The sequence below is a fragment of the Streptomyces sp. NBC_01012 genome, from assembly GCF_045162755.1.
Taxonomy (GTDB): Bacteria; Actinomycetota; Actinomycetes; order Streptomycetales; family Streptomycetaceae; genus Streptomyces.
Window position 1 is genome coordinate 5,598,879 of record NZ_CP108688.1, and the last position, 458,754, is coordinate 6,057,632.

At 71.2% G+C, this 458,754-nt stretch carries 420 protein-coding genes, 2 tRNA genes, 1 other RNA gene, 2 pseudogenes and 2 riboswitches (2 of these 427 running past the window's edge); of the genes and pseudogenes, 222 read left to right on the forward strand and 203 right to left on the reverse strand.

The features are described 5' to 3' along the window. The 4 genes from OG623_RS25095 to OG623_RS25110 all read right to left on the reverse strand — a co-directional run. Nucleotides 1-930 carry the 5' portion of a histidine kinase gene (locus OG623_RS25095; RefSeq protein WP_406149424.1) on the reverse strand. The gene continues 420 nt to the left of window position 1, outside the view, so 930 of the gene's 1,350 nt are visible here — the first part of the coding sequence; it begins with the start codon at nt 928-930; its stop codon lies beyond the left edge, outside the window. A 228-nt stretch (nt 931-1,158) separates the two neighbouring features. After that, nucleotides 1,159-2,085, reverse strand: a complete 927-nt coding sequence (locus OG623_RS25100; protein WP_406149426.1) for a DUF4429 domain-containing protein — start codon at nt 2,083-2,085, stop codon at nt 1,159-1,161. Nucleotides 2,086-2,202: 117 nt separating this feature from the next. Continuing rightward, entirely contained in the window at nt 2,203-3,420 is a 1,218-nt protein-coding gene (locus OG623_RS25105) for an alpha/beta hydrolase (protein WP_406149427.1), read from the reverse strand. Between the two features lie 237 nt (nt 3,421-3,657). Further along, complete coding sequence (locus OG623_RS25110; RefSeq protein ID WP_406149429.1) at nt 3,658-4,326, reverse strand: TetR family transcriptional regulator; 669 nt, start codon at nt 4,324-4,326, stop codon at nt 3,658-3,660. A 116-nt stretch (nt 4,327-4,442) separates the two neighbouring features. Here OG623_RS25110 and OG623_RS25115 point away from each other — a divergent pair, with 116 nt between their 5' ends. Further along, on the forward strand, nt 4,443-6,053 hold the full coding sequence (locus tag OG623_RS25115; protein ID WP_406149431.1) for an MFS transporter: 1,611 nt from the start codon (nt 4,443-4,445) through the stop codon (nt 6,051-6,053). Nucleotides 6,054-6,251: 198 nt separating this feature from the next. Continuing rightward, nucleotides 6,252-6,683 (forward strand): peptidase inhibitor family I36 protein, encoded by a 432-nt coding sequence (locus tag OG623_RS25120; RefSeq protein ID WP_406149433.1) that lies wholly within the window; start codon nt 6,252-6,254, stop codon nt 6,681-6,683. 87 nt (nt 6,684-6,770) lie between these two features. On the opposite strand, the gene aceE (OG623_RS25125) is transcribed toward OG623_RS25120, so the two are convergent. Further along, nucleotides 6,771-9,512 carry a pyruvate dehydrogenase (acetyl-transferring), homodimeric type gene (aceE, locus tag OG623_RS25125; protein ID WP_406149435.1) on the reverse strand — a complete coding sequence of 914 codons (2,742 nt, stop codon included), beginning with the start codon at nt 9,510-9,512 and terminating at the stop codon, nt 6,771-6,773. Between the two features lie 492 nt (nt 9,513-10,004). Here aceE (OG623_RS25125) and OG623_RS25130 point away from each other — a divergent pair, with 492 nt between their 5' ends. The 6 genes from OG623_RS25130 to OG623_RS25155 all read left to right on the forward strand — a co-directional run bounded on the left by OG623_RS25130 (nt 10,005) and on the right by OG623_RS25155 (nt 14,681). Next, on the forward strand, nt 10,005-10,442 hold the full coding sequence (locus tag OG623_RS25130; protein ID WP_406149437.1) for a DUF3052 domain-containing protein: 438 nt from the start codon (nt 10,005-10,007) through the stop codon (nt 10,440-10,442). 165 nt (nt 10,443-10,607) lie between these two features. After that, nucleotides 10,608-11,066: a peroxiredoxin gene (locus OG623_RS25135; RefSeq protein WP_362888018.1), complete on the forward strand. Its 459-nt coding sequence runs from the start codon at nt 10,608-10,610 to the stop codon at nt 11,064-11,066. 183 nt (nt 11,067-11,249) lie between these two features. Continuing rightward, complete coding sequence (locus OG623_RS25140; protein ID WP_406149439.1) at nt 11,250-11,825, forward strand: TerD family protein; 576 nt, start codon at nt 11,250-11,252, stop codon at nt 11,823-11,825. Nucleotides 11,826-11,976: 151 nt separating this feature from the next. Beyond that, nucleotides 11,977-12,552, forward strand: a complete 576-nt coding sequence (locus OG623_RS25145) for a TerD family protein (RefSeq protein WP_406149441.1) — start codon at nt 11,977-11,979, stop codon at nt 12,550-12,552. 70 nt (nt 12,553-12,622) lie between these two features. Next, complete coding sequence (locus OG623_RS25150) at nt 12,623-13,774, forward strand: DUF475 domain-containing protein (protein ID WP_406149443.1); 1,152 nt, start codon at nt 12,623-12,625, stop codon at nt 13,772-13,774. 172 nt (nt 13,775-13,946) lie between these two features. Continuing rightward, nucleotides 13,947-14,681: a Tellurium resistance gene (locus tag OG623_RS25155; RefSeq protein ID WP_406149445.1), complete on the forward strand. Its 735-nt coding sequence runs from the start codon at nt 13,947-13,949 to the stop codon at nt 14,679-14,681. 33 nt (nt 14,682-14,714) lie between these two features. Here OG623_RS25155 and OG623_RS25160 read toward each other — a convergent pair whose 3' ends face one another. After that, a complete protein-coding gene (locus tag OG623_RS25160) occupies nt 14,715-15,632 on the reverse strand; it encodes a TerD family protein (protein WP_406149447.1) in 918 nt (305 codons plus the stop codon). A 212-nt stretch (nt 15,633-15,844) separates the two neighbouring features. Here OG623_RS25160 and OG623_RS25165 point away from each other — a divergent pair, with 212 nt between their 5' ends. The 3 genes from OG623_RS25165 (at nt 15,845) to OG623_RS25175 (ending at nt 20,519) form a co-directional block, all read left to right on the forward strand. Next, a complete protein-coding gene (locus tag OG623_RS25165; protein WP_406149449.1) occupies nt 15,845-17,005 on the forward strand; it encodes an HpcH/HpaI aldolase/citrate lyase family protein in 1,161 nt (386 codons plus the stop codon). Nucleotides 17,006-17,070: 65 nt separating this feature from the next. Further along, nucleotides 17,071-19,626 carry a phosphoribosyltransferase gene (locus tag OG623_RS25170; protein WP_406149451.1) on the forward strand — a complete coding sequence of 852 codons (2,556 nt, stop codon included), beginning with the start codon at nt 17,071-17,073 and terminating at the stop codon, nt 19,624-19,626. 83 nt (nt 19,627-19,709) lie between these two features. Continuing rightward, nucleotides 19,710-20,519 (forward strand): HAD family hydrolase, encoded by an 810-nt coding sequence (locus tag OG623_RS25175; protein WP_406151997.1) that lies wholly within the window; start codon nt 19,710-19,712, stop codon nt 20,517-20,519. Nucleotides 20,520-20,551: 32 nt separating this feature from the next. Here the strand turns inward: OG623_RS25175 and OG623_RS25180 are convergent, their stop codons facing one another. The 4 genes from OG623_RS25180 to OG623_RS25195 form a co-directional block, all read right to left on the reverse strand. After that, complete coding sequence (locus OG623_RS25180) at nt 20,552-20,770, reverse strand: zinc ribbon domain-containing protein (RefSeq protein ID WP_406149452.1); 219 nt, start codon at nt 20,768-20,770, stop codon at nt 20,552-20,554. 31 nt (nt 20,771-20,801) lie between these two features. Then, nucleotides 20,802-21,389, reverse strand: a complete 588-nt coding sequence (locus OG623_RS25185) for a DUF4383 domain-containing protein (protein ID WP_406149454.1) — start codon at nt 21,387-21,389, stop codon at nt 20,802-20,804. A gap of 236 nt (nt 21,390-21,625) precedes the next feature. Next, the gene (locus OG623_RS25190) at nt 21,626-22,993 is read right to left on the reverse strand and encodes a hypothetical protein (RefSeq protein WP_406149456.1); all 1,368 of its coding nucleotides are present in this window, start codon (nt 22,991-22,993) and stop codon (nt 21,626-21,628) included. 70 nt (nt 22,994-23,063) lie between these two features. Continuing rightward, nucleotides 23,064-23,837 carry a DUF4097 family beta strand repeat-containing protein gene (locus OG623_RS25195; RefSeq protein WP_406149458.1) on the reverse strand — a complete coding sequence of 258 codons (774 nt, stop codon included), beginning with the start codon at nt 23,835-23,837 and terminating at the stop codon, nt 23,064-23,066. Nucleotides 23,838-24,039: 202 nt separating this feature from the next. Between OG623_RS25195 and OG623_RS25200 the strand changes: the two genes are divergently transcribed. From OG623_RS25200 to OG623_RS25215, 4 genes are all read left to right on the forward strand, one after another. Next, a tRNA-Val gene (locus OG623_RS25200) sits at nt 24,040-24,111 on the forward strand. Nucleotides 24,112-24,226: 115 nt separating this feature from the next. After that, nucleotides 24,227-25,435, forward strand: coding sequence for a GNAT family N-acetyltransferase (locus OG623_RS25205; protein WP_406149459.1), 1,209 nt, complete (start codon nt 24,227-24,229; stop codon nt 25,433-25,435). Between the two features lie 132 nt (nt 25,436-25,567). Further along, a complete protein-coding gene (locus tag OG623_RS25210; RefSeq protein WP_406149461.1) occupies nt 25,568-26,686 on the forward strand; it encodes an FAD-dependent oxidoreductase in 1,119 nt (372 codons plus the stop codon). Nucleotides 26,687-26,745: 59 nt separating this feature from the next. Continuing rightward, nucleotides 26,746-27,249 carry an NUDIX hydrolase gene (locus tag OG623_RS25215; RefSeq protein WP_406149463.1) on the forward strand — a complete coding sequence of 168 codons (504 nt, stop codon included), beginning with the start codon at nt 26,746-26,748 and terminating at the stop codon, nt 27,247-27,249. Nucleotides 27,250-27,269: 20 nt separating this feature from the next. On the opposite strand, the gene OG623_RS25220 is transcribed toward OG623_RS25215, so the two are convergent. Together OG623_RS25220 and OG623_RS25225 are read right to left on the reverse strand one after the other, a co-directional pair. Beyond that, nucleotides 27,270-27,836, reverse strand: coding sequence for a hypothetical protein (locus OG623_RS25220; RefSeq protein WP_406149465.1), 567 nt, complete (start codon nt 27,834-27,836; stop codon nt 27,270-27,272). 52 nt (nt 27,837-27,888) lie between these two features. Further along, nucleotides 27,889-28,704, reverse strand: coding sequence for a MerR family transcriptional regulator (locus tag OG623_RS25225; RefSeq protein WP_406149467.1), 816 nt, complete (start codon nt 28,702-28,704; stop codon nt 27,889-27,891). Between the two features lie 74 nt (nt 28,705-28,778). On the opposite strand from OG623_RS25225, the gene OG623_RS25230 reads away from it, so the two are divergent. After that, nucleotides 28,779-29,258 (forward strand): DUF6194 family protein, encoded by a 480-nt coding sequence (locus OG623_RS25230; RefSeq protein WP_406149469.1) that lies wholly within the window; start codon nt 28,779-28,781, stop codon nt 29,256-29,258. A gap of 56 nt (nt 29,259-29,314) precedes the next feature. Here OG623_RS25230 and OG623_RS25235 read toward each other — a convergent pair whose 3' ends face one another. Continuing rightward, nucleotides 29,315-29,884, reverse strand: coding sequence for a flavoprotein (locus OG623_RS25235; protein ID WP_406149471.1), 570 nt, complete (start codon nt 29,882-29,884; stop codon nt 29,315-29,317). Between the two features lie 159 nt (nt 29,885-30,043). On the opposite strand from OG623_RS25235, the gene OG623_RS25240 reads away from it, so the two are divergent. The 6 genes from OG623_RS25240 to OG623_RS25265 all read left to right on the forward strand — a co-directional run bounded on the left by OG623_RS25240 (nt 30,044) and on the right by OG623_RS25265 (nt 34,220). Next, complete coding sequence (locus OG623_RS25240; RefSeq protein ID WP_406149473.1) at nt 30,044-31,399, forward strand: MFS transporter; 1,356 nt, start codon at nt 30,044-30,046, stop codon at nt 31,397-31,399. After that, nucleotides 31,378-31,593 (forward strand): hypothetical protein, encoded by a 216-nt coding sequence (locus OG623_RS25245; RefSeq protein ID WP_406149475.1) that lies wholly within the window; start codon nt 31,378-31,380, stop codon nt 31,591-31,593. The genes OG623_RS25240 and OG623_RS25245 overlap by 22 nt, the downstream gene beginning before the upstream one ends. Nucleotides 31,594-31,598: 5 nt before the next feature. Then, the gene (locus OG623_RS25250; protein WP_406149477.1) at nt 31,599-31,961 is read left to right on the forward strand and encodes a hypothetical protein; all 363 of its coding nucleotides are present in this window, start codon (nt 31,599-31,601) and stop codon (nt 31,959-31,961) included. A 115-nt stretch (nt 31,962-32,076) separates the two neighbouring features. Continuing rightward, nucleotides 32,077-32,544, forward strand: coding sequence for a hypothetical protein (locus OG623_RS25255; RefSeq protein ID WP_406149479.1), 468 nt, complete (start codon nt 32,077-32,079; stop codon nt 32,542-32,544). A gap of 22 nt (nt 32,545-32,566) precedes the next feature. Continuing rightward, nucleotides 32,567-33,898: a DUF1254 domain-containing protein gene (locus OG623_RS25260; protein ID WP_406149481.1), complete on the forward strand. Its 1,332-nt coding sequence runs from the start codon at nt 32,567-32,569 to the stop codon at nt 33,896-33,898. 100 nt (nt 33,899-33,998) lie between these two features. After that, nucleotides 33,999-34,220 carry a DUF2277 domain-containing protein gene (locus tag OG623_RS25265; protein WP_406149483.1) on the forward strand — a complete coding sequence of 74 codons (222 nt, stop codon included), beginning with the start codon at nt 33,999-34,001 and terminating at the stop codon, nt 34,218-34,220. Nucleotides 34,221-34,277: 57 nt separating this feature from the next. Here the strand turns inward: OG623_RS25265 and OG623_RS25270 are convergent, their stop codons facing one another. The 4 genes from OG623_RS25270 to OG623_RS25285 all read right to left on the reverse strand — a co-directional run bounded on the left by OG623_RS25270 (nt 34,278) and on the right by OG623_RS25285 (nt 38,257). Further along, nucleotides 34,278-34,952, reverse strand: a complete 675-nt coding sequence (locus tag OG623_RS25270; protein ID WP_406149485.1) for a DedA family protein — start codon at nt 34,950-34,952, stop codon at nt 34,278-34,280. 244 nt (nt 34,953-35,196) lie between these two features. Continuing rightward, complete coding sequence (locus OG623_RS25275; RefSeq protein WP_406149487.1) at nt 35,197-35,655, reverse strand: DoxX family protein; 459 nt, start codon at nt 35,653-35,655, stop codon at nt 35,197-35,199. 112 nt (nt 35,656-35,767) lie between these two features. Continuing rightward, nucleotides 35,768-37,510, reverse strand: a complete 1,743-nt coding sequence (locus tag OG623_RS25280; RefSeq protein WP_406149489.1) for an alkaline phosphatase D family protein — start codon at nt 37,508-37,510, stop codon at nt 35,768-35,770. A gap of 102 nt (nt 37,511-37,612) precedes the next feature. Continuing rightward, complete coding sequence (locus tag OG623_RS25285; protein ID WP_406149491.1) at nt 37,613-38,257, reverse strand: HNH endonuclease family protein; 645 nt, start codon at nt 38,255-38,257, stop codon at nt 37,613-37,615. Between the two features lie 228 nt (nt 38,258-38,485). Between OG623_RS25285 and OG623_RS25290 the strand changes: the two genes are divergently transcribed. Continuing rightward, nucleotides 38,486-39,220 (forward strand): ABC transporter permease, encoded by a 735-nt coding sequence (locus tag OG623_RS25290; protein WP_406149493.1) that lies wholly within the window; start codon nt 38,486-38,488, stop codon nt 39,218-39,220. 40 nt (nt 39,221-39,260) lie between these two features. Here OG623_RS25290 and OG623_RS25295 read toward each other — a convergent pair whose 3' ends face one another. After that, the gene (locus OG623_RS25295; RefSeq protein ID WP_406149495.1) at nt 39,261-39,926 is read right to left on the reverse strand and encodes an HAD-IA family hydrolase; all 666 of its coding nucleotides are present in this window, start codon (nt 39,924-39,926) and stop codon (nt 39,261-39,263) included. A gap of 240 nt (nt 39,927-40,166) precedes the next feature. Beyond that, nucleotides 40,167-41,186, reverse strand: coding sequence for a peptidoglycan-binding protein (locus OG623_RS25300; RefSeq protein WP_406149497.1), 1,020 nt, complete (start codon nt 41,184-41,186; stop codon nt 40,167-40,169). A 139-nt stretch (nt 41,187-41,325) separates the two neighbouring features. Between OG623_RS25300 and OG623_RS25305 the strand changes: the two genes are divergently transcribed. Then, complete coding sequence (locus tag OG623_RS25305) at nt 41,326-43,371, forward strand: DHA2 family efflux MFS transporter permease subunit (protein WP_406149499.1); 2,046 nt, start codon at nt 41,326-41,328, stop codon at nt 43,369-43,371. Between the two features lie 75 nt (nt 43,372-43,446). Here the strand turns inward: OG623_RS25305 and OG623_RS25310 are convergent, their stop codons facing one another. Beyond that, on the reverse strand, nt 43,447-43,923 hold the full coding sequence (locus tag OG623_RS25310; protein ID WP_406149501.1) for a GNAT family N-acetyltransferase: 477 nt from the start codon (nt 43,921-43,923) through the stop codon (nt 43,447-43,449). A 179-nt stretch (nt 43,924-44,102) separates the two neighbouring features. Here OG623_RS25310 and OG623_RS25315 point away from each other — a divergent pair, with 179 nt between their 5' ends. Then, complete coding sequence (locus OG623_RS25315) at nt 44,103-46,163, forward strand: bifunctional glycosyltransferase 87/phosphatase PAP2 family protein (RefSeq protein WP_406149503.1); 2,061 nt, start codon at nt 44,103-44,105, stop codon at nt 46,161-46,163. Between the two features lie 8 nt (nt 46,164-46,171). Here the strand turns inward: OG623_RS25315 and OG623_RS25320 are convergent, their stop codons facing one another. Genes OG623_RS25320 through OG623_RS25340 form a run of 5 tightly spaced genes read right to left on the reverse strand, consistent with a single transcriptional unit; the run spans nt 46,172 to nt 51,777 of the window. Then, entirely contained in the window at nt 46,172-46,990 is an 819-nt protein-coding gene (locus tag OG623_RS25320) for an ECF transporter S component (protein WP_406149505.1), read from the reverse strand. Beyond that, the gene (locus OG623_RS25325; protein WP_406149507.1) at nt 46,987-48,702 is read right to left on the reverse strand and encodes an ABC transporter ATP-binding protein; all 1,716 of its coding nucleotides are present in this window, start codon (nt 48,700-48,702) and stop codon (nt 46,987-46,989) included. Before OG623_RS25325 ends, OG623_RS25320 begins: the two co-directional genes overlap by 4 nt. Next, the gene (locus OG623_RS25330; protein ID WP_406149509.1) at nt 48,699-49,844 is read right to left on the reverse strand and encodes an energy-coupling factor transporter transmembrane protein EcfT; all 1,146 of its coding nucleotides are present in this window, start codon (nt 49,842-49,844) and stop codon (nt 48,699-48,701) included. The genes OG623_RS25325 and OG623_RS25330 overlap by 4 nt, the downstream gene beginning before the upstream one ends. After that, nucleotides 49,841-50,518 carry an SCO2322 family protein gene (locus tag OG623_RS25335; RefSeq protein ID WP_406149511.1) on the reverse strand — a complete coding sequence of 226 codons (678 nt, stop codon included), beginning with the start codon at nt 50,516-50,518 and terminating at the stop codon, nt 49,841-49,843. The genes OG623_RS25330 and OG623_RS25335 overlap by 4 nt, the downstream gene beginning before the upstream one ends. Then, nucleotides 50,515-51,777 carry a prenyltransferase/squalene oxidase repeat-containing protein gene (locus OG623_RS25340; RefSeq protein ID WP_406149513.1) on the reverse strand — a complete coding sequence of 421 codons (1,263 nt, stop codon included), beginning with the start codon at nt 51,775-51,777 and terminating at the stop codon, nt 50,515-50,517. The genes OG623_RS25335 and OG623_RS25340 overlap by 4 nt, the downstream gene beginning before the upstream one ends. Before the next feature lie 270 nt (nt 51,778-52,047). On the opposite strand from OG623_RS25340, the gene OG623_RS25345 reads away from it, so the two are divergent. Next, on the forward strand, nt 52,048-52,560 hold the full coding sequence (locus OG623_RS25345; protein WP_406149515.1) for a hypothetical protein: 513 nt from the start codon (nt 52,048-52,050) through the stop codon (nt 52,558-52,560). Here the strand turns inward: OG623_RS25345 and OG623_RS25350 are convergent. After that, nucleotides 52,542-53,783 (reverse strand): alpha/beta hydrolase family esterase, encoded by a 1,242-nt coding sequence (locus OG623_RS25350; RefSeq protein WP_406149517.1) that lies wholly within the window; start codon nt 53,781-53,783, stop codon nt 52,542-52,544. The two genes, OG623_RS25345 and OG623_RS25350, sit on opposite strands and share 19 nt — an antisense overlap. 273 nt (nt 53,784-54,056) lie before the next feature. On the opposite strand from OG623_RS25350, the gene OG623_RS25355 reads away from it, so the two are divergent. Together OG623_RS25355 and OG623_RS25360 are read left to right on the forward strand one after the other, a co-directional pair. Further along, nucleotides 54,057-54,845 (forward strand): 3-hydroxybutyrate dehydrogenase, encoded by a 789-nt coding sequence (locus OG623_RS25355; protein WP_406149519.1) that lies wholly within the window; start codon nt 54,057-54,059, stop codon nt 54,843-54,845. Nucleotides 54,846-54,886: 41 nt separating this feature from the next. After that, a complete protein-coding gene (locus tag OG623_RS25360) occupies nt 54,887-56,863 on the forward strand; it encodes a helix-turn-helix domain-containing protein (RefSeq protein ID WP_406149521.1) in 1,977 nt (658 codons plus the stop codon). A 21-nt stretch (nt 56,864-56,884) separates the two neighbouring features. Here OG623_RS25360 and OG623_RS25365 read toward each other — a convergent pair whose 3' ends face one another. The 7 genes from OG623_RS25365 to OG623_RS25395 form a co-directional block, all read right to left on the reverse strand. After that, complete coding sequence (locus OG623_RS25365) at nt 56,885-57,778, reverse strand: alpha/beta fold hydrolase (RefSeq protein WP_406149523.1); 894 nt, start codon at nt 57,776-57,778, stop codon at nt 56,885-56,887. Next, nucleotides 57,775-58,866: a branched-chain amino acid ABC transporter permease gene (locus OG623_RS25370; RefSeq protein WP_406149525.1), complete on the reverse strand. Its 1,092-nt coding sequence runs from the start codon at nt 58,864-58,866 to the stop codon at nt 57,775-57,777. Before OG623_RS25370 ends, OG623_RS25365 begins: the two co-directional genes overlap by 4 nt. Further along, a complete protein-coding gene (locus OG623_RS25375) occupies nt 58,863-59,750 on the reverse strand; it encodes a branched-chain amino acid ABC transporter permease (RefSeq protein ID WP_406149527.1) in 888 nt (295 codons plus the stop codon). The genes OG623_RS25370 and OG623_RS25375 overlap by 4 nt, the downstream gene beginning before the upstream one ends. Continuing rightward, nucleotides 59,750-60,493: an ABC transporter ATP-binding protein gene (locus tag OG623_RS25380; protein ID WP_406149529.1), complete on the reverse strand. Its 744-nt coding sequence runs from the start codon at nt 60,491-60,493 to the stop codon at nt 59,750-59,752. The genes OG623_RS25375 and OG623_RS25380 overlap by 1 nt, the downstream gene beginning before the upstream one ends. Then, the gene (locus OG623_RS25385; protein ID WP_406149530.1) at nt 60,490-61,281 is read right to left on the reverse strand and encodes an ABC transporter ATP-binding protein; all 792 of its coding nucleotides are present in this window, start codon (nt 61,279-61,281) and stop codon (nt 60,490-60,492) included. The genes OG623_RS25380 and OG623_RS25385 overlap by 4 nt, the downstream gene beginning before the upstream one ends. 3 nt (nt 61,282-61,284) lie before the next feature. Continuing rightward, nucleotides 61,285-62,526 carry a substrate-binding domain-containing protein gene (locus OG623_RS25390; protein ID WP_406149532.1) on the reverse strand — a complete coding sequence of 414 codons (1,242 nt, stop codon included), beginning with the start codon at nt 62,524-62,526 and terminating at the stop codon, nt 61,285-61,287. Between the two features lie 128 nt (nt 62,527-62,654). After that, entirely contained in the window at nt 62,655-63,263 is a 609-nt protein-coding gene (locus tag OG623_RS25395) for a TetR family transcriptional regulator (RefSeq protein ID WP_406149533.1), read from the reverse strand. 231 nt (nt 63,264-63,494) lie between these two features. Here OG623_RS25395 and OG623_RS25400 point away from each other — a divergent pair, with 231 nt between their 5' ends. The 3 genes from OG623_RS25400 (at nt 63,495) to OG623_RS25410 (ending at nt 66,707) form a co-directional block, all read left to right on the forward strand. Next, nucleotides 63,495-64,808, forward strand: coding sequence for a glycosyltransferase family 4 protein (locus tag OG623_RS25400; protein WP_406149535.1), 1,314 nt, complete (start codon nt 63,495-63,497; stop codon nt 64,806-64,808). Nucleotides 64,809-64,896: 88 nt separating this feature from the next. Next, complete coding sequence (locus OG623_RS25405) at nt 64,897-65,631, forward strand: class I SAM-dependent methyltransferase (RefSeq protein WP_406149537.1); 735 nt, start codon at nt 64,897-64,899, stop codon at nt 65,629-65,631. Next, nucleotides 65,628-66,707, forward strand: a complete 1,080-nt coding sequence (locus tag OG623_RS25410; protein ID WP_406149539.1) for a prenyltransferase — start codon at nt 65,628-65,630, stop codon at nt 66,705-66,707. The genes OG623_RS25405 and OG623_RS25410 overlap by 4 nt, the downstream gene beginning before the upstream one ends. 20 nt (nt 66,708-66,727) lie before the next feature. On the opposite strand, the gene OG623_RS25415 is transcribed toward OG623_RS25410, so the two are convergent. The 7 genes from OG623_RS25415 to OG623_RS25445 form a co-directional block, all read right to left on the reverse strand. Then, the gene (locus tag OG623_RS25415; RefSeq protein ID WP_099172340.1) at nt 66,728-67,021 is read right to left on the reverse strand and encodes a hypothetical protein; all 294 of its coding nucleotides are present in this window, start codon (nt 67,019-67,021) and stop codon (nt 66,728-66,730) included. Between the two features lie 130 nt (nt 67,022-67,151). After that, entirely contained in the window at nt 67,152-67,976 is an 825-nt protein-coding gene (locus OG623_RS25420) for a DUF5336 domain-containing protein (protein ID WP_406149541.1), read from the reverse strand. A 186-nt stretch (nt 67,977-68,162) separates the two neighbouring features. Further along, a complete protein-coding gene (locus tag OG623_RS25425; RefSeq protein WP_406149542.1) occupies nt 68,163-69,092 on the reverse strand; it encodes an N-acetylmuramoyl-L-alanine amidase in 930 nt (309 codons plus the stop codon). 22 nt (nt 69,093-69,114) lie between these two features. Next, complete coding sequence (locus tag OG623_RS25430; RefSeq protein WP_406149544.1) at nt 69,115-69,804, reverse strand: class I SAM-dependent methyltransferase; 690 nt, start codon at nt 69,802-69,804, stop codon at nt 69,115-69,117. Nucleotides 69,805-69,960: 156 nt separating this feature from the next. Further along, the gene (locus OG623_RS25435; RefSeq protein ID WP_406149545.1) at nt 69,961-71,268 is read right to left on the reverse strand and encodes a M20/M25/M40 family metallo-hydrolase; all 1,308 of its coding nucleotides are present in this window, start codon (nt 71,266-71,268) and stop codon (nt 69,961-69,963) included. Further along, the gene (locus OG623_RS25440) at nt 71,265-72,656 is read right to left on the reverse strand and encodes a cytosine permease (RefSeq protein ID WP_406149546.1); all 1,392 of its coding nucleotides are present in this window, start codon (nt 72,654-72,656) and stop codon (nt 71,265-71,267) included. Before OG623_RS25440 ends, OG623_RS25435 begins: the two co-directional genes overlap by 4 nt. Further along, nucleotides 72,656-73,609 (reverse strand): DUF1177 domain-containing protein, encoded by a 954-nt coding sequence (locus OG623_RS25445; protein WP_406149547.1) that lies wholly within the window; start codon nt 73,607-73,609, stop codon nt 72,656-72,658. The genes OG623_RS25440 and OG623_RS25445 overlap by 1 nt, the downstream gene beginning before the upstream one ends. A gap of 151 nt (nt 73,610-73,760) precedes the next feature. Here OG623_RS25445 and OG623_RS25450 point away from each other — a divergent pair, with 151 nt between their 5' ends. Then, nucleotides 73,761-74,588, forward strand: coding sequence for an IclR family transcriptional regulator (locus OG623_RS25450; RefSeq protein ID WP_406151999.1), 828 nt, complete (start codon nt 73,761-73,763; stop codon nt 74,586-74,588). 56 nt (nt 74,589-74,644) lie between these two features. After that, nucleotides 74,645-75,373 (forward strand): dipeptidase PepE, encoded by a 729-nt coding sequence (pepE, locus tag OG623_RS25455; RefSeq protein WP_406149548.1) that lies wholly within the window; start codon nt 74,645-74,647, stop codon nt 75,371-75,373. On the opposite strand, the gene OG623_RS25460 is transcribed toward pepE, so the two are convergent. Beyond that, a complete protein-coding gene (locus OG623_RS25460) occupies nt 75,339-76,880 on the reverse strand; it encodes an MFS transporter (RefSeq protein ID WP_406149550.1) in 1,542 nt (513 codons plus the stop codon). The genes pepE and OG623_RS25460 overlap by 35 nt on opposite strands. A 263-nt stretch (nt 76,881-77,143) precedes the next feature. Here OG623_RS25460 and OG623_RS25465 point away from each other — a divergent pair, with 263 nt between their 5' ends. Then, the gene (locus tag OG623_RS25465; RefSeq protein WP_406149552.1) at nt 77,144-78,667 is read left to right on the forward strand and encodes an MFS transporter; all 1,524 of its coding nucleotides are present in this window, start codon (nt 77,144-77,146) and stop codon (nt 78,665-78,667) included. A 75-nt stretch (nt 78,668-78,742) separates the two neighbouring features. Here OG623_RS25465 and OG623_RS25470 read toward each other — a convergent pair whose 3' ends face one another. The 5 genes from OG623_RS25470 to OG623_RS25490 all read right to left on the reverse strand — a co-directional run bounded on the left by OG623_RS25470 (nt 78,743) and on the right by OG623_RS25490 (nt 84,535). Next, on the reverse strand, nt 78,743-79,375 hold the full coding sequence (locus tag OG623_RS25470; protein ID WP_406152001.1) for a response regulator: 633 nt from the start codon (nt 79,373-79,375) through the stop codon (nt 78,743-78,745). 220 nt (nt 79,376-79,595) lie between these two features. Further along, entirely contained in the window at nt 79,596-80,822 is a 1,227-nt protein-coding gene (locus tag OG623_RS25475) for a sensor histidine kinase (protein WP_406149553.1), read from the reverse strand. A gap of 71 nt (nt 80,823-80,893) precedes the next feature. Then, nucleotides 80,894-81,616, reverse strand: coding sequence for an ABC transporter permease (locus OG623_RS25480; RefSeq protein ID WP_406149554.1), 723 nt, complete (start codon nt 81,614-81,616; stop codon nt 80,894-80,896). Next, the gene (locus tag OG623_RS25485; RefSeq protein WP_406149556.1) at nt 81,616-82,581 is read right to left on the reverse strand and encodes an ABC transporter ATP-binding protein; all 966 of its coding nucleotides are present in this window, start codon (nt 82,579-82,581) and stop codon (nt 81,616-81,618) included. Before OG623_RS25485 ends, OG623_RS25480 begins: the two co-directional genes overlap by 1 nt. 406 nt (nt 82,582-82,987) lie before the next feature. Beyond that, a complete protein-coding gene (locus tag OG623_RS25490) occupies nt 82,988-84,535 on the reverse strand; it encodes a hypothetical protein (protein ID WP_406149558.1) in 1,548 nt (515 codons plus the stop codon). Nucleotides 84,536-84,767: 232 nt separating this feature from the next. Here OG623_RS25490 and OG623_RS25495 point away from each other — a divergent pair, with 232 nt between their 5' ends. The 3 genes from OG623_RS25495 to OG623_RS25505 are packed head-to-tail and all read left to right on the forward strand — an operon-like array spanning nt 84,768 to nt 87,600. Beyond that, entirely contained in the window at nt 84,768-85,604 is an 837-nt protein-coding gene (locus tag OG623_RS25495) for a Nif3-like dinuclear metal center hexameric protein (protein ID WP_406149560.1), read from the forward strand. Continuing rightward, nucleotides 85,601-86,344, forward strand: coding sequence for a zinc ribbon domain-containing protein (locus tag OG623_RS25500; RefSeq protein ID WP_406152003.1), 744 nt, complete (start codon nt 85,601-85,603; stop codon nt 86,342-86,344). Before OG623_RS25495 ends, OG623_RS25500 begins: the two co-directional genes overlap by 4 nt. Continuing rightward, nucleotides 86,344-87,600: a bifunctional RNase H/acid phosphatase gene (locus OG623_RS25505; protein ID WP_406149561.1), complete on the forward strand. Its 1,257-nt coding sequence runs from the start codon at nt 86,344-86,346 to the stop codon at nt 87,598-87,600. Before OG623_RS25500 ends, OG623_RS25505 begins: the two co-directional genes overlap by 1 nt. A gap of 87 nt (nt 87,601-87,687) precedes the next feature. On the opposite strand, the gene OG623_RS25510 is transcribed toward OG623_RS25505, so the two are convergent. Both OG623_RS25510 and yaaA read right to left on the reverse strand, forming a co-directional pair. Next, nucleotides 87,688-88,347: a bifunctional 4-hydroxy-2-oxoglutarate aldolase/2-dehydro-3-deoxy-phosphogluconate aldolase gene (locus OG623_RS25510; protein WP_406149563.1), complete on the reverse strand. Its 660-nt coding sequence runs from the start codon at nt 88,345-88,347 to the stop codon at nt 87,688-87,690. 78 nt (nt 88,348-88,425) lie between these two features. After that, entirely contained in the window at nt 88,426-89,226 is an 801-nt protein-coding gene (gene yaaA, locus OG623_RS25515) for a peroxide stress protein YaaA (protein ID WP_406149564.1), read from the reverse strand. 156 nt (nt 89,227-89,382) lie between these two features. Here yaaA and rnpB point away from each other — a divergent pair. Beyond that, nucleotides 89,383-89,782, forward strand: an RNA gene (gene rnpB, locus OG623_RS25520) — RNase P RNA component class A. Nucleotides 89,783-89,908: 126 nt separating this feature from the next. Here the strand turns inward: rnpB and tgmC are convergent. The 5 genes and pseudogenes from tgmC to OG623_RS25545 form a co-directional block, all read right to left on the reverse strand. Then, nucleotides 89,909-91,072, reverse strand: a pseudogene (gene tgmC / locus OG623_RS25525) (ATP-grasp peptide maturase system methyltransferase). Continuing rightward, nucleotides 91,069-92,028: an ATP-grasp ribosomal peptide maturase gene (gene tgmB / locus OG623_RS25530; protein WP_406152005.1), complete on the reverse strand. Its 960-nt coding sequence runs from the start codon at nt 92,026-92,028 to the stop codon at nt 91,069-91,071. Before tgmB ends, tgmC begins: the two are co-directional and overlap by 4 nt. A gap of 5 nt (nt 92,029-92,033) precedes the next feature. Then, nucleotides 92,034-92,294, reverse strand: coding sequence for a putative ATP-grasp-modified RiPP (gene tgmA, locus OG623_RS25535; protein WP_406149566.1), 261 nt, complete (start codon nt 92,292-92,294; stop codon nt 92,034-92,036). Between the two features lie 79 nt (nt 92,295-92,373). After that, nucleotides 92,374-92,583: a hypothetical protein gene (locus OG623_RS25540; RefSeq protein WP_406149568.1), complete on the reverse strand. Its 210-nt coding sequence runs from the start codon at nt 92,581-92,583 to the stop codon at nt 92,374-92,376. Then, on the reverse strand, nt 92,580-92,747 hold the full coding sequence (locus OG623_RS25545) for a hypothetical protein (RefSeq protein ID WP_406149569.1): 168 nt from the start codon (nt 92,745-92,747) through the stop codon (nt 92,580-92,582). The genes OG623_RS25540 and OG623_RS25545 overlap by 4 nt, the downstream gene beginning before the upstream one ends. A 183-nt stretch (nt 92,748-92,930) precedes the next feature. Here OG623_RS25545 and OG623_RS25550 point away from each other — a divergent pair. The 3 genes and pseudogenes from OG623_RS25550 to OG623_RS25560 form a co-directional block, all read left to right on the forward strand. After that, nucleotides 92,931-93,098: pseudogene (locus OG623_RS25550) on the forward strand (helix-turn-helix domain-containing protein); the annotation flags it as partial. A 96-nt stretch (nt 93,099-93,194) separates the two neighbouring features. After that, on the forward strand, nt 93,195-94,181 hold the full coding sequence (locus OG623_RS25555; protein ID WP_406152006.1) for a transcriptional regulator: 987 nt from the start codon (nt 93,195-93,197) through the stop codon (nt 94,179-94,181). 16 nt (nt 94,182-94,197) lie between these two features. Then, complete coding sequence (locus OG623_RS25560; RefSeq protein ID WP_406149570.1) at nt 94,198-94,551, forward strand: hypothetical protein; 354 nt, start codon at nt 94,198-94,200, stop codon at nt 94,549-94,551. 95 nt (nt 94,552-94,646) lie between these two features. Here the strand turns inward: OG623_RS25560 and sigJ are convergent, their stop codons facing one another. Further along, nucleotides 94,647-95,555 carry an RNA polymerase sigma factor SigJ gene (gene sigJ / locus OG623_RS25565; RefSeq protein ID WP_406149571.1) on the reverse strand — a complete coding sequence of 303 codons (909 nt, stop codon included), beginning with the start codon at nt 95,553-95,555 and terminating at the stop codon, nt 94,647-94,649. Between the two features lie 97 nt (nt 95,556-95,652). Here sigJ and OG623_RS25570 point away from each other — a divergent pair, with 97 nt between their 5' ends. From OG623_RS25570 to OG623_RS25580, 3 genes are all read left to right on the forward strand, one after another. Further along, nucleotides 95,653-96,426: an SDR family oxidoreductase gene (locus OG623_RS25570; protein WP_406149572.1), complete on the forward strand. Its 774-nt coding sequence runs from the start codon at nt 95,653-95,655 to the stop codon at nt 96,424-96,426. Nucleotides 96,427-96,495: 69 nt separating this feature from the next. After that, nucleotides 96,496-97,329, forward strand: a complete 834-nt coding sequence (locus OG623_RS25575; protein WP_406149573.1) for an NAD-dependent epimerase/dehydratase family protein — start codon at nt 96,496-96,498, stop codon at nt 97,327-97,329. Further along, a complete protein-coding gene (locus OG623_RS25580) occupies nt 97,298-97,867 on the forward strand; it encodes an alcohol dehydrogenase catalytic domain-containing protein (RefSeq protein WP_406149574.1) in 570 nt (189 codons plus the stop codon). The genes OG623_RS25575 and OG623_RS25580 overlap by 32 nt, the downstream gene beginning before the upstream one ends. A 16-nt stretch (nt 97,868-97,883) precedes the next feature. On the opposite strand, the gene OG623_RS25585 is transcribed toward OG623_RS25580, so the two are convergent. Then, nucleotides 97,884-98,315 (reverse strand): hypothetical protein, encoded by a 432-nt coding sequence (locus OG623_RS25585; protein WP_406149575.1) that lies wholly within the window; start codon nt 98,313-98,315, stop codon nt 97,884-97,886. Between the two features lie 172 nt (nt 98,316-98,487). Next, nucleotides 98,488-98,931, reverse strand: coding sequence for an anthrone oxygenase family protein (locus tag OG623_RS25590; protein ID WP_406149576.1), 444 nt, complete (start codon nt 98,929-98,931; stop codon nt 98,488-98,490). An 89-nt stretch (nt 98,932-99,020) separates the two neighbouring features. Here OG623_RS25590 and OG623_RS25595 point away from each other — a divergent pair, with 89 nt between their 5' ends. Next, on the forward strand, nt 99,021-99,599 hold the full coding sequence (locus OG623_RS25595) for a TetR/AcrR family transcriptional regulator (protein WP_406149578.1): 579 nt from the start codon (nt 99,021-99,023) through the stop codon (nt 99,597-99,599). Nucleotides 99,600-99,660: 61 nt separating this feature from the next. Here the strand turns inward: OG623_RS25595 and OG623_RS25600 are convergent, their stop codons facing one another. After that, nucleotides 99,661-100,995 (reverse strand): ricin-type beta-trefoil lectin domain protein, encoded by a 1,335-nt coding sequence (locus OG623_RS25600; RefSeq protein ID WP_406149579.1) that lies wholly within the window; start codon nt 100,993-100,995, stop codon nt 99,661-99,663. A 453-nt stretch (nt 100,996-101,448) separates the two neighbouring features. Between OG623_RS25600 and OG623_RS25605 the strand changes: the two genes are divergently transcribed. Genes OG623_RS25605 through OG623_RS25625 form a run of 5 tightly spaced genes read left to right on the forward strand, consistent with a single transcriptional unit; the run spans nt 101,449 to nt 105,769 of the window. Beyond that, complete coding sequence (locus OG623_RS25605; RefSeq protein ID WP_406149580.1) at nt 101,449-103,143, forward strand: ATP-binding protein; 1,695 nt, start codon at nt 101,449-101,451, stop codon at nt 103,141-103,143. A gap of 5 nt (nt 103,144-103,148) precedes the next feature. Then, complete coding sequence (locus OG623_RS25610; protein ID WP_362896505.1) at nt 103,149-103,559, forward strand: roadblock/LC7 domain-containing protein; 411 nt, start codon at nt 103,149-103,151, stop codon at nt 103,557-103,559. Next, entirely contained in the window at nt 103,556-103,927 is a 372-nt protein-coding gene (locus OG623_RS25615) for a DUF742 domain-containing protein (RefSeq protein ID WP_406149581.1), read from the forward strand. Before OG623_RS25610 ends, OG623_RS25615 begins: the two co-directional genes overlap by 4 nt. Next, complete coding sequence (locus OG623_RS25620) at nt 103,908-104,516, forward strand: GTP-binding protein (protein ID WP_406149582.1); 609 nt, start codon at nt 103,908-103,910, stop codon at nt 104,514-104,516. The genes OG623_RS25615 and OG623_RS25620 overlap by 20 nt, the downstream gene beginning before the upstream one ends. Further along, on the forward strand, nt 104,513-105,769 hold the full coding sequence (locus OG623_RS25625; RefSeq protein WP_406149583.1) for a cytochrome P450: 1,257 nt from the start codon (nt 104,513-104,515) through the stop codon (nt 105,767-105,769). The genes OG623_RS25620 and OG623_RS25625 overlap by 4 nt, the downstream gene beginning before the upstream one ends. A 90-nt stretch (nt 105,770-105,859) precedes the next feature. Here OG623_RS25625 and OG623_RS25630 read toward each other — a convergent pair whose 3' ends face one another. Further along, nucleotides 105,860-106,891: a 7-epi-alpha-eudesmol synthase gene (locus OG623_RS25630; protein ID WP_406149585.1), complete on the reverse strand. Its 1,032-nt coding sequence runs from the start codon at nt 106,889-106,891 to the stop codon at nt 105,860-105,862. 217 nt (nt 106,892-107,108) lie between these two features. Continuing rightward, nucleotides 107,109-107,537 carry a pyridoxamine 5'-phosphate oxidase family protein gene (locus OG623_RS25635; RefSeq protein WP_406149586.1) on the reverse strand — a complete coding sequence of 143 codons (429 nt, stop codon included), beginning with the start codon at nt 107,535-107,537 and terminating at the stop codon, nt 107,109-107,111. 163 nt (nt 107,538-107,700) lie between these two features. On the opposite strand from OG623_RS25635, the gene OG623_RS25640 reads away from it, so the two are divergent. Beyond that, nucleotides 107,701-108,576, forward strand: coding sequence for a glycosyltransferase family 2 protein (locus OG623_RS25640; RefSeq protein WP_406149587.1), 876 nt, complete (start codon nt 107,701-107,703; stop codon nt 108,574-108,576). On the opposite strand, the gene OG623_RS25645 is transcribed toward OG623_RS25640, so the two are convergent. Both OG623_RS25645 and OG623_RS25650 read right to left on the reverse strand, forming a co-directional pair. Continuing rightward, nucleotides 108,569-109,198, reverse strand: a complete 630-nt coding sequence (locus tag OG623_RS25645; protein WP_406149589.1) for a GNAT family N-acetyltransferase — start codon at nt 109,196-109,198, stop codon at nt 108,569-108,571. The genes OG623_RS25640 and OG623_RS25645 overlap by 8 nt on opposite strands. Nucleotides 109,199-109,242: 44 nt before the next feature. Continuing rightward, a complete protein-coding gene (locus OG623_RS25650) occupies nt 109,243-110,709 on the reverse strand; it encodes an MFS transporter (protein ID WP_406149591.1) in 1,467 nt (488 codons plus the stop codon). 122 nt (nt 110,710-110,831) lie between these two features. On the opposite strand from OG623_RS25650, the gene OG623_RS25655 reads away from it, so the two are divergent. Beyond that, nucleotides 110,832-111,446 (forward strand): TetR/AcrR family transcriptional regulator, encoded by a 615-nt coding sequence (locus OG623_RS25655; protein WP_406149593.1) that lies wholly within the window; start codon nt 110,832-110,834, stop codon nt 111,444-111,446. A gap of 35 nt (nt 111,447-111,481) precedes the next feature. Continuing rightward, complete coding sequence (locus OG623_RS25660; protein ID WP_406149595.1) at nt 111,482-112,552, forward strand: aldo/keto reductase; 1,071 nt, start codon at nt 111,482-111,484, stop codon at nt 112,550-112,552. Between the two features lie 28 nt (nt 112,553-112,580). On the opposite strand, the gene OG623_RS25665 is transcribed toward OG623_RS25660, so the two are convergent. The 3 genes from OG623_RS25665 to OG623_RS25675 form a co-directional block, all read right to left on the reverse strand. Continuing rightward, entirely contained in the window at nt 112,581-113,435 is an 855-nt protein-coding gene (locus OG623_RS25665; protein ID WP_406149596.1) for a PhzF family phenazine biosynthesis protein, read from the reverse strand. A gap of 40 nt (nt 113,436-113,475) precedes the next feature. Continuing rightward, nucleotides 113,476-113,940, reverse strand: coding sequence for a lamin tail domain-containing protein (locus OG623_RS25670; RefSeq protein WP_406149598.1), 465 nt, complete (start codon nt 113,938-113,940; stop codon nt 113,476-113,478). A gap of 168 nt (nt 113,941-114,108) precedes the next feature. Continuing rightward, nucleotides 114,109-114,864 carry an SDR family oxidoreductase gene (locus OG623_RS25675; RefSeq protein ID WP_406149600.1) on the reverse strand — a complete coding sequence of 252 codons (756 nt, stop codon included), beginning with the start codon at nt 114,862-114,864 and terminating at the stop codon, nt 114,109-114,111. A gap of 142 nt (nt 114,865-115,006) precedes the next feature. Between OG623_RS25675 and OG623_RS25680 the strand changes: the two genes are divergently transcribed. Further along, nucleotides 115,007-116,674 carry an alkaline phosphatase D family protein gene (locus OG623_RS25680; protein ID WP_406149602.1) on the forward strand — a complete coding sequence of 556 codons (1,668 nt, stop codon included), beginning with the start codon at nt 115,007-115,009 and terminating at the stop codon, nt 116,672-116,674. On the opposite strand, the gene OG623_RS25685 is transcribed toward OG623_RS25680, so the two are convergent. Next, the gene (locus tag OG623_RS25685) at nt 116,661-117,674 is read right to left on the reverse strand and encodes a Gfo/Idh/MocA family protein (RefSeq protein WP_406149604.1); all 1,014 of its coding nucleotides are present in this window, start codon (nt 117,672-117,674) and stop codon (nt 116,661-116,663) included. The genes OG623_RS25680 and OG623_RS25685 overlap by 14 nt on opposite strands. An 85-nt stretch (nt 117,675-117,759) precedes the next feature. Between OG623_RS25685 and OG623_RS25690 the strand changes: the two genes are divergently transcribed. Continuing rightward, nucleotides 117,760-119,097: a Bcr/CflA family multidrug efflux MFS transporter gene (locus OG623_RS25690; protein ID WP_406149605.1), complete on the forward strand. Its 1,338-nt coding sequence runs from the start codon at nt 117,760-117,762 to the stop codon at nt 119,095-119,097. A gap of 36 nt (nt 119,098-119,133) precedes the next feature. On the opposite strand, the gene OG623_RS25695 is transcribed toward OG623_RS25690, so the two are convergent. After that, nucleotides 119,134-120,432: a hypothetical protein gene (locus OG623_RS25695; protein WP_406149607.1), complete on the reverse strand. Its 1,299-nt coding sequence runs from the start codon at nt 120,430-120,432 to the stop codon at nt 119,134-119,136. Between the two features lie 377 nt (nt 120,433-120,809). Here OG623_RS25695 and OG623_RS25700 point away from each other — a divergent pair, with 377 nt between their 5' ends. Continuing rightward, a complete protein-coding gene (locus OG623_RS25700; protein WP_406149609.1) occupies nt 120,810-121,790 on the forward strand; it encodes a small ribosomal subunit Rsm22 family protein in 981 nt (326 codons plus the stop codon). Here the strand turns inward: OG623_RS25700 and ddaH are convergent. After that, on the reverse strand, nt 121,787-122,647 hold the full coding sequence (ddaH, locus tag OG623_RS25705) for a dimethylargininase (protein WP_406152007.1): 861 nt from the start codon (nt 122,645-122,647) through the stop codon (nt 121,787-121,789). The two genes, OG623_RS25700 and ddaH, sit on opposite strands and share 4 nt — an antisense overlap. A 128-nt stretch (nt 122,648-122,775) precedes the next feature. On the opposite strand from ddaH, the gene OG623_RS25710 reads away from it, so the two are divergent. Both OG623_RS25710 and OG623_RS25715 read left to right on the forward strand, forming a co-directional pair. Beyond that, nucleotides 122,776-123,411: a TetR/AcrR family transcriptional regulator gene (locus tag OG623_RS25710; protein ID WP_406149610.1), complete on the forward strand. Its 636-nt coding sequence runs from the start codon at nt 122,776-122,778 to the stop codon at nt 123,409-123,411. Nucleotides 123,412-123,552: 141 nt separating this feature from the next. Continuing rightward, nucleotides 123,553-124,296, forward strand: a complete 744-nt coding sequence (locus OG623_RS25715; RefSeq protein WP_406149611.1) for a bifunctional DNA primase/polymerase — start codon at nt 123,553-123,555, stop codon at nt 124,294-124,296. 62 nt (nt 124,297-124,358) lie between these two features. Here the strand turns inward: OG623_RS25715 and OG623_RS25720 are convergent, their stop codons facing one another. Beyond that, nucleotides 124,359-124,760 carry a VOC family protein gene (locus OG623_RS25720; RefSeq protein WP_406149612.1) on the reverse strand — a complete coding sequence of 134 codons (402 nt, stop codon included), beginning with the start codon at nt 124,758-124,760 and terminating at the stop codon, nt 124,359-124,361. A 90-nt stretch (nt 124,761-124,850) separates the two neighbouring features. On the opposite strand from OG623_RS25720, the gene OG623_RS25725 reads away from it, so the two are divergent. After that, nucleotides 124,851-125,852: a helix-turn-helix transcriptional regulator gene (locus OG623_RS25725; RefSeq protein ID WP_406149614.1), complete on the forward strand. Its 1,002-nt coding sequence runs from the start codon at nt 124,851-124,853 to the stop codon at nt 125,850-125,852. A 63-nt stretch (nt 125,853-125,915) separates the two neighbouring features. On the opposite strand, the gene OG623_RS25730 is transcribed toward OG623_RS25725, so the two are convergent. The 4 genes from OG623_RS25730 to OG623_RS25745 all read right to left on the reverse strand — a co-directional run bounded on the left by OG623_RS25730 (nt 125,916) and on the right by OG623_RS25745 (nt 130,021). After that, nucleotides 125,916-126,908: a hypothetical protein gene (locus OG623_RS25730; RefSeq protein WP_406149615.1), complete on the reverse strand. Its 993-nt coding sequence runs from the start codon at nt 126,906-126,908 to the stop codon at nt 125,916-125,918. 76 nt (nt 126,909-126,984) lie between these two features. Further along, a complete protein-coding gene (locus tag OG623_RS25735) occupies nt 126,985-127,824 on the reverse strand; it encodes a heme ABC transporter ATP-binding protein (RefSeq protein ID WP_406149616.1) in 840 nt (279 codons plus the stop codon). Beyond that, nucleotides 127,821-128,957, reverse strand: coding sequence for a FecCD family ABC transporter permease (locus OG623_RS25740; RefSeq protein ID WP_406149618.1), 1,137 nt, complete (start codon nt 128,955-128,957; stop codon nt 127,821-127,823). The genes OG623_RS25735 and OG623_RS25740 overlap by 4 nt, the downstream gene beginning before the upstream one ends. Beyond that, nucleotides 128,954-130,021: a hemin ABC transporter substrate-binding protein gene (locus OG623_RS25745; protein WP_406149619.1), complete on the reverse strand. Its 1,068-nt coding sequence runs from the start codon at nt 130,019-130,021 to the stop codon at nt 128,954-128,956. Before OG623_RS25745 ends, OG623_RS25740 begins: the two co-directional genes overlap by 4 nt. 109 nt (nt 130,022-130,130) lie before the next feature. Here OG623_RS25745 and OG623_RS25750 point away from each other — a divergent pair, with 109 nt between their 5' ends. The 3 genes from OG623_RS25750 (at nt 130,131) to OG623_RS25760 (ending at nt 133,885) form a co-directional block, all read left to right on the forward strand. Further along, nucleotides 130,131-131,540 carry an HtaA domain-containing protein gene (locus tag OG623_RS25750; RefSeq protein WP_406149621.1) on the forward strand — a complete coding sequence of 470 codons (1,410 nt, stop codon included), beginning with the start codon at nt 130,131-130,133 and terminating at the stop codon, nt 131,538-131,540. Between the two features lie 41 nt (nt 131,541-131,581). After that, nucleotides 131,582-133,123, forward strand: a complete 1,542-nt coding sequence (locus OG623_RS25755) for an HtaA domain-containing protein (protein WP_406149622.1) — start codon at nt 131,582-131,584, stop codon at nt 133,121-133,123. Between the two features lie 90 nt (nt 133,124-133,213). Then, nucleotides 133,214-133,885: a PhzF family phenazine biosynthesis protein gene (locus OG623_RS25760; RefSeq protein WP_406149624.1), complete on the forward strand. Its 672-nt coding sequence runs from the start codon at nt 133,214-133,216 to the stop codon at nt 133,883-133,885. A gap of 24 nt (nt 133,886-133,909) precedes the next feature. Here the strand turns inward: OG623_RS25760 and OG623_RS25765 are convergent, their stop codons facing one another. Then, the gene (locus tag OG623_RS25765) at nt 133,910-134,575 is read right to left on the reverse strand and encodes a heme oxygenase (biliverdin-producing) (RefSeq protein WP_406149625.1); all 666 of its coding nucleotides are present in this window, start codon (nt 134,573-134,575) and stop codon (nt 133,910-133,912) included. A 164-nt stretch (nt 134,576-134,739) separates the two neighbouring features. Then, a complete protein-coding gene (gene map / locus OG623_RS25770; protein ID WP_406149626.1) occupies nt 134,740-135,597 on the reverse strand; it encodes a type I methionyl aminopeptidase in 858 nt (285 codons plus the stop codon). Between the two features lie 58 nt (nt 135,598-135,655). On the opposite strand from map, the gene OG623_RS25775 reads away from it, so the two are divergent. Further along, nucleotides 135,656-135,892, forward strand: a complete 237-nt coding sequence (locus OG623_RS25775; RefSeq protein ID WP_406149627.1) for a hypothetical protein — start codon at nt 135,656-135,658, stop codon at nt 135,890-135,892. A 9-nt stretch (nt 135,893-135,901) separates the two neighbouring features. On the opposite strand, the gene OG623_RS25780 is transcribed toward OG623_RS25775, so the two are convergent. From OG623_RS25780 to OG623_RS25795, 4 genes are all read right to left on the reverse strand, one after another. Then, nucleotides 135,902-137,257: a carotenoid oxygenase family protein gene (locus OG623_RS25780; protein WP_406149628.1), complete on the reverse strand. Its 1,356-nt coding sequence runs from the start codon at nt 137,255-137,257 to the stop codon at nt 135,902-135,904. 59 nt (nt 137,258-137,316) lie between these two features. After that, nucleotides 137,317-138,618: an MFS transporter gene (locus OG623_RS25785; protein ID WP_406149629.1), complete on the reverse strand. Its 1,302-nt coding sequence runs from the start codon at nt 138,616-138,618 to the stop codon at nt 137,317-137,319. Between the two features lie 181 nt (nt 138,619-138,799). Next, complete coding sequence (locus tag OG623_RS25790) at nt 138,800-139,363, reverse strand: TetR/AcrR family transcriptional regulator (protein ID WP_406149631.1); 564 nt, start codon at nt 139,361-139,363, stop codon at nt 138,800-138,802. Between the two features lie 50 nt (nt 139,364-139,413). Next, nucleotides 139,414-140,019, reverse strand: coding sequence for a hypothetical protein (locus tag OG623_RS25795; protein ID WP_406149632.1), 606 nt, complete (start codon nt 140,017-140,019; stop codon nt 139,414-139,416). Nucleotides 140,020-140,176: 157 nt separating this feature from the next. Between OG623_RS25795 and npdG the strand changes: the two genes are divergently transcribed. Further along, nucleotides 140,177-140,887 (forward strand): NADPH-dependent F420 reductase, encoded by a 711-nt coding sequence (npdG, locus tag OG623_RS25800; RefSeq protein ID WP_406149634.1) that lies wholly within the window; start codon nt 140,177-140,179, stop codon nt 140,885-140,887. 80 nt (nt 140,888-140,967) lie between these two features. Continuing rightward, nucleotides 140,968-141,156 carry a hypothetical protein gene (locus OG623_RS25805; protein WP_406149636.1) on the forward strand — a complete coding sequence of 63 codons (189 nt, stop codon included), beginning with the start codon at nt 140,968-140,970 and terminating at the stop codon, nt 141,154-141,156. A gap of 10 nt (nt 141,157-141,166) precedes the next feature. Here OG623_RS25805 and OG623_RS25810 read toward each other — a convergent pair whose 3' ends face one another. After that, nucleotides 141,167-141,982, reverse strand: a complete 816-nt coding sequence (locus OG623_RS25810) for a site-2 protease family protein (RefSeq protein ID WP_406149638.1) — start codon at nt 141,980-141,982, stop codon at nt 141,167-141,169. 122 nt (nt 141,983-142,104) lie between these two features. Between OG623_RS25810 and OG623_RS25815 the strand changes: the two genes are divergently transcribed. The 3 genes from OG623_RS25815 to OG623_RS25825 are packed head-to-tail and all read left to right on the forward strand — an operon-like array spanning nt 142,105 to nt 149,676. Beyond that, nucleotides 142,105-145,470, forward strand: coding sequence for an AfsR/SARP family transcriptional regulator (locus tag OG623_RS25815; RefSeq protein ID WP_406149640.1), 3,366 nt, complete (start codon nt 142,105-142,107; stop codon nt 145,468-145,470). A gap of 52 nt (nt 145,471-145,522) precedes the next feature. Next, nucleotides 145,523-147,505 carry a WD40 repeat domain-containing serine/threonine protein kinase gene (locus OG623_RS25820; protein ID WP_406149642.1) on the forward strand — a complete coding sequence of 661 codons (1,983 nt, stop codon included), beginning with the start codon at nt 145,523-145,525 and terminating at the stop codon, nt 147,503-147,505. A gap of 56 nt (nt 147,506-147,561) precedes the next feature. Next, on the forward strand, nt 147,562-149,676 hold the full coding sequence (locus OG623_RS25825; protein ID WP_406149643.1) for a WD40 repeat domain-containing serine/threonine protein kinase: 2,115 nt from the start codon (nt 147,562-147,564) through the stop codon (nt 149,674-149,676). Between the two features lie 41 nt (nt 149,677-149,717). Here the strand turns inward: OG623_RS25825 and OG623_RS25830 are convergent, their stop codons facing one another. From OG623_RS25830 to panB, 3 genes are all read right to left on the reverse strand, one after another. Beyond that, a complete protein-coding gene (locus tag OG623_RS25830) occupies nt 149,718-150,572 on the reverse strand; it encodes an ABC transporter permease (protein ID WP_406149644.1) in 855 nt (284 codons plus the stop codon). Then, the gene (locus OG623_RS25835) at nt 150,569-151,588 is read right to left on the reverse strand and encodes an ATP-binding cassette domain-containing protein (protein WP_406149645.1); all 1,020 of its coding nucleotides are present in this window, start codon (nt 151,586-151,588) and stop codon (nt 150,569-150,571) included. Before OG623_RS25835 ends, OG623_RS25830 begins: the two co-directional genes overlap by 4 nt. 122 nt (nt 151,589-151,710) lie before the next feature. Beyond that, nucleotides 151,711-152,598: a 3-methyl-2-oxobutanoate hydroxymethyltransferase gene (panB, locus tag OG623_RS25840; protein WP_406149647.1), complete on the reverse strand. Its 888-nt coding sequence runs from the start codon at nt 152,596-152,598 to the stop codon at nt 151,711-151,713. A 236-nt stretch (nt 152,599-152,834) separates the two neighbouring features. On the opposite strand from panB, the gene OG623_RS25845 reads away from it, so the two are divergent. The 5 genes from OG623_RS25845 (at nt 152,835) to OG623_RS25865 (ending at nt 159,421) form a co-directional block, all read left to right on the forward strand. Continuing rightward, the gene (locus tag OG623_RS25845) at nt 152,835-154,457 is read left to right on the forward strand and encodes an MFS transporter (RefSeq protein WP_406149649.1); all 1,623 of its coding nucleotides are present in this window, start codon (nt 152,835-152,837) and stop codon (nt 154,455-154,457) included. 113 nt (nt 154,458-154,570) lie between these two features. After that, nucleotides 154,571-155,245 (forward strand): TetR/AcrR family transcriptional regulator, encoded by a 675-nt coding sequence (locus OG623_RS25850; protein ID WP_406149650.1) that lies wholly within the window; start codon nt 154,571-154,573, stop codon nt 155,243-155,245. Between the two features lie 168 nt (nt 155,246-155,413). After that, a complete protein-coding gene (locus OG623_RS25855) occupies nt 155,414-156,433 on the forward strand; it encodes an endonuclease/exonuclease/phosphatase family protein (protein ID WP_406149651.1) in 1,020 nt (339 codons plus the stop codon). Nucleotides 156,434-156,829: 396 nt separating this feature from the next. Continuing rightward, on the forward strand, nt 156,830-158,008 hold the full coding sequence (locus OG623_RS25860) for a Cmx/CmrA family chloramphenicol efflux MFS transporter (RefSeq protein WP_406149652.1): 1,179 nt from the start codon (nt 156,830-156,832) through the stop codon (nt 158,006-158,008). 198 nt (nt 158,009-158,206) lie between these two features. Next, complete coding sequence (locus OG623_RS25865) at nt 158,207-159,421, forward strand: MFS transporter (RefSeq protein ID WP_406149654.1); 1,215 nt, start codon at nt 158,207-158,209, stop codon at nt 159,419-159,421. A gap of 111 nt (nt 159,422-159,532) precedes the next feature. Here OG623_RS25865 and OG623_RS25870 read toward each other — a convergent pair whose 3' ends face one another. Next, nucleotides 159,533-160,291, reverse strand: coding sequence for a GntR family transcriptional regulator (locus OG623_RS25870; RefSeq protein ID WP_406149656.1), 759 nt, complete (start codon nt 160,289-160,291; stop codon nt 159,533-159,535). Nucleotides 160,292-160,708: 417 nt separating this feature from the next. On the opposite strand from OG623_RS25870, the gene OG623_RS25875 reads away from it, so the two are divergent. Next, complete coding sequence (locus OG623_RS25875; protein ID WP_406149657.1) at nt 160,709-161,032, forward strand: hypothetical protein; 324 nt, start codon at nt 160,709-160,711, stop codon at nt 161,030-161,032. A 41-nt stretch (nt 161,033-161,073) separates the two neighbouring features. On the opposite strand, the gene OG623_RS25880 is transcribed toward OG623_RS25875, so the two are convergent. From OG623_RS25880 to OG623_RS25900, 5 genes are all read right to left on the reverse strand, one after another. After that, a complete protein-coding gene (locus OG623_RS25880; RefSeq protein ID WP_406149658.1) occupies nt 161,074-162,828 on the reverse strand; it encodes an NAD+ synthase in 1,755 nt (584 codons plus the stop codon). A gap of 93 nt (nt 162,829-162,921) precedes the next feature. Further along, the gene (locus tag OG623_RS25885; protein WP_406149659.1) at nt 162,922-164,508 is read right to left on the reverse strand and encodes a multicopper oxidase family protein; all 1,587 of its coding nucleotides are present in this window, start codon (nt 164,506-164,508) and stop codon (nt 162,922-162,924) included. 323 nt (nt 164,509-164,831) lie between these two features. Next, nucleotides 164,832-165,257, reverse strand: coding sequence for a CBS domain-containing protein (locus tag OG623_RS25890; protein ID WP_406149660.1), 426 nt, complete (start codon nt 165,255-165,257; stop codon nt 164,832-164,834). Nucleotides 165,258-165,380: 123 nt separating this feature from the next. Further along, nucleotides 165,381-166,097: a DUF305 domain-containing protein gene (locus OG623_RS25895; protein WP_406149661.1), complete on the reverse strand. Its 717-nt coding sequence runs from the start codon at nt 166,095-166,097 to the stop codon at nt 165,381-165,383. Next, nucleotides 166,094-166,771: a DUF3105 domain-containing protein gene (locus OG623_RS25900; protein ID WP_406149662.1), complete on the reverse strand. Its 678-nt coding sequence runs from the start codon at nt 166,769-166,771 to the stop codon at nt 166,094-166,096. Before OG623_RS25900 ends, OG623_RS25895 begins: the two co-directional genes overlap by 4 nt. A gap of 244 nt (nt 166,772-167,015) precedes the next feature. Here OG623_RS25900 and glnA (OG623_RS25905) point away from each other — a divergent pair, with 244 nt between their 5' ends. Beyond that, nucleotides 167,016-168,377 (forward strand): type I glutamate--ammonia ligase, encoded by a 1,362-nt coding sequence (glnA, locus tag OG623_RS25905; protein WP_099176388.1) that lies wholly within the window; start codon nt 167,016-167,018, stop codon nt 168,375-168,377. Nucleotides 168,378-168,452: 75 nt separating this feature from the next. Here the strand turns inward: glnA (OG623_RS25905) and OG623_RS25910 are convergent, their stop codons facing one another. The 4 genes from OG623_RS25910 to OG623_RS25925 all read right to left on the reverse strand — a co-directional run bounded on the left by OG623_RS25910 (nt 168,453) and on the right by OG623_RS25925 (nt 171,105). Further along, on the reverse strand, nt 168,453-168,983 hold the full coding sequence (locus tag OG623_RS25910) for an SRPBCC domain-containing protein (RefSeq protein WP_406149663.1): 531 nt from the start codon (nt 168,981-168,983) through the stop codon (nt 168,453-168,455). Beyond that, nucleotides 168,976-169,506, reverse strand: coding sequence for an SRPBCC domain-containing protein (locus OG623_RS25915; RefSeq protein WP_406149665.1), 531 nt, complete (start codon nt 169,504-169,506; stop codon nt 168,976-168,978). Before OG623_RS25915 ends, OG623_RS25910 begins: the two co-directional genes overlap by 8 nt. A 64-nt stretch (nt 169,507-169,570) precedes the next feature. Continuing rightward, a complete protein-coding gene (locus tag OG623_RS25920; RefSeq protein ID WP_406149666.1) occupies nt 169,571-170,113 on the reverse strand; it encodes an NADPH-dependent F420 reductase in 543 nt (180 codons plus the stop codon). 59 nt (nt 170,114-170,172) lie between these two features. Beyond that, complete coding sequence (locus tag OG623_RS25925) at nt 170,173-171,105, reverse strand: NAD-dependent epimerase/dehydratase family protein (RefSeq protein WP_406149667.1); 933 nt, start codon at nt 171,103-171,105, stop codon at nt 170,173-170,175. Between the two features lie 135 nt (nt 171,106-171,240). On the opposite strand from OG623_RS25925, the gene OG623_RS25930 reads away from it, so the two are divergent. The 3 genes from OG623_RS25930 (at nt 171,241) to OG623_RS25940 (ending at nt 174,173) form a co-directional block, all read left to right on the forward strand. Next, nucleotides 171,241-172,173 carry a LysR family transcriptional regulator gene (locus tag OG623_RS25930; RefSeq protein WP_406149669.1) on the forward strand — a complete coding sequence of 311 codons (933 nt, stop codon included), beginning with the start codon at nt 171,241-171,243 and terminating at the stop codon, nt 172,171-172,173. Nucleotides 172,174-172,296: 123 nt separating this feature from the next. Continuing rightward, on the forward strand, nt 172,297-173,091 hold the full coding sequence (locus OG623_RS25935) for a sigma-70 family RNA polymerase sigma factor (RefSeq protein WP_406149671.1): 795 nt from the start codon (nt 172,297-172,299) through the stop codon (nt 173,089-173,091). Beyond that, nucleotides 173,088-174,173 (forward strand): CU044_5270 family protein, encoded by a 1,086-nt coding sequence (locus OG623_RS25940; protein WP_406149672.1) that lies wholly within the window; start codon nt 173,088-173,090, stop codon nt 174,171-174,173. Before OG623_RS25935 ends, OG623_RS25940 begins: the two co-directional genes overlap by 4 nt. Before the next feature lie 166 nt (nt 174,174-174,339). Here OG623_RS25940 and OG623_RS25945 read toward each other — a convergent pair whose 3' ends face one another. The 3 genes from OG623_RS25945 to OG623_RS25955 form a co-directional block, all read right to left on the reverse strand. Then, nucleotides 174,340-175,068: a hypothetical protein gene (locus OG623_RS25945; RefSeq protein WP_406152008.1), complete on the reverse strand. Its 729-nt coding sequence runs from the start codon at nt 175,066-175,068 to the stop codon at nt 174,340-174,342. Nucleotides 175,069-175,226: 158 nt separating this feature from the next. Continuing rightward, the gene (locus OG623_RS25950; RefSeq protein ID WP_406149674.1) at nt 175,227-176,486 is read right to left on the reverse strand and encodes a cellulose-binding protein; all 1,260 of its coding nucleotides are present in this window, start codon (nt 176,484-176,486) and stop codon (nt 175,227-175,229) included. Between the two features lie 501 nt (nt 176,487-176,987). Beyond that, nucleotides 176,988-178,172 carry an MFS transporter gene (locus tag OG623_RS25955; RefSeq protein WP_406149676.1) on the reverse strand — a complete coding sequence of 395 codons (1,185 nt, stop codon included), beginning with the start codon at nt 178,170-178,172 and terminating at the stop codon, nt 176,988-176,990. A 54-nt stretch (nt 178,173-178,226) separates the two neighbouring features. Here OG623_RS25955 and OG623_RS25960 point away from each other — a divergent pair, with 54 nt between their 5' ends. Next, the gene (locus OG623_RS25960) at nt 178,227-179,012 is read left to right on the forward strand and encodes an AraC family transcriptional regulator (RefSeq protein WP_406149677.1); all 786 of its coding nucleotides are present in this window, start codon (nt 178,227-178,229) and stop codon (nt 179,010-179,012) included. 156 nt (nt 179,013-179,168) lie between these two features. Then, nucleotides 179,169-179,972, forward strand: coding sequence for a putative protein N(5)-glutamine methyltransferase (locus OG623_RS25965; protein ID WP_406149679.1), 804 nt, complete (start codon nt 179,169-179,171; stop codon nt 179,970-179,972). Here OG623_RS25965 and OG623_RS25970 read toward each other — a convergent pair. Further along, nucleotides 179,965-180,504: a pyridoxamine 5'-phosphate oxidase family protein gene (locus tag OG623_RS25970; protein ID WP_406149681.1), complete on the reverse strand. Its 540-nt coding sequence runs from the start codon at nt 180,502-180,504 to the stop codon at nt 179,965-179,967. The genes OG623_RS25965 and OG623_RS25970 overlap by 8 nt on opposite strands. Nucleotides 180,505-180,690: 186 nt before the next feature. On the opposite strand from OG623_RS25970, the gene OG623_RS25975 reads away from it, so the two are divergent. Then, a complete protein-coding gene (locus tag OG623_RS25975; protein ID WP_406149682.1) occupies nt 180,691-183,687 on the forward strand; it encodes a bifunctional [glutamine synthetase] adenylyltransferase/[glutamine synthetase]-adenylyl-L-tyrosine phosphorylase in 2,997 nt (998 codons plus the stop codon). Nucleotides 183,688-183,774: 87 nt separating this feature from the next. Here OG623_RS25975 and OG623_RS25980 read toward each other — a convergent pair whose 3' ends face one another. Together OG623_RS25980 and OG623_RS25985 are read right to left on the reverse strand one after the other, a co-directional pair. Further along, nucleotides 183,775-184,713 (reverse strand): phosphatase PAP2 family protein, encoded by a 939-nt coding sequence (locus tag OG623_RS25980; protein WP_406149683.1) that lies wholly within the window; start codon nt 184,711-184,713, stop codon nt 183,775-183,777. Between the two features lie 153 nt (nt 184,714-184,866). Beyond that, nucleotides 184,867-185,889 carry a LacI family DNA-binding transcriptional regulator gene (locus tag OG623_RS25985; RefSeq protein ID WP_406149684.1) on the reverse strand — a complete coding sequence of 341 codons (1,023 nt, stop codon included), beginning with the start codon at nt 185,887-185,889 and terminating at the stop codon, nt 184,867-184,869. Nucleotides 185,890-186,246: 357 nt separating this feature from the next. Between OG623_RS25985 and OG623_RS25990 the strand changes: the two genes are divergently transcribed. From OG623_RS25990 to OG623_RS26010, 5 genes are all read left to right on the forward strand, one after another. Next, nucleotides 186,247-187,521 carry an extracellular solute-binding protein gene (locus tag OG623_RS25990; RefSeq protein WP_406149686.1) on the forward strand — a complete coding sequence of 425 codons (1,275 nt, stop codon included), beginning with the start codon at nt 186,247-186,249 and terminating at the stop codon, nt 187,519-187,521. Nucleotides 187,522-187,541: 20 nt separating this feature from the next. After that, nucleotides 187,542-188,558 (forward strand): carbohydrate ABC transporter permease, encoded by a 1,017-nt coding sequence (locus OG623_RS25995; RefSeq protein ID WP_406149687.1) that lies wholly within the window; start codon nt 187,542-187,544, stop codon nt 188,556-188,558. Then, nucleotides 188,555-189,448, forward strand: a complete 894-nt coding sequence (locus OG623_RS26000) for a sugar ABC transporter permease (RefSeq protein ID WP_406149688.1) — start codon at nt 188,555-188,557, stop codon at nt 189,446-189,448. Before OG623_RS25995 ends, OG623_RS26000 begins: the two co-directional genes overlap by 4 nt. A 120-nt stretch (nt 189,449-189,568) precedes the next feature. After that, nucleotides 189,569-191,245, forward strand: coding sequence for a glycoside hydrolase family 13 protein (locus OG623_RS26005; protein ID WP_406149689.1), 1,677 nt, complete (start codon nt 189,569-189,571; stop codon nt 191,243-191,245). Next, complete coding sequence (locus OG623_RS26010) at nt 191,230-192,288, forward strand: LacI family DNA-binding transcriptional regulator (protein ID WP_406149690.1); 1,059 nt, start codon at nt 191,230-191,232, stop codon at nt 192,286-192,288. The genes OG623_RS26005 and OG623_RS26010 overlap by 16 nt, the downstream gene beginning before the upstream one ends. 86 nt (nt 192,289-192,374) lie before the next feature. On the opposite strand, the gene OG623_RS26015 is transcribed toward OG623_RS26010, so the two are convergent. Continuing rightward, nucleotides 192,375-193,253, reverse strand: coding sequence for a LysR family transcriptional regulator (locus tag OG623_RS26015; RefSeq protein WP_406149691.1), 879 nt, complete (start codon nt 193,251-193,253; stop codon nt 192,375-192,377). Between the two features lie 81 nt (nt 193,254-193,334). Between OG623_RS26015 and OG623_RS26020 the strand changes: the two genes are divergently transcribed. Then, nucleotides 193,335-194,096, forward strand: coding sequence for an SDR family oxidoreductase (locus OG623_RS26020; protein WP_406149692.1), 762 nt, complete (start codon nt 193,335-193,337; stop codon nt 194,094-194,096). A gap of 36 nt (nt 194,097-194,132) precedes the next feature. On the opposite strand, the gene OG623_RS26025 is transcribed toward OG623_RS26020, so the two are convergent. Further along, complete coding sequence (locus OG623_RS26025; RefSeq protein ID WP_406149693.1) at nt 194,133-194,264, reverse strand: hypothetical protein; 132 nt, start codon at nt 194,262-194,264, stop codon at nt 194,133-194,135. Here OG623_RS26025 and OG623_RS26030 point away from each other — a divergent pair. Then, the gene (locus tag OG623_RS26030; protein WP_406149695.1) at nt 194,263-194,811 is read left to right on the forward strand and encodes a GNAT family N-acetyltransferase; all 549 of its coding nucleotides are present in this window, start codon (nt 194,263-194,265) and stop codon (nt 194,809-194,811) included. The genes OG623_RS26025 and OG623_RS26030 overlap by 2 nt on opposite strands. Here OG623_RS26030 and OG623_RS26035 read toward each other — a convergent pair. From OG623_RS26035 to OG623_RS26045, 3 genes are all read right to left on the reverse strand, one after another. After that, nucleotides 194,732-195,163, reverse strand: a complete 432-nt coding sequence (locus OG623_RS26035; RefSeq protein WP_406149696.1) for a hypothetical protein — start codon at nt 195,161-195,163, stop codon at nt 194,732-194,734. The genes OG623_RS26030 and OG623_RS26035 overlap by 80 nt on opposite strands. Before the next feature lie 70 nt (nt 195,164-195,233). Then, a complete protein-coding gene (locus OG623_RS26040) occupies nt 195,234-195,443 on the reverse strand; it encodes a DUF397 domain-containing protein (RefSeq protein ID WP_406149697.1) in 210 nt (69 codons plus the stop codon). Further along, nucleotides 195,440-196,318, reverse strand: coding sequence for a helix-turn-helix domain-containing protein (locus OG623_RS26045; RefSeq protein ID WP_406149698.1), 879 nt, complete (start codon nt 196,316-196,318; stop codon nt 195,440-195,442). The genes OG623_RS26040 and OG623_RS26045 overlap by 4 nt, the downstream gene beginning before the upstream one ends. 164 nt (nt 196,319-196,482) lie before the next feature. Between OG623_RS26045 and OG623_RS26050 the strand changes: the two genes are divergently transcribed. The 3 genes from OG623_RS26050 (at nt 196,483) to OG623_RS26060 (ending at nt 198,298) form a co-directional block, all read left to right on the forward strand. Continuing rightward, nucleotides 196,483-196,920, forward strand: a complete 438-nt coding sequence (locus OG623_RS26050; RefSeq protein ID WP_406149699.1) for an ATP-binding protein — start codon at nt 196,483-196,485, stop codon at nt 196,918-196,920. 148 nt (nt 196,921-197,068) lie between these two features. Next, entirely contained in the window at nt 197,069-197,956 is an 888-nt protein-coding gene (locus tag OG623_RS26055; RefSeq protein WP_406149700.1) for a hypothetical protein, read from the forward strand. A gap of 75 nt (nt 197,957-198,031) precedes the next feature. Continuing rightward, nucleotides 198,032-198,298 carry a hypothetical protein gene (locus OG623_RS26060; protein WP_406149702.1) on the forward strand — a complete coding sequence of 89 codons (267 nt, stop codon included), beginning with the start codon at nt 198,032-198,034 and terminating at the stop codon, nt 198,296-198,298. A gap of 97 nt (nt 198,299-198,395) precedes the next feature. On the opposite strand, the gene OG623_RS26065 is transcribed toward OG623_RS26060, so the two are convergent. Both OG623_RS26065 and OG623_RS26070 read right to left on the reverse strand, forming a co-directional pair. Beyond that, nucleotides 198,396-198,758: a DUF1330 domain-containing protein gene (locus OG623_RS26065; RefSeq protein ID WP_406149703.1), complete on the reverse strand. Its 363-nt coding sequence runs from the start codon at nt 198,756-198,758 to the stop codon at nt 198,396-198,398. Then, nucleotides 198,755-199,105 (reverse strand): nuclear transport factor 2 family protein, encoded by a 351-nt coding sequence (locus OG623_RS26070; protein ID WP_406149705.1) that lies wholly within the window; start codon nt 199,103-199,105, stop codon nt 198,755-198,757. The genes OG623_RS26065 and OG623_RS26070 overlap by 4 nt, the downstream gene beginning before the upstream one ends. Nucleotides 199,106-199,228: 123 nt before the next feature. Between OG623_RS26070 and OG623_RS26075 the strand changes: the two genes are divergently transcribed. The 4 genes from OG623_RS26075 to OG623_RS26090 all read left to right on the forward strand — a co-directional run bounded on the left by OG623_RS26075 (nt 199,229) and on the right by OG623_RS26090 (nt 205,643). Then, nucleotides 199,229-200,008: a helix-turn-helix domain-containing protein gene (locus OG623_RS26075; protein WP_406149706.1), complete on the forward strand. Its 780-nt coding sequence runs from the start codon at nt 199,229-199,231 to the stop codon at nt 200,006-200,008. 540 nt (nt 200,009-200,548) lie between these two features. Then, entirely contained in the window at nt 200,549-202,279 is a 1,731-nt protein-coding gene (locus tag OG623_RS26080) for a carbohydrate-binding module family 20 domain-containing protein (protein ID WP_406149708.1), read from the forward strand. A gap of 100 nt (nt 202,280-202,379) precedes the next feature. Next, complete coding sequence (gene pulA, locus OG623_RS26085; RefSeq protein WP_406149709.1) at nt 202,380-205,142, forward strand: pullulanase-type alpha-1,6-glucosidase; 2,763 nt, start codon at nt 202,380-202,382, stop codon at nt 205,140-205,142. 150 nt (nt 205,143-205,292) lie between these two features. Then, on the forward strand, nt 205,293-205,643 hold the full coding sequence (locus tag OG623_RS26090; RefSeq protein ID WP_406149711.1) for a 5-carboxymethyl-2-hydroxymuconate Delta-isomerase: 351 nt from the start codon (nt 205,293-205,295) through the stop codon (nt 205,641-205,643). Here the strand turns inward: OG623_RS26090 and OG623_RS26095 are convergent. The 7 genes from OG623_RS26095 to glnII all read right to left on the reverse strand — a co-directional run bounded on the left by OG623_RS26095 (nt 205,628) and on the right by glnII (nt 213,859). Continuing rightward, on the reverse strand, nt 205,628-206,362 hold the full coding sequence (locus OG623_RS26095; protein ID WP_406149712.1) for a TetR/AcrR family transcriptional regulator: 735 nt from the start codon (nt 206,360-206,362) through the stop codon (nt 205,628-205,630). The two genes, OG623_RS26090 and OG623_RS26095, sit on opposite strands and share 16 nt — an antisense overlap. Nucleotides 206,363-206,413: 51 nt before the next feature. Further along, on the reverse strand, nt 206,414-207,679 hold the full coding sequence (locus tag OG623_RS26100; protein WP_406149714.1) for an MFS transporter: 1,266 nt from the start codon (nt 207,677-207,679) through the stop codon (nt 206,414-206,416). Nucleotides 207,680-207,788: 109 nt separating this feature from the next. Beyond that, entirely contained in the window at nt 207,789-209,714 is a 1,926-nt protein-coding gene (locus tag OG623_RS26105) for a hypothetical protein (RefSeq protein WP_406149716.1), read from the reverse strand. Nucleotides 209,715-209,817: 103 nt separating this feature from the next. Continuing rightward, complete coding sequence (locus tag OG623_RS26110) at nt 209,818-210,465, reverse strand: LuxR C-terminal-related transcriptional regulator (protein WP_406149718.1); 648 nt, start codon at nt 210,463-210,465, stop codon at nt 209,818-209,820. Further along, a complete protein-coding gene (locus OG623_RS26115; protein ID WP_406149720.1) occupies nt 210,450-211,715 on the reverse strand; it encodes a sensor histidine kinase in 1,266 nt (421 codons plus the stop codon). The genes OG623_RS26110 and OG623_RS26115 overlap by 16 nt, the downstream gene beginning before the upstream one ends. Nucleotides 211,716-211,892: 177 nt before the next feature. Further along, a complete protein-coding gene (locus OG623_RS26120; protein WP_406149721.1) occupies nt 211,893-212,522 on the reverse strand; it encodes a winged helix-turn-helix domain-containing protein in 630 nt (209 codons plus the stop codon). A gap of 302 nt (nt 212,523-212,824) precedes the next feature. After that, the gene (glnII, locus tag OG623_RS26125) at nt 212,825-213,859 is read right to left on the reverse strand and encodes a glutamine synthetase (RefSeq protein ID WP_362894602.1); all 1,035 of its coding nucleotides are present in this window, start codon (nt 213,857-213,859) and stop codon (nt 212,825-212,827) included. 247 nt (nt 213,860-214,106) lie between these two features. On the opposite strand from glnII, the gene OG623_RS26130 reads away from it, so the two are divergent. Beyond that, complete coding sequence (locus OG623_RS26130; protein WP_406149722.1) at nt 214,107-215,033, forward strand: Gfo/Idh/MocA family protein; 927 nt, start codon at nt 214,107-214,109, stop codon at nt 215,031-215,033. 10 nt (nt 215,034-215,043) lie between these two features. On the opposite strand, the gene OG623_RS26135 is transcribed toward OG623_RS26130, so the two are convergent. Then, the gene (locus tag OG623_RS26135) at nt 215,044-215,520 is read right to left on the reverse strand and encodes a MarR family winged helix-turn-helix transcriptional regulator (protein WP_406149723.1); all 477 of its coding nucleotides are present in this window, start codon (nt 215,518-215,520) and stop codon (nt 215,044-215,046) included. A 70-nt stretch (nt 215,521-215,590) separates the two neighbouring features. On the opposite strand from OG623_RS26135, the gene OG623_RS26140 reads away from it, so the two are divergent. Then, nucleotides 215,591-216,475: an alpha/beta fold hydrolase gene (locus OG623_RS26140; protein WP_406149724.1), complete on the forward strand. Its 885-nt coding sequence runs from the start codon at nt 215,591-215,593 to the stop codon at nt 216,473-216,475. Here the strand turns inward: OG623_RS26140 and OG623_RS26145 are convergent. Beyond that, nucleotides 216,453-216,812 carry an arsenate reductase family protein gene (locus OG623_RS26145; protein WP_406149725.1) on the reverse strand — a complete coding sequence of 120 codons (360 nt, stop codon included), beginning with the start codon at nt 216,810-216,812 and terminating at the stop codon, nt 216,453-216,455. The genes OG623_RS26140 and OG623_RS26145 overlap by 23 nt on opposite strands. A gap of 119 nt (nt 216,813-216,931) precedes the next feature. Between OG623_RS26145 and OG623_RS26150 the strand changes: the two genes are divergently transcribed. The 4 genes from OG623_RS26150 to OG623_RS26165 all read left to right on the forward strand — a co-directional run bounded on the left by OG623_RS26150 (nt 216,932) and on the right by OG623_RS26165 (nt 221,023). Continuing rightward, nucleotides 216,932-217,201, forward strand: a complete 270-nt coding sequence (locus OG623_RS26150; RefSeq protein WP_406149727.1) for a hypothetical protein — start codon at nt 216,932-216,934, stop codon at nt 217,199-217,201. 193 nt (nt 217,202-217,394) lie between these two features. Continuing rightward, nucleotides 217,395-218,264, forward strand: a complete 870-nt coding sequence (locus tag OG623_RS26155) for an arpA protein (protein WP_406149728.1) — start codon at nt 217,395-217,397, stop codon at nt 218,262-218,264. A gap of 60 nt (nt 218,265-218,324) precedes the next feature. Beyond that, on the forward strand, nt 218,325-219,143 hold the full coding sequence (locus OG623_RS26160; protein ID WP_406149729.1) for a class I SAM-dependent methyltransferase: 819 nt from the start codon (nt 218,325-218,327) through the stop codon (nt 219,141-219,143). Between the two features lie 68 nt (nt 219,144-219,211). Further along, the gene (locus OG623_RS26165) at nt 219,212-221,023 is read left to right on the forward strand and encodes a choline/carnitine O-acyltransferase (protein WP_406149730.1); all 1,812 of its coding nucleotides are present in this window, start codon (nt 219,212-219,214) and stop codon (nt 221,021-221,023) included. 103 nt (nt 221,024-221,126) lie between these two features. Here the strand turns inward: OG623_RS26165 and OG623_RS26170 are convergent, their stop codons facing one another. Together OG623_RS26170 and OG623_RS26175 are read right to left on the reverse strand one after the other, a co-directional pair. Beyond that, nucleotides 221,127-221,702, reverse strand: coding sequence for a TerD family protein (locus OG623_RS26170; RefSeq protein WP_406149731.1), 576 nt, complete (start codon nt 221,700-221,702; stop codon nt 221,127-221,129). 115 nt (nt 221,703-221,817) lie between these two features. Then, nucleotides 221,818-222,396 carry a TerD family protein gene (locus OG623_RS26175; protein ID WP_406149733.1) on the reverse strand — a complete coding sequence of 193 codons (579 nt, stop codon included), beginning with the start codon at nt 222,394-222,396 and terminating at the stop codon, nt 221,818-221,820. Between the two features lie 106 nt (nt 222,397-222,502). On the opposite strand from OG623_RS26175, the gene OG623_RS26180 reads away from it, so the two are divergent. Further along, the gene (locus OG623_RS26180; protein ID WP_406149735.1) at nt 222,503-222,733 is read left to right on the forward strand and encodes a hypothetical protein; all 231 of its coding nucleotides are present in this window, start codon (nt 222,503-222,505) and stop codon (nt 222,731-222,733) included. 21 nt (nt 222,734-222,754) lie between these two features. On the opposite strand, the gene tatA is transcribed toward OG623_RS26180, so the two are convergent. Continuing rightward, the gene (gene tatA / locus OG623_RS26185; protein ID WP_406149737.1) at nt 222,755-223,024 is read right to left on the reverse strand and encodes a Sec-independent protein translocase subunit TatA; all 270 of its coding nucleotides are present in this window, start codon (nt 223,022-223,024) and stop codon (nt 222,755-222,757) included. A gap of 149 nt (nt 223,025-223,173) precedes the next feature. Between tatA and OG623_RS26190 the strand changes: the two genes are divergently transcribed. Further along, the gene (locus OG623_RS26190; protein ID WP_406149739.1) at nt 223,174-224,727 is read left to right on the forward strand and encodes an LCP family protein; all 1,554 of its coding nucleotides are present in this window, start codon (nt 223,174-223,176) and stop codon (nt 224,725-224,727) included. A gap of 11 nt (nt 224,728-224,738) precedes the next feature. Here the strand turns inward: OG623_RS26190 and mgtA are convergent, their stop codons facing one another. The 3 genes from mgtA to glnA (OG623_RS26205) all read right to left on the reverse strand — a co-directional run bounded on the left by mgtA (nt 224,739) and on the right by glnA (OG623_RS26205) (nt 229,300). Further along, nucleotides 224,739-227,399: a magnesium-translocating P-type ATPase gene (gene mgtA, locus OG623_RS26195; RefSeq protein ID WP_406152010.1), complete on the reverse strand. Its 2,661-nt coding sequence runs from the start codon at nt 227,397-227,399 to the stop codon at nt 224,739-224,741. Beyond that, nucleotides 227,365-227,715 carry an ArsR/SmtB family transcription factor gene (locus OG623_RS26200; protein ID WP_406149740.1) on the reverse strand — a complete coding sequence of 117 codons (351 nt, stop codon included), beginning with the start codon at nt 227,713-227,715 and terminating at the stop codon, nt 227,365-227,367. The genes mgtA and OG623_RS26200 overlap by 35 nt, the downstream gene beginning before the upstream one ends. A 175-nt stretch (nt 227,716-227,890) precedes the next feature. Next, nucleotides 227,891-229,300, reverse strand: coding sequence for a type I glutamate--ammonia ligase (glnA, locus tag OG623_RS26205; protein ID WP_406149742.1), 1,410 nt, complete (start codon nt 229,298-229,300; stop codon nt 227,891-227,893). A 221-nt stretch (nt 229,301-229,521) separates the two neighbouring features. Between glnA (OG623_RS26205) and OG623_RS26210 the strand changes: the two genes are divergently transcribed. Then, complete coding sequence (locus tag OG623_RS26210) at nt 229,522-229,989, forward strand: RDD family protein (RefSeq protein ID WP_406149743.1); 468 nt, start codon at nt 229,522-229,524, stop codon at nt 229,987-229,989. A 94-nt stretch (nt 229,990-230,083) separates the two neighbouring features. Here the strand turns inward: OG623_RS26210 and OG623_RS26215 are convergent, their stop codons facing one another. The 4 genes from OG623_RS26215 to lipB all read right to left on the reverse strand — a co-directional run bounded on the left by OG623_RS26215 (nt 230,084) and on the right by lipB (nt 233,232). Further along, complete coding sequence (locus OG623_RS26215) at nt 230,084-230,794, reverse strand: DUF4191 domain-containing protein (protein ID WP_406149744.1); 711 nt, start codon at nt 230,792-230,794, stop codon at nt 230,084-230,086. Nucleotides 230,795-230,837: 43 nt separating this feature from the next. After that, complete coding sequence (locus OG623_RS26220; RefSeq protein WP_406149746.1) at nt 230,838-231,038, reverse strand: hypothetical protein; 201 nt, start codon at nt 231,036-231,038, stop codon at nt 230,838-230,840. 269 nt (nt 231,039-231,307) lie between these two features. After that, nucleotides 231,308-232,276 (reverse strand): lipoyl synthase, encoded by a 969-nt coding sequence (lipA, locus tag OG623_RS26225; protein ID WP_406149748.1) that lies wholly within the window; start codon nt 232,274-232,276, stop codon nt 231,308-231,310. 134 nt (nt 232,277-232,410) lie between these two features. Further along, nucleotides 232,411-233,232 carry a lipoyl(octanoyl) transferase LipB gene (gene lipB, locus OG623_RS26230; protein WP_406149749.1) on the reverse strand — a complete coding sequence of 274 codons (822 nt, stop codon included), beginning with the start codon at nt 233,230-233,232 and terminating at the stop codon, nt 232,411-232,413. Nucleotides 233,233-233,546: 314 nt separating this feature from the next. Between lipB and OG623_RS26235 the strand changes: the two genes are divergently transcribed. Next, nucleotides 233,547-235,157, forward strand: a complete 1,611-nt coding sequence (locus OG623_RS26235; protein ID WP_406149750.1) for a regulator — start codon at nt 233,547-233,549, stop codon at nt 235,155-235,157. A gap of 9 nt (nt 235,158-235,166) precedes the next feature. Here OG623_RS26235 and OG623_RS26240 read toward each other — a convergent pair whose 3' ends face one another. The 10 genes from OG623_RS26240 to OG623_RS26285 form a co-directional block, all read right to left on the reverse strand. Continuing rightward, nucleotides 235,167-236,480, reverse strand: coding sequence for an NAD(P)/FAD-dependent oxidoreductase (locus tag OG623_RS26240; RefSeq protein ID WP_406149751.1), 1,314 nt, complete (start codon nt 236,478-236,480; stop codon nt 235,167-235,169). Nucleotides 236,481-236,698: 218 nt separating this feature from the next. Then, entirely contained in the window at nt 236,699-237,598 is a 900-nt protein-coding gene (locus OG623_RS26245) for a TIGR01777 family oxidoreductase (protein WP_406149753.1), read from the reverse strand. A gap of 87 nt (nt 237,599-237,685) precedes the next feature. Further along, nucleotides 237,686-238,207 carry a DUF4240 domain-containing protein gene (locus tag OG623_RS26250; RefSeq protein ID WP_406152012.1) on the reverse strand — a complete coding sequence of 174 codons (522 nt, stop codon included), beginning with the start codon at nt 238,205-238,207 and terminating at the stop codon, nt 237,686-237,688. Between the two features lie 83 nt (nt 238,208-238,290). Continuing rightward, on the reverse strand, nt 238,291-239,259 hold the full coding sequence (locus OG623_RS26255) for a helix-turn-helix transcriptional regulator (protein ID WP_406149755.1): 969 nt from the start codon (nt 239,257-239,259) through the stop codon (nt 238,291-238,293). A gap of 73 nt (nt 239,260-239,332) precedes the next feature. Further along, a complete protein-coding gene (gene aceE, locus OG623_RS26260) occupies nt 239,333-242,002 on the reverse strand; it encodes a pyruvate dehydrogenase (acetyl-transferring), homodimeric type (protein WP_406149757.1) in 2,670 nt (889 codons plus the stop codon). 280 nt (nt 242,003-242,282) lie between these two features. Continuing rightward, entirely contained in the window at nt 242,283-242,906 is a 624-nt protein-coding gene (locus OG623_RS26265; protein ID WP_406149758.1) for a GntR family transcriptional regulator, read from the reverse strand. A gap of 172 nt (nt 242,907-243,078) precedes the next feature. After that, nucleotides 243,079-244,851, reverse strand: coding sequence for a 2-oxoglutarate dehydrogenase, E2 component, dihydrolipoamide succinyltransferase (sucB, locus tag OG623_RS26270; RefSeq protein ID WP_406149760.1), 1,773 nt, complete (start codon nt 244,849-244,851; stop codon nt 243,079-243,081). A gap of 56 nt (nt 244,852-244,907) precedes the next feature. Continuing rightward, nucleotides 244,908-246,296, reverse strand: coding sequence for a dihydrolipoyl dehydrogenase (lpdA, locus tag OG623_RS26275; RefSeq protein ID WP_406149762.1), 1,389 nt, complete (start codon nt 246,294-246,296; stop codon nt 244,908-244,910). A 337-nt stretch (nt 246,297-246,633) separates the two neighbouring features. Beyond that, nucleotides 246,634-248,193: a leucyl aminopeptidase gene (locus OG623_RS26280; RefSeq protein ID WP_406149763.1), complete on the reverse strand. Its 1,560-nt coding sequence runs from the start codon at nt 248,191-248,193 to the stop codon at nt 246,634-246,636. 191 nt (nt 248,194-248,384) lie between these two features. Next, nucleotides 248,385-249,167 (reverse strand): adenosylcobinamide-GDP ribazoletransferase, encoded by a 783-nt coding sequence (locus OG623_RS26285; protein ID WP_406149765.1) that lies wholly within the window; start codon nt 249,165-249,167, stop codon nt 248,385-248,387. A 98-nt stretch (nt 249,168-249,265) separates the two neighbouring features. Here OG623_RS26285 and OG623_RS26290 point away from each other — a divergent pair, with 98 nt between their 5' ends. Next, complete coding sequence (locus tag OG623_RS26290; protein ID WP_406149767.1) at nt 249,266-250,039, forward strand: hypothetical protein; 774 nt, start codon at nt 249,266-249,268, stop codon at nt 250,037-250,039. Between the two features lie 25 nt (nt 250,040-250,064). On the opposite strand, the gene cobT is transcribed toward OG623_RS26290, so the two are convergent. Together cobT and OG623_RS26300 are read right to left on the reverse strand one after the other, a co-directional pair. Next, entirely contained in the window at nt 250,065-251,192 is a 1,128-nt protein-coding gene (cobT, locus tag OG623_RS26295; protein WP_406149769.1) for a nicotinate-nucleotide--dimethylbenzimidazole phosphoribosyltransferase, read from the reverse strand. A gap of 114 nt (nt 251,193-251,306) precedes the next feature. After that, nucleotides 251,307-252,509, reverse strand: coding sequence for a bifunctional adenosylcobinamide kinase/adenosylcobinamide-phosphate guanylyltransferase (locus OG623_RS26300; protein WP_406149770.1), 1,203 nt, complete (start codon nt 252,507-252,509; stop codon nt 251,307-251,309). A gap of 86 nt (nt 252,510-252,595) precedes the next feature. Between OG623_RS26300 and OG623_RS26305 the strand changes: the two genes are divergently transcribed. Beyond that, the gene (locus OG623_RS26305) at nt 252,596-252,796 is read left to right on the forward strand and encodes a hypothetical protein (protein ID WP_406149771.1); all 201 of its coding nucleotides are present in this window, start codon (nt 252,596-252,598) and stop codon (nt 252,794-252,796) included. Between the two features lie 95 nt (nt 252,797-252,891). On the opposite strand, the gene OG623_RS26310 is transcribed toward OG623_RS26305, so the two are convergent. The 3 genes from OG623_RS26310 to OG623_RS26320 all read right to left on the reverse strand — a co-directional run bounded on the left by OG623_RS26310 (nt 252,892) and on the right by OG623_RS26320 (nt 255,448). After that, nucleotides 252,892-253,968: a trypsin-like peptidase domain-containing protein gene (locus OG623_RS26310; protein WP_406149772.1), complete on the reverse strand. Its 1,077-nt coding sequence runs from the start codon at nt 253,966-253,968 to the stop codon at nt 252,892-252,894. A gap of 74 nt (nt 253,969-254,042) precedes the next feature. Continuing rightward, on the reverse strand, nt 254,043-254,777 hold the full coding sequence (locus tag OG623_RS26315) for a class I SAM-dependent methyltransferase (RefSeq protein ID WP_406152014.1): 735 nt from the start codon (nt 254,775-254,777) through the stop codon (nt 254,043-254,045). Nucleotides 254,778-254,848: 71 nt separating this feature from the next. Then, nucleotides 254,849-255,448 (reverse strand): DUF3043 domain-containing protein, encoded by a 600-nt coding sequence (locus OG623_RS26320; RefSeq protein ID WP_406149774.1) that lies wholly within the window; start codon nt 255,446-255,448, stop codon nt 254,849-254,851. Nucleotides 255,449-255,744: 296 nt separating this feature from the next. Between OG623_RS26320 and OG623_RS26325 the strand changes: the two genes are divergently transcribed. From OG623_RS26325 to OG623_RS26345, 5 genes are all read left to right on the forward strand, one after another. After that, nucleotides 255,745-256,527 carry a PspA/IM30 family protein gene (locus OG623_RS26325; RefSeq protein ID WP_362886959.1) on the forward strand — a complete coding sequence of 261 codons (783 nt, stop codon included), beginning with the start codon at nt 255,745-255,747 and terminating at the stop codon, nt 256,525-256,527. A gap of 10 nt (nt 256,528-256,537) precedes the next feature. Then, entirely contained in the window at nt 256,538-256,816 is a 279-nt protein-coding gene (locus OG623_RS26330; protein WP_362886961.1) for a PspA-associated protein PspAA, read from the forward strand. A gap of 136 nt (nt 256,817-256,952) precedes the next feature. Further along, nucleotides 256,953-258,215: a sensor histidine kinase gene (locus tag OG623_RS26335; RefSeq protein WP_406149776.1), complete on the forward strand. Its 1,263-nt coding sequence runs from the start codon at nt 256,953-256,955 to the stop codon at nt 258,213-258,215. 5 nt (nt 258,216-258,220) lie between these two features. Further along, entirely contained in the window at nt 258,221-258,910 is a 690-nt protein-coding gene (locus OG623_RS26340; protein WP_406149778.1) for a response regulator, read from the forward strand. A gap of 204 nt (nt 258,911-259,114) precedes the next feature. Beyond that, the gene (locus OG623_RS26345) at nt 259,115-262,270 is read left to right on the forward strand and encodes an efflux RND transporter permease subunit (protein ID WP_406149780.1); all 3,156 of its coding nucleotides are present in this window, start codon (nt 259,115-259,117) and stop codon (nt 262,268-262,270) included. Between the two features lie 112 nt (nt 262,271-262,382). Here OG623_RS26345 and nadA read toward each other — a convergent pair whose 3' ends face one another. After that, nucleotides 262,383-263,570, reverse strand: a complete 1,188-nt coding sequence (gene nadA, locus OG623_RS26350; protein ID WP_406149782.1) for a quinolinate synthase NadA — start codon at nt 263,568-263,570, stop codon at nt 262,383-262,385. Between the two features lie 220 nt (nt 263,571-263,790). Between nadA and OG623_RS26355 the strand changes: the two genes are divergently transcribed. Then, the gene (locus OG623_RS26355) at nt 263,791-264,147 is read left to right on the forward strand and encodes an iron-sulfur cluster assembly accessory protein (RefSeq protein WP_327119342.1); all 357 of its coding nucleotides are present in this window, start codon (nt 263,791-263,793) and stop codon (nt 264,145-264,147) included. Between the two features lie 100 nt (nt 264,148-264,247). On the opposite strand, the gene OG623_RS26360 is transcribed toward OG623_RS26355, so the two are convergent. Both OG623_RS26360 and OG623_RS26365 read right to left on the reverse strand, forming a co-directional pair. After that, nucleotides 264,248-265,684, reverse strand: a complete 1,437-nt coding sequence (locus OG623_RS26360) for a hypothetical protein (RefSeq protein WP_406149784.1) — start codon at nt 265,682-265,684, stop codon at nt 264,248-264,250. Nucleotides 265,685-265,814: 130 nt separating this feature from the next. Next, a complete protein-coding gene (locus OG623_RS26365) occupies nt 265,815-266,027 on the reverse strand; it encodes a hypothetical protein (RefSeq protein WP_406149785.1) in 213 nt (70 codons plus the stop codon). A gap of 160 nt (nt 266,028-266,187) precedes the next feature. On the opposite strand from OG623_RS26365, the gene OG623_RS26370 reads away from it, so the two are divergent. Further along, the gene (locus OG623_RS26370; protein ID WP_406149786.1) at nt 266,188-267,162 is read left to right on the forward strand and encodes a carbohydrate kinase family protein; all 975 of its coding nucleotides are present in this window, start codon (nt 266,188-266,190) and stop codon (nt 267,160-267,162) included. 54 nt (nt 267,163-267,216) lie between these two features. On the opposite strand, the gene OG623_RS26375 is transcribed toward OG623_RS26370, so the two are convergent. After that, a complete protein-coding gene (locus tag OG623_RS26375) occupies nt 267,217-268,635 on the reverse strand; it encodes a cysteine desulfurase/sulfurtransferase TusA family protein (RefSeq protein WP_406149787.1) in 1,419 nt (472 codons plus the stop codon). A gap of 271 nt (nt 268,636-268,906) precedes the next feature. On the opposite strand from OG623_RS26375, the gene coxB reads away from it, so the two are divergent. The 4 genes from coxB (at nt 268,907) to OG623_RS26395 (ending at nt 273,387) form a co-directional block, all read left to right on the forward strand. Then, a complete protein-coding gene (gene coxB / locus OG623_RS26380; protein ID WP_406149789.1) occupies nt 268,907-269,875 on the forward strand; it encodes a cytochrome c oxidase subunit II in 969 nt (322 codons plus the stop codon). Continuing rightward, on the forward strand, nt 269,872-271,608 hold the full coding sequence (gene ctaD, locus OG623_RS26385; protein ID WP_406149790.1) for a cytochrome c oxidase subunit I: 1,737 nt from the start codon (nt 269,872-269,874) through the stop codon (nt 271,606-271,608). Before coxB ends, ctaD begins: the two co-directional genes overlap by 4 nt. Further along, on the forward strand, nt 271,605-272,003 hold the full coding sequence (locus OG623_RS26390) for a cytochrome c oxidase subunit 4 (protein WP_406149791.1): 399 nt from the start codon (nt 271,605-271,607) through the stop codon (nt 272,001-272,003). Before ctaD ends, OG623_RS26390 begins: the two co-directional genes overlap by 4 nt. A 124-nt stretch (nt 272,004-272,127) precedes the next feature. Continuing rightward, the gene (locus OG623_RS26395; protein ID WP_406149793.1) at nt 272,128-273,387 is read left to right on the forward strand and encodes an Ig-like domain-containing protein; all 1,260 of its coding nucleotides are present in this window, start codon (nt 272,128-272,130) and stop codon (nt 273,385-273,387) included. A gap of 61 nt (nt 273,388-273,448) precedes the next feature. Here the strand turns inward: OG623_RS26395 and OG623_RS26400 are convergent, their stop codons facing one another. Further along, nucleotides 273,449-273,850 (reverse strand): hypothetical protein, encoded by a 402-nt coding sequence (locus OG623_RS26400; protein WP_356707331.1) that lies wholly within the window; start codon nt 273,848-273,850, stop codon nt 273,449-273,451. 197 nt (nt 273,851-274,047) lie between these two features. Here OG623_RS26400 and OG623_RS26405 point away from each other — a divergent pair, with 197 nt between their 5' ends. The 6 genes from OG623_RS26405 (at nt 274,048) to OG623_RS26430 (ending at nt 281,156) form a co-directional block, all read left to right on the forward strand. After that, nucleotides 274,048-274,668, forward strand: coding sequence for a heme-copper oxidase subunit III (locus OG623_RS26405; RefSeq protein ID WP_406149794.1), 621 nt, complete (start codon nt 274,048-274,050; stop codon nt 274,666-274,668). A 55-nt stretch (nt 274,669-274,723) separates the two neighbouring features. Beyond that, a complete protein-coding gene (locus OG623_RS26410; protein WP_406149796.1) occupies nt 274,724-275,533 on the forward strand; it encodes a c-type cytochrome in 810 nt (269 codons plus the stop codon). Beyond that, nucleotides 275,530-276,582, forward strand: a complete 1,053-nt coding sequence (locus OG623_RS26415; protein WP_406149797.1) for a Rieske 2Fe-2S domain-containing protein — start codon at nt 275,530-275,532, stop codon at nt 276,580-276,582. The genes OG623_RS26410 and OG623_RS26415 overlap by 4 nt, the downstream gene beginning before the upstream one ends. Beyond that, on the forward strand, nt 276,579-278,204 hold the full coding sequence (locus OG623_RS26420; protein ID WP_406149798.1) for a cytochrome bc complex cytochrome b subunit: 1,626 nt from the start codon (nt 276,579-276,581) through the stop codon (nt 278,202-278,204). The genes OG623_RS26415 and OG623_RS26420 overlap by 4 nt, the downstream gene beginning before the upstream one ends. Before the next feature lie 130 nt (nt 278,205-278,334). Further along, nucleotides 278,335-279,399 carry an anthranilate phosphoribosyltransferase gene (trpD, locus tag OG623_RS26425; RefSeq protein WP_406149799.1) on the forward strand — a complete coding sequence of 355 codons (1,065 nt, stop codon included), beginning with the start codon at nt 278,335-278,337 and terminating at the stop codon, nt 279,397-279,399. Between the two features lie 84 nt (nt 279,400-279,483). Next, nucleotides 279,484-279,601, forward strand: a riboswitch (SAM riboswitch). A 178-nt stretch (nt 279,602-279,779) separates the two neighbouring features. Beyond that, on the forward strand, nt 279,780-281,156 hold the full coding sequence (locus tag OG623_RS26430; protein ID WP_406149800.1) for an aminotransferase class V-fold PLP-dependent enzyme: 1,377 nt from the start codon (nt 279,780-279,782) through the stop codon (nt 281,154-281,156). Nucleotides 281,157-281,240: 84 nt separating this feature from the next. Here the strand turns inward: OG623_RS26430 and OG623_RS26435 are convergent, their stop codons facing one another. Then, nucleotides 281,241-281,522 (reverse strand): Lrp/AsnC ligand binding domain-containing protein, encoded by a 282-nt coding sequence (locus OG623_RS26435; protein ID WP_362886998.1) that lies wholly within the window; start codon nt 281,520-281,522, stop codon nt 281,241-281,243. After that, a complete protein-coding gene (locus OG623_RS26440; protein WP_406149801.1) occupies nt 281,519-282,268 on the reverse strand; it encodes a rhomboid family intramembrane serine protease in 750 nt (249 codons plus the stop codon). Before OG623_RS26440 ends, OG623_RS26435 begins: the two co-directional genes overlap by 4 nt. Nucleotides 282,269-282,438: 170 nt before the next feature. On the opposite strand from OG623_RS26440, the gene OG623_RS26445 reads away from it, so the two are divergent. The 5 genes from OG623_RS26445 to OG623_RS26465 all read left to right on the forward strand — a co-directional run bounded on the left by OG623_RS26445 (nt 282,439) and on the right by OG623_RS26465 (nt 287,927). Continuing rightward, the gene (locus OG623_RS26445) at nt 282,439-282,681 is read left to right on the forward strand and encodes a hypothetical protein (protein ID WP_311312862.1); all 243 of its coding nucleotides are present in this window, start codon (nt 282,439-282,441) and stop codon (nt 282,679-282,681) included. A 37-nt stretch (nt 282,682-282,718) separates the two neighbouring features. Then, nucleotides 282,719-284,080: an NYN domain-containing protein gene (locus tag OG623_RS26450; protein ID WP_406152015.1), complete on the forward strand. Its 1,362-nt coding sequence runs from the start codon at nt 282,719-282,721 to the stop codon at nt 284,078-284,080. A gap of 293 nt (nt 284,081-284,373) precedes the next feature. Continuing rightward, nucleotides 284,374-285,399 carry an NlpC/P60 family protein gene (locus OG623_RS26455; protein WP_406149802.1) on the forward strand — a complete coding sequence of 342 codons (1,026 nt, stop codon included), beginning with the start codon at nt 284,374-284,376 and terminating at the stop codon, nt 285,397-285,399. A 238-nt stretch (nt 285,400-285,637) separates the two neighbouring features. Beyond that, nucleotides 285,638-286,654: an NlpC/P60 family protein gene (locus OG623_RS26460; protein ID WP_406149803.1), complete on the forward strand. Its 1,017-nt coding sequence runs from the start codon at nt 285,638-285,640 to the stop codon at nt 286,652-286,654. A gap of 16 nt (nt 286,655-286,670) precedes the next feature. Then, entirely contained in the window at nt 286,671-287,927 is a 1,257-nt protein-coding gene (locus tag OG623_RS26465) for a hypothetical protein (RefSeq protein WP_406149804.1), read from the forward strand. On the opposite strand, the gene OG623_RS26470 is transcribed toward OG623_RS26465, so the two are convergent. Next, a complete protein-coding gene (locus OG623_RS26470) occupies nt 287,884-289,140 on the reverse strand; it encodes a glycosyltransferase family 87 protein (RefSeq protein ID WP_406149805.1) in 1,257 nt (418 codons plus the stop codon). The genes OG623_RS26465 and OG623_RS26470 overlap by 44 nt on opposite strands. 77 nt (nt 289,141-289,217) lie before the next feature. Here OG623_RS26470 and OG623_RS26475 point away from each other — a divergent pair, with 77 nt between their 5' ends. After that, a complete protein-coding gene (locus OG623_RS26475) occupies nt 289,218-290,360 on the forward strand; it encodes a glycosyltransferase family 4 protein (RefSeq protein WP_406149806.1) in 1,143 nt (380 codons plus the stop codon). Between the two features lie 64 nt (nt 290,361-290,424). On the opposite strand, the gene OG623_RS26480 is transcribed toward OG623_RS26475, so the two are convergent. After that, nucleotides 290,425-292,221 (reverse strand): AMP-dependent synthetase/ligase, encoded by a 1,797-nt coding sequence (locus tag OG623_RS26480; protein WP_406149807.1) that lies wholly within the window; start codon nt 292,219-292,221, stop codon nt 290,425-290,427. 279 nt (nt 292,222-292,500) lie between these two features. Between OG623_RS26480 and OG623_RS26485 the strand changes: the two genes are divergently transcribed. From OG623_RS26485 to OG623_RS26510, 6 genes are all read left to right on the forward strand, one after another. Then, nucleotides 292,501-293,310 carry a metallophosphoesterase gene (locus OG623_RS26485; RefSeq protein ID WP_406149808.1) on the forward strand — a complete coding sequence of 270 codons (810 nt, stop codon included), beginning with the start codon at nt 292,501-292,503 and terminating at the stop codon, nt 293,308-293,310. Nucleotides 293,311-293,383: 73 nt separating this feature from the next. Beyond that, nucleotides 293,384-293,833 carry an SRPBCC family protein gene (locus OG623_RS26490; protein ID WP_406149810.1) on the forward strand — a complete coding sequence of 150 codons (450 nt, stop codon included), beginning with the start codon at nt 293,384-293,386 and terminating at the stop codon, nt 293,831-293,833. Nucleotides 293,834-293,837: 4 nt separating this feature from the next. Continuing rightward, a complete protein-coding gene (locus OG623_RS26495) occupies nt 293,838-295,019 on the forward strand; it encodes an ArsA family ATPase (protein WP_406149811.1) in 1,182 nt (393 codons plus the stop codon). A gap of 80 nt (nt 295,020-295,099) precedes the next feature. Beyond that, on the forward strand, nt 295,100-295,591 hold the full coding sequence (locus OG623_RS26500; protein WP_406149812.1) for a DUF5304 domain-containing protein: 492 nt from the start codon (nt 295,100-295,102) through the stop codon (nt 295,589-295,591). An 83-nt stretch (nt 295,592-295,674) separates the two neighbouring features. Further along, on the forward strand, nt 295,675-296,616 hold the full coding sequence (locus OG623_RS26505) for an ROK family glucokinase (RefSeq protein WP_406149814.1): 942 nt from the start codon (nt 295,675-295,677) through the stop codon (nt 296,614-296,616). A gap of 91 nt (nt 296,617-296,707) precedes the next feature. After that, on the forward strand, nt 296,708-297,469 hold the full coding sequence (locus tag OG623_RS26510; RefSeq protein ID WP_406149816.1) for an endonuclease/exonuclease/phosphatase family protein: 762 nt from the start codon (nt 296,708-296,710) through the stop codon (nt 297,467-297,469). Nucleotides 297,470-297,503: 34 nt separating this feature from the next. On the opposite strand, the gene OG623_RS26515 is transcribed toward OG623_RS26510, so the two are convergent. Both OG623_RS26515 and OG623_RS26520 read right to left on the reverse strand, forming a co-directional pair. After that, nucleotides 297,504-298,175, reverse strand: a complete 672-nt coding sequence (locus OG623_RS26515; RefSeq protein WP_406149817.1) for a hypothetical protein — start codon at nt 298,173-298,175, stop codon at nt 297,504-297,506. Beyond that, the gene (locus tag OG623_RS26520) at nt 298,168-298,947 is read right to left on the reverse strand and encodes an alpha/beta hydrolase (RefSeq protein ID WP_406149819.1); all 780 of its coding nucleotides are present in this window, start codon (nt 298,945-298,947) and stop codon (nt 298,168-298,170) included. The genes OG623_RS26515 and OG623_RS26520 overlap by 8 nt, the downstream gene beginning before the upstream one ends. Nucleotides 298,948-299,101: 154 nt before the next feature. On the opposite strand from OG623_RS26520, the gene OG623_RS26525 reads away from it, so the two are divergent. The 5 genes from OG623_RS26525 (at nt 299,102) to OG623_RS26545 (ending at nt 304,080) form a co-directional block, all read left to right on the forward strand. After that, nucleotides 299,102-299,839, forward strand: coding sequence for a lysophospholipid acyltransferase family protein (locus tag OG623_RS26525; RefSeq protein WP_406149821.1), 738 nt, complete (start codon nt 299,102-299,104; stop codon nt 299,837-299,839). A 66-nt stretch (nt 299,840-299,905) separates the two neighbouring features. Next, a complete protein-coding gene (gene macS / locus OG623_RS26530; RefSeq protein WP_406149822.1) occupies nt 299,906-301,123 on the forward strand; it encodes a MacS family sensor histidine kinase in 1,218 nt (405 codons plus the stop codon). Continuing rightward, nucleotides 301,120-301,839, forward strand: coding sequence for a response regulator (locus OG623_RS26535; RefSeq protein ID WP_406149823.1), 720 nt, complete (start codon nt 301,120-301,122; stop codon nt 301,837-301,839). The genes macS and OG623_RS26535 overlap by 4 nt, the downstream gene beginning before the upstream one ends. A 112-nt stretch (nt 301,840-301,951) precedes the next feature. After that, entirely contained in the window at nt 301,952-302,989 is a 1,038-nt protein-coding gene (locus OG623_RS26540; RefSeq protein ID WP_406149825.1) for a 6-phosphofructokinase, read from the forward strand. A gap of 86 nt (nt 302,990-303,075) precedes the next feature. Beyond that, the gene (locus OG623_RS26545; protein ID WP_406149826.1) at nt 303,076-304,080 is read left to right on the forward strand and encodes a 2-hydroxyacid dehydrogenase; all 1,005 of its coding nucleotides are present in this window, start codon (nt 303,076-303,078) and stop codon (nt 304,078-304,080) included. A gap of 8 nt (nt 304,081-304,088) precedes the next feature. On the opposite strand, the gene OG623_RS26550 is transcribed toward OG623_RS26545, so the two are convergent. Next, complete coding sequence (locus tag OG623_RS26550; RefSeq protein WP_406149828.1) at nt 304,089-305,996, reverse strand: anthranilate synthase family protein; 1,908 nt, start codon at nt 305,994-305,996, stop codon at nt 304,089-304,091. A gap of 97 nt (nt 305,997-306,093) precedes the next feature. Continuing rightward, a complete protein-coding gene (locus tag OG623_RS26555) occupies nt 306,094-306,150 on the reverse strand; it encodes a trp operon leader peptide (protein WP_124277238.1) in 57 nt (18 codons plus the stop codon). A 104-nt stretch (nt 306,151-306,254) separates the two neighbouring features. Between OG623_RS26555 and OG623_RS26560 the strand changes: the two genes are divergently transcribed. Together OG623_RS26560 and OG623_RS26565 are read left to right on the forward strand one after the other, a co-directional pair. Beyond that, nucleotides 306,255-307,601 carry a class II 3-deoxy-7-phosphoheptulonate synthase gene (locus tag OG623_RS26560; RefSeq protein WP_406149830.1) on the forward strand — a complete coding sequence of 449 codons (1,347 nt, stop codon included), beginning with the start codon at nt 306,255-306,257 and terminating at the stop codon, nt 307,599-307,601. A gap of 163 nt (nt 307,602-307,764) precedes the next feature. Further along, entirely contained in the window at nt 307,765-308,034 is a 270-nt protein-coding gene (locus tag OG623_RS26565) for a bacterioferritin-associated ferredoxin (RefSeq protein WP_406149832.1), read from the forward strand. Between the two features lie 3 nt (nt 308,035-308,037). On the opposite strand, the gene bfr is transcribed toward OG623_RS26565, so the two are convergent. Next, nucleotides 308,038-308,517, reverse strand: a complete 480-nt coding sequence (bfr, locus tag OG623_RS26570; RefSeq protein ID WP_362887043.1) for a bacterioferritin — start codon at nt 308,515-308,517, stop codon at nt 308,038-308,040. Between the two features lie 156 nt (nt 308,518-308,673). Here bfr and OG623_RS26575 point away from each other — a divergent pair, with 156 nt between their 5' ends. Then, nucleotides 308,674-309,306, forward strand: a complete 633-nt coding sequence (locus OG623_RS26575) for a sulfite oxidase-like oxidoreductase (RefSeq protein WP_406149834.1) — start codon at nt 308,674-308,676, stop codon at nt 309,304-309,306. An 18-nt stretch (nt 309,307-309,324) separates the two neighbouring features. On the opposite strand, the gene OG623_RS26580 is transcribed toward OG623_RS26575, so the two are convergent. The 5 genes from OG623_RS26580 to thiO all read right to left on the reverse strand — a co-directional run bounded on the left by OG623_RS26580 (nt 309,325) and on the right by thiO (nt 314,517). After that, nucleotides 309,325-310,188, reverse strand: a complete 864-nt coding sequence (locus OG623_RS26580) for a deoxyribonuclease IV (RefSeq protein ID WP_406149835.1) — start codon at nt 310,186-310,188, stop codon at nt 309,325-309,327. 22 nt (nt 310,189-310,210) lie between these two features. Continuing rightward, the gene (gene pknB / locus OG623_RS26585) at nt 310,211-312,133 is read right to left on the reverse strand and encodes a Stk1 family PASTA domain-containing Ser/Thr kinase (RefSeq protein ID WP_406149836.1); all 1,923 of its coding nucleotides are present in this window, start codon (nt 312,131-312,133) and stop codon (nt 310,211-310,213) included. Between the two features lie 127 nt (nt 312,134-312,260). Continuing rightward, on the reverse strand, nt 312,261-313,055 hold the full coding sequence (locus tag OG623_RS26590; protein ID WP_406149837.1) for a thiazole synthase: 795 nt from the start codon (nt 313,053-313,055) through the stop codon (nt 312,261-312,263). Nucleotides 313,056-313,057: 2 nt separating this feature from the next. Then, nucleotides 313,058-313,318: a sulfur carrier protein ThiS gene (gene thiS, locus OG623_RS26595; protein WP_406149838.1), complete on the reverse strand. Its 261-nt coding sequence runs from the start codon at nt 313,316-313,318 to the stop codon at nt 313,058-313,060. Then, nucleotides 313,315-314,517 (reverse strand): glycine oxidase ThiO, encoded by a 1,203-nt coding sequence (gene thiO / locus OG623_RS26600; protein ID WP_406149839.1) that lies wholly within the window; start codon nt 314,515-314,517, stop codon nt 313,315-313,317. Before thiO ends, thiS begins: the two co-directional genes overlap by 4 nt. Then, nucleotides 314,515-314,627, reverse strand: a riboswitch (TPP riboswitch). Its footprint overlaps the gene before it by 3 nt. Nucleotides 314,628-314,709: 82 nt before the next feature. Here thiO and OG623_RS26605 point away from each other — a divergent pair. The 5 genes from OG623_RS26605 (at nt 314,710) to OG623_RS26625 (ending at nt 319,252) form a co-directional block, all read left to right on the forward strand. After that, nucleotides 314,710-315,948 (forward strand): NAD(P)/FAD-dependent oxidoreductase, encoded by a 1,239-nt coding sequence (locus OG623_RS26605; protein WP_406149841.1) that lies wholly within the window; start codon nt 314,710-314,712, stop codon nt 315,946-315,948. 72 nt (nt 315,949-316,020) lie between these two features. Then, nucleotides 316,021-316,386 carry an Rv2175c family DNA-binding protein gene (locus OG623_RS26610; protein ID WP_406149842.1) on the forward strand — a complete coding sequence of 122 codons (366 nt, stop codon included), beginning with the start codon at nt 316,021-316,023 and terminating at the stop codon, nt 316,384-316,386. Between the two features lie 145 nt (nt 316,387-316,531). Next, on the forward strand, nt 316,532-317,182 hold the full coding sequence (gene thiE / locus OG623_RS26615) for a thiamine phosphate synthase (RefSeq protein ID WP_406149843.1): 651 nt from the start codon (nt 316,532-316,534) through the stop codon (nt 317,180-317,182). 106 nt (nt 317,183-317,288) lie between these two features. Further along, complete coding sequence (metF, locus tag OG623_RS26620) at nt 317,289-318,206, forward strand: methylenetetrahydrofolate reductase [NAD(P)H] (protein WP_406149844.1); 918 nt, start codon at nt 317,289-317,291, stop codon at nt 318,204-318,206. A 50-nt stretch (nt 318,207-318,256) separates the two neighbouring features. Further along, the gene (locus OG623_RS26625; RefSeq protein WP_406149846.1) at nt 318,257-319,252 is read left to right on the forward strand and encodes a hypothetical protein; all 996 of its coding nucleotides are present in this window, start codon (nt 318,257-318,259) and stop codon (nt 319,250-319,252) included. Nucleotides 319,253-319,288: 36 nt separating this feature from the next. Here the strand turns inward: OG623_RS26625 and OG623_RS26630 are convergent, their stop codons facing one another. From OG623_RS26630 to OG623_RS26650, 5 genes are all read right to left on the reverse strand, one after another. Next, complete coding sequence (locus OG623_RS26630) at nt 319,289-320,785, reverse strand: phytoene desaturase family protein (RefSeq protein WP_406149848.1); 1,497 nt, start codon at nt 320,783-320,785, stop codon at nt 319,289-319,291. A 10-nt stretch (nt 320,786-320,795) separates the two neighbouring features. Further along, nucleotides 320,796-321,386, reverse strand: a complete 591-nt coding sequence (locus OG623_RS26635; protein WP_406149849.1) for a DUF4126 domain-containing protein — start codon at nt 321,384-321,386, stop codon at nt 320,796-320,798. 375 nt (nt 321,387-321,761) lie between these two features. Further along, nucleotides 321,762-322,373 (reverse strand): TetR/AcrR family transcriptional regulator, encoded by a 612-nt coding sequence (locus tag OG623_RS26640; RefSeq protein ID WP_406149850.1) that lies wholly within the window; start codon nt 322,371-322,373, stop codon nt 321,762-321,764. A 29-nt stretch (nt 322,374-322,402) separates the two neighbouring features. Then, nucleotides 322,403-324,490, reverse strand: a complete 2,088-nt coding sequence (locus OG623_RS26645; RefSeq protein ID WP_406149851.1) for a YhgE/Pip family protein — start codon at nt 324,488-324,490, stop codon at nt 322,403-322,405. After that, entirely contained in the window at nt 324,462-325,235 is a 774-nt protein-coding gene (locus tag OG623_RS26650; protein WP_406149853.1) for an ATP-binding cassette domain-containing protein, read from the reverse strand. Before OG623_RS26650 ends, OG623_RS26645 begins: the two co-directional genes overlap by 29 nt. 167 nt (nt 325,236-325,402) lie before the next feature. On the opposite strand from OG623_RS26650, the gene OG623_RS26655 reads away from it, so the two are divergent. The 3 genes from OG623_RS26655 to OG623_RS26665 all read left to right on the forward strand — a co-directional run bounded on the left by OG623_RS26655 (nt 325,403) and on the right by OG623_RS26665 (nt 327,535). Further along, nucleotides 325,403-325,942 (forward strand): SAV_6107 family HEPN domain-containing protein, encoded by a 540-nt coding sequence (locus OG623_RS26655; RefSeq protein WP_406149855.1) that lies wholly within the window; start codon nt 325,403-325,405, stop codon nt 325,940-325,942. A 117-nt stretch (nt 325,943-326,059) separates the two neighbouring features. Beyond that, nucleotides 326,060-326,818 (forward strand): class I SAM-dependent methyltransferase, encoded by a 759-nt coding sequence (locus tag OG623_RS26660; protein ID WP_406149857.1) that lies wholly within the window; start codon nt 326,060-326,062, stop codon nt 326,816-326,818. 312 nt (nt 326,819-327,130) lie between these two features. Then, entirely contained in the window at nt 327,131-327,535 is a 405-nt protein-coding gene (locus OG623_RS26665; protein ID WP_406149858.1) for a DUF3040 domain-containing protein, read from the forward strand. Between the two features lie 144 nt (nt 327,536-327,679). Here the strand turns inward: OG623_RS26665 and OG623_RS26670 are convergent, their stop codons facing one another. From OG623_RS26670 to OG623_RS26685, 4 genes are all read right to left on the reverse strand, one after another. Continuing rightward, the gene (locus OG623_RS26670) at nt 327,680-330,100 is read right to left on the reverse strand and encodes a transglutaminaseTgpA domain-containing protein (protein ID WP_406149860.1); all 2,421 of its coding nucleotides are present in this window, start codon (nt 330,098-330,100) and stop codon (nt 327,680-327,682) included. Then, entirely contained in the window at nt 330,097-331,461 is a 1,365-nt protein-coding gene (locus OG623_RS26675; protein WP_406149861.1) for a DUF58 domain-containing protein, read from the reverse strand. Before OG623_RS26675 ends, OG623_RS26670 begins: the two co-directional genes overlap by 4 nt. Next, entirely contained in the window at nt 331,461-332,507 is a 1,047-nt protein-coding gene (locus OG623_RS26680) for an AAA family ATPase (protein WP_406149862.1), read from the reverse strand. Before OG623_RS26680 ends, OG623_RS26675 begins: the two co-directional genes overlap by 1 nt. A gap of 189 nt (nt 332,508-332,696) precedes the next feature. Next, nucleotides 332,697-333,254: a beta-class carbonic anhydrase gene (locus OG623_RS26685; RefSeq protein WP_406149863.1), complete on the reverse strand. Its 558-nt coding sequence runs from the start codon at nt 333,252-333,254 to the stop codon at nt 332,697-332,699. A gap of 408 nt (nt 333,255-333,662) precedes the next feature. Between OG623_RS26685 and rsmH the strand changes: the two genes are divergently transcribed. From rsmH to OG623_RS26765, 16 genes are all read left to right on the forward strand, one after another. Then, the gene (gene rsmH / locus OG623_RS26690) at nt 333,663-334,628 is read left to right on the forward strand and encodes a 16S rRNA (cytosine(1402)-N(4))-methyltransferase RsmH (RefSeq protein ID WP_406149864.1); all 966 of its coding nucleotides are present in this window, start codon (nt 333,663-333,665) and stop codon (nt 334,626-334,628) included. Between the two features lie 52 nt (nt 334,629-334,680). After that, nucleotides 334,681-335,241 carry a septum formation initiator family protein gene (locus tag OG623_RS26695; RefSeq protein WP_406149866.1) on the forward strand — a complete coding sequence of 187 codons (561 nt, stop codon included), beginning with the start codon at nt 334,681-334,683 and terminating at the stop codon, nt 335,239-335,241. 4 nt (nt 335,242-335,245) lie between these two features. Beyond that, nucleotides 335,246-337,237, forward strand: a complete 1,992-nt coding sequence (locus tag OG623_RS26700; protein ID WP_406149868.1) for a peptidoglycan D,D-transpeptidase FtsI family protein — start codon at nt 335,246-335,248, stop codon at nt 337,235-337,237. Between the two features lie 15 nt (nt 337,238-337,252). Beyond that, the gene (locus tag OG623_RS26705) at nt 337,253-338,983 is read left to right on the forward strand and encodes a UDP-N-acetylmuramoyl-L-alanyl-D-glutamate--2,6-diaminopimelate ligase (protein ID WP_406149869.1); all 1,731 of its coding nucleotides are present in this window, start codon (nt 337,253-337,255) and stop codon (nt 338,981-338,983) included. Between the two features lie 4 nt (nt 338,984-338,987). Further along, nucleotides 338,988-340,406 (forward strand): UDP-N-acetylmuramoyl-tripeptide--D-alanyl-D-alanine ligase, encoded by a 1,419-nt coding sequence (gene murF / locus OG623_RS26710; RefSeq protein ID WP_406149871.1) that lies wholly within the window; start codon nt 338,988-338,990, stop codon nt 340,404-340,406. Further along, nucleotides 340,403-341,473: a phospho-N-acetylmuramoyl-pentapeptide-transferase gene (mraY, locus tag OG623_RS26715; RefSeq protein WP_406149873.1), complete on the forward strand. Its 1,071-nt coding sequence runs from the start codon at nt 340,403-340,405 to the stop codon at nt 341,471-341,473. The genes murF and mraY overlap by 4 nt, the downstream gene beginning before the upstream one ends. Then, complete coding sequence (murD, locus tag OG623_RS26720) at nt 341,455-342,888, forward strand: UDP-N-acetylmuramoyl-L-alanine--D-glutamate ligase (protein ID WP_406149875.1); 1,434 nt, start codon at nt 341,455-341,457, stop codon at nt 342,886-342,888. Before mraY ends, murD begins: the two co-directional genes overlap by 19 nt. A gap of 83 nt (nt 342,889-342,971) precedes the next feature. Further along, nucleotides 342,972-344,432, forward strand: a complete 1,461-nt coding sequence (ftsW, locus tag OG623_RS26725) for a putative lipid II flippase FtsW (RefSeq protein ID WP_406149877.1) — start codon at nt 342,972-342,974, stop codon at nt 344,430-344,432. Nucleotides 344,433-344,438: 6 nt separating this feature from the next. Then, a complete protein-coding gene (murG, locus tag OG623_RS26730; protein WP_406149879.1) occupies nt 344,439-345,533 on the forward strand; it encodes an undecaprenyldiphospho-muramoylpentapeptide beta-N-acetylglucosaminyltransferase in 1,095 nt (364 codons plus the stop codon). A gap of 48 nt (nt 345,534-345,581) precedes the next feature. Further along, nucleotides 345,582-346,376: a cell division protein FtsQ/DivIB gene (locus OG623_RS26735; RefSeq protein ID WP_406149881.1), complete on the forward strand. Its 795-nt coding sequence runs from the start codon at nt 345,582-345,584 to the stop codon at nt 346,374-346,376. A 276-nt stretch (nt 346,377-346,652) separates the two neighbouring features. Beyond that, nucleotides 346,653-347,867 carry a cell division protein FtsZ gene (gene ftsZ, locus OG623_RS26740; RefSeq protein ID WP_406149883.1) on the forward strand — a complete coding sequence of 405 codons (1,215 nt, stop codon included), beginning with the start codon at nt 346,653-346,655 and terminating at the stop codon, nt 347,865-347,867. 17 nt (nt 347,868-347,884) lie between these two features. Beyond that, nucleotides 347,885-348,616: a peptidoglycan editing factor PgeF gene (gene pgeF / locus OG623_RS26745; protein ID WP_406149884.1), complete on the forward strand. Its 732-nt coding sequence runs from the start codon at nt 347,885-347,887 to the stop codon at nt 348,614-348,616. Nucleotides 348,617-348,622: 6 nt separating this feature from the next. Beyond that, nucleotides 348,623-349,342, forward strand: a complete 720-nt coding sequence (locus OG623_RS26750) for a YggS family pyridoxal phosphate-dependent enzyme (protein ID WP_406149886.1) — start codon at nt 348,623-348,625, stop codon at nt 349,340-349,342. A 127-nt stretch (nt 349,343-349,469) separates the two neighbouring features. Then, nucleotides 349,470-350,081, forward strand: coding sequence for a cell division protein SepF (locus tag OG623_RS26755; RefSeq protein WP_033303289.1), 612 nt, complete (start codon nt 349,470-349,472; stop codon nt 350,079-350,081). A 68-nt stretch (nt 350,082-350,149) separates the two neighbouring features. Further along, nucleotides 350,150-350,446, forward strand: coding sequence for a YggT family protein (locus OG623_RS26760; protein ID WP_014156754.1), 297 nt, complete (start codon nt 350,150-350,152; stop codon nt 350,444-350,446). 49 nt (nt 350,447-350,495) lie between these two features. Next, nucleotides 350,496-351,665: a DivIVA domain-containing protein gene (locus OG623_RS26765; protein WP_406149888.1), complete on the forward strand. Its 1,170-nt coding sequence runs from the start codon at nt 350,496-350,498 to the stop codon at nt 351,663-351,665. A gap of 292 nt (nt 351,666-351,957) precedes the next feature. Here the strand turns inward: OG623_RS26765 and ileS are convergent, their stop codons facing one another. Further along, entirely contained in the window at nt 351,958-355,107 is a 3,150-nt protein-coding gene (gene ileS / locus OG623_RS26770) for an isoleucine--tRNA ligase (RefSeq protein WP_406149889.1), read from the reverse strand. A gap of 564 nt (nt 355,108-355,671) precedes the next feature. Here ileS and OG623_RS26775 point away from each other — a divergent pair. The 5 genes from OG623_RS26775 (at nt 355,672) to OG623_RS26795 (ending at nt 360,318) form a co-directional block, all read left to right on the forward strand. Next, a complete protein-coding gene (locus OG623_RS26775) occupies nt 355,672-356,358 on the forward strand; it encodes a TraR/DksA family transcriptional regulator (RefSeq protein WP_406149890.1) in 687 nt (228 codons plus the stop codon). Between the two features lie 120 nt (nt 356,359-356,478). Next, entirely contained in the window at nt 356,479-357,180 is a 702-nt protein-coding gene (lspA, locus tag OG623_RS26780) for a signal peptidase II (RefSeq protein ID WP_406149891.1), read from the forward strand. Nucleotides 357,181-357,203: 23 nt separating this feature from the next. After that, complete coding sequence (locus tag OG623_RS26785; RefSeq protein WP_406149893.1) at nt 357,204-358,145, forward strand: RluA family pseudouridine synthase; 942 nt, start codon at nt 357,204-357,206, stop codon at nt 358,143-358,145. After that, complete coding sequence (locus OG623_RS26790; RefSeq protein ID WP_406149894.1) at nt 358,142-358,621, forward strand: GNAT family N-acetyltransferase; 480 nt, start codon at nt 358,142-358,144, stop codon at nt 358,619-358,621. The genes OG623_RS26785 and OG623_RS26790 overlap by 4 nt, the downstream gene beginning before the upstream one ends. 110 nt (nt 358,622-358,731) lie before the next feature. After that, a complete protein-coding gene (locus OG623_RS26795; RefSeq protein WP_406149895.1) occupies nt 358,732-360,318 on the forward strand; it encodes a Na+/H+ antiporter in 1,587 nt (528 codons plus the stop codon). A gap of 24 nt (nt 360,319-360,342) precedes the next feature. Here the strand turns inward: OG623_RS26795 and OG623_RS26800 are convergent, their stop codons facing one another. After that, complete coding sequence (locus tag OG623_RS26800; protein WP_406149897.1) at nt 360,343-361,485, reverse strand: mechanosensitive ion channel family protein; 1,143 nt, start codon at nt 361,483-361,485, stop codon at nt 360,343-360,345. 38 nt (nt 361,486-361,523) lie between these two features. Between OG623_RS26800 and OG623_RS26805 the strand changes: the two genes are divergently transcribed. Beyond that, nucleotides 361,524-362,102, forward strand: a complete 579-nt coding sequence (locus OG623_RS26805) for a dienelactone hydrolase family protein (protein ID WP_406149898.1) — start codon at nt 361,524-361,526, stop codon at nt 362,100-362,102. A 96-nt stretch (nt 362,103-362,198) separates the two neighbouring features. Here the strand turns inward: OG623_RS26805 and OG623_RS26810 are convergent, their stop codons facing one another. From OG623_RS26810 to OG623_RS26820, 3 genes are read right to left on the reverse strand one after another with little or no spacing between them, the layout of a single operon-like run. After that, nucleotides 362,199-363,014 (reverse strand): thioredoxin domain-containing protein, encoded by an 816-nt coding sequence (locus OG623_RS26810; RefSeq protein WP_406149899.1) that lies wholly within the window; start codon nt 363,012-363,014, stop codon nt 362,199-362,201. A gap of 54 nt (nt 363,015-363,068) precedes the next feature. Further along, complete coding sequence (locus OG623_RS26815) at nt 363,069-363,794, reverse strand: hypothetical protein (protein ID WP_406149900.1); 726 nt, start codon at nt 363,792-363,794, stop codon at nt 363,069-363,071. A gap of 37 nt (nt 363,795-363,831) precedes the next feature. Beyond that, complete coding sequence (locus OG623_RS26820) at nt 363,832-365,157, reverse strand: DUF2252 domain-containing protein (RefSeq protein ID WP_406149902.1); 1,326 nt, start codon at nt 365,155-365,157, stop codon at nt 363,832-363,834. A gap of 178 nt (nt 365,158-365,335) precedes the next feature. Between OG623_RS26820 and dnaE the strand changes: the two genes are divergently transcribed. Further along, the gene (gene dnaE, locus OG623_RS26825) at nt 365,336-368,881 is read left to right on the forward strand and encodes a DNA polymerase III subunit alpha (protein WP_406149904.1); all 3,546 of its coding nucleotides are present in this window, start codon (nt 365,336-365,338) and stop codon (nt 368,879-368,881) included. Between the two features lie 68 nt (nt 368,882-368,949). Here the strand turns inward: dnaE and OG623_RS26830 are convergent, their stop codons facing one another. After that, a complete protein-coding gene (locus tag OG623_RS26830; RefSeq protein WP_406149905.1) occupies nt 368,950-369,123 on the reverse strand; it encodes a hypothetical protein in 174 nt (57 codons plus the stop codon). A 264-nt stretch (nt 369,124-369,387) separates the two neighbouring features. On the opposite strand from OG623_RS26830, the gene OG623_RS26835 reads away from it, so the two are divergent. From OG623_RS26835 to OG623_RS26850, 4 genes are all read left to right on the forward strand, one after another. Next, nucleotides 369,388-370,653, forward strand: coding sequence for an NYN domain-containing protein (locus OG623_RS26835; RefSeq protein ID WP_406149906.1), 1,266 nt, complete (start codon nt 369,388-369,390; stop codon nt 370,651-370,653). Between the two features lie 118 nt (nt 370,654-370,771). After that, a complete protein-coding gene (locus OG623_RS26840) occupies nt 370,772-371,752 on the forward strand; it encodes an ABC transporter ATP-binding protein (RefSeq protein WP_406152017.1) in 981 nt (326 codons plus the stop codon). 76 nt (nt 371,753-371,828) lie between these two features. Further along, nucleotides 371,829-372,668: an ABC transporter permease gene (locus OG623_RS26845; protein ID WP_406149908.1), complete on the forward strand. Its 840-nt coding sequence runs from the start codon at nt 371,829-371,831 to the stop codon at nt 372,666-372,668. A gap of 63 nt (nt 372,669-372,731) precedes the next feature. Further along, nucleotides 372,732-373,454, forward strand: a complete 723-nt coding sequence (locus tag OG623_RS26850) for an ABC transporter permease (protein ID WP_406149910.1) — start codon at nt 372,732-372,734, stop codon at nt 373,452-373,454. Between the two features lie 364 nt (nt 373,455-373,818). Here the strand turns inward: OG623_RS26850 and ybaK are convergent, their stop codons facing one another. From ybaK to OG623_RS26870, 4 genes are all read right to left on the reverse strand, one after another. Then, nucleotides 373,819-374,325, reverse strand: a complete 507-nt coding sequence (gene ybaK / locus OG623_RS26855; protein ID WP_406149911.1) for a Cys-tRNA(Pro) deacylase — start codon at nt 374,323-374,325, stop codon at nt 373,819-373,821. Nucleotides 374,326-374,340: 15 nt separating this feature from the next. Further along, nucleotides 374,341-375,117, reverse strand: a complete 777-nt coding sequence (locus OG623_RS26860) for an LON peptidase substrate-binding domain-containing protein (RefSeq protein ID WP_406149913.1) — start codon at nt 375,115-375,117, stop codon at nt 374,341-374,343. Between the two features lie 11 nt (nt 375,118-375,128). Continuing rightward, nucleotides 375,129-376,166, reverse strand: coding sequence for a hypothetical protein (locus tag OG623_RS26865; RefSeq protein WP_406149914.1), 1,038 nt, complete (start codon nt 376,164-376,166; stop codon nt 375,129-375,131). Nucleotides 376,167-376,388: 222 nt separating this feature from the next. After that, entirely contained in the window at nt 376,389-377,990 is a 1,602-nt protein-coding gene (locus tag OG623_RS26870; protein WP_406149915.1) for an oxidoreductase, read from the reverse strand. A 160-nt stretch (nt 377,991-378,150) separates the two neighbouring features. On the opposite strand from OG623_RS26870, the gene hisD reads away from it, so the two are divergent. The 11 genes from hisD to OG623_RS26925 all read left to right on the forward strand — a co-directional run bounded on the left by hisD (nt 378,151) and on the right by OG623_RS26925 (nt 389,383). Next, the gene (gene hisD, locus OG623_RS26875) at nt 378,151-379,473 is read left to right on the forward strand and encodes a histidinol dehydrogenase (protein ID WP_406149916.1); all 1,323 of its coding nucleotides are present in this window, start codon (nt 378,151-378,153) and stop codon (nt 379,471-379,473) included. Then, on the forward strand, nt 379,470-380,588 hold the full coding sequence (locus tag OG623_RS26880) for a histidinol-phosphate transaminase (protein WP_406149917.1): 1,119 nt from the start codon (nt 379,470-379,472) through the stop codon (nt 380,586-380,588). The genes hisD and OG623_RS26880 overlap by 4 nt, the downstream gene beginning before the upstream one ends. Further along, entirely contained in the window at nt 380,585-381,178 is a 594-nt protein-coding gene (hisB, locus tag OG623_RS26885) for an imidazoleglycerol-phosphate dehydratase HisB (RefSeq protein WP_099176212.1), read from the forward strand. Before OG623_RS26880 ends, hisB begins: the two co-directional genes overlap by 4 nt. Next, on the forward strand, nt 381,175-381,342 hold the full coding sequence (locus tag OG623_RS26890) for a hypothetical protein (RefSeq protein ID WP_406149918.1): 168 nt from the start codon (nt 381,175-381,177) through the stop codon (nt 381,340-381,342). The genes hisB and OG623_RS26890 overlap by 4 nt, the downstream gene beginning before the upstream one ends. 9 nt (nt 381,343-381,351) lie before the next feature. Further along, entirely contained in the window at nt 381,352-381,993 is a 642-nt protein-coding gene (hisH, locus tag OG623_RS26895; RefSeq protein ID WP_406149919.1) for an imidazole glycerol phosphate synthase subunit HisH, read from the forward strand. Then, complete coding sequence (gene priA, locus OG623_RS26900) at nt 381,993-382,718, forward strand: bifunctional 1-(5-phosphoribosyl)-5-((5-phosphoribosylamino)methylideneamino)imidazole-4-carboxamide isomerase/phosphoribosylanthranilate isomerase PriA (protein ID WP_406149920.1); 726 nt, start codon at nt 381,993-381,995, stop codon at nt 382,716-382,718. Before hisH ends, priA begins: the two co-directional genes overlap by 1 nt. Then, on the forward strand, nt 382,715-383,113 hold the full coding sequence (locus tag OG623_RS26905) for a RidA family protein (RefSeq protein WP_406149921.1): 399 nt from the start codon (nt 382,715-382,717) through the stop codon (nt 383,111-383,113). Before priA ends, OG623_RS26905 begins: the two co-directional genes overlap by 4 nt. Next, nucleotides 383,110-383,865 carry an imidazole glycerol phosphate synthase subunit HisF gene (hisF, locus tag OG623_RS26910; protein WP_406149922.1) on the forward strand — a complete coding sequence of 252 codons (756 nt, stop codon included), beginning with the start codon at nt 383,110-383,112 and terminating at the stop codon, nt 383,863-383,865. The genes OG623_RS26905 and hisF overlap by 4 nt, the downstream gene beginning before the upstream one ends. A 252-nt stretch (nt 383,866-384,117) precedes the next feature. Continuing rightward, complete coding sequence (locus tag OG623_RS26915) at nt 384,118-386,883, forward strand: LuxR C-terminal-related transcriptional regulator (protein WP_406149923.1); 2,766 nt, start codon at nt 384,118-384,120, stop codon at nt 386,881-386,883. A 156-nt stretch (nt 386,884-387,039) separates the two neighbouring features. Further along, the gene (locus OG623_RS26920) at nt 387,040-388,389 is read left to right on the forward strand and encodes a PucR family transcriptional regulator (protein WP_406149924.1); all 1,350 of its coding nucleotides are present in this window, start codon (nt 387,040-387,042) and stop codon (nt 388,387-388,389) included. A gap of 94 nt (nt 388,390-388,483) precedes the next feature. Continuing rightward, nucleotides 388,484-389,383: an alpha/beta fold hydrolase gene (locus OG623_RS26925; protein ID WP_406149926.1), complete on the forward strand. Its 900-nt coding sequence runs from the start codon at nt 388,484-388,486 to the stop codon at nt 389,381-389,383. Nucleotides 389,384-389,420: 37 nt separating this feature from the next. Here the strand turns inward: OG623_RS26925 and OG623_RS26930 are convergent, their stop codons facing one another. Beyond that, nucleotides 389,421-390,053: a TIGR03085 family metal-binding protein gene (locus tag OG623_RS26930; protein WP_406149927.1), complete on the reverse strand. Its 633-nt coding sequence runs from the start codon at nt 390,051-390,053 to the stop codon at nt 389,421-389,423. Between the two features lie 85 nt (nt 390,054-390,138). Between OG623_RS26930 and hisI the strand changes: the two genes are divergently transcribed. The 11 genes from hisI to lgt all read left to right on the forward strand — a co-directional run bounded on the left by hisI (nt 390,139) and on the right by lgt (nt 398,986). After that, the gene (gene hisI / locus OG623_RS26935) at nt 390,139-390,519 is read left to right on the forward strand and encodes a phosphoribosyl-AMP cyclohydrolase (RefSeq protein ID WP_406149929.1); all 381 of its coding nucleotides are present in this window, start codon (nt 390,139-390,141) and stop codon (nt 390,517-390,519) included. An 11-nt stretch (nt 390,520-390,530) separates the two neighbouring features. After that, complete coding sequence (locus OG623_RS26940) at nt 390,531-392,024, forward strand: anthranilate synthase component I (RefSeq protein WP_406149931.1); 1,494 nt, start codon at nt 390,531-390,533, stop codon at nt 392,022-392,024. A 14-nt stretch (nt 392,025-392,038) separates the two neighbouring features. After that, entirely contained in the window at nt 392,039-392,698 is a 660-nt protein-coding gene (locus tag OG623_RS26945) for a TIGR02234 family membrane protein (protein WP_406149932.1), read from the forward strand. Between the two features lie 94 nt (nt 392,699-392,792). Next, nucleotides 392,793-393,044: an HGxxPAAW family protein gene (locus tag OG623_RS26950; protein ID WP_406149934.1), complete on the forward strand. Its 252-nt coding sequence runs from the start codon at nt 392,793-392,795 to the stop codon at nt 393,042-393,044. Between the two features lie 103 nt (nt 393,045-393,147). Continuing rightward, nucleotides 393,148-393,612 carry a DUF2752 domain-containing protein gene (locus OG623_RS26955; RefSeq protein WP_406149936.1) on the forward strand — a complete coding sequence of 155 codons (465 nt, stop codon included), beginning with the start codon at nt 393,148-393,150 and terminating at the stop codon, nt 393,610-393,612. A 114-nt stretch (nt 393,613-393,726) separates the two neighbouring features. After that, nucleotides 393,727-394,536 carry an indole-3-glycerol phosphate synthase TrpC gene (trpC, locus tag OG623_RS26960; RefSeq protein ID WP_406149937.1) on the forward strand — a complete coding sequence of 270 codons (810 nt, stop codon included), beginning with the start codon at nt 393,727-393,729 and terminating at the stop codon, nt 394,534-394,536. A 10-nt stretch (nt 394,537-394,546) separates the two neighbouring features. Further along, nucleotides 394,547-394,765: a tryptophan biosynthesis modulator TrpM gene (gene trpM / locus OG623_RS26965; protein ID WP_406149939.1), complete on the forward strand. Its 219-nt coding sequence runs from the start codon at nt 394,547-394,549 to the stop codon at nt 394,763-394,765. Between the two features lie 136 nt (nt 394,766-394,901). Further along, nucleotides 394,902-396,182 carry a tryptophan synthase subunit beta gene (gene trpB, locus OG623_RS26970; protein ID WP_406149940.1) on the forward strand — a complete coding sequence of 427 codons (1,281 nt, stop codon included), beginning with the start codon at nt 394,902-394,904 and terminating at the stop codon, nt 396,180-396,182. After that, nucleotides 396,179-396,991 carry a tryptophan synthase subunit alpha gene (trpA, locus tag OG623_RS26975; protein WP_406149941.1) on the forward strand — a complete coding sequence of 271 codons (813 nt, stop codon included), beginning with the start codon at nt 396,179-396,181 and terminating at the stop codon, nt 396,989-396,991. The genes trpB and trpA overlap by 4 nt, the downstream gene beginning before the upstream one ends. A 75-nt stretch (nt 396,992-397,066) precedes the next feature. Further along, nucleotides 397,067-397,870, forward strand: coding sequence for a DsbA family protein (locus OG623_RS26980; RefSeq protein WP_406149942.1), 804 nt, complete (start codon nt 397,067-397,069; stop codon nt 397,868-397,870). 105 nt (nt 397,871-397,975) lie between these two features. Then, the gene (gene lgt / locus OG623_RS26985; RefSeq protein ID WP_406149943.1) at nt 397,976-398,986 is read left to right on the forward strand and encodes a prolipoprotein diacylglyceryl transferase; all 1,011 of its coding nucleotides are present in this window, start codon (nt 397,976-397,978) and stop codon (nt 398,984-398,986) included. An 81-nt stretch (nt 398,987-399,067) separates the two neighbouring features. On the opposite strand, the gene OG623_RS26990 is transcribed toward lgt, so the two are convergent. From OG623_RS26990 to OG623_RS27015, 6 genes are read right to left on the reverse strand one after another with little or no spacing between them, the layout of a single operon-like run. Further along, the gene (locus tag OG623_RS26990; RefSeq protein ID WP_406149945.1) at nt 399,068-399,889 is read right to left on the reverse strand and encodes an HpcH/HpaI aldolase/citrate lyase family protein; all 822 of its coding nucleotides are present in this window, start codon (nt 399,887-399,889) and stop codon (nt 399,068-399,070) included. Then, complete coding sequence (locus OG623_RS26995) at nt 399,886-401,070, reverse strand: CaiB/BaiF CoA transferase family protein (RefSeq protein ID WP_406149947.1); 1,185 nt, start codon at nt 401,068-401,070, stop codon at nt 399,886-399,888. The genes OG623_RS26990 and OG623_RS26995 overlap by 4 nt, the downstream gene beginning before the upstream one ends. After that, nucleotides 401,067-402,452, reverse strand: coding sequence for an ADP-ribosylglycohydrolase family protein (locus OG623_RS27000; RefSeq protein WP_406149948.1), 1,386 nt, complete (start codon nt 402,450-402,452; stop codon nt 401,067-401,069). The genes OG623_RS26995 and OG623_RS27000 overlap by 4 nt, the downstream gene beginning before the upstream one ends. After that, nucleotides 402,449-403,645 carry an ADP-ribosylglycohydrolase family protein gene (locus OG623_RS27005; protein WP_406149950.1) on the reverse strand — a complete coding sequence of 399 codons (1,197 nt, stop codon included), beginning with the start codon at nt 403,643-403,645 and terminating at the stop codon, nt 402,449-402,451. The genes OG623_RS27000 and OG623_RS27005 overlap by 4 nt, the downstream gene beginning before the upstream one ends. Further along, complete coding sequence (locus OG623_RS27010) at nt 403,581-404,795, reverse strand: ADP-ribosylglycohydrolase family protein (RefSeq protein WP_406149951.1); 1,215 nt, start codon at nt 404,793-404,795, stop codon at nt 403,581-403,583. Before OG623_RS27010 ends, OG623_RS27005 begins: the two co-directional genes overlap by 65 nt. Next, the gene (locus OG623_RS27015; protein ID WP_406149953.1) at nt 404,792-405,913 is read right to left on the reverse strand and encodes an ADP-ribosylglycohydrolase family protein; all 1,122 of its coding nucleotides are present in this window, start codon (nt 405,911-405,913) and stop codon (nt 404,792-404,794) included. Before OG623_RS27015 ends, OG623_RS27010 begins: the two co-directional genes overlap by 4 nt. A gap of 215 nt (nt 405,914-406,128) precedes the next feature. Here OG623_RS27015 and OG623_RS27020 point away from each other — a divergent pair, with 215 nt between their 5' ends. From OG623_RS27020 to OG623_RS27030, 3 genes are all read left to right on the forward strand, one after another. Then, on the forward strand, nt 406,129-406,860 hold the full coding sequence (locus OG623_RS27020; RefSeq protein WP_406149955.1) for a VIT1/CCC1 transporter family protein: 732 nt from the start codon (nt 406,129-406,131) through the stop codon (nt 406,858-406,860). A gap of 400 nt (nt 406,861-407,260) precedes the next feature. Beyond that, complete coding sequence (gltB, locus tag OG623_RS27025; protein WP_406149957.1) at nt 407,261-411,820, forward strand: glutamate synthase large subunit; 4,560 nt, start codon at nt 407,261-407,263, stop codon at nt 411,818-411,820. Then, nucleotides 411,813-413,273: a glutamate synthase subunit beta gene (locus tag OG623_RS27030; protein ID WP_406149959.1), complete on the forward strand. Its 1,461-nt coding sequence runs from the start codon at nt 411,813-411,815 to the stop codon at nt 413,271-413,273. Before gltB ends, OG623_RS27030 begins: the two co-directional genes overlap by 8 nt. A 105-nt stretch (nt 413,274-413,378) precedes the next feature. On the opposite strand, the gene OG623_RS27035 is transcribed toward OG623_RS27030, so the two are convergent. Beyond that, nucleotides 413,379-414,617 (reverse strand): SLC13 family permease, encoded by a 1,239-nt coding sequence (locus OG623_RS27035; protein WP_406149961.1) that lies wholly within the window; start codon nt 414,615-414,617, stop codon nt 413,379-413,381. 155 nt (nt 414,618-414,772) lie between these two features. Beyond that, complete coding sequence (locus OG623_RS27040; RefSeq protein WP_406149962.1) at nt 414,773-415,687, reverse strand: rhomboid family intramembrane serine protease; 915 nt, start codon at nt 415,685-415,687, stop codon at nt 414,773-414,775. Nucleotides 415,688-415,870: 183 nt separating this feature from the next. Here OG623_RS27040 and OG623_RS27045 point away from each other — a divergent pair, with 183 nt between their 5' ends. The 3 genes from OG623_RS27045 (at nt 415,871) to OG623_RS27055 (ending at nt 418,864) form a co-directional block, all read left to right on the forward strand. Next, nucleotides 415,871-416,383: a pyridoxamine 5'-phosphate oxidase family protein gene (locus tag OG623_RS27045; protein WP_406149964.1), complete on the forward strand. Its 513-nt coding sequence runs from the start codon at nt 415,871-415,873 to the stop codon at nt 416,381-416,383. 385 nt (nt 416,384-416,768) lie between these two features. Further along, nucleotides 416,769-416,972 carry a cold-shock protein gene (locus tag OG623_RS27050; RefSeq protein ID WP_015607926.1) on the forward strand — a complete coding sequence of 68 codons (204 nt, stop codon included), beginning with the start codon at nt 416,769-416,771 and terminating at the stop codon, nt 416,970-416,972. 215 nt (nt 416,973-417,187) lie between these two features. Then, nucleotides 417,188-418,864, forward strand: a complete 1,677-nt coding sequence (locus OG623_RS27055; RefSeq protein WP_406149966.1) for a DEAD/DEAH box helicase — start codon at nt 417,188-417,190, stop codon at nt 418,862-418,864. A 126-nt stretch (nt 418,865-418,990) separates the two neighbouring features. On the opposite strand, the gene OG623_RS27060 is transcribed toward OG623_RS27055, so the two are convergent. Both OG623_RS27060 and OG623_RS27065 read right to left on the reverse strand, forming a co-directional pair. Further along, on the reverse strand, nt 418,991-420,097 hold the full coding sequence (locus OG623_RS27060; protein ID WP_406149968.1) for an ankyrin repeat domain-containing protein: 1,107 nt from the start codon (nt 420,095-420,097) through the stop codon (nt 418,991-418,993). Between the two features lie 38 nt (nt 420,098-420,135). Continuing rightward, nucleotides 420,136-421,065 carry a hypothetical protein gene (locus OG623_RS27065; RefSeq protein WP_406149970.1) on the reverse strand — a complete coding sequence of 310 codons (930 nt, stop codon included), beginning with the start codon at nt 421,063-421,065 and terminating at the stop codon, nt 420,136-420,138. 263 nt (nt 421,066-421,328) lie between these two features. Here OG623_RS27065 and OG623_RS27070 point away from each other — a divergent pair, with 263 nt between their 5' ends. The 5 genes from OG623_RS27070 to OG623_RS27090 all read left to right on the forward strand — a co-directional run bounded on the left by OG623_RS27070 (nt 421,329) and on the right by OG623_RS27090 (nt 428,403). Continuing rightward, nucleotides 421,329-422,105, forward strand: a complete 777-nt coding sequence (locus OG623_RS27070; RefSeq protein WP_406149971.1) for a S1 family peptidase — start codon at nt 421,329-421,331, stop codon at nt 422,103-422,105. Nucleotides 422,106-422,225: 120 nt separating this feature from the next. Further along, the gene (locus OG623_RS27075) at nt 422,226-422,549 is read left to right on the forward strand and encodes a chorismate mutase (RefSeq protein ID WP_406149973.1); all 324 of its coding nucleotides are present in this window, start codon (nt 422,226-422,228) and stop codon (nt 422,547-422,549) included. 184 nt (nt 422,550-422,733) lie between these two features. After that, nucleotides 422,734-425,331: an aminopeptidase N gene (gene pepN / locus OG623_RS27080; RefSeq protein ID WP_406149975.1), complete on the forward strand. Its 2,598-nt coding sequence runs from the start codon at nt 422,734-422,736 to the stop codon at nt 425,329-425,331. 202 nt (nt 425,332-425,533) lie between these two features. Then, nucleotides 425,534-426,931 carry a pyridoxal phosphate-dependent decarboxylase family protein gene (locus OG623_RS27085; RefSeq protein WP_406149977.1) on the forward strand — a complete coding sequence of 466 codons (1,398 nt, stop codon included), beginning with the start codon at nt 425,534-425,536 and terminating at the stop codon, nt 426,929-426,931. Then, nucleotides 426,928-428,403: a lysine N(6)-hydroxylase/L-ornithine N(5)-oxygenase family protein gene (locus OG623_RS27090; RefSeq protein ID WP_406149978.1), complete on the forward strand. Its 1,476-nt coding sequence runs from the start codon at nt 426,928-426,930 to the stop codon at nt 428,401-428,403. Before OG623_RS27085 ends, OG623_RS27090 begins: the two co-directional genes overlap by 4 nt. A gap of 133 nt (nt 428,404-428,536) precedes the next feature. Here the strand turns inward: OG623_RS27090 and OG623_RS27095 are convergent, their stop codons facing one another. Next, the gene (locus OG623_RS27095; protein ID WP_406149980.1) at nt 428,537-430,348 is read right to left on the reverse strand and encodes a bifunctional metallophosphatase/5'-nucleotidase; all 1,812 of its coding nucleotides are present in this window, start codon (nt 430,346-430,348) and stop codon (nt 428,537-428,539) included. A 234-nt stretch (nt 430,349-430,582) separates the two neighbouring features. Here OG623_RS27095 and pyk point away from each other — a divergent pair, with 234 nt between their 5' ends. After that, nucleotides 430,583-432,016 (forward strand): pyruvate kinase, encoded by a 1,434-nt coding sequence (gene pyk / locus OG623_RS27100; protein WP_406149982.1) that lies wholly within the window; start codon nt 430,583-430,585, stop codon nt 432,014-432,016. A 6-nt stretch (nt 432,017-432,022) separates the two neighbouring features. On the opposite strand, the gene OG623_RS27105 is transcribed toward pyk, so the two are convergent. Both OG623_RS27105 and OG623_RS27110 read right to left on the reverse strand, forming a co-directional pair. After that, entirely contained in the window at nt 432,023-432,802 is a 780-nt protein-coding gene (locus tag OG623_RS27105; protein WP_406149984.1) for a helix-turn-helix domain-containing protein, read from the reverse strand. Nucleotides 432,803-432,913: 111 nt separating this feature from the next. Beyond that, nucleotides 432,914-432,986: transfer RNA gene (locus tag OG623_RS27110), tRNA-Leu, on the reverse strand. Between the two features lie 100 nt (nt 432,987-433,086). Between OG623_RS27110 and OG623_RS27115 the strand changes: the two genes are divergently transcribed. Next, nucleotides 433,087-433,743, forward strand: a complete 657-nt coding sequence (locus OG623_RS27115) for an ANTAR domain-containing response regulator (protein WP_406149986.1) — start codon at nt 433,087-433,089, stop codon at nt 433,741-433,743. A gap of 78 nt (nt 433,744-433,821) precedes the next feature. On the opposite strand, the gene OG623_RS27120 is transcribed toward OG623_RS27115, so the two are convergent. From OG623_RS27120 to OG623_RS27150, 7 genes are all read right to left on the reverse strand, one after another. Continuing rightward, a complete protein-coding gene (locus tag OG623_RS27120) occupies nt 433,822-434,538 on the reverse strand; it encodes an ABC transporter ATP-binding protein (RefSeq protein ID WP_406149987.1) in 717 nt (238 codons plus the stop codon). Next, nucleotides 434,535-435,434, reverse strand: coding sequence for an ABC transporter ATP-binding protein (locus tag OG623_RS27125; protein ID WP_406152018.1), 900 nt, complete (start codon nt 435,432-435,434; stop codon nt 434,535-434,537). The genes OG623_RS27120 and OG623_RS27125 overlap by 4 nt, the downstream gene beginning before the upstream one ends. A 5-nt stretch (nt 435,435-435,439) precedes the next feature. Then, nucleotides 435,440-437,242: a branched-chain amino acid ABC transporter permease gene (locus OG623_RS27130; protein WP_406149988.1), complete on the reverse strand. Its 1,803-nt coding sequence runs from the start codon at nt 437,240-437,242 to the stop codon at nt 435,440-435,442. A 5-nt stretch (nt 437,243-437,247) separates the two neighbouring features. Continuing rightward, the gene (locus OG623_RS27135) at nt 437,248-438,177 is read right to left on the reverse strand and encodes a branched-chain amino acid ABC transporter permease (protein ID WP_406149990.1); all 930 of its coding nucleotides are present in this window, start codon (nt 438,175-438,177) and stop codon (nt 437,248-437,250) included. A gap of 110 nt (nt 438,178-438,287) precedes the next feature. Continuing rightward, the gene (locus OG623_RS27140; RefSeq protein ID WP_406152019.1) at nt 438,288-439,499 is read right to left on the reverse strand and encodes a branched-chain amino acid ABC transporter substrate-binding protein; all 1,212 of its coding nucleotides are present in this window, start codon (nt 439,497-439,499) and stop codon (nt 438,288-438,290) included. Between the two features lie 620 nt (nt 439,500-440,119). Further along, on the reverse strand, nt 440,120-440,590 hold the full coding sequence (locus OG623_RS27145; protein WP_406149991.1) for a PaaI family thioesterase: 471 nt from the start codon (nt 440,588-440,590) through the stop codon (nt 440,120-440,122). 72 nt (nt 440,591-440,662) lie between these two features. Then, nucleotides 440,663-442,948: an FdhF/YdeP family oxidoreductase gene (locus tag OG623_RS27150; protein WP_406149992.1), complete on the reverse strand. Its 2,286-nt coding sequence runs from the start codon at nt 442,946-442,948 to the stop codon at nt 440,663-440,665. 242 nt (nt 442,949-443,190) lie between these two features. Between OG623_RS27150 and polA the strand changes: the two genes are divergently transcribed. Then, a complete protein-coding gene (polA, locus tag OG623_RS27155; RefSeq protein WP_406149994.1) occupies nt 443,191-445,902 on the forward strand; it encodes a DNA polymerase I in 2,712 nt (903 codons plus the stop codon). Between the two features lie 11 nt (nt 445,903-445,913). Here the strand turns inward: polA and OG623_RS27160 are convergent, their stop codons facing one another. Further along, nucleotides 445,914-446,876, reverse strand: coding sequence for a DUF4184 family protein (locus OG623_RS27160; protein WP_406149996.1), 963 nt, complete (start codon nt 446,874-446,876; stop codon nt 445,914-445,916). A gap of 183 nt (nt 446,877-447,059) precedes the next feature. On the opposite strand from OG623_RS27160, the gene OG623_RS27165 reads away from it, so the two are divergent. Continuing rightward, entirely contained in the window at nt 447,060-448,742 is a 1,683-nt protein-coding gene (locus OG623_RS27165; protein WP_406149998.1) for a lytic murein transglycosylase, read from the forward strand. A 55-nt stretch (nt 448,743-448,797) separates the two neighbouring features. Here the strand turns inward: OG623_RS27165 and hrpB are convergent, their stop codons facing one another. Together hrpB and OG623_RS27175 are read right to left on the reverse strand one after the other, a co-directional pair. Further along, nucleotides 448,798-451,311 (reverse strand): ATP-dependent helicase HrpB, encoded by a 2,514-nt coding sequence (hrpB, locus tag OG623_RS27170; protein WP_406149999.1) that lies wholly within the window; start codon nt 451,309-451,311, stop codon nt 448,798-448,800. A gap of 46 nt (nt 451,312-451,357) precedes the next feature. Further along, complete coding sequence (locus OG623_RS27175) at nt 451,358-452,170, reverse strand: class I SAM-dependent methyltransferase (RefSeq protein ID WP_406150000.1); 813 nt, start codon at nt 452,168-452,170, stop codon at nt 451,358-451,360. Between the two features lie 387 nt (nt 452,171-452,557). Between OG623_RS27175 and rpsA the strand changes: the two genes are divergently transcribed. From rpsA to OG623_RS27195, 4 genes are all read left to right on the forward strand, one after another. Continuing rightward, nucleotides 452,558-454,078 (forward strand): 30S ribosomal protein S1, encoded by a 1,521-nt coding sequence (gene rpsA, locus OG623_RS27180; protein WP_362887253.1) that lies wholly within the window; start codon nt 452,558-452,560, stop codon nt 454,076-454,078. A 301-nt stretch (nt 454,079-454,379) separates the two neighbouring features. Further along, the gene (locus OG623_RS27185; RefSeq protein WP_406150002.1) at nt 454,380-455,318 is read left to right on the forward strand and encodes a PAC2 family protein; all 939 of its coding nucleotides are present in this window, start codon (nt 454,380-454,382) and stop codon (nt 455,316-455,318) included. 43 nt (nt 455,319-455,361) lie between these two features. Continuing rightward, the gene (gene coaE, locus OG623_RS27190; protein ID WP_406150003.1) at nt 455,362-455,964 is read left to right on the forward strand and encodes a dephospho-CoA kinase; all 603 of its coding nucleotides are present in this window, start codon (nt 455,362-455,364) and stop codon (nt 455,962-455,964) included. Between the two features lie 70 nt (nt 455,965-456,034). Continuing rightward, nucleotides 456,035-456,403 carry a tetratricopeptide repeat protein gene (locus OG623_RS27195; RefSeq protein WP_406150005.1) on the forward strand — a complete coding sequence of 123 codons (369 nt, stop codon included), beginning with the start codon at nt 456,035-456,037 and terminating at the stop codon, nt 456,401-456,403. Nucleotides 456,404-456,419: 16 nt separating this feature from the next. Here OG623_RS27195 and OG623_RS27200 read toward each other — a convergent pair whose 3' ends face one another. Next, nucleotides 456,420-456,689: a DUF6343 family protein gene (locus tag OG623_RS27200; RefSeq protein WP_406152020.1), complete on the reverse strand. Its 270-nt coding sequence runs from the start codon at nt 456,687-456,689 to the stop codon at nt 456,420-456,422. A gap of 120 nt (nt 456,690-456,809) precedes the next feature. Here OG623_RS27200 and OG623_RS27205 point away from each other — a divergent pair, with 120 nt between their 5' ends. After that, nucleotides 456,810-457,514 carry a class I SAM-dependent methyltransferase gene (locus OG623_RS27205; RefSeq protein WP_406150007.1) on the forward strand — a complete coding sequence of 235 codons (705 nt, stop codon included), beginning with the start codon at nt 456,810-456,812 and terminating at the stop codon, nt 457,512-457,514. A gap of 10 nt (nt 457,515-457,524) precedes the next feature. On the opposite strand, the gene OG623_RS27210 is transcribed toward OG623_RS27205, so the two are convergent. Continuing rightward, complete coding sequence (locus OG623_RS27210; RefSeq protein ID WP_406150009.1) at nt 457,525-457,887, reverse strand: hypothetical protein; 363 nt, start codon at nt 457,885-457,887, stop codon at nt 457,525-457,527. A gap of 232 nt (nt 457,888-458,119) precedes the next feature. Between OG623_RS27210 and OG623_RS27215 the strand changes: the two genes are divergently transcribed. Further along, nucleotides 458,120-458,754: the 5' portion of a slipin family protein gene (locus OG623_RS27215; protein ID WP_406150010.1), read on the forward strand. 457 nt of this gene lie beyond the right edge of the window; only the first 635 of its 1,092 coding nucleotides appear in the window; the start codon lies at nt 458,120-458,122; the stop codon falls past the right edge of the window.

A 458,754-nucleotide genomic window follows, 5' to 3' on the forward strand; every position in this document is an offset into this window, starting at 1 on the left:
CAGCTGCTGCACCCGGTCGAGGCCCGGCTGCGGGTCGAGTTCGCCCCGGCTGCCGTCACTGCGCAGCACGGCAAGCAGCCGGCGCATCTCGGCCAGCGACTCCCGGGCCGCGGCCGCGATCGAGGTGAACTCCGCCTGTGCCTCATCGGAGAGCCCCCCGACCCGGTACGGCGCGGAGTCGGCCTGCACCGTGATCACCGACATGTGGTGTGCGACCACGTCGTGGAGCTCACGGGCGATCCTGGTGCGCTCTTCGAGCAGGGTGCGCTGCGCCCGCTCGGCCTCGCTGATCGTCTCCTGCTCGACGAGCCGGCGCTGGGCTTCGCTCCGCTCCCGTACCGCCGCCCCGATCACCAGCACCAGGCCGCCCAGGATGAACAGCAGGAGGGCGCTGCCGTCGCTGCGCGAGGGCGAGACCAGATGCAGCGCGAGCCCGGCCGCGCCCGTCACCAGCCAGACACCGACGACGGTCCGCCGACTCTCCCGCAGGCCGAGGGCGAGCAGCACGAAGAGATAGCTGACCATGACCGGTGCGGTCCACGGCCAGATGGTGTTCGCCCGCCCGACCTGGCCCAGCACCACCAGCGCGCCCACGATGTCGGCGACGAGGATGATCCACCACGCTTGCAGCGGGCGGTGCGCCAGCATCAGCAGGGGGGCGGCCTGGCCCACGGCCAGGGCTCCGGCCAGCCCGCCGGGCACCCCGTAGTCGCCGGTCAGCACCTGGATCGTGACCGGGATGAAGATCGCGGCGAGCGCGAGCACGACCGCGTACGGCAGCAGCCGCAGCCAGAGCCTCGGGGACGCGGCGAACAGCGGGGTCGGCGGGTGGGACGCGTGGGACAGCCCGTGGGCGAGCTCGCGCAGGTTGCGGCGGGCGGCGCTCAGCAGACCGTCGGCGGGCGGGAGCCCGGCGGGGGATGGGGGCATGATCGGGCCAGCGTAGGCGGGGAACGGGCGAGGCGGCGTCATACCCCGGGGGTGGACCGTGGGGAGGGGGCAGGGACCGTACCGGAGGAGAGGGCCGTGCGGAGGAGGGGGCGGCACGGAGGTGGGGCGGCACGGAGGTGGGGCGGCACGGAGGTGGGTGCCGCGGTGGCCCGCACGGGTCGGCGCTCCCGGCCCGCGTGCTACAGCTCGGCGCTCCCGGCCCGCGTGCTACAGCTCGGCGAGGAGCTGTGCCTTCTTCGCGCTGTACTCGGCGTCCGTCACCAGGCCCGCCTGGTGCAGGTCCCCGAGGTGGCGTATCCGCTCCGCGATGTCCGCCGGGTCGCGCCGCGCGCCACCCACCGGGACCGGGGCGGTCGCGACCGGCACCGACTGGGTCCGGCGGACGGACTCCAGGACCGCGGCGGCGAAGGGCAGCGACTCGTGCACCGGCCCGTAACCCAGGCCGAACACGACGGAGGACGGATCCTGGTCCGGCTGGATCTGCCCCGCGGACGTCGGTCCGGCGCCGGGGACCGTTTCCGGCCGAAGGCCGTCCGTGTCGGTGTCCGCCGCCGCGCCACGGGGCAGCAGCCGGAGATACCCCTCGAAGGCCTCGGGCGAACGCCACTCGATCCCGCCCAGGTCCGCCACGGGAAACGTCTGGTCGCCTGCCTTCCACTTGGCGCTGGACGCACCCGTCCAGAACCACCGGAAGGAGACCAGGGTGCCGTCGAAACCGGCCCTGCCGTCGTACGCCTTGAAGTGCATCGGCGCCTCGGGGGCCGCCACCAGGAAGCGTTCGGCGGGCAGCGAGGCATCGGACCCGAGCAGAGTGCGCAGCTCGTCGGCGTAGTACTCGGCGAGTGTCCCGCGCTCGGGGGGCAGCACCAGACGGTAGGGGTCGAGGCTCTCCTTGAGCTGCCCGGCGGCGGCATCCAGCAGCGGATCGGCACCCGGTCTCGGTACGGCACGCAGCACCACCGTGCCCCGCTTGCCAGGGGTCAGCGTCACCGACGACAACGCCGCGTACGGAATGCGGCGTTCACGCAGACTCTGGAAGAGCCGCGGCGTGCGGATTCCCCGTTCGAAGCGGATGAGCACGGAGTCCGTGTCGAACTCCCAGGTGGCATGAATTCCAGCCAGCACATCACCCATGTGCCTCATCGTATGTGGCACAGGCCCGCACGTCCCCCTTCGGTACAGGCGGAATCACGACCAGGCTGACAGATCGTTCGCCGCTCTCCTCGCGCGTAAGACGTCTTTCTACGCGCGTCAGTTCTCCGACTCGCCGGAAAACTCCCCGTGGCCACGGCATGCACGGTCGGAACTCGCACAACTGACCGAGTCGTAGGCGCCCACGCCGATCGCGGCGAAGTTGCTGAGACTCTCCGTGCCCGGCTCGAAATAGCCGCTGTGCCCGACCGCGCCGCTCGCCGACACGATCCGTGCGCCGAAGGACGGGTCGACCGGGTCGGCGCCGTGGCCGAGCCCGCCGAGCGCCATGTTCGGCACGTCCGCGATCCAGTCGTCGCTGTCCCGCATCGCCCACACCGTGGCCCCGGTGTGCAGGGCGCCGGCGTTGTCCGCCCGCATCCCGGGACTGCCGGCGACCGCGATGTCGGACACCCTGGACGGCAGGTCCTGCGCGGCCACACCGCACAGCACGGAGCCGTAGCTGTGGCAGAACAGCGAGACGTCCGACGAGCCGGGCAGCGATTCCAGCAGCGAGTTCAGCCGGACCGCGCCCTCCGAAGCGAGACCGCCCAGCGCGGAGTCCATGCCGATCCCGACGGGCGCCGTGTAGTCGGCCCACGCGATGACCGCCGTACGCGAGCCGGGGCTCGCCGAGCGCTCGGCCCCGTACAGCGACCGCGCCATGCCGACGGGCGCCGCGTTCTTCTTGGAGCCGGTGCGCTCCAGCGTCAGCAGGTTCGTGTCGACCCCCGGCACCACGACCGAGACCCGCTCGGCCCGGTCCAGGTCGCCGAGCACCTCGGCCGCCCGGCCACGGCCCGACGGGTCGAAGGCGAGGATCTGGCGGTCACCGGCGAGCATCGAGCGGAAGCGTTCCAGTCGGAGCGTGGCCTCATGGCGCCCGCCGGGCGAGAGCCGTGGGTCCTTCGTCCGCTTTTCCTCGGCCGATTCGGCCTGCGCCAGGGCATGCCGGTTGGCCCGGTAGCGAAGGGTGACCGGTGCGCCGTCCAGATTGCCCACCACCAGTGGGTACTTGTCGGCCAGGGCGACCCGTTGGCCCGCGGTGAGCGTCGCGAAGAAGTGCGCCAGCCGGTATGCGGGGGCACTCGCGTCCGGGAGGGCGTGACCGGCTATACGGTCCTTCGCCCAGGAAGCGAGCGCGGCCTCGCGCGGCGAACTGGAGTGCTGCTGACGCACGGCGGTCCAGCCGGTGGTCGCCAGCATCACGAACACGACCGCGATGGCGAGCAGCGCGCGCCATGCGGTGAGAGTGGGGGACGAATCGAAGGAAGTCACTGCGCCCCACCCTAGGAGACGCGCACGTGACGTCGGGGGAGGGGTGACACGGATCACTCGACCACGGGGAATTGACTGCCCGTCTCTTACGCTCCGTGAGCACGGGATCCACGGTCAGGTGCGGCCGGAACCCGTCGGGCACGCGAATCCGCCTGCGATGCCGGGGCATTGTGACGTCGGCCATGTGCGGCCGATGAGGGGTGTGGCACACCTGTCGGGTTCCCGTGAACACGTGCCTCAGGCGGCGCGCCAGCTTCCGGAGAGCGCAGGTCCGAGCTGGTCCAGGTGGAGTTCGGTGAGCTCCCGGAGCGCCTCGACCCCGGGGTCGTTCCGCCGGCTCCACAGCTGTCCGGTCATCCGCATCACCCCGGAGAACGCGGCGACGGCCACCAGGGGGCGCGGATCCGCCTCCGGGTCGATCCCCTCACGCTCCGCGATCAGCAGGGCGGTCTGCCGCTCCAGGTCGATATGGCGCCGCATGTGTGCGGCGTGGAGCGCGGGGGTCGATTCGATCATCCGGTAGGCGCTCATCTGGAGTTCGGCGGTGAGGGCGTCGTCGTCGGCTTCGGTGAGGGCGGTCCAGGCCTTCAGAACGGCGCGGCGCAATGCCTCGAAAGGGGTCTCCGTGGCGGGACGTTGACGCAGCTCCGTGAGGAAGCGCGCGTCCACCTCCTCCTGGACGGCGAAGGCGACGGCCTCCTTGTTGGTGAAGTAGCGGAAGAAGGTGCGCTGGGAGACATCGACGGCGCCGACGATCTCGTCGATCGTGGTCCGCTCGTAGCCCTGGGTGGTGAAGAGCCTGAGCGCGGCGTGCAGCAGGGCCTCACGGGTGCGCCGCTTCTTGCGCTCGCGCAAGCCGTACGGAGCCTCCGGCGCGGGGACCCCGGGCGTCTGCCTGCGTGTCACGTACCGGACTCCATTTCCCTGCTTTCACCTGTTCGGAATACCTGTGAGCTACGTGACAGTTACTGGTCGGTGAATTGGTTTGTCAACTGTCAGTAGCTGCCATAACGTCCTGTCGTATGACTAGTCAGACCACCGTCGACAAGGCGCCGCGGGAGCCTGAAGACGGCCTCGCTCCCGCACCGGCGAAAGGGCTGCGGGGCCACCCGTGGCTGACGCTCTTCGCCGTGGCCATCGGCGTGATGATGGTGGCGCTCGACGGCACGATCGTCGCGATCGCCAACCCTGCCATCCAGAAGGATCTCGGCGCCTCGCTGGCCGACGTCCAGTGGATCACCAACGGCTACATGCTCGCCCTCGCGGTCTCGCTGATCACCGCGGGCAAGCTCGGTGACCGCTTCGGCCACCGCCAGACCTTCCTGATCGGCATCGCGGGATTCGCCGCCGCCTCGGCGGCCATCGGTCTCTCCAGCAGCGTCACCCTGGTCATCGTCTTCCGGGTGCTCCAGGGCATCTTCGGCGCGCTGCTGATGCCGGCCGCGCTCGGTCTGCTGCGTGCCACCTTCCCCGCCGAGAAGCTGAACATGGCGATCGGCATCTGGGGCATGGTGATCGGTGCATCGACCGCGGGCGGACCCATCGTCGGCGGCCTGCTCGTGGAGCACGTGAGCTGGCAGTCCGTCTTCTTCATCAATGTGCCCGTCGGCGTGCTCGCGCTCGTCTTCGGTCTGGTGATCCTCAAGGACCACCGCGCCGAGAACGCGCCGAGGTCCTTCGACATCGGTGGCATCGTCCTGCTGTCGCTGGCCATGTTCTGCCTGATCTGGGCCCTGATCAAGGGCTCCGAGTGGGGCTGGGGCGACACGAAGACGATCGGCTTCCTCGTCGGCGCCGTCGTGCTGTTCGCGCTGTTCGCGTTCACCCAGACGAAGGTCAGGGAGCCGCTGATCCCGCTGGCCATGTTCCGCTCCGTGCCGCTCTCGGCCGGTGTGGTGCTGATGGTTCTGATGGCGTTCGCCTTCATGGGCGGCCTGTTCTTCGTCACCTTCTATCTGCAGAACGTCCACGGCATGAGCCCGGTCGACAGCGGTCTCCACCTGCTGCCGCTGACCGGAATGATGATCGTCGGCTCGCCGCTCGCCGGCGCCGCGATCACCCGGTTCGGCCCGCGTGTGCCGCTGGTCGGCGGCATGGTCTCCGTCGCCATCGCCATGTTCGGCATGTCGCAGCTGACCATCGGCACCGGCACGCTCACCATGTCGCTCTGGTTCGCGCTGCTCGGATTCGGCCTCGCACCGGTCATGGTCGGCGCCACCGAGGTCATCGTCGGCAACGCCCCGATGGAGCTCTCCGGTGTCGCCGGCGGACTCCAGCAGTCCGCCATGCAGGTCGGCGGAAGCCTCGGGACGGCCGTCCTGGGCGCTGTCATGGCCGCCAGGGTCGACGCGAAGCTGGAGGACAACTGGGCGGCGGCGAAGCTTCCGCCCGCCGACCCGGCCCAGCTCGACCAGGCGTCGGCCGCCGTCAAGGTCGGCATGCCGCCGGTCCCGCCCGGCACGCCGCCGGAGGTCGCTGCGAAGATCACCGGCGTCGCCCATGACACGTTCGTGTCGGGTATGAGCACGGCCTTCATGGTCGCCGGCATCGTCGCGGTGATCGCCGCCCTGGTCGCCACGCTGACCAAGCGCGGCGCGAACGCCGAGGCCGGAGCGGGTGCGGGTCACATCTGATCCCTGGACGGCCGCCCCTTCAGCCAGGGGCTCCAGGCGTCAACACAGCGCATCCGACAGCCCCGCCGGACCCTTCCGGCGGGGCTGTCGCCTATCAGGGTGGTCCGCCGCCCGGCCCCTTTCCTGCCCGTACGCACGCGGGTCAGAGTGCGGACATGCGAGCCGCCCGGCTCGCTCGACCACGGGGGTTGATCCACCATGCGTACGACCGTTCTCGCCGCCACCCTGGCGGCCACCGCACTCGTCCCTGCCACGGCTCCGTCCTCCGGCGCCGCACCGGCCGCCACCCGTCACGAACCCACCGGGCTCCAGCGCACCCGCAGCGCCCCGCACGCCGCACCGGCGGGGCTCGCACCCTGCGGAGCGGGACAGCTCTGCCTCTGGGCGAAGCCCGACTTCGGCGGGGCCAGGCAGGCCCACGAGCTGTCCACCGTGGACATCGAGAGCTGCGTCCCGCTGCCGGCCGGCGGCAAGGCCCAGGCGCTCGTCAACCGCACCGGGCGTCCCGTCACCACCTACCAGTCGGCCGAGTGCGCGGAGACCGGCGAGTTCGAGACGTACCCGGGCGGCGGCACCTGGGTGCCCAGGTCGCCGTACACCGTCCGGGCCTTCAAGATCTGGGAGAACTGAGCGGCGGGCGTTCGCCTGAGGCCGGCGAACGCCGGAGGGCGGCGGAGCCCTGAGGCCCCGCCGCCCTCCTACAGCTGCTCGTGCGCCTTACGCGTCGCCGCCGGCCGGGCCGGGGCCCGCGGCGGCCACGTCCAGCAGTTCGTAGCGGTCGAGCGCCGTCTTGAGCGCCGAGCGGTCGATCTTGCCTTCCTTCGCCAGCTCGGTCAGTACCGCCAGCACGATCGACTGCGCGTCGATGTGGAAGAAACGGCGGGCCGCACCCCGGGTGTCGGCGAAGCCGAAGCCGTCCGCACCCAGCGACTGGTACGGGCCGGGCACCCAGCGCGCGATCTGGTCGGGCACGGAACGCATCCAGTCCGAGACCGCCACGAACGGGCCTTCGGAACCGGAGAGCTTCCGCGTCACGAACGGGGTGAGCTGCTCCTCCTCCGGGTGGAGGAGGTTGTGGCGCTCCACCTCCACGGCCTCGCGGCGCAGCTCGTTCCAGGAGGTCGCCGACCAGACGTCCGCCTTCACGTTCCACTCGTCGGCGAGGATCCGCTGGGCCTCGACCGCCCACGGGACCGCCACACCGGACGCCATGATCTGCGCCGGGATCTGGCCCCGCTCGCCCCTGCGGTAGCGGTGCACACCCTTGAGGATGCCCTCGACATCGACGTCCTCGGGCTCGGCGGGGTGCTGGATCGGCTCGTTGTAGACGGTGAGGTAGTAGAAGACGTCCTCGTTCTCCTCGGGGGAGCCGCCGTACATCCGGCGCAGACCGTCCTTGACGATGTGCGCGATCTCGAACCCGAACGCCGGGTCGTAGGCGACACAGGCCGGGTTCGTCGACGCGAGCAGCTGCGAGTGGCCGTCCGCGTGCTGGAGACCCTCACCGGTCAGCGTCGTACGTCCGGCGGTCGCACCCAGCACGAAGCCGCGCGCGAGCTGGTCGGCCATCTGCCAGAACTGGTCCCCGGTGCGCTGGAAACCGAACATCGAGTAGAAGACGTAGACCGGGATGAGCGGCTCGCCGTGCGTGGCGTACGCCGAACCCGCGGCGATCAGCGAGGCCGTGCAGCCAGCCTCCGAAATGCCGTCGTGCAGCATCTGGCCGGTCGGCGACTCCTTGTACGCGAGGAGGAGCTCACGGTCCACCGACTCATACTGCTGACCGAGCGGATTGTAGATCTTCGCACTCGGGAAGAACGCGTCCATGCCGAAGGTGCGGTACTCATCGGGCGCGATCAGCACGAAGCGCTTGCCGATCTCCTTGTCCCGCATGAGGTCCTTCAGGACACGGACGAACGCCATGGTCGTGGCGATCGACTGCTGACCCGAACCCTTCTTCGCGGTCGCGTACGCCTTGTCGTCGGGGAGGGCCAGCGGCTTCGCCCGCACCACCCGCGTCGGGACGTAACCGCCCAGACCCTGGCGGCGGTCGTGCATGTACTGGATCTCTTCCGAGTCGCGGCCCGGGTGGTAGTACGGCGGGTTGCCGTCCTCCAGCTGCGTGTCCGCGATCGGGATGTGGAGACGGTCACGGAAGCGCTTGAGGTCGTCGGCCGTGAGCTTCTTCATCTGGTGGGTCGCGTTGCGGCCCTCGAAGTTCGGTCCGAGCGTCCAGCCCTTGACCGTCTGCGCCAGGATCACCGTCGGCTGGCCCTTGTGCGCCTTGGCCGCCGCATACGCCGCGTAGACCTTGCGGTGGTCGTGGCCGCCGCGGCCCAGGTGCAGGATCTGGTCGTCGGACATGTCCTTGACCATGTCGCGCAGCCGCGGGTCGTCACCGAAGAAGTGCTCGCGGATGTACGCCCCGGTCTCGGTCGCGTACGTCTGGAACTGGCCGTCCGGGGTGGTGTTCAGCTTGTTGACCAGGATGCCCGTGCGGTCCTGGGCGAGCAGCGGGTCCCAGGTGCGGTCCCAGACCAGCTTGATGACATTCCAGCCGGCGCCGCGGAACTGTGACTCCAGCTCCTGGATGATCTTGCCGTTGCCGCGCACCGGGCCGTCGAGGCGCTGGAGGTTGCAGTTCACCACGAAGGTGAGGTTGTCCAGACCCTCGCGGGCGGCGATGGAGAGCTGGCCGAGCGACTCCGGCTCGTCCATCTCGCCGTCGCCGAGATAGGCCCAGACGTGTGACGCGGAGGTGTCGGCGATGCCGCGCGCCTCCATGTAGCGGTTCATCCGCGCCTGGTAGATCGCGCCGAGCGGGCCGAGGCCCATCGAGACGGTCGGGAACTCCCAGAAGTCCGGCATCGACCGCGGGTGCGGATAGCTGGACAGCGCGTGAGGCGCCTTGGACTTCTCCTGGCGGAAGCCGTCGAGCTGCGCCTCGCTCAGCCGGTCGAGAAGGAAGGCGCGGGCGTAGATACCGGGGGACGCGTGCCCCTGGAAGAAGATCTGGTCGCCGCCGCGGCCGTCGTCCTTGCCCCGGAAGAAGTGGTTGAAGCCCACGTCGTACAGCGAGGCGGACGAGGCGAAGGTGGCGATGTGACCGCCGACACCGATCCCGGGGCGCTGGGCGCGGGAGACCATCACCGCGGCGTTCCACCGGGTCGCGTTGAGGACCTTGCGCTCGATCTCCTCGTCGCCGGGGAAGAACGGCTCGTCCTTCGTGGCGATCGTGTTGACGTAGTCCGTGCTGCGCATCTCGGGCACGGCCACGCGCTTCTCCCGCGCGCGCTCGATGAGCCGGAGCATCAGATAGCGGGCCCGCTCACGCCCGCGCTCGTCGACGGCGGCGTCGAGGGAGTCGAGCCATTCCTGGGTCTCTTCAGGATCGAAGTCCGGGACCTGGCTCGGAAGGCCGCCAATGATGATCGGGTTGCGATCGGATGCGGAAGCCACGCTGTTCCTTCGCTGTTCGGTGGTGCTCTTCACTGCCTGGTATGCGGGAAACGTACCCCGGCGCGGCGGCTGTACGCCGCCTCCATCGTGTACCGCGCCTACCCAAACGTCATCTCTACCGTGGGGTAACGCAAGGTTCCAGGACGCCGTGTCCGGGCACGAGTACCGGTGGCGCGAGGGCGGTCCTGCCCAAACCGCAACCATACGCTCAACCCGGCCAAGTGTTCCCAAAGCCCGTTCGAATCCGAATGCCGGAGCGAAACGGCATAAGCTGGGGAAGGACGCCGGTTCGGTCCAAAGGGTCCGGACACCATTTCCGGGCCCGCAGGAGACATGCCGGACGTTGCGGCGACGTGGCAGGGAACGTCACCGTTTAGGCGGTCTCGGACGCCGGGTACTTGCGCGATTCGCCGAGCCCGTGTGGACTACGGCCAATGCCCCGCGCACGCGCGTGGCTGAAGCATTTTCCGAAACATGATCAGGAGGCAACCCGTGAGCGCGACCGCGGACCACGCGGAGGAACGGACCAACACGGCCGCAAGGCTTGGGTTCGAACCCGGACAGGTGGTCCAGGAGATCGGCTACGACGACGACGTCGAGCAGGAGCTCCGTGAGGGCATTGAGGCCACAATCGGCCAGGAACTCGTCGACGAGGACTACGACGACGTCGCTGACGTCGTCCTGCTCTGGTTCCGCGACGAGGACGGCGACCTTACGGACGCGCTGGTGGATGCCATTGGTCTGATCGAGGACGGCGGAGCGGTCTGGCTGCTGACGCCCAAGACAGGCCGCGACGGATACGTCGAGCCGAGCGACATCAACGAGGCTGCCCAGACAGCTGGTCTTGCCCAGACCAAGAGCATCAACGCGGGCAAGGACTGGACGGGCAGCCGTCTGGTCACCCCCAAGGGGGCCCCGGCCAAGCGCTGAGCTCTTCCATCACGACCCCGGCCCCCGACGGCATCCCGCCGCCGGGGGCCTTCGTGTGCGCGGGCGCGGGCCTGTCCGGGGCCTCCTGGCGGCCCTGCGTAGGGTGGGTGTCACCCGGACGGCCCAGGCCGGGGAAGTGTGACGTTCGTGAAGGGATGCGTGTACATGGCGATCGAGGTCGGCACGAAGGCTCCGGATTTCGAGCTCAAGGACAACCACGGACGCACCGTGAAGCTCTCTGACCTCCGTGGTGAGAAGAACGTGGTGCTGCTCTTCTACCCCTTCGCCTTCACCGGTGTCTGCACGGGAGAGCTCTGCGCGCTCCGCGACGAGCTGCCCAGGTTCGAGAACGACGACACCCAGCTGCTCGCCGTCTCCAACGACTCCATCCACACCCTGCGTGTCTTCGCCGAGCAGGAGGGCCTCGAGTACCCGCTGCTCTCGGACTTCTGGCCGCACGGCGAGACCTCGCGGGCGTACGGCGTCTTCGACGAGGACAAGGGCTGCGCGGTGCGCGGCACGTTCATCATCGACAAGGAGGGCGTGGTCCGCTGGACCGTCGTCAACGGTCTGCCGGACGCGCGCGATCTGAACGACTACATCAAGGCGCTCGACTCGATCTGATCCGGTGGGATCCGGTCGGATCCGGGGCTTGCGAACCACCGGATCCGGGGATCTCCTGGCGGCGACCGGCCAAAAGCCTGTTTTGGCCGGGAACCGGTCACTAGGATCCAAACGTTGATCCTATGCCAACGCACGACGGGGGCGCTGGTGTCTGCCGGCCCTCTCAAAACTTTTGGAGGACTCGTGGGAGTCAGCCTCAGCAAGGGCGGCAACGTCTCGCTGACCAAGGCCGCGCCGAACCTGACGGCGGTCATCGTGGGTCTGGGCTGGGATGCCCGGACGACTACCGGCGGTGACTTCGACCTCGACGCCAGCGCGCTGCTGACGAACGCCGAGGGCAAGGTCGGCAGTGACGGGAATTTCGTCTTCTTCAACAACCTCAAGAGCCCCGACGGCTCGGTCGAGCACACCGGTGACAACCTCACCGGTGAGGGCGAGGGCGACGACGAGATCATCAAGGTCAACCTGGCCGGCGTACCGGCCGACGTCGACAAGATCGTCTTCCCGGTCTCGATCTACGAGGCCGAGGGTCGCCAGCAGAGCTTCGGCCAGGTGCGCAACGCGTACATCCGCGTGGTGAACGAGGCGGACAACAGCGAGCTCGCCCGCTACGACCTGAGCGAGGACGCCTCGACCGAGACCGCCATGGTCTTCGGCGAGCTCTACCGCAACGGCGCGGAGTGGAAGTTCCGTGCCATCGGCCAGGGGTATGCCTCGGGTCTGCGCGGCATCGCGCAGGACTTCGGCGTCAACGTCTGAGCCGGTCCGGGAGATCCCCCGGACACCTTCAGCTCCACCGCGTCCGGCGTCGCACCCTGTGCGGCGCCGGACGCGCTCGGCAGGGCATCCCGCGTCCATCGGCGCCGTTGCCGGGCCGAACGACCGTCCAACGACTCGGGGAGGACACACCATGGGCGTCACGCTCGCCAAGGGAGGCAATGTCTCCCTCTCCAAGGCCGCACCCAATCTCACTCAGGTGCTGGTCGGGCTCGGCTGGGACGCACGATCCACGACCGGAGCCGACTTCGACCTCGACGCCAGCGCGCTGCTGTGCCAGTCGGGCCGGGTGCTCGGCGACGAGTGGTTCGTGTTCTACAACAACCTCACCAGCCCCGACGGCTCCGTCGAGCACACCGGTGACAACCTCACGGGCGAGGGGGAGGGCGACGACGAGTCCGTCATCGTGAACCTCACGCAGGTGCCGGCGCACTGCGACAAGATCGTTTTCCCGGTCTCGATCCATGAGGCCGACAACCGCGGTCAGACCTTCGGGCAGGTGGCCAACGCCTTCATCCGGGTGGTGAATCAGGCGGACGGCCAGGAGCTGGCGCGGTACGACCTCAGCGAGGACGCGTCCACGGAGACGGCGATGATCTTCGGTGAGCTCTACCGCTATAACGGTGAGTGGAAATTCCGTGCAGTCGGACAGGGGTACGCGTCAGGGCTCCGAGGCATCGCTCTAGACTTCGGGGTCAACGTTTCGTAAAGCCGCGCTCGGCGCGGGGGAGCCCCGTACTCAGTCGGGGGAGACCCGTACATACACGATGGGGTAGCCAGTGCTTCTGAAAACCTTCGGCTGGTCGTTCGCGGTTACCGCGGTCGGCCTGGTCGCAGCGGTGTTCTACGGGGGGTGGCAGGCATTCGGCATCGTCGCGATCCTGTCCATCCTGGAGATCTCGCTGTCCTTCGACAACGCGGTGATCAACGCCGGGATCCTGAAGAAGATGAATGCCTTCTGGCAGAAGATCTTCCTCACCGTCGGTGTGCTCATCGCGGTCTTCGGCATGCGGCTGGTGTTCCCCGTCGTGATCGTGGCCATCAGCGCCCAGCTGGGTCCGATCGAGGCCATCGACCTCTCGTTCAACGACCCTGACAGGTACAAGGAACTGGTGACGGACGCCCATCCGTCGATCGCCGCCTTCGGGGGCATGTTCCTGCTCATGATCTTCCTCGACTTCATCTTCGAGGACCGTGACATCCAGTGGCTGCGCTGGATCGAGCGTCCGCTCGCCAGGCTCGGCAAGATCGACATGCTGTCGGTCTGCGTCGCGCTGATCGTCCTGCTGATCTCGGCCATGACGTTCGCCACCCAGGCGCACCAGCACGGTGGCACGCACGCCGACAAGGCGTCGACCGTCATGCTCTCCGGAATCGCGGGTCTGATCACCTATCTCGTGGTCGGCGGTCTCTCCGGATTCTTCGAGAACAAGCTCGAAGAGGAGGAGGAGCGCGAGCACGAGGCCGAGGAAGAGGCCAGGAAGTCCGGGAAGTCGGTCTCCTCGGTGGTCCTCGCGGGCAAGGCCGCGTTCTTCATGTTCCTCTACCTCGAGGTCCTCGACGCGTCCTTCTCGTTCGACGGCGTCATCGGCGCCTTCGCCATCACCAACGAGATCGTCCTGATGGCCCTCGGCCTCGGTATCGGCGCCATGTACGTCCGTTCGCTCACGGTGTACCTGGTCCGCCAGGGCACCCTGGACGACTACGTCTACCTGGAACACGGCGCGCACTACGCGATCGGCGCCCTGTCGATCATCCTGCTCGTCACCATCCAGTTCGAGATCCACGAGCTCATCACCGGTTCCGTCGGTGTCATCCTGATCGCCTGGTCCTTCTGGTCCTCCGTGCGGCGCAACAAGGCCATGGCGGCGGCAGGCGGCGAGGGCGGCGACGGCTCCGCTTCCAAGGCGGAAGTGTCCTCCGGGGTGTGACCCGGTAGGGATTGAGGAACGCTCTCTCTGCGGGGCGGCCCACGGTGGCGGTTCTCCGGGAACACCCGGACCCGGCCCGACGGCCGCCCCGCAGCGATGTGCGGGGCCTGTGGGACGAGCGGGCCGTATGTGCGGGGGCCGGACGGTACTACCGAGACATGTGGGGGTTGGGATGGGCTTCTGGGACGGCCTTTTTCCGCGGCGGGCGGCGCAGTTCGAGTCGGGTAACTCCGCGACGAACTCGATCGTGCTCTCCAAGCGCAACGCGACGGTCTCGCTGACCAAGCAGGGCGCGCTTTCGGGCAATCTGCGCGTCAACCTTTCGTGGCGGATGCGTACTTCGGACATCGGCGGACGGCCGCAGCAGAGCGGCAGGCTGCTGCGGCCGATGAAGCTGTTCAAGCCGGACGTGGTCCAGGCGCACACCCAGGGCATGGTCAACGTCGACCTGGACCTGGGCTGCATGTACGAGCTGTCGGACGGCACGAGGGGCGTCGTGCAGCCCCTGGGCAACCTCTTGGGCGACCTGAACGCGCCGCCGTACATCAGGCTCAGCGGGGACGACCGGTTCGGGGCGCCGTCGGGCGAGACCGTCTATGTGAACCTCGACAAGCACGAGGAGTTCAGGCGGCTGCTGTTCTTCGTGTACATCTACGACCAGACCCCGGCCTTCGACCGTACGCACGCCAAGGTGACGCTCTATCCGGGCAACGGCCCGCGCATCGAGATCGACCTGGACGAGCACGCCCCGGAGGCCCGTTCCTGCGCCGTGTTCACCGTGGAGAACGTCAAGGGCGAGCTGATCGTGCGCCGCGAGGTGAAGTTCGTGTACGGCTTCCAGTCCGAGCTGGACCGAATGTACGGCTTCGGCATGCAGTGGGGGCGCGGCTACAAGACACGGGCCTGAGTGCGCACCGTGGGGGGCGAACCCGCCCCCGGCTCACGACCGGATGAACTGCGGGCCCTGCGGCGGGAGTACGAAGGCCGGGTCGGCGGCATGCGCAGCGGCCGCCGCCGGCTGCGGATAGCCGTACGCGGGCTGGGCCGGGGCGGCCTGCGGGTAGCCGTAGGCGGGCTGGGGGGACGCGGCGGGCTGCTGGGGGTAGCCGTAGGCCGGCTGGGGCGCCACCGGCGGCTGTGGGTAGCCGTACGCGGGCTGCTGGTGCTGGATCGTGGCCTGGGAGTCGGGCGAGGGCTGTTGGGCCCCGCCTGCGGCCTGCGGCGCGGCCTCCGGCGCCGGCGGGAAGGACGCGGACGGGTCGGGGACGCCGGGCGCGGCCGCCGGGCCGGACTCGGAGGCCGCCTCGGCCTCGTCCACCGAGATCCCGAAGGCGGTGGCCAGTCCGACGAGGCCCGTCGGGTAGCCCTGCCCCACCGCGCGGAACTTCCAGCCGTCACCGCGCCGGTACAGCTCACCGCAGATGACGGCGGTCTCCTCGCCGGTCTCCGCCCGCACATCGAACACCGCGAGCGGCTCGCCGTCGGCGGAAGCCGCGTCGTACAGCGATATCCGCAGATCCGTCACGTGCTCGAAGGCCGCCTCGTCGCAGGAAGCGGCGATGACCACCTGCTCGACGGAGGGGTCGAGCGAGGAGAGGTCCGCCTCGATGGTGTCCGTGAGCCCTTCGGGGGCACTGCGCTTGGGCAGCCGCCGCACGAGGCCCGAAGGGTGCCGCGGCTGGTTGTAGAAGACGAAGTCCTCGTCGGAACGCACCTGTCCGGAGGGACCGATCAGCAGCGCGGAGGCGTCCACATCAGGAACCCCGGCACCCGGGGTCCAGCGCAGCACGGCCCGCACGGCCGTGGCGTCGAGGGGGACGTTCGATCCCTTCAGCATCGCGTGCGTCATGGCGGTCATCCTGCCTGCTGGGTGGGGGTCCGGACAACGCGGGGGTACGAAACAGTAGGCCAGGAGCCGTTCGCCAGGGGCACGCAGGCGCGCCGCGCGGGGTGTGAGATACGCCGGGGACACCTTGAGTTCACCGGGACGGGGAACCGGCGACACCTGTCCGAACGTATTATTACCGGCCACATGTATGTCCGGTCCATAAGGCAGTACGGGGGAATCACATGCGTCATTTCGGGCACATCTCGCCCGCTGTCCGGGAGGCTCTGTTCTTCAGGGAGCCGCGCGAATTCGACGCGGGTTCCCCCTCCCGCATGCTGTCCGCGGCCCTGGGAGCCACGCTCTACAGCCCCGCGACCCGGCCCAGGCTGGCCGACGACGTGATCAGGCAGAGCGGGCGTGGAGTCGTCTCCATGGTGCTCTGCCTGGAGGATTCCATCGACGACGCCGAAGTGGTCGGCGCGGAGGCCAACCTGGTCCAGCAGTTCGCCGAGATCGAGGCGCGCGACGCCGATGTGCCGCTGCTCTTCATCAGGGTCCGCGAGCCTGAGCAGATTCTGGACCTCGTACGGCGGCTGGGAAGCTCCGTCCGATTGTTGTCCGGATTCGTACTTCCGAAATTCACGGAAGAGCGGGGCGAGCTCTTCATGGAGGCTCTCACCGCGGCCGAAGCGGAGAGCGGGCACCGGCTGTTCGCGATGCCGGTCCTCGAATCTCCCGAACTGCTGCACCTGGAGACCAGAGGCGAGACCCTGCGGGGGATAGCCCGCACCGTCGACAAGTACCGCGAGCGGGTCCTGGCGCTGCGGCTCGGCGTGACCGACTTCTGCTCCGCCTACGGTCTGCGCCGGGCCCCGGACATGACGGCGTACGACGTCCAGATCGTCGGCGCGGTCATCGGCGACGTCGTCAACGTGCTGGGCCGGGCGGACGGCACCGGCTTCACCATCACCGGGCCCGTATGGGAGTACTTCCGGCTTCAGGAGCGGATGTTCAAGCCCCAGCTGCGCCGCAGCCCCTTCATGGGAGAGGCCGAGGAGCTGCGCAACGCGCTCATCGAGCACGACCTCGACGGGCTGCTGCGTGAGATCGAGCTCGACCGGGCCAACGGGCTGCTCGGCAAGACCTGCATCCACCCGTCGCACGTGGCTCCCGTGCACGCGCTGTCGGTCGTCAGCCACGAGGAGTACTGCGACGCGCAGGACATCCTGCGGCCCGAGCGGGGCGGCGGCGGAGTGCTGCGCTCCGCCTACACGAACAAGATGAACGAAGTGAAGCCCCACCGCGCCTGGGCCGAGCGGACCCTGCAACGGGCCGAGGTCTTCGGCGTGGCCCGCGAGGAGGTCGGCTTCGTGGACCTGCTGGCCGCGGCCGTGGCGGCCTGAGCGTGGACACGGTGGACACGGACGGGTACGGCCGCGCGGGCGAGTGGATACGGGAAGAAGAGGCAGTGGACGAAGCGGATGGAACGGACGCAGCGGTGAGCGGCGTGGAGTGGTCGGGCAACTGGGTCGCGGAGCGGCTCGGGGTCGAGCTCGTCGGCGAAGGGGAGCTCAGGGAGCTGTTGGGCCTCGCCCTGCGCCGTAACCCGAAGCGGGCCCATCTGCTCGTCTCGAACGTCCTGGGCAAGCATGTGCCGCAGCGGCCGTCCGTCGTCCACGGTGTCGGCTTCGAACTCGGCGAGCGGGTACGCGACCTGCTCGGCGAGGCGGAGGCCGGCCGCGCCGTCGTCCTCGGATACGCGGAGACGGCGACCGGGCTCGGCCACGCCGTCGCGGACGGGCTCGGGGTGGCCCCGTACCTCCACTCGACCCGGCGCCCCGTCGCCGGTGTCGCACAGGCGGGCGGCTTCGAGGAGGCGCACTCGCACGCCACCTCCCATCTGCTGCTGCCCGAGGACCCGGACCTGCTGGACGCCACCGCGCAGGGGTCGCCGCTGGTCCTGGTCGACGACGAGTTCTCCACAGGCAACACCGTCCTCAACACCATCCGGGCCCTCCACGCCCGCTACCCCAGGGACCGGTACGTCGTCGTCGCCCTGGTGGACATGCGCTCCGAGGCCGACCGGGGGCGGCTCGCCGAGTTCGCCGACGAGATCGGCGCCCGCGTCGACCTGGTGGCACGCGCCCGTGGCACCGTGCGGCTGCCGGACGGGGTCCTGGAGAAGGGCCGCGGCCTGGTGGCCGAGCACGAGGCGGCTCACGGGGAGGACGCGGTGGGTGGGACCCCTGCGGTGGGTGGGGCTCTCGCGGTGGGCGGGACCCTCGCGGTGGATGAGCCCGCCGTGCCACGGCCCGCCCCCCTCCGCGTCGCCCTGGACTGGCCGGCCGGTGTACCCGACGGCGGACGGCACGGCTTCACGCCGGTCCACCGCGCGGCCCTCGAAGCCGCCCTCCCCGGCATGGCCGCCCGCCTCGCCGACGCCCTGGGCGACGCCCGCAGGGTGCTCGTCCTCGGCTTCGAGGAGCTGATGTACGCACCCCTGCGGCTCGGCACCGCCCTGGAGGACGCCACCACCGCCGAGGTCCGCTACTCCACCACCACCCGCTCGCCCGTGCTCGCCGTCGACGACCCGGGCTACGCGATACGCAGCCGTCTCGTCTTCCCCGCCCACGACGAACCCGCCGACGGGCCGGGCGACCGGTACGCCTACAACGTCGCGGGAGCGGGCTTCGACGCCGTCGTGGCCGTCGTCGACTCCACCGCCGACACCCCCGCCCTGCACGCCCCCGACGGACTGCTGGCCCGGCTCGCCGAGCACACCGGCCAGGTGCTGCTCGCGGTCGTCCCCTCGTACGTCCCCCCGCCGCCCCACGACTGGCAGGAAGCCGCCATGCTGCCCGAACCCCTCAGGGGACCCGCCTTCTCCTCCTACGCGGCGGACGACGTCGGCTGGCTGCTCCAGGACCTCTCGGACACGGCCCTGGAGGCCCCCACCGAGGAGCGCGAGGAGGCGATCCAGAGCGGCGGCGCCCACTACGCGGAATCGCTGCCCGTCGAATACCAGCCCAGCGCGCGGTACCAGGAGCTCTTCAAGGCCGCCCTGGACACCTCGGCATCCCGTATCGCCCGGGCCGTCGGCACCGTCACCGAAACCGTGCTCGCCGAACGCGGACCCCGGCCCGTGCTGGTCTCGCTGGCCCGCGCCGGCACCCCGGTCGGCGTCCTGATGCGCCGCTGGGCCCAGCACCGCCACGGCCTGGACCTGCCGCACTACGCCGTCTCCATCGTCAGGGGCCGCGGTATCGACGCCAACGCCCTGCGCTGGCTGGCCGCCCACCACGACCCCGCGGATGTCGTCTTCGTCGACGGCTGGACGGGGAAGGGCGCCATCACCCGCGAACTCGCGGCGGCACTGGAGGAGTTCGCGGCCGGCGATCCGGAATCCGGGCGCTTCGACCCGGAGATCGCCGTGCTGGCCGACCCGGGTGGCTGCGTACGCACGTACGGCACGCGCGAGGACTTCCTCATCCCGTCCGCCTGCCTCAACTCCACCGTGTCCGGGCTGATCTCCCGTACGGTCCTGCGCTCCGACCTGGTCGGGCCGCACGACTTCCACGGCGCGAAGTTCTACCGTGAACTCGCGGACACCGATGTCTCCGGGCTGTTCCTCGACACGGTCGCCGCCCGCTTCGACGAGGTCGCCGGAGCCGTGGACGCCGAGGCGAAGGAACTGCTCGCCGCTGACCGCGCCCCCACCTGGGAGGGCTGGGCCGCCGTCGAACGCATCAGCGAGGAGTACGGCATCCACGACGTGAACCTGGTCAAGCCCGGCGTCGGCGAGACGACCCGGGTGCTGCTGCGCCGCGTCCCCTGGAAGATCCTGGCCAAGCGGGGAGCCGGCGCCGACCTCGACCACGTACGGCTGCTGGCCGAGCAGCGTGGGGTCCCGGTCGAGGAGGTCGGGGAACTCCCGTACACCTGCGTCGGGTTGATCCACCCGAAGTACACGCGCGGCGCCACAGGCGCCGACGGCACCGCGGTGACGGAGGTGACGGCGAAGTGACCGAAAAGGTGAACGCGTCCGTGCCCGAGGACGCTTCCGCGAATGCCCCCGCGAATGCCCCGGGGAATGCCCCCGTGACACTGGTGGCCAGTGATCTCGACCGCACCCTCATCTACTCGGCGGCGTCCCTCCAGCTGACCATGCCCGACGCGCAGGCCCCGCGCCTGCTCTGCGTGGAGGTGTACGGCGGCGCGCCCCTCTGCTACATGACGGAGACGGCCGCCGCGCTGCTCGACGAACTGGCCCGCACCACGGTGTTCGTCCCGACCACCACCAGGACCCGCGAGCAGTACGGCCGCATCCACCTGCCAGGACCCGCACCCCGGTTCGCCATCTGTGCCAACGGCGGACACCTGCTGGTCGACGGCGTCTCCGACCCCGACTGGCAGGACCACGTGGCACACCGGATCGCCGGCGAGTGCGCCTCGCTCGCCGAGGTCCGCGCCCACCTCAAGGCGACGGGCGACCCCTCCTGGCTGCTCAAGGAACGCGTCGCCGAGGACCTCTTCGCCTACCTCGTCGTCGACCGCGCCGCCCTCCCCGACGGCTGGGTCAAGGAGCTGACGGCCTGGGCCGACCCGAGGGGATGGACCGTGTCGCTCCAGGGCCGGAAGATCTACGTCGTACCCAAGCCGCTCACCAAGAGCGCCGCGATGCGGGAGGTGGCCCGCCGCAGCGGCGCCACGCTGACGCTCGCCGCCGGTGACTCGCTCCTGGACGCCGATCTGCTGCTCGCCGCGGACCGGGCCTGGCGCCCAGGCCACGGTGAGCTCGCCGACTGCGGCTGGGGCGCGCCCAACACCGAGGTGCTCCGGGAGCGGGGCGGCGCCGCGGGCGAGGAGATTCTGCGCCGCTTCCTGCGCGCCGCCGACCCCGTACGCGCGGGTCGCTGAGGGAACCGGCGGGCCGGCACCCCGCCACGGGCTCAGCCGCAGCAGCCCCCACCGCAGCAGCCCCCGCCGGCCGCGGGTGCGGCGGCCGGAGCGGCGGCGGAGCCCGAGCCGCCCACGGCCACGGTGGAGAGCAGCTTCACGGTGTCCTCGTGCCCGGCGGGGCAGGAGGCGGGATCGGATGACTCGGCCATCGGGCGGCTGAGTTCGAACGTCTCGCCGCAGGGGCGGCAGCGGTACTCGTAACGAGGCATGGCCCCAGATTAGAGCCTCTCGACCAGGGACTCAGAGTCCCTCGCCCTTCGCGACACCGGGCATCGGGGTGCGTGCCCGGCGCTGCTCCCTGGCGACCTGCGCGGGGTGGCGGGCCCGCCAGTACGGGTTGTCGTGGGGCAGGGCGCCGCTGACTCTCCCGTACATGCCGAACATCATCAGCAGCAGCCCGACCACGAAGCTGAACAGCACGTTCTGCATGTGGAAGGCCAGGAAATTCGCGCCGCTGTCCAGCAGGGCCAGATTCACGAACCCGCTGAGGATGAAGGCGACCCCCAGGACCATGTTCAGGGTGGAGGCGAAGTTCCCGCCGATGAGCATGCCGACGAAGAGCAGCAGCCCGACACAGATGGACAGGACGCTCAGCGTGCCGTTGGTGTTGAGGCCCGCCACCGTGGCGCCGCCGGTGTCGAAGTAGCCGATACGGTCGATGAGCCCCAGGATGCCGAAGGCGACGAGCAGCAGGCCCATCAGGCCCGCGCCCACCCGGTAGACGCGGCTGAGGCGGTGGTCGACGGGCAGTTGTTCGTCCAGGACGGCCGTTCTGCGGTGGACGGGCCGGCTGTGACGGCGCGGGGGATGCACGATGTGTGTGGCCATGACGGCCTCCTTCGGCCTACCGGCCAGGGGCGCATCGGCGGATCGCCGGGATGCGTGAGCCGCCGCGTACCTCCAGGATCGGCCCACCGGCCGCCGGGGACAAATCAGCGCCGGGCGGCAGCACCGGGGTGTACGGGGTGCGGTCGCCGGGGTGCACCGGGCAGCGCACGCCGGGGTGCGCACGCCGGGCTGCACCGGGCAGCGCCGGGCGGCATGACGCCGCGCGCCCGGTGTGCTCAGGCGCCGCTTCCCAGGTCCTCACGGATGGCGGAGACCACCCGGGTCGCCGTCGCGCGCACCGCATCGGTCTCGGTCAGGAAGTGCCAGTAGTCGGGGTGGCGGCCTTCGAGACCGGCGATGGCCCGGTCCAGCCGACCCACGGCGTCGTCCAGCGGGCGGGCATGGCGCGGATCCGGCGTCTGCCGGCCGGCCATGGCAAGACGCTGGGCGTCCCTGAGCGCGAATCGGGTGCGCTCGATCTCCGCCTGCGGATCCTTGGCGACCGCGTCGAGCTGCTTCAGCCGGTCCCCGGCGGCGGACACCGCCTCATCGGTCGCGTTGAGCAGCGCCCTGACCGTGCTCAGGCGGGACGTCGCGTCCGCCCAGCGCTGCTCGGACCGCGCGGCGGCGGCCTCCGCGAGCTTCGTCTCGGCCTGCCGGACATTGACCGAGGCCTGCTCGGGAACCGGCTGCAGGTCCTGCCAGCAGGCGGCCGAGAAGCGCCGCCGGAGCTCGCTGAGCACCGGCTCGACCTGCCCGGCGCGGGTGGTCAGTGCCTGGGCCCTGGTGCGCAGCGACACCAGCCTGCGGTCGATCTCGGCGGCACGCTCGGGCAGCTGCTCCGCCTCCGCGCGCACCGCTTCGGAGTCCCGCAGCACCTGGTCCGCGCGCTGAAGGGTCTCCGCGACACCGTGCTGCCCCGCACCCTGGTTGAGCTTGGTCAGCTCCGGGCCGAGAGCCGCGAGCCGGGCCGCGAGCTCGTCCGCCCGCAGCCCGGACGCGCGCACGGTGTCCAGGGCGTTACTCGCGGCGAGCAGCCCCTGCCGGGCCCGCTCCACAGCGGGAGCGAGCCGCGCGAGCTGGGTCTCCGCGCTGCTGAGCAGCGTCCCGAGCCCCTGGGAGAACCGGTCGAGCTCGCCCTTGACCCGTACGAGATCGTCCTTGGCCCGGGTCAGCTGGGTCCGCGCACCCGCGGCCGCCGAGGGCTCCAGATCGTCCCGGTCGAGGTCATGGGCGTCGACCGCGGTGATGTAGTCGTGGCTGGCCGCGTCGATGCGCCGGCCCAGCTCGGCGAAGTCCTCCACGGCCTTGCGGGCGCGCGGCGAACTGTCCACGGCGGTGATCGTCTCGATCGAGATCCGCAGATCGCGCTGCGCGGTGTCCAGCTCGTAGAAGGCGTTGGCCGCCGCGTCCTTCGCCGCCTGCGCGTCAGCACGCTGACTCTCCCCACGCCCCCCGAACCAGCGGCGCGTGCCCCCGCCGGCGAAGGCGCCGGGCAGTGCGGCGGCGACGAGAGGAACCGGCAGCAGCATCAGCACCAGGACGTCCCTGACGGCGGAACCACCACTCGCTTTCGCCTGCGGCCGCGTGTGTGTCGCCGTCACATCCCTCTCCCGTGCCGATTCACCCTGCCCGGTTCATTCTCGCACCAGTTAGGACGAACGCACGGGTCGGTTAGTTCGCACTTCGGACTGTGATTTCTCCGTTGTCGCTGCGCGCCTTCACCACGTGCTTGCTGCTGTCGCTGCGGGGCACCGTGACGGACACGTCACCGTTGTCCGCGGCGGCGGACACGGCGTACGTCTCCTTCCCCGCGGGAAGGTCGATGGCGATGCGCCCGTTGTCACTGACCGTGTCCACCAGGTCGGGGATCTCGGTGAACCCGATCTTGATCGACCCGTTGTCCGAGCGGGCAGTCACGGAGGCTCCCGAGATCCGGTCGGCCTCGATCGAGCCGTTGTCCGAGCTGAGCTCCACCGGTCCGGAGATGTCGCTCACCTGGATCCCGCCGTTGTCGCCGGTGAGCTTGAGCGGGGCGCTGAACCCGGTCGCGGCGAGCTCGCCGTTGCTCCCCGTCGCGGTCAGGGCCACCCCGCGGGGCACCTTGACCACGTGGTGCCCGTCACAGTCGCTGATCATGCCCCCGCACTTCACCTCGAGCCTCAGCGTGTCCCCGTCGAGCTTCCACACGGGGTCGGGCCCACTGCCGAGCACGACCCACCCGCCGACCCGGCGGGTCACCTCGATCTCCTTCACATCGGCGGACACGAGCTCCAGGCTCGAATTGTCGGCGGCGATGGTGAGCGCCTTCCCGCTGAAGGCGAACGACTTGTGCTCGTCGGGCGCGTCCTTCATGTCCGTACTGCCACAGCCGCTGAGCGCGGCCATCAGCAGCACGGTCCCGCCGACAGCCACGAGTGCGTCGGTACGTCGTGTACGGATGGTCATGGTGTCAAGTCCCCCTGGGAGCGCAGCGCGGCCGGTGTGGCCCCACGGTATGCGCGCCCCCACTCCCCGCACGATCCGGACGGCTACCGTCTCCGGGGTGGGGCTAACCCCCGTATCGGCCCCGGATCACCACACCGGAGCCGGGCCCGGAACCGGATTGCCGCCGGGGGCTGTGGGCCATGTAACCTGTTGCCTCATCCACGGGTGCGTAGCTCAGGGGTAGAGCGCTGCTCTTACAAAGCAGATGTCGGCAGTTCGAAACTGCCCGCGCCCACCGGTCAGAACGCCCCCGCAGCGAGCCGCTGCGGGGGCGTTGACGGTGGTGGGCGACTGCACCGGTGCCGGATGCCACATGTCGTGGTGCCGGTATGTGCGAGGAGGCCGCAGCGATGGAGATTCGTTCCACGACCGATGAGGACCTTGATGTCTTCGTCGACACGGTGCATGCGGCGTTCGGGCTCTTCCCGGGGACCCCGGTCGACGGCGGCGGGCAGTGGTGGTCGGCGGTCGAGATGGACCGCTGTCTGCTCGCGCTGGCCGAGGACGGGCGGCCCGTCGGCACCGCCGCCGCGTACGCCTTCGATCTGACCCTGCCCGGTGGGGCCCTCGTCCCGGTCTCAGGGGTGAGCTCCGTCGGTGTCCTGCCCTCGCACCGGCGCCAGGGTGTGCTCAGCGCGTTGATGCGGCGTCAGCTCGACGACCTGCGGGGCCGCGGGGAGTTCCTGGCCGTGCTGCTGGCCTCCGAAGCCCCGATCTACGGGAGGTTCGGCTACGGACCGGCGACCCATACGTCTCGGCTGACAGTGCCCCGTCACAAGGCCGCCCTCGCTGTTCCCCGGGCGGGCGCGGGGGCGGACAGTGGCTCGGTCGAGGTGCTGCGGCGCGATGTGTGCGGCGAGATCCTGGAAGAGGTCTACGACCGGTATCGGCGTGCCCAGCCCGGCGCGTTGTCCCGGCCGCACCGCTGGTGGAAGCTGCGCGCGGGGCAGCCCCCGATCTCATCGGCGCCGCGCTACATCGCCGTCCATCGGGATGCCGACGGCGTACCGGACGGGTATGCGAGCTACTCGGTCGAGTCCGGCACCCTCACGGTCGACGAGACCATCACCACCGACGACGCCGTTTTCACGGCCCTGGCCAGGTTCGTACTGGGCCACGACCTGGTCTCGCAGGTCGTGTTCAAGCACGTCCCGCCCGGGCATCCGCTGCGCTGGCAGTTCGCGGACTTCCGGGCCGGCGAGGTGAGCGGCGACACCGACTGGCTCTGGGTGCGGCTGCTGGACGTCCCCGGTGCGCTGACCGCGCGCGGCTGGTCCATGGACGGCGAGCTCGTCCTCGATGTGGAGGACGCGTTCCTCGGCGAGGGCGGCCGCTACCTGCTGACCGTCCGGGACGGTGAGGCCGACTGCGTCCCGACGGACCGGGCGCCCGACCTGTCCCTCGACGTGAGCGACCTGGGCTCGGTCTACCTCGGCGGCACCGCCCCGAGCACGCTCGTGCGGGCCGGGCACATCCGGGCGCACCGTCCGGCCGCGGTCATGCTGGCCGACGCTCTCTTCCGCACCGAGCGGGCCCCTCACTGTCTGCACTGGTTCTGACCGCGACGGTGGTGCCGGTCATCTGTCGGTGCTGTCAGTGTGCTGTCAGTGCCTTGTCGGCGGGGGCTGGAACTGTTCATGGAGATCCGGCCGGGCGATCATCCGGCGGGCATGGACACACGAGGAATCACCATGACCACACATGTCACCATCATCGGCGCGGGGCTCGGGGGACTCACGCTCGCCCGCGTCCTGCATGTCAACGGGATCCCGTCCACGGTGTACGAGGCGGAGGCGTCTCCGGCGGTGCGTGCGCAGGGCGGGCTGCTCGACATCCGTGAGTACAACGGTCAGCCGGCGCTCGAGGCGGCGGGCCTGACCGAGGAGTTCCGGGGGCTCATCCTGGAGGGGCGTCAGGCGATGCGGCTCCTGGACCGGGACGGGAACGTCATGCTCGACGTGCCCGACGACGGTACGGGTGGCGAGCCCGAGGTACAGCGCGGTGAGCTGCGGCAGATGCTGCTCGACTCGCTCCCGGCCGGCACCGTCCGATGGGGGCACAAGGTCAGCGGTGTACGTGGTCTGGGCGACGGCCGTCATGAGGTCGCCTTCGCCGACGGCACCACCGCCGTCACGGACCTGCTGGTCGGCGCCGACGGTGCCTGGTCCAGAGTCCGGCCACTTCTTTCCGACGCGTCGCCCGAGTACACCGGCTTCTCGATGATCGAGACCTACCTCTTCGACAGCGACACCCGGCACCCGGCCGGCGCGAAAACCGTCGGCGGCGGATCCATGATGGTGCTCGAACCGGGCAGGGCGATCCTGGCTCACCGCGAGCGCGCAGGCGATCTCCACACCTGGGTCATCCTCCGGAGGCCCCAGGAGTGGTTCGCCGATTTCGACTTCGCCGATCCCGTCGCGGCCACCGCACGGACCGTACGGGAGTTCGACGGCTGGGCATCGGAGCTCACCGCTCTGATCACCGAAGGCGAGACGGCGCCGGTCCTGCGCAACATCTTCACCCTGCCCATCGAGCACCGGTGGGACCGGGCACCCGGAGTGACCCTGCTCGGCGACGCCGCACACCTCACGGCCCCCAACGGCGAAGGCGCCAACCTGGCCCTGTACGACGGCGCCGAACTGGGCAGGGCCATCGCCGCGCACCCCGGCGACATCGAGACCGCGCTCACCGAATACGAGCAGGCCATGTTCGTACGCAGTGCCGCGTCGAACTCCGAAGCCCCCGATCTGCACGTGATGTTGGGCGAGGGCACACCGCACACCCTGCTCAAGGCCTTCACCGAAGGCTGACGGCCTGTCGTACTGTCACTGCTGCCGGGGGGCCGGTGCCGTCACCTACGGTCTTCGGCATGACAGAAGAGGAAACGAAGGCCCCTGTGCCCCGTGTGCAGTTGGTCATCGGCATCATCCGCCGGGGCGACGAAATCCTGCTCGTGCGAGAGGGGCTCGGTGTCGACGGGGGCCTTCTGTGGTCCCTGCCCGGTGGCGGTGTCGAGGACGGTGAGCTCATGCATGAAGCCCTCCGGCGCGAGCTGCTGGAGGAGACGGGGCTGCTGGTGGGTGACCCGGTACGCACAGCGTTCCTCATGCACATCGACTCCGAGAGGCACCCTTCGGCGTTGGCCGTTGCCCTTGAGATCGGCGAGTGGGCGGGGGACGTCGCACCGCAGGACGACGACATCGAGCAGGCCGCCTTCTTCCCCCTGCCCGACGCCCTGAAGCTGCTCGGCGAGCTGGACAGCGCGATACAGCGTGAGCCCATCGTCGGGTATCTGACCGGAGCCCTTCCGCCGGGTACCACCTGGCTGTACCGCAGCCGGGGTGAGGAAGAGGCGCTCGTCGCCCGCTGGTGACGAGCGGTATGCCTGGCCCGTCAGGGGGCGTTGTACGTGACGATCGCGCGTGCCGGGGCGCGGAACCGGTCGGTGGTGAAAGAGGAGCGTTCCACCAGGATCTCGGCCGCCGAGCCGGAGTAGGTCACCAGAGGTGCCCGGGCGCCGCTACCGCACAGGCCGGCCGGAAGTTCGGTCTCGTTCTCACCGATCGCGTAGTGGCCGCCGTACGCGGCGTCGAACGGAGACGTACCATCGGGGACGAAGCCCGCGCGGTGGAGGAATTCCGGTATCCGGCTGCTCACGAAGGAGACTTCGGTGCGCCCGTTCTGCGTGTAGTAGTGGACGTCCGACGCGTCGGCGGGCAAGGACGTGCCCCCGGGGCCGAGCAGGCCGGACAGCGGTGCGTCACTGCCGTCACAGGCACGTGCGTCGCCGAAGGGGTGGAACAGCTCGTCCTGGAACAGCCAGATGAGACCTCCGGCCGGCACCGCCAGGACGAGCGCGATGATTCCCGCACGTGCGAGCAGGCTCCGTCTTCGGGAGCCGCTGCCCGGCGTGCCGTCCCCGGCTTCCGCGTCCGCTGCCATGCCCCGGGAATCACTCATGAACCGCCCCCTCGTCCGTGCATGCTCCGCATGCGAACAGGCGGAGCCTACGTCAGTGATCGGCGGGCCCCGCCAGGATCGCGGCAAGTGGGGCCGCCGCGTTCAGCAGCGCTCGGGAGCGGGTCGTGATGCTCGCGTCCCTCGCGACCAGGGCGGCTTCGACGTCTCCGTGCGCTTGACCGTGCCGCCCTTGACCGTGTCGTCCCTGCCCGCGTTGCCCTTGCCCGCGTTGCCCTTGCGCGCGTCGCAGGTCCGGCATCAGGGTCCGGAGCGCCTCGACGCCGTAACCCACGCTGCGTAGTTGGTGCACGATCCGGGCGTCCCGCGTCTGGGCCGGTGAGTAACGGCGCGCGCCCCGTGGGGCGATCCGGTCCGGTACTGCGAGCCCCTCGGTGTCCCAGTGCCGCAGGGTCGACGGGCGCACACCGAGCGCGGCGGCGAGTTCGGAGACGCTCAGCGCGTCCGAGTCGCGTACGTCTTCGATCTGTTCGGCGGAGATCGCCGCTGCGGCCTCCTTGGCGCGTTCCAGGTCCGTACGCTCCCGGTCGAGCCGTGCGTGTGCCGCGTCCAGCAGGGCCAGCGCTTCCGCGACCGGGCGCTCGTGCACGGTACGCATGATCCGCTTGGCCTCGACCGGGCCTGTGCCAGCCACGAGAGCCCGGTAGGCCAGTGCGGACCGCAGGTGCTGCTCCCCGTAGATCCGGTAGCCCGCAGCCGTGCGCGTCGCGGGCGGGAGGACACCGTCGCGTTGGAGGTTGCGGACCTGCTGGACGGAGTATCCGGCGCGCCGTGCGACATCTACCGTCCGCAGGGCAGGAGACGAGGCAGGTGACGGTGCAGGCGACATGGACGACTTGAGGGTTGTCACCTGCTGATCACCTTGCCCGCCTCCGAAATCCGGGGTGAAGTCTCCACAAGCACCTTAATGAAACGCTTGAGCACATGACCATCGACGAGATCATCGAATTCATGGAGGGCCTCGACGGTGTCCTGACCGTCAGGCCGGCACCCGGCGACGGTTCACCGGAGATCAGCTGGGGTGATGTGTTCTTCTTCCACGCTCCTGACGCCGTCGTCCCGCGGGCGACCCAGCCGTTCGCGACGATCGTGACGAAGAACTACCCGGGCGACGAGCGGTCGCGCCTGGACCGGCCGGACGCCTTTCGCGTCAACATCGCGGCGGGGAAGGAGGCGTTCGAGACCTGGACCGGTCACGCGCCGGGCGAGCCGGTTCCCGACGACGACCCCGGAGTCATCGACACCGTGTGCGCGCACCCCGTGTACGGTTCCGCCGCCTGGCTCGCCGTGGTGAACCCGGGGCCCAGGACCGAAGCGGTGGTCCGCCGGCTGCTCCTGGAGGCCCATGACCTCGCACGTACGCGGCGTGAAAGGAGCAAAAGGCGCGAAAGGCGTGAAACGTGAAAGCGTGTACGGCGTGGGGGATCGACGGGCCCGAGCGGAGCAGCTGAGCCGAGTCCTCAGCGAGGCCCTACGGCCAGGCGTTCCAGGATGGCCGCCCACGGGAGCTCCCAGGTCGCCGGGCCCTCCCGCGGTTCGTACAGGGGCCAGACGTCCGCCCCGTACACCAGCTCCACGCCCGCCCCGCGCAGTGCCTCGATGTGGCCCTCCCAGGCAGGGTGCCGTGCGTGCGCCGCGTTGATCCGGGGGAACACCACCACCGGGACGCCGACCGTGCCGAGTGCTTCGCCCACCTGCGTCAGGGCCTGGTTGTCGGCGATGCCCGTCGCCAGTTTGGCGACGTAGTTCGCGCTGGCCGGTGCGACGACGTGGCAGTCGACGACCGGGTGGGGGCGGAGCTCGGCCGGCAGGCGTGGGGTGTCGCGCACCGGGAAGCCGGTCAGCGACGCCAGCCGGTCCCACTCACCGTTCGCCCTCAGCCATCGGCCTGCGTTCGGCGTGAGGGTCACGGTCACCTGCCAGCCCCGCGCGATGGCCGGCTCGACCAGCCCCGTACGCAGTGTCTCCACCCCGTCGGTCGCCGTGCCCACGACTCCCAGTACCCCGCGTAGTTCGCTGCGTGCGCTCACTGTTCCCTCACCCCGTGTCGGTACCCCCTCCAGGTCCATCCGGCCACTCCAGGGCCGCACAACCTGAGGTTGTGGGTCGGGCCGCGTCGTTGTTGGATCCGGGGGTGTCGTTGCTGGTCCAATCCTCGCCGACAACTGCCCGTTGTGACGAGGGGTGCGATGAGAAGTACGACGAGAAGCGCGACGAAGGGTGCGGCGGAGAGCGCGGCGAAGCGTGCGACGGGTGGGCGGCAGCGGCTCGGGAGGCCTTTCGGATGGCTGTGGTCGGCGTACGCCGCGAGCACCCTGGGGACCTGGCTCGGCTTCGGTGCCCTGCCCCTGATCGCCCTCCAGGTGCTGCACGTGGGACCCGCCGCCGTCTCCGGCCTCGCCGCCGCTGGGCTCGCCGTGGGGGCGGTGCTCGCGTTGCCTCTGGGGCCCTGGGTGGAGGGGCGGCCGAAGAAGCCCGTCATGGTGGCGGCAGACCTCGTCCGCTTCGCCGCGCTGTGCAGCATCCCCGTCGCCTTCGGCCTCGGGGTGCTGACGTACTCACAGCTGCTGCTGGTCTCCGTCGTCTCCGCCGCCGCGAACATCGCCTTCACCTCGGGGAGCGGCGCCTATCTCAAGACGCTCGTACGGCCGGATCAGCTGCTCGTCGCCAACGGCCGCTTCGAGTCCACCACCTGGACCGCCACAGCGGTCGGGCCCACCCTCGGCGGGGCCGCCATCAGCCTCATCGGCCCGGTGGTGACGGTCGTCGCGAACGCCGTCGGATTCCTGCTCTCCGCCGCCGGGATCCTCGCGATCCGGCAGCGTGAACCACGCTCGGTGCCGGCGCCGGGGGAGCGGGACAGGGGCTCCCGGCTGCGCGCCGCCGATCTGTTCGACGGCTGGCGTTTCATCCTGGCCGACCCCGAGCTCCGGCCGCTGTTCCTGAACACCGTCGCGGTGAACGCCCTGATCATGGCCACGGAACCGCTGTGCGCCGTCCTCTTCCTCGGCGATCTCGGCTGGCAGGCGTGGCAGTACGGCCTGGCCTTCGGCCTGCCCTGCGTCGGCGGACTCATCGGCGCCCAGGCCGCCCCGCGGTTGGGGACCCGCTTCGGCAGGGCGCGCGTCCTGCTGTGGTCGGGCGTGCTGCGCTCGGTGTGGCTCATGGGACTGGTCCTCGTCACCCCGGGCGCCGCAGGCGTGGTGCTGGTGATCCTGGTCGAACTCGGCCTCATCGCGTGCATGGGCGTCTTCAACCCGCTCTTCGCCACCCACCGGCTCGAACACGTACCGGCCGAGCGCGTGGCGCGGGTGCTGACCGCCTGGAAGGTTTCGAGTACGGCGGCCATCGCGGTGCTCACGGCGGCCTGGGGGGCGCTGGCCGCCGTCATCGGTGCGCGCGCGGCCATCGGGGCGGCGGCCCTCCTGCTGCTGACCACGCCGTTCCTGCTGCGGCGGCGGGTCCCGGCCGCACCTGACGGCCCCGGGATGCGAGGCGACGAGGCACGGGGGACCGTGGAGGCATGTCAGGACATCCGCCCGTGATCGTGTATCCGCCCTCGCCGACCGGCGGGCGGCGGGTGACCGTGCGCGGGCAGATCGTCGGTCTCGCGCACGGACGCGGGGAGGTCGCCTCGTTCCTCCGGCAGGCCGGGCTGGCCCAGGGGGCCGAGGAGATCGACCTGAACCAGCCGGAGTTGATCGAGTGGCGGGGCGGAGACCTCGACACCTGGAGGTGAGCTCCGTGAAGCGTCGTCGTGCGGGACACCGCTGTGAGGGACACCCCCGCGAGGCCTCACTCGAACCGCCGCCCGGCTACTACGGGGCGAGCACGGGCGCCCCCGACGCCACCCAGCGGGGCCTGATCCTCGACTGGGTGGTGAGCCGGCGGGTCGCTGCCGGATGGCGGGTGGAGTCCCGGTCGGGAAGCCAGGCCGTGCTGGTGCGCGGGCAGCCGGTCAACCATGTGCTGCACGCCTTTCTGACCGTCTTCACCTGCTGCCTCTGGGGCGTCGTGTGGGGAGTCCTGGTGCTGACGAACGACGTCGAGCGGGTGGCGCTCACCGTCGACGCCCAGGGGCAGGTCGTGACCGTGGGAGGGCCCTGAGCGGGAGGTGGCGGTCACCCGGACGGGCGCTTCCGGGTCGTGTCCTGCGCTGTCCTCGCACAGGGTCGGAGCTGTCCCGAGCAGTGCGCGGCAGCTCGTCGAGTGGAGGAGTCCCATGAGCCAGTCAGCTTCCACCCCCCGCTCCTCAGGGCCTTCGGCACCGGACTCCCCACGGCCTCCCTCCGCTCCCGGCCCCGGCCCCGACAGTCCCTGGGCGTCGAGCGGAGTCATGTTCGCCGGTGTCGTGCTGCTCGTCGACGGCGTCCTCGAAGTCGTCAAGGGGATCGCGGGCATCGCGTCCGACGATGTGTACACGCGCATCAGCAACTACACGTTCAAGTTCGACATCACCGCCTGGGGCTGGATCCACCTGATCCTCGGGGTGTTCCTGGTGCTCGTCGGATGGGGCATTCTCAAGGGCGTCGCCTGGGCCTGGGGGGTGGGCCTCGGGCTGGCCGCGCTGAACCTGATCGCCAACTTCATCTGGCTGCCGTACCAGCCGGTGTGGGCGATCATCTCCATCGCGCTCGACACCTTCGTGATCTGGGCCCTGTGCGCCCACCGGGTGAAGCCGGTCATCTGACGTGAACCAGGGCCGAGGCGGCATGGAACCGGACGCGACCACGGCGCTGGCCGCCGACGCGTACGTCTACGGGTCCCCGCTCGTCCGCAGGCTTTCGGCGGTCCAGGCAGGCCTCCAGGAGGGTTACGGGGAGCTGGCGCCCGCCCCGTTCAACGACTTCGCGCACGCGGACGGGCCCGCCACGCCCCGTACGCACACCCCCTACGCCCCCGCAGACCTGGTCGACGCGCTCGCCCAGCTGGACCTCTCAGGAGGGCCGGTCAGGCTGCATGTCCCGGACATGGGCGGGGCGTACCACGTCCTCCAGTTCGTCGACGCGTGGAGCAACGTCTTCGCCTACCTCGGTGAACGGGCCGGCCCCGACCAGGGCGACTGGCTGGTCGTACCGCCCGGCTGGGCCGGCACCGTGCCGGAGGGGGCCGGGGTGATCGACGCCCCCACCTCCGTCATCTCCGTACTCGGCCGCCTCGCCTGCGACGGGCCCGACGACATGCCCCGGGTCAGGGCGCTCCAGCAGGAGCTGACCCTCACGCATCTGGGCGACCGCGCGCACCGGACCGGACTCCCCGCGACGGAGTCCGGGGTGCCGGGGGAGCTGCGGTTCTTCGAGGAGCTCCGGGTGTGGATGGCCGACTTCCCGCCGGCCGCGGCCGATCGCGCCTACCAGGACCGCTTCCAGCCCCTGGGGCTCCTGGAGGAGGGGATCTCGCCGTACGTGTCGCCCGCGCCGGGCCTCGTACGGGCGCTGAGGCGGGGGCTCGCGCTCGGCAGGCTGCGGGTGGAGGAGGCGGCCCGCCGGCCCACGGCGCTGGCGGGCTGGCAGATGACTCCGCACCTGCGCGACTACAACCTGGACCACTTCGGCGTCGGCACGCTCGGCACGCCGGAGTGGAAGCTTCCAGGACGCCAGGCGTCGTACCTGGTCAGGGCGGTGGCGGCACGGCGGGGGCGCTGGCAGCCCCATGGGTACGAGGCGGTGTACGCGCACACCTCCCGCGACTCCGGGGGCCGCCCGCTGGAGGGCGCACACCGCTACGCGCTGCGCTTCGCGCCGCCGCCCCCGGTCCGGGCGTTCTGGTCGCTGACCGCGTACGACAGCCCCGGGGGCCATCTGGTCGCGAACGCGGCGGACCGGTACACGATCGGGAGCAGGACCGCGGGGCTGGTCCACGGCGCCGACGGGTCGCTGACGCTGCACCTGTCCGCAGAACGGCCCGCGGACCCGGCCGACGCGGCGAACTGGCTGCCGGTGCCGGCCGGCCGCTTCCGGCCCGTCCTCCGGCTCCACGTGCCCGATCAGGCCGTTCTCGACGGGAACTACGTCATCCCGGCGATCGAGCGGCTGGGGACGTAGGGGGCTTCCGCTGTCGGGTGCGCCGCCGGGTCCGCTGTCGGGTGCGCCGTCCGCGGTCACGCTCAGGCGCGTTGTCAGTGGTGCGTCGCACAATGGAGACATGTGCCGCAGCATCAAGACGCTTCGTCCGCCAGCCATCCCCGAAGAGGCCACCGAGGAGGAGATGAGAGCCGCCGCCCTGCAGTACGTGCGCAAGGTGTCGGGCTTCCGTGCGCCCGCCGCGCACAACCAGGAGGTCTTCGACCGGGCCGTGGACGAGATCGCCGAGGCCACCCAGCGGCTGCTGGACGGCCTGGAGATACGGGGCGCGGCCCGGGTCTGAGCGACGGCGTGGGGGTCCGGGCGTCCGCCGGGCCCGAGCGTGCGTGCGCCAGGGGCGTCAGGTCCTGGCCGGGGTTCCGGTCGCCGGGGCCGGGGCCGGGGCCGTCTCCGAGGCGTGGCCGGGGCGGCGGACCACCAGTGCCGCGAGGGCGCCCGCCAGGAACAGGGCGAGGACCGATACGGCCGTTCCCAGCCAGCCCGCGCCCAGCCACTGGCCGCCGAAGTAGCCGAGGCCCACGCTGTAGACCGCCCAGGCCACTCCGGCCACGGCCGACCAGGGCAGGAATTCCTTCACCTTGCGGTGTGCGGCGCCCGCGCCCAGGGAGACGACGGAGCGGCCCGCGGGGGCGAACCGGGCGACGACGACCAGCGTCCCTCCGCCTCGGCTGAGTGCCACGCCGAGGCGGTCCTGCGCGGAGGTGAGGCGGCGGGACCTGGCGATGGCCCGGTCGAGGCGCTCGCCACCGCGCCAGGCGAGGCGGTAGGCCACGAGGTCGCCGAGCACCGATGCGGTGGCGGCGCAGAGGGTCAGCACCAGCAGGGAGGGCACCTGCGGGGTGGTCCCACCGGCCGCGGCGGTGACCGTGGTCGTGCTCGCGGCAGCAGCGGTGGCCGCGGTGATCACCAGTACGCCGCTGGGGAGGAGCGGGAGGAACACATCCAGAAGCACCGAGAGGGCGACCACCGCGTAGATCCATGGGCTGCCGGTCAGCGCACCCACACTCTCGAGCACTTTCTACTCCCCGTTCCCGTGTCTCCGTGTCAACGCCGCGACGTCGCAGGGGAGCGGCAGGAGCGGCAGGGTCAGCAGCTGTACAGCGTACGCCTGCCGTTCACCCGGTTCACCGGGTATTCACCGCGTGGGCGGCCGATGTCGTGCAGGTCACGTACGGCCGTCCCTGTTCGGCGCGCCCCGCGCGTGCCTCCGCCCCGGCCCCCTCGTAGGGAAGGGGACCGGGGCGGAGGGTGGTGCGAGGTCAGGCGGAGACGGCGTGCGGCTTCTCGTGCGCCGGCTCGCTCTCCTGCGCGGAGCGGCCGCGCGAGAAGAACAGCTGGTCCAGGGAGAGTGCGCCGGGACCGGTGAAGACCAGCAGCAGGAAGGTCCAGCAGAAGACCGCCGGGGCCTCACCGCCGTTCTGCAGGGGGAGCAGGGAGTCGGGCTGGTGCACCGTGAAGTACGCGTAGGCCATGGAGCCCGAGGCGATGAAGGCGGCGACACGGGTGCCGAGGCCGATCATGACCAGGATTCCGCCGACGAGCTGGATCACCGCCGCGTACCAGCCGGGCCAGGTGCCGACGGGTATGCTCCCGCCGCCCATGGAGCCGCCGAAGACTCCGAAGAGCGAGGCGGCGCCGTGGCAGGCGAAGAGGAAGCCGATGATGATGCGAAAAAGGCCGAGAGTGTAGGGCTGGGCCCGGTTCAAGCGTAGGAACATGGGGGGCGGGGCTCCTTCGGTCTGGGGACGTGAACCGATCGGGGCCCATCAGGTTAGGGTGACCTCATTATTACTTGCAAGTTCAACATTATGTCGAGTGGCTGAAAACGATTTACCCGTTCCCGGTCAGTGATCGCTCCAGAACCGTCTCGAGCTGTGCTCCAGCGGCTCGCGCTTTGGCCTGAACCAATGTCAGCTCTGCTTTCCGGCCATGCAGGGTGAGGGTCATGAGCTGATTGCCGAACCACGGTCCGCCCTCCCTGCGCCAGTCCATCGGAGGGCGACCGGTCCTCCCGTGGAGCGACAGCGCCCGCCCGAGCCACCGGCCGGCCCTGCTCCAGCCGAAACGGAATCCGGCGCGTACGTACCCGGGGATCGAGTTGTGCACGGGGGAGCAGGTCAGTTGCAGGACGCGTGCGGCGGGAGTGGCGTCGGTGGTGCAATCGGACCACTGGGGTTCGGCGACGTAGGCATGGTGCACATCGCCCGAGAGCACGCATATCGTCGCGGGAGCGCCAGGTCCGCGTCCCGCCTCCCTCAGCAGCTCGGACAGTCGACGGAAGGACTCCGGGAAAGCGGCCCAATGTTCCAGGTCAGCGGCCCGGCGGAGCTTCTCCCCGAGGCGCGCCCAGCGTGCGCCACGGTCGCCACGGCACAGCGCCGCGTTCCAGGTCTCCGCGTCATGGATGAGGGGCGGCAGCAGCCACGGCAGCGAGGTGCCGATCAGGAGATGGTCGTATGCGCCGGGGTCCGCGAGCATCTCGTCGCGCAGCCGGCGCTCCTCCTCGTCGCGGAGCATCGACCGCCGCTGTTCGTCCAGGGACCGGGCCGCCCGGGTGTCCACCATCAGCAGCCGTACTCGGCCGAAAACACGCCGGTAGCTCCAACGCGTCAGTGAAGGCTCGGCGTCCGCCGCCGCCGCGTGGGCGCGCAGGGTCTCCGTGCCGTCCGGGGCCGCGCGCACCGCGGCGTAGACCGGGTCCGCCTCCAGGGCTTCGGGGGAGAGATTGCCGAGGTGCTGATAGACCCAGTACGACATGAACCCGCTGACGATGCGCTTGTGCCACCACGGTGTGCGCCGCATGTCCTGGACCCAGGCGGCGCTGGTGTTCCAGTCGTCGATGACGTCGTGGTCGTCGAAGATCATGCAGCTGGGCACCGTGGACAGCAGCCACCGCACCTCCGGGTCGCGCCAGGACTCGTCGTAGAGGTGGGTGTACTCCTCGTAGTCCGCGACCTCCGCGCCGGGCGGCTCGCCGATGTCACGGCGGGCGGCCAGCCGCCGGCGGGTGGCCGGCGAGGTCTCGTCCGCGTACACCTGGTCGCCGAGGAGCAGGAGGACGTCAGGGCGTATCGCCTCGGGGTCGGAGGCGAGGTGAGCGGCGAGCGCGTCCAGGGCGTCGGGGCCGATGGGATCCCGCAGTCGCGAACTCCGGGAAGGGTCCGCCCCGTCCGGGTGCCGCCGGGTGTACGGGCCGTGCCCGTGCCCGGCGGCCGGCGGGGCGGCCCAGCGGCAGGATCCGAACGCGACCCGGACGGGATCCGCGTCCTCGGGCTGCGGCACCGCGGGCGTGGTGATGGTGCTCGGCGGGAAGCCGTGGTCCTCGGGCGGCCATACGCGCCGGTCGTCGAGCAGCACCTCGTAGGGCGTGGTCGAGCCGGGCGTCAGGCCCGTCACCACCACCAGGGCGTAGTGGTGGCCCTGGACCGCGAACGTGGGCGAGGTCCCGCCCGCACCGTCCGCGCAGCGGACCTCCGCCGTGCAGGGCCTGTTCGCCTCCACCCAGACCGTCGCCCGTGAGCCGGACTCCCAGTCGACGTACCTCAGCAGTGGTCCCAGGCGTAGCCCGGCCATGTGTGCCCTCCTCGCGTCGCCGTGACCAGTGGCTCCGTAGGGTACGGAACGACGGACGACGGAGGAGGGCGGGTTGGTTCCGGCCGGGGCGGGGGCGGTGGGTCAGCAGCCGTTCAGGACGGACTGCAGCGCGGTCTTCTCGGCGGAGTCGACGCTGAGGTCGTAGTAGTGCTTCACGTGCACCCAGGCGCGGGCGTACGTGCACTGGTACGCCGTGCGCGACGGGAGCCACTTCGCCGGGTCCTTGTCACCCTTGGACTGGTTGACGTTGTCGGTGACGGCGATGAGCTGAGGGCGCGTCAGGTCGTTGGCGTAGGCCTGGCGCTGGTCGTTGGTCCAGCTGCTGGCCCCCGAGCGCCAGGCCTCGGCGAGCGGGACCATGTGGTCGATGTCCAGGTCGGACGCCGCGGTCCAGGTGGCGCCGTCGTACTCCGAGTACCAGGTGCCGCTGGTCGCGGCGCAGGAGGAGTCCTGGACGACACCGGTGCCGTCGCGCTCCAGCACCACCTCGCGGGTGTTGCAGTTGCCCGACTGGGTGATCCAGTGCGGGAACTTGTCGCGGCTGTAGCCGGACGACGAGCCCTCGGCGGCGACGGTGAGCTGGCTCAGATACGTACGGGCGGTCGAGGCGGCGATCGGGGTGGGCATCGCGGCCTGGGCGGTCGGGGCCGTGAGGAGCCCGCTGGTGGCGGCGAGTGCGGCCGAGGCCGCGAGGACGGCTATGCGACGCGCGTAGATTCCGGACATTCGAACTCCCTTGATGTGGGGGATGTTGGGCGGGCGACCTGCGGAGCCAGGCCATCGTGGCGGCGCCGGGTTTCGGCGGGGTGGTCGCCAGGTAACAGAGTGACGACATGCGCACGTCACATCAAGGGGTAGGACGGTCGGTCTGACGTCCCGTCCGAAGGGTGTTCGAGGTGGAGGGCTGACGGACCGGCAGTCCTCGGTGGGTCCTGGCGCGCTTAGGGTGGCCGGGTGCTGCTTCCGGTCGGTCCCGCGCTCGGCGTTCTGCTCGCCGTGCTCCTGGTGTGCGCCGCCGCCGTCGCCGCGTGGGCCTCGCTCGGCCGGTCCCGTGAGATCGCCGTCGCCGGGCTGCGTGCGGCGGTCCAGCTGGCCGGCGTCTCGCTGCTCATCGGGTGGGTGGTGCGCTCCCTGGGACCGCTGCTCGGCTTCCTGGCGCTGATGTTCGCGGTCGCGGTGCGCACGGCGGGCCGGCGCATCACCCCCAACCGCACCTGGTGGTGGACGGCTGTGCCGATCGCGACGGGTGTGGTGCCCGTGGTCACGGTGCTGCTGCTCACCGGGCTCCTCCCGGCGCGCGGGATCGCCCTGATCCCGGTCACGGGCATCCTCATCGGGGGCGCGCTCACCGCGACCGTGCTCAGCGGGCGGCGCGCGCTGGACGAGCTGAGGACGCGGCGGGGAGAGGTGGAGGCCGGGATGGCGCTCGGTCTGCTCGACCGGGACGCCAGGCTGGAGATCGCACGCCCCGCGGCGTCGGACGCGCTGCTGCCCGGGCTCGATCAGACCAGGACCGTGGGGCTGGTCACCCTGCCCGGGGCCTTCGTGGGCATGCTGCTGGGCGGCGCCTCACCGGTGGAGGCGGGCGCCGTGCAGCTGTTCGTCCTGATCGCGCTGATGGCGGTGCAGGCCGTCGCCGTCGCGCTCGTGCTCGAACTGGTCGCGCGAGGGGTGCTGCACCGGGAGTGACCGGTGGGCGAGGCGGGGAGTGAGCGGGGCGGGGCGGGAGCTACCGGGCGGCGGCGATGTGCAGACGGACCGCGCCGTCCGCGCCCTGCTCCACCCGGAGCCGCGTCAGGTCCTCGACGTGGGCGTCGGGGGAGAGCGCCGCCGCGCGCGGGCCGACGCCCACGACACGCATACCGGCCGCACGGCCCGCCATGATGCCTGCCTCGGAGTCCTCGAACACGATGCAGTCCGCCGGTTCGAAGCCCAGCTCGGCCGCGCCCTTGAGGAAGCCCTCGGGGTCCGGCTTGCTCGCGCCGACCATCTCGGCGGTGACGCGGGTCTTGGGCATCGGCAGGGCGGCGGCCGTCATCCGTGCCTGGGCGAGCGCCTCGTCGGCCGAGGTCACGAGTGCGTGGGGGAGGCCGGCGATCGACGCCATGAAGGCGGTGGCGCCGCCGATGGGTACCACACCGTCCGTGTCGGCGGTCTCCTCGGCGAGCATGACGCGGTTCTCCGCGTAGTTCTGCTCCATGGGGCGGTCGGGCAGCAGGGCGGCCATCGTGGCGTAGCCCTGGCGGCCGTGGACCACCTTGAGCGTGGCCTCGGGGTCGAGGCCCTGGGCGGCGGCCCAGCGGCGCCAGCAGCGCTCCACCACCGCGTCGGAATTCACCAGGGTGCCGTCCATGTCCAGCAGGAGGGCGCGGGCTTCGAGGACGGTGGCCGGCATCGGCATGCTCCAGAGCGCGGGGGAACAGCTCACAGCTGTGGGTGGAGAAAGGGAGGAAACAAGTAGCCCCGCCCGCCGGTCAGGGAAAACGGGCGGAGGCTACTTTGTTCCATCACGATACAAAAAGCGGGGCGGAAACGCCAATCGCGCGCCCCGGCTCGCGCGTCCGCACGCCCATTCGCGCCTCCTCACGCCCGCTCGGCCCCGGCGCCCGCACGCCCGCCCCGGCCCCGGCTCCCCTCAGGACCGGTGTCCCCTGCCGCTGGTCCGTGCCTCCAGGGCGCGCCGGGTCTCCGGGCCGTAGACGCCCGCAGGATCACTCTGGACCGACACCCATCGCTGGTATTCGGCGACGGCCTCCTCCACCTGGTGCGAGTAGTCGCCGTCCTCGGGCCCCCGGTACACCCAGACCTCCTGAAGCCGACGCTGGAGCTCGGAGACCGCCGGGCCCCGGTCCCCGCGCCGCAGGGTGGGTCCGGTCACCGCCTCGCCGGCGGGCGGCGCCGCCGCGGTCGTGGCGGGGGTCTTCGTCGCGGACGCCGACGGTGACGGCGATGCCGACGAGGTGGCCGGACGTGACGCGGACGGGCCCGTCGACGCGGAGGCGGACGCGGAGGGCGACGCGGACGCCGACCCGGACGGCGTGGCCGAGGAGGAGGGGGAGGCGGACGAGGACGGGGACTCCGACACGGACGCGGCCGGGCCGCCGTCCGTGTCCGGCATGCTCGTCGTGGCCTCCGGCAGCGCCGCGTCCTGGCCGTCCTTGTCGTCGAACAGGCCGCCCACGAAGGCGGCGGTGCCCACCACGGCGGCCACCGCCGCGGCTACGACGATGGCGGCGAACGGCCGCCGGCGGCGTGGCTGTACGGGATCGGGGCCGTCGCCCGCGTAGGCGGCGGCGGTACGCCGGTGGGCCTCGTCGGCGGCGACGGGGCCGGACGGCCCGCCCGGCCCCGCGCCCGGCGCGTCCCCCGGCGCCCCGGACCCGCCCGCGGCGCCGTCCAGGAAGAGCGGCATCGTCGTGGCCGCCGCGGGGGCGCCGTGATCCTCGGTGTCTTCGCTGCTCAGCGTCACGTACGGCCGGATCCGCAGCGGGTCGAAGTCCTCCGCGGCCGCGATCTCCGCCGCCGTGGTCCGCTCCGCCGCCGCGCTCTGCGCCGGCCGGGCGTCCGGCTCGGGCGTACGCGCTCCGCAGGCACACCCCGCCCCGGGGTTCACGCTCCGCTCGCCGCCGCACTCCGGGCACACAGGTCCGGTCATCGTGGGTTCCCCTCCCCATTGAACTGCCTGCGATTATGCAGGCCGCCGCGCGGGGGCCCCATGGCCGTACCGCTGCTCGGCAGGCCATAACAGCACAGAACGGCCAGGATGGGGGTGAAGCGGACCCGAGGAGATGCTCATGGCCCAGCAGTTGAGCCCGCCACCCCTTGCACCCGGTGAGGGGCGGTCCCGGCGCAGTGTCCTGGTGTCCATCGGCGCACTGCTGCTCGGCATGCTGCTCGCGGCACTCGATCAGACCATCGTGTCGACCGCGCTGCCCACGATCGTCAGCGAACTGGGTGGCCTCGACCATCTGTCGTGGGTGGTGACCGCCTATCTGCTGGCGGCGACCGCGGCGACCCCGCTCTGGGGAAAGCTCGGAGACCAGTACGGGCGCAAGCGGCTCTTCCAGACGGCCATCGTCATCTTCCTCATCGGCTCCGCGCTCTGCGGCATGGCCCAGAACATGCCGCAGCTGATCGGCTTCCGCGCTCTCCAGGGGCTCGGCGGCGGCGGTCTCATGGTGCTGTCGATGGCCATCGTCGGCGACATCGTCACCCCACGCGAACGAGGCAAGTACCAGGGTCTCTTCGGTGCGGTGTTCGGCGTGACGAGTGTGCTGGGGCCACTGCTCGGTGGCTTCTTCACCGAGCACCTCAGCTGGCGCTGGGTCTTCTACATCAACCTGCCCATCGGCATCGTCGCCCTGCTCGTCATCGCCACGGTCCTGCACATCCCGGTCCGTCGCACCAAGCACACCATCGACTACCTGGGCACCTTCCTCATCGCCTCCGTCGCCACCTGTCTGATCCTCGTCGCCTCGCTCGGCGGGACCACCTGGGCCTGGGGCTCCGCGCAGATCATCGTCCTCGCGGTCCTCGCCGTGGTGCTGCTCGTCGCGTTCGTCGCCGCCGAGCGCCGGGCGGCCGAGCCCGTGCTGCCGCTGAAGCTGTTCAAGCAGCGGACCTTCAGTCTCGTCGCCGCCATCAGCTTCGTCATCGGCTTCGCGATGTTCGGAGCCATGACCTATCTGCCGACCTTCCTCCAGGTCGTGCACGGCATCACCCCGACCATGTCCGGTGTGCACATGCTGCCCATGGTCTTCGGGCTGCTCCTCACCTCGACGGGCTCCGGCCAGATCGTCAGCCGGACGGGCCGCTGGAAGGTCTTCCCGATCGCGGGCACAGCCGTCACCGTGATCGGCCTGCTGCTGCTCCACACGCTCTCCGAGTCCAGCTCCACCTGGACGATGAGCCTGTGCTTCTTCGTCTTCGGCGCCGGACTCGGCCTGGTGATGCAGGTGCTCGTGCTGATCGTGCAGAACTCCGTCGGCTACGAGGACCTCGGCGTGGCCACCTCGGGTGCGACCTTCTTCCGGTCCATCGGCGCGTCCTTCGGTGTGGCCGTGTTCGGCACCATCTTCACCAACCGGCTCACCGGCAAACTCGACGATGCGCTCAGCGGCCGTTCCCTGCCACCGGGTGTCGACTCCGGGACACTGGCCGCAGACCCCAGGGCCCTCGGGCGGCTCCCGGCGAGTCTGCGCCCCTCGGTGCTGAGCGCCTACTCGACCTCGATCACCGATGTCTTCCTCTACGCAGCCCCTGTCGTCCTCGTCGCCTTCATCCTCGCCTGGTTCCTCAAGGAGGAGCCCCTGCGCGGTTCGGTGACCGCGCCCGACACCAGCGAGACGCTGGCGTCGAACCCGGTCCAGCGCTCCTCGTACGACGAATGCGCCCGCGCGCTGTCGGTGCTCGCCACCCGTGAGGGGCGCCGGGAGATCTACGAGAAGATCACCGCGAAGGCCGGATACGACCTCCAGCCCGCAGCCAGCTGGCTGCTGTTGCGCATCAAACGGCACGGGACCGTCGAACCCGGCAGGCTGGCCGAAGTGGCACCCGTGCCGCTCAGGGTGATCACCTCGGCCGCCCGCCAGGTGGAGGGGCTCGGTTACGCCCGGCGCGAGGGGGTGCAACTGGTGCTCACCGAGCAGGGCGCGGAGGCCGTGGTCCGGCTCTCCAAGGCCCGCGAGGAGTCGCTGGCCGAGCTGCTGGGCGACTGGTGGGGCCCCGATCGGCCCACCGATCTGATCCGGCTGGTGACGGAGCTGTCGTCCGAGGTGAGCGGGTCGAGCAGCGAGCGCCCGCACATGCCCGAACCACGCCGCGACCACTCGGCGGGCTGACGGCGACCGCGCCGCGAGCCGGGCCGACGGCGACCGCGCCGCGAGCCGGGCCGACGGCGACCGTGCCCGCCCGGCTCAGAGCTCCTTGGCGAGCCAGTGCTCCGCGTACACGTCCTGGTTGAACGCCGGTATCTCCCCGTATCCGTGCTTCGCGTACAGCCCCCGCGCCTCCACCAGGTCGTCACGGGTGTCCAGCCGGATCCGCCGCACCCCGTACGCCCGCGCGGCGCGCTCGATGCCCGTGAGCAGCAGTCCGCCGCCGCCCGTCGAGCGGAACGCGGGCCGGACGAACACCCGGGTCAGCTCCGCCGTCGCGGTGTCGACCAGCCGAAGGCCCGCGCAGCTCGCCGGTCTGCCGCCGTACCTGCCCACCAGGAACTCCCCGGTCGGCGGGGCGAGCCTTTCGACGCCGTCGTCCCTGAGACCCGCGTCGATCTCCGCCGTGGTCGCCGGGCGGCCCCAGTAGCGGCTCGCCACCTCGTCGTAGTAGTCCCGGCGCAGCAGGGCCGCCTCGGGGCTGTCGTAGTGCTCGGGGGTCACGGTCCAGGTCATGGGGTCATTCTGCGGAAAGAAGTTCGGGTCCCCGGCATTCTTTTCGGCAAATCAGTGGTGACGGACAGGCTAAGAGGGGGTTGATGGTGTCTACCTCATAGGACAATGCAAGGCTTCATCCGCACATACCCGGGCTGAGGGGACAGTGCACAGAACACGAACGGGAGGGTCGGCGCAGCGTGGCAGATGTGGAGCGCAGTGTGCGGGGCGATGCGGCGGCGGAGACGAAGGACCCCAGGGCGGCGACGGCCAGGGCTGTCCTGTGGCTGCTGGTCGGGGTCCTGGCGATCCGGCAGGTGGCGGTGGTGCTGCGCAGGCCGCCCGGCGAACGCCTCATCGATCTGGAGACCTGGACCGGCGCGACCGGGGTCCTGCACATCTCGGGCTCCCTCTACGACCCGGGGCGGTTCACCGGGACGCCGTTCGCGGGTCTTGTGCTGCGGCCGCTGACGATCTCGGCCCAGCAGGCGCTCGGCGTCGTATGGACCTTCGGTTCGCTGCTGCTCGTCGTGCTGCTGGGCTTCGTCGCCGTACGGGCCCTGCCCGCACCGGTGAGCCGGCGTACGGCGTTCCTGGCGGCGCCCGTCGCGATCACCCTGCTGATGGTGTCGCTGCCGGTCCGCACCACCCTGCATCTGGGCCAGACCAGCATCCTGCCGGTCCTGCTGGTGCTCCTGGCCTGCTTCGCGGTCCGTGGTGAGCGGCTCTCCGGCGTACTGACCGGTGTCGCAGCCGCCCTCCAGCCCGCCGTCCTGCTCTTCGCCGTCCTGTTCTGGCTGACCGGCAGACGCAGGGCCGCCGTGAGCGGCGGTGCCACGTTCGTCGTCTGTACGGCGCTGGCCTGGGCGGTGATGCCGGGCGACTCCTGGGCGTACTGGGTGCACCATGTGGCCGGCGCCGGACTCGGTGCGAGCCCGGACGATCTGTCCAACCAGTCCCTGCACGGCGCGCTGCTGCGGTTCGGGCTCCAGGGCCCCCTGGAGATCGCCCTGTTCCTGGTGCTGGCCGCCGTCGTCGTCCTCGTCGGCCTGCGCCGCGCGGCACGCTACGCGCGTGACGGGCAGCTGCTCCTGGCCGTCGCCGTCACGGGCTGCGTCGCCGTCGCCGTGTCGCCCACCGCCTGGCAGCACCAGCTGCTCTGGGTGCTGCTGGCCGTCGTCGGCCGCGCCGGGACCAAGGCATCGGACCGGCTGGTCTGGCCCGCCGTCGTGGTGCTCGTGCTGACCCTGCCGGGCAAGATGCTGCTGCCGAACATCGGCGTGGTCCTGCCCGTACGGGACAACGTGCTGCTCATCGCCGCGCTCGGTGCGGCCTGCGTCGTGCCCTTCCTGTCCCGCACCTCGCCCCACTGGCAGCGGCCGATTCCCACCGACTACGCGCAGCCGGTCCCGGCGCGTCACGCGTGGGTGCCGCTGCTGCCGCTCTGGCGCCGGGTGCTCAGCCGCCCCAACCTGCTCCTCGAACTCCTGCTCATCCGGGTCGTCTACTCCGCGTACGCCAAGGTCAGGCTCGCGGCGGCGGTGGGACGTCCGACCGCCGAGGCCCACGGCCGGCAGATCCACTCCGCCGAGCAGTGGCTGCACATCGACATCGAGCACTGGGCGAACCACACCGTCGTCGCCATCCCCTGGCTGCGTGACTTCTTCGACTACTACTACTCGACGTTCCACTTCATCGTGCCGCTCACGATTCTCGGTGTGCTGTACGTGCGCCGGCCGTCGGACTACCGCTGGGCACGCAGCTCCATCGGCTTCGCCACGGTCCTGGCCCTCGTGGGCTTCTGGCTCTACCCGCTGGCGCCGCCGAGGCTGATGCCGGGGCTCGGGTTCATCGACACCGTCCACGGGGCGCAGGACCTCGACAGCCCCGACTTCGGCGCGCTGACCGCGATGACCAACCAGTACGCGGCGATGCCGTCGCTGCACTTCGGCTGGTCGCTGTGGTGCGGTGTGGTGATCCTCCTGCTCGCGCCCAAGGCCTGGATGAAGGTGCTGGGGCTGCTGCACCCGCTGTTCACGGTCTCCTGCATCGTCGCCACCGGCAATCACTGGGTGCTGGACGCGGTCGGCGGCGCGACGGTGGTGGCCATGGGCTTCGGGCTGACGTACGCCCTGGCCGGGCCGCGCAGGCTCCGGGCGCCCGGTGACGACGATCCCGCCGGGAGCACCCGGCCCGATCCGGGGGAGGAGCCGGCCGTGGCCGGGGACGCCGTACCCGAACCGGCGGTCGGCAAGACGTAGAGCGGGGTTCAGTCCGCCGGCGCCCGGAAGGCGGCCCGCGCGTCGAACGCGGCGCGGCGGGTGGCCCGGCGCAGGGCCCTCAGCAGCGTCGGGCCGATGGTCAGGGTCAGCACCAGGGTGAGGACGGCGCGGCCCAGGTCCCAGCCGAGCGAGGTGGCGGCGCAGTAGGCGAGGAAGCGGACCAGGTTCTCGTGGAGCGGTGCGCCCGCGACGAAGGAGACCCCCGAGCCGAGGCCCGGCACGATCGTCCAGCCGTACAGATTCATCACCGTGCCGTACGCGAACGCCGCCACGAAGCCGTAGCCCGCCAGCATCAGGAGCTCGCCCCGGCCGCGCAGCCGGTCGGATCCAGGCAGCAGGCCGGCCCCCATGGTGAACCAGCCCATCGACAGCATCTGGAACGGCATCCACGGCCCGACCCCGCCCGTCAGCAGCGCCGAGGCGAACATCGTGACCGAGCCGAGCACGAAGCCGAAGCCAGGACCCAGCACCCGGCCGCTCAGCACCATCAGGAAGAACATCGGCTCAAGTCCGGCCGTACCCGCGCCGAGCGGACGCAGCGCGGCGCCGACCGCCGCGAGTACACCGAGCATCGCGACGGCCTTCGCGTCCAGGCCGGAGTCCGCGATCGTCGCGAGGACCACCCCGACGAGCAGCACCAGCAGGACGGCGAACAGCCAGGGCGCGTCCTTGGCGTGGGCGAGACCGGAGTCCGTACCCGCCAGCAGCGGCCAGCCGAAGGCGACGAGGCCGACCGCGCTGACCAGGACGAGCGCGGCGACCGCGTGCGGGCCGAGCCGGACCGGGCGGCTTGACCCGGCCGTCATGCGAGCGCCTCCAGAGCCGTGCGCACCTGCGACACCGTCAGCCACTCCCGGGGCGCCAGGACCTTCGCGGTCTGCGGCGCGAAGGCGGGCGACGAGACCACGACCTGCCGGGTCGGGCCGTCGGCGACGGCCTCACCGTCGGCCAGGATCACCACCCGGTGCGCCAGCTCCGCGGCCAGCTCCACATCGTGTGTGGCCAGGACGATGGCATGACCGTCCTCGGCCAGCCGCCGCAGTACGCCGACGAGCCGTGCCTTCGCCGCGTAGTCCAGGCCGCGCGTCGGCTCGTCCAGGAGGAGCAGCGGGGGCCGGGCGGTCAGCACCAGGGCGAGCGCCAGCGCCAGCCGCTGGCCCTCCGAGAGATCACGGGGGTGGATGTCGTCCGGCACCCCGGGCAGCAGCTCGGAGACCAGCGCACGGCAGCTGCCCACGGGTGCGCCCGCGTCGGAGTCCGCCGCCTCGCACTCGGCGGCGACGGTGTCCGCGTACAGCAGGTCGCGCGGCTCCTGCGGGACGAGCCCGACCCGGCGCACCATGTCGCGCGGCGCCGTGCGGGAGGGCTCAAGACCGCCGACCGTGACGGACCCCGTGGTCGGTTCGGTCATCCCGACCAGAGTCGTCAGGAGGGTCGACTTCCCCGCGCCGTTACGGCCCATCAGCGCCACCGTCTCGCCCGGCGCGACGGACAGCGTCACCCCGCGCAGCGCCTGGACGCGCCCGTGCCGCACCCCGAGCCGCTCGACGCGGGTGACCGGGTCGTGGGCCGGGAGCTCCGCCGGGACGGCGGCCGTGCCCCGGCCGAACAGCCGGCCCAGAAGCCCCGGGCGGGCGGCGGCCGGAGCGGGGAGCGGGGCGACCTCGCCCCCCGCAGCGGCCTCGCGCGCCGGCGGGTCCACATCGGCGAGCCGCGCCCGCAGGTCCACCGCGCGGCGCCTGGCGTCACGCACCGAGAGCGGCAGCGGATCCCAGCCCATGAGCCGGCCCAGGGCCACCACGGGCGGGCGTACGGGCGAGAGCGCCATGACGTCGGCGGGCGCGCCCAGCACCGGGGCGGCGCCGGGCGCGGGCAGCAGGAGGACCTGGTCGGCGTACTGCACCACACGCTCCAGGCGGTGCTCGGCCATCAGCACCGTCGTGCCCAGGTCGTGCACCAGCCGCTGGAGGACCGCGAGCACATCCTCGGCCGCCGCCGGGTCGAGCGCGGACGTCGGCTCGTCGAGCACCAGCACCCTGGGGTGCGGGGTGAGGACCGAGCCGATCGCGACGCGCTGCCGCTGGCCGCCCGAGAGCGTGGCGATCGGCCGGTCGCGCAGCTCCGCGAGACCCAGCAGGTCGAGCGTCTCCTCGACGCGGCGCCGCATCACGTCGGGGGCGAGGCCCAGCGACTCCATGCCGTACGCCAGCTCGTCCTCGACGGTGTCCGTCACGAAGTGGGCGAGCGGATCCTGGCCCACCGTGCCGACCAGGTCGGCGAGTTCACGCGGCTTGTGGGTGCGGGTGTCACGGCCGCCGACGGTGACCCGGCCGCTCAGCTCCCCGCCGGTGAAGTGCGGCACGAGACCGGACACGGCACCCAGCAGGGTCGACTTGCCGACACCGGAAGGTCCGACGGCCAGCACCAGTTCGCCCTCGGGGATCGTGAGATCGACCCCGGACAGGGTGGGGCGCTCCGCGCCCTCGTACCGCACCGAGACATTCTCGAACCGGATCATGTGAGCTCCTTGGAGTCCGAGGGGGATGCGGGCAGCGGTGCCACCACGGCGGGCAGCAGTCCGATCAGTACCGCGGCGGCGGGCCACAGCGGCAGCACCGGGGCGGTGAGCGGGACGACCCCCGGGTGCAGGGCATCGGGGGCGACGGCGCCCGCCCCGGTCATCGCGGCCGCGACGGCGGCGCCCGAGACGGCGACGAGCCAGGCGCGTGCGCCCCAGAGGTCGGGACGGTAACGGGTACGCACCGAGCGGCGCCCGCCGAGCCTGAGCCCGGCCAGCGCCGCGAGCAGCCCGGCCAGCAGCAACGGCAGCCCGTGCGCGGCGCCCTCCGCCGCCAGCAGCCCGTACGTCCCCGCGCACACGCCCAGCAGTCCGCCGAGCGTCAGGACCCGGGTGGTACGGCGGACGGCGGGCGAGACCCGCGCGGTGCGCCCGTACCCCCGCGCGTCCATCGACGCCGCGACGGCCACCGAACGCTCCAGCGCGCCCTCGACGACCGGCAGTCCGATCTGCAGCACCGCCCTGATCCCGCCGGTCGGACGGCCGCGCAGCCTGCGGGCCGTCCGCAGCCGCGCCACATCGGCGACCATGTTCGGGGCGAACGTCATCGCCACGACGACGGCGACCCCCACCTCGTACAGGGCGCCGGGCAGCGACTTCAGCAGCCGCGCAGGACTGGCCAGCGAGTTGGCCGCGCCGACGCAGATCAGCAGGGTGGCCAGCTTCGCACCGTCGTACAGCGCGAAGACCAGCTGCTCCGCCGTGACCCGGCCGCCGATCCTGACCCCCTGCGCCCAGCCGGGCAACGGCACATCGGGCAGGGTGAACAGGGTGTGCGTACCGGGCACCGACGAGCCGAGCAGTACGGAGAACACCAGCCGTACGGCGACGACGAACAGCCCCAGCTTGATGAACGCCCCGTACGACCTGGCCCACGGTGCGTCCGTACGGCGCGCGGCCACCACATAGCCGGCCACGCCGACCAGCAGCCCGAGCAGCAGCGGGTTCGTCGTACGGGAGGCGGCGGTCGCGAGACCCAGTGCCCACAGCCACCACGCCCCGGCCGGCAGCGCGTTGGCGCGGGTCGCCCCGGGGGCCCGCAGGGCAGGGTGGAGCCGGGCCGTGCCGGTGGAGCGGGTCATCGGCGGCGGCGGGCCCGCAGCACGGCGGCGGCACCCAGGACGAGCACCGCGCCGACACCGGCGAGCACACCCGCCGACGGGCCGCCGCCGGAGCTCTCCTCGCCGGAGCCCGCGCCGGTGGCGGGAGCAGTGGCAGGGGCATCCGACTCCGCTCCGCCCGGGTCCTTGCCGACCTGCTCACCGCAGCCCGACCGCGGATAGCCCGAGATCGCGCAGAGCATCGCCGAGCTGTCGTAGCGCAGGGGCTTCGCCACCGAGGCGAGGGCCTCCGCGGTGCTCGCGTCCCGCGCGACCCGCGCACAGGCGGTACGCAGCGCGGGCGGCTTCTCGCCGTCCGGCGCGTCGGCCGCCGTCCCCGGGTCGATGACCAGCGCGACCCGCTTGAGGCCGGCCTTCGCCGGGGTGTCCGCGCAGACGGCTCCGAAGCCGGGTGCGTGGCGCGGCTGCGCGGAGTCCTGGGAGTCCGCGCTCACCGAGAAGCGGAAGCCCTGCACGGCGCCGTCGTCGGGCGTGACCGCTGAAGGCCCCTGGGTGGCGTACGTCCAGCTCTTCGCGCCGTCGCCCTCCCAGAACGACCAGTAGCGGTAGCCCGCGGCCTGCGCGCTCCCCGCGCCCAGCACGGCGAGCAGGGCGCCGACGAGCAGCACCGCCGCCGCGGCGGACGGGCGGCTCACAGCTGCTGGTTCTTCCGGCGTCCGCTGAGCAGGAAGCCGATACCGGCGCCGAAGGCGAGCCCGATGCCGATGATCCACCAGAGGCCGAGCCCCTCGTCGTCGCTGCTGGTGTCCGCGGGCGCCGAAGGCGAGGTCGCGGTCGGCGACGGCACGGCCGTGGCGGCGGGCGCCGGGCCCGTCGCGTTGAGCTGTGCGACCAGGTCGACGCCGCCGAAGTCACGGGCCTGGATGCCGGTGGCGTGGGCGGCGAGCACCAGCTGCGCGGTGGCGGCGGGGCCGCCCTCCTTCGCCCAGCCCTGGGCGTGCTTCTCCAGATACGCGACCGCTCCGGCCGCCTTGTCCTTGTGGCCGGACGCCGCCAGTGCCACGACCGCGTCCGCGGTGTTGCCGAAGTCCGGCTGCGGTTCGGAATCCTCGGCGCCCGGCATCGGAGCGGACTCCAGATACCCGGAGCCGGCGAGCGTCTTCGCCAGGTAGTAGGCGCCGTTCTGCGCGGACTGCTCGGTGGTGAGGCCGGTGCCCTTGTGGCAGACGGGTGCCTTCACCGCGTTGGAGTTCCCCGAGGCCAGGCCCTTGCCCATCGCACCGATGACGGCCGCGGCCGTGGCGTCCGCGTTGGCGGTGAGCTTGCCGTCCTTGTCGGGCTGGTAGGCGAACGCCCCGCCGTCCTCGCCCCCGCACGGCAGCGCGAAGCTCTGGAGCGCCGTGTACGGGGTCTTCCCGCCCGGCTTGGTGATGTCGGCGAGCGGCACGCCCGCCCGCGCCAGCGCTCCGGTCACCACGGCGGTGGAGTTGGCGTCGCTCGGGCTGCCCGGGTTGTAGCCCCAGCCGCCGTCGTCGTTCTGCACGGACTTCAGCCAGCTGACCCCGTTGGCCACGACCTCACCGTGCATGGCGAGCTCGACCATCGCCTGGACCGCCACGCCCGTGGCGTTGGTGTCCGCGACGGTCTTCGCGTCGCAGGGCTTGGAGGCGTCGCGGTAGGCGGCGAAGGCCCCGCTCGCGCACTGCTGGCCGACGAGCCAGTCCACCGACTGTGTGGCGGGGGTGACCAGCTCGATCTTCTGGGCGAGGAAGGACAGTGACTGACGCCACACCCCGTCGTACGTCGGGTCCTTGGTGCCGTAGAGCCCCGCGGGAAGCTTGGGTGCGGAGGACGACGGAGAGGGACTCGGCGCGGCGACCGCCACCGGGGCGGCAGCTCCACAGAGCACGGCGGCGGTGATCGCGAGCGCTGCCGCGCTGCGGCGTACGGACATGGCGGGCTGGGCCTCTCGAATGGGGTTTCCCCTGCTCGAACTGGCCGAGCGCGTAGGGCTTGGGTCGGCGCCGGATTCGCACCGGCTTCCCCCTGTACGGGCAGGAAGGCGACCCGCCCACTCTACCGGGGCGCTCCCGACCACCTCAGGGCGGACAGCCGCACCCTGCGGACGAAGGGCCTTCCCAGCACTTCAGGGCCCGTGCGAAACTCCGGCGGAGGTCCCGAGGGCGGTTGCCCCGGGGTGGGACGAGCCGGGTGGGAAGCAGAGTTGCGCATTCGAAGGACGGTGGCCGTCGCCGCCGCTGCGGCCGGATTCATGACGGTGACGGCGGGCTGCGGCCTGACGGGGGACGACGACGCGGCGGCCCCCGCCTCAGCCTCGCCCGAACCCACCCCGCCGTTCACCACGCAGGTCGTCGCCGCCGAGATAGCCGGCCTCGCCCGGGCAGGCGGGCTCCCGGCCGGCGACACCTCGGCGGCCGGGCTGCCCGACGGGTCCTGGCGGACGTGCGTCGCGCCCTGGAAGAGCGACGCACCGGACTCCGCCGGCGCCTTCGACGCGACGGTGATGCGGTTGCGGCAGCACGACTGGGAGATCATCTCCAGCCATGCCGAGCAGGACACCACGTACCGCACCCTCGCCAAGCGCGGCTGGAAGCTGTACGCCCGCTACGAGGCCGTGGAGGACTCAGGAGCGGGCCGGCCGGTGTCCCTCACCGCCGTCGAGGACGGCTGCCATCTGCCCGAGAAGGCCAAGGATGCCTACGAGGACCCCGCCTGACAGCCGGAGTCGGCGATCACGAAGTGGCCCGCGGGTGACTCCCGCAATGTGTGCGTGACGAACAGGTTGTACAGCCCCATGTCCTCGTCCGAGCCGTTCGCGTAGGCGTGGCCGCCGGAGGTGTACGCCCGGCCGGCCTCCACATGCGCGTAGTTCGTCGCGGTGAAGCACGCGGCCGGGTCGGGGTCCGGGTCCTGGCCGGGGTCCGTACCGCCCGGGGTGCCCTCGTCCAGGCCCCAGAACACGCCCGTGTGGTACGTCGAGCAGATGGTGTCGAGGAAGTACGCCGCCGTCGACCCGCACTGCCCGTCGCCCGATCCGGGGTCCACCGGCAGACCGTGGCCCATGCCGGACACCGAGAACGTCTCCACGGCGGGCTGCCCCGACGCGTCCTCGTAGACGCTCCGGGTGGTGCCGCCGGGCATGCTCTCGGTGCTCGACGGCGTCTGGCCGATGCCCCAGACATCCGTCCACTGGTCACGCAGCGCCGTGGCGTTGGCGGGGTAGACGGTGTAGTCGGCCGTGCCCTGCCAGATCGCGACCCTGGGCCAGGGGCCGGTCCAGCCCGGGTAGGAGCCGCGTACCTTGTCGCCCCACTGGGCGGGGGTGAGCGCTTGCGGACCCGTCTGGCAGGCCGAAGCGCCGAGCTGGCTGGTGGCGCACTGCGCGGGCAGCCCCGAGGCCACGGACCCGCCGGCGAAGACGTCCGGGTAGGCGGCCAGCAGGTCGGCGGTCATCCCGCCGCCCGCCGAAAGACCCGTGACGTAGACACGGTCGGCGTCGGAGCCGTACGTCTGCTTCGCGTACTCGACCATCTGCACGACGGACGCCGCCTCGCCTGCGCCGCGCGTGCTCTCGTTCGTGTCGAACCAGCCGAAGCACGAGAGCGGGTTGTTGGCTGCCGTGGTCTGCGGGAAGACGACGTCGAAGCCCCACAGATCGGCGTACTCGGCCCAGCCCGAGTGGGCGTAGTAGGCGTCGGCCGACTGGGTGCAGCCGTGCAGGGCGACCACGAGGGGCGCGCCTGGCGCGACGTCGTCCGGGGTGTAGGCGAACATCTGCAGATTGCCGGGGTTCGAGCCGAATCCGGTGACCTGCTGGAGCCCCGCGGCCGTGGACGCGGCGGGCGCGGCGGCCGCGGAGACCGGATGCGCGGCGAGCAGAGCCAGTACGGCGACGGGGGCGACGCGGCGGAGCAGGCGTCGCAGGAACGGTGGGCGCACGGTGGAGCCTCCTCGTCGGAGGGGTTGATGGGTGTGCGAACTGTGCGGAACTGCTGCCGGAACCTATGAGCCGGGGGCCCGGCCGCCCATGTGGCAGGCGGACATCCGCCGCGCACCGCTGTGTGCGGCGCTCCTCTTGCGCCGGCGTCCCGGCCCGCGGGGGTGCGCCGTGGCGGCCGGTCCGCACCACGTACGACGCCACCATGCGACAGGGCCAGGGTGTGTGCACCGGCCCCATGTGATGCGGAGGGCGACGTCCATACGGTGACGCCCATGACGCCCTCGCAGACTTCCAGGACCCCGCAGCACGACGACCCTTCCGCCCTCGCCGGACGCACCGCCCTGGTCACCGGGGCGGCGAGCGGCATCGGACGTGCGTGCGCGCAGGCGCTCGCCGCGGCCGGGGCCCATGTGCACGTCGTGGACAAGGCCGGCGACGCCGCCGAGAGCCTGGCGGAACGGATCGGCGGGACGGCCTGGGTGGCCGACCTCTCCGTGGCCGAAGCGGTGGACGGGCTGCCCGCCGACGCGGACATCGTGGTCAACAACGCGGGGCTGCAACACGTGGCTCCCGTGCACGAGTTCCCGCCGGACCGCTTCGCCCTGATCCACCGGGTCATGGTGGAAGCACCGTTCCGCATCTTGCGCCGCACACTGCCCGGCATGTACGAACGCGGCTGGGGCCGCGTGGTCAACATCTCGTCCGTGCACGGGCTGCGTGCCAGTCCCTACAAGTCGGCGTACGTCTCGGCGAAGCACGCACTGGAGGGGCTCAGCAAAGTGGTCGCACTCGAAGCGGCGCCGCACGGCGTGACGAGCAACTGCGTCAGCCCCGGTTACGTCCGCACCCCCCTGGTCGAGGGCCAGATCGCGGACCAGGCCCGCAGCCACGGCATCTCCGAACAGGAGGTGGTGGGCCGGGTGCTGCTGGAGCGCAGCGCCCTGAAGTCGCTGATCGAGCCCGCCGACGTGGCCGGCGCCGTCCTGTGGCTCTGCGGGCCCGGCACGGCACACATCACCGGCAGCTCTCTCACGATGGACGGTGGCTGGACCGCCAACTGACGCCCGACCGCCCACGGAAGCCGGAAGAACGATGGCCGCCCATGTCTGAACCTTCCCCCTCGTCCGCCCCACTCCTGGCGCGCCTCCTCGACCTGCTGGCCGACGACGCCCCCGCCGAGGACCTCGGCGCCGTCACCTCGGAGGCGAGGGCCGCCGGTGTGCCCCCGGCCGATCTGGCCGAGGTGGAGCGGGCGGCCGCGACCGCCCTGCGGATCAGGGGTGCCCTGCGCCAGCACCGGCGCAGGGAGCTCCAGCTCACCGCGCTCTTCGACACGGCGGGCGACCTCGCGGCCTCCCGGGACCTGGACGAGGTGCTGAAGGCGATCGTGCGGCGGGCCAGGATGCTGCTCGGCACCGACACCGCCTATCTCACGCTCCCCGACGAGGAGGCCGGGGACACCTACATGCGGGTCACCGACGGATCGGTGTCCGTGCTGTTCCAGCGGCTGCGGCTCGAACTCGGCGAAGGGCTCGGCGGCCTCGTGGCCCAGACCGCCAGCCCGTACGCGACCCCCGACTACCGCACCGACGAGCGCTTCCACCACACCCGCAACATCAACGCGGGTGTGCTGGACGAAGGGCTCGTCGCGATCCTCGGCGTCCCCCTGCTGCTCGGCTCCAGCCGGGGCGGCACCGGAAAGGTCATCGGGGTCCTCTTCGCGGCCGACCGAGCGGCCCGGGTCTTCAGCCCCGACGAGGTGGCCCTGCTCTGCTCGCTCGCCGCGCACGCCGCCATCGCGATCGACACCGCCAGGGCCCTGGACGACACCAGGACCGCCCTCGCGGAACTCGCCGGCGCCAACGCGGAGCTCGCCGAGGCGAACGCCGCCGTACGCGCGCACTCGGCGGCCATGGGCCGCGCCGAGGAGGCCCACGACCGGCTCACCGACCTGGTGCTGCGGGGCGGTGATGTGAAGGACGTCGCCGTGTCCGTCGCCGGGCTGCTCGGCAGCCCCCTCACCATCCACGATCCCGGCGGGCGCCCGCTGGCCGCCGTACGGCCCGACGGCACCGGATGCGCCGCCGACAGCATCGACGCCGGCTGGCTCGCCGGGACCGCGGACGAGTCCCGGCACGGGGCGCGCGCCGTGCACCGCGACGGCCGCTGGATCTGCGCCGTGCTCGCGGGCCAGGAGCTTCTCGCCAGCCTGGTGCTGCACCGGCGCGAGCGCCTCGACGACTCCGACCGGCGGCTCTTCGAGCGCGCCGCCGTCGTCACCGGGCTGCTCCTGCTGCTGCGCCGCACGGTCGCCGAGACCGAGAACCGGATACGCGGCGAGCTGATCAGCGATCTGCTCGGCGACCCGGAGCGCGATCCGGACGGTCTCGCCGAGCGTGGCCGGAGGCTGGGCATCGACCTGGACCGGCCGCATCTGGTGCTGGTCGCGGAGGCGGCGGCCAGGGAGCGGCTCGGCGGGGCAGCGATGCGGTATCTGTTCGGCGGCGGCATCCACGGGGTGAGCGCCGAACACGCGGGCACCGTCGTGCTGTTGATCGACTGCGAAGACGAGGACCCGCCCGCGGGCCCGGCCGCGCGTGCGGCGGCGACCCAGCTGGGCCACCTCGTCCAGGCGCCCGTCACCGTCGCCGGTACGGGCCCTGCGGCCGGCGCCCGCGAACTCGCCGCCGCCCACGCGGAAGCCGCCCGCTGTCTGCGCGCCATGCGGGTGCTCGGCCGCGAGGGCGAAGGGGCCGGCGTCGGAGAACTGGGCTTCCTGGGCGTGGTCCTGGGCAACGCGAAGGACGTGGACGGCTTCGTGGCCGAGGTGCTGGGCCCGCTGCTGCGCTACGACGAACGGCGCGGCACCCATCTCGTACGCACGCTACGGGCGTATTTCGGCGCGGGCGGCAGTCTGATCAGGGCCAAGGACGAGCTGCACGTCCATGTGAACACGGTGGTGCAACGCCTCGACCGGATCCAGGTGCTGCTGGGCCGCGACTGGAATGAGCCCGACCGTGCGCTGGAGCTCCAACTGGCCCTGCGACTCCACCTGTTGACGGGAGGGCGGGAGAGCTGAACCCCCGCCCGCCCGTCGGCCTCAGCTCGGCGGCGCCGCCCGCAGCAGGGCGTCGGCGACCAGGCCGGCCCCCTTCTCGCCCGTCAGCACCGTGTAGTGGTTGACGTCATCGACGCGTACCGCCGTGACCTTCGTGTCCGGCCGGCCGGCCGCCGTCAGCCGGGCCGCGTCGTACAGCCCCTGCTCCTCGTTCATCAGCCCCCGCTCGGCCCACAACAGCGTCGCGGGCCCGGGAAGCCGGCGTACGGCGGCGAGCACCTCGGCCCGGAACAGATCCACCCCGTCGGTGCGGACCGCCTCAAGCCGGCAGCCCGAGCGCAGCGCCGGCTCCTCGCCCGTCAGATCCCGCTGGATGTACGCGTCCACCTCCGGTGACCAGGCGTCGCCCGCGAACGCGGGATGCGCCTGCCAGAACGAGCGGTACGCGTCCCGGTCGGTGAAGGTCATCGAGAGCCGGTCCATGGCCGGCCCGATCACGGCCGTCATCAGCTCGTCCGCCGACAGATGCGTGGGCGCGGGGAACCCGAACCCGCCGTCGACGAGAACCAGTTCACCGAAGCGGTCCGGATGGCGTACGGCGGCGAGTGTCGCCACGAAGGCGCCCATCGAGTGACCGGCCAGGACCACCCGGTCCCGGCCGAGCGCCCCGGCGAGCGCGGCCACGTCGTCCGCGTGGGCGGTGATGCCGTACGGCCCCGGCAGCCCGGCGCTGCCGGCCCGGCCGCGCAGGTCGGGGGCGATCAGTGTGGCCCGGCCGGCGAGTGCGCCGGCCACCGCGCCCCAGGACAGCGCGTTGGCCGTGATGCCGTGCAGGGCCACGACCACCGGGGCCCCAGGGCTGTCGGCGGGCCAGCGCAGCACGGCCAGTTCGCCGCCGGTGACGGGGACGCGCAGCTCCTCGTACGAGGGGGTCATACGTTCTCCTTGCGGGGTCGGCGCAGTCGGGACGGAAGGCGGGCCAGGCCGCCGGGCAGCAGGTGTACCACGGCCACGAACAGCACCCCGAGCAGGAACAGCGGCTGGGACAGCGGGACGCGCAGCACCGCGGGCAGCCCGGCGACAGCGCCCGATCCGGCGAGGTCGCCGAGCCGGTGATCGGCCCAGGTGTAGAGGATGCCGCCGACCATCGGACCCCAGCGGGTGCCCGATCCGCCCAGCACCACCATCACCAGCAGCGACAGGGTGAAGTCCGAGGTCGTCGTCTGGGGTGTCGAGCCGCCGGTCAGCAGCAGATGGACGAGCCCGCCCGCCGCCGCCAGCGTCCCGGCCAGCACGAAGGCCGTCAGCTTGAATCCGTACGGCTTCAGGCCCAGCACCTCCACCCGGCGTTCGTTCTCCTTGATGCCCTCCCAGACCCGGCCGGTGGGGGAGCGCACCGCCCGGTGGACGACGGCGAGGGTGAGGACGAGGTAGGCGAGGGCGATCCAGTACAGATTCGCGGTGTGGTCGATGCCCACCAGCCAGGAGGGCAGCAGCTCCGCCGGGGCGGCCCGGCCCTCCTCACCGCCGGTGAGTCCGCCCGGGTTGCGGGAGACCAGGATTGAGCCGTCCTGCGCGAAGGCGAGCGTCACCATGGAGAACCCGATGCCGGTGACCCGCAGGCTCACCGAGCCGAGCACCAGTGCGAGCAGGGCGCCGGAGCACAGCCCGAGTACCGCGGCGACGGCGAACGGCAGGCCCGCCTCCAGCAGGAACATGTTCGTGGCGTAGCTGCCGGCGGCGAAGTACAGGGCGTGCCCGAAGGAGAGCAGCCCCGTGCGGCCGAGCAGCAGGTCGTACCCGGTGGCGAGGGCGCCGAACAGCAGGCAGTTCGCCAGGAGTTGGAGGCTTCCCGGGCTGCCGACCGGGCCGTCCAGCAGGCCGGGCACGGGCAGGGCGCTGTAAGGCGCGACGGCCAGGAGCACCAGGACGGCGGCGGGCCACCAGTGCAGCAGCCGGGCCCGGTGCCGCGTGGGCGCCGTGTTCACGGCGGTGGGTGCGGGTGTTGTGGTGGCGGTGCTCACGCGAGCCTCCCGGTCAGTCCGCGCGGGCGGACGAGCAGCAGCGCGGCGAGCAGGACGACGACGGCCAGGTCGCCGAGGCCCGCCGCGGTGTAGTAGTTGGCGAACTGCTGGACCAGGCCGATGACGACCGCGGCCACGGCCGCCCCGGTCACCGAGCCCATGCCGCCCGTGACCACGACGACGAACGCGAAGATCAGCAGCGAGGTGCCCTGCCTGGGGTCGACCGAGCCGAAGTACAGCCCGCCGAGCGCCCCGCCCAGCGCGGCGGCGCAGCCACCGATCGCGAAGACCAGCGTGAACGCCCTGCGGACGTCGATGCCGAGCGCCGTCACCATCGCCCGGTCCTCGACCCCGGCCCGGACGACGAGCCCGTGCCGGGTCCGCCCGAGGAACAGGCGCAGGGCGACGAGGACGACGGCCGCCGAGGCGATCAGCACCAGCCGGTCGACGGGCACCTCCGCGCCGAGCAGGCCGAAGGTGCCGGACAGGGCGTCGGGCCCGGGGAACGTCCGGGCGTCCGAGCCCCAGATACCGGACAGCAGGGCGGGCACGGCGAGACCCACACCCACCGTCGCCAGCACCTGTTCCCTGGGCCGGCTGTAGAGGGGGCGTACGACGGCCAGTTCCAGCACCACGGCGGCCAGTGTGCCCACCGCCGTGCCGAACAGGACCGCCAGCGCGAAGCCCCCGCCGCCCGGTCCCGCACCGGGCAGATTCCCGGACGCCGCCCACCAGGTGGCGTACGCGCCGATGGACAGCAGTGCCCCGTGGGCGAAGTTCAGCACATCCATCAGGCCGAATATCAGCGAGAGGCCCGAGGCGATGAGGAAGTAGAGCGCACCCAGACCGAGTCCGGTCATGGTGAGCAGCACGACGGTGGACATCAGGAATCCGCCTCCGCGGTGAGTGGGGTGAGCGGGCCCCGGCCCACGCCGAGCAGCCGCCTGGTGGCCTCCTCGTCACCGAGCAGCGCGGACGCCTCGCCCTGATGGGCCGTCCGCCCGTCGGCCAGCACCGCGCAGTGCACGGCGAGCCTGCGGACGACGGCGAGATTCTGTTCGACCAGGAGCACGGGCACCGCCTCGGCGGCGCGCTCCAGCACCCGGGCGACCTCGGTGACGACCTTGGGGGCCAGGCCCTTGGTGGGCTCGTCGGCGATGATCAGCCGGTTCCCGTTGAGCAGGGTGCGACCGATGGCCACCATCTGCTGCTGGCCGCCGGACAGTGTCCCGGCCAACTGCCGTTCCCTGCGTTTCAGTTCGGGAAAGAGTTCATGCACGAGCCCGTACGCGGGCCCGTCCGCGCCCCGGCGCTCCGCCAGCCGCAGATTCTCGGCCACGGTGAGCCCGGCGAAGATCCCCCGGTCCTCGGGGGCGTAACCGATGCCCCGGCGGACCAGGGTGTGCGTCGGCAGGCCCACGGTCTCGTCGCCGTCCAGGAGCACGCTGCCCGCGCGCGGGACGAGCCCCAGGACGCCGCGTACGGTCGTGGTCTTGCCCGCCCCGTTGCGGCCGAGCAGCGCGGTCACGCCGTGGCGCGCCACGTCCAGGTCCACGCCGTGCAGGATGTGCCGGCCGCCGATCAGGACCCGCAGGTCCCGTACGACGAGCAGTGCGGGTGCGGTCACAACCCCTCCCCGAGATAGGCGCGTTGCACGACCGGGTCGGCGGTCACCGCGCCCGGGGTGTCCAGGGCGAGCAGCCGGCCGTGGTGCATCACGGCCAGCCGGTCGGCGAGTCCCAGCAGGACGTCCATGTGGTGCTCGACCATGAGCACGGTGCGGCCCTCCTCGCGGTGCAGCGACCGGATCAGCTCGGTGAGGGCGGGGACCTCCTCGGCGCTGACCCCGGCCATCGGTTCGTCGAGCAGCATCAGCCGGGGCTCGCCCACCAGCAGCACCGCGAGCTCCAGCTTGCGTTTCTCGCCGTGGGAGAGCTCGGCCGCCGTGGCCCCGGCGCGGTGGCCGAGGCCGGTGCGCTCCAGGACGCGGCTCACCTCGGCCGCGTACGCCGAGGCGCGTCGCCAGAGCCGGTGCGAGCCGCCCTTCGCCGCCTGAGCGGCCAGCCTGATGTGCTCGGCCACGGTCATCAGCGGCCAGAGGCTCGACGTCTGGAACGTCCGCCCGATCCCACGCCGCGCACGGGTGTGCACGGGCAGTCCCGTCAGGTCGGTGCCGTCCAGCGCGAGGGTGCCCGCGGTGGCCGGGACGATCCCGCTGATCAGGTTGAACAGGGAGGTCTTTCCCGCCCCGTTGGGCCCGATGAAGGCGAGGAACTCGCCCTCCCGGACATCGAGGGTGACGTCATCGACGACGGCCGCCCCGCCGACGCGCCACCCCAGGCCGTCGAGCCGGAGCACCGGGGCGTCCGTACGCGCCCCCTCGTCCCGCGTGGTCGCGGTGCCGGGTACGGTCACGGGTCAGCCCGCCGAGGGCTTCACGGGCGGGGCCACCGCGTCCATCGGCTCGGTGCTCACCAGCTCGGGCTTCGCGGTGGCACCCGCGCCCTCGAGCCCCGCCACGAACATCGGCTGGAGCAGCGCGTGGTCATCGGCGCGGATCTGCTGCGGGCCCTTCACCCCGTCGAAGCTCCAGCCCTCCAGGGCCTTCACCATCGCGGCGGTGTCGGTGGCGCTGCCCTCCTCGACGGCCCGCACGATCATCTGCGCCGCGGTGAAGCCGTCGGGGGTGAACAGGTCGGGGGTGCCGCCCGCCTTCTCGACGCCGTCGAGCATGGCCTTCTCCACGGCGTTGCCGCCGCCCGCGCCGGGGAAGTAGTGCGCGAGGAAGGAGACCTTCGCACCGGCCGCCCCGAAGACCGGGTACGAGGCCTCCCCGGCCAGCCCGGTGACGACCTTTCCGGCGTTCAGCACGCCCTGCTGGTCCAGCGCCGTCCACAGGGCGGGGGCGGTCGCGCCGGCCCAGGCGACGAAGACCAGATCGGGCCCGCCCGCCTTGACCTGCCGGGCGAAGGGCGTCAGATCCGTGGCGCCGGGCGGGGCGAGCACGGAGCCCACCTTCGCGCCCTCGGCCCCCAGGACCGCCTTGACGGCGGTGACATTGGCCTGGCCGAAGGTGGAGTCCTGCGCGAGGACGGTGACCTTCTTGCCCTTCGGGTCCCCGAGCATGGTGCCCGCGGTGAGGATGTCCTGGTAGGTCTGCCGGCCGGACCTGAAGGTGTAGGTGTTGATCCCGGTCACCGCGTCGGTGGCGGCGGGGCCGTTGACGTACAGCACCTTGTTCTGGGCGGCCAGCGGCGCCATCTGGAGCGCGACACCGGAGTCCGTGGTGCCTGCCAGCACCTTGTAGCCCTTGCCGATCAGGCTCTTCGCGGCGGAGACCGCCTTGCCCGGGTCGCCGGCGTCGTCCTGCTCGGTGACCTCGATCCGGTGGCCGCCCGCCTTGCCCGTGCCCTTCGTCGCGTAGTCCAGCCCCGCCATGAACCCCTCGCGGTACTGCTTCCCGTATGCGGCGAGCAGCCCCGTACGGGAGTAGACGAGCCCCACCTTCACGGTCTCGTCCGCCCCTGAGCCCGCCCCGGAGCCGGAGTCACCGCCCGCCTGGCCGGCGGCGGTGCATCCCACCAGCAGCAGACAGGCGGCGCCGAGCGCGGTCACGGTCAGGGTTCTTCTGTGGACGGTGCCTACGGCTCTGCGACGCATGGTGACCGGCTCCTCGGCAGGGTTCGGGTGATGTCGGCCGAACCGTACGAACACCGTGGCGCCGTCGATATGGTGCAGGGCACCTCACCTGGGCGGGTGCCGGTGTGGGCACCGCACATGGGCAGCTCTCAGCGGGCGTCGGCCGGCCGGTCGATCAGCCCGCAGACCGTCTCGATGTCGCCCTTCACCTGGGCGATCGACTCCCGGCCCGACAGCCAGGTGATCAGCGCGGAGTGCCAGGTGTGCTCGATGACGCGGACCACGGCCAGCTGCTCCTGCGTGGGGTTCTCCACCCCCATCGCGTCCAGGACGATCGCCGTGGTCAGCCGGGACACCGCGTCCACCTCGGGGCTCACCCCCCGGTCGGCGAAGGTCAGCGCCCGCACCATGGCATCGGCCAGATGCGGATCGCGCTGGAGCGCCCTGAAGGCCAGCATCAGCGTCTCCGCGACCCGCTCGGCGGCGTCGTCGCCCGTGGCCGGCCGCTTCCTGCGGAGCACCGCGTGCAGATGCTGGAGCTGGTCCTGCATGATCGCGACCAGCAGATGGACCTTGGAGGGGAAGTAGCGGTAGAGCGTGCCCAGGGCGACCCCGGCGGCGTCCGCCACCTCACGCATCTGCACCGCCTCGAAACCGCCCCGCCCCGCGAGCTGGGCGCCGGCCTGAAGGATGCCGCGACGGCGGGCCTCCTGGCGTTCCGTCAGGAGGGGGGCCGGGGGCCTGGCTTCCGCTGTCATCTGTCCCCGTCCAAGAAGGGAGAACCGGTTCCCTGCCCGGCCGGGCGCCTGTTTTCGGGCGCGTGCGGCATGCCAGGGTGTTGCCGTGGCGCGAATCACCTGATCCGGCCGCCACGCCGACGCTACCTGCCGGTAGATTCGGTGCGGGTTGAACCGACGAGTCTGAAACTTGTTCTAGATTAGCGCGACCGGTTACGCTCCGGCGAACACGCAGTGAGAAGGGGGCCGAGTGTGACCGCTGAGGCCATAGACACGGGCCCCCTCGCGGGCGGCAGCATCTCGGGCACGGACGGTGACCGGCCCTTGCGCATCGCGCTCCTGACCTACAAGGGCAACCCCTTCTGCGGTGGCCAGGGCGTCTACGTCCGCCACCTCGGCCGGGAGCTCGCCCGGCTCGGCCACAGCGTCGAGGTGATCGGTGCCCAGCCCTACCCCGTACTCGACGAGGGTGTCCCGCTCACCGAGCTGCCGAGCCTCGACCTCTACCGCCAGCCCGACCCCTTCCGCACCCCGGGGCGCGGCGAGTACCGCGACTGGATCGATGTCGCCGAGGTCGCCACCATGTGGACGGGCGGCTTCCCCGAGCCCACCACCTTCAGCCTGCGGGCCCGTCGTCATCTCCTCGCCAGGCGCGGCGACTTCGACGTGGTGCACGACAACCAGACGCTCGGCTACGGTCTGCTCGGGGACCTCGGCGCACCGCTGGTCACCACGATCCACCACCCCATCACCGTCGACCGCAGGCTGGACCTGGAGGCCGCGGGGTCGGTGCGCCGCAGGCTCGCCGTGCGCCGCTGGTACGGCTTCACCCGCATGCAGAAGCGCGTCGCCCGCCGGCTGCCGTCCGTCCTCACCGTCTCCGGCTCCTCGCAGCAGGAGATCGTCGAGCACCTCGGGGTGCGCAGGGAGCGCATCCAGGTCGTCCACATCGGGGCCGACACCGACCTCTGGTCGCCCGACCCCTCGGTCGCCGAGATCCCCGGCCGGATCGTCACCACCTCCAGCGCCGACGTCCCGCTCAAGGGCCTCGTCCACCTGGTGGAGGCGCTCGCCAAGCTCCGCACCGAGAACCCGCGGGCGCACCTCGTGGTCGTCGGCAAGCGGGCCGAACGCGGCCCCGTCGCCCAGGCCATCGAGCGCTACGGGCTCCAGGACGCCGTGGAGTTCGTGAAGGGCATCAGCGACGCCGAGCTCGTCGACCTGGTCCGCAGCGCCCAGATCTCCTGCGTCCCCTCGCTGTACGAGGGCTTCTCGCTGCCCGCGGCCGAGGCCATGGCCACCGGGACCCCGCTGGTGGCCACCACGGGCGGTGCGATCCCCGAGGTCGCCGGGCCCGACGGGGAGACCTGCCTCGCCGTGCCGCCCGGTGACGCGGGGGCGCTGGCCGCCGCTCTCGGCCGGCTTCTCGGCGACCGCGAACTGCGCGCCAGGCTCGGCGAGGCCGGCCGTGCCCGGGTACTGGCCAACTTCACCTGGGCCAGGGCCGCTCTCGGTACCGTCGAGCTGTACCGTCAGTCGATCGCGGCCCGGGGAGCCCGCAGGTGACTGCCCCCGCGGCCCCCGCGGCTCCTGTGGCCCCCGTGGCCCCCGTGTCTCCTGGAATCCGTACCTCCGACCTCGAAGGCAGGCCCCCGTGCTGACCGTCGACTTCACCCGCTTCCCGCTCGCCGCCGGCGACCGGGTGCTCGATCTGGGCTGCGGCGCCGGCCGGCACGCCTTCGAGTGCTACCGGCGCGGCGCCCAGGTGGTGGCCCTCGACCAGAACGGCGAGGAGATCCGCGAGGTCGCGAAGTGGTTCGCCGCGATGAAGGAGGCCGGTGAGGCGCCCGCGGGCGCGACCGCCACCGCGATGGAGGGTGACGCCCTCAACCTGCCCTTCCCCGACGCCTCCTTCGACGTCGTGATCATCTCCGAGGTGATGGAGCACATCCCCGACGACAAGGGCGTGCTCGCCGAGATGGTCCGGGTGCTGAAGCCCGGCGGCCGTATCGCGATCACCGTGCCCCGCTACGGCCCCGAGAAGGTCTGCTGGACCCTCTCCGACGCGTACCACGAGGTCGAGGGCGGGCACATCCGCATCTACAAGGCCGACCAGCTGCTCGGCAGGATCCGCGAGGCCGGACTCAAGCCCTACGGCACCCACCACGCGCACGCGCTGCACAGCCCCTACTGGTGGCTGAAGTGCGCCTTCGGCGTGGACAACGAGAAGGCGCTGCCGGTGCGCGCCTATCACAAGCTGCTGGTCTGGGACATCATGAAGAAGCCGCTCGCCACCCGGGTCGCCGAGCAACTGCTCAACCCGGTCGTCGGCAAGAGCTTCGTGGCGTACGCGACCAAGCCGCACCTGCCCGAGGCAGAGGCGGCGTGAGCACGCCGGAGCAGACCGAGCATCTCGTCCTGCCGGGCGTCCTCACCGCCGAACAGGCGGCCGAGACCGTGGGGGCCCTGCTCGCCGTGCAGCGCGGGGACGGCGCGCTGCCCTGGTTCCGCGGCCACCACCTCGACCCGTGGGACCACACCGAGGCCGCGATGGCGCTGGACGCGGCCGGTGAGCACGAGGCCGCCGCCCGCGCCTACGCATGGCTGGCCCGCCATCAGAACGGGGACGGCTCCTGGTACTCCGCGTACCACGACGGCGAGGCCGCCGAGCCGACCGACCTCGGCATCGAGACCAACTTCTGCGCCTATGTGGCCGTCGGCGTCTGGCACCACTACCTCGCCACCGGTGACGACGCGTTCGTCGACCGGATGTGGCCGACGGTCTTCGCGGCGATCGAATGCGTGCTGCGGCTCCAGCAGCCCGGTGGGCAGATCGGCTGGAAGCGCGAGGCGGACGGCACCCCGGTCGCCGACGCGCTGCTGACCGGCTGTTCCTCCATCCACCAGGCGCTGCGCTGCGCACTGGCGCTGGCCGAACAGCGCGAGGAGGCCCAGCCGGACTGGGAGCTGGCGGCCGGGGCGCTCGGCCACGCGATCCGCAGCCACCCCGAGCGCTTCCTGGACAAGAGCCGCTACTCGATGGACTGGTACTACCCGGTGCTCGGCGGCGCGGTCACCGGCTCCGCGGCGAGCCGGCGGATCGAGGACGGCTGGGACAGCTTCGTGGTCCCCGGACTCGGGGTGCGCTGCGTGCTCCCCAACCCGTGGGTGACGGGCGGCGAGAGCTGCGAACTGGCCCTGGCCCTCTGGATCATGGGGGAGTCGGACCGGGCCCTGGAGATCCTTCAGTCCATCCAGCACCTGCGGGCCGATGGCGGTCTCTACTGGACGGGATACGTCTTCGAGGGCGAGCGGGCCATATGGCCCGAGGAACTCACCACCTGGACCGCCGGATCCCTGCTGCTCGCCGTGGCCGCGCTCGGCGGGCACGAGGCGACCACCGCGGTCTTCAGCGGCGAACGCCTCCCGGCCGGGCTTGAACCCGACTGCTGCCGGGCCGGCTAGGGCGTGTTTCGTCATACGCCCTAGAAGCGGCGGACCCGGCCGGCCACGGCGTGGCCGATGAACAGATAGACGACGGCGGCCAGTCCGTAGCCGGTGACGACCCGTGCCCACGCTTCGTCGAAGGTGAACAGGTCGTACGACCAGCCGGCCAGCCAGCGGGCAGAGTCCTGGACCCACTGGACCAGGTCGTTGCCCCGGTTGGCGTCGAGCAGGTACATCAGGATCCACAGAATGATGATGAACGCCATGATGTCCGCGACGACGGCTATGACCCGTGCGGCGGTACTGCTTCCTGTGCCTGTTCTGGGAGACATGCTCTCCGGGTTGCCGCTTTACCGAGGGTGAAACCCGTACGGCGACCGCCGGGACGTGGGGCCCTCGTGGGCGGCAACGACAGCGGCCCCCGCCCGGGAAGGGCGTGGGCCGCTGTCGTGTCGTGAAGGCTCAGCCGCGCTGGATGCCCGAGGTGTCCTGGAGGACGCCACGACGGCCGTCCTGCGTCTGGGCGATGAGCCCGGGACCACGCTGCTCGACCGCGAGGTACCACGTACCGGGAGCGAGCTCCGCGATCGGGGTGGGCGCACCGTCCTCGCCGAACAGCGGACGGGCCACCGGCACCGCGAACCAGAACGGCGTGAAGTCACCTGCGGGTGCCCCCCCGCCCTGCGGAGCCTGCTGCGCGGCCTGCTGCTGCCCCGGCTGACCGGGTCCCGCCTGGCCCGGGTGGGCGCCGTAGGGCTGGGGCTGGCCGGGCTGCGTGCCGTACGGCTGCTGGCCACCGGGGTAGCCGTAGCCCTGGCCGGGCTGCTGGCCGTACGCCGCCTGCACGCCCTGCGCCGGGCTCGGGGTGCCCAGCAGCGGGGCCTTGAGCGCGGGGAGCATCGGGGTGGCCACGGCGCCGCCGGCCAGCACGATGGTCGCCAGCAGCCCGAGGATCAGACCGGCGCCCGCGTCGCCCGCGTCGATGATCGTCCAGAACATGGTCCACAGCGCGTACACGGTGAACGCGGCCCCGAACTGGCCGAGTTCGAAGCCGGCCACCTTGCGGCCCGGCATCGCGCGGCTGACGATCAGCAGTGCGGCGCCGATGATGCCGGCCAGGTAGATGCTCATCAGGATGGAGAGCGAGTCCCAGGCGTTCGCACTGCCCGAACAGGGGACGTCCGAGGGGCATTCGTAGCCGGAGAGGTCGAGGAAAGAGGCGATGAACAGCACGACCGCTGCTCCGATCACCACGCCGTCGCCTCGAGTGAGGGAGCGGATATTCACGTGAAGGTCCTTAGTCGGTCGTCTCGTCGGGGCGGTCGTCGATGCCGTCCGAACGGCGGTTACGGCGCGAAGCTCGGGGGCGGCTCCCCATCGTACGGATGAATGTATCGTCTGCCCGGGCGGGTTGTGACGCTGCCCGGATCTCGGACTGGCTGTCCCCCCGATATCGCCACTGTCACCGCGGAACTACCTCGTGAGATAGCTGCTGATGCCGTCGGCGATGCCGAGGGCCGCTTTCTGCCGCCAGCCCTTGCTGGTGAGCAGAGCGGCGTCCTTCGGATCACGCATATTGCCGCATTCGATGAACACTTTGGGCACGGTCGACAGATTCAGCCCGCCGAGATCGTCACGGGTGTCGAGTCCGGTGTTGCCGCCGATGTAATTGGAAGGGGCGCTTCCGGTCGTGCGTACGAAATTACCTGCAATCCGCACTCCAAGTTCACGCGAAGGGGCAACGATCTTCGCGGTGTCCGCGCCGTCGCCGTGCACCGCTGCGGGAAGAATGACGTGGAATCCCCGGTTCCCGGTTGCGGCGCCGTCCGCGTGGACCGAGACGACCGCGTCGGCCTTCTCCTCGTTGCCGATCCGCGCGCGCTCGTCGACGCACGGGCCGAAGGGCCGGTCGCCGTCCTGGGTGAGGACGACCTTCGCCCCCTCCTTCTCCAGCAGTGTGCGCAGCCTGCGGGAGACGTCGAGGGTGAACAGGGCCTCCGCGTAACCCGCGTCGGTGGCGGTGCCGGTGGTGTCGCACTCCTTGGTGCCGGTGCCCATCTTCACCGGGGCGTTGATCTCCCGGGTGTGGTCGCGGTTGCCGGGGTTGTGGCCGGGGTCGATCACCACGGTGCGGCCCGAGAGCGGGCCCCGGGGCACGGGCTTCGTCGAACCGGACCCGGTGGAAGGACTGCTGCTCGGGGGAGCGGGGGACGAGGCGGTGGCGTCGGGCGAGGACGACGCGGACCTGGACGCGGTCTCCTGCGCGGCTCCGGGCGGGAGACCGCCGTCGCCGTCCGCGCACCCGGCGGCGGTCAGACAGACGCCGACGAGCGCCGCGGCGGTCAGCACGGGCCTGCGGCGCGGACCCGGACGCGATATGGGGGGAGTGAAGTCGTGACGCACGTCGCGATGCTATCCGTGCGCCTCAGGCCCCCGTCCCCGTTTCCGTCCCTTGCCTCCGCGCTCCCGCGCCCGTACGCCGCAGGACGCGCAGTGAGTCCGTCACCGAGACCTCGGTGAACTCCCCCGATTCCAGGGCGCGTCGGTAGACCCGGTACGGGGCCTGGCCGCCGTCGGCCGGGTCGGGGAAGACATCGTGGATGACCAGCAGACCGCCGTCGGCGATCTTCGGGGCCCAGCCCTCGTAGTCACCGTTCGCGTGCTCGTCGGTGTGCCCGCCGTCGATGAAGACCAGGCCGAGCTCCCCACCCCAGACGGCCGCGACCTGCGGGGACCGCCCCACGAGCGCCACCACGTGCTCCTCCAGGCCGGCCCGGTGCAGGGTGCGCCTGAAGGTGGGCAGCGTGTCCATCACGCCGATCTCCTGGTCCACCACCGCCGGGTCGTGGTACTCCCACCCCGGCTGCTGCTCCTCGCTGCCCCGGTGGTGGTCGACGGTGAGCGCCGTCACCCCGGCCGCGCGGGCGGCGGCGGCCAGCAGGATCGTGGACCGCCCGCAGTAGGTGCCGACCTCAAGCAGCGGAAGCCCGAGCGCGGCGGCCTCGACGGCGGCGGCGTACAGGGCGAGCCCTTCGTGGACCGGCATGAAGCCCTTGGCTGCCTCGAAGGCGGCGACGACCTTCGGCTCAGGACGGGCGGCGGACTCGGCGGCCACGGGGTTCCTCCTGGTGGGGCGGTGGTTCGGACGGCGTCCCATCGTGCCGTACGCCCCCGCGATACGGCTCGGCGGGGGCGTACGGGTGGGGTGGGCCCGGGTCGGGGCAGGCCCCTGGCGGGGCTGCGGGGCAGGGTCCGTGACGGAGGCCCTGGCTCAGCAGCTCTGCCAGAGTCGGGTCATGACCCGTACGCCGAAGCGCAGACCCTCCAGCGGGACGCGTTCGTCCACGCCGTGGAAGAGCCGGCCGTAGTCCAGGTCGTGCGGGAGCTTCAGCCCCTTGAAGCCGAAGCAGCGGATGCCCAGGTGGGTGAACGCCTTGGCGTCGGTGCCGCCCGGGTTGCAGTACGGGACGGGGTGGCCGTCCGGGTCCTCGGCGCGGACCGCGTCGCACATCGCGTCGACGAGCGGCCCGTCGAACGTCGTCTCCATCGCGATGTCGTGGTTGACCCACTCACGGCTGACCGAGGGCAGCAGCAGCCGGTCGATCGTGTCGATCAGCTCCTGCTCATGGCCCGGCAGGAAGCGGCCGTCGACCCGCGCCGTGGCCTTCCCGGGGATCACGTTGGTCTGGTAACCGGCCGCGAACATGGTGGGGTTGGCGGAGTTGCGCAGCACCACCTGCATGAAGTCGGAGACCGGACCGAGCCGGGCCAGCGTGCCCTCGATGTCGTCCTCGTCGAACTCGACGCCGTACAGCCGGGCGGCCTCTTCGAGGAGCGCGCGGACGGGCTCGATCAGCCGGATCGGGAAGGTCTCACGGCCGATGCGGGTGAGCGATTCGGCGAGGTCGGTGACCGCGTTCTCGTCGTTGGGCGATGAGCCGTGGCCGGCCCGGCCGGTGGCGGTGAGCTCCATCCAGGCCATACCGCGCTGGGCGTTCTCGATCGGGTAGAGCCGGCGGGTGTCGTCGATCGCGAAGGAGAACCCGCCGCCCTCGCCGATCGCCTCGGTGGCCCCGGCGAAGAGCTCGGGGCGGTGCTCGACCAGCCAGTGGGCGCCGAACTTCCCGCCCGCCTCCTCGTCGGCGAGGAAGGCGAGGACCAGATCGCGGGCCGGACGTGTGCCGGTCCTGGCGAAGTGCCGGGCCGTGGCCAGCATGACCGCGACGGTGTCCTTCATGTCGATCGCGCCGCGCCCCCAGAGGTAGCCGTCGCGGATCTCGCCGGAGAACGGCGGCACCTGCCACTCGGAGGCGTCGGCGGGTACGACGTCGAGGTGGCCGTGCACCAGCAGGGCGCCCCTGGACGGGTCGGTGCCCGCGATCCGCGCGATGACGTTGGCCCGGCCGGGGGCGGACTCCACCAGGACGGACTCGATGCCGGCCTCGGCGAGGCGGGCCACCACCCAGTCGGCCGCAGCGCGCTCGTCGCTGGTCGGGTTGGAGGTGTCGAAGCGGATCAGTTCGGCGCAGAGGCCGACGGCCTCCTCCTGGGCCTCTTCGGAAGCGGGGACGATGCTCATGCTGCTCCTGCCGGGGTGGTGACGTGGGCGGCGGGCGCCGCGGTGTGCGCGTCGTCGTCCAGGGTGGAGGTGCCGTACGGCCTGACCCAGCCGAGCAGGCCGAGCACGCAGTACAGGAGGAAGGCGGTGGCCAGCGAGTTGAGCGCCGGGATGCCGCCGTCGTAGAACTTGCCGACGCAGAACGCGGCGAGCCAGATGGCCAGGGACATCGGCACCCAGGTGGGCGAGGTCGCCGGCAGGGTCTGGGCCTGGCGGGTCTCGTCCAGCGGCTTGCGCATGCGCTTCACGACCCAGTACTCCGCGACGATGATCCCGCCGATCGGCGGGATCATCACGCCCAGCAGCGACAGGAAGTCGGTGAAGTGGGTCATGATGCCGACCGCGGACAGGAGCGTGCCGGCGATGCCGAGGGCGACGGTGACCACTCCGCGGTGCAGCCGCTTGCCGAAGACGACCTGGAAGAAGTTGACGACACCGAGCGAGGATCCGTACAGGTTCCAGTCGTTGATCTTGGCGGTGGACATCAGGACCACGATCACACCGAAGGCGCCCGAGGTGGAGAGCACGATGTGGGAGACCTCGCTGGACTTCACCAGATGGCCGAGGAGCACACCGGTCATGCCGACGATGTACTCGGAGAGGATCATCGACGAGGCGCTCTGCAGGAAGACGTGCGTGCCCTTCCTGTTGTAGCGGGTCATCTCGGGGGAGACGATGGCGCCCGTCATGTAGCCGCCCGCGATGGCGGTGGCGGCCACGGCCAGCGGGATCGTCTCACCGGGCGGCGGGGAGCTGATCAGGTCGCCGATCGAGTGGTCGTTCAGCGTGGTGATCACCGACCAGGCGACCATGCCGAAGAACAGCGGGGTGACGATCTTCGCGAACAGCGCCATGTAGCGGAAGCCGAAGATCACCAGGGCGGTGATGGCGATGCCCGCGACGACGCACCACATCCACGACGGGCCGCCGACGAGCGCCGAGACACTGTCGCCGAAGATCGTGTTCTGGACGCCGAACCAGCCGACCAGGCTTACCGCGATGACGAAGCTGACGAGCGCCGAACCGTTGCGTCCGAAGCCCACCCAGCGGGTCAGCATCGGTGTCGCCAGGCCCTCGCGCATCCCGGCGAGGCCGATGGCGAAGATCACGATCTCCAGGATCACCGCACCGAGCGTGAAGGCGAGGAACGCGTCCCCGAAGGTCATGCCCACACCGATGGTGGCACCGAGGGTGAACTGGGAGATCGACCCGGACTGGGCCAGCCACTGGAGCAGCATCGACCAGAAGCCGAAGCGCTTGTCGCGCGGGACCCGGGAGAGCGAGTAGTCGTCGCTGCCGATGCTCTTGGCCTCGGCGGCCACGGTGGTGGCCCGGCTGTCGGATGCCATCAGGACTCCTGAGGTGTGCGGCCGAGGGTCTGCAGGTGTGCGAGCGACCCGTAGCGGTTGACGAGGTTGTCGAACTCCACCGCGTCGTGGAAGTCCAGGTTTCCGGCACCGAAGGCCTTGGCGACCTCGACGGCGTACCGGGCGGCCGAGGCGATGTCCGTCTCGTGGCTCGCGCCCGTCTGGCAGCCCGGGACCGCGGCGGCCGATGTGACCGCGAGACCGACGACCGGGGCGGCGGTCGCGGTGGCGGGCTGGAGAATCGAATTGATGTGGTGTGCACCGTTACCGTACGGGGTGATGTCCTGGGTGGTCACCGGGTACGTGACCAACGGCTCACCGGTCACCACGGCGAGCAGCTCGCCGAGCTGCTCGGAGACGCGCAGCACCCAGCCCTCCTTGACGGTGGGCGAGAGGGCCAGACCCTTGTGGTTGATGATCCGGTTGCCCTTGGTGGTGTCGATGGAGAGCACGGCCTCCATCTCGCCGGTGACCTCGTGCCGGTTCATCGTGGCGATGTCCACCGGGGACCCCATGAACGGCACCGGGTCGTGCGGCTCGGTCGGGGCGCTCGGGCAGATGTGCGTGGCGACGATCACGTCACCGGGCAGGGTGTCGCCCCTGCGGCGCATGTCCAGCAGCTTGGCTGCGGTGGCGAGCGCCGAGGCCGCGCCGTCGGCGTCGGACACCAGTCCGGTCACCTCGGGCCGTGCGCCCACACCGCCGAGCCGGCCGACCACGCCGAGGGTACGGGCGCCGCCGCCCGACGCACGCCCCCGGGAGCCGGGGATACGGACGAGCACGAAGTCCGTGGACCCCCGGTCGCCGGTGACCGTCGTGACCTCGGCCGCCGAGCCGGCGGCCCCGGCGACGGAGTCGAGGTATCCGACGACCGTCTCGCCGCTGACCTGCGGGTCGTCCAGCAGCTCGACGATGTCCAGTACGTACTTGAGCATGGGGGGCCTTTCTCCGGAGCGGGACACCCGCCCGGCACCGCTACGAGGAAGTGCGGGGCGGGGTGCTGGAGCCACATTCGGGATCCGCTACCGTGGAACGCAATGCTTTCCCGTTATCTGCAATTCAGGTCTGAATGGTGAGATGCTGCTGATGACCGACTTCGCGCTGGACCGCCGTACCCCCGCCGGTGCGCTGCAGACCGTGGACCGGGCGCTCCTGGTGCTGCTCGCCTTCGAGCGCACGCGACCCGACTGGGGTGTCACCGAGGTCGCCGAGGAGTTCGGCTGGGACACCTCGGTCGCCCAGCGTCTGCTGGCCACCCTCGCGGGCCGGGGCTTCCTGGTGTCCGACCCGGTCACCCGCCGCTATCGCATCGGCCCCGCCGTGCTGCGGCTGGGCCGGCAGTGGGAGCGCTCCGGGTCACTGGAGCTGCTGGCCGCACCGGTCCTGGAGGAACTGCGCCGCGCCACGGGCGACACCGTGCTGTTCTGTCTGCCGGACAACTTCCACATGCGGTGCGTGGCCGCCGAGGAGGGCGAGACGGGGCCGCTGCGCTACTACCCGCTGGTCGGCGAGCTCTATCCCGCGCACGCCGGTGCGACCAGCAAGTCCTTCTACGCCCATCTGCCCGACGACCAGCGCCACCGGCTCTTCAGGGGCCGGCCCATGGCGCGGTTCACCGACCGGACCGTCACCGACCCCGACCTGCTGGAGCGGGAGTTCCTCAAGGTCCGCGCCCAGGGGTACGCCTGGACCGTCGGTGAGTACGACACCGGGATCGCGACCGTCGCCGTACCGGTGTTCCTGGGACGTGAGCCCTACGGCAGCCTCAGCCTCGGCGGGAGCGAGGACCGGTTCCGTGAAGCGCCCGATGACCGGCTCGACGCGCTGGGCCACGCCGCCCGGCTGCTGGAGCAGCGGCTCACGCACCCGCCCCAGCGCCCCAAGTCCCGGGCGGGCCGCCCCCGTACGGCCTGACCCCTGCCCCCGAGCCGCCCGGCCGGCTTTCCGCCCCTACCGCACGAGGAACCTCTGTGAATCTGCTGCTGCTCTCCAACTCCACCCAGTACGACCGCGGTTACCTGGAACACGCCCTGGACACGGTCACCGCGTTCCTCCCGGCGGGCGCCCGGCTCGCCTTCGTGCCGTATGCGCTGGCAGCCCATGACGCGTACACCGAGCGGGTCCGAGCCGCCCTTGAGCCCTCCGGGATCCGGGTGCGCGGCGTCCACGAGAACGCCGACCCGATCGCCGAACTCGCCGCCTCGGACGCCGTGTTCATCGGCGGAGGCAATTCCTTCCGGCTCCTGTCCGCCCTCCATCGCACCGGCCTGCGCGAGGCGGTGCGGGACGCCGCGCGGGACGGGCTGCCGTACATGGGCGCGAGCGCGGGCACGAACATGGCCGCACCGACCTTGCGCACCTCCAACGACATGCCCATCGTGCAGCCGCCGTCCTTCGACGCGCTGGGCCTGGTCCCCTTCCAGATCAACCCGCACTATCTGGACCCCGACCCGGCCAGCACCCACAAGGGTGAGACCCGCGAGGAGCGGCTGACCGAATTCCTGGAGGAGAACGACGTCCCCGTGCTCGGGCTGCGCGAGGGCTCCTGGCTCCGGGTCCAGGAGGGCACGGCGACGGTCCAGGGAGCCCTCCCTGCCCGGCTGTTCACCCGCGGTGCCCGGCCGCAGGAGCTCGCGGCCGGGAGCGATGTGTCCGGGCTGCTGGCTACGGAGCCGAGGTTCGACTCTCCGGCGCGCTGACCCGCGCCGCCGCCGGGGGCACGGCCTCAGCGGCGGTGAGCGCGTCGCCCGCGCTGCTGGCGAGCAGCACAGGGCGGCGCGCCCGTCGCTGTGCCGGCAGGAACGCGGCCAGCACGAGACCGACCAGCACCGCGCCCGTGGCGATCATGAAGGAGGTCCGGAAGCCCTCCATGGTCGGGACCTCCACCGACCCCATCCGCACCGAGGTGTTCGCCAGCACCATGCCGATGACCGCGCTCGACATCGAGGTGCCGATCGACCGCATCAGCGTGTTCAGGCCGTTGGCCGCACCCGTCTCCGACGCGTCGACCGCCCCGATGATCAGGGCGGGCAGCGAGGAGTACGCGAGCCCGATGCCGGCGCCGAGCACCACCGCGATGATCACGGTCTGCCAGGGGGCGCTCATCAGGCCGAGCCCCGCCCCGTAACCGACGGCGATGATCAGCATGCCGAGGATCAGGGTGGTCTTGGGGCCGCGGCGGGCGGAGAGACGCGCGTACAGCGGGGCGACGAACATCATCGTCAGGCCCAGGGGTGCCACGCAGAGCCCCGCCACCACCATGGACCGCCCCAGGCCGTAGCCCGTCGACTCGGGCAGCTGGAGCAGTTGCGGCAGGACCAAGGAGACGGCGTAGAAGGCGACCCCGACCATGATCGAGACCAGGTTGGTGAGCAGCACCTCACGGCGTGCGCTGGTCCGCAGATCGACCAGCGGCGCCGTGGAGCGCAGCTCGAACAGGCCCCACAGCACCAGGATCACCAGGGACGCGGCGATCAGACCGAGGGTCAGGGGAGAGCCCCAGCCCCAGTCGCCGCCCTTGGTCACGGGCAGCAGCAGGCAGACCAGGCCGAGGGAGAGCCCCACCGCCCCGGTGAAGTCGAAACGCCCCGGCGCGCGCAGCGCGGGCTCCGGCACGACGAGGGCGGTCAGCGACATCGCCAGCACGCCCAGCGTGGCCGAACCGAGGAACAGCGCGTGCCAGTCGGCGTGCTGGGCGACGATCGCGGCCGCGGGCAGCGCGAGTCCGCCGCCCACCCCTATGGAGGAGCTCATCAGGGCCATCGCCGAACCGAGCTTCTCGCGCGGCAGCACATCGCGCATGATGCCGATCCCGAGCGGAATGGCACCCATGGCGAAGCCCTGGAGCGCCCGGCCGACGATCATGATCACGAGGCTGTCGGTCGAGGCGCAGATCAGCGAGCCGACCACCATCACGGCGAGGCTCGCCAGCAGCATCCGCCGCTTGCCGTACAGGTCGCCGAGCCGCCCCATGATCGGGGTCGCGACGGCCCCGGCGAGCAGCGTGGCCGTCATGACCCAGGTCGCGTTCGCCGGGTCGGTGCCGAGCAGTGAGGGCAGGTCCTTGATGACGGGGACGAGCAGGGTCTGCATCACCGCCACGGTGATCCCCGCGAACGCGAGTACGGGTACGACGCCGCCGCCCTTGCGCCTCTGCGGGTCGTCGGGGAGCTCCGCGGCTCGCTGTTCGTTCGTCGTCCGTCGCATACGTGGGGCCTCCGGGCAGGGGAAAGTGGCGAAGATCGAGCGGGGTGGAGCTGAAGCATGCGGCGACGCGCCAGGGCAGCGCCGACCGCCAAGTGTGTGCATGTTGAACGCTTCCTTGTGTACGCGTTATTCCGGTGAACGCGGTGTGAAAACAGCGAAGTCGGCGCAGGTCCTACGCCGAGGGACGGAGGCCCGATGAGACCGAAGGGGGACCCGAAATCGATGTACGGGGCACAAGTGGCCTGCGAGTATGACACCCATGGATGACGTCTCCCCGCCCGCCCGCCCGGCCGCCCGCCCGGTCGAGAACCCGTACCTGGGCCGTGGTCGCGGCCGCCTGCACCGGGCAGTTCCTGGTCGTGCTCGACGTGTCCGTGGTCAATGTGGCGCTGCCGTCCATGCGCACCGATCTGGGCCTGAGCGCACCCGCACTCCAGTGGGTCGTCAACGCCTACTCCATCGCCTTCGCCGGCTTCATGCTCCTCGGCGGACGCGCCGCGGACATCTACGGCCGCAAGCGGATGTTCCTGACCGGGATCGCCCTGTTCACCGCGGCCTCCCTGGCCGGCGGCTTCGCCCAGGAGGGCTGGCAGCTCCTCGCCGCCCGCGCGGGGCAGGGACTCGGCGCCGCCGTGCTGTCCCCGGCGACCCTCACGATCCTCACCGCGGCCGTCCCCGAAGGCCCCGCACGGACCAGGGCGATCGGCACCTGGATGGCGGTCGGCGCGGGCGGCGGTGCGGCCGGCGGGCTGATCGGCGGCGTCCTCACCGACCTCCTTTCCTGGCGGTGGGTCCTGTTCATCAACGTGCCCGTCGGCGTCCTCGTCATCGCGGGCGCCGCGGTGTGGCTGGCCGAGGGCCGGGCGGGCGACCGGCGCCGCGTGGACCTGCCGGGCGCGGTGCTCGTCACCGCGGGCCTGGCGACGACGGCGTACGGCATCGTGCAGACCGAGGCCGCCGGCTGGACCGCGGCCCGCACCCTGGTGCCCCTCCTGGGCGGCCTCGCGCTGCTCGCCGTGTTCGTCCTGGTGGAGGCGAGGACGGCCGCGCCGCTGATGCCGCTGCGGGTGCTCGGGGTACGCGCCGTCTCGGCGGCGAACGTGTCGATGCTGCTGCTGGGTTCGGCGACGTTCTCCATGTGGTACTTCATGACCGTCTACGCCCAGAACGTACTGGGATACACGCCGCTGGAGGCCGGATTCGCGCTCGTACCGAGCTCCGCGGCGGTCTTCATCGGCTCGAAGGCCGCGCCCGCGCTCATGGCACGCATCGGTGCCAAGCCCCTGGCCGTGACCGGCGCCCTGGTCGCCGCCTCAGGCTTCGGCTGGCAGTCCACCATGGGTGTGCACGGCGCCTATCTCACCTCGGTCTGCCTCCCCGGCGTCCTGATGATGGCCGGGGCCGGACTGGCCTCCACCCCGCTGGCCACGCTCGCCACCTCCGGCGCGGCACCCGGCGACGCCGGACTCGCCTCCGGTCTCGTCAACACCTCCCGCACGATGGGCGGAGCGCTGGGTCTCGCCGCGCTCTCCACGATCGCCGCGGCCCGCACCGCGGGCTCCGGAGGGGCCATGGAGATCACGGCCGGATACGCCCTGGCCTTCCGCACATCGGCCGTGGTGCTGGTGGCAGGGGCGCTGATGATGCTGCTGTGGCTGCCGGACCGCCGGGAGCCGCGCACGGGCGGACCTCGGGGCCCACGGGCCTCGGGCGGGTCGGCACGGCAGGGGCAAGGGCAAGAGCAGGAGCAGGGGCAGGGGCAGGAAGCCGCGCAGGCGGAGGCCTAGGGTTGCTCCGTCCGGATCCGGCGGTTTCCGTCCGGACATGGCGGTTTCCGTCCGGACGTGGCGGGCTCGTACGGCTCAGAGCCAGCCCTGCTGCCGTGCGGCGCGCATGGCCTCCATGCGGTTGCGGGTGCCCGTCTTGCCGATGGCCGATGACAGGTAGTTGCGGACCGTGGACTCCGAGAGGCTCAGCTTCACGGCGATGTCGGAGACCGTCGCCCCGTCCACGGACGCGTTCAGGGCGTCCCGCTCCCGTGGGGTCAGCGGGCTCGGGCCCGCGCCCAGGGCGGCGGCGGCCAGCGCCGGATCGATCACGGTCTCGCCGCCCAGCACCTTGCGGATGGCCTTCGCCAGATCCCCGACCGGGCCGTCCTTCACCAGGAAGCCCGCCGCCCCGGCCTCCATGGCACGCCGCAGATACCCCGGCCTGCCGAAGGTCGTCAGGATCAGCACCCGGCAGTCGGGGACCTGCGTGGACAGCTCGGCTGCGGCGTCCAGACCGCTGCGGCCGGGCAGCTCGATGTCCAGCAGCGCCACGTCCGGACGGGAGAGGAGCGCCTCGTCCACGATCCTGTCCCCGGCCTCCACCTGGGCGACGACCTCGAAGTCCGGTTCCATCCCCAGCAGCAGGGCGAGCGCGCTGCGCATCATGCCCTGGTCCTCGGCGAGGAGGATGCGTACCGAACCCGTGGGCCGGTGGTCCTGCGGCATCTCGTTCACGGGCTCAGACTAGGGCCTTTCGTTTGGATCAGGCCGGGCTCGCGGGGTCTGGTGCCGCACCTCGCGGCGTTGTCGTCAGTTGCCAGGGCTCCGCCCTGTCGCCTTCCTCCGCCTTGCGATGCACGGCACCAGACCCCGCTCCCTGATCCGGCCTGATCCAAACGAAAGACCCTAGGCGCGGACGTGCTCGTTCCGCCCGGTGGAGCGCACGTCAGGCGCGGTCGTGCTCCCCGGTGTCGCCCTCCGCCCCCGTCGGCAGCCCCGCCGGCAGTTCCGCCGTCACGACGAAGCCGCCCTTCGCCCCGGGCCCTGACTTCAGGGAGCCGCCCGCCGCGGCCAGCCGCTCGGCCAGGCCCTTCAGCCCCGTACCCGAGGCCGGGCCCACCGGGTGCCGAGTACCGCCACCCGCGGCGCCGGCCCCGATGCCGTTGTCCTTCACGGTCAGCCGGATCCGTTCGGGTGTGGAGTCCAGCACGAACTCGCAGCGGGTCGCGCAGCTGTGGCGTACGGCGTTGGTGACGGCCTCCCGGGCGACCCAGCCCAGCAGCGCGTCGGTCTGCGGGGCAGGCGATGGCCCCGAACGGTGTACGGACGCCTCGATGCCGGCGGCGGCCAGCACCGGGCCCGCCCGGTCCAGTTCGGTGGCCAGGCTCCCCTCCCGGTAGCCCGTCACCGCCTCCCGGATCTCGGTGAGGGCCTGGCGGCCCACGGACTCGATGTCGGACACCTGCGCGATCGCCGCGTCGATGTCGTGCGGGGCGAGCCTGCGGGCCGCCTCCGACTTGACCACGACGACCGACAGGGTGTGGCCGAGCAGATCGTGCAGATCGCGCGAGAAGCGCAGCCGCTCCCGCTCGACGGCGTTGCGGGCCAGCTCCTGCCGGGTCGCGCGCAGCTCCGTCACGGTCTCGGACAGGGTGAGGATCGCGGCCGTGACACCTCCGGAGAGGAGGGTTCCGTAGCCCAGCGTCCACGGCTCCGCGACATGGTCACCGCGCCATACGGTCACCGCGCACGCGGACGCCGCCAGGACCAGCAGGCCGACGCCCAGCCGCCTGCCGCGCAGGATCGTCCCGCAGGCCAGCGCGAACAGGGGGAAGAAGAGCAGCCAGCTGCCGCCGTAGCCGATCGCGAGACCGAAGGTGATGAAGGCCATCGCGGCCAGCAGCACATAGGACGTGACGCTCTCCCGCGTCCTCCTGTCGAAGCCCCGGAACACCACCGAGACGTAGAAGGAGTTGAAGACGAACAGCCCGATGCCGCCGACCCACGGATTCGCCGTCTCGCCCTGCCAGAGGTTGGCGAACGCGCCGAGCCCCATCAGCAGCATGGGCAGCATCGTGTAGGGGCGGGGCGAACCCGGCATCCGGTTCCTCGCCCTGGCCCTCGCCTTCCTGAGCGCGGTCGCCCTCCCGGACACGGTCACCTCCTCGGACATGGTCACCTCCTCGGGCGCAGTCATTTCCTGGGGCGCAGCCACTTCCTGGGGCACGGGCGCGGTCACTCCGCTCACAAGGTCCTCGCCGACCGACGGTAGGACACGACGGCGTATCCGCCGAAGAGCAGCAGCCACGCGCCCAGCACGGTCAAGGACCCGGCCCCGGGGGCATGCCCCGAGACCGTCGCCCAGCCGAGGTCGGCGAACCCGTGCGCCGGGGTGTATGCGCCGACGGCACCCAGCCATCCGGGGAACATGTCGAGCGGGAACCACAGCCCGCCGACGACCGCGAAGCCCATCAGACAGGCCACGTTGACCACACCGGTGCCCTGCGGGGTGAGCCGGTAGCCGTTGCCGATGCCGAGCAGGGTGAACGGCAGCGCGCCGATCCACAGCAGCAGCACCAGCGCGCCCCACTGCCACACCGCCAGCCGCACCCCGTTGACGAGCGCCCCGGCGAGCAGGACGGTCAGGACGGTCGGCAGGACCGTCACCGAACCGCTGATCGCACGGCCCGCGACCGCACGGCCCGGATCCAGCGGCGTGATCCTCAACTGCCGCAGCCAGCCGAGTGACTTGTCCGACGAGATGCCCGTACCGATCGCCATGGACGAGCCGAGCGCCCCGTACGCCGCCATGCCGACCATCGACGCGGCCTTCCAGTCCCCGTAGGTGCCGCCCCCACCGAGGTTCGTGAAGAGCAGATACATCATCACCGGCATGCCCGTCCCGAAGATCAGGAACGTGGGATCACGCAGGGTGCGCCGGATTTCGAGGGCGATGTACGCGTACATCACACGGCCTCCTTCACCGAGCCGGCCGGCGCCTCAGGGGAGGCGGGCACGGGTGCGGTCAGGGAGAGGAACGCGTCCTCCAGGGTGGCCCTGCTCGCCTGGAGGCCGCGTACGGCCCCGATCCGCGCCAGCGCGACGACCGTCGCGTCCGAGTCGTCCGTACGCAGCAGCGCCCGGTCCTCGCGCACCTCGACGCCCACCACCCCGGGGAGCGACTCCAGTCCGGCGACCGGGTGGCCCGCCAGGTCGATCGAGACCAGGCCGCCGCCCGCCGACCGCTTGATCACCTCACCGCTGCCGTCCGCGACGATCCGGCCCTGGTGCAGGACGACGATCCGGTCCGCGTTCCCGTCGGCCTCCTCCAGATGGTGCGTGGAGAACAGGACGGTGGTGCCGCGCTCCGCGAAGGCCTGGATGGAGACCCAGAACGCGCGCCGCGCCTCCACGTCCAGTGCGGACGTCGGCTCGTCCAGCACGACCAGCTCCGGATCACCCGCCAGCGCGACGGCGAACCGGACACGCTGGATCTGGCCCCCGGACAGCTTGTCGACGCGCCGGTTCGCGTACTCCGACACCCCGGCGAGGGCGAGCGCCTCCGCCACGGGAAGCGGGCGCGGATACAGGGCGGCGACGAAGCGGATCAGCTCACCCACCGTCACCCGGGGAATCGGCCGCCCGTCCTGGAGCATCGCACCCGCGAGCCCGGCGCGGACCGCCCGGTCGGGGGTGCGGCCGAGGAGGCTCACCGTGCCCGAGTCGGGGTCGTCCAGGCCCAGCAGCAGGCTGATGGCCGTGGACTTCCCCGCTCCGTTGCGGCCCAGCAGGGCGACGGTCTCGCCCCGCCCGATCGTGAGGTCGATGCCGTCCACCGCCCGCACGGTGTGCCCCGCCCGCCCGAACGTCTTGACCGCCGCGGTGAACACCACCGCAGGCCCGCTTCCCCTGATCCCCGTTGTCCGTGTCATGACGATGACGCTACGGGCCCGCGCACGTCCGGGGCAGGGGCGTGCGTACGGACTACGCGATGACAAATGTCATCGGTGCGTGGGCTGTTGGGGCGGGCCGTCAGGGCGGGCCCCCGCTTCAGGCCGCCGTGCCGCCACCCCCTTCGGCAGGACGGCGGTGACGTCCGTGCGGCTGTGCGGTCACGCTCTCCGCAGATGCGCCTCCTCGGTGCTTTCCGTAGCCGCCGGCTTCGGCCCGTTCCGTGTCCGCCTCGGGCGGACGCGTCTGGGTCGTGTCGGTTCGGGCTTCAGACATGTGGGAGTTCTCCCCGTTGCAATCGCTTACGTGTGTGTCGCAGCCCGCCGCCACCCCAACGCGGTCACCGTCGGCATCCGCACGGAACGGCTGCGTAGCCCCGAAGTCAGTTTATCCAGGTGCGGTGCGCCCCGTGAGAGGCGCCTGCCCCAGGGGTACGGGCGTGCACACGCCGCGGGGCGGGGTCGCCCCGGACATGTCCGTTCCCTCCCCGGGGGCCGGGTGCGGCTCGTCCACGGGAGCTTCGACGAGGGCCACGGCGCAGGGCGCGCCCTCCTGTGAGTACGGCAGGTGCAGCACCCCTTCCCGGGTCCAGAATCCGGACCCGGCGAGCCATCCGTCGGGTGCGGCGAACTGGTGCAGCCGGCGCCCCGCCGGACGCCACAGCCCCACCCAGCTGCCGGCGGCCCCGTCGATCCGCAGAGCCACCGCGCAGCTCTCCGGCATCAGCATCTGACCCGGCTGCACGGCGAACGGTGTCAACGTCCCCTCCGACGGGCGCAGGCACTCGGGGAACCGCACCGGGAGGCAACTGCCGAGCACGCCCCAGCCGAGCCGGTCGTGGCCGGGCGCGTCCGACCTGACCAGCAGCAGACCGCTGTCGGCGTCGGCCGTCAGCAGCCGGTCGTTGCTGTCCGGGGCGATCTGCAGCAGGGGCGTCACCTCTCCGCCGCGCTCCAGATCCGCGACGACCGCCTTCACCGGGCCACCGCCCGGCATCTGCCGGTCCAGGGCGAGCATTCGGCCCTCGTGGTCCAGCCAGACACCGCCCGAACAGTGCCCGGGGACATCGGCGACCTGCTCGGGGCCGAACGCGCCGCCCGCCACCAGCCAGACGCCGGTGGAGCGTTCGCCGGGGAGCAGGGCGTAGGCGCTCACCCCGTCCGGGGACGGGGGCAGGAGAGTGAGCTCCGTACAGTCGAGGGAGCCCAGCGAGACCTCACCCGTGCCGGGTCCGGTCGGGTAGAGGAGCGAGAACGTGTGCGATCCGGCCGCCACCTCCCGCCGGATCAGGACCCGGCCGTCCGAGAGCGGCAGCACGTCGGAGCCCGCGTCCTCCGGCTGGTCGAGGGGGAGCGGGACGGCGTAGGGCTCGGGGCCGTCCAGCGTCCAGCGCTCCGGGAACCAGCCCGGCCCGGCGGTCTCCCCTGCCGTCTCCCCGTCCATCTCCCCGGCCACGGTGAGCCGCGCCGCGTAGGCGTGGCCGGCAGCGAGGGTGAGCGCGGGCGGGAGCGGAGGCGGGAGCGGGGGCACGGAGGGGACAGGCGGAATGAAGGGGAGGGGCGGTACGGATGAGGCCGCCCTTGCGGCCCTGCCCGTCCTGATCGCCCTGATCGCGCGGTCGATCCTGGCCGTGCTGTCCGCCCGGTCCGCCTCGGCCGTCCGGTCCGCCTCGGCCGCCGGGTCCGTCTCGGCCGTGCTGTCCGTACCGTCCGGCCCGCTGTGCGCCTCCGTGTCGTACGGCACCGCATCGCGCGCCGCCGCGTCATGGGCCTGGGCCCCGGTGGCGTCCGCCTCGGCGTCTTCCGGCTCATCCGTGGCGTGGGGTTCCACGGGCTCGGTCGGCTCCTCGGATCCCGTGGATCCGGGTGCGGGGCCGGCCGTCGTGGCGGCCCCCGCGACTCCGGTGGTCTTGTCCTCGATGGCACAGGCAGTCATGGTCCGGTCACCTCCGGCAACCGAAGCTAGGTTTCGCACGCCTCACCGGACAACACGAGCCCCGTCACTTCACACATAAGGGTGCCGATGTCCTGATTCGCCTGCGAAGGCCAGGGGAGTGTGCTGACGCGGTTGCGCCGCGCGTAACGATTCGTACCGGGCCGCCGGTCCCGCTCCACGGGCCACCGCGGCCAGGGGCGACGGGGTACGCCGGACAGGTAGCCTTTCCCCCGTGCCCCGTCTGTCTGAAGTCATCGCCGAGCTCGACGCCCTCTGGCCTCCCGAGCGGGCCGAAGGCTGGGACGCCGTCGGCACGGTCTGCGGTGATCCCGAAGCCGGGATCGACCGTGTCCTCTTCGCCGTCGACCCCGTCCAGCAGGTCGCCGACGAGGCCCGTGCCATCGGCGCCCAGCTGATCGTCACCCACCACCCGCTCTATCTGCGCGGTACGACGACGGTCGCGGCCTCCACCTTCAAGGGCCGGGTCGTCCACGGGCTCATCAAGCACGACATCGCCCTGCACGTCGCACACACCAACGCCGACACCGCCGACCCCGGAGTCTCCGACGCCCTCGCGGGCGCCCTCGACCTGCGGGTCACCGGCCCCCTCGTGCCGGACGCCACCGACGCGTCCGGACGCCGGGGCCTCGGCCGGATCTGCGAGCTCGACCACCCCGAGACCCTCCGGGACTTCGCGGCCCGCGCCGCCGCCCGGCTGCCCGCCACCGCGCAGGGCATCCGGCTGGCCGGCGACCCCGACGCCCTCGTCCGCCGGGTCGCGGTGAGCGGCGGCTCGGGCGACAGCCTCTTCGACGCCGTACGGGCCGCGGGTGTGGACGCGTTCCTCACCGCCGACCTGCGCCACCACCCGGCCTCCGAGGCCGTCCAGCACTCGCCGCTCGGCCTCGTCGATGCCGCACACTGGGCCACCGAGTGGCCCTGGTGCGAGCAGGCCGCAGCGCAGCTCGACGCGATTTCCGACCGCCACGGATGGGACCTGCGGGTCCATGTCTCGAAGCAGGTCACCGACCCCTGGACCACCCACCACTCTTCTGGAGCCCCCAACTGAACGCCGCGCCCGCCGACCAGATCCGACTCCTCGAAGTCCAGGCACTCGACGTACGTCTGTCGCAGCTCTCCCACAGGCGCACGTCGCTGCCCGAGCACGCCGAGCTCGACGCGCTCAGCAACGACCTCGCCCAGCTGCGCGACCTGCTCGTCGCCTCGCAGACCGAGGAGAGCGACACCACCCGCGAGCAGACCAAGGCGGAGCAGGACGTCGACCAGGTGCGCCAGCGCGCCGTACGCGACCAGCAGCGGCTCGACTCCGGCGCGGTCTCGTCGCCGAAGGACCTGGAGAACATCCAGCGCGAGATCACCTCGCTGGCCAAGCGTCAGGGTGACCTGGAGGACGTCGTCCTCGAAATCATGGAGCGCCGCGAGTCCGCCCAGGAGCGCGTCACCGAACTGACCGAGCGCGTCAGCGCGGTGCAGGCCAAGGTCGACGACGCGACCGCCCGCAGGGACGCGGCGTCCCAGGAGCTCGACGCCGAGGCCGCCACGGTGTCCAAGGACCGTGAGGTCGTCGCGGGCGCCGTCCCCGCCGACCTGCTCAAGCTGTACGACAAGCTGCGCGCCCAGCAGGGCGGCGTCGGCGCCGCACGGCTCTACCAGCGCCGCTGCGAGGGCTGCCGCCTGGAGCTGAACATCACCGAGGTCAACGACGTGAAGGCCGCGTCTCCCGACACGGTGCTGCGCTGCGAGAACTGCCACCGCATCCTCGTCCGCACCTCGGAGTCGGGTCTGTAATGCCCGCCCCCCGCCAGCTGGTCGTCGAGGCCGACGGTGGCTCCCGGGGCAATCCGGGCCCCGCGGGTTACGGCGCGGTCGTCCTCGACCCCGCCGCTGCCGTCACGCTCGCCGAGGCCGCCGAGTACATCGGTGTCGCGACGAACAACGTGGCGGAGTACCGCGGCCTGATCGCCGGTCTCAAGGCGGTCAGGGAGCTGTTCCCCGACGCGGAGGTGCGGGTCCGCGTCCGGATGGACTCCAAGCTGGTGGTCGAGCAGATGTCGGGGCGCTGGAAGGTCAAGCACCCCGACATGAAGCCGCTCGCCGCGGAGGCCGCGGGCATCCTGCCCGCCTCGTCGGTCACGTACGAGTGGATCCCGCGCGAGCAGAACAAGCACGCCGACCGGCTCGCCAACGAGGCGATGGACGCGGGCAGGCGGGGCGAGCGCTGGGACCCGTCGTCATCGACGGCCGACCTGGAGACGCCGCGGGTGCCTGCCGCTCCGGAGGGGGCCCCGGCCGGTCCGCCCGGCGACGCGGCTGCCGGCGCGGCGAAGGTCCGGGCGGCGATGGCGGCTGCCAGGCCGGCGCCCGCACAGGCGGCCGCCTCGGCTTCCCCGCAGGTGGGCTGGGGGAGTGCTCCCGATCTGGGTGAGCCCGCCACCTTCATCCTGCTGCGGCACGGCGAGACGGTCCTCACCCCGGAGAAGCGGTTCTCGGGGAGTGGCGGCAGCGACCCCGAGCTCTCGGATACCGGCCGCCACCAGGCGGCCTGCGCGGCGGAGGCGTTCGCGGCCCGGGGTACCGTCCAGGAGATCGTGAGCTCCCCGCTGCGCCGCTGCCGTGAGACGGCACAGGCCGTGGCGGCCAGGCTGGGCCTCGACGTGCGGATCGAGGAGGGCCTGCGCGAAACGGACTTCGGGCTCTGGGAGGGCCTCACCTTCGGTGAGGTGCGGGAGCGCCACGGCGCCGACCTCACCACCTGGCTGGCGTCCCCCGACGCGGCGCCCACGGGCGGCGGCGAGAGCTTCGCGGAGGTGGCGGAACGGGTGTCGGTGGCACGCGACCGGCTGATCGCGCGGTACGCGGGCCGCACCGTACTCCTGGTCACGCACGTCACGCCGATCAAGACCCTGGTCAGGCTCGCGCTCGGCGCTCCGCCCGAGTCGATGTTCCGGATGGAGCTCTCGCCCGCGTCCGTATCGACCGTGGCGTACTACGCGGACGGGAACCCGTCGCTGAGGCTCCTCAACGACACCTCGCACCTGCGGTAGACGGCAGCGGGCGAGCCCCGCGCGGCCAGGGCCCCGGAAGGCCAGAGCCCCGGGCAGCCAGGACCCCGGGCCCCGGGCGGCCAGACCTCAGACGCGGCCCAGCGCCGACGCCTCGGCGGCCAGCCGTTCCACGCGCGCCCAGTCCTTGGCCGCCACCGCGTCCCCCGGCACCATCCAACTGCCGCCCACACAGCCGACGTTGGGCAGGGCCAGATAGGACGGAGCGGAGGCGAGCGAGATGCCGCCCGTCGGGCAGAAGCGGGCCTGCGGGAGCGGGGAGGCCAGGGCCTTCAGATAGGCGGTGCCGCCCGCGGCCTCGGCCGGGAAGAACTTCATCTCGTCGACCCCGCGCTCCAGCAGCGCGACCACCTCGGACGTCGTGGAGACGCCCGGCAGGAACGGCACGCCCGACGCCTTCATCGCGTCCAGCAGGGTGTCCGTCCAGCCGGGGCTGACCAGGAAGCGCGCTCCCGCAGCGACGGTCGCGGTCACATGTGCGGGCGAGATCACCGTGCCGGCGCCCACCACCGCCTCGGGTACCTCGGCGGCCATGGCCCGGATCGCGTCGAGGGCGGCGGCCGTGCGCAGCGTGACCTCGATCGCGGGCAGCCCGCCCGCGACGAGCGCGCGCGCCAACGGCACCGCGTCGGCCGCGTCCTCCAGCACGACGACGGGGATGACGGGAGCGAGGTCCAGCACGGAAGCGGAGGCGGAAGAGGGCGCGGCGGCGGGCACGGAGGAGGTCATGGACTCATCCTGCCGGGAGCGCAGCACAATACGCAACGAGCGTTGCGCATGATGCAACACCTTCGTGCGGGGTGTGGGTCAGTGGACCTCGGTGACGACCACATCGAGCGCCCAGGGCCGCCCGGCCCGCCCCGGAGCCTGTCCCTCCACCACATGACCGAGGTCGCGCAGCACCTCCATCAGCTGCGCCGGGTCCTTCGGGTCGGCCCCGGCCAGCAGCAGGTCGCGGACCATGCGGCCCTTCGTCGCCTTGTTGAAGTGGCTGACCACGGACCTCTTCTCCACCCCGTCGACCATCCGGGACTGGAGCACCCGCACGCTCGCCGTACGCTCCGCGACCTCGCCCGACGGCTTCCACGCACCGGTGTACGCGGACGAGCGCAGATCCAGGACCAGTTGGTCCCCGGCCGCCTCCGGCATGACCGAGGCCATGGGGACGCGCCAGTACGCGCCCAGCGCGCCGAGCCCAGGCAGCTTCACGCCCATCGAGCAGCGGTACGACGGGATGCGGTCACCCACCCGCACGGCACCCCACAGCCCGGAAAAGGCCAGCAGCGACTTCGCGGCCCGCCGCTTGGCCGCCGCGTCCAGCGTGGCCAGACCGAGCGCGTCGTACAGCACACCGGTGTAGATCTCCCCGGCGGGCCGGGTCCCGGCCGTGCGCAGCTCCGCGTTCTTCGCGATCTCGCCCCGCAGCCCCTCGCTCAGGCCGAGCACCACACGAGCCTTCTCCTCGTCCGCCAGGCACAGCTCGACCAGCTCGTCGACGATCGCGGCCCGTGCCCCTGCGAGGCCGGGCAGGGACAGGGACTCCGGCTTCAGCGGTGCCCCGCGCCCCGAGGCGGCCTTACCTTCGGAGGGCGGCAACAGCACGAGCACGGGACGTCTCCTTCACACATACGCGGCACAGGCCCCCGAGTGCATGGGACCCCTGGCAAGGGTACGGGCCGGGCGACGCCCCCGGCCCGACGGTCGGCAGCCCCTGCCCTGGCGGGAGGTCCAGGGCCGCCCGGGTAACATGGTCACCACGGCAGACGAGCCGGGCGGACGGCCGCGTGAGGATCCTCGGATCCTCCCGAGGAACGTCCGGGCTCCACAGGGCAGGGTGATGGCTAACGGCCACCCGGGGTGACCCGCGGGACAGTGCCACAGAAAACAGACCGCCGGGGACCTCGGTCCTCGGTAAGGGTGAAACGGTGGTGTAAGAGACCACCAGCGCCTGAGGCGACTCAGGCGGCTAGGTAAACCCCACCCGGAGCAAGGTCAAGAGGGAGCGCCCAGGTGCTCCTGCGCGAACGTCCGAGGGCTGCCCGCCCGAGTTCGCGGGTAGACCGCACGAGACCGGCAGCAATGCCGGTCCTAGATGGATGGCCGTCTCCCCGGCCGCCGCGAGGCGACCGGGCGACAGAACCCGGCGTACAGCCCGACTCGTCTGCCCTCCAGGCTTCTGACCTGCGTATCGCAGGTCAGGGTTTTTTCTCGTGGAATCGTGGGTGTCGCCTCACCCTTGTTCGTACCGGTCCGAACCTCACCGCTACGAAGGTGGCCGGAGCGCAGTGGCTCAGGTGATCCGGTGTTCCCAGCTCAGGGAGGGGGCCTGGTCGACCCGGTACAGGTGGGACGCCTGCGTCACGCGGAGCCGTACGGAGTCGATCCCCGGTGCCCCGGCGTCCCGCCAGGCGACGAGGGAACGTTCCACGTGGTCCCACAGGGCCACCGGGCCGCCCTGGCGGACGGTCCAGTTCTCGTCGTCGACGAGGAACTCGGCGAACGACTCCCTCTCCGGATCGAACAGGTACCGTAAGGGCGACCCGTCACCGTCCGTCGCGCAGACGAACTGAGCGCCGGGCGCCGCCAACTGCGCCAGGAAGGCGGGCATCTACTCCTCCAGGACAAGAGGAGACACCTGAGCACGCCGCTCACCGTCCACGTACGCGGTCCGGGCGGAGAGATCGCCGGCCACGGGGGTCACTGCCTGGGCCCGCGCCTGCATGAAGGAGGAGCGCCCGACGATCGAGCCCTCGGCGGTGCCGTCATCGCCGACAGTCAGTTTCGCGAGGCCGGTTCCCCACGGCCACGAGCCGACCGTCCCGAGGACGACGCTTCCGGGCCTCGTCTGCCTGATCCACGCGTACGGGATGCGGCGGACCGCGCAGGTGGCGACGACCCGGTCGTACGGTGCCCGGTACGGGTGGCCCAGGAGCCCGTCGCCCGTCACTGTCCACGTCGAGAAGCCGGCGGCTTCGAGAGCGGCATCGGCGCGTGCGGCCACCTGTGCGTCGACCTCGACCGTGGTGACGTTGTCCTCGCCGAGGTAATGGCACATCAGGGCGGTGGAGTAGCCGGTGCCCGTGCCGATCTCCAGGACTCGGTGGCCCACCGCGAGGTCCAGGGTCTCGATCATGCCGACGACGGTGGCCGGGTCGGTCGAGGAGGACGTGGGCACACCCACGACGGGTTCGTCGGCCTGGTCGGCGGTGAGGTGGCCGTCGAGCTGGGTGGTGAGGGTGTCGACGCTGTACGCGATCTTCAGCCACTCGTCCGGGTCCGTGTCGGTGGCGGTGACGGGCCGCCAGGCCCGCCCCTGGTCCAGGAAGACTCCCGGGCGGAGGAACCGCTCACGGGGGACGACCTCGACGGCCGCACGCAGCCAGGGGGATTTCAGTACACCTTCGCTCATGAGCACGGTCGCCATGCGACGTCGTTCGGATGCCGGGTCGGTCATCGGCCGTCTCCTTGCACGAGTAGGTCGGCGAAGGCTGTGGACATCGGGAGGCCGGTCTCGGTCTCCAACCACCCCCACTGTCCGTTGGGATTCAGTTCCAGCCACCAGTAGTCCCCCTCGCGGTCGACCGCGAGGTCGAAGCTCCCCGATACCAGATCCAGTCGGTTCAGGTAGGCATGCAGGCCCTTGGCCAACCGGTCGGGAAGGTGCTCCACGGTGTAGGTCAGGGCGCTGTAGTCCTTGCGCCAGTCCAGGAGGTCGGAGTCGATGCGTACGGCGAATCCATGCCGACCGGCGATCAGCACGCGGACATCGGCGACCTTGTCCACACGAGCCTGGAACAAGTGTGGGGTGACCCGGACGCTTTCGTCGATCTCGGCGGCGGTGACCGGGTCCGCCCAGCCGGTCACCGGTACGCTCTCTCGCCCATAGGGGGTCCATCGCAGCGTCTTGAAGATTGCCTGCCCCTGAGAGTGGACGAACTCGCGGGCCTCGTCCGGGTCGTTGGTGACAAGGGTGGGCGGGATGGTGAAGCCGAGTTGCTGGGCGAGAACGAGCTGGGCGGGTTTGTAGTCGGCTGCGGCAATGCGCAGGGGGTGGTTGACCCAGAGCGGGCCACCCAGGGCGTAGAGGGTGCCACCGAGTCCGTAGCGGACCTGCGCCGCCGCGAATCGTGAGTCGTCAGCGGACAGGTGGGGAAACGTAGGCCATTCCGGACGGCGCCAGTACACCGATCGGACTTGAGCCACATCAGCGGTTCTCGACGGAGTGCGCACCTGTCCGACCACAGGGGCCGGGCAGGTGCCGAACCGAGCCGAGACCATGAGGTCCTCACCGATGTCGGCGGGATTGAACCGGACCACCGGTACATCGCGCCGGTTGAGTTCGGTGATCACCATGTCGGCGGTGATGTCGTCCGCCTCGGTGACCACCAGAACCGGCCTCTCCTCGGTCATGGCCATCAGTCCTGATTGCTGTCCTGGTCGTGGCCCTGGTCGTTCTTGGAGTCCGAGTTCGTCGTCGTGGAGGTCTCGGTCCCGGAGCTGGTGCCGTGCTTGCCCATTTCGACCACCTGCCCGACGCGGTCGCGGAACACCCCGAGCTGCGTCGTGGGGTCGACGGCGACCGTGGCGTGGGGTCGACGGATGACCGTCGGGTAGGGCGCGAGTCGGCTCGTACCCCACGGCCGCGTGGGGGGAGGGAGTGCGGCAGAGGTGGTCATGAGACTCCTTGGGCTGAAGGGTGTGGTGCGGAAAACCGCCTGCGCCAGAGGGCACGGACGGCGATCTGTGGGCGGCGGCTCAGGGGTGAGCGGCCTGGATGCTGTCGGCCGCGGTCGCCCACTCGACTCCGGACGCGGGTCGGACGTGCGCAATGCGGACCGTGCCGTGGCTGTGGAGCTCATGTGTGACGGCGACGAGCACGCCCTCCCCACGTGAGGCGATGCCACGGACACGGGTGTCCAGGAGCGGGTGGTGCTCGTAGCCGTCGGAAGAACCGACCGGGTTCACTCCTGTGGCTCCTGCCGGGCCTCGGCGCGGCGCATGAACCTCTCCCAACCGCCGGCCGCCCGTACCCGCAGAGCCCGGCTCGGCGCACCCGGCCAGGGCTCCGGTGGCGTGTACGTACGGCCATTGGCGGCGGGGTTCCTGCGGGGCAGTCCGGAGGCCGTCACGCGATCGCTCCTCTCTGTGGGGAGTCGCCCGGAGGGCCCTTCGCCGTCCGAGCGGTGTGTGACCAGTGAACGACGATCCGTTACCTTCTCCCAGAGCGAAGCTCGCGCAATGCCTGGGCGTTTTCCGGGCGTTGGCGCGTGGCGGGCATGAGTGCGTGAAAGGGTTCTTGTGAGGGGAGACCTATGACGTCGAGACGGAAACACTTTGCGGAACGGCGTGCGGCCCGGGGCTACTCTCAGGAGGAATTCGCAGAAGCGCTCTCGGTGGCCACGTCCACCGTGGTCCGTTGGGAAGGTGGTCGCGCTACCCCGCGCCCCCGCCAACGGCCGCATATTGCCGGACTGTTGGGAGTGACCCTCCCCGGCCTTGAAGCCCTTCTCTCCGACGGACAGCCGACCGAGACAGCCGGGCTCTCCGCTGATCCGCCCCTCCTCCATGGTGATGATATGAAGCGCCGCGAAGTCCTTGGCCTGCTCGCCGTTACGGGTGCCCTGGTCGCTCTTCCCGATTCCGGTGAGGCCGCCCGGGGGCGGGCAGCGTCGACGCTCTTGGAGACGGGGGGCGCCCTCCATCGCAGCCTCTGGCAGGTCTACGCGCTGTCGGACTCCAAGCAGGTCGTCTTCCCCGCGGTGCGCGCGCAGCTCGATGTGATGGCGAAGGGACTGGCTGAGACCCGTACCGCTGTGGATCGCTCCCGGTTGTGTCGGATGACGGCCGACCTCTACCAACTCGTGGGTGAGCTGTTCTTCGACGCCAACCGGTACACCGACGCCGCGCAGTGCTACACACTGGCCGCCAACGCGGCCCATGCCGGTGGCGACCACGACCTGTGGGCCTGTGCCATGACCCGCCACGCGTACGTCGAGCTGTACGCGCGCCGCGCGCACGCGGCCCAACCCCTGCTCGCGGCAGCTTTCCGTATCGCCCGGAGGGGCGACGACGCTCTTTCCACCCGTCACTGGGTCGCGGCCGTCCTGGCGCAGGCGCACGCGGCCGTGGGTGATCTCGACGCGTGCAACCGGGCTCTGGATGAAGCCGAGAAAGTGCAAGCCCTTGACGGTGCTCACTCCCACAACGGCGGCTGGCTCCGCTTCGACGGCTCCCGCCTGGCCGAGGAGAGAGGAGCCTGCTACCTCCAACTGGGCCGCCCTGATCTCGCTGAGGAAGCGCTCGCCGTAGCCCTTGCCCAGCCTCTGTCCCTGCGTCGCCGCGCTGCTGTTCTGAGCGACCTCGCCGTGCTGGGGGCGCACAGACGGGACATCGACCAGGTCGTGTACTACGCGGAGCAAGCACTCGGACTGGCCGACCGGTCGGATTCGGGATTCATCGGCAAGAAGCTGGACGTGCTTCGCGGGCGTCTTGCCCCGCTCATGTCCGATGACCGAGTCTCGACTCTTGATCACCGAATCGCGGCGCTTCCGCGCACCGCATGACGAGAGGGACAGGCGTATGAACGACGGCCGGATCTTCCGCGAGGCGTGGATCGAGGGTGTGAACAAGCACTATCCCGGCGAGCCGAAGCCCGGCTACGTCACGCCGTGGGACGAGACGCCGGAGTGGGAGCGCGAAGCGGCCGCCGCTGTGTGCGGGCAGGTGCGCGGCTTCATCGAGGTCAGCGGCGGACATGCGGCCCGGCTCACCCGCGAGCAGAAGGGCCGGTTCGTCGCGATCTGCTGGACCGCCCAGATGTTCCGGCACTTCGAGGACCCGAAGCCCGGATACGTCGCAGACTGGGACGACCTGCCGGCCTGGCAGCAGGAGACGGACACGGACATCTTCGAACGTATCGAGCAGACCGTCTGACCTCAGGATCGACGACGTCCCCGTCCGGGCCGCTCCGGACGGGGACGTGCTGTTGCGTAGCCATCAAAGTAGCCACGGAAGCGCCATCCCGATGGTCAGGGGGCGTTCCACAGGGTCAGCTTGTGCGGGTTCATCATCATCCGGACGTGGGTCACCAGTCCTGAGGCCTCTTCGAGCGTGACGACACCGATGATGCGGCCCTCGACCCACAGGGCGAACCCGAGCCCGTCCGGCGTCTCCTGCTCCAGGACCGTGGCCTCCGGGTTCTTCCTGAGCGCCCCGAGCAGGAACCGTGCGACCTTTTCCGCGCCGAGGACGGGGTTCCGTGCGGCTGTCACCACGCCGCCGCCGTCGGAGCGCAGCACGACCCTCGGGTCGAGGACGGCGATGAGGCCGGAGAGGTCGCCCGTCCGTGCCGCGGCGGCGAACGCCCTGACGATCTCGTCGTGTTCGGCGCGGGAAGCCCGCCGCGCCCGGCTCTGCCGCACCCGACGGCGGGCGGACGTGGCGAGCTGGCGACATGCGGCCGGAGTGCGCCCGACCACTTCGGAGATCTCGCCGAACGGCATCGCGAACACATCGTGCAGCACGAACGCGACGCGCTCGGCGGGTGTCATGGACTCGAGAACGACGAGCAGGGCTGTGCTCACGGACTCGTCGAGGGTGGCGTGTTCGAGCGGGTCGTCGGCGGTGAGCCCGCCCGCCGGGAAGGCGTACGCGGGGACCGGCTCCGGCAGCCACTGGCCGACGTAGAACTCGTGCCGTCGGCGCGCGGACGCCAGGACGCTGAGACAGACACGGCCGGCCACACGGGTCAGCCAGGCCCGCGGGACCTCGATCGCGTCACGCTCCTCCTCGCTCAGCCGGTACCAGCGGATGTACGTCTCCTGGACCGCGTCCTCCGCCTCGGCGACGGTCCCGAGCATCCGGAACGCCAGCGAGAGCAGGTGGCGTCGCTCGCCGAGCACCTCCGCGTACGGTGCGTCACGTTCGACCTGTTTCATCACGTTTCCCTTCGCCCGTCCCCACAGTCTGACGATGCGGCGGGGGGAATTGTGAGACCGAACCTCACATTCGGGTCGCCCGCGAGGTCGAGAAGGTATGAACACAGAATCTCGACCGGCGATGAAGATCGTCGTCGCGGGCGCGACCGGCACGCTGGGCAGTCATGTCGTGGACGCGGTTCGTGCCGCCGGGCACGAGCCCGTGCCGCTCAGCCGGGCCTCCGGCACCGACCTGATGACCGGCTCGGGCCTCACGGAAGCCCTGCGCGGGGCGTCGGCGGTCATCGACGCCTCGGCGACCGGCAGCACATCGACGAAGGGGTCCGTCAGCTTCTTCACCACCGTCACCCGGAATCTGCTGGCGGCGGAGCGCGAGGCGGGGGTGCCGCACCATGTGGCCATCTCGATCATCGGCGCCGCGAAGGTCGCCGCGAACTACTACGCAGGCAAGGCCGCCCAGGAGGAGATCCTGACCACGAGCTGTGGCGGTGGCTGGTCGCTCCTGCGAACGACCCAGTTCCATGAGTTCGCGAAGCAACTCGTCGGGCACGGGAAGGCCGGTCCGCTGCAGGTGGTGCCGAAGATGCGGGCGCAGCCGGTGGCAGCGGCCGAGGTCGCTGCCGAGCTCGTCGCGATCGCCGCAGGCGACCCCCGCGGCATCGAGCCCGATCTCGCCGGACCGCGGGAGGAGCGGATGTCGGACCTGGTCCGGCGCTTTCTCGCGGCGACCGGACAGCGCCGGCCGGTCGTCGAAGTGCCCCTCCCGGGCGCCTGGGGCCGCGGCATGCGGGACGGATCGCTCCTTCCGGGGCCCGGTACGCGTCTCGGCCGGCAGACCTTCGACGCGTGGCTGACCGGACAGGCCGGCTGACCTGCTCAGCGCCCCTCCACGCTGCTCGACACCCCTCGATTCAACGACTGACGGAACGAAAGAGTGACCATGCGCATCTTCCTCGCCGGCGGATCCGGCGTCATCGGAAGCCGACTCGTACCGGTACTCACGGAGGCGGGCCACGACGTCGTCGCGACGACCCGTCGAACCGAGAAACTCGACCGTCTGCGGGAGGGCGGAGCCCGGGGCGTCGTGGTCGACGTCTACGACGCCCCGCGCCTGGCGGCGGTCGTCCATGAGGCCCGGCCCGACCTCGTCCTGCACCAGCTGACAGATCTGGGTGACTTCGACACCGAGGCCAACGCGCGGCTCCGGCGCGTGGGGACGGCGAACCTCGTCGCTGCCGCGCAGGCCGCCGACGTGGGTCGCATGATGGTCCAGAGCATCGCCTGGGCGTATGTCCCCGGCGACGCCCCGGCCGTCGAGGACGACCCGGTCGAGCCGGACTCGGCCGTGGCGGCCATGGAGGGCTCGGTCCGCCGGATGCCGCACGCGACCGTCCTGCGCTACGGCATGCTCTACGGACCCGGCACCTGGTACGCGCCCGGCGAGCGGGTGGCCGGCGCGGTCGCCGCCGGTCTCGTGCCGGCCACCCCCGCGGTCACCTCGTTCGTCCACATCGACGACGTGGTCGACGCGACCGTGCGGGCGATCGACTGGCCCGACGGCACCTACAACGTCGTCGACGACGAACCGGCCCCGGCCACGGAGTGGCTGCCCGTCTACGCCGCCGGCCTCGGTGCCCCCACACCGCAGGTCACGGAGCTGCCGGAAGGAGCCACGCCGGGATACGGGGCGTCCAACGGCAGGGCCCGCGCAGCCGGCTGGGTGCCGAAGTACGCCTCCTGGCGTGAGGGATTCCCCCGCCTGCCCCGGTCATGAGGGCCGCGTACATCACGGCGTACGGCCCGCCGACGCCATCACGATCGGTGACCTGCCCGTGCCGGTGCCCGGTCCGGCCGATGTCCTCGTGCGCGTCGACGCCCTCGCCGTCAACCACGTCGACACGTTCGTACGCTCCGGCGCCTACCGCACCGAGACACCGTTCCCGTTCATCATCGGCAGGGACCTGGCGGGCACCGTCACCGCCACGGGTCCTGACGTCAGCGGGTTTCGGCCCGGCGACCGCGTCTGGTCCAACAGTCTGGGGCACGACGGCCGCCAGGGGTCCTTCGCCCAGTGGGCGTCCGTACCGGTGGAGCGCCTGTACCGGCTCCCGGACGACGGCTTCGCGATCAGCAACGCCTCGGTCCGTGACCTCGACGAGGCCGCGGCACTGATCAACCGGCTGCTGGCCGCCGGGCAGCTGCGTTCCCGCATCGGTGCGACGCTGTCGCTCGACGAGGCCGCCCGGGCCCACCAGCTCCAGGCGGCCCGGGGTGCCGACCGCCCCAAGGGCCGTATCGTCGTGCGGCCCTGAGCCGCTCGGCGGGGAGTCAGCGCCTGGTGCGGCCGGTGCCGTCCGCCGGCCGCACCGGGATGAAGAGGGCGGCGGTGATCAGCACCAGCAGGCCGAGGAGCAGGACGTTGAGGACCTTGTCGACGGTGTCGTACACGTGCAGATGTTGCAGGTGGTAGACGCAGTGGAGCACGTTGAAGACGAGCCAGGCCGTAGCGGTGAGCTGGACGATCAGCGTGTGACGTGCGTAGCGGATGGTGAGCAGGGCGAGGGCTGCCAGCGCGAGGAACATGGCGCCGTCGTCCTTGGCGAGATGCATGTTGTACGGACCGAGCTGCGGCAGCCAGCTGAATCCGAAGCCGGGGAAGTGCGCGTACCAGTGCGCGGGCGCGACATAGGCCCAGCCCCCGGTGTAGAGGCCGACGAGGGCCAGCAGGGCCAGCAGTGCGCGGCGAAGAGTGATGCTCATACCCACTACGACGGGACGGCGGGCCGAATTGTGAGGTGCCCGGCGGACTCAGACGAGGGCGGTGACCAGCAGGGCGAAGGCGCTGATGATGATCGCGACGCGGACGTAGTGGAAGCGGTCCCAGCGGTTCATCGACGGGACGGCGGGCCGAATTGTGAGGTGCCCGGCGGACTCAGACGAGGGCGGTGACCAGCAGGGCGAAGGCGCTGATGATGATCGCGACGCGGACGTAGTGGAAGCGGTCCCAGCGGTTCATCTGCTCCTTCCAGTCGGCGGGCCGCGTCTCCGGGGTCCATGTCTTGCCCCTGTTGTTGATCGGGACCAGCAGCAGGAGCGACATGATCACGCTCAGGACCAGCAGCGCGGCGCCGATGACGACCGGGCCGGTGCCGTGCTCCCGTCCGGCGACGGCCCAGATCGCGCTCAGGACGAGTGAGCCGATGTACCAGAACGGCATCACGGCGCCGAGCATCCGGCCTCCGTGGGCGCGGGCCCGTACGGCGCTCTCCTCGGGCAGTCCGTTGAATATCGGGTTCATGACGAAGGCGACGGAGAACTCCACCCCCACCATCAGCCCGACGATCACGGTGGTGAAGACCTCAAGTGCGTTGAGCATGACCCCTCCTGGGATCTAGCGCCGCTAGGTGATGAGGCCGATGCTAGACCTGCTTACGCTCGATTGTCTAGCGGTGCTAGGATCGAATCATGTCGGTACAGGAACGCAAGCAGCGCGAACGGGCGGACCGTGAGCGCCTCATCGTGACGACGGCCCGGCAGCTCGCCGAGCAGCAGGGGTGGGACGCGGTCACCACCCGCCGGCTCGCCGAGCGCATCGAGTACAGCCAGCCCGTCCTCTACAGCCACTTTCGGGGTAAGCGCGAGATCATCGGTGCCGTCGCTCTCGAAGGTGCCTCCGAGCTGGCGGTCGCGGTGCGGGCGGCGACCTCCGCCGTGGACGGCCCCCGGGCCAGGGTCACCGCCCTCGCCCATGCCTATCTCGACTTCGCCGAGCGTCACCCTGCGGTCTACGACGCCATGTTCCGGCTCGACGGTGGCCTGATGTTCGCGCGCGAGGAGACCCCGGCGCCCCTGAAGGACGCCTTCGCCGCTCTGCTGGAGAGCCTCGGCGAGGTCGCGGGGGACGGTGTCGAACCAGGCCTGTTCACCGAGGTGTTCTGGGCGGCCCTGCACGGCCTGGCCACCCTGACCCCGGCAGGACGGCTGCTGCCGGAGGACGCCGAGCGGAGGGTGGAGCTCCTGGTGGACCGGCTGGCGGTGTTCTGACACCGCTCCGTGACGGGCGGGGCGGGCACCGGGGCCCGCCTGCTGCGGCCCCACCTGTGGCTCAGCCTTCGAGCCGCCACTTCTGGTCGGGCTTTCCCGAGCATGTCCACAGCCGCAGTTCGGCCTTCTCGGCCTTGCCGTCCTCCATCGCGTCCACGCACTTGTCCGCCTGCGGGTTGACCAGGTCCCCGGCCTCGCTCAACACGAACTCCTGGGCGGGGTTGCCGCTGCACCGGGCGAGCTGGATCACGGCGCCGTCCTCCTTGGAGCCCCAGGCCACATCCATGCACAGGCCGAGCGAGCGCACCGTGCGGTCACCCTCGATGAACTCCCACTTCTGGTTGCCGTTCTCCTTGCACTTCTGGACCGTCAGGTGCGTGCCGTCCCTGGCCTTGCCGTTGACCTGACCCGTGGCCTCGACGCAGAGGTTGGCGGGCCGGCCGATGATGTGGGATCCCGGTGCCGGGGCCGCCGGCTCCTCGGACTCCGAGCCGCCACCACCGCCGTCGGCGGGCTCCTGTGTCGCGGCGCCCTCCGGCGTGGTCTCGGGATCCGGGGTCTTCGCGGGTTCCGCGGGCGGCTTCTCCTCGGCCGTGGGCGGGGCGGAGGGCTGCAGAGTGCTCACGGCCTCGTTCGCCTTCTCCGTGGCGAGGCTCTTCACGGCCGGTTTGTACGCGATCCAGAGGATGACGAAGGTGATGGCGAGGGCCATCAGCACGCCCAGCGCGGTGACGAGCCAGCCCGGCAGGAACCCGCGCTGTACATAGGTGCCGTCCACACCGACGGGCTCCGAGCCCGACCGCTGGACCGCCAGGGTGTAGGGCCGCTGCTCCTTGGACCCGAACCAGATGATCTGCCGTGGCTTCAGTGTCGCGTCGACGAACGCGGCCCGGCCCGGCTCGATCTGGATGTTGCCGGGGCGGATCTCGTACGTGATGTTGTCGCCGTTGTCGCTCCCGCTCAGCGAGGCGGTGAGCTTGGTGTTCCCGAGGTTGTCGACGGCCAGCTTGGGCTTGGCCCGGAATCGCCCCTTGACCGTCGGCGGGACCAGCTCGGCCCTGAGCTCGGTGAACGGGGTGATCGTGAGGTTGCCCTCGGGGGCCGTGGTGGCGTCAGGGTGCTCCGTCGGCGTGATCCGTACCGCGTACGGATTCGGGCCTGCCGCCGCGTCGGGTGTGCGGGGTGGTGCGAAGGTCAGCGCCACCGTCGTGGTCGTACCCGGATACAGCCGGACCGTCTGCGGCTCCACGGTCATCCAGGGTGCGATGTCACCTACGGGCTCGAAGCGGTATTCGTCGACGACGTCGGCGGTGTTCCGTATCCGCAGCTGGACGGTTGTGCTGCTACCCGGATCCACCGTGGCCGACGTGGGTTCCAAAGAAGTCCATAGGCTCACCAGCCGACGATAGAACCGTTCCTGCCGCCGCGTCAGGAGGCAGGGGGGCATACCGGCCGTCCGAAGGGGCGTCGATGACCTGCCCCTTCTTCCCCCGCCGCCTGCCCTCGTGGCCGGGATCCGAGAGATCTTCGCATCGCGGCGGAGATCCTTTCCGGCCATTCGGCGTTTTCCCGCCGGGAGTGGATCCGGCCACGCATCGGGGAGTTCGCACCTGGGAGCGATGTCTCTCCGGTGTGCCGGAATGCGCCAGCCGTCGGGTTCCGGCCACACCTTGATCGAATATCTCCGGCATGCGGAGGGGAGTTGATCACTTGTGTCCGTAACCCGATAGGCTCCCTTGCGGCGCGGCGAGTTGACTCGAACTCACTCGGCCGCCGCCGTGCCGACCCCGGGCGCGTGCGGCGTTGCGCAATCCCCCCTGTTCGAATGTGTTGCTCTCGAAGGATGCAGATGGAACTTGCCACTCCACCCCCGGCGGCACGTGCACCGGTCGCCTGGTACGGCTGGTGGCTGATGCCACTGGCCCTGGGAGCGGGAACCGTCGTCACCGCGGTGGCGGGGCCCGACCAGGTCCAGATACCCGCGACGTTCGCGGGCACCGCGGTCACCGTCGCCGGTGCGGTCTGTGTACGGCTCCTCGTGCGCACCCGGTCCCAGCTCCGCCGGGCGGACGCCGCCTTCCGGTCCGCCCAGACCGAACACTCCCAGCAGCGGTACGCCGACGTACAGGGCCGGGAGCAGAGATTCGCAGCCGAGCGCGCCGACCTGGAGGCACAGCTCGGACGGCAGGCGACCACCTTCGACGCCCGGCTCGCCGAGCAGACCCAGGCGTACGAGGCCGCCCTCGCCGACCGGGACCGCACCGCACAGGAGCGGCTCGAACTCCAGCAGGCCGCCGTCGTCAGGCTCGGCGACAGCTACCTCCCCGAAGCCGTCCAGCGGCTCCGGGAGGGCGAGGCCATCGACGACGTCCTGGCGGAGGCCCCCCGGGAGAACGACGCGAGTCCTGAGCTGCGCGCCGCACTGCGCAGGGTCCTGCGGACCGCGCTGCTGGGTGTCGAGGAGGAGCTGAACCGCTCCACATCGGCCGAACAGGCCGTGGTCGGCATCGGCAGCCGGATCCATGTGCTGACCGGCCGGCTGCGCGGCCGGCTCCACGAGATGCAGGGCGAACACGGGCGGCTGCCCGCGGTGGCCCGGGGCCTCATGGAGCTCGACCAGGAGATCGGCCCCGCCGACTGTCTCGCCGCGAGCATCGGCGTACTCGGCGGGTCGGACCGGCCCGGACGCCAGTGGCAGGAACCGCAGCGGCTGCTCAGCGTGGTCCGCGGCGGCATCGGACGCATCAAGGACTTCAACCGCATCCAGGTGCGTCACCTCCCCGAACTCGGGGTCGACGGCGGTCTGGTGGACCACCTCACCCTGATCTTCGCCCACCTCCTGGACAACGCGGCACGCTACTCGCCGCCCACCGAGCCCGTGGTCGTCTCCGGCAAGGAGGTGCCCAACGGTGTGGGCATCGAGATCCAGGACGCGGGCAAGGGCCTGAGCGACGAGCGCAAGCGCGAGGCGGAGCAGTCCATCGCGGGCACATCGAAGGGCCCCGGTCTCGGCGGCATCTCCGAGGACGCCAACCTGGGCCTGCGTGTGGTGGGTGTGCTGGCACGCCGCTACGGCATCCGGGTCACCTTCGCCGACTCGCCGTGGCTCGGCACCTCCGTGGTCGTGGTGGTTCCCCACAAGTACTTCAGCCATCTGCCCGTCCCCGCGACCGAGCCGGCCGGGCCCGCAGTGGAACAGGCCGTGCCGGCCGCGGCCGCGGCGCCCGTGGAAAGCACCCGAGCCATCGAACCCGTCGAAGCCAGCGGACCCACCGGAGCCGGCGGAGCCGCCGAGACCGAAGACACCACACCCGGTGGCCTGCCCCGGCGCAGGAGCAGGCGGGCCGGCGAGCGGACCGCGAGGCAGCCCGCCGCCGACCGGACCGCGGAGTCCGTGGCCGCCGTGCCGCCGGACGCGTCGTTCACCGGTCTCGCCGCCTTCGCCACGGCCAGCGCCCCACCGGGGACGGGTACCGCGGACGCCGCCCCCGGCGACCGCGAGACGACTGCAGGCAGGTCCAACCGCACTGAAGAGAGCGACTAGTCCAGATGACGCAACAGGGAACCGATGTGAGCTGGGCGCTCCGGGACCTCACGGAGAGCATCCGGGAGATCCGCTTCGCGCTCGTGGCCTCCAGTGACGGCAAGGCCATCACCTCCTACGGCGCCGACGACCCCGACGACGTGGACCGCTTCGCCGCCGTGGTCGCGGGGCTGCAGGCGCTCGCACAGCCGGTGGCCGAGCAATTCCCCACGTACGCGGGGCAGCTCCGCCTGGCGATGATCGAGGTCGACGGCGGCCATCTCTTCGTGGTGCGGGCCGGGGTGGAGACCTACCTCGGCGTGCTCGCCAGGGAGGGGCTCGACCAGGGCCTGCTCGGCCACCAGATGAGGGACCTGGCGCGGAGGATGGGTGAGCTCCTCGGCACCAGCCCGCGCCTGGAGGAGCACCCTGGATGAGCGGTCCCCGCCGGCCCACGGACCCACCCGGTCTCGAGCGCTACTACGTCCTCACCGGGGGGCGCAGCGGACCGGGTGGTGCGGCGTCGACCCTGGACGTGGCGACCCTCATCATCTCCCGTGCCGCAGCCGTGCCCGGCCTGCAGCACGAGCACGAGGAGATTCTGCGGCGCTGCCGCGATCCGTTGTCGGTCGCCGAACTCGGCGCCCACCTCGGACTGCCCTTCAACATACTCGCGGTGCTCCTGGCCGATCTGCTGGACGCGGGCCGCGTCGACGCCCGCGACCCCATTCCGGCCTCGGACGCCGGCCGCGGGCCCGACCTCGCGCTCCTTGAGGAGGTACTCAGTGGACTTCAAAGGCTTTGACCATCCCGACCGGCAGACCGCCGGAGGGGCCGCCCGCTCGGTGAAGGTGATGATCGCCGGCGGTTTCGGTACCGGGAAAACCACCCTGGTCCGTTCGGTCAGCGACATCAAGCCGCTCACCACCGAGGAGACGCTGACCCAGGCCAGCGTGGACGTCGACGACCTGATCGGGGTGGCGGACAAGCACGAGACCACCGTCAGCCTCGACTTCGGCAAGATCGGCATCAACGAGGAGCTGGTGCTCTACCTGTTCGGGACACCCGGGCAGGAACGCTTCTGGTTCCTGTGGAACGGTCTGTTCAAGGGTGCGCTCGGGGCGGTGGTCCTGGTGGACACCCGCCGGCTGGCGTCCAGCTTCCGGGCCATCGAGGAGATGGAGCGGCAGGACGTGCCCTTCGTCATCGCGCTGAACGTGTTCCCCGACTCCGTGGACCATCCGGTCGAGGAGATACGCGACGCCCTGGACATCCCCGAGCACACCCCGGTCGTGACCTGCGACGCCCGTGACCGTACTTCGAGCCGTGACGTGCTGATCGCGCTGATACGGCACCTCAAGGCACGCTCGGCCGTCGCTCTGGAGCCCCGATGACCGACCACCCTGCCAACGAGGCGGGCGCCGCCCGCGGCTGCCCCGTCATGCACGGCGGTGACAGCGACCTGACCCGGCTGTACGGGCCGGAGGCGGCGATCGACCCGCAGGGCATCTACGGACGGCTGCGCAAGGAACACGGGGCCGTGGCGCCGGTTCTCCTCGAGGGGGACGTACGCGCCTGGCTGGTCCTCGGCTACCGGGAGAGCCGGCGGGTGCTCGACAACCCCCTCCAGTTCAGCCGGGACTCGCGCATCTGGCGGGACTGGAAGGACGGAGGCGTCGAGGACGCGTCGCCGCTGATCCAGATGCTCGGCTGGCGGCCCGACTGCGTGTCCCAGGACGGTGAGCCGCACCGCAGGCTGCGCAGGGCCGTCACCGACAACCTGGACACCCTGGCGGGGCGCGGGATCCGGCGCCATGTCACGCACTTCGCCAACAAGCAGATCGACGCCTTCGCCGACAGGGGCAGCGCCGACCTGGTGGGTGAGTACGCCGAGTACCTGCCGATGCTGGTGCTGACGAGGATGTTCGGGCTCCCGGCGGCCGAGGGGCGCAGCCTCGCGGTCTCCTGTGCCCAGGTGCTCAAGGGCGGCGCCGACGCCCTCGAACACAACGACCGCATCATGCGGATCCTCGAGGAGCTCGCCGAGCGCAAGCGCGCCGAGCCGGGGCCCGACTTCACCACCGGGCTGCTCGCGCACGCGGCCGGACTCGACGAGAGCGAGATCGTCAGCCATCTGCGTCTGGTGCTGATCACCGCGCACACCACGACCAGCAATCTGCTGGCCCGGGTGCTTGAACTGATCCTCACCGACGTCTCCCGTCTCACGGGACTCGTCAGCGGGCAGCGGGCCGTCTCGGAGGTCGTCGAGGAGGTCATGTGGAACACCCCGCCGCTGGCGGTCCTCCCGGGGCGCTTCGCCACCGCGGACCTTGAGCTGGGCGGTACGCAGATCAAGGAGGGCGACCTGCTGGTGCTCGGGCTCGCCGCGGGCAACCTCGACCCGGACATCCGCCCGGACTCGGGTGTCTCCGTACACGGCAACCAGTCGCACCTGGCGTTCAGCGGCGGACCGCACGAATGCCCCGCCCAGGGTCTCGGCCAGGCCATCATCGAGACGGCCGTCGACACCCTGCTGCACCGGCTGGCGGGCCTGCGGCTGTCCGTACCCGCCGACGAGCTCACCGCGACCGCCTCCACCTGGGAAGCGCGTCTGGACGCCCTGCCGGTGGAGTTCACCGCCCACTAGGGGCTGTCTGACAATTCCCGTCGTCAGGGCGTGCTGCGAAAGCACCGGCGCCGCCCGGCCGGATCCCTCCGGCCGGGCGGCGGCGGTGTGTCAGACGGCGAGCAGGTCGTCCAGCGAGCCACGGCCCGCCAGTTCGGCCGTGGCGGCCGGGCCCTCCTTGGCGGCGGCGTAACGGCCCGAGGTCAGCGCCCACTCGTAGTTGCCGTTGATCCAGTGCTGGATGGCCTCCACGCCCATCCGTACCTGGTCCCGCTGCTCGGCGCCGAGGCCGAGCTCCTGGCACATCTCAGGGACGCGCGCCTCGAGTTCGAGGTACTCCTGAAGGCACACCGTCGTCATCCGGTACGCCTCCGCCGCGGCCTCATCCCAGGTGCAGCCGCGCTCCCGGTGCAGGACCGCGATGAGGTTGTGGCCGTCGCCCCGGCGCTTCTCGCGCTCGAAGGAGTGGATGTCGTTCATGAAGCCGATCGTGTCGGCGGCCAGGTCCCGCATCCTGACCATCAGCGGGTGCGCCTGCACCTGGGCCGGCACCTCGAAGCCCCGGCTGCGCTCGCCCGCGTCGATGCTGTGGTGGATGCCCACGGTGCGGCGGCGGAACTCCGCGTACTCCTGGACCCCGAGCGTTCCGGCGCGGCCGCCGGCCGCCAGGTCGACCTCCTCGGTGTGCGCCACCAGGAAGCGGCCCCACGAGGCGGCGAACCGGGTCCGCCAGGTCAGGGACATGCCATCCGAGAGATGACCCCACACCTCGGCCCAGGCCAGGGTGATCGGGCAGACCACGCGCGGAGCCGTCCCGGCCGGACGCAGGGGCGTGGCTATCAGCTCCCGTGCGACCTCCGCTATGCGGTCCGCGCGGTCGGGACTGCCGGAGTCGAACTGGTCGTCGAAGAGAAAGGCCAGCGAGAACCAGTTCATCAGGACGGTCATGTCGTCGGCCGAGGCGTGGGGGTAGGTCCGGGCCGCCGCCTGGGGCAGGTCCCAGGACTGGTACTCCTCGAACCCGGCCTGGCTGCGCACCAGGCCCATGTCCCACACCCAGCGCAGATGGCGCTCCCGTGCATGGGCGAGGTGCTCGCTGACCGGGGTCTCGAAGGGGAGGTCGAAGGTGACGTCCTGCGGCATTGGAGTCCTTTCAGGAGACGATTCACAGGCCCCCGCCCCGTGACAGGGCGATCGGAATTGACGCCCATTGACTCGAAGTGCACGTTTTGAGACTGAAATTGATGCCTCATCATGTGCGCCCTGATGCTGCCCAGACCCTAAACGATCTATGCCACAAGATCAGCTCGAAGGAGATTTTCCGGAACCGGCGCTTCCGGGGCGCCTGCGCGGGCCAGGCTCAGACCTCGCCCAGGTCGGAGCTGAGCCAGCGCCGGGGGCGCAGATGGATGACCACCTGCTCGCCGTGCTCCCTCCACGCGAAGTCGACATAGCCCGCTACCTTCTCGGCGGGAAGGTAGCGCGAGGCGAGCTCCACCAACTGCTCGCGGGTGGCGGGGAGGGTGGCGACGACGGGGCCCTCGACGGAGACGTAGCGGATGGTCGGAGTGAGCCGGTCGACCATGATGCTGAAACGGCCGGTCTCCGCGATGGCCTTCCCCTTGCGGGAGTCGCGGCCCGTCATGATCCACAGGTCGCCGCCGGGAAGGTACTGGTACCAGATCGGCACGGTGAGCGGTGCCCGCCCCTCCTCCGCCGCGTCCACGGCCAGTGCGGCGATATGCGGTTCGGCCAGGAACTGCTCACGCTCTGTACGGGTCAAAGCCATGACGGAACTCCTCAGGCGTGCGTCGGCGATGCTTCAGGCCCGCATTATGTAACGATTGCCCTGGTCGGTCGGGGTGCCACACGCCGCCCCGGGCCGTGGAGCGAACGGGCGGTGTGGCGCCGGTAGCATCTCGGCATCGCACCGACCACTGGAGTTCGCCGCCATGCCTCTGCCGCGCATCGGAGTCGTCATCGTCACGATGGGCAACCGCCCCGGGGAGCTGGACGAACTGATCGCGTCGGTGGGCAAGCAGGACGTGCCGCCCACGCGGATCGTCCTGGTCGGGAGCGCGACTCCGCTCACCGACGTCGCGCACGACGTCACCAAGATCCCCCTCGACGAGAACCCGGGCTGCCCCGGCGCGCGGAACGTCGGCCTCGCGGCCCTGCTCGACGCGGGCGATGTGGATGTGGCCGTCGAGCTCGACGACGACGGGTGCCTGGTCGCCGACGACGTGTTCCGCCGGATCCAGCGGCTGTACGCCTCCGACCCCGGCCTCGGGATCGTGTCGTTCCGCATCGCGGACGAGCAGGGGGAGACCCAGCGCCGCCATGTGCCCCGGCTGCGTGCGGGCGATCCCATGCGGCGCGGCCTGGTGACCAGCTTCCTGGGCGGCGGGCACGCCCTCTCGGTGCCGATGCTCCGACAGATCGGCACCTGGGCGGGGGAGTTCAGGTTCGGTCACGAGGAGTCGGACCTCGCCTGGCGGGCGCTCGACCACGACTGGAAGATCCTCTACGAGCCGGACCTCGTGCTGCGGCACCCGAAGACCTCCCCGGCCAGGCACGCCGTCCACTACCGCTTCACCGCCCGCAACCGGGTCTGGCTCGCCAGGCGTCGGCTGCCCCTCCCGCTCGTCCCGGTCTACCTGGGCGTCTGGATCCTGCTCACCCTGGCACGCATCCGCTCGCTCACCGGCCTGAAGGCATGGTGCGGGGGCTTCGCCGAGGGCGTGCGCACCCCGTGCGGCCCGCGCCGGCCGATGAGGTGGCGCACCGTGTGGCGCATGACCCGGCTCGGCCGGCCCCCGGTCATCTAGGGCCTGTCCGACCATTCCCGTCTGCCTCGCGACGGGAATGGTCAGACAGGCCCTGGGGTGTACCGTCGGACGGCCGGTCGCCGTTCAGCCGGGCATACATCAGCATGTCCCGGCGCCGGCCCCCGATCTCCTGCCAGCCGCGCAGCAGGCCCTCGCGCCGGTAGTCGGCACTCTCGGCGGTGCGTACGGATGCCGTGTTCCACGGCTCGACGAGGAGCTGTACCCGGGGGATGCGCAGCTCGTGCAGGGCCCAGGTGGTGACCGTACGCAGGGCCGCACCCGCGACACCCTGCCGGCGGCCCGGGACCGTCATCCAGTAGCCGAGCGTCGCCCGGCCCTGGGCCGCGTCCGCGAGCCAGAGTCCGATGGAGCCGACCGGCCGGCGGTCCCGGGTGCGCGCGATGGTGAAGGGATATCCGGAACCGTCGGCCGCCCGGTCCCACTGACGCCTGATGTAGGCCTGCGCCGCCTCGTCGGAGTAGGGCGAGGGGATCGTGGTGACCAGCGGGATGTAGTCGTCCTGTGCCGCCTCGCGGACGAGGGGCAGGTCGCTCATCTCCCAGGGGCGCAGGACGAAGTCGGCCCCGGCGGTCATGCTGGGTACGGTCAGCGGTTGTGCCATGACCGTCATCCTGCCGCGCCTCCGCCCCGTCGCCCGGCCCCGACTCACCCGTCCGACCTCCCGCCGCCGGACCGGCCGAGGAACACCCCGGCGAGCAGGGCACCCGCGAGGACGAGGGCGGAGTTGACGAGGACCGCCGCCGAGACTCCGGACAGCACGGCGCCGGGTCCGGTGTCCGTACCCGTCCGGGCGGTGACGACCGCGCTCATGACCGGGATGCCCAGGGTGATGCCGACCTGCTGCGTCATCGTGGCCAGCCCGGTGGCCGCCCCCTGCTCCGCGTCGGGAAGCCCGGAGGTCGCGGTGACCATGAAGCCCACGATCATCAGCATGTTGCCGACACCCCCGATGAAGGTCGCGACGAGCAGAAGCGTGATCCAGCCGCCCGATGTGCCGAGGGCGACGAGGGACAGGGTCGCGACGGCCTGGACACCGCCGCCCAGGACGATGGTCCTCCGGCTGCCGAACCTGCCGGCCGCCCGGCCGCCGAGCATGCCGCCGACCACCGTGCCGACCCCCAGGACCCCGAAGGCCAGGCCGGTGGCGAGCGGGGAGTAGCCGAGCACCTCCTGGAGGTAGAGCGTCAGCAGGAAGACGAGGGAGGTCTCGGTGACGAAGGCGATCAGCCCGGCGGCGTTGCCCCAGATGACGCTGCGCCGCCGCAGGATGTGCAGGGGGACCAGAGGGGCGACCGCCCGCCTCTCGACGAACCGGAACGCCGTGAGAAGTACGGCGCTCGTCAGCAGGGCCGCAAGCGTGCCGGGTGTGGTCCAGCCGGACTCGCCCGCCTGCGTCAGTCCGTGGACGAGCAGCAGCAGCCCACCGGTGACGGTCGCCGCGCCCGGCAGATCGAGCTTGGGGCGCGTGGCCGGCCGGGAGTCGGTGATCACGGACGGGGCGAGGACGACGACGAGCACGGCGACGGGGACGTTGATGAAGAAGGCCCAGCGCCAGGAGAGCAGGTCGGTCAGCAGCCCGCCGAGTATCGCCCCCGCCGTGAAACCGGCGGACATCAGGGCGCCGTTGAGGCCGAGGGCGCGCTCCCGCAGCGGGCCCTCCCTGAACGCCGTGGTGAGCAGCGCGAGTCCGGCCGGGGTGACGGCAGCGGTGGCCAGCCCCTGGAGTACGCGCGCGGTGAGCAGCACCTCGGGGGAGGTGGCGAGGCCGCCGAGAGCCGAGGAGAGGCCGAGGACGACCATGCCGCCGGTGAACAGACGCTTGCGGCCCACGAGGTCGGCGACGCGCCCGAACAGCAGCGTGAAACCGGCGGCGGCCAGGGCGAAGGAGGTGGCGATCCACTGGAGGTGGGCGAGGGAGAAGCCGAGGCCCTGGCCGACGGCGGGCAGGGCGACGTTCAGGATGGAGAAGTCCACGGCGATCATGAACTGCGCGCCGAGGAGCAGGACGAGGACGAGCTTCTGCCGACGGGTCATGCGAGGGGCGGCCGGGACCGCGCGAGGGCCGGGGGCCTCGGGAGGTGCGGTGTCGGGCGTCGTACCGGTCGTGGACATGAGGGTGCCCTTTCCTGGCGATCTGGAGACGCGGAGGCCTGAAGTGCTAACGGTTCTGCGGTTCCGTTAAGATGGGTGCACGGTAGCAGGAGATGGCTGATTAATGGAACTGGAGACCCGTTATGGATGAAGGGGATGGAGAGCCGGGCACGGTCCGGCCCGGTGGACGCACGGCACGGGTGCGGGAGTCGGTGCTGCGCGCGGCCGGTGACGCGCTGGTCGAGCACGGCTTCGACCGGCTCGACCTCGCCGATGTCGCCCGCCGCGCCGAGGTCGGCAAGACGACGGTCTACCGGCGCTGGTCCACCACGGCGGGACTGGTCGCCGACCTGCTGACGGACATGGCGGAGCAGTCCGTCCCCCGGACGGACACGGGGTCCCTGGACGAGGACCTCAGGGCCAACGCGCGGCTGGTGATGCGGACGCTGACCGACGTACGCCAGGGCCCCCTGTTCGCCGCGGTCATCGCGGCGGCCACGTGCGACGCCCGGACGGCCGAGGCCCTGCACCGTTTCTACGCGGTACGTGTCGAGGAGTGGGCCGGCTGTGTCGAGGCGGCGGTCGGACGGGGCGAACTGCCCCGCGGCACCGACGCCCGGGAGGTGATCCGGGCCGTGTCGGCGCCCCTCTACTACCGGATGCTGACCGGCGGCGATCCCCTCGACGAAGCGGTCGCCGACCGCGCGGCCGATGCGGCTGCGGTGGCGGCGAGGGCGGGCGTGTACATGGGCGGTTGACTTCTCATGCACTCCAACTCGTAGCTTCTGCGGCCATGGAGACAGAAAAGGGCACGCAGCAGAACGCGCAGGGGAAGCCGCAGGGGAAGACGCAAGGGAAGCCGCAGGGGGAGACGCAAGGGGCGCCGCAGGGGAAGACGCCGAGGCGCGGCCGTATCGAGAGCGGGGCGCTCGGGTTCGGGTGCTGGGCGATCGGCGGCGAGTGGTCGGCCCCCGACGGCAGCCCGCTCGGCTGGGGCGCGGTCGACGACGACGAGTCGGTGGCCGCGATCCACCGGGCGTTCGACCTGGGCGTGAGGTTCTTCGACACCGCGGACGTGTACGGGGCAGGGCGCAGCGAACGCGTGCTGGGCAGGGCGCTCGCGGGCCGGCGTGACGAGGTCGTCGTCGCCACCAAGTGGGGCAACCTCTTCGACGAGCGGACCCGCACCATGGATGGTGCCGACCTCTCGCCCGCGTACGTCCGTGCGGCGCTCGTCGCCTCGCTGCGCAGGCTGGGGACCGACCGGGTCGATCTCTACCAGCTGCACATCGGTGACGCACCGCTCGACACGGCGGCCGAACTGCGCGACGCCTGCGAGGAGTTCGTTGCCGAGGGGCTGATCAGGGCCTACGGATGGAGTACCGACGACCCGGAGCGGGCGGCGCTGTTCGCCGAGGGGGAGCACTGTGCGGCCGTCCAGCACGCCTGCAATGTGCTGGAGGACGCGCCCGCGATGCTGGGCCTCAGCGAGGAGAGGGGCCTGACGAGCGTCATCCGGAGCCCGCTGGCGATGGGCCTGCTCACCGGCGCCCGCGATCCGGGCCGGCGGGCGGCGGCCGGGGACATCCGGTCCACCCCGCCCGCCTGGCTCGGCTGGTTCGAGGCGGGCGGGGTGCCGGCGCGGCACTGGGCGGCGCGGGTCGACGCGGTCCGCGAGGTGCTGACCGCCGACGGCCGCACCCTCGCCCAGGGCGCGCTCGGCTGGCTGTGGGCGCGCAGCGGGCGAGCGGTGCCGATCCCCGGCTTCCGTACGGTCGCCCAGGCCGAGGAGAACGCGGCGGCCCTCACCCACGGCCCGCTGCGGCCCGAGCAGCTGGAGGAGATCGCCGCCCTGCTCGCCTGAGCCGTGAGCGCGCCGCGGGCCCCGCGGCTCAGCCGATGCGCGTCCCCGTCCCGGTCACCCTGATCCGTGCGTCACCCGGGCTCAGTTCAACGGTGAGGGTGCCGGGGCGGCCCATGTCGGCGCCCTGGTGCAGGGTGAGGACGGCGTCGTGCGGGACGAGGTCGAGCGCGCGTGCGTACGCGCCGAAGGCGGCGGCCGCCGCGCCCGTCGCCGGGTCCTCGACGACGCCGCCGACCGGGAACGGGTCGCGGACGTGGAAGACCGTGGCGGACTCCCGCCACACCAGCTGCACGGTCGTCAGGCCGGTCCGGTGCATGAGGGCTTCGAGGCGGGCGAAGTCGTACGACAGGTCCGCCAGCCGTTCCCGGGTCCCGGCGGCCAGCACCAGGTGGCGGGCGCCCGCGAAGGCGATACGGGGCGGCAGCGCCGGGTCGAGGTCGGCGGCCGGCCAGTCCAGGGCGGCCAGGGCCTCCGCCACGTCATCGGGGTCGGCGTCCGCGGTGTGCGGCTCGACGCTGGTGAGGGTGGCGCGGAGCTCGCCGCCCTCGCGGGTGACGGTCACGGGGACCGTGCCGGCGGGGGTGGAGAACACCAGGTCGCCGGGGCCGTCCCGCTCGGCGAGCGCGATGGCGGCGGCGACCGTGGCGTGGCCGCAGAAGGGGACCTCGGCCTTCGGGCTGAAGTAGCGGATGGTGTGCCCGCCGCGGCCGTCCGGGGCGGTGAGGAACGCCGACTCGCTGTAGCCCAGCTCCGCGGCGACGGCGAGCATCGCCGCGCTGTCGAGCTCCGAGGCGTCCAGGACGACTCCCGCCGGGTTGCCCCCGGCGGGATCGGCGGAGAACGCGGTGTAACGGAGGACTTCGGCCTCGGTGTGTGAGCTCATGTCGCAGCTCAACCAAGGCGTGGGTCCGGGCATTCCCGGCTCAGTGGCAGACCTTCACACCCTTGCCCTTGCCCCAGGAGCAGGAGTCCAGGAGCGCACCGCTCGGCTTGATCAGCCGGGCCTTGTCGCCGGTGTTGTTCCAGACGTAGGAGCCACGGTTCCAGTACACGTGGGCCTTGGTGTTCTTGCCCTTGCCGGTGTGGACGCGGACCGTCTTCCCGACGGCGATCGTGAAGCTGGGGAAGGTGTACGTGTACCCGGTTCTGTCCTTCAGCTTGTAGCCCTTGAGCTGGAGCTTCGACTTCCCGTTGTTGTGGATGTCCACGTACTCGGCCTTCAGGGACGCGTTCGTCCGGGTGTCCTTGCCGGGGCTGTCGTACTGGATCTTCCCGAGGTGGAGCCCGCCCTGGTGGGCGGCCGCGGAGGCCGGGGCCGTGACGAGGAGCGAGCCGGCCAGGGCGGTGGCGGCGGCGAGTGCGAGGGGCGTAACGGTGGATATGCGCATGCGATGTGTTCCTTCTGTGTTCATTCGGTGAAGGTCAGCAGCATACGGGCAGCACGCGCTTGCCCGGACCCAAAGGGGGAATCTCGCGAATTCGGTCATTCGAGGGCGAGTTCGGGCGTGTTCGCGCGAGTTCGGGCGAGTACCGGGCAGGCGTGGTGTCGAAACGGATCAGCCTCGGCCGACGTACGGCATGGCCGTCGCCAGTACCGTCGCGAACTGCACATTGGCCTCCAGCGGCAGCTCCGCCATGTGCAGGACCGTCCGGGCCGCATCGGCCGCCGCCATGACCGGCTCCACGGCCACCTCGCCGTTGGCCTGGAGGATCCCCGCGCTCATCCGCTGCGTCATGTCGGTCGCCGCGTTGCCGATGTCGATCTGCCCGCAGGCGATCCGGTACGGCCGGCCGTCCAGCGACAGCGACTTCGTCAGGCCCGTCACCGCGTGCTTCGTCGCCGTGTAGGCGATGGAGTGCGGACGCGGCGCGTGGGCGGAGACGGAGCCGTTGTTGATGATCCGCCCGCCCTGCGGATCCTGCTCCTTCATCAGGCGGTACGCCGCCTGTGCGCACAGGAACGTCCCCGTCAGATTGACGTCCACCACCGTCCGCCAGTCCTCGTACGCCACGTCCTCGACGGGCGCCGAACGCGGCCCGAACGTCCCCGCGTTGTTGAACAGCAGGTCGAGCCGGCCGAAGCGGTCCCGCACGGAGGCGAAGAGCGCGTTCACCCCGTCCGGGTCGCTCACATCGGCCGGCAGGCACACCGTGGCGCCGGGCCCCGCCGCGGCGGCGGTCTCCTCCAGGGGCTCGGGCCGCCGGCCCGCCAGGGCCACCGTCCAGCCCGCACCCGTGAGGGTGAGGGCTGTGGCCCTGCCGATCCCCGATCCCGCACCCGTGACGACAGCGATTCTCTGCTCAGCGTTCATGGCCCGGCAGCGTACGGCAGGTTTGACCGCGAACCGCACCCGGTGCTCATCGCACCGCCATAAGGATGTTGTGTACCCGCCAACGGCAGGTCGTCGCCCCGCACTCGAATGCCTCTGACAACATCCGGCAGGGGAGGGGCATATGACACCCGAACAGCTCAGCAGGACATCGGACCGGCCCGGCCATTCCGCCGAGCTGCGCAGCGCCGCGCGCCGGCTCGGCTCGGGTGTGGGCCGCCGCCGGTTCCTGACCGTCACCGGCGCCGCGGCCGCACTGGCCTTCGCCGTCAACCTGCCCGGCGCGGGCACGGCGGCCGCCGCCGAGCTCGACACCCGGAAGATCACCGAGGACCCCTTCACCCTCGGGGTGGCATCGGGGGACCCCCTGCCGACATCCGTGCTCCTGTGGACGAGGCTCGCGCCCAGCCCGTACGAGGCCGACGGCGGGCTGCCCGCCGAGCGCGTCGAAGTCCGCTGGGAGATCGCCCGCGACGAACGCTTCCGGCGCGTCGTACGGCGGGGGACGGCCACCGCCCACCCGGAGTTCGGACACAGCGTCCATGTGGAGGTCGACGGCCTCGACTCCGACCGGAGCTTCTGGTACCGCTTCCGCGCCGGCAGCTGGACCAGCCCCACGGGCCGCACCCGCACCGCACCGGCCCGGAACGCCCGCAACAGCTCCCTGACCCTGGCCGCGGTCTCCTGCCAGGCCTACCACGACGGCTACTTCACCGCGTACAAGCACCTCGCGGACGAGGACGTCGACGCGGTCTTCCACCTCGGCGACTACCTCTACGAGTACGCGGTCACCGCCACCGGCGGCGCCCGCGCCTACACCGACCTGGTGCTGCCGGACCACTTCAACCGGGAGACGCTCACGCTGGAGGACTACCGCATGCGGTACGGCCTCTACAAGTCCGACCCGGACCTGCTCGCCGCGCACGCCGCGCACCCCTTCGTCGTCACCTGGGACGACCACGAGACCGAGAACAACTACGCGGGCGACACCCCCGAGAACGACGTACCCCCGGAGGAGTTCCTGCTGCGCAGGGCCGCCGCCTATCGCGCGTACTGGGAGAACCAGCCGCTGCGCACCCCGCAGCGGCCCACCGGCCCCGACATGCGGCTCTACCGCCGTCTGCACTTCGGCCGGCTCGCCCAGTTCGACATCCTCGACACCCGCCAGTACCGCAGCGACCAGGCCTACGGCGACGGCTGGCAGGTACCGGGGCCGGAGTCCGAGGACCCGTCGCGCACCCTGACGGGCGCGGCCCAGGAGCGCTGGCTGATCGACGGCTGGAAGACCTCGGACGCCCGGTGGAACGTCGTACCGCAGCAGGTCACCTTCGCCCAGCGGCGCGATGTGCCCACCGACGCCTACAAGCTGTCCATGGACTCCTGGGACGGCTACCCCGCGTCCCGGCAGCGCGTCATGGACGGTGCCGAGGCCGCCGGGATCGAGAACCTCATGGTCCTCACCGGCGATGTGCACGTCGGCTACGGCTTCGACCTCAAGGCGGACTTCGACGACCCGGCGTCCAGGACCGTCGGCACGGAGGTCGTGGCCACCTCCATCGCCAGCGGCAAGGACGGCTCGGAGAAGCCGGCCAACTGGGACAACCTCACCCGGGCCAATCCGCACCTGAAGTTCTACAACGGCCGTCGCGGCTACGCGGTCGTCACCCTCGGTACCGACCAGGCGCGCGCCGACTTCCGCACGGTGCCGGCGGTCACCACACCCGGGGCGCCGGTCAGCACCGCCGGCTCCTTCGTGACCGAGGCCGGAAACCCGGGGCTCACCCCCGCGTAGGGCCGTCCGCCGGATAGCGGACGCCGACCCGGTCCCGTACCGCGTCGAGCGTCCGCATCACGGCGAGCGAGCCCTCCAGCGGCACCAGCGGTGACTCCTTCTCGCCGGCCAGCACCGCGCGCGTCACCTCGGCCGCCTCGTACTGCATGCCCGAAAGGCCCTGCGGTCCCGGGCCCGCGACGACCTTCTCGGGCTCCCTGCCCTGCCGGTGCAGAAGGAACCGCTCCGGGTAGAAGAAGCCCTGCGGGAAGTCGATCCGCCCCGCGGTGCCGGTGACCGAAGCGACCGTCGGCAGGGCCCCGACGATCGAGCAGCTCAGCAGCGCCGTGGCACCCGAGTCCCAGCCCAGCAGCATCCCCGTGTTGAGGTCGACGCCCTCGGGCGACAGCAGCGCGTCCGCCTGCACCCGGTCGGGCTCACCCAGCAGGAGCTGCGCGAACGACACCGGATAGACCCCCAGGTCGAGCAGCGCGCCACCGCCGAGGGCGGGATCACGCAGCCGGTGCTCGGCCCCGAAGTCGCCCGCGAAGCCGAAATCGGCCTGCACCGTGCGGATCTCGCCGATCGCGCCGTCCGCCACCAGCTCGGTCATCCGGCGGATGAGCGGATTGCAGTACGTCCACATCGCTTCCATCAGGAACAGCCCGCGCTCCCGGGCCAGATCCACCAGCTCCCGCGCCTCACGCTCGTTGAGCGTGAACGCCTTCTCGCACAGCACGTGCTTCCCGGCCTCCAGGGCGAGCCCGGCCGCCTCCCGGTGCGCCGAGTGCGGGGTGGCGACATAGACGACATCGACGGTGTCGTCCGCGAGGAGCTCCGCCCAGCTGCCGTACGCCCGCCCGATCCCGAACCGCTCGGCGAACGCCTTCGCCGACGCCTCGGTGCGGGACGCGACCGCCACGACCTCGGCGCCCGAGTCCTTCATCGCCAGCAGATCGCCCGTGAACGTCGCGGCTATGCCGCCCGTCGCCAGTACACCCCAACGCACAGTCCCGCTCATGCCCGCCCGCTCCCACGCAAAAAGGTATCGACCACTCCGACTGACCTGAGAGCATAGATGTCGATTCAACGAAGCGGAGACGAGGATGCCGGACAGCGGCATGAGCCGGGCCCAGCAAGAACACGAGCACATACCGACGAGCACCAAGGGCGACGCATCCGTCGCCCCGGCCACCACCCCCGCCGCAGTGGGTGCCCCGGCCGACACCACCACCGCACGACGGGCCGGACTTCTGGTCACCCTCGTGCTGGGCGGACTCACCGCCCTGCCACCCCTCTCGATGGACATGTACCTCCCGGCACTCCCGGAGGTCACCGACGCGCTGCACGCCCCGGCGGCGACGGTCCAACTCACCCTCACGGCCTGTCTCACCGGCATGGCGCTCGGTCAGCTCGTCGTCGGGCCGATGAGCGACCGCTGGGGCCGGCGCAGGCCCCTGCTGCTCGGCATGGTCGTCTACGTCGTCGCGACCGCGATCTGCGCCGTGGCCCCCACGGCGGAACTCCTCATCGGCTTCCGCCTCATCCAGGGGCTGGCCGGCGCGGCAGGAATCGTGATCTCCCGGGCCGTCGTGCGTGACCTCTACGACGGCGACGCGATGGCCAGGTTCTTCTCCACCCTGATGCTGATCTCGGGGGTGGCGCCCGTCATCGCGCCCGTGATCGGCGGGCAGGTGCTCCAGTTCACCGACTGGCGGGGCATCTTCGTCGTCCTCACCTTCGTCGGCCTGCTGCTCACCCTCGTCGTCTGGAAGTGGCTCCACGAGACGCTCCCGGCGGAGCACCGGCACACCGGGGGTGTCGGCGACGCGCTGCGCACCATGCGCGGGCTGCTCGCCGACCGGGTCTTCACCGGCTACATGGTCGCGGGCAGCCTCGCCTTCGCCGCGCTCTTCGCCTATGTGAGCGCGTCGCCGTTCGTCGTCCAGGAGATCTACGGGGCGTCCCCGCAGACCTTCAGCCTGCTCTTCGGGATCAACTCCATCGGGCTGATCGCCGTGGGCCAGATCAACGGCAAGGTGCTCGTCGGACGGGTCAGCCTGGACAAGGCGCTCGGCTTCGGTCTCGCCGTCATCTCCGTCGCCGCGGTCGCGCTGCTGCTGATGACCTCCGGGGTCTTCGGAGACGTCGGCCTGCTGCCGGTGGCCGCCGGACTGTTCGTGCTCATGTCCGCGATGGGCCTGGCGATGCCCAACACCAACACCCAGGCGCTGATGCGCACCAGGCACGCGGCGGGCTCCGCCTCCGCGCTGCTGGGGACCTCGCAGTTCCTCATCGGTGCCATCGCCTCACCCCTGGTCGGGATCGCCGGTGAGCACACCGCCGTGCCGATGGCCGTGGTGCAGGTGGTCTGCGCGCTGTCCGCGGCGGCGTGCTTCCTGCTGCTGTGCCGTCCCTGGCAGCACACGGCTGCCGTGCGGTAGACGGGCGGGGCGGGTGCGGGGCGGGCGCCGTCCTCCTCACCCCGTGTGGGGATAGCCCAGCAGGTGCAGGCGGTTCCTGCTGTCCGTCCAGCGGAACACACCGACGCCGGAGGTCTCCACCTCCGGCAGTCGTGTGTTCGGGGGCAGCTCCTCGACGTCCTCCGTCGCGAAGCTCATCGTGACGGGACCCGCCCCGCCGCCGTTCAGGGCCTCGTCCGCGTCACGTACGGTCGTGGCACCGTAGGCGATGCCCCCGTCCGTCACCGAGGCGAACGTCAGCAGCGGTGAGCCGCCGTCCTTCTCCAGGCAGAACCCCTTCTTCTCCTTCAGGTCGAAGGCCAGATTTCCCGCGATCAGATAGTCGCCCGAGGGAGAGACCACGGCCTGCGGATAGCGCCCCGGCTTCATGGCCGGGGTGCGGCACTCCACCGACACGACCGGCTTCCCGCTCTCCGCGTCATGGACCGTCCACAACTGGTGGGTGGCGGCCCGCTTCGACTTCTTGGCCAGCTGCCACTTCGCCAGGACGAGCCCCGGTGTGACGGAGGTCGGCACCCCGGTCGTGGCGTCCGCGCCCTTCGGCGCGGTCTTCCTGCTGAACCAGCCGCCCTCCACCCAGAATTCGCGCGCCCCGCTCAGCAGCAGCCCCTTCGACGTCTGGCCGCGCACCTCGGTGAGCCGCTTGCAGGCGGCGCACCCCTTCGGATACGTCACGGCGGACGCGGCGGCGTCCGACACCTCACCGCTGACAGGGTCCACGATCGCGCTGTTCGCCCCGCCGTCGCTGATCACGATGCCGGGGCCGGTCGCGGTGACCTCCGGTGCACCGGCCCACGGCACCTCGACGCGCCGGCGCTTCCCGTCCACCACGTCGTACACGTCGAGCGAGACGAACGTCCCCAGGGGCTCGGGCCCGATGCCGGTCTTCCCGTAGGACCAGGTCACGAAGAACTGCCGGTCGTCCTTGTCGACGGTGAGCAGCTTCGGGAAGTTCCGCGGGTCCGGGGGACGCCAGGCCTCGCCGCTCCAGGCGCTCCGCCCGGTCTCCGTGTCGAGGGTCCGCAGCCGGTAGCGGTGGTCAGGGGCCGCTTCCAGATAGGCCAGCCGGCCCGTCGTGTGGGAGACGGCGTACTCGGGTCCCGCGCCGACGACCTCCCAGCCGCGGTCCGTGGTGTACCCCGGGGGGACGTTCAGCCGGGTCGCGGGACCGGTGCTCCTGGGCACATCAGGGCCCCCGGCGACGGTCCTGCCGCCGCCGCAGGCCGAGGGGAGGAGGATCAGGGCGAGGAGGAACACCCCGCCCACCAGAGCCAGACGCACGATCCTCTGTCGCATGATCTCCCTGACGGTCAGGCCCTGAACGGTCCCCGGTGCGGGGGCGATCAGCCTAGGGTGTGTCGTCAAACTGCCGCCTGCCGCCTGCCGCGCGACGCCTGGCACGCACGCTCGCGGCGTTGCCGCAATGCCCTGGTAGCTCCGCTACAAGACCATTCCGGCGCCTTGCGATCGCACGCACCAGACGCCGCGCGGCCGCCCTTCGGGCGACGACGGCAGTTTGACGACACACCCTAGCAACGGCCTCATCGTGGCGGGCAGTTCGGAGCCCGGACTCCCGTGCCCCTGTTCCGGCACCGTTCCGTCCGCGTTCGCCCGCCGGTGCGCACCGGGCCACCGAAGGGCGCGGCCGGCCCCGCTGCGCCTACAATCCGTCGGTGAACGCCACCCTCCCCACCGCGGAAGCCCTGCGCGCGGCGCTGGCCGCCCTGCTCGACGGGCTGCCCCCGACCCAGGCCCAGCAAGCCGTCGACCGGCTGATCGCCAGCTACCGCGGGACCACCCCGACCGACGCCCCGATCCTGCGGAACCGTTCCGACGTCGCCGCCTACGCCGCGTACCGGATGCCCGCGACCTTCGAGGCCGTACGGGCCTGCCTCGCCGCCCTGCGCGAGGCCGCGCCGGACTGGACGCCCGCCACCCACACGGACATCGGGGGAGGCACGGGCGCGGCGAGCTGGGCGGTGGCCGGGGCCTGGGACGGGCCGAGGACGACGGTGCTCGACTGGTCCGAGCCGGCCCTCGCGCTCGGCCGTGAGCTGGCAGAGGTGTCCGGCAGCCCCGCACTGCGGTCCGCCACCTGGGAGCGGGCGAGGATCGGCGCGGCGCTGGAGCCCACGGACCTGGCGACCGTCAGCTACGTGCTCAAGGAGCTCACCCCGGCGGACCGGGCCGCGCTGGTCGAGGCCGTCGCCGGGGCCGCGCAGACCGTGGTGATCGTGGAGCCCGGCACCCCCGACGGCTACGACCGTGTCATCGAGGCCCGCGACCGGCTGATCGCCGCGGGGCTGAGCGTCGCGGCACCCTGCCCGCACGACGACACCTGCCCCATCGAGCGCGGCACGGACTGGTGCCACTTCTCGGCGCGGGTCAGCCGCTCGTCCCTGCACCGCCAGGTCAAGGGCGGCTCGCTCAGCCACGAGGACGAGAAGTTCAGCTACGTCGTCGCGACCCGCTTCCCCGTGGCTCCGGCACATGAACGGGTCACCCGCAGGCCGCAGATCCGCAAGGGGCAGGTGCTGCTCGAGCTCTGCACCCGGGACGAGGGCCTGCGGCGCGCCACGGTCACCAAGCGGCACGGCACGCTCTACCGTGCCGCCCGGGACGCCGCGTGGGGCGACGCCTGGCCGCCGCTCTAGGAGCGCAGCTCCTGGGTGCAGCACTTCACGCTGCCACCGCCTTTGAGCAGTTCGCCCAGATCCATCGGGACCGGCTCGAAGCCCCGGTCCCGCAGCGGGTCGAAGAGCCCCACCGCGGCCTGCGGGAGCAGCACATGGCGCCCGTCGCTGACCGCGTTGAGGCCCAGCGACTCGGCGTCCGCCTCCTCGGCCAGCAGCGCGTCGGGGAAGAGACGCGCCAGCACGGACCTGCTGCCCGGGGAGAAGGCCCCCGGGTAGTACATGATCTCGTCGGCCGCGTCGTCCAGGACGCACAGGGCGGTGTCCAGGTGGTAGTAGCGCGGGTCCACCAGATCGAGGCCGATCACCGGGCGCCCGAAGAACTCCTGGGCCTCGGCGTGGGACAGCGGACTGGACCGGAAGCCCCGCCCGGCGAGCAGATAGGAGGCGGTCACGGCGAAGTCGCCCTCGCCCTCGTTGACATGGGCCGGTTCGTGGATCTCGGTGAAACCGTCGGCCCGGAACCAGTCCCGGTGCGCCTCGGCCTCCGCGTACCGCTCCCGGTAGGCGAACAGCGCACCGAGCACCCGCCCGTCGATCACGGTGGCCCCGTTGGCGGCGAACACCATGTCGGGCAGGTCGGGGCGGGGGGTGAGGAGCTCCACCGTGTGTCCGAGGGAGCGGTAGCGGTCGCGCAGGTCCTCCCACTGGGTGGTGGCCAGGGGCAGATCGACGGGTTTCGTCGGATCCATCCATGGATTGATGGAGTACGTGACCTGGAAGTGGGACGGGGCGCACATCAGGTAGCGACGGGGGGTGGCGTCACGGGTCAATGCAGGCTCCTCGCGAACGGCGGCCGTGGCCGCGGAACGGTGGATGCGCACGGGTGTGTGCGTGCGTTCATGGTGCGCCGTGCCGGGGCACTCGCGCTGTGATCCGTTCGGGTGGTTCGTACGGGTGGTTCGTACGGGGCCGTCGGACGGCCGGGCGGTTCTACTATGGCCCGATGCCCTCCCGCAAGGCCCCCGATCCCAGCCGCCGCAGCGACCGCTCACGCCGCGCGATCTGCGACGCGGCGCTCGCGCTCGTCGGGGAGGTGGGGTATGCGAGGACGACGATCGAGGGGATCGCCGCCAGGGCCGGGGTCGGCAAGCAGACGATCTACCGCTGGTGGCCGTCGAAGGCAGCCGTGCTGATGGAGGCCTTCATCGACGAGAACGCCCGCCGTTCCGCCGAGGTGGAGGGGGTGGCGGTCGGCGAGGACGGCGCCCCGGAGATCCCCGACACCGGCGACCTGGCGGCCGACCTCAAGCTGGTCCTGCGGGCCACGGTCGACGGGCTGAACGACCCCACGGGCGCGGCCCCCACCCGGGCACTGGCCGCCGAAGGGATCATCGATCCGGCACTCGGGGCCCGTTTCGTGGAAAATCTGCTCGAACCCCAGCTCCAGTTGTATGTCACACGCCTGCGTGCCGCCCAGGAGGCGGGCGAGGTGCGCGCGGACATCGATCCACGCGTCGCGCTGGAGCTCCTGATCGCCCCGCTCACCCACCGCTGGCTGCTGAGAACGCTTCCGCTGACCCACGCGTACGCCGACGCCGTCGTCGATCTCACCCTGCGGGGGATCTTGATCCAGCCATGAGCCGCCGGCGCATTCCGTGACATTCCGTAGGTGCGTGATGACCTCTGCGCGACCGCCCGTGCACCCCGCTTCGGAAGTCTGGCCACCCGAGGAGCAGGATGGTGGGACCATGGAGGGGAAACCGCTGAGGTGAGGGGATAGATGGGCGCCGATTCCGGCCGCTATCGCGGCACAGAGAGCAGGATCTCCCAGTGGCTGCGCAGGCGGCCGAAACCACAGCCGGAAGCCGACGACGCGGCGCGGCTGGCGCTGCTCCTGGCCGTCGCCGATGCGGGAATGCCCATCTCACCCGCGGCGCACCCGTCCGGATACCGATGTTCGTGCGAGCGCGTCGGTTGTCCGACGCCCGCGCGGCACCCCGTCTCCTTCGCCTGGCAGACGCAGTCCACGACGGACAGCGCGCAGATCGAGCGCTGGGCGGCCGGCCAGCCGCTGGCCAACTTCATCACCGCGACGGGCATGATCCACGACGTACTCGACGTCCCCCTCACCGCGGGGCACGCCGCCCTGGAGCGGCTCACCGCGGCCGGCATCGACGTCGGTCCCGTGGCCCAGTCCGGCAGCGACCGGATGCTCTTCTTCACCGCCACCCGCGGCACCCCCGACGACGAGGACGAGTGGTGGCCCTGCGAGCTGGACTGCCACCCCGAGACCATGGACGAGCATCCCGGGCTCCGCTGGCACTGCCGTGGCAGCTATGTCCTCCTGCCGCCCGCACGGCTCCCCGGTGAGCTGGACGTGCACTGGATCCGGGGCCCGGAGAACCCGCTGCCCGATCCGCTGACCCTGCTGGAGACGCTCACCGACGCCTGCGCGCAGTACGCGGACACGGCCGACCCGAGCGACCTCGACCACGACGCGGTGGCCTGGCCCCTCAGCCGCTGAAGGCCGTCAGCCGCTGAAGGCCGTTCCCCGGCCGCCGGTTCCCGACGGGGCCACGGGCGTGGCTACCGACGGGCGAACTTCTCGACGGCGGCCGGTGTGACGGGCGTGAAGAAGTTGACGAGGTTGCCGTCGGGGTCGCGGAACAGCAGCGCGCGGTTGCCCCAGGGCATGGTCGTCGGCTCGTTGACGAAGTCCTCCACGAAGCCGGTCAGGTTCGTGTGCACGCCGTCCACGTCGTCGACGAGGAATTCGAGGATGACGCTGTGGTTGTCGGCCGGGCTGGCGGAGCCCGGCGCGAACAGGGGGACCGTGCGCGTACTGCCGATCGCGAGGGTGGCGGAGCCGACCCTGAGCTCGGCGAAGTCCTCGGTCGACCAGTCGGCGGACACTCCGGTGGCCCGCTCGTAGAAGTCGACGAGGCGGGCGACGTCGTCCGTGATGATGCGGACAGAGACAAAGTCCATGGTTCTCTCCTGGTCGTTCGGTGCTGACGACCACACGCTACGACCGATACCGGGCGGAACCCGCCCGGTATGTGCGGCACACTTCTCGGCATGTCCCGTCCCATTGCCCGTGTGCTCACCCTGCTGGAGCTCCTGCAGTCGGGCGGCGTCAGGACCGCGGCCGAACTCGCCGACCGCCTCGGCGTCGACGAACGCACGGTGCGGCACTACGTCGGCCACCTCGTCGACCTGGACGTACCCGTCGAGTCGGTGCGCGGCCGTTACGGCGGCTACCGGCTCATGCCCGGTTACCGGATGCCGCCGCTCATGCTGAGCGACGACGAGGCACTCGCCGTACTGCTCGGCCTGGTCGCCGGCCGCAGGGCCGGGCTCACCGGTGCCACGGGCACGGCGAGCGAGACGGCGGCGGCCAAGATCAGGCGGGTGCTCCCCGAGCGGCTGCGCCTCGGACTCGACGCCCTGCTCGGCTCCCTCGCCTTCACCGCTCCGCCCGGCGAAGCGGTCCCGCCGGAAGCGGGGGTCCTGCTGCCGGTCGCCGACGCGGTCAACCACCACCGGCCGGTCCTGATCCGCTACACGGCAGCGGACGGCCGCCGCAGCGAACGCACCCTGCACCCGCACGGACTCGTCGCGCACGCGGGCAGGTGGTACATGACGGCGGCCGACCTCACCGCCGGCCAGGACCGGATGTTCCGGCTGGACCGTGTCACCGAGGTCAGGACGCTGCCGGGCTCCTTCGAACCGCCCGAGGGACCCGACCCCGCGCAGCGCGTCCTCACCGGGCTCGCCACCGCTCCGTACCGGCACGAGGTGACCCTGCGCGTCCAGGGCACCGCCGAGCACATCCGCACCCTGCTGCCCGCCGGCATCGCGCTCGTGGAGGAGCTGCCGGCCGAGGGCGGCGCGGATCCGGAGGCCGGGCGCTGGTCCCGCGTCGAGCTGCGGGTGGAACGGCTCGACTGGCTGCCCGCCGTACTCGCCTCGCTGGACCGGCCGTTCGTCGTCGAACGCCCGGACGAACTCCGCGGGCTCGTCGAGGACTTCGCCGAACGCCTCGCGCACTGGGCCCGGCACGACCCGCACCACGCCTGACGGCCCAAGGGTGACGGGGCACGCATGACGGCCCAAGGGTGACGGCCCGCGAGCCGCCGGCCGTCAGGACCCCTGCGCCGCGACCAGCCCCGGCAGCCGGTTCAGCACGCGCACCTTGTCGTCCTCGGCCCCCTTCTCGGGTATGTGGACCAGCTGGCTGGAGACCCGCTCCTTGGTGAGGGTGCTCTTCACCTCGCCGGTCAGCAGCGCCTCCACGTCCGCGGTGACCGTCGGACGCAGTCCCTCGGCGGCCGTCTGCCGCTCGAAGTGCTTGCTGCTGAAGAAGACCAGCGCCCCGCCGTCCTCCGTCGCCAGACCCAGCGGCGCGTACGTCCCGGAATCCAGCGCCTGGTCGACGTACTGGTAGGAGTAGCCCGCCCTGCGGGTGGTCTTCCGCGCCTCCCGCCAGCCAGAGGTCATCGACCCGGGGGCGAAGACGTCGGGCGCACCGTCGGTGAGGTAGCTCGTGTACGTGGTGCTCAGTTCGGCGGGCGGGGTGGCCAGGGCCGCGTCCGTGTCCTTCGAGGGCACCGGCCGCACATAGCCGTCGGCGTCCCTGCTGAACTCGGGGATCTCGGACGGGGATGCCACCGCCAGATACGAGACCTTCCACGGTGCGTCGGGCCCGGTGCGTACGAATCCCAGCAGCCAGCGGGTGTCGTCCTTGCCTCCGTCCCGGTCGCGGTTGGAGTCGGTGTCCGCGACGAACCAGCGCGGCCAGCCCGCCTTCCTGGGAATGAGGTAGGAGGCGTCGCTCAGCTCCAGCGGCTTGTGCTGCGCGTTGCCGTCCGGGCTGATCTTGTGCCGCGCCACCAGACCGGCCTGGTTGATCGCGCCGAGCGAACCGGTCACCTGGTCCTTGTCGAGCGCCGGATCGTACGCCTTGTCCGCCTTGTTGTACGCGACGGTGAACTCCTCCAGGGCCTTCGCGGCCTCGGACCTCGTCGCCGCCGGCACGACTTCCAGTTCACCGTGCACCGTCACGCAGCCGCTCGCGGTGACGACCAGTACCGTCGTCGTCGCGAGCCCCGCCGCCAGTCGACCCAGCCTTCTCATCCGTTGTCTTCTGCGCCTTCTGATCCGTCGTCCGCACTGACCGCCTGAACCCTACCGGGCCGGCGCCGGCCACGGATCAGGAAGCCCGGTTCGGTACGACGAGCGGCACCCCGGTCCTCGGGTGCGGGAACACCTCGACCGGCTGCCGGTACACCTCGCCGAGCAGGGTGTCCGTGAACACATCGGCGGGCGGTCCGGCCACGGCGATCCGGCCGCCGTGCAGCACCACGGCCCGGTCCGCGTACGCCGCCGCGAGACCCAGGTCGTGCAGCACCACCACCACCGCGTCACCGGCCGCGGCCCGCGCACGGCAGATCCGCAGCACCAGTTCCTGATGGCGCAGGTCCAGCGCGGCCGTCGGCTCGTCCAGGAGCAGCAGTGGGGCGCGCTGCGCCAGCACCCGGGCCAGCGCGACCCGGGCGCGCTCGCCGCCGGACAGCGCGGAGAACGGGCGGGCGGCGAACTCCGTCACCTCCGTCGCGGCCATCGCGTCGGCGACCGCCGTCTCGTCGTCGTCCTCGCGGGCGGTGCCCGCCCAGGGCGCCCGTCCCATCCGTACGACGTCCTCGACAGGGAAGGGGAAGGCCAGCGCCGCGGACTGCGGCAGAACGGCGCGGCGCAGCGCCAGTTCGGGGGCCGACCATGCGTCGGCCGGCCGGCCGTCGATGCGTACCTCACCGCTGTCCACGGGCAGATCGGCGGCGAGCGCCGCAAGCAGCGTCGACTTGCCCGCCCCGTTCGGTCCGACGAGGGCCAGCACCTCGCCGGCCCGGATGGTCAGCTCCACGGAGTCCAGGACCTGCCGCCGGCCCAGCCGGACGCCTACGCCGGTCACTTCGGCGGCGGGGGAGCCGGCCGGCACCGGGGCGGGCAGCTCCCGGCCACGGGCCGAGAGAAGCGCCTTGAACGGGTTCACGCCCAACCACCTTGCCTACGACGGGTCCTGCGCAGCAGCCAGAAGAAGAACGGGCTGCCGAAGAGCGCGGTCAGCACACCGAGCGGGAGCTCGGCGGGATCGGCGACGGTGCGCGCGGCGAGATCGCCCGCCACCAGCACCAGCGCACCGCCGAGCGCACTGCCCGGCAGGAGGAAGCGGTGTCCGGGGCCGTTCGCCATCCGCAGCAGATGCGGGACGAGCAGCCCCACGAAGGAGATGATCCCGGCGACGGCGACCGCCGCCGCCGTCAGCAGCGCCACGACGAGGACGAGCACGATCCGCAGCCGCTCGACATCGACCCCCAGGTGCCGGGCGGGCCGCTCGCCGAGCGCCAGCAGATCCAGCTTCCTGGCGTAGAAGGGGGCGACGAGCAGTCCGAGTACCGCGCACGGCAGCACGGCGAGCACCTTCGGCCAGGTCGCCTGGGACAGCGAACCGAGCTGCCAGAACGTGATCTGGGTGATCTGCGCGTTGTCGGCGAAGAAGATGAACAGGCCGATCAGGGCGCCGGCGAAGGCGTTGACGGCGATACCGGTCAGGATCAGCGTCACCACCTCCGTCCGTCCTCCGGACCGCGAGAGCACGTACACCAGCAGGACCGTGGCGAGACCGGTGACGAACGCGCAGATGGTGATCGTCCAGTTGCCGAAGAAGTTCAGCCCGAGCGCGATCGAGGCGACCGCCCCGACCGCCGCACCCGAGGAGATCCCGATGACACCGGGCTCGGCCAGCGGATTGCCGAACACGCCCTGCATCAGCGCGCCCGCGCAGCCCAGCGACGACCCGACGAGCAGCGCGAGGACCACCCTGGGCAGCCGTACGTTCCACAGGACGCTCTCGCCGACCCGGTCGAGCGCCTGCCCGCCGAGACCGAGACGGTGCTGGGCGGAGGAGAGGACGTCGCCGAGCGGAATGCTGTACGCGCCGAGACCGGCGGAGAGCAGACAGCCGGCGACCAGCGCGGCGGCCAGCGACACGGTGAGGACGAACGCCTTGCCACGCCGCGCCGGGGCGGCGGCGGGCTCGGCTTCCTCGGCGGGCTCGGTGTCCTCGGCGGGCTCGGTTTCCTCGGCGGTCTTGGTGGCCGAGCCGTCGTAGGGGGTGGCCGTCACTCGCTCTTCCCGCCTTCCGGGTAGAGCTGCTCCACCAGTTCGGCCAGCACCCGGTCGGTGCGCGGCCCGTAGTTCAGCAGAACCCCGTCGTCGATCGAGACGATCCTGCGGTCCATCCCCGCCGGTGTCTCCCCGACGCCCGGGATCTTGACCAGGCCGTCGACGCCGCCCACCGAGTCCAGGCCCTTGGTCATGACGAGGATCGCGTCCGGTGCGGCCTCGGCGAGCGCCTCGCTGGTGATGGCGGTGAAGTCCTTCTTCAGCCCGGAGGCCTTGCCCGCGTCGACCGCGCCCGCCGCTTCGAGCAGCGAACTCGCGCCGGACTCCCGGCCGCCCAGCAGATAGACGGAGGCCGAGCCGCGCAGATAGAGGAAGGCGACGCGCGGCGCGTCTCCCTCGGCACGGGCGGGGATCGTCTTCTGCACGGCGGCGATACGCGACTCGGTACGCGCCTTGAGCTCGTCGCCCGCCGACTTCACGCCGAGCGCGGCGGCCACGGTGTCGATCCGGCGTCCCACATCGGCGAGTTCCTTGGCCGGCTCGACGACCACCAGGGGGATGCCCGCGTCACGGATCTGGGAGATGGCCTCGGCGGGGCCCGTCGTGGTGTCCGCGAGTACGACCGTCGGATGCAGGGACAGCACGCTCTCGGCCGAGACGTCATGAGCGCGGGTCACGACCGGGAGCTTCTTCGCCTGTTCGAAGGTGGCGGTGATGTCGCGGGCCACCACCTCGTTGCCGAAGCCGAGGGTGAAGGCGATCTCGCTGAGCGACCCGGTGAGGGGGACGATCCGGTCGGTGGAGGTGACGGTGACGTCCTTGCCGTCCGCCGAGTGCACCGTGACGGGCAGCCGCGGCTCCGGCTTCCCGGCCAGGGGCTCGACAACATCGGCCGCGGCGGAGGCCTTTGCCGCACCGGCGGGCTTCGCCGCCCCGTCTCCCGTACCGCCGCAGCCGGTGAGGACGGCGGCGAGTGCCACCACGGCGGCCAGGGTGCCGAACCGGCCCCTGGGCCGGCGCACGGATCTTCGGCCGGCCGCGTCGGAGTGATGAGGCAAACGCACGGGTGCACCGTCCTGGGCTGTTACGGGAGTGATGTGACGGAGGGGTTCCGGCACTGCTGTAGATACATTAGGTTAGCCTTACCTGACTTTCTAGCCCTGGGGGGTACCCATGCCGTCGTCGTCCCCGTCCGCCCGCGCGCTCGCCGTCGCGCTTCTCGCGGTGCTGCTCGGGGCCCTGCTCCCGGCCACCGCCGCGCAGGCGGCGAGCCGCACGGTGCAGGGCGGCCGGCTGGACTGGGGGATCAAGTCGTCCTTCCAGAGTTATGTCACCGGGCCCATCGCCCAGGGAAGTTGGAGCCTGACCGGCGGCGCGGCGACCGTCGGCGGCAGCCAGTTCCGCTTCCACTCCGCCACCGGCTCCTACGACCCGGACAGCGGCGCCTTCCAGGCCGGATTCTCCGGCGGGGTCCACTTCGTGGGTCACAAGCAGGCCGACGGCAGCAACGAACTCGACCTCACCATCAGCCGCCCCACGGTCAGGATCTCCGGAGGCAGCGGAACCCTCTACGCCGACATGGTGAGCAAGGAGCGGGGCAGCGGCAAGGTCACCACCACCGCCCAGGTGCCGCTGGCCACCCTCGGTCTCTCCGGCATCGACATGAAGGGCGGCTCCACGCCCATCGCCCTCGACAACGTCCCGGCGACGCTGACCTCGCAGGGTGCGGGCGCGTTCGCCGGCTACTACACGGCGGGGACGGCGCTCGACCCGGTCAGCCTCTCCGTCGACACGAAGGCACCGGCGGCAGCGAAGCCGTCGAAGTCACCCACGTCCTCACCGTCGCCCTCCGCGACGAAGAAGAAGGAGAGCACGGGCCGCTTCGAGGACGCGGCCGTGGACTGGGGCGTGCGCCGCACCTTCCGCGAGTACGTCACCGGCTCCATCGGCCAGGGCGGATGGACCCTCGCGGACGGCGCCCAGGACGGCGGGGCACTCTTCCGCTTCCCGAAGGGCAAGGGCACGTACGACGCCAAGAAGCAGAAGCTGAACGCCTCCTTCGCCGGCAGCGTCCACTTCACCGGAAAGGGCGGCCTCGACCTGGAACTCGCCGGGTTCGCCGTGCGGGTGGCCTCCGGCAAGGGCACGCTCCTGGCGGACGTCACCACCGACGGCGGCACCACCGACAAGGCCGTCCCGCTCGTCACCTTCGCCACCGGGGACGACCTCACCCCGAAGGACGGGCTCGCCGTCCTCACCGAGGTCCCCGCGACCCTGACCGCCGACGGCGCCAAGGCCTTCGGCTCCCTCTACAAGGCCGGCACCGCGATGGACCCGGTCTCCCTCGCCGTCGCCGTCGACGCGAAGGCGAAGCTGCCCGCGCTGCCCGACCTGGGCAGCGAGGCCGCACCGTCCACCGCGTCCGCGACGCCGTCCGCAGCGACCCCGGCCGCCCAGCCGGCCGCGGCGGACTCCTCCTCCCGTACCTCTCTCGCCGTCGGGGGCGGGGTCGTGCTGATCGCGGCCGCCGCCGGCGTGCTGTACGCGGCGCGCCGCCGCCGTACGGCACGCGACACCACCTGACATCCCTCTCATCTCACTTACATCCACCAGGAGTCACTGTCATGGCAGCCAACCGCCGCCCCATAGCCCTCGCCGCAGCAGTCGCCACAGCGGCCGCCCTCGGCGCGACCTTCGCCCTCCCCGCCCTCGCGGCAGACAACGCCGGCTCGGCCAAGGCCGCGGCGCCCGCCGCCACCATGGAGCTGACGGACGGCACGCTCGACTGGGGCTTCAAGGAGTCCTTCCGCAGATACATCGGCGGCGCCGGCACGATCACCGCCACGGACGGTGCCACCCAGGCGGACGGCAACGGGATCTTCACCTTCGGCAACGGCACGGGCACGTACGACACGACCACGCACGGCACCGACACCGATTTCGACGGCAGCGTCAACTTCAACGCCCACGGCGGGGTCCTCGACATCACCATCTCCGACGTGAAGGTCACGACGAGCGGCACTTCGGGCGCCGTCACCGTCGACCTGAAGACCCCGGAGGGCACCCAGGACGACGTCGCGCTCGCCGAGCTCGACCTGTCGGACGTCAAGCCCGGCCAGGGCGACGACGGTGCGATGGTCTTCAAGGACATCCCCTCGACGCTGACGAAGGCCGGCTCCGCCGCCTTCAACGGCATGTACACCGAGGGCGAGGTCCTGGACCCGGCCACCCTGTCGGTCAAGGCCGTCACGCCCCCCACGGAGGAGCCCACCGACGAGCCGACGCAGGAGCCGACCGGCGAGCCCACCACGGAGCCGACGGCCACGCCGACCGGCAAGCCCACCGCCTCCGCGTCCCCGAGCGCCTCCGCCTCGGCCACCACGCCGGCCGTCGAGCAGGGCGACCTCGTCGACGGCACCCTGGACTGGGGCGTCAAGGAGTCCTTCCGCTCCTACGTCACCGGCCCCATCGCGAACGGCAAGGTCGAGACGACCGGCGGCGCCACCGCGTCGGACGCGGGCTACCGCTTCCCCGACGCGACGGGCAGCTTCGACGCCGACGAGCAGTCCCTGGACGCCGAGTTCGGCGGCAAGGTCCGCTTCCTCGGTCACAAGGAGGGTGACGCCTACACGCTCGACCTCTCCCTCACCGGCCTCGAGGTCCAGGTCAAGAACGGCGCGGGCACCCTGGTCGCCGATGTCACCAGCAAGGACCGCGAGACCAAGGAGGTCACCACCTACAAGGACCTCGCCCTCGCCGACCTGAAGCTCCCCAGCGGTGAACTCGCCGCGAAGGACGGCGTGGTGACCCTCTCCGATGTGCCCGCCACCCTGACCGAGGACGGCACCAAGGCGTTCGGCGGCATGTACACCAAGGGCACCGAACTCGACGCCCTGACCGTCGCCGTCGCCCTCGACGAGGACGCCGAACTCCCGGGCGTCACCGGCGGATCCGGCACCACCGGAGGATCGGGCACCACCGGTGGCACCGGTACGACCACCGGAGGCAGCGGCTCCGTGGGCGGCGCCGGTTCCGTGGGCGGCTCGGCCTCACTCGCCTCCACCGGCTCGGACATCCCGACCGGCGCGCTCGTCGCCGCCTCCGGCGTCGTCGTCGCGGCGGGTGCCGGAGTGGTGATCGCGGCGCGCCGTCGCCGTACCGTCTGATCCCTGCCCGCACCACCAGGGCCGCACCGGCGCACCCCGTCGGTGCGGCCCTGTGGCGTCCGGGGCCCCGCGCGGTGCTTGAATGCGGGTGTGAACGACTTCGAGGTACCCGAAGGCATCGACGTACTGCGTGTGTTCTGCGGCCCGGACGGCCGCCACGGCAACGCGCTGGGCGTCGTGCGCGACGGGCGCAGGTATCCCGACAACGAGTCCCGGCAGGTGCTCGCACGGAAACTCGGCTTCAGCGAGACGGTGTTCGTGGACGACCCCGAGCGCGGCACCGTCGACATCCGCACCCCCGGGCTGCGGCTGCCGTTCGCGGGGCATCCGCTCGTCGGCGCGGCCTGGCTGCTCGACCTGGAGGTCCTGGAGCTACCCGTCGGGGATGTGACGGTCCGCCAGGACGGTGAGTTCACCTGGATCACGGCCCGCACCGAGTGGGCGCCGCCGAGGACGCTGGAGCGGTACGCCTCGGTCGCGGAGGTCGACGCGCTGACGGAGGCACCGCCCGGGGAGGGCCGGCTCTACGTCTGGGCCTGGGAGGACGAGGCCGCCGGCCGCGTACGCGCGCGGGCCTTCCCACGGCGCGACGACAGCATCGACGAGGACGAGGCGACCGGTGCGGCGGCCATGCTGCTCAGCGCCGAGCTGGGCCGGGCCCTGAACATCAGACAAGGACGCGGCTCCCAGATCCTCACCGCACCCGCGCCCGATGGCACGGTGGAGGTCGGGGGCCGCGTCCTTCTGGTGGCCGCGTCGTGATCAGGCGCCGCGGTCTCCGGGGGTTCAGGCGCTGAGCGGGAAGGCCTCGCCGAGCTCGTGGAAGACGGCGGTGTTCAGCGCGAAGGCGCGCTTGCACTCGTCGATGATCCGCTGCTTCTCCAGGTCGTCGGCGTTCACCGCGTCCAGCAGCTCCCGGTACCCCCGCTTGAAGGCGGCCGGGTTGGAGATCTGCTCGAACACGTAGAACCGCACCCCGTCACCCTTGCGCGCGAAGCCCCAGGTCTTCTCCGCCGTACCGCGGATGATCTGGCCGCCCGAGAGGTCGCCGAGGTAGCGCGTGTAGTGGTGCGCGACGTATCCGGCGGGCCACTCGCGGGCGCACTCGGCGACCCGTGCGGCGTAGGCCGCGGTGGCGGGCAGCGGTTCGAGACCCTCGCGCCACCCCTCGCCCCGCAGATGGCCGAGGTCGCGCTCCAGCTCGGCCGTGCGCATCAGCTCCGGCTGGATGAAGGGCCCGGCGACCGGGTCCTCACGCAGGGCCTGGGCGCCGTCCTCCAGCGCGCGGTAGACGAACCACAGCTGCTCGGTGTAGCGCGTGTACGCGTCCACCCCGAGCCGTCCGCCGAGCATGTCGCTCATGAAGCTGGATGACTCCGCCTCCGTGTGCTGCTCGTGCGAAGCAGTGCGGATGAGAGTCGAGAAAGGCGTGGTGGTGGCGGTCGAGTCCAAGGCGGGCCTCCGGGGACCGAGGGGACGGGAAGTCCGGACAGAAGGTTGCATACCGGCAGCAGCTGTACACGCCGCCGCGCACCGATACGCTGATCCTCCTACTTAGGCTTGCCTAAGTCAACGGGTTCCCGACCGCCTGTCGGTAAAAAGCGCGGCACCCGACCTCACGGAAGCGTCAGGATGTCCGCCCCGGTGTCCGTCACCACCAGTGTGTGCTCGAACTGCGCGGTCCGCTTCCTGTCCTTCGTCACCACGGTCCAGCCGTCGTCCCACATGTCGTAGTCGTGGGAGCCCAGGGTCAGCATCGGCTCGATGGTGAACGTCATCCCGGGCCGCATCACGGTCGTCGCCTGCGGGCTGTCGTAGTGCGGGACGATCAGGCCGGAGTGGAACGAGGAATTGATCCCGTGCCCGGTGAAGTCCCGCACCACCCCGTAGCCGAACCGCTTCGCGTACGACTCGATGACGCGCCCGATCACATTGATCTGCCGGCCGGGCCGCACCGCCTTGATGGCGCGGTTCAGCGACTCCCTGGTGCGCTCCACGAGGAGCCGCGACTCCTCGTCGACGTCGCCGCAGAGATAGGTGGCGTTGTTGTCGCCGTGCACCCCGCCGATGTACGCGGTGACGTCGAGGTTCACGATGTCGCCGTCGCGCAGCACGGTGGAGTCGGGGATGCCGTGGCAGATGACCTCGTTGAGCGAGGTGCAGAGCGACTTCGGGAAGCCCCGGTAGCCGAGGGTCGACGGGTACGCCCCGTGGTCCACCATGAACTCATGGGCGACCCGGTCGAGTGCGTCCGTGGTGACCCCCGGGGCGATGAGCTTGGCCGCCTCCTCCATCGCCTGCGCCGCGATACGGCCCGCGATCCGCATGCGCTCCACGGTGTCGGAGTCCTGGATCTCCGGCCCGGTGTACGGCGTGGGGGCGGGCTTGCCCACGTACTCGGGGCGCCGGATCCTTCCGGGAACGGAACGGACGGGAGTGATCTCCCCTGGTACGAGAAGCGACTGGCCAGACATGTCAGCGAGTCTAACCAGCGTGTCCGGGGCACCATGGCAACGAGGAAAGGATCCAGCGATGGCCCTGTTCAAGAAGCGCACGGTGGGCAAACCGGGCGAATGGTACTACTGCCTGGAACACAGATCGGTCGAGGAGGGCCCCGAGTGCCCGGCCAAGGACCGCTTCGGCCCGTACGCCACCCAGGGGGAGGCACAGCGCGCGATGGACACCGCGCGTGAGCGGAACCTCGAATGGGAGAACGACCCGAAGTGGCACGACCGCTCGGACGAGCCGACCGACGAGACGCCGGACTAGGTGTATTGATCACGGTCGTGTCCCGTCGGGGATCCATGAGCCGTGGATACCGTTCGGGACGCGGCGTGGCAGGTGGATCTCGGCGACGGATGTGAGGTCCCGTGCGTCCAGGACGAGCAGCTGGGAGGCGTCGGCCTTGAGGTCGCTCACGATGGTCAGCAGATAACCGTCGTCCTCGGCGACGGCGTCCGCGGCGGGTACGAATACGGCTTCGCCGGCGTGGCGGTGGGGTCCGGGCCGGTGTACGAGCCGCTTGCCCGCGGCTGTGTCGAGCTTGGTGATCGCGAACTCCTCCAGACCCGCTCCGGGGAACGCGACGGAGTAACTGATGGTGGAAGGCAGCCCGGTATAGGCCTCGTTGATGGTGGGGAAGTCGGTGGTCAGATCGTCCAGTCCGTCCTCGGCCGCTGTCCCGGTGACGGGGTCGAGCACCCACCGGGTGGCGGTGGCGCCGGTGACGGGGGCGAGAGGGTGGCCCGGCGCGCCGATCCACCACTTCCAGGAGGTCTCCCAGGAGGCACGGTCGTAGGCGGGGCCTTCGAGTACCACCTTGCCGTCCGGGGTGTCGTAGGCGTTGGTGACGTGGAGGACGGCCCGCGGGTCGATGGGGATCCAGGTGATGTGCGGGGGCCTGCCGGCGTCACCGAGCCGGTCCATGACGCCGATGCGGGCCGGCTGGTCGTCGTGCCAGCGGTAGGGAATGCCGGAGGTCTCGGCCATGTCGAAGACGACCGGTGCGTCGAGGAACACGGCCTTCGTCCCGGTGATCGCGAAGTCGTGCATCAGGGTGGGTGCCGCACCGGGAACGACCTGCTCGCGGATGATGTGGCCGCCCGGGGTCGCCACGTAGTAGGTGAGGTACGGCGGGAAGGGCGAGTAGCTGAAGAAGTGCAGGTCGCCGGTGAGCGGGTCTTCCTTGGGGTGCGCGGTCATCGCCGAGGTGAGCCTGCCGTGGAAGTCGTACGGGCCCACGGTGTCCAGCTCGGGCGTCACCTCCCAGGGAAGGTTGGCCTCCTGCAGGGCCAGGAGGTGGCCGCCGTGCTCGATGATGTGGGTGCCGGCGACGCTCGCCGTCAGGTCCATGGAACCGTCGTGGCGTACGAGCGGGGCACCGTCCAGGGCAGGGGTCCTGACCCAGCGGTTGCGGTACCACTCGGCGCGGCCGTCGGTGAGGCGTACGCCGTGGAGCATTCCGGAGCCCTTGAACCAGTGGCTGGGCGTGATGCCGGGCTTGGGGTTGTGGCCGTTGCGCAGATACCGGCCCGAGAGCTCAGGAGGCACGGTGCCGGTCACCTCGAGGCTGGTCGAGGTGATCTCGTCGGGAACGGGGGTGTAGTGACCGGACAGGTAGGGCTTGGCCGTCATGGTGTGAACTCCGTGCGGGTGGATTCGGGTGGGGTGGTGTTCCGTCGCGGGTGTCGCCCTCACCGCGCGCCCGGTCGGCGTGCGGGCGGGCGGGTCAGTGACAGCAGCAACGCGAAGGCCGTCAGTGCGGCCGTCGTGAGGAAGACCGCCGAGAAGTCCGGCGTTGCGGTGGCGGAGGCGGACACGCCGGCCAGGGCTGCCAGACCGAGCGCTCCGCCCATCTGGCGCGAGACGTTGACCATTCCGCTGACCAGACCGGCTTCTCCCGTCCCGGCTTCGCCGACGGCAAGCGTGGTCAGGTGGACGAAGCTCAGGCCGATGCCCGTACCGGTCAGCAGGAAGGGGCCGAGGAGTCCGACGGCCGTGACGCCCGTACTCGCCGGTGCCAGCCACAGGAGCCCCAGGGCGAGCGAGGCGAGCGCGGCGGTCAGGGCGGTGCGGACACCGACGGCCGTGGCCAGGCGGGGAGCCAGCAGGCTGCCGGCCGTGACGGCCAGCGCGATGGGCAGCTGGGCGAGACTGGTGGTCAACGGCGACATGCCCAGCACGAGTTGCTGGTACTGCGGCAGGAAGAAGAAGAGCCCGACCGTCACCGCGCCCACGAGCAGGGTCATCGCGCTCGCGACGGCCAACCGCCGGTTCCGGAACACCCGCAAGGGGATCAGAGGACGTTCGACGCGCCGCTCCGCGACGAGGAAGGCTCCGAGCGCGACGGCGCCCGTCACGAGCGCGGTCAGGGTGGCGGGGTCGCTCCAGCCCGCGTGCGCGCCGTTGGCCAGACCGTAGGCGGAGGCGGCCATGGACACGGTGACGCCGAGGGCGCCGACGGCGTCGAACGAGCCTCCCCCGGCACGGAAGGGACGTATCGAATACAGCACGAGGGCACCCACCAGCAGGCCGACCGGCACGTTGATCAGGAAGACCCAGGGCCAGCCGAGCGTCTGGCTCAGCAACCCGCCGAGGAGCACACCGGCGATGCCACCCGCGCCGGACACCCCGCCCCACAGCCCCAGAGCCCGCGAACGGTCTGCCGGGCCGGGGAACAGGAGCATGACGATCGACAGCGCCGCGGGCGCCATCACGGCTCCACCGGCCCCCTGGACCACTCGGGCTCCGATCAGCACGGCACCGCTGGGAGCCAGCGCGCACACCACGGACGCGAGGGTGAAGAGGGCCAGGCCGGCCAGGAACACGGCCCGTCGGCGCAACACGTCAGCGAGGCGGCCGCCCAGCAGCAACAGCCCGCCGAAGGCCACCAGATAGCCGTCGACCACCCAGGACATCTGGGCGTTATTGAGGCTCAGGCCGTCCTGGATCGACGGAACGGCGACATTGATGATCGAGGAGTCCAGGATCACCATGAACTGTGCCGTAGCCAGCGCGACGAGGCCGACTGCCCGTCGGTGGTGCGGGACGCCAGGGGGGCGCGGACGCTTCTCCATTTGTGTGTGTGATTGGTCAGTCACTATTGACTCCGAAGAAAGGGCCCGCGAACGGGCCTGGGGAATCGGGGTAGTGCCGGTGGTCCGCCCCGGACCGGCATCAGGGTCCGGGCGGCGTGTGCACCAGCCCCTCGGTCAGATACGAGGCCCATGGCTCGCGGGAGGACTCGATGTCGAGGGCCACCACCATGTGACACAGCTGACCGCGAGCGAAGAACGCCTGTACCTGCGGCTGTGGCGCCTTGGAACGGTCCGCCACATAGTCGGCGAGCCGCGCCTGCTCGCCACGCAGTGCCTCCCGGATGGCCGTGTCGTCGCTCGCCGCCAGTGCGTGGACCTGGAGCATGAGGAGTTTCCGGTCGGCGATCAGCGCCGCATACGCGTTCGCCATCGCGGCCAGGACCTCTTCGGGGCCGGCCGCGGGCAACTCCTCCACGCTGTCACGCAACGCCTTGAGGATCCTGGCGAAGCAGGTGTGCAGGGTCGCGGTGAAGAGATCGACCTTGGCCGGGAAGAGCCGAAAGACATAGGCGGGAGAGATCCCGGCTGCGGCGGCGACCGCGGATACCGGGGTCCCCCGGTATCCGGACCGGGCGAACACGCCCAGCCCGGCCTCCAGTACGGCGGCCCGGCGGTCCTCGGCGGTCGACAAGCTTCGTTCCATGTGTGTGATTGAACAGTCACACACATGGCGCTGTCAAGTGCCGCCGCCGCTCACCAGCGGGCCGGTGGTGGGGCCGTCAGCTGGTCGGCCAGGCGGGAGAGGCGGTCGCGGAACGTCCTGCGGCCCCGGGGGGAGGGGGCGCAGTTCTCTCCCGCCGCGGCGCTGACCAGGTGCTGGACCGTGTCCAGGTCGACCTCGTTGCCGTCGCGGACCGTGAGCGCCTCATGGGCCAGGCCCCGCACCTCCGGGTCACCGCCGCCGTCCAGCGCCAGCACCGTCGCCCCCGCGCGGCGCGCGTCGTGGACGCGCTCCAGCAGGCCGTCGGCCGGGTGTTCCGGTGCCACCACGAGCAGCGTCTCGCCGCGTCCGGCCGCCTCGATCCTGCCCAGACCGACGGCCAGGTGCACCGGGTCGTCCGGCTCCACCCGATGGCGTACGAGCGTGGGGCGCAGCTGCGGCAGACCCGACCACGTGGACTCGTCCACCAGGTGCGCGGCCAGGTGCCACGGCTCGTAGGCCTCGGTCCCCACCAGCAGCAGCCCGCCGCCGTGCGGCACGACCGACGACCGCAGGGTCCGGGCGAACTCCCGGGCCGCCGCGGGCCACTCCGTCCCGGCGAGCACCTCACGCAGCAATGCGACACGTACGGCATCCATGGCCCGCATCATGCCGCCGGGCCGTGTCCCCTGACCGGCCGATCGCGGCATTCCACCCGAACGGGGAGGCGTGGCGCCGCCACGTCCCGTTCCGCGTGACGCACATCCCAGAGCGACGCAGGTCCGGGGCTCGGAACCGCGAAGTAGGGTCGGCGCCATGACTACGAATGACACCGGAAGCGCCCCCAAGCCCCCCGCCAAGGACCCCTGGGACCTGCCCGATGTGTCAGGCCTGACCGTCGGGGTGCTCGGCGGTACCGGCCCCCAGGGCCGAGGCCTGGCCTACCGCTTCGCCCGCGCCGGACAGAAGGTGATCATCGGCTCGCGCGCCGCCGACCGCGCCGGGGCCGCCGCCGCCGAGCTGGGCCACGGTGTCGAGGGCGCCGACAACGCGGAGTGCGCGCGCCGCAGCGATGTCGTGATCGTCGCCGTGCCGTGGGACGGCCATGCCAGGACGCTGGAATCGCTGCGCGAAGAGCTCACCGGGAAGCTCGTCGTCGACTGCGTCAATCCGCTCGGCTTCGACAAGAAGGGCGCCTACGCCCTGAAGCCCGACGAGGGCAGCGCCGCCGAGCAGGCCGCCGCCCTGCTGCCCGGCTCGCGGGTCACCGCCGCCTTCCACCATCTGTCGGCCGTGCTCCTCCAGGACCAGGCGATCGAGGAGATCGACACCGATGTGCTGGTCCTGGGCGAGGCGCGCGCCGACACCGACACGGTGCAGGCGCTCGCGAGCCGTATCCCGGGGATGCGCGGAGTGTTCGCCGGCCGGCTGCGCAACGCGCACCAGGTCGAGTCGCTCGTGGCGAACCTGATCTCCGTCAACCGCCGCTACAAGGCACACGCGGGGCTGCGCACCACCGACGTGTGAGCCCCTGACAGGAGCCGAATCGGGCATGAGGGACACTGGACGGGACCGCGCACCATCCCCGGACAGGAGCACCAGCCCTCATGCCCCGCCTCGCTCTCTACGCCCTCGTCGTCTGCGTACTCGCCGTCGTCGCAGCCGTGGTCTCCTTCGTCCAGGGCAGCATCCTGCTGGGCGTCGTATGGGTCCTGCTGGCCGGCCTCTCCTCGAACATGGCGTGGTTCTACCTGCGCAAGCAGAAGGCGGACCGGGCCCAGGCCGCAGCTCACTGACGGACGTGGCTCACCGGCGAATCAGCGCGCACCCCGGGTCCTGGTCGCCGAACCACTCCTGCCAGAAGCGGTAGGTGTCCAGCCCGCAGTAGGTCTCGACCTCGCTGACCCCCAGGCCCCGCAGCAGGGCGTCCACCGCGTCGAAGAAGAGACCGTTGACCTCCGGGATCCACAGGAGCGCGAAGACCGCGATCAGCCCGAAGGGCGCGAACGGCTCCACCTGGCGCCTGACCTGGTACGAGAGCCACGGCTCGATCACGCCGTAGCCGTCGAGCCCCGGGACCGGCAGGAAGTTCAGGATCGCCGCGGTCACCTGGAGCAGCGCCAGGAACGCCAGCGCGAACCTGAAGGACACCGGGACCCCGTCCAGCGCGTCCAGCCAGAACGGCGCCGTGCAGACGACGGCGAACAGCACGTTCGTCAGGGGCCCGGCGGCCGAGATCAGGCTGTGCTTCCAACGCCCGCTGATACGGCCCCGCTCGATGTAGACCGCCCCGCCGGGCAGCCCGATGCCGCCCATGATCACGAACAGCACGGGCAGCACGATGCTCAGCAGGGCATGGGTGTACTTCAGCGGATTGAGCGTCAGATACCCCTTCGCCCCGATGGAGATGTCCCCGCTGTGCAGGGCGGTGCGCGCGTGCGCGTACTCATGGAGACAGAGCGAGACGACCCACGCCGCGGTGACGAAGAGGAAGACCGCGAAGCCGGTCCGCTCCGCGAAGCCCGTCCACACCGCCCAGCCCGAGACGGCCATGACGGCGACGATCCCGAGGAAGATGGGGCTGACCCGCCGGTCGCTGGGCCGACGGAACGCGGTGGTCATCGGTGGCACTCCTGAGGACTGGGCGGTGAGTGGAGCCCCGAGCGTACGGGTGGCACGGCGAGAACGTGTCACAGCTGGGTGGCAGTTCCCCGGGACGCCGGGCGGTCACGGACAATGGGCGCGTGCACTACGCCATCCTCGGTACGACCCGCGCCCTCCGCCCCGACGGCACGCCCGTCGCCCTCGGCGGGGCGCGGCTGCGCGCCCTGCTCACCGTGCTGGCCCTGCACCCGGGCCGCACGGTCCCGGCCGGGGTGCTCGTCGACGAGGTGTGGGACGGCGACCCGCCCGCCGACGCGGCCGGCGCCCTGCAAGCCCTCGTGGGGCGGCTCAGGCGTGCGCTGGGCCGGGACGCGGTCGAGTCGGCGGCCAACGGCTACCGGCTCGCCGCCGAGCCCGACACCGTGGACCTGCACCGCTTCGAGCGGCTCGCGGGCGAGGGCGTCACGGCACTCGAGGGAGGCGACGCGGCGAAGGCGGCGGCCGTCCTGGCCGAGGCGCTCGACCTGTGGCGCGGGCCCGCCCTCGCCGACCTGCCGGACCGCGCCGTGGCGGCGGCCCGCTGGGAGGCCAGACGGCTTGACGTCCGCAGGGCCAGGATCGAGGCCGCCCTCGCACTGGGCGAGGCCGGTACGACCCTGCCGGAGCTCACCGCGCTCTGCGCCGACCACACGCTGGACGAGCCGTTGCAGGCCCTGCGCATCAGGGCGCTGCGGGACGCCGGGCGCACCGCGCAGGCTCTCGCGGCGTACGACGAGGTGCGCACCCTGTTCGCCGACCGGCTCGGGACCGACCCGGGGCCCGTACTGCGCGCCCTGCACGAGGAGCTGTTGCACCAGGACGTGACCGCCCCGGCCCCGGCCCCCGCTCCCGCCCCGGCCCCCGCTTCCGGCCCACCGCCCGAGCGGCGGGGCAACCTGCGGGCCAGGCTCACCAGCTTCGTCGGACGTGAATCGGACATCGCGGAGCTGCGCGACGATCTGTCCCGGGCCCGGCTCGTCACCCTGCTCGGCCCCGGCGGCGCGGGCAAGACCAGGCTCTCCCAGGAGGCGGCCGAGTCCACCGACCCGGCCCGCTGGCCGGACGGCGTCTGGCTGGCCGAGCTCGCGCCCGTCGACGATCCCGAGGCGGTGCCGGAGGCCGTACTCACCGCGCTCGGCGGTCGTGAGACCGTGCTGCGCGGCGCGGGCGCCGAGGGGCTGCGGGCGGCGGAACGGGGCTCGGGCGAACCGCTCGCCCGGCTCACCGAGCACTGCTCGGGACGCCGCATGATCCTCCTCCTGGACAACTGCGAGCACCTCATCGAGGCGGCCGCCGCGCTCGCCGACCATCTGCTGGTCCGCTGCCCCGGGCTCACCGTCCTCGCGACCAGCCGTGAACCCCTGGGCGTACCGGGCGAGTTCGTCCACCCGGTCGGCCCACTGCCCGACCCGATGGCGCTGCGCCTGTTCGCCGACCGCGGGGCTGCCGCGCTGTCCGGCTTCCGGGTCGACGCGGACGAGCAGACCGCGGCGGCCACCGCCGAGATCTGCCGTCGTCTGGACGGACTGCCGCTCGCGATCGAGCTCGCCGCCGCCCGGCTGCGCATGCTCACCCCGCGTCAGATCGCCGACCGGCTCGACGACAGGTTCCGGCTGCTGAGCAGCGGCAGCCGCACCATGCTTCCGCGCCAGCAGACCCTGCGGGCGGTCGTCGACTGGTCCTGGGATCTCCTGGACGAGGACGAACGCACCGTCCTGCGACGGCTGTCGGTCTTCTCCGGCGGCTGTACGCTCGCCGCCGCCGAGGCGGTCTGCGCGGACGGGCCGGGGGCCGCGCGTGACGTGGCCGGCCTGCTGGGCTCGCTCGTCGACAAGTCTCTCGTCGTCGCCGCACCCGCCGCCGACGGCCGGATGCGCTACCGCCTCCTGGAGACCGTCGACGAGTACGCCGGCGAGCGGCTCGACGAGACGGGCGAGCGGGACGCCGCGGAACGGCGGCACCTGGTGTTCTTCCGGGAGCTGGCCCGCACCACCGACCCCGAACTCCGGGGCGCCGGACAGCGCGCCGCCCTCGATGTGATCCAGCGCGAGTACGAGAATCTGCGCACCGCGCTACGGCACGCCGTCGCCGCCCGCGACGAGCAGGAGGCGCTCTGCGTGGTGCTCTCGCTCTCCTGGTACTGGCAGATGCGTGATCTCCGCAGCGACGCCCAGCAGTGGGCCGAGGCCGCCGCCTCCCTGGGTCCCGACCCGTTCGCCGGGCCCGCCCGCCTCGCACCCTCCCTCCACGAACGCTGCATCGACGCGCCGCCGCCCATGCGGCCCGAGCTGCTCCAGGAGGCGCGGCGTGAGGTGGCGCTCATCCAGCTGGCCAGCAGGGACGAAGGGCCGGAGTCCTGGGCGACGGAGCCCGGCATCTCGCGTCTGCGTGTCATCGCCGGCACCTATCTGCCCGGCCAGCCGCAGACCTGCCGCAGCCCGGGTTCGCTCTGGTTCTTCGCCGTCCTGTTCACCGGCGCCCTGGACAACCTGCGTGAACTGCTGGACGAGAGGGTCCGCGCGTGCCGGGAGTTCGGCTTCGACTGGGAGCTGGCAGCCGCCCTCCAGGTACGTGCCAACATGCTGGCCAACCGGTCCGACTGGGCCGGTGAGGCCCATGCGGACGCCGACGAGAGCCTGGAGATCTTCCGCCGCCTCGGCGACGACTGGGGTACGGCCGAGGCCCTCTCCTCACGCGGTGAGGCCAACGAGAGGGAGGGCGCGTACACCCGTGCGGCCGAGGACTACCAGGCCGCGATCGGATACGCGGAGAAGCTCGGCGCCCGCTCCCAGGTCCTGGTGCTGCGCACCCGCTACGCCGCCGCGCTCACCGAGCTCGGCCGTGGCGCCGAGGGCGAGGCGATCTTCCGGGAGGTGCTCGTCGACGGGCGGGGCACGGGGCACGAGGGGACGGCGTTCGCCCGGTTCTTCCTCGCTCTGTGGCTGGGCATGTCGGGCCGTACCGGCGAGGCTCGCGAGCAGCTCGCCGTGATGCGCGTGGACGGGGTGACGCCCGGGATGTTCTTCGAGGCGTTCCTGCTGAGCGGCGAGGCCTGGCTGGACAACCAGGACGGGCTGTACGCCGACGCACTGGTCCGGATCCAGGAGGCGGTGAAGCGGTCCGACGACCATCTGTCGCAGATGGTGGCGCCCCACATGCGGCTGCTCCACCTGGTCACGGCGGCGCGGGCGTTGGGCGGGCTCGGCGGTGAGCCCAGGGCCGCCCTCGCGGCTCGCCTGCTGGGCGCGGTACGGGCGTTGCTGCCGGACGCCCATGTGCCGACGGCGATGGAACGGAGCAACACCGCGGCGGCCGAGGAACTGGCCCGCGATGTCCTCGGGGCCGACGCCTACGAGGCCGCGTACGCCGAGGGCGGTGACCTCCCCCTGGAGGAGGCCACCGCCCTGCTGCGCGCGTACACGGATGGCTTGGCCGCTCGCCCTCAGGGGCCCTCCTCGGGACCATGATTTACTTTCGATCGTGAACTCACCCTTGTTTCCCGGCGGATGCGAGTAGCGCATGGTGGAGCGCCTCGGCCCTACGGATCCCACGCAGGTCGGGCCGTACCGGCTGGACGGGCGGCTGGGCGCGGGCGGGATGGGGCAGGTCTTCCTCGGTACGTCGCCCGCGGGACGCAAGGTCGCGGTGAAGCTGATCCGGCCGGAGCTGGCGGCCGCTCCGCAGTTCAGGGAGCGGTTCGCCCGTGAGGTGGACGCGGCGCGGCGCGTGGGCGGCTTCCATACCGCCCAGGTCGTGGACGCCGACCCGGAGGCCCCGTCGCCGTGGCTGGTCACCGAGTACATCCCAGGACCCACGCTCCAGCAGGTCGTCACCGGCCAGGGCCCCCTCGCCGCGGACGCGGTGTTGCGTCTGGGTGCGGGACTCGCGGAGGGGCTGGCCGCCATTCACCGCTGCGGTCTGGTCCACAGGGACCTGAAGCCGGGCAACGTGATCCTCGCCGACGACGGGCCGCGCATCATCGACTTCGGCGTCGCCCATGCCGCCGACGCCGGGCCGATGACCCGCGCGGGTGAGATCGTCGGGACCTTCGCCTACGCCTCGCCGGAGCAGATGGGTTCCGCGCCCGTCTCGCCCGCGAGCGATGTCTTCTCCCTCGGCTCCGTCCTGGCCTTCGCCGCCACCGGCCGGGGCCCGTTCGACTCGTCCACCGTCCCGGCGATAGTCCACCGGATCGTCAGCGAACCACCCCGCCTCACGGGCCTCGTCGACGGCGACAGCCTGCATTCCCTGATCACCGCCTGTCTGCACAAGGACCCCGCGCTGCGCCCGTCGGCCGCCGACGTCCTGCGCCAGGTCTCGGTCACCGGACCTGCCGCGGCCGCGGTCCCGGCCGTGGCCCCGGTCCCGGTCCCGGCCCCGGCCGTGGTCCCGACCCCGCCGGTCGGTCGACGCGCTGTGCTGTGGGGCGGGATCGCGGCCGCCGCCACCGCGGTCGCCGTGCCCGCCTTCCTGCTCCGGCCGGACAGCAAGGCGAAGGACTCGTCGAAGGGCGGGCCCGCTCCCACGTCGTCCCCCGCCCGTGACGTGACCAAGCCGGTCGGGCAACTGAGCGGCCACAGTTCCGTCGTCAACTGTCTCGCCTTCAGCCCGGACGGGCGGACCCTCGCCAGCGGCAGCTCGGACGCCACGGTGCGACTGTGGAACGTCGCCTCCGGCCGTACGGTCGCCACACTCAAGGGCCATAACAGCGATGTCCTGGCCCTGGTCTTCAGCCCGGACGGCAGCACGCTGTACACGGGCAGCCTCGACCGGACCCTTCGGAGCTGGGACGTGCGCACGCACGCTCAGAAGGAGGTCGTCCTCTCCCGCGACGGCGAGTACGAGGGCGTCACCGCCCTGGCGATCAGCCCGGACGGCAAGACGCTCGCCGCGGGCAAGGAATCGGGGATCGAGCTCGTGACGCCGGCCACCGGCGAGTCCACCGCCACCCTCGAAGGGCATACCGGAAGCCTGAAGGGACTGGCGTTCAGCCCGGACGGCAAGACACTGGCCAGCGTGGCCGCGGACACCCGGAGTGCGGTACGCCTCTGGTCCACCGGCACCGGCCGCCTCGTCAAGACCTTCTCCGTCGACGGGGAGGACAACTACGGTGGTGTGATGTTCAGTCCGGACGGCAAGGTTCTCGCCGCCGTCGGCAACGGCATCCGGCTGTGGGACCTGGACACCGGCCGCCTCACCAGCACGCTCACCGATCGTCATGACCACCTCTCGTCGGCGGCGTACCGCCCGGGGAAAGCGGTGATCGCGGGCGCCGGTGCCAACCCCGTCGAAGACGCCGAGGGCACCCTCGGGAAAAGTGTCAGTCTCTGGGACGCCTCCACCGGGCGGGTCATCGGCACACTGACCGGGGTCGCACCCGACTCGCACGGCGCCGTACTCCGAATTTCGGTGCTGGCGTTCAGCCCGGACGGCACGAGACTGGCTGCCGCACTCGGATCCATCGGGTCAGTCGACTCGATCCAGCTGTGGGCGTTTCCCTAGCGGGCACCGGACCTCCCCGGTGACGCACGCTCTTCTCCCCTCGACGGACGGTACTCATGGAAGCGTTGGAGCCCGGCGACCCGCAGTGGGTCGGCCCCTACCGGATCGAGGGCCGCCTGGGCGCGGGCGGTATGGGGCACGTGTTTCTCGGTATGTCCCCGGGTGGCCGGAGAGTCGCGGTCAAGGTCATCCGGCCGGAGCTGGCGGCCACTCCGCAGTTCAGGGAGCGGTTCGCCCGTGAGGTGGACGCGGCACGGCGCGTGGGTGGCTTCCACACCGCCCAGGTCGTCGACGCCGACCCGCAAGCCGCGTCGCCGTGGCTGGTCACGGCGTTCGTACCGGGCCTCACCCTGCATCGGGCGGTCGCCGAACAGGGCCCACTCGCCGCGGAGGCGGTGTTGCGTCTGGGTGCGGGACTCGCGGAGGGGCTGGCCGCCATCCACCGCTGCGGATTGGTCCACCGGGACCTGAAGCCGGGCAACGTGATCCTCGCCGAAGACGGGCCGCGCATCATCGACTTCGGCATCGCCCTCGCTCTGGACGCCAGTGCGCTCACCACCGTCGGCACGGTCGTCGGGACCTACGCCTTCATGTCGCCGGAACAGATCAGCGCCGACCGGGCCGGACCGGCCAGTGATGTCTTCTCCCTCGGCTCCGTCCTGGCCTTCGCCGCCACCGGCCGGAGCCCCTTCGACGCCCCGGGCCTTGTGCAGGCCATTCCACGGATCCTGAACGAGCCGCCCGTACTCGACGGCCTCGACGGCGAACTGCTGCGGGTGTTGACCGCCTGTCTGGTCAAGGACCCCGAAGGGCGCCCTTCCGTCGCCGATCTCCTGACCCGGTTCGCGGGTCTGCCCGCCGGTGACACGGCCGTTCCGGCGCCCGCCGCCGGCGCTGAGGGGACACGGCCGGAGGCCGATGCCGGGGAGGCGCGGGACTCGCCCGGACGGGACGGGACGCTGCACCTGGCCGACGCCAGGCAGCCGATGCACATGCTGCCGACCGCGACCCATGTGCCTGCCTACCCACCCCGTCCTCCGAGCCCGCCCTCGCCTTCGCCTTCGCCCTCGCCCGACAGCAGCCCGGGCGGGATGTCCCGGCGCAGGCTCCTCATCGGCGGCCTGGCGGCCGCGACGGCCGTGGCGGGCGTCGGGACCGTGCTCGTCGTGCGGGAGAGGGGCAGCGGCTCCGACAACTCCGCCGCCGGCTCCGACGACTCCGCTTCCGGCTCCGGCAGCTCCGCCGGCGCCGGCGCCGGTCCTTCCGAGGGACTTCCGGCGGACGGCGTCACCCTCAAGGGCCCCGACTCCGTCCAGACCCTCGTCTTCGGGAAGGACGCCAAGACATTGCTCGCCGCGGGCGGCGACGGCACCATCCGGAAGTGGGAAGTGCCCACCGCGCAGGGGAAAAGTACCCGCATCGGCGTTCCCGGCTATCTCCAGCCCGCGATGTTCACCTCGGACCTCAAACGCCTCATCAGGGCGGACAAGAACAAGGTCCAGATATGGGACGTGACCTCCGGCCGTGTGGTGATGACGTTCGACGGCCCCCCTGGCGGAAAGGGACAGGAGGGCTTCGTGCAGACCTTGGCCCTCAGCCCGGACGGCAAGACCCTGGTCGGGAGCATGGCCGAAGGCCTGTATACGTGGGACCTCGACTCCGGCAAGCGACTCGGCATCCAAAAGGGCCAGTTCTACGGGCCGTTGGCCTTCAGTCCTGACGCGGAGCTCCTGGTTACCGCGTTCCCCCTGAAGCTGCGGGAGTTTCCGTCGCTCAAGGCCGTGGCCACCATCGACGACGAATTCAACTCCGCGCAGACCGCGACGTTCAGCCCGGACAGCCAGGTCCTCGCCATCGCGGAGAGGAAGGGCCCGGTACGCCTCTGGAACGTCGCCACGCGTCAGGACATCGTCACTCTCGAGGGCCACAAGGACGCGGTCGTCTCGCTCGCGTTCCAGCCGGGCGGTTCCGCCCTGGCCAGCGGCAGCGAGGACGGGACCGTCCGGCTGTGGGACACGGTCACGGGAAAGAGCACCGCCACTCTCGACTGCGGCGGCAAGGTGGCGGCGGTGGTGTTCAGCCGGGACGGCAAGACGCTCGCCGCGGGCCTCTCCCAGGTCGACAGCGCCTCCGTGGACGACACCGTCCGCGTCTGGCGGGTGCCCACCTGAGTGCTGGTGCCGCGGGCACCCCCCAGTGCCGCGGCACCAGTTCAGGACTTCTTGCGGAACCTGGACACCGCGAGGGGTGCCATCACTCCGGTGAGGACCACGACCCAGCCGAGCGTCACCAGGACCGAGTGGGCGACCGGGCCGCCCATCATCAGACCGCGGGCCGAGTCGGCCAGGTTCGACAGCGGGTTGTAGTCGGTGAACGTCCGGAGCCAGCCGGGCATCGTCTGCGTCGGGGCGAAGATGGAGGAGCCGAACTGGAGCGGCATCATCACGATCATCCCCATCGCCTGGACCGACTGGGCGGTCTTCAGGCTCAGTCCGAGCAGGATGAAGATCCACATGACGGCGGCCCCGAACGCGGCCGCCAGGGCGACCGCCCCGAGAAGCCCGAGCACGGACTCCTGGAGCTCCATGCCGAGCGCGAAGCCCATGCCCAGGAGGATCACCGTCGCGATCATCATCCGGCCGAGCTCGACCACGATCTTCGCGATGAGCACCGATGAGCGGGCGATCGGCATGGTGCGGAACCGGTCCATGACTCCCTTGCGGAAGTCGTCGTTGACGCCGGTGCCGACCGCCATGGCGATGTTCATGCCCATCATCGCCATCAGACCGGGGATCAGGTAGTTCAGATAGTCCTGCCGGCTGCCGCCCATGCTGCTGCCGACCGAGCCGCCGAAGACGTACACGAACAGCAGCGTGAAGACGATCGGCATCAGGAGCGCGTCGAACATCGACTCCGGATCCTTCTTGATCTGGAGCAGATTGCGCCGCACCAGCGCCCCGATGTGCCGCAGGTTGTTCCGGAACCCGATCCCGCCCTCGTCATGGACCTTGACGGGGGTGCCAGGGGCCGTTCCGGCGGGGGTGGGCGTCAGAGTCGTCGTGCTCATGCCGCGACCTCCTGGGGGATCGTGTCGGTGTGGGTGGCCTTGCCGCCGGTGATGGCGAGGAAGACCTCGTCCAGGCTGGGCAGCGCGGTGGCGACGTGCGCCAGCGCGAAGCCCCGGGTGCCGAGCAGCCCGATGACGGCGGTCAGCTGCTCGTCGCTGAGGATCGGTACGTAGAGCAGTCCCTCGTCCGGGACCGCCTGGGCGCCCGCGACGCCGTCGAGTCCGGCCTCCCGCAGCGCCTGCGCCATCGCGGCCAGCTGCGCCGGGTCGGACGGCCTGATCTGCAGGGTGCGGCCGCCCACCTTGGCCTTCAGCTCGTCGACACCGCCACGGGCGATGATTTTGCCCTGGTCGATGACGGTCAGCTCACTGGCCAGCTGCTCGGCCTCCTCCATGTACTGGGTGGTGAGCAGCACGGTCGCCCCCTCAGCGACCATCCGCTGCACCTCGTCCCAGACCTCGTTACGGGTGCGGGGGTCGAGCCCCGTGGTGGGCTCGTCCAGATACAGGACGGACGGGCTGCCGATCATGGAAGCCGCCAGGTCGAGCCGGCGCCGCATGCCGCCGGAGTAGTCCATCGCGGCCTTCTTCGCCGCACCGGTGAGCGAGAAGCGCTCCAGCAGCTCGTCGGCGCGGGAGCGCGCCTTCTTGCGCGGCAGGTCGAGCAGACGCCCGATCATGTAGAGGTTCTCCCAGCCGGAGAGCTTCTCGTCGACCGAGGCGTACTGGCCGGTCAGGCCTATGGTGCGGCGCAGCTGCCTGGGCTGCTTCACCACGTCGTAGCCGGCGACGACCGCGTGTCCGGCGTCGGGCAGGATCAGGGTGGACAGGCAGCGTACGAGGGTGGTCTTGCCCGCGCCGTTGGGCCCGAGCACACCGAGGACGGTGCCCTCGCGTACGTCGAGGTCCACACCGTCCAGCGCCTTGGTGTCGCCGTAGTGCTTGACCAGCCCCCGTACCTCGACGGCGTTCCTGCCGCCCTTGAGGTTCTTGTCGTTTTGCGTCATGGACACCATCAGACCAGCCGTCACCGACAAGTCACCGACATGCCGCTGACAGCGGATGGACGGCAGGCGACAGCCCGCCGATGGGGGAAGTCGGCGGGCTGTCGGTGGTGCGGCAGTGGCTCCGAGTGGCGTCAGTGGAAGGTGTGCTCCGCCGCGGGGAAGGCGCCGCCGACGACCTCTTCGGCGTACTCCTTGGCGGCGTCGGTCAGCACCTGACGCAGATTCGCGTACTGCTTGGTGAAGCGCGGGACCTTGCCGCCGGTCAGCCCGACCATGTCGGTGTAGACCAGCACCTGCGCGTCCGTGTCGGAACCGGCGCCGATCCCGACGGTCGGGATGTGCAGGATGCGGGTCACCTCGGCGGCCAGCTCGGCCGGCACGAGCTCCAGGACGACGGCGAACGCGCCCGCGTCCTGCACCGCCTTCGCGTCGCGCAGCAGCTGCTGGGCCGCTTCCTCGCCCCGGCCCTGCACGCGGTAGCCCATGGCGTTGACGGACTGCGGGGTCAGACCGATGTGGCCCATGACCGGGATGCCGGACTCGACCAGGAGCCTGATCTGCTCGTGGGAGCGCTCGCCGCCCTCCAGCTTGACCGCGCCGACACCGGCGTCCTTGACCAGCCGGGTGGCGTTGCGCAGGGCCTGGACCGGGCCCTCCTGGTACGCCCCGAAGGGCAGGTCGGCCACGATCAGGGCCCGCTTGGTGCCCCGCACCACGGCGGCCGAGAGCATGGTCATCTCGTCCATGGTGACGGGCACGGTGGTCTCGTAGCCGAGGTGGCAGTTGCCCATGGAGTCGCCGACGAGCATGACCGGGATGCCGGCCTCGTCGAAGACGGACGCGGTCATCGCGTCGTATGCGGTGAGCATGGGCCACTTCTCGCCGCGCTCGGTGGCGGCGGTGATGTCGTGGACGCTGATGCGGCGGGTGCTCGTGCCCCCGTACAACGCCTTGCCGGCGCCGGGGGTGGGGCCCGCGGGAGGTGTGTCGGACTGGTTCTGCGCAGCCTGAAGCGACATGGCCAACGGCTCCTTCGTCATCTCGAGGCGCCCTGACGGCGTCCCCGGATCCCTTCCATGGTGGCATCCCCGGACCGCTCACGGGAAGTGGGCCCACCTCCCCGGGCGAGCGGTGGGTCGGAGCGGTGGGCCGGGGAGGTGCGCCGGGGAGGTGCGCGTGAACGGTGCGGGGCCGGTCGGTAAAGTCTTTCCAATACGAGACGGTCTCGTATTGGAATTCGGCTAGGGTCGGGGACATGTCCATACCGTCCGGCGGCCCTGCCGCCGCGCCCCGCGTCCCCGAGGCGGTCCACCGTCGCCGGTGGGCCATCCTCGGCGTCCTCATGTTCAGCCTGCTCATCGTCGTTCTGGACAACTCGATCCTGAACGTCGCGGTCAAGACGATCGCCAGCCCCGCGCCCACCGGCATCGGAGCCACCCAGAGCCAGCTCGAATGGGCGATCAACTCCTACACCCTCGTCTTCGCGGGCCTCCTCTTCACCGCCGGCCTGCTCGGCGACCGCATCGGCCGTAAGAAGGTGCTGCTCGGCGGCATCCTGCTCTTCGGCCTCGGCTCGGCCCTGGCCGCGTTCTCCTCGTCGCCGGGCGAACTCATCACCTGGCGCGCGCTGATGGGATTCGGTGCCGCGTTCGTGATGCCCGCCACCCTCGCCGTCCTGATGAACGTCTTCGAGCGCGACGAGCAGCCCAAGGCCATCGGTATCTGGGCCGGCAGCGTCGGCCTCGGCATCGCGATCGGCCCGATCACCGGCGGTGCGCTCCTCGAACACTTCTGGTGGGGTTCGATCTTCCTGGTCAACGTGCCCGTGGTGGTCATCGCGCTCATCGCCATGGTCCTTCTGGTGCCCGACTCACGGGACCCCGCGCCCGGCCGCGTCGACCCGCTCGGGGTCGTCCTGTCCATCGTCGGCCTCGTCCTGCTGGTCTACGGCATCATCCGCGGCGGGGAACTCGCCTCCTTCACCGGCATCGGTGTCCTCGCACCGCTGATCGGCGGCCTGCTGGTGCTGGCGGCCTTCGTCTGGCACGAGAAGCGCAGCCCCCATCCGTCGATCGACATCTCCTACTTCCGCAAGCCCGCCTTCTCCGCCGCGGTCGCGGCCATCGCGCTGGTCTTCTTCGCGCTGATGGGCGTCACCTTCTTCTCCGCCTTCTATCTGCAGAGCGTGCGGGGCTACACCGCGCTGGAGTCGGGGCTGCTGATCCTGCCGCTCGCCGCCGCGCAGATGATCTTCGCGCCGCGCGCCAGGCTGGTCGTCGACCGGTTCGGGGCCAAGGCGGTCTGCACCGTCGGCATGCTGCTCGTCGCCGTGGGCCTCGCGGCCTTCTCCCTGTTCACCGCGGACACCCCGCTGTGGATCCTGTGCGTGGTCTTCTTCGTCCAGGGCACCGGCATGGCGCACATCATGCCGCCGGTCACCGTCGCCGTGATGCAGGCCCTGCCCCGCGAGCGGGCCGGTTCGGGCTCGGCCATCAACAACACGTTCCGCCAGGTGGGTGGCGCGCTCGGCATCGCCGTGCTCGGCTCGGTGCTCTCCACGGTCTACCGCGGTGACATCGAGGGCCACCTCGACGGCGTACCGGCCGCGGCGCGGGACGTCGCGGGTGAGTCCATCGAGGCGACCCTGGGCGTCGCGCAGAAGCTGGGCCCGGCCGGCAAGCCGCTGGTCGCAGCGGCGAACGACGCGTTCATCAGCGCGATGCACGTCACCGCGCTCGGCTCGGCCGCGGTCGCACTCATCGGCGCGGCTGTGGTGGCCGCGTTCCTGCCGGGCCGGCCGCCCGCACCGGGCAAGCCGGACCAGGGGGAGCCCGACCGGGCACCGCTGGCCGCCGAGGAGCCCGTACACCAGGCCTGATCCGCTGTTCCGGCCGGGGGAGTCGCCCCGCCCCCGGCCGGTCGGCGAGAATCGACACGTACGGCGAACCACGTACGGCGAAGACGGCGGACGGCACAGCGAGAGGCGGCCCAGTGCGGCAGGCGGCACAGAACCCGGTGCAGGACCCGGCCGACGGCCCGGCGGACCCGCCCTGCCAGGGGGGCTCCGAGCCACGCAGGGGCCGTCCGCGCTCCGCGGCCGCCGAGCGGGCGATCCTCGACGCCGTCAGGGAGCTGCTGGAGGCGGGGGAGACGGTGGACGGCCTGTCCATCGAGCGCATCGCCCGCACCGCCGGGGTCGGCAAGGCCACCATCTACCGGCGCTGGGGCGGCAAGGAGGAGCTCTTCGTCGAGGTGCTGCGCGACATCGAGCCCCCCGAACCCGAGGTGTCCGGCACCGCGGGCCTCGACGACGTACGTGTCCTGCTGGAGTTCATGCGGACACGCGCGCTCGCCCAGCGCTCCTCGGCCCTTCTGTACAACGTCTTCATGCAGACCAAGAAGCACCCCAAGCTCTGGGACGCGTACCAGAACACCGTCCTCGGGCCGCGCCGGGCGGCGATGCGGGCCGCCGTGGGACGGGCGGTGGACGCGGGCGAGCTCCGCGAGGACGTCGACGTCGAGCTCATGGACGATCTGATCGTGGGCCCCATGATGGTCCGCGCCATCCACCGCGTCGACGCGCCCCTGCCCGACGATCTCACCGACCGCATCATCCGGATGCTCCTCCAGGGCCTCGCGCCACGCTCCGCCACGCCCCCCGTGTGACCGTTCTGCCACAGACCCCCCGTACCGTGGGCACATCCGGAACCGGTTCTGCCGAATTCGTCGTTCTGATGGCAGCAGGGCCGTCGTCGAGGACGGGAACGGCGTCACACATCACCTAGGGTCGTCAGGCGCGGTGATGTGCAGGGCAAGGCAGTGAGGACAAGCGCGATGGTGCAGGCGTACAGGGCGGACACCGAGGGCGCCGACGCGGGACCGAGGCCGGGCACCCGGTTCGGGGCCCTGCGCCGAAGGCTCTCCGGCCCGGGCATCTGGCGGCGCGGCATCATCTTGGCGCTCTGCTCGGTGCTCCTGACCCTCGTGATGGTCCTCCACTCGGACATCCCGAACACCATCGGCAATCTGGGAAGCCTCGTCGAGACGTTCCTGCCCTGGTTCGGCGTCTTCATCCCCCTTCTGCTGATCCTCGGTCTGGTCCGGCGGTCCGCGACTGCGGTGATCTCCCTGGTCCTGCCGGTCGCGGTCTGGCTCAACCTCTTCGGCGGCCTGATGTTCTCCGACAAGGCGGGCGCGGGCGGTGACCTCACCGTCGCCACGCACAACGTCAACGCGGGCAACCCCGACCCGGAGGGCACCGCGCAGCAGGTGGCCGGTTCCGGCGCGGACGTCGTGGCCCTCCAGGAGCTCCCGAGCGGCAAGGTGTCCGCGTACGAGGACGCGCTCGCCAAGCGCTATCCGCACCACTCGGTCCAGGGCACCGTCGGCCTGTGGAGCAAGTACCCGGTGACCGACGCGGGGCCCGTCGACATCAAGCTCGGCTGGACCCGCGCGATGAGCGCCACGGTCACGACCCCCGAGGGCCGGATCAAGGTGTACGTCGCCCATCTGCCCTCCGTACGGGTCAAGCTGAACGCGGGCTTCACCGCCAACCAGCGGGACGCCAGCGCGGACGCCCTGGGCAACGCGATCGAGCACGAACCGCTGGACCGGGTCGTCCTGCTCGGCGACCTGAACGGCACGATGAACGACCGCTCGCTGAACGCGGTGACCTCGCAGATGCGCTCCACCCAGGGCGCGGCGGGCGACGGCTTCGGCTTCAGCTGGCCCGCGGCGTTCCCGATGGCGCGGATCGACCAGATCATGGTGCGGGGTGTCGAACCCCTCTCCTCCTGGACCCTGCCCGCCACGGACAGCGACCACCTCCCGATCGCGGCCCGCGTGCAGCTGTAGCCGAGGCCCGCGGCTCGCGGCTCGTGGCCCGCGTGCAGCTGTGGCGCCGGGGTGTGTCCGATCGACGAGGTACGCTCGCAGTCATGTCCAGCCCCGAGTCCGACAGACTCCGGCCGCCGGTTCGCCGGTGGCCGCTCTCCGACGCCGAAAGCCGCTGACCTCACCGGTCACCTGGCTTCCCCGTCGTGCCGTCGACCACCGCCGGACCGCCCGAGGCGGTGTGGGCCGACCTCTTCTTTCCCCTTCCCATGTCCCGTGATGACACCGGATCTTCCCGGTACCGGACATTCCACCGCGTAGCCGTCAGGCGCTCCGGCGTGTGACGGGAGGGCGCGGCCCGCATCCCCCGCACACCGCTCGTTCCTCCGACGGTTCCGCACAAGGGGTCCACTTCTCATGCCATTCGCCGTGTACGTGCTCGGGCTTGCGGTCTTCGCCCAGGGCACCTCGGAATTCATGCTGTCAGGCCTGCTCTCGGGCATCGCCGACGACCTGCACGTCTCACTGGGCGCCGCCGGGCTGCTGACCTCGGCCTTCGCGGTCGGGATGGTGGTCGGTGCGCCGCTCGCCGCTCTGGCCGGACGCACCTGGCCCCGGCGCCGGGCGCTGCTGTTCTTCCTCGGCGTCTTCATCGCCACCCATGTCGTCGGCGCGCTGACCTCCAGCTACGGAGTGCTGCTCGCCACCCGGGTCGCCGGGGCGCTGGCCAACGCCGGTTTCTGGGCGGTGGCACTGGTCACCGCGCTGGCCCTGGCCGGTCCGCACCGACGGGCCCGGGCCACCGCCGTGGTCGTGGGCGGAGTCACCGTCGCGTGCGTGGTGGGCGTCCCCGCGGGGGCGGCGCTGGGTGAACTGTGGGGGTGGCGCTCGGCGTTCTGGGCCGTGGCCCTCGTCTCCGTGCCGGCCGTGGTCGCGTTGCTGGTGGTCCTGCCCGGCGGCCGGCCCGACGGCGCGCCGGAGGCCGGTGCGCGGAGCGAACTGCGGGCCCTGGCCAGGCCCCGGCTGCTGGGGACACTGCTCGTGATGGCGCTCGTACAGGGGGCGACCTTCTGCACCTTCTCCTACCTGGAGCCGCTGGTCACCCGGGTCACCGGGATCGGCCAGGGCTGGGTGCCCATGGTGCTCGCACTGTTCGGCATCGGCTCGTTCGCCGGCGTCACCCTGGCCGGACGGCTGGCCGACGCCCGCCCGGACGCCGTCATCGGGTTCGGCATGAGCGCCCTGGCCGCGGGCTGGGCCGCGCTGGCCCTGACCGCCTCGCACCCGGCGGCGGCCCTCGCCCTCGTCCTGATCCAGGGGGCGCTCGCCTTCGGTACGGGGACGACGCTGATCACCCGGGTCTTCCAACTGGCCCCCGACGCCCCGACGCTCGCCGGCTCCTACGCCACGGCCGCCTTCAACGTGGGCGCCGCGACCGGCCCCTGGCTGGGCGGCCTGGCCCTCGGCGCGGGCTTCGGCTTCCGCGCGCCGGTCCGGGTGAGCGCCCTGCTGATGTGCGCGGCCCTCGTGGGGGTATGGGCGCTCTCGGCACGGGGGCTGACCCTGGCCCGGGGGCGCCGGGAGCACTCCGGGTGAGTCGGTGCGGGCCCGAGTGATGCCCACATCACACCCCGCCGCAACGGCATGTTCACGTCCGGGCATAAAACGTCTGAGAGACTTTGTTCCGACGGGGTACATAACTCGTTCCGGCAACGAAGCCGACGCTCCCGCACACTCACCGCAGCCACCCGGCCTCCATGACCGGGGCGGCCCCCTGCCCGAAAGGTCACTTCCATGCCCCTGGCCCTGCTCGCCCTCGCTGTGAGCGCCTTCGGCATCGGCACCACCGAGTTCGTGATGATGGGGCTGCTCCCCAACGTCGCGGACGATCTGGGAACGTCCGTACCCACCGCCGGTTACCTCGTCTCGGCGTACGCGATCGGCGTCGTCCTCGGTGCCCCGCTCCTCACCGGCCTCGGCTCCAGGATCCCGCGCAAGCGGATGCTCCTGCTGCTGATGGCCGTCTTCACCGTCGGCAACCTCGCCTCCGCCTTCGCCCCCGACTTCGGGTGGCTGCTGGCCGGCCGGTTCCTGGCCGGGCTGCCGCACGGGGCCTTCTTCGGGGTGGGCGCCGTCGTCGCCGCGCGCCTCGTGCCCGACGGGCGCCAGGCCCGCGCCGTCGCCACGATGTTCCTCGGCCTGACCGTGGCGAACATCGTCGGCGTACCGGCGGCCACCCTGCTGGGACAGCACCTCGGCTGGCGCGCCACGTTCATGGTGGTCGCGGTGATCGGCCTCGCCGCCATGGCCGCTCTCGCCCGCCTCGTCCCGCAGATCCCCGTCGATGCGCACCAGGGCGTACGCCGTGAACTGAGCGCGCTGGGCAACCGGCAGGTCGTGCTCGGCCTGCTCACCGCCGTACTCGGCTTCGCCGGTGTCTTCGCCGTGTACTCCTACCTCTCGTCCATGACGACCGAGGCGATGGGCTTCGGCGAGTCCTCAGTGACGCTCGTCCTCGCGCTCTTCGGCATCGGGATGACCCTCGGCGCCCTGGCGGCGGGGCCCCTCACCGACCGGGCGCTGCGCCCCACGCTCTACGGCTCGCTGGGCGCCCTCGCCGTCGTGCTCGTCGTCTTCCCCTTCACCGTCCATGTGCAGTGGGCCGCGCTGGTCATGGTGGTGCTGCTCGGCGGCATCGGCTTCATGACGACCACCCCGCTGCAGATGCTCGTGATGAACAAGGCCAAGGACGCCCCCACACTCGCCTCCGCCTCCAACCACTCCGCCTTCAACCTCGCCAACGCGGGCGGGGCCTGGCTCGGCGGGGTCGCCATCGCGGCGGGCTGGGGCTGGACCTCTCCGGCCCTGGTCGGCGCGGTGCTGGCCGTGGCGGGTCTGGCCGTCGCCGTCACCGCGGGCGTGCTGGACCGGACCCCGGGCACCTCGCGGGTGGTGGCCACCGGCGCCCCCGCCGATGCGCGTGAGTCTGTGGAGGTCGGCCTCCGGTAGGAGTTACGGCGATTCCGGGCCGGCAGGAGGCACACGCCCTTCGCCGGCCCGCATGGCGCCTGTCCTGAGACACATCGGCGCCGCTCCATGCACGTGCGCGGAGCAGCAGCCCTACGCGTCGAAGTCGTACTCAAGGATGTAGGAGGCGGAGTCGAGAGTCATCTCGTTCACCTCGACGGGGCGGCCGCCGTCGGCGAACGCCGTGCGGCAGATCAGTACGACGGGCGTACCGGCCGAGAGTTCCAGCTCCTCGGCCTCGGCGTTCGACGGCATGCGCGAGCGAATCTCCTCGCGGAAGCGGACCGGCTCGGCGCCCAGCTCGGCAAGTCGTGCGTACACACCCCCAGGGCCTGTCTCTTCCCGGGTGATCGCGGACCCCGCGACCAGGGAGGCGGGGAGGTAGGACGTGGCCGACAGAATCGGCTTGCCGTCCAGGACGAAACGACGACGACGCACGCAGACGGCAGCCCCTGACAGGGTTCCCAGCACTCCGGCAACGCGGTCCGGCGCCGGCTCTTCCGTGACACGCACCCTGTCCACCACCAGAGTGCGGCCCTCCGTGTCCGCCTCCCAGATCGAATGGCCCTCGCCCCACTGCGACTGCGTCAGACGCTTGATGCCCTGACGCCTCAGGGGGCGAAATGAGCGTACGAAAACCCCTGCGCCCTTCCGGGACTCAGCAAGGCCTTCGCTCTGCAGAACACCGAGAGCCTGCCGGGCGGTCATGCGCGCCACGTCGTGTTCGGCCATCAGGTCGTTCTCGCCCGGCAGCCTGTCGCCAGGGCCGTACCGCCCTGTCTGAACGGCATCCCGCAACGCATCAGCGATCCGCTGGTACTTCGGCTGCCGCTTGGCGCCTTCGGTGGCCATGAGTGATCTCTCCCTCTCCTCTCCGGACAGCCTAAAGGCTCGTTCCACGCGTGGAACGTACGTCTCGCGCAAGGAACGACGCCGACCCGGCTCACGCATCCGTGTCAACACGAAACGGCAGCCCTCCAGGCGTCGTTGACATCTCTAGAGAACACCGCTTCACTGAGATCTCTAGAGAGGTTACCTGGTGGTGAGGTGACCCTGGAGAAGGGATTCGCGCATGCCGTCGTACGGGACTGAAGCTGTACGGATAACGCTGCGGGTGTCACACGACTCCGGCCGGACCTGGGGGCCTCGCATCGAGACGCGCGTGGGCAACGAGCCTCCACCTCTGGACATTTCTGGTGGTTTCCCTCCATGTGCCTGCCACCAGTGCGTGGACCGTGGCCCGCACGGTCCCCTCCGGACGGTGTCGTGATGCGGTGCGCGCATGGGCGGCGCCTGCCACTGGATCTGGCGCGGGAAGCGCGTGAACGGTCGCGCTCAGGATGCGTCGACAGCGCCGTACGGTGCCAACTGCCCGCACACGCCACCGGCGAGCATCACGGCCTGGTCGACGACCTGGAGTACGACACCGCACTGTGGCTCCGCTGGCAGGGGACCGACGTGGCACTGGCCGTACTCCGGGACTGCCCCGCTGCGGGCCCGGCGCCCGACGGGGAGGGCTGCTGCCTGTTCCTCGACCACGCCGGGCGTCATACCTGGGCGGACACGGAGCCGCAGATCACGGGGATCGGCTGATCGCGAGTCCGCGCGACGGCACGTTCGCGTCCCGAGCCGCCTCAGCCCGACTCGCGCCACCGGTTCGTGACCGGCAGCCTGCGGTCCTTGCCGAAGCCCTTCGGCGAGATCTTCGTGCCCGGCGGGTACTGCCGCCGCTTGTACTCCGCGGTGTCCACCATCCGCAGCGTCCTGGTCACCAGCGCGTCGTCGAACCCGGCCGCCACGATCGCGTCCCGCCCCTGGTCGCGGTCGACGTACAGCTCCAGGATCCGGTCCAGCACCTCGTAGTCCGGCAGCGAGTCCGTGTCCACCTGGCCTGGGCGCAGCTCCGCGCTCGGCGGCTTGGTGATGGAGGCCTCCGGGATCGGCGGGGTCTGCCCGCGCTCCACGGCCGCGCGGTTGCGCCACTTCGCCAGGCGGAATACCGACGTCTTGTACACGTCCTTGATCGGCCCGTACGCGCCGACCGAGTCGCCGTACAGCGTGGAATAGCCCACCGCCAGCTCGGACTTGTTGCCCGGCGCGAGCACGATCTGGCCCTCCTGGTTGGAGATCGCCATCAGCGTGGTGCCGCGCAGCCGCGACTGGAGGTTCTCCTCGGCGAGACCGGTGAGCCCCAGCGCCCCCATGTACGCGTCGAACATCGGCTCGATCGGTACGGTGCGGAAGTTCAGCCCCGTACGCCGGGCCAGCTCGGCCGCGTCATCCTTGGAGTGCTCCGACGAGTACTTCGACGGCATCGAGACGCCGTACACATGCGCGGCGCCCAGCGCGTCGCAGGCGATCGCCGCGACGAGCGCGGAGTCGATACCTCCCGAGAGCCCGACCAGGACACCGCTGAAACCGTTCTTCGATGCGTACGCGCGCAGGCCAACGACCAGCGCCGAGTACAGCTCCTCGTCGTCGTCGAGCCGCTCCGCGTATCCGCCGGCCAGCTCAGGTTCGTAGGCCGGAAGCGGGTCCGCGCTCAGCACCACATGGTCGATCCGCAGCCCGTCGCCCGCGCTCCCCGACGGCGGCAGGGCGGCCGCGGCCGGCAGGTCCAGATCGAGGATCACGCTGCCCTCGGTGAACTGCGGTGCACGGGCGATGACTTCGCCGTACTTGTCGACGACGATCGAGTCCCCGTCGAAGACCAGCTCGTCCTGGCCGCCGGTCATCGCCAGATACGCCGTCGTGCACCCGGCCTCCTGGGCCCGCTTACGGACCAGCTCCAGCCGGGTGTCGTCCTTGTCGCGCTCGTACGGCGAGGCGTTGACCGACAGCAGTAGTCCGGCCTCGGCGGCGCGGGCGGCCGGGACGCGGCCGCCGTCCTGCCAGAGGTCCTCACAGATCGCGAGCGCCACATCGATGCCGTGCACCCGCACGACGGGCATCGAGTCGCCCGGCACGAAGTACCGGAACTCGTCGAAGACGCCGTAGTTGGGCAGGTGGTGCTTGGCGAAGTTCAGCGCGATCCGCCCCCGGTGCAGCACGGCGGCGGCGTTGCGGGGGGAGCCCGCGGGCTGGCCGTAGCGTGCCGGAGGGTGCTCCGAGCGGTCGAGATAGCCGACGACGACCGGCAGCTCTCCGAAGCCCTCGTCGGCCAGGCGTGCGGCGAGCGCGCGCAGCGCGGTCCGCGAGGCCTCGACGAAGGACGACCGCAGGGCCAGGTCCTCGACGGGATATCCGGTCAGCACCATCTCGGGGAACGCCACCAGATGGGCGCCCTGCTCGGCGGCGTGCCGGGTCCAGTGCACGATGGACTCGGAGTTGCCGGCGAGGTCTCCGACGGTCGCGTCGATCTGATTGAGTGCGAGACGTAGTTGAGGCACCCCGCCAGTCTAATCGTCTTTCTGACGCGATGTCCTGGCGTTCCCGTCCGGAAGCGGCGGACCGCTCCCGGACGGGGGGCCGGGCCGAGCGGCTCAGCGCAGGTAGCCGAGTACCGTCATCATCCCCGATTCGGCGTGGTAGATGTTGTGGCAGTGCAGCATCCACAGGCCGGGGTTGTCCGCGTCCAGATCGACCGTGAGCGAGCCACCCGGCAGGACGGCCGCGGTGTCCTTGCGCGCGCCGAGTGCCGAGCCCGCCAGCGCGAACGTATGGCCGTGCAGATGGATCGGATGCCACATCGCGGTGCGGTTGCTGAAGACCAGCCGCACCCGCTCCCCGGCCTTGACGGGCTGCCGCACCGCCGGGTCGTAGGGCTTGCGGTCGAAGGCCCAGTCGTACGCGTCCATGGAGCCTGTGAGCGCCATACGTACGGTCCTGTCGGGCTCGCGCTCCGCCAGCGCCACCGACGCGTCCGGGGCCAGCCGGTCCGCCGTGACCAGCTCGCCGTCCAGCTCCTTGGGCCGCACCGTGGCGGGCGGGGTCGCCCCCGACCCCGTCTTCAGCACGGCCAGCGCCGATGCCTTCTTGCCCTCGGCGAGCGCGGTCAGCGGGAACACCCCGTCGCCCGCGGTCACCAGCACGTCGTAGCGCTCACCCATCGCCAGCAGCAGGGTGTCGGTCTCGGTGTGCCGTACAGGGAAGCCGTCCGTGTGCGTCACGGTCATCCGGTGGCCGCCGAGCGCCAGCCGGAAGGCGGTGTCCCCGCCGGCGTTGATGACGCGCAGCCGGATGCGGTCGCCCGGCCGGGCCTCGAAGACCGAGGGGTCCGCCGCCCTGCGGCCGTTGACCAGATAGTGGGGATAGCCGACATCGCCGGCGTGGCCGCCGAGAAGATCGCTGTCCGTGTCCGTGAGGAGCCGTGAGGGCGGGTCCTCGCCGGCCGCGCGTCGGCGGGCCTTGTGGGCAGCAGCGTCATGGGCGCTGCCGCGGCCCTTGGTCAGTTCGTCGAGGACCGCGTCGGGGGTCGAGCCGTCCACCCCGTCGAGCCAGTCGTCGAGGACGACGATCCACTCCTTGTCGTAGGCGAGCGGCTCCTTCGGGTCGTCGACGATCAGGGGCGCGTACAGCCCCCGGTCGATCTGCACACCCGAGTGCGGGTGGATCCAGTACGTCCCGGGGTGGGTGACCGCGAACCGGTACGTGAAGTCGGCGCCGGCCGCGATCGGCTGCTGGGTGAGACCGGGCGCGCCGTCCATGTCGTTGCGCAGCGCGAGGCCGTGCCAGTGCAGGGTGGTGGCCTGCGGCAGATGGTTGGCCAGGGCGAGTTCCAGGGTGTCGCCCGCCGTGACCCTGATCGCCTGACCCGGCAGGTGGTCCCCGTACGCCCAGGTGGGGACGGAGAGGCCGCCGCCCAGGTCGAGGCGGGAGGCGGCGGCGGTGAGCGAGACCTTCCGCACCGGCCCGGCCCCCCGCCGAGCCTCCGCGTCGAGCACCTCGGGACCGTCGGGCGTGACGTACTGGTCCGCGGCGCGGGCGGGGGAGGGGGCGCGCAGGGGCGAGGGGTGGGCCGGGGACGCGGCGGCGCGTGGGGCGAGGCCTGCTGCTCCCGCTGTTCCTGCTGCTCCCGCGAGGGCGATACCGGCGCCGAGCATGGCGCGACGAGTGGGCATTTCAGACATATTGCGCACCGTACCCCTGGCGGGTATAAGCGCACGGCCCCGACACCCGAGGGTGCGAGACCCGAGGGGTGAGACGCGGGGGCGCGGGACGCGAGGGCGCGGGGGCGGCGCGGGGGCGCGGGGGCGCGAGGGCGCGGGGGCGCGACGGCGCGACGGCGCGGGACGCGAGGGTCCGACTGCCTGAGTGCCCGGACATGCAGGCGGCCCCGACGCGCGACCGCTCAAGACCCGAGGGCCCCACAGCCCGGACGTGCCGACGGTGCCGAGGTCCGACCGCCGGGGAGCGTCCGGCCAACGGCCGCGACGCCCGGCCGAGGGGCGGGTCAGCCGCGGGCGTAGACCCTCTCCGCCCAGCCGGCGACCTGCTCGTCCGAGAGGTGGAGCGCCAGGTCGGCCTCGCTGATCATGCCGATCAGCTTCTTGTTCTCGATCACCGGGAGGCGGCGGATCCGGTTGCCCTCCATCTCCAGCAGCACCGCCTCGACGTCCGCCGTCGACTCGATCCAGCGCGGTGTGCCGTCGCAGAGCTCGCCCGCCGTCACCTTCGACGGATCGTGCCCCCACGCCACGCACTTGATCACGATGTCGCGGTCCGTGATGATCCCGACCATCCGGTCCTGCTCACCCTCGGCGGAGACGGGCAGCGCCCCCACCTTGTGGTCACGCATCATCTGGGCGGCGCGGTCGAGCGTCTCGTGGGCGGGGATCCAGTGGGCCCCGGTGTGCATGATGTCCTTGGCCGTGGTCATGGGTTGCCTCCTGCGTGCCGATGGGCACTGCTGTACGACCCGAGCCCTTCCATCGTCACGGCCCCACCCGGCGCACGCGAACGCTGTCACTCGTTCGGGCGTACGCCGGGCCGGTTCCCGCGCTCAGGGACGGGGCTTCGCCCCACGGGCCGCGAGCATGTCCGCCATCAGGCCGAGCTCGGACTGCTGCGCCTCGACCATGCCCTGCGCCAGACGCTTCTCCACGGGCACGGTGCACTGGCGGGCGCACGCGCGGGCCATCGCGACGCCGCCCTTGTGGTGGTCGGTCATCAGCTGGAGGAAGAGGATCTCGGCCTTCGAGCCAGTGGCCTCACGGAGCCGGCCGAGCTCGGTCCTGGTCGCCATGCCGGGCATGAGGGCCCCATCGTGATCCGTGCCGTCCGTGCCGTGCATGTGGTCCATGCCGTGCATGTCGTGCCCGCCGTGGTCGCTGGGTGCTTCGCCCTCGCCCTCCATCCAGGCCATCGGCCCCTGACCGTCGGGCGCCGTCTTCGGCAGGCCCCAGAGATCCAGCCAGCCGAGCAGCATGCCCCGCTGCCCGGCCTGCGTGTTGGCGATGTCGTACGCCAGACGCCGCACATCCTCGTCCTCCGTACCGTCGCGCACGATGAACGCCATCTCCACGGCCTGCTGATGGTGGACGGCCATGTCCCGCGCGAAGCCCGCGTCCGCGGAGCTCACCGAGGGCGTAGGGGGAGGCCCTGACGCCTCCGTACCGCCCCGCGCCGACGCGACCGTCGCCGCGCCGGCGAACAGCAGGGCGACAGCCACCGCGGAGCCCGCGACCCATCGCGTACGCCGGGTGCGCGCCGGGCTCACCCGTCGACCCCGCCGGTGCACGGGGCACCCGGCTCGGGCGTCTGCGCGCCCTGCACGTACTTCGCGAAGAACCGGGCCACCCGCGGGTCGTCCGCACCGTCCACGGTGACCTGCTTGCCCCAGGCGGTCAGCATGATCGCCCCGGCCTGTCCCTCGTAAGGTGACATCAGGGAGTACGGCGTGTTCCTGACGCGGGACGCGAGCGCGTCGACGTCCGAGCCGGACGCCTTCCCGGTGTACGTCACCCAGACCGAGCCGTGCTCCAGAGCGTGCACGGCGTTGACGTTGGGGACGGCCTTTTCGTATACGACGCCGTCGCAGTTCAGCCAGGCCGGATTGTGGTTCCCGCCGACGGGCGGCTCCATCGGATACTTCACCTCGGTCGTGACATGGTCGCGGCCCAGCTTCGCCGCATCCCAGGTCTTCTCGCCCGCGATCGGCCCGGAGGACTTGTCGTCGAGCCCCTTGCCGTCCTGCTCGGGCGCCGACGTCGACTCCTTCGGCCCCACTGCCTCCGTCGCCTCGGACCTCTCCAGGAGCATGTACGAGCCGAAACCCAGCAGGCCCGCGACCACAGCGGCGCTGACGCCTATGCCGATGACCCGGTTGCGGCGGTCACGCGCGCGGTCGGCGTCGCGCATCTGATCCAGGCGGGTCCTGCGGTCGAAGCTCATGTCGTCGGGTCCTTCTGCCAAGGGGTGGGAGGAGACGGGATCGGAGCGGGAGAACCAGGTCGTGCAGGACCCCGGCCGAGCGGCCGCTGGCCTTGCACACCATGGGCGCCGAGCGTAGTGGGTGGCCGGGTGCTCTCTCTCACACCGTGTGCGTAATCTGGGTGAAATCCCGGGTCGTGATACTGAGGTGTCCCCCTACCCCGGGCGGTGGTGCACGGACCGTCTGAACTGCAAGGATGTGGCTATGGACAAGCAGCAGGAATTCGTCCTCAGGACGCTTGAGGAGCGTGACATCCGCTTCGTACGGCTGTGGTTCACCGATGTTCTCGGTTACCTCAAGTCCGTCGCCGTGGCCCCGGCCGAGCTCGAACAGGCCTTTGACGAGGGCATCGGCTTCGATGGCTCGGCCATCGAAGGCTTCGCCCGTGTGTACGAGTCGGACATGATCGCCAAGCCGGACCCCGGCACGTTCCAGATCCTTCCCTGGCGCGCGGAGGCCCCGGGCACGGCCCGGATGTTCTGCGACATCCTGATGCCGGACGGCTCGCCGTCCTTCGCGGACCCCCGCTTCGTGCTCAAGCGCATCCTCGCGAAGACCTCCGACCTGGGCTTCACCTTCTACACCCACCCGGAGATCGAGTTCTTCCTGCTGAAGAACAAGCCGGTCGACGGCAGCCGCCCCACCCCCGCCGACAGCTCAGGCTACTTCGACCACACCCCGCAGAACGTCGGCATGGACTTCCGCCGCCAGGCGATCACCATGCTCGAATCGATGGGCATCTCGGTCGAGTTCAGCCACCACGAGGGCGCCCCCGGCCAGCAGGAGATCGACCTGCGGTACGCGGACGCGCTCTCCACCGCCGACAACATCATGACCTTCCGCCTGGTCATGAAGCAGGTCGCGCTGGAGCAGGGCGTCCAGGCCACCTTCATGCCGAAGCCGTTCTCGGAGTACCCGGGTTCCGGTATGCACACCCACCTCTCCCTCTTCGAGGGCGACCGCAACGCCTTCTACGAGTCGGGCGCCGAGTACCAGCTGTCGAAGGTCGGCCGCTCCTTCATCGCGGGCCTCCTCACGCACGCCGCGGAGATCTCCGCCGTCACCAACCAGTGGGTCAACTCGTACAAGCGCATCTGGGGCGGCTCCAGCCGCTCCGCGGGAGCAGGCGGCGAGGCCCCCTCGTACATCTGCTGGGGCCACAACAACCGCTCCGCACTGATCCGTGTCCCGATGTACAAGCCCGGCAAGACCGGCTCGGCCCGCGTCGAGGTCCGCTCCATCGACTCCGGCGCCAACCCCTACCTGACGTACGCGGTCCTGCTCGCCGCGGGCCTCAAGGGCATCGAGGAGGGCTACGAACTCCCGGCCGGCGCCGACGACGACGTCTGGGCCCTCTCCGACTCGGAGCGCCGCGCGATGGGCATCGAGCCGCTGCCGCAGAACCTGGGCGAGGCGATCTCACTGATGGAGAAGAGCGAACTGGTCGCCGAGACACTGGGCGAGCATGTCTTCGACTTCTTCCTGCGTAACAAGAAGCAGGAGTGGGAGGAGTACCGCAGCGAGGTCACGGCCTTCGAACTGAAGAACCTGCTGCCGGTGTTGTGAGCGCAGAGCTGCGGCTCAGCGGCTTCGGGCCGGCGGTTCCGCACCGTCGGCCCGAAGCCGTCTCCGCGGGGATCATCAGGCCGCGGGCTTCGTCATTTCCGTCGTCGCAGCCGTCGTCGCCGCTTCCGTCTCCGCGGTACGGGCGAGGCGTTCGACCCAGTCCTGGTGATAGCGGTAGAGCGCACCGGGATTTTTTCGGCCGAGTTCCTCGATGAAGAAGGGGCCCTGCTGGGTCTCCTCGGTCAGCACGTGACAGCCTTCGGCCGTGGGTGTGATCACCCAGCCGTGGTAGGCGCTCGAACCGGTGGCGTCGCCGTCGACCGTGGTCGCCCATGAGAGCCTGGTGAAGGGCTCGTACTCCGTCACGTCGAGGGTCATCGGGAAACCGACCGTCACCCGGCTGTACGTGGTTCCGGGCGCGAGTTCCGGCTCGGCGCCGAGGATCTTGACCTGATCCTCGGGAGGGAACCAGCTCCACCAGTTCTCGGCGTCGACGAGCAGCTTCCACACCACTTCGGGCGGCGCCTTCACGTCGATGTCGTTGAGCGCGTAGAGGGCCGACACCTTCGGGTCGTACCGCTCGGGCCAATTCACCTTGTCATACATCGGCTGCGTTTCCTTGTGGAGTGTGCTGAAGACCGGCTCGGTTCTCACGCTCGCCCGCCACCTCGGCGAGTGCCGCGAGAAGGTTCTCGTGCGTGCGCCAGAAGACTTCGGGATCCTGCTTCGCGAGTTCGATCCAGAGCGGGCCCTGCATCGTCTCCTCGGTCCAGAGATGACTTCCCTTCGGCGTGGGGGTGATGATCCAGGCGTGGTAGGCCGTGGATTCTTCCGATGCCTTGGGATGGCCACCCCACGCGATACGCGTCATGGGCCGGAATTCCTGAACGGACGCGAAGACGTCCTGGCCGGCCAGGTTGGTCTCGAAACGAGTCCCCAGGCCGAGTGATTCATGGCCGTCGAGAAGCTGGACGTGCCCGACACCCGGGTAGAAGGTGTGCCAGGTCCGGGTGTCCACGAGCAGGGACCAGATGGTTTCGGGAGAGGCTTCGACCTCGAGCTCGTTGGTGAAGTGGATGGGGGAGCGGCTGGGGGTCATGGCCTCCGGCCAGTTTATTTCTTCGAACATGTCATTCTCCGGATCGACCGGTTCGTTCGTTCAGAGTTCGCCGGCGTTCAGAGTTCGCGGGCGTTCAGAGTTCGCCGGGAACGGCCGTCCGGTAGAACACGCCGCCGGCCGGCTGGATACCCATGAGCAGCCAGACCGCATCTTCGAATGCGCGGGCCCGTGAGAGGTCTCCGACGCGCACCGGGTCGTAGCCCGCGTCGCGGATGAGCCGCTCGGTGACGCCGACGGCGCCCTCGTCGGCGACGTACCAGTTGCCCGGCCGGACGCGCTGCTTGCGCACCTCCCCGTACAGGGCTCCGAAGTTCATGTTGAAGCTCTTGGCCACCGGGGCGTGGGTGAAGGACTTCACCTCCTCGGCGTACGACGGAAAGCTGCCATGCCGTGCGGGCATGATGTTGGTCGCGTCGATCGCGATCTTCCCCTCGATCCCGGTCACCCTGCTCAGGGACTCCGAGATCTTCGCCCCGGGTACGGCGACCAGGACGGCGTCCGCCTCCGAGACGTCCCCGCCGTCCCGGCCGAGCTCCTGGACCTCGTGGCCCGCGTCCCGCCAGAGGCCGGCCAGCCCTCCGCCGACCGTTCCTCTTCCGATCGTGACGATCTTCATGTCGTGTCTTCCCTCGATTGAACGCTGATGTATGCGGGGTGAATATGGGTGACGGCGCCTCACACGCGGGTGGCGGGAACCGAGTTCCTTACGGCTTCCAGGCCGGCGGCGTGCGACACGACGGGCTCGTATCCGAGCTCGGCCGCGGCCTTGTCGGTCCGCAGGGTGCACTCCTGCCCGAGGAACCACCGGGCGGGTACGGGGATCTCACGGGCGGCCGTCCCGCCGTCCAGTTCGGGAATCGCCAGATCGACGCCAAGGATCTCGAACTGGGTCTCCAGGAACTCGCGCAGCGTGACGCGGTGCCGGTCGGTGACGAAATAGGCCTGGCCGGGCCGGCCGCGCCGCCATCCGAGCACGAGCCCCTCGACGGCGTTCCCGACGAACGTGACGTCGGTCGTGTGCCGGCCTCCGTCGATCCAGGCGAACTGCCCCGCCCGCGCCGCCGCTGCCAGGCCTTCGACGAGGATGCTGTGGGGACCCCAGACGAACCTCGGGCGGATCGACACCGTGGCGAAGTCCGGGGCGTTCGCGTCGAGCACGATCTTCTCGGCAGCGGCCTTCGCCGCCGAGTACGCCGCCTCCGAATCGGGCCGCAGCGGTGCGGACTCGTCGACCTCCACGAGCGGAGGACCTGCGAGGAGCGCGGCCTCGCTCCCGCAGTGCACGAACCGGGGAACCCCCGCGTGGCGGGCGGCGTCGACGGCTGCCCGGGTGCCGCGGACCGACACCAGCTCATGACGCTCACGACTGGCGGTGATGTCTGTCTCGGCGGCGAGGTGGAACACCACGTCGCTGCCCGTGACCTCCTCCTGCCAGGTGGCCGCGTCGGTCAACTCGCCCCGCACGGGCTCCGCGCCCAGCGCCGAGACCTTCGCTGCCGATGCCTCACTTCGAACCAGAGCACGCACCGAGTGCCCCTCGCCGATGAGCCGGCGTACCAGCACCTCGCCGATGAACCCCGAACCTCCGGTGACGAATGCCTGCGCCATAGAACTCTCCTTCGCTCTGTGCGATCCCTCTCGCCGGCCGTGCGCGAGAAGGTCTCGTGGAGGAGAGCAATGAGGGATCCGGAGGTCTTCCCTCGGATTCACTCATGGTTCTGAGGTCTGCTATAAGATTTTTGGATGGCTTCTCTCCGGGCGCTGGAATGCCTTGTCGCGGTCGCGGACTCCGGGTCGATCACGCAGGCCGCGCTGCTGCTGCATGCGTCGCAACCCGCCGTCTCCCACCAGCTCGCTTCGCTGGAACGCGAGACCCGGACGGTCCTGCTCCGCCGCGAGGCCCGAGGGGTCAGGCTCACCCCCGCAGGTCGTGCCGCCGTCGCGGACGCCAGACGCGCGGTCGAAGCGGCCGCTTCCGCGGTGCGGTCGGCACGCGCGGTGGGCCAGGCGGCCGGCGGCTCCCTGCGGTTGGCCTGCGCGCAGAGCCTCACGGTGCCGCTGCTCGCCGCGGTCATCCGCCAGTGGCACCGCCGCTACCCGGACGTCGTGATCACACTGCGCGAGTCCACGGCGATGGACGAGGCGCTCGGCCTCGTGGACTCCGACGAGGTGGATGCGGCGGTGCTGACCGCTCCCTCGGACGGCCACTTCACGATCAGCGCCGTCGCCGAGGAGGAGATCGTGCTGGCGGCACCGGTGGGTCACCCGCTGGCCGAGCGGCAGGCCGTACGCCTCGACGACCTCGAAGGTGTGCCGCTCGTGCACTTCACACCGGACAACGGCCTCAGCACCTGGCTCGACCGGTCCTTCGCCCGTGCCGGGGTGCATCCGGAGACGGTGATGAGGACATCGGTGACCGCGGCGGCGCCGCAGCTCGCGGCCGCCGGTCTCGGCGTCGCCGTATGCCCCGTGAGCGCGGTCAGCCATGGCTTCCTGGGGGTGGTACGACCGTTCTCGCCGCGCTGGGTCCGGCAGTTGGTGGCGGTGACGTCCGCGGAACCGGATCCGCTCGTCGCACGGTTCATCGGCGACCTGCGCGGCCACGGCATGCGGGTGCCTCGCAGTGTGCGGACCCAGCTCGCGCAGGACGGACCCGGGGCTGCAGGGGCGCCGTAACAGGACACGGCTTCGCGGCGGTTGCCGCATGACATGAGGGGTGTGGCGCGGGTCACGGGAACTCCTCGGCCCGGCCGGAGAGGTAGGGGTGTGAGATGTGATGAACAGGAAGACCGGGAGCGCATGCGCGCACGCATCAGGGCGGGTGACCGCGAGGCGTTCGACGCGCTCTACGAGGAGTTCGCGCGGGCGGTCTACAACCATGCCTACCGGCTGACGGGTGACTGGTCGACGGCCGAGGAGGTTCTGTCCGAGACCTTCCTGGCCGCCTGGCGCACCCGGCGCACCGTCGAGCCCGAGGGCGAATCGCTGCGGCCGTGGCTGCTCGGGATCGCCACGAACAAGGCACGCAACGCGAACCGGAGCAGGGGGCGGCGTCTGGCGTTCCTTGCCCGCCGACCCGCCCCGGAACCGGTGCCGGACATCGCGGACGCCACGGCCGGACGCATCGACGACACGCGGCGGCTCGCAGCGGTCCGGCAGGCACTGGACGGACTCCGCCGCCAGGAGCGCGAGGTGCTGGCCCTCTGCGTCTGGTCCGGCCTCGACTACGCCGAGACAGCCGAGGCCCTGGGCATCCCGGTGGGCACCGTGCGGTCACGGCTGTCCCGCGCCCGTGACCGGCTGCGCCGGCTCACCGACGAGCAGCTGGGCCGGGCACCGGACGGCGGGGCGGGGCGCGGGGAGCGGGGTGCGGACGCGGTCCGGTCCGGGCCTGAGGCGCGACCCGCGGACGCGGATCGGTCCGGGCCCGAGGCGCGGGGTGCGGACGCGGTCCGGTCCGGGCCCGAGGCGCGACCCGCCGAGGCGCGACCCGCACACCCCGTCCGGTCCGGGAGGGAACCCCGCCCCCGTCGCGGAGAGGTAGAGAGCAGGGCCCCGTTCGTGGCCCTGCCCATCCAGGAGGAAGCCCGATGAACGACCGTACCTCCGGCCCCGAGCGGGCCGAACGCGAGGAACTGGCCCGGCTGTTGCCGGCCCCGGCCGAACGGGACCTGCCCCCGGGCCGTCATCTCCACCACAAGGACACCCTGATGCATCTGATCGACCAGGACGGCGAACGCGCAACCGCCCGCCCGCGCCCCCGTCTCCTGCGCCCCGCCGTCCTGTTGCCCGCCGCCGGTCTGGCCCTGGGCGGGGTGCTGCTGACCACGCTCGCGGTGACCGGACAGGACAGCGGTCCTGCGCCGTCCGCCGGGGGTACGGCCGCCGCGGCCCCGCAGGGCGCCGCCGTGCTGCTCGAACGGATCGCCTCGGTCGCCGGGAAGAGCGACGAACAGACGGTCACCGGCGACCAGTTCGTGTACGTCAGGACACTGCAGTCCGTGAACGAGGGCGATTTCGGTGGCCCGATGAAGCTGGGCAAGCCCGGAGAGCGTGAGGTCTGGATGTCGCAGAAGCCCGGGCCGGTGATCGACGAGGGCCTGATCCACCAGGACGGCCGGTACTACCCGATCACCGTCGGGGTCCCGGACGGCGAGACCTCCGTCGGCTACCCGGCGGGCCTCAACCGCCCGACGTACGCCTGGCTGGCCTCGCTGCCCACCGACCCCGACGTCCTGCTCCAGCGGCTCACCAGCGAGATCACCCGGGACCAGGACGCGCGCGACACCCCGGCCGAGGACCGTGACCGGGCCCAGGACGCCTTCGACGCCATCGGGGAGCTGCTGATGGAGACCGTGATGCCGCCGAAGACCGCGGCCGCGCTCTACAAGGCCGCGGCGAAGATCCCCGGTGTGAGCGTGGACTCCGACGCGGTGGACGCGGCCGGCCGGCCCGGGATCGGTGTGGCCCGCGACGACACCCGGACCGGTTGGCGTACCGCCTGGATCTTCGACTCGACCACCCTGGAGTACCTGGGCAGCCGGACCTACCTCTTCAGGGATACCGAGATGGGTAAGAAGGGCAGCCTGCTCAGCAAGTCCGCGGTCCTGGAACGCGCGGTCGTCGACGCCCTCCGTGACAGGCCGTCGACGGGGAAGCCCTCGACGACGACCTGACCCCGGCCGGGAGCTGCCGGCGTCGCACCGGTGAGCCGCCCCGCCGGGCGTAGGGAAGTTACGGTCACGAGAAACGGACATACCGGGCGCCTTCTCGTCCCTAAGCTCCCCTCCACGGGGCGGGGCGGGGCGGGGCGGGGCGGGCGGGGCGGCCGACCGGCCGGGGTTAGCGGCGTAGCCAGATCCTGAGTGGGGCCAGGGGGCGGAGGCCGTGGCGGATGGCCGTTGCCAGATCCTGCCCGTGCTCGTAGCCGACCACGGGCAGGCCGGGGAAGAGGCGGTGCGCCGCGTCCAGCGCGGCGGGCCAGGCGGTGTGGCGGGCGTGGGCGGCGTCGGGGGCGGCTGGGGTGTTGGGTGCGCCGTGGGCGTCTGTGGTGCCGGGGTCGTCTGGGGTGCCGGGGGTGTCGGCCGGGGGGAAGAGGTTGGAGATTCCGACCACGTCGTCGCTGCGGCTCGCCACCGCTCCGGAGACCACATGGCCGGCGGGTGACTGCCCGGCGAGTACGAAGGTGGCCGGGTCGTCGAGCAGTTCGGGGCGGAAGAGGTCCGTGGCCGCTTCGTTGCCGTCGTCCCAGGCCAGTGCCCAGGCGCGGAGCGTGGCCGGGTCGTCCACCACGTCCCAGGCGAGAGCCGGAGCGATGGCCGGGGGACCGGCCGGGCGGTGGATCCACTGTGCCTCGAACAGTACGTCGAAGCCCGCGTCCGTCAGGTCGAGATCGGCGAAGCTGTCCTTCACCGTGGCGCCGGGTGCGGTGGTGTCGATCCGTTCTGTCAGTGCGGCGGGGTCGGCGCCCGGTAGCAGCGTCACCGCGTCGGGGTAGTACGGGGGCGTACGGGTCCGGGCTGTCCAGGCGTGTGGCCCGAACTCGCCTTCCACGTCGTGGGATCGGCTCATCGCCGCGCACCACTCGGCGTTGTTGCGGGCGGCACTGCGGATCAGGAGCTGCTGCTTCGGCGTCGTCACGAGTGCGGAGCATGCCCGTCCCGGGCGGGTACGTCGAGCGCTTTTGTGTCGCCTGCCGTCCGGGGGGCATCCCATCGGGGGCTCCGCTCTCAGTTGTCAGCCTTGAGCGTGGTGCCGTCGGGCGTCAGGGTCGGTGTCTGCCAGTCCCTCCAGGCCGACAGATCACCGGACTTGAGCGGCGAGACCCTGAACACCCCAGGCGCCGCACCCGTGTCCAGCAGGAATGTGCTGATGCTCTGCTGCAGCGGGGCCTTCCACTCGGGCCGGGCCGCGCAGTGGGTGCCGTCCTGTACGTCGGACCAGTAGCTGATGTTGGCCTCGGCGCCGAGCGCCTTGTAGACCTCGGCCCCTCCCAGGGCCGCGACGCTGCCCGACCGGGCGCTCAGCCAGTCGACGTGCGGGTTCTCCATGAGGAACAGGCCTCGTGGGGCGACCATGCCGATGATCTCGTGCGTGTCCACCGGCAGCGCGGCCGGATTGCCCGTGAAGGAGCCGAACGCGTCGCCCAGCCAGGGCTGTTCCGAGTAGGCGCTGCTCAGGGGCTGGCCGCCGCTCTCCCCTGCGATGCCGCGGAAGGCGGGGGCGCCGCCCGAGCCCGACTCGATCGGCATGGTGAGGGCGATGCGCTGGTCGAACGCACCGGCCACGAAGGCGCCCTTGCCGAACCGCGAGCAGCCCGTGACACCTGTCGCGTCCGCCTTGAGCAGGCTGCCGTCCGACTGTTCGATGACGTCGATGATGCGGCTCACGCCCCAGGACCAGGCCATCAGCAGGCCCGTGCTGCTCGATGATCCGTAGAGGCTGTAGAAGGCGCCTTGTTTGTTGTTCCGCGCCGTGCCCTCGCTTCCCACGGAGTACGGATCGAAGTTGATGACGGCCGCACCCGCGTCCTTGATGGTGGCGGTGTCCGCGCCGAACCCTCCGAGGACGACGACGGCGGGGAAGGGGCCTGTTCCGCTGGGCAGTTCGACCGTCGCGGAGAAGCTGGCGCTGTGCCCCTGGTCGGTCACGTTCACCGTGATGCCGGTCGAGGAGACGGTTCCCGTGACGTCGGCGGGCTTGGCCGGCTTCTCGCCGTAGACCGAACGCTCCGCCTGCTCCTTGATCTCCGCCCGTCGGCAACGCCAGTCGGAGGTGGTCGAGATGCGCGTCCCGTCCAGGCCGAGGAAGGGGTCGGGAAGCTTCGCGTCGGAAGGTGAGGTGCCGGGGTCGGGGAGCGCGCAGTCCGCGCCGTCGTCCTCCACGCCCGGGCCTGCCTGTACGGCGACGCCCCGACCATCCGCAGCGTTCGTGTCCGCAGCGCTCGCCTGCGGGGCGAGGGACGCGGCTGCCAGGCTGGTCGCTGTCACCAGGGCGGCAGCGGCTGCCAGCGCCTTGGGCCTGTATCCCTGGTGGAGGGAAGAGAGCGAAAGGCGTGAGGGGTGTGAAGGGCGCGAAGGGTGTGAGGGGCGTGAGAGGTGCATGGGGGGCCTCCAGGGGCTCGGACCGGTCTGTTTTCGGACTCGGTGTGGGAGCGCTCCCAACCGCGTCTCCCACCCTAGGGAGACGTCCGGTGCATGACAACGCTCGCGTCCGGGTCGCCCGAGGTTGGCCGTTCTCGTACGCCTGTGGAGATTCGGGGCGTTCATCAAAGCGGGGCGGAAGAGTGGAAATCGGCCAGCGGCGCTGCCGTTGGGGGAGCGGGGCAACAGGGGCTTTCGGTCAGTTTCGGATTGTGGTTCGAAACTTTCGAAGAAGGGGTGAGCGGTGGTACGTGGGTGAGTGGTGCGTGGGTGAGTGGTGCGGTGGCGGTGGCGGTGGCGTGCGGGCGGGGGCGTGCGGGCGGTGGCGTGCGGTGCGGTGCGGGGAGGTCACGGGGTCCGTGCCGGCTCCGCGGGCACCGGCAGGTGGGCGGGCGGCTCGTTCAGGGTGCGCGCCATCAGGTAGGCGAGGCCCGGCATGAGGATCAGCGGGGTCAGGGCCGTTCGCAGGGACGTCGCATCGGCGAGGGTGCCGATCAGGGGGCCGGCGACGCCGCCCACGCTGACGGCCAGGCCGAGCGTGATCCCGCTGGCCGTGCCCACCCGCGACGGCAGGTAGTCCTGGCCGAGGGTCACCTGGAGTGAGAAGGGGATGTAGAGAGCCGCTGAGGTCAGGGCCGTGAAGAAGTAGAGGGACGGGCCCGGGACGAGGACGGTGCCGGCGACGGCGGCGATGCCGGCCAGGTATGCGCCGCGTACGACGGCGACCCGGTCGAACCGGGTGGCGAGCCTGCCGCCGAGCACGGTCCCCACCGCGCCGCCGAGGTAGAGCACCGACAGGGCCACCGTCCCGGCCGCCGTACCGCCGCCCGTGCGCTGCCGGGCGTAGAGCGCGATGAACGTGCCCAGCCCCATGAACGCCACGGACCGGCAGGCCACCGCGAAGGACAGCTTGACGAACGACGCCGTGTCGTCGTGCTCCCGTCGCGCCTTCGGCGCCGAAGGTCCCTTCCCCGCCGCCGCGTCGGCCCGCGTCAGGGCGCGCAGCACGGGCAGGCACAGGACGCTGCCCACCAGGGCCGGCAGGATCAGCAGGGGGGTGAACCGCAGGCCCCCGGTGGCGATCGCGGTGGTGACCATGAGCGGGGCGGCGGCGAAGCCGATGTTGCCGCCGAGGGAGAACCAGCCCATCGCGGTGTGGCTGCCCCGGGAGGCGATCCGTGCGACGCGCGCCGACTCCGGGTGGTACGCGGCGATGCCGATGCCGGACACCGCGACGAACACCAGGGTCAGGGCGTACGAACCGCTGAGGCCGCTCAGTGCGACGCCCAGGCCGCCCAGGAGTGTGCTCGCCGGCATCAGCCAGGGCATCGCCCACCGGTCGGTGAGCACCCCGAACAGCGGCTGGGCGACCGAGGACAGCAGTGACGCGGCGAGCACGATGCCGGAGGCCACCGCGTAGGTGTAGGACCGCTCGGCGACGAAGAAGGGGATGAGCGCGGCCACGGAGCCCTGGTAGACGTCCACGCAGCCGTGCCCGACCGACAGCAGGAGAATCGTTCTGTTCGCTGGCACGCCGCCATCGTCGCCGGGATGCGGCCTGTCGCACTTCCGATAATCTGCCGAGTGATGCCGGATATTCGCCACCAGCCGACCGCGCCCACCCGCAGTCAGTGGGTCGCGCCCGGGGCTGCCATCGACGCCCACCGTCATGACGACCACCAGATCGTCTACGCGGCCCGCGGGGTGCTGGCCGTCACCACCGGAGCGGGTACCTGGGTCGCGCCCGCCAACCGTGCCGTCTGGGTGCCCGCCGGCACCGTCCACGCCCATCAGGCCCACGGCACCCTCGAACTCCACCTGGTCGGGCTCCCCGCGCGGGACAACCCGCTCGGCCTGGACGAACCCGCCGTGCTGACCGTCGGCCCCCTGCTGCGCGAACTGATCCTCGCCTACACCCGTGCCCCCGGCGACGAGAGCCCGCCCCGTGGCCGGCTACGGGCGGTGCTCCTGGACCAGTTGAGCGCCTCGATCCAGACGCCCGTGCATCTGCCCGCACCCTCCGCCCCCGCGCTGCGCGCCGTCTGCGCGATCCTGCACGCCGACCCGGGTGACCCGCGCACACTCGCCGCGCTGGGCAGGGAGACCGGTGCGAGCGCCCGTACCCTGTCGCGGCTGTTCAGGAGCGACCTCGGCATGACCTTCCCGCAGTGGCGCACCCAGCTCCGCCTCTACAGGGCCCTGGTGCTGCTGGCGGAGGGAAGCCCCGTCACCACCGTGGCGCACGCCTGCGGCTGGTCGTCCGCCAGCGCCTTCATCGACGTGTTCCGCCGGGCCTACGGGCACACGCCAGGCGCCCACAGAACACCGGGAGGAGCGGACGGTGAGGCGCGCGGCCGGGGTCCGGTAGTGTGACCCGTCCCGAGACCGGGACCGGGACCGGGACCGACCCAGGAGGTGAGACCCATTACCGCTTCAGCAGGCTGGGCGCTCACTCCTCGCCGTCGTGTGGCCGACCGGGCCTGAACGACTCGCGGAGCGCCCATCGGTCATTCCGAAAGGCTCCGCACCATGCAGGAATTCGCCCCTCCGCTCACCTTCGCCACCCTCGTCACCCGCCTCCGCGCCGCCGGCTGTGTCTTCGCCGAGGACGAGGCGGAACTCCTCCTCTCCACGGCGGCCGACCCGGCCGGGCTCGCCGCCATGCTGGAGCGCCGCGTAGCCGGTCTGCCGCTTGAACACGTCCTCGGCTGGGCCGAGTTCTGCGGGCTGCGGATCGAGGTGGGTCCTGGGGTCTTCGTGCCCCGGCGGCGTACGGAGTTCCTCGCCCGGCAGGCCGCGGCGCTCGCACCCGAGCGAGCGGTCGTCGTGGACCTCTGCTGCGGTACGGGCGCGCTCGGCAGAGCGCTCGCGGAGTGGCTGGGTGAGGTCGAACTGCACGCCGCCGACGTGGAACCCGCCGCCGTACGCTGGGCCAGGCGCAACGTGGGCGCGCGGGGGACGGTGTACGAGGGCGACCTCTTCGCCCCGCTGCCCCGCTCGCTGCGCGGCCGGGTCGACGTCCTGCTCGCCAATGTGCCGTACGTACCGACCGACGACGTGGAGCTGCTGCCCGCCGAGGCGCGGATCCATGAGCCGCGCGTCGCCCTCGACGGAGGGGGCGACGGGCTCGACGTGATGCGGCGCGTCGTCGCGGAGGCGACCGACTGGCTGGCCCCGGGCGGCAGCCTGCTCGTGGAGACCAGCGAGCGGCAGGCGGCGCGCGCCGAGGAGACGGTGGGCAGCAGCGGGCTCACCGCGCGCGTCGCGGTCTCCGACGAGCTGTACGCCACCGTCGTCATCGGCACGAAACACGCCCTGGCCCGGCTCACGTGAAGCGCCACCGCGTCTGGCCGTACGGGGTGCCCTTGGCGAAGCCGAACGCCGTGCGGGGGGCCACAGCGAAGACCTCCGCACGGCCGCCGGCGCCGTTGGAGAACATCCCGTCCGTGACGCCGAAGTGCCACTCGGCGCCGTACTTCGCCTCCCACGCCTCGGCGAGGGTGATCAGCCGCTGCTCGTCCGTCACCCGGGCGGCGCGGCCCTCGACCACCACGTCGAACCCCTGGTGCAGCGTGTTGGCCCCGGTCGTCAGGACGACCTCCGGATTGGCCGCCAGATTGCGCGCCTTGCGCTCCGAAGGCCCGGTGCAGAAGTGCAGCGCGCCGTGCGACCAGAGGCCGATCAGCGGGGTGACGTGCGGGCGGCCCTCGGGGCGGACCGTGGACAGCCAGTACAGCTCGGCCCGCTCCAGCACCTCGACCGCGTCCGCCCACGGACGGGCGGCGGCGTCCTCGCCGCTGTAGTGCGGATCCAGCAGGGTCTCAGGGACGGCGGCAGCGGCAGTGGCAGTGTCGTTGTCCGGCATTTCGGGCCTCCAGGGGCGGCAGCGCGGCGCGGGCGGTCGTTCCTCGATCGTCCTCGTGAAGTACGGACTCCGCCCCCGCTCCGGATTCATCGGAGCGGGGCTGAGGCCTTCCGTTCGGATCAGGCCGGGCGAAAGGCCTTAGGCTCGAAGGGCGGACATGTGGGATCGGCGGGCAGGAGACACAGGATGACGACGGTGCCGGGACGCAGGAGCAGTACGTTCTCCCGACTGCTGCGGCACGGTTTCACCGACCCCTCCGCCGCCGAGCGTCTCCTCGACCTGCCGGAGCTCTCCTCCGTACGGGCCGATCCCGTGCTCTTCGAGGCACTCGGCGCCACCGCCGACCCCGATCTCGCGCTGCACGGCCTCGTGCGGCTCGTCGAGGCCGAGGAGGCCGACGAGCGGCAGATCCTGCTGGACACGCTCGTGACGGCCAAGCCGCTGCGGGACCGGCTCCTCGGCGCGCTCGGCGCCTCCGAGGCGCTCGGGGACCATCTGGCGCGGCACCCACGCGACTGGCAGGTGCTGGTCACCTACGAGGCCACCGACCTGCACCCCGGGATCCCCGAGTTCGAGCTGATGCTCGCCGACGTCGTCGATCCGGACTCGCTGCGGGCCGCCTACCGCAGGTCCCTCCTGTCCGTCGCGGCCCGAGACGTGTGCGGAACGACGGATGTCGCCCAGGTCGCCGCCGAGCTCGCCGACCTGGCGACGGCGACCCTGCGGTCGGCGCTGGCCATCGCCCGCTCCGCCGCGCCCGAGGACGCCGCGCAGTGCAGGCTCGCCGTCATCGCGATGGGCAAGTGCGGCGGCCACGAGCTGAACTACGTGTCCGACGTGGACGTGATCTTCGTCGGCGAGCCCGTCGACGGTGCGGACGAGAACAGCGCCATGCAGGCCGCCACCCGGCTCGCCGCCCACCTGATGCGGATCTGCTCCGACACCACCGTCGAGGGCACCATCTGGCCCGTCGACGCCAACCTCCGCCCCGAGGGCCGCAACGGGCCGCTGGTGCGGACCCTGTCGTCGCACCTGGCGTACTACCAGCGCTGGGCCAAGACCTGGGAGTTCCAGGCGCTGCTGAAGGCGCGGCCGGTCGCCGGGGACCCCGAGCTCGGGGCCGCCTACGTCGAGGCCGTGTCCCCGCTGGTGTGGCAGGCCGCCGACCGGGAGAACTTCGTCGGCGACGTACAGAAGATGCGCCGCCGCGTCGTCGACAACATCCCCGTCGACCGCGTCGACCGTGAGCTCAAGCTCGGCCCGGGCGGGCTCAGGGACGTCGAGTTCGCCGTCCAGCTGCTCCAGCTCGTGCACGGCCGCAGCGACACCACCCTGCACTCGGGCTCCACCCTCGATGCCCTGCGGGCGCTCGCCGACGGCGGTTACGTCGGGCGGGCGGACACCGCCCAGCTGGACGAGGCGTACCGCTTCCTGCGGGCCATGGAGCACCGCATCCAGCTCTACCGGCTGCGCCGCACCCACCTGGTCCCCGAGGACGAGGCCGACCTGCGCAGGCTGGGGCGTTCCCTCGGGCTGCGCACGGACCCGGTCGCCGATCTGAACAGGGCGTGGCGCCGGCACGCGTCCGTCGTGCGCCGGCTGCACGAGAAGCTCTTCTACCGGCCGCTCCTGGACGCCGTCGCCCAGCTGGCGCCCGGCGAGAGCAGGCTCAGCGCGAAGGCCGCCGTGGTCCGTCTGGAGGCCCTCGGTTACGCGGATCCCGCCGCCGCGCTGCGGCATCTGGAGGCGCTGTCGTCGGGGGTCTCCCGCAAGGCCGCGATCCAGCGCACGCTGCTGCCGGTGCTGCTCGGCTGGTTCGCGGACTCCGCCGACCCGGACGCCGGCCTCCTCGGCTTCCGGCAGGTCTCCGACGCCCTGGGCAAGACCCCTTGGTATCTGCGGCTGCTGCGCGACGAGGGCGCGGCCGCCGAGAATCTCGCCCGGGTCCTGTCCGCGGGCCGTCTCGCCCCCGATCTGCTGATGCGCGCCCCGGAGGCCGTCACCATCCTCGGCGACCCCGAGGGCCTGAAGCCGCGCACGCGTAAGCACCTGGAGCAGGAGGTCCTCGCCGCCGTCGGCCGGGCCCCCGCGGCCGAGGCGGCCGTCGCGGTGGCACGCGGGGTGCGGCGGCGGGAGCTGTTCCGTACGACGGCGGCCGACATCATCGGCTCGTACGGCACCGAGGACAGCCCGGCCGAAGCCGACCACGGCGCCCTCGTCGACCGGGTCGGCTCCGCGGTCAGCGACCTCAACGCCGCCACGCTCTCCGGTGCGCTGCGCGCCGCCGTCCGCGAGCGGTGGGGCAACACCCTGCCGACCCGGTTCACGGTCATCGGCATGGGACGCTTCGGCGGCCACGAGCTGGGTTACGGCTCCGACGCGGACGTCCTGTTCGTGCACGAACCCAGGGAAGGGGTCGGCGACGAGGAGGCGGCCAGGGCCGCGAACACCGTCGTCACGGAGATGCGCAGACTCCTGGAGCTGCCGACCGCCGACCCGCCGCTGCTCATCGACGCGGACCTGCGGCCGGAGGGCAGGACAGGCCCCCTGGTGCGCACCCTGAAGTCGTACGCGGCCTACTACCGGCGCTGGGGCCTCGTCTGGGAGAGCCAGGCGCTGCTGCGTGCCGATCCGGTGGCCGGGGACGAGGACCTCGGCCGTGCCTTCATCGAGCTCATCGACCCGCTGCGCTACCCGGTGGAAGGCCTCGGGGACGACGCGGTGCGGGAGATCCGGCGGCTGAAGGCGCGGATGGAGTCCGAGCGCATGCCACGCGGGTCCGATCCGACGCTGCACGCCAAGCTGGGCCGCGGTGGGCTGAGCGACGTCGAGTGGACGGTCCAGCTGATGCAGATGCAGCACGCCTGGGAGGAGCCCGGGCTGCGTACCCCGCACACCCGTCAGGCGCTCGCTGCGGCGTGCGCGGCGGGGCTGATCCCCGCGGAGGAGGCGCAGACGCTGGACGAGGCGTGGGTGCTGGCCTCGCGGGTGCGCAACGCGGTGATGCTGGTGCGGGGGCGGCCGGGCGACACGTTCCCCTCGAACCCGCGGGAGCTGACGGCGGTGGGGCGCTACCTGGGCTACGAGCCGGGGCACGTGGGGGACATGCTGGAGGACTACCGGAGGATCACCCGGCGGGCCAGAGCGGTCGTGGAGGAGCGCTTCTACGGCGCCGCGGGCTGAGGCCTCCGCCGGATGAGCGGCGGGTTTGGGGTCAAGGACAGACCGCCGGGTGTTATGTCCGATTCCCGCGTCCGTAACCCCCGGGCCTCAGCCGTCGGTGGGGTCCGGCTCACGGGGGGTCCGTCTCCGTACGGCGCGCAGGCGGGGCGTTCCGGGAGGCTGTACGTGTTTCGGCAGGCGGTGCGGCAGCGTCCCGTACCAGCCGTAGGAGAGGGCGATACCGAAGGCCAGGCAGGCCATTCCGCCCACCGCGTCCAGCCAGAAGTGGTTCGCGGTCGACACGATCACGACCAGCGTGGCCACCGGGTACAGCGCGCCCAGGATGCGCGCCCAGGGCGCGGTCGCCAGCGCGCAGATGGTCAGACCGCACCACAGGGACCAGCCGATGTGCATGGACGGCATCGCCGCGTACTGGTTCGACATGTGCTTGAAGTTGCCCGAGGCCATCGAGCCCCACGTCTGGTGCTGCACCACCGTGTCGATGAAGCCGCCGCCGGTCATCAGGCGGGGCGGTGCCAGTGGGAAGACGTAGTAGCCGAGGAGGGCCACCGCCGTGGTGGCGAAAAGGATCAGACGGGCCGCCGCGTAGCGGCCCGGATGGCGGCGGAACAGCCAGATGAGCACACTGATGGTCACGATGAAGTGCAGCGTCGCGTAGTAGTAGTTCATCGAGACGATCAGCCATGTGACCGAGTTGACGGCTCCGTTGACCGTCTTCTCGAAGGCGAGCCCGATGGAGTGCTCGGCGGACCAGATCCAGTCGGCGTTCCGAAGGGCCGCGGCCTTCCGCTCGGGGACGGCGTTGCGCACCAGCGAGTAGAGCCAGTAACTGAGCCCGATCAACAGGATTTCGAACCAGAGCCGTGGGCGGCGCGGGGCGCGCAGCGCGCCGAGGGAGAACCGGGTGCGGCGCACGCGTGACAGCGCGCTCACCCGCGTCGAACCGGACACGGGCGTGCTGTCGGCGACGGGTGACGTGGCGGCCGCCGAGCGGTCATCCTGTGTGGTCACGTGCGTATCACCCATAGGCACAAGTCTCCCAGATACGTACCCCTCCGCCCGATGATCCTCCGGTCGGGTGCGGGGCGCACATTCAGTCGGTCAGCGGCGGACGCGGGCCGCCTGGGGCGTGTTCCGAAAGTCCCGCCTGCCAGGCAGGCGGGACTTTCGGAACACGCCCTAGGAGGGGCCGGGACCCGCGGCTGTCGAGCCGCGTACGACCAGTTCGGGCATGAACACGAACTCGCTGTGCGGCGCGGGTGTGCCGCCGATCTCCTCCAGCAGAGTGCGGACGGCGGCCTGGCCCATCGCCGTCACCGGCTGCCGGATCGTGGTCAGCGGCGGGTCGGTGAACGCTATGAGGGGCGAGTCGTCGTAACCGACCACGGAGAGGTCACGCGGGACGTCCTTCGACATCCGGCGGGCGGCCCTTATCGCGCCGAGCGCCATCATGTCGCTCGCGCACACCACCGCCGTGCAGCCGCGTTCCATCAGCGCCGACGCGGCCGCCTGGCCGCCCTCCAGCGTGTACAGGGAGTGCTGGATCAGCTCCTCCACGCCATCGGCCGTGAGGCCGAGTTGCTCCCGCATCGTGGCGTGGAACCCCTCGATCTTGCGGAGCACGGGGACGAAGCGCTTGGGCCCGACCGCCAGGCCGATGCGCTGATGGCCGAGCGCCACCAGGTGCGTCACCGCGAGCCGCATCGCCGCCCGGTCGTCGGGGGAGATGAACGGGGCCTGCACCTTGGGCGAGAAGCCGTTGACCAGGACGAAGGGGACGCCCTGGGCCCGCAGTTGTTCGTAGCGCTGCATGTCGGCCGAGGTGTCGGCGTGCAGTCCGGAGACGAAGATGATGCCCGCGACCCCGCGGTCGACGAGCATCTCCGTGAGCTCGTCCTCGGTGGAGCCGCCCGGCGTCTGTGTCGCCAGCACCGGGGTGTAGCCCTGCCTGGTGAGCGCCTGCCCGATGACCTGGGCCAGCGCGGGGAAGATCGGGTTCTCCAGCTCGGGCGTGATCAGGCCGACGAGGCCCGCGCTGCGCCGGCGCAGCCGGACGGGGCGTTCGTACCCGAGGACGTCCAGCGCCGCGAGGACGGATTCACGGGTGGCCGCTGCAACACCGGGCTTGCCGTTCAGTACGCGGCTGACCGTCGCTTCGCTGACCCCCGCCTGAGTTGCGATATCGGCAAGCCGTGCGGTCATGGCAATGGACTGTACCGGGCGCGTGTCGGATTGCCCACCATGCACGGGATTCGGGCAGTCCGACCCGGTCACCGGCCCTCCTGCCCTGTTCGGAAACATCTTGCAAGGCCTTGCGGGCGCCCGCCGTCCTCTCCGGTCGGATCGTCGTACTGCCAGGAGAAGGGGTCTGGCCAGGCGCGAGCAAGGTGAACGGGTTGTCGTCAAGAGGCTTGACGGCAACCTTGAGGACACGCCAATGTAACGATCAGCAGCGCTTGCAGAAATCTTCCGCAAGCTCTTTCGGTCGTCTTTCATCCTTGTTACGTTCACGTCGACCCGGCGCCGCGACGGAGCGGTACGGCAGTTGAAGGAGTTCAGATGCGACGTGGCATAACGGCCACCGCCCTGGTCGCGACCCTGGCGCTCGCGGCGACCGCTTGCGGAAGCGACGACGAGTCCGGTGGCGGCAAGAGCTCGGGCGAGCTCTCCGGCACGGTGACCTGGTGGGACACCTCGAACGTCGGCAGTGAGGACAAGGTCTTCAAGAAGATCGCCGAAGGGTTCGAGAAGGAGCACCCGAAGGTTGACGTCAAGTACGTCAGTGTTCCCTTCGGTGACGCGCAGAACAAGTTCAAGAACGCGGCCCAGGCCGGCTCCGGCGCCCCCGACGTCATCCGCTCCGAGGTGGCCTGGACCCCCGAGTTCGCGGACCTCGGCTACCTGGCCCCGCTGGACGGCACCCCGGCGCTGAAGGACGAGGGCGACTTCCTCAAGCAGGCCGCCGCGTCGACCAAGTACGACGGCAAGACGTACGCCGTCCCGCAGGTCATCGACTCCATGGGCATCTTCTACAACAAGAAGATCTTCAAGGAGGCCGGCGTCGAGCCGCCCGCGAAGATCGCCGATCTCAAGACCGCCGCCAAGAAGATCAAGGAGAAGACCGGCAAGACCGGTCTCTACCTGCGCGGCGACGACTCCTACTACTTCCTCTCCTTCCTCTACGGCGAGGGCGGCGACCTGGTCGACCCCGAGTCGAAGACCGTCACCGTGGACAACGCCCAGGGCGTCAAGGCGTTCGGCGTCGTGAAGGACCTCGTCGACTCCGGGACGGCCAAGACGGACGCCACGGACGGCTGGGAGAACATGATGTCGGCGTTCAAGAACGGCGACGTCGCGATGATGGTCAACGGCCCCTGGGCGGTGGGCGAGACGCTCACCGGCAAGGAGTTCGCCGACGACAAGGCGAACCTCGGTGTCTCCCCGGTCCCGGCCGGCTCCGCCGGGCAGGGCGCCCCGCAGGGCGGCCACAACCTCGCCGTCTACGCGGGCTCCAAGAACCTCGACGCCTCCTACGCCTTCGTCGACTACATGACCTCGGTCGAGACCCAGGCGAAGACCGCGGGTGAGCTCAACCTGCTGCCGACCCGCACCTCCGCGTACTCCAAGAAGGAAGCGTCGGACAGCGAGATCATCCAGTTCTTCAAGCCGGTCGTCGAGACCGCGGTCGAGCGCCCCTGGATCCCCGAGACCGGCAGCCTCTTCGCCCCGCTGAACGTCGAGTACACCAAGGTGCTCACCGGCCAGACCACTCCCGAGAAGGCCGCCAAGGCGACCGGTGACTCCTACCGCAAGCTCCTCAAGGGCTGGAAGTAACCAGGAAGGCAGGCCGGCAGATGGCTGTCCACACCAGCCAGTCGGTGGCGAAGGCCGCGGGCGACGACGTCGTCCGCGGCCGGAGCCGCGGCACTGGCAACCCCCCGCCGCCGAGCAGGATCCGGCGCGCCCTCTCGGTCCACTGGTACGCCTGGGCCATGGTCGCCCCGGTCGTGATCGTGATCGGCGTGATCATCGGCTATCCGCTGGTCCGCGGTATCTGGCTGTCGATGACGAACGCCAACGAGCGCAACGTCGCCAGGTCGATCGGCGTCAACGACATGCCCGCCACCTACGAGTTCGTGGGCCTGGACAACTACGCCGACGCCCTGAGCGGCAACCAGTTCCTCGGCACGCTGGGCTGGACACTGGTGTGGACGGTCTCCTGTGTGGCCGTCACCTTCTGCCTGGGCATGGCGCTGGCCAACATCCTCAACCGCAGGATCGTCGGCCGCTCCGCCTACCGCATGGCGCTGATCCTGCCCTGGGCGATCCCCGGCTTCGTCTCGGTCTTCGCCTGGCGCTTCCTCTACAACGAGAACAACGGCCTGCTCAACAAGATCCTGGGCGGCGCCGGCATCGACGCCGTACCGTGGCTGAACGACCCCGCCTGGGCGAAGTTCTCCGTCATCGCCGTCAACGTCTGGCTCGGCGTGCCGTTCATGATGGTCGCCCTCCTCGGCGGACTCCAGTCGATCCCGTCGGAGCAGTACGAGGCCGCGGAGATGGACGGTGCCACCGCCTGGCAGCGCTTCCGCCACGTCACGCTCCCCGGGCTGCGTCCGGTGTCCACCACGGTGGTTCTGCTCTCCACCATCTGGACCTTCAACATGTTCCCGGTGATCTTCCTGCTGACCCGCGGCGGACCGGGCGAGGCCACCCAGATCCTGGTGACCCAGGCCTACAAATTCTCCTTCGAGATCAGCCCGCGCGACTTCGCGCAGTCCTCCACCTGGGGCGTGCTGATCCTCATACTCCTGATGCTCTTCGCCATGGTGTACCGGCGAGTGCTCCGCACGCAGGGAGACAACTGGTGACCACCGCTACGGCAACCCCCGCTCAGGCGACCCCCGCCCGGCCCAGCACCCGCAAGCCCCGTCGGCGCGGCGAACGCTCGCCGGCCGCCTCCCTGGCCCTGCACCTCACCCTGATCATCACCTCGGTGATCGCGGTCTTCCCGGTGCTGTGGGTCCTGCTGACCTCGCTGAAGCCCGCGAAGTACGCCTCGACCACGAGTTTCTTCAAAGAGACGACGATCGAGAACTACACGAACCTGATCAAGGACACCGAGTTCCTGGCCTGGTTCGGCAACTCCGTGATCGTCGCGGGACTCTCCACCGTCATCGGTGTGTTCGTCTCCGCCACCACCGGCTACGCCGTCAGCCGCTTCCGCTTCCCCGGCAAGCGCGGCCTGATGTGGACCCTGCTCGTCACCCAGATGTTCCCGGTCGCCGTCCTCATCGTGCCGATCTACAACATCATGTCGACGCTGGGCCTGCTCAACCAGCCGGCCGGACTCGTGATCACCTACCTCACCATCTCGGTGCCCTTCTGCGCCTGGATGATGAAGGGCTTCTTCGACACGATTCCGCGCGAGATCGACGAGTCGGGCCAGGTCGACGGACTCACCCCGTTCGGCACGTTCTGGCGGCTCATCCTGCCGCTCGCCAAGCCCGGACTCGCCGTCACCGCCTTCTACTCCTTCATCACCGCCTGGGGCGAAGTGGCCTACGCCTCCGCCTTCATGGTCGGCGACGAGAACCTCACGCTCGCCGGCGGACTGCAGAAGTTCGTCAACCAGTACGGCGCCCAGTGGGGCCCGATGACCGCGGCGTCCGTGCTCATCGCGATCCCGGCCGCGCTGGTCTTCCTCTTCGCGCAGAAGCACCTGGTGACCGGGATGTCCGCCGGAGCCGTCAAGGGCTGAGAGGCCACCGACGGCGTCCGACGCCCTCCCGCACGACCGTACGACCGCACCCGTCAGGGCGGCGCCGGATCCCCGACCCGGTCCCGGCGCCGCTCCCCACCCAGACACCCCAGGGACGACATGACCCAGCACCTTGCTGCCCCCTCCACCGGCACGTCCGACGACGCCCCGGGCCACCCCACCGGCTGGTGGCAGGACGCGGTGATCTACCAGGTGTACCCACGGAGCTTCGCCGACGGCAACGGCGACGGCATGGGGGACCTCGCGGGAGTCACCGCGCGGCTCCCGTACCTCAGGGACCTCGGTGTGGACGCCGTCTGGCTCAGCCCCTTCTACGCCTCTCCGCAGGCCGACGCGGGCTACGACGTCGCCGACTACCGGGCGATCGACCCGATGTTCGGCACGCTCCTCGACGCCGACGCCCTGATCCGCGAGGCCCACGACCTGGGCCTGCGCATCATCGTCGACCTGGTGCCCAACCACTCGTCCGACCAGCACGAATGGTTCAAGCGGGCCCTCGCCGAAGGCCCCGGATCCGCCCTGCGCGACCGCTACCACTTCCGTCCTGGCAAGGGCGCCGACGGTGAACTCCCGCCCAACGACTGGGAGTCCGTCTTCGGCGGCCCCGCGTGGACCCGGACCACCGACCCGGACGGCACCCCGGGCGACTGGTATCTGCACCTCTTCGCGCCCGAGCAGCCCGACTTCAACTGGGAACACCCGGCCGTCGCCGACGAGTTCCGCTCCATCCTGCGCTTCTGGCTCGACATGGGTGTCGACGGCTTCCGTGTCGACGTCGCCCACGGCCTCGTCAAGGCGGAGGGCCTGCCGGACCTCGGAACGCACGACCAGGTGAAGCTGCTGGGCAATGACGTCATGCCGTTCTTCGACCAGGACGGCGTGCACGCGATCTACCGCAGCTGGCGCACCATCCTCGACGAGTACCCAGGTGACCGCGTTGCGGTCGCGGAGGCGTGGACCCCCACCGTCGAGCGCACCGCCAACTACGTGCGCCCCGACGAGATGCACCAGGCCTTCAACTTCCAGTACCTCTCGACCGCCTGGGACGCCGCAGAGCTGCGCGCCGTCATCGACTCCTCGCTCGATGCGATGCGCCCCGTCGGGGCGCCCGCCACCTGGGTGCTCTCCAACCACGACGTCACCCGCCACACCACCCGCTTCGCCAACCCGCCGGGCCTCGGCACCCAGATCCGTACCCCCGGCGACGGTGAGCTCGGTCTGCGCAGGGCGCGCGCGGCGACCCTGCTGATGCTGGCACTGCCCGGCTCCGCCTACGTCTACCAGGGCGAGGAGCTCGGCCTGCCCGATGTCACCGATCTCAGCGACGAGGTACGCCAGGACCCGTCGTTCTTCCGCGCCGAGGGCCAGGACGGCTTCCGCGACGGTTGCCGGGTGCCGATCCCGTGGACCCGCGAGGGCAGCTCGTACGGCTTCGGCGGCGGAGGCAGCTGGCTGCCGCAGCCCGACAGCTGGGGCGCGTACTCCGTCGAGGCGCAGACCGGCACGGAGGGCTCCACGCTGGAGCTGTACCGCGCCGCCATCGCAGCCCGCCGCGAGCACCCCGGTCTCGGCGCCGGCCGGGACGTGGAGTGGCTGGACGCACCCGAGGGCGTCCTCGCCCTCGGTCGCCCCGGCTTCGTCTGCACCGTCAACACGACGGGCACGCCGGTGCGGATCCCCGCCCCCGGCACCCTGCTGCTCGCCAGCGGCCCGGTCACCGAGGACGGTGCGACGTTCGAGCTGCCCGCGGACACCACGGTGTGGTGGACGGTGTGACCGTCCCCGCACCCAGGACGGGACCGGCGCTGCGGCTCTCCGACATCGCCGGACAGGCCACCGTCAGCGAGGCCACCGTCAGCCGGGTGCTGAACGGCAAGCCGGGCGTCGCGGACACCACGCGTCAGCGGGTGCTCGCCGCGCTCGACATCCTCGGCTACGAACGGCCCGTACGGCTGCGGCAGCGCAGCGCCGGGCTGATCGGTCTGGTGACACCCGAACTCACCAACCCGATCTTCCCGGCGTTCGCCCAGTCCGTGGAGCAGGTGCTCGCCGGGCACGGCTACACACCCGTGCTCTGCACCCAGCTGCCCGGCGGCGCGACGGAGGACGAGCTCGTCGAACAGCTCGTCGAGCGTGGCGTGGGCGGCATCGTGTTCCTGTCCGGGCTGCACGCCGACACCTCGGCAGACCCGTCGAGGTACGCCGCGCTCACCGAACGCGGCGTGCCGTTCGTCCTGATCAACGGCTACAACGAGCGCATCAGCGCCCCGTTCGTCTCGCCCGACGACCAGGCCGCCGTGCGCATGGCCGTCAGCCATCTCGCCGCGCTCGGACACCGGCGGATCGGCCTGGCGATCGGACCGCAGCGCTATGTGCCCTCCCGGCGCAAGCGCGACGGCTTCGTCGACGCGGCCGTCTCACTGCTGGGCATGGACCGCGAGGAGGCCGAACTCCTCGTCTGCTCGACCCTGTTCAGCGTCGAGGGCGGCCAGGTCGCGGCCGGCGCGCTGCTCGACGCGGGCTGCACCGGCATCGTCTGCGGCAGCGACCTGATGGCGTTGGGCGTGGTGCGCACGGCCAGGGGGAGGGGCTACGACGTCCCGCGTGACGTCTCCGTCGTCGGCTTCGACGACTCCCAGCTCATCGCCTTCACCGACCCGCCCCTGACCACGGTGCGCCAGCCGGTGCAGGCGATGGCGGCGGCGGCCGTGGGAGCACTGCTGGAGGAGGTCGCGGGAAGCCCCGTGCAGCGTACGGAGTACGTGTTCCAGCCGGAGCTGGTCGTACGGGGCTCGACGGCGGCGGTGCGGGGCGCCTGAGGTCGCGGCGTAGGGCGGGGCCGGGTCCGGAGGGGGGTCCCGGCCCCGGCCCCGTCGGCGTCAGGGGCCGGGCCCGGAGGCGGACTTCAGCGTCCGGGCCCGGAGGGCGCGGCGTCACGGAGCGCCGCCGCCGCTCGGACGAGTGCGGCTACGGCCGGTGAGCGGCTGCCGTGCGGCCATGCCAGCACCGTGGTGACGTCCGGGGCGTCGGTGACGGGAACCGCGACGTGATCGGGCCACTGCCATGCCCGGCTTGATGCCGGGATGACGAGCAACGTCCGTCCGAGCGCGACGAGTTGGGCAAGCTGCGCCTGGGTGTGCACCTCGGGTCCCGGACCGTCGGGGTAGGACCCGTCGAGTCGGGGCCACCGGGCGATGGGCAGGCCAGGCACATCGCGTACGTCCGCCGATGTGAGCTGGTCGCGCGACGCGAGAGGATGCCCGGCGGGAAGCAGCGCGATCTGGCCCTCGACGAGGAGATCCTCGGTGTCGAAGCCGGCGAGATCGTCGAACGGCCGGTGCATCAGCGCCACGTCCGCCTGCCCGTCGCGCAGGCGCCGGGCCTGCTTGCCGACCTCGCAGAGCAGGACCTCGACCGGCGGTGCACCGGGTTCGCCCGCCGACGCGTCGAGGAGCTGCCGCAGCAGCGCGTGGGACGCCCCGGCCTTCGTCACGAGTACGAGCGGCCGCCCCGGATCTCCGGCGCGCCGCGTCCGACGCGCGGCCGCCTCCACCGCGTCAAGGGCGACCCGGGCCTCGCGGAGCAGCACCCTGCCCGCTTCCGTGAGCGCCGCCCCGCGACGGTCCCGGTCCAGGAGCCGCACGCCGAGCCGGTGCTCCAGCAGACGGATCGCGCGGGAGAGCGGTGGCTGCGCGATCCCGAGCCGATCGGCGGCACGCCCGAAGTGCAGTTCCTCGGCCACGGCGATGAAATACCGCAGCTCACGGGTCTCCAGATCGTCCATGAAGGGAGCCTACGTCTGATACCCGGCGGGTATCACGACGTATCGAACCGGTCTTGGACAACGATCACACGGGCGCCCAGCATGGACCGGGTGAACGACACCAAGGGCATCAGTGACAGCAGGGATATCGCCGGTACCAGGACCGCACTGGTCACCGGCGCGAACAAGGGGATCGGTCTCGCCATCGCCCAGGGGCTCGGGGCGATCGGCTTCACGGTCGCGGTGGGAGCGCGCGACGAGGCCAGGCGCGAGGAGGCCGTCGGGCGGCTGCGTGCCGCAGGCGTCGACGCGTTCGGGGTGGCCCTCGACGTCACCTCCGACGACAGCGTCGCCGCTGCCGCGAAGACCATCGAACGGACGGCAGGACGACTCGACGTCCTCGTCAACAACGCGGGCATCTCCGGCCGGACCGACGACGGCGCGCAGGACCCGGTGACGCTCGACCTCGACGTCGTCCGCACCGTCATCGAAACGAACGTACTCGGGGTCGTACGGGTGACGAACGCGATGCTCCCGCTGCTCGGCCGGGCGAACTCGCCGCGCATCGTCAACATGTCGAGCAACATGGGCTCGTTGACGCTGCAGACGGGCCCGGTGATGGCCGCGTACGCACCGTCGAAGACGATGCTCAACAGCATCACGGCCCAGTACGCCCGCCGGCTCGCCGACACGGACATCATCGTGAACGCCGGCTGCCCCGGCTATGTCGCGACCGATTTCACCGGCTTCAACGCACCACGGACACCCGAGCAGGGCGCCGCGATCGCGATCCGGCTCGCCACCCTGCCGGACGACGGGCCGCGTGGCGGCTTCTTCGACGACGAGGGTGTCGTCCCCTGGTGACCTCGCGTACGGGTGGCTGTGGCGGTCAGGCGCGGGTCAGGTGGTGCGCAGCCCCGCCAGCAGGATGTCGAGCAGGCGCTCGGCCCGTTCGGCCCGCTCGGCCCGTCGACCGAGCCCGGGGCAACGCCGGGGGCAACGCCCGGGGACGTGCGATAGGTTGCCCGCCATGACCGGACTCGGACCCGTCACCTGGCCACCCGCACCGATAAGGACCGAACGGCTCCTGCTCCGCGCCTCGGAGGCCCGGGACCGGGCGGCGTTCATCGAGCTCTTCGCCTCGCCGGAGGTGCGTACGTATCTGGGCGGCACCCGCCCGCGCGCCGAACTCGAACGCGAGGTGCCCGAGGTGCCCGGTCGGCGCCCCGGACTCTTCGTGGTCGACCTCGACGGAGAGATGATCGGCATGGTCGCCCTCGACCGACGCGGCGCTGAACGCCCGGGGCACATCAGCCCGGACGGCGGGGAGGCCGAGCTGGGCTACACCTTGCTGCCGGAGGCATGGGGGCACGGATACGCCGCCGAGGCGTGCACAGCGGCACTCACCTGGTGCGCCGGCACCCTTCCCGGCGAACCGGTGGTGCTCTGCACCCAGACCGCCAACACTCGCTCGATGCGCCTCGCGGCGAAGCTGGGATTCACCGAGGTGGAGCGGTTCGAGGAATACGGCGCCGAGCAGTGGTTCGGCGCGCTTCGCCCGGCCGCGAGTCCGGCTTGAGCTGCACCATCGCGTGTTGCAGCGGAAGCACGGATGCGATGACGAACAAGCCGAACAGATTGATGACCAACAGCCCGTCAAGATGCAGCAGCCCCGCCGGATCACCCTTCAACCAGTGCCAGTTGCCCGCCCAGTTCGCGCAGACGTCCATCACCATCACAGCGCCGGCCAGCCAGACCCCGGCCCTCCGCACGAGTACCACCAGGACGACGACCAGCGGATCGAGAACCACCAGGGCGACGAAGAACGCTTGCAGGGGCACCCAGTGGAACGGTGCGTAGGCATGGATGCCGGCACGGGCCAGATCCAGAACGTGGGCACCGAATCCTTCGAGGAATCCGATCGCGTACACCGCGAGGACGCATCTCACCCAGGGTCTCTGTCTGCCCCACCGCCCCCGCAGCTCGGACACGTGTCCGTCGTCAGTTCTCGACGGCGTACGTCAGGAAGACCGCCCACGTGGCGGTGGTGAAGCCGAGGCGGGGGCCGGGCAGGTCCTTGGAGTCGCGGACGTGGACGGTGCGGGGTGTGGTCGCCACCTCCACGCAGTCAGCCTCGCTGCTGTTGCTGCTGTAGCTGCTCTTGAACCACTTCAGTTCGCCAATGCCCTCGGCGGGCAGCCTGCTGATCATGTTTCTCCCAGAAGTTGCTCGATGAAGGCCAGCGACTCCCGAGGGGTGAGAGCCTGGGCCCGGATCATGCCATACCGCAGCTCAAGCACTCGAAGCTGCTTCGGGTCGGACACGGCACGACCGTTGAACGCCCCTTCCGAGCGTCCCAGTGCTGCTCCGTCCTTGAACTTCAGCACCTGCGTCTCTCCTTGCATTCCCGCGTGCTCCTCGCGCGCGATCGGCATGACCTGGATGGAGACCTGCCGCAACTTGCCCACGCGCAGCAGGTGTTCGAGCTGGCGACGCAGGACCATTGTGCCTCCGAGCGGGCGTCTCAGTGTTGCTTCCTCCTGTACGAAGCTGAGTGCAGGAGCTGGAGTTCGTTCGAAGATCGTCTGCCTGGCCATGCGGGCGGCAACCGCCTGGTCGATCGCATCCGGCTCGTACGCGGGCAGCCGCATCTCGAAGAGTGCTCGCGCATACTCGGCGGTCTGAAGCAGGCCGTGCAGGTTGTGGTCCCCGTACGCCAGGAGCTCGACCGCCTGTGCCTCCAGCCTCGCCAGATCCCGCACCTTCTTCGGGTACCTGACCTCCGCCAAGTCCCGCTTCATCAGCGCCAGTTTCCCCTCGGCCCCCAGCACCTCGTCCGCCCTGTCCAGGAACTCGGGCCGAGGGATCCGCCTTCCGCCCTCCACCTTGTAGACCAGGTCCTCCCCGTACCCGATCGCGGCGCCGAACTCTCCGGCCCGCATGCCCGACGCCTCCCGCCAGGCCTTGATCTGGCGGCCGACCGACGCGACCACCGCCGCCCCCGACTCGTCATCGGGATCGACGTCCCAACCGGGCTCGTCAGCACCGTCGTTACCCCGTGCCGTGTCTGCCTCGTCCACGCTCATCCGTGCCCCACTTCCGACGCGCTTGCCGTTCTTGCACCAACCTCTGTCGTCCCCGGCACGTCACCCCGGACAGTCGGGACAGCGCTGGACAAGGACGGGACAATCACCGTACGTAGCGGCCCTGTCCCTCCTCACGGTAAGCAATTATTGCCACGCTGAGTGATGTGACCGAAGAAATCACTCGAACCGAACATTCCGCTCTCACGCGGCAGTTCACCGTGCTGCTCTCTCCCACCCGCCGAGGGGTCAGGCTGGCCCGTCTGCTGGCCACGGCGCATCTGGGTGCATGGGGGCTGCCCATGGAGCCGGCGGCGAACATCGTGGCCGAGCTGGCGGCGAACGCCGTCGCGCACGGCCGCGTCCCGGGGCGGGACTTCAGGCTGGGCCTCGCGGTCCACCACCGCGCACTCCTCCGTATCGAGGTGACCGACACCCGGGGTGACCGGCTTCCTCCGGAGCCCGGCTCCGTCGACGAGGCCTCCGGTGACGCGGAGTCGGGGCGCGGTCTGCTGATCGTCGAGGCGCTCGCGGACCGCTGGGGGGTGGAGGTGGGGCCCGTCCCGCGCAAGACGGTCTGGGCGGAACTGGACCTCGGGCGGTGACCGCCGTTACCCCGGCAGTCGATGCCAAGCCGCCCTACTTCATGCCTTGTCACTCACTCGGGTGACATCAGCCAACTGGGCTGGATTTGGTGCAGGTTGTCAGTCATATGCTCACGGCAATCCCATCCAGCTCTCCGAACGGAGCTCCATGGTCAGCGCACCGCACGAAGCGATGCACCGCATCTTCCAGGAATACCCGGAGCTCGTCGGACACCTGTCCGGCGTCCTCGGGCTCGAACTGCCGCCCGTCGTGTCGGTGGAGCCGGTGACCGTCGACCTCACCGAAACCGAGCCGCTCGAACGGCGCGTGGACACCCTCCTGCGGATCGGGACGGAGGGCGACGGCCCGTTCCTTCTCGTGGTCGAGGCCCAGGGCAAGAAGGACCCTGGCAAAACAGCCAGCTGGCCCTATTACTGCACGTACCTGCACAACAAATACCGGCTGCCGGTCCTGCTCCTCGTCGTCTGTCAGGACCACTCGACCGCCGCATGGGCGGCCCGTCCTCTCACCATCGGCCTCCCCCAGTGGCCGACCGTGACCACCCGCCCCCTCGTGGCGGGGCCGCACAACATGCCCGTCATCACGAACGTGGCCGAAGCCCGGAAGGACCTGCCGCTCGCCACACTCGCCGCCATCACACACGCTGACAATCCGGACGTCGATGCGATACTGAAGACGATGTCGGTCGCCCTGCGCGACACGCCGGAAGCGATTGCTGGACCCGTCGTCGAATTCATCGCACAAGGCCTGGGTAACCGCCCGGCCGCGCAACAGTGGAGGAACCTGGTGGCCGTGGATCTCTCCTTCTACACCTCGCCGCTCTCCGAAGAAATCCGTGACGAAGGCCGTGTCGAAGGCCGCGCCGCTTCTGTGCTGCTGCTCCTCAGTGCGCGTGGTATCGACGTCACGGATGCCACCCGTGAGAAGGTCACCGACTGTAGTGACCCGGAAGCGCTCGGCCGGTGGTTGGTTCGCGCGGCATCCGTCGCCGCCTCCGACGAGATCTTCAAGGATGAAGCCTCCGACGGTCGGTAGCGTCGCGTCCTCCGGTGCCGGTTGCCCTTCGGGATGCACCGGCACCGGCCCGTCGGCATCACATGGAGGAACCTCGTGGCCGATCTCTCCTTCTACATCTCGCCCCTCTCCGAAGAGATCAGGGAAGAGGGCCGTGCCCAGGGCCGAGCCGAGGGCCGTGCCCAGGGCCGAGCCGAGACCGTCCTGATCGTTCTGGATGCGCGCGGTATCGACGTCGACCGCGCCGCCCGAGAGAAGATCGCTGCCTGCCGGGAGCCGGAGCTCCTGCGCCGGTGGCTGCTCCGTTCCGTCCTCGTCGCCACCGCCGAAGAGATCTTCGTCGAGGAACCCTCCGCCGAATAGGGCCCACGGCCAGGGCGGTGCCGGGGCCGAGCTCGGACGCCCTGACGGCGTCCAGGACGGACCACCCGATCACAGACTCGAACCAGTACCGGCCCCGCTACCTTGCCGCGGCGTCCTGATTCGGGAACGGCGGCGGGATCTTGGCGCTGGCTCGATACCCGTCGGGTACCCCCTCGACCAGCGCGACCATCGAGGTCGAATGCTCGGTGCGGAGCGGCAGAATCGCCTGGTACTCCGCCGACGCGTACCACTCCTGAGCACTGGTCAGATCGGGGAATTCCAGGATCACGATGTCGCCGCCCCAGGTTCCCTCATGCTCGACGAGCTGCCCGCCGTGCACGAGAAAGCGGCCGCCGTGCGGTGCCATCGTCGCCTCGACCCGCTTGATGTATTCCGCGATCTCCGGGCCGACCTCGACATCCTTCAGGTAACCGATGGCGTACGCGCGCGGCGCCTTCATGCCGGCACCTTGTCCAGAAAACCGTGTACGTCCTGGATCCGGCCCGACTCGTCCAGCACCAGGACGTCGAATCCGATCACCAGCGGCTCGGCTCCCTCCGGGCCCAGACCCCAGCGGAAACGCACCTGGCGATGGTGGGCGTCGGTCTCGCCGACCGGATTGAACACGAACCCGGGGAACTGAGCCCGGACGGCATCGATGACCGCCGTGATCCCGGCGTGGCCAGAGACCTCTGCCATCGGATCGGTGTAGGTCGCCGCGGGCGACCAATGCTTGGAGAGCAGGGCCGCACGCTCGTCGCCGGTCGCGTTCCAGGTGGCCAAGTACTGCTGAACGACATCCTTCATGATCAATCTTCTTCCGTTCATTTCCGGTCGGCTGATGTCCCACATCCTGGCCCGGTCCCGCTCGGCAGAGCCATGACCTCAGAGGTCATGGCCACCCGGACATGGCCCCATAGACTCAAAGGCATGAGCGTTGCAGCCGAAGCCCCGCCGGTCGGTGCGTTGTTGCGGACCTGGCGTGAACGACGCCGCTTCAGCCAGCAGGAGCTGTCCAACCGATCGCAGGTATCCACGCGGCACCTCAGTCGTGTGGAGACCGGCAAGGCGCACCCGACGCCTGAGATGCTCATGCATCTCTCCGACGACCTCGACGTGCCGCTACGGGAACGCAACCGGCTCCTGCTGGCCGCCGGCTATGCACCGCGTTATCAGGATCCCCGATGGGACGACGCATCGATCGAGGTGGTGATGGATGGTCTGCGCCGGCTCCTCGACGCCCACCTGCCGTACCCCGCGCTGCTGTTGGACGATCACTGGGACATCATCGACGCCAACGCTGCCGTTGATCAGCTGCTGACCGGTTGCGCGCCGGAGTTGCTGGAGCCGCCGATCAATGTGGCCCGGGTCTGCCTCCATCCGGACGGGCTGGCCCGCCGGGTCGGCAATCTCGCGGAGTGGGGCAGCCACCTGCTGCAACAGGTGAGTCACCGTGCCGAGCGCACCCATGATCAGCGCCACCACGAGCTTGCCGCGGAGATCGCCGGATACGTTGGCGAACCCGATGCCTCCAGCCCTCTCACGGGGCCAGTGATCACCCTCGAAATCGACGTCGACGGTAACGCGCTCCGATTCTTCAGCACCTCCGCCACCCTCAGCACGGCCACCGATGCGGCCTTGGAAGGGCTGCATCTGGAGACGTTTCTGCCGGCCGACGACGAGACCCGACGCCGGTTCGATCAGCGATAGACCTGGGCTGGACCGCACCTCGACCCCCCGGCAACCCCTGGACGCACAGCCCCTTCGGTGTCGTACGAGACGGGCCACCCTGCCCAGCGAGGGCCAAGATCATTCTTTGGCGTCCAACCCGGCAGCATGACCGGCGGGACCCGGGAGAGGTCCGGGCGTCGGCCCGGGGCGGGCCGGCGGGGAAGTGACGTCCGGACCTCTCCACGCGGTGACCGGTCCGGTCGGCCGGGCGCGTGGGGTCCGGGTTTCCGGCCCCCCGGCCGACCGGGCCGGAGTCGGGATGAACTTAACAGGCTCGCAATATCTTGCGTAAGTCCTTGCAGTAAGAAATCTCCACGGTTTCGTGGATGTGAGTGGGATGTAATCGCGTCGTGTCCAGAGGGTTGACCAGGGGAGGTCCGGCTCGTACGGTCTGCGCACACGAAGTTTTGCAGACTTGCTGCAAGAAGCTTCATGAGCCTTGAGGGCACGGCGCGTTGCCATGTGAGGCTCCCGCACCGCCATCCCCGCTCTTCCCCCCCCCGCCGCAGGAGGAACCTCATGGCACACAGACCCTTGCCCGGCGCGCTGGCCCTCGTCCTGGGCGCCGCGGTACTCGCCGTCCCCACCGGGCTCGGCGCCGCCGGTACGGCCCAGGCCGCGCCGCCGGGTGAGAAGGACGTCACCGCGGTGATGTTCGAGTGGAGCTTCGACTCGGTGGCCGCGGCCTGCACCGACAGTCTCGGCCCCGCAGGTTACGGCTACGTCCAGGTCTCGCCGCCCCAGGAGCACATCCAGGGCGGGCAGTGGTGGACCTCGTACCAGCCCGTCAGCTACAAGATCGCCGGCCGCCTCGGGGACCGTACGGCCTTCGCGAACATGGTCAGCACCTGCCACGGAGCCGGGGTCAAGGTCGTCGCGGACTCGGTCATCAACCACATGTCGTCCGGTTCCGGGACAGGGACAGGCGGTTCCTCGTACTCCAAGTACGACTACCCGGGCACCTACTCGGTCAGCGACATGGACGACTGCCAGTCGGAGATCAACAACTACGGCGACCGGGCCAACGTCCAGAACTGCGAACTGGTGGGGCTCGCCGACCTGGACACCGGCGAGGACTACGTACGCGGCAGGATCGCCGGCTATCTGAACGACCTGCTCTCGCTCGGCGTCGACGGCTTCCGGATCGACGCCGCCAAGCACATGCCGGCCGATGACCTCGCGAACATCAAGTCCCGGCTCAGCGACCCCGGTGTGTACTGGAAGCAGGAGGCGATATACGGGGACGGCGAGGCGGTCTCGCCCTCCGAGTACCTGGGCACGGGTGACGTCCAGGAGTTCCGCTACGGCCGCAGCCTCAAGCAGGTGTTCAAGAACGAGAACCTCGCCGAGCTGAAGAACTTCGGCGAGGGCTGGGGCTTCATGGAGTCGGGCAGGTCCGCCGTCTTCGTCGACAACCACGACACCGAGCGCGGCGGTGACACCCTGAACTACAAGGACGGCGCCGACTACACCCTGGCGAGCGTCTTCATGCTGGCCTACCCCTACGGCTCTCCGGACGTCCACTCCGGCTACGAGTGGTCGGACAAGGACGCGGGCCCGCCCAACGGCGGCCAGGTGAACGCCTGCTACAGCGACGGCTGGAAGTGCCAGCACGCCTGGCCCGAGATCTCCTCCATGGTCGGCTTCCGCAACGCCGCAGCCGGCGAGGGAGTCTCGGACTGGTGGGACAACGGCGGCGACCAGATCGCCTTCGGCCGTGGTTCCCACGCCTACGTCGCCATCAACCACGAGGGCTCCTCGCTCAGCCGTACGTTCCAGACGTCCCTGCCCGCCGGCGACTACTGCGACGTACAGTCCGGCAACGGCGTCACGGTCGACGGCTCGGGGCAGTTCACCGCGACCCTCGGCGCGAACACCGCGCTCGCCCTGCACACCGGCGCGCGCACCTGCACCGGCGGCGGGGGAGGCACGGACCCGGACCCCGGCAACGGTGACTCCGGGGCCTCCTTCGGCGTCAACGCCACCACCCAGCCGGGCCAGAACATCTACGTGACCGGCGACCAGGCAGCACTCGGCTCCTGGGCACCCGGCAGCGCGCTGAAGCTCGACCCGGCGGCGTACCCGGTCTGGAAGCTCGACGTCGCCCTGCCCGCCGGGACCACGTTCGCCTACAAGTACCTCCGCAAGGACGCAGGCGGCAACGTCACCTGGGAGAGCGGCGACAACCGCACCGCCACCGTGCCGTCCTCCGGCAAGGTCTCCCTGACCGCCGACGTCTGGCGCGGCTGATCCACCCCCGGCGGGCCGGGGACGCGGGGGCGAGCGTCCCGGCTCCTCGGCCCGCACCGCTTCACATCGCCCGATCCCCGATGCCGAGGAGTACCCGCCCGTGTCCCGAACCACCCTCCGCCGAGGGGCTGCCGCGCTGCTGTGCGCGGCGCTGCTGCCCCTCGTGCCGGCGGCCTCCGTGTCCGCCGCTCCCAGGCCGAGTGCCCTCGCCTCGACCACCGCCGGCGAAGCCCCGTCCACCGACCTCACGAAGTCCGAGGCCCAGTGGATCGACGCGAACACCGTCGTCTGGAAGGTCAAGGCCACCGGCGCCACCAGCCAGCAGCTCGTCCACGCGAAGAACGGCGGCATCTCCGTCGTCGACGGTGACCTGTCCGGACAGGGGCAGCGGATCCGTCTCGGCGCCGCTGAACTCACCGACGCGCAGAAGGCGAAGTACCCGCACCTCAAGGACTTCCCGGCGTTCACCGTCGACCCTCGCGACCGGGGCATGGCCCGGGCCTCCCTGCGCGGCCAGCTGATTGCCACGCAGAGGGACGAGAACGGTGCGCTGGTCGCCGCGACCGGCGTACAGACCGCGGGTGTGCTGGACGCGCTGTACGGAAAGGCCGCGAGCGGTGCCGACCTCGGCCCCGTCTTCCACCGGAGCACCCCGACGCTCTCCGTCTGGGCACCCACCGCCCGCACCGTCTCACTCGAACTCGAACTCGAAGCCGGCAGTGGCAAGGGCGGCAAGGCGGGCAAGAGCGCCAAGGCGGTGCGGACCGTCCCCATGCGCCGCGACGACCGCACCGGCGTCTGGTCGGTCACAGGCAAGAGGAACTGGACGGGCGCGTCCTACCGTTACGTCGTCCAGGTCTGGGCACCCACCGTCCAGAAGATGGTCACCAACAAGGTCACCGACCCGTACTCCACCGCCCTGACCACCGACTCCGCCCGCAGTCTCGTCGTCGACCTCGACGACCCGGAGCTGGCGCCGCGCGGCTGGTCCGGGCTGAGGAAGCCCACCGCCGTGCCGCTGCGCGACGCCCAGATACAGGAGCTGCACATCCGTGACTTCTCGATCACGGACAGCACGTCGAAGCACCCCGGTGAGTACCTCGCCTTCACCGACACCCGTTCCGACGGGATGAAGCACCTCAGGGAGCTCGCGGACTCCGGCACCAGCTATGTGCACCTGCTGCCCGCCTTCGACATAGGGACCATCCCTGAGAAGAAGTCCGACCGGCGGGAGCCGGGCTGCGACCTGCCCGCCCTCGCCGCCGACTCCGAGAAGCAGCAGGCCTGCGTCACCGAGGCCGCCGCGGAGGACGGCTTCAACTGGGGTTACGACCCGCTGCACTACACGGTGCCCGAGGGCTCGTACGCCTCGGACCCCGAAGGCCCCCAGCGCACCGTCGAATTCCGGAAGATGGTCCAGGGCCTCAACGGCGCCGGGCTGCGCACCGTCATGGACGTCGTCTACAACCACACCGTCGCGTCAGGACAGGACGACAAGTCCATCCTCGACAGGATCGTCCCCGGCTACTACCAGCGGCTCCTGGAGGACGGCACGGTCGACACGTCGAGCTGCTGCGCCGACACCGCGACCGAGAACACCATGATGGGCAAGCTCGTCGTGGACTCGGTGGTCACCTGGGCCAAGGAGTACAAGGTCGACGGCTTCCGCTTCGACCTGATGGGGCACCACCCGAAGGCCAACATCCTGGCCGTCCGCAAGGCACTCGACGCGCTGACCCCCGCCAGGGACGGCGTCGACGGGAAGAAGATCGTCCTGTACGGCGAGGGCTGGAACTTCGGTGACATCGCCGACGACGCGCGCTTCGTCCAGGCCACCCAGAAGAACATGGCCGGCACCGGCATCGCCACCTTCTCCGACCGGGCCCGCGACGCCGTGCGCGGGGGAGGCCCCTTCGACGAGGACCCCGGCGTCCAGGGCTTCGCCTCCGGCCTCTACACCGACCCCAACGCCTCGCCCGCCAACGGCACCGAGGCCGAACAGAAGGACCGGCTGCTCCACTACCAGGACCTGATCAAGGTCGGCCTCACCGGCAACCTCGCCGACTACACCTTCACCGACAGCCAGGGCCGTACGGTCAAGGGCTCGGACGTCGACTACGGCGGCGCCCCCGCCGGTTACGCCGCGGCCCCCGGCGACGCGCTCGCCTACGCCGACGCCCATGACAACGAAACCCTCTACGACGCCCTCGCCTTCAAGCTGCCCGCGGACACCACGGCCGCCGACCGGGCCCGTATGCAGGTCCTGGCGATGGCGACCGCCACCCTCTCGCAGGGCCCGTCGCTCTCCCAGGCCGGCACGGACCTGCTGCGCTCCAAGTCGCTGGACCGCAACTCCTACGACAGCGGTGACTGGTTCAACACGCTGAACTGGGACTGCCGCAAGGGCAACGGTTTCGGCCGGGGACTGCCGCCCGCCGCCGACAACCAGGACAAGTGGTCCTACGGCAAGCCGCTGCTGACCTCCGCCGCACTCACCCCCGGGTGCGCGCAGATCACCGGTGCCTCCGCCGCCTATCAGGACCTGCTGACGATCCGCACCACCGAGAAGGACTTCGGCCTCGCGACCGCCGGGCAGGTGCAGGACCGCCTCTCCTTCCCGCTCTCGGGCAAGGAGGAGACCCCCGGGGTGATCACGATGCGCCTGGGCAAGCTCGTCGTCGTCATGAACGCCACCCCCAACGCACAGAGCCAGACGGTCCCCGGTCTCGCGGGGAATGCGTACGCCCTGCACCCCGTGCAGGCGGCCGGCTCGGACGCCACGGTCAAGGAGTCCTCGTACGAGAGGAAGTCGGGCAGCTTCACCGTGCCGGGACGCACGGTCGCCGTGTTCTCCCACCGCTGACAGCGCAGGGCCGCCGGCCCCGGCTCCCGTCCCTCGTGGCGGAAGGCCGGGGCCGGCGGCCGTACAGGCCGTACCTTGTGCGGGCGGCGCGGGCACGCGAAGCTGAAGCCGCACTCCTAGCCGTACCCCACCCGCCCTCAGGAGCACCTGATGCCGCAGATCACCGTCGACTACTCCGCCGAGCTCGACGACAGCTTCGACCGGCGCGGCTTCGCGCTCGCCCTGCACCCGGTCATCGCCGAGACGGTGTCGACCAGGATCGCCGCCTGCAAGTCCCGGTTCCACCGGGCCGATGACTTCGTCGTCGGTGACGCCGAGGCGGGCGACGCCGTCGTGAACGTCTCCATCGCCCTGCTGCCCGGCCGGACCCCCGAGGTCAAGGCACAGCTGACGGAAGCCGTACTGGCGCTGCTGGCCGGGCATCTGAAGCCCGCCGACGGTCTCACCGTCCACGCCTCGGCCGAGGTCAGGGACCTGGACGCCTCCTACCGCAAGGGCTGAGGCAGCCGCTGCGGCGGGACGGCCGGTGCGGCGGGCGCCAGGGCCGAGAGCCTGGCGAGCAGTTCGCCGAACGGGCCGTCCGCCGGCTCCTGCGCGAAGACCCGCAGCATGATGCCGGCCATCTCCTGGTCGTACGCGGCGCTCACCGATGCCAGTGCCGCGAAGTCGTGCACCAGCTGCAACTCCAGCTCCGCACGCGGGATGTGCTTCCCGTCGAGCCAGAGCAGCGCCGTCGACTCGGCCAGTGACACCCAGGACCGCACGACCAGCTCAAGACGTGCGGGCGGCTTCGGGACGCCGAGATGCGCGATGATCTGCTCGTACGCCGCCTGACGCACCCCGTCCACCAGGGCGTTGGCCGTGGACGAGCCACCCGCGGGGCCGCCCCGCATCAGGGCGGCGAAGCCACGGCCGTGCTCGTCGACGAAGTCGAAGAACCGGCGCATCACCCGGATCAGGCGGGCCCCCAGGGGCCCTTCGTGCGCTTCGAGGAACCGGCCGGACAACTCGTCCGCCGCACGCTTCAACGCCGCCTCGTACAGACTGCGCTTCCCCGGGAAGTAGTGGTAGACCAGCGGGCGCGAGATGCCCGCCGCCGTCGCGATCTCGTCTATCGAGACCTCGTCGGGCGAGCGGCTGCTGAACAACTCCAGCGCGACACCGATCAACTGGGCCCTGCGTTGATCGACGCCCATCCTGCGTCGCACCCCGGTCGTCATGAACAACAGCGTACTGACTGGTGGAAGCGGAAGCGGACTCCAGGGGGCCGCTTACGGCCGGGACAGCCGGCGCTCCACGCGCTTCAGACCGCGCACGGCCGGAATCGCCAGCAGCAGGACGCAGGCGACCAGCGCCATGGACGCGGACACGTACAGCAGCGGCACGGCCCCCGCGACGAGCGCGAGCGGTCCGGCCACCGCCTGCCCGACCGGCTTCATCACCAACGAGCCGGCCGCGTCGTACGCGTGCACCCTGCCGAGGACGTCGTGCGGGACGTGCGTCTGCACGCTCGTGTGGAACATGACGGTCCAGAAGGCCATGCCCACGCCGCTCACGCCGTAGCACCCCGCGACGAGCGGCGCGGGAAGGTCCAGAGCGATCCCCAGCGGCATGAACGCCCACAGGACCATGGAGAGGGCGCCGGCCCGCAGCGGATACCGGGGGCGGAGCCTGATCGCGAGGATCCCGCCCAGCACGCTCCCCGCCCCGAGGGACGACATGACCAGGCCGAACACCGATGCCCCGTAGTCGGTGACGAGCGTGCTGTTGCCCAGCGTCGTGGTGGGTCCCGCGCCGGCCAGCTGCCAGAGCATGAAGACGACGATGACGCTCCACAACCAGGTCCTGGACCGGAACTCCCGCCACCCCTCGACGAGATCGGCCCGGAACGACGGTTCGCCGGCCCGCGCGGCCGGGCCCATCGGCACCGAGCGGAGCAGGAGGAGACAAGCGCCGCTGGCCGCATACGTCAGGGCGTCGAGGGCGACCACCGCCGCGGGTGAGGAGACGGCCAGCAGCAGGCCGGCCAGGGAAGGGCCGATGACGAGGGCGACGGACTCCGAGATGCGGAGGGTGGCGTTGGCCTTCTGCACGTCCTGGGCGGTGAGCGGGGTGATGCTGGCGACCCCCGGCTGGAACAGCGCGCTGCCCGCCCCGATCAGCGCGAGCAGCACCAGGATCTGCCACAACCGCGGTGTGCCCAGCAGGAACAGCAGGGCGAGAACTCCCTGGGAGCAGAGCCGGGAGGTGTCCGAGACGACCATCAGCCGCCGGGCGCCGAAGCGGTCGGACATCACCCCACCGAAGATGATCAGTACCGCGAACGGCGCCACGAGCGCGGCGAGCGCGTAGCCCACCCCACTCGCTCCGTACCCCGCTCCGATCACGGCGGCCGTGATCGCGACGGGGAGCATCGCGTCTCCCAGCAGCGAGGTGGTGCGGGCGGTGAAGAACAGACGGAAGTCCGCTGTCCACAGCGGAGGATCGGAGGAGGTCTCCCTGGCCTGCACGTCACGGGTCGTGCCCGAGCCAGCCACCGCTCACCGTCCCCCGTATGCCGTTGATGTCGAGGAGGGCAACACTTTCGTCCCCCGACCCGTCCCAGGTCAACGGCATTTTCGCCGGCTCAGCACGCGCGCGACCACGTCAGTGCAGCGATTCCACCCTCCTGCCGTCCGTCAGCAGCCCGTCGAGCCGGGGCCGGTCGCCCTCGCCCGCGGGCAGTGCGAGCAGCCGTCCGTCGGCGCTGCCCGTCACGCCGCCCGTCGCGGTCAGGGACGCGAACTGCCGGGAGCCCGCCGCCAGTACGTACCACCGGCCGCCGTCCGACTTCCACAGCACGCCCGCCAGCACCCGTGGCCGGCGTATCCCGCAGTCCGGCGAGTCCTCGGCGCGTGCCGCGACCGCCGCCGGGGCACCGGCGCCGCCCGAGAGCTCGGGCGGCGCCTGGAACTGCGCCAGGACCCTGCTGCCCGAGCCCCGCCAGGTGTCCGCCCTGGTGCAGAGCCACAGGGCGTCCCCCGCCCCCTCGGGGAGCCGTTGCGTCGCGTACGGCCAGGAGTTCACCGACCGGACGCCGTTGGACCTGACCGTGGGCAGGAGGCAGGCGGTGCGCGCCCAGCTCTCCCGCTCGGCCTGCCCCGACACATCGTGCGGGGTGGACGGTGCGCCGGAGGTGAGGCGTACGGGGGTGAGCTCACCCAGATCCGTCATCAGCCGCGCCGAGGTGCCGTCCCGCAGCTCAAGGGTCTGCCAGGAGCGGCAGTCCGCACGGCCGCCCTCCCGTGTCTCCGGCTCCGTCAGCGGGTCCGTCACCCCGTAACGGTCGCGGGGCAACGGCCGGGCCGCCGCGTGCGGTGCGAGCAGATCCCGCACCCCGGCCCCCCGCACCCAGGGCGCGGTCAGATAGCGGATCCGGCCTGCCCTGCGCTGCACCACCAGGGCACTCGCCCCCACCGCGTCCGCCCCGTCCACCCGGGCGAAGTCCAGCGCCGCGCCCCCGGACGGGTCGGCGTTGCGCGGCTCGGCGTACCGCACGACGCGCAGGCCGTCGTGGAACAGCACCACGGCCGCCGGGCCGACCTCGCCCGCGTACAGCAGCTGTGGTGGCCCCATCGGTGGCCCGTCGGGCGTGCCCGGTGTCGCCGACGGGACCACCGCGGGGCCCGGCCGCGCCCACGCGGCGAGGGCGCGGCCCAGCAGACGGGTGTCCCCGGTCCGGTCGCCGCGCGTGGGCCAGACCGTGAAGTCCCGGCGCGCGGCCGCCCGCCAGAGCCCCTGGGGCACCCGGCGCACCTCGGCAGGATCCAGCGCCAGCTGGGCGGTGGCGTTGCGCGAGTACAGCGGTGCGGACGTGGCGCGCGGGCCGCCCAGGCCGTCCCCCGGCATCAGCAGCAGGGTCCCGCAGACCAGCAGGGCGCCGGCCCCGGCCAGCAGTGTGCGCCCGCGCCGCCGTCTGCGCACCGGATCGGTCGGCCTGACCTGGAGCGAACAGGGATCGAACTCCGGTGAGGCCAGCAGGGTGTACGGCGCCGTGAGGGCGTCGGCCTCCAGCAGGGCGGCCCGCGGGTCGTCGACACCCGCCGCCTCCAGGACCCGGCACACCGCGGCGTCGTCGAGCCCTTCGAGGCCCCGCAGCACATGCGCGGCCCTGCACGGCGCGGATGTGTCGGCCAGGGCCTGCTCCAGGGCCAGTTCGTCCGCGCCGCAGGAGTGCGGGAACAGCCGCAGCCCCCACACCTGTGGCACCAGCGGCGGGAACTGCGCCCGCCGCGGCCGGCCGAACCGCACCAGCGGCAGCCCCGCCTCCAGCGCGAAGCGCAGCACCCGCAGGCGTACATGGGCGTACGCGAACCCCGGGTCCGCCGCCTGCCCGCCCGCCAGGGCCCGCTGGGCCAGCCCATGGGCCGACAGCACCCGGCGGTTGCGGCCGAGCGAGGGCGCCAGCACGAGATACGCGAGCCGCACCAGCCGGGCGTAGTGCTCGGCGGGCGCGGCCTCGGCCCGCTCCCCGACGGCCCGCCCCGCGTACGGGCGGCCGGTGGGCGGCGGTACTGCTCGCAGTGGTGGCATATTCAGCTGAACGAGCGAATGGTGCGATGGTCACTCCGGCGTGCGCTCCGGGGCCGCGCGGCTCCCCGGCGCGTCCGCCGGCCGAGCTCGGCCGGCCCCGCGGTCATCCCCGGTCGAGGTAGGCCAGGACCGCCAGCACACGGCGGTTGTCGTCGTCGGACACGGGCAGACCGAGCTTGCCGAAGATGTTCGATGTGTGCTTGGCCACCGCCCGCTCCGTGACCACCATCTGCGCGGCGATGGCCACGTTGGAGCGGCCCTGCGCCATCAGCTCCATGACCTCGCGCTCCCGGGGCGTCAGGGCGCCCATCGGTTCGTCGGCCGAACGCCGGGACAGCAGCTGCGAGATGACCTGCGGGTCCATCGCGGTGCCCCCGGCGGCGACCCGGCGTACCGCGTCGATGAACTGGTCGGCGTCGAAGACCCGGTCCTTCAGCAGATAGCCGATGCCGCCGTTGCCGTCGGCCAGCAGTTCCCTGGCGTACAGCTGCTCCACATGCTGCGACAGGACGAGCACCGGCAGCCCGGGTCTGTCGCGGCGGGCGGCCAGCGCGCACTGCAGGCCCTCGTCGGTGTGGGACGGCGGGAGCCGGACGTCGACCACGGCGACGTCCGGCTGCAACTCGGCGAGTGCCTTGGTCAGTTCGGGCCCCGTCTCGACCGCGGCCGCGATCTCGAAGTCATAGGCTTCGAGCATGCGCACGAGGCCGTCGCGGAGCAGGAAGAGATCTTCGGCTAGGACAACGCGCAAGGGATCTCCATGGTCACCATGGTGGGGCCGCCCGCAGGGCTGCTGACGGCCAGTACGCCGTCGAATGTACCCAGTCGGCGTTCGATTCCGCTCAGCCCCGAGCCGGATCCGACGGACGCACCGCCCTTGCCGTTGTCCGTGACGGATATCCGCAGCATGCCGTCGGTGTGGTGCATGTCCACCCACAGGCGGTCGGCGCCCGAGTGCTTCGCCACGTTGGTCAGGGCCTCGCTGACGGCGAAGTACGCCGCCGACTCGACCGGTGCGTCCGCCCGGCCCGGGAGCTCCACGGTCACCTCGGACGCGACCGGCAGCCGCAGCGCCAGCGCCTTCACCGCGTCCCCGAGCCCCCGCTCGGCGAGCACCGGCGGGTGGATGCCGCGTACGAGGTCACGCAGCTCGGTGAGGGCCTCGGCCGAAGACGTACGCGCCATCGACAGCAGCTTCTTCGCCTCGGCCGGGTCCTTCTCGATGAGCGCCTCGATGGTGCCGAGGTTCATGCCCATGGCAACCAGCCTGGCCTGTGCCCCGTCGTGCAGGTCCCGCTCGATGCGCCGCAGTTCGGACGCCGCCGTGTCCACGGCCTCGTGCCGGGTCTCGGTGAGCCGGTCGATGCGCTGCGTGAGCTCCTCCTGGGTGGGCGAGAGTGACGTACGGGCCAGCACGAAGTGCAGCCGCAGCAGGGGCCGGCTCGCCCACACGCCGACGAGGAAGAACACGACGCCGAGCGCCGCGGCGGCCAGGCCCGTCGCCTGGCTGGTGACCGGCACGAAGGTGTACCAGTAGGCATCGTCCTGGAAGACCCGCCACAGCCCCGCCGCCAGGGCGATCCCCTCCAGCGGGTAGATCAGCAGTGCGAAGGTGAGGACCAGCAGCGTGTAGCCCGCCGTCATGTCGAGCAGCAGCCACAGCAGGTCACGCCAGGTCGCCGGGTCCTTCAGCAGCAGCGTGGTGCGCTCCACCTGCCCGGTGAAGCCGGTGCGCAGATCCTTCGGGAACGGCCGGTAGGGGACCGGGATACGGACGTCCGACCACTCGGCGGCGAGCAGCCTGCGCCGGTTGGCGTGCGCGCGTACCGCTTTCATGACCCACGGGGTGGTGACCAGCCCGAAGCCGAGCAGCACGAAGACGAGCGAGAGGACCGACAGCACGAAGAGAGTGACCGAGCCCACGATGCTCACGAAGGACAGGACGAACGCACGCCCGCCGGTGAGCAGCGCGGTCCGTACCCGGCCCTGTGCCGAATTCATGATGATGTCTCCCCTCGCCGGGTCCACGGCGGATCCCGTTCGGCACCCAGTCTCGCCTGTGACCAGGGGGCGCCGTCAGCCGGTCGGCCACCCGACGGGGGTGTACCTGGCACCACCGTCGAGACGGCGGGAGGCCCCGGGCAGGAACCCGGGGCCTCCCGTACGAGCGGTGCGTGCTCAGGGCGCGTACTTGTAGCCCACGCGCCGCACGGTCTGGATCGACCTGCGGTGCTCGGCGCCCAGCTTGCGGCGCAGCCGGGCCACATGGACGTCGACGGTGCGGCCGTCGCCCACATGTCCGTAACCCCAGACCGTCGTCACCAGCTGATCGCGGGTGTGCACCCGGTGCGGGTGCGCCACCAGATGCGCGAGCAGCTCGAATTCGAGGTACGTGAGGTCGAGTGTGATGTCGTTCACCGACGCGGTGCGCCGGGTGGAGTCGATCACCACGGGCCCGGCGGGAGGCGCGGCGGGGGCGGCCGGCTCCGGCACGAACTCACGGTGCTGGGCCGAAGCCACGGCACCGGCCAGAGCCGGCTGCTGGTCCGCGGGCACCAGCACCAGATAGCCGACCATCGGCGGCCGGCCCGGCAGGGCCGGGAGCGTGTGCGCGGGTGCGGGCAGCCAGGTGGCTCCGGGCGGCAGGAAGCCCGCCACGTCCGAGAGCTCGACGACCTCGTCACGGTCGACGGCACGCAGCCGGTGGCGGTTGGGGGACAGGGTGTTGCGAGCGGTGGTGGCCGCAGCGGGCACCGCGGACGCCGCGGTGGCGGCGGACGCGGTGGAGAAGGGACGGGTGTTCGCCATGAGGGTCAGCTCTTTCGCGCGAGGAGTCGTCGAGGACGTACGTCGTGCGCGCGGACCGAAGGCCGGGGTGAGACGGCTTTAGAGGGCCTGCGCGTTCCACGCGCGGCAACACACCCGGTCGAAGTCATGATGCTGACGAGAGGGCCAGAACGGCTCGAGGTCGCTGCGACCCGACGCGATGTACTGGAAGCTGGCCATGCCCCCATTGAAGCAGACATCGGCGCCGCACAGCAGTGTTCTCCCACCGGTCGGTACGCACCGCTGTGTCAGCTTCCTCACGCTTCCCTTCCCTGTGCGTGCGGTCAGACCTGGCCGGCCTTCTCCAGCGCGGTGCAGCAGGTGTCGACGATCAGCCGCGTGACGACGTACGGGTCGACGTTGGCGTTCGGGCGGCGGTCCTCGATGTAGCCCTTCCGGTCCTGCTCGACCTGCCACGGGATACGGACCGATGCGCCGCGGTCGGAGACGCCGTAGCTGTACTCGTTCCACGGGGCGGTCTCGTGCAGACCGGTCAGCCGGTCGTCGATGCCCGCGCCGTAGTGCTTGACGTGGTCCATCGGCTTCGAACCCTCGCCGAGCGACTCGGCCGCGGTGATGATCGCCTCGTAGCCCTCACGCATCGCCTTCGTGGAGAAGTTGGTGTGCGCGCCCGCGCCGTTCCAGTCGCCCTTGACGGGCTTCGGGTCCAGCGTCGCGGAGACGTCGAAGTCCTCGGCGGTGCGGTAGAGCAGCCAGCGGGCGATCCACAGGTGGTCGGAGACCTCCAGCGGGGAGACGGGGCCGACCTGGAACTCCCACTGTCCCGGCATGACCTCGGCGTTGATGCCGGAGATCGCGAGGCCCGCCTTCAGGCAGTTGTCCAGGTGCTTCTCGACGATGTCACGGCCGAAGATCTCGTCGGAGCCCACACCGCAGTAGTAGCCGCCCTGCGCGGCCGGGAAGCCGCCCTCGGGGAAGCCGAGCGGACGGTGGCCGTCGAAGAAGGTGTACTCCTGCTCGATGCCGAAGACCGGCTCCTGGCCGGCGAACTGCTCGGCGACCGGCCGCAGCGAGGCACGGGTGTTGGACTCGTGCGGGGTCATGTCGATGTGGAAGACCTCGCACAGGACCAGCACGTCGTCACCGCCGCGGATCGGGTCCGGGCAGGTGAAGACCGGCTTCAGCACCCGGTCGGAGGCGTGGCCCTCGGCCTGGTTGGTGCTCGAACCGTCGAAGCCCCAGATGGGCAGCTCGGCCACGTCGGACGACGGGGTGCCGGGCATGATCTTCGTCTTGGAGCGGAGCTTGGCGGTCGGCTCGGTGCCGTCGATCCAGATGTACTCAGCCTTGAACGTCACGGAAGCCATCCTTCTGGGGGTGCTGCGGTCTATGCGTCGCAGCTTCGCAAGACGCGATTTCTCGTCCGTTGCCCTGGTGTGAACCCCGTGTTACCGGCGTTTCCCGTGCGCGACGGGCCGATGGCGAGGGCCCCGGAAGCATGGTCCACAGGGCTTCAGGAGCCCTGGACACGCGGCCCGGCCCCATGTCGTATACAGAGGGTCCGCCGCCTGGGGACCAGGCGGCCGCACGAGGCACACTTGTCGTATGACGACAGCCGCTGCCCCCCTGCGTATCGGCCTGGTCGGTACGGGCCCCTGGGCCCGCAACACCCAGGCGCCCGCCATCGCCGAGCACCCCGGCGCCGTGCTGAGCGGGGTGTGGGGCCGCCGGGCCGAGGCCGCGGGGGAGCTGGCCGGCACCCATGGCGCCACGGCGTACACGGGTGACGCGGGGCTCGACGCGCTCTTCGCGGAGAGCGACGCGGTCGCGTTCGCCCTGCCGCCGGACGTACAGGCCCCGCTGGCCGCCCGCGCCGCGGCGGCCGGCTGCCATCTGCTGATGGACAAGCCGGTGGCCACGACCGTCGCGGGCGCCCGTGAGGTGGCCGAGGCCGCCGAGGACGCCCGGGTCGCCTCCCTCGTCTTCTGCACCCTGCGGTACGCCCCGGAGACCTCCGCCTGGATCGCCGAACAGCACGCGACGGGCGGCTGGTTCACCGCGCACGCCCACTGGGTCGGCGCGCTGTGGGCACCCGGTGCCGACAGCGAGTACGCCGTGTCCCCCTGGCGCCGCGAGAAGGGCGGCCTCTGGGACGTCGGCCCGCACGCGCTGTCCGTCCTCATCCCGGTCCTGGGTGACGTCACCGGGCTGACCGCGGCCCGGGGCCCCGCCGACGCCCACCACCTGGTCCTGCGCCATGCCTCGGGTGCCTCCAGCACGGTGACGCTCGCACTGGGCGCCCCGACGGCGGCGGCCGGGGTGGGGGTCGAGCTCAGGGGCGAGCACGGCACCGCGGGACTGCCCCGCTGGGACGGCGCCGTGTCGGCCTTCCGCGCGGCGGTGGACGCGCTGATCGAGTCGGTGCGTACGGGGGTGGCGCACCCCTGCGACGTACGGTTCGGGCTCCGGCTGACGGAACTGCTGGCCGATGCGGAGAGCCAGGCGCAGGCGGGGGCGCAGGTCGTACGGTAGCGGGCGCCCGCTACTCAGGTGCCTGCTCGGGTCCCCGATCGGGTCCCCCCGACACCGCGGCGTGGAAGCCGTCCAGGAAGCGCCGGACGGCGGCGACCTCACTGTCGTCGAAGCCCCGCAGCAGTTCGACGGCGCTCCCGATCGCCGGTCCGAAAACCGCCCACCCCAGCTCCACCGCGTGCGGGGTCACGCTCAGCAGCACCCGGCGCCGGTCCCGCACGTCCCGGGACCGGGCGAGATGGCCCAGCCGCTCCAGCCGGTCGATGAGCGACGTGGTGCCCGCCGAATTGAGCCCGAGCTCCGCGCCGAGCCGGCCTGCCGTGACATCGGCCCCGCTCCGCCGGGCGTCGAGCAGACAGACCAGGGCCCGCACATCGGTCGGATGCATGCCGTGCTGTGCTGCGAACTCGGCCTGGCGCAGCCCGAATTCGGTCGTGACCCTGCGCAGCAGATGGACGATCTCCATCTCGCGTTCCTGGTCGCCCATCGCCGCTCCTCGGCCTATTATCTCGTTGAGCGAGATAATAGGCCGAGGAGCAGAGCCGAGGGAGCACCCCATGACATCCACCCGGCGGCCCGGAACCGGGGACGCGGCCTTCCAGGCGGCCTACGACGAGGTCATCGCGGCCCGGTGGCCCGCCGGCACGACCCCGACCGTGGTCCCCACCCCGTACGGCACCACCCATCTCAACAGCCACGGCCCCGAGGACGCCCCGCCCGTGCTCCTGCTGCCCGGTGGCAGCGCCACCTCCACCGTGTGGTCCGCGCAGGCGGCGCACCTGGGACGCACCCGTCGCGTCCACGCGGTCGACCTCGTCGGCGAGCCTGGCCGCAGTGCGCCGGGGGAGCGCCCGGTCCGCTCGGCGGCCGATCTGACGGCATGGCTCGACGCGCTGCTGGACGGGCTCGGTACGGAATCCGCCGCGCTCTGTGGCCACTCGTACGGCGGCTGGATCGCTCTGCGGTACGCCCTGCACGCGCCCCGGCGCGTCAGCCGGCTCGTCCTGGTGGACCCGACCCGGTGCTTCGCCGGCTTCCGTCCCGGCTATCTGCTGCACGCCCTGCCGATGCTGCTCAGGCCCACGATCCGCAGCACCCGGGCATTCCTCGCCCGGGAGACCGGAGGCGCACCCCTCGACCCCGCCCGGGCACGGCTGCGGGACGAGATGGTGGGCTTCCCCGCCGCACGCCCGGTCACCGGGCCGATGCCCTCACCCGATGAGCTGCGAGGCCTGGAGGTGGAGACGCTCGTCCTGCTCGCCGGGGACAGCAGGGCCCACGACGTCGGGCGGGTCGCCGCCACAGCAGAGCGGCTGCTCCCGTACGCAAGGACGGCGACGATCGCGGGCGCCACCCACCACTCCGTGCCGCAGGGTGAACCCGGGGCCGCCGAGATCGCCCGCCGTATCGAGGACTTCCTCAGCGCTCCAGCGCGTCCCTGACCGCCTCGTCCGTCCGCGCGACCACGGCCGAGCCGTCCTGCGCGGTGATGATCGGGCGCTGGATGAGCTTCGGGTGTCCGGCCAGCGCGGCGATCCACCGCTCGCGCGAACCGGCGTCCTTCGCCCACTCCTTGATCCCCAGCTCCTTCGCCTCCGCCTCCTGGGTCCGGGTGATGTCCCACGGTTCGAGCCCGAGCCGGTCGAGCACGGCCCGGATCTCCTCGGGGGACGGCACGTCCTCCAGATAGCGGCGGACCGTGTAGTCGGCGCCCTCCGCGTCGAGCAGACTCAGCGCGCTGCGGCACTTGGAACAGGCCGGATTGATCCAGATCTCCATGGGGCCCAGGGTACGGGAGTGACCCTCGAAAGCGCCTCTGGCCAGGGGCGATTGTCAGTGCGGGCCAGTAGAATAGGGGGAGTTCGTGAGGGTTCCACCACCGTGCCAGGAGGTTGCCGATGGCCGTTGCCGTAGTCACGACCGAGCCGCTCCACATGTCCCCGCCGAAGAAGCCGCTCCCCGCGGGCCGGCCCCGCGAGTGGTATGTCTCGCACAACCGTCGCCTCAAGGCCATGCGCCTGGCGATAGCCCTGCTCGACACCGGTGTGTACCAGCCGTCGAGCGCCGACAACGCCCGGATCCGCGTCGCGGCGGACCGGCTCGCCATCCACCCGCCGTCCGACACCACCTGCCGGATGGTCCGCGCGCTGATCCGCTACGGGCGCTGACGCGGCCCCACACGGTCCTGGCGTGGCCGTGGCCGTGACGTGACCGTGGCGCGGGCGGTGGCCAGAAGGACTATGGCCACCGCCCGCGCCGTCCGGAAGTGTGACGTGTCACAGACAGCGCGGCGAGGCTGTGGGAACTTCAACTCTGTTACTCGTCAGTTGAGTTATCGACGTGCACGCGTGAGAGGGTCGAATGAGCACTCTGCAAGCCATCACGCTCGATCAGGTGGTCGACACGGACCGCTACCCCCTGTCGGACCCCGGAGGTACCGGAGCGCGCGCCGTGGTGGCGCGGGCGCAGCGCGAACTGGCCGAGGTCGGCTGTACCGTACTGCCGGACTTCGTCCGGTCCTCGCTCCACGAGGTCCTGCGGCAGGAATGCGCATCCCTCGCCCCCGAGGCGTACTTCGACGTCGAAACGGTCAACGTCTACAACATCGACGTGGACGCGGATCTCCCCGAACACCACCCCGGCCGGCGCACCTTCGAGCGCGGCAACGCGTTCGTCGCACGCGACCGCATCCCCGGCGGCTCCCTCATCGGCAGGCTCTACGCCCACGAGGCGTTCCAGCGCTTCGTCGCCGACTGCTTCGGACTGCCACGGCTGTACGAGCTCGCCGACCCCCTCTCCGGTCTTGTGCTCAACGTCGTACGGCCCGGCATGGAGCACCCCTGGCACTTCGACACCAACGAGTACACGGTCAGCATGCTGACCCAGGAGGCGCAGGAGGGCGGGTCCTTCGAGTACTGCCCGAACATCAGGTCCGCCGATGACGAGCGGTTCGACGACGTCCGTGACGTCCTGGACGGCCGTGGCACACCGAAGCCCGAGCGGCTGCCCCTGCGGCCCGGTGACCTCCAGCTGTTCAAGGGCCGTTACTCGCTGCACCGGGTCAGCCCCGTCCGTGGCGACCGTGCGCGCCACAGCGCGATCTTCGCCTACAGCGAGCGCCCCGGCGTCATCGGGAGCGTGGCGCGCACCAGGCAGCTCTTCGGCCGTGTCCTGCCGGAACACCTGGCCGCGGAAGGGCGGGCGGTGCGGGGCGACCAGCTGCTGGACTGACCGGAGCACACGGCGAACGGTTCAGGCACCGCCCCGCGCGACCCACCGAGGAGAAGCCCCTTGCGTTTCGACGCGTCAGGAAAAGTCTCGCTGGACCACATCTACACCGCGCCCGACCCCCGCACGTACTTCCAGGTGCTCCGTCCGCTCGGCTACTGCGTCCCGCAGCTGGCCAAGCCCTACTTCGGCAAGCTCGTCAAGGAGTACCGGGAGGCGGAAGGGGTGGCCGCCCCACGGGTGCTGGACATCGGCTGCTCGTACGGGATCAACGCCGCCCTGCTCAAGTACGACGCCACCATGGACGAGCTGTACGCACGCTACGACGGCAGCGGCCCCGAATCCCGCGCCGGACTGCTGGAGCGCGACCGCGCGCTCTCCCGCTCCCGCAGCCCCGCGAACCCCCTGCGCTTCACGGGCCTGGACGCCTCCGTCAGCGCCCTGGCCTACGCCCGGGAGGCGGGGTTCCTCGACGACACCGTCAACGCCGACCTGGAGACGGGCGACCCCACCCCCGCGCAGCGCGCCCGCCTCGCCGGGACGGACCTCGTGATCTCGACGGGCTGCATCGGCTATGTCACCGAGCGCACCCTCACCCGAGTCGTCCGCGTGCAGGGAGGCCGCCTCCCCTGGATGGCGCACTTCGTGCTGCGGATGTTCCCCTTCGACCCCGTCGAGGAGGCCCTGGACGCGCTGGGCTACCGGACGACACGGGTCGACGAGGTCTTCAAACAGCGGCGGTTCGCGGGCCCGCAGGAACAGCGAGGCGTCCTGGAGGGCCTGGCCGCGTCCGGTGTGGACGCGAGCGGTCTCGAGGAGGACGGCTGGCTCTACGCTCAGCTCTATCTCTCCAGGCCGCGGGCCAGGCGGACCAGCCCCTGACCACCCACCACCCACCACCCACCACTTCACCGACCGAACTCGCCGAACTCACCGAGAAGAGAGCCGCATTGAACGTCAGTCAGGAAGCAGCAGCCGAAGCGACCTTCGCCCGTGAAGGCACCCTTCCGCGCGTGCCGCTGCCCACGCTGGAGGCGAGCTGCGAGAGGTTCCTCGCCTGGTGCGCCCCGCTGCTGACCGCCGAGGAGCGGGCCACGACGGAGGCCGAGGTCACCGCCTTCCTGCGGCCGGGCGGTCCCGGCAGGACCCTGCAGGCGGCGCTGGAGGAGTACGACGCGAGCGAGGGCGTGCACAGCTGGCTGGACACGTTCTGGCCGTACCGCTATCTCGGCCGCCGGGACCGCATCGCGCTGAACGCCAACTTCTTCTTCCTGTTCCAGGACACCGGCCAGGGGCAGCTCGACCGGGCGGCCGGACTCGTCGCCGGGGCGCTGCACTACAAGCGGCAGCTCGACGAGGGGCTGATCGCGCCGGTGGAGCAGCGCGGCGTACCCCAGTCGATGGTGCAGAACATGTACCTCTTCTCCACGACCCGTATCCCCGGGGTGCCGCTGGACACGGTGCGCGCCCCGTACAGCGAGCGGGAGCCCGGCCCGTCCACGGCCCGGCACATCGTGGTGTTCTTCCGGGGCTCCATGTTCCGGCTGGACGTGCTCGGCCCCGACGGCATCCCGCACACCCTCGACGAGATCGAGGCCGCGCTGCGCGCCGTCACCAAGGCCGATGTCCACACGGCGCCGACGGACCGGGTCGGCCACCTCACCACCATGGCGCGCGCCGAATGGGCGGACGCCCGGGCGTCCCTCGCCGGCGGCAGCCCCGGCAACGCACGGGCGCTGGAGGACATCGAGACCGCGCTGTTCTGCGTCTGCCTGGAGGACTTCGCACCCGAGGACACCCAGGCCGTCTGCGACGAGCTGCTCCACGGGGACCGCGGCAACCGCTGGTTCGACAAGGCCGTCTCCTTCGTCGTCTACGCGGACGGCAGGGCCGGCATCAACGTCGAGCACTGCGAGCTGGACGGCACGACCGTCCTCAGCTTCACCGACGCCCTCCTCGGCACCTCGCCGGACGAGCACTCCCGCCGCTCGGGAGCGCGCCCGCAGGGCGAGCCGGTGCCGCACCCCCTGGTCTTCGAACTGGACGCGACCCTGCGGGCGCAGGTGCGTGACGCGGCCGAGGCGTTCGCCGCGTACGGCGCGGACACCGCCACCCGCACCGTGTCGTTCGGCGACTTCGGCAGCACGGCGGCCAAGGCGCTCGGGGCGTCGCCCGATGCCTTCGTGCAGGCCGCGTACCAGCTGGCCCACCAGCGGGCGAAGGGCCGCCTGGGGGCCACGTACGAGTCGATCGCCACCCGGCAGTACCGCCACGGCCGCACCGAGGCGATGCGGGTCGTCACCCCCGAGATGCCCGTCTTCGTCGCGGCGATGGAGGACCCGGCGGCGGACCGCGACACCCGGCGGGCCGCGTTCAGGGCTGCCGCCGGAGCCCATGTGGCGCGGGCGAAGGAGTGCCAGGCGGGCGAGGCACCCGAGCAGCACCTCTGGGAGCTGGAGCTGATCCAGCGCCGCCGGGGTGACGCGCTGGGTGTGCCCGAACAGCCCGCCCTGTACCGCTCGCCGGGCTGGGTCACGATGCGGGACGACTATCTGAGCACCAGCTCCGCGCCGTCCGAGAACATCCAGTACTTCGGCTTCGGCTCGACGAGCAGCCGCTGCATCGGCGTCGCGTACGTCCTGCTGCCGGACCGCTTCAACCTCTGTCTGAGCACCCCGCGTGCGGTGGCCGGCCAGATGCACGCCTTCGCCGACCACCTCCGCGAGGCGGTCACCGAGCTGCGCGAGCTGCTGGCGGACTGAGCGGGGGCCGGCCGCCGGGGGAGCGGCCCGGCCACCGGGGGAGGGGCGCCGTACGCGGATCCCCTTCCCCGGGCTCAGTGCGCCGTGCCCCGCCCCGGACGGCTCAGATGTTGACGCCGAAGTCGGCCGCGATGCCCGCGAGCCCGGAGGCGTATCCCTGGCCCACCGCGCGGAACTTCCACTCGCTGCCGTGGCGGTAGAGCTCACCGAAGACCATGGCGGTCTCCGTCGACGCGTCCTCGCTCAGGTCGTAGCGGGCCAGCTCGGCGTTGTCGGACCGGTTGATCACCCGGATGAAGGCGTTACGCACCTGGCCGAAGCTCTGCCCGCGCGCGGTGGCGTCATGGATGGAGACCGGGAAGACGATCTTCGCGACCTCGGCCGGCACGGACGCCAGGTCCACATTGATCGACTCGTCGTCGCCCTCGCCCTCGCCGGTGAGGTTGTCCCCGGTGTGCTGGACCGAACCGTCCGGGCTGTTGAGGTTGTTGTAGAAGACGAAGTGGCTGTCCGAGACGACCTTGTCGGCTTCGCTGCACATCAGGGCGCTGGCGTCGAGGTCGTGATCCGCGCCTGTGGTGGTGCGCACGTCCCAGCCGAGTCCGACCGTCACGGCGGTGAGACCGGGGGCCTCCTTGCTCAGCGATACGTTGCCGCCCTTGGCCAGGCTGACTCCCACGGGGTTCCTCCATTGCTTCTGGTCTGCGTCGTCATCCGGTCCAACGCCGGAGTGGCCGCTATCGTTCCATCGATTGCGCAAGCTGGAAACTGTTGCGGAGCGGGAAGCGCCGGGGTCAGCCGATGTTCACACCGTAATCCGTGGCGATGCCGCCGAGCCCCGAGGCGTAGCCCTGTCCGATGGCGCGGAACTTCCACTCGCCGCCCCTGCGGTAGAGGGCGCCGAAGACCATCGCGGTCTCGCCGGCCGCGTCGTAGGACAGCTCGTACCGGCACATCTCGCGGCCGGTGAGGTTGTCCACGACCCGGATGAAGGCCTCGTCGACCTGGCCGAAGTTCTGGCCGCGTTCCTCGGCCGCGTGGATGGACACGGCGAAGACGACCTGGCCGGTCTCGTCGCCGAGGCGGTCGAGGTCGATGAGGATCTGCTCGTCGTCGCCCTCGCCCTCGCCGGTGAGGTTGTCCCCGGTGTGCCGGACCGCCCCGTCGGGGCTGGTGAGGTTGTTGTAGAAGACGAAGTGGTCGTCGGACGCGACCTTCAGGTCCGTGCCGCAGACGATCGCGGACGCGTCCAGGTCGAAGTCCGTACCGCCGACCGGCCGGGCGTCCCAGCCCAGACCGACGGTGACGTCGGCGAGCGGGGTGCCGTCCTGGTTGAGGACGACGTTCTGGCCCTTGGTGAGGCTGACGCCCATGTGCGCTGCTTCTCCCGAGTCGAGACGTTCCGGAATCCGGCGCGGCCGTTCCGGTGTGATGGATTCACGATAGTTTATGACATGCGCAACTATTAATGTGTTGAGTATGACTGGAGACGTTACGACGGTGTGGGAAGTGGCGGTGCTCGACGGCGGGCCCGCCGACGGGCTGCGGATGAGGGTCGCCGACCGGCCCGGGGTGGTGCAGGTCACCTGCCCCTGCGAGGTGGACGGCCCGTCGCCCGGGGTGCGGGTGGACGCGCTGTACGTCTACCGGCGCAGGCCGGGGGTGAGGGGCGAGCCGCTGCGCTACGGCTTCGACGCGGCCAGCCCCTGACGCCCCGGCGGGGGTGTGTGCTCACCTGGCCCGGGCGCCGCCCTCGGGTGCGACCGGCCGCTCGGCTGCGGCGGCCGGACGCTCGGACGAGGCGGTGCCCGGTGCGGCACCCGGCGCGGCGCCGCCGGGTGCCGCACCGTCCTCCTTCATCGCCTTCGTCTCGCTCTTGAGGATCCGCAGGGACTGGCCCAGTGCGCGTGCGGAGTCCGGGAGCTTCTTCGAGCCGAACAGCATGATGACCACGATCCCCAGCACCAGCAGGTGCCAGGGTTCCAGTCCGTTGCGGAGCATGGTCACCCCGTCCTTTCTGTCGTCGGCGCGGGCCCGCGCACCACCGGGGTGCGAAGCACGCTTCAAAGATTGCTAGATTGCGCAACTGTACAAGCTTGGGGCGGGTTCGGTCGTCCCCTCCGCCGGAGCCGGACGAATGGGGCGTACAGATGGCAGGCAGTCACCGGGCGAAAGCAGCCGCACCCCGGCGCGACACGGGGGCCAGGGCCTCAGGACGGCGGCCGAGGCGGTCCCGGATACGGATCGTCCTCGTCACGGCGGTCTCGCTGCTCGTGCTGATGACCGCCGGTGCGGGCTGGGTGTATCTCAAGATCAGCGGCAACATCGACACCTTCGGCGCGGACGGGATCTCCGACGACCGGCCCGCCGCCACCACCGACGGGCAGAACGTCCTGGTGATCGGTTCGGACGCCAGGACCGGAGGGAACAGCGAACTGGGCGGCGGGGACAAGAACGACGTCGGTCGCTCCGACACGGCGTTCCTCCTGCATGTCTACGCCGACAGCCGGCACGCCGTCGCGGTGTCCATCCCCCGCGACACCCTGCTCGACATCCCGCCGTGCAAGCTGCCCGACGGCAGTTGGACCGAGACCAGGCACCAGGCCATGTTCAACGAGGCGTACGCCACGGGCAGTACGGCCGAGGGCAACCCCGCCTGCACCCAGAACACCGTCGAGAGCCTCACCGGGCTGCGCGTCGATCACACCGTGGTCGTCGACTTCAACGGCTTCTCGGAGCTGACGGAGGTCGTCGGCGGCGTGGAGGTCTGTGTGCCGCAGGACATCTACCAGCAGGACCTGAGCCCCGGCCGCACCACGCGCGGCAAGCGCATCTTCACCGAAGGGGTGCAGAAGGTCGCCGGCCGGAAGGCCCTGGACTACGTGCGCATCCGGCACGGCATCGGCGACGGCTCCGACATAGGCCGCATCAAACGGCAGCAGGCGTTCGTGGGCAGTCTCCTCAAGAAGGTGAAGAGCGACGGACTCACGCCCACGAAACTGCTCCCGCTCGCGAACGCGGCGACGACCTCCATGACCGTCGACCCCGGCCTCGGATCGGCCGACAAGCTGGTCTCCTTCGCGATGTCGCTGAAGGACATCGATCTGCGGAACACCCGGTTCGTCACCATCCCCTGGCGGTACGAGGGCGCGCGTGTGGCGATCGTCGAGCCGGACGCCGGCGCGCTGTGGGCGGCGCTGAAGGCCGACCGCACCCTGGAAGGGGAGGATGCCGGCGGGAAGAAGAGTTCCACCCGTGGTGCCACCGGGAGCTCCACCCCCTCGCCGGACGCCGACGAGCAGATCTCCGGCAAGGGCATCTCCACCACCGTCCACAACGGCACCCTGGTCACCGGACTCGCCGCCCGTGCGACATCCGTCCTGGAGGCGGCCGGTGTCACCGTCACCGATACGGCGACGGCGGACAGCCAGGACCACGGCAGCACAGTCATCGAGTACGGGCCCGGCCGGAAGGAGGAGGCGAAGACGCTCGCCCGGCTCCTCGGCACCGGGGAGCTCCACGCCTCGACGGACCAAGGCCTGGACGTCGTACTCGGGCAGTCCTACGCCGGTCAGGCCACCGGCGATCCCTCCGGTGCGGGGTCTCCCGGGGCCTCCCCGGCCCCCTCCGAAGTGCCGACCGAGGTCGCCGAAGGCGCGCGCTCCGCCGACCAGGACCTGTGCGAGGGACTCTCGTACGGATGACCCGGGCGCCGCTACGCCCCCTCGTAGCGGGACCTGGCGACCGAGAGCGCCGCCGTGTACAGCGCGAGGACCGCGGCGAGCAGCGGGTAGTACAGGGCAGGCAGCGCGGTCATCCCCAGCAGCGGCCCGAGTGGGGAGGGCGGCAGCAGGATGCCGATCACGGCGAGCCCGGCGGCGGCCCAGCGGACCGGGCTCGCCGTGGCGCCCCGGCCGGTGCGGCGGGCGGTGCGCAGCAGCACCATCACCAGGGCCTGGGTGAGCAGGTTCTCGGTGAACCACCCGGCGTGGAAGGCGGCCTCGTCCGAGTGGGCGGCGTCGTGCAGGGCCAGCGCGAGCACACCGAAGGTGGCCAGGTCCGCCGCGGCCCCCAGCATCCCGAAGCCGGTGATGAAGCGAAGGAAGCGGCGCGGTTGCAGCACCGTGGGCCGCCGGAGTTCGAAGGGGTGCAGCCGGTCGAAGGCGAAGGCGAGCTGGGCGGCGTCGAAGCACAGGTTCTGGACCAGGATCTGCGCCGGGAGCATCGGCAGGAAGGGCAGCATCAGACCGGTCGTGAGCATCGCGATCACGTTGCCCAGGTTGGAGGAGAGCGTGATGCGCAGATAGCTGGCGATGTTCACACTGCTGTACCGGCCCGCGGTGATCGCATGGGCGATGGCCGTCAGGTCCTTCTCGGCCAGGACCACATCGGCGCTCTCCCGGACGACGTCCACGGCGTCGCGCGGACAGACCCCGACATCGGCCGCGTGGAGCGCGGGCAGGTCGTTGACGCCGTCGCCGAGGAACCCCGTGGTGTGTCCGTCGGCGCGCAGCACGGAGATGATCCGGGCCTTGTGCTCGGGAGCGCAGCGCGCGAAGACGGTGGTGCGGCGGGCCAGGTCCGCGAGCTCGTCGTCCGCCAGGCCGTCGACGGTGTCGGCGGAGAGTACGACGCCGGGGTCGAGCCCCAGGTCCCTGCACGCGCGGGCCGCCGTGCCCGGGTGGTCACCGGTGAGGATCTTGACCGTGACGCCCCGGTCGGCGAAGACTTCCAGCGCGTCCGCTGCGGTCGGCGCGAGGGCGTCGCGCAGGGCGACGAAGCCGAGGAGGGTGAGGCCGCGCTCGTCGGCCGGGGTGTAGTCGCGGCTGCGGGCCTGGCGTTCGCAGGTCGCGACGGCGAGCAGCCGCAGGCCGCTCCGTGACTCCCGCGCGGCGAGCGCGAGCAGCCGTGCCCGCTCGTCCTCGGTCAGCGCGCAGCGCTCCAGCACGTCCTCCGCCGCACCCTTGACGACCATCGTGTGGAGCCCGAGGCGGCCAGGGCGGCGTACGACGGCGGTGGACAGCCGCCGCACCGGATCGAAGGGCAGCGCGGCCACACCCTCGTACGCCAGTGGCTCGTCCTCCTCGACGGCGTCCAGGATCGCCTCGTCCAGGGCGTCGGGCGCGGGCAGGTCGGCGAGCTGGAGTGTCCACCAGGCATTGACGCCCGCCCAGTGCAGCACCTCACGGTCCGGACGGCCCCGCACATCCAGCGCGTGGTGCAGGACCGGCCGGTCCTGGGTGAGGGTGCCCGTCTTGTCGAGGCACAGCACATCGACCGCGCCGAGATCGTGCAGCGCGGGGAGCCGCTTGACGATGACCCGGTGGTCCCGGGCGAGGAGGGACGCCCCACGGGCCAGGGCGGTGGTGACGATGACCGGCAGCATCTCGGGGGTGAGCCCGACGGCGACCGCCACCGCGAACGGCAGCGTCTCGAACCCCCGGCCGTGCAGCGCCGCGTTGGCCATGAGCACCAGCGGCGGGGTCAGCAGCATGAAGCGGATGAGGACCCAGGAGATCCCGTGCACCGACCGGTCGAACGCGCTGGCCACGCGCTGGCCAGGACCGCTCTGGGTGGCGGCGAAGCGGGTGTGCGCCCCGGTCGACAGGACGACAGCGGTGCCGCTGCCCGATGCCACGCTGCTGCCCTGGAAACACAGGTGCGGCTGGTCGAACGGCCCGCCCCGGGGCTCGGGCGCGTCCACGGAATACTTCGCCACCGGCGCCGACTCGCCCGTCAGCGGCGCCTGGTGCACGGTGAGGGCGTTCGCGCGCAGGATCCGCACATCGGCGGGGACCAGATCACCGGGGCCGAGACGCACCACATCGCCGGGCACCAGCTCGTCGACCGGGACCTCCCGTGACCGGGGCGTCCCGTCGTCCTCCGTCCGCCGCAGCACGGTCGCCGTGGTCGCCACGAGACTGCGCAGCGCGGCCACCGACCGGTCGGCCCGGCGCTCCCCGCCCGCGCGCAGCGCACAGCTGACCACCACCAGCGAGAGGATCACACTCGCGGTGCCCCAGGCAGCGACGACGGCCGACACCAGCCCCAGACACAGCAGCACCACGGTGAACGGATCCCGCAGGCTCCCCACCAGCCGGCGCGGCCAGGAGGGCGTACGCCACGAGGGAACCGTGTTCTCGCCGAACCGGGCCAGCCGCTCCTCGGCCTCCGCCTCGACGAGCCCGCGGGGCCCGCTGTCGAGATGCCGCAACACCTGGAGGGAGGTCAGCTCGGGCCAGGGCGGCGGCCCCTCGCCCGGCCGGAGATCCGTACCCACCGCCCGTCGCGCCCACCGCTCCCCGGGGCCCGCAGGATCGGTGGCTCCCGCCGTCGCGCTCTCAGGCACCGAGGTCACGGAGGCGGGGCGGAGCATCACGCGCGGCACGCGTGGTCAGCTGGCCGATCATCAGCCGTACCACCGTCACCACGTCGGCGTCGTCGACGTAATACACCTGCCGCCGCCCCTCCCGCCGGGAACGTACGAGACCGGCGAGCTTCAGCTTCGTCAGATGCTGGCTCACCGCGGGCAGGGCACCGCCCACCCGGTGGGCAAGACCGCTCACATCGCTCTCGCCCTCGGCCAGGGCCCACACGATGTGCAGCCGAGGCGGCGACGCCAGCAGCCCGAACGCCGCAGCCGCGTCCGCCAGCACCTCGGCGGACGGATCGTCGGGGTTCCCTGCTGCCACCTGCGCGCTCCTGTCCGGCCTGGGCCGCACTGCCGGGCCCGAGGAATCTCAGTGTAGGTGCCCCCCGAATCCGGCCGTGGCCCTCGCGGGCGGGGACGGAGACGGCGAGGGCCGCCGCCCGGTGTTCCGGGTGACGGCCCTCGCCGGTGTTCGTGCGGGCCGATCGGCCTGATCCTCAGAGGTCGAAGTACAGCTCGAACTCGTGCGGGTGCGGGCGCAGCTGGATCGGGGCGATCTCGTTCGTGCGCTTGTAGTCGATCCACGTCTCGATCAGGTCGGGCGTGAAGACGCCGCCGGCCTGGAGGTACTCGTGGTCGGCCTCCAGTGCGTCGAGGACCGCCGGGAGCGAGGTCGGGACCTGCTGGACGCCCGCGTGCTCCTCGGGGGCCAGCTCGTAGAGGTCCTTGTCGATCGGCTCCGGGGGCTCGATCTTGTTCTTGACGCCGTCCAGGCCGGCCATCAGCAGGGCCGAGAACGCCAGGTACGGGTTCGAGGACGGGTCGGGGGCGCGGAACTCGACGCGCTTCGCCTTCGGGTTGGAGCCCGTGATCGGGATGCGCATGGCGGCGGAGCGGTTGCGCTGCGAGTACACCATGTTGACCGGCGCCTCGAAGCCCGGGACCAGACGGTGGTAGGAGTTCACCGTCGGGTTGGTGAAGGCGAGCAGCGACGGGGCGTGCTTCAGGATGCCGCCGATGTAGTAGCGCGCCATGTCCGAGAGGCCCGCGTAGCCCTGCTCGTCGTAGAACAGCGGGTCGCCGCCGGCCCACAGGGACTGGTGGACGTGCATGCCCGAGCCGTTGTCACCGAAGATCGGCTTCGGCATGAAGGTCGCGGTCTTGCCGTTGCGCCAGGCGACGTTCTTCACGATGTACTTGAAGAGCATCAGGTCGTCGGCCGCGGCGAGCAGCGTGTTGAACTTGTAGTTGATCTCGGCCTGGCCCGCGGTGCCGACCTCGTGGTGCTGGCGCTCGACCTGGAGGCCGTTCTTGTCCAGCTCCAGGGAGATCTCGGCACGCAGGTCGGCGAAGTGGTCGACCGGCGGCGTCGGGAAGTAACCGCCCTTGTAGCGGACCTTGTAACCACGGTTGTTCTCGACCGCACCGGTGTTCCAGGCGCCGGCCTCGGAGTCGATGTGGTAGAAGCTCTCGTTCGCCGACGTCTGGAAGCGGACGTTGTCGAAGACGTAGAACTCCGCCTCGGGGCCGAAGAAGGCGGTGTCGGCGATGCCGGTCGAGGCGAGGTAGGCCTCGGCCTTCTTGGCCACGTTCCGCGGGTCACGGCTGTACTGCTCGCCGGTGATCGGGTCGTGGATGAAGAAGTTGATGTTCACCGTCTTGTCGCGGCGGAACGGGTCGACCCGGGCCGTGGAGAGGTCGGCACGCAGCGCCATGTCCGACTCGTGGATGGCCTGGAATCCGCGGATCGACGAGCCGTCGAAAGCCAGTTCATCGGCCGGGTCGAAGGTCGCCGCCGGAATCGTGAAGTGCTGCATCACACCCGGCAGGTCGCAGAACCGGACGTCGATGAACTTGACGTCGTTGTCGGCGATGTACTTCTGGACTTCGTCGGCGTTCTGGAACATCCAACTCCTCCTACTCCCGACCCGGGAAAGGGCGGGGTTGCAGCTCGTCTGTGCGGCCAGTGCGGTGGCACACGCTGGTCCTGACCATAGGCAGACAGGATTTCTCCAGCATGACCCATTTGTTTCGCACAAGTTAACCAGGGCGACCGCGGGCGGCACCTCGACGATGTGTTCCGCACCCGCCAGGACGGGCGCGGAAGCGGGCGCAGTACCGTGGACGGGTGGACAACAGGCAAGCAATCGGATCGTGGCTCTCGGGGCCCCGCGCGGCGGCCGAGGAGATGGGCGCCGACTTCGGTTACCGGGGTCAGCGCCTCGGTCTGCCCCAGGAAGGCCCGGGGTCCGTGGCCCCGCTCGGCCGGCGCTTCGGGGCCCTCTTCATCGACTGGGCCGTGTGCATGCTGATCGCATACGGGCTGCTCGCTCGCGGTGACCAGCAGGCGGCGGGGAACTGGGCGCTCGGCGTCTTCCTCGTCATGAGTCTGCTGACCGTCGGAACCGTCGGCTCCACCCCCGGCAAGCGGATTCTGGGCCTGCGGCTCATCTCCGAGGACGGCGGACGGCTCGGCACCGTGCGGGTCGTCCTGCGGACGGTGCTGCTGCTCCTGGTGATCCCGGCCATCGTCTGGGACCGGGACAGCCGCGGCCTGCACGACCGGCTGGCCCGCGCCGTCCAGGTGCGCATCTGAGACGCGGGAGCACGGGAGCACAGGACACGAGAAGAAGAGGAGCGGCCCCGGACGACGCACTCGTCCGGGGCCGCTCCTCTTCTTACGTGTTCGGTCAGCGCATCTTTCCGCCGCGCGGCATCCGCATGCCCTTCGGCATGGGCCCCTTCGGGAGCGGCATGTTGCTCATCAGGTCGCCCATCGCCCGCAGTCGGTCGTTGGCGGCGGTCACCTGCGCCCCGGTCAGGACCCGCGGAAGCTTCAGCATCGTGGTGCGGACCTTCTTCAGCGGCACCTGGCCGTTGCCACCGTCGCCGACGATGATGTCGTGCACCGGTACGTCGACGACGATGCGGGCCATCCGCTTCTTCTCCGCCGCCAGCAGGCTCTTCACCCGGTTGGGGTTGCCCTCGGCGACCAGGACGATGCCCGCCTTGCCCACCGCGCGGTGGACGACGTCCTGGCTGCGGTTCATCGCGACGGCAGGAGTCGTGGTCCAGCCACGGCCCACCCGGTCCAGCACCGCCGCGGCAGCGCCCGGCTGGCCCTCCATCTGCCCGAAGGCCGCACGCTCGGCACGCCGTCCGAAGATGATCGCCATCGCGAGGAAGGCCAGGACGAAGCCCAGGATGCCCGCGTAGACGGGGTGACCGATCAGGAAACCGATCGCGAGGAAGACGCCGAAGGTGACGATTCCCACACCCGCGACGACAAGACCCACCTTGGGGTCCGTCCGCCTGGTCATCTTGTAGGTCAGGGCGATCTGCTTGAGCCGCCCCGCGTTCTCGGCGCTGTCCGCGCCGTCAGTGTTTGCCTTCCTCGCCATGCACAGAAGTTTACGTGGCCCCGGAGCGGCGCAGGAACGCGACCTAGGAACGGTGGTCGGCCACGGCCTTCAGCACATGCTCGGCCTCGACCCGGTCCTGCGCCCTGCGGCGGTCCTCCAGGACCGCTGTCCAGGCGTTGCGGCGGGCGGTGCGCTGGCCGCCGCTCAGCAGCAGCGACTCGACCGCGCGGAGCGCGGTGGCGACGGTCGGGATGGCGTTGGCTCGTACCGGTGCGGCGTGCATGGTGGACGTTCCCCCTCGGAGCGGATGCGCGCGCCCGGCGCGCACTGAGTAGCGGGAAGCAGCGACGACGGCGGCTGCGGAGCCACCGCGTATGTACCTAGGGTCACTGCTCGGTGTTACCAGTGCATGACCGGTCGGTCAAACACCAATGAAACCCTGATTTCGACGGCGCGCACGCCGACGCGGCCCATACGGGCCCCTGGCCTGCGGGGGACGTACGGACCGCGTCGTCGCGGGCATTACCGCTCAGTAGCTTCTTGTGCGCCGATTCACACGGCGGGGGCGGTCACGGCGGTCGCTCCGCGTCGCTCCATCGCCTGCTGGAAGAGGCGTCCCGCGCGGTACGAGGAGCGCACCAGCGGGCCCGACATGACGCCGGAGTAACCGATCGCGTCGGCCTCGTCCTTCAGCTCGACGAACTCCTGCGGCTTCACCCAGCGCTCGACCGGGTGGTGCCGCGGGGAGGGCCGGAGGTACTGCGTGATCGTGATGAGCTCGCAACCCGCGTCGTACAGGTCCTGGAGCGCCTCGCTGATCTCCTCGCGGGTCTCGCCCATGCCGAGGATCAGGTTGGACTTCGTCACCAGACCGGCCTCACGGGCCCGCGTGATGACGTCGAGGGAGCGCTCGTAACGGAAGCCGGGGCGGATCCGCTTGAAGATCCGCGGCACCGTCTCGACGTTGTGCGCGAGGACCTGGGGGCGCGAGGAGAAGACCTCGGCGAGCTGCTCGGGCTCCGCGTTGAAGTCGGGGATCAGCAGCTCCACCTTCGTGGCGCCGCTCTCCCGCTCCGCGGTCTGGGCGTGGATCTGGCGCACGGTCTCCGCGTACAGCCATGCGCCGCCGTCCTCCAGGTCGTCGCGTGCGACGCCGGTGATCGTGGCGTAGTTGAGGTCCATCGTCACGACGGACTCACCCACGCGGCGGGGCTCGTCACGGTCCAGCGCCTGCGGCTTCCCCGTGTCGATCTGGCAGAAGTCGCAGCGCCGGGTGCACTGGTCGCCGCCGATGAGGAAGGTCGCCTCGCGGTCCTCCCAGCACTCGTAGATGTTCGGACAGCCGGCCTCCTGGCACACGGTGTGCAGTCCCTCGGCCTTCACGAGCGCCTGCATCTTCGTGTACTCGGGGCCCATCTTCGCCCGGGTTTTGATCCACTCGGGCTTGCGCTCGATGGGGGTCTGGCTGTTTCGGACCTCCAGGCGCAGCATCTTGCGCCCGTCGGGTGCGACACCGGACACTCCGGCACCCCTTTGCTTTCGCTGCATTGGATTCTTCGGCGAACACCAGGGTACGCCCGTGGTTAGAACGGCCTTACGTCTGGCCAACCTGTGGCCGAGGGGGCCTATTCCCCGCGACCCTCCCCGCGCTCTCCCTACACCGAGGCGGCCGGCTCAGCCGCCGGCTCCTTCGGCGCGATGACCCGCGGCGCGAGCTCCGCGTTCTCCAGGATGTCCCGCAGGTGTCTCTCGACGACCGGGAGGATCTCGTCGATCGTGATCTCGCGGCCCAGTTCGTAACTGAGCGAGGTCACCCCGGCGTCCCGGATGCCGCACGGCACGATCCGGTCGAACGAGGTGTTGTCCGGGTTCACGTTCAGGGAGAAGCCGTGCATCGTGACGCCCTTGGCGACCCGGATGCCGATCGCGGCCAGCTTGCGGTCCTCGCGGCGCTGTCCCGCGTTGGAGGGCGCGTACTCGGGGCCGTTCAGCCGGGGGTCGAACTCCTCGTCGTGGAGGCGGGGGTCGAAGTCGAGGGAGAGCCCGCCGAGCGACGGGCGGTCCTCGACCGGGTCACCGAGGACCCAGACGCCGCTGCGGCCCTCGACCCGGCTGGTCTCCACGCCGAACTCGGCGGCCGTACGGATCAGGGCGTCCTCCAGCCGCCGGACGTGCGCGACCACGTCCACCGGGCGGGGGAGCTTGAGGATCGGGTAGCCGATGAGCTGCCCGGGGCCGTGCCAGGTGATCTTGCCGCCGCGGTCGACATCGATGACCGGGGTCCCGTCCAGCGGGCGTTCGCTCTCCGTCGTGCGCCGCCCCGCCGTGTAGACGGACGGATGCTCGAGGAGCAGGCAGGTGTCGGGGACGGTGTCCTCGAACCGGGCGGCATGCACCTCGCGCTGCTTCTGCCAGGCCTCCTGGTAGTCGACCCGTTCCTCACCGAATCCCAGACGGACGAACCGCAGCTCACTCACTCGGGTGCCTCCCTACTCGCGGTGGCGGAGGGCCGGGGAGGTCCCCTGAGCCACGTCACCATGCACTGATGTGCGCCCCGAGCCACTGTACGACCGCCGCGGAACACGGAGTCCGGCAGGTTACGGACGGGGGCCATGCGTCAGCGATCCGACAATCCTCACACGATCGGATGAACATGGAGCGAAGGTCATCGACACCGCCGCCGGGGCGGTTAAGTTCGCGCCGTTCCATGACGGGCTCGCCCGCTCCCCATCGTGGGGGGAGCCCGTGAGGGCTGCCCGCCCGGCGCCGAAGGCAGGAGACCTTACAGCTGATGTCGGAACGACCTCCGCAGCGCACCCCGAACCGGCGGCTCGCTGCCCTCATCGCGGAGGCCGGGTTCTCCCATGCGGGCCTGGCCCGCCGGGTGGACCAGCTCGGCCTCGAACACGGGCTCGACCTGCGATACGACAAGACCTCGGTGACCCGCTGGCTGCGCGGCCAGCAGCCCCGGGGCACCACCCCCGCGCTGATCGCCGAGGTCTTCACCAGACGGCTCGGGCGCCGGCTCTCCGCCCAGGATCTGGGCCTGGACGCGTGCGCGCCCGTCTATGCCGGGCTGGAGTTCGCGGCCACACCCGCCGAGGCCGTCGACATCGTCAGCGGGCTGTGGCGCAAGGACTCGGGCAGCCATGCGGAGCTGCGCAAGATCGCGTTCACGCCCGCGGGGCTTGTCGTCCCCAGCCGGGACTGGCTGATCGGACGGGCCGACGAGTGGGTCGGCCACGGTGAGCAGCGGGAGCGCGGCAGCGCTGCCGCCGCCGGTGGTCTGCCCGCCCCCCGTACGCCCGCCGATGGCCATGGGGCCAGGCCCCCGCACGGGCTCCACCAGACCAACGGGACCGGCGCCCCGGGCCCGGCACAGGCGGTGGGCGGCGCCAGGTCCGGCTCCACCCGTGGGCCCAGCCCCTCACGTCCGCCCGCCCCCGCGCCACCGCCCCCGGGCGTCCCGCGCCAGCGGGGGACCGAGCACGGCGCGGGCCAGCGGGTCGGCAGCGGTGACGTCGCCGCGCTGCGCTCCGTGGGCGAGCTCTTCCGCACGCTGGACAACACCTACGGCGGAGGCCACGCCAGGCAGGCTCTCGTCCGGTATCTGGAACACGAGGCCGAGCCGATGCTCCGGGGCAGCTACGGCGAGACGATGGGCCGCCGGCTGTTCTCCGCCGCCGCCGATCTGACCCGGCTCGCAGGCTGGACCTCGTACGACATCGCGGCGCACGGCCTGGCCCAGCGCTATTTCGTCCAGGCGCTGCGGCTCGCCCAGGCCGCCGGGGACCGGGCGTACGGCGCCTTCGTGCTGATCACGATGAGCCGGCAGGCGGTCTATCTCGGGCACGGCAGGGAAGCCGTCCAGCTCGCACGCGTCGCCCAGCAGGGCATCGGCTCCTCCGCGTCGCCCGTCGTGCTGGCCCTGCTGCACTCGGTCGAGGCGCGCGGGCACGGCGTCCTCGGGGAGACCAGGTCCTGTGTCGCCGCGCTGGTGCGGGCGGAGCGGGCGCTGGGGATCTCCCGGCCGGGGGACGACGCGCCGCACTGGGCGCGCTACTTCGACGAGGCCCAGCTCGCGGACGAGTTCGGCCACTGCCACCGCGACCTCCAGCAGTACCGCGTCGCGGCCCAGCACGCCGAGCGGTCGCTCCAGCTGCGCGCTCCGGTGTACGCCAGGAGCAGGCTGTTCTGCCGGGTGGTGCTCGCCTCCGCGCGGCTCGGGCTCGGCGAGCTGGACCAGGCGTGCCTGCTGGGCGCCGAGGCGGCCCAGCAGGCGGCGGAGATGCGGTCGGTGCGGGCGACGGAGTACGTACGCGACTTCGAGCGCCGCCTGGAGCCGTACAGGGACGCCGTCGCCGTACGCGGATACCGCGACCGGGTCGCCGCGCTGGGCTGACGGAAGGTCTCAGGCGGCGGTCGGCAGCCGCGTCCCGTCGTCCTGCCGCACACGCACCCCCAGATCCGTGAGGATCGCCGACGCGGCGCGCCTGCCCGAGCGCAGCGCCCCCTGGACCGTGCTGATGTCGCGGTGGTCGCCGCACACGTACAGCCCGGTGAGCAGCCTGACGGGCCGGCGTGGGTCGTGCGGCGGCGGCATGGCGGGCACGGCCTCCGGGTCGTGACGGGCGGCCAGCAGCTCCCAGCCGTCGGTGGACGTGCCGTACAGCCGGGCCAGATGGGCGCGTACCTCCTCGTCGAGGTTCCTGGGCGGCGGGCCGAGCACCGTGGAGGTGATCAGGGTCCGGCCGCGCGGGGCGCGCGAGGGGTCGACCTCGCTCATCACCGCGGTGTGCGCGACCGGCCCCGAGCGATCCGCGTCCAGCAGCAGACGGCCGCCGGTGACCGGTGCCTCGTCGGCGGTGTGGTGCACCACGGTCACCGGGTGGAACGCGGGCATCCGCAGACCGGGCAACAGCTCGGCCGCTGCTCCCGCGCCGGTGGCCAGCAGGAGCGAGCGACAGCCGAGCTCGCCGTGCTCCTTGGTGCGTACGGACGTGATGTCGGCGGCCGTCACGTGCACCCCGGTGCGCACGGTCCCGGGCGGCAGAGCGGCCGCCAGCAGCTCGGGCAGTGTCGCGGAACCGCCCGCGGGCACGCAGAGCCGGCCGCGCGCGTAGTCCCGCAGGGTGAGCTCGGCGATGCGGCTGGAGGTGCTGAGCCCGGGGTCGCCGAGCAGCGCCGAGAGCAGGGGGTGCAGGAATCCGGCGGCCGTACGGGGCGGGAGGCCGCGTGCCGCCAGAGCGTCGAGCGCGGTCCTGTCAGGCCTGGCCAGGATCCGGGACTCGGGAGCGGTGGCGAGACGGGCCAGCCAGGCCCCGAGCCTGGCCTGTTCGATGGCCCCGCCCAGAGGCGCGCGTGGGGCGCTCGACCGGGAGCGCACAGCACGGAGTGCGCCCCGCGCGCTCCGTACATCTCCGGCGCGGTACTGCCGCCCTCCGCTGTGGACGAGCACCCCGGGCGCGAAGTGCCGCAGCACCAGCCCTTCGAGCCCCGGGGTGCCGCTCAGCCCCGGATACGCGGAGCTGAGCAGTGGACCGAGATGGTCGAGCCGGAAACCGTCCATGTCCTGGGTGGCCATCCGCCCGCCCACCTGCGGGGCGGCCTCCAGGACGCTGACGTCGACCCCTGCGCCGATCAGCCGGTGAGCCGCCGAAAGGCCGGCGGTCCCGGCCCCGATGATGACCACATCCGCGTGGTCCGCTGTGTGTGCCCCGATCACGTGCCCCTCCCCGAGTCGGTGCGACTGGTGGGGGGCTATTGCCCCCAACAGGCTCCAGAAATGCCCGAGTTCGGGTCGAGGCTAGGTAGATGGCCGAGTCAGGTGCAGTCGCGCGCGCCCCGGGCACCGGTGCACGGGGTCGCACAGGGGGCCTGGAGCGGCGTCTGGGCGGCCCGGGAGCGGCCCCGGTACAGCGCAGGAGCGGCCCAGGAGAGCGGTCAGCGCAGAGCGGCGCGGATGGCCTCGTCGATGCCGGGGAAGGCGAAGGTGAAGCCCGAGTCGAGCAGCTGGCCGGGCAGCACCCGCTGGCTGGCCAGGACGTCGCCGGCGAAGTCGCCGAGCGCGAGCTTCAGCGCGGGCGCCGGAGCGGTGAACAGGGTCGGACGGCGCAGCACCCGCCCCATCGCGGCCGTCACCTGGGCATTGGTGACGGGGGACGGGCCCGTCAGATTCACCGGGCCTGACAGTGTCCCGGTGTCCAGGATGTGCCGCAGCGCCGCGATGTGGTCGTGCAGCGCGATGAAGCTCCAGTACTGCCGGCCGTTCCCCATCCGTCCGCCGAGCCCCGCCTTGAACAGCGGGAAGAGGCGCGCCCAGGCCCCGCCCCGCCGGGAGACGACCAGTCCGGTCCGCGCGTGGACGGTGCGTACGCCCGCCTCCTCGGCCGGAGCGGTGGCCTCCTCCCACTCCACGCACACGGACGGCAGGAAACCGTCGCCGGGCGGTGCGCTCTCGTCGACGGCACGGTCGCCCGTGTCGCCGTAGAAGCCGACGGCCGACCCGCACAGCAGCACCTTCGGCGGGGTGTCCAGGGAGGCCACCGCCTCGGCGACGGCCGCGGTGCCGAACACCCGGCTGTCCCGGATCTCGCGCTTGTAGGCCTCGGTCCACCGGTGGTCCCCGACCCCCGCCCCCGCGAGGTGGACGACCGCGTCGCAGCCGACCAGGCCCGCCGCGTCGACGTACTGGCGCTTCGGGTCCCACTCCACCTCGTCGCCGGTGGCGGCCGGGCGGCGCACCAGGCGCACCACCTCGTGCCCGTCGGCGCGGAGCGAGCGCACGAGCGCCGATCCGATGAGTCCGGTCGATCCGCTGACGGCGATTCGGGAGCGCAGCATGGCGTCCATCCTGCCCCATGTGCCGTCGGTCACGCGGAAGGCGGACGCGCGGCGCCCGCAGGGAGCCGTGTCGCACCGAGGACCGGCTCAGGCCGTGCCGAAGCGTTCCCAGAGCGCGGGGTAGCGCTCCGCCAGCGCCATGTCGTCGTCGAACCCGAAGGGCGTGCCCGCCGGTTCCGCCGGCTGAGGCGGCAGCCCCAGGTCGGGGGCGACCACCCCGGTCAGCTGCTCGTAGGCCTCGTCGGCGGCGTAGCCGATGTCCTCGCCGTCCCCGTCGACGGCCTCGTCGAAGTCGTCCAGGAGCTCGGCCAGCGCGTCCGGGTCGTGCACCGCGCCCTCGAAGACCTCCCGGCCCTGGGCGATCAGCCAGCAGCGGAAGTAGTCGAACGCGTCGTCGCTCGCCCCGCCGAGCAGCACGGCGGCCGCGCCCCACAGATCCCAGCGGTAGGCGCGGTTGTAGCGGGCCTCGAAGTGCCGGGCGAAATCCAGCACGGAGTCGGGATCGAGCCGTGCCAGCCGTTCGACGAGCAGATCGGCGTGGTCCTCGGGGTCGCCGTCGGCGGCCTCGCGGGTGTTGTCGATGATCTCCCAGAACTCCGTCTCGTCCATCACGGGTCCAGCATCTGCCCCGAGGGCGGCCGACGCACGCCCAGACACCGGAATGCGGCCTTCGGCGTCACTTCCGGGCCACTTCAGTGATAGAGGTCGCGCAGTCGTTCGGCGGTATCGGCAAAGCGTTCGCGCAGGGCGGCGGGGGCCAGGACCTCCACCTCCGGCCCCAGGGACAACAGCTGGCCGTACGCCACATCGGCGGACTCGACCGGCAGGACGACCGTGCGCCGGCCGTCCGCGTCCGGTGCCGACGCCCCGGCCAGCGCCTCGGCCGCGGCGGCCCGGTCCACGGTGTGCGGCAGCCGCCGGGCCCCCGCGTCCGACAGCCGTACGGTCACCTCGGTACGCAGGAGCGAGCGGGCGAACTGCGAGGCCCGCTCCTCCCAGAAACGCGGCAGGTCGAAGTCCTCGTCCCGTACGAAGCGGGTCTCCGACAGGACGACAGAGGTGAACCGGTCCATCCGGTACACCCGGAAGTCGTCACCGGCCCGCGCGCAGAGATACCAGACCCCGGCCTTCAGGACGAGCCCGTACGGAGCGAGCTCCCGCTCCACCTCGTCCGACGGCCGGCGGCGGTAGCGCGCCAGGACCAGCCGGTCGTCCCGGACGGCCTCCGCGACGGCGGGCAGCAGCTCGGGGGCGGGCGGATCGTGGTACCAGCCGGGCGCGTCCAGGTGGAAGCGCTGGGCCGCGGTGCGCGAGGCGTCCCGGAGCGACGGCAGCAGGGCGGCCGTCACCTTCAGCCGGGCGGCCGACGCGGCGTCGTCGAGCCCCATCTCGCGCAGGGCGGTGGGCAGCCCGGACAGGAAGAGCGCCTCGGCCTCATGGCGGGCAAGACCGGTGAGCCGGGTCCGGTAGCCGCCCATCAGCCGGAAGCCGCCGGCCCGGCCGCGGTCGGCGTACACCGGCACACCCGCCTCGGACAGCGCCTGGGCGTCCCGGGTCACGGTGCGCTCCGACACCTCCAGCTCCTCGGCCAGCTCCGCGCCGGTCATGGAGGGCCTGGACTGCAGGAGCAGCACCATCTTGATCAGCCGGGCAGCACGCATGGACCCATTGTGATGCGCGCCGGCGGGGTGCGGACGCCGGGCGACCCGGTACCCGCACCCCGCCGTCGCGGACTCACATGCCGTACTTCTCCCGGGCCTCCTTGACCTTCGAGGCCGGGATCTCGCCGCGGCGGGCCAGCTGGGCCAGCGCGGCGACCGTGACCGACTCGGCGTCGACACCGAAGTGGCGCCTGGCCCCCTCGCGGGTGTCGGAGAGGCCGAAGCCGTCCGTGCCCAGCGAGGACCAGTCCTGCTCCACCCACTGGCTGATCGAGTCGGGGACCGCGCGCATCCAGTCGCTGACCGCGAGGACCGGGCCGGGCGCACCGGAGAGCGCCTGGGTCACGTAGGGCACGCGCTGCTCACCGCGGAGCAGCGCCTCGTCGGACTCCAGCGCGTCGCGGCGCAGCTCGCCCCACGAGGTGGCGGACCATACGTCGGCCGTGACACCCCAGTCGGCGGCCAGCAGCTCCTGGGCCTTCAGGGCCCAGTGGATCGCCGTACCCGAACCCAGCAGCTGGAGGCGCGGCGCGTCCGCCGAGGCGGGCACGCCCTCCTTGAAGCGGTACAGGCCCTTGACGATGCCCTCCTCGACGCCTTCCGGCATCGCGGGCTGCTGCTTCGGCTCGTTGTAGACCGTCAGGTAGTAGAAGATGTTCTCGGCGTCCGGGCCGTACATCCGGCGCAGACCGTCCTTGACGATCACCGCGATCTCGTACGCGAACGCCGGGTCGTAGTTCAGGGACGCCGGGTTCGTCGACGCGAGCAGGTGCGAATGGCCGTCCGCGTGCTGGAGACCCTCGCCCGTCAGCGTCGTACGGCCGGCCGTGGCGCCGACGATGAAGCCCTTGCCGAGCTGGTCGGCGAGCTGCCACATCTGGTCGCCGGTCCGCTGCCAGCCGAACATCGAGTAGAAGATGTAGAACGGGATCATCGTCTCGCCGTGCGTCGCGTAGGACGTGGCGGCGGCGATGAAGTCGGCCATGGAGCCGGCCTCGGTGATCCCCTCGTTGAGGATCTGGCCGTCCTTGGCCTCCTTGTAGTACATCAGCTGGTCGCGGTCGACCGGGTCGTACGTCTGGCCGAGCGGGGAGTAGATGCCGGCCGAGGGGAACAGCGACTCCATACCGAAGGTACGGGCCTCGTCCGGGACGATCGGCACCCAGCGCCTGCCGGTCTCCTTGTCCCGCATCAGGTCCTTCACCAGGCGGACGAACGCCATGGTGGTGGCCATCTCCTGCTTGCCCGACCCCTTGTACAGGGCCTTGAAGGCGCGCTCCTCGGGCTGCGGGAGCGGCACCGTGTGCAGCCGGCGGGCGGGGGCCGGGCCACCGAGGGCGGCACGGCGCTCCTGGAGGTAGCGGACCTCGGGGGAGTCGGCGCCCGGGTGGGCGTAGGGGACGAGACCGTCCTCGAAGGCGCTGTCCGGGATCGGGAGGCCGAGCAGCTCGCGCATGCCCTTGAACTCGTCGATCGACAGCTTCTTCATCTGGTGGTTGGCGTTCTTGGACTCGAAGCCCTTGCCCAGCGTGTAGCCCTTGACCGTCTGGGCCAGGATCACGGTCGGCGCGCCCTCGTGCTCGACGGCGGCGCGGTAGGCCGCGTACACCTTGCGGGCCTCGTGGCCACCGCGGGAGCTGTAGAAACACTCGGCGATCTTGGCGTCGCTGAGGAGTTTCGCGAGCTCCACCAGGGCGGGCTCGGTGCCGAAGAAGTGCTCGCGGATGTAGGCCACGTCGCGCGTCGCGTACGTCTGGAACTGCGCGTCGGGGACCTGGCGCAGGCGGCGGATGAGCGCGCCCGTGGTGTCCAGCTGGAACAGCTCGTCCCAGGCGTTGCCCCAGAGCGTCTTGATGACGTTCCAGCCGGCTCCGCGGAACTGCGCCTCCAGCTCCTGGACCACGCGGAAGTTGGCGCGGACCGGGCCGTCGAGACGCTGCAGGTTGCAGTTGATGACGAAGGTCAGGTTGTCGAGCCGCTCACGGGCCGCGAGGGCGAGGGCGGCGGTCGACTCGGGCTCGTCCATCTCGCCGTCGCCGAGGAAGGCCCAGACGTGCGAGTTCGACGTGTCCTTGATCTTGCGGTTGGTCAGATAGCGGTTGAAGCGCGCCTGGTAGATCGCCGAGAGCGGGCCGAGGCCCATCGAGACGGTGGGGAACTCCCAGAGCCAGGGCAGCCGCCGCGGGTGCGGGTAGGACGGCAGGCCGTCGCCGCCCGACTCCTGGCGGAAGTTGTCGAGCTGCTGCTCGCCGAGGCGGCCGTCGAGGAAGGCGCGCGCGTATATACCGGGCGAGGCGTGGCCCTGGATGTAGAGCTGGTCGCCGGAGCCGTCGCCTTCCTTGCCGCGGAAGAAGTGGTTGAAGCCGGTCTCGTACAGCCAGGCCGCCGAGGCGAACGTGGCGATGTGGCCTCCGACGCCGTACCGGGCGCCACGGGTGACCATCGCGGCCGCGTTCCAGCGGTTCCACGCGGTGATCTTCGATTCCATCTCCAGGTCGCCGGCGAACGCGGGCTCGTCGGAGGTGGGGATGGTGTTGACGTAATCGCTCTCCAGCAGCTTGGGCAGCGCGATGCCGGCGCCCTCAGCGTGCTGGAGCGAACGCCGCATCAGGTACGCGGCGCGGTGCGGGCCCGCGGCCTCGGTGACGGCGTCGAGGGAGGCGGCCCATTCGGCGGTCTCCTCGGGGTCGCGGTCCGGGAGCTGGTCGAGCTCGCTCGGAAGCTTTGCTACGGGGTCGGTCATGATCGCCGCCTTCCGGAGTGGGAGGGGGTGGAGAAATCCCTGGCTGGCAGGACAGGGCGATGGGGCCGGGTGGGCCCGCGAGTGAACTGTAAGTCGCCGATCGATGATCGATCAAAGGGTGAAGGGCAAAACTTCTCGATATGAAGAAAAGTGGCATGCGGTGCCGCGAAACGGGGCACGGAGTGACGGGATCAAAGGCGCGAAACGGGCGCTGACCTGCACGCCTGAGCGACTCGCGCGCCGGATGGGCGCACTGCCCCGGGGTCGCTCGCCGGTGCTCTCAGGCGCGCGGCGCGCACCCGAGGACGTGCTCCTTCACCAGGACGCCGATCTGCGGGTCCTTCCGCAGGAACGCCTCGATGAGCGATTCGTGCTCCTCGGCGTACGACTTCTGCACGGTGCCGAGCCACCGGATCGACAGGGCGGTGAACACCTCGATGCCGAGTCCCTCCCAGGTGTGCAGCAGCACGGCGTTCCCCGCGGCGCGCACCATCTCCCGGTGGAAGGCCACCGTGTGCCGCACCTGTGCCTCACCGTCGGCCAGCCGGTCCGCCTCGTACAGCGCCGCCACATGAGGGGCGAGCGCCGAGCAGTCCTCGCCGAGCGCCGGGGCGGCCAGCTCGGCCGCGATCTGTTCGAGCCCGGCCCGCACGGGGTAGCTCTCCTCCAGGTCGGCCGCGGTGAGATTGCGTACTCGCACACCCTTGTTGGGCGCGGACTCGATCAGCCGCAGTGTCTCCAGCTCCCGCAGCGCCTCACGCACCGGTGTCTGGCTGACCTCCAGCTCGGTGGCGATACGGCGCTCCACGATCCGCTCGCCCGGCTTCCAGCGCCCGCTGACTATCCCTTCCACGATGTGCTCGCGGATCTGTTCGCGCAGCGAGTGGACGACGGGCGGGGTCATGAGGGGCTCCTTCGGGGCGAACCGGCGCTGCCTGCGCCGCACGGCGGCCGGGGGACGACCGGTGGTGTCCAGACAATGACGACCGGTGGTGTCTAGACAATACGGCGGCGCCCCCGCCCGGAAGTGTTCCGGACGGGGGCGCCGCTGGTGAGGCTGGTTACAGCTGTACGGCTCAGAGGCCGAGCTCGACCTCGAACTCGCCCGCCTCGAGGATCGCCTTGACCGTCGTCAGGTAGCGGGCGGCGTCGGCGCCGTCCACCAGACGGTGGTCGTAGGAGAGCGAGAGGTACGTCATGTCGCGGACGCCGATGACGGTGCCCTCGGCGGTCTCGATGACCGCGGGACGCTTGACGGTGGCGCCGATGCCGAGGATGGCCGCCTGGTTCGGCGGCACGATGACGGTGTCGAACAGCGCACCGCGCGAACCGGTGTTGCTGACCGTGAAGGTCGCGCCCGACATGTCGTCCGGGGTGAGGCCGCCACCGCGCGCCTTGCCGGCCAGCTCGGCGGTCTTCTTCGCGATACCGGCGATGTTCAGGTCGCCCGCACCCTTGATGACCGGGGTCATCAGGCCCTTCTCGGCGTCGACGGCGATGCCGATGTTCTCCGAGTCGAAGTACGTGATGGTGCCCTCGTCCTCGTTGATCCGGGCGTTGACGACCGGGTGGGCCTTCAGCGCCTGGGCCGCCGCCTTCACGAAGAACGGCATCGGGGACAGCTTGACGCCCTCGCGGGCGGCGAAGGACTCCTTCGCCTGGTTGCGCAGCTTCATCAGCTTCGTGATGTCGACCTCGAGGACCGTGGTCAGCTGCGCCTGCGAGTGCAGGGCCTTCATCATGTTCTCGCCGATGACCTTGCGCATGCGGGTCATCTTGACCGTCTGACCGCGCAGCGGGGACGCCTCGATCTTCGGCGCGGCCTTGGACGCCGCAGGGGCGGCGGCGGCCGGAGCCGGAGCGGCAGCGGCGGCCTTGGCGGCCTCCGCTGCGGCGATGACGTCCTGCTTGCGGATACGGCCACCGACGCCGGTGCCCTTGACCGAGCCCAGGTCGACGCCGTTCTCGGAGGCGAGCTTGCGGACCAGCGGCGTGACGTACGCACCGTCGTCACCGGAGGGCGCGGCCGGAGCTGCCGGCGCGGCCTTGGCCGGGGCGGCGGGCACGGCGGGTGCCGGAGCCGGAGCAGCCGGGGCCGGGGCGGCCGGGGCCGCGGGAGCCGGTGCCGGGGCGGCGGGCGCGGCCGGAGCCGGTGCCGGAGCGGCGGCGGGGGCCGGAGCGGCGGGTGCCGGAGCCGGAGCGGCGGCGGGTGCCGGGGCGGCGGGGGCCGGAGCGGCACCCGGAGCGCCGATGACGGCGAGCTTGGCGCCCACCTCGGCGGTCTCGTCCTCGGCGACGACGATCTCCAGCAGCACACCGGCGACCGGGGCGGGGATCTCGGTGTCGACCTTGTCCGTGGAGACCTCGAGCAGGGGCTCGTCCTCCGCGACCTCCTCGCCGACCTCCTTCAGCCAGCGGGTGACGGTGCCCTCGGTGACGCTCTCGCCGAGCGCCGGAAGGGTGACGTCGGTGCCGGAGGCACCACCGGCCGGAGCGGCGGCAGGAGCCTCGGCAGCGGGGGCCTCGGCGGCGGGGGCCGGGGCCTCCTGGGCGGCCGGGGCCGGTGCGGCCTCCGGCTCGGCGGCCGGAGCCGCGGCGGCGGGCGCGCCCGAACCGTCGTCGATGACGGCCAGCTCGGCGCCGACCTCGACGGACTCGTCCTCGGCGACCTTGATGGACGCGAGCACGCCGGAGGCGGGCGAAGGAATCTCGGTGTCGACCTTGTCGGTCGAGACCTCGAGCAACGGCTCGTCGGCCTCGACGTGCTCGCCCTCGGCCTTCAGCCAGCGGGTGACGGTGCCCTCGGTGACGCTCTCGCCGAGCGCCGGAAGGGTTACGGAAACCGACATGGTTTCAGTTGCTCCTTACGAAAGTGCGGAAGTGGTCGGTCGTCCCCGGGACTGGATCAGTCGTGGGAGTGGAGAGGCTTGCCGGCCAGGGCCAGGTGGGCCTCGCCCATCGCCTCGTTCTGCGTCGGGTGGGCGTGGATGAGCTGCGCGACCTCGGCCGGCAGCGCCTCCCAGTTGTAGATCAGCTGGGCTTCGCCGACCTGCTCGCCCATACGGTCACCGACCATGTGGACGCCGACCACGGCACCGTCCTTGACCTGGACGAGCTTGATCTCGCCCGCGGTCTTGAGGATCTTGCTCTTGCCGTTGCCCGCGAGGTTGTACTTGAGGGCGACGACCTTGTCCGCACCGTAGATCTCCTTGGCCTTGGCCTCGGTGATACCGACGGAGGCGACCTCGGGGTGGCAGTACGTCACCTTCGGCACGCCGTCGTAGTCGACCGGCACGGTCTTGAGCCCGGCCAGCCGCTCGGCCACCAGGATGCCCTCGGCGAAGCCGACGTGTGCGAGCTGGAGGGTCGGGACCAGGTCACCGACGGCCGAGATCGTCTCCACGTTGGTCTGCATGTACTCGTCGACGAGGACGTAGCCACGGTCCGTCGCGACACCCGCCTCCTCGTAACCGAGGCCCTGGGAGACCGGGCCGCGGCCGATCGCGACCAGCAGCACCTCCGCCTCGAAGGTCTTGCCGTCGGCGAGCGTCACCCGCACGCCGTCCTGCGTGTACTCGGCCTTGTCGAAGAAGGTGCCGAGGTTGAACTTGATGCCGCGCTTGCGGAACGCGCGCTCAAGGAGCTTGGAGCTGTTCTCGTCCTCGACCGGGACCAGGTGCTTCAGACCCTCGACGATGGTGATGTCGCTGCCGAAGGACTTCCACGCCGAGGCGAACTCGACGCCGATGACGCCGCCGCCCAGCACGATCGCCGACTTCGGCACACGGTCCAGCTTCAGCGCGTGGTCCGAGGAGATGATGCGGTTGCCGTCGATCTCCAGGCCGGGCAGCGACTTCGGCACGGAGCCGGTCGCCAGCAGCACATGGCGGCCCTGGACGCGCTGACCGTTGACATCCACCGAGGTGGGCGACGAGAGACGGCCCTCACCCTCGATGTAGTGGACCTTGCGCGAGGCGATGAGACCCTGCAGACCCTTGTACAGGCCCGAGATCACTTCGTCCTTGTACGCGTGGACGGCCGCCATGTCGATGCCGTCGAAGGTGGCCTTCACACCGAACTGCTCGGCCTCGCGGGCCTGGTCGGCGATCTCGCCGGCGTGCAGCAGCGCCTTCGTGGGGATGCAGCCGTTGTGCAGGCAGGTGCCGCCGACCTTGCCCTTCTCGATCAGTGCGACGTCCAGGCCCAGCTGAGCTCCGCGCAGGGCCGCGGCGTAACCGCCACTACCACCACCGAGGATCACTAGGTCGAAAACAGTGCTGGCGTCGTTCGCCACGTCACGTCCTCCATGCATGTGCGCCGTACGCCGGGCCCCGTCGCTGGGGTGTGACCGGCCGGTCGGCTGGTGTTCGGCCGCTTGCGTTATTCGGCCCTGTGGTGGGGGCCCTGTCCTGCCGAGAACCCATCTTCGCACTTGTTGAGTGCGGACGGGACGCGGGCCCCTGCTCCGAGTCGTACGAAGATCCGGTCCGGAGACTTACCGATGTGCGTGGATTTCCGGAAAAAGCCTGTCGGAGCCACCCAGGTGCCGGTCGGAGCCACCCAGGTGAACGCCCACGGCCCCGGACGTATGCCCGGGGCCGTGGGCGTCACGGAGCTGCCCAGGGCACGCCCTAGCCGAGGTCGCCGGCCGCGGTGCGCTCCACCAGCCGCACCAGGGTGCGGACCGAGGATCCGGTGCCGCCCTTGGGCGTGTAGCCGTACGGCGCGCCCTCGTGGAAGGCCGGGCCCGCGATGTCCAGGTGCGCCCAGGCGATGCCCTCGCCCACGAACTCCTTCAGGAACAGACCGGCCACCAGGCCGCCGCCCATCCGCTCGCCCATGTTGGCGATGTCGGCGGTCGGGGAGTCCATGCCCTTGCGCAGGTCGGCGAGGAGCGGCATCGGCCAGGACGCCTCGCCGACCTCCCCGGCGATCTCGTGGATCGACGTACGGAACGCGTCGTCGTTGCTCATCACGGCGAAGGTGCGGTTGCCCAGGGCCAGCACCATCGCGCCGGTCAGGGTCGCCACGTCGACGATCGCGTCCGGCTTCTCCTCCGAGGCGCGGGTCAGCGCGTCGGCGAGGACGAGCCGGCCCTCGGCGTCGGTGTTGAGGACCTCGACCGTCTTGCCGCTGTACATGCGCAGCACGTCACCCGGGCGGGTGGCGTTGCCGGACGGCATGTTCTCGGCGAGCGCCAGCCAGCCGGTCACGTTGATCCGGAGGCCGAGGCGGGCGGCCGACACGACGGTGGCGAGCACGGCGGCGGCGCCGCTCATGTCGCACTTCATCGTCTCGTTGTGGCCCGCGGGCTTGAGCGAGATGCCGCCCGAGTCGTAGGTGATGCCCTTGCCGACCAGGGCGACCGTCTTCTCCGCCTTCGGGTGGGTGTAGGCGAGCTTGACCAGGCGCGGGCCGTGCGTGGACCCCTGGCCGACGCCGAGCAGGCCGCCGTAACCGCCCTTGACCAGTGCCTTCTCGTCCAGCACCTGCACCTTGATGCCGTGCTCCTTACCGGCGGCGGTGGCCACGGCGGCGAAGGACTCGGGGTACAGGTCGTTGGCCGGGGTGTTGATCAGATCGCGGGCCCGGTTGATCTCCTCGGTGACCGAGAGGGCGCGCTCCACGGCGGCCTTGAAGGCCTTGTCACGCGGCTTGGCGCCGAGCAGGGCGACCTCGCCGAGCGGAAGCTTCACGGCGTTCCGGCCGGACGCGGCGCTCTTCGGGGCGACCTTGTCCTCGCCGCCCTGGTAGGCGGTGAAGGCGTACGCGCCCAGCAGGGCGCCCTCGCCGACGGCGCCGGCGTCCTCGGCGGACTCCGTCGGCAGTGCGAAACCTGCCTTCTTCGCGCCCTTCAGCGCACGGGCGGCGCTGCCCGCGGCACGGCGCAGTGCCTCGGCGTCGTACGTCTCGCCCTTCGCCGGGGCGGGACCGAGCCCGACCGCGACGACGACGGGGGCCTTGAAGCCGGAGGGGGCGGGGAGCTTGGTCACTTCGCCCTCGGCACCCGAGGCGCCCAGGGTCTCCAGGACGGCGGCGAGCTTTCCGTCGAACGCCTTGTCCACGGCCTCGGCGCCCGGTGCGACGACCAGGTCCCCGGACTTGGACCCAGCGCCCTTGGCGACGCCGACGACGAGTGCGTCGGCGCGCAGCGTCGCCGCACCTGAGGTGCTGAGAGTGAGAGCAGTCACGGTGGTGAATTCTCGCTTCCGTTGAGTTGTGTGCCGGTCGAGGGGTGGGCCGACCGTGCCCGGCGCATCGTAGACGGGCCCCCGGACGCGCCGGGAACGAGCCTACGCGCGCCCATGGCGACGGCTCACGGGGGCGTGGCCCGTCCGGGGAGGGGGACACCGAAAGGGAGCTGAAAAGGCCCCTGGTGCGGCTAGCCGACGGACAGCGCCAGGAGGGTCACCGTGGCGGCCGTCTCCTCCAGCGCGCCGAACACATCGCCGGTCACCCCGCCGAAGCGCCGCACACAGTGACGCAGCATCACCTGCGCGGCGCCGAGGCCGGCCAGGGCGGCGACGGCGAGGTGCGGGGCGGCGCCGCCACCGTCCAGGGCGCCGCCGGCCGCCGCGCAGCACACGACCACCGCGCCGGCCACGGCAGCGGCGCCCAGCGGCGGGACGGTGCCCGCCACCGCCGCGCCGAGCCCCTCGGGCCGGGCGGGCGGCACGCCCCGGCGCGCGGCCAGCGTGAGCGCGAGCCTGGCGGTGACGGCGGCGGCGACGGTGCCCAGCGCGCCCCGGGCCCAGCCGTGGTCGTAGAGCTCGTGGAGGGCCGCGACCTGGGCCAGCAGCACGAACAGCAGGGTGATCACACCGAACGGCCCGATGTCCGACTGCTTCATGATCCGCAGCGCGTCCTGGGCCGGCTTGGCGCTGCCGAGCCCGTCGGCGGTGTCCGCGAGCCCGTCCAGATGCAGCCCGCGCGTCAGCGCGGCGGGGAGGGCGGCGGAGACGACCGCGGCCACCAGGGGCCCCGAACCGCCGAGCAGGAACAGCACCCCGGGAACGGCCGCCAGCAGCCCCACGGCGAGTCCGGCGAGCGGGGCGCACAGCATGCCGGCGCGGGCGGTGTCACGGTCCCAGCGGGAGACGCGGACGGGGAGCGCGGTCAGGGTGCCGAGGGCGAAGCGCGCGCCGTGGCTGTTCAGGGAGGTCACCGCGCGCAGGCTAGCCGGTGCGTACATGACCCGCGGCGGTACTAGATTGGGCAAAGCGGCCCAAAAGCCTCGTTGGTGGGTCTTCGGACGGAGGTGGCATGGGTCACTGGTTCCAGCAGAACATCGTCGAGCCGGGCAAACTCCCGCTGCTGCTCGCCCTGAGCGCCTTCGTGCTGACCTTCGCCGTCACCCGGGTGATCACCCGGATGATCAGGGCCGGGAAGGGACCGTTCCGCAACATCACGCCCGGCGGTGTGCACGTCCACCATGTGGTGCCCGGCGTCGTGCTCACCGTGGTCGGCGGCTTCGGCGCGGTCGCCGGCGGCAGCCACGGTGTCACGGCCGGGATCCTCGCGGTCGTCTTCGGGGCGGGCGCGGGCCTGGTGCTCGACGAGTTCGCCCTGATCCTGCATCTCGACGACGTGTACTGGACCGAGGAGGGCCGCCAGAGCGTGGAGGTCGTCGTCCTCACCGCCTCGCTCGTCCTGCTCGTGCTCGCCGGCTTCTCCCCGCTCGGCGTGGACGAGCTGACCGGCCAGGAGCAGCAGGACCGGCTGGGGGTCGTCCTGACGTACGTCGTCAACTTCGGTCTTGTGCTGATCGCCCTGTTCAAGGGCAAGGCCCGGATGGCGGTGGTCGGCACCCTTGTCCCGTTCGTCGCTCTGATCGGCGCGACGAGACTGGCCCGCCCCGCGTCGCCCTGGGCGAGGCGCTTCTACCGCCGGCGCCACCGGGCCCGTGCCAGGGCGGTGCTGAGGGCCTATCACCACGATGTGCGCTGGGTGGGACCGCGCCGCCGGTTCCAGGACCTGATCGGCGGGGCCCCCGACCGGAACCCGCTGCCCGGCCCCCCGCCGGACGGGGGAACCTGACGCACCGTCACCCGGCCCCCGGCGCTCAGGCGGTGGTGTCCGCGGGCTCCGCGTCCCCGGACGGCTCCTGCGCTTCCTCTTCCTCTTCCTCTTCCGCTTCCTCGGCGGCGGGCTCCTGGGCGCGCTCGGGGAGCTCCGCGGACAGCGCCGCCGCGGCCTGCACGAGCGGCAGCGCCAGCAGGGCGCCGCTTCCCTCGCCCACCGTCACCCCGTGGTCCAGCAGCGGGGTCAGCGCCATCCGGTCCAGCGCCTTCAGCTGGGCGGGTTCCCCGCTGAGCTGCCCCGCCAGCCACCAGTCCGGCGCCCGGAAGGCCGCCCGCTGGGCCACCAGCGCACAGGCAGCCGAGACCACCCCGTCCAGCACCACGGGCATCCGGCGCACCGCGCTCTGGAGCAGGAATCCCGTCATGGCCGCCAGATCGGCGCCGCCCACGGTCGCCAGCAGCTCCAGCTGGTCGCCGAGGACCGGCCTGGCCCGCCGCAGCGCGTCCCTGACCGCCGCGCACTTACGCATCCACGCCAGGTCGTCGATGCCCGCCCCGCCGCGCCCGGTCACCACCGAGGCGTCCGTACCGCACAGGGCGGCGATCAGCGTCGATGCCGCCGTCGTGCCACCCACACTCAGATCACCCAGCACCACCAGATCGGTGCCGGAGTCGGCCTCCTCGTCGGCGATGCGCATCCCGAGCCGTACGGCCTGCTCGGCCTCCTCGGCCGTCAGCGCGTCCTCGACGTCGATACGGCCGCTGCCGCGCCGCACCCGGTCGCGTACGACGGCCTCCGGCAGCAGCTCCGGATCGCAGTCGAGACCGGCGTCCACGATCCGCAGGGGGACGGAGAAGCGCCGTGCCAGCACCGCGACGGGGCTCGCACCGTCCAGCACCGCCCTGACGAGCTCGTGCGCGGTGCCCGCTGCCCGGCCCGAGACCTCCAGCTCCGCCACGCCGTGATCACCGGCGAACAGCACGACACGTGGACGCTCGACCGCCTTGACGGGGACCGACTGCTGGGCGGCCGACAACCATTCACCCAGTTCGTCGAGCCGGCCGAGCGCGCCGACGGGAACGGCGAGCCGCTCCCGGCGTTCCTCGGCATCACGTCGTACGCCGCCGTCGGGGCGCTCGATCAGGTCGGAGAAGTCGTCCAGATTCACGGGGGTCTGCCTCGCGGGTCGTCGCAGGGTGGGCCGGAACCCGCCGGGGGGCTCCTGTGCGGAACAGTACCCGGCGCTCCCCTCCGCATCCCGGGCCCCGCACCCGCCCGGGGCTCAGCCCCGCAGCACCAGCGCCCGTCCCGCCACCACCAGCAGCACCTGCTCGCACTCGGCCGCGAACGCGTTGTTCAGCCGGCCCAGTTCGTCCCGGAAGCGCCGCCCCGACGCCGTCGCCGGGACCACGCCCGAGCCGGTCTCGTTGGTCACGGCGACGACCGTACGGCGGGTTCCGCGCACCGCGCGCACCAGCTCGGCGACCCGTTCGCGCAGCTTCGCCTCCCCGCCGTCCGCCCACCGGGCGTCGTCCCAGGCACCTGCCCGGTCCATCGCGTCCGTCAGCCACAGCGACAGACAGTCGATCAGCAGCGGCGGGCCGTCCGCCTCCAGCAGCCCCGCCAGCTCACAGGTCTCCTCGGTGCGCCACGCGGCGGGCCTGCGCTCCCGGTGCAGCCCGATCCTGGCCGCCCACTCGGCGTCCCCGTCGCGTCGGCCGCCCGTCGCCACGTACACCACCTCGGGGAAGGTCTCCAGGCGCTGTTCGGCCTCCACCGACTTCCCCGACCGTGCCCCACCGGTGATCAGCGTGCGCCGGGGCAGGTCGGGCAGGACGCGGTAGGCGCCCACCGGCAGAGTCGTCCCGTCGGGCACCGCGCGCGCCCCGCCGGCCGCGAGCCGGCGGTCCAGCTCGGGTCCTGGCGGCGCGTCATGGTCCAGATGGACGGCGATCACCTCGGTGGTGGGCCCGACGGCCTCGACGGCCCGCAGCCTGGCCACGGCATCGGGGCGCCCGATCACATCGCACACGACCATGTCGTACGGCTCGGCCACCGGGTCGGCCAGGCCGGCGGGGGAGGCGCCGGGCGGCAGATAGAGCAGCCGCTCACCGTCCGGTGCCGTCACCTCGTAACCGGTGCCGGGGGAGTCCATCGCCACCGCCCTGATCCGGTGCCCGCTGATCAGCGTCAGCTCCTGGCCGTCGGGGACCCGGCCGGCCGGCGGCAGCGACGCGGGCAGCTCCACCGCGGGCCCGTCATGGGGGTGGGTCAGCAGCACCTGCCGTACGCCGGCCAGCGAGCGACCCGCACGGGCGGCGGCGAACACGGCGCCCGGGGTGAGATCCAGCAGCAGCGCGTCGTCCACGAGCAGCGCGGTCGCGGCACGTGCCCCGGTGCCGCGGGAGGACGCGCAGACGGCGCAGGGGCAGTCGGGCCGCGGCAGCCCGTCGGGGGCTCCGGTGCCGAGCAGTGTCAGTTCCACGTGTCGATCCTGCCGTGTCCATCAGCCACCTGCGCGCCCGGGACACCCACTAGTCTTCGGGGAGCAACGCGACCCAGGAGGCGGACATGGCGTGGACGTGGCGGTTCGAGAAGTCCGACGGTACGGAGACGGAGCCGGCGCTGCAGCCGGAGGAGTTCACGACTCAGGGCGACGCGGAGTCCTGGATCGGTGAGTTCTGGAAGGAGCTGCTCGACGGCGGCGCGGACCAGGTGACGCTCTTCGAGGACGCGACGAAGATCTACGGCCCGATGAGCCTTCAGGCCTGAGCCGGTCGTGCGGCCTGACAGCTTCTTCGGGGCTGTCAGGCTCCCCGGGGCGCTCGGGCTCCTCGGGCCCTCGGGAGCTCCTCCGGCCCTCGTGCTCAGATCTCGCCCAGGGTGACATCGGCCGTCTTCTTCGAGCCCGACCTGGTGTACGTCACCGAGACCTTCCGGCCGGGTTTCTCGTCCGCGAGCACCTCCGAGAGCGAGGTGATCGTGGTGACCCGGGTCCCGTCGATCCGGGTGATCACGTCCCCGACGCGCAGGCCGGCCTTCGACGCGGCCCCGCCCTTCGAGACGCTCACGATCGCGACACCCGCAGGCTTGTACGAGCTGTCCACGACCGTGCGGCCCGTGATGTCCAGGGCCGCGCGGCCCGAGTCGGTGACCTTCCCGTTCTTGATGATCTGGTCGGCGACCGTCCGCACCATCGAGACGGGGATGGCGAAGCCGATCCCCGGCGCCGCGCCGCCGCCCTGCTGCGAGTCGGTCGCCGCGAGCGTCGGGATGCCGATGACCTCGCTGTCGAGGTTCACCAGGGCCCCTCCGCTGTTGCCCGGGTTGATGGCCGCCGAGGTCTGCACCATGTCGGCGAGCGTCGCCCCGGTGCCACCGTCCGAGCCGCCCTCGCTGACGGTCCGGCCCACGGCGGAGACGATGCCCTGGGTGACACTGCTGGACAGCCCGAGCGGTGAGCCCATCGCCAGGACGATCTGCCCCACCTCGACCTCTTCGGTCTGCCCGAACTTCGCGGGCCGCAGCCCTTCGGGGGTGTCGTCGAGCTTGATGACGGCCAGGTCCTGCTCCGGATAGGAGGACACCAGGGACGCCTTGAGCACCTTCTCTCCCGTGGCGCCACTGACATCGAAGGTCTTCTTACGGCCCACGACATGGGCGTTGGTGACGATGTGGCCCTGGTCGTCGTAGACGATGCCCGAGCCGAGCGAGTCCCCGGCGCCGACCTGCACGACGGAGGGCAGCACATCCTTGATGACGGCCTGGTACTGGTCCTCCAGGGCGTCCGAGGTCCGGGACACCACCGCCTGCTGCCGGGCGGGGGCGGCGGACGGGGCCGTGCCGGAACCGGCGCAGCCACCCGCCAGGGCGATCACGCAGGCACCGGCGGCCAGCAGTGTGAGCGAGCGGCGTACCCGCCTGCGGGAAGGGGTTGCGTCCATGCCCGGAGTATGGCCAGGACCCGCAGCCGACGGCCTGTGCTGCTGGGCCGATCAGGCGTACGAGGGCGGCGGACTCAGCCGCGTACTCCGCACAGGTGCAGCAGCGCCGCCACCCCGCGGTACGGGTCGGTGCGGCCGGCCCGGTCCTCGGCGGCGAACAGCCGCGCGAGCTCGTCGGGGGCGGGCAGCTCGGCGTCCTCGCCGACGTTGTCCGTGAAGACCCGCACGCCGTACCACGCGTGCAGCGGGGCGGCGATCCCGGCGAGGGTGGCCCGCAGGACACCGAGCCGGTCGGCCCTGACGTCCAGGCCCAGCCTGTTCGTGTACGTGTCGCTGTCGAACGCCGTGAGAGCCGCGCCGAAGTCACCGGTCGTCCCCGGGCGCATGGCGAGCGCATCCGCGTTCCGCACGAGCAGCGAGAGCAGCCCGCCGGGCGCCAGCATCCGGGCCAGCCCGGCCAGCAGCGGATCCGGCTCCGGGACATACATCAGCACGCCGTGGCAGAGCACCACGTCGAAGCTGCCCGGCAGGAAGTGCACCCCGGTGTCGCGGCCGTCGCCCTCGATCAGCCGCACCCGCTCCCTGATGCCCTCGGGCTCGCCGGCCAGGGCCTCCCGTGCCGAGCGCAGCATCTCGGCGTCGGACTCCAGGCCCGTCACGGAGTGCCCGGCCCGCGCCAGGCGCAGTGCCTGGGTGCCCTGCCCCATGCCGACGTCGAGCACCCGCAGCCGCTGCCCCACCGGGTAGCGGGCGGATATCTGCTCGTCGAGCTGCCGGGCGACGAGCTCCTGGCGGACCGTGTTGCGCAGCCCGCCGAGCCCGCCCAGCCATCGGGCGGACACTCCGGCGAAGCCGGAGGTCTCCGTGCCCGTGTCCGTGCTCAGGGCCGCTCTCCCCGCTTGACCTGGGGCTTGGGGAGACGCAGCCGGCGCATCTGGAGCGTACGCATCAGGCCGTAGGCCACGGCGCCGCGCTTCGGGGTGTCGGGGAAGCGCTGGGCCAGCTGCTTCTTGAGACGGAAGCCGAGGCCGATGGAGTCGACGACGATCAGCACGATCACGCCGAGCCAGAGCAGCAGCGAGATGTTCTGGATGTTCCGGATCTGGATCACGCTGAGGATCAGGATGATCACTGCGAGCGGAAGGAAATACTCCGCGATGCAGAAGCGCGAGTCCACGAAGTCACGGACGAAGCGCCGCACGGGCCCCTTGTCGCGGACCGGCAGATAGCGCTCGTCACCCGACGCCAGCGCTTCGCGCTGCCGGGCCATGTCGGCCCGGCGTGCTTCCCGCTGGCGCCTCGTCGCCTCCTTGCGGTCGGTCGGCGCACCACTGGAGGCACGCCTGCGCTGCGTCTGGGCCTCGCTGCGCTTGGGGGTGGGGCGACCTTTGGGAGCCTGAGGGTCGCGGGGCTGCTTGGAGAGGTCCGCCGTCACCTTGCCGGTGGGGGCCTTCTCTTCCTTGGAACGGCTACGGAACACAAAACCCAAGGGTACGGGGTCGGCCGGGAGTACCGAGGACCGGCCGGGAACGATCCGGCAACGGCCTGCGTCCTGAAAAGTGTCCCGACAGGGGCAGAACGGACGTTGTCGGCCGATCCCCGAGGGGCATCTACTCCCTGGGCGGGAGCGGTGGCAGGCGGCAGTCGTCCTTGCGGAGGACCACATCCGTGCTCGAACAGTGCGGTAATAGAGGTAGGGCCCGTACTGTGGGTTCTGTTGGAGTGCTGGAGCTCAGTTAAGTCAGAAGGGGGCGCGCGAAGCCCATGAGCGGTGTCATGAAGCGTATGGGAATGATCTTCCGCGCGAAGGCAAACAAGGCCCTTGACCGGGCCGAGGATCCGCGCGAGACCCTCGATTACTCGTACCAGAAGCAGCTCGAACTGCTTCAGAAGGTACGCCGCGGCGTCGCCGATGTGGCGACCTCGCGCAAGCGGCTCGAACTGCAGCTGAACCAGCTGCAGGGGCAGTCGTCCAAGCTGGAGGACCAGGGCCGCAAGGCACTCGCGCTCGGCCGCGAGGACCTGGCCCGGGAGGCGCTGTCCCGGCGCGCCGCCCTCCAGCAGCAGGTCACGGACCTGGAGACGCAGCACCAGACGCTGCAGGGCGAGGAGGAGAAGCTCACTCTCGCGGCCCAGCGTCTGCAGGCCAAGGTCGACGCCTTCCGTACGAAGAAGGAGACCATCAAGGCCACCTACACCGCCGCCCAGGCCCAGACCCGGATCGGAGAGGCCTTCTCCGGCATCTCCGAGGAGATGGGCGACGTCGGCCTGGCGGTCCAGCGGGCCGAGGACAAGACGCAGCAGCTCCAGGCCCGTGCGGGAGCCATCGACGAGCTGCTGGCCTCCGGTGCCCTCGACGACTCGACCGGCACGGCGAAGGACGACATCGCCGCCGAGCTGGACCGGCTCTCCGGTGGTACGGATGTAGAACTGGAACTGCAGCGCATGAAGGCCGAGCTGGCCGGCGGTTCGGCCGGGCAGCAGCAGGCCATCGAGGGCGGCGCCGAGGACGCGGCACCGCAGTCGCAGCAGTCCCCGCACAAGTTCGACAAGCAGTGAGGGCGGCGTCATGATCGTACGGATCATGGGGGAGGGCCAGGTCGTACTGGCCGACAGTCAAGTCGCCGAGCTGAACAAGCTCGACGACATCCTCCTCGCGGAGATGGAGAGCGGTGACGGACCCGGGTTCCGCACCACGCTCCACGCTCTCCTGGACAAGGTGCGCGAGCTCGGCTCGCCGCTCCCCGACGACTCGCTCGAGCCGTCGGAACTGATCCTTCCGGCTCCTGACGCCACGCTCGAAGAGGTGCGCTCCATGCTTCGCGACGACGGGCTGATCCCCGGCTGACCGGGGCGGCCCGATCCCACGGAAGGGCCCTCGCTCCGCACTCCCCACGGTGCCCCGCCCGGTACGCCCGGCGCGGGGCACAGTGCTGCGTACACGCCGGGACCACCCGATCGGCCGCACGCCGTACCGTTGCTCCGTGACCACCCTCGGAACCGGGCTCGTGCGCGCCCGCCGCTGGCTGCGCGGCCACTCCCTCGCCTTCGACGGTGCCCTGGCCGCGGTCGTGCTCGTCTGCATGCTCTGCGCGTCGTTCGCCGAGCCGAGCCCCGGCCACAGCCCGCCCGTGCTCGCGGCCAGGGACCCCGAGGTCTCCGGCGTGCTGCTGATGGTCCTGGCGGCCGCGGTGCTCGTCCTGCGCAGGCGCAGGCCCATGACGGTGCTCGCGGCGACCGGGGCGCTGTCCGCCACCGAGTTCGTCCTGACCGGTCTGCCCTCTCCCATCGTGGTGAGCGCGGTCATCGCGCTCTTCACCGTCGCGGCCAGCACCGACCGCCCCACCACCTGGCGGGTCGGCCTGCTGACCATGGGGGTGCTGGCCCTGGCCGCGATGGTGGCCGGTCCCACGCCCTGGTACAGCCAGGAGAATCTCGGCGTCCTGGCCTGGACCGGGCTCGCCTGTGCCGCCGGGGACGCCGTACGCAGCAGACGCGCCTTCGTCGACGCCATCAGGGAACGGGCCGAACGCGCGGAACGCACCCGCGAGGAGGAGGCGGGCCGCAGGGTCGCCGAGGAGCGCCTGCGGATCGCCAGGGACCTGCACGACGTCGTCGCCCATCACATCGCCCTGGTCAACGTCCAGGCCGGGGTCGCGGCGCACGTCATGGACCGGCGCCCCGACCAGGCGAAGGAGGCGCTCGGCCACGTACGGGAGGCGAGCCGCTCCGCGCTCAACGAACTACGGGCCACGGTCGGGCTGCTGCGGCAGTCCGGCGACCCGGAGGCGCCCACCGAACCCGCCCCTGGGCTCGCCGTCCTCGACGCCCTGGTCGACACCTTCCGCAACGCCGGGCTGCCCGTCGAGGTCGCCTGCACCGACCCGGACAGCCCGCTGCCCGCCGCGGCCGACCTCGCGGCCTACCGGATCATCCAGGAAGCGCTGACCAATGTACGCAAACACGCGGGCGCCGGCGCGAAGGCCGAGGTGAGCGTCGTACGCGTCGGGAGGACCGCGGAGGTCACCGTGCTCGACGACGGCACGGGGGCGGGGCCGGGCCCCGCGCCTGACGACGGTGGCGGGCACGGCCTGCTCGGCATGCGCGAGCGGGTCACCGCGCTGGGCGGCACCCTCACGGTGGGGCCCCGTTACGGAGGCGGGTTCAGGGTCCATGCGATCCTGCCCGTCACATCCCGCACACGCGCGCCGGAAGGGCCGGGCGCGGTGGGGGCCACGGGGGGATGACGCGCATGACGCCCATCAAGGTGCTGCTCGCCGACGACCAGGCGCTGCTGCGCAGCGCCTTCCGGGTGCTGGTCGACTCCGAACCCGACATGCGGGTCGTCGGTGAGGCGGCCGACGGCGCCGAAGCGGTGGAGCTGGCCCGCTCGACCCTCGCCGACGTCGTGCTGATGGACATCAGGATGCCGGGCACCGACGGTCTCGCCGCCACCCGGATGATCAGCGCCGACCCGGATCTGGCCGACGTACGGATCGTCATGCTCACCACCTTCGAGGTGGACGAGTACGTGGTGCAGTCCCTGCGCGCCGGCGCGTCGGGCTTCCTCGGCAAGGGCGCGGAGCCGGACGAACTCCTCAACGCCATCCGTGTCGCGGCCGCCGGTGAGGCGCTGCTCTCCCCGGTCGCGACCAAGGGGCTCATCGCCAGCTTCCTCGCCCAGGGCGGCAGCGCCCCCGATGACCCGCACGGCACGGAGTACGCCGAGCGCCTCGCCGCGCTGACCGGGCGCGAGCGGGAGGTACTTGTCCAGGTCGCGGGCGGACACTCCAACGACCAGATCGCCGACCGGCTGGTCGTCAGCCCCCTCACCGTGAAGACCCATGTGAACCGGGCCATGGCGAAACTGGGCGCGCGGGACAGGGCGCAATTGGTGGTCATTGCCTACGAATCGGGCCTTGTCCGTCCCAGGGTGGAGTGACGGGTGGAGGCCCGGCTACTCCAGCTGCGGTATGCGGGGGGCCGAGAAAGCAGCCCGGGGGCCGACGTTTTCGTATCGCGAACAGGCGATCGTATAGATGGGCGGGCTGTGTCCCCGCGTGTTTCCGCTGATCCTCTGCCCACGGACGTGGGCGTGGAGCACCCGCCCACCTGCCGCGTACGCCACAGAAGAGAGACCTAACCCATGTCCTGGCTGTCCAGATTCAGCCTCGCGCAGCGGGCTCTGATCGGGCTGATCTCGATCGTCGCGCTCGTTTTCGGAGCGATCGCGATCCCGCAGCTCAAGCAACAGCTGCTGCCCACCATCGAGCTCCCGATGGTGTCGGTGCTGGCCCCGTACCAGGGCGCGTCCCCCGATGTGGTCGAGAAGCAGGTCGTCGAGCCTCTCGAGAACGCCATCAAGGCCGTCGACGGCGTCGACGGCATCACCTCGACCGCCAGCGAGGGCAACGCCGTCGTCATGGCGACCTTCGACTTCGGTGACGAGGGCACGAAGCAGCTCGTCGCCGACATCCAGCAGGCCGTGAACCGTGCCCGCGCCGAGATGCCCGACACCGTGGACCCGCAGGTCGTCGCCGGTTCGACGGACGACATCCCGACCGTCGTGCTCGCCGTCACCTCGGACAAGGACCAGCAGGCGCTCGCCGACCAGTTGGACCGCACGGTCGTTCCCGCGCTCGAGGACATCGAGGGCGTCGGCCAGGTCTCGATCGACGGCGTCCAGGACCTCCAGGTCTCCGTCGTCCCCGACGACAAGAAGCTCGCCGCCGCGGGCATGAACGCCGCCTCGCTGGCCCAGGCACTCCAGTCCGGCGGTGCCACCGTCCCGGCCGGCTCCTTCTCCGAGTCGGGCAAGAGCCGCACCATCCAGGTCGGCGGCTCCTTCACCTCGCTCAAGCAGATCGAGGACCTGAAGGTCGCCGCGAAGGACCCGGCGACGGGCGAGTCCGGCACGGCGGTCCGCGTCGGTGACGTCGCCACGGTGAAGCAGGAGCCCGCCACCGCGGTCTCCATCACCCGTACGAACGGCAAGCCGAGCCTCGCCGTCCTGGCGACGATGGACAAGGACGGCAGCGCCGTCGCCATCTCGGACGCCGTCGAGGACAAGCTCCCCGACCTGCGCAAGGACCTCGGCTCGGGCGCCGAGCTGACCGTGGTCTCCGACCAGGGACCGGCCGTCTCCAAGGCGATCTCGGGACTGACCACCGAGGGCGCGCTCGGCCTGCTCTTCGCCGTGATCGTGATCCTGGTGTTCCTGGCGTCGATCCGTTCGACGCTGGTCACCGCGGTCTCCATCCCGCTCTCCGTGGTCCTCGCGCTGATCGTGCTCTGGACCCGTGGGCTGTCGCTGAACATGCTGACGCTCGGCGCGCTGACCATCGCGATCGGCCGGGTGGTCGACGACTCGATCGTGGTCCTGGAGAACATCAAGCGGCACCTCGGCTACGGCGAGGAGCGCCAGTCGGCGATCATCACCGCGGTCAAGGAGGTGGCCGGCGCGGTCACCTCGTCCACGCTCACCACCGTCGCGGTCTTCCTGCCCATCGGTCTGGTCGGTGGCATGGTCGGCCAGCTCTTCGGCTCGTTCTCCCTCACGGTCACCGCGGCCCTGCTGGCCTCCCTGCTGGTCTCGCTGACCGTGGTCCCCGTCCTCTCGTTCTGGTTCCTGCGGGCCCCCAAGGGCACCGCCGCCGACCCGGACGAGGCACGCCGCAAGGCCGAGGAGAAGGAAGCCGCCAGCCGGCTCCAGCGGATCTACGTCCCGGTGCTGCGCTTCGCGACCCGGCGCCGCATCATCAGCGTCGTCATCGCCGTCGCGGTCCTGTTCGGCACCTTCGGCATGGTTCCCCTGCTGAAGACGAACTTCTTCGACCAGGGCGAGCAGGAAGTCCTCTCCATCAGCCAGGAGCTGACGCCGGGCACCAGCCTGGAAGCGGCCGACAAGGCCGCGCAGAAGGTCGAGAAGGTCCTGGCCGCGGACGAGGGCGTCAAGGAGTACCAGGTCACCGTCGGCTCCTCCGGCTTCATGGCGGCCTTCGGCGGCGGCACGGGCGCCAACCAGGCGACCTACCAGGTCACCCTCGAGGACTCGGCGGACTACGACGTCACCGAGGGCCGGATCGACGAGGCCCTGGGCAAGCTCGACGGCATCGGCGACACCACGATCGCCGGGGGCGACGGCTTCGGCAGCCAGGACCTCAGCGTCGTGGTCAAGGCCGCGGACGCGGATGTGCTGAAGAAGGCCTCCGAAGCGGTGCGCGGTGGGGTCGCCGAGCTCAAGGACGTCACCGATGTCCAGAGCGACCTCGCGCAGAGCGTCCCGCGGATCTCGGTCAAGGCCAACGACAAGGCGGCCGACGCCGGGTTCGACCAGACCACCCTCGGCGCGGCGGTCGCCGCCGCCGTGCGTGGCACCCCGTCGGGCACGGCGATCATGGACGACACCGAGCGTGACGTCCTGGTGAAGTCCGCCGAGCCGGCCACCACCATGGACGAGCTGAAGGCACTGAAGCTCGGCCCGGTCGAGCTCGGCAGCATCGCCGACGTCGAGCTGGTCCCCGGACCGGTCTCGATGACCCGTATCGACGGCCAGCGCGCGGCGACGATCACCGCCAGGCCGACCGGCGACAACACGGGCGCGGTCACCACCGCGCTCCAGCAGAAGATCGACGCCCTGGACCTCCCGGAGGGCGCCACCGCGACCATCGGCGGTGTCTCCGCGGACCAGGACGACGCCTTCGTCAAGCTGGGTCTCGCCATGCTGGCCGCCATCGCGATCGTCTTCATGCTGCTGGTGGCCACCTTCAGGTCGCTCGTCCAGCCGCTGATCCTGCTGGTCTCCATCCCCTTCGCCGCGACGGGCGCCATCGGCCTCCTGATCGTCACGGGCACCCCGATGGGTGTCCCGGCGATGATCGGGATGCTGATGTTGATCGGCATCGTGGTGACCAACGCGATCGTGCTGATCGACCTGATCAACCAGTACAGGTCGCAGGGCATGGGCGTCGTCGAGGCGGTCGTCGAGGGTGGCCGCCACCGTCTGCGTCCGATCCTGATGACCGCCCTGGCGACGATCTTCGCCCTGCTCCCGATGGCGCTCGGCGTCACGGGCGAAGGCGGCTTCATCTCCCAGCCGCTGGCGGTCGTGGTGATCGGCGGTCTGATCACCTCCACGCTGCTGACGCTGCTGCTGGTGCCGACGCTCTACGCGATGGTCGAGCTGCGCAAGGAGCGCCGCGCGAGGAAGAAGGCGGCCAAGCGCGAGGCGAAGTCCGGCACCGCGGCCACCGACACGGCGCAGGAGGCCACCTCCGAGGAGCCGGAGCCCGCGAAGGCCTGATCGATCGGGTTCCCCGCAGAAACACGGGAAGGGCCCCCGGTACCGCACAGCGGCGCCGGGGGCCCTTCCCCGTTGTTCTCCTCGGGCCTTGCCGGGGGCGGGGCCCCGCCGGTTACGGCAGCGCCAGCATCCGCTCCAGCGCGAGCTTGGCGTACTTCTCCGTCTCCGGGTCGACCTCGATCCGGTTCACGAGCTTGCCATCGGCGAGCGACTCCAGCGTCCACACCAGGTGCGGCAGGTCGATCCGGTTCATCGTCGAGCAGAAGCACACCGTCCTGTCCAGGAAGACGATTTCCTTGTCCTCCGCGGCGAAACGGTTCGCCAGTCGGCGCACCAGGTTCAGCTCGGTGCCGATCGCCCACTTGGAGCCGGCCGGGGCCGCCTCCAGGGCCTTGATGATGTACTCCGTCGAGCCCACCTGGTCCGCGGCGGCCACGACCTCGTGCTTGCACTCCGGGTGCACCAGCACGTTGACGCCCGGGATCCGCTCCCGTACGTCGTTGACGGACTCCACCGAGAAGCGCCCGTGCACCGAGCAGTGCCCGCGCCACAGGATCATCTTCGCGTCGCGCAGCTGCTCGGCGGTGAGGCCGCCGTTCGGCTTGTGCGGGTTGTAGAGGACGCAGTCCTCCAGGGTCATCCCCATGTCCCGCACGGCGGTGTTCCGGCCCAGGTGCTGGTCCGGCAGGAAGAGGATCTTCTCGCCCTGCTCGAAGGCCCACTCCAGGGCGCGCTTCGCGTTGGACGAGGTGCAGATCGTCCCCCCGTGGCGGCCCGTGAAGGCCTTGATGTCGGCGGAGGAGTTCATGTAGGAGACCGGCACGACCTGGTCGGCGACGCCGGCGTCCGTCAGCACGTCCCAGCACTCGGCGACCTGCTCGGCGGTGGCCATGTCGGCCATCGAGCAGCCGGCGGCCAGGTCGGGCAGGACGACCTTCTGGTCGTCGCCCGTCAGGATGTCGGCGGACTCGGCCATGAAGTGCACGCCGCAGAAGACGATGTACTCCGCCTCGGGCCGTGCCGCCGCGTCCCGGGCGAGCTTGAAGGAGTCGCCGGTGACGTCCGCGAACTGGATGACCTCGTCGCGCTGGTAGTGGTGCCCGAGCACGAAGACCTTGTCCCCGAGCTTCTCCTTGGCGGCGCGAGCCCGCTCCACCAGGTCCGGGTCGGACGGGGAGGGCAGGTCGCCGGGGCATTCGACGCCGCGCTCGCTCAGCGGGTCGGCCTCACGGCCGAGCAACAGCAGCGCGAGGGGCGTCGGCTGGACATCCAGGGGCTGGGCGGTGGTCACGACACGCACCCTCTCTTTTCTGCGAAAAGCCTTCTCGTCTAATTGACGCTATCTATCATAACCGCTTCGTGTCAGCTTGACGATGCCCATAGCGTCGATGTGACGCATCCCCTGATGCGGTGGTGTGCGAGCATGAAGGGAGCAGGCACGCCCCTGGCCCGGAATGAATCCGTGGCCCCGATGGTTGGACCGTCGGCAAGCAGTCCGTACAACCCCGGGAGAGAAGCAGATGTCCGTATCGGACGAGACCACCACCGTGAGCGACGGCATCCTCCTGTCCGACGCCGCCGCATCCAAGGTCAAGACCCTGCTCGAGCAGGAGGGCAGGGACGACCTCGCGCTGCGCGTCGCCGTGCAGCCCGGAGGCTGCTCGGGCCTGCGTTACCAGCTCTTCTTCGACGAGCGCTCGCTCGACGGGGACGTCGTGAAGGACTTCGGCGGCGTCAAGGTCGTCACGGACCGGATGAGCGCCCCGTACCTGGGCGGCGCCTCCGTCGACTTCGTGGACACCATCGAGAAGCAGGGCTTCACGATCGACAACCCGAACGCCACGGGCTCCTGCGCCTGCGGTGACTCCTTCAGCTGAACCCAGCGGCTGTACGACAGCGGCGGCTCTCCCGAAGCAGGGAGAGCCGCCGCCGTCGTACGCGCGGACGCCGGGGCCGCGCCGCTACCGCTTGGGGCCCCTACCGCTTGGGCACCGTCTCGCCCGATCCGGCGTCGACCACCTTCCGGCCGTCCAGCGGCGCGTCCAGCGTCACCGTCCGGGTGAGCTCCTTGGCGATCATGATGCAGGCCTTCCCGGGGTCCGGCTCCGACACATCGATGGTGATCCGCACCGTGGTGGAGTCCTCCGTGGCACGCGCCTTGTAGGTGCTGCACACGCCGCCCCAGAAGGTCACCTCCAGCGTCCGCCCGTCCGCGCTGTAGGCGATGAGGCTCGCGCCCTTGCCCTGCGGGTCCTTCGTGGGTTCGGGGGCCGGACTGCCGCCGCTCGGCGCCAGATGGTCCGGATCCACCGCGACCCGGACGACCGTGTGCGCGGGGCCGCCGCCTTCCGGCCGTACGGAGAAGAGCCACGAGGGCACCAGGATCCGCTCGCCCTGTGCGGACTGCTGCGCCGAGAGCCCGAACCTGGCCTTCTCGACCGTCACCGTGGAAGCCGGGGGAGTACCGCAGCGGGTCGTCGGCGTGCGTGGGGCGCCGTCCAGCGGCTCGGGGGTCGCACAGTCGCCGGCGCCGGACTTCGCGGCCCGGCGGCTCTGCGCGTTCAGCTGCTCCAGGGCGTCGGCCGCGCCGGTCACCGGATAGCTGTCGCCCTTCTCCAGGGCCTTCAGGTGCCCGCTGCCGCCGACGATCTCGCCCCCGGCGCCCACCTGGATGCCGGTCGACCATCCGTAGGTCGGCAGCCCGCCCACCACCGGGTCGGCGTTGACCACCCGTACGGAACCCCTCAGCCGGCCCGCGTCGAGCGCGGCGTCGTCCTGTCCCACGGCCTTCAGCACGGGAGCCGCGGCGGCCTTAGCCGCCTTCTCGCCGACAGGGGAGCCGGACGCCGGCGTCCGGTCCTGCTTCGCACAGGTGCTCGCGGACTCGCAGGCGTCCGTGCCGCCGGAGCCGTACCGGGCGAACGTCCAGGTCCCCGGCGCCTGCTTGGTCACCTTCAGGACCGGTCCCGAACCGTCTCCGTCGCTGCCCACCTTCCAGGAGGCGCCGTCCGCGTGCGGTGTGCCCGCGACGCCGAGCGCCTTCGCCAGCCGCGCCACCTCGGCCGAGGTCACCGCGGATCCGGCACGGTGGACGGCGGCGCTGCCGGGTCCTTCGGGCAGCTTGCCCGAGGCGCGGTACACGACACCGGCGCCGTGCGGATCGGGCTCACCGGGCGCGATGCCGGGGGGCTGCGTCGACGGGCTGTCCGCGAGGTCCAGCGCGAGCAGCGGCGGGGAGCTGTCCCCGGAGGCCGCCCTGTCCGCGTCCGTACCGCTGTCGCCCGCCGCGGTCGAGGCCCAGTACGCCGCCCCGCCGCCGGTCAGCAGCACGGCCGCGGCCACCGAGGCCACGGCGAGTGGCGACCGCCGCCGCCGGGGGCCGGTCACATCATTCTCGGGTCGCTCGGTGCTCACCGGATCGCTCCTTCGGCTGCCTTGCCGTCACTGGTGCATCATCCGTCCCCGGGGTGAGGACATCGGTGGGACGGGCCGAAGGAGCGCACGGTTCCCCCGTACGCGTGAGAGAGAGCGGCGAACGGTCCGGTCAGTCGCCGTAGTCCGACATCGCGTCGATCAGACGGGCGGACGACGGCGGCACCGTGACCCCGTGGATCCGGGAGTGCTCCACCGGCTTCACGGTGGTCCTCGTGGGGGTGACCCAGTGCGGCGCCATCCGCGCGCAGTCACCGCGCAGCTCGGCCAGGCTCATCTCGGACTCACGCGGAAGGGGCTCACGCGGAACGATCGTGTTCGACATATCCGCACCGTACGCACGGGAGCGCTCAGGTAGAAAGACCTACTATCGGGTAGTTTTGCCCCTTCGGGCACGGTGGCGTCACCGGGTAGCGTGAACTGTCATGCCGTCCCGGAGGGTGCGCTCACACGTTCCCTTCGCCTTCCGCAGGAGCAGCCTCCCCGTGCGCATCGCAGTCACCGGCTCCATCGCCACAGACCACCTCATGACCTTCCCCGGCCGATTCGCCGACCAGCTGGTCGCGGATCAGCTGCACACGGTCTCGCTCTCCTTCCTCGTCGACAACCTCGACGTGCGCCGCGGCGGGGTCGGCGCCAACATCGCCTTCGGCATGGGCGTGCTCGGCACGCAGCCGATCCTCGTGGGCGCTGTCGGCTCCGACTTCGACGACTACCGCGCCTGGCTCGACCGGCACGGAGTCGACACCGGCTCGGTCCGTGTCTCCGAGGTCCTGCACACGGCCCGCTTCGTCTGTACGACGGACGCCGACCACAACCAGATCGGCTCCTTCTACACGGGCGCGATGAGCGAGGCCCGGCTGATCGAGCTCCAGAGCGTCGCCGAGCGCGTCGGCGGCCTCGACCTCGTCTCGATCGGCGCCGACGACCCCGAGGCGATGCTCCGCCACACGGAGGAGTGCCGCTCGCGGGGCATCCCGTTCGCCGCGGACTTCTCGCAGCAGATCGCCCGGATGGACGGCGAGGAGATCCGGATCCTGCTCGACGGGGCGACGTACCTCTTCTCCAACGAGTACGAGAAGGGGCTCATCGAGTCCAAGACCGGCTGGAGCGACGAGGAGATCCTCTCCAAGGTCGGCCACCGGGTCACGACCCTCGGCGCCCGTGGCGTCCGTATCGAGCGGGCCGGCCAGGACCCGATCGAGGTCGGCTGCGCCGAGGAGGAGCGCAAGGCCGACCCGACCGGTGTCGGCGACGCCTTCCGGGCCGGTTTCCTCTCCGGCCTCGCCTGGGGCGTGGACCTGGAGCGCGCCGCCCAGGTCGGCTGCATGCTCGCGACCCTGGTCATCGAGACGGTCGGCACCCAGGAGTACACCCTGCGCCGCACGCACTTCATGGACCGCTTCACCAAGGCATACGGCGACGAGGCCGCCTCCGAGGTCCGCAAGCACCTCTCCTGAGGCCTGAGGCCTGAGGCCTGAGGCCCGAGCTTCAGGGGATCAGCGGGCACGCGCTCACAGGAGCCGGCGGACCACATAGGCCGAACCGTGGTCCGCCAGCTCCTCGCCCACGTACTCCTGTTCGCGCATCGCGCACCAGGCGGGGATGTCGAGCCGGGCGGCCTCGTCGTCCGAGAGCACCGTCACCGTGCCGCCCACGGGTACTCCTCCGATCACCTTTGCGAGTTCGATCACCGGAATCGGGCAGCGCCTGCCCAGCGCGTCCACCACGAGCGAGTCCCGCGGCGCCGGAGAAGGCGCCGGAGAAGGCGCCGGAGAAGGCGCCGGAGAAGTGGCCGCCGGGGCGGGCGCACCGAGCTTCGCCCGTACCCCTGCCACCACGCCCGGCAGTACGTCGAGGAAGGTGCCGACCTCTTCGCCCGTCGTCCCGGACGGAAGCGACACGCGGACGTTCCCCTCGGTGATGACACCCATCGCCTTGAGGACATGGCTGGGCGTCAGGGTGCTGCTGGTGCAGGACGACCCGGACGAGACGGAGAATCCGGCCCGGTCCAGCTCGTGCAGCAATGTCTCTCCGTCGACATAGAGACAGGAGAAGGTGACCAGATGCGGTAGCCGCCGCACCGGATCGCCGACCACCTCCACATCGGGCACCAGGTCGCCCACCGCGGCACGGATCCGGCCCACCAGGGCGCGCAGCCGTTCGGCCTCCGCCTCGGCCTCCGCGCGCACCGCGCGCAGCGAGGCCGCGGCCGCCACGATCGCCGGGATGTTCTGGAAGCCGGCCGCCCGGCCCGACTCCCGCTCGTCGACGGGGCCTTGGGGCGCGAAGCGCACCCCCTTGCGCACGACCAGCAGTCCGACCCCGGCCGGCCCGCCCCACTTGTGGGCGCTCCCGGCCAGCAGCGACCAGCGGCCCGGCACCGGCCCCCAGCCCAGCGACTGCGCGGCGTCCACCAGCAGAGGCACGCCCGCCTCGGCGCAGATCTCGGCGGTCTCCACCACCGGCTGTTCGGTCCCCACCTCGTGGTTGGCGGACTGCAGACACGCCAGCGCGGTGTCCGGGCGAAGGGCCCGGCCGTACGCCGTGGGGTCCACCGCTCCTGTCCGGTCCACCGGCACCTCGGTGAACGAGCCCCCCGCGGCCTCCAGGGTGGCTGCCGAGTGGAGCACCGAGGAGTGTTCGACGGCCGAGAGCACCAGATGGCGGCCGACACGCCGACGCCCGGAAAGAGCCCCGGAGACCGCGGAGTGCACCGCCCGGGTGCCGGACGAGGTGAAGACGAGCTCGTCAGGACGGCAGCCGACGGCCTCGGCCGCGGTCTCCCTGGCCGCGTCCAGCAGCAGGGCCGCCCGCCGCCCCTCGCGGTAGAGCCGGGCGGGATCGGCCCAGCCCTCGTCCAGTGAGGCATGCAGCGCCTGGCGGGCGACGGGATGCAGGGGGGCGGAGGAAGCCGCGTCGAAGTAGGGCACACCGTCACGCTAGCCCGCACGGGCGCGACCGGGTGGAGGGCCGTCCTCGTGAGGGGGAGAGGGGGCGTCAGATGGAGGCCGGAGGTTCGCATTCCACCCCTTCGGGGTGTCGTGCGGCGCGTTGGGCACCCTCCCCGCGCGACCCCAAATAGCGTCCAGTAGGGTTTGGTCCGCATAAACATCCAAACCCCTGCCCGCGTCAGGGCCGGCGACCGACCAAGTGACACGGCCGCGCCGAACCGTGCGGGCGAGACTCTCGGGAAGGCGCTACGTGAGTCCCAACGGCTCCGACCGCTCGTCGCGGCGCCCGATGCGGCGGAAGCTGCCGCAGGTGCTGACTGCGGGCCTGGTCCTGGCGACGGCCTCCGGTTGTGAATACAACTGGGAGGATTTCCCCCGCCTGGGAATGCCCACCCCGGTAACGGAAGAGGCCCCTCGGATCCTCTCCCTCTGGCAGGGCTCGTGGGCGGCAGCGCTCGCCACGGGCGTCCTTGTCTGGGGACTGATCCTGTGGAGCGTCATCTTCCACCGGCGAAGCAGGACCAAGGTGGAGGTACCTCAGCAGACCAGGTACAACATGCCTATCGAGGCGCTGTACACAGTGGTCCCCCTCATCATCGTCTCGGTGTTCTTCTACTTCACCGCACGCGATGAGTCGAAGCTCCTGGAGCTCAGCCCGAAGCCGGCCCACACGGTCAACGTGGTCGGCTACCAGTGGAGCTGGGGCTTCAACTACATCGAGCACGTGGAGGGCGAGCCCTCCGCAAGCAGCGAGGTCCCCAAGGAGCTCGACGCCATCCCCGACAAGTTCCGGGAGGACTTCCCCGCGGACGCCAACGGCGTCTACGACGTGGGCATCCCCGGCACGCGTAACCCGCAGAACGGCAACCCGGGTCCGACCCTGTGGCTGCCGAAGGGCGAGAAGGTCCGTTTCATCCTGACTTCGCGTGACGTCATCCACTCCTTCTGGGTGGTGCCGTTCCTCATGAAGCAGGACGTCATTCCGGGCCACACCAACTCCTTCGAGGTCACGCCGAAGAAGGAGGGCACCTACATGGGTAAGTGCGCCGAGCTCTGCGGCGTCGACCACTCCCGGATGCTCTTCAACGTCAAGATCGTCTCTCCCGAGCGTTACCAGCAGCACCTCAAGGAGCTGGCGGAGAAGGGTCAGACGGGCTACGTGCCGGCAGGCATCGAGCAGACGGACCCGGCCAGGAATGCGGAGACGAACAAACTGTGAGCATCCTCAATGAATCCCAGGGTGCCGCGGCGGCAGACGCCTCGTTCGAGGACGAGCTGCCGGTACGGCGCAAGCAGCCGGGGAGTGTGGTCATCAGCTGGCTGACCACCACCGACCACAAGACCATCGGTACGATGTACCTGGTCACCTCGTTCGCGTTCTTCTGCATCGGTGGCCTCCTGGCGCTCTTCATGCGCGCCGAGCTGGCCCGCCCGGGTACGCAGATCATGTCGAACGAGCAGTTCAACCAGGCGTTCACGATGCACGGCACGATCATGCTGCTGATGTTCGCGACGCCGCTGTTCGCCGGATTCGCGAACTGGATCATGCCGCTGCAGATCGGCGCGCCCGACGTGGCGTTCCCGCGGCTGAACATGTTCGCGTACTGGCTGTACCTCTTCGGTTCGCTGATCGCGGTGGCCGGCTTCCTCACCCCGCAGGGCGCGGCCGACTTCGGCTGGTTCGCCTACTCCCCGCTGTCGGACGCGGTCCGCTCGCCGGGCGCGGGCGCCGATATGTGGATCATGGGTCTGGCCTTCTCCGGATTCGGCACGATCCTCGGTTCGGTCAACTTCATCACCACGATCATCTGCATGCGCGCACCCGGCATGACGATGTTCCGTATGCCGATCTTCACCTGGAACGTCCTGCTGACCGGTGTTCTGGTCCTGCTCGCGTTCCCGGTTCTGGCCGCCGCGCTCTTCGCGCTCGAGGTCGACCGAAAATTCGGCGCACATATCTTCGACGCGTCCAACGGTGGCGCATTGCTGTGGCAACACCTCTTCTGGTTCTTCGGACATCCAGAGGTGTACATCATCGCGCTACCATTCTTCGGAATCATTTCCGAGATCATCCCGGTGTTCAGCCGCAAGCCGATGTTCGGCTATGTCGGCCTGATCAGCGCGACGATCGCCATCGCCGGTCTCTCGGTGACGGTGTGGGCGCACCACATGTATGTGACGGGCGGCGTACTCCTACCGTTCTTCTCCTTCATGACCTTCCTCATCGCGGTGCCGACCGGTGTGAAGTTCTTCAACTGGATCGGCACGATGTGGAAGGGGTCGTTGTCCTTCGAGACACCGATGCTCTGGTCCGTCGGCTTCCTGATCACCTTCGCCTTCGGTGGTCTGACCGGCGTGATCCTGGCCTCGCCGCCGCTGGACTTCCACATCTCCGACTCGTACTTCGTGGTCGCGCACTTCCACTACGTCGTCTTCGGCACCGTGGTCTTCGCGATGTTCGCCGGATTCCACTTCTGGTGGCCGAAGTTCACCGGCAAGATGCTCGACGAGCGGCTCGGGAAGCTGACGTTCTGGACGCTGTTCATCGGCTTCCACGGCACCTTCCTCGTGCAGCACTGGCTCGGTGCCGAGGGCATGCCGCGACGCTATGCGGACTACCTCGCGGCCGACGGCTTCACCGCCCTGAACACGATCTCGACGATCGCCTCGTTCCTGCTGGGACTGTCGATCCTTCCGTTCATGTACAACGTCTGGAAGACCGCCAAGTACGGCAAGAAGATCGAGGTCGACGACCCCTGGGGCTACGGCCGTTCGCTCGAATGGGCGACGTCCTGCCCGCCCCCGCGGCACAACTTCCTCAGCCTCCCGAGGATCCGTTCCGAATCTCCGGCGTTCGACCTGCACCACCCGGAGATCGCGGCACTCGAGCAGCTCGATCACCTGTCCGAGGGTGACAAGGTCCTCGTCGGTGGCAAGGAGGACAGCAAGTGAAGATCCAGGGCAAGCTCTTCCTCTGGCTGAGCGTCTTCCTGCTGGCCATGGCCGTCACGTACGGCGTGTGGTCCAAGGAGCCGGTCGGCACCACGGCACTGGTCCTGGCGTTCGGGCTGGCCATCATGATCGGCTTCTACCTGGCCTTCACGGCCAACAGGGTCGACGCGATGGCGCAGGACAACAAGGAGGCCGATGTCGCGGACGAAGCCGGCGAGGTGGGCTTCTTCTCCCCGCACAGCTGGCAGCCGCTCTCGCTGGCCATCGGCGGCGCGTTCCTCTTCATGTCCGTCGTCTTCGGCTGGTGGCTGGCCTACTTCTCGGCCCCGCTGCTCCTGATCGGCCTCTTCGGCTGGGTCTTCGAGTACTACCGGGGAGAGAACCGCACCCAGTAGGACACGCCTTCACCGGCGCGTCGCACGCGTACGGGGGCCCGGCCCGCTCAGTGACGAGCGGGCCGGGCCCCCGTTTGCAGTCATTGAACGCGCTGGATCGGATGAATCTTCTTAGCGTGGGTTCATGAACCACACGCCGCGCATCCGCACCGTAGTGAGCTGCACTCTGCTGGTCGTGACCCTGGTTGCAGGTGCGACCGCCTGTGGCGAGCCGGACGGCCACTCACTGTCCCTGAAGCCGTACGACGCAGCCGAGTCCATCTCCTTCAACGGTCCGGCCGAGAACAAGAAGGCCGACCCCGAAAAGCCCCTCGAAGTCACCGTCAAGGACGACGACGCGAAGATCACCGACGTGACGGCCATCGACACCGAGGGCCGCCACCTCGCGGGCGAGCTCGACGCCGACGGGAAGCGGTGGCACTCCACCACCACGCTCGCCGCCGGCACCCGGTACACCGTCAAGGTCGCCACCGAGAACGGCGACGGCGCCCCCGGCAGCCGTACGTACGCCTTCGGCACGACGGCCGCCAAGAAGTTCCTGAAGGTCTCCTTCGGCCCGCAGGCGGGCACCTACGGGGTCGGACAGCCCCTCACAGCGGAACTCAGCGCTCCGGTCGCCGACAAGGCATCGCGGGCCACCGTGGAGCGCGGGCTGCAGGTCCGGTCCGCCCCCGCCGTCAAGGGCTCCTGGTACTGGGTCGACGACAAGACCCTGCACTACCGGCCCAAGGAGTACTGGCCTGCGAACGCCACCATCGACGTCCGCAGCAACCTCAAGGGCATCAAGGTCACCAACGCCCTCTACGGCGACGCCACCAAACCCCTGAAACTCACCACGGGTGACCGCATAGAAGCGATCACCGACGCCTCGGACCACACCATGACCGTGCTGCGGAACGGGGAAGTGATCAACACCCTGCCGGTCACCACGGGCAAGCCCGGCTTCGACACCCGCAACGGCGTCAAGGTCGTGCTGGCCAAGGAACAGTTCGTACGCATGCGCGGTGAGACCGTCGGCATCGCCTCCGGCTCGTCGGAGTCCTACGACCTGCCCGTCTACTGGGCGACACGCGTCACCTGGAGCGGTGAGTACGTCCACGCGGCGCCCTGGTCGACGGGCTCGCAGGGCAGCGCCAACGTCAGCCACGGCTGCACGGGGATGAGCACCGCCGACGCCGAATGGTTCTTCGACACCGTGCGTGAGGGCGACATCGTCAAGGTCGTCGGCAGCGACGGCGAGACGATGACGCCCTTCGACAACGGCTTCGGCGACTGGAACCTGGGCTGGGACGCCTGGCAGAAGGGCAGTGCCCTGAACGGCGGCAGCGACACGCCCGACTCGGGAACCGACGTCCGAACGGCGCGGCTGCGCCCCCAGGTCTGACCCGCCCGGGAGTGCGCCGCGCCCCGGAAGAACGCAGCGGAGGGGCCGGGGCCCCTCCGCCTCAGGCCTCCACGGAGAGCCTGTGGCGCAGCAGGGAGGCCAGGGCGTCCGCGAAGTCGACCGGGTCCACCGGATGCGTCACAGCGGCGTCCGCACGGCTCCACGTGGCCAGCCAGGCGTCCTGCGGGCGCCCGATCAGCAGCAGGACGGGCGGGCAGTCGAAGATCTCGTCCTTGATCTGCCGGCAGACGCCCATGCCGCCCGCCGGGGCCGTCTCGCCGTCCAGCACGCAGACGTCGACACCGCCCCTGTCCAGGGCGCTCAGGACGGCGGGCAGGGTGGCGCACTCCAGGAACTCCACCGGCGGCACGTCCGCCGCAGGCCTGCGCCCGGCTGCCAGCCTCACCTGCTCGCGGGTGTTGGCGTCGTCGCTGTAGACCAGGACCGTGGCGGTCGGCTGCATTGTTCCTCCGTGACGTCTGTGTTCTCGGGGGCTCTCGGGGCTCTGGGGGCATGAACCGATGGGCGGATCGTACTCCGGCGGACTGCCTGTCAGCACCGGTAAGGACAGCGATTCGATGGGCTGTTCGGTGAGGACACACCCCGCTGACACACCGAACGGCACCCCCCGGAGTGAGGGCGGGATAAGCGACCGACATAATGTCGGTCGTGGCGACAGCAACGACAGTAGAAACCGGGCACGCGCACCCGTCGGTCAATCGACCGAACCTCACCAGCGTCGGAACCATCATCTGGTTGAGTTCCGAGCTGATGTTCTTCGCGGCCCTCTTCGCGATGTACTTCACCCTGCGATCGGTGATGGGACCCGATCACTGGAAGGAGATGGCTCACCATCTGAACTTCCCGTTCTCGGCGACGAACACCACGATCCTGGTGCTTTCCTCTCTCACCTGCCAGCTCGGCGTTTTCGCCGCGGAGCGGGGCGACGTGAAGAAGCTCCGCACCTGGTTCATCATCACGTTCGTGATGGGTTCGATCTTCATCGGAGGCCAGGTCCTCGAGTACACCGAGCTGGTCAAGGAGGACGGGCTCTCCCTGTCCTCCGACCCGTACGGCTCGGTGTTCTACCTGACGACCGGCTTCCACGGTCTGCATGTGACAGGCGGCCTCATCGCCTTCCTGCTCGTCCTGGGCAGGACATACGCGGCCTCGAGATTCACCCATGAGCAGGCCACAGCCGCCATCGTCGTGTCCTACTACTGGCACTTCGTCGATGTCGTCTGGATCGGTCTGTTCGCCACGATCTACATGATCAAGTAACCGGGCTCGCACCCACCCATCATCGACGCAGAAGATCCTGACACCGGGGTAATCCGTGAAAAAGCTCTCCGCACGACGACGCCATCCACTGGCGGCCGTCGTCGTACTACTCCTCGCGCTGGCGGCTACCGGGGGGCTGTACGCCGCGTTCGCGCCTGCGGGTAAGGCGCAGGCCGACGACACCGCCCAGTCCCTCGCCATCGACGAGGGCAAGAAGCTCTACTCCGTGGGCTGTGCCAGCTGCCACGGATCCGGCGGTCAGGGCACCACCGACGGGCCCCAGCTCGTGGGCGTCGGCTCCGCCGCCGTCGACTTCCAGGTCGGTACCGGACGCATGCCGGCTCAGCAGCCGGGCGCCCAGGTGCCGAAGAAGAAGGTCATCTACAGCCAGGCCGAGATCGACCAGCTCGCGGCGTACGTCGCGTCCCTGGGCGCCGGTCCGATCACGCCGACCGGCAGCCAGGTGGACCCCTCGGGTGCCGACGTGGCCAAGGGCGGCGACCTGTTCCGCACCAACTGCGCCCAGTGCCACAACTTCACGGGCAAGGGCGGTGCACTGACCGACGGGAAGTACGCCCCGGACCTCGAAGGCGTGAGCCCGAAGCACATCTACGAGGCCATGCAGACCGGCCCGCAGAGCATGCCCTCCTTCCCCGACAGCACCATGCCGGAGAAGGAGAAGAAAGACATCATCGCGTACATCAAGACCGTCAACGGTGATGATTCCGCTTCCCCCGGCGGCCTCTCCCTCGGTGGCCTCGGCCCGGTCAGTGAAGGTCTCTTCGGCTGGATCTTCGGCCTGGGCGGTCTGATCGCCGTCGCCGTATGGGTCGCGGCCCACACCGCTAAGGCCAAGAAGTCATGAGTAGCCAACAGATTCCAGAAGAGAACCTGCCGGTAGAGCAGGGCACCGCGCACGGCGCGGTAGAGGGTGCGAGCGACCCGTTCGCCGACCCGGGGCTGCCGGCCCACAAGCCGCGCATCCAGGACATCGACGAAAGGGCCGCGGACCGCTCCGAGCGGGTCGTCGCGTTCCTCTTCACGCTGTCCATGCTGGCGACGGTCGGCTTCATCGCCTCCTACGTCATCTTCCCGGTCGACAAGATCGTCTACATCTGGCCGTTCGGCCATGTGAGCGCGCTCAACTTCTCCCTCGGTCTGACCCTGGGGCTGGCGCTCTTCCTCATCGGCGCGGGCGCCGTCCACTGGGCGCGCACCCTGATGTCCGACGTGGAGGTCGCCGACGAACGGCACGCCATCGAGGCGGAGCCCGAGGTCAAGGCCAAGGTCCTGGCCGACTTCGCGGACGGTGCCAAGGAGTCGGCGCTCGGGCGGCGGAAGCTGATCCGCAACACCATGTTCGGTGCGCTGGCCCTGGTGCCGCTCTCCGGTGTGGTGCTGCTGCGCGACCTCGGTCCGCTGCCGGAGAAGAAGCTCCGCAACACCCTGTGGGCCAAGGGCAAGCAGCTCGTCAACATGAACACCATGGAGCCGCTGCGCCCCGAGGACGTCGTCGTCGGTTCGCTGACCTTCGCCATGCCCGAGGGCCTGGAGGAGGACGCGCACGACTTCCAGACGCAGATCGCCAAGGCCGCCCTGATGATCATCCGCATCGAGCCGGACAACATCAAGGACAAGCAGGAGCGTGAGTGGGCCCACGAGGGAATCGTGGCCTTCTCCAAGATCTGCACCCACGTCGGTTGCCCGATCAGCCTGTACGAGCAGCAGACGCACCACGTGCTCTGCCCGTGCCACCAGTCCACCTTCGACCTCTCCGACGGCGCCCGCGTCATCTTCGGTCCGGCCGGTCACCCCCTTCCGCAGCTGCGGATCGGTGTGAACAGCGAGGGCAACCTCGAGGCGCTCGGTGACTTCGAAGAGCCCGTCGGTCCTGCCTTCTGGGAGCGCGGATGAGTACTGCGACGGAAACACAGCGCAAGGCGCCCGCCGGTGAGCGGGTCGCCGACTGGGCGGACGGCCGGCTGGGCATCTACGGCCTGGCCAAGGCCAACATGCGGAAGATCTTCCCGGACCACTGGTCCTTCATGCTCGGTGAGATCTGCCTCTACAGCTTCATCATCATCATCCTCACGGGTGTGTATCTGACGCTGTTCTTCCACCCGAGCATGAACGAGGTCGTCTACCACGGCTCCTACGAGCCGATGCAGGGCATCCGGATGTCCGAGGCCTACGCCTCGACGCTGGACATCAGCTTCGACATCCGTGGTGGTCTGCTCGTACGGCAGATCCACCACTGGGCAGCGGTGATCTTCCTCGCCGGCATGTTCGTGCACATGTTCCGGGTGTTCTTCACCGGCGCGTACCGCAAGCCGCGTGAGATCAACTGGCTGTTCGGCTTCCTGCTGTTCGTCCTCGGCATGTTCACCGGGTTCACCGGCTACTCGCTCCCGGACGACCTGCTCTCCGGCACGGGTGTGCGCTTCACCCAGGGCGCGATCCTGTCGATGCCGATCGTGGGCACGTACATCTCGATGTTCCTGTTCGGCGGGGAGTTCCCGGGCGGCGACATCATCGCCCGGTTCTACTCGATCCACATCCTGCTGCTGCCGGGCATCATGCTCGGGCTGGTGGTCGGCCACCTCATCCTGGTCTTCTTCCACAAGCACACGCAGTTCGCGGGTCCGGGGAAGACGAACAAGAACGTCGTCGGCATGCCGCTGCTGCCGGTGTACATGGCCAAGGCGGGCGGGTTCTTCTTCCTGGTCTTCGGCTTCATCGCGATCGTCGCGGCCATCGCCACGATCAACCCGATCTGGGGGATCGGCCCCTACCGGCCCGACCAGGTGTCCACGGGCGCCCAGCCGGACTGGTACATGGGCTTCGCCGAGGGCTTCGTCCGGGTGATGCCTGGCTGGGAGATCAACCTCTGGGGACACACACTGGTCCTCGGAGTGCTGATCCCGCTGGTCCTGTTCGGTCTGATCCTCGGGGCGCTCGCGCTCTATCCGTTCATCGAGTCGTGGATCACCGGGGACAAGCGCGAGCACCACATCCTGGACAAGCCGCGCAACGCTCCGACCCGGACGGCGCTCGGTGTCGCCTGGGTGACGATCTACTTCGTCATGCTGATCGGTGGCGGTAACGACATCTGGGCGACGCACTTCAGTCTGTCGCTCAACGCGATCAGCTGGTTCGTCCGGATCGCCTTCTTCGTCGGACCGGTCCTGGCGTTCGTCGCCACCCGGCGGATCTGCCTCGGCCTCCAGCGCCGGGACAAGGAGAAGGTGCTGCACGGTCGCGAGTCGGGCACCATCAAGCGCCTGCCGCACGGTGAGTTCGTCGAGATCCACGAGCCGCTCAGCCAGGGGCAGCTGCACACGCTCACGGCGCACGAGCAGTACAAGCCGCTCGAGATCGGCCCGACGGTCGACGAGAACGGTGTCGAGCGCAAGCCGTCGGCGCTGCAGAAGCTGCGCGCCAGGCTCAGCAGGAGTTACTTCGGCGAGGACAACCAGATCGCCAAGCCCACCGCCGAGGAGTACAAGGAGATCACCAGCGGCCACGGCCACCACTGATCACCTCAGCTGACCGCCACAGCCAGGAGCCCCGTCCATCCGCAAGGTGGGACGGGGCTCTTCGCTGTCCCCTGGCCTGGATAAGGTGGGAGAACATCCTTGTATCGGCTGTGGACCCCAGGAGCGGACCATGAACGTGGCGACCCCGGACGGCGGCGACAGCGTGGCGGCCCGTACCTGGCCCGGCATCCTGACCCCCCTGCTGCGCGGCGAGCACCTGGGCGCGGACGACACCGCGTGGGCCATGGACCGCATCATGAGCGGTGAGGCCACGGACGTGCAGATCGCCGGCTTCGCCGTCGCGCTGCGGTCCAAGGGGGAGACCGTCGACGAGGTCACCGGACTCGTCCGCGCCATGTACGAGCACGCCCACACGATCGAGGTGCCCGGCCGCACGGTCGACATCGTGGGCACCGGCGGCGACATGGCCAAGACGGTGAACATCTCCACCATGTCGGCGATAGTGGTCGCGGGCACGGGCGCGAAGGTCGTCAAGCACGGCAACCGGGCCTCGTCGTCGGCGAGCGGGGCATCCGACGTGCTGGAGAAGCTCGGCGTCAACCTCGAACTGACGCCGCAGCGTGTCGTGGCTGTCGCCGAGGAGGCCGGCATCACCTTCTGCTTCGCCGTGAAGTTCCACCCCGCCCTGCGTTACGCGGCCACGGCGCGCAAGGAACTCGGCACGCAGACCACGTTCAACATCCTCGGCCCGCTCACCAATCCGGCCCGGGTGCGCTCCCAGGCCATCGGGGTGGCCGACGCGAGGATGGCGCCCATCGTCGCCGGCGTGCTCGCCGACCGGGGGAACTCCGCGCTCGTCTTCCGGGGCGACGACGGCCTCGACGAGCTGACCACCACGGCCACCTCGCGGGTCTGGATCGTCCGCGACGGCACGGTCCGTGAGGAGGCGTTCGACCCGCGTGATGTCGGACTCGGCCTGGTTCCGGTCGAGGCGCTGCGCGGGGCGGACGCCTCGTACAACGCGGACGTGGCGCGCCGGCTGCTCGACGGGGAGCCAGGTCCCGTGCGCGAGGCGGTCCTGCTCAACTCGGCCGCCGCGCTGGTCGCCCTGGACCCGGCGGAGGCCACGCTGAACGAGCAGCTCGCGGCCGGTATCGCGCGGGCCGGGGAGTCGATCGACTCGGGTGCGGCCAAGAGGGCGCTGGAGCGCTGGGTGGCGGCCAGCAACGCCTGAGGGCGCACGATGTGTGCAAGGGCGCAGTCCGTATCGCGGACTGCGCCCTTGCGCGTCGTCGTCGGTATGGCAAGATGCTGCGCAGGTCATGAGTGACAGCGACTACGGCCCCGGCCCGCTGTCCGGCAACCCTCCGTCCGTGGCGGGGTGCCCCGGGTGAAGACCAGGCCGCAGGCAGCGAGGTCTGTGGCAAGCGCGGGCCCCTCGGCATCATTGGATGCCTCCCCTTGGGGTCCTGGTCCCGAGGAGCCTCTTGTGAGCAAGCGAATGCGATAGGGCACTACGCCCTCCTCCGCACACCCCTCTTCTCTTTCGTTCCCCGCGCCGCCGTGCACCGTCGTCGGCGCGAGGTTCTCGCCTGCCTCTTACGGGAGTTCGCCATGTCTGTCTCCACTGCTGCCGCCGACCAGTCGCTTTGTGCCCCGCTGCCGGTTCTGGGTGCGGATGTCATCGTTCCGCTGGTGACGGGCGGAGATGTCACCTATGCCGCCCTCGACTACGCGGCAAGCGCCCCCGCGCTCCAGCGGGTGTGGGACGACGTGGCGGCGTACGCCCCGTACTACGGCAGCGTGCACCGCGGCGCCGGTTACCTCTCGCAGCTCTCCACGGATCTGTTCGAGGGCAGCCGTGAGACCGTCGCCGAATTCCTCGGCTGCCGCGCGGACGACCAGGTGGTCTTCACCCGCTCCACGACCGACTCCCTCAACCTGCTCGCCGCCGCGCTGCCCGCCGACTGCCAGGTGTTCGTGTTCGAGACCGAGCACCACGCCTCGCTGCTGCCCTGGCGTGACGCACGGGTGGCCTACCTCGACGCCCCGCGCACCCCGGACCAGGCCGTCGACACGCTGGAGCGCGCCCTGTCGGCGCGCGATCCCCAGGGCCCCGCGCTGGTCTGTGTGACGGGTGCCTCCAATGTCACCGGTGAGCTGTGGCCGGTGCGGGAGCTGGCCGCCGCCGCTCACGCGCACGGCGCGCGGATCGTGCTCGACGCGGCGCAGCTGGCGCCCCACCACCCGGTGGACATCGCCGATCTCGACGTCGACTGGGTCGCCTTCTCCGGGCACAAGCTGTACGCGCCCTTCGGCTCGGGTGTACTCGCCGGCCGGTCCGACTGGCTGGTGGACGCGGAGCCGTACCTCGCGGGCGGCGGCGCCTCCCGCAAGGTCGCCCGGCGCACCGACGGCGGTGTGGACGTCGAGTGGCACACCACCGCCGCCCGCCACGAGGCCGGTTCGCCCAACGTCATCGGTGTCTACTCCATCGCCGCCGCCTGCAAGGCCCTCACCGAGGCCGGATTCGACCGACTGGTCGACCGGGAGCAGCAGCTGGTGACCCGGGTCGTCGAAGGGCTCGCCGAGGTTCCCGAGGTCAAGGTGCTCTCGCTGTTCGGCGACGACGCCCCGAGGGTCGGCGTCATCTCCTTCGTGGTCGAGGGATGGAACAGCTCGCACTTCGCCGCGGCGCTCTCCGCCGAGTACGGCATCGGGGTGCGCGACGGACTGTTCTGCGCGCACCCGCTGGTGCGGACCCTGCTCGGCAGCGAGCCCCAGGACCCGGGTGAGTGCGGCGCGCCGGAGGCCGGGCCGGGGGAGAGGTCACTCAACGCCATCCGGGTGAGCTTCGGTGCCGGCACGCCTGACGAGCACATCGAGCGGTTCCTCGGCGCCGTCCGTGAGCTGGTGAGCAAGGGCGCGCGCTGGACCTACCGCACCGAGGAGGGCCGCTGCGTGCCCGACCGGGGCGCGGCGCAGGTCTGACCGGTACGGCGTACGGCTCCGGCCGGGCACGGGAGGTGTCTCCCGCGCCCGGCCGGAGCCGTACGCGTATGTCCTGCGTGGATGTCAGCCGTCGAGCCCGATGGCGAAGGCCGCCTCGAGGTCGTGCTGCGAGTACGTGCGGAAGGCCACATGGGTGTCGGTCGCCTCGACGCCCTGGATCTTGCTGATCCGGCCGGGGATGACATCGGCCAGATCGTCGTGCCGGGGAACCCGGACCATGGCGATCAGGTCGTACGTACCGGTGACCGAGAAGACCTCGCTGACACTGTCCAGCGCGGCGATGGCCTCGGCGATCTCGGGAATCCGGTCCACGCTGGTTTTGATGAGCACGATCGCGGTGATCACGGCTGGCTTTCTCCCTCAGTGGCCGTGGCTGGAGCCTTCACTCTAGTCCCCCGGAATCGCACCCAGGCGTAGAGGAAGCCGCCCGAGAAACCCGCCACGTGCGCGAGGTAGGCGACGCCGGGGCCGCTGCCCGCGCCCTGTGCCGCCAGCCACTGCAGGACGAACCAGAACACCAGCACGATCCAGGCGGGAAAGCGCAGCGGCAGGAAGAAGAGGAAGGGGAAGAGGCTGGTGACACGGGCCCGGGGAAAGAGGCAGAGGAACGCGCCGAGCACCGCGGAGATCGCCCCGGACGCGCCGACCAGCGTCTGGTCGGACCCCGAGTGCACCACCGCGTAGGCGACCAGCGCGAAGTAGCCGCACACGACGTAGAAGAAGGTGAACTCGGTGCGGCCCATGCGCTCCTCGGCCATCGCGCCGAACACATGGAGGAAGAGCATGTTGCCCAGCAGGTGCAGCCAGCTGCCGTGGACGAAGAGCGCGGTCAGCGGGGTCAGGGCCGCGTGCGCGGAGCCGTCCATGAGCTCGCTGGGGATCACGCCCCACCGCTCGAAGTACCCGGCCTGGGCTGCCAGCAGCGCGTCGGCGCCGCCGGGGACGGGGCTGAACCCGGAGAGCGGGCTGAGCAGGAACACCGCGCAGCACAGCGCGATCAGCCCGTACGTGACCGGAGCACCGCCGGCGGCGGCTGCCGCCCCGAGCTCTCCGGCCCGCTTCCGCCAGTGGACTTTCCGCAGCTCGGTCACGTACAGAGCATGACGCACCGGGAGAGAACGGTACAGAGCGCCTCGCCGTGTCGATAGGTATGCGCAAGGCCGTAGGGTTACGGCAGTACATCCGCAGTTCGACGGCGCACCGCGAGATCGAAGACCTGGGCCCACACAAGACTCGACGAACGACGAAAGAGGACGCAACGATGACGACGGTTCCCCAGCCGACGGACGGGACCCGCTGGCGCTGCACGCTCTGCGGCAACCTCACCCGTTTCGATGTGACGCGCTCCTCGAAGGTCGTCGAGTACGTGCATCTCGACCTGGCCGGGGAATCGAGTATCGAGGAGCGCGAGGTGGTCAGTGAGACCATCGAGTCGGTGCGCTGTCGTTGGTGCAACGCCGTGGACCAGATCGAGCTGGTCGACAGGCCGGGTGCCGACTCCTGACGGGGCCGTGCGGACAGACATATTGGGGTGATGGATGGTGGAGCAGCCGACAGGCGGCGCCGGACCGGCCGACGCGGCCGACGGCACCGCGGAGTCGCTCGACCGTCCGCTGCCCGAGGGTGTGCGCCGCAAGGTCGTGGCGCTGGTCTCGGACGCCTTCGGCGGTCTGACCGTCGGCGAACTCCCGGCCCAGCTCCGGCAGTACGCCCGTTTCACCCCCAGCAGGCGGGCCAAGTTCGCGGGTAACGCGATGGCCGCGGCCCTGGAGAGCGACCCGGTGTTCCGCCGGCGCATCGGTGAGCGCATCGGCCAGACCCAGCCGGAGCTGGCCGATGCGCTCACATCCGGTGCGCCGCCCGCCGCGGCCGATCCCGTCGATGTGGCCGCCGCCGCCTATGTGCTGCGGCCGGCCGGCTGGGTCAAGCTGGTGGCCGCGGCCGGCGAGGAGGTCCAGCGCGCGCACGCGGAGCGGGTGGACGAGGAGACCAGGCGCGAACTGCGGCGGCTGCGCGAGGAACTCGACCACGCCCGCGGCCAGACCAGGGCCGACACCGAGCGGCTGCGCTCGGAGCTGGACACCGCGCGCCGGGAGACCGACTCCCTGCACCGCAAGCTGCGCAGCGCCCTCAGTGAGGTGAAGCGCGGCGAGGCCGCCCTGCGCAAGGCCGGGGTGGAGACCGACGCCGTACGGTCCGAGGCCGCGGCCCAGGTGTCGGCCGCCGAGAGCGAGTCCCGCCGGCTCAAGGCTCGGCTGGCCGAGGCGGAGGCCGCCGTGGAGGCGGGCCGCCGGGCGGCCAGGGAGGGGCGCTCCGTCGAGGACATGCGGCTGCGGCTGCTCCTGGACACCGTGCTGGACGCGGCCCAGGGGCTGCGCCGTGAGCTGGCCCTGCCCCCTTCCTCGCTCCGTCCCGCGGACGGCGTCGAAGCGGTGGAGCCGGGCAGGATGTCACCGAAGGACATCGCGGCCAGGGCTCTTTCGGACACCGACCCGGCGCTGCTCGACCAGTTGCTGGCCCTGCCGCAGGCCCATCTGATCGTCGACGGCTACAACGTCACGAAGACCGGCTATCCGCAGATGCCGCTGGAGAAGCAGCGGTTGCGGCTCCTGGGCGGCCTCTCGGTCCTCGCGGCGCAGACCGGCGCCGAGATGACCTGTGTCTTCGACGGAGCCGAACTGGCCGCCCCGGTCCTGCTCGCGCCACCGCGCGGAGTGCGTGTGCTGTTCAGCAAGGCGGGGGTGACAGCGGACGAGCTGATCCGGCAACTGGCGCGTGCCGAACCCTCGGGCAGGCCCGTCGTCGTGGTCTCCACCGACCGGGAAGTGGCCGACGGGGTGGCGAAGGCGGGAGCGCGGCCGGTCGCGTCCGCCTTGCTCCTGAAGCGGCTTTCGCGCGTGTGATTCCTCATGTGCGACATGAGTGACTTGCCGGAATTTTTGGAACGTACCGTCAAGTGACCGCTACGCGCAGTGTGATGAAAGTAAAGAAGTGCCTGGTGTGACGAGATTTTGCTCGCGAGGATTTGAACTGATCACAAGATGGTCACTAGGGTCAGGCCTCGAACCTTCGCACGGTTGATCGCCCACCAGGGGTGACGGCGAAGGAACCGCCGAGTCCGTGAGTGCACGGAGCCGGGGATCCACACGTCCCCCCACACCCGGTAGGCGGCTCGAGGAAGAAGGAGCTCGCCTTCGTGGCGTCCCACCGTCGTCCCAAGCAGCCGAGCCGCACCCGCGTGACCGTGCTCACCGCGACTGCCGCCGCAGCAGTGGCCCTGACCTCCCAGGCAGCCCACGCCGACCCGAAGCCGACCAAGAGTGAGGTCAAGGCGAAGGTCGACAAGCTCTACGACGAGGCCGAGGTCGCGACCGAGAAGGCCAACGGCGCCAAGGAGCAGCAGGACAAGCTCAAGAAGCAGGCCGACGCGCTCCAGGACAAGGTCGCCCGCGGTCAGGACGAGCTCAACACCCTGCGCGGCGAGCTCGGTTCGCTCGCCACCGCGCAGTACCGCTCAGGTGGTCTCGACCCGTCGGTCCAGCTGCTGCTCTCCTCGGACCCGGACAGCTTCCTCGACCAGGCCTCCGCGCTCGACCAGCTGACGGCCAAGCAGGCCGAGTCGCTGCAGAAGATCCAGGCGAAGCAGCGCACCCTCGCGCAGCAGCGCAAGGAGGCGCAGGGCAAGCTCGACGACCTCGCCGACGTCCGCAAGACGCTCAACGAGAACAAGACGAAGTACCAGGGCAAGCTCGCCGACGCCCAGAAGCTGCTGAACACCCTCACGGCCGCCGAGCGCCAGGAGATGGCCGACAAGGAGCTGCGCGCCAGCCGCGACGCCGGCGACCGGGTCGACCTCGGCAACGAGGTCCCCGCGTCCGCACGTGGCGCCGCCGCCCTCCAGGCCGCCTCCACGCAGCAGGGCAAGCCGTACGTCTCCGGCGGCACGGGCCCCAACTCGTTCGACTGCTCGGGTCTGACCCAGTGGGCCTACGCCCAGGCCGGCGTCCAGATCACCCGCACCACGTACACCCAGATCAACGACGGTGTCCAGATAGGCCGCAGCGCCCTCAAGCCGGGCGACCTGGTCTTCTTCAACAACACCTCGCACGTGGGTCTGTACGCGGGCAACAACCAGATCCTTCACGCCCCGAAGCCGGGTGCCGTGGTCCGTTACGAGTCGATGGACTACATGGGCACCTTCCAGTTCGGCGTGCGCGTCTGACGCCCGAACGGGCGAATCGCGGCAGCACTCGACTACACCCCGCCCCGCCGGAGACCACAGGTCACCGGCGGGGCGGAGCTGTTTCGTCCGCATTTCCGCGACCGCCACTCCCTTTGGCCGGTGTGCGGCCGTCCGGTTACTGTCTGCGCTGCCGTGCAGCTCCCGGTCGTCGGTCCGCCCGCCCAGGGCGGCAGGGGCTGCGCACATCTGCGTACAGCGGAAGGGAGTGCGGCTTCCTGTGGTGTCGCATCGCCGCCCCACCGGTCCCGGCCTCAGCCGTGGCGTCCGGGCCACCGTCCTGTCCGCCGCCGCGGCCACCGCGACGGCCGGCCTCGGCGCCGCACCCGCGAGTGCCGCGCCCGACGACACCCACGAGACGGCGAAGGCCACCGTCGACCGGCTGTACGGCGAGGCCGAGCGCGCCACCGAGCAGTACAACGCCGCCAGGGAGAGCCTCGGCGGGCTGCGCACCCGGGTCAGCAGGGCCCAGGACGCGGCGGCCCGTACGCAGGCGGACATCAACCGGATGCGGGAGTCCCTCGGTTCGATGGCGGGGGCGCAGTACCGCTCGGGCGGCATCGATCCCTCGGTCGCCCTGCTGCTCTCCTCGGACCCCGACACCTTCCTGGACCGCGCCGCCGCCCTGGACCGGGTGGGCGAGCGCAGGGCCGTGACACTGCGCAAGCTCCACCGGGCCCAGCGGAAGATCGCCCAGAGCCGGGCGGAGGCCACCGGGGCGCTGGCCGCCATGGAACGCGACCGCGCGGCGGTGGCCCGGCACCGGAGCACCGTGCGGGGCAAGCTGGCCCGGGCCAGGGAGCTGCTGCGCACGCTCCCGGCCGCCGACCGCACCTCGCTGGGCCGCGCGGACCCCGGCACCGGGGCGCCGCCGGACGGCGCCGGCGCCTCCGCGCGCGGTCTCGCGGCGCTCATGGCGGCCCGGCAGGCCCTGGGCCGCCCGTATGTCTGGGGCGCCGCAGGACCCGCCGGATTCGACTGCTCCGGGCTGATGCAGTGGGCGTACGCGCAGGCCGGGGTCGCTCTGCCGCGTACCTCGCAGGCGCAGCGGTACGCGGGCCGCATGGTGCCGCTCGCCGAGGCGCGGCCAGGTGATCTCGTGGCCTACCGCGCGGACGCCGGCCACATCGCGATGTACGCGGGAAACGGGCAGGTCATCCATGCCCCGCACCCGGGCGCTCCGGTGCGCTACGACCCCGTCGGCATGATGCCCGTCACCTCGGTCACCCGCGTCTGACCGTACGATCGGCCCAATGGCTGTTCGAACGCAGGACGCACGGCGGGAGCGGACCCGCAGACGGAGCACGGCGGGCGCCGTGCTCGCCGCCCTGCTGCTCGCGCCCGCGTGCGCCGGTCCCCAGGACTCCGCGGGCGGCCTCACCGCCCGGGAGGTCGGCGCCGCCCTGGACCGCAGGGCCACGGCGGTCATGGCGCACGACACCGACGCCTACCTGGCCGGGCTCGACCCCCGTGCCGCGTCCTTCAGGGCCGCACAGCGCACCGAGCTGCGCAACCTCGCCGACGTACCGCTGGAGTCCTGGGCGTACAAGGTGAAGGACGTCAGCGACAAGGGCGAAGGCAAGGTCACCGCCGAGGTCGAGCTGCGCTACCGGATCAAGGGCTACGACAAGGCGCCCATGTCCTCGTCCCGCACGGTGGAGCTGGTCCGCGAGGGAAAGGGCCGCACCTGGTACATCGCGGCCGACCGGGCCGCCGACGGCGCACCCGGGCAGCTCTGGCAGCAGGGTGACGTCGAGGTCGTACGGGGCAGGAGCAGCCTGGTCCTGGGAGTCGGCCGCCGTGAGTCGGAGCTGCGCGAGATCGCGGACACCGCCGACCGGGCCGTCCCCGCCGTCACCGGCACCTGGACGGAGCCCTGGGCGGAGCGGGTCGTGGTGCTCGTCCCCGAGTCCGTGGAGGACATGGCGGGGCTCCTGGGCTCACCCGCCGCGAGCTACCGGGACATAGCGGCCGTCACCACCGGGGAGGTCGGCGGCGGTGGCGGCCGGGCGCCGGCGGACCGGGTGATCGTCAATCCGCAGGCGTACGCCCTGCTCGGCGACTTCGGGCAGCGGGTCGTGCTGACCCACGAGACCACACACGTGGCGACCAGGGCGTACACCTCGCCCGCCACACCCGTCTGGCTCTCCGAGGGCTTCGCCGACTGGACCGCCTACCGCCAGGAGAGCCGTACCGCCCCCGAGATCGCGCCGGAGCTCGCCGAGGCGGTCCACGGCGGTGACCTGCCCGCCGGGCTGCCCACCGACGAGGACTTCGGCTTCGGCGAGGACCCCGCGAAGCTCTCCCGGGCCTACGAGGGCGCCTGGCTGGCCTGCGAGATGATCGCGCGGGACTGGGGGGACGAGGAGCTGATCGCCTTCTACAAGGCCGTGGGGAGCAGCGCGGGGCGGGACGGTGCCGTGGAGCAGGCCATGCACACGGTGCTGGGCACCACGCCCCAGGACTTCACGGCGCGCTGGCGGGAGTATCTGGGCGACCAGCTGGGCTGATCCGCTCCGCCGTGATCACCCGCCGCGCCCCCGGCACGGTGTCCCGCCACAGACGCAGCGCCGCGACGGAAGCCGCCGCGGCCAGCAGACCGTTGCGTACGGCCATGAGCGCCACACCCTGGGCGTCACTGGCCACCACATGCGCGAAGCCCAGCGGGAACTCCAGCAGGGTGACGGCGGTGGCCACCAGGACCAGACACGCGGGCAGCACCATCCGGCTGCCCCGGAAGACCAGGCACACCGCGGCCACCCCGAGCGGCCACACCAGATACTGGGGGCTGATGACCCGGCTGGTCACGGTGAACAGCAGCACCGCGGTGAACGCCGCGTCCGCCGGGGTGTGCACCGCGAACGTACGGGCCCTCAGCCGCCACACCAGCAGCCAGCCGAAGGCGAGCACGCTCAGCGCCAGCGCCAGTGTGCTCACCAGCGCCACGTGCGGGCCCGAGAACTCCATCGAGCCGTAGCGCAGCTCCACCGCTCCCTGCCAGCCGAACTGCCTGGCCACGTGGAAGACCAGTGCCCCCAGCGACTCGATCTCCAGACCGCGGTCCCGCTGGAACGTCAGGAAGGCGAACGCGCCCGGCGCCGCCAGCGCGGCCACAAGACCCAGCACGGCCGCCGTCACCGCAGCCGCCGACCAGGAGCGTCGGGTGGCCCGGCCCCGTGCGGTGCCCACGAGCAGCAGCGCCGGCCACACCTTCAGCAGCGCGCCGAAGGCGGCGAGTGCCCCCAGCACCCTGGGGTGACGTACCCCCGCCAGCAGCGCCGCCACCGCGACGGCCGTCACCATCAGGTCGTAGCGGGCGTACACCGTCGGCCCGAGCAGCGGCACGCCCACCACCCACAGCCACGCTCCCGCGTCGCGCGTGCCGGGACGGCCTCCCGCGTACAGCAGCAGCCCGAGCACCAGGGCGTCGCACAGCAGCGCCAGGACGAAGAAGGCGGAGGCGTACTCCAGGAAGGGCAGCAGATCGGGCGAGAGCACCGCGAGTGCGGCGCCGGGCGGATACTGCCAGGTGACGTCGTCCAGCGGGTACGAGCCGGTGCGGAGCACCTCGTACCAGCCCCGGTAGATCACCGAGACGTCGCTCGTGACATCGGGCCCCGGCACCGTGAACACCTTGAAGACACAGAGCAGCAGCACCGCCCGGGTGAGGCCCCATGCGGCGAGTGACAGACCCCGGCCGCTCGCACCTGTCCTGACCGTCATGCACGCCATGATGCAGGCCGGGGCTGTGCCGGAGCCGTCAGGCAGGGCCGTCGGACGGCCCGGTACTGTCGGCGGCGATGGACAAGACGCTGATCGTGACGAACGACTTCCCGCCCCGGCCCGGCGGCATCCAGGCCTTCCTGCACAACATGGCGCTGCGCATGGACCCCGAGCGGATCGTGGTCTACGCCTCCACCTGGAAGCGCGGCCAGGAGGGCGCCGAGGCCACCGCGGCCTTCGACGCCGCACAGCCGTTCACCGTCGTGCGCGACCGTACGACGATGCTGCTGCCCACCCCGCGCGTCATCCGGCGGGCGGTCGGGCTGCTGCGCGAACACGGCTGCTCCTCCGTGTGGTTCGGCGCCGCCGCGCCCCTCGGGCTGATGGCGCCCGCGCTGCGCGCGGCCGGTGCCCGCAGGATCGTGGCCACCACGCACGGTCACGAGGCCGGCTGGGCACAGCTGCCCGCCTCCCGGCAGCTGTTGCGCCGCATCGGTGAGGGCACCGACACGATCACCTACCTCGGTGAGTACACCCGCTCAAGGATCTCCGCGGCGCTCACCCTGCGGGCGGCCGCCCGCATGGTGCAGCTGCCGCCCGGGGTGGACGAGAAGACCTTCCACCCGGCCTCCGGCGGCGACCGGGTCAGGGCGGGGCTCGGGCTCGCGGACCGGCCCGTCATCGTGTGCGTGTCACGGCTCGTGCCGCGCAAGGGCCAGGACACCCTCATCCTGGCCATGCCCGCGATCCTGGCGCGGGTCCCCGACGCGGTCCTGCTGGTCGTCGGCGGCGGCCCGTACGCCGGGCAGCTGAAGAAGCTGGCCGCGGAGACCGGCGTCGAGGACTCCGTGCGCTTCACCGGACCTGTGCCCTGGGAGGAGCTGCCCGCGCACTACGGCGCCGGCGACGTGTTCGCCATGCCCTGTCGCACCCGGCGCGGCGGGCTCGACGTCGAGGGCCTCGGCATCGTCTATCTGGAGGCGTCCGCGACCGGACTGCCCGTCGTGGCGGGCGACTCGGGGGGCGCCCCGGACGCGGTGCTCGACGGCGAGACCGGCTGGGTGGTGCGGGGCGGATCGGCCGAGGACTCCGCCGACCGGATCGTCGCACTGCTCCGCGACCCGGGACTGCGCCGGCGCATGGGGGAGCGGGGCCGGGCGTGGGTCGAGGAGAAGTGGCGCTGGGACCTGCTCGCGGAGCAGCTGAAGTCGCTGCTCTGACACACGTACGAGGGCCCCGCACCGGTACGTCACGGTGCGGGGCCCTCCTACGGGGTGTCCGGATTCAGCCGCGGTAGATCGACTCGACCTCGTCCGCGAAGTCCTTCGCCACGACGTTGCGCTTGAGCTTCAGCGACGGTGTGATGTGGCCCGCCTCCTCGGTGAACTGCGCGCCCAGGACACGGAACTTGCGCACCGACTCCGCCTTGGACACCGCGGCGTTGCCGTCGTCCACCGCCCGCTGCACCTCGGCCAGCAGCTCGGGGTCCTCGCGCAGCGAGAGGGCCGTCGAGCCGGCCGGCTTGCCGTGCTCCTCGGCCCAGCGGGACAGGAACTCCTCGTCGAGGGTGAGCAGCGCGCCGACGAACGGCCGTCCGTCGCCGACCACCATGCACTCGGCGACCAGCGCGTGTGCGCGGATCCGGTCCTCGATCACCGCGGGGGCGACGTTCTTGCCGCCCGCCGTGACGATGATCTCCTTCTTGCGGCCGGTGATCGCGAGATAGCCGTCCTCGTCGAGCGTGCCGATGTCACCCGTGTGGAACCAGCCGTCGGCCAGCGCCTCGGCCGTCGCCGCCTCGTTGCCCCAGTACCCGGTGAACAGGTGCTCGCCGTGCAGCAGCACCTCGCCGTCGTCGGCGATGCGCACCACCGAGCCCGGCAGCGGCTGCCCGACCGTACCGATCTTCTGCCGGTCCCACGGGTTGAACGCCGTGGCGGCGCAGGACTCGGTGAGGCCGTAGCCCTCCAGCACCGTGAAGCCGATGCCCCGGAAGAAGTGGCCGAGCCGCTCGCCCAGCGGGGCGCCGCCGGAGATCGCGTACTCGCCGCGGCCGCCGAGCACCGCCCGCAGCTTGCTGAACACCAGCTTGTCGAAGACCTTGTGCTTGACCTTCAGGCCCACCGACGGGCCTTCGGGGGTGCCGAGCGCGCGGCTGTAGGCGATCGCCGTGTCGGCGGCCCGGTCGAAGATCTTGCCCTTGCCGTCGGCCTGGGCCTTGGCACGCGCCGAGTTGTAGACCTTCTCGAACACCCGCGGCACACCGAGGATCAGCGTCGGCCGGAACGAGGCGAGCTCGTCGGTGAGGTTCTTGATGTCCGGCACGCAGCCGAGCTTGATCGGGGCCATCACGGACGCGACCTCGACCAGCCGGCCGAAGACATGCGCGGTGGGAAGGAAGAGCAGGACCGAGCACTCGCCGGTACGGAAGAGGGGCTTGAGCCGCTCCACGATGTTGCCGCACTCCGCGAAGAAGCTGCGGTGCGTCAGCACACAGCCCTTGGGGCGGCCGGTGGTGCCCGAGGTGTAGACGATCGTCGCCGGGTCGTCGGCCTTCGCGCTGACCATGCGCAGATCCAGCGTCTCGTCGGAGACCCCGGCGCCCGTGGCGACGAGCTCGTCGACGGCGCCCCGGTCGATCTCCCAGACATGGCCGAGGCCGGGAAGCCGGTCCCGGACCGTGGTGACGGACTTCGCGTGGACGTCGCTCTCCACGACGACCGCGACCGCGCCCGAGTCACCGAGGATCCACTGGACCTGCTCGGGGGAGCTGGTCTCGTACACCGGCACGGTGACGGCGCCCGCGCACCAGATGGCGAAGTCCAGCAGGACCCACTCGAAGCGGGTGCGCGACATGAGCGCGACCCGGTCACCGGGCTCGATGCCCGAGGCGATCAGCCCCTTGGCGGTGGCTCTGACCTCGGCGAGGAAGCGGGCCGCCGTGACATCCGTCCAGACGCCGGCCACCTTCCGGCTCATCACCGCGACATCGGGATGCTGAGCGGCGTTGCGGCGGACGAGATCCGTCAGGTTGCCGTCCGTGGGGACCTCGTACAGGGCCGGAAGGCTGAACTCGCGCAAGACTGCTGCTCCTCATCGGGCTCCGGTTCACGGCTCTGTGCGACGCACCGGATCGGTCCAAGACTGGCAGATGCTCAGTGGGGTGAGCACGACTGGACTGGCGGGACGTTACCCACCGGTACTCGGTTCCGGAAAGGGGGTTCCGGCCAGATGTCTCATGCGTCACACCTCTTGGTGGTCCTTCGGCGCACATTAGTCCACCCGTGTCCTGATCCGGAAGTAATCGCAGGTCCGGCGGCCTCTACCCAGAGCAGCCGACGGAGACCTAGGGTGACCTCCATGGGCGCCGGTACACCGCACGATCAGCACACGATTCCCACTCGCCGCACACGCGTGCACGTGGTCAGTGATGTCCACGGCAACGCGGAGGCACTGGAGCGCGCCGGGGACGGCGCCGACGCCCTGATCTGCCTGGGTGACCTGGTGCTCTTCCTCGACTACGCCGACCATTCGCGCGGGATCTTCCCCGACCTGTTCGGCACCGCCAACGCCGATCGCCTCGTCGAGCTGCGCACCGCGCGCCGCTTCGACGAGGCGCGTGCCTTCGGCCGTGAACTGTGGGCCGGTGTCGACCGCAACGCGGCGATCCTGTCCGCCGTGCGCAAGCAGTACGCCCGGATGTTCGCCGCGATGCCCACCCCGACCTACGCCACCTACGGCAACGTCGACGTGCCCACGCTCTGGCCCGAGTACGCCCATTCCGGTACGACCGTGCTGGACGGTGAGCGTGTGGAGATCGGAGGCCGGGTCTTCGGGTTCGTCGGGGGAGGCCTCAGGACCCCCATGAACACCCCGTACGAGATCAGCGACGAGGAGTACGCCGCCAAGGTCGAGGCGCTCGGCGAGGTGGACGTCCTGTGCTCGCACATCCCGCCGGAGCTCCCGGAGCTGACGTACGACACCGTGGCCAGGCGTTTCGAGCGCGGCAGCCGCGCACTCCTGGACGCCATCCATCGCACCCGCCCCCGCTACGCGATTTTCGGCCATGTTCACCAGCCGTTGGTGCGCCGGATGCGGGTGGGCGTCACCGAGTGCGTCAACGTGGGCCACTTCGCCGCGACCGGGCGGCCCTGGGCCCTGGAGTGGTGACAGCACGCGATAGCCTGCAGACGGCAGGCTTCTGTCGAACGCGACCGGTACACCGCACTGGAGGGCCACGGCGATGGCTGAACACACCAGCTCGAGCATCACGATCGAGGCGGCACCGGCCGACGTCATGGGAGTGATCGCCGACTTCGCCCGCTATCCGGAATGGACCGGCGAGGTGAAGGAGTCCGAGATCCTGGCCACCGACGACCAGGGCCGCGCCGAGCAGGTCCGCCTGGTCCTGGACGCCGGAGCGATCAAGGACGACCACGTCCTCGCCTACACGTGGAACAGCCCGTACGAGGTCGACTGGACCCTGGTCAAGTCCCAGATGCTGCGCGCCCTCGACGGCAGCTACGCACTGGCACCCCTGGGCGACGGCGACCGCACCGAGGTCACCTACCGGCTCGCGGTCGACGTCAAGATCCCGCTGCTCGGCATGATCAAGCGCAAGGCCGAGAAGGTCATCATCGACCGGGCACTGGCCGGTCTCAAGAAGCGCGTCGAGTCCGTCCCGAAGGCCTGAGCGCATGCGTACGGTCCTCGTCACCGGCCCCGGCGGCGCAGGCCGTACCACCGTCGCCGCCGCGACCGCGCTCGCCTCGGCGCGCGGCGGCCGCCGCACCCTGCTGATCACCACGGACGCGGTGCCCGCCCTCCCGGCGGGGCCCGAGCCCGCAGAGGTGGCCGAGCGGCTGTCCTGCGTCCGCGTCGACTCCTCCGCACACTTCCGCGCCGAACTCCTCGGCCTCCAGGAGCGTGCGTCCGGGGTGCTCGACCTGCTCGGCGCCAACCGGCTCGACGCCGAGGAGCTCACCGAGCTGCCCGGCAGCGCCGAGCTCGCCCTTCTGCACGCCCTGCACCGGGTGGCCGCGGGCGACAGGTCCGAGGACGGCCACGAGGTCGTCGTCGTCGACCTGCCCCCGCTCACCGATGCCCTGGCCCTGCTCGCCCTGCCCGGGCAGCTGCGCCGCTATCTGCGCCGGCTCCTGCCCCAGGAGCGCCAGGCGGCCCGCGCCCTGCGCCCGGTGCTCGCCCAGCTCGCCGGTGTGCCGATGCCCGCCCAGTGGCTGTACGAGGCCGCCGCCCGCAAGGACACCGAACTCGCCGCCGTCCAGGCGCTGATCGAGGACGGGGCGACCACCGTGCGGCTGGTCGCCGAGCCGGGCCTGGCCGCGGACGAGGCGCTGAGCTCCGCCCGTACCGGACTCGCCCTGCACGGACTGCGCGTGGACTCCGTCGTGGCCTCCCGGGTGCTGCCCCGTCACGCGGGCGACCCCTGGTTCGCCGATCTCGCCGCCCGGCAGGAGAAGTGCCTGGACCACTGGCGCCAGGAATGGGCGCAGGACGCCTCCGTACGCGAGACCGCCCACCTCGGCCGCGAGCCGCGCACGGTGGAGGACCTGGCCCTGCTCGCCGAGGACTGCGCCCCCGACGAGCGGACGCCGGGACACGCCGGGGACCCCTGGTGGACCGAGGACGCGGGCGACGGCGTCATAGCCTGGTGCCTGCCGCTGCCCGGGGCGGTCAAGGAGGAGCTCCAGCTCGTCCGGCGCGGCGACGAACTCTTCCTCACCGCGGGACCGTTCCACCGGATCGTCCGCCTGGAGTCCGCCCTGCGCCGCTGCACCGTCTCGGGGGCCGCGCTCACCGGCGGTGTCCTGCGTGTCCGGTTCACACCCGACCCCGCGCTCTGGCCCCGGACACCATGAACCGCTTACCACCGTTCGGGTAACGTCGGTAGTACGTGGCCCGCACGGTCACGCAGACAACCGCGCCGCAGGAGCCCGCCATGAGTGAAGCCACCGATCGTCCCTTCGACGACGACGCGTGGGCGGAGGCCTGCGCCGAGGATCTCGAAGCGGAGAAGGCCCGCCGCCGGGCCGAGTACGGCCCGCAGCCGGGCTCAGCGGCCGAGGAGCTGCGCAAGCTGATCGACGCGGTGGCCGACAAGGTCTCCACGCTCCAGTCGCCGCTGCTCGGCATGGCCGCCCAGGGCACCGTCCAGCAGGTGATCCGGCAGGCCAGGTCCGCCGTCGAGCCGGTCATCGAGCGCAACCCGGACCTCTTCGACCACCTCGCCGCCGCGGGGAACGAACTCCTCGCCGCCTACCGCTCCGCGGTCGAGGGCCAGGAAGGCCGCTGGACCAAGGGCACCGAGGGTGCCGGAGGCACCTCGGGCGGCACCGGAAGCGCCCCGGGCGCCGGGAGGACGGCGGCCGACGACCCCTCCGACCCGCGTGACGAGGGCACCGGCGGCAGCGAACACATCGACCTGGACTGAGAAGCTGTCCCTGGGCAGGAAATACCCGTCCCCGGCTCGGGTACGGTTGGCCGTAGCGGGGCTCGACCGAAACTGAGGGATTCATGGGACTCACCATCGGCGTCGATATCGGCGGCACGAAGATCGCGGCTGGAGTGGTCGACGAAGAGGGCCGGATCCTCTCGACGTTCAAGGTATCGACCCCGTCCACGGCCGAAGGCATCGTGGACGCGATCAGCGCCGCCGTGGGCGGGGCGAGCGAGGGGCACGACGTCGAGGCCGTAGGCATCGGCGCGGCCGGATACGTCGACGACAAGCGTGCCACCGTGCTGTTCGCTCCGAACATCGACTGGCGCCACGAGCCGCTCAAGGACAAGGTCGAACAGCGCGTCGGCCTGCCCGTGGTCGTCGAGAACGACGCCAACGCCGCGGCCTGGGGCGAATATCGCTTCGGAGCCGGCCAGGGCCACGACGACGTCATCTGCATCACGCTCGGCACCGGCCTGGGCGGCGGCGTCATCATCGGCAACAAGCTGCGCCGGGGACGCTTCGGTGTGGCAGCGGAATTCGGTCATATCCGGGTCGTCCCGGACGGGCTGCTCTGCGGCTGCGGCAGCCAGGGCTGCTGGGAGCAGTACGCCTCGGGGCGTGCGCTCGTGCGATACGCACGGCAGCGCGCCAACGCCACCCCGGAGAACGCCCCGATCCTGCTGGGACTCGGCGACGGCTCCGTGGAGGGCATCGAGGGCAAGCACATCAGCGAGGCCGCCCGGCAGGGCTGCCCGGTGGCGATCGACTCCTTCCGTGAGCTGGCCCGTTGGGCCGGAGCCGGACTGGCCGACCTCGCCTCGCTGTTCGACCCGTCGGCCTTCATCGTCGGCGGCGGTGTGTCGGACGAGGGCGAGCTGGTCCTCGACCCGATCCGCAAGTCGTTCAGGCGCTGGCTGATCGGCGGCGAATGGCGCCCGCACGCGCAGGTCCTCGCGGCCCAACTGGGCGGCAAGGCAGGCTTGGTGGGCGCGGCGGACCTGGCACGCCAGGGCTGACCCGGCACGCCGGGCCGCAGGCCGGGCGGAGCACGTCCGACGCCCGTCGCGCCCTCCGGGGCGCGGCGGGCGTCCGTCGTATCGTGCTCCCATGGTCACGTCGCCGATGCCGCTGCCCGACTCCCGTACCGAGCCCGACGGTTCGGCCGTCATCAGGGTGCTCAGCTACAACGTCCGCTCGCTGCGCGACGACACCGAGGCGCTGGCCCGTGTCATCCGCGCCTGCGCACCCGACCTGGTGTGCGTCCAGGAGGCCCCGCGCTTCTTCCGGTGGCGCAAGGCGGCGGCCCGGCTCGCGGCCCGCACCGACCTGATGGTCCTCAGCGGCGGGGCGACCGCGGCCGGGCCCCTGCTGCTCTGCTCCCTGCGCGCCACCGTGGAGCGCACCGAGGACGTCCTGCTGCCGCTCACCCCTGGTCGGCACAGGCGGGGTCTTGCCACCGCGGTCGTACGGATCGCCGGGACACGGATCGGCGTCCTGAGCTGCCACCTCGGCCTCCAGCGGGAGGAACGGCAGGCGCAGGCGGAGCTGTTGCTCGAACACGTCGACGCGATGGGCGTCCCGCACACCGTCGTGGCGGGCGACCTCAACGACGAGCCGTCGGGCAGCGCCTTCCGCCGGCTTGCGGGGCGGCTCCAGGACTGCCGGACCGTGCGGCCGTGGGGCGGTGAGCTCACCTTCCCGCCGGACGCGCCGCGCAAGCGGATCGACGCGGTGTTCGCCTCCCCGGGCATCGAGGTGCTCGGCTGCGGCGTCCCCGACGAGCTGCCCGGCGTCAACGGCGCGGACCTGCGGGCGGCCACGGACCATCTGCCCGTGCTCGCCGCCCTCAGGGTGCCCGCGGGGCGCTGAGCCGGTCGCACCGCCCGCCGGGCGCTGAGCCCCGTCAGACGACCGCGCCGCGCCCCGGGTCGTCGTCCTCCTCGTCGTCGGGGGGCATACGCGCCACCAGGGTGACGAACCCGCCGAGGAAGCCGCCGATGGAGAGCGTGGTGAGCCACCACGTCATCTCCCACCGCATCAGCACCGCGATCAGCATCAGCACCGGGCCGCCGACGACCGCGAGCCAGGCGAACTTGGCCGTCACATCGGCCTCGGGAAGCGGCGGCGGCTCCGGCGGGACGAAATGCCCCTCCTCGCTGTCGTCCGGATCGCCGGTGCCGCTGTCCTTGGGCTCCTGCAGGCTGTAGTCGCGCGGGCCGCCGACACCGGGCGCGAAGACGACGGAGCCGCCGAGCGGCCGCTTCTCCCCGGGCCCGTCCGGTGCCTTCCCGTCCACGCCCTTGTCCGTGTCGTCGCCCGCGGTGGACTCGGGGGCGGGATCCAGGACATTGACCTGGCCGTCGTCGAGCAGGGCCAGATCCTCGACCGACTTGAACGGCTTGGCGCCCGGCGGGTCCGGCGGCTCCTCGCCGTATCCCGCGACGATCGCCTCCCAGGCCGCGGCCTCGTCGATCGGCCTGGCCTCCTCCGTACCCTCGGGGACGGCCGTACCTTCCGTGGGGCGCGGTTCGCGCTCCTCGTCACTGCCCGCGCGCTCCGCGTCGTGCTCAGCCACCGGACGTGCTCCCCTTCTTGACAGCGTCGGTTGCGAGGCGATCGATGAACCGGTAGCTCTCGTCGAAGATCCGCCCCGCATCGTGGTCCAACGTCGCGACGTGGTAGCTCTGTTCCAGGAGGATCTCCTCGACATCCCTGGACGAGACCCGGCTGAGGATCCGTGCCGAGTCCGCGGGCGGCACCACATGGTCCCGCGGACTGTGCAGCAGCATGATCGGCTGGGTCACCTGGGGCAGCGCGGCGTCGACCTGCCGGAAGAACGCCCGCAGGGAGTGCGCCGCGTGCAGCGGCACCCGGTTGTAGCCCACCTCCTGGGCACCCTCCAGGGCGATGTCGCCGGTCAGCCCCTTCGTCGTCCGCACCAGATGACGGGCCACCGGCAGGGCGTACGCCGAGAGGCCGTGCACCTTGTTCGCCGGATTCACCAGCACCAGGCCGGCGATCCCGTCCCCGTGCTTCGCGGCGAGGCGCAGCGCCAGGGCCCCGCCCATCGAGAGGCCGAGGACGAAGACCCGCTCGCACCGCTGCCGCAGCTCGCGCAGCTCCCGGTCCACCTCCGCATACCAGTCCTGCCAGCCCGTGACCGCCATGTCCTCCCAGCGCGTGCCGTGTCCGGGCAGCAGCGGGAGGGACACGGTCAGCCCGCGCTCCGCCAGATAGCCGGCCCAGGGGCGCAGGGACTGCGGTGAACCCGTGAATCCGTGACAGAGGAGGACACCGACCTCTCCGCCCTCGTGGCGGAACGGCTCGGATCCAGGGAGGACCGGCACCGGGGTCTCCTGTTCATGAAGCGGGACGGGGGCGGGGGCGCGGGGGGTGTGCGGCAAGGATTACTTCACCGTACGCGACCGGACCGACACCGACCAGGGCCGTCACCGCCGCACAGGTTAAGGTCTCATCGACGGCACACAGGAGGCATCCGAGTTGATCTACGGCGCAATGAAGTTCTCCATCGGCGGGTCCCTGAAGCTCGCCTTCAGGCCGTGGGTGGAGGGCCTGGAGAACATCCCCGTGCACGGGCCGGCGATCCTCGCGAGCAATCATCTGTCGTTCTCCGACTCCTTCTTCCTGCCGGCCGTAATCGACCGCAAGGTGACCTTCATCGCCAAGGCGGAGTACTTCACCGCACCCGGGGTGAAGGGCAAGCTCACCGCGGCCTTCTTCAAGGGCGTGGGACAGCTCCCGGTGGACCGCTCCGGCGGCCGGGGCGCCGGGGAGGCCGCCATCAAGGCCGGCATCCAGGTGATCGAGAGCGGCGGGCTCTTCGGTATCTACCCGGAGGGCACCAGATCGCCCGACGGGCGGCTCTACCGGGGCAAGCCGGGCGGCCTCGCCCGGGTGGCCCTCGCCACCGGCGCTCCCGTCATCCCCGTGGCGATGATCGACACGGAGAAGATCCAGCCGCCCGGCCAGGTGGTGCCCAAGCTGATGCGGCCCGGGATCAGGATCGGTGAACCGCTGGACTTCAGCCGCTACCAGGGCATGGACGGTGACCGGTTCATCCTGCGCTCGGTCACCGACGAGGTGATGTACGAGATCATGAAGCTCTCGGGCCAGGAGTACGTGGACATCTACGCCACCGCGGCCAAGCGGCAGATCGCCGAGGCGGCGAAGAAGGCCGAGGCGGCGAAGAAGAAGGAAACCGAACGGCCCGGTCCTTAGCGGCCGTGCCCGCCGTCCGGAGCGGGCAGCATGGGGGCGAGAGCCGGGGGAGGGGACACGGGGGACATGGCCGGACGCGAACGGGTCGTACGGATGTCGGTCGAGCAGCCGCTGTGGCGGGCGCTGACCGCCTACCGGGTGCTGACGCTGGTCTACGCGGCGCTGCTCTCCGGCTTCGGCCACACGAAGTACGAGCGGCCCTGGGTGGCCGTGGCCTATCTGGCCTGCCTCGCCGTCTGGACACTCGCGACCCTGCCCCGGGTGGCCAACGCCGCCAGCTGCACCAAGCGCTTCCTCGGCCTGGACCTCACCGTCGCCCTGGCCGGGATCCTCCTGACCCCGCTCGCCGATTTCGACGCGCAGAGCATCGACGGCCCGACGCTTCCGTCGATCTGGACCGCGGGTTCCGTCCTCGCCTTCGCCCTCAAGGGCGGCTGGCGCTGGGCGGCCTTCGCTTCCACCCTCGTCGCCGTCGTCAACATCATCGAGCGCGGTGAGCCCAGCGAGGACACCTTCCACAACGTGGTGCTGGTCTGGGTCGCCTCCATCGCCATCGGCTACGTCGTCGAGGTGGCCCGTGCCAGTGAGCGCACCCTCGCCCGTGCCCTGGAGATCGAGGCCGCCACCCGGGAACGCGAGCGGCTCGCCCGCGACATCCACGACAGCGTCCTCCAGGTCCTGGCCATGGTCCAGCGACGCGGCACGGCCCTGGGCGGCGAGGCCGCCGAGCTCGGCAGGATGGCAGGGGAGCAGGAGGTCGCCCTGCGGACCCTGGTCTCCAGCGGCCTGGTGCCCACGACCCGGCCCTCCCCGGACGGCGCCGACGGCGGGGAGGACGGCACGGACACGCTGGACGCTGCCCGCGGCGACGAGGGCGACCTGCGCGCGCTGCTCGCCCCGCACGCCGGCTCCCGGGTCAGCTTCGCGGAGCCCGGCGCCCCCGTGCTGCTCCCGGCGGACGCGGCGCGCGAGCTGGCCGCCGCGGTGAGCGCCGCACTGGACAATGTCAGGGTTCACGCGGGGCCTGACGCCCGGGCGTGGATCCTGGTCGAGGACGAGCCCGACGAGGTGATCGTCACCGTCCGGGACGACGGGCCCGGCATCCCGGAGGGCAGGCTGGACCAGGCGGAGGGGGAGGGCAGGCTCGGTGTCGCCCTCTCGATCCGCGGCCGGCTGCGCGATCTGGGCGGCACAGCAGAACTGATCTCGGTCCCGGGCCAGGGCACCGAGGTCGAGTTGAAGGTCCCGAAGGTTTCACGGGGGAAGGCAGGAACGGCCCGATGAGCACACCGAACACACCGAACACACCGAGCACACCGCAGACACAGGAGTCGGGGGAGCGCGCCATCAAGGTGATGGTCGTCGACGACCACCCGATGTGGCGCGACGCCGTGGCCCGCGACCTGGCCGAGTCCGGGTTCGACGTGGTCGCGACCGCGGGCGACGGCCCGGGCGCCGTGCGCCGGGCCCGGGCCGCGGGGCCCGACGTCCTGGTGCTCGATCTGAACCTGCCGGGGATGCCCGGGGTGCAGGTCTGCAAGGAGCTCGTCGGATCGCACCCCGGGCTGCGTGTCCTGGTGCTCTCCGCCAGCGGCGAGCACGCCGATGTCCTGGAGGCCGTGAAGTCGGGCGCCACCGGTTATCTGCTGAAGTCGGCCAGCACCCAGGAGCTGACCGACGCCGTGCGCGCCACCGCGGCCGGCGACCCGGTCTTCACACCGGGCCTCGCCGGACTGGTGCTCGGCGAGTACCGCCGGCTCGCCTCGGACCCGGCCCCGGCGGCCCCCGACGAGCGGGCGGTCCCACAGCTGACCGACCGTGAGACGGAGGTCCTGCGGCTGGTCGCCAAGGGCCTCTCGTACAAGCAGATCGCCGAGCGCCTGGTCATCTCCCACCGCACCGTGCAGAACCATGTCCAGAACACCCTGGGCAAGCTCCAGCTGCACAACAGGGTGGAGCTCGTGCGCTACGCCATCGAGGCCGGCCTCGACGACGCCTGAGAAACAACCCGCCCGTGCTGTAAAGGAATTGACCGTCCCGCCCATCCCGAAGTGACCTGAGTCACCCTTAGCGTGGCCCGTAGCGAGCTCACTTCGACGAAGGGATGCTTTCATGCGGGTCGGAGTACTGACCGGGGGCGGCGACTGCCCCGGACTCAACGCGGTCATCCGCGCCGTCGTCCGCAAGGGCGTACAGGAGTACGGCTACGACTTCACCGGGTTCCGGGACGGCTGGCGCGGCCTCATCGAGGGCGTGACCGTGCCGCTCTCCATACCGGCGGTGCGCGGCATCCTGCCGCGCGGCGGCACCATCCTCGGTTCGTCCAGGACCAATCCGTTCGACGCGGCCTACGAGGGCGAGGGGGCCGCCCGTATCAAGGACAGTCTCGCCGAGCACGGGATCGACTCCCTGATCACCATCGGCGGCGAGGACACGCTCGGCGTCGCGGCGAGACTGTCCGACGCGTACGGCGTCCGCTGCGTGGGCGTGCCCAAGACCATCGACAACGACCTCTCCGGCACCGACTACACCTTCGGCTTCGACACCGCCGTCTCCATCGCGACCGAGGCCATCGACCGGCTCCACACCACGGCCGAGTCCCATATGCGGGTGCTCGTCGTCGAGGTGATGGGGCGGCACGCGGGCTGGATCGCGCTCCACTCGGGACTGGCCGGCGGGGCCAACGTCATCCTGATCCCGGAGCAGCGCTTCGACACAGACCAGGTCTGCGAGTGGGTCACCTCGCGCTTCCGGGCGAGTTACGCGCCGATCGTGGTGGTGGCCGAGGGGGCGGCGCCCGCACAGGGCGAGATGGTCCTCAAGGACGACTCCCACGACTCCTTCGGCCATGTCCGGCTCTCGGGCGTGGGCGAGTGGCTGGCCAAGGAGATCGAGCGGCGCACCGGCAAGGAGGCCAGGACCACGGTCCTGGGCCACGTCCAGCGCGGCGGCACACCGAGCGCCTTCGACCGCTGGCTCGCGACCCGCTTCGGCCTCCATGCCATCGACGCCGTGCACGAGGGCGTCTCCGGTGTGATGGTCGCCCTCAGGGGGACGGACATCGTCCGGGTGCCGATCGCGGAGGCGACGGCCCGTCTGAAGACGGTCGATCCCGCCCTGTACGCGGAGGCCGGGGTCTTCTTCGGCTGAGATCCTGCCGGGCGGCCTCTGGGCGGCGCCCCAGGGGTGCGGGTCGTATATTCGCCACAGCTCGTACCCACGACCCGGGAGCTACCGTGGAAATCCTGGCATTCGGCGTGCAGTCCGACGAGAAGCCGCTCCTCGAGAAGGCCTTCGCCGGCCTGCACGACGTCCGGTGCCTGGACGTCTTCCTCACCGAGGACACCGCGCCGATCGCCGCGGGGTACGAGATCATCTCCACCAGCGTCAACGCCGACCTCGGCCCCCGCGTCCTGGGGACCCTGGCGGCGGGCGGCACGCGGATGATCGCCCAGCGCTCCACGGGCTTCAACAACATCGACCTCGACGTCGCCGAGCGGCTCGGCCTGCGCGTGGCCCGGGTCTCCTCCTACTCGCCCCACTCGGTCGCCGAATTCGCCTGGACCCTGGCCATGGCCGTCAACCGCCGTATCGTCCGCGCGGTGAGCCGCACCAGGGACTTCGACTTCCGGCTCGACGGGCTCCTCGGCCGTGACATGCACGGCCGCACCGCCGGGGTGGTCGGCACGGGCAGGATCGGTGAGGCGTTCACCCGGATCGCCCACGGCTTCGGCATGAATCTGCTCGGCTGGGACATCGCCGAGAACCCCGCCTGCACCGAACTCGGCATGACGTACGTGGACAAGGAACGCCTCTTCGCCGAGGCCGACCTGATCAGCCTCCATGTGCCGCTGCTCCCGGCCACACAGCACATCATCGGCGCCGAGGCCCTGTCCGCGATGAAGGACGACGCGATCCTGGTCAACTCCAGCCGGGGCGGCCTCATCGACACGCGCGCGCTCGTCACCGAACTGCGGACGGGACGCTTCACCGGTGTCGGGCTCGATGTGTACGAGGCGGAGGCCGGGCTCTTCCACGTCGACAAGTCGGTGGAGGGCATCGACGACGACACCCTCGCCCGGCTCGTCACCTTCCCGAACGTCATCGTGACCTCGCACCAGGCGTACTACACCCGTGACGCCGTGGGGCAGATCATCGACGCCACGGTGCGCAACGTCACCGACCACCTGGCGGGCCGCCGCAGCGAGAACCTCCTGGTCCCGGCGGCGCCCACGCCGTAGGCCGTGCCTCAGCCCGGCACCGGCAGCGCCGCCAGCAGTTCCGTCACGATGGTGGCGCCGCGCAGCGTCAGCACCGACTCCGGGTGGAACTGCACCGAGGCGAAGCCGCGCCCCCGCAGCGCGTGCAGCTCACCGGAGGCCGTGTCCCGGCTCGCCTCGATGCCGTGTGCGCCCAGCTCGGTGGCCGCCGCCTCGTCGCAGAGCGCGGTGAAGCTGTTGTAGAAGCCGACGGTCTCGGGCCTGCCGAACAGATCGATCCGGGTCTGCGCCCCCTGGTACGGCACGGCCTTGCGCGCGATCTCCAGACCGAGCTCCGCCGCGATCAGCTCATGGCCGAGGCAGACGCCGAGCAGCCCGTGGCGGTGTTCACGCACCAGCGTGGCCGCCAGCCCCCTCAGCAGCCGCATCTTCGGATCGGCCGTGTCCCGCGGATCGCCGGGTCCCGGCCCCAGCACCACCGGGCCCTCGTGCGCCCGTACGGTCTCGTGCAGTCCGGGCTCGTCGTACCTGTGCAGCGACACCGTGAGGCCCGATGAGCGCAGCAGGTGCGCCAGCATCGCCGTGAAGGTGTCCTCGCCGTCCACCACCAGCGCGTGGCCGGTCAGGTCGTGGGTGCGCTCCTGCATCCGCAGCCAGAAGGGGGCAAGCCCGCCCCGCCGGTCGTCGAGGGCGGCCTGCACCCGGGGGTCGGAGGCCAGCCGCGGGCGGTCCGCCTCCGCCTCGGGCCGGCCCGGCCTGACGCCCAGCGCCGCCAGCACACCGGCCGCCTTCGCATGGGTCTCGGCGACCTCCCCGTCGGGATCGGAGTGACGTACGAGCGTGGCCCCCACCGGGACCCGCAGCCGCCCGGACGCGGAGATGTCGGCGGTGCGGATCAGGATCGGCGAGTCCAGCGTCCGGTCCCCGCCGGGCTCCTGGCGCACCAGTGCCAGCGCGCCGGCGTAGTAGCCGCGGCCCCCGGGCTCGTACCGCTCGATCACCCGGCAGGCGTTCTGCACGGGCGATCCGGTGACCGTCGCCGCGAACATGGTCTCCTTCAGGACCTCGCGCACGTCCAGCGAGGAACGCCCCCGCAACTCGTACTCGGTGTGCGCGAGATGGGCCATCTCCTTGAGGCGGGGCCCGACCACCGCACCGCCCATGTCGCCGACGGTGCACATCATCTTGAGCTCCTCGTCGACCACCATGGAGAGCTCCTCGGTCTCCTTGCGGTCGTCCAGGAAGGCCAGCAGGCTCTCTGCGGTCGGCCCCTCGGCGGGGTAGCGGTAGGTCCCGCTGATCGGGTTCATCACGACGGTCCCGCCGGACATCCGCACATGGACCTCGGGGCTCGCACCGACCAGCGTCCTGTCCCCGGTGTGGACGACGAACGTCCAGTACGCCCCGCGCTCGCCCGCCAGCAGCCGCCTGAACAGCGCCAGGGCGTCGGCCCTGCCGAAGCCGGGGATCTCACCGCCGAAGGTCCGCCGGATCACGAAGTTCGCACCCTCGCCCTGCCCGATCTCGTCCCTGATCACCCGCCGGACGACGTCGGCGTACTCCTCGTCGGGGACGTCGAAGGCACCGCCCTCCACCCGCACGTCATGTCCCGGCAGCCCCGCGAGCACCTCCGCCAGCGGCAGCTCGTACGCCTTGTCGGCGACCAGCACGGCCAGCGGGGTGCCGTCGTCCCGCACGTCGAAACCGCGCTCGGCGATCTGCCGGAAGGGCACCAGCGCCAGCGAGGGCAGCTCACCGACCGGGATCTCGGCGAGCCGGTCGAGCTCCCGCACCTCGCCGGTCAGCACCTCGACGACGTCGTGGTCCCGGCCCGGCGTGCGCCTGCGCAGCAGCGCGAAGGGCGGGGCGTCGTCACGGAGCAGCGCGGACAGGACGTCCACGGCTGGGGCGGCACGGTCGGGCGTGGGGTCTGGCATGGGATGTTCCTTCCTGCTGGAGGAACGGCTCCTTGCCCCGTAACGCGGAGAAGGCCGCCCCTCGGGCGGCCTTCGCGAAGTCTGTACGCGCGATGAGTCAGCGGGCCGCCGGATGAGCGGTCCACCACCAGTTCTGGGTCGTCTGCGCGAACATGCCACGTACCCTAGCGGAAGCGGAGTACGGATGAGCGCGTGTCTCAATTGTTGAGCGGGCGGACGGACCGCACCCGCCGACCCCGTAGTGTTGTCGAGGTGACCGTGAACGCCAATACCTCCGTCGCCGGTGGCCACACCTGGCGAGACCTTCCCGCGGCGCAGCAGCCCGAGTACCCCGATGCCGAGGCTCTGCGCGATGTACTCGCGGACCTCGAGTCGTATCCTCCGCTCGTCTTCGCCGGCGAGTGCGACCAACTGCGCGCCCGTCTGGGAGCCGTCGCCGAGGGCGAGGCGTTCCTGCTCCAGGGCGGCGACTGCGCCGAAGCCTTCGACGCGGTGTCCGCCGAGCACATCAGGGCCAAGCTGAAGACGCTGCTCCAGATGAGCGCCGTCCTGACGTACGCCGCCTCGGTGCCGGTCGTCAAGATCGGCCGTATCGCGGGGCAGTACTCCAAGCCGCGCTCCAAGCCGACCGAGACCCGCGACGGCGTGACCCTGCCGACCTACCGCGGTGACTCCGTCAACGGCTTCGAATTCACCGAAGCGGCCCGGATCCCGGACCCCGAGCGGCTGAAGCAGATGTACCACGCGTCCGCTTCCACCCTGAACCTGGTGCGTGCCTTCACCACCGGCGGCTATGCCGACCTGCGCCAGGTGCACGCCTGGAACCAGGACTTCGTGAAGTCATCGCCGTCCGGGCAGCGTTACGAGGCCCTGGCCCGCGAGATCGACAACGCGCTGAACTTCATGAAGGCCTGCGGCACGGACCCGGCCGAGTTCAAGGCCGTCGAGTTCTACGCCTCGCACGAGGCGCTGCTCCTTGACTACGAGTCGTCGCTGACCCGCACCGACTCGCGCACCGGCCGGCTGTACGACACCTCGGCCCACATGGTCTGGATCGGTGAGCGCACCCGCCAGATGGACGGCGCGCACATCGAGTTCGCCTCGAAGATCCGCAACCCCATCGGGATCAAGCTCGGCCCGACGACCACCGTCGACGACGCCCTCGGCTACATCGACCGCCTCGACCCCGAGCGCGAGCCGGGCCGGCTGACCTTCGTCGTCCGCATGGGCGCCGACAAGGTGCGCGACAAGCTCCCCGAGCTGGTCGACAAGGTCACCGCCTCCGGTGCCAAGGTGGTCTGGGTGACCGACCCGATGCACGGAAACACCTTCGAGGCCGCGTCGGGCCACAAGACGCGCCGCTTCGACGACGTCCTGGACGAGGTCAAGGGCTTCTTCGAGGTGCACAAGGAGCTCGGGACGCACCCCGGCGGCATCCACGTCGAGCTCACGGGTGACGATGTCACCGAGTGCGTCGGCGGCGGCCACGAGATCTTCGTGGACGATCTGCACCAGCGCTACGAGACGGCCTGCGACCCGCGCCTCAACCGCAGCCAGTCCCTCGACCTGGCCTTCCTGGTCGCCGAGATGTACCGCGACCAGTAGGACCGCACCCGTGTGGTGAAGCCCGTGGGGCACGGATCGATGTGATCCGTGCCCCACAGGCGTAACGGGGCTTTACGTACGCGTGCTCGCGGGTAAGGTTAGGTTAGCCTCACCGAATGGATCGGGACGGCGCAGCGACCGAACCCGTCGGGAGGTGAACCGCATGTACGTCTGCTCCTGCTTCGGGATCACGGAGGACCAGGTCAAGCAGCATGCGGACGGCGGAGCGTGCACGCCTCGCCAGATCGCCTCCGCCTGCAAGGCCGGCACCGACTGCGGCGGCTGCGTCCGCCGGATCCAGGCGCTGCTGGGCCGAGGCAGCTGCCCCCGCCGTGAGCTCGTCGAAGGGCGTACGGCGCCGGAGGGCGCCACGGCAGGAGTGCCCCTCGCTCTCGGCAGCACGCCGGATGTCAGGCTTTCCGACGCCGCCTGAGGATCAGCTGTCCGGCTGCTCGATCACCTGGGCGATGTAGAGCGGCTCACCGAGCTTCTCGACCAGATCCAGCTGGGTGTCGAGATAGTCGATGTGATGCTCCTCGTCCTCCAGGATGGACTCGAAGATGTTCGCCGACGTGATGTCGCTCTTGCCGCGCATTACCTCGATGCCACGCCTGAGGCGATCGATCGCCTCCACCTCGATCTGACGGTCGGCCTGGAACATCTCGGTGACCGTCTGGCCGACCCGCACATGGAAGAGCCGCTGATAGTTGGGCAGCCCGTCCAGGAACAGGATCCGGTCGGTCAGGATCTCCGCGTGCTTCATCTCGTCGAACGATTCCGCCCTGGTGTACTTGGCGAGCTTCGTCCAGCCGAAGTTGTCCTGCATCTTCGCGTGCAGGAAGTACTGATTGATGGCAGTCAATTCGGCGGTCAGCTGTTCGTTCAGGAACTCGATGACCTCGGGGTCGCCCTGCATCGCAGAGGCTCCTTCCAACCGGTGAACCAGGCATGTTTGCGCGCATCCTCGCATCGCGCCGTCACGGCCGTCCAGTAAGTGCACGCTTAGTATGAGTTGCCCGAATCGACTCTCCCCTGGTCATGACCACCCCTGCCTGTCTGTCACCATGGAGGTATGGGTCAGCCGGAAAGCCGGGTAAGCGGCACAGCAGAGCAAGCCGGGCTTCCGCCGGGGCAACGGCTGCAGCGCGGCTGGCCGGTCACCCATTACGGGCCTGTTCCCAAGTTCAAACCGGACCGCTGGGAGTTCCGGGTCTTCGGGGCGACGGCCGACGGCGACAAGCACTGCTGGAATCACCAGGAATTCACAGCACTGCCCTTCTCGTCCGTCGTCGCCGATCTCCACTGCGTGACGAAATTCAGCATGCTCGGAGCCGAATGGGGCGGAATCCTGGCGCGCGACGTGGTGGAACTCGCGCCGCCCGCGCCCGAAGTCACCCATGTCATGGTCTGGGCCGAATACGGATTCAGCTCGAATCTGCGTATCGCCGACTTCGTATCGGAGCGCACGCTCTTCGCCACCCATAAGGACGGCGAACTGCTCACCGCGGAACACGGATTTCCGCTGCGCCTCGTCGTACCCGACCTGTATGCCTGGAAGGGGCCCAAATGGGTCCGGGGCATCGAATACATGCAGGCCGACCGCCGTGGTTTCTGGGAAGAACGCGGATACCACAACATCGGCGACCCGTGGAGCGAGCAGCGCTACTCCTACCAGGAGGAGCCCGGGGACGGCCCCGAGCTCTGAGCCCCGGCAGGCCCCGGCTCAGCCGACGACGGAGCCCCGGAGCTCCTTCAGCCGCGCCACGTCCGCCGCGTGACCCTCCTTGCCGCCGGGCGTCTCGATGATCAGCGGCACGCCTTCGGCCGCCGGGTGCGAGAACAGCTCGCGGAACGGCCCGGCACCGATATGACCGGCGCCGATGTTCTCGTGCCGGTCCTTGTGGGCGCCCACCACGTCCTTGGAGTCATTGGCGTGGATCAGCTTCAGCCGACCGTCGCCGACCGTGTCGACCAGGAGATCCAGGGTCTGCCGCATGCCGACGGGCCCGGTCAGGTCATGGCCCGCCGCGTAGATGTGGCAGGTGTCCAGACAGACACCCAGCCTGGGGTGGGAGTCCAGCGCCTCGAAATACGGGCCGAAGTCCCAGGTGCGCGAACAGAGCGAGGAGCCCTGTCCCGCGGTCGACTCCAGCAGCAGGAACGGATCGTCGTCCCGCGTCAGCTCGTCCAGCAGCGGAAGCATGTGCGTACGCACCTGGGCGAGTGCCACCTCGCGCGGGCGTCCGCCGGTCGCCGAGCCGGTGTGCACCACCACCCCCAGGGCGCCGATCTCCCGGGCCCGGCGCAGCGAGTGGCGCAGGGACAGGACCGACCGCTCGACGGTGGCCTCGGTGTGCGAACCGAAGTTGATCAGATACGGGGCGTGGACGTACGCGGGAATCGACCTGGCCGCGCACTCCGAGCGGAACAGCTCGTCCTGCACCGGATTCCCCGGCGGTGTCGCCCAGCCGCGCGGGTTGGCGACGAAGACCTGTACGGTCTCCGCCGCCAACTCCTGGGCGTAGCCGAGGCCGATCTTGGCGAGTCCGCCGGCCACGGGAACGTGGCCGCCGATGGGGTTGCGCATGTGGTGCCGGTCCTCGGGGTCGCTACAGGGTCTTGGTCTTGATCGTGATCGTGGAGCCTTCGGCGGCCCTCTCGCCGCCCTCCACCGACTGGCTCTTGACCGTGTCGCTGAAGGAGAGGAGCGGGCGGTCGACCTTGACCTCGAACCCCGCGTCCTCCAGGGCGTCGCGGGCCTCGTCGACGTCCTTGCCCGTGACATCGGGGACCTCGACCATACGCGGGCCCTTGGAGACCGTCAGCTCCACGGTGTCGCCCTCGGCGGCCTCCGCGCCGTCCCCGGGCGACTGCCGGGCGATGTCGCCCGGGACCTCGGGGGAGTTGACCCGGTCGGGCAGCACCTTCGCCTTCAGCCCCTCCTCGTCCAGAGCGGCCGTGGCGTCCTCGACGGAGAGGCCGGTGACATCGGGCACGTCGACGGGGCTGCCCTTGCTGACGACCAGGGCGACCGCCGAGTCGGGGTGACGCTCGGTGCCTGCCCGAGGATCCGTACGGATCACCTTGCCCCGGTCGATCTCCTCGCTGAACTCCCGGGTCGCCATTCCGGGCGCGAGCCCCGTCTTCGTCAGCTCCCGCCGGGCGTCGGCAAGGGCGAGCCCCTCGACATCGGGAACCTTCACGATCTCGGGGCCGCGCGAGATCACCAGCTGCACCGAGACGTTGCCCCGGATCCGCTCGCCGGAACCGGGATCGCTGCTGATCACCGTGCCGCGCTTCACCGTGTCGCTGTAGGCGCGCTCGACACCCTTCAGCTCGATGCCCTCGTCGGCGAGCCGCTTCTCCGCCACGCTCCGGGTCTGGCCCAGGAGGGACGGGACCCGGGTGAACTGGCCCGAGTTGATGTACCAGACGCCCGCGCCGGTCCCCAGCACCAGCAGGACGGCGACGACCACGGCGAGCATCCCGCGCCGGCCACGGACCGCGAACGGTCCGAGCCGCCCGCGCCCGGGCCGGCGGGGCGAGGACGGGGGCATGTCCAGCCGGCTGGTGTGGTGCGCGGTGCCCTGGCCTGCCGGGATCACCCGGGGGATCACGCTCGTACGGTCATCGGCCGCGTCGTGCTCGACCGAGACGGCACCCGGAGGCATCGCGTCGAGCTGCTCGTCGGTGAGGGCCGCCCGTATCTCACGGGACCGGGCCAGCAGGGCCACGGCGTCGGACGGACGGCCGCCAGGGGCGCGCGCCGTCGCGGCTGCGACCAGCTCGTCAAGACCGGCGGCCAGGCCGGGAACGGCGCGGGAAGGCGCCGGGACGTCCTCGTTCAGATGCTGGTAGATGACCTGGGCGGCGGTGTCCCCGCTGTGGGGCTTGCCGCCGGTCAGCATCTCGTAGAGCACGACACCGCAGGCGTACACATCGGACCTGGTGTCGGCCGTGCCCTGCTCGATCTGCTCCGGCGCGAGATACGAGACCGTGCCGAGCAGCGAGCCGGTGGTGTCCGTGGAGGTGCCCACCGCGCGCACGAGCCCGAAGTCGGCGACCTTCACCCGGCCGTCGTCCCCGATCAGGACGTTCTCCGGCTTCATGTCGCGGTGGACGAAGCCCGCGCGGTGCGCGGCCCCGAGAGCCGCCAGTACCGGTTCGAGGATGTCCAGCGCGGCCCGGGGCTGGAGCGCCCCGCGCTCGCGCAGGACATCGCGCAGGGTGCACCCGGCGACGTACTCCATCGCCAGGTAGACGTACGCGCCCTGGGCGCCCTGGTCGAAGACGGCCACCACATTGGGGTGGGCGAGCCGGGCGACGGACTTGGCCTCGCGGATGAAGCGCTCGACGAACGCCGCGTCGGTCGCCAGCGCCGGATGCATCACCTTGAGGGCGAGCACCCGGTCGAGCCGGGTGTCCATGGCCCGGTAGACCGTGGCCATGCCACCGACGGCGATGCGTGCGTCGATCCGGTAGCGGCCGTCGAGCAGCTGCCCGACGAGGGGGTCCTGGAGGGTCGTGTCCACGGTGCGAGTCTACGAGCTGCCACGGACACGACGGGATGGGCCAGGTGTTCCGGGGACCGTTCCGGTGCCGAGCCGTGACAGGGACATGTGCATGTTGTGACGGGAGGGAGCCGCGGCTGCCCGGACCTCAGAACGCCGGGCGCTCCGGATCCAGCACCGCGCGGCCCGCCACGGGTGAGGACGCCTCGGCGAAATGACGGCGCGGGATGCGTCCCGCCCGGTACGCCAGGCGCCCGCCGTCCACCGCGTGCCGCATCGCCGCCGCCATCAGCTCGGGCTCCTGCGCCCGGGTCACCGCCGACGCGAGCATCACGGCGGCACAGCCCAGCTCCATCGCCAGCGCCGCGTCCGATGCGGTGCCCGCGCCGGCGTCCAGGATCACCGGGACCCCGGCCTGCTCGACGATCAGCTGGAAGTTGTGCGGATTGCGGATGCCGAGCCCGGAGCCGATGGGGGAGCCCAGCGGCATGATCGCCGCGCACCCCACGTCCTCGAGCTTGCGGGCCAGGACCGGGTCGTCATTGGTGTACGGCAGGACCGTGAAGCCGTCGTCGACCAGGATCTCGGCGGCGTCCAGCAGCTCGACGGGGTCGGGCAGCAGGGTCCGCTCGTCGGCCACGACCTCCAGCTTGATCCAGTCGGTGCCCAGCGCCTCCCTGGCCAGCCGGGCGGTGAGCACGGCCTCGCCCGCCGTGAAGCAGCCCGCCGTGTTCGGCAGGACCTGGATGGAGAGGCGTTCCAGGACGGAGAGCACGGAGCCCTGCACGGTCGGGTCGAGCCGGCGCATCGCCACGGTGGTCAGCTCGGTGCCCGAGGCGATCAGGGAGCGCTCCAGCACATCGAGGCTGGGCGCCCCGCCCGTTCCCATGATCAGCCGGGACGAGAACGCGGTGGGCCCCAGGGTGAAGAGATCGTCGGACATGGTCAGCCTCCCTGGACCGCGGTGAGGACCTCGACGCGGTCGCCGTCGGCGAGCGTGGTGGCGGACCACTGTCCACGCGGGACGACGGCCTCGTTGACCGCGGCGGCGACCCCGGAGGGCGCGGTGGTCAGCGCCCCGACCAGGGTGTCCAGCGCGGTGCCCACGGGGACGGCGCGGTCTTCCCCGTTGACGGACACGGACACGGATGCGGATGTGGAGGCGGACACGGATGCGGGACCGGTGGCGGGCACGGGCTGTGTCATACGGGCTGCTCCTGCGACGCGTGGGCGGTGTCTTCGGGGGAACGTGGCCTGGCGTCCGCGGCGAAGCGGCGCGGCGAGAAGGGGCGGCCGAGCTCGGGCAGCTCGCTCGTGGTCAGCACCTCGGCCATCACCTCGCCCGTGACGGGGGTCAGCAGCACCCCGTTGCGGTGGTGCCCGGTGGCGAGGTGCAGACCGGGCAGCGCGGTGGGGCCCAGCAGCGGCGCGTTGTCGGGCGATGCGGGGCGCAGACCGGCCCGGGTCTCGGTCAGCGGGAGCTCGGTGATGCCGGGCACCAGCTCATGGGCGTCCCGCAGCAGCTCGTACACCCCGCCGGCGGTGACCGTGGTGTCCCAGCCCAGCTCCTCGGTGGTCGCACCGACCACCAGCTCGCCGTTGGCACGCGGGACCAGATAGACATGGCTGCCGCGTACGACGGCCCGCACGGTCCTGCTCAGGAAGGGGGCGTACGCGGGCGGCACGGTCAGCCGCAGCACCTGCCCCTTGACCGGGCGTACGGGCGGCACGACCGACTCGGGCAGCCCTTCCAGCCGGCCGCTGAGGCTGCCGCCCGCGAGCACCACCTGGCCTGCGGCGAGCCGCGTACCGTCCGCAAGGACGACGCCCGTCGCCCTGCCGTCCGTGACGGAGAGCCGCTGGACCCAGGCGCGGCGGAAGTCCACCCCCGCCCGCTCGCACGCGGTCAGCAGGGCCGAAGCCAGCCGCCTGGGGTCCACCTGGTGGTCGCCGTCGACCCGCAGCCCGCCGCGAACGCCGGGGGCGAGCATCGGCTCCAGCCGGCGGCACTCACGGCCGCTCAGCCACTCGGACTCCAGCCCGGATCGCTGCTGCAGCGCGTGCAGCTCCCGCAGATGCGCCCGGTCGTCGGAGTCCAGCGCGACGGACAGGGTGCCGCAGGCACGGAAGCCGGTCTCCTGCCCGCTCGCCTCCTCCAGCTCGGCGACGAACGCCGGATAGCGCGCCGCGGAGGCCACGTTGAGGCCGAGCAGCGTCTGCTCGCCGTAGTGGAGTTCGGTGACGGCCGCGAGCATCCCGGCCGCGACCCGGGCCGCGCCGCCGCCCGGTCCCGGATCGGCCAGCGTGGTGCTCAGACCCTGCTGGGCGGACCGCCAGGCGGTCACCAGACCGATGATGCCGCCCCCGACGACCAGGACGTCGGAGCTGCTCGTGGAGATACGCATGGGCGTCCAGCCCCTCCCTTCGCCGGCATGACCCGGATCAGGTTCGTACGGTCGGAGGCCGGTCAGCCTCCCTCTCAGCCCGGTACGTCCGGGCTCCCGCGAGTCTCTTACGGTGGCCAGCCTAGACCCCGCCCCCGACAGCCGGACACGGGCCCGGGAACCGGCGCCCCTTCAGGTCATTAGGGTGGACGGGTGAGCGAGCAGACACCGGAACCGGCACCGGGACAGCCGGCGCGCGCCGTCGTGATCGTGGGCGCCGGCATGGCCGGTGTGCAGACGGCCGTGGCCCTGCGCGAACAGGGCTTCACGGGCCGGGTCACCGTGATCGGCGCGGAACCGCACCAGCCGTACGACAGGCCGCCGCTCTCCAAGGCGATCCTGCTCGGCGAGGCGGAGCACTCCGCCTTCGACATCGACTTCGAGGCCCTGGACATCACCCTGCGCCTGGGGCTCCATGTGACCGGCCTGCGCGCCGGCGCGCACGAGGTGGACACCCTGGAAGGCCCCGTCCCCTACGACGCGCTGGTCATCGCCACCGGCGCGGAACCCGTCGCACTGCCCGGTTCCGACGGCGTGCCCGGTGTCCATCTGCTGCGCACCCTCGACGACGCCGCGCGGCTGCGGCCCATCCTCGACCAACAGCACGACGTGGTCGTCGTCGGAGCGGGCTGGATCGGCGCCGAGTTCGCCACGGCGGCCCGCGCCGCCGGCTGCGTGGTCACCGTCGTGGAGGCCGCGGACCGTCCCCTGGCGGGCACGCTGCCCGCCGAGGTCGCCGCGCCGATGACCCGCTGGTACGCCGAGAGCGGAGCCGATCTCCTCACCGGCGCCCGGGTCGCCCGCGTCGGACAGGGCGCCGTCCATCTGTCGGACGGCCGGGTGATCCCCGCGGGGGCGGTGGTCGTCGGCATCGGCGCCCGGCCCGCCACCGGGTGGCTCGCGGGCTCGGGCATCGAGCTCGGCCCGGACGGCTCGGTCGTCGCGGACAGCTCGCTGCGCGCCTCGCTGCCCGATGTCCACGCGGTGGGCGACTGCGCCTCCTTCCCTTCCGCCCGCTACGGCGAGCGGCTGCTGGTCCATCACTGGGACAACGCCCTTCAGGGGCCCAGGACGGTCGCCGCCGCCCTCGCGAGCGGTGAGGCGGGCACGTACGACCCGGTGCCCTACTTCTGGTCCGAGCAGTTCGGCCGCTTCGTGCAGTACGCCGGCCATCACGCCGGAGCCGACACGCTGCTGTGGCGGGGCGACCCGGCCGAGGCGTCCTGGACGGTGCTCTGGCTGCGGCAGGGGGTGCTGGTCGCCGTACTGGCCGTCAGCAGGCCCCGTGACCTGACACAGGGGCGCAAGCTCGTCGAAGCGGGGGCGCGCATCGATCCGGCGCGGGCCGCGGACTCCTCCGTACCGCTGAAATCCACGGTGCGGAACGCCTGAGGGCACCGACCACCCGCCTCGTACGCCCTGCCCGGCTACCGACTGTCGGTCCGGGATGGCACGCTTGTCCTTGTGACCGAGATTGACGCAAAGATCGATGCTCTCGTCCCCGCCTGGCTCCACCTTCCCGACATCGCGGAAATGCTCGATGTCGAGGTGACGCGCGTACGGCAGCTGGTCAAGGAAGGCCAGCTGATCGCCGTGCGACGTGGTGAGAACCGGACGCTCCAGGTGCCTGCCGCCTTCATCGACGGCACCAGGGTGGTCAAGGGTCTCGCAGGGACCCTGACGCTCCTGAGGGACGACGGCTACAACGACGAAGAGATGCTGGACTGGCTCTTCACCCCCGACCCGAGCCTGCCCGGCACCCCGGCGCAGGCCCTGAGTGAGAATCGCGGTACGGAGGTGAAGCGCCGGGCCCAGGCGCTCGCCGTCTGACCGGACAACCGTGAGGCGGGGTGCGGGCCGTGACACACACGGCCCGCACCCCGCTGTCATGGGGCTTCCGGCACATCCGAAGTGATCCGGCCGATCCGGCCGATCCAACGACGCACCGAACTACGCACCGACGGGGGATTTCACCATGTCCACGCTCCGTGACCGGCTTTCCGACGCCCGGCTCTATCTGTGCACCGACGCCCGCAAGAGGCAGGGTGACCTCCCGGAGTTCCTCGACGCCGCGCTGTCCGGCGGGGTGGACATCGTGCAGCTGCGGGACAAGGGCATGGAGGCGGCCGAGGAGCTCGAACACCTCGCGGTCCTCGCCGACGCAGCCAAGCGCCACGGAGCGCTTCTCGCCGTGAACGACCGTGCCGATGTGGCCCATGCCATCGGCTCCGACGTGCTGCACCTCGGGCAGGGCGATCTGCCGGTGCCCGCGGCCCGCGCCGTCGTCGGCGACGACGTGGTGATCGGCCGCTCCACCCACGCCGAGGCCGAGGTCGACGCCGCCGTCGCCCAGCCGGGCGTCGACTACTTCTGCACGGGCCCCTGCTGGCCCACCCCCACCAAGCCCGGCAGGCACGCCCCGGGCCTCGGCCTCGTGCGCTACGCCGCCTCGCTCGGCACGACCCGGCCCTGGTTCGCCATCGGCGGGATCGACGCCGGGAATCTCGACGAGGTGCTGGACGCCGGCGCACGTCGCGTCGTCGTCGTGCGGGCGATCACCGAGGCGCGGGATCCGGCCGAGGCAGCCGCCTCGCTCGCGCGGCGCATCCGGGCGCGCGCGGCCTGACCCGGGGCGCCGCGGAGGTGTCCGAGGGGTGGACACGACCCCCCGCATTCCGGTCAATTCGGTCCCTGTGGTTGGGGTACCGCCGGGCCCTGGTTAACCTCCCAGTATGGCCCTAGGTACACCTTCCACCAGGACAGATCACGCACGGACCGTGCGTGAGCTGCTCGCGTCCGGCGAGACGTCGTTCTCGTTCGAGTTCTGGGCGCCCAAGACCGAGAAGGGCGAGCGGAATCTCTGGAACGCCCTGCGCCGGGTCGAGGCGGTGGGACCGAGTTTTGTCTCCGTGACGTACGGGGCCGGCGGTTCGACCCGCGCCGGGACGGTCAGGGCGACCCAGCAGATCGCCGCCGACTCCACACTGACGCCGGTCGCGCACCTCACCGCCGTCGACCACTCCGTGGCCGAGCTGCGCAACATGGTCGGGCAGTACGCGGACGCCGGCATCCGCAACATCCTCGCGGTGCGCGGCGACCCGCCCGGCGACCCGATGGGAGAGTGGATCGAACACCCGCAGGGTGTGCGGTACGCGGCGGACCTGGTCCGGCTGATCAAGGAAGCCGGTGATTTCTGCGTCGGCGTCGCGGCTTTTCCCGAAATGCATCCGCGGTCCACCGACTGGGACTCCGACATCGGGCATTTCGTGGACAAGTGCCGTGCCGGTGCCGACTATGCGATCACCCAGATGTTCTTCCACCCGGAAAGCTATCTGCAGATGCGTGACCGTGTGGTCGCTGCGGGTTGCGAAACCCCGGTCATTCCCGAGGTGATGCCGCTCACCAGCGTCAAACAGGTGGAAAGATTCGCACAGCTCAGCAACGCGTCCCTGCCCTCCTCGCTGAAGGAGCGCATCCTCGCCGCGCAGGACGACCCGGCCGCTGTACGCTCCATTGGCATCGAGTTCGCCACGGAGTTCTGCGCGAAACTGCTCTCCGAGGGTGTCCCTGGGTTGCACTTCATCACGCTCAACAACTCGACGGCGACACTCGAGATCTACGAGAATCTCGGACTGCACAAGCAGTCGTGACCGGCCGTACCCGCCACCAACCGGGGCGGTGGCCGTAGGAGGGGGCGGGCGTGGGCTGGACGGTCCTCTACATCGCATTCGGCATAGTGGCGTTGTGGCTGCTCGGCGAGGTGCTGCTGCAGTACAAGGCACGTCTGCGCTGGCGTCTGCTGGCCTTCGTCGGCTTCCTCGTCGTGGTCCTCGGTGTGCTGGTCCCCTCCGTGCCGGTGATCGCCCTCGGGGCGATCGCCTTCGCGACGGGCCAGACCTATGTGACGCTCTCCTTCCGGCGTGGCTTCTCGACGGGATGGGCGATCGGCGGCAGTCCGGGCGAGAGCCGACGCCGGCGGCGCGCGCCGGGCGGGGCAGCCGCGCCGAGCAGCCAGGAGCCCGTACTCGAGGTCTCAGACCTGGAGTACGGGGGATATGCCGCCGAAGGGCCGCAGACGGAACACGACCCTTCGGCCGGCCCCGCAGCGGTCTACGAGCCGGAGCCGCTGCCCGACGACACCGGGCAGTACGGCATCTACAGCGACCCCGCACCGGCCGGCCGGGACGACGGGCAGGCCCAGTACGGCGGGCAGCAGCCCCAGTACGCCGGCTACGACCCGTACAACGGCTACGGCCAGCCGGCCGCCCAGGACCCCTACGCGGGCCAGGGCGGCGGCTACTCGGGCCAGGACGGGCACCAGGACCCGCACCAGGACCAGGGCGCCTACGCCGGCCAGTACGGCTACGGCACGGACCAGACGGGGTACGCCGCGTACTCCGACCCGTACACCGGGACGGGGGCCGGGGCGGGCACCGACACGGGCACCGGGCAGTACGCCGCGTACGACAGCTACGGCGCCGGCTTCGACCCCCTGACCGACCCCTCCTACGGCACCGGGCAGCAGCCGGCCGACCCGTACGGCGGGCAGTACGTCGACACCCCGCCGGGCGGGGTGTGGGTCCCGCAGCAGCGTGAGAGCGACCAGTACCCCCCACTGCCGCCGGAAGCACCCGGCCGGCCCGCCCCGTACGGCAACGGCTACGACACCGGCCAGAACGACCCGTACCGCTACTGACCTGCCGACGGCGGGCCCGGGGGCACTCCCCCTCGCTCACCGGGAGCCGCGGAAGCCGTCACCCTCCACCACGAGCCCCGCGACCAGGGCACCCGACATCCCGGCGTGGGCAAGCCCGCCGCCGGGGTGGGACCAGCCGCCCGCCAGATACAGACCGGGCAGCGCGGTGCGGTTCCCGGGGTGCAGATATCCGCCCGCCGCCCCGGCCAGGGCCGGGGCGGGCACCGAACCGCCCTGGGCCCCGGTGTCCGACTCGGTCTCGGCGGGTGTGCGCACCTCGGCGTGGAGGATCCGCTCACGGAGGCCGGGAACGGCCTCGGCCGCCCGGACGATCACCGCGTCGGCGAACCGCTCGCGCAGGGCCGCGTCCGTCCAGTCGACCGGACCGTGCGGCGCCACCGTCACCGTCAGGGTCACCGCCTCGTGCTCCTCGTCGGGGCGGGTCGCCGGGTCGTCGGGACGCAGCACCGTCACCGTGGGCCGCTCCGCGACCCGGCCGCCGAACACCGCGTCCTGCTCGCCGGCCGGGTCAGCGGTGTGCACCACGGTCCGGTGGACGGCGCCGGCCTCCCGGGCGCCGCGCAGCGACAGCAGGACCATGAAGCGGCCCGGCACCGGTGCGTCGGGCGCCCCGGCGGGCGGCTCCTGCGGGACCGGGAGGAGGCCGGGCAACGGCCGCGCGCCCAGGACCACATGACCGGCGTCCATACTCCTGCCGTCCGCCAGCTCGATCCCGGCCGCCCGCCCGTCCTTCTCGGACACCCGGACCGCCTCGGCGCCGAAGACGAACTCCACCCCACGGGCCAGGCACCGTTCGTACACCGCGTCGGCCAGCGCGCGCATGCCCCCCGCGACGTACCACGTGCCGAACGTCTCCTCCATGTACGGCAGGAGGGCAGCGGCGGCCGGGGCGCGGCGCGGGTCGAGGCCGTACGACAGGGCGTAGCCGTCGAGCAGGGCCGCGAGGCGGGGGTCCGCCAGCTCCCGGGCGCCCACCTCGGCCACCGTCCCCGCCTGCCGGGCGGCGCGCAGCAGCCTGCGCCGGCGCACCGCGGGATAGGGATCACGGGCCAGCGTCAGCGGATCATCGGGCAGCGGCTCCTCCAGCAGCGGCCTGCGCGACCGGTCCCAGGCGGTGCCCGCCCGGCCCAGGAAGTCCCCCCAGCGGGCCCCGGCTCCCTCGCCGAGGGCCCTGTCGAGGGCGCCGACGACCCCGGCCCGCGAGGCGTTGGGCAGGGACACCGCTGTGCCGTCCGCGAAGAGATGGCGGCTCGCCGGGTCGACCTGGGAAAGCGTGACGCACTGCTCCAGGCTCTCCTTGCCCGTCTTCACGAACAGGTCGCGGTGGACCGCGGGCAGATGCAGCAGCCCGGGGCCGGTGTCGAAGACGAAGCCGTCTCGCGCATACCGGCCGAGCGAGCCGCCGTGCGTCGTCGACCGCTCGTACACCGTCACCCGGTGGCCTGCCACGGAGAGCCGGGCAGCCGCCGCCATCGCGCCGGTCCCGGCGCCGATCACCGCAATTCGTGCCATGTCAGTGACCCTAAGGGGTGCCACCGACAACGCGGCCCCGTGCCCTGCGTCGCAGGAACCGGCGGATCCGGGACGCCAGGAAGAGCACGGTCGCCAGGCCGAGCAGGAGCAGGACCGCGGCGATGACGGCCGCCGCCAGCGGGTGGAAGACCGCGAAGACGATGATCCCCGCGACGCCGAAGTCCTCGGCGACGCTGACTCCGATGTTGCTGAACGGTTCGGGCGAGGTGTTGACCGCCATTCTCGTGCCGGCCTTCACCAGATGGCTCAGCAGCGCGGTGGAACCGCCCACGGCTCCCGCCGCGAGCTGCGGCAGCGACCCGCTGTCGCCGGCCAGCAGAGCCGCGACGACCGCGCCCGCCACCGGCCGGATCACCGTGTGCGCGGCGTCCCAGGCGGAGTCCACGTACGGGATCTTGTCGGCCACCGCCTCGCACACGAACAGCACACCGGCGACCACGAGCACATCGGTGCGCTGGAGGGAGTCGGGTACCTCGTCGGTGAGACCGGTCGCGCCGAAGAGGCCGAGGAGGAGGACCACCGCGTAGGCGTTGATCCCGCTCGCCCAGCCGCTCGTGAACACCAGGGGGAGTACGGACACGGACGTGATCGTAGCCAGTCGCGGGGAGTGCCGGGTGAGCGCTGCCGCACAGGCCTGAGTACCTGTACCTAGTGCGGGAGATGAGTAGGGACGCGGATGGGCCGCCACCTGCGCGGACGGAAGAGTGGGGACCACGGAAAGGGCGCGGTGCCCGGACCGCCGGCACGGGGCGGCGGAACGGTGCGGCACCCCGGACGTAACGGGGGCGCACGAGCGGAGCTCCGGGACCACGGGGGAACACACGGGGTCACGGGGGAGGGCTCCGCAGGCGCTACGGGACGCCGGTCCGGCGGAATTCGGGGGGATCGAATTCCACCGGAGCGGCGTTTTCCGTGTGGGCCGGCGGGCTCTTCGTACGCGGGCCCGGCTGACGCCTCAGCGTCCGCTGACCCGCCCGTGCAGCAGCAGGGACAGCGCGGAGTGCACGTCGTCGATCGTCCGCTCGGGCTGGAACGCCTGCCAGTCGAGGGCCGCGACCAGGACCATCCCGACCAGTGCGGCGGCCGTCAGCTGGATGTCGATCTCCTCGCTGAGCTCGCCGCCCGCGACGCCTTCCCGCAGCACACCCTCGACGACGGCCACGGCCTCCTGACGCACCACCAGCAGGGTCGACTGCCAGGCGCGGTTGGTGCGCCAGAGCTCGGCGACGTAGAGCTGGGTGAAGGCCGGGTAGCGGTCGATGAAGACCAGACCCGCCCTGATCATCGCGTCCAGCGCCTCCACGCGGGTGCCGCCGCGGGCGTCCGCCGAGTCCGCGGCGGACCGCAGCGACTGGGTGAGCAGCCCGACACCGTGCCGCAGCAGTTCCTCGAACAGCTCGGTCTTGCTCTTGAAGTTGTAGTAGACCGTGCCCTTGGCCACTCCGGCGCGTTCGGCGATCTCGTCCACCGTGGTCGCGGAGAACCCCTTCTCCGCGATGAGGGTCACCGCCGCCTCGTAGAGCTTCTGCCGGGTGGCCTGGCGGCGCGTGGTGCTACTGCTGTCCATGCCTCCGATTCTCACAGGTCCGGGCGCGGTCACAGACTCAGCTCCGGGTGCAGCCGGTCCAGGGTCCACACCTGCTTGCGGCGCGCGGAGAGCGCGGTGAGCGCCAGCGCGCCGGCGGTGAAGGCCAGCAGCACGGCGCAGCCCTGCCAGACCGGGCCGAGACCGCCGCCCGTGATCAGCCGGCGCAGCCCGTCCACGACATAGGTCATCGGCAGGTAGGGGTGGATCGCCCCGAAGAACCCCGGACTGGTCTGCACGGGATAGGTGCCCCCCGCGGAGGTCAGCTGGAGCATCAGCACCGCCAGGACGAGGATCCGCCCCGCCGCACCGAAGCGGGCGTTCAGCCACTGCACGATCGCGGCGAAGCAGCAGGTCACCAGGGCCAGGAAGCCCATCGTCCCGGCGGCGTGCGTCATCTGGAGACCGAGCTGCCAGTGCAGCACCGACATCAGGGCGGCGACCTGGAGCAGCCCCGTCGCGGCGACGGGCAGCCAGCCCGCGAAGGCGATCCGCCAGGCCGGGGCCCCGGCCGCGAGCGCCCGCCGGCTGAGCGGCTGGATCAGCATGTACGCCACCATCGCGCCCACCCACAGCGAGAGCGGGATGAAGTACGGGGCGAAGCCCGTGCCGTAGTTGGGTGCCGCGTGCAGCGAGGAGGAGGCCAGCCGCACGGGGTCGGCCATGACGCCGGTGCGGGCGTCACGGTCGTCCTTGTCGTAGTCGGGGATCTTGCCGACCCCGTCGTTCAGCCCCTGGGCGAGCGTCGCGGAGCCGTCACCCAGCCGGTAGAGACCGCTGTCCAGCGTCTTGGCGCCGGCCTTGAGCTTCTTGACGCCGGCGTCCAGGTCGCCGGCCCCCTTCTTCGCGGTGCCGAGGCCGGTGTGGAGCGCGTCGGCGCCCTTGGCGACCTTGTGCGCGCCGGTGTTGAGCGTGTTGATCTTCTTCACGGCGGATTCGAGGTCCGTGTCGAGGTCCGGCGCGCGCTTCGCCAGGGCGTCGGCCTGCTTCTCCAGGGAGGTCAGCTGGGTGCGCAGCTTCGCCAGATCGCCCTTCTGGTTCGTGACCAGCGCGTTCACGTCGTCGGACACCTTGGCGACGTCCTGTGCGGCTGTCTTGGCGCGCTTCAGCTGGGGGCAGACACCGGGGTCGGGCACCGGCTGGTCCTCGCAGCGGGTGCGGTAGACCTCGGTCAGGTCGTCGGAAGCCGTGTGGGCGGCGGACGCCGCGGTGGGCGCGGCTTCGGCCAGCAGATCGAGGTTGTCCCGTACGGCCTTGGACGAGTCGGCGACCAGCCGTGCGGTGTCCCCGATGGCCTGGCCGTTGTCCTTCAGGAAGGGGCGTACGTCGTCGGCGACCGCGTTGACCTTGTCGGCGAGCAGCTGGGTGCCGCCGGCGACCTGCGCGGACCCCGTCTTCAGGTCGCCCGCGCCCTTGTCCAGCTTGGTGACGCCGGAGGAGAGGGTGCCGCTGCCCGACTTGGCGGTCGTGAGGCCGTCCGCGAGGTCCTTGGAGCCCTTCTTGGCCTTCGTGAGGCCGCTCTCCAGGTCGTCGGCGCCCTTGGCCGCCTTCGCCGTCGCGTCGTGCAGACCGGAGAAGTTGATGAAGATCCGGTCCAGGAAGCCGCGCGAGGCCTTGGTGGAGGCGGCGCTGCGGACCTCGGCGAAGACCGTTCTGGAGATCTGCCCGACGATGTAGTTGTTGGCGTCGTTCGTACGGACCTGGAGGGCGCCGGTCTCGGGGGAGTCCCCGCCGCTCGACGCGATCTGCTCGCTGAAGTCCGCCGGCATGGTCAGGGACAGGTAGTACGTCCCGTCCTCGACGCCCTTCTCCGCCTCGGCGGAGCCGACCTCGTGCCAGTCGAAGACCTTCGAGTCGAGCAGCTTGCCGGTGATCTCGTCGCCTGCCGCGAGGTGTTCTCCCTCGGCGCTCGTACCCTTGTCGTCGTTGACGAGCGCCACGGGGATGCGGTCGAGCCGCCCGTACGGGTCCCAGAACGACCAGAGGTAGAGCGCTCCGTACAGCAGGGGCAGCAGGAGGAGCGCCACGAGTGCGGCGCGCGGCATCCGGCCCCTGCCGAACCGCCGCAGCTCAAGCGCGGCCAGTTTCGGCGATCGCATCGGCCGTTTCCTTCCCGGTCGTCGTGTCGTCGGGGGTGTCCGTCGTGGCCGCCGGGCGGGTGCGCACGGTGAGCGCGTCCTCGGGGGACTCCTCGCCGACGGCCAGCACGGTGGTCCCGCCGGCCGCGAGGCCGCGCAGCAGCTCCCAGGCCAGGGCGCGGTCCGTGGCGGAGAGCTTGAGGTCGGTGTCGTCCACGGCGAGGACCCTCGGACGGCTCATCAGGGCGAGGGCTATGGACAGCCGCAGGGCCTCCAGGCGCTCCAGGTCCCGCACGGAGGTCCGTTCGGCCTTGGGCAGCTCCGCGAGGTCGAGCCCCGCAGCGTCCAGCGCGGTGTCGATCGTGGCCCGCGTGGCGGCGGCCCGTTCGGCGCGGGGCCGCAGCAGGGCGCGCGGCGAACCGCTGAAACGGCGCCGCAGCAGGGCCCGTTCGCGCAGATGCTCGGCGACCGTGAGGGAGGGGTCCAGATCGCTGACCCCGGGGACCGGGCCGAGCGCGCTGAAGCCGCGTACGGCGGCGAGCCTGCCGGGCAGGCGCTCACCGCCCACCTCGGCGTGGCCCCGGGTGGAACGCATCCGGCCGGTGAGCGCGAGCAGCAGACACGTACGGCCCGAGCCGGACGGCCCCTCCAGCGCGACGAGCGATCCGGGGTCCGCGGTGAACTCCACCCCTCGGAAGGCCCAGCCGCGCGGGCCCTTCAGTCCGAAGTCCTCGGCGCTCAGCGACGCCCCGTGCGGGCTGTCCACGACCTCACCCCCAATTTGAACTGACTGGTCAGTGCAAAAAGTTAGCCCGAACTTTCGCTCGAAGCAAAGCCCCTGGTCAGAGGCGGCTTCTGAGGGATTGTCAGTGGTGGCCGTCACGATGGACACAGACGGCCACGGAGCCGTCACACGACGACAGGAGGTTCGTCATGGCCAGCTCGTCCGCAGCCGCCGCCCCGCGGCGCCGCGCAGGCAGCCCTGCCCCCTCACTGACCGGTCCGGCAGCCGACGTCCACCCCGTGCCGCGTCGCGCCACGGCGCCGCCCGCCGCCCTCGATCTGCTCGCCCAGGCCCACGCGGGCCTGGACGAGGCCGCCGTGCTCGACGTGCCCAACGAGCGGTACGCCACCGCACACCTCGCCGCGCTGCGCACCGCGGCAGCCGTGCTCGCCGCTCGCGGGCGGCCCGAGACGGGCAGGCGTCGCAGGGAACGGATCCGCAGCGCCTGGGAGGTGCTCCCCGACATCGCGCCGGAACTCACCGAGTGGAGCGCCCTGTTCGCCTCGGGGGCCCGGCGCAGGGCCCGTGCGGAGGCGGGCATACCCGGCGCGGCGACCAGCCGCGACGCCGACGACCTGCTGCGCGACGCGGCCATGTTCCTGCGCCTCGTCGAGCGGATGCTGGTCCTCCAGCCCGTCCTTCCGCAGCCACGCGGGGACGGTGAGGGGCGGCGGACCGAGGCGGGGTGACCGACGCGGGGGTGACCGCCGGGGCGGTGCGAGGCAATAGGGTGGAGAGCACCCGTACCACCTGCACTGTTCACGCTCCGCCGTCCGTGGCGGCACCGTGCCGAGGAGTCAACTGCCGTGTCGGACCAGCTGCGCCCCCGCGCGTCCCTCCGTACCGCTGTGGTCTGGGAGGTCCTCAGGGACGCTCTCGAGCGCCGGGTCAAGGTGACCGGCAGGGAAGTCCTGGACGTGCTGGACACCGGCGGCGGCACCGGCAATTTCGCCGTGCCCGTCGCCCGGCTCGGCCACCGGGTCACCGTGGTCGACCCCAGCCCGAACGCCCTGTTCGCGCTGGAGCGCCGGGCGGAGGAGGCCGGGGTCGCCGACCGGGTCCGGGGCGTCCAGGGCGACATCCTCGGCCTCTTCGACGTGGTGGACCGTGCGGGGTACGACGCGGCCCTGTGCCACGGCGTCCTGGAGTACGTGGACGACCCGGCCGAGGGCGTGCGCAACGCGGTCGACGCGCTGCGCCCCTCCGGTGCGCTCAGCCTGCTCGGCGCGGGCCTCGGCGGCGCCGTCCTCGCCCGGGCACTCGCGGGGCACTTCGCCGAGGCCAGGCAGGCGCTGGCCGACCCCGCCGGGCGCTGGGGCGAGGGCGACCCGGTGCCCCGCAGGTTCACCGCCGAGCAGCTGACCGCACTGGTCGGCGACGCGGGCATCGAGGTGAGCGCGGTCCACGGTGTGCGGGTCTTCGCCGACCTCGTCCCCGGCGTTCTCGTGGACACCGAACCAGGCGCGATGGAGGAGCTCCTCAGGCTGGAGGCGGCCGTCGCGGAACTGCCGGCGTTCCACTCGGTGGCGACCCAGCTGCACGTTCTGGGGGAGAAGCGCGCCTGAGTGTGACGGTGGCATGACGCCGACACCGCCGGAGTACCGCCGCGAAAGCGACGGGAGCATGGCTGATCAGCAACGCAGCTGCAGACGGAGTACTGCCGGGAACACCCGATCGGGCCGCGGGCCCCGTATGATCGGGTGACACCATCCGGCATGACGGATCGGAGGTCGGGGAATCTACGCCTCAGCAGCCGAGCCGACATGGCGGTCCGGACTGGCTATGGCTAGAGGGCGGGTTTCACGGGGGCGAATCCCTGCCTATCCTGGAAGGGCCGCATACCGGTCGCCCCCGCGGCCGACGACGAGGAGGACTCCGTGCCGCTCTCGGAGCACGAGCAGCGAATGCTCGAGCAGATGGAGCGAGCGCTGTACGCCGAAGATCCCAAGTTCGCTACAGCGCTTGAGGGAAGCGGGCTGCGCAGGTACACCCGACGACGGGTCTACCAGGCGGTAGCCGGTTTTCTGGTGGGTATCGCGCTCCTCATGGCCGGAATGGTTTTCCAGCAGACCTGGGTCAGCGTGGCGGGATTCCTCGTCATGCTGGGCTGCGCCGTGCTGGCGGTCACCGGATGGCGCAAAGCGCCGAAGCCCGGTGAGCAGCAGCCGGCGGGGAGCGCGAGCGGGGGCGGAGGCGAGCGCCGACATCCCAAGCAGCGCCGGTCGATGATGAACCGGATCGAGCAGCGGTGGCAGCGCCGCCGCGACGAACAGGGCCAGTGAGTTCACCGCTTCCCGGTGGGTGGTGGGCAGAACATGAACGCCGGACCTGGCTGAACCTCAACGCTCCTGTGTAAGGGGCGGTCGCTCACAGCGACCGCCCCTCACGCGTTTCCCGCACTCCCGGGGATCGGCCTCCCGGGAGGATCAGCCCTCCTGCCGTGACGGGCGGCGCAGCCTCGCCGCCCTGCGGACCTCTCCCAGCCGGTCCGCCCATCGGCGGCCGAGCTCGGTGCGGCGTTCAGCGACCGCCCAGATCACCCGGACGGCCGAACGCGGAGCGAGTGTCGCCCGCACCCGGGCCCACCGCCCTGACGAGGCCCACAGCCCCGCACGGACGGCCCGGACATCCTCGGCGGGCACGGAGACGGCACCCGGCTCAGGCGCGTAGAGCACCTGCTCCACCGCACCCGCGGCCCGGTGGACCGCGGCGGCCGACCTGCCGTCGAGCCGCCCCAGCCGCACGACGCGTGCCGCTGCCTTGCGAGGGGTCTGTGACTCGTCCGGCGGTATGCCGTGGTCCCAGGCCGAATCGGTGATCTCCCACCAGGCGGCCAGCACCCTGGCCGCGGCATCGGCGGGGGTACGTCCCCCCGATGAGCCCAGTCGCCGGGTCCGGGCCCGCATCCGCCAGAGCATCGGAGTCAGCGGGAGCAGCAGCACCACCAGGGCGCCGAGCACCCAGAGGATCACCGTGCCCGCCGAGGTGCCGGGACCGGCGGAATCCGTCGCCCCGGCAGCCGCGGTCGCGCCGCACTCACCCTGCCTGCGCGCCTGCTCGGGGCAGGACTCGGAGACGGAGGGGGCGGCCGTGGGCTCCGCGGAGGTGGCGTCCGTCGGCTCCGCCGAGGCGCTGGGATCCTGCGAGGGGGCGTCCGGCAGGGTGTACGCCGGAGCGCTGCCCCGGGACGGGGTCGGCTCGAAGCGGGTCCAGCCCACGCCCTCGAAGTACAGCTCGGGCCAGGCGTGCGCGTCCCGCAGCCCGACCGACACCGAGCCGTCCGCCTGGGCCGTGCCGGGGGTGAAGCCCACCGCGACCCTGGCCGGTATGCCCAGGGTCCTGGCCATCGCGGCCATCGTGAAGGAGAAGTGGACGCAGAAGCCCTCCCTCTCCTTCAGGAACCGGGCGATCGCCGCCGTGCCCGTACCCGACGTCACCGTCGTGTCGTAACGGAAGCCGCCGTCCGAGGCGAACCAGTCCTGGAGCTTCACGGCCCGCTCGTAGTCGTTGGCAGCGCCGTCGGTGACCTGCCGGGCGGTCTGTTCGACCACATCGGGCAGGGACGAGGGCACCTGCGTGTACTCACGGACCACGTCCGAAGGCGGTTCCATCGACCCGGCGAGCTGCGCGGCCGTCGGCTCCACCACCAGACTGCCGACCTCGTACCGGGCGCCACGCGTCGTCTGGCCGTCATCGCCGACGAGGGTGCGCCCCTCGGGCTCGTACCGCCAGCGGCCCTCGACGTCCACCTCGCTCGCCGGGTAGGGGAGCGGCAGATACGTCTGCTGGTAGGAGGGCGACGCCGCGATGTTCGTCCTGACCTCGGTGACGGCGACGCCCCGGTCCAGTCCGGCCGGCTGCGGCAGCCTGTCCGGGACGTCCTTCAGCCTGCGGGGCGACGGCCGCCACTCGCTGCCGTTGAACTGGTCGAGGGACAGGATGCGCAGATAGAAGTCCTGGGGGTTGTCGGAGTTGGTGCGGTACGACATGACCTCCCGGTTCTCCGGCTGGTTGAGGTTGTTCTGCAGCGAGACCAGCGGATTCACCGCGGAGATCGTGCCCCCGCCGCCCCCTCGGCCCGACCCGCCGCCCGTGCCGCCCAGCAGCCCGCCGTCCAGAGCGGGCAGGGCCGCGGGCACCACCAGTGCGATGCCCAGCGCCATCACGCCGATGCGCCGTCCCGTGCGGACGGATGCCACGGCGTGGCCCGGCCCGTCCAGGCCGGCCGTCAGCCCGCCCGACGTACGGGACACACCGCCGAACACCCGGCCCCACCGGGACAGCCGGTCCCGGCCCTCGGCGAGCAGCAGAAGCAGGAAACCGCACGCCGCGAGCAGGAACCACAGCCAGTCGGCCCCGCCGTCGGAGAGCCCGGCCGCGACCGAGTAGAGGGCGAGCAGCGGCAGACCCGCGGGCGCGGCGGCGCGCAGGGTCACCGCCAGCACGTCCACGAGGAGCCCGACCAGCAGCACCCCGCCGACCAGCATCAGCCGGATGCCGTCCGTCTCCGGTGCGCGAATGGAGTACGTGTTGACGTCCTCGGCGCCGGCGGACAGCAGCTCGGCGAGCCCCTGCACCGCCTGCGGCCCGGGGAGCAACCCGAACAGGGCGTGCTCCCCTGCGAACACCACGGTCACCGACAGCAGGGTGACGAGCACCTGGAGGGAGACCGTCAGGATCCTGGCCAGCCCCATCCGGCGGGCCAGCACACCCACACCGCCCTGGAGGGCCAGCAGGAACGCCGCCTGCGGAACCCAGTCCGCCGTCTCGACCAGCGGCAGCAAGGACCCCGCCGCCAGCAGTGTGGCCGCGAAGGCGCACAGCGCCAGCCGGGTACGCCCGCTCATGACCAACCCCCCGAGTACCCCGTCGTCGTGCCGGCCGCGGAGGACCGGTCGGCCGGTCCCTCCTGGCCCGCCTGCCGCCACAGCCCGGCGAGATCCGCGCCGGGCGGCACCGCCACCACCGTCCATCCCGCCTCACGCAGCAGCCGCAGGCGGCCGGCGGCGGGTGATGCCGGCCGCCCGCCGAACGCCCAGTCCTCGCTGTCCAGCACGAACGCGACGGCCCCCCGGCTGCCCTGCCGCATCCTGGCCGCGACCGAGGCCTGCTCATCGTCGAGATCGCCGAAGAACGCCACCAGCAGCCCGTCGTTGCTTCCCCGCAGCACGTCGAGGGCGCGGGAGAACCCGCCCCCGTCGGAGTGGTCGACGACCGCCAGGGTGTCCATCATCAGGCCCGCCGAGTCCGCGGAATCCTGCGACCCGGCGAAGCCGTCGGCGCCCTCACCGGGCACTGCGTTCCCCTCGTCCGTGAGCAGCCGCACCGCGAAGCCGCGCTCCAGCATGTGCACCAGCGCGGACGCGGCCCCTGACACCGCCCACTCGAAGGCCGAACCGGGCCCGCCACCCTCGTAGGCGATGCGCCGGGTGTCCAGCAGCACCGTGCACCGGGCACGCTGCGGCTGTTCCTCCCGCCGCACCATCAGCTCGCCGTAGCGCGCGGTGGAGCGCCAGTGCACCCGTCGCAGGTCGTCACCGTGGCGGTAGCCGCGCGGAATGATGTCGTCCTCGCCGGCCAGTGCCAGCGAACGCTGCCTGCCGTCGCCGTATCCGGAGGCCGCCCCGGTCAGCCGCAGCGCGGGCAGCGGCTCGGTGCGGGGGATGACCACGAGGGTGTCGTAGGCGCTGAAGGAGCGCGACAGCTCGCACATCCCGAACGGATCGCTCAGCCGCAGCTGCAACGGCCCCAGCGGGTAGCGCCCGCGCAGGTCGGAGCGGACCCGGTAGGACACCTCGCGTACGCCGCCGGGCTCCACCCGGTCCAGCACGAACCGGGGTCGGGGGCCGAGGACGTAGGGCACGCGGTCCTGGAGCATCAGCAGACCCGTGTGCAGCCGGGAGACGTTGTCCATGCGCAGATGCACCCGGGCCTCCGAGCCCGACGGCACCCGGGACGGCGAGAGCCGCCGGCTGCCCGCGACCCGGTAGCGGGTGCGGTAGAGGACGGTGACGCAGACCAGGGGCAGCACGGCCAGCAGCAGGCCGACCCTGAGCAGGTCGTCCTGGCCCAGCACATAGGCGCAGACCGCCGCCGCCACACCGGCGGCCAGGAAGGACCGCCCCCGTGTCGTGAGACCCCCCAGGGCCGCTCGCAGGCCGCCCTTGTCGTCGCTGTCGTCCACGGGGCCGGGCGCCCCGGCGGCCATCACAGCCGCCGTACGCCGGGCTGCCCGCCGTACACCGGGCTGCCGGGCCGGTGCTGGGGCTGCGCGGGTGCGGCCGCACCGCCCGAGGTCGGCACGGGGGTGCGCTGCAGGATGTCCAGCACGACCTGCTCGGCCGTACGGCGGTTGAGCTGAGCCTGCGCCGTCGGTAGCAGCCGATGGGCGAGCACCGCCACCGCGAGGGCCTGGACGTCGTCCGGCAGGGCGTAGTCCCGCCCGCTCAGCGCGGCCGATGCCTTGGCGGCGCGCAGCAGATGCAGGGTGGCGCGCGGTGAGGCCCCGAGTCTGAGATCGGGGTGCTGCCGGGTGGCGGCGACCAGCTCCACCGCGTACCGCCGGACGGCGTCGGCCACATGGACCGTGCGCACCGCCTCGATCAGCTTCACGATCTCGTGGGCGTGCGCCACCGGCTGCAGGTCGTCCAGCGGGGAGATCCCGCCGTGCACGTCGAGCATCCGGAGCTCCGCGTCGGCGTTCGGGTAGCCGATCGACACCCGGGCCATGAAGCGGTCGCGCTGTGCCTCCGGGAGGGGATAGGTGCCCTCCATCTCCACCGGGTTCTGGGTGGCCACGACCATGAACGGATCGGGCAGCTCGTAGGTCTGGCCGTCGGTCGTGACCTGGCGTTCCTCCATCGACTCCAGCAGCGCCGACTGGGTCTTGGGCGACGCGCGGTTGATCTCGTCGCCGATCACGATCTGGGCGAAGATCGCGCCCGGCTTGAACTCGAACTCCCGGCGCTGCTGATCGAAGATCGAGACCCCGGTGATGTCCGACGGCAGCAGGTCGGGCGTGAACTGGATACGCCGCACCGAGCAGTCGATGGACCGGGCCAGCGCCTTGGCCAGCATCGTCTTGCCGACCCCGGGCACATCCTCGATCAGGAGGTGCCCCTCCGCCAGCAGCACGGTCAGCGAAAGCCGTACGACCTCAGGCTTGCCCTCGATCACACCCTCGACCGACCTGCGTACCCGCTCGGCTGTGGTGGTCAGATCTGTGAGGCTCGCTCGATCGTCATAGGTCGTCACCCGGCCCTCCTCGGCCCTTTGTGCACGGGCCGACGCACAGAACTGCCCGGCCCACCCCGAAATACGGACACTCTCCGGAGGACCCGGAGAGATGTCATCACCGCATTCTTGTTGCCGTTACCGCTTCGTGTCACTCGCCTGTGGACAAGTGAGGGCGATATGCCGGATGCGGGCCGTATGTCGAGGGCGTCAGGAGGTGGGCAGGATCTCGCGCAGCGTGCCCGTGGTCACGTCGAAGACGAAACCGCGGACGTCGTCCGTGTGCAGGAGGAACGGCGAGGTGCGCACGCGCTGCATCGACTGCCGTACGTCCTGGTCGGCGTCCGTGTAGGCCTCCACGGCCCAGACCGGGCGCTGTCCGACCTCGACCTCCAGCTCCTGCCGGAACTCCTCGGTGATCGACTCCAGGCCGCAGTTCGTGTGGTGGATGAGTACGATGCTGCGCGTGCCGAGCGCCCGCTGGCTGATGGTCAGCGAACGGATGACGTCGTCGGTCACCACGCCGCCCGCGTTACGGATGGTGTGGCAGTCACCGAGCTCCAGGCCGAGCGCGGCGTGGAGGTCGAGGCGGGCGTCCATGCAGGCCACCACGGCGACGTGCAGCACGGGCCGCGCGTCCATGCCGGGATCGCGGAACGCCTCCGCGTAACGCGAGTTCAGTTCGACCAGGCGGTCGGTGACCGTCCCTCCGGAAGGGGCCCCGGCGGCGGTGGATGTCTCGGCGGAAGGCTGCGCAGAAGTCGACATGCTGATGACGTTAGCGTTCGTGGCCCCCGTCGGCGTGCTGTGGAAGGGGACAAAGAACGTCAACGTGGCTTGTTGTGAGGTAACCCACAAGCCTCGCGGACAGGCACCCGGCCGGGTGAGCTTCACCCTTCCGGCGCGGCGGTGCGACGCGCTGCGCGGTTCGTTGATCGGGAACGGATCGAATGGCAGGGTGCACTAAAGTGACGTGAAGTCACTGACACGCATGCACATTCTGCATATTTACATGTTTCGAATTCCCCGTGATGTGCGGTGTACATGCGGCCCGGCCCTCTCCCGCTCGTCGGCCGGCCGACGCCTCCTTCCCCGGTGCCGGCCGACCTCCCCTTCCGGGCGGGCGGGGACCAGACCGTATGTGCGGCCACACGGGACATAGCCTGAGAGGGCGCTTTGAGCCAGACCCGACATGTCCCGGTGATGCTCCAGCGATGCCTGGACCTGTTGGCCCCGGCTCTGGAGGAGGCGGGGCCACGGCCCCCGGTCGTCGTCGACTGCACCCTCGGGCTCGGCGGGCACAGCGAAGCCCTGCTCGCCGCCTTCCCCGAGGCCAGGCTGGTCGCCCTGGACCGGGACAAGGAGGCGCTCCGGCTCTCCGGCGAACGCCTCGCCCCGTACGGCGACCGCGCCACGCTGGTGCACGCGGTCTACGACGAACTCCCCGAGGTGCTCGACCGGCTGGGGATCCCCAAGGTCCAGGGGGTGCTGTTCGACCTCGGCGTCTCCTCCATGCAGCTGGACGAGGCGGACCGCGGCTTCGCCTACGCGCAGGACGCGCCGCTCGACATGCGCATGGACCAGACGACGGGCATCGGCGCGGCCGAGGTGCTCAACACCTACCCGCCGGGTGAACTCGTACGGATCCTGCGCGCGTACGGCGAGGAGAAGCAGGCCAAGCGCATCGTCTCGGCCGTCGTGCGCGCACGCGAGAAGGAACCCTTCAGCAACAGCGCCCGGCTGGTCGAGCTGATCCGTGACTCCCTGCCGCAGGCCGCCAAGCGCACCGGCGGCAACCCGGCCAAGCGCACCTTCCAGGCCCTGCGCATCGAGGTGAACGCTGAACTCCGTGTCCTGGAGCGGGCCGTTCCCGCGGCCGTGCAGAGCCTCGCCGTGGGTGGCCGGATCGCCGTCCTCTCGTACCACTCGCTGGAGGACCGGCTGGTCAAGCAGGTCTTCGCGGCCGGCGCCGCCAACACGGCGCCGCCCGGACTGCCCGTCGTCCCCGAGCGCTACCAGCCCCGGCTGAAGCTGCTGACCCGTGGCGCCGAGCTGCCCGACGAGGAGGAGGTCGCCGAGAACCGGCGTGCCGCCCCCGCCAGGCTGCGCGGTGCCCAGCGGATCCGCGAGGAGGAGCGATGAACGCGCCGTACCGCCGGGTCCGCCCGACGCGGGTGAGGGCGGTGGCGACGCGGTGACCCGAACGGCCGAGCAGATGAAGGGGCGGGTGGGCCGGCTCGCCCGGTTGATGCCGTCAGGGCCGAGCAACGCCGCCCGCACCCCCTTCGTCCTGCTGGTCGTGCTGCTGCTCGCGGGCGGCCTGATCTCGCTCCTGCTGCTGAACTCGGCGCTCAACGAAGGATCGTTCAGGCTGAGCAAGCTGAAGCGGGAGACCACGGAGCTCACCGACGAGCAGCAGGCACTCCAGCGGGACGTCGACAACTACTCCGAGCCCGACGCGCTGGAGCGCCGGGCCAGGGAGCTCGGCATGGTGCCCGGCGGCAGCCCCGCCTTCCTCGACCGGGACGGCACCGTCCGCGGAACACCCGAGCAGGCCACCGCGCAGCCGTCCCCGGCCGCGGCCCCCGAACCGGAGGCGAGCTCCTCCCCGCCGGCCTCCCCCTCGGGCTCGGCGACCGCTGCACCGTCCGCGTCCCCCACGACGCCGTCGACGGCCTCGGCGCCGGCCGCCCAGGACACGCCGAGCCCGACCCCGAACACCCCGACCCCGACTCCGACGAGCTCCGGCAGGTGACGCAGTGCCGTCCAAGGAACCGCCGCGCCGCCGTGTACCCGGCCCCGCGCGCTCCCGCAACGCGGCCGGAGGACAGGGGCGCCCCCGGTCCTCCGCCCGTCCTGACCCCAGGCGTCCCGGGCGCCCTGCGGCCAGGAAGCGACGCGGCGGCTCCTCGCGGTCCATCCGGCTGGGCAGTCCGCGCCCCAGGCTCCGCCTGATCAGCCTCTGTCTGACCCTCGTCATGATCGCGTTCGTCGTGCGGCTCCTCCAGGTCCAGGCCGTCGACGCCGGTACGTACGCCGCGAAGGCCGACAAGAACCGCTATCTGGAGTACGCCATCGCCGCCGAGCGCGGCGAGATCACCGACCGCAGCGGCATCGCCCTGGCCACCAGCGTCGACGCGCACGACATCACGGCCGACCCGAAGATGTTCACGCCGAAGGAGAGCAAGTCCCCGGACGCTCCGCAGCAGGCGGCCGCCCTGCTCGCCCCGATCCTCGGCCAGGACGAGAAGGATCTGGTCAAGAAGCTCTCCACCCCCAAGAGCCGCTACACGGTGCTGGCACGGCGGCAGACACCGCAGGTCTGGAAGCAGATCAAGGACCTCAAGGCCGTCTTCGCGGACAAGGCCGCCGCCGACAAGGCGAAGGGCGGTCCAGGGGCCGACGTACTGGCCGGAGTCCTCCAGGAGCCCACCACCAAGCGCGTCTACCCCAACGGCGACCTCGCCGCCGGGATACTGGGATTCGTCAACGCCGAGGGCAAGGGCGGCGGCGGTCTGGAAGCCCAGCTGAACAAGGAGCTCCAGGGCGAGGACGGCAAGATCCGCTACGCCCAGGCGGGCGGCCGCCCCGTGCCGACCGCCGGCTCCACGGAGATCCCGGCCGTCGCGGGCACCGACGTCGAGCTGACGATCGACCGCGACATCCAGTGGGCGGCCCAGCGCGCCATCGCCGACCAGGTCAAGAAGTCCAAGGCGGACCGCGGCTACGTGGTCGTCCAGAACACGAAGACCGGCGAGGTGCTGGCCATGGCCAACGCCCCCGGCTACGACCCGAACGACCTCGCGCAGAGCAACTCGGCGGCCCTCGGCAACGCGGCCCTCCAGGACGTGTACGAACCCGGCTCCACCAGCAAGGTCATGTCCATGGCCGCGGTGCTGGAGGAGGGTGCCGCCACGCCCGGTACGCACGTGACCGTGCCCAACCGGCTGCAGCGGGGCGACCGGCTCTTCAGGGACGACATCGACCACCCCACCTGGTACCTCACGCTCAACGGCGTACTCGCCAAATCGAGCAACATCGGCACCATCCTGGCCACCGGGCAGCTCGGGAAGACCCAGGCGGAAGCCAACAAGGTCCTGTACTCCTACCTGCGTAAATTCGGCATCGGCAGCACCACGGGGCTCGACTACCCGGGCGAGTCGCCCGGCATCATCGCCAAGCCCCAGGACTGGTCGACCTCGCAGCAGTACACGATCCCGTTCGGCCAGGGGCTCTCCCTCAACGCCATGCAGGCCGCATCGGTCTACCAGACCATCGCCAACGGCGGGGTCAGGATCGAGCCGACCCTGGTCCGCGGGACGAAGGACGGGGACGGCGGCTACACGGCGTCCGAGACCCCGAAGCGCACCCGTGTGGTCAGCGAGAAGACTGCCAAGACCCTGGCGAAGATGCTGGAGTCCGTCGTGGACGACGAGCAGGGCACCGGGGCCAAGGCCCACATCCCGGGCTACCGGGTCGCGGGCAAGACGGGCACGGCCAACCGGGTCGACCCCGTACGCGGCGTCTACAAGGGCTACACGGCGTCCTTCGCGGGGTTCGCCCCCGCCGACGATCCGCAGATCACCGTCTACTGCGCCATCCAGAACCCCACCAAGGGCAGCTACTTCGGCGGCCAGATCTGCGGCCCGATCTACAAGGAGGTCATGGAGTTCGCCCTGAAGACCCTCCAGACGCCTCCCTCGGGCAGCGATCCGGCCCGGCTGCCGGTGTCCTTCAAGCCCGGCGAATGACTCGGGTAGCCCTCAGTGACCACCATCACCCCTGATCACGGGAACCGCAACGAGAAGTACCGCAACCCCGGCCCCTCACTTCGCGAGAGGCCGGGTCCGCCCGGTACGCTCACCGCCGTGCCCCACGCTGATCAGTGTCAAACCACTCAGAAGGACGCGCCTGTGAACTACCCGGGAGCGCCCCGCCCGGACCGGCTGCGGCCGACGTCCATCGGAGAGCTGGCCGCCCGGCTCGGTGCGGGACCGCAGGATGCCGGTGAGGTCACCGGCATCACCCACGACTCCCGGGCCGTGCGCCCGGGGGACGTGTACGCGGCCCTGCCCGGAGCCCGTTTCCACGGCGCCGACTTCGCCGCCCAGGCCGCGGGCCTCGGCGCGGCCGCGATCCTCACCGACCCCGCGGGCGCCGAGCGCGCCGCCGCCACCGGCCTCCCGGTCCTCGTCACCGACGACCCGCGCGGCCGGATGGGCGACATCGCGGCCGAGATCTACGGACGGCCCGGCGTCGGCCTCCTCCAGATCGGCATCACCGGGACGTCCGGCAAGACCACCACGGCCTACCTCGTCGAGGGCGGACTGCGCGGCGCCGGACGCAGCACGGGGCTGATCGGCACCGTCGAGATGCGGATCGGCGACGAGCGCATCAAGTCGGAGCGCACCACGCCCGAGGCCACCGACCTCCAGGCCCTGTTCGCCGTCATGCGCGAACGCGGGGTCGAGGCGGTCGCCATGGAGGTCTCCAGCCACGCCCTGGTGCTCGGCCGCGTCGACGGCTGCGTCTTCGACGTCGCGGTGTTCAACAACCTCAGCCCGGAGCACATGGAGTTCCACTCCGGGATGGAGGACTACTTCCAGGCGAAGGCACAGCTGTTCACCCCGCAGCGCAGCAAGCTCGGGGTCGTCAACTTCGACGACGAGTACGGCCGCAGGCTGGTCGACGAGGCGTCCGTCCCGGTCGTCACCTTCTCCGCCGAGGGCCACCCGGACGCCGAGTGGCGGGCCGAGGACGTCGAGGTCGGCCCCCGGGACAGCACCTTCACCGTGATCGGCCCCAAGGGCGAGCGCATCACCGCCAAGGCCCCGCTGCCCGGCCCGTTCAACGTCGCCAACACCCTGGCCGCGATCGTCACCCTGGCCGTCGCGGGCATCGACCCGCAGATCGCCGCCGACGGCGTCGCAGCCGTCCCCGGTGTGCCGGGCCGGCTGGAGCGTGTCGACGCGGGACAGCCCTACCTCGCGGTCGTCGACTACGCGCACAAGACCGACGCCGTCGAATCCGTCCTGCGCTCCCTGCGGAAGGTCACCGAGGGCCGGGTGCACATCGTGCTCGGCTGCGGCGGCGACCGGGACACGACGAAGCGCGGCGCGATGGGCGCCGCCGCGGCACGGCTCGCCGACACCGCCGTGCTGACCTCCGACAACCCCCGCTCCGAGGACCCCCTCGCGATCCTCGCCGCGATGCTCTCCGGCGCCGCCGAGGTCCCCGTCCACGAGCGCGGCGACGTGCTCGTCGAGGCCGACCGGGCCGCGGCCATCACCGCCGCGGTCGCCAGGGCCGAAGCCGGCGACACCGTGCTGGTGGCCGGAAAGGGACACGAGCAGGGCCAGGACATCCACGGAGTGGTACGCCCCTTCGACGACCGCAAGGTCCTGCGCGAGGCCATCGAACGCTCCCTGGGTCGCACAGACATCGCGCGGGCCCCCGAGGGCCGCGTACACACCCATGAGAACAACAGTCAGGGATGACCAAGTGATCGCCCTTTCCCTCGCCGAGATCGCCGGAATCGTCGGCGGGCAGCCGCACGACATCCCGGACCCGTCCGCCGTCGTCACAGGACCCGTCGTCATCGACTCCCGGGAGGTGCGGCAGGGCTCGCTGTTCGCCGCGTTCGCGGGCGAGCGTGTCGACGGCCACGACTACGCGCACCGCGCCGTCGAGGCCGGCGCGGTGGCCGTGCTCGCCGCCCGTCCCGTCGGTGTGCCGGCGATCGTCGTCGACGACGTGGTGGCCGCGCTCGGCGCGCTCGCCCGCGCCGCCGTGGAACGCCTCGGGACCACCGTGGTCGCCCTGACCGGTTCGGCGGGCAAGACGTCCACGAAGGACCTGATCGCCCAGATCCTGGAGCGCAAGGCACCCACGGTCTGGACACCCGGCTCCCTCAACAACGAGATCGGCCTGCCGCTCACCGCGCTGCGCGCCACGGCGGAAACCCGCCATCTCGTGCTGGAGATGGGCGCGCGCGGTATCGGCCATATCCACTACCTCGCCGACCTGACGCCGCCGAGGATCGGTCTTGTCCTCAACGTGGGCAGCGCCCACATCGGGGAGTTCGGCAGCCGCGAGGCCATCGCCCAGGCCAAGGGCGAGCTCGTCGAGGTCCTCCCGGAGGACGGCGCCGCGATCCTCAACGCCGACGATCCGCTCGTGCGGGCCATGGCGTCCCGCACAAAAGCACGGGTCCTCCTCTTCGGAGAGGCCCCGGAAGCGGACGTACGGGGAGAGAACGTACGGCTCACCGGCGACGGGCGCCCCGCTTTCGCGCTCCACACACCCACCGGGTGCAGCGACGTGACCTTGCGCCTGTACGGTGAGCACCACGTGTCGAACGCGCTCGCCGCGGCCGCCGTCGCCCATGAGTTGGGCATGTCCGTGACCGAGATCGCCGATGCGCTCTCCGAAGCGGGCACCCTCTCCCGCTGGCGCATGGAGGTCACCGAGCGTCCGGACGGTGTGACGGTCGTCAATGACGCCTACAACGCGAACCCCGAATCCATGAAGGCCGCACTCCGTGCCTTGGCCGCCATGGGCAAGGCCCGACAGGCGGACGGGGGGCGTACGTGGGCGGTGCTCGGTCAGATGGCCGAGCTCGGCGACGTGTCGCTCGCCGAGCACGACGCGGTCGGGCGGCTCGCCGTCCGGCTCAACGTCAGCAAGCTCGTCGCTGTCGGAGGAACAGAAGCCTCCTGGCTGCAACTGGGCGCATATAACGAGGGTTCGTGGGGTGAGGAGTCGGTGCACGTGTCCGACGCACAGGCGGCCGTCGACCTGTTGCGCAGTGAACTGCGCCCGGGAGACGTCGTGCTGGTGAAGGCGTCCCGGTCGGTCGGCCTGGAGAAGGTCGCCCTGGCACTGCTGGAGACGACCGAGGGCGAGGTCGCCGTCCGATGAGGCAGATCCTCTTCGCAGGGGCCATAGGGCTCTTCCTGACTCTGGTCGGCACACCGCTGCTGATCAAACTTCTGGCCCGCAAGGGCTACGGGCAGTTCATCCGGGACGACGGCCCCCGCACCCACGGCAGCAAGCAGGGCACGCCCACCATGGGTGGTATCGCCTTCATCCTGGCGACGATCATCGCGTACCTGCTCGCGCACGTGATCACCGGCGAGGACATCCGCTTCTCCGGCGTCCTCGTCCTGTTCCTGATGGCGGGGATGGGCCTCGTCGGCTTCCTCGACGACTACATCAAGATCGTCAAGCAGCGCTCGCTCGGTCTGCGGGCCAAGGCGAAGATGGCCGGGCAGCTGATCGTCGGCATCGCCTTCGCCGTGCTCGCGCTCCAGTTCGCCGACCTCAGGGGCAACACCCCGGCGTCCACCCGGCTCTCCTTCGTCGAGGACTTCGGCTGGTCCATCGGACCGGTGCTGTTCGTCGTCTGGGCGCTGTTCATGATCCTGGCCATGTCCAACGGCGTGAACCTGACGGACGGTCTGGACGGCCTGGCCACCGGCGCCTCGGTGATGGTCTTCGGCGCGTACACCTTCATCGGTCTCTGGCAGTTCCAGGAGTCCTGCGCCAACGCGGTCACCCTCACCAACCCGCAAGCCTGCTTCGAGGTGAGAGACCCACTCGACCTGGCGGTCGTGGCCTCGGCGCTGATGGGCGCCTGCTTCGGCTTCCTGTGGTGGAACACCTCACCCGCGAAGATCTTCATGGGCGACACGGGTTCGCTGGCACTCGGCGGCGCGCTCGCGGGTCTCGCGATCTGCTCGCGCACCGAATTCCTGATGGCGATCCTCGGCGGACTCTTCGTGATGATCACCATGTCGGTGGTCATCCAGGTCGGCTCGTTCAAGACGACCGGCAAGCGGGTCTTCCGGATGGCACCGCTCCAGCACCACTTCGAACTCAAGGGGTGGTCCGAAGTCCTTGTCGTGGTCCGCTTCTGGATCATCCAGGGCATGTGCGTGATCGTCGGACTCGGCCTCTTCTACGCGGGATGGGCAGCCAAGAAGTGAACGACGTGGACTGGCGGGGCAAGCGCGTCACGGTGGCCGGACTCGGCGTCAGCGGTATCCCCGCCGCCCGCGCCCTGCACGCGCGGGGAGCCCTCGTCACCGTCGTCAACGACGGCGACGACGAGCGCTCCCGAGCCCAGGCGGCGGAGCTGGAGGCGCTCGGAATCACCGTGCGCCTCGGCGACGGCGACACCCTGCCCGAGTCCACCGAGCTGGTGGTCACGGCCCCCGGCTGGAAGCCCGGCAAGCCGCTCTTCCTGGCCGCCGCCGACGCGGACGTCCCCGTCTGGGGCGACGTCGAGCTGGCCTGGCGGCTGCGGGGCCCCGATGCCGCACCCTGGCTCGCGGTCACCGGCACCAACGGCAAGACGACGACCGTGCGGATGCTCGCCTCGATCCTCGAAGCGGCAGGCCTGCGCACGGCCGCCGTCGGCAACATCGGGGTGTCCCTGCTGGACGCGGTGCTCGGCGACGAGACGTACGACGTGCTCGCCGTCGAGCTCTCCAGCTACCAGCTCCACTGGGCGCCCTCGCTGCGCGCCCACTCGGGGGCCGTGCTCAACCTGGCCCCCGACCACCTCGACTGGCACGGCTCCATGGCCGGCTACGCCGCCGACAAGGGCCGGATCTACGAGGGCAACAGCGTGGCCTGCGTCTACAACGCGCAGGACAAGGCGACGGAGGACCTCGTGCGCGAGGCCGACGTCGAGGAGGGCTGCCGGGCCATCGGCTTCACCCTCGGCACGCCGGGCCCCTCGCAGCTCGGCGTGGTCGACGGCATCCTCGTCGACCGGGCGTTCGTCCCCGACCGGCAGAAGCAGGCCCAGGAGCTCGCCGAGACCGGCGACGTCAATCCTCCGGCCCCCCACAACATCGCCAACGCCCTGGCGGCGGCAGGCCTGGCCCGCGCCTACGGCGTGCCGGCGGCCGCCGTACGGGACGGGCTGCGGGCCTTCCGCCCGGACGCCCACCGCATCGAACATGTCGCCGATGTCGCCGGCGTCGCCTACATCGACGACTCCAAGGCCACCAACACCCACGCCGCCGAGGCCTCCCTCGCGGCCTACGACCCGATCGTCTGGATCGCCGGCGGCCTCGCCAAGGGCGCCACCTTCGACGAGCTGGTCGGTGGAGCCGCGCAGCGGCTCAGGGGCGTCGTGCTGATGGGCGCCGACCGGGCCCTGATCCGCGAAGCCCTGGCGCGACACGCCCCCGAGGTACCGGTGGTCGACCTCGAACGGACCGACACTGGGGCGATGTCCGCAGCGGTACGCGAAGCGGCACGGCTGGCCCGGCCGGGTGACACCGTCCTGCTCGCCCCGGCCTGCGCGTCGATGGACATGTTCGTCAACTACAACAAGCGGGGCGAGGCGTTCGCGGACGAGGTCCGCCAACTCGCCGCCGAGGGCGCCTGACGGGCCCGGTCCCCGCGTCGTACTGTCCCGGAGGACCCGAGGGTCAGGGGACCCGGTCACGAGCAGTGGAGGGGACAGCGACAATGCCGGCCGACAAGAGCTCAGCCGCGCGCGGAGCCGGCCGTACGCGGGCCACCGCCGCGGTCAGCCGGGCGCTCACCCCGCCCCTGCTCGCCGCACCGCTGCACGCGGGGCCCGGCACCCTCACGGGGCTCGCCCTGCGGAGCCGGCCCGCCACCGGTCCCCGGAGGTCTCCCGTGCCGCGTGCCGGGAGAGCGCCGGGGGCAGGCGGCGGACAGCCGGGCCGTGGTCCCGGGGTGCGGCGGACGTACGAGCGGCTCCGGCGCGCCTGGGACCGCCCTCTGACCGCGTACTACCTGATCCTCGGGTCGAGCCTGCTGATCACCGTGCTCGGGCTCGTGATGGTCTACTCCGCCTCGATGATCAAGGCGCTGGAGCTGGCGCGGCCCGGGACGTACTTCTTCCGTAAGCAGTTCATCGCCGCCGTGATCGGCGCCGCGCTGATGCTGCTGGCCACCAGGATGCCGCTCAAACTCCACCGGGCGCTGGCCTATCCGCTGCTCATGGGCACGGTCTTCCTGATGGTCCTGGTCCAGGTGCCGGGGATAGGGATGTCGGTCAACGGCAACCAGAACTGGATCTATCTCGGCGGCCCCTTCCAGCTCCAGCCCAGTGAGTTCGGCAAGCTCGCCCTCATCCTCTGGGGCGCGGACCTGCTCGCCCGTAAACAGGACAAGCGGTTGCTGGCCCAGTGGAAGCACATGCTCGTGCCGCTCGTGCCGGTCGCCTTCATGCTGCTCGGACTGATCATGCTCGGCGGCGACATGGGCACCGCGATCATCCTCACCGCGATCCTCTTCGGGCTGCTCTGGCTGGCGGGCGCTCCCACCAGGCTCTTCGCCGGTGTACTGGGCTCCGCGGTGTTCATCGGGTTCCTGCTCATCAAGACCAGCCCCAACCGGATGTCCCGGCTCGGCTGCATCGGCGCGTCCGAGCCGGGCCCCGGCGACTCGTGCTGGCAGGCGGTGCACGGAATCTACGCGCTCGCCTCCGGCGGATGGTTCGGTTCCGGACTGGGCGCCAGTGTGGAAAAATGGGGTCAACTTCCGGAACCGCACACCGACTTCATCTTCGCCATCACCGGGGAGGAACTGGGCCTGGCGGGGACGCTGTCGGTACTGGCCCTCTTCGCGGCTCTAGGCTATGCGGGTATCCGCGTGGCCGGACGCACGGAGGACCCCTTCGTGAGGTACGCAGCGGGAGGCGTGACCACCTGGATCACGGCGCAGGCCGTGATCAACATCGGTGCGGTGCTCGGCCTGTTGCCGATCGCCGGTGTCCCGTTGCCGCTGTTCTCCTACGGGGGCTCCGCCCTGCTGCCGACCATGTTCGCCGTCGGACTGCTGATCGCCTTCGCGCGAGAGGACCCCGCGGCGAGAGCGGCCCTGGCCATGCGGAGGCCCGGGGTCAGATGGAAGACGATGAGACGGCGCGTCATGAAGCGTCCGTCCGGAGAGCGGTGAATTTCGGTGCATGTCGTACTCGCCGGCGGGGGGACCGCCGGGCACATCGAGCCCGCGCTTGCCCTCGCAGACGCCCTGCGGAGGCAGGACCCGACCGTGGGAATCACTGCCCTCGGCACGGAACGCGGACTTGAGACCAGGCTCGTACCCGAGCGGGGGTACGAACTGGCACTGATCCCCGCCGTACCGCTGCCGCGCAAGCCCACACCGGAGCTGATGACCGTCCCGGGGCGGCTGCGCGGCACCATCAAGGCGGCCGAGCAGATCCTGGAGCGCACCAAGGCGGACTGTGTGGTCGGCTTCGGCGGCTACGTCGCCCTGCCCGGCTATCTGGCCGCCAAGCGCGCCGGGGTCCCGATCGTCGTCCACGAGGCCAACGCGCGGCCGGGCCTGGCGAACAAGATCGGATCCCGGTACGCCCACGGGGTCGCCGTCTCCACCCCCGACAGCAAGCTGCGCGGTGCCCGCTACATCGGCATCCCGCTGCGCCGGACCATCGCCACCCTCGACCGGGCCAGGGTCCGCCCCGAGGCGCGTGCCGCCTTCGGCCTGGACCCCAACCTGCCGACGCTGCTCGTGTCCGGCGGTTCGCAGGGCGCCCGTCACCTCAACGAGGTCGTCCAGCGGATCGCCCCGCTGCTCCAGCGGTCCGGAATCCAGATCCTCCATGTGGTCGGCCCGAAGAACGAATTGCCGCGTATCGACAACATGCCCGGGATGCCGCCCTACATCCCGGTACCGTACGTGGACCGGATGGATCTCGCGTACGCCGCGGCCGACATGATGCTCTGCCGCGCGGGCGCGATGACCGTCGCCGAGCTCTCGGCCGTCGGGCTGCCCGCCGCCTACGTCCCGTTGCCGATCGGCAACGGCGAACAGCGGCTCAACGCCCAGCCGCTGGTCAATGCCGGCGGTGGTCTGCTGGTGGACGACGCGGCGCTCACCCCGGAATGGGTGCAGGGCAACGTCCTTCCGGTGCTCTCGGATCCACACCGGCTGTACGAGATGTCCCGGGCCGCCGCGGAGTTCGGGCGAAGGGACGCCGACGACCTGCTCGTCGGCATGGTGTACGAAGCGATTGCCGCACGCCGCAAGGGCTGAGGCGGTGCGGGCCCGGGGTGTCGCCCCGGGCCCGGCGAAGGAGCGAGCGTGGCCGGACCGACGACCGCCCAGCGCGGCGAGGCCGGGCGGGCCGACACCCCGGCCCGCCCGCCGCACATCGGCCCCCAGGGGCGAAGGCTGACCGGCCGTACGCGGCTCGTCCTGGCCGCGGCAGGCCTCGCTCTGGTGGCCGCGGCGACCGTCTGGGTGCTCTACGGCTCGTCCTGGCTGCGACTCGAGCACGTGACGACCAGCGGCACCGACGTCCTGACCCGGTCCGAGGTGGAGGCAGCCGCCGCGGCCCCGGTCGGCTCCCCGCTCATCTCCGTGGACACCGGCGCGATCGCGGACCGGTTGCGCCAGAAGTTGCCTCGTGTCGATTCCGTGGATGTCGTGCGGTCATGGCCGCACGGTGTCAGCCTTAAAGTGACCGAACGGAAACCGGTTCTGTTGGTCGAAAAGGGCGGAAAGTTCATTGAAGTGGACGCAAAAGGCGTACGCTTCGCGACCATTGACAAAGCGCCACCACATGTGCCGCTGCTGGAACTGACCCCGGATCGGTCGGCCAGCCTGCGCCGCTTCGGCAGTGACCGTCTGCTGCGGGAGGCGGTCGGCGTCGCGGGAGACCTTCCGGCGAAGGTGGCAGGGGTGGCCAGGACCGTACGGGTCACCTCGTACGACTCCGTCGTCCTGGAACTGACCGGTGGACGCACGGTGATGTGGGGAAGCGGTGAGGAAGGTCCCGTGAAGGCGCGGGTGCTCACCGCTCTCATGAAAGCGTCCCCCAAAGCGGGACACTTCGACGTGAGTGCTCCCACCGCCCCTGCGGTATCGAAGAGTTGACGCACGTTTGGCCTGGCCAGCCCCCTGGTTGGTCAGCGCTACGGGTGATCACATAGGGTGAAAAGAAAAACGGGAGGTTCGGCGTGTTCGTTGAACGTGCGCCACTTGTCGACTTAGTGTCCTGTTCGGAAGAGTCCAGGAAACAGACACACTGGTAACCCTAAACTTCAAGGTTAGGGTTTGGGTCGGCGTTCGGACCGACCCAATCGGCATCCGTCGTCGCGGCGGGACTACCGCGAAGCGACGACACGTAACTCGAGGCGAGAGGCCTTCGACGTGGCAGCACCGCAGAACTACCTCGCAGTCATCAAGGTCATCGGTGTCGGCGGCGGTGGTGTCAATGCCATCAACCGAATGATCGAGGTCGGTCTCAAGGGCGTCGAGTTCATCGCGATCAACACCGATGCGCAAGCACTGTTGATGAGCGACGCCGACGTCAAGCTCGACGTCGGCCGTGAACTCACCCGTGGCCTCGGCGCCGGGGCGAACCCGGCCGTCGGTCGTAAGGCGGCAGAGGACCACCGTGAGGAGATCGAGGAGGTCCTCAAGGGGGCCGACATGGTCTTCGTCACCGCCGGAGAAGGCGGCGGCACCGGCACCGGCGGCGCACCCGTCGTCGCCAACATCGCCCGCTCGCTGGGCGCCCTGACGATCGGCGTGGTCACCCGCCCGTTCACCTTCGAGGGCCGGCGACGCGCGAACCAGGCGGAGGACGGCATCGCCGAACTCCGCGAAGAGGTCGACACCCTCATCGTCATTCCCAACGACCGGCTGCTGTCCATCTCGGACCGCCAGGTCAGCGTGCTCGACGCGTTCAAGTCGGCCGACCAGGTACTGCTCTCGGGTGTCCAGGGCATCACCGACCTCATCACCACCCCGGGGCTGATCAACCTCGACTTCGCCGACGTGAAGTCGGTCATGTCCGAGGCCGGATCGGCGCTCATGGGCATCGGCTCCGCCCGCGGCGACGACCGCGCGGTGGCCGCCGCGGAGATGGCGATCTCCTCGCCGCTCCTCGAGGCGTCCATCGACGGCGCCCGCGGTGTCCTGCTCTCGATCTCCGGCGGCAGCGACCTCGGTCTCTTCGAGATCAACGAGGCCGCCCAGCTGGTGAGCGAGGCGGCCCACCCCGAGGCGAACATCATCTTCGGCGCGGTCATCGACGACGCGCTCGGCGACGAGGTGCGGGTCACCGTCATCGCGGCGGGCTTCGACGGCGGACAGCCGCCGACCCGCCGGGAGAACGTCCTCGGGGCGAGCTCCGGCAAGCGTGAAGAGGGCGCTGAGCGGTCCCGGCCCGTCGAGTCCACGCGCCAGCCCGGAGGACTGGGTTCGGTGCCCACGCGTGACGACGCCCCGACGCCGGCCGAGCCCACTCCGGTGACGAACGAGACCGCGCTGCCGCCGGTCACCCCGCCGCACGTTCCGACGGCCCGTCCCTACCAGGACAACCAGGCCGAAGAGCTGGACGTACCGGACTTCTTGAAGTGATAGGTCCGCAGCACGCGGTGAGAGCCGCGGAGTCTTCGGCGGGCGGCGCCCATTTCGCCTTCACCGACAGGTGGGGCGGAGTGAGCGCCGTTCCGTACGAGGAGCTCAACCTCGGCGGTGCGGTCGGCGACGACCCCACCGCCGTCGGCGTGAACCGTGAGCGTGCCGCCCGTTCGCTCGGCCTCGACCCGGCCCGGGTGGTCTGGATGAACCAGGTGCACGGGCGGGACGTGGCGGTCGTCGACGGCCCCTGGGGCGCTCTTTCCGACATCCCCGCCGTGGACGCGGTGGTGACGGCCCGGCGCGGACTCCCGCTCGCGGTGCTCACCGCCGACTGCACGCCCGTACTGCTCGCCGACCCGGCGGCCGGTGTGGCCGCGGCCGCTCATGCGGGACGGCCCGGACTGGTCGCGGGTGTCGTACCGGCCGCCGTCGAGGCCATGGTGGCACTCGGCGCCGAACCGTCCCGGATCACCGCGCACACCGGACCCGCCGTCTGCGGGCGGTGTTACGAGGTTCCGGAGCGGATGCGCGCGGAGGTCGCCGAGGTCGTCCCTGCGGCCTGGTCGCAGACCTCCTGGGGAACCCCCGCGGTGGATGTCACCGCCGGTGTCCACGCCCAGCTCGCCGAGCTCGGCGTCGCGAGCCGGCACAGCTCGCCGTCCTGCACGCTGGAATCCGGCGACCATTTCTCGTACCGCCGCGACCGCACCACGGGACGGCTCGCCGGATATGTCTGGTTGGACTGATAGGACATGACGGATCGCAGGGATCAACTCGCGGCGAACCTGGCACATGTGGAGGAACGCATCGCCTCGGCGTGCGCCTCCGCCGGTCGCAAGCGGGAGGAGGTGACCCTCATCGTGGTCACCAAGACCTACCCCGCGAGCGATGTGCGTATTCTGCACGAACTCGGTGTGCGCCAGGTCGCGGAGAACCGTGACCAGGACGCGGCACCGAAAGCCGAGGCTTGTGCGGATCTGTCGCTCACATGGCATTTCGTCGGACAGTTGCAGACCAATAAGGTCCGTTCTGTGACTGGTTATGCCGATGTGGTGCAGTCGGTGGACCGCGTGAAGCTGGTCACGGCTCTCTCGGCGGCGGCGGTACGGCGTGAGCGTGAGCTCGGCTGTCTCATCCAGGTCGCCCTCGACGCGGAGAGCGGCGAGCGCGGGGACCGGGGCGGTGTCGCGCCGGACGCGGTCGAGGAGTTGGCGGCGGCGGTGGAATCGGCGCCGGGGCTCAGGCTCGACGGCCTGATGACCGTGGCCCCGCTGGCCGGCCCCTACGCGGGCCGGCAACGCGCCGCGTTCGACCGGCTGATGGAATTCTCATCCGGCCTGCGCGGGAACCATCCGGCTGCGAACATGGTCTCTGCTGGGATGAGTGCGGATCTCGAGGACGCGATCGCGGCCGGAGCGACACATGTACGCGTCGGTACGGCGGTACTCGGAGTCCGACCCCGGCTCGGGTAACGTCGCGAAGCAAGTCGGACCACAGCAGAAAATATGGTCATTCCCGCTCCAGGCGGGCAGACCGACGTGGATCTCGGGCACTTGGTGACACGAATGCCGATCCACCACAGAGCGGAGGACTCGGAGCATGGCCGGCGCGATGCGCAAGATGGCGGTCTACCTCGGCCTCGTGGAGGACGATGGGTACGACGGTCCGGGGTTCGACCCCGACGACGAATTCGAACCCGAGCCGGAGCCCGAGCGGGACCGGCGGCGGCATCAGCCCGCGCATCCGGTGGAGCGGGAACGGGACGAACCGGTGCGAGCGGTGCAGCCGCCCGCGCCGCGCGAACCGGTTCAGCTCCCGGCGGAAAGCGGACGACCCGCCCGAATCGCCCCCGTGGCATCCATCACACCTGACCGCCCGAACATGGAGAAGAACGCACCGGTGATCATGCCCAAGGTCGTGTCCGAGCGGGAGCCCTACCGGATCACCACGCTGCACCCCAGGACCTACAACGAGGCCCGTACCATCGGGGAACACTTCCGCGAAGGCACTCCGGTGATCATGAATCTCACGGAGATGGACGACACGGATGCGAAGCGACTTGTCGACTTTGCCGCGGGACTCGTCTTCGGTCTCCATGGCAGCATTGAGCGCGTGACGCAGAAGGTGTTCCTGTTGTCGCCTGCTAACGTCGATGTCACGGCGGAGGACAAGGCCCGCATCGCAGAGGGCGGGTTCTTCAACCAGAGCTGAGAACACCGGGAAAAACCCGGCCGGGAGGCCGGGGCTAGCGAGAGCCAGGGGAGAGGGAAGCGCGAGACATGGGCGTCGCACTGGATGTGGTCTATATCGCGCTGATGTGTTTCCTCATCGTGCTGATCTTCCGGCTGGTCATGGACTATGTCTTCCAGTTCGCACGTTCATGGCAGCCAGGCAAGGCGATGGTGGTCGTTCTCGAGGGCACTTACACTGTCACGGATCCACCGTTGAAGCTTCTGCGGCGGTTCATACCGCCGTTGCGTCTCGGGGGCGTGGCACTTGACCTGTCCTTCTTCGTTCTGATGATCATCGTCTACATTCTGCTCAGCCTCGTGGGCAAGCTTGCGAGCAGCGTGTGAACGATACGGTCTTGCCGACTGCCGACGACTACGTAGAGGTGAAGAAGAGATGCCGCTGACCCCCGAGGACGTGCGGAACAAGCAGTTCACGACCGTCCGCCTCCGAGAAGGCTATGACGAGGACGAGGTCGATGCCTTCCTCGACGAGGTCGAGTCGGAACTGACGCGTCTGCTCCGTGAGAACGAGGACCTGCGCGCCAAGCTGGCCGCTGCCACGCGCGCGGCCGCGCAGAACCAGCAGCAGAACCAGCAACAGCAGGGGATGCGTAAACCACCTGAGCAGCAGGATCGGCCAGGGGCCCCGGTGCCCGCCGCCATATCGGGTCCGCCGGTACAGCAGCAGCAGCCCCCGCAGATGGGTCCCCCCCAGCTGCCCGGTGGCGCTCCGCAGCTGCCTGCCGGTCCCAGCGGCCATGGCCCCCAGGGCGGCCACGGTCCCGGTCCGCAGGGCCCGCACGGCCCCGGTCCGATGCAGGGCGGTCCCATGGGCGGTCCGATGCAGGGTGGCCCCATGGGCGGTCACTCCCCGCAGCAGCAGATGCAACAGCAGATGCAGCAGCAGCAACAGCAGATGCAGCAGCCCGGTCAGGGCCCCGGCGGCGACAGCGCCGCCCGTGTCCTCTCCCTTGCTCAGCAGACCGCCGACCAGGCGATCGCGGAGGCCCGTTCCGAGGCCAACAAGATCGTCGGCGAGGCGCGCAGCCGGGCCGAGGGCCTCGAGCGTGACGCCCGTGCCAAGGCGGACGCCCTGGAGCGGGACGCGCAGGAGAAGCACCGCGTGGCGATGGGCTCGCTGGAGTCGGCCCGCGCGACGCTGGAGCGCAAGGTCGAGGACCTGCGTGGCTTCGAGCGCGAGTACCGGACCCGTCTGAAGTCCTACCTGGAGAGCCAGCTGCGTCAGCTGGAGACCCAGGCCGACGACTCGCTGGCTCCGCCGCGTACCCCCGCCGCTGCCTCGCTGCCGCCGTCGCCCTCGCTGGCTCCGGCCGGTGCGGGTGCGATGGGGCACACCATGGGCGGCACCCACGGTGGTCACGGCAACCAGCAGATGGGCGGCGGCAACCAGTCGATGGGCGGTGGCCCGTCCTACGGCGGCCAGCAGCAGATGGCGCCCGCGATGACGCAGCCGATGGCGCCGGTGCGGCCGCAGGCGCCGCAGCCGATGCAGCAGGCGCCCTCGCCGATGCGTGGGTTCCTCATCGACGAGGACGACAACTGAGCGGGGCGCGCTCGCTGAGCGCGTAGCCGTCGGCAGGCAGAGGGCCGGGTCCTGGGGTTTTCCCCGGGGCCCGGCCCTTTGCCGTGGCCGGCGGGGGGTGAGGGCGGGTCCTGGGCCGCTGCGCGGGGCTTGTCCCCTACCCGCCCCTTCCCGAACCCGGGGCTCCGCCCCGGACCTCGCGCCTCAAACGCCGGCGAGGCTAAGAATCACCTCCCCCGGTCACGGGAAGGGGCGGGTAGGGGAACAGCGAAGGGCCCGGCCGGAACGTTCCCGGCCGGGCCCTCGCGGCGGGTTACGCCTGGGTCTTGCGGAGGCGGAACGTCAGGGACAGGCCTTCGTCCTCGAACGGGGTGCCGTACGTGTCGTCCGCCTCGCCCTCGGCGTAGTCCAGGGCGAGCACCTCGTCCGCGATCAGGCCCGCGTGCGCGGTCAGGGCCTCGGTCGTCTCGGGGGACGTGGACGTCCAGCGGACCGCGATCCGGTCCGCCACGTCCAGGCCGCTGTTCTTGCGCGCCTCCTGGATCAGCCGGATCGCGTCACGGGCCAGTCCTGCCGCCCGCAGCTCCGGGGTGATCTCCAGGTCCAGGGCGACGGTCGCACCCGAGTCGGAGGCCACCGACCAGCCCTCGCGGGGGGTCTCCGTGATGATGACCTCGTCGGGGGCGAGCGTGATCAGCTCGCCCTCGACCTCCACGGAGGCCGTGCCCTCGCGCAGGGCGAGGGAGAGGGCCGCCGCGTCGGCGTTCGCGACTGCCTTGGCCACTGCCTGGACACCCTTGCCGAACCGCTTGCCCAGGGCGCGGAAGTTCGCCTTGGCCGTGGTGTCGACCAGCGAGCCGCCTACCTCCGAGAGGGAGGCCAGGGAGGAGACGTTCAGCTCCTCCGTGATCTGGGCGCGCAGCTCCGGGGTGAGCGCGTCGAAGCCCGAGGCGGCGACCAGGGCGCGGGACAGCGGCTGGCGGGTCTTCACCCCCGACTCGGCACGGGTGGCGCGGCCCAGCTCCACAAGGCGGCGCACCAGGGCCATCTGCGTGGAGAGCACCGGGTCGACCGCGGCGGCGTCCGCCTTCGGCCACGACGACAGGTGCACCGACTCGGGGGCGTCCGGGGTGACGGGGACGATCAGGTCCTGCCAGACCCGCTCCGTGATGAACGGCGTCAGCGGGGCCATCAGCTGCGTGACCGTCTCCACGACCTCGTGCAGGGTGCGCAGCGCCGACGCGTCACCTTGCCAGAAGCGGCGGCGCGAGCGGCGGACGTACCAGTTGGACAGGTCGTCCACGAACGCCGACAGCAGCTTGCCGGCGCGCTGGGTGTCGTATCCCTCCAGGGCCTTGGTGACCTCGTCCACCAGGATGCCGAGCTCGCTCAGCAGCCAGCGGTCCAGGACCGTGCGGTCGGCGGGCGCCGGATCGGACGCGGAGGGTGCCCACTTCGACGTACGGGCGTACAGCGCCTGGAAGGCCACCGTGTTCCAGTACGTGAGGAGCGTCTTGCGGACGACCTCCTGGATGGTGCCGTGGCCCACGCGGCGCGCCGCCCAGGGGGAGCCGCCTGCCGCCATGAACCAGCGGACCGCGTCGGCGCCGTGCTGGTCCATCAGCGGGATCGGTTCGAGGGTGTTGCCCAGGTGCTTGGACATCTTCCGGCCGTCCTCGGCGAGGATGTGGCCCAGGCAGACCACGTTCTCGTAACTGGACCTGTCGAAGACCAGCGTGCCGACCGCCATCAGCGTGTAGAACCACCCGCGCGTCTGGTCGATGGCCTCCGAGATGAACTGCGCCGGGTAGCGGCTCTCGAAGATCTCCTTGTTCTTGTGCGGGTAGCCCCACTGCGCGAACGGCATCGAACCCGAGTCGTACCAGGCGTCGATGACCTCGGGGACGCGGTACGCCTCCAGCTGGCAGTTCTCGTGCGAGCAGGTGAACGTGATCTCGTCGATGAACGGGCGGTGCGGGTCGAGGGCCGACTGGTCGGTGCCCGTCAGCTCGGTGAGTTCCGCGCGCGAGCCGACACAGGTGAGGTGGTCGTCCTCGCAGCGCCAGATCGGCAGCGGGGTGCCCCAGTAGCGGTTGCGGGAGAGCGCCCAGTCGACGTTGTTGGTCAGCCAGTCGCCGAAGCGGCCGTTCTTGACCGAGTCGGGGAACCAGTTCGTCTTCTCGTTCTCCTGGAGGAGCCGGTCCTTGATCGCGGTCGTGCGGATGTACCAGGACGGCTGCGCGTAGTACAGCAGGGCCGTGTGGCAGCGCCAGCAGTGCGGGTAGCTGTGCTCGTACGGGACGTGGCGGAAGAGCTTGCCGCGCGCGGCCAGGTCCTCGGTGAGGGCCTCGTCGGCCTTCTTGAAGAAGACCCCGCCGACCAGTGGGAGGTCCTCCTCGAAGGTGCCGTCGGGGCGGACCGGGTTCACCACCGGGAGGCCGTACGCACGGCAGACCTGGAGGTCGTCGGCGCCGAACGCGGGGGACTGGTGGACCAGACCCGTGCCGTCCTCGGTCGTGACGTACTCCGCGTTGACGACGTAGTGCGCCTCGCTCGGGAACTCCACGAGCTGGAACGGGCGTTCGTACGTCCAGCGCTCCATCTCGCGGCCCGTGAAGGTCTCGCCGGTGAGCTCCCAGCCCTCGCCGAGCGCCTTCTCGACCAGCGGCTGCGCGACGACCAGCTTCTCCGTGCCGTCCGTCGCGACGACGTAGGTGACATCGGGGTGCGCGGCGACGGCGGTGTTGGAGACCAGGGTCCAGGGGGTCGTCGTCCAGACGAGCAGCGCGGCCCGGCCGGCCAGCGGCCCGCTCGTCAGCGGGAAGCGTACGAAGACCGAGGGGTCGACGACCGTCTCGTACCCCTGGGCGAGCTCGTGGTCCGAGAGGCCGGTGCCGCAGCGCGGGCACCAGGGGGCGACGCGGTGGTCCTGGACCAGCAGGTCCTTGTCGAAGATCTCCTTCAGCGACCACCACACGGAGTCGACGTACTCCGGGTCCATCGTGCGGTAGGCGTCGTCCAGGTCGACCCAGTACCCCATGCGGGTCGTGAGCTCGGCGAAGGCGTCGGTGTGACGGGTGACGGACTCCCGGCACTTCGCGTTGAACTCGGCGATGCCGTAGGCCTCGATGTCCTTCTTGCCGTTGAAGCCCAGCTCCTTCTCCACCGCGAGCTCGACCGGCAGGCCGTGGCAGTCCCAGCCGGCCTTGCGGCCGACGTGGTAGCCCTGCATGGTGCGGAAGCGCGGGAAGACGTCCTTGAAGACGCGGGCCTCGATGTGGTGCGCCCCCGGCATGCCGTTGGCGGTCGGCGGGCCCTCGTAGAAGACCCACTCGGGGCGGCCGTCGGACCGGTCGAGGCTCTTGGCGAAGACCTTGCCGTCCTGCCAGAAGTCGAGCACGGCGTGTTCCAGGGCGGGCAGGTCGACCTGGGCGGGCACCTGGTGGTACTGCGGCGATGTCATGTGCGGGCTTCCTCCGGCGGACGTCTTCCACTTCCGTCGGAGGGACGAGAGCCGGATCAGCTCCCGCGGTACCACCCTCCTTGGCCACGGGCGTGCGCCCACGGCCCCCTCATTGGGGTCGCGACGCCGGGTCTAGTGGCCTTGTGCCGATGGGCTCCGCCCACGGTCCAAAGCGTTCTTCCGGCGGCTCCGGGGTGATCTTCACGACGCGCTCGCCCCCGGGCTCCCACCGTCCCCGGGTCGCTCCTGGCTGCGTACGACGCTACTCGTCCCATCCATGCCTCTCGCTGCGGCCAGTGTACGGGCCCGCGCGGCGGACGGCCGACCGGTTTATCCACAGGCGGTGCTTGACCCGAATGGCCACTCGGGCCGGACGGAGTCCGGGGAGAGCGCACGGGGCGGATTACCGGGCGGGGAGCTGGGCACAACGCTTGCAGGTGCGTCCCTGCCCGCCGACGGGGAGGGGCGAACCGGCGGCGTGCCCCGTTGCCGCGGGGCTGGGGTCGATTTATCGTCCCAGCACGATTCGCGTGCAAGATCACAAAATGTGAAGGGGCCGCGGCCATGGTGGCGAAGAAGACCGACACGGGCGGGGAGAAGCCGGTCAGCGAGGCCGCGGCCAAGAAGAGCGCGGCCAAGAAGAGCGCGGCCAAGAAGAGTACGGCCAAGAAGAGTACGGCCAAGAAGAGCACGGCCAAGAAGGCGTCGGAGAAGGCCACGGGGGCGGCACAGGCCGCCGAGCAGACAGGAGCCCACACGGTGGTAGCCAAGAAGAGCGCGGCCCGGACCACGGCTGTCGGAGAGGGCACCGCGACCGCTGTGCCCCCGGCCAGGGCCGGCCTGGCGACGGCGGCCGGAGACCTGGCGGTCAGGCCGGGGGAGGACCCCTGGACCCCGGAGGAGGCCGAAGCGGCCAGGACCGAGCTCGCCGGCGAGGCCGAGCGGCTGCGCACCGAGCTGGAGGCGTCGGGCGCGGCGCTGGCCGGGCTGATGCGTGACTCGGGGGACGGTGCGGGGGACGACGACGCGGACACCGGCACGAAGAACATCACCAGGGAGCACGAGCTGTCCCTGGCGGCCCACTCCCAGGAGACCCTGGAGCAGACCGAGCGGGCGCTCGCACGGCTCGACGCGGGGACCTACGGCCTCTGCGAGGTCTGCGGCAAGCCGATCGGCAAGGCCAGGATGCAGGCCTTCCCCCGGGCGACGCTCTGCGTGGAGGACAAGCAGAAGCAGGAGCGGCGCGGCTGATCCGAGCGGGCGACCCGAATCTCCGCCTCGCGACGTGGGTGCCGGACCCCGATCGCTCCCTGATCGCCCGGGTGTGTCGTACCCTCGTCCTCAGTCAGGCACCTAGGTTGAGGGACTCACGTGGCAGAGGCGGAGAGCATCATCGGTACGCCGGATATCCCTGATGCCGAGGGGGTCGACGGGGCTGAGCCCCAGCAGCCCGCCGAGGGCGCGACCCCGGCCGGCAGCCACGAGGCCGGCGGCGACGAGGCGAGCAGCCACGAGCCGGGCGGGGACGAGGCGAGCAGCCACGAGCCGGGCGGCGAAGAGGCGAGCAGCCACGAGGCGGGAGGCCGGGGCAGGAGGAAGATCCTGGTCCTCCTCGCGGCGGCCGTCCTCGCCTATCTCCTGGACCTGATCAGCAAGATGATCGTGGTCGCGAAGCTGGAGCACCAGGAGCCGGTCGAGCTCATCGGCGACTGGCTGAAGTTCGACGCGATCCGTAACGCGGGCGCAGCCTTCGGGATCGGCGAGGCGTTCACCGTGATCTTCACGGCCATCGCGGCCGTCGTGATCATCGTGATCGTCCGGCTCTCCCGCAAGCTCTACAGCCTGCCCTGGGCCATCGCACTCGGCCTGCTGCTCGGCGGGGCGCTCGGGAATCTCACCGACCGCATCTTCCGTGCGCCCGGTGTCTTCAAGGGCGCGGTGGTCGACTTCATCGCGCCCGCGCACTTCGCCGTCTTCAACCTCGCCGACTCCGCGATCGTCTGCGGCGGAATCCTCATCGTGATCCTTTCCTTCAAGGGCCTGGACCCCGACGGCACCGTGCACAAGGACTAGTGCGCGCAAGGCATACTCGACTGGTGAGTACGTATCCCGAGGTCCGCACCCTGCCCGTACCCGACGGCCTGGAGGGCGAGCGTGTCGACGCCGCCATCTCCCGGATGTTCGGTTTCTCCCGCACCAAGGCCGCCGAGCTGGCCGCCGCCGGGAAGGTACAGGTGGACGGCGCGGTGGCCGGGAAGTCCGAGCGGGTGCACGGCGGTGCCTGGCTGGAGGTGGAGATGCCCCAGGCGCCCGCTCCGGTCCAGATCGTCGCCGAGCCCGTCGACGGCATGGAGATCGTCCACGACGACGACGACATAGTCGTGATCATGAAGCCGGTCGGTGTCGCCGCCCACCCGAGCCCCGGCTGGACCGGCACCACCGTCATCGGCGGCCTCGCCGCCGCCGGCTACCGCATCTCGACGTCGGGCGCCGCCGAGCGCCAGGGCATCGTGCACCGGCTGGACGTCGGGACCTCGGGCCTGATGGTCGTGGCCAAGTCCGAGCGGGCCTACACCCTGCTCAAGGCGCAGTTCCGCGACCGGGTCGTCGAGAAGAAGTACCACGCGCTGGTGCAGGGCCACCCCGACCCGATGAGCGGCACCATCGACGCCCCCATCGGCCGCCACCCGCAGCACGACTACAAGTGGGCCGTCACCGCCGAGGGCAAGCCCTCCGTGACGCACTACGACCTCATCGAGGCCTACCGCGCGGCCAGCCTGCTCGACATCAAGCTGGAGACCGGGCGCACGCACCAGATCCGCGTGCACATGGCCGCCCACCGCCACCCCTGCGTCGGCGACCTGACCTACGGCGCCGACCCCACGATGGCCAAGCGCCTCGGCCTGACCCGCCAGTGGCTCCACGCGGTCCGGCTCGGCTTCGAGCACCCGGCCGACGGCAGCTGGGTCGAATTCGAGAGCGGCTACCCGGACGACCTGCGCCACGCCCTCGACACGATCATGGCGGAGAGCGAATGACCCCCAGGACCACCGCCCCGTACAGCACCCGCAGGGCGCTCGGCGAGAGTGACCTCGCCGCGTGCTTCCAGGTCCGCAAGGACGTGTTCGTCGGTGAGCAGCAGGTGCCCGAGGAGATCGAGTACGACGCCCATGACGCCACCGCCGTACATGTCGTCGCCGTGGCCGCCGACGGCACCGCGCTCGGCACCGGACGGCTGCTGCACGGCGAGGGAGCATCGGACAGGACCGGTGGTGACCTCTCCGTCGGCTCGCTCGGCCGTCTCGCGGTGACCAGCGGCGCCAGGGGCCTCGGCGTCGGCGCCGCGCTGGTCAGGGCCATCGAGGCGGAGGCCCGTGCGCTGGGTCTGGCCGCCGTCGATCTGCACGCCCAGACGCATGCCCTGGGCTTCTACGAGCGGCTCGGCTACGTCGCGTACGGCCCCGAGTTCCCGGATGCGGGGATACCGCACCGGGCCATGCGCCGGGCGCTCTGACCGCTCGGCCCGGGCCCGTCGCGGGCCCGGGCGTTCACGCGTGGCACGCTGGAGCCCTCACCGGCTGATCAACGGGCCCCGGCGGCCCGGCGCGCTGCGGAAGGCACAACGTGGACCAAATGGCACTCCTGCTCCTGCTCCTGCTAGGGGCGGTGGTCACGGTGCCGCTCGGGGAGCGCCTGCGTCTCCCGGCACCGATCCTGATGACCCTGGCCGGGATCGTCCTGGCCTTCGCCAGTTTCGTCCCGGATGTGGACATCCCACCGGAGTTCATCCTCCCCGCCCTGCTGCCCCCGCTGCTCTACGCCTCCGTGCAGCGCACCTCCTGGCGGCAGTTCGCGGCCAACCGGCGGCCGATCTTCCTGCTGGCCGTCGCCCTCGTCTTCGTCACGACGGCGGCCGTCGCGACGGTCGCCAACGCGCTGGTCCCCGGCCTGCCCATCGCCGCCGCCGTGGCCCTCGGCGCGCTCGTCGCCCCGCCCGACCCGGTCGCCGCGACCGCCGTCGCCGGCTCGGTCGGACTGCCGCGCAGGCTCGTGTCGGTGCTGGAGGGCGAGGGGCTGTTCAACGACGTCACGGCCATCGTCCTCTACCACGTCGCCATCGCCGCCGCCGTCAGCGGCACCTTCTCGCTGCCCGCCGCGTTCGGTCTGCTCGTCCTGTCCGCCGTGGTCGCCGTGGCGGTCGGCCTCGTCCTCGGCTGGCTCACCATCAAACTGATGGGGTATCTGGGCGATTCGACCCTCCAGGTCGGCCTGACCCTGCTGGTGCCGTTCGCCAGCTACGTACTCGCCGAGGAGCTGATGGGCTCGGGCGTCCTCGCCGTCCTCACCACGGCGCTGTTCCTCGCCGAGCACACCGCGGACGCCGACGACGTCCTGGGGCGGCTCACCGGCCGGTCCTTCTGGGAGATCGTCGACACCCTCGTCACCGGTATCGCCTTCGGACTGATCGGCCTCGAACTCCACAACGTCTTCGGCACCGCCGACGGACGCGAACTGCGCCTGCTGGGCTGGGGGCTCGCCGTCGCCGCGGTCGTCGTCGGCGTACGCCTGGTGTGGCTGCTGCCCGCCAGCTGGCTGGCCCAGCGGCTGCACACCCGGCGTGACGTCAGCGAGGAGATCCCCACCAGCGTGCGCGAGACCGTCGTCATGTGGTGGGCCGGGATGCGCGGGGTGGCCTCCGTCGCGCTGGCGCTCGCCATCCCGCTGAAGACGGACGACGGCAAGCCCTTCCCGGGCCGCGACGAGATCGTCTTCATCGCCTTCGTCGTCATCATGGTCACCCTCGTCCTCCAGGGCCTGACCCTGCCGTGGCTCGTGCGCAAGCTCGGCGTCAAGGCGGACACGGGCGCCGAACAGGCGCTGGAGCGCGACCTCGCGATCCGCGCGGCCAAGGCCGCCAGGACCCGCCTCAAGGAGGTCCAGAACGTCGAGGAACTCCCCGAGGAGGTGCTGGAGCGGCTCCAGCGCGCGGCGTACGACATCGGGGCGCGGATCAGTCCCGACATGGTCGACGAGGAGCGGCGCGACGCCTACGCGCAACGTGCCGCGCGGTTCAAGGAGATCGGCCGGATCCAGCGCGAGATGATGTCGGCCGCCCGCCACGCGGTGCTCGACGCCCGCAACGAGCCGGGCTCGGACCCCGAGGTGGTGGACCGGGTGCTGCGCTATCTGGACGTGCACAGCCTGCGCTAGGGCGGGCCCGTGCACGCCCGGCGGTCAGCCGCGGCCCGTGCGGGGGGCCTTGTCGACGGCGGGGCCCCGGCCGTTGGACGGGGGCCGGCCGGTGTCCGCGCCCGTGAGCTCCCACCGGCGGTCGCCGGGCGGCAGTGCCGCGGGCGACGTCACGACCCGGGGCAGCGCATACGGGTGGTGGTCCCTGAGCCAGGCGATCAGCTGCTCCCGCACCGCGCAGCGCACCGTCCAGATGTCGTTCGCGTCCTTCGCGGTGACCACGGCCCGCACCTCGATCGTCGTGGGGGTGGTGTCCGTGACGGCCAGGGACCAGTCGCGGCCGTCCCAGGCCGCGCACTCGCCGAGGATGTCCCGCAGCTGGTCACGCATGGCCGCGATGGGGGCCGAGTGGTCGAGCTGGAGGAAGACGGTGCCTGACATCTGTGCCCCGCCGCGCGACCAGTTCTCGAACGGCTTGCTCGTGAAGTAGGACACGGGCATCGTGATGCGCCGCTCGTCCCAGGTCCGCACCGCGAGGAAGGTGAGGGTGATCTCCTCGACGGTGCCCCACTCGCCGTCCACCACCACGGTGTCTCCCATCCTGACCATGTCGCCGAAGGCGATCTGGAAGCCGGCGAAGAGATTGCCGAGGGTGGACTGGGCAGCGACACCGGCGACGATGCCGACCACACCGGCCGAGGCCAGCATCGAGGTCCCGACCGTGCGCATCGCGGGGAAGGTGAGCAGCATCGCGGCGATCGCGACGGTCGCCACCACCGCGGTGACCACCCGCTGGATCAGCGTGACCTGGGTCCTGACCCGGCGGACCCGGGCCGGGTCGCGGGTGGAGGCCGCGTAACGCGCGTACGAGGACTCCACGATCGTGGCAGCGGCGCGCAGCACCAGCCAGGCCGAGGCCGCGATCAGCACCAGGGTCAGGATCTGGCCGATCGCACCCCGGTTGTCCCGCACCACATCGAGCTTGAGCTGAAGGAAGCTGGCCCGCAGCAGCGCCGTGCAGAGCACCACCTGCAAGGGCGGCCGGCAGAGCCTGAGCAGACCCCAGAGCGGGGTCTCGTGATGCCGGCTGTCCTCACGACGCAGCAGCAGATCGACCAGCCAGCCCACCACCAGGGTGATCACCAGCGAGCCGCCCAGCACGAGCAGCGGCCGAACGACGTTCTCCATTCCCTCAGTCCTCCAGTAGTCGGGGCAGGCCTGGCACCATGGACCGCATGAACATCATGCTTTTCCACTCGACCTACGGTCCGAGGCCTGCCGTGCACGCGGCTGCCGAGCGGCTGCGCGCAGCCGGGCACGAGGTGCGCGTGCCCGATCTCTTCGACGGCCACACCTTCGAAACGGTCGAGGACGGAATGGCTTTCCAGCAGGAGCTGGGCAAGGACGAGCTGCTCAGGCGGGCTGTCCTGGCAGCCGCGCCGTATTCGGACCAGGGCCTCGTCTACGCGGGATTCTCGTTCGGGGCCTCGGTGGCGCAGACCCTCGCGCTCGGCGACGCGAAGGCCCGCGGCCTGCTGCTGATCCACGGTACGTCGGACATCGCCGAGAACGCCTCGGTGGACGAGCTGCCCGTGCAGCTGCACGTCGCCGACCCCGACCCGCACGAGTCGGGGGACTGGCTGAACAGCTGGTACCTCCAGATGCAGCGCACCGGGGCCGACGTCGAGATCTACCGCTACCCGGGCGCCGGACATCTGTACACCGACCCGGACCTGCCCGACTTCGACCAGGCGTCGGCCGACCTGACCTGGAAGGTCGCGCTCGGCTTCCTCGCCACGCTGTAGCGGTGCCCGCGGGCCGCGCACCTGCCGCGCGGCCCGCGGTTCGCCTCCTGAGCCTCCTGAGCCGGGGTCTCTCCCGCGGAGACCGCCGAGGGCGGGTCAGCCCTTGAGCGCCGCGGTGACCGCCTTGTTGAAGTCGGCCACCGTCATGGGGGCGTTCTCGCTGCCCTCCGCGGTGAGCGTCTTGCCGTCCATCTTGAGGGTGGGCGTGCCCTGGACCCCGCTCTTGTCGAACGCCTTGGACATCTTGATCGCCCAGGCGTCGTACGTGCCGTCCTCGACGTTCTTCTTGAACGCCTTGTTGCCCTTCAGCGCGTCCACCGTGTCCGCGACCTCGATCAGGTAGCTGTCCTTGGCGAACTTGTCGTCGGTCTCCTCGGGGTGGTACTTCGCGGAGTACAGCGCGCTCTTGTACTCCAGGAAGGCCTCCGGGCTCACGTCCAGCGCGGCGCCCAGCGCGCTCAGGGCGTTCTTCGAGCCCTCGCCGCTGTCCGCGTTGTCGATGAAGGTCGCACCGACGTACTTGATCTTGTACTTGCCGGCGTCGACGTCCTTGGCCACGGTCTCGCCGACCGTCTGCTCGAAGGTGGCGCAGATCGGGCAGCGCGAGTCCTCGTACAGCTCCAGGGTCTTCTTGGCACCGGAGTCGCCGACCACGACGGTCGTGCCGTCGGTGCCCGAGGTGTTCTTGGGGGCCGTGACGTTCTTCGCGTCCGCGGCCTCCTCCCAGGCGGAGGGCTTGTTCAGCTGCATCACGCCGTAGCTCACGGCACCGGCGATCGCGAGGACGGCGACGACCGAGACGCCGACGATGATCTGCTTGCGTGCCTTGTCCTTCTTGGCCTGGCGCTCGCGCTCCGCGCGCAGCCGCTCGCGGGCGGCGGACTTGTTGGCCTGGTTGTTGCGCTTGCTCATGACGGGTGCTCCGTAGAGGTGGGGGTGGCTCGGAAAAGTGGTCCTGCCGCGGGCTCAGACAGCGCTGAGCGCCGGAAGCGGCGGGCCCCTCCGTCCCACGGAGTGCACCAGGAAGCGGGCCTGGGCCAGCGGATGCGGGCGCCCGGGGCGCCGGCCGTCGGGCTGTGCGCGGCGCCGCGGTGTGCTCACCACGGCGACCGCGGTGAGCAGCGGCCGGAAGGCGACGGCGGCCGCCGCGCGCAGCAGGCCGGCGAGCGCCGACTCGCCGCGCCGCAGCCAGGCGGCGGCCAGCAGGCCCACCGCCACATGCGCGACCAGCAGCAGCCACGGGACGGCGGGCCCCGGCGATGCCAGCAGGGCGGCGGCATGGTCGCCCTTGGCGGTCACCCCGGCCAGCGGGGTGCCGACCGAGGCGACACCGGAGAGCCCGTCGGCGCCGTGCCCGGCCTCACCGCCGCAGAGCACATTCACCCCCACGGAGCGCAGCGGGCCCGCGATCGGGCCGCCCGCCGCCCCGTAACAGAGGTGCTGACCGGTGGTGAACACCGTGTCGGCGGCCAGCTCCAGCGGAACCAGCAGCCCGGCGATCGCCCCGAAGCCGCGCTCCCGGCCCGCCAGCGCGAACGCCACGGCGAAGACGGCCCCGGCCAGCAGCGCGACGGCGGTGAGCGGCAGCGGGACCCGGGAGAGCAGCACATGGGACGCGGACGAGAGCGTGACGACGAGCGCGGTGAACAGCGCCGCGCGTACTGCTCTGATCTGTGTCCCTGATACGTCCATCGCCGGAGAGTGTGTCATGCGGACCTGTAAACGAGCCCTAAAGACCGGGGATACGGCCGGCACGGAGCAGGTCGACGAAGATCTGGTGGTCGGCGCGGGCCCGCGCGCCGTAGCTGTGGGCGAAGTCCACCAGCAGCTCCGCGAAGCCCTCCTCGTCGGCCGCGACGGCCGCGTCGATCGCGCGCTCCGTGGAGAACGGCACCAGCGAGCGTCCGCTCCCGTCGTCCGCCGCCGCGTGCATCGCCGCCGTGGCCCGGCCGAGATCGGCGACCACCGCCGCGATCTCCTCCGGCTCGTCGATGTCGGACCAGTCCAGATCGACCGCGTACGGGGAGATCTCGGCGACCAGCTGCCCGGCCCCGTCCAGCTCGGTCCAGCCGAGCCACGGGTCGGCGCGGGCCTGGAGCGCGCGCTGCGAGACCACCGTGCGGTGCCCCTCGTGCTGGAAGTGGTCCCGCACCGCCGCGTCCGTGATGTGCCGGGAGACGGCCGGGGTCCGCGCCTGACTGAGGCAGATCACGACGTCGTTCTCCAGGGCGTCGCTGCCGCCCTCCAGAAGGATGTTGTACGAGGGCAGGCCGGCCGGCCCGATGCCGGTGCCCCGGCGGCCGACGACGTCCTTCACCCGGTAGGAGTCGGGCCGGGCGAGACTGGAGTCGGGCAGCGTCTCCAGATAGCCGTCGAACGCCGCGAGCACCTTGTAACGCGTCGCCGCGTCCAGGTCGACCGCGCCGCCGTCGGCGCTGAACCGGCGCTCGAAGTCCCGGATCTCCGTCAACGAGTCCAGCATCCCGTGCCGGGTCAGCGCGCGGGCGCCGCGCAGCGCGCCGAGCAGCGGACCCTCGGCGGTGTCCAGCGTGAAGGGCGGCACCTCGTCGTTCTTGGCGCCCGTCGCCAGGGCGTGGATCCGCTCGCGGTAGGCGGTGGCGTACGCCCGGACGAGCGCGGTGATCTGGTCGTCGCCCAGCGCCCTGGCGTGACCGATCAGGGCGACGGAGGCGGCGAAGCGCTTGAGGTCCCAGGTGAAGGGGCCCACATAGGCCTCGTCGAAGTCGTTGACGCTGAACACCAGACGGCCGTCGGCGTCCATGTACGTGCCGAAACTCCCGGCGTGCAGATCGCCGTGGATCCACACCCGGCCGGTGCGCTCGTCCAGATAGGCGCCGGTGTGCTGCTCACGGTCCAGGTCGGCGTAGAACAGGGCGGCCGACCCCTGGTAGAAGGCCAGGGCCGAGCCCGCCATCCTGCGGAAGCCGACCCGGCAGGCGGCCGGATCGGCGGCCAGGAGCTGCCCGAACGCGGTGTCGAAAACTGCGAGAATCTGCTCCCCGCGCTGCTCAGCGCCGGTCTGCGGGTCCGACATCGCTGGGTGCCTCCTGGTCCGTGGCGTTCAGAACAGTTCAGAACAAAGGGGACTGTCGCCCCGCTCTTCCAACGCGTGACCGTCCCGGGGAGTGCCCGCCATCCGGGAGCTCGGAGACGTAGACTTCCACGCTGTCCCCCCAAGCCGTTCCAGCCAGTTTTCCCGGAGGCACAGCGCCGTGAGCAAACCGCCTTTCACGCACCTGCACGTCCACACCCAGTACTCCCTGCTGGACGGTGCCGCGAGGCTCAAGGACATGTTCGAGGCGTGCAAGGGCATGGGCATGTCGCACATCGCGATGACCGACCACGGCAACCTCCACGGGGCGTACGACTTCTTCCACTCGGCAGAGAAGGCCGGGGTGACGCCGATCATCGGGATCGAGGCCTACGTCGCCCCCGAGTCGCGGAAGCACAAGCGCAAGATCCAGTGGGGCCAGCCGCACCAGAAGCGGGACGACGTCTCGGGTTCCGGTGGTTACACCCACAAGACGATCTGGGCGGCCAACAGCACCGGACTGCACAACCTCTTCAAGCTCTCGTCGGACGCGTACGCCGAGGGCTGGCTGCAGAAGTGGCCGCGTATGGACAAGGAGACCATCTCCCAGTGGTCCGAAGGCCTGATCGCCTCCACCGGCTGCCCCTCCGGTGAGCTGCAGACCCGGCTGCGCCTCGGCCAGTTCGACGAGGCCGTCAAGGCGGCGTCCGATTACCAGGACATCTTCGGCAAGGACCGGTACTTCCTGGAGCTGATGGACCACGGCATCGACATCGAGCGCCGGGTCCGCGACGACCTGCTGCGGGTCGGCAAGAAGCTCGGCATCCCGCCGCTCGTGACGAACGACTCTCACTACACCTACGCCAACGAGGCGACCGCGCACGACGCGCTGCTCTGCATCCAGACCGGCAAGAACCTCTCCGACCCCGACCGCTTCCGGTTCGACGGCACGGGCTACTACCTCAAGACGACCGACGAGATGTACGCCGTCGACTCCTCCGACGCCTGGCAGGAGGGCTGCGCCAACACCCTCCTGGTCGCGCAGCAGATCGACACCACCGGCATGTTCGAGAAGCGCGACCTGATGCCGAAGTTCGAGATCCCTGAGGGCTTCACCGAGGTCACCTGGTTCCAGGAGGAGGTCCGGGTCGGCATGGGCCGCCGCTACCCGGGCGGTGTCCCCGACGACCGGCAGAAGCAGGCCGAGTACGAGATGGACATCATCATCCAGATGGGGTTCCCGGGGTACTTCCTCGTCGTCGCCGACTTCATCATGTGGGCCAAGAACAACGGCATCGCGGTCGGCCCCGGCCGTGGTTCCGCGGCCGGTTCGATCGTCGCGTACGCCATGGGCATCACCGACCTCGACCCGATCACCCACGGGCTGATCTTCGAGCGCTTCCTCAACCCCGAGCGCGTGTCCATGCCCGACGTCGACATCGACTTCGACGAGCGCAGGCGCGTCGAGGTCATCCGGTACGTGACGGAGAAGTACGGCGCCGACAAGGTCGCCATGATCGGCACCTACGGCAAGATCAAGGCCAAGAACGCCATCAAGGACTCCGCGCGCGTCCTCGGCTATCCGTACGCGATGGGCGACCGCCTCACCAAGGCGATGCCCGCCGACGTCCTCGGCAAGGGCATCGACCTCAGCGGCATCACCGACCCCAAGCACCCGCGCTACAGCGAGGCGGGCGAGATCCGGGGGATGTACGAGAACGAGCCGGACGTCCAGAAGGTCATCGACACCGCGAAGGGCGTCGAGGGCCTCGTCCGGCAGATGGGCGTGCACGCCGCAGGCGTGATCATGTCCAGCGAGCCCATCGTCGACCACGCCCCGCTCTGGACGCGGCACACCGACGGCGTCACCATCACGCAGTGGGACTACCCGCAGTGCGAGTCGCTCGGCCTGCTGAAGATGGACTTCCTCGGCCTGCGCAACCTGACGATCATGGACGACGCCATCAAGATGGTGAAGGCCAACAAGGGCGTCGACCTGGAGATGCTCGCGCTCCCGCTGGACGACCCCAAGACGTACGAGCTGCTCTGCCGCGGTGACACGCTCGGGGTGTTCCAGTTCGACGGCGGCCCCATGCGTTCGCTGCTGCGCCAGATGCAGCCCGACAACTTCGAGGACATCTCCGCCGTCTCGGCCCTCTACCGGCCGGGCCCGATGGGAATGAACTCGCACACGAACTACGCCGAGCGCAAGAACGCCCGGCAGGAGATCACCCCGATCCACCCGGAGCTCGAGGAGCCGCTCAAGGAGGTCCTCGGGCTCACCTACGGCCTGATCGTCTATCAGGAGCAGGTGCAGAAGGCCGCCCAGATCGTCGCCGGCTACTCGCTCGGCGAAGCGGACATCCTGCGCCGCGTGATGGGCAAGAAGAAGGCCGACGAACTGGCGAAGAACTTCGTCCTCTTCGAGGCCGGCGCCAAGAAGAACGGCTTCTCCGACGCGGCGATCAAGGCGCTCTGGGACGTCCTGGTCCCCTTCGCGGGATACGCCTTCAACAAGGCGCACTCCTCCGCGTACGGCCTGGTCACCTACTGGACCGCCTACCTCAAGGCGAACTACCCCGCCGAGTACATGGCGGCCCTGCTGACCTCGGTCAAGGACGACAAGGACAAGTCCGCGGTCTACCTCAACGAGTGCCGGCGCATGGGCATCAAGGTACTCCCGCCCAACGTCAACGAGTCCGAGTCGAACTTCGCAGCCCAGGGTGACGACGTCATCCTGTTCGGGCTGACCGCTGTTCGTAACGTCGGCCAGAACGTGGTCGACTCGATCATCAGGTGCCGCAAGGCGAAGGGGAAGTACTCCACCTTCCCCGACTTCCTGGACAAGGTCGAGGCGGTCGTCTGCAACAAGCGCACCGTCGAGTCGCTCATCAAGGCCGGCGCCTTCGACGAGATGGGTCACACCCGCAAGGGACTCGTCGCCCACCACGAGCCGATGATCGACAACGTGGTGCAGGTCAAGCGCAAGGAGGCCGAGGGGCAGTTCGACCTCTTCGGCGGCATGGGCGACGAGGCGGAGGGCGACTCCGAGCCGGGCTTCGGTCTCGACGTGGAGTTCTCCGACATCGAGTGGGAGAAGTCCTACCTGCTCGCGCAGGAGCGCGAGATGCTCGGCCTCTACGTCTCCGACCACCCGCTCTTCGGCCTTGAGCACGTCCTGTCCGACAAGTCGGACGCGGCGATCTCGCAGCTCACCGGCGGTGAGCACGCCGACGGCGCGATCGTCACCGTGGGCGGCATCATCTCCGGCCTCCAGCGCAAGATGACCAAGCAGGGCAACGCCTGGGCCATCGCGACCGTGGAGGACCTCGCGGGATCCATCGAGTGCATGTTCTTCCCCGCGACCTACCAGCTGGTCTCCACCCAGCTCGTCGAGGACACCGTCGTCTTCGTCAAGGGACGCCTCGACAAGCGCGAGGACGTGCCGCGCCTGGTCGCCATGGAGATGCAGGTCCCCGACATCTCCAACGCCGGGGCCAACGCACCCGTCGTCCTGACCATCCCCACGGTCCGGGTCACCCCGCCCATGGTCAGCCGGCTCGGCGAGGTCCTCGGCAACCACCGGGGCGACACCGAGGTGCGCATCAGGCTCCAGGGCCCCCGCAAGACCACCGTGCTCCGGCTCGACCGGCACCGCGTCAAGCCGGACCCCGCGCTCTTCGGCGACCTGAAGGTGCTGCTCGGCCCGTCCTGCCTGGCCGGCTGACGGCCGCACACCCGCGAGAGGGGCGCCCCGCCGGTGGCGGGGCGCCCCTCTCGCACGGGGTGGGCCCGTCAGTTGTGGCCGAACCGCTTCTGGTGCTTGCGAGCGACGTCGGCCGGGCTGCCCTGAGCCTGCGGCTGGGTGCCCGACTCGTACGCCGTCGACCTGGCCTCGTCCGACCCGCGCTCCGCGGCGGACGCGCGGTCGGGCTGAGCGGCCTGCTTGCGGTTCTTGTTCTTCGCCATCGTGATGCCTCCTGTGGGAGATCTGGGGGTCCAGAACCGCTGTCAGGCTCACATAGCACCGGAAAGGCCGCATGTTGGATCATTACCGAGCGTAGTTCGCGGGGTATCATGCGCGGTTTTCGGATCCGCCACGCCGATGATCGAGTTCCGGACCTTAACCCCACCGCCGTCGGGCAGACTCGGAAGAAACCCTGAGTAAGCGAACCCCGGACCGGCGGATCACCCCCATGTCAGGACCCCGGTCCGCTCCCGAACTGGAAGAGGGTGGAACGCGTGGACCGTTGCGTCGTCCTGGTTGACGCCGGCTACTTGCTGGGCGCAGCCGCGAGTCTGCTGGCCGGAGAGCCCGCCCGTTCCCGCATCACCGTCGACCACGCGGCCCTGATCCAGGGGCTGCGCGAGCGGGCGGAGGCCGACACGGAACAGCCCCTGCTGCGCATCTACTGGTTCGACGGCGCCCCCGACCGGGTTCCGCAGCCCGAGCACCGCAGACTGCGGGTCATGCCGCGGGTGACCGTACGACTGGGGGCGCTCACCCGCAGTGACGGACGGTGGGCGCAGAAGGGCGTCGACGCGGCCATGCACGCCGAGCTCACCGAGCTGGCCAGAAACCGTGCCTGCTCCGACGTGGTGCTCGTGACGGGCGACGGCGATCTGCTGCCGGGGCTCATGTCGGCCAAGGAGCACGGCGTCGCCGTCCACCTCTGGGCCGTACAGGCCGCCGACGGCGACTACAACCAGTCCGAGGACCTGGTCGCCGAGGCCGACGAGCGTCGTGTGCTCGACCGTGCCTGGATCACCCAGGCCGTACGGGCCAAGGAGACGGGCGGCGTGTGCGCGCCCGCGCCCGCCCCGCGCCCCGAGATCGCCGCGATCCTGTCGGCGCCGTTGCCCGAGGCGGCCCTCGCCGCGTCCGCGGAGCGGGCGTCGGAGGCCCAGGCTGCCGCCACCCGTAACGGCACCGGCACGGCGGAGACCGAGGCAGCCCCGCCCTCCGGGCCCGCGCCCGCCCCCGGACACAAGGGCGTCCCCACCCCCAAGGACCTGGCGAGCCTGCGCGCACCCGCGCCCCAGACCCCGCAGCACGCCGCACAGCCCCCGGCGGGCAACGCGACACTGCGCTGGTCGTCGGAGAAGGGCTGGGTGGAGCGCGGCGGGCCGCTCGGTGAGCCGCCCGAGACCGCCTCCCTGCCGACCCTGGCCCAGCTCACCAGCGCGGAACAGCGCTGGGCGGACCGGGAGGAGGACATCACCACCGTCGGCGGCGACCCCTTCGAGGTGGGCCAGGTCTTCGCCCGGCGCTGGATGGAGCGGCTGCCGGAACCCGTCCACCTGCAGAAGCTGTCCACGATGTATCCCCGCATCCCGCACCGCATCGACGGAGAAGTGCTGAGGTACGCCGCCCGCTTCGGTCTCCTCGCGCACAAGGACGACCAGATCGACGAGCACGACCGCTATGCCATCCGGGCGGGCTTCTGGCGCGAGATCGACGTACGGACCGCCACCGAACAGGCTCCCGCGGGGGAGTGAGCGGCGCGGCACTGCCCGGACCCGGACGCAATACGGGGCATCCGACCCCGTAGGCTCATGCCTCGTGAGTACGGGCACAGCACAGGCTGCGGACACAGCACCGGCACCGACCGGGACCGTGTGCGCGGTGCGCGACCTGGTCAAGACCTACCCCGCAGTCCGGGGCCGACGCGGCCGGGCCGCGACTCCCGAGGTGCGCGCCACCGACGGGGTGTGCCTCGATGTCCGGCGCGGTGAGATCTTCGGCCTGCTCGGGCCCAACGGAGCGGGCAAGTCCACGCTCGTACGCCAGCTCACCGGGCTGATGCGTCCCGACTCCGGGAGCGTCGAGGTGCTGGGACACGACCTCGTGTGCCACCCCGAGCGCGCCTCGCGGCTCATCGGCTACCTGGGCCAGGAGTCCACCGCCCTCGACGAGCTGACCGTGTCGCTCGCCGCGGAGACCACCGGGCGGCTCAGGGGTCTGCCGGTACGGGAAGCGCGCGCCGCGCGTGACGACGTACTGGAGGAACTCGGGCTCACCGCCCTCGCCGGGCGCCCCCTGAGGAAGCTGTCGGGCGGGCAGCGCAGGCTGGCCTGCTTCGCCGCGGCCCTCGTCGGTGAGCGGCCCCTGCTGGTGCTGGACGAACCGACGACCGGGATGGACCCCGTCGCCCGTCGCTCCGTCTGGTCCGCCGTCGACCGGCGGCGTGCCGAGCACGGGGCGACCGTGCTGCTCGTGACCCACAACGTCATCGAGGCCGAGACGGTCCTGGACCGGGTGGCCGTCATGGAGCGCGGCAGGGTCATCGCCTGCGACACCCCGGCCGGGCTCAAGGAGCGGGTGGCCGGCGAGGTGCGGGTCGAGCTGGTGTGGCGCGAGCGTGCGCCGCTGGACGTCCCCGAGGTGGCCGCGCTGCGTGAATCGGCGCAGGAGTCGGGGCGCAAGTGGACGCTGCGGCTGGGGCCCGACGAGGCACGGGCCGCGGTGGCGGCGGTGACCGGCGGGGCGGCTTTCTCCTCGCTCGACGACTTCACGCTGGCCACGCCCAGCCTGGAGGACGTGTATCTGGCCCTCGGCGGGGACGCCGCCAGGGCCGAGGGGCTGGTGAAGGCGTGATCAGAACGTTGAGCGTCGACGTGCTGCCGCATGTACGTGTACGCGACTCGAAGGGGAGCACGGCCAGGTGACGAGCATGGTTCCGACGGAGCCCGCGAAGGTGGCCGGTCCGAGGGTACGGATCTCCGCCGTGCGGACCGGCCCGCCCTCCCGTACCGCCCCCGCGGCGCTCGCACCGCGGGCCAGGCTGCTCCCTTCACTGGCCGCCGTGTACCGGGCGCAGCTGTCGCGGGCCCGGGTCGCGCGGATTCCGCTGCTGTTCGTCGCGACCTTCCAGTCCATCGGGATCATGGTGCTGATGCGGGGCGTCGTCGACGGCGGTGCGGAGGCACGGGCCGTCGTCGCCGGGTCCGCCGTGCTGGTGGTGGCCTTCGTCGCGCTCAATCTGCTCGCCCAGTACTTCGGCCAGCTCAGGGCCGGCGGCGGGCTCGACCACTACGCGACGCTGCCTGTGCCGCCGGCCGCTGTGGTGCTGGGGGCGGCGGGGGCGTACGCCTCGTTCACCGTGCCGGGCACGATCGTCACGGCGGTGGCGGGCAGCGCGCTGTTCGGCCTTCCGATGACGCATCTGTGGGTGCTCGTCGCCGTCATCCCGCTCTCCGGGGCCGCGCTCTCCGGGCTCGGCGCGGCGCTCGGGCTGCTGGCGCCGCGGCAGGAGGTGGCGACGCTGCTGGGGCAGCTGGGCATGTCGGCGGCGCTGCTGCTGGGTGTGCTGCCGGCCGAGCGGCTGCCGGGGCCGGTCGGGTGGGCCCGCGATCTGCTTCCCTCGACGTACGGCGTCGAGGCGCTGTCCCGGTCCTTCGACGCCCATCCCGACTGGGCGGTCGTCGCTCTCGACCTCGCGGTGTGCGCGGCGGTCGGTGTGCTCTCGCTGGCCGTGGCCACGTGGGCGTACCGGCGTGCGGCGGTTCGGTGAGGCGGGGGCCGGTGAGGCGGGTCCGGTGAGGCGGCACGGGCGGCGGGCTGGCACGATGGCAGCGTGACCGCACCGTTGACGCCGCCGCCGCATGAGCCCGAGTCCCAGTCAGAGTCCCGGGCCGGGGACCCGTCCGGGTCCCAGCCGTACGATCCGTGGCAGGTCCCGGCCTCCGGGTCCCATCTACTGCCCGGTGAGCGGCTGGGGCCGCAGGAGCGGCGGGCCGAGCTGCGGCAGGCGGGGGTGGTCGCCGGGGTGCTGACGGTGGCGGGTGTGCTGCTCGGGCTGCTCTGGCTGTGGCTCGCGCCGCGGGTACCGCTCGTGTCCGACGACACCGCCGTGCTCCTCAAGAACAGTGAGGGCGAGGAGGCCATAGGGGCCGACGGCACGTTCGTGCTGCTGGCACTGGCCTTCGGTCTGGTCTCGGCGGTCGCCGTGTTCCTCTTCCGCCGGCGTGGGGGTATCCCGCTGGTGGTGGGTCTCGCCCTGGGCGGGCTGGTGGGGTCGCTGATCGCGTGGGGGGTCGGCACGTGGTTCGGACCTACGTCCGATGTGGTGGCCCATGCCAAGGAGGTCGGCAAGGGAGTCACCTTCGACGCGCCGCTGGAGCTGCATGCGGTGGGGGCGGCGATGCTGGCCTGGCCCGTCGCGGCGATGATCGTCCATCTGGGGCTCACGGCGTTGTTCGGGCCGCGGGATCCTGAGCCGTCGGGGTGGGGCGGTGGGGGGTCGTACGGGCCGTCGTCGTCTGCGGGTGAGGCGGGGGAGTGGCCCGAGCGGTCGTAGTGGCCGCGGGGGGTGGCCGTGGCCGCGGGGGTGGCCGTGGCCGCCTGCGGCGGGCTGTTCCGCTACCCGGCCCCTTCCCGAAACCGGGGCTCTGCCCCGGACCCCGGTCCTCAAGCGCCGGACGGGCTGGAGGGGTGGGGCTTGGTGCCCCGGACCCCGGTCCTCAGGCGCCGGACGGGCTGGAGGGGTGGGGCTTGGTGCCCCGGACCCCGGTCCTCAGGCGCCGGACGGGCTGGAGGGGTGGGGCTTGGTGCCCCGGGCCCCGGTCCTCAGGCGCCGGACGGGCTGGAGGGGTGGGGCTTGGTGCCCCGGGCCCCGGTCCTCAAGCGCCGGACGGGCCGGAGGGGTGCGTCGGACGGGATGGTCAGGGGCGGGCGATGGTGGATACCGTTGCCTGGGTCAGGGTGGTCAGGTCTCTGGGGGTGAGTTCCACCTCCAGGCCGCGGCGGCCCGCCGAGACGCAGATCGTGGGGTGGGTGTCGGCCGACGCGTCCAGTACCGTGCGCAGGCGTTTGCGCTGGCCCAGGGGGGAGATGCCGCCCCTCACGTAGCCCGTGGTGCGTTCCGCCGCCGAGGGGTCCGCCATCGCGGCACGTTTGCCGCCCACCGCCGATGCCAGGGCCTTCAGGTCCAGGGATCCCGCCACCGGGACCACGGCGACGACCAGTTCGCCGTCCACGTCAGCGACCAGTGTCTTGAACACCCGGTCGGCCGGGACCCCGAGCGCTTCGGCCGCTTCCTCGCCGTACGAGGGGGAGGCCGGATCGTGGTCGTAGGAGTGGACCGTGAACGCGGTGCCGGCCGCTGACAGAGCGACCGTGGCCGGGGTGGAGCCGGACTGCTGTTGCTGTTTTCTGGACTTCTTCGCCACCGGCCGGTCCTCGGGTCAGTTGGGGTGCGTGGGGTCGCGGGTCAGGTCGGTCGCCGGCAGTGACGGCAGATGACGGATGACGGCCGTCTCCTTGCGCAGGAGCGACAGCTCCTCGCGGAGCCGGGTCGCGGTGTCCGGGGCCTGGAGCAGCCGCTGCTTCGACGGGATGTCGAGCACGGCGGCCGCGGCCACCAGGTACGACACGACGGACGGGTCGTCGGGCAGGTCGGCGCCGGTCGTCAGGGAACGCTCGCTCGCGCCCGCCAGCCGCTTCTGGTAGCTGCGGAACGCGCGCAGGACGCCCTCCGCGAGGGCGCCCGCCTCGTCCGTGGGGGCGTCCTCGCCCTCGGTGGCGCCCGGGTCCTCGGGCAGTTCCTCGACCTCGGCCGTCAGGAACGGGCCGCTCGCGTCGACGGAGAGCAGCCTGACCCGTGCGGTGCCGGTAGCCAGGACCTCGTAGCTGCCGTCGGCGCGCTCACGGACCTTCGCCGCGTCCGCGACGCAGCCGACCCGGTGGAAGGTCTGGAGGGGGTCGGGGCCGAAGCCGTCGCCCGGGGCACGCTCGGTGGGAGGCGCGGCGGCGACCGTGTCCGGCATTCCGGTGGCCGTCGGCGCGGTCTCGCGGCCGTCGCGGATCGCGACCACCACGAAGCGGCGCGGTTCCTCCTCGTCGGTCTCGAGCAGCTCGCGCATCATGGCGCGATAACGCTCCTCGAAGACGTTGAGGGGCAGCACGAGGCCGGGGAACAGCACCGCGTTCAGCGGGAAGAGAGGCAGTCGAGCGGTGGTCACAGGGGCCAAGCCTAATGGCCACGGGCCGCGACGTGTTCCGGCCGCCCGCACCGGCGCGTGGAAGAAGTCACCCGGAGCTGGACATCCGCCCGTGTGTCGAGGAATCCGCCGAGTGCCTCCCCGGCCACGCAGGCCCACGGGAAGGAGGTGGCGTACGGCCCGATCAGCCGGAACTGTTCCAGGGCCTCCGCCGCGCGGCCCCGTGCGGCCAGGACGTAGGCGAGGAGGTTGCGGGCCTCCGCCGGCAGGGGGTCGCCGACCGGGAATCCGGCCGAGAAGCTGATCGCGAGGTCGGCTGCGGCATCGATCCGGTCCTCCCGCACGGCGGCCGCCCGGGCGGCCGCCTCCTCGTCCCGCAGCAGGGCGAAGGCCGCCCGTGCGGGCAGTGCCTGCACCAGGGAGTCGCCCGCGGCGTCCTCGGCGGCACGCTCGGCGAAGTCGAAGCACTCCCGGTGCGAGCCGTACCAGCGGGCCGAGAGGTAGCGGAGCGCGGCGACATGGCTGCCGTAGTGGTGCGGGGAGCGGCGCACGGCCTGTTCCCACAGCGACTCGAAGGCCGTGTGCGGGGCGTGCGTGCCCCGGGCGTGGTCGAGCGCGAGCCGCCAGGGCACCGGGTCCTGGGGATCGGCCTCGGCCGCCGCCGCGATCAGCGGGCCCACCCCGCGCAGCTCCTCGGCGTGGGCCGGGGACTCCCACGCGCGCCGCACCGCGAGCGCGGCCTTGACGAGCAGGGCGTCCGGGTCGCCCGGGGCGGCGGACAGCCAGTGGGTGAGCCAGTCGTCGCGACCGCGCGCGAAGGCGACCAGCCGCGCGAGGGTGCGGTCGCGGATCTCCCAGTCGGCGGCGTCCCTGGTGGTGGCGAGGAGCTTGGCCGCGGGTTCGAAGTCCCCCAGGGCCGCCGCCACCAGGGCGGGCGAGAGCCGCTCGTCGGGCGCGTCGAGCAGCACCGCGTCGTCCGCGGGCAGCCCGGCCGGCGACGGCCCGGAGCCGTGCCGGAACATGCGCGCGGGGCTCAGCAGTGCGCGGAGGAGAGACATGGTGCAGACCATTGAAAAGCCCTGGTGGGGGCGGCGCCAGAGGGCCTCTGTGAAGCTTCTGTGGGGAGTGGAAGGGTTGCATCGAGTGCGGTCAAGAAAGGGCAAAGGAAGTGCTCGTGGCTGGCTTGATTCCGACCTTCCGGCCGATGGCGACCGGTTGTCCTTCCGGGCCTCGTCCGGCCTTTCGATCCCTGTGATCGCAGGGATCCGGCCGGACGGACCGCCGTCCTTCCCTCAGCCACGCCGCAGCAGCCGGGACGCGCCCGCCGCCACCGTCGTGGCCAGTATCCACCCCAGCAGCACGAGCGCGGCCGCCGTCCACTGCCAGCCGCCCTCCAGCAGCCAGTAACCGTCCTGGCCGAGATTGATCACCGGCACCAGCAGATCCAGCGCGTACAGCGCGGGATTCCATTGCGGGTGCTCACCTCCCTTGATCGATTCGGGGCGGTACTGCGAGAACGCCACCGCCCCCGCCGCCCACAGCACCGTCATCCAGACCAGGGCGCGCCCCGGCCGGTAGCCGTACGCCACCGTCCAGTCCTGCAGATAGCCCCAGATCCGCCCGGCCGGCGGCAGCGTCTCGCGTCGGCGCCGCTGTTTGGCCAGCAACACCTCGCGGGCGTCCGCGTCCTCCCCGCAGCTGCGGAGCACCGCCGCGAGACGCTCGTACGGCTCGGGTACGTACTCCGGGGTCGCGGCCAGGACCCACTCCAGGCGCCTGGAGAGCGGGAAATGGCCGTAGGGGACGAGGTTCTCGTACACGAAGCCGCCCATCGCGAGGCCGCCGGGCCCCGGCCAGCTGGTCGACACATCGATCAGCGTGACCACCTTCGCGCCGTTCAGCACGACCCGGCCCTCCCTCGGGCGCTCCGCGTTGAAGCGCAGCTCCGGCGTGACGATCCGGCGCAGCGACAGCTCCTCGCGGTCGGCGAGCACGAAGCGTGCCTTGTGCAGGTCCACCGCGTCCCCGAACCGCCCGTCGTCGAGCCGCACCGCGCCCCGGCACTCGAAGACCTGCGCGCGTGTCCCGCGCGCGGGCCCGCCGCCGCGCGCGATGCCGAACGGGGGAGTGGTGCCCTGGTTCCCCGTGTCGATGCTGACCCAGGCCTCCGTCATGTACAGCGTGCGCTCCACGCTCAGCTGCGGGGCGTTCAGCGCCCGCCGCCCGTCCGTGGCGCGCAGCCGGCTGCCGCGCAGGCTCAGTGAACCGCCGACCTTCGCCCCGCGCAGGCTCAGCTCGCCGCGGGTCTCGATCATCTCGGCCTGGAGGTCCTGCGCCACCGACATCCCGTCGCCGACGAAGGCGCGCCCGCGCCGGTCGGGGCCGATGGCGATCTGGTTGATCAGCAGGTCCGTGCCGATCCTGGCATCGGTCAGCCGGATGCCGCGCTCGATCCGGCAGCGCGGCAGATGCAGATCGCCCTCCGTGTGCAGCCGGGCCGCGTCCAGCCTCGGCACCGCGCAGCCCACCAGCCGCAGCGTGGTGAAGTGGCACTCGGGCAGGACGACCTCCTGCTCGAAGCGGCAGCCCGTGAGCTCGACGTACGGAGACACCCGGCCGCCCGCCAGGTCCAGCTTCCCGGTGATCCGCACCCCCCTCATCTTCAGCGCGGCCACCCGCCCCGGCCGCGCGGGCGGCCCGTCCAGCAGCAGGCGCGCCACCGTACGCGCGCCGACACTGCGCTCGGGTCCCCAGGTGTGCGCGGCGAACGGGTCGTCGCGCACCGGATCGTGCGACCGCAGATCGTAGGTCGTGCCGTTGCGGAAGGACTGCCACATACCCAGCTCCGCGGCGCTGAGCCCGTCCGGGATCGCGCCGTCCTGCGGTTCGGTCACTGCCTCACCTCCGCTCGCGCGGTTTGTCCCGCGCTTCGTACAGTCGTTCTTCCCTCTCTGTGACGACGTGAACGCTAATGGTCAGCAGTGACAGTCGGGACATGTATCAGCCAGTGATACGGGCGACCGGACGGCTGAACCGGTCTGAGAGAATTGCGGTGTGATCTCTCGAATCGATCTGCGCGGCACCGCCCTCCCCGAGGGCGGCGACCTGCGCGACCTGCTGCCCCGTGCCGAGTTCGACGTGGAAGCCGCCCTGGAGACGGTGCGGCCCATCTGCGAGGACGTACGCCATCGAGGCTCGACGGCAGTGATCGAGTGGGGAGAGAAGTTCGACGGCGTACGCCTCGACGCGATCCGGGTGCCCGCCGAGGCCCTCACCGCCGCGCTCGACGGCCTCGACCCCGCCGTGCGCGCGGCGCTGGAGGAGTCCGTCCGCCGCGCCCGCCTCGTCCACCGTGAGCAGCGCCGCACCACGCACACCACCCAGGTCGTCCCCGGCGGCACGGTCACCGAGAAGTGGGTGCCCGTCGAGCGCGTCGGCCTGTACGTCCCCGGCGGACGCTCGGTCTACCCCTCGTCCGTCGTGATGAACGTCGTCCCCGCGCAGGAGGCCGGCGTCGAGGGTGTCGCCGTCGCGTCCCCGCCCCAGAGGGAGTTCGGCGGCCTGCCGCACCCCACGATCCTCGCCGCCTGCGCCCTGCTCGGTGTCGACGAGGTGTACGCCGTCGGCGGCGCCCAGGCCGTCGCGATGTTCGCCTACGGCACCGAGGACTGCCCGCCGGTCGACCTCGTCACCGGGCCGGGCAACATCTACGTCGCCGCCGCCAAGCGCCTCCTCAAGGGGCGTATCGGCATCGACGCCGAGGCCGGCCCCACCGAGATCGCGATCCTCGCCGACGCGAGCGCCGACCCGGTGCACGTCGCGGCCGACCTGATCAGCCAGGCCGAGCACGACCCGATGGCCGCCGCCGTGCTCGTCACCGACTCCGAGGAGCTCGCCGCCGCCACCGAGGCCGAGCTGAAGCCCCAGGTCGCGGCGACCAAGCACGTCACCGACCGGATCGAGCCCGCGCTGGCGGGCCGGCAGTCCGCGATCGTCCTGGTCTCCTCGATCGAGGACGGCCTCAAGGTCGTCGACGCCTACGCCGCCGAGCACCTGGAGATCCAGACGGAGGACGCCGCGGCCGTCGCCGACCGGGTCCGCAACGCCGGAGCGGTCTTCGTCGGCCCCTGGTCGCCCGTCTCCCTCGGCGACTACTGCGCCGGCTCCAACCACGTCCTGCCCACCGGTGGCTGCGCCTGCCACTCCTCGGGCCTGTCCGTGCAGTCCTTCCTGCGCGGCATCCACATCGTCGACTACAGCCGCGACGCCCTCGCGGAGGTCACCCACCACGTGGTGACCCTCGCCGAGGCGGAGGACCTCCCCGCCCACGGCGCCGCGCTCAAGGCCAGGTTCGGCTGGAAGGTTCCGCAAGCGTGACGAACGACAGCAACGCCTGGGACGCGCTCCCGATCCGTGACGAACTGCGCGGCCAGTCCCCGTACGGGGCGCCCCAGCTCGACGTACCGGTCCGGCTCAACACCAACGAGAACCCGTACCCGCTGCCCGACGCGCTCGTCGACCGCATCGCCGAGCGGGTCCGCGAGGCCGCCCGCGACCTCAACCGCTACCCCGACCGGGACGCCGTCGAGCTCCGCACCGAGCTCGCCCGCTACCTCACCCGCACCGCGGGACACGGAGTGGCCGTCGCCAACGTCTGGGCGGCCAACGGCTCCAACGAGGTCCTCCAGCAGCTGCTGCAGACCTTCGGCGGCCCCGGGCGCACCGCCATCGGCTTCGAGCCCTCGTACTCCATGCACGCCCTCATCGCGCGCGGCACCGGCACCGGCTGGATCTCCGGACCGCGCAACGAGGACTTCACCATCGACGTGGAGGCCGCGAAGAAGGCCATCACCGAGCGCCGGCCCGAGGTCGTCTTCATCACCTCGCCCAACAACCCGACCGGCACCGCGGTGGACGCGGACACCGTCGTCGCCCTGTACGACGCGGCCCAGGCCGCCGGGCCCTCGATGGTCGTCGTCGACGAGGCGTACGGCGAGTTCAGCCACCACCCCTCGCTGCTCCCGCTGATCGAGGGCCGCCCGCACCTGGTGCTCTCGCGCACCATGTCCAAGGCGTTCGGCGCCGCGGGCCTGCGCCTCGGCTACCTCGCGGCCGACCCGGCCGTCGTCGACGCGGTCCAGCTGGTGCGGCTGCCCTACCACCTGTCCTCCATCACCCAGGCCACCGCGCTCGCCGCCCTGGAGCACACCGATACCCTGCTCGGGTACGTCGCGCAGCTCAAGAGCGAGCGCGACCGGCTGGTCGACGGACTGCGGGCGCTCGGCTTCGCCGTCACCGACTCGGACGCCAACTTCGTCCAGTTCGGCCGCTTCGCCGACAGCCACGTGGCCTGGCGGGAGATCCTCGACCGTGGCGTCCTGGTCAGGGACAACGGCGTACCGGGATGGCTGCGGGTCTCCGCGGGAACCCCGGCAGAGAACGACGCGTTCCTCGATGCGGTGCGCGAACTGAAGAAGGAGCACGACGCATGAGCCGCGTAGGCAGGGTGGAACGGACCACCAAGGAGACCTCCGTACTCGTCGAGATCAACCTCGACGGCACCGGCAAGGTCGATGTCGCGACCGGTGTCGGCTTCTACGACCACATGCTCGACCAGCTGGGCCGCCACGGGCTCTTCGACCTCACGGTCAAGACCGAGGGCGACCTGCACATCGACTCGCACCACACGATCGAGGACACCGCCCTCGCGCTCGGCGCCGCCTTCAGGCAGGCGCTCGGCGACAAGGTCGGCATCTACCGCTTCGGCAACTGCACCGTCCCGCTGGACGAGTCGCTCGCCCAGGTCACCGTAGACCTCTCCGGCCGCCCCTATCTGGTGCACACCGAGCCGGAGAAGATGGCGCCGATGATCGGCGAGTACGACACGACGATGACCCGGCACATCCTGGAGTCCTTCGTCGCCCAGGCGCAGATCGCCCTGCACGTCCACGTCCCGTACGGCCGCAACGCCCACCACATCGTGGAGTGCCAGTTCAAGGCGCTGGCCCGCGCCCTGCGTTACGCCAGTGAGCACGACCCGCGCGCTGCCGGAATCCTTCCGTCCACGAAGGGCGCCCTGTGACCGGCCTCAACACCATTCTGATTGTCGTCGGCCTCTTCCTGGCCGGCGGCGTCTACTCCTTCTGGAAGCAGGGCATGCCCAAGGGTGTCGTCGTGCTCCTCGGGATCGGCTCCGTGATGTGCCTGGTGGCGGGCATCATGCGGATCCAGGGACTCTGGGACTGAGGTAGGACAGTGAGCGACAAGAAGAAGATCGTCGTCTTCGACTACGGCTTCGGCAACGTCCGTTCCGCCGAGCGGGCCCTCGCCCATGTCGGCGGGGACGTCGAGATCACCCGCGACTTCGACACCGCGATGAACGCCGACGGGCTGCTCGTCCCCGGCGTCGGTGCCTTCTCCGCCTGCATGGCGGGCCTGAAGAAGGCACGCGGCGAATGGATCATCGGCCGCAGGCTGGCCGGCGGCCGTCCCGTCATGGGCATCTGCGTCGGCATGCAGGTCCTCTTCGAGCGCGGCATCGAGCACGGTGTCGAGACGGAGGGCCTGGACGAGTGGCCCGGCACCGTCGGACCGCTGAAGGCCGACGTCGTGCCGCACATGGGCTGGAACACCGTCGAATCCCCCGAGGGATCCCAGCTCTTCGCCGGTCTGGACCGTGAGGCGCGCTACTACTTCGTGCACTCCTACGCGGCGCACGACTGGTCCCTCGAAGTGACCAACGCCAAGATCCGTTCTCCCGAGGTCACGTGGGCCACCCACGGAGAGCGGTTCGTGGCCGCCGTCGAGAACGGCGCGCTGTGGGCCACCCAGTTCCACCCCGAGAAGTCCGGCGATGCCGGCGCCCAGCTGCTGACCAACTGGATCGAGACGCTGTAATGCCGAAGCTTGAACTGCTCCCCGCCGTAGACGTCCGCGACGGACAGGCCGTCCGCCTCGTGCACGGCGAATCCGGCTCCGAGACCTCCTACGGCTCCCCGCTGGAGGCGGCCCTCGCCTGGCAGAGCTCCGGCGCCGAGTGGCTGCACCTCGTCGACCTGGACGCCGCCTTCGGCACCGGCGACAACCGTGCGCTGATCGCCGAGGTGGCCGGCGCCATGGACATCAAGGTCGAGCTCTCCGGCGGCATCCGCGACGACGCCTCGCTGACCGCCGCCCTCGCCACCGGCTGCCGCCGCGTCAACCTCGGCACCGCCGCCCTGGAGACCCCCGAGTGGGTCGCCAAGGTCATCGCCGAGCACGGCGACAAGATCGCGGTCGGCCTCGACGTCCGGGGCACGACCCTGCGCGGCCGGGGCTGGACCCGCGACGGCGGTGACCTCTACGAGACGCTCGCCCGCCTCGACTCCGAGGGCTGCGCCCGCTACGTGGTGACCGACATCGCCAAGGACGGCACGCTCCAGGGCCCCAACCTGGCCCTCCTGCGCGACGTCTGCGCCGCCACGGACAAGCCCGTCGTCGCCTCCGGCGGCGTCTCCTCGCTCGCCGACCTCCGCGCGATCTCCCTGCTCGTCCCGGAAGGCGTCGAGGGAGCCATCGTCGGCAAGGCGCTGTACGCGAAGGCGTTCACGCTGGAGGAGGCACTGAAGGCGGTCTCCGCATGACGGACTCCGTACGCCGTATCTCGTCCGACGCCCCGTGGGAGGAGAAGTTCGGCTACTCCAGGGCTGTGGAGCTGCCGAACGGGCTCGTGCTGGTCTCCGGCTGTACGTCGGTGGTCGACGGCCGGATCGACGCGGGCGGCCCGTACGAGCAGGCCGTCGCCTCCTTCCGGGTCGCCCTCGACGCGCTCGACCGGGCCGGACTCGGCCGCGCCGACGTCGTCCGCACCCGGATGTACGTCACGCACGCCAGGGACGTCGAGGAGGTGGGCCGCGCCCACAAGGAGCTGTTCGACGACGTGCGCCCCGCAGCTTCCATGATCATCGTCTCCGGATTCGTCGACCCCTCGCTGGTCGTCGAGGTCGAGGTCGAGGCCTTCCGGGCAGGTGAGCGATGACGCTCGCCGTACGGGTCATCCCGTGTCTGGACGTCGACAACGGCCGTGTCGTCAAGGGCGTCAACTTCAAGAATCTGCGCGACGCCGGCGACCCCGTCGAGATGGCCAAGCTGTACGACGCCGAGGGCGCCGACGAGCTGACCTTCCTCGACATCACCGCGTCCAGCGGTGACCGCGCGACCACGTACGACGTGGTGCGCCGCACCGCCGAGCAGGTCTTCATCCCGCTCACCGTCGGCGGCGGGGTCCGCACCCCCGACGACGTCGACAAGCTGCTGCGCGCCGGGGCCGACAAGGTCGGGGTCAACACCGCCGCCATCGCCCGCCCCGACCTCATCCGGGAGATCGCCGAACGCTTCGGGCGCCAGGTGCTCGTGCTGTCCGTCGACGCCCGCCGCACCCCCGACGGCACCTTCGAGGTGACGACCCACGGGGGTCGCAGGGGCACCGGCATCGACGCCGTCGAGTGGGCGCACCGCGCGGCCGAGCTCGGCGCGGGCGAGATCCTGCTCAACTCGATGGACGCCGACGGCACCAAGGACGGCTACGACACCGAGATGATCGAGGCGGTGCGCGCCCAGGTCACCGTCCCCGTCATCGCATCGGGCGGCGCCGGCCGGCTCGCGGACTTCCCGCCGGCCGTGGACGCGGGCGCCGACGCGGTCCTCGCCGCGTCCGTCTTCCACTTCGGTGACCTGCGGATCTCCGAGGTCAAGGGTGCGCTGCGCGAGGCAGGACACCCCGTTCGCTGACCCGGCCGAAGGCCGCACGACGATCGCCGGGTACCGGGGCGACCGTCCGCGACACCTCCCGACCGACCCGGGAGCCGGGGCCGGACCGTGCGTACCGCGGTCCGGCCCTTCCCCGTGAACGGGCCGGGAAGCTGTGCGCCCGCACAGCCCGGCCGCCGTTCCGTTGGGAGCCCGCACCGCTCCGGGGCGACCGGGAGCCGGGGGCGGACGCGAGGCTTCCGACGCTGTTTACGCGGCAGTAACGTCAGCGGCGTGACCCCATCGACGACCGTGCACAGTCCGCTCCGGCTGTACGGCCGCAGCGGCGAACTGGCCATCCTGGACACGCTGTCGGACCGGCTGTGGGCAGGGGACGGCGGAGCGCTCGTGGTGACGTCGTCGCCCGGACTCGGCCGCACCGCCCTGCTCGGGCAGGCCGCGGCCCGCTACACCGGACGGTACGGCGGCCCGGTGCTCCACGCGGCGGCGGCCCCCGACGAACAACGCCTGCCCTACAGCGGGCTGCACGCCCTGCTCTGCTCCGCCCCGGGCCCGCTGCCCCTGGCGCCCGACCCGGTCCTGGGCGCCGGGATCACCCCGGGCAGGCTGCTCGGCCTCCTGCGGGGTCTCGGGGCCGAACAGCCCCTGCTGGTCTGCGTGGACGACGCGCACGCCTGGGACCCCGACTCCCGCGCCGCACTGGGCTTCGCCGCCCGCAGGCTCGGCGCGGGCAGCCGGGTCGCGGTCGTGCTCGGCGCGGCCGACGAGAGCGCCTTCGCCGGGCTGCCCGCGCTGCGCCTCGGCCCGCTCGACGAGGACGCGGCCACCGCACTGCTGGACCGGCTGACCGGAGGCGCGGCCGCTCTCGACCCCGTCGTACGCAGCGAACTCCTGCGTGAGGGGGCGGGCAACCCGCGTCTCCTCGCCGGGCTGACGGGCCGCCTGACCGCGGGTCAGCTGGCCGGGCGGACCGCACTGCCCTATCCGCTCCCAGGCGCCGAAGCCGTCCTCGACGCGCACGCCGAGCACCTGGACGGACTGCCCCCCGACACCCGCACCCTGCTCCTGCTGGCCGCGGCGGCCGAGGAGCACGAGCCGGACGGAGCGGGTGCCGACACGGCCCTGCTGCTACGGGCCGGCGCCAGGGCCGGGCTGGCCACCGCGCACCTCGACCGGATGCTCCTCGCGCCCGCGGGCACCACCGGTCCACTCCAACGGGCGGGCAGCCGCGTGCACTTCAGCCATCCGCTGCTGCGCCGCGCGGTCCTGCACCGGGCGCGCCCCGGCCACCGCAGGGCCGCGCACCATCTGCTGGCCGCCCTGCTCACCGGGCCGGGCCCCGCCCCGCTGCCGGCACTCGTCCAGCGGGCCTGCGCCGCGCCCGGCCCCGACGCCGTCCTCGCCCGGCAGCTGGAGACGGCCGCCGTCGCCCCACGTCCGCACGGCGAACGCTCGGCGGCGCTGGCCCGCGCCGCCGTGCTCTGTGCCGACGAGGCCCTGCGCGCCGCACGGTTCACCGCCGCCGCCGAGCAGGCCAGGCTGGCCGGCGACACCGGCCGGGCCCGCGCCATGCTGGCCCGGGTGGGACCCCACATCGCCGGAGGCGCCGCACCCTACGTATGGGGCATGCTCGCCCTGCGCGACGGACCGGCCGCCGACGCCCGCGAGGCACTCCTGACCGCGGCGGAGCTGCTGGCCCCGCACGACCCACGCCGCACCCTGGACGCCCTGTTCGGCGCGGCGGAGGCGGCGTGGGCCATGGGCGACGCCATCGCGTATCTGGACGCGATGAACCGCGTCCCCGTCGCGGCGGCCGACCGGTCCATGGCGCGGTACCGCGCCGGAATGTGCGCCGTGCTCGCGGGGCACCCCGACCGTGGCCACGCCCTCCTGCGGTGCTGCCTCGACGCGGCGGACCGTGCCGATGACGCCGGGGAGCTCTTGCGGGCGGCGGCATCGGCCCTGGTGCTCGGCGAGGTGGACGCCGCCTGCCGCGCGGGGGCCCGCGCGCTCGCCGCCGTACGCACCCGGGGGCCCGAGGCGCTGCTGCCGCACGCCCTGGAACAGCTCGCCTACGCCGAACTGCGCGCCGGGCAGCATGCCAGGGCCCGGGCCCACGCACTGGAAGGGCTGCACGCGGCCCGCAGGGCCGGGCAACGGAACTCCGCCGCCCATCTGCACGCCGTACTCGCGCTCGCCGCCTCGGTGGAGGGACCGGCCGAGGCCTGCGCCGCCCATGCCGACGCGGCGCTGGCAGGGGCGGGTCCGCACGGTCTGGCCCAGGCGGCCACGCTCGCCACCTGGGCGGTCGCCCGCGCGGATCTGGCGGCGGGCCGGCCCGCGGAGGCGGCGGCCCGGCTCGGTCCGCTGGTCAGACCCGGTCCGGGGACGGGGCACTTCGCCACCCGGATGCTCGCCGTGCCCTGCTACGTCGAGGCGATGGCGCTCTCGGGCCGCACGGAGCAGAGGGCGGGCGAACTCGCCGCGGCCGTGCAGGAGTTCGCGCTGTGGACCGCTCGGACCGCCGACCCCCAGGTCCCCGCTCAACTGGCCCGCTGCCGCGCCCTGCTGGCACCGCCCGACGAGGCCTCCCGCCGATACGAGGAGGCGCTGGCCCACCACGACCGCGCAGGCGGCGACTTCGAGCGCGCCCGTACCCAGCTGCTCCACGGTCAGCTGCTGCGCCGACTGCGCCGCACCCGCGAGGCCCGCGGGCCGCTGCGCGACGCGCTGGTCGCCTTCGAACGCTGCTCGGCCCGCGTCTGGTGCGAACGGGCGGGCGGGGAGCTGCGCGCCGCCGGGGAAGCGGTGGACGCGCCGGACCGGAGCGGCCCGGGACCGCTGGCCGGACTGACCCCGCAGCAGCAGCGCATCGCCCGCTGTGTCGCGGAGGGCGCCACCAACCGTGAGGTGGCGGTGCGCCTTTCGGTGAGCCCGCGGACCGTCGACCACCATCTGCGCAACGTCTTCGCCGCGCTCGGCGTCAGGTCCAGGACCGAGCTCGCGAGGCTGCTGGACCGCGGGGTTGCGGGACCGTGATGAGAAAGAACCGCGCAGACCACTAGGTACCGACCGGGCGGTATGCCATTCTGCGGTCGTCAGGATCGATCGGTGCGCGCCCGCCCGCCCAGTGCCGGGCGGGCGCGCACCGGGGCCGGCCCCACCGCAGCCGGCCGATTCCCGGTGGAGGCCGCCATGCCGCAGGTCGTACGTTCACGGGTCGGGGCCCTGTACGGCCCCCCTTCCGCAGCACCGCTGCCGCACCGCGTCCGCTCCCTGGCCGACCGGGAGGCCGTCGCCGTGCTCCACCGGGCGGCCCGGGTGCTGCTGGACGCGCTGCCGGAGCTCACCGACCGGCTGGTGGAGGCGCTGCGGGAGCAGGAGCCCGCCTACCGCGCCGCGTTGGAGACCGAGTCCGCCCAGATCTGGCAGGAGGTCCACCACTCGCTGCGGCACAACGTCGCCTCCCTCATCAGGCCTCGCGAATTCCGGGAGGCCGCGCACCGCACCTCCCGGTGGATCGGTGAGACCCGGGCCGAGCAGGGCGTACCGCTCGACGCGGTCACGCACGCCTTCCGGATGGGCGGGGCGATGGTCTGGCAGGGGCTGGTCGACGACACGGCCCGCCGCCACCCCGAGGACACCCGGCTGCTGGTCCATGTGGCCGCGGACGTCTGGAACTTCGTCGACGAGCACTGCGGCGTGGTGGCCGACGCGTACCGGCAGGCCGAACGGCGGCTCTCCTGGCGCCGCGAGAACCGGCAGCGCCTGATGACGGCGGCCCTGCTGGACGGCACCGCCCGGATCGCGGACCTGCCCGACGCCGCAGCGATGCTGGGCCTCTCCGTGCAGGGGCGGTACGCGGTGCTCGTGGTCGCCGGAGCGCCCCGCACTCCGCACGGCACCGGGCGTCCGCCGCCGGTCCTCGCCGATGCGACCCCCGCCCTCTGGCACGCGGTGGGGGAGCTGGAGCTGGCGATCCTGCCGCTGGGGGCAGCCCGGGCCGCGGTCGAGCCCGAGGCGCGGTGCGACGAGGGCGCCGGGGCCCGTCCCGCCGCTGCCGGAGCGGCGTCGGGCGGTGAACTCGCCGCGCTCGCCGAAGGCTTGACGGTGCCTCCGGGCGCCCGGGTGGGCATCGGGTCCGTGGTCGACGGGCTCGCCAGGGTCGGTGACGCGCGGCGCCTCGCCGAGACGGCGCTGCGCGCCTGCCCGGCGTCCGGCGGCACCGTCCTGCTCGACGAGCACCTGCCCGCCGCACTCGTGGTGTCGTCGCCCGGCCTCGGAACGGCGCTGGCCGACCGGGTCCTCGGGCCGCTGGACCGGCTCGACCCCGCGGACCGGGACGTGCTCATCGAGACGCTGACCGCCTGGCTGGACTCCGACGGCTCGGCCCAGCGTGCGGGGGCGCGGCTCTACTGCCACCGCAACACGGTGCTGAACAGGCTGCGACGGTTCGAGCAGCTGACGGGACGCTGCCTGAACCGGCCGTCGGACGCCGTCGAGGTCTCCCTGGCGCTGGCGGCGCGAAGGCTGCTGACGGACTGAAGGACGCCCCGCGAAAAGGCCTGCCGCAGCGGAAATTAGGGTACCCTAACTCGCTCCTGGTGAGGCGAGGCGAGACGAGGGAGGCGGGCCGCCCATGGCACCGACCGCCGGTACGGCCCAGCACGTGCAGGGAAACACGGAGTGGGTGACCACACGCGACGGACGCAGGCTGCACACCATGGTGCTTCCCGGACCCGGCACCGAGGGTGAGGCCCCGACCGTCGTCTTCGAGGCGGGCGCCGCGGCCACCCGCTCGTCCTGGGCGCTGGTCCAGCCCGCCGTGGGCGACCTGGCGCGTGCCGTCGTCTACGACCGCTCAGGACTCGGCCGCAGCCCCGCCGACCCCGGTTCCAGGACGCTGCACCACATGGCCGACGACCTGGAGGACCTGCTCGACCACTTCGGGCCGGGACCGTACATCCTGGTCGGACACAGCGCGGGCGGGCCGCTCGTGCGCCTCGCCGCCTCCAGGCGCCCGGAGCGGATCAGCGGCCTGGTGCTGGTCGACCCCACCGACGAGGGCGCGGACGTGCTGTTCAGCCCCACGTTCAGGCGGGCGGAGCGCGTCGTCATCGCCGTCAATCTGCTGCTGGCCCGCATCGGACTGCTCGGCCGGCTGTACGGCTCGGTCGCCAGGCCGCTGCCCGATGACGCACGCAGGGACATGGAGCGCGACGGGTTCACCGTGGGAGTGGTGCGGGCCCACCGCGACCAGGCCCGCACCTACCTCGACGAGTTGGCCGCCTTCCGCGACACCCCGCCCGACCTGACGGGCGTCCCCGTCACGGTCATCTCCGGCGGGCTGCCGGGCAACGGCATGAACAAGGCGGTACGCCGCGCGGCCAACGAGGCGCACGCCCGCTCGGCCGCCGCGTCCTCGCCCGGCAAGCACGTGGTCGCCGCACGGTCGGGCCACTACGTGCCCCTCACCGAACCCGACGTGGTCATCGAGGAGATCGGCCTGCTGGTGACGGGGGCGAGCACGCCCCGCTGACCGCGTCCGAGCGGGCCCCGTGATCCGGGGCCCGCTGTCACAGACCGAGCTCGGCCGTGTGCAGCCTGGCCAGCGCGTCCTGGTCGCCCTCCAGCTCCACCCGCGCCGCGTCCTGGCGGCCCGCCGCGAACAGCAGCAGCTCACCCGGCTCCCCGGTGACCGTCACCACCGGGGTGCCCTTGTGGGCCACCGCCGTCTGGCCGTCCGGGCGGCGCAGCACCAGACCCACCGGGGCCCGGCGGCCCAGCATCCGGGCGGTCTTCTCGGTGCGCGCCCACAGCACATCGGCGAAGACCGGATCGAGGTCACGCTGCGACCACTCGGGCTGGGCCCGGCGCACATCCTCCGTGTGGATGAAGAACTCGACGGTGTTGGCCGCCTCGTCCAGCTGCTTCAGCCCGAAGGGCGACATCCGCGGCGGGCCCGTACGGATGAGCTGGATCAGCTCCTCGTACGGCTTGGCGGCGAACTCGGCCTGGACCCGCTCCAGCCGGTTCTTGAGGGCACCCACCAGAATCCCGCCCGCGGCGTCCGCACGGCGCTCCCGCACCACGACATGGGCCGCCAGGTCACGGGTCTTCCAGCCGTCGCACAGGGTCTGGGCCTCGGGACCCGCCGCTTCCAACAGGTCGGCGAGCAGAAGACGTTCACGCTTCGCATGGGTCGACATGTCCGCCAGCGTACGACCGCCGCCCACGGTCCGCCCAGTGGACGCACGGCCGGACGGTCCCGGCCGGCGCGGCACAATGGGGCGCATGACCAGCACGCCCGGCGCCACACCCGCCAGTAATCTCGACCCGGCCGTCGCCGCCCGCCTCAAGCGCGGCCCCGACGGACTGTTCCCGGCCATCGCCCAGCAGTACGACACGGGCGAGGTGCTCATGCTCGGCTGGATGGACGACGAGGCGCTGCACCGCACCCTCACCACGGGCCGCTGCACCTACTGGTCCCGCAGCCGGGGCGAGTACTGGGTCAAGGGGGACACCTCGGGCCACATCCAGCAGGTCAGGTCGGTCGCGCTGGACTGCGACGCCGACACCGTCCTGGTGAAGGTCGACCAGACGGGTGCCGCCTGCCACACCGGCGACCGCACCTGCTTCGACAAGGACGTCCTCCCGCTCACCGCGCCCCGATAAGGTCAGCCGCCATGGATCTCGACACGTTCCGCAAGCTCGCCGTCGACCGTCGTGTCATCCCCGTCAGCCGCCGGCTCCTCGCGGACGGTGACACCCCGGTCGGGCTCTACCGCAAGCTGGCCGCCGAACGCACCGGCACCTTCCTCCTCGAATCCGCGGAGAACGGCCGCACCTGGTCCCGCTACTCCTTCATCGGGGTACGCAGCGCCGCCACCCTGACCTCACTCGACGGTCAGGCCCACTGGACCGGCACCCCACCCGTCGGCGTCCCCGTCGACGGCGACCCGCTGCACGCGCTCCGGGCGACCGTCGAGACCCTGCACACCCCCCGTGACCTGGTCGGCGGCGAGGGCCTGCCGCCGTTCACCGGTGGCATGGTCGGCTATCTCGGCTACGACGTCGTACGCCGGCTGGAGCGGATCACCGAGCACGGCGACGACGATCTGAAGCTCCCCGAGCTCACCATGCTGCTCACCTCGGACCTCGCCGTACTCGACCACCAGGACGGCTCCGTCCTGCTGATCGCCAACGCGATCAACCACAACGACCTGGACACCGGGGTCGACGAGGCGTACGAGGACGCGGTCGCCCGTCTGGACGCCATGGAGCGCGACCTGTCCAGGCCCGTCGAGAACGCCCCAGCGGCCCTGCCCCCCTCCGAGCTCCCGCCCTACACCGCGCTCTGGGGCGGCAGCGCCTTCATGGACGCCGTCGAGGACGTCAAGGAACGCATCAGGGCGGGCGAGGCCTTCCAGGTCGTCCCCTCCCAGCGCTTCGAGACGCCCTGCACGGCGAGCGCGCTGGACGTCTACCGGGTGCTGCGCGCCACCAATCCGTCGCCGTACATGTACCTCTTCCGCTTCGACGGCTTCGACGTCGTCGGCTCCAGCCCCGAGGCGCTCGTCAAGGTCGAGGACGGCCGGGCGATGGTCCACCCCATCGCCGGCACCCGGCACCGCGGCGCCACCCCGCAGGAGGACCAGGCGCTCGCCGACGAGCTGCTCGCCGACCCGAAGGAACGCGCCGAGCACCTGATGCTCGTCGACCTCGGCCGCAACGACCTGGGACGCGTCTGCGCGCCCGGCAGCGTCGAGGTCGTCGACTTCATGTCGGTCGAGCGCTACTCACATGTGATGCACATCGTGTCCACCGTCACCGGACGCGTCGCCGAGGGCCGCACCGCCTTCGACGTCCTCACCTCGTGCTTCCCGGCGGGCACCCTCTCCGGCGCGCCCAAACCCCGTGCCCTGCAGATCATCGAGGAGCTCGAACCCAGCCGCCGTGGGCTCTACGGGGGCTGCGTCGGCTACCTCGACTTCGCCGGGGACTCCGACACCGCCATCGCCATCAGGACCGCCCTGCTCCGTGACGGCACCGCGTACGTCCAGGCCGGCGCGGGCGTCGTCGCGGACTCCGACCCGGTCGCCGAGGACACCGAGTGCCGGAACAAGGCCGCCGCGGTCCTGCGGGCCGTGCATACGGCGAACCGGCTCCCGTCCTCCTGAGCCGGTAGTGGATAGTGGGGTATGTGAGTGCTGTCCCCGTACCCCAGCCCCGTGCCCGAGCCGCAGCCGCGCCCGACAGCGCAGGCAGCCGCCGAAGCCTGGCCGCAGGCCTGCTCCTCGGGGCGGCCGGCGCCACCGTCGTCCTTCTCGCCTCCGGCCAGACCTGGGCCGAGGGTGACGCGGCCGTCGGCGGCGGCACCCTTCCGCTCAGCGCCGACGGCCAGGACGTCACGGGCCTGCCCGCTGCCCTGGCCGTCGTGGGCCTGGCCGCCCTCGTCGCCGTCTTCGCCGTACGCGGCGGCGGCCGGCTGGTCGTCGCCGCGCTGCTCGCGCTCAGCGGCCTCGGCGCCGCGCTGAGCGCCTACGCCGGTGCATCGGACAGCGCGGCCCTGGACGAACAGGCCGCGCAGACCACGGGCAACACCTCGGCCACCGTCGACGCCCTCGCCCACACCGCCTGGCCCTATGTGACCGCCGCCGGCGGACTGCTCATCCTGCTCGCCGGACTGCTCGCCCTGCGCTACGGCAGCCGCTGGCCGGCCATGTCCGGCCGGTACGAACGCGACGGCACCCCCCGCCCCCGCAAGGCCGCCCGCACCGCCCCGGACCCCGACCGGCCCGAGGAACTGTGGAAGGCCCTGGACCGCGGCGAGGACCCGACGCGCGAGGCATGACCCCCAGGCTCACGTCCACCGGCACGTACGGGACAATGGCACCGAGCTTTTCCAGCAGCGATACCTTCGGCGCAACACCAACTAGGAGCAACTCATGGCGGGCAGCAGCCACGGACACACCCCGGCCGCCTGGACCGGTGTCATCATCTCCTTCATCGGCTTCTGCATCGCGGGCCTCTTCATGGTCGCGGCGAACGCGCTCGGCTTCTGGGTCGGTATCGGTGTGACCCTCCTCGGCGGGGCCGTCGGTCTCGCCATGAAGGCGGCCGGCCTCGGCATGCCGAAGGAGTCCGACGAGCTGGCGGCCGCCAGGGACCGGGCCGGCCAGGCCCAGATCACGGCCTGAGCGCAGCTCACGGCCCGGACGGGTCACGGGCCAGGACCGACACGACGCGAGGCGCAGCCCGGACCGGGCTGCGCCTTTCCTCATGAGCGTGGACAATCGGCGCGTGGACGCCTCAGCCTCTCCCGCAGCCCCTGCCCCGGACCCGGCCCGCGCGCCGGCCCCCGCACCCGTCTCCCGGCTCCGCCGGCTCGCCACCCCCGTCGGGGCCATGGCGGCCGTCGTCGGGGCCTTCGGATACGTCGCCACGGTCGACCCCAACGAACCCGGCCACTACCCGGTCTGCCCCATGCTCCGGTTCACCGGACTGCTCTGCCCCGGCTGCGGAGGGCTGCGCAGCGCCCACGCGTTCGCCCACGGGGACCTGGCCACCGCTCTCGGCGCCAACGCCGTGGCCGTCATCGGCTACGCCGTGTTCGCCGCCGTCTGGCTGCTCTGGATGGTCCGGGCGAGCCGGGGCCGCTCCCTGCGGATCGCTCTCGCGCCCGGCTGTCTGTGGGGCATCGGCGCGGTGCTGCTGGTGTTCTCGGTCGTCAGGAATCTGCCCGTCGGCTCGGCGCTGGCACCATGAATGCCCAGGTAGTGGGACGTGGGCCTGCCGGATGCGAGCCATAGGCCCTCCTGCGGATACCATCGAGATGGCTGATCCTGTACCTAGTCATCGCTTCGGAAGGGGGCCGCTCGCGTGAGTGTGCTCGACGAGATCATCGACGGCGTTCGCGCCGACCTCGCGGAGCGGCAGGCGCGTGTCAGCCTCGACGAGCTCAAGGAACGCGCCGCGCGCGCTCCCCAGGCCAAGGACGGAGTCGCCGCCCTGCGCGGCGAGGGTGTGACCGTCATCTGCGAGGTCAAGCGCTCCAGTCCCTCCAAGGGGGCCCTTGCCGCCATCGCCGACCCGGCCGCGCTCGCCGCGGACTACGAGGCCGGCGGGGCGTCCGTCATCTCGGTCCTCACCGAGGAGCGCCGCTTCGGCGGCTCGCTCGCCGACCTGGAGGCCGTCCGCGCCAAGGTCGACATCCCGGTCCTGCGCAAGGACTTCATCGTCACCTCGTACCAGCTGTGGGAGGCGCGGGCGCACGGCGCCGACCTCGCCCTGCTGATCGTCGCAGCCCTCGACCAGGAGGCCCTCGTCTCGCTCATCGAGCGCGCCGAGTCGATCGGTCTGACGCCGCTCGTCGAGGCCCACGACGAGGAGGAGGCGGAGCGCGCCGTGGACGCCGGAGCGAAGATCATCGGTGTCAACGCGCGCAACCTCAAGGACCTCAAGGTCGACCGCTCCACCTTCGAGCGCGTCGCCCCGGAGATCCCCGACCACATCGTCAAGATCGCCGAGTCCGGTGTCCGCGGCCCGCACGACCTCATCGCCTACGCCAACGCGGGTGCCGACGGGGTGCTCGTCGGCGAGTCCCTCGTCACCGGGCGCGACCCCAGGGCCGCCGTCGCCGACCTGGTCGCCGCCGGCGCACACCCGGCGCTCCGGCACGGACGGGGCTGACCCCACGCCCATGACCGCCGACCGCCGTCCCACACCCCTCGTCCGGCCGGGCCTGCGCCCCGCCGCCGCGAGCGCCCGGGACCCGCACGCGCCGCTGGCGCGCGGTTGCAGGCCCCGCGGCTGCCGTGCCCCCGCACGGCGTGTGCACGGCCGGCGTGTGCGGTACGTGATCGGCGACGAGCCAGGTCAGGTCAACGGCATGCGATGGCGCACGGGGTCCGCGCCGTAGCGAGCCCCGGCCGCAGGTCCCCGCCGTACAGCGGGTCCCGCACGCCCCAACGCACCGACCGTCGACCGGTCGGTGTGACGCTCCGCTCATGGCGCATACGGTGACACCACCCGTTGCGATTCGAGGAGCACGTCGCATGTCGTCCGACTTCTTCATCCCGGACCCCGAGGGTCTGATCCCCAGCGCCGAGGGCTATTTCGGCGCGTTCGGTGGCAAGTTCATCCCGGAGGCCCTGGTCGCCGCCGTCGACGAGGTGGCCGTCGAATACGACAAGGCCAAGGCCGACCCGGCCTTCGCCGCCGAGCTCAACGCGCTCATGGTCGACTACACGGGCCGCCCCAGCGCCCTGACCGAGGTCGCCCGCTTCGCCGAGCACGCCGGGGGAGCCCGCGTCTTCCTCAAGCGTGAGGACCTCAACCACACCGGCTCGCACAAGATCAACAACGTGCTCGGCCAGGCCCTGCTCACCAGGCGGATGGGCAAGACCCGCATCATCGCCGAGACCGGAGCCGGCCAGCACGGCGTCGCCACCGCGACCGCCTGCGCCCTCTTCGGCCTCGAATGCACCATCTACATGGGCGAGATCGACACCGAGCGGCAGGCGCTGAACGTGGCGCGGATGCGGATGCTCGGCGCCGAGGTCATCGCCGTGAAGTCCGGATCGAGGACCCTCAAGGACGCCATCAACGAGGCGTTCCGCGACTGGGTCGCCAACGTGGACCGCACCCACTACCTGTTCGGCACCGTCGCGGGCCCGCACCCCTTCCCCGCGATGGTCCGCGACTTCCACCGGGTGATCGGCGTCGAGGCCCGCCGCCAGATCCTGGAGCGGGCCGGCCGGCTGCCGGACGCCGCGGTGGCCTGCGTCGGCGGCGGTTCCAACGCCATCGGCCTCTTCCACGCCTTCATCCCCGACGCGGACGTCAGGCTGATCGGCTGCGAACCCGCAGGACACGGAGTGGAGACCGGCGAGCACGCGGCCACCCTGACCGCGGGCGAGCCCGGAATCCTGCACGGCTCACGCAGTTACGTCCTCCAGGACGAGGAGGGCCAGATCACCGAGCCCTACTCGATCTCGGCGGGCCTCGACTACCCGGGCATCGGCCCGGAGCACGCCTACCTCAAGGACGTCGGCCGTGGCGAGTACCGCGCCGTCACCGACGACGCCGCCATGCAGGCGCTGCGTCTGCTCTCCCGCACCGAGGGGATCATCCCGGCCATCGAGAGCGCACACGCGCTGGCCGGGGCCCTGGAGGTCGGGCGGGAACTCGGCGAGGACGGGCTGATCCTGATCAACCTGTCCGGCCGCGGCGACAAGGACATGGACACGGCGGCGCGTTACTTCGGTCTGTACGACGGCGCCGACGCCGTCGTCGAGGCCGATGTGGCCGACGGAGAGGAAGAGGTCACCAAGTGAGCGGCAACCGAGAGCTTCTCGAAGCGACGCTGGCCAGGGCGGCCTCCGAGGACCGGGCGGCGCTCATCGCCTATCTGCCCGGCGGCTTCCCGACCGTCGACGGCGGCATCGAGGCCGTCAAGGCGGCCGTCGCGGGCGGCGCCGACGTCATCGAGGTCGGTCTCCCGCACAGCGACCCGGTGCTCGACGGGCCGGTCATCCAGACCGCCGACGACATCGCGCTGCGCGGCGGGGTGAAGATCGCCGACATCATGCGCACCGTCCGCGAGACGCACGAGGCGACGGGCGCGCCGATCCTCGTCATGACGTACTGGAACCCGATCGACCGGTACGGCGTGGAACGCTTCACCGCCGAACTCGCCGAGGCCGGCGGCGCCGGGTGCATCCTGCCCGACCTGCCGGTCCAGGAGTCCGGACCGTGGAGGGAGCACGCCGAGAAGCACGGTCTCGCCACCGTCTTCGTCGTCGCCCCGAGCAGCAAGGACGAGCGGCTGGCCACCATCACGGCGGCCGGCTCCGGATTCGTGTACGCCTCCTCGCTCATGGGGGTCACCGGCACCCGCGAATCGGTCGGCGAGCAGGCCCAGGACCTGGTGCGCCGCACCCGGGCCACCACGGACCTGCCGGTCTGCGTGGGCATCGGCGTATCCACCGCCGAGCACGCCCGGCAGGTCGCCGGCTTCGCCGACGGGGTGATCGTCGGCTCGGCCTTCGTCAAGCGGATGCTGGACGCCCCCGACGAGGCCGCCGGTCTCGCCGCCGTCCGCGCGCTCGCGGCGGAACTGGCCGAAGGCGTTCGAAAGCGCTGACAGCGGGAGTCATCCGTACGGGTGGACCTGGGACCGGGGAGGCGCTGACGTGCCTCCCCGGTTCGTTTGCGCGGTGTGAGCGAGAAGAACCAGAACAGCAGCAGAGCCGCACGTGACCGGCTCGTCCAGCAGCGTGAGCAGGACCGGGCGCGGGACCGCCGCCGGCGCACACTGATCGTTTCGACCGCCGTCGTGGGGGTGCTGGCGCTGGCGGCCGTGATCGGCGTCATCGCGGCCAACGCCGGCAAGAACGACAAGGACAGCACGGCGGGCCCCGCCGTCACGCCGTCCGGGGCGATGGGGAAGGACGGGCTCGCCCTCCGGGTCGGGGCCGACGACGCGCCGTCCACGCTCACGATCTGGGAGGACTTCCGCTGCCCGGTCTGCGCCCAGTTCGAGAACGCCTTCCGCGACACGATCACGGAGCTCACCGACAGCGGCCAGCTCAAGGTCGAGTACCACCTGGCCACGATCATCGACGGCAATGTCGGAGGCAGCGGCTCGCTGCGCGCGGCCAACGCCGCCGCCTGCGCGCAGGACGCCGGCAAGTTCCCCGCGTACCACGACGTCCTCTACCGCAACCAGCCCGCGGAGACCGACGACGCCTTCGGCAAGAACAGCAAGCTGATCGAGCTGGCCGGCAAGGTGGACGGCCTGGACACGCCCGAATTCCGCAGCTGTGTGGAGGACGGCACCCACGACAGCTGGGTCGAGAAGTCGAACAAGGCCTTCACCGAGGGCGGGTTCGAAGGCACGCCGACGGCGCTGCTCAACGGCGATTCGGTGTTCCCGAAGAAGGGGGACGAGCAGATCTCCGTGGCCAACCTCAAGAAGTGGGTCGCGGACGCGAACAAGGGCAAGAAGCCGGGCAGTCCCTAGCGTCCGGGGCCGGGCCCCGGTGGGAGCTCCGCCGGGGCCCGTTACCCAGAAGTTGCCGGACGGCTTGCCGTACGTCCCGTCCGGCAGGGTAGCGTCGACCCCGTCATGAACCTTGCCTATATTCCCAGCCCGTCGACCGGCGTGATCGAGCTCGGCCCGATCCCGCTCCGCGGCTACGCGTTCTGCATCATCATCGGTGTCTTCGTCGCCGTCTGGTTCGGCAACAAGCGCTGGATCGCCAGAGGCGGCAAAGCCGGCACCGTCGCCGACATCGCCGTCTGGGCCGTGCCCTTCGGCCTGGTCGGCGGCAGGCTCTACCACGTCATCACCGACTACCAGCTGTACTTCAGCGACGGTCAGGACTGGGTGGACGCCTTCAAGATCTGGGAGGGCGGCCTCGGCATCTGGGGCGCGGTGGCGCTCGGCGCGGTCGGAGCCTGGATCGGCTGCCGCCGCCGGGGGATCCCGCTCCCGGCCTGGGCCGACGCGCTCGCCCCCGGTCTCGCCTTCGCCCAGGCGATCGGCCGCTGGGGCAACTGGTTCAACCAGGAGCTCTACGGCAAGCCGACGGACCTGCCCTGGGCGCTGAAGATCAGCGAGGGCACGAACAGGGTCGCGGGCACCTACCACCCGACGTTCCTGTACGAGTCCCTGTGGTGCGTCGGTGTCGCACTCCTGGTCATCTGGGCGGACCGCCGCTTCAAGCTCGGACACGGCAGGGCCTTCGCGCTGTACGTCGCCGCGTACTGCGCGGGCCGCGGCTGGATCGAGTACATGCGTGTCGACGAGGCGCACCACGTGCTCGGCCTCCGGCTCAACGTGTGGACCGCGATCATCGTGTTCGTGCTCGCCGTGACGTACATCGTGATCTCGTCGATGGTGCGCCCCGGCCGCGAGGAGATCGTCGAACCCGCCGCGGTGGAGCTGACCAAGGACGGCGAGAAGGCCCCGGAGGCCGGCACGGACGCCGACGGGAAGGCCGCGGACGCCCCTGCCGGGGATTCCGAAGCCGCCGGGCCCTCCGATGCGGCCGAGGACCCCGGCACCACCGGGTCGTCCGATGCAGCCGAGGCGGACGAGGCCGACGGGAGTCCGCAGAAGGCCGACAGGAGCTGAAGCCCTGCCCCGCACCTGCTGAGCGAAGGGGCCGCCGGACCACGACCACGGTCCGGCGGCCCCTTCGGCCTGTGCGGGGCCTCAGCGCCGCGAGCGTGCCAGCGCCAGGGTGCGTGCCGCGGTCGCCACCACCGCCGCGTCGACGAACCTCCCGTCCGGCAGGGCCTGCGCCCCCGCCTCGGACCGGGATGCCTCCAGGACCTGCTCCGCCGACTCGACCTCCCGCGCCGTCGGCAGGAAAGCCCGCTCGATGACCGGCAGCTGCCGTGGGTGGATCGCCGTCCGGCCGAGCAGACCGAGATCCCGGCCGTGCGCACAGGACGCCCCGAGCCCGGCCAGGTCCCGGACATCGGGGTAGACCGACATCACCGGGGGATCGAGCCCGGCAGCACGGGCCGCGGTCACCACACGGCTGCGCGGCCAGTCGAGACCGGCGTCGCCCCGCACCCCCAGATCCGCCCGCAGATCCGCCTCGCCCAGCGCGATGCCCCGTACGGCGTGATGCGCCCCGGCGATCGAGTACGCGTGCTCGATCGCCAGTGCCGACTCCAGCAGCGGATACAGCGCCGTGCCCGGTGCCAGCGCCTCGACATGGTGCACCGACGCCGCATGAGTGATCTTGGGGAGCCGCATCCCGGACAGCCCGGGCAGCCCCGCCAGTGCCCGCACGTCGTCCTCGCCGTGGACCCGGACATGGACCGGCACCGCCATCGGGTCCGTGGTGACCGGGTCCGAGAGCAGCTCGGCCGTCGCCGAGCGCGCGTACTCCTTGCGGTCCTGGGCGACCGCGTCCTCCAGGTCGATGATCACCACGTCCGCGCCGGCGCCGAGCGCCTTGCGGACCACCTCGGGCCGGTCCCCGGGCACGTACAGCCAGGTCAGCGCCACCGCCGGTCCGCTCACAGCGCCCCCTCCTCCCGCAGGGCCGCGACCGCGGGCGCGGAGAGACCGAGCTCGGCCAGGATCTCGTCCGTGTCCGCTCCGTGCGGGCGGCCCGCCCAGCGGATCGCCCCCGGGGTCCCGGAGAGCCGGAACAGCACGTTCTGCATCCGCAGCGGTCCCAGCTCGGGGTCGTCGACCTCGGTGATCGTGCCGAGTGCCCGGTACTGCGGGTTCTCCATCACATCCCGTACGTCATGGACCGGCGCGATGGCCGCCTCGGCCTTCTCGAAGGCGTCCACCGCCTCCTGCCTGGTGCGCCTGGCGATCCAGTGGCCCACCGCCTCGTCGAGTTCGTCGGCGTGCTCGGCGCGGGTGGTCCCTGCCCGGAACCACGGCTCCTCGATCAGCTCGGGGCGCCCCACCAGGCGCATCACGCGTTCCGCGACCGACTGCGCGGAGGTGGAGACGGCCACCCAGTGGCCGTCGGCGGTGCGGTAGGTGTTGCGCGGGGCGTTGTTGCGGGAGCGGTTCCCGGTCCGCGGCTGGACGTATCCGAGCTGGTCGTACCAGAGCGGCTGCGGTCCCAGCACGGTCAGGATCGGCTCGATGATCGCCAGGTCGACCACCTGCCCGCCCCCGGTGCGGTCACGGCCGGCCAGGGCCGTCATCACCGCGTACGCCGTGGCGAGCGCGGCGATCGAGTCGGCGAGCCCGAACGGCGGCAGGGTCGGCGGCCCGTCCGGCTCCCCGGTGACGGCGGCGAAGCCGCTCATCGCCTCCGCGAGCGTCCCGAACCCGGGCCGGTGTGCGTACGGGCCGTTCTGCCCGAAGCCCGTGACCCTGGCCAGCACCAGCCGGGGGTTGACGGCGCGCAGCTCGTCCCAGCCGAGACCCCAGCGCTCCAGGGTCCCGGGCCGGAAGTTCTCGATGATCACATCGGTCTCCTCGGCCAGCCGCAGCAGCACGTCCCGGCCGCCGGGGGCGGACAGATCGAGGGCCAGGGTGCGCTTGTTGCGGCCGAGCATCTTCCACCACAGGCCGATACCGTCCTTCGCGGGGCCGTGCCCGCGCGAGGGGTCGGGCTTGCGCGGGTGTTCGACCTTGATGACCTCGGCGCCGAAGTCGCCGAGCATGGTGGCGGCGAGCGGCCCGGCGAACAGGGTCGCGAGGTCCAGGACCCGCAGGCCGGCGAGAGGAGTCATGAGCGGCGTACCTCCTGGTGGGTCAGTTCCGCGAGGGTGTCGAAGCCGATGGAGCCGATACCGGCCACGGACGTGGCGAGACGGTTCTTGAGCGGGGCGGTCCACCGGTCGGGCAGCGCCGCGGGCCGTCCGGCCAGCAGCCCGGCGAGCGAGCCGGCCGTCGCGCCGTTCGAGTCGGTGTCCCAGCCGCCGGACACCGCGCAGCCGATGGAGCGGCCGAAGTCGCCGTCCGCGTGGGTGAGGGCGGCGGCGAGCAGCGCCGCGTTGGGCAGGACGTGCACCCAGTGGTGGCCGGCCCCGTAGACCTCGTGGAGCCGGTCCACGACCGTGTCGAAGTCCGCTTCCGCGCGGGCCGTCCGGATGCCCAGGCGTACCGCCTGCGCGTACCGGGAGCGGGGCGGCACCACCCGGAGACCGGCAGCGAGACAGCCGTGCACATCGCTCTCGCCGCCGGCCGCCAGGGCGAGGGCGGCGGCGGTGAACATCGCGCCGTACACCCCGTTGGCCGTGTGGGTGAGGGCCGCGTCCCGATGGGCCTGTTCCGCGGCGGCGCCGGGGTCGCCGGGGTGCGTCCAGCCGTGGACGTCGGCCCGGATCTGGGCGCCGATCCACTCCCGGAACGGGTTGCGGTGGTGTGCGGTGTCCGGCGGCTCGATGCCGTCGAGCAGATTGCGGTACGCGATGCGCTCGGCGGTGAAGACGCGGCCCGCGGGGAGCTCGTCGAGCCAGAGCCCGGCCAGGTCGCAGGTGCTGAACCCCTTGCCGTGCCGCTGGAGCAGAAGCACGGTCAGCAGCGGGTGGTCGAGGTCGTCGTCCTCCGGCATCCCGTCGATGTTCTCGGCCAGCGAGGTGGGGGCGGAGCGACGGTTCCAGGGGTACGCGGCGGCCAGCTCGGCGGGGACGCCCCGGGCGGTGAACCAGGTGGTGAGCGGCCAGTTGCCGGTGGCGCGGGCCAGGGCTCGGATGCCGGCCAGCGGCAGTTTCTCGACCGGTTTGCCCAGCAGGCATCCCGCGGCCCGCCCCAGCCACGCCGCGTGCAGCCGCTCGGGCCCGATGGACACCTGGCGGCCGGGCGGGGCGGGCCAGCGCGGGCAGGCGGCCCTGATCCCGGGCAGGTCGCTCGGCTCGTCATCGGCCAGCGGGCTCTTCAGCAGGGCGAGTTCGTCCAGCAGCTGCCCGGCGAGCGCGCGCAGCCGGCGCGAGGCCGAGGGCTGCGCGGGATCCGAGGGCTCCGACGCTCCCGCCCGCGCGGGGGCGGGGGCGCCGCCGGCCGCGTACCAGCGCCGGGCGATGTCCGTGGCGTCCCGGCCGTCCTGCTCGGCCTGCCGCAGCTCATGGCCCACCAGGTCCTCGGTCTGGACCCATGTCAGGCGTACGGTCACCTTCCGTCGCCCGCCAGTGCGGCGAACGCCGCCTCGTGCGCCCGGCGTCGTGCCGTGTCCTGCACGAAGACCTCGCGGGCCACCTCGGCGAGTGCCCGCGCCGGGGCGTGCAGATCGAGGCGGCTGGCCTCGGCGACCGTCTTCACCCAGGCCTCGGGGATCGCCTGTTCGCCGTGGAGGGCGCCGGCCAGCGCTCCGCTCATCGTGGCGATCGAGTCGCAGTCACGGCCGTAGTTGACCGAGCCGAGCACCGTGTGCCGGAAGTCGCCGCCGCCCACGAGCAGCATGCCGAGCGCGACGGGCAGTTCCTCGATGGAGTGCAGTCGCGAGGGCCGCCGGGCGCCGAGCGAGGGGTCACGGTAGTGCGGGCCCACCGTGTCGAAGGGGGCGACCGCGGCGCGCAGCGGCACCAGCGCCGACTCGAAGTCCGTGTAGCCGGACGCCACTTCGCACACCGCCTCGATCGCCGAGCGGGTGCCGTCCTTGGCCAGGGCGAGCGCGGCCTCGACGACGGATGCGGGGGTCGCGCCCGGTGCGCACGCGGCGGCGACCGAGGCGGCCAGGACCCCGGCCGCCTCCCGCCCGTAGGAGGACTGGTGGGCGCCCGCGACGTCCAGGGCCTCCGCGTACGCGGCTTCCGGGTGGGCGGCGTTGACCAGGCCGACCGGGGCCATGTACATCGCCGCCCCGCAGTTGACGATGTTGCCCGAACCTGCCTCGCGGGGGTCGGCGTGCCCGTAGTGCAGCCGTGTGACGATCCACTTCTCGGCGAGGAAGATCCGTTGCAGGGGGAGCGCCTCGGCCTCCAGCTCCGGGATCCAGCGGGGCCTGGACATCAGGTCGGGCACCAGATGGTCGGCGACGGCGTAGGCGTCGAGATGGCCGCGCACCCTCTCGTACACCCGGATCAGCGCGTGGGTCATCAGGGTGTCGTCGGTGATGTGCCCGTCGCCCTTGTGGTACGGGGCGATGGGGCGTGCGGTGCGCCAGTCGTCGCCGTACCAGGGTCCGACGACGCCGGTCACCCGGCCGCCGTGTCGCTCGGCGATCTGCTCGGGTGTCCAGCCCTCGACGGGACCGCCGAGCGCGTCGCCGACGGCCGCGCCGACGAGGGCTCCGCTGATGCGTTCATCCAGGGTGAGCGTCGTGGTGGACGTGCCGGCCGTGAGCGACTCGGGTGTTTTGTGTGCCATGACCGGATTGTCCACCCGGGGTGGCCGGTTCCGTGGCTGCCAGCAGCCCGGCGAGTTCGATGAGGTCCGTACCGGCGAGCAGGGGCAGCGCGCACCCGGCGAGCGTCCGGCAGGCCTCCCGCCAGCCCTCGGGCACGCCCGCCGTTCCGCCCAGCGCCCCGGTCAGTGCCCCGGCCAGCGCGGGCGCCGAATCCGCGACCCGGGACAGACAGGCCGCGGCCGGAACGGCCTGGGCGAGCTCGCCCCTGGCCGCGGTCGTCAGGGCGAGGGCGACCGGCACGGTCTCGGCCGCGGCGATCCCGTAGCTGTAGACATGGTCCACGATCTGGTGCTCCAGCACGGGGACGAGCGCGAAGGCGCCCGCCGCCTCGTCCGCGAACTCCCGGGCCAGCCGCACCGCGTGGACCGCGTTACGCGCGATCTCGGTGCCCTCGGGGAGCCGCCCGAGCGCCGCGTTCACCACCGTGTCGACGTCCGCCCCGGCCAGGGCCTCGGCGATCGCGGCCGCGACGGCACGCGCGCCGTGCACCCCGTCACCGTCCTGGGTGTACCGGGCGTCGAACTCGGCGAGCCCGGCCGCCGCGGCCGGGTCGCCCGGGTGCACGACGGCGAGCACGGCGGCCCGCACACAGGCCGCGTCGTCGAAGTAGTGCGGATTGTCGTGCCCGGTGGCGGGCGGGCGCAGCCCGGCGGCCAGATTGCCGAGCCCGGCCCGTACGGAGATCCGGGCCCGCAGCGGCAGGACGGCCGACTCGACCTCGGGCGCCCTGGCGCTCGCCGCGGCCACCTTCGCCGCCAGCGCGTTCCACGACCGGTCGATCGCGTCCCGCATCCGGTGGCCGGGGGAGAGGCCGGGTGCGTGGTCGGCCGCGGCGGCCAGCACGGTCCTGGCGGCGAACGCGGCCCACTCGGCGTCGTCGGAAGGACCGAGCCGCAGCGGTTCGGGCGGCTGGTTCAGGGCGATGGGCACGGGGAGCGTCGTCGTCGCGTTCTGTTCGGCGAAGGTGTCCAGCTCCCGGGTGAGCCGCCGCGTCCACTCCGGCATCCGCGCCGCCCGGTGCCGTGCGGCAGGCCACCCGGCGGCGTCGCCCGCCGCCAGCCCGAGCAACAGACCCTCGATCCTGGCCCGCCGGTCCGGCGCGCCGGTCATCGGGCGTCCTGCCGGACACCGGACGCGGGCGCGCCCGGGGCGGTGCGTACGGGTGTGTGCCAGGCGGGGAAGGGTGCGGGCTCCCGGCCCGCGGCGGACCGCGCCGCCACCGGCCGTTCCATGTCGTCCGGGGTCAGCAGATCCGCGATGTCCAGGACATGGTGGCCCCGCATCGACGGCAGGCAGCTGCCCCGCACCGGTCCGATCGCCGCCGCCCAGTCCCCGGGGATCGCGGCCACCCCGTGCAGGGCGCCGGCCAGCGCCCCCGCCACGGCGGCCGTGGTGTCGGCGTCCCTGCCCATGTTCACGGCCGTGAGCACCGCCGTACGGAAATCACCGCGCGCCGCCGTGAGGGCGCCGAAGGCCAGGCCCACCGCCTCCGGAGCCAGATCCGTCCACGGGTAGCCGCCGATCACCACCGCCGAGCGCACCGCGCGTTCCCCGGTAAGCCGGTCGGGGTAGGAGCGCTGCGCCGCCGTGACCGCGCGGCGCAGCGAGCGCGCCGTCCAGGAGTCCATCGGGACGGCCGAGAGCGCGGCGGCGATCACGGAGGCGAGTCCCGCGCCCACCATCGCGGCCGCCACCCCCGCCGCGACCGCCTGGCCGCCGTAGATGCCCTCCCCGTCGTGGCTGACCCGCCCGTCCACCGCCACCAGACGGGCGGCCTCGGCGGGGCGGCCCGCCGCGAACACCCCGAACGGCGCCGCCCGCATCGCGAGACCGTCGCTCCAGGCGTGCCGGTGCTGGGCGGAGATCGGGGCGGCCAGACCGCGCCGCAGATTCTCCAGCGTGCCCCGCTCGCTGAATCCGGCGCCCCGGAAGGGGCCCTCGTCCAGATCGGCGATCCAGTGGTGCCAGGCCCGTTCGACATGCGAGACGGTGAGCGCGGAACCGTGCCTGGCCAGCAGCAGCCCGGAGAAGATCGCGTACTCCGTGTCGTCGGTCCCCGCCGGATCGTCACTGACGAACCCCTCGATACGGCCCCAGCGGCGGCGGATCTCGGACGGGCGCATGTTCTCCGCGGGCGCCCCGAGCGCGTCCCCCACCGCGAGCCCCAGCAACGCCCCCCGCGCCCGGTCCCCCGTGCCGACCGCCGCACCCTCCGTCATGAGCTCCATCGTGCCGACCCTTCACTCCCACCCGGAACAACCGGATATGCGAGGTTTCCCCGATCGCACGGAAGCGAGGCGTATTTTCGTACAAATCGTCCGCCCGGGTGATGCTCCCGAGGTGGGTAAGTTCGGCCTTCCTTGCTGGCGAGAGGCCTTTTTCGTGCGTACTTTCGACGGTGCGGAGCGGGGGACATGGAGCCCGCTCCCGGAAGGGGAGAGCTGTGTCCATCATCGAGACCGACGCCGTACTGCACGAGGCGCACCGGGACAACCACACCCACCGTGACGTCAACGGTGGCTGGCTGCGGCCCGCGGTGTTCGGCGCCATGGACGGTCTCGTCTCCAACCTCGCCCTGATGACGGGCGTCGCCGGAGGAGCCGTCTCCCAGCAGACCATCGTCATCACCGGCCTGGCGGGGCTCGCCGCAGGGGCGTTCTCGATGGCCGCGGGGGAGTACACCTCCGTCGCGTCGCAGCGCGAACTCGTCGAGGCCGAGCTCGCCGTCGAGCGGCGTGAGCTGCGCAAACACCCCAAGGACGAGATGCGGGAGCTGGCCGCGCTCTACGAGTCCCGGGGGGTGGAGCCCGCGCTCGCCCGTGAGGTGGCACGGCAGCTGTCCAGGGACCCGGAGCAGGCCCTCGAAATACACGCGCGCGAGGAGCTGGGCATCGACCCGGGCGACCTGCCGTCGCCGCTCGTCGCAGCCCTGTCCTCCTTCGGGGCCTTCGCGCTGGGCGCCCTGCTGCCCGTACTGCCCTATCTGCTCGGCGCCGGCCGGATGTGGCCGGCTGTGCTGCTCGCCCTGGCCGGACTGTTCGGCTGCGGCGCGGTGGTGGCCAGGGTGACGGCACGTACCTGGTGGTTCAGCGGGCTGCGTCAGCTGGTGCTCGGCGGGGCCGCGGCCGCCATCACCTACGGGCTCGGCGCGCTGTTCGGTGTGGCCGTCGGCTGACGCCCGGGACGGGGCGGGGCCCCGGCGGTGTCGGTGGCGTGTGACGTACGTCTTGACGCACGTCACTGGGCCTACGGGGTGCGCCCGCCTTAAAATGAGACGCTATGCAGTGCTACACATAAGTAGCCGTTACCCGGCGGTTTCGATTCCATGACCACGGGGCAAGAGCCGTAGACACTCGCGGGCAACGACGCCCGCTCTCTGCAGTCTCCCCGGTCAGTGATCCACGAGGATCCGTCGGATCAGGACCCACCCGCGCCACACTCCGTGGTGTCCGCATGTTGGAACGGGCTATCCGCTTTTTGAGAAGCGCTCCATCATGTAACCTGCAAAAAATTTTCGCAGAGGGCCAACGTCGTCCCTCGGCACAGCACATGCCACGACGACGACGGGAGAGCCGATGCGTTCCGACGCCTGGTCGCCCATGGACGGTCGCCCTGTCCAGCAGGGGATGTACGACCCCCGTAACGAGCACGACGCCTGTGGCGTCGGGTTCGTGGCCACTCTGACCGGTGTGGCCAGCCATGAGCTGGTCGAGCAGGCGCTGACCGTACTGCGCAATCTCGAACACCGCGGCGCCACAGGATCCGAGCCCGACTCGGGTGACGGCGCCGGCATTCTCCTCCAGATCCCGGACGCCTTCCTCCGCGAAGAGGCCGGATTCGAACTCCCCGAGGCCGGCTCCTACGCCGTCGGTATCGCCTTCCTGCCCGCGGACGACTCCACCGGGGCCGTCCGGCGGATCGAGAAGATCGCCGCCGAGGAGGGCCTCGACGTCCTCGGCTGGCGCCAGGTCCCGGTCACACCGGACCTCCTGGGCAAGGGCGCCCGCGCCACGATGCCCGAATTCCGCCAGCTGGTCGTCGCCGACGGCGAGAACACCGGTATCGCCCTGGACCGCAAGGCATTCGTCCTGCGCAAGCGTGCCGAGCGTGAGGCCGGGGTGTACTTCCCCTCGCTCTCCGCACGCACGATCGTCTACAAGGGGATGCTGACCACCGGGCAGCTCGAGCCGTTCTTCCCCGACCTCTCCGACCGCCGCTTCGCCACCGCGGTCGCCCTGGTCCACTCGCGCTTCTCCACCAACACCTTCCCGAGCTGGCCGCTCGCCCACCCGTACCGCTTCGTCGCGCACAACGGCGAGATCAACACGGTCAAGGGCAACCGCAACTGGATGAAGGCCCGCGAGTCCCAGCTCGCGTCCAGCCTCTTCGGGGAAGCCCAGCTCGACCGGATCTTCCCCGTCTGCACCCCGGACGCCTCCGACTCCGCCTCCTTCGACGAGGTCCTCGAACTGCTCCACCTCGGCGGCCGCTCGCTGCCGCACTCGGTGCTGATGATGGTCCCCGAGGCGTGGGAGAACCACGCCTCCATGGACCCGGCCCGCCGCGCCTTCTACCAGTACCACTCCACGATGATGGAGCCCTGGGACGGCCCGGCCTGTGTCACCTTCACCGACGGCACCCAGGTCGGCGCGGTCCTCGACCGCAACGGTCTGCGCCCCGGCCGCTACTGGGTCACCGACGACGGCCTCGTCGTCCTCTCCTCCGAGGTCGGCGTCCTGGACATCGACCCCGCGAAGGTCGTCCGCAAGGGCCGCCTCCAGCCCGGCCGGATGTTCCTCGTCGACACCGCCGAGCACCGCATCATCGAGGACGACGAGATCAAGGCGTCCCTGGCCGCCGAGAACCCGTACCAGGAGTGGCTGGAAACCGGCGAGATCGCGCTCGAGGACCTCCCCGAGCGCGAGCACATCGTCCACACCCACGCCTCGGTCACCCGCCGCCAGCAGACCTTCGGCTACACCGAGGAAGAGCTCCGCGTCCTCCTCGCCCCGATGGCCCGCACCGCGGGTGAACCCCTCGGCTCCATGGGCACCGACTCGCCGATCGCCGCGCTCTCCGAGCGCCCCCGGCTGCTCTTCGACTACTTCACCCAGCTGTTCGCCCAGGTCACCAACCCGCCGCTGGACGCCATCCGCGAGGAGCTCGTCACCTCGCTGCGCTCCACCCTCGGCCCCGCCGGCAACATCCTGGAGCCGACCGCCGCCGCGTGCCGCAGTGTCGCGCTGCCCTTCCCGGTGATCGACAACGACGAGCTGGCCAAGCTCATACACATCAACGCCGACGGCGACATGCCGGGCATGAAGGCCGCGACCCTGTCCGGCCTCTACCGCGTCAGCGGCGGCGGCGATTCGCTCTCCGACCGGATCGAACAGATCACCGCCGAGGTCGACGCCGCCATCGAGGACGGCGCCCGCCTCATCGTCCTGTCCGACCGGCACTCCGACGCCGAGCACGCGCCGATCCCCTCGCTGCTGCTCACCTCGGCCGTCCACCACCACCTCATCCGCACCAAGCAGCGCACCCAGGTGGGCCTGCTGGTCGAGGCCGGCGACGTCCGCGAGGTCCACCACGTCGCGCTGCTCATCGGCTACGGCGCCGCCGCCGTCAACCCGTACCTCGCGATGGAGTCCGTCGAGGACCTCGTCCGCGCCGGCACGTTCATCGAGGGCATCGAACCCGAGCTGGCCATCCGCAACCTGATCTACGCCCTCGGCAAGGGCGTCCTGAAGGTCATGTCCAAGATGGGCATCTCGACCGTCGCCTCCTACCGCGGCGCCCAGGTCTTCGAGGCCGTCGGCCTCGACGAGGCCTTCGTCGCCCAGTACTTCAACGGCACCGCCACCAAGATCGGCGGCGCCGGACTCGACGTCGTCGCCAAGGAGGTCGCGGCCCGGCACACCAAGGCGTACCCCGCCTCCGGCATCGCCGCGTCGCACCGCGCCCTGGAGATCGGCGGCGAGTACCAGTGGCGCCGCGAGGGCGAACCGCACCTGTTCGACCCGGACACGGTCTTCCGCCTCCAGCACGCCACCCGCAACCGCCGGTACGACATCTTCAAGAAGTACACCGGCCGGGTCAACGAGCAGTCCGAGCGCCTCATGACGCTCCGCGGACTCTTCAACTTCAGGAACGGCCGCGAGCCGATCTCCATCGACGAGGTCGAGTCCGCCTCCGAGATCGTCAAGCGCTTCTCCACCGGCGCCATGTCGTACGGCTCCATCTCCCAGGAGGCGCACGAGACACTCGCCGTCGCCATGAACCAGCTGGGCGGCAAGTCCAACACCGGCGAGGGCGGCGAGGACTCCGAGCGTCTCTACGACCCGGCACGACGCTCCTCCATCAAGCAGGTCGCCTCCGGCCGTTTCGGTGTCACCAGCGAGTACCTCGTCAACGCGGACGACATCCAGATCAAGATGGCGCAGGGCGCCAAGCCCGGCGAGGGCGGCCAGCTGCCCGGCCACAAGGTCTACCCGTGGGTCGCCAAAACCCGGCACTCCACCCCGGGCGTCGGCCTGATCTCGCCCCCGCCGCACCACGACATCTACTCCATCGAGGACCTGGCTCAGCTGATCCACGACCTCAAGAACGCCAACCCGGCGGCCCGCGTCCATGTGAAGCTGGTCTCCGAGGTCGGCGTCGGCACGGTCGCGGCGGGTGTCTCCAAGGCCCACGCGGACGTCGTCCTGATCTCAGGACACGACGGCGGTACGGGCGCCTCACCGCTCACCTCCCTCAAGCACGCGGGCGGCCCCTGGGAACTCGGCCTCGCCGAGACCCAGCAGACCCTGCTGCTCAACGGCCTGCGCGACCGCATCGTCGTCCAGACCGACGGCCAGCTCAAGACCGGCCGCGACGTCGTCATCGCCGCCCTGCTGGGCGCCGAGGAGTTCGGTTTCGCGACCGCGCCGCTCGTCGTCTCCGGCTGCGTCATGATGCGCGTCTGTCACCTCGACACCTGCCCGGTCGGCATCGCCACCCAGAACCCCGTCCTGCGGAGCAGGTTCTCCGGCAAGGCCGAGTACATCGTCAACTTCTTCGAGTTCATCGCCGAGGAGGTCCGCGAGATCCTCGCCGAGCTCGGCTTCCGCACCATCGAGGAGGCCGTCGGCCACGCCGAACTCCTCGACACCGAGCGTGCCGTCAGCCACTGGAAGGCCCAGGGACTCGACCTCGAACCCCTCTTCCATGTGCCCGAACTCCCCGAGGGCGCGGCGCGCCACCGCACCAGCGAGCAGGACCACGGCCTGGCCAAGGCCCTCGACAAGCAGCTGATCAAGCTCGCCGCCGACGCCCTGGGCGCCGACAGCGCCGAGGCCGCCCAGCCCGTACGGGCGCAGGTCGCGATCCGTAACATCAACCGGACCGTCGGCACCATGCTCGGCCACGAGGTGACCAAGAAGTTCGGCGGTGCGGGCCTGCCCGACGACACCATCGACATCACCTTCACCGGGTCCGCGGGCCAGTCCTTCGGCGCGTTCGTACCGCGCGGTGTGACGCTGCGCCTGGAGGGCGACGCCAACGACTACGTCGGCAAGGGCCTCTCCGGCGGCCGCGTCATCGTCCGCCCCGACCGCGGCGCCGACCACCTCGCCGAGTACTCCACCATCGCCGGCAACACCATCGGCTACGGGGCCACCGGAGGCGAGCTGTTCCTCCGCGGCCGGACCGGCGAGCGCTTCTGCGTCCGTAACTCCGGTGCCACGGTCGTCTCGGAAGGCGTGGGCGACCACGGCTGCGAATACATGACCGGGGGCCACGCGGTCGTCCTCGGCCGCACCGGACGCAACTTCGCCGCAGGCATGTCCGGCGGTATCGCGTACGTCATCGACCTCGACCTCGACAACGTCAACACCGGCAACATCGGCGCCGTCGAGACCCTCGACGACACCGACGAGCAGTGGCTGCACGATGTCGTGCGCCGCCACCAGGAGGAGACCGGATCCACGGTCGCCGAGAAGCTGCTGGCCGACTGGGACACCGCGGCCCCCCGCTTCAGCAAGATCATCCCGTCCACCTACAAGGCAGTGCTCGCCGCCAAGGACGCCGCTGAGCTCGCCGGTCTCTCCGAGCAGGAGACCACCGAGAAGATGATGGAGGCGGCGACCAATGGCTGACCCCAAGGGCTTCCTGACCACCGGACGCGAGGTCGCCGAGACCCGCCCCGTCGGCGAGCGCGTCAAGGACTGGAACGAGGTCTACGTTCCGGGATCGCTGCTCCCGATCATCAGCAAGCAGGCCGGCCGCTGCATGGACTGCGGCATCCCGTTCTGCCACAACGGCTGTCCGCTCGGAAACCTCATCCCCGAGTGGAACGACTACGCCTACCGCGAGGACTGGTCGGCGGCGTCCGAGCGCCTGCACGCCACGAACAACTTCCCGGAGTTCACGGGCCGCCTGTGCCCCGCACCGTGCGAGTCGGCGTGCGTCCTCGGCATCAACCAGCCGGCCGTCACCATCAAGAACGTCGAAGTCTCCATCATCGACAAGGCCTGGGACAGCGGCGACGTCACCCCGCAGCCGCCCGAGCGCCTCTCCGGCAAGACCGTCGCCGTCGTCGGCTCGGGCCCGGCGGGACTCGCCGCCGCCCAGCAGCTGACCCGTGCCGGCCACACCGTCGCCGTCTTCGAGCGCGCGGACCGCATCGGGGGACTCCTGCGCTACGGCATCCCCGAGTTCAAGATGGAGAAGTCGCACATCAACCGCCGCATCGAGCAGATGCGCGCGGAGGGCACCAAGTTCCGCACGGAGGTGGAGATCGGCAAGGACATCGACGCCGCGAAGCTCCGCCGCCGCTACGACGCGGTCGTCATCGCCGCCGGTGCCACCGTCTCCCGCGACCTGCCCGTCCCGGGCCGCGACCTGAACGGCGTGCACTTCGCGATGGAGTACCTCCCGCTCGCCAACAAGGTGCAGGAGGGCGACCTGACGGTCTCCCCGATCACCGCCGAGGGCAAGCACGTCGTCGTCATCGGCGGCGGCGACACCGGCGCCGACTGCGTCGGCACCGCCCACCGGCAGGGCGCGGCCTCCGTCACCCAGCTGGAGATCATGCCGCGGCCGGGCGAGGAGCGTAACGCCAACCAGCCCTGGCCGACCTTCCCCATGCTCTACAAGGTCACCTCCGCGCACGAGGAGGGTGGCGAGCGGATCTACTCCGTCTCCACCACCCACTTCGAGGGCGACGAGGACGGCAACGTCCAGTCCCTCCACCTCATCGAGGTGGAGTTCAAGGACGGCAAGCTGGAGCAGAAGGCCGGCACCGAGCGCGTCATCCCCGCCCAGCTCGTCACCCTGGCCATGGGCTTCACCGGCACCGACCAGGCCAACGGCCTCGTCCAGCAGTTCGGCGTCGGCCTCGACGAGCGCGGCAACATCGCGCGCGACGAGGACTATGCCACCGACGTCGAAGGCGTCTACGTCGCCGGAGACGCGGGCCGCGGCCAGTCCCTCATCGTCTGGGCCATCGCCGAGGGCCGCTCCGCGGCGCGCGGCGTGGACCGCTACCTGACCGGAACCAGCGCCCTGCACGCCCCGATCCGCCCGACGGACCGTTCACTGACGGTCTGACCGCGGCACACAGACGTCCCGTACAACGGCGTACGGAACTGAACGCGGCGCCCGCCCCGTCCCCGACCGGACATGGGTGGGCGCCGCGACGCGTTCCGGGCCGGATCAGCCGGTCAGCGCCAGTGCGGACACGGCGGCCAGGGCGCCCGTCACCGACAGCACAAGGCCGGTCCCCAGGAAGCGCCCCAGGGCGATCCGCGTCCCGTGCAAGCGGCACCGCTCGAACCACAGCAGCGTCGCCAGGGACGCCCACGGGGCCACGAGCGGCCCCACGTTGACGCCGATCAGCAGCGCCAGCAACTGCTGGTGATTGCCCACGGGGACGACCTCCTCACCCGCCAGATAGGCCGGCAGGTTGTTCAGGACGTTCGCGAGACCCGCACCCACCCCCGCCGACCGCAGCATCCCCGAGAAACCGTTGCCGGAGCCCAGCGCCGACTCCAGCAGCCCGTGCAGACCGTGCGCGCCGATCGTCTGCACCACCAGGAACATCCCCGGGACCAGCACCAGCAGCCGCCACGGCACCAGCGAAAGCCGCAGCTCCTGCCTGCGCCGAACGGCGAACGCCACCACGACCACCACCATCGCGGTCAGCGACGCCGACCAGAGCGGCACGTCCGCCACCAGGATCGCCACCAGGAAGCCCGCACAGGCCACCGCGCAGATCCGCAGCAGCACCGGATCGCGGGCCACCGTCGCGCCCGGCGGGGTGTACCGGTCCGCGCCGCGCCGGCCACGCCGCCAGTAGAAGACCCACAGACACGCGGCCGTCACGGCGATCGAGGCGAGCTGCGGCAGCCACATCACCGCCGCGAGACCGGACGGCGAGAGCGCCACCCGCTCCGCCGCCAGCAGATTCGTCAGATTCGATACCGGCAGCAGCAGACTCGCCGTGTTGGCGAGCCACACCGTCGTCATCGCCAGCGGCACCGGCGCGATCCCCACCCGGGTGGCCAGCGACAGCATGACCGGGGTGAGCAGCACCGCCGTGGTGTCCAGATTCAGCGTGATCGTGGTGAGCGACGCGAACAGCACGCACAGCCCGAACAGCAGCGGATAACGCCCCCGCCCCGCATGCGCCATCCAGGCCGCCACCACATCGAAGACCTGTGCCCGGCCCGTCAGCTCGGCCATCACGATCACGGTGCCGAGGAACACCACCAGCGGCCCCACCCGCCGCATCTCGTCGGCGGCGGGCCCCGAGGGCAGCAGCCCCGTCACCACCGCGAGCAGCCCCAGGAGCAGCAGACCGCCCGCCAGCCAGTCGAGCGGGTGCAGCCGGCGGAGCAGCAGCCGGACACGCCCGCCGGGCGCCTGGCCCGGCCCCGAGAGATCTCTCACCACGGGATGATGATCTCAGAAAGTGGACGCAGCTCAGGGAGCGCCGAGTTCGGCGGTGCGGCCACCGGCGCCGCCCCACGGGCCCCGCCGCTCGTGGTCAGGCCGCACCCCGTCAGGCCGCCCCCCCGTCAGGCCGCCCCCCCGTCAGGCCGCCCCTCTCAGGCCGACCCCGTCAGCACGGCCGTCCGTACGACGACCACCACCGCCAGCAGCGCGACCAGGACCACCCCGCCGGTCAGCTGGGCCGCGGACGTCCGCAGCTTCGCCGGCGCGTACGCGAGACCGTAGGTCACCAGGCCACCGGTCAGCAGCCCGCCCAGGTGTCCCTCCCACGAGGTGAACGCCGCGGAGATGACCATCCAGAGCAGGAACCCCGCCATGAAGCGGTTCACCGCCCGCATGTCCCGGCCCAGCCGTCGGCTGATGACGTAGAAGGACGCAGCCAGACCGAAGATCGCCCCTGATGCGCCGACCGCCGTCGTCTCCGGCGAGATCAGGTACACCAGCACGGAGCCGCCCACCGCGGACAGCAGATACAGCGCCAGATACCGCGCCCGGCCGAGCTGCCCCTCCACGATCCTGCCGAGATTCCACAGCGCGAGCATGTTGAAGACCAGGTGCATCACACCGAACGACGCGTCGGGCGGCAGATGCAGGAAGGAACCCGTCAGCAGCCGGTACCACTCCCCGTCGGCCACCCCGTCGAGCTCGAAGCCGGGGTACGTCTCCCCTTTGTAGTAGTACTGCCCGCCCGACGGGTCGACCAGCACCGCGCCCAGCATCCCGAACCGGTCCACCACCCCGTCCCGGACCACCTCGACGACGTACGCCACGATGTTCAGCGCCATCAGCACATACGTCACGAGCGGCCGCGCGGCCCTCGGCACCGCACCGCCGAACAGCGAACGGGCCTGACGGACCGAGCGCTGCCCCTGCGCCACGCACTCCACGCAGTGGTGCCCGACCGACGCCTCACGCATGCAGTCGGGGCAGATGTACCGGTCGCAGCGCGTGCAGCGCACATACGTCTCGTACGACGGATGGCGGTAACACGTGGTGGCGGCGGCCTCCATGGCCGGCTCCTTCATTCGTGGACGGGAACGCGTGGACGGGGGACGCGTGGACGGGCGAGGAGGGCCGCCGGGGCGGCGGCGCTCAAGATAGCGAACGCCGGTGAGGCGCGGCACACGTGGGTTGCGGTGACGCGCGGCGCATCCTGACAGAAGGTGTCCGGATTACGGGGTTCGATGGGACCCATGACAGCGAACGAGACACCCGGGTCATGGCAGGACTTCCGCAGCGCGGAACCGGCCTTCGCCGACACCGTGCGCACGAGGTTCCAGCAGTACAAGCACCACGTCCTCGCGACCCTGCGCGCGGACGGTTCGCCCCGGGTCACCGGCCTCGAGGCGGACTTCCGCATGGACGCCCTGTGGCTCGGCATGATGCCGGGCTCCCGCAAGGCGCTCGACCTACGGCGCGACCCGCGCTTCGCCCTCCAGGCCAATCCCGGTCCTGACGCCGAGATGGCCGACGGCGACGTACGCGTCTCCGGGCGGGCCGTGGAGATCACCGACCCCGCCGTGCTGGCCCGCTACGTCGATGAGGCGGCCCCGCCGGAGCCCTTCCTCCTCTTCCGCGCCGACCCCACCGAGGTGGTCCGTACCGGGCTCGACGGCGACGACATCGTCGTACAGGTCTGGCGCCCCGGCCACCCCCTGCGCACCCTGCGCAGGGGCGCCGACGACAGCCCCGTCCGGGAATCCTGACCATCCTGACCGCCGGGCCCCCTGCCCTGCCCCCGCCCCCTGCCCCGCCCACCCGTGCGGCGTAACCCCGGCCGCGGATCCGGCCGCACGGCGTTGCGCGGGCCCTGGCGCGCCGGTACGTCCTTCGGGTGAAGCTCAACCCCGCGCAGGGCGCCACCAGCGGACTTCCCGGCGCGCCGGGAAGGAGTGATCCGCCGTCCGCCGACAGAACGTGCTACGGTTGCCGAGTTGCAGTTTTGGTACCCATGAACTTTATGTGCGCCTGACGGGAACCCTCCTCAGGCGCTTTATTGTTTTCCGGCTTTCTCCGGATGGGGCTCAATGCGGCGACTTGGAATTCGTAAAGTGCGGATTTCCGGCACTGCACCTCTTTTAGGAGAATGACATGGCTACTGGAACCGTGAAGTGGTTCAACTCGGAAAAGGGCTTCGGCTTCATCGAGCAGGACGGCGGCGGCGCCGACGTCTTCGCCCACTACTCCAACATCGCCACCCAGGGCTTCCGTGAGCTCCAGGAGGGCCAGAAGGTCTCCTTCGACGTCACGCAGGGCCAGAAGGGCCCGCAGGCGGAGAACATCGTCCCGGCCTAATTGCCGGACGCGTACCTCGCAGCCGGGGCCCGCACCGTGAAGGTGCGGGCCCCGGTTTGTGCTGTTTTCGAGTTCGTACTGTTTCCGACTCGTCCATTGCCCGGTTCGGCTCCGCCGCCGGGACACCTGCTCTGTGCTTGCATCCTGGGGCGCACAAGAAGCAGTCCGCAGCAGTCGGCAGTAACCCCAGGAATCCCCCAGGAGGGCAATTCCGTATGACCCGCTCCGAACGCCAGGACCGACCGACCCGCAACCGCCCGATAAGGGGCCGCGGCACGGACCGGGCACAGGCGAACACCCGAGGATCCGGCAAGGCGCCGGCCCGGCGCAGGCCCGCACCCGCCCAGGGCGGAGAGTTCGCCCTGCCGGAGACCCTGACCCCGGCACTGCCCGCCGTCGACGCGTTCGCCGAGCTGGACATGCCCGCCGCGCTGCTGAAGACCCTCGCCGCCCAGGGCATGACCGAACCCTTCCCCATCCAGGGCGCCACCCTGCCGAACTCGCTGGCGGGCCGGGACATCCTCGGCCGTGGCCGCACCGGCTCCGGCAAGACCCTCGCCTTCGGCCTGGCGCTGCTCGCCCGCACCGCCGGACGCCGCTCCGAGCCGCACGCCCCGCTGGCGCTCGTCCTCGTCCCCACCCGCGAGCTCGCCCAGCAGGTCACCGACGCGCTGACCCCGTACGCGACCGCCGTGAACCTGCGTGTCGCCACCGTCGTCGGCGGCATGTCGATCAGCAGGCAGTCCGGCGCGCTGCGCCGTGGCGCCGAGGTGCTCGTCGCCACGCCAGGCCGGCTCAAGGACCTCATCGAGCGCGGTGACTGCCGGCTCGACCAGGTCGCGATCACCGTCCTGGACGAGGCCGACCAGATGGCCGACATGGGCTTCATGCCGCAGGTCGTCGCGCTGCTCAAGCAGGTCGAGCCGGACGGACAGCGGATGCTGTTCTCCGCGACCCTCGACAAGAACATCGACCGGCTGGTCAAGATGTTCCTCACCGACCCGGTCGTGCACTCCGTCGACCCGTCCGCCGGCGCGGTCACCACGATGGAGCACCATGTGCTCCACGTCCTGGACGAGACGGACAAGAAGGCCGTCGCCACGAAGATCGCCGCCCGTGAGGGCCGGGTGATCATGTTCGTCGACACCAAGCGTGCCGCCGACCGCTTCGCCAAGCGGCTGCTCGCCAGCGGTGTACGGGCCGCGGCCCTGCACGGCGGCCGGTCCCAGCCGCAGCGCAACCGGACACTGGACCAGTTCAAGAACGGCCAGGTCACCGCGCTCGTCGCGACGAACGTGGCGGCCCGGGGCATCCACATCGACGACCTCGACCTGGTCGTCAACGTGGACCCGCCGACCGACCACAAGGACTACCTCCACCGTGGTGGGCGCACCGCACGCGCCGGTGAGTCCGGCAGCGTCGTCACGCTCGTGCTGCCGGAGGAGAAGCGTGAGATGACCCGGCTGATGCAGGACGCCGGCATCGCGCCGCGCACCACCCGCATCAGGTCCAGCGACGAGGAACTCGGCCGGATCACGGGGGCCCGCGAGCCGTCCGGCGTCGCGATCGTCATCGAGGTGCCGCAGCCGACGCAGCCCAAGCCGCGTACCCGCGGCGGGAACCAGGGCTCGGGCGCGGCGGCCGGCGGTTCCTTCCGCTCGGGCAGCCGGGGCCGTGGCCGGCGCGGCGGCTCGGGCGCGGCCTCCGGTGCGGCGCAGGGCGGCGCCGGTGGCGCGGCCCGCGGTGGTGGTGCGGGTGGCGGTGCGCGTGGCGGCTCCGGTGGCGGCGCGGCTCGCGGTGGCGCGGGCGGCTCGGCCCGCACCGCCGGGGCCGGCAGGGCCGGCGGCACGGGGCGCGGCAGTGCGCCCGGGCGCGGCCGCCGGGCAGCGTAACCACGAGTCGACCACGAGGGGCGGTGACCGCTGTGCCGGTCACCGCCCCTCGTGGCTCGGGCCGGGCCGCGCGACCGTGAACTCCTGGTCCTGGCTCTCGGGTTCCGTCGCCGGTACCGTCCGGGCTCAGCTCCCGGCCGGGCCCCCGGCCGCCCGACCCCCGGGCTCCGTCGGCTCCGCCCCGTACCCGTCGAGCGCCCTGCCCGCGGCGGCGGCAACCTCCGGGGCGGCGGTCCTGGCCAGCTCCCGCAGCAGGAGGGCCGCGCGGGTGGCGAACGGCCCGTCGTCCGTGCCGGACCCGAGCCGCGCCAGCACCTCCACGCCGAACCTCTGCCGCAGCGGATCCTCGCTCGCCGTCCACGCGGCCGCCGCCTGGAACGTCTCCTCGTCGCCGTACCGCGACAGCGCCTCCACCGCCGTCAGCCAGTTGTCCAGTTCGGGGCCCCCGCCCCGCAGCGCCCGGACGGCCAGCTCCTCGAACGGTGCCCGCAGGCCGAGCCCGCTCTCCAGGAGCGTCGCTATCGCGGCGTGCCCCGTCTGCAGGTCCTGGGACGCGAACGGCTCCCCGCCCCGCAGCAGTTCGACCGTGACGGTCACCCCGCCGTCCACGGGTGCGCGGCGCACCACGCTCTCGTGGCCCTCGCCCCCGTACATCCGGTGCAGCGCGTCACGCAGCTCCTGCTCCACGTCCAGCGTGAGCATGCGCCCGGCCTCCTCCAGTGCGGGCGACAGATCACGGGCGCCGTACCGCAGCAGGGCCCGCACGGTGTGCGCCGACCCCCGCCTCGCCGCGACCACCAGCGGGACCTCGCCCTGCGGTCCTGGCTGATCCGGGTCGGCGCCGTGCGCCAGGAGGACCTCCGCGACCCGCGCGTGGCCGAGGCCGGCAGCCCAGCGCAGCGCGGTGAAACCGAACTCCTCGCTCAGATCCGGCTCGGCCCCCGCGGACAGAAGGGCCCCGACGACCTCGGCGTGACCGCCGCACGCCGCCCCGCACAGCGGCAGATCGCCCGCATCGGGGCCGCTCGCCCGGTTCGGATCGGCGCCCGTGGCCAGGAGCAGCCGGACCGCACCGGGCAGGTCCTGCACGGACGCCAGATACAGCGCGGTCGTCCCCTCCGTGTCGCTCGACTCGGCGGACGCGCCCGCGCGAAGCGCCCGTACGACGGCGTCCTCATCGTCGTACAACGCCTCGAAGAGGGCCCTGCTGCCCTCCGCCGGACCATGCGTCATACACCGACCCTACGACTTTCCCGGTCCGGGACGGTTTGTCAGGTGTCGCACTCCAGGACCGTGCGGCACAGGCCGCACCTGGCCCGGGTCCGGCCCCTGACCGGGACACGGACGCGCTGGTGGCAGACGGGGCAGGCGAAGGAGACCCGCAGCCCGTCCGCCCCGCCCTCGAAGGCGTACGGGACGGACGGGTCGGGGGCGGCGCCCGGGTGTTCGCCCGCGTGACGGCGGTCCTTGGCGTAACGGCGCCTGCCCGCCCAGCCGGCGGCCGTCAACGGGGGCCGTTGCAGATCGCGCAGGGCCTCGGCCCGCCCCTTGGTGTACGCCGTGTACGCCTGGGGGCTGGTGAACCACACCGAGGGGTCCTCGTCGAAGACCAGCGCGCGCTTGGCGAGCACGTAACCGAACTCCTCGGGCGTGAGATAGCCGAGCTTCTGGCTGGAGAGCGCGTCCTGACGGAAGGCGTCCAGCAGCAGCCAGCCCGCGCCGAGGTAGGCCGTCACCGTGTCCGTGAGGATCTCGTTGTCGCGGGTACCGGGGAGCTCCAGGCCCAGCCGGTGCAGCAGCACATGGGTGATCTCGTGCGCGAGGGCGGCACCGATGTCCCTGCGATGCGTACGGAAGCGGTCGTTGAGCTCGATGAAGTACTCGGGCCCTGCGGTGAGTTCGACGCTCGCGGCGTGTTCCATCCGCCGGAAGCCGACGACGATACGGGCCTGCGGCAGACGCAGGTGCTGCACCAGGGCTCCGGCCACGCGCTGGGCGCCGAGATGCAGATCGTCCACGTCGGAGAACGCGGCGTCGACCGGAGCGAGGCTCGTGGCGTAGGCGTGCACACCGTCGGGGGAGAGCCGCCGGTAGAGCGAGGTGATCGCCGACCGGACGGCGTCGAGGTGCGGGAACCCATGGACGACCGGGCCGCCACCGCTGCCGTTACCGCCCCTGCCGCCGTTGCTGCCGTCGCTCACGTCCGAACCCCCATCGATGACGCTCAACGAGATCTCACTCTAGGGCGGTCCGGGCAAACTGGCCGGAACGGGGGGCGATGATCTTGGCCGGAAACCATGCCTTGTGTGAGCGGTGATCGTTTCCCGATAATCGGATCGTTCCTTGTCGCGGGCATGTCGAGAATGGTCGGCCTGTGCCCCTGACCAGGACAACGCATGTCTGCACACGACCACCCCCCACATCACCACCCCCCACATCACCCCCCACGAAAGCAGACACTCCTGTGAAGCAGCTTCTGCGCACGCTCAAGAGATGTTCCGTCATAGCCGCGGTGGCCCTCGCCACCTTCAGCCTCCAGCCGTCGAACGCCTCCGCCGCCCCCGCCCCCATCGTCGGCGGCACCCGCGCGGCCCAGGGCGAATTCCCCTTCATGGTCCGGCTCTCCATGGGCTGCGGCGGCGCGCTCTACGCCCAGGACATCGTCCTGACCGCCGCGCACTGCGTGGACGGCTCAGGCAAGGACACCTCGATCACCGCCACCGGCGGCACCGTCGACCTCCAGTCGTCCTCCGGCGTCACGGTCCGCTCCACCGAGGTCCTCCAGGCGCCCGGCTACGACGGCGTCGGCAAGGACTGGGCGCTGATCAAGCTCGCCGAGCCCATCGACCAGCCCACCCTGAAGATCGCCGACTCCTCGGCCTACGACACCGGCACCTTCACCATCGCGGGCTGGGGCGCCGCCACCGAAGGCGGCGGCCAGCAGCGCTACCTGCTGAAGGCCACCGTCCCCTTCGTCTCCGACGCCACCTGCCAGCAGGCCTACGGCGGCGACCTCGTACCCGGTGAGGAGATCTGCGCCGGAAACGTCAGCGACGGCGGCGTGGACTCCTGCCAGGGCGACTCCGGCGGCCCCATGTTCCGCAAGGACGACGCAGGCGCCTGGATCCAGGTCGGCATCGTCAGCTGGGGCGAGGGCTGCGCACGGCCCGGCTACCCCGGCGTCTACACGCAGGTGTCGGCCTTCGCCTCCGACATCGCCTCGGCCGCGTCGGACCTCTGACCCGGCTCACCCCGCACCACCCCCTGGGGGCACCCGTCCTGACGGGTGCCCCCAGGGTCGTCCCACGAACGGGCCCGCCGTCGATCACCCCAGGTGTCCGACGGTCTAAGCTCGCTGACCATGACCACGAGCGACATCGACGAGTACGTCACCACCGAACTGAACCGGCTGCGCGAGAGCATCGACAACATCGACGCCGCGGTCGTGCACATGCTCGCCGAGCGTTTCAAGGCCACCCAGCAGGTGGGCCACCTCAAGGCCGAACACCACCTCCCGCCCGCCGATCCCGCCCGCGAGGCCCGCCAGATCGCCCGCCTGCGACAGCTCGCCGAGAACGCCAAGCTGGACCCGGCCTTCGCCGAGAAGCTGCTGAACTTCATCGTGGCCGAGGTCATCCGCCACCACGAGCGCATCGCCGAAGAATCCGCGGGCCCCCACGCCTGACCCCGCAACGGGGGCCGGCCCCACCCGCATGCGGACGCCCGGCCCTCGTGCGGACGCCCCGCCCACCCGCATGCGGACGCCCGCCCCCGGCGCTTCACCCCCGCGCCTCCCCGCGGCCCCCTCGGCGTCAGCCCTGCGAGAACCTCACTGCACAGCCCCGGACCCGTACGGCAGCATGGGCGGCATGTCCGTACTGACGCGCAACGAAGCGCAGGCCCGCGCCCAACTCCTCGACGTACACCGGTACACGGTCGACCTCGACCTCACCACCGGCGACGAGACCTTCGGCTCCAGGACCGCCATCCGGTTCACCGCCCACGCCGCAGGAGACACCTTCGTCGAGATCAAGCCGGAAACCCTGCGCTCGATCAGCCTCGACGGACACACCCTGGACCCCGAGCGCCTCGACCGGAACCGCTACCCCCTGGACCGCCTCGCCCCTGGCCCCCACGAACTCACCGTCGACGCCACCATGCGCTACTCCCGCACCGGCGAAGGCATGCACCGCTTCACCGACCCGGCCGACGGCGAGACCTACGTCTACACCCAGCTCTTCCTGGACGACGCCCCACGCGTCTTCGCCGCCTTCGACCAGCCCGACCTCAAGTCCGTGTTCGATCTCACGGTCACCGCCCCCACCGGCTGGACCGTCCTCGGCAACGGCACCACCACCCGGGCCACCGAAGGCCGTTGGACCATCGCACCCACCCCGCCCATCTCCACCTACCTCGTGGCCGTCGCCGCGGGCCCCTGGCACTCCGTCACCACCCACCACGCCGGCCTCCCCTTCGGCATCCACTGCCGCCGCTCCCTCGCACCCCATCTGGACACCGACGCCGACGAAATCCTCGGCATCACCCGCGCCTGCTACGACCGCTACCACGAGAAGTTCGACGAGCCCTACCCCTTCGACTCCTACGACCAGGCCTTCGTCCCCGAATTCAACGCCGGCGCCATGGAGAACCCCGGACTCGTCACCTTCCGCGACGAATACATCTACCGCTCGGCCGTCACCGACACCGAACGCCAGACCCGCGCCGTCACCATCGCCCACGAGATGGCCCATATGTGGTTCGGTGACCTCGTCACCCTCACCTGGTGGGACGACATCTGGCTCAACGAGTCCTTCGCCGAGTACATGGGCTACCAGACCCTCACCGAAGCCACCCTTCCCCGAGCCCTGAACTCCGTCCGGGCGGGGGAGCCCCTGTTCCCCGACACCTGGACCGACTTCGGCATCGCACGCAAGGGCTGGGGCTACGACGCCGACCAGCGCCCCACCACCCACCCCGTGGCGCCCGACCCCCAGGCCGTGCCCGACACCGCATCCGCCCTCCTCAACTTCGACGGCATCTCCTACGCCAAGGGCGCCTCCGCACTCCGCCAACTCGTCACCTGGCTCGGCGAGAAGGACTTCCTCGCCGGCATCAACACCCACTTCGGGCGCCATAAATTCGCCAACGCCACCCTCGACGACTTCATCGACAACCTCGCGACCGCCACCGACCGCGACGTCCACGCCTGGGCCGCCACCTGGCTCCGCACCACCGGCATCGACACCCTCACCGCCCACGTCGAAAACGCCGGCAACAGCTGGAACCTCACCGTCGACCGCACCGGCGACCGCCCCCACCGCATCACCGTCGGCACCTACGACCACAGCCTCGACACCCAGACCGGCGCCGACCAGCTGACCCCGCGCAACCGCTTCGAACTCGACGTCTCCCAGGACCGCACCGCCATCACCCGTCCCGGCCACCGCCCCGACCTGATCGTCCTCAACGACCAGGACCTCACCTACGCCAAGATCCGCCTCGACCCCGACTCCTGGAACACCGCCCTCACCCACCTCTCCGGCATCCCCGACGCCCTCACCCGCGCCGTCATCTGGAACACCGCACGCGACATGGTCCGCGACGGAGCCCTCCACCCCACCGTCCACCTCACGGCAGCCCGCACCCACCTGCCTTACGAGACCGACCTCGCCCTCGTCCAAGGCGTCCTCGGCTTCGCCGCCACCCACATCGCCGACCGCTACCTCACACCCCAGGACCGGCCCACCGCCCTCGCCACCCTCACCTCCCTCAGCCGCGACCTCCTCCGCCGTACCGAAGGACTCACCGCCAAGGACTGGGAACAGGGCCCAGGCACCACCACACCGGGCACCGCACCCGGCACCCCCGGCCTCCGCCTCACCGCCGTACGCCACTTCATCGACGCCGCGACCCAGCCCGACGCCATCCAGGACTGGCTCCGCGAAGACACCGTCCCCGGCGGCCCCGAACTCGACCCCGAGCTCCGCTGGCGCATCCTCACCCGCCTCGCCGTCCTCGGCGCCATCGACGAGACCGCCATCGCCCACGAACTCGACAAGGACCCCAGCGCCACCGGCCAGGAAGGCGCCGCCCGCTGCCGCGCCGCCCTCCCCACCACCCAAGCCAAAAAGGCCGCCTGGGAAGCGATGTTCAGCGACGACAGCCTCTCCAACTACCTCTTCACCGCCACCGCCCAAGGCTTCTGGCAGCCCGAACAGACCGAACTCCTCCACCCCTACGTCGCCCGCTACTACCCCGACGCCATCGAACTCGCCGCCCGCCGCGGCCCCGCCATCGCCGACGCCGCCGGACGCCACGCCTTCCCCGCCCACGCCATCGACCCCGACAGCATCCACCTCGGCGAACAGGCCCTCCACCACCCCGCGCTCACCCCCGCACTACGCCGCAAACTCACCGACCAACTCGACGACGCCCGCCGCGCCCTCGCCGTACGCGACGCCCACTGAAGCCGACGCGCCCCGCCCCCAGCACCACGACAGGCCCGGCCCTCAGCCCTCCCGAGGAGCCGGGCACAGCCATACGGGCAACCGAAGGCCCATACCAGCCCCTCGACCCCCAACACCCCAGCACCAGGCCGCAGTACCCCTTTCGGGCCGAGATCGTTGGGCTCTTCGGCCGCCCCTCCGTACCCGAAGGACCACACCACCCATGCCCACCCCGCCCCTCGCCGGAGGCACCGCAGGCCCCGCCCACCTGCGCCCCCTCATCGACACCGTCCTCACCGCACTCCACGACGGCGCCACCCGCCGCGACGGCCCCCTCCCCGCCGGCGGCCCCGACACCGTCACGGAAAACCTCCACCGCACCACCGGCCCCCTCATCCCCGACCAGGGCAGCGGCGCCCACCACGCCCTGCGTACCCTCGTCACCGCACTCACCGAAGGCGCCGCAGACCCCGCACACCCCCACTGCGCCGCCCACCTCCACACCCCGCCCCTCGCCCTCGCCGCAGCAGCCGACCTCGCCGCATCGGCCCTCAACCCCTCCATGGACTCCTGGGACCAGGCCCCCGCGGCCTCCGCCCTCGAAACCGCCCTCACCACCGCGCTCGCCGCCGAGATCTACCCCCAGACCCCCAAGCCCGACGCCCTCATCACCACCGGCGGCACCGAAGCCAACCAACTCGCCCTGCTCCTCGCCCGCGAACGCCACGGCCCCGTACAGACCATCTGCGCCGCCAACGCCCACCACAGCATCACCCGCGCCGCCTGGCTCCTCGGCCTGCCCCGCCCCCTCGTCATCCCCGCCCCCACCGGCGTCATGGACCCCACCGCACTCCACGACGCCCTCACCCAGCACCACGGCCCCCTCCTCGTCACCGCCACCGCGGGCACCACCGACACCGGCCAGATCGACCCCCTCACCGAAATCGCCGACCTCACCACCACCCACCGCGCCGACCTCCACATCGACGCCGCCTACGGCGGACCCCTCCTCTTCAGCCCCACCCACCGCCACACCCTGCGCAGCCTCCACCGCGCCGACAGCGTCACCCTCGACCTCCACAAACTCGGCTGGCAGCCCGCATCAGCCGGCATCCTCGCCGTCCCGCACCACCACCGACTCGACCCCCTCCACCACCACGCCCCCTACCTCAACGCCGACGACGACACCGACGCAGGCCTCCCCGACCTCCTCGGCCGCTCCCTGCGCACCACCCGCAGGCCCGACGCCCTCAAGATCGCCGTCACCCTCCAGGCACTCGGCCGCGACGGACTCGCCGACCTCATCGACCGCACCATCACCGCCGCCCACCACCTCGCCGACCTCATCGAGAAGAACCCCGCACTCCAGCTCTACGACCGCCCCACCATCAGCACCGTCCTCTTCCGCCCCACCCACGCCGACGACACCACCGTCGCCACCATCCGCCGCACCCTCCTCAACCAAGGGGCCGCCGTACTCGGCCGCGCCCGCATCCACGACCGCCTCTGGTTCAAAGCCACCCTCCTCAACCCCCACACCACCCCCGACGACCTCGGGCAACTCCTCACCCTCATCACCCACGCCCACACCCGCACCACGGAAGGCAGCACCCCCCGATGACCGACCGGACCACCCCCGAAGGCCACCGGACCCACGACCTCATCGGCATCGGACTCGGCCCCTTCAACCTCTCCCTCGCCGCACTCGCCGACGGCATCCCCACCACCCCCGGCACCGCCCCCCTCGACACCGCCTTCTACGAGCAACGCCCCGCCTTCAACTGGCACCCCGGCCTCCTCATCGACGGCGCCACCCTCCAAGTCCCCTTCATCGCCGACCTCACCACCCTCGCCGACCCCACCAGCCCCTGGACCTTCCTCAACTACCTCCGCACCTGCGACCGCCTCTACCCCTTCTACTTCGCCGAGCAATTCCACATCCACCGCGCCGAATACGACGCCTACTGCCGCTGGGTCAGCGAACAACTCCCCACCACCCACTTCAACCACCGGGTCGACGCCGTCCGCTGGAACACCGGCCACGCCCACTACGAGGTCGACTACACCCGTCTCGACCCCGACGGCGAAGCCCACACCACCGGCCGCGCCCACACCCGCCACATCGCCCTCGGCGTCGGAACCGCCCCCTACATCCCCGAACCCCTCCGCCCCCTCGCCGAAGCCCCCGGCACCCCCGTCCTCCACTCCGCCGACTACCTCCACCACCGCGAAGAACTCCTCCGCGCCGACCACATCACCGTCATCGGCTCCGGCCAGTCAGGCGCCGAGATCTTCCTCGACCTCCTCCGCGCCCGCCCCCACGGCACCGAGAAGATCCACTGGCTCGCCCGCACCCAGGCCTTCGCCCCCATGGAGTACTCGAAGCTCGGCCTCGAACACTTCACCCCCGACTACACCCGGTACTTCCACGCCCTGCCCGAGCACGTACGGGACGCACTCGTCCCCCAGCAGTGGCAGCTCCACAAAGGCATCGACGCCGACACCATCACCGCCATCCACGACGAGCTCTACCGCCGCACCCTCCACGGAGGCTGGCCCGACGCCACCCTCACCCCCGGCGTCAGCGTCCGCACCGCGGGCCGCGTCTCCGGCGCGGGAACCCGCATCGAACTCCACCTCGAACACGCTCAGCAGGCCACCCGCAGCCGCCTCACCACCGACGCCGTCGTCCTCGCCACCGGCTACCGGGAACGCCCCCTCGACACCCTCCTCACCGGCATCGCCCCCCACATCCGCCGCGACACCCAAGGACGCCCCCGCATCCACGACGACTTCCGCCTCGACCTCGACCCCACCCTCACCGGCAACATCTACGTACAGAACGCCGAACGCCACACCCACGGAGTCGGCGCCCCCGACCTCGGACTCGCCGCCTGGCGCAGCGCCACCATCCTCAACAACCTCACCGGCACCACCCCCTACCCCCTTCCACAGCGCACCGCCTTCACCACCTTCGGCCTCACCCCCCACCCCACCCCGGCCGTCCCAGGACAGAGCCGCCCCCACACACCCTCACCGCGGCCACGCCCGACGACGCCCGAGGACCAGGTCACTTCCCCCGACGCGCCGTGACCTCCACCGCACCGACGGCCGCCGGCCGGTCCTCGTCGGAGGCCCGGCCGGCCGAACCCGCACCGGACGAACAAAAGGGCGGCCGCCCCCCGAAAGGAGAACGGCCGCCCCACACCCACCAGCGGGAGCCAGGTCAGAACACCGGCTCGCCATCCCGCGTCAGACGCCAGTCCACCGAAGCGAACTCCGCCGGATCCACGGAACCCTTCTCCTGAACCCATTCGATGATCGTGTTCCGGATCTCGTCCGAATTCGCCCACAACTGCTTCGCGCCCGGCACATGCGGGAAGTTGCCCCCACCGCTGGCCCGATAGTTGTTCACCGCGAACACGAACTCCGCCGCCGGATCCACCGGCGCACCGTCGAACGAAAGATCCACAATGCGTGAACCCGCCGGCTGCGCGATATCGATGTCGTACGTCACGCCCGACACCACGTCATAGTTGTAATCCGGAATGTCCTCCGCGTTCGTCAGCTTCGACGTGTCCACCGGACCGCCCGCAGCCGTCTGCACGTAATACCGCGCGGAATACTCCAGATACTCCTTCAACTGAGCGCCCGTCAGAAGCCGGGCCTCCAGAGTGTTCTCGAACGGATACAGTCCCGCCGCATCCTTGATCGTCACCTCACCCGCGGGAATCGTCGCCGTACGCGAGAAGCACGCCGCCTGCGACAACACCGGCAGCTCCGCGTACTCGCCACCCGCCAACGCCGCCGCCACCGTCTCCGCCTGCACCAGATTGATCAGGTCGATGACCGGCTCGTCCTTCCACGGGGCGTCCGCGGTCGTCATCTCCACCACCGACGTACCGATCACCTGATTCACGTACGCCACCACCTTCGCGTGCTCATCCTCCAGCAGCGACGTGATCCGCGGGTCCTCCTCCGCCGTGTTCGAGTTCAGCACCGAAGCGCCGGCCTTCTCGACCACCCAGCGGCCCTTCTCCCACACCAGATCGAAATCGAACAAGGTCAGCCGCTGTCCCCACATCAACGGCTCCGAGAGAACAACCTGCTTCCCCGTCTTCTCGTTCGTCACGAACTGCTCAGGAATCTCCTGATGCGCATGACCCACCAGAATCGCGTCGATCCCCGGCACCTGCTCGGCCACCAGAGCCGCCGCATTCTCGACATACGGCAACTGATCCCCGTACGACGACGTACCCGACGCACCCGAATGCGCCGAAACGATCACCACATCCGCACCCATCGAGCGAAGCCTCGGCACCCACTTCGCCGCCTGCTCCTCAAGACCCGGGAACACCATCTTCCCGCCCACATTCACCTTGTCCCAGATCGCGATACCAGGATTCGTCAACCCCAGCACCGCCACCCGCACGTCACGACCGAACGGCGTACGCACCCGCTTGATCACATACGGAGCGAACGCCGGCCGCAGCGTCTTCGCATCCAGCGCGTTCGCACCGAGCAGCGGGAAATCACACTGCTCCTCGAACTTCCGCAGCACCGGAATGCCGTAGTTGAACTCATGATTCCCGAGCGCCGCCGCGTCATAGCCGATCTTGTTCATCGCCTGCGCCATCGGATGCACCGGACCGCGCTTCGCCGTGATCGGATCGATCTTCGCGTAGTAGTACGACAGCTGCGTGCCCTGGATCGTGTCGCCCGCATCGATCAACAGCGTGTTCCGGCGGCCGCGGTCCGCACGGATCCGGTCCACCAGCGTCGAGATCTTCGCCAGCCCCACATCGTTGCCGGCCGCGTCGTCGAACTCCTGATCCGTGAAGTAGTCCCAGTTGAAGACGTTCCCATGCAGGTCCGTCGTCCCCATCACCGTGAACGAGTACCGCTTCGACGGGCGCCCGTGACCGTGCCCCCTGGCCTCCGAGGCCGCCGCCGGGCCCGCCCCGACACCTCCCGCCAGGGCCACACCCGCACCGGCGGCAGCCGAACTGCCCAGAAAGGTCCTACGGTTCAACGGCATCCTTGACTCCTCGTTCGAGCGAACAACGCGCGTAGATTCTGGCCCAGCCCACCCCGACCGCAACACCCCCAACAGGTTTCGATCTGGTGACCAGCCGCCACCCTCGCCCCGCACATGCTCATCAGAGCACCCCGCTGCACAATTCAACAGTTAGCAATAACCCTTCACCCAAAGGCTGTTGTGCAGTCATGCAGAGACAATTACCTACCCACAGGTAAGGTCTAGGCTCGAACCATGCGCCGAGCAAAAATCGTTTGTACCCTGGGACCCGCAACCGACACATACGAGCAGATCAAGGCACTCGTCGAAGCGGGAATGGACATCGCCCGCCTCAACCTCAGCCACGGCACCTACACCGAACACGAAGAGCGATACCGCCACGTACGCAAAGCATCCGAAGAAACCGGCCGCAGCGTAGGAATCCTCGCCGACCTTCAAGGCCCGAAGATCCGCCTCGGCCGCTTCGCCGAAGGACCCGTACTCCTTGAACGCGGCGACGACTTCACCATCACCGTCGAACCCATGGAAGGCGACCGCACCACCTGCGGCACCACCTACGACGGCCTCGCCTCCGACGTCACCGCCGGCGAACGCATCCTCATCGACGACGGCCGCGTCACCCTCGAAGTCACCGAGGTCGAAGGACCCCGCGTCCACACCACCGTCATCGAGGGCGGCATGGTCTCCGACCACAAGGGACTCAACCTCCCCGGCGTCGCCGTCTCCGTCCCCGCGCTCTCCGAGAAGGACATCGAAGACCTCCGCTGGGCCCTCCGCACCGGCGCCGACATCATCGCCCTCTCCTTCGTGCGCAGCGGACGCGACATCGACGACGTCCACCGCGTCATGGACGAGGAGAGCCGCCGCCTCCCCGTCATCGCCAAGGTCGAGAAGCCCCAGGCCGTCGACAACATCGACGACATCGTCGCCGCCTTCGACGGCATCATGGTCGCCCGCGGCGACCTCGGCGTCGAAATGCCCCTGGAACAGGTCCCGATCGTCCAGAAGCGCGCCATCAAGCTCGCCAAGCGCAACGCCAAGCCGGTCATCGTCGCCACCCAGATGCTCGACTCGATGATCGACAACTCCCGCCCCACCCGCGCCGAAGCCTCCGACGTGGCCAACGCCGTCATCGACGGCACCGACGCCGTGATGCTCTCCGGCGAGACCAGTGTCGGCAAATACCCCGTCGAAACCGTCCGCACCATGGCACGCATCGTCGAGGCGGCGGAGGAGGACATCCTCGCCAAGGGGCTGCCGCCCCTCACCGACCGCAACAAGCCCCGCACCCAGGGCGGCGCGGTCGCCCGCGCGGCAGCCGAGATGGGCGACTTCCTCGGCGCCAAGTTCCTGGTGGCCTTCACCCAGAGCGGTGACACCGTCAAGCGCCTCTCCCGCTACCGCTCCCCGATCCCCCTCCTCGCCTTCACCCCGGACACGGCCACCCGCGCCCAGCTGAACCTGACATGGGGCGTCGAGACGTTCCTGGGGCCGCACGTGGAGTCGACGGACGCGATGGTGGCGCAGGTGGACGAGGAACTGCTCCGGATCGGCCGCTGCCAGAAGGGTGACACCGTGGTCATCACGGCCGGCTCCCCGCCCGGAGTCGCGGGCTCCACGAACCTGGTGCGGGTGCACCACATCGGCGAGGACGACAGCCCGAAGTGACGGTCGTCAGTACTTCGGCCCGACGTGAGCGTCCATGAGGGCGACGGACGCGCGTCGGGCTACGGAGATGTTGTACTTCTTGCCCGCGCGGGTGCAGTGGGTCCATTCGATGCCGAGCTTGTCCAGGGTGTCGGTGTAGAGCCGCCGGATGTCGTCGGAGACGTTGGTGAACCAGTAGCGCGGGTACTCGTAGCGCTTGCGCACGCCGCCGACCATCCTGGTGGTCCAGTTCATGTTCCGGCATCCGTCGGAGTGGATGAGCCCGCGAACGAACTCCCATGGGTGTGCGTCGATGATCTCCTGCTGCCAGACGTCGAGGACGATCGGGCGTTCGTGTTTCTTGCCGGGCCCATGTTGAGGGAACACGCATGTCCAGTGCTTGCTAAAGGACTTCACCTCGACGCAGCCGTTTCTGTGGCGTCGTCCGGTGCGCGGCATGGGCATCACTCTGCGCATCGTCGACTCCGCCTCGTCGATCAGTCCGGGCCAGGTTTCGCCACAGAAGATCGACAAGTGATGCTGCTTGGGCTTGGAGATGATGTGGCCATCGCCCAGATAGAGCCCGAGGAGATACGCATAGGCGATGCGGTCAATGTCCCGGCCGGTGCAGGCCGGGCAGTCCGTGGGCTGCGTGTACTGCACGCCGCGCTGTTTGCGGTCCTCGTGCAGCCACCAGCCGATCGTCCCGCGAGGCACGTTCAGCAGTTCTGCGGTTGCTCGATTGCTGATACCGCTTCGCAGGAGGGCGAGCGCTTCGTCACGTATCAACGGATTGTGCTGGTCCATGCGACGGAGTCTTGTGCGCGATTCGCTGGTATGCCCCGCAACCGAAGGGATGTTCACCGGCAAGTGTGAAGATCAGTAACGCAGAGATGAACCTGGGAATCGAAGGGAGAGTGCCCTGGGTGGGATTCGAACCCACGCTGTCGGTGGTTTGAGCACCGTGTCTCTTCCGCTGGACTACCAGGGCTTGGCTTAGGATCAAAGGTTAGCTGAGACCCGCTGTAACTCAAACATACAGGAGCTAGGTAGGCTCAGGTAGCAGCACCTGCCTTGAAATGAGGAGCATCTTGACCACCCCCGAGTCGCCCCAGCCCGTAGACGCCGTCGACGACGACAAGTCGCACGTCCCGCCGCTGACGACCCGCGTCGTCATCGCCGAGGACGAGGCGCTCATCCGTCTCGACCTCAAAGAGATGCTGGAGGAAGAGGGCTACTCGGTCGTCGGCGAGGCCGGTGATGGGCAGAAGGCCGTCGAGCTGGCCCGGGAGCACCGGCCTGATCTGGTGATCCTGGATGTGAAGATGCCGGTGCTCGACGGGATCTCCGCCGCCGAGAAGATCACCGAGGAGTCCATCGCCCCGGTCCTGATGCTGACGGCGTTCTCGCAGCGGGATCTGGTCGAGCGGGCCAGGGACGCCGGGGCGATGGCGTATCTGGTGAAGCCGTTCAGCAAGAGCGATGTGGTGCCGGCCATCGAGATGGCCGTGTCCAGGTTCGCGGAGCTGAAGGCGCTGGAGAGCGAGATCGCCGACCTCTCGCAGCGGCTGGAGACGCGGAAGCTGGTGGACCGGGCGAAGAGCATTCTGCAGACGGATTACGGGCTCTCCGAGCCGGCCGCGTTCCGTTGGATCCAGAAGACGTCGATGGACCGCCGGATGTCGATGCAGCAGCTGGCGGAGGCGTTGATCGAGGACGCCGAGGAGAAGAAGAAGTCCGCGGAGTAGCGGCGTAACGCGTGTACGAAGAAGGGCCCGCAGCCGGAGGACATCCGGTTGCGGGCCCTTCTTCGTGGGTGGGGGCGCTCAGTCCTCGCCGAGGTAGGCCTTGCGGACGGATTCGTCGTGGAGGAGGTCGGAGCCGGTGCCCGAGAGGACGACCTTGCCGACTTCCATGACGTGGCCCCGGTCCGCGAGGGAGAGGGCTGCCTGGGCGTTCTGCTCGACGAGCAGGATCGTGGTGCCGGAGGCCTTGAGCTCCACGATGGTTTCCATGATCTTCTGCATCATGATCGGTGAGAGGCCCATGGAGGGCTCGTCGAGCATGAGCAGTTTGGGCTGGGACATGAGGGCGCGTCCCATGGCGAGCATCTGCTGTTCGCCGCCCGAGAGGGTTCCCGCGGCCTGCTTCCGGCGTTCTCCGAGGATGGGGAAGAGGTCGTAGGCGCGCTGGACGTCCTTGTCGATGCCTGCCTTGTCGTTGCGGAGGTAGGCGCCGAGGAGGAGGTTCTCGGCGATCGTCAGCCGGGGGAAGATGTGGCGTCCCTCGGGGGAGTGGGCGATGCCCAGGGAGACGATCTTGTGTGCGGGGATGCCGGCGAGGGGTTTGCCGTCGAAGAGGATGCGGCCGCCGGAGGGCTTGAGCAGCCCGGAGAGGGTGCGCAGGGTGGTGGTCTTTCCCGCGCCGTTGGTGCCGATGAGGGTGACGACCTGGCCGGCTTCGACGGTGAAGGAGATTCCCTTCACGGCTTCGATCTTGCCGTAGGCGACGTGGAGGTCTTCGACCTCGAGCAGTGCGGTCATCGGGTGTCCTCCTCCTCGGTGGTGGTGGCGGTGGCGTCCGGCTTTCCGGAGCCTGTGGCGGTGGCTTCGGCGGCTTCGACCTCGGCGGCTTCCTCGGCGCCGGGGGCGCCTTCGAAGGGGGTGCCGAGGTAGGCGGCGACGACGCGTTCGTCGCTCTGGACGACGGGGGCGGTGCCTTCGACGAGCTTTTCGCCCTGGACGAGGACGGCGACCCGGTCGCAGAGGTTGAAGATGAACCGCATGTCGTGCTCGATGACGAGTACGGCGGTGCCCTGGTCCCGGATGGCGAAGATGAGCTCTTCGGTGACGCGGGTTTCCTGGGGGTTCATGCCGGCGGTGGGTTCGTCCAGGAGGAGGAGGCCGGGGTCGCTGGCGAGGGCGCGGGCGATCTCCAGTTTGCGCTGGTCTCCGTAGGGGAGGTTGCGCGCGAGGTGGTCGGCCTTGTCGGCGAGGCCGATGAACTCGAGGAGTTCCATGCAGCGTTCGCGGCTGGCGTTCTCGGCCTTGTTGTAGCCGGGGAGGCGCAGCAGGGCGGACCAGAGGCCTTCCTTGGTCCTGGTGTGGCGTCCGACGAGGACGTTTTCCAGGACGGTCATGTTGGCGAAGAGCCGGATGTTCTGGAAGGTGCGGGCGATGCCTGCCTGGGTGACGAGGTGGGGCTTGGGCGGCAGGACGGTGCCCTTGTAGCTGACCTTGCCCTCGGTGGGGACGTAGAGGCCGGTGAGGCAGTTGAAGAAGGTGGTCTTGCCGGCGCCGTTGGGTCCGATGAGGCCGACGATCTCGCCGGCGTTGACGGTGAGGTCGACGCCCCGTACGGCGGTGAGGCCGCCGAAGCGCATGGTGACGTTGCTGGCGTCGAGGACCGTGGTGCCGGTGGTGGGTGTGGCTGTGGTCATGGTGGTCACGCCCCCGCCTTCGTGGTGCCGGCGGCTGTGTCGGTGAGTGGTGTGTCGGGTGGTACGTCGAGTTGGCCGGTCTCGTGGAATTCGAGCTGCTTCCTGCGGTCGGCGACGAGCCCTTCGGGGCGGAAGCGCATCAGGAGGATGAGTGCGAGTCCGAAGAGGAAGAGCTGGTAGTCCTGCATGAACTGCAGTTTGGCCGGGATGAGGTAGAGCAGTGCGGCGCCGACGAGGGGTCCGCTGAGGGTTCCCATGCCGCCGAGGATGACGGCGGCGAGGAGGAACGCGGAGTTGGGTGGTACGGATCCGGCGAACTGGTACTGCTCGGGGGTGACCGTGTAGGAGACGTGTGCCTGGACGGTTCCGGCGAGGCCGGCGAGGGTGGCGCCGAGTGCGAAGGCGAGCAGCTTGAGCCGGAAGGCGTTGATGCCCATGGCGGTGGCCGCGGTCTCGTCCTCGCGGATGGCGACCCAGGCGCGGCCGATGCGGGATTCTCCGGAGCGTCGGAACACGAGGACGACGACGGCGGTGAAGACGAGCATCAGCAGGTAGTAGTTGGCCGACCTGCCGAGGGTGAAGCTGCCGATGTCGTGGCTGATTCCGAAGTCGAAGCCGAGGAGTTGCAGGTCGGGGATACTGGGGATGCCCTGGGACCCGTTGGTGAGGTCGGGGCCACTGACGCCGTTGAGGGCGTTGACGGTGAGGCGGAAGATCTCTCCGAATCCGAGGGTGACGATGGCGAGGTAGTCGCCGCGGAGGCGGAGTGTCGGGGCGCCGATGACGACGCCGAAGACGAGTGAGGCCGCGGCTCCGGTGAGGACGGCGGCCCAGAAGGGGAACTGGACGCCGATGGGGGAGAGGGGGCTGCCGGAGACGAGTGCGGCGGCGTAGGCGCCGACGCCGAGGAAGGCGACGTATCCGAGGTCGAGGAGGCCGGCGAGGCCGACGACGACGTTGAGGCCGAGTGCGACGGTCGCGAAGATGAGGATGTTGGCGCCGATGAGGGCGTATTCCTCGTTCTGCTGGGTGAAGGGGAAGCAGAAGGCGGCGACGAGTGCGGCGCACAGGGTGATGTTGCGGTGTTTGGCGGTGAGGGTGGTGACGCGGGCGATGAGTCCGGCCCGGGTGAGTGCGGTGAAGCCGAAGGCGATGGAGATGACGTAGCCGATGAAGAGTTCGGCGTATTCGGTGTCGATGCCGTAGGCGAAGACGTAGAGCGCGACGCCGAAGGCCGCGGCGGTGATGAGGATCTCGGCCCAGGAGGGGAGTGCCTTGGCGCGGGCGGGTGCCGGTGCGCGGAGGCTCCCGAGGAATCGCTTGAAGAAGCCGGCGGTGTCGTCGTTCGGCTGGTCGTCGGGGAGGCCGAGGGCCGCGACGGTGGCGATGAGCGCGCCGACGAGGCTGATCCAGGCTCCGGGTTCGAGTTCGACCAGTCCGAGGAGGTTGCCGTTGTCGTCCTTGGTGAGGATGACGGCGATGACGGTGTAGGCGGAGGCGATGAAGGTGCCGATGGCCAGCAGCCGGGTGGGGCTGTTGGTGCCGCCGGGGGTGAGCCAGCGCAGGCCCTTGATGCCGTATCCGGAGAGGGCGTACAGCAGGGTGAGTGCCGCGCTGATGAGGACGAGGACCTGGAGTCCGCCCGGGTATCCGGTGACGGTGAGGTTGCCGGGGAAGGTGCTGGTGTAGGTCCAGGCGAGGAAGGTGCCGATGAGGGCGAGTGCGGCGCCGGTGGTGGTGGCGGCGCGTGCTGCCGTGGTGGGCAGGGGGATGAGGGCGCTGTGCGCGGCGGGGGTCGTGGTGGTCATGGGTATCACGCCCTGTCCGCGACGCGTTCGCCCAGGAGGCCTTGCGGGCGTATGAGGAGTACGAGGATGAGGAGTGCGAAGGCCCATACGTCCTTCCAGGCGCCTCCTCCGAAGAGTTCCATGCCGGGGATGTCGCCCATGTAGCCGGTGGCGAGTGCTTCTGCGATGCCGAGGACGATTCCGCCGAGCATGGCGCCGTAGATGTTGCCGATGCCGCCGAGTACGGCTGCGGTGAAGGCCTTGAGGCCCATGATGAAGCCCATGCGGAAGCCGATCTGGCCGTTCTTGAGCCCGTAGGCGACGGCTGCGACGGCTGCGAACGCGGCGCCGATGGCGAAGGCCATGACGATGATGCGGTCGGTGTTGATGCCCATGAGCTTGGCGGTGTCGGGGTCCTGGGACGTCGCCTGCATGCCGCGGCCCGCGCGGGTCTTGGAGACGAAGAGGCCGAGGGCGAACATGCAGACGGGTGCGGCGATGAGGACGAAGATGTCGCCGCGCTGGATGTGGGCGCCGAAGATGTCGATCGCTTCGCCCTTGAACTGGGGGAAGGAGCGGTCCTTGGTGGCGTTGGGGTACCACATCCAGATGGCCTGCTGGAGTGCGAGTGCGAGGCCGATGGCGGTGATGAGGGGGGCGAGGCGTGGTCCGCCGCGCAGGGGTCGGTAGGCGAAGCGTTCTGCTGCGACGCTGATGGCGACGGAGCAGACGACTCCTCCGACGATCATGAGGGGTATCGCGGCGAGGAGCGAGAATCCGGACGGAAGCCCGAGGTAGACCGTGAGGGCTCCGAAGCCCCCGATCATGAAGATCTCGCCGTGTGCGAAGTTGATGAGCTGGATGATTCCGTAGACCATCGTGTAGCCGATCGCGATGAGTCCGTACATCGCGCCGAGGATGAGTCCATTGGCCAGCTGTTGCGGCAGTTCGTGCACCGCAGGGCCTCCGTGGGGTGGTTCGGATATGGCACCGCGCGGGAGCGCTCGTAGCGCTCCCGCGCGGTGTTGTGTGTGCGTGCGCTGTGGCCGTGGGGTCCTGGACGGACCTATTCGACGGCTTCGCTGAGCTTGGAGGCCCACTTGCCGCTGGTGACCTGGTAGGCGGTCATCATGGTGTTGGTGGTGTCGCCGTATTCGTCGAACGAGACGGGGCCGGTGACGCCGTCGAACTTGACCTTGCTCATGGCGTCGAGGACCTTGGCGCGGGCGTCGTCGGGGAGCTTGCCGTCGTTGTCGGCGGCGACGGCCTTGACGGCCTCGATGATGGACCAGGCGGCGTCGTAGGTGCCGCCTCCGTAGGCCTCGTAGGCGTCCTTGTATCCGGCGGTCTTGTAGTCGGCGATGAACTTCTTGGCGGAGTCGAGTTCCTCGACGGGCTTGCCGACGGAGGTGGCGATGTCGCCTTCGGCCTTCTTGTTGAGGCTGATGAAGTCGGCGCTGTACATGCCGTCGCCGCCCATGAGGGGGATCTTCACGCTGTCCTTGAGCTGCTGGCTCAGGGGGGCGCCGGCGGGGTACTCGCCGCCGTAGTAGACGGCCTTGGCACCGGAGCTCTTGACCTTGGTGACGACGGAGTTGAAGTCGCGGTCGTCGGGGTTGATGTGGTCGGTGCCGACGATCTTGCCGCCGAGGTCGGTGAAGGTCGTCTTGAAGGAGGCGGCGAGGCCTGCTCCGTAGGGCTTCTGGTCGTCGATGAGGTAGACCTCCTTGACCTTCGCCTTGTCGAAGAGGTAGTTCGCGGCGAAGGCGCCCTGGATCGCGTCCGTGGTGGAGGTACGGAAGTAGGTCTTGAAGGGGCGCTTCTTGTCGCCGGTCTTCCAGTCGTTGCCCTGGGTCAGCTCGGTGCCGGTGTTGGCGGGGGAGACCTGGGTGAGGCCGGCGTCGTTGAGCGGCTTCTGCATCGACTGGGCGACGCCGGAGTTCAGCGGGCCGACGACGCCGACCAGGTCCTTGTTGCCGATGAACTTCTGGGAGTTCTGCTGGCCGACGGAGGGCTGGGCCTGGTCGTCGAGTGCCTGGAGCTCGAATTTGATGCCGGGGGCCGTCTTGTCGGCGTTGGCGGTCTTGACGGCGAGGTCGGCGGAGTTCTTGATGCCGAGGCCGAGGGCGGAGAGGTCGCCGGTCAGGGGTGCGTCGACACCGATGACGACGGTCTGGGTGTCACCGCCGCCGCTGCCACTGCTGCTGTCGTCGTCGCGCGATCCGCAGGCGGTGAGCGTGAGAGCGCCTGTGGTGAGCACTGTGGTGAGTATGAGCAAAGAACGGTGTCGCACGAAAGGTCCTTTCCCTGGCGCGGCCTCCTCTGCTGAGGTGCCGTAACGATCGCCGGGCCCTACTGGTCGATACAGGTCCGTGCAGCAGACGCGCCCGGCGGCGCGGTGACTGGCCGTGACTCTATGGGCAGGTGCGGGGGTGCGGGATGGGTCCGGTGATGATGTGACTGTCTTGTTATGCCGTGGGGAAGGCTTGTTGGCCGCAGTGTGGAGGTGTACGGCTTTTGCCCGGGGGGCCGGATGACCGCATGGTGAGAACCCGCAGCTCTGCTAAGGGGCTTGGGGTGATCTTGGTGCTGTCACGTGGGCCGGGGCGCGAGAGGTGCGGGGGAGAGCCGGCGGGTCGGGCGGGGGCGGGGGTGTGCCCTTTTTCGTGTATTGCACAGATGTTACGGAGTGTTACATCTGTGGGATGCGTTTGAGGTGCGGTTGGGGTGGGTTGCTGCTGAAGTGGGTCATGGAACGCCTGTGGCGGTCAAGGGTGTTGACCGTGCGTGTCCGTCAACTTCCTTCAGGGGATCCGGATATGACTCTGCCCGGTCCGGTATGCGGTGCGCATATCGGACCGGGCAGGGGTGTTGAGGGGAAGAGGCCGAGGCCCTGGGTCAGCCGGCGGCGGGGCCGGGTGCGTCGCGGAGCAGGCAGGTGAGGCGGGCGGTGCAGACCCGCTTGTCGTGCTCGTCGGTGATGACGATCTCGTACGTGGCGGTGGAGCGGCCGCGGTGGACGGGGGTGGCGACGCCGGTCACGAGGCCGCTGCGGGCGCCGCGGTGGTGCGTGCAGTTCAGGTCGACGCCGACGGCGAGCTTGGTCGAACCGCCGTGGAGCATGGAGCCGACGGAGCCGAGCGTCTCGGCGAGTACGGCGGACGCGCCGCCGTGGAGCAGCCCGTAGGGCTGGGTGTTGCCCTCGACGGGCATGGTGCCCACGACGCGTTCGGCGGAGGCCTCGACGATCTTGACGCCCATGCGCTCGCCGAGGTGGCCGGCGGAGAAGAGGGCGGGGAGGTCGACGCCGAGTGCGGCGTACTCGTCGATGATCTCCTGGGGGAACGTGGGTGCGGTGTGCTCGCCCATGGGGTCCTGCTCCGATCGGGTACGTCTTCCGTTGCTGTCCGCACTGTTCTTATCAGACAGCTGAGCGTGCGCTTAGGGGTGTGGGTGCTCGGCTGTCTCGAAGCGGATGACGACGGACTTGCTCGCCGGGGTGTTGCTGGTGTCGGCGGTGGAGTCGAGGGGGACGAGCACGTTGGTCTCGGGGTAGTAGGCGGCCGCGCAGCCGCGGGCGGTGGGGTAGTGCACGACGCGGAAGCCGGGGGCGCGGCGTTCGACGCCGTCCTTCCATTCGCTGACGAGGTCGGTGTAGGCCCCGTCGGCGAGTCCGAGCGCGTGGGCGTCCTCGGGGTTGACCATGACGATGCGACGGCCGCCCTTGATGCCGCGGTAGCGGTCGTCGAGGCCGTAGATCGTGGTGTTGTACTGGTCGTGGGAGCGCAGGGTCTGCAGGAGCAGCCGGCCTTCGGGGACCTCGGGGTATTCGACGGGTGCCGCGGTGAAGTTGGCCTTGCCGGTGGCGGTGGGGAAGCGGCGTTCGTCGCGGGGGCCGTGCGGGAGGCTGAAGCCGCCGGGCTCGGCGACGCGGGCGTTGAAGTCCTCGAAGCCGGGGATCACGCGGGAGATGCGGTCGCGGATCGTGTCGTAGTCCTTCTCGAAGTCCTCCCAGGGGGTGGGGGAGGCGGGGCCGAGGACGGCGCGGGCGAGCCGGGCGATGATCGCGGGCTCGGAGAGCAGGTGGGGGCTCGCGGGGGTGAGGTTGCCGCGCGAGGCGTGGACCATGCCCATGGAGTCCTCGACGGTGACGATCTGCTTGCGGCCGGCCTGGATGTCCTTGTCGGTGCGGCCGAGGGTGGGCAGGATCAGGGCGCGGGTTCCGGTGACGGCGTGCGAGCGGTTGAGCTTGGTCGAGACGTGGACGGTGAGCCGGGCGCGGCGCATGGCGGCTTCGGTGACGGTGGTGTCGGGGGTGGCGGCTATGAAGTTGCCGCCCATCGCGAAGAAGACCTTGGCGTCGCCGTCGCGGAGCGCCTGGATGGCCCGTACGACGTCGTAGCCGTGGTGCCGGGGTGAGGTGATGCCGAATTCCTGGTCGAGGGCGTCGAGGAAGGCTGCGGACGGCCGTTCGAAGATGCCCATGGTGCGGTCGCCCTGGACGTTGGAGTGGCCGCGCACGGGGCAGACGCCGGCGCCCGGCCTGCCGATGTTGCCGCGCAGGAGAAGGAGGTTGACGACCTCGCGGATGGTCGGCACGGAGTGCTTGTGCTGGGTGAGGCCCATGGCCCAGCAGACGATGGTGCGTTCCGAGGCGAGGATCATGGCGAGCGCCTGCTCGATGGTCTCGCGGTCGAGGCCGGTGGCGGTGAGGGTCTCGTCCCAGTCGGCGGCGTCGGCGGCCCGGGTGAACTCCTCGTACCCGTGGGTGTGTTCGGCGATGAAGTCGGTGTCGACGGCGCCGTCGGTCCCGATGATCATTTTGTTCAGGAGGCGGAAGAGCGCCTGGTCGCCGCCGATGCGGATCTGGAGGAAGAGATCGGTGAGGGCGGTGCCCTTGAGCATGCCGAGGGGCGTCTGGGGGTTCTTGAACCGCTCCAGGCCGGCCTCGGGCAGCGGGTTCACCGAGATGATCTTCGCGCCGGCGGCCTTGGCCTTTTCGAGGGCGGAGAGCATCCGGGGGTGGTTGGTGCCGGGGTTCTGTCCGGCGACGATGATCAGGTCGGCCTGGTGGAGGTCCTCCAGGCTGACGCTGCCCTTGCCGATCCCGATGGTCTCGGTGAGGGCGGACCCGGACGACTCGTGGCACATGTTGGAGCAGTCGGGCAGGTTGTTGGTGCCGAATTCGCGTGCGAAGAGCTGGAGGAGGAACGCGGCCTCGTTGCTGGTGCGCCCCGAGGTGTAGAAGAGGGCCTCGTCGGGGGAGGAGAGCGCGGTCAGCTCCTCGGCGATGATCTCGAAGGCGCGCTCCCAGGTCACGGCCTCGTACCGGTCGCCGCCCTCGGGCAGATACACAGGTTGCGTGATGCGTCCCTGCTGGCCGAGCCAGTAGCCGCTGCGGGTGGCCAGGTCGGCGACGGGGTGGGCGGCGAGGAAGTCGGGGGTGACACGGCGCAGGGTCGCTTCCTCGGCGACGGCCTTGGCGCCGTTCTCGCAGAACTCGGCGGTGTGGCGCTTGTCGCCCTCGGGCCAGGCGCAGCCGGGGCAGTCGAAGCCGTTCTTCTGGTTGACCTTGAGGAGGGTCTGCGCGGTGCGCCGGACGCCCATCTGCTGCTGGGCGATGCGCAGGGTGTGGGCGATGGCGGGCAGCCCGGCTGCGGCGTGCTTGACCTCGTCGATCTGCGGGGTGTCCTGGACCGGGTCACCGGTCGGGGGCTTCGTGGCCATGGTGCTCCCCTTCGAGCCGTCGGTCGTCTACTCGTCTGCTTCGTCTTCTTACGTCTTTCCGGTCCTACGATCCTGTCATGCACGCGCGCCGCTGTGCTCCCCGGGAACCGGGCGGGCTCCGAGGGCGCCCCGGGCGTGGTGGAGGGGCGGGGATGGAGCGCGGCCGGTGCCGGGGTGGAGCGCCGGCCCCGAGGCCGGCGGACGGTCCCGGATTGTCAGTGGTCCGTGGCAGGATCGGGGGCGTGGCTGAGACGGCATCGAAGAAGACGGCAGACAACCGACCGCGCCTGCTCCTCATGGACGGGCACTCCCTGGCGTACCGGGCGTTCTTCGCCCTGCCCGCGGAGAATTTCACGACGGCGACGGGGCAGCCGACGAATGCCGTGTACGGCTTCATGTCGATGCTGGCGAACACGCTGCGCGACGAGGCGCCCACGCATTTCGCGGTGGCGTTCGACGTGTCCCGCAAGACCTGGCGTGCGCAGGAGTTCCCGGAGTACAAGGCGAATCGTTCCAAGACCCCCGACGAGTTCAAGGGGCAGGTCGAGCTGATCGGCGAGCTTCTGGACGCGATGCACGCGGACCGGTTCGCGGTGGACGGCTTCGAGGCGGACGACGTCATCGCGACGCTGGCCACGCAGGCCGAGGCGGCGGGCTTCGAGGTGCTGATCGTCACGGGTGACCGGGACTCGTTCCAGCTGATCACCGACCAGGTGACGGTCCTGTATCCGACGAAGGGCGTCTCGGAGCTGACGCGCTTCACCCCGGAGAAGGTCCAGGAGAAGTACGGGCTCACCCCCGCCCAGTATCCGGACTTCGCGGCGCTGCGGGGTGACCCCTCGGACAACCTTCCGGGGATCCCCGGTGTGGGTGAGAAGACTGCGGCGAAGTGGATCAACCAGTTCGGTTCGTTCGACGAGCTGATCGGGCGTGCCGACGAGGTCAAGGGCAAGGCGGGCCAGAATTTCCGGGACCACCTGGACGCGGTGAAGATGAACCGTGTGCTGACCGAGATGGTCCGTGATGTTGAGCTGCCGAAGACCCCGGCCGAGCTGGAGCGCGCTCCGTACGACCGCACGGCGGTCACGGGGGTGCTGGACATCCTGGAGATCCGTAACCCCAGCCTGCGTGAGCGGTTGCTCGCCGTCGACCCGGGTGCCGAGGACGCCGCTCCGCCGGAGCCCGCCGCCGGTGTCGAGCTGGACGGTGCGGTGCTGGGATCGGGCGAGGTCGCCCCCTGGCTGGAGGCCAACGGCGGGCAGCCGCTCGGTGTGATGACCGTCGACACCTGGTCGCTGGGCGTCGGCACGGTCACGGAGATCGCGCTCGCCGCCGCCGACGGGGCCGCCGCCTGGCTGGACCCGACCGAGCTCGGCGAGGCCGACGAGCAGGCACTCGCCGCATGGCTCGCGGACCCGGAGCGCCCCAAGGTCCTGCACAACGCCAAGAACGCCCTGCGGGTCCTGCCCGAGCAGGGCTGGCGCCTCGAGGGCATCACCATGGACACGGCGCTCGCCGCCTATCTCGTCAAGCCGGGCCGTCGTTCCTTCGCCCTGGACGCACTGGCCGTGGAGTATCTCGGCCGTGAGCTGGCCCCGGCCCCCGCGTCCGACGGACAGCTGGCCTTCGGCGCGGAGGACCGCGCGGAGGCCGACGCCCTGATGGCGCAGGCCCGTGCCGTGCTGGACCTCGGGGAGGCGTTCACCACGCGTCTGAAGGAGGTCGGCGCCACCGGGCTGCTGCACGACATGGAGCTGCCCACCTCGATCATGCTGGCCAAGCTGGAGCGGCACGGCATCGCCGCCGACCGGGCGCATCTGGAGGGCATGGAGCAGCAGTTCGCCGGTGCGGTGCAGCAGGCGGTGAAGGAGGCGCACGCCGCGGTGGGCCGTGAGTTCAACCTCGGCTCGCCCAAGCAGCTCCAGGAGGTGCTCTTCGGCGAGCTGGCGTTGCCGAAGACGAAGAAGACGAAGACGGGTTACACCACCGACGCGGACGCGCTGGCCTGGCTGGCGGCGCAGACCGAGCACGAGCTGCCGGTCATCATGCTGCGCCACCGCGAGCAGGCGAAGCTGCGGGTGACGGTGGAGGGGCTGATCAAGACGATCGGCGAGGACGGCCGGATCCACACCACGTTCAACCAGACGGTCGCGGCGACGGGCCGGCTCTCCTCCACCGACCCCAATCTGCAGAACATCCCCGTCCGCACGGACGAGGGGCGGGCGATCCGTCGGGGGTTCGTCGTCGGCGAGGGCTTCGAGACGCTGATGACGGCCGACTACAGCCAGATCGAGCTGCGGGTGATGGCGCACCTCTCCGAGGACGCCGGTCTGATCGAGGCGTTCACCTCCGGGGAGGACCTGCACACGACGGTCGCCTCTCAGGTGTTCGGCGTCGAGAAGTCCGCCGTGGACGCGGAGATGCGCCGCAAGATCAAGGCCATGTCGTACGGCCTGGCCTACGGGCTGTCCGCGTTCGGCCTCTCCCAGCAGCTGAACATCGAGGCCGGCGAGGCGCGCGTGCTGATGGACACCTACTTCCTGCGGTTCGGCGGGGTGCGTGACTATCTCCACCGCGTCGTCGAGGAGGCCAGGTCCACCGGGTACACGGAGACGATCCTCGGCCGCCGCCGCTATCTCCCCGACCTCAACAGCGACAACCGGCAGAGGCGCGAGGCTGCCGAGCGGATGGCGCTCAACGCCCCGATCCAGGGGACGGCCGCCGACATCGTGAAGGTCGCGATGCTGCATGTGGACCAGGCGTTGACGCAGGCGAAGCTGACGTCACGGATGCTGCTCCAGGTCCACGACGAAATCGTTCTGGAGATCGCAGCGGGCGAGCGCGAGCAGGTCGAGGAGATCCTGCGCCGGGAGATGTCCACGGCGGTCGAGCTCCGTGCGCCGCTGGACGTGTCGATCGGTGTCGGCAAGGACTGGGAGACCGCCGCGCACTGAGGCCCCGTCCTTCAGGAGCGGGGTCGGCCGGCGTCGTCCTGGCCGGCCGGACGGGTCCGTGCGATGTCCGCATGGGGCCCTTCCGGCCGCCGGGACCCCTCCCGCACGCCGGGCCTCTCCGGCGTGCCGGGTCCCCCCTGCACACGAGGGGCCTCCTGCGCACGAGTGCCTGACGGGTTCCGCCGCAGCCGCATCCACGCCCCGTACAGCACCAGGCCGGCCGCCAGGCCCGCGCCGGCGCCGAAGCACGCGGTCGGGATGATGTCGAGGGGCGTGTCGATATGCCCGAAGTAGGCGTACCACCGGGCACATCGGTGGACGACGCCCAGCACCAGGCACAGCGCGAGGAGCGCACCGGCCCATCGGCGTCCGGCCCGCCCCAGCACCGGCACGGAGTCCGGGACCGGGGCGGGCCCGGTGCGCCGCAGCCCCGTGTACACGAACCACCCCAGTACGACCAGGGCCACGGCCGACGTGCCGTACTGGACGATCTGGAACACCGGGTGGCCGCCGACGCTCCGGCCGAGGACGGGGATCAGCTCGGTGCCCCACCGGCCCTGGTGGGTGAAGGCGTCCCACACGACATGGGTGCCCGCCCCGATGACGGCGGACAGGACGAACCACACCGCCTCGGACGGGACGAGCCTGCCCGGCTCACGGCGCCGGCCCCGTACGAAACCGTGCACCCGCCCCCGCACAGCCCCCGGCAGCAACGCCACGAGGGGTTCGCGCAGCATCAGCCACAGCGCCACCAGGGCCCCGGAGATGAGGACATCCACGGTGAACACTCCCCACACGGCATGTGTCACCTCGCCGAACTCCATGGCTCCCGGCACGACCGTGTCCGCGTAGTAGGTGATGTCCGGCGCGAACGACCCGGCGACCAGCGCCGAGGCGATGAACGGCCCACGGCCCGCCCCGGACCTGCGGATTCCCGGAAGCACGGCGGCGGCATGGCTGAGTGTGAACGGCATGGCGGCAAGTATGCGCGAGGCCGCGCCACCCGCCCGACGGCCCTGTCGAGATGACAGCCGGGCAGCTGAGAAAGAGGTGAGAACCCGTCGGGGCCGTGTCCGGGCGCCGGGAGTTGTCGTAGGGTCGCCTGAGTTCTCGCGCGGGGAGCGCGGACAGCCGTCGACGGGGAGGGACCAGATCGCATGGCAGCGCAATTCGGCCGCAGACTGCGCAGGGGAGCCACCACAACGGCGGTGGCAGCCGCTGCCGTAGCCGCACTCTCCGCCTCCCAGGCTCCCGCCACGCCCCAGGCCGGCAGTGCCGCGGACGACCGGGCGGCGGCCGGCGGGACCACGACCGACGACAGCGCGGCCACGGGCAACTCGCCGTACTACACGGACCTTCCGCCGCTCGACACACCCAACAAGCCCGGCACGTCGGTGGATCTGCCGGTGACCGGCAGCGCCGAGGCGGGCATACCCGCCTCCGTCCTGGCCGCCTACAAGAAGGCCGAGCAGGACCTCGCGCGCACCGACGCCGCGTGCCGGCTGCCGTGGCAGCTCCTCGCCGCGATCGGCAAGGTCGAGTCGGGCCAGGCCCGCGGCGGGAAGGTCGACGCGAACGGCACCACCCTGACCCCGATCCTCGGCCCGGTGCTCAACGGCCAGGGCTTCGCCCTGATCAAGGACACCGACGGCGGGGCGTACGACGGCGACGCGACCCATGACCGCGCGGTCGGCCCGATGCAGTTCATCCCCTCCACCTGGGCGACCTGGGGCCAGGACGGGAACGGCGACGGGCGCAAGGACCCCAACAACATCTACGACGCATCGCTGGCCGCCGGGCGCTACCTCTGCGCCGGTGACCGCGACCTGTCGCTCGCCACGGACCTCGACGGGGCGGTGCTGAGCTACAACCACTCGACGGAGTATCTGCGCACGGTGCGCTCCTGGTTCGAGTACTACAAGCGCGGCACCCACGAGGTCCCGGACGGCACCGGCGTCCTCCCGGCCGGCACGGGCAGCGGCGGCACGTCCTCCCCGTCCCCCACGCCCAGCGGGACACCCACGCCGGGCAGTTCGTCGTCGCCCACCCCGCCGGCGACCACCGAGCCGACCACTCCGCCGTCCACGACGCCGCCGCCCACCGAGCCGACGACGCCGCCGACCACACCCCCGACCACGCCCGACCCGGCCGAGACCTTCGCCACCCTGGAGAACGCGGGCACCGGCACCCTCACCGCCACGGCCGGCGAGGAGTTCGGCGAGCGCGTCACCGTCCGGGCGAAGAACGCGCTCGGCGACCCGCTCGCCAAGACCCCGGTCACCTTCACCGTCGTCGGCGGGACGGACACCCGTTTCGACGGGGAGAAGAGCACCGTGACCCTCAGGACCGGAGCCGACGGCACCGTCACCGCCCCCGTCCTGACAGCCGGTGAGAAGACGGGCGACTTCACGGTGACGGCCGTCGCCGGCACCACCGAGAAGCGCACCCTGACCTACGAGGCGAGCGTCACGGCCCGGGTGGCGGACACCATCGCCAGAACCGACGACAAGGACCTCACGGCCGCCCCCGGCACCGAGTTCGCCGACCGGGTCGAGATCAGGACGACGTACAAGGACACCGGGGTGGCGGACACCGCCGTCACCGCCACGATGATCACCGATGCGGAGAAGCCCGCCGAGAACGACAAGGGCCCGTACTTCGAGGACGAGGACGGCGAGCCGGTCCGCACCCTGGACCTGACGACGGGCGACGACGGGCTCCTGAAGCTCCCGAAGATCTACGCCGACGACACGGAGGGCACCTACACGCTGCGTCTCACCACCGCGGGCGGAGCCACCCTGACCATCGAGCTGAAGATCGAGGCGCCCGAGGCCGAGTAGTCGCCGAGCGGGCGGCAGTCACGTAAGGCCCCAGGCGTGGCAGCCACCGACCGCTTCAGTCGCGGCGCAGCCGTGCCGAGGTGAAGCGGGTCGCCCGCGTCGTCGTCGGGTCCTCGGGCCACGGGTGCTTCGGGTAGCGGCCGCGCAGTTCCGCGCGTACGCCCCGGTACCCGTCCCGCCAGAACGACGCCAGGTCCGCAGTCACCGCGGCCGGGCGCCCGGCGGGTGACAGCAGGTGGACCAGGACGGGCACCCCCGCGACCCGGGGCGTCTCGGTCAGCCCGAAGAGCTCCTGGAGCTTCACCGCGAGCACGGGCTGCTCGCCGCCGTAGTCCACCCGGATCCTGGACCCGCTCGGCACCTCGATGCGCTCAGGGGCGAGCTCGTCGAGCCGGGCCGCGTCGCCCGTCGCCCACGGCAGCAGCCGCCGCACCGCCTGCCCGGCGTCGATCCGGGCCAGATCCGCGCGGCGGCCGGCGCGCGACAGCTCGGGCTCCAGCCACGCGTCGGCGCGGGCCAGCAGCGCGTCGTCCGAGACGTCGGGCCACGGCGCCCCCAGCACCCGGTGCAGGAACGCGAGCCGCAGCCGCAGCTGTTCGCTGTCCCGGGTCCACCGCAGCAGCCCGGGCCCCTCGCGGCGCAGCCCCTCCAGCAACGCCCCGCGCACCAGCTCGGGGGCCGGCCGCCGCAGCGCCCGCACCGACAGCTCGACGGCCCCGAGGCGATCCACGGAACGGGCCACCACATCGCCGCCGGTCCAACGGACCTCATCGCCGGAGAACGCCAGATGCCCGGCGGCCAGCCGTGCCGTGTCCTCGTCGAGGACGGCCGCAAGCCGCACCCGGGCGGACGCGGCATGGGCGGGCCGGTCGGCGACCGCGACCGCGAGCCATGGCGCGCTGCGCAGCCGTGAGCCGTCCCGCAGCTCGGCGCCCGTGCCCGACACCATGAGGAACGCCCCTTCGCCCCTGGCCCGCGCCACCCGCTCCGGGAACGCCAGGGCCGCCACAAGACCCACGGCCGCGTCGTCCGTGCCCGCGCCGCTGCCCGTGGAGCCGTCCCTCGTGGAGCCGAGCGCCCGGGAGAGCCGCCGCACCTCCTGCCGCCAGCGCGCCGCGTAACCGTCACCGCCGCGCCGGGCCGTACGCAGCGCGTGTGCCAGATCGTCGCCGTACTCCCGTGGCGGCTCCTCGCCGATCAGCGCCACCACCTCCGCGGCTCGCCGGCCGCCGATCTCGTCCGCGCCGTCCAGGAGGGCACGGGCCAGCCGGGGGTGCAGACCGAGCCGGGACATCCGGGCGCCCCGGTCCGTCGCACGCCCCGCCCCGTCCACCGCGCCGACCGCCGTCAGCACCTCCCGTGCCGCACCCATGGCGCCCGCGGGCGGCGGGTCGAGGAGCGCGAGCCCCGAGGCGTCAGGATCGCCCCAGCACGCCGCCTGCAGCGCGAACGCCGCCAGGTCGGCCACCTTGATCTCGGGGGAGGGGAACGCGGCGAGCCGCCCGTCCTCGGCCTCGTCCCAGCAGCGGTACACCGCGCCCGGAGCCTCACGCCCCGCACGGCCCGCGCGCTGGCGCCCCGCCGCCCTCGACGCCCGTACGGTCGTCAGGGCGGCAAGACCGCGCGCATGGTCGGTACGCGGCTCCCTGGCGAGGCCGGAATCCACCACGACCCGCACGCCGGGCACCGTCAGGGACGACTCCGCGACGGACGTCGCGAGCACCACCCGGCGCCCGCCCGAAGGACCGGCCAGCACCGCGTCCTGCACCGCGGCCGGTGCGCGGCCGTGCACCTGGAGCACCTCCGCGCCGATGCCCCGGAGCTGCCCGGCCACCCGGCCGATCTCGCCGACCCCGGGCAGGAAGCACAGGACGTCACCTTCGCGCTCGGCGAGCGCCCTGCGCACCACCGCGGCCACATGCGTCAGCAGCGCCGGGTCCACCCTCATGCCGTGCGGCGGCCTGACCGGTCCCGCGGGCGGCGCCCACACGACCTCGACCGGGTGGGAGACGCCCTGCGCCTCGACCACCGGGGCGTCGCCCAGCAGCCGCGCCCAGCCCGCCGCGTCCGTCGTCGCGGACGCCGCCACCAGCCGCAGATCGGGCCTGAGCGTCCCCCGTACGTCCAAAAGGAACGCGGCGGCGGTGTCCGCGTCCAGATGACGCTCGTGGCACTCGTCGATGATCACCACGTCGGTCCCGGCCAGCTCCTGGTCGCGCTGGAGCCGCTGGAGCAGCACCCCGGTGGTCACGACCTCCACGACCGTGCCGGGCCCCACCTCGCGCTCGCCGCGCACCGTGAACCCGACCCGGCCGCCGGTCCGTTCCCCGAGCAGCCACGCCATCCGCCCTGCGGCGGCGCGTGCCGCGATCCGGCGCGGCTCGGCGACGAGCACCCGGCGCGCAGGGCCGCCGCCGGTCAGCCCGGCGAGCACCAGGGGCACGAGGGTCGTCTTGCCGGTCCCGGGCGGCGCGCACAGCACCGCGGCGCCCCGCTCGTCGAGCGCGCGCTCCAGGGCGGGCACAGCGGTGCGTACGGGCAACTGGTCCAGGGCGTCGGTACGGATCACGCCCCCAGTCTCGTACGGCCGGCGCCCGCGCCCCGAACCGGCGGTCTCAGCCCCGCTCGCAGACGAAGATCGCCGTGCCTGGGATCAGATGGCCACGCAGCGGGGACCAGCCGCCCCACTCCTGGCTGTTCCAGGCCGGCCACTCCGGCTCCACGAGGTCGACCAGCCGGAAGCCGCCGGCCACCACGTCCCGCACCCGGTCGCCCAGCGTCCTGTGGTGCTCCACGTACACCGCGTCGCCGCTCTCGTCCTGCTCCACGTAGGGCACGCGGTCGAAGTAGGAGGCGGAGACGGAGAGCCCCTCGGGACCCGGCTCGTCGGGGAACGCCCAGCGGATCGGGTGCGTGACCGAGAAGACCCAGCGGCCCCCGGGCCGCAGCACCCGGCGCACCTCGCGGAACACCTGGACCGGGTCGGCCACGAAGGGCACCGCGCCGTAGGCGGAACAGGCCAGGTCGAAGGAGCCGTCCCGGAAGGGGAGCCGGCCGGCGTCCGCCTCCACGAGGGGAAGACCGCCGCCGATCCGCAGGGCGTGCTGGAGCTGGCGGTGGGAGAGGTCGAGGGCCACCGGGCGGGCGCCCCGGGCGGCCAGCCAGCGCGAGCACTGCGCGGCGCCGGCCCCGATCTCCAGGACGTCCAGGCCCTTCAGGTCCGACGCCGGGCCCAGCAGGGCGGCGTCGGCCTCGTCCAGCCCCTCGGGACCCCAGACGAAGCGGTCGTCCCCGAGGAACGCTCCGTGGTCGCTCTGGTACTCGTCGGCGTTGCGGTTCCACCAGCCACGGCTCGCCCGGCTGCTCTCCGCCTCACCGGCCGCCCGCCGGGTCGCATCGGGTTCGGACTCGTAGGTCTCTTGGCTCATCGTGCCCGTCGTTGTAGTTTGCCTTCACCCGCTGCGTGCGGGTGCCTCCCGGGCCGTGCGGGTGAGCACGCCCGTGTGCGCGCGACACACCGATGTGGCCTCGGCGAACGTGAGTCGTGCCGGGAATGGGGCGGTGTGCCCCGGGTGTGCGCCTTCGCGCATTGACCCTGTCCGGCTGCCCCCGTATGCTACAAGTTGCGCCGCGAGCCTGCGCGCTTCAGACCTAGCAGGCCGCGCTCGCTCTGTTGCATGTCCCCTCGGTTGTCGAGGCGCCTCTCCGGATGACGGATCGGTGCTTTCCAGGCTGTCCGGCTTCTGCAGAGGCGATACGGGCTCTCGGCGTAGCAGTACCTACGACTCACTGTCCGTACCGGAGCCCTTTCCCACATGACGAGCAGCACCGAGACCACCGCCACCACTCCGCAGGTTGCGGTCAACGACATCGGCGACGCGGACGCGTTCCTCGCGGCGATCGACGAGACGATCAAGTACTTCAACGACGGCGACATCGTTGACGGCGTCATCGTCAAGGTTGACCGGGACGAGGTTCTCCTCGACATCGGTTACAAGACCGAAGGCGTCATCCCGAGCCGCGAGCTCTCGATCAAGCACGACGTCGACCCGAACGAGGTCGTCAAGGTCGGCGACGAGATCGAGGCCCTTGTTCTCCAGAAGGAGGACAAGGAAGGCCGCCTGATCCTCTCGAAGAAGCGCGCCCAGTACGAGCGCGCCTGGGGCACCATCGAGAAGATCAAGGAAGAAGACGGCATCGTCACGGGTACCGTCATCGAGGTCGTCAAGGGTGGTCTCATCCTCGACATCGGCCTCCGTGGCTTCCTCCCGGCGTCGCTCGTCGAGATGCGTCGTGTCCGCGACCTCCAGCCCTACGTGGGCAAGGAGCTCGAGGCCAAGATCATCGAGCTGGACAAGAACCGCAACAACGTGGTCCTGTCCCGCCGCGCCTGGCTCGAGCAGACGCAGTCCGAGGTCCGCCAGACGTTCCTCACGACCCTGCAGAAGGGTCAGGTCCGCTCCGGCGTCGTCTCCTCCATCGTCAACTTCGGTGCCTTCGTGGACCTGGGTGGCGTCGACGGTCTCGTGCACGTCTCCGAGCTCTCCTGGAAGCACATCGACCACCCCTCCGAGGTTGTCGAGGTCGGTCAGGAAGTCACCGTCGAGGTCCTCGACGTCGACATGGACCGCGAGCGCGTCTCGCTGTCGCTCAAGGCGACGCAGGAAGACCCGTGGCAGCAGTTCGCCCGTACGCACCAGATCGGGCAGGTCGTTCCCGGTAAGGTCACCAAGCTCGTTCCGTTCGGTGCGTTCGTGCGCGTCGACGAGGGCATCGAGGGCCTGGTCCACATCTCCGAGCTGGCCGAGCGCCACGTCGAGATCCCGGAGCAGGTCGTCCAGGTCAACGACGAGATCTTCGTCAAGGTCATCGACATCGACCTCGAGCGCCGTCGCATCAGCCTCTCGCTGAAGCAGGCCAACGAGGCGTTCGGTGGGGACCCGGCCTCGGTCGAGTTCGACCCGACGCTGTACGGCATGGCCGCGTCGTACGACGACCAGGGCAACTACATCTACCCCGAGGGCTTCGACCCCGAGACCAACGACTGGCTCGAGGGCTTCGAGGCTCAGCGCGAGGTCTGGGAGACGCAGTACGCCGAGGCGCAGCAGCGCTTCGAGCAGCACCAGGCCCAGGTCATCAAGTCCCGCGAGGCCGACGAGGCCGCCGCTGCCGAGGGTGCTGCCGCCCCGGCCGGCGCTGCTGCCCCGGCTGCCTCCGGCGGCAGCGGTGGCGGCGGCGGTTCGTACTCCTCGGAGTCCACGGACAACTCCGGCGCCCTGGCGTCGGACGAGGCCCTGGCCGCCCTGCGCGAGAAGCTGGCCGGTGGCCAGAGCTGACGCTCTGACACCAGCCGCTCATCGGCGGCGGTAGCTGTGGAGCTGTAGGTGAGGCCCGTCCCCTCCGGGGGGCGGGCCTCACTCATGTCCGGACACGGAACCCCGGGGCGCCGCCACCGGGCAGAGGAAACGGGCGGGATGCACGAGTAGCTGACGGCTCGTCACGCCCGCTTGCGGGGAAGGCGGTCACGGTGCTGCACAGCCGCGTGCCGACATGACCGGCGGGTGAATCAGGCGTGGGTGGGAATGCCGTGGCGGGGTGGGGTGTTCTTGTCCAGGAACACGAGGAGGAGCGGTAACCGTGCCTGATCCGCAGAGTTTGTACGAATGGGAGCCGAAGGGCCTGGCCGTCGTCGACATGGCGCTGGCCCAGGAGTCGGCCGGTCTGGTCATGCTCTACCACTTCGACGGATACATCGACGCGGGTGAGACCGGCGAGCAGATCGTCGACGGCCTGCTCGAGACGCTGCCGCACCAGAGCGTGGTCCGCTTCGACCACGACCGGCTCGTCGACTACCGGGCCCGCCGCCCGCTGCTGACCTTCAGGCGCGACCGGTACACGGCGTTCGAGGCGCCGGCCCTTGAGGTGAAGGTCGTCCAGGACGCCACGGGCGCCCCCTTCCTGCTCCTGTGCGGGCCGGAGCCCGACGTCGAGTGGGAGCGGTTCGCCGCAGCCGTGGAACAGATCGTGGAGCGGCTCGGCGTACGTCTCGCGGTCAGTGTCCACGGCATCCCCATGGGCGTCCCGCACACCCGCCCCGTCGGCCTCACCCCGCACGGCAACCGCACCGACCTGATGCCCGGGCACCGCAGCCCCTTCGATGAGGCGCAGGTCCCCGGTTCCGCCGAGGCGCTCGTGGAGCACCGGCTGATGGAGGCCGGGCACGACGTCCTGGGCGTCGCAGCGCATGTACCGCACTACGTCGCCAGGTCCGCCTACCCCGACGCCGCGCTCACCGCCCTCGAGGCGGTCACCGCGGCGACCGGACTGGTCCTGCCGTCGCTCGCGCACACCCTGCGCACGGAGGCGCACCGCACCCAGACGGAGATCGACCGCCAGGTCGGCCAGGGTGACGAGGAGCTCGTCTCGCTGGTCGAAGGGCTGGAGCACCAGTACGACGCGGTGGCCGGGTCCGAGACCCGGGGCAATCTCGTCGCGGAGCCCGCCGATCTGCCGTCGGCTGACGAGATCGGCCGCGAATTCGAACGCTTCCTCGCGGAACGTGAGGGCGATTCCTGAGGCGGCCTCCGGCCGGAGGCCGCCGGGGCACTAGGCTCGGCGCATGCTGAAAGTGGGCCTGACCGGCGGGATCGGCGCCGGCAAGAGTGAAGTGTCACGGCTGCTCGCGGGGTACGGAGCCGTACTCGTCGATGCCGACCGGATCGCCCGCGAGGTCGTCGAGCCCGGCACCCCCGGGCTCACCTCCGTTGTCGAGGCCTTCGGTCCGGGAATCCTCCGCCCCGACGGGACCCTGGACCGGCCGGCGCTCGGCTCGATCGTGTTCGCCGACCCTTCGCGCCTGGCCGCGCTCAACGCCATCGTCCACCCGCTGGTCGGGGCCCGTTCCGCGGAGCTGGAGCGGGCCGCGGGGCCCGGCGCGGTCGTCGTCCACGATGTCCCGCTGCTCACGGAGAACGGTCTCGCCCCGCTCTACGACCTGGTCGTGGTCGTCGACGCGAAGCCCGACACCCAGCTCGACCGGCTCGTACGGCTGCGCGGGATGACGGAGTCCGACGCCCGTGCCCGTATGGCGGCCCAGGCCACCCGCGAGGAACGGCTGGCCATCGCCGATCTCGTCGTCGACAACGACGGCTCGCTGGAGGACCTGGAACCCCAGGTCCGCACGGTCTGGTCCCAGCTCACCGAGCGGGCCGCGGCCGGCTGACCCGGCGCCGGCGGAATACGAGCGCCCCGCCGGGTGTTGAGGTCCGGGAGGCGAGGGGAAGGACAGGTCCGTGCCCGAGAGCAACCCGGAAACGCATGTCATCGACTTCCGCGCGGCGGAGCAGCTGCTCGCGGCGCGTGACCCGCGGGGTGCGGTCAAGCTGCTCGACTCGGTGATAGCCGCCCACCCGGAGAACACCGCGGCCCGGCTGCTGCGCGCCAGGGCCTTCTTCGCCGCGGCCCAACTGCGCCCGGCCGAGCTCGAATTCGAGCTGGTCCTGGAGCGTGAGCCGGACAACGCCTTCGCGCACTTCGCCCTGGCCCGCACCTTCCAGCGCGCCAACCGCCCCGGACAGGCCACACGCCACTTCAGGCTGGCCGCCGCGCTCGACCCGAATCCGGAGTACCTGCGGGCGGCCCGCTTCGACGACCGCCCCTGACGGCGCGCGGCCCGGCTCAGCGCCGGCCCCGGCGCCGGGCGGGTTCGTACGGGGGGACGTCCCGGTCCGGCTGGTAGTGCGAGCCCTGCCGGATCCGGCGGACGACGAAGCAGAGATCCGTGACCGCGACGAGCAGCAGCACACCGCAGGCGGTCGCCCAGCCCGCACGCCCGGTGACCACGAAGGCCACCAGACCGGCCACGGCCCAGACCATGCCCCACAGACTCAGCCAGAGTCGCATCCGCAGGGGACTGCGGGCGGTGGACGGTTCACTTCCGGTACGCATCGGCATCGCCTCTCCCCTCCAGCATGACCCCGCGCCGGGGCGTACGGAAACCGGCGTACTTCGGTGCGCGGGGACGCGGCGCCGGGGAACGGCGCCGCGCCCCGGACCGTTCTGGCGGGTATGAGCGGACAACTGGTACGTGAGGGGCACACAGGGACGGGACCCGGCGCGATCACACCGGACGGCTGTGCGGTCGAGCTGTACGGACGCCTGTCCGTCGGCAGCGAACCCGAGGTGATCGCCTCGGTCCTGCGACCGGGGGCGAGCGTGCTCGAACTGGGCTGCGGGGCGGGCCGGGTGACGCACCCCCTGGTGGGACTCGGCTTCGAGGTCACCGCGGTGGACGAGTCGGCGCAGATGCTGGAGCGGGTCAGCGGCGCCCGCACGGTCCGCAGCCCCATCGAGGCGCTGGATCTCGGCGAGGAGCGGTTCGACGCCGTGGTGCTGGCGTCGTTCCTGGTGCACACGAGCGATCGCCGGGTCAGGGAAGGGCTGCTGGCGACCTGCCGCAGACATGTGAAGGACGACGGAGTCGTCCTCATCCAGCGGGAGGGTGCCGACTACCACTCGAATCTGCCCCGGGAGAGGGAGGACACAGCCGCGGGCTGCGTCATCCGGATCCTCTCGGCGGACCCCGTCGGCGACGGCGTGGACGAGGTGCGCGCGGAGTACGTCTTCGACGACGCCCGCTGGACCCAGACCTTCCGGTCACGGCAGCTGTCCGTGGAGCGGTTCGAGGAGTATCTGGGGGAGGCCGGGCTCGCCGTCGACCGCTACCTCACCCCGGACGGCATCTGGGCCCTGGCCCGCCCCGTGCGGACGTGAGGCGCTCCGGTCAGTGGACGAACCGGTAGCTCCGCCAGGGCAGGGCGCGCGCGGCGTTGGTGTCGGAGAACGTGGTCGCCACATAGGCGCTCGCGCGTCCGGTGCAGTCCTTGGTGGAGTAGAGGACCAGGTCGGCCATGGTCCGGTTGTCGATCTTGCCCGCGCCGGCCGGGTCCATCGTGTGGCAGCCCTTCACCGACGGGCTGTGCACGGTGACGACCTTGGCCTGGTCCTTCTCGACGCTGTAGGACACCGGCCCCACGGCCGTGCGCCCGAGGCCGGAACATCCCGTGACGGTCAGGGTGAGCAGGACCGCGCCTGCGGCGATGCCGGCACGTCGGCGGAGAACGGTGGGGGGCACGGTGACGGCCATGGGCGGGTCCTCGTCTGCTCGTCCGGCTGCTCATCGGTACGTACGTCGCAAAGACGTGCTGGCGCTGGCCACCCTGCCCCGTCGCCCGGGTGCCGGCATCCGGTGCTCGGCCGGCCGGGGCCACAGGCACCCGTACGGAGGTTCGAGGGTGAGTGAAAGTGGGCATATCGTGTTAAAGGGCCCGATGAACGAGTGGGTGCGATGACGCATCCCCGAGGCAGGGGGCCGTGAGATGGTCCAGGATCTGTTGGTCGCATTGGTGGCGCTGCTCGCGGGCGGCCTGCTGTACACGATGGCCGCCGCCCGGGTGGTCAAGCAGTACGAACGGGGTGTGGTGCTCCGGCTCGGCCGGCTCCACGACGCGGTGCGACGGCCGGGCTTCACCATGGTCGTCCCGGGTGTCGACCGGCTCCGCAAGGTGAACATGCAGATCGTGACGATGCCCGTGCCCTCCCAGGACGGGATCACACGGGACAACGTCACGGTGCGGGTGGACGCCGTCATCTACTTCAAGGTCGTGGACCCGACGAGCGCGGTGATCCAGGTGGAGGACTACCAGTTCGCGGTCTCCCAGATGGCGCAGACCTCCCTCAGGTCGATCATCGGTAAGAGCGATCTGGACGATCTGCTGTCCAACCGCGAGAAGCTGAACCAGGGACTGGAAGTCATGATCGACAGCCCCGCGGTGGGCTGGGGCGTGCAGATCGACCGGGTCGAGATCAAGGACGTCTCGCTGCCGGAGACGATGAAGCGGTCGATGGCCAGGCAGGCCGAGGCCGACCGTGAGCGGCGTGCGCGGGTCATCAACGCCGACGCGGAGCTGCAGGCGTCGAAGAAGCTCGCCCAGGCCGCGCAGCAGATGTCGAC

Coding starts and splice junctions, on each gene's coding strand:
- OG623_RS26765 (WP_406149888.1), top strand. CDS start 350,496: ATGCCGCTGACCCCCGAGGACGTGCGGAACAAGCAGTTCACGACCGTC.
- OG623_RS26015 (WP_406149691.1), bottom strand. CDS start 193,253: ATGGACGATCTGGAGACCCGTGAGCTGCGGTATTTCATCGCCGTGGCC.
- OG623_RS25155 (WP_406149445.1), top strand. CDS start 13,947: ATGGGCTTCTGGGACGGCCTTTTTCCGCGGCGGGCGGCGCAGTTCGAG.
- OG623_RS26330 (WP_362886961.1), top strand. CDS start 256,538: ATGATCGTACGGATCATGGGGGAGGGCCAGGTCGTACTGGCCGACAGT.
- mraY (WP_406149873.1), top strand. CDS start 340,403: ATGAGGCAGATCCTCTTCGCAGGGGCCATAGGGCTCTTCCTGACTCTG.
- OG623_RS25450 (WP_406151999.1), top strand. CDS start 73,761: ATGACCGACTTCGCGCTGGACCGCCGTACCCCCGCCGGTGCGCTGCAG.
- OG623_RS25695 (WP_406149607.1), bottom strand. CDS start 120,432: ATGCGACAGAGGATCGTGCGTCTGGCTCTGGTGGGCGGGGTGTTCCTC.
- OG623_RS26580 (WP_406149835.1), bottom strand. CDS start 310,188: ATGCGCAACCCCATCGGCGGCCACGTTCCCGTGGCCGGCGGACTCGCC.
- mgtA (WP_406152010.1), bottom strand. CDS start 227,399: ATGCTCCGCCCCGCCTCCGTGACCTCGGTGCCTGAGAGCGCGACGGCG.
- trpM (WP_406149939.1), top strand. CDS start 394,547: ATGACCGCCGACCGCCGTCCCACACCCCTCGTCCGGCCGGGCCTGCGC.
- OG623_RS25730 (WP_406149615.1), bottom strand. CDS start 126,908: ATGAGAAGGCTGGGTCGACTGGCGGCGGGGCTCGCGACGACGACGGTA.
- hisF (WP_406149922.1), top strand. CDS start 383,110: ATGACGCTCGCCGTACGGGTCATCCCGTGTCTGGACGTCGACAACGGC.
- OG623_RS26535 (WP_406149823.1), top strand. CDS start 301,120: ATGAGCACACCGAACACACCGAACACACCGAGCACACCGCAGACACAG.
- OG623_RS25145 (WP_406149441.1), top strand. CDS start 11,977: ATGGGCGTCACGCTCGCCAAGGGAGGCAATGTCTCCCTCTCCAAGGCC.
- OG623_RS26930 (WP_406149927.1), bottom strand. CDS start 390,053: ATGTCGACCCATGCGAAGCGTGAACGTCTTCTGCTCGCCGACCTGTTG.
- OG623_RS25665 (WP_406149596.1), bottom strand. CDS start 113,435: ATGAGCTCACACACCGAGGCCGAAGTCCTCCGTTACACCGCGTTCTCC.
- OG623_RS26340 (WP_406149778.1), top strand. CDS start 258,221: ATGACGCCCATCAAGGTGCTGCTCGCCGACGACCAGGCGCTGCTGCGC.
- OG623_RS25475 (WP_406149553.1), bottom strand. CDS start 80,822: ATGTCCGAGGAGGTGACCGTGTCCGGGAGGGCGACCGCGCTCAGGAAG.
- OG623_RS26940 (WP_406149931.1), top strand. CDS start 390,531: ATGGATCTCGACACGTTCCGCAAGCTCGCCGTCGACCGTCGTGTCATC.
- OG623_RS26365 (WP_406149785.1), bottom strand. CDS start 266,027: ATGTCGAACACGATCGTTCCGCGTGAGCCCCTTCCGCGTGAGTCCGAG.
- OG623_RS25820 (WP_406149642.1), top strand. CDS start 145,523: ATGGTGGAGCGCCTCGGCCCTACGGATCCCACGCAGGTCGGGCCGTAC.
- OG623_RS26345 (WP_406149780.1), top strand. CDS start 259,115: ATGTCCTGGCTGTCCAGATTCAGCCTCGCGCAGCGGGCTCTGATCGGG.
- gltB (WP_406149957.1), top strand. CDS start 407,261: ATGCGTTCCGACGCCTGGTCGCCCATGGACGGTCGCCCTGTCCAGCAG.
- OG623_RS25305 (WP_406149499.1), top strand. CDS start 41,326: ATGGCCCAGCAGTTGAGCCCGCCACCCCTTGCACCCGGTGAGGGGCGG.
- OG623_RS25490 (WP_406149558.1), bottom strand. CDS start 84,535: ATGACTGCCTGTGCCATCGAGGACAAGACCACCGGAGTCGCGGGGGCC.
- OG623_RS25340 (WP_406149513.1), bottom strand. CDS start 51,777: ATGTCCGTACGCCGCAGCGCGGCAGCGCTCGCGATCACCGCCGCCGTG.
- priA (WP_406149920.1), top strand. CDS start 381,993: ATGCCGAAGCTTGAACTGCTCCCCGCCGTAGACGTCCGCGACGGACAG.
- OG623_RS25795 (WP_406149632.1), bottom strand. CDS start 140,019: ATGGATGCCGTACGTGTCGCATTGCTGCGTGAGGTGCTCGCCGGGACG.
- OG623_RS25445 (WP_406149547.1), bottom strand. CDS start 73,609: ATGCTCAAGTACGTACTGGACATCGTCGAGCTGCTGGACGACCCGCAG.
- OG623_RS25115 (WP_406149431.1), top strand. CDS start 4,443: ATGACTAGTCAGACCACCGTCGACAAGGCGCCGCGGGAGCCTGAAGAC.
- OG623_RS26020 (WP_406149692.1), top strand. CDS start 193,335: ATGGACCGGGTGAACGACACCAAGGGCATCAGTGACAGCAGGGATATC.
- OG623_RS25610 (WP_362896505.1), top strand. CDS start 103,149: ATGACGCAACAGGGAACCGATGTGAGCTGGGCGCTCCGGGACCTCACG.
- OG623_RS25415 (WP_099172340.1), bottom strand. CDS start 67,021: ATGTCTCCCAGAACAGGCACAGGAAGCAGTACCGCCGCACGGGTCATA.
- OG623_RS25590 (WP_406149576.1), bottom strand. CDS start 98,931: ATGCTCAACGCACTTGAGGTCTTCACCACCGTGATCGTCGGGCTGATG.
- OG623_RS25725 (WP_406149614.1), top strand. CDS start 124,851: ATGTCCCGTCCCATTGCCCGTGTGCTCACCCTGCTGGAGCTCCTGCAG.
- OG623_RS26145 (WP_406149725.1), bottom strand. CDS start 216,812: ATGGAGATCTGGATCAATCCGGCCTGTTCCAAGTGCCGCAGCGCGCTG.
- OG623_RS26220 (WP_406149746.1), bottom strand. CDS start 231,038: ATGCACGCCGCACCGGTACGAGCCAACGCCATCCCGACCGTCGCCACC.
- OG623_RS27005 (WP_406149950.1), bottom strand. CDS start 403,645: ATGGCACACAAAACACCCGAGTCGCTCACGGCCGGCACGTCCACCACG.
- OG623_RS26325 (WP_362886959.1), top strand. CDS start 255,745: ATGAAGCGTATGGGAATGATCTTCCGCGCGAAGGCAAACAAGGCCCTT.
- pepN (WP_406149975.1), top strand. CDS start 422,734: ATGTCCGTACTGACGCGCAACGAAGCGCAGGCCCGCGCCCAACTCCTC.
- OG623_RS26670 (WP_406149860.1), bottom strand. CDS start 330,100: ATGAGCGGGCGTACCCGGCTGGCGCTGTGCGCCTTCGCGGCCACACTG.
- OG623_RS25365 (WP_406149523.1), bottom strand. CDS start 57,778: ATGACCCCCTCGTACGAGGAGCTGCGCGTCCCCGTCACCGGCGGCGAA.
- aceE (WP_406149757.1), bottom strand. CDS start 242,002: ATGACCGACCCCGTAGCAAAGCTTCCGAGCGAGCTCGACCAGCTCCCG.
- OG623_RS25480 (WP_406149554.1), bottom strand. CDS start 81,616: ATGTACGCGTACATCGCCCTCGAAATCCGGCGCACCCTGCGTGATCCC.
- OG623_RS25260 (WP_406149481.1), top strand. CDS start 32,567: ATGGAACCGGACGCGACCACGGCGCTGGCCGCCGACGCGTACGTCTAC.
- OG623_RS25930 (WP_406149669.1), top strand. CDS start 171,241: ATGGCTTCTCTCCGGGCGCTGGAATGCCTTGTCGCGGTCGCGGACTCC.
- OG623_RS25560 (WP_406149570.1), top strand. CDS start 94,198: ATGAACGACGGCCGGATCTTCCGCGAGGCGTGGATCGAGGGTGTGAAC.
- OG623_RS26820 (WP_406149902.1), bottom strand. CDS start 365,157: ATGTCGGACCCGCAGACCGGCGCTGAGCAGCGCGGGGAGCAGATTCTC.
- OG623_RS25875 (WP_406149657.1), top strand. CDS start 160,709: ATGCGGTGCGCGCATGGGCGGCGCCTGCCACTGGATCTGGCGCGGGAA.
- OG623_RS26105 (WP_406149716.1), bottom strand. CDS start 209,714: ATGCCACCACTGCGAGCAGTACCGCCGCCCACCGGCCGCCCGTACGCG.
- OG623_RS27205 (WP_406150007.1), top strand. CDS start 456,810: ATGAGCGGACAACTGGTACGTGAGGGGCACACAGGGACGGGACCCGGC.
- OG623_RS25440 (WP_406149546.1), bottom strand. CDS start 72,656: ATGGCATCCGACAGCCGGGCCACCACCGTGGCCGCCGAGGCCAAGAGC.
- OG623_RS26235 (WP_406149750.1), top strand. CDS start 233,547: ATGTCGGAACGACCTCCGCAGCGCACCCCGAACCGGCGGCTCGCTGCC.
- OG623_RS25855 (WP_406149651.1), top strand. CDS start 155,414: ATGGTGCAGGCGTACAGGGCGGACACCGAGGGCGCCGACGCGGGACCG.
- OG623_RS27055 (WP_406149966.1), top strand. CDS start 417,188: ATGACCCGCTCCGAACGCCAGGACCGACCGACCCGCAACCGCCCGATA.
- hisI (WP_406149929.1), top strand. CDS start 390,139: ATGACCAGCACGCCCGGCGCCACACCCGCCAGTAATCTCGACCCGGCC.
- OG623_RS26510 (WP_406149816.1), top strand. CDS start 296,708: ATGGTCACGTCGCCGATGCCGCTGCCCGACTCCCGTACCGAGCCCGAC.
- OG623_RS26120 (WP_406149721.1), bottom strand. CDS start 212,522: ATGGCGAACACCCGTCCCTTCTCCACCGCGTCCGCCGCCACCGCGGCG.
- OG623_RS27060 (WP_406149968.1), bottom strand. CDS start 420,097: ATGACGCATGGTCCGGCGGAGGGCAGCAGGGCCCTCTTCGAGGCGTTG.
- OG623_RS25205 (WP_406149459.1), top strand. CDS start 24,227: ATGGAGATTCGTTCCACGACCGATGAGGACCTTGATGTCTTCGTCGAC.
- OG623_RS26095 (WP_406149712.1), bottom strand. CDS start 206,362: ATGACGACCGGGGTGCGACGCAGGATGGGCGTCGATCAACGCAGGGCC.
- OG623_RS27105 (WP_406149984.1), bottom strand. CDS start 432,802: ATGGACCAGCACAATCCGTTGATACGTGACGAAGCGCTCGCCCTCCTG.
- OG623_RS26485 (WP_406149808.1), top strand. CDS start 292,501: ATGGGCGCCGGTACACCGCACGATCAGCACACGATTCCCACTCGCCGC.
- OG623_RS27200 (WP_406152020.1), bottom strand. CDS start 456,689: ATGCGTACCGGAAGTGAACCGTCCACCGCCCGCAGTCCCCTGCGGATG.
- OG623_RS25435 (WP_406149545.1), bottom strand. CDS start 71,268: ATGAGCATCGTCCCCGCTTCCGAAGAGGCCCAGGAGGAGGCCGTCGGC.
- OG623_RS25470 (WP_406152001.1), bottom strand. CDS start 79,375: ATGCCGCAGGACCACCGGCCCACGGGTTCGGTACGCATCCTCCTCGCC.
- OG623_RS26310 (WP_406149772.1), bottom strand. CDS start 253,968: ATGGACGCAACCCCTTCCCGCAGGCGGGTACGCCGCTCGCTCACACTG.
- OG623_RS25910 (WP_406149663.1), bottom strand. CDS start 168,983: ATGTATGACAAGGTGAATTGGCCCGAGCGGTACGACCCGAAGGTGTCG.
- thiS (WP_406149838.1), bottom strand. CDS start 313,318: ATGACACAGCCCGTGCCCGCCACCGGTCCCGCATCCGTGTCCGCCTCC.
- OG623_RS26790 (WP_406149894.1), top strand. CDS start 358,142: ATGACCCCCAGGACCACCGCCCCGTACAGCACCCGCAGGGCGCTCGGC.
- OG623_RS25900 (WP_406149662.1), bottom strand. CDS start 166,771: ATGAGCTTCGACCGCAGGACCCGCCTGGATCAGATGCGCGACGCCGAC.
- OG623_RS25215 (WP_406149463.1), top strand. CDS start 26,746: ATGACAGAAGAGGAAACGAAGGCCCCTGTGCCCCGTGTGCAGTTGGTC.
- OG623_RS25660 (WP_406149595.1), top strand. CDS start 111,482: ATGGAGACAGAAAAGGGCACGCAGCAGAACGCGCAGGGGAAGCCGCAG.
- OG623_RS26025 (WP_406149693.1), bottom strand. CDS start 194,264: ATGGCGGGCAACCTATCGCACGTCCCCGGGCGTTGCCCCCGGCGTTGC.
- thiO (WP_406149839.1), bottom strand. CDS start 314,517: ATGCGTATCTCCACGAGCAGCTCCGACGTCCTGGTCGTCGGGGGCGGC.
- OG623_RS26030 (WP_406149695.1), top strand. CDS start 194,263: ATGACCGGACTCGGACCCGTCACCTGGCCACCCGCACCGATAAGGACC.
- OG623_RS27120 (WP_406149987.1), bottom strand. CDS start 434,538: ATGACCGCACTGCTCGAGGTCGAAGACCTCCACGTCGCCTACGGCAAG.
- OG623_RS25255 (WP_406149479.1), top strand. CDS start 32,077: ATGAGCCAGTCAGCTTCCACCCCCCGCTCCTCAGGGCCTTCGGCACCG.
- OG623_RS26815 (WP_406149900.1), bottom strand. CDS start 363,794: ATGGACGTATCAGGGACACAGATCAGAGCAGTACGCGCGGCGCTGTTC.
- OG623_RS25640 (WP_406149587.1), top strand. CDS start 107,701: ATGCCTCTGCCGCGCATCGGAGTCGTCATCGTCACGATGGGCAACCGC.
- OG623_RS25785 (WP_406149629.1), bottom strand. CDS start 138,618: ATGGTGATCCTGGACTCCTCGATCATCAATGTCGCCGTTCCGTCGATC.
- OG623_RS27165 (WP_406149998.1), top strand. CDS start 447,060: ATGGCAGCGCAATTCGGCCGCAGACTGCGCAGGGGAGCCACCACAACG.
- pyk (WP_406149982.1), top strand. CDS start 430,583: ATGCGCCGAGCAAAAATCGTTTGTACCCTGGGACCCGCAACCGACACA.
- OG623_RS25280 (WP_406149489.1), bottom strand. CDS start 37,510: ATGGCCGGGCTACGCCTGGGACCACTGCTGAGGTACGTCGACTGGGAG.
- OG623_RS25940 (WP_406149672.1), top strand. CDS start 173,088: ATGAACGACCGTACCTCCGGCCCCGAGCGGGCCGAACGCGAGGAACTG.
- OG623_RS25485 (WP_406149556.1), bottom strand. CDS start 82,581: ATGACACGGACAACGGGGATCAGGGGAAGCGGGCCTGCGGTGGTGTTC.
- OG623_RS25710 (WP_406149610.1), top strand. CDS start 122,776: ATGCCCTCCCGCAAGGCCCCCGATCCCAGCCGCCGCAGCGACCGCTCA.
- OG623_RS26245 (WP_406149753.1), bottom strand. CDS start 237,598: ATGCTGCGCTCCCGAATCGCCGTCAGCGGATCGACCGGACTCATCGGA.
- OG623_RS26500 (WP_406149812.1), top strand. CDS start 295,100: ATGAGTGAAGCCACCGATCGTCCCTTCGACGACGACGCGTGGGCGGAG.
- OG623_RS25985 (WP_406149684.1), bottom strand. CDS start 185,889: ATGACCGCACGGCTTGCCGATATCGCAACTCAGGCGGGGGTCAGCGAA.
- OG623_RS25355 (WP_406149519.1), top strand. CDS start 54,057: ATGACGCCCTCGCAGACTTCCAGGACCCCGCAGCACGACGACCCTTCC.
- OG623_RS25885 (WP_406149659.1), bottom strand. CDS start 164,508: ATGTCTGAAATGCCCACTCGTCGCGCCATGCTCGGCGCCGGTATCGCC.
- OG623_RS26115 (WP_406149720.1), bottom strand. CDS start 211,715: ATGAATTCGGCACAGGGCCGGGTACGGACCGCGCTGCTCACCGGCGGG.
- OG623_RS25890 (WP_406149660.1), bottom strand. CDS start 165,257: ATGACCACGGCCAAGGACATCATGCACACCGGGGCCCACTGGATCCCC.
- OG623_RS26405 (WP_406149794.1), top strand. CDS start 274,048: ATGTCGGTCGTGGCGACAGCAACGACAGTAGAAACCGGGCACGCGCAC.
- OG623_RS26290 (WP_406149767.1), top strand. CDS start 249,266: ATGGGTCACTGGTTCCAGCAGAACATCGTCGAGCCGGGCAAACTCCCG.
- OG623_RS25285 (WP_406149491.1), bottom strand. CDS start 38,257: ATGTCCGGAATCTACGCGCGTCGCATAGCCGTCCTCGCGGCCTCGGCC.
- OG623_RS27010 (WP_406149951.1), bottom strand. CDS start 404,795: ATGACCGGCGCGCCGGACCGGCGGGCCAGGATCGAGGGTCTGTTGCTC.
- OG623_RS26810 (WP_406149899.1), bottom strand. CDS start 363,014: ATGAGCAAGCGCAACAACCAGGCCAACAAGTCCGCCGCCCGCGAGCGG.
- npdG (WP_406149634.1), top strand. CDS start 140,177: ATGACTACGAATGACACCGGAAGCGCCCCCAAGCCCCCCGCCAAGGAC.
- OG623_RS25135 (WP_362888018.1), top strand. CDS start 10,608: ATGGCGATCGAGGTCGGCACGAAGGCTCCGGATTTCGAGCTCAAGGAC.
- OG623_RS25120 (WP_406149433.1), top strand. CDS start 6,252: ATGCGTACGACCGTTCTCGCCGCCACCCTGGCGGCCACCGCACTCGTC.
- OG623_RS27160 (WP_406149996.1), bottom strand. CDS start 446,876: ATGCCGTTCACACTCAGCCATGCCGCCGCCGTGCTTCCGGGAATCCGC.
- hisB (WP_099176212.1), top strand. CDS start 380,585: ATGAGCCGCGTAGGCAGGGTGGAACGGACCACCAAGGAGACCTCCGTA.
- OG623_RS26135 (WP_406149723.1), bottom strand. CDS start 215,520: ATGGGCGACCAGGAACGCGAGATGGAGATCGTCCATCTGCTGCGCAGG.
- OG623_RS26920 (WP_406149924.1), top strand. CDS start 387,040: ATGCCGCAGGTCGTACGTTCACGGGTCGGGGCCCTGTACGGCCCCCCT.
- glnA (WP_406149742.1), bottom strand. CDS start 229,300: ATGTTCCAGAACGCCGACGAAGTCCAGAAGTACATCGCCGACAACGAC.
- OG623_RS25715 (WP_406149611.1), top strand. CDS start 123,553: ATGGGCGCCGATTCCGGCCGCTATCGCGGCACAGAGAGCAGGATCTCC.
- OG623_RS26250 (WP_406152012.1), bottom strand. CDS start 238,207: ATGGACGAGACGGAGTTCTGGGAGATCATCGACAACACCCGCGAGGCC.
- OG623_RS26505 (WP_406149814.1), top strand. CDS start 295,675: ATGGGACTCACCATCGGCGTCGATATCGGCGGCACGAAGATCGCGGCT.
- OG623_RS27145 (WP_406149991.1), bottom strand. CDS start 440,590: ATGGGCGAGCACACCGCACCCACGTTCCCCCAGGAGATCATCGACGAG.
- OG623_RS25655 (WP_406149593.1), top strand. CDS start 110,832: ATGGATGAAGGGGATGGAGAGCCGGGCACGGTCCGGCCCGGTGGACGC.
- OG623_RS25375 (WP_406149527.1), bottom strand. CDS start 59,750: ATGTCCACCGTCGTGCTGCTCACCATGACCGGACTCGGTCTGGGTGCG.
- OG623_RS26645 (WP_406149851.1), bottom strand. CDS start 324,490: ATGCGATCGCCGAAACTGGCCGCGCTTGAGCTGCGGCGGTTCGGCAGG.
- OG623_RS25960 (WP_406149677.1), top strand. CDS start 178,227: ATGCCGGATATTCGCCACCAGCCGACCGCGCCCACCCGCAGTCAGTGG.
- OG623_RS25645 (WP_406149589.1), bottom strand. CDS start 109,198: ATGGCACAACCGCTGACCGTACCCAGCATGACCGCCGGGGCCGACTTC.
- OG623_RS25390 (WP_406149532.1), bottom strand. CDS start 62,526: ATGCGTCGCAGAGCCGTAGGCACCGTCCACAGAAGAACCCTGACCGTG.
- OG623_RS26150 (WP_406149727.1), top strand. CDS start 216,932: ATGGCCGTTGCCGTAGTCACGACCGAGCCGCTCCACATGTCCCCGCCG.
- sucB (WP_406149760.1), bottom strand. CDS start 244,851: ATGTCGGTTTCCGTAACCCTTCCGGCGCTCGGCGAGAGCGTCACCGAG.
- OG623_RS25570 (WP_406149572.1), top strand. CDS start 95,653: ATGAACACAGAATCTCGACCGGCGATGAAGATCGTCGTCGCGGGCGCG.
- OG623_RS26845 (WP_406149908.1), top strand. CDS start 371,829: ATGGTTCCGACGGAGCCCGCGAAGGTGGCCGGTCCGAGGGTACGGATC.
- OG623_RS25180 (WP_406149452.1), bottom strand. CDS start 20,770: ATGCCTCGTTACGAGTACCGCTGCCGCCCCTGCGGCGAGACGTTCGAA.
- OG623_RS25965 (WP_406149679.1), top strand. CDS start 179,169: ATGCAGGAATTCGCCCCTCCGCTCACCTTCGCCACCCTCGTCACCCGC.
- OG623_RS25330 (WP_406149509.1), bottom strand. CDS start 49,844: ATGACCCGCTCCACCGGCACGGCCCGGCTCCACCCTGCCCTGCGGGCC.
- OG623_RS25685 (WP_406149604.1), bottom strand. CDS start 117,674: ATGAGCGGGACTGTGCGTTGGGGTGTACTGGCGACGGGCGGCATAGCC.
- OG623_RS25650 (WP_406149591.1), bottom strand. CDS start 110,709: ATGTCCACGACCGGTACGACGCCCGACACCGCACCTCCCGAGGCCCCC.
- OG623_RS26800 (WP_406149897.1), bottom strand. CDS start 361,485: ATGGAGAACGTCGTTCGGCCGCTGCTCGTGCTGGGCGGCTCGCTGGTG.
- OG623_RS25585 (WP_406149575.1), bottom strand. CDS start 98,315: ATGAGCATCACTCTTCGCCGCGCACTGCTGGCCCTGCTGGCCCTCGTC.
- OG623_RS26415 (WP_406149797.1), top strand. CDS start 275,530: ATGAGTAGCCAACAGATTCCAGAAGAGAACCTGCCGGTAGAGCAGGGC.
- OG623_RS27175 (WP_406150000.1), bottom strand. CDS start 452,170: ATGAGCCAAGAGACCTACGAGTCCGAACCCGATGCGACCCGGCGGGCG.
- OG623_RS26950 (WP_406149934.1), top strand. CDS start 392,793: ATGGCGGGCAGCAGCCACGGACACACCCCGGCCGCCTGGACCGGTGTC.
- OG623_RS26130 (WP_406149722.1), top strand. CDS start 214,107: ATGACGACAGCCGCTGCCCCCCTGCGTATCGGCCTGGTCGGTACGGGC.
- OG623_RS27210 (WP_406150009.1), bottom strand. CDS start 457,887: ATGGCCGTCACCGTGCCCCCCACCGTTCTCCGCCGACGTGCCGGCATC.
- OG623_RS25245 (WP_406149475.1), top strand. CDS start 31,378: ATGTCAGGACATCCGCCCGTGATCGTGTATCCGCCCTCGCCGACCGGC.
- macS (WP_406149822.1), top strand. CDS start 299,906: ATGGCCGGACGCGAACGGGTCGTACGGATGTCGGTCGAGCAGCCGCTG.
- OG623_RS26190 (WP_406149739.1), top strand. CDS start 223,174: ATGGCAGGCAGTCACCGGGCGAAAGCAGCCGCACCCCGGCGCGACACG.
- OG623_RS26805 (WP_406149898.1), top strand. CDS start 361,524: ATGGACCGCATGAACATCATGCTTTTCCACTCGACCTACGGTCCGAGG.
- OG623_RS25510 (WP_406149563.1), bottom strand. CDS start 88,347: ATGACCTCCTCCGTGCCCGCCGCCGCGCCCTCTTCCGCCTCCGCTTCC.
- OG623_RS25780 (WP_406149628.1), bottom strand. CDS start 137,257: ATGACGGCCAAGCCCTACCTGTCCGGTCACTACACCCCCGTTCCCGAC.
- OG623_RS26490 (WP_406149810.1), top strand. CDS start 293,384: ATGGCTGAACACACCAGCTCGAGCATCACGATCGAGGCGGCACCGGCC.
- OG623_RS26045 (WP_406149698.1), bottom strand. CDS start 196,318: ATGAGCGTGGACGAGGCAGACACGGCACGGGGTAACGACGGTGCTGAC.
- OG623_RS25920 (WP_406149666.1), bottom strand. CDS start 170,113: ATGAAGATCGTCACGATCGGAAGAGGAACGGTCGGCGGAGGGCTGGCC.
- trpD (WP_406149799.1), top strand. CDS start 278,335: ATGAACGTGGCGACCCCGGACGGCGGCGACAGCGTGGCGGCCCGTACC.
- OG623_RS27030 (WP_406149959.1), top strand. CDS start 411,813: ATGGCTGACCCCAAGGGCTTCCTGACCACCGGACGCGAGGTCGCCGAG.
- OG623_RS26355 (WP_327119342.1), top strand. CDS start 263,791: ATGTCCGTATCGGACGAGACCACCACCGTGAGCGACGGCATCCTCCTG.
- map (WP_406149626.1), bottom strand. CDS start 135,597: ATGTCTGGCCAGTCGCTTCTCGTACCAGGGGAGATCACTCCCGTCCGT.
- OG623_RS27040 (WP_406149962.1), bottom strand. CDS start 415,687: ATGGAGGCCGCCGCCACCACGTGTTACCGCCATCCGTCGTACGAGACG.
- OG623_RS26055 (WP_406149700.1), top strand. CDS start 197,069: ATGGTCAGCGCACCGCACGAAGCGATGCACCGCATCTTCCAGGAATAC.
- OG623_RS26215 (WP_406149744.1), bottom strand. CDS start 230,794: ATGGCGAGGAAGGCAAACACTGACGGCGCGGACAGCGCCGAGAACGCG.
- OG623_RS25805 (WP_406149636.1), top strand. CDS start 140,968: ATGCCCCGCCTCGCTCTCTACGCCCTCGTCGTCTGCGTACTCGCCGTC.
- OG623_RS27015 (WP_406149953.1), bottom strand. CDS start 405,913: ATGGAGCTCATGACGGAGGGTGCGGCGGTCGGCACGGGGGACCGGGCG.
- OG623_RS25990 (WP_406149686.1), top strand. CDS start 186,247: ATGCGACGTGGCATAACGGCCACCGCCCTGGTCGCGACCCTGGCGCTC.
- OG623_RS26465 (WP_406149804.1), top strand. CDS start 286,671: ATGGCTGTTCGAACGCAGGACGCACGGCGGGAGCGGACCCGCAGACGG.
- OG623_RS26865 (WP_406149914.1), bottom strand. CDS start 376,166: ATGGTCTGCACCATGTCTCTCCTCCGCGCACTGCTGAGCCCCGCGCGC.
- OG623_RS25830 (WP_406149644.1), bottom strand. CDS start 150,572: ATGAGCACGACGACTCTGACGCCCACCCCCGCCGGAACGGCCCCTGGC.
- coaE (WP_406150003.1), top strand. CDS start 455,362: ATGCTGAAAGTGGGCCTGACCGGCGGGATCGGCGCCGGCAAGAGTGAA.
- OG623_RS25720 (WP_406149612.1), bottom strand. CDS start 124,760: ATGGACTTTGTCTCTGTCCGCATCATCACGGACGACGTCGCCCGCCTC.
- OG623_RS25680 (WP_406149602.1), top strand. CDS start 115,007: ATGACACCCGAACAGCTCAGCAGGACATCGGACCGGCCCGGCCATTCC.
- OG623_RS25690 (WP_406149605.1), top strand. CDS start 117,760: ATGCCGGACAGCGGCATGAGCCGGGCCCAGCAAGAACACGAGCACATA.
- OG623_RS25945 (WP_406152008.1), bottom strand. CDS start 175,068: ATGAGCCGATCCCACGACGTGGAAGGCGAGTTCGGGCCACACGCCTGG.
- OG623_RS25310 (WP_406149501.1), bottom strand. CDS start 43,923: ATGACCTGGACCGTGACCCCCGAGCACTACGACAGCCCCGAGGCGGCC.
- OG623_RS26070 (WP_406149705.1), bottom strand. CDS start 199,105: ATGAAGGATGTCGTTCAGCAGTACTTGGCCACCTGGAACGCGACCGGC.
- lgt (WP_406149943.1), top strand. CDS start 397,976: ATGAACCTTGCCTATATTCCCAGCCCGTCGACCGGCGTGATCGAGCTC.
- OG623_RS26590 (WP_406149837.1), bottom strand. CDS start 313,055: ATGTCCGACGATCTCTTCACCCTGGGGCCCACCGCGTTCTCGTCCCGG.
- OG623_RS25625 (WP_406149583.1), top strand. CDS start 104,513: ATGACCGACCACCCTGCCAACGAGGCGGGCGCCGCCCGCGGCTGCCCC.
- OG623_RS27085 (WP_406149977.1), top strand. CDS start 425,534: ATGCCCACCCCGCCCCTCGCCGGAGGCACCGCAGGCCCCGCCCACCTG.
- OG623_RS25360 (WP_406149521.1), top strand. CDS start 54,887: ATGTCTGAACCTTCCCCCTCGTCCGCCCCACTCCTGGCGCGCCTCCTC.
- OG623_RS25865 (WP_406149654.1), top strand. CDS start 158,207: ATGCCCCTGGCCCTGCTCGCCCTCGCTGTGAGCGCCTTCGGCATCGGC.
- OG623_RS25465 (WP_406149552.1), top strand. CDS start 77,144: ATGACGTCTCCCCGCCCGCCCGCCCGGCCGCCCGCCCGGTCGAGAACC.
- OG623_RS25230 (WP_406149469.1), top strand. CDS start 28,779: ATGACCATCGACGAGATCATCGAATTCATGGAGGGCCTCGACGGTGTC.
- OG623_RS25775 (WP_406149627.1), top strand. CDS start 135,656: ATGGCCCTGTTCAAGAAGCGCACGGTGGGCAAACCGGGCGAATGGTAC.
- OG623_RS25300 (WP_406149497.1), bottom strand. CDS start 41,186: ATGACCGGACCTGTGTGCCCGGAGTGCGGCGGCGAGCGGAGCGTGAAC.
- OG623_RS26155 (WP_406149728.1), top strand. CDS start 217,395: ATGAGCACTCTGCAAGCCATCACGCTCGATCAGGTGGTCGACACGGAC.
- OG623_RS25100 (WP_406149426.1), bottom strand. CDS start 2,085: ATGGGTGATGTGCTGGCTGGAATTCATGCCACCTGGGAGTTCGACACG.
- OG623_RS25575 (WP_406149573.1), top strand. CDS start 96,496: ATGCGCATCTTCCTCGCCGGCGGATCCGGCGTCATCGGAAGCCGACTC.
- OG623_RS26830 (WP_406149905.1), bottom strand. CDS start 369,123: ATGGCGAAGAACAAGAACCGCAAGCAGGCCGCTCAGCCCGACCGCGCG.
- OG623_RS25670 (WP_406149598.1), bottom strand. CDS start 113,940: ATGCGCATATCCACCGTTACGCCCCTCGCACTCGCCGCCGCCACCGCC.
- OG623_RS26685 (WP_406149863.1), bottom strand. CDS start 333,254: ATGTCGACTTCTGCGCAGCCTTCCGCCGAGACATCCACCGCCGCCGGG.
- OG623_RS25810 (WP_406149638.1), bottom strand. CDS start 141,982: ATGACCACCGCGTTCCGTCGGCCCAGCGACCGGCGGGTCAGCCCCATC.
- OG623_RS25970 (WP_406149681.1), bottom strand. CDS start 180,504: ATGCCGGACAACGACACTGCCACTGCCGCTGCCGCCGTCCCTGAGACC.
- OG623_RS27045 (WP_406149964.1), top strand. CDS start 415,871: ATGACAGCGAACGAGACACCCGGGTCATGGCAGGACTTCCGCAGCGCG.
- OG623_RS26080 (WP_406149708.1), top strand. CDS start 200,549: ATGGCACACAGACCCTTGCCCGGCGCGCTGGCCCTCGTCCTGGGCGCC.
- OG623_RS26420 (WP_406149798.1), top strand. CDS start 276,579: ATGAGTACTGCGACGGAAACACAGCGCAAGGCGCCCGCCGGTGAGCGG.
- OG623_RS25555 (WP_406152006.1), top strand. CDS start 93,195: ATGAAGCGCCGCGAAGTCCTTGGCCTGCTCGCCGTTACGGGTGCCCTG.
- OG623_RS27125 (WP_406152018.1), bottom strand. CDS start 435,434: ATGACCACAGCCACACCCACCACCGGCACCACGGTCCTCGACGCCAGC.
- OG623_RS26090 (WP_406149711.1), top strand. CDS start 205,293: ATGCCGCAGATCACCGTCGACTACTCCGCCGAGCTCGACGACAGCTTC.
- bfr (WP_362887043.1), bottom strand. CDS start 308,517: ATGCAGGGCGACCCCGAGGTCATCGAGTTCCTGAACGAACAGCTGACC.
- OG623_RS25630 (WP_406149585.1), bottom strand. CDS start 106,891: ATGCCGCAGGACGTCACCTTCGACCTCCCCTTCGAGACCCCGGTCAGC.
- OG623_RS26475 (WP_406149806.1), top strand. CDS start 289,218: ATGGACAAGACGCTGATCGTGACGAACGACTTCCCGCCCCGGCCCGGC.
- OG623_RS27130 (WP_406149988.1), bottom strand. CDS start 437,242: ATGACCACCACGACCCCCGCCGCGCACAGCGCCCTCATCCCCCTGCCC.
- OG623_RS26925 (WP_406149926.1), top strand. CDS start 388,484: ATGGCACCGACCGCCGGTACGGCCCAGCACGTGCAGGGAAACACGGAG.
- OG623_RS26140 (WP_406149724.1), top strand. CDS start 215,591: ATGACATCCACCCGGCGGCCCGGAACCGGGGACGCGGCCTTCCAGGCG.
- OG623_RS25860 (WP_406149652.1), top strand. CDS start 156,830: ATGCCATTCGCCGTGTACGTGCTCGGGCTTGCGGTCTTCGCCCAGGGC.
- OG623_RS26540 (WP_406149825.1), top strand. CDS start 301,952: ATGCGGGTCGGAGTACTGACCGGGGGCGGCGACTGCCCCGGACTCAAC.
- murD (WP_406149875.1), top strand. CDS start 341,455: ATGGGCAGCCAAGAAGTGAACGACGTGGACTGGCGGGGCAAGCGCGTC.
- OG623_RS26640 (WP_406149850.1), bottom strand. CDS start 322,373: ATGGACAGCAGTAGCACCACGCGCCGCCAGGCCACCCGGCAGAAGCTC.
- OG623_RS26575 (WP_406149834.1), top strand. CDS start 308,674: ATGGGTCAGCCGGAAAGCCGGGTAAGCGGCACAGCAGAGCAAGCCGGG.
- OG623_RS26065 (WP_406149703.1), bottom strand. CDS start 198,758: ATGAAGGCGCCGCGCGCGTACGCCATCGGTTACCTGAAGGATGTCGAG.
- tatA (WP_406149737.1), bottom strand. CDS start 223,024: ATGCTCCGCAACGGACTGGAACCCTGGCACCTGCTGGTGCTGGGGATC.
- OG623_RS25165 (WP_406149449.1), top strand. CDS start 15,845: ATGCGTCATTTCGGGCACATCTCGCCCGCTGTCCGGGAGGCTCTGTTC.
- OG623_RS25220 (WP_406149465.1), bottom strand. CDS start 27,836: ATGAGTGATTCCCGGGGCATGGCAGCGGACGCGGAAGCCGGGGACGGC.
- OG623_RS26675 (WP_406149861.1), bottom strand. CDS start 331,461: ATGGCCGCCGGGGCGCCCGGCCCCGTGGACGACAGCGACGACAAGGGC.
- OG623_RS26180 (WP_406149735.1), top strand. CDS start 222,503: ATGACTGGAGACGTTACGACGGTGTGGGAAGTGGCGGTGCTCGACGGC.
- OG623_RS26265 (WP_406149758.1), bottom strand. CDS start 242,906: ATGACCCCGCCCGTCGTCCACTCGCTGCGCGAACAGATCCGCGAGCAC.
- OG623_RS26005 (WP_406149689.1), top strand. CDS start 189,569: ATGACCCAGCACCTTGCTGCCCCCTCCACCGGCACGTCCGACGACGCC.
- OG623_RS26470 (WP_406149805.1), bottom strand. CDS start 289,140: ATGACGGTCAGGACAGGTGCGAGCGGCCGGGGTCTGTCACTCGCCGCA.
- OG623_RS27050 (WP_015607926.1), top strand. CDS start 416,769: ATGGCTACTGGAACCGTGAAGTGGTTCAACTCGGAAAAGGGCTTCGGC.
- OG623_RS25870 (WP_406149656.1), bottom strand. CDS start 160,291: ATGGCCACCGAAGGCGCCAAGCGGCAGCCGAAGTACCAGCGGATCGCT.
- OG623_RS25320 (WP_406149505.1), bottom strand. CDS start 46,990: ATGACGGCCGGGTCAAGCCGCCCGGTCCGGCTCGGCCCGCACGCGGTC.
- OG623_RS25825 (WP_406149643.1), top strand. CDS start 147,562: ATGGAAGCGTTGGAGCCCGGCGACCCGCAGTGGGTCGGCCCCTACCGG.
- OG623_RS25915 (WP_406149665.1), bottom strand. CDS start 169,506: ATGTTCGAAGAAATAAACTGGCCGGAGGCCATGACCCCCAGCCGCTCC.
- OG623_RS25935 (WP_406149671.1), top strand. CDS start 172,297: ATGCGCGCACGCATCAGGGCGGGTGACCGCGAGGCGTTCGACGCGCTC.
- OG623_RS25595 (WP_406149578.1), top strand. CDS start 99,021: ATGTCGGTACAGGAACGCAAGCAGCGCGAACGGGCGGACCGTGAGCGC.
- OG623_RS25195 (WP_406149458.1), bottom strand. CDS start 23,837: ATGACCATCCGTACACGACGTACCGACGCACTCGTGGCTGTCGGCGGG.
- rpsA (WP_362887253.1), top strand. CDS start 452,558: ATGACGAGCAGCACCGAGACCACCGCCACCACTCCGCAGGTTGCGGTC.
- OG623_RS25615 (WP_406149581.1), top strand. CDS start 103,556: ATGAGCGGTCCCCGCCGGCCCACGGACCCACCCGGTCTCGAGCGCTAC.
- OG623_RS25295 (WP_406149495.1), bottom strand. CDS start 39,926: ATGCCGGCCACCGTCCTCGAAGCCCGCGCCCTCCTGCTGGACATGGAC.
- OG623_RS25995 (WP_406149687.1), top strand. CDS start 187,542: ATGGCTGTCCACACCAGCCAGTCGGTGGCGAAGGCCGCGGGCGACGAC.
- OG623_RS26075 (WP_406149706.1), top strand. CDS start 199,229: ATGAGCGTTGCAGCCGAAGCCCCGCCGGTCGGTGCGTTGTTGCGGACC.
- OG623_RS26175 (WP_406149733.1), bottom strand. CDS start 222,396: ATGGGCGTCAGCCTCACCAAGGGCCAGAACGTCGTCCTCAACCAGGAC.
- OG623_RS25750 (WP_406149621.1), top strand. CDS start 130,131: ATGCCGTCGTCGTCCCCGTCCGCCCGCGCGCTCGCCGTCGCGCTTCTC.
- OG623_RS25160 (WP_406149447.1), bottom strand. CDS start 15,632: ATGACCGCCATGACGCACGCGATGCTGAAGGGATCGAACGTCCCCCTC.
- OG623_RS27095 (WP_406149980.1), bottom strand. CDS start 430,348: ATGCCGTTGAACCGTAGGACCTTTCTGGGCAGTTCGGCTGCCGCCGGT.
- OG623_RS26755 (WP_033303289.1), top strand. CDS start 349,470: ATGGCCGGCGCGATGCGCAAGATGGCGGTCTACCTCGGCCTCGTGGAG.
- OG623_RS25835 (WP_406149645.1), bottom strand. CDS start 151,588: ATGGTGTCCATGACGCAAAACGACAAGAACCTCAAGGGCGGCAGGAAC.
- OG623_RS25845 (WP_406149649.1), top strand. CDS start 152,835: ATGTCCATACCGTCCGGCGGCCCTGCCGCCGCGCCCCGCGTCCCCGAG.
- sigJ (WP_406149571.1), bottom strand. CDS start 95,555: ATGAAACAGGTCGAACGTGACGCACCGTACGCGGAGGTGCTCGGCGAG.
- thiE (WP_406149843.1), top strand. CDS start 316,532: ATGTCCACGCTCCGTGACCGGCTTTCCGACGCCCGGCTCTATCTGTGC.
- OG623_RS26995 (WP_406149947.1), bottom strand. CDS start 401,070: ATGACTCCTCTCGCCGGCCTGCGGGTCCTGGACCTCGCGACCCTGTTC.
- OG623_RS25635 (WP_406149586.1), bottom strand. CDS start 107,537: ATGGCTTTGACCCGTACAGAGCGTGAGCAGTTCCTGGCCGAACCGCAT.
- OG623_RS26905 (WP_406149921.1), top strand. CDS start 382,715: ATGACGGACTCCGTACGCCGTATCTCGTCCGACGCCCCGTGGGAGGAG.
- OG623_RS25980 (WP_406149683.1), bottom strand. CDS start 184,713: ATGGGTGATACGCACGTGACCACACAGGATGACCGCTCGGCGGCCGCC.
- OG623_RS25240 (WP_406149473.1), top strand. CDS start 30,044: ATGAGAAGTACGACGAGAAGCGCGACGAAGGGTGCGGCGGAGAGCGCG.
- ileS (WP_406149889.1), bottom strand. CDS start 355,107: ATGACATCGCCGCAGTACCACCAGGTGCCCGCCCAGGTCGACCTGCCC.
- OG623_RS25605 (WP_406149580.1), top strand. CDS start 101,449: ATGGAACTTGCCACTCCACCCCCGGCGGCACGTGCACCGGTCGCCTGG.
- OG623_RS26400 (WP_356707331.1), bottom strand. CDS start 273,850: ATGCAGCCGACCGCCACGGTCCTGGTCTACAGCGACGACGCCAACACC.
- OG623_RS27090 (WP_406149978.1), top strand. CDS start 426,928: ATGACCGACCGGACCACCCCCGAAGGCCACCGGACCCACGACCTCATC.
- ftsW (WP_406149877.1), top strand. CDS start 342,972: ATGCCGGCCGACAAGAGCTCAGCCGCGCGCGGAGCCGGCCGTACGCGG.
- OG623_RS25755 (WP_406149622.1), top strand. CDS start 131,582: ATGGCAGCCAACCGCCGCCCCATAGCCCTCGCCGCAGCAGTCGCCACA.
- OG623_RS26305 (WP_406149771.1), top strand. CDS start 252,596: ATGGCGTGGACGTGGCGGTTCGAGAAGTCCGACGGTACGGAGACGGAG.
- OG623_RS26760 (WP_014156754.1), top strand. CDS start 350,150: ATGGGCGTCGCACTGGATGTGGTCTATATCGCGCTGATGTGTTTCCTC.
- tgmB (WP_406152005.1), bottom strand. CDS start 92,028: ATGACCGAGGAGAGGCCGGTTCTGGTGGTCACCGAGGCGGACGACATC.
- OG623_RS26430 (WP_406149800.1), top strand. CDS start 279,780: ATGTCTGTCTCCACTGCTGCCGCCGACCAGTCGCTTTGTGCCCCGCTG.
- metF (WP_406149844.1), top strand. CDS start 317,289: ATGGCCCTAGGTACACCTTCCACCAGGACAGATCACGCACGGACCGTG.
- OG623_RS25790 (WP_406149631.1), bottom strand. CDS start 139,363: ATGGAACGAAGCTTGTCGACCGCCGAGGACCGCCGGGCCGCCGTACTG.
- OG623_RS25210 (WP_406149461.1), top strand. CDS start 25,568: ATGACCACACATGTCACCATCATCGGCGCGGGGCTCGGGGGACTCACG.
- OG623_RS27075 (WP_406149973.1), top strand. CDS start 422,226: ATGACCACGAGCGACATCGACGAGTACGTCACCACCGAACTGAACCGG.
- glnA (WP_099176388.1), top strand. CDS start 167,016: ATGGACAAGCAGCAGGAATTCGTCCTCAGGACGCTTGAGGAGCGTGAC.
- OG623_RS25395 (WP_406149533.1), bottom strand. CDS start 63,263: ATGACAGCGGAAGCCAGGCCCCCGGCCCCCCTCCTGACGGAACGCCAG.
- OG623_RS26395 (WP_406149793.1), top strand. CDS start 272,128: ATGAACCACACGCCGCGCATCCGCACCGTAGTGAGCTGCACTCTGCTG.
- OG623_RS25275 (WP_406149487.1), bottom strand. CDS start 35,655: ATGTTCCTACGCTTGAACCGGGCCCAGCCCTACACTCTCGGCCTTTTT.
- OG623_RS26655 (WP_406149855.1), top strand. CDS start 325,403: ATGGCCAGCTCGTCCGCAGCCGCCGCCCCGCGGCGCCGCGCAGGCAGC.
- OG623_RS25505 (WP_406149561.1), top strand. CDS start 86,344: ATGCCCGCCCCCCGCCAGCTGGTCGTCGAGGCCGACGGTGGCTCCCGG.
- OG623_RS25460 (WP_406149550.1), bottom strand. CDS start 76,880: ATGCGACGGACGACGAACGAACAGCGAGCCGCGGAGCTCCCCGACGAC.
- OG623_RS25185 (WP_406149454.1), bottom strand. CDS start 21,389: ATGGCCACACACATCGTGCATCCCCCGCGCCGTCACAGCCGGCCCGTC.
- panB (WP_406149647.1), bottom strand. CDS start 152,598: ATGTCGCTTCAGGCTGCGCAGAACCAGTCCGACACACCTCCCGCGGGC.
- OG623_RS26630 (WP_406149848.1), bottom strand. CDS start 320,785: ATGGCACGAATTGCGGTGATCGGCGCCGGGACCGGCGCGATGGCGGCG.
- OG623_RS26775 (WP_406149890.1), top strand. CDS start 355,672: ATGGTGGCGAAGAAGACCGACACGGGCGGGGAGAAGCCGGTCAGCGAG.
- OG623_RS25925 (WP_406149667.1), bottom strand. CDS start 171,105: ATGGCGCAGGCATTCGTCACCGGAGGTTCGGGGTTCATCGGCGAGGTG.
- OG623_RS25975 (WP_406149682.1), top strand. CDS start 180,691: ATGACGACGGTGCCGGGACGCAGGAGCAGTACGTTCTCCCGACTGCTG.
- OG623_RS26565 (WP_406149832.1), top strand. CDS start 307,765: ATGTACGTCTGCTCCTGCTTCGGGATCACGGAGGACCAGGTCAAGCAG.
- OG623_RS26495 (WP_406149811.1), top strand. CDS start 293,838: ATGCGTACGGTCCTCGTCACCGGCCCCGGCGGCGCAGGCCGTACCACC.
- OG623_RS25325 (WP_406149507.1), bottom strand. CDS start 48,702: ATGATCCGGTTCGAGAATGTCTCGGTGCGGTACGAGGGCGCGGAGCGC.
- OG623_RS25265 (WP_406149483.1), top strand. CDS start 33,999: ATGTGCCGCAGCATCAAGACGCTTCGTCCGCCAGCCATCCCCGAAGAG.
- OG623_RS26255 (WP_406149755.1), bottom strand. CDS start 239,259: ATGCGTGCTGCCCGGCTGATCAAGATGGTGCTGCTCCTGCAGTCCAGG.
- trpB (WP_406149940.1), top strand. CDS start 394,902: ATGTCGTCCGACTTCTTCATCCCGGACCCCGAGGGTCTGATCCCCAGC.
- tgmA (WP_406149566.1), bottom strand. CDS start 92,294: ATGACCACCTCTGCCGCACTCCCTCCCCCCACGCGGCCGTGGGGTACG.
- OG623_RS25675 (WP_406149600.1), bottom strand. CDS start 114,864: ATGAACGCTGAGCAGAGAATCGCTGTCGTCACGGGTGCGGGATCGGGG.
- OG623_RS26040 (WP_406149697.1), bottom strand. CDS start 195,443: ATGATCAGCAGGCTGCCCGCCGAGGGCATTGGCGAACTGAAGTGGTTC.
- OG623_RS26445 (WP_311312862.1), top strand. CDS start 282,439: ATGACGACGGTTCCCCAGCCGACGGACGGGACCCGCTGGCGCTGCACG.
- OG623_RS26750 (WP_406149886.1), top strand. CDS start 348,623: ATGACGGATCGCAGGGATCAACTCGCGGCGAACCTGGCACATGTGGAG.
- OG623_RS27150 (WP_406149992.1), bottom strand. CDS start 442,948: ATGGCCACGAAGCCCCCGACCGGTGACCCGGTCCAGGACACCCCGCAG.
- OG623_RS26550 (WP_406149828.1), bottom strand. CDS start 305,996: ATGCCAGACCCCACGCCCGACCGTGCCGCCCCAGCCGTGGACGTCCTG.